This window comes from Nocardioides sp. LHD-245 (assembly GCF_030929495.1).
Classification (GTDB): Bacteria; Actinomycetota; Actinomycetes; order Propionibacteriales; family Nocardioidaceae; genus Nocardioides.
Genome location: NZ_JAVFWN010000001.1, coordinates 1 through 461373 on the forward strand (window position 1 = coordinate 1; position 461373 = coordinate 461373).

Sequence of the window (461373 nt, forward strand, 5' to 3'; positions counted from 1 at the left end):
GGTGGTGTCACGGCCGCGGTGACCGGTGACCCGGCGGTCTTCGTCTCGGTCTCCGCCGCCCACCAGGGCCCGGAGGGTGGCGGCCCCGTCGCCGCCATCGTCGACCTGGGCTGATCCACACCGGTCGTTTCCGGTGACAACGTCATACGTTCCGTGGGCTTGAGCCCACGGAACGTATGACGTTGCGGCGTTTTCGGGGCCGATCGCTCAGGCGGGCGGGGAGAAGATGCTGAGCTGGTTGCCCGCCGGGTCGCGCAGGTAGGCGAAGGTCGGGACGCCGGGGCCCACGTCGAGGTGCTTGCTCACGACGGTGCCGCCCAGCTCCTCGGCCGCCGCACAGGTGGCGGCGACGTCGGCGACGAGGATCGAGAAGACCGCGTGGCCCGGCATCTGGCCGCCGGTGCCGAAGATGCCGCCGGACGGCGCGCCGCCGCCGGGCGCGGTGACCAGGCGGTAGTCGAGGCCGCCGGCCTCGGAGGCCTCGTCGGTGGCGAACGACCAGGCGAACAGGCCGCCGTAGAACTTCTCGGCGCTGCCCGGGTCGTCGGTGGCGATCTCGAACCAGGCGACGGTGCCGGGGACGGGCGGGGCGGCGGGTGTGGTGGTCATGGTGCTTCCTCCTGGGAGTGTCGGACGGGTACGACGACCACGCTCCCAGCGGTTCGCGACAGCCCTATGTCGGTGTTTGCGCGGCCATCGCGAGATTCGTCTCCGGGCGCAGCGCCGCCTCCGGCCGCGCGATGACCTGCCCGGGGACCTCCGGCTCGATCGGCCGGCGCGGGCCGCGGGGGAGCGCGGGGGTGGGCTCGGCGCGGGTGATCCGGTCCATCCGGAAGACCCGGTCGTCCTCACGCAGCCGGCACCACGCGGTGAGATAGGAGCCGCGCGGCCCCACCACCACGTGTTGCGGCTCGATCTCGCGCTCGGACTCGACGCGGTCGACGTCGACGTACCCGATCCGGAGCACCTGGTGGCGCCGGACCGCCTGCCAGACGGTCTCCGCGACGTCGGCGTCGGGCGCCGCACCGACCGGGACGACGAGCCGTACCTTGGCCGCGGCGGTGCAGGCCTCGTCGAGCGCGGCCCTCGGCATCGCGGCGACGATCTTCTGCAGGGCGGTGCGAGCGTCGCGCGCAAAGAGGACATGGGCGCTGCTGCTGAGCGCCACCGCGACCGCCGTCGCCTCGCGCGGGGTGAAGTTGAGCGGTGGCAGGGTCATCGACGGGTCGAGGCTGTAGCCGCCCGTGCGGCCCTGGCGGGTGGCCAGCGGGACGCCGGCCTGGCCGAGCGCGCTCAGATCGCGCTCGATCGTGCGCACGCTGACCTCGAAGCGGGCGGCGAGCTGGGTCGCCGTCCGGCCCCGGGGCCCGGCCGCGCGCAGCTCCTCGACGAGTCCGTAGAGGCGGTCGGTCCGGTTCATGTCGGCAGGCTAGGCGCGAGCGGGGACACTCCCGGACGCTCGCGCGACGGGCCGTGCTCAGGGTCAGGTGAAGTCGCCCATGGCCCGGCTCGTGTAGTCGATGGCGCCGGGCTCGCCGGACTCGGCGGACTGAGCAGGGTCCCCGCCCACCCCGGGGCCAAACCGGCGCCGGCGGCCGCGGCGCCCGCCAACCCGGCACCAACCACGCCTCCCTAGCGTGAGCCGGGTCACAGGTCCCTCACGCTCAAGGGAGAGTCATGACCCGGATCAACCTCACCGTCGACGGCCAGCGGGTCGCCGACGACGTCGAACCCCGGATGCTGCTGGTGCAGTACCTGCGGGAGAAGCTCGGGAAGACCGGCACCGTCGTCGGCTGCGACACCAGCAACTGCGGCGCGTGCACCGTCCACCTCGACGGCAGGAGCGTGAAGTCCTGCAACGTGCTGGCCGTCCAGGCCGACGGCGGTGAGGTCACCACGATCGAGGGCCTGGCCGGCGAGGACGGTCAGCTGCACCCGGTGCAGGAGGCCTTCCGCGAGTGTCACGGCCTGCAGTGCGGCTACTGCACCCCCGGGATGATCATGCAGACCGTCGACCTGCTCGCCGAGAACCCCAGCCCGTCGGAGGAGGCGATCCGGCTCGGCCTCGAGGGCAACCTGTGCCGCTGCACGGGCTACCACAACATCGTGCGCGCGGTGCAGCACGCCGCCGGCACGACCGGCGCAGCAGAGGGGGCGTCGGCATGACCGCGACCCAGGAGCCCGCCGCGGGCACGGAGATCGGCCGCGACCGACGGCGCAAGGAGGACCAGCGCCTCATCACCGGCCGCACCCGGTGGACCGACAACATCACGCTGCCGGGGATGCTGCACCTGGCGATGGTGCGCAGCCCGTTCCCGCACGCCCGGATCACCGGCATCGAGACGGAGGCGGCGAAGCAGAGCCCGAATGTGGTCGCCGTGCTCACCGGTGCCGATCTGGGCGAGGCCCAGGGTGCCTGCATCAACGCCTGGCCCGTCGTACCGGACCAGGTCACGCCGGCCCACCTGCCGATGCCGGTCGACCGGGTCGCCTTCGCCGGCGAGACCGTCGCCGTCGTGGTCGCCCGCAGCGCCGCGGAGGCGCGCGACGCCGCCGAGCTGGTCGAGGTCGACTACGAGGAGCTCCCGGCCGCGCTCGACCTCAAGGACGCCGCGGCCGCGCACGAGAACGGCGGCGCGATCGCCCACCCCGACCTCGGCACCAACGTCAGCGCCGTGTGGCGCTTCGACTCGGCCGAGGCCGGCACCGGCGGCGACGTCGAGGCCGCGATCGCCGAGGCCCGCGAGAACGGGATCGTGATCGAGCGGGAGTACCGCCAGCAGCGGCTGATCCCGGCGTTCATGGAGCCCCGCAGCACCGTGGTCGACCCGACGGGCGAGCAGATCACCGTGTGGTCGGCTACCCAGGTGCCCCACATCCTGCGCTTCGCGATCGCCGCCACGACCGGCGTACCGGAGTCGAAGATCCGGGTGATCGCCCCCGACGTGGGCGGTGGCTTCGGCGGCAAGCTGCAGCAGACGCCTGAGGAGATGATCACCTTCGCCGTGGCCCGCCGGCTCGGCAAGCCGGTGAAGTTCACCGAGACCCGCAGCGAGTCGCTCCTCACCGCCCATCACGGTCGTGACCAGTGGCAACGACTCACCCTCGCGGCGACGAAGGACGGCCACGTCACCGGACTCAAGGTCGACCTGCTCGCCGACCTCGGCGCGTACGTCGCGATCGTCGGTGGCGGTGTGCCGGTCCTCGGCGCGTTCATGTTCAACGCGATCTACAAGTTCCCGGCGTACCAGTTCCAGACCACGAACGTCCTCACCAACAAGACCTGGACCGACGCCTACCGCGGCGCCGGCCGGCCGGAGGCGACGTTCGCGATCGAGCGGCTGATGGACGAGCTCGCCGCCGAGCTCGGCAAGGACCCGCTCGAGGTCCGGGAGCTGAACTGGATCAAGCACGAGGAGTTCCCGTTCACCACGGTGGCCGGGCTCGAGTACGACTCCGGCAACTACGAGGCCGCCACGGCGCGGGCCAAGGAGATGTTCGGGTACGACGCCCTGCGCGCCGAACAGGCCGAGCGTCGGGCCCGCAAGGACAAGGTCCAGCTCGGGATCGGCGTCTCTACCTTCACCGAGATGTGCGGTCTCGCGCCCTCGCGGGTGCTTGGCTCGCTCAACTACGGCGCGGGTGGCTGGGAGCATGCCGAGGTGCGGATGCTCGCGACCGGCAAGGTCGAGGTCGTCACCGGCGCCTCCGCCCACGGGCAGGGACACGAGACGGCGTTCAGCCAGATCGTGGCCGACCGCCTCGGCGTACCGTTCGAGGACATCGAGGTCCTGCACGGCGACACCCAGATCTCGCACAAGGGCCTGGACACCTACGGGTCCCGCAGCCTGGTCGTCGGCGGCGAGGCCCTGGTGCGGGCCGCCGACAAGGTGATCGAGAAGGCCCGGCCGATCGCGGCGCACCTGCTCGAGGCCTCCGTCGACGACCTCGAGTTCAGCGGTGGCCGGTTCGCCGTCAAGGGGACCGACCAGGGGATGGCCATCACCGAGATCGCGACCGCCGTCTTCGCCGCCCACAACCTGCCGGACGGGCTCGAGCCGTCGATCGACTCCGAGGCGACCTTCGACCCCGTGAACTTCAACTACCCGCACGGGACCCACCTGTGCGCGGTCGAGGTCGACACCGAGACCGGTCAAGTGAAGCTGCGCAGCTACGCCTGCTGCGACGACATCGGCAACGTGATCAACCCGCTCATCGTCGCCGGCCAGGTCCACGGCGGCCTGGTGCAGGGGATCGCGCAGGCGCTGTGGGAGGAGGCGGTCTACGACGACAACGGCACCCTGGTCACCGGCTCGTTCGTCGACTACCTGCTGCCCACCGCGGCCGACACGATCAGCTTCGACCTCGACCACACCACCTCGCCGGCGACGACCAACTCGCTCGGCACCAAGGGGGTCGGCGAGGCCGGCACCATCGCCTCGACCCCGGCGGTGGTGAACGCGGTCGTCGACGCGCTGCGTCCGTACGGCGTCCACGACGTCGCCATGCCGTGCACCCCGGAACGGGTATGGCGGGCGATCAACAGCGGCGGGTCCGGTGGCGAGACCACCGAGGCCGCCGCACCCCACTTCGACGAGTCGGAAGGAGCAGCCCAGTGATCCCCGCAGCCTTCGGGTACGTCGCCCCGACCTCGGTCGAGGAGGCGCTGGCGGCGCTCGCCGAGCACGGTGACGACGCCAAGATCATCGCTGGTGGCCAAAGTCTGCTCCCGGTGCTCCGGATGCGCCTGAACGCGCCGGAGTGGGTGATCGACCTCGGCCGGATCGCGTCGCTGCGCGGCGTGCGGGACGGGGGAGACCACCTCGCGATCGGTGCGATGACCACCCACCACGACGTCGGCCAGGACCCGATGGTCCACGAGCACGCGCTGCTGATCAGCAAGGCGATCACCCACCTCGCCGACGCGCAGGTGCGGCACCGCGGCACCTTCGGAGGTGCGCTCGCCCATGCCGACCCGGCCGGCGACCTGGGCGCGCCGGCGCTGGCCCTCGACGCGATCTTCGTCGTCCAGGGGCCCGGCGGCAGCCGCGAGATCCCGGCCGCGGACTTCTTCGTCGACCTCTTCGAGACCGCGATCTCCGACGACGAGATCCTGACCGAGATCCGCGTCCCGAAGTACGGCGGCTGGGGCGCGTCGTACGAGAAGTTCGTGCGCATCGCCCACCAGTGGCCGATCGTCGCGGTCGCGGCGAGCGTGCGGCTCGAGGGCGACACCATCGCCGAGGCCCGGATCGGCCTGACCAACATGGGCTCGACGCCGGTGCGGGCCCGGGCCACGGAGCAGATGCTGGCCGGGCAGCCCGCCACCGAGGAGGGCGTGGCGGCGGCCGCGGCGCTGGCCGCCGACGGCACCACGCCGCCGAGCGACCTCAACGGCGACGCCGACTACCGCCGGCACCTCGCCACGGTGCTGACCCGGCGGGCCGTGCTCGCAGCCGCGGGGAGGGGCTGACCTTGGATCTCAGCCACTCCTTCACCGTCCCCACGTCGCTCGACGCGACCTGGGCCCACTTCCAGGACATCGGCGGCCTCGCCGAGTGCTTCCCGGGCGCCCAGGTCACGGCCGTGGGCGAGGACGAGGACGGCGCGCCGACCTTCGAGGGGACCTGCAAGGTCAAGCTCGGCCCGATCGCGCTCGTCTACGCCGGCTCCGGCAAGTTCGTGGAGCGCGACGAGACCGCGCACCGCTTCGTGGTCGACGCGAAGGGCCGCGACAAGCGGGGCAACGGCACGGCGGGCGCCAAGGTCACCGTGACCATGGCCCCCGCCGGCTCCGGTGACGGCGCCACCCAGGTGGACGTGGTCACCGACCTCGCGATCACCGGCAAGCCCGCCCAGTTCGGCCGCGGGGTGATGCAGGACGTCTCCGACAAGCTGCTCGGGCAGTTCGTGTCCTGCCTCGAGCAGCGGCTCGCCGTACCTGCTGTTCCCGAGGCTCCCGTCCAACTACCGGATTCGTCGTCGGAAGCGCCGATCGAGAACGCATCCGGTAGTGACGCCGCGAGCCCGGCGGCTCCGCGCCCGGCGGCTCCGCGCCCGGAGGACGACGCGCTCGACCTGGGCTCGGCCGTGCTGCCCGTGCTCCTGAGGAGCTACGGCAAGCAGATCGGCGCCGTGCTCGTCGTCCTCCTCGGTATCGCGCTGCTGCGGCGCCGGCGTCGGCGCTGAGGCTCAGCGGACTGCTGTAACACGCCGTCCACCCGACTACCCGCCACTTGTCGGCCGAAAATGGGGCTCAGAACGCCGTTTCGGCGCCGAGAACCCCCGGGTAGTGCGGTGGACAGCGTGTTGCAGCGATCGGTCGCCGGTGGCCCGTCACCAGGTGTCGGGGCGGGTGTAGTCGTCGTCCTGGTACAGCCCCTGGTCCTCGTGCCGCTGCTCGCGGCCCCGGTCGTTCTGCTCGTCGAGCCGGTCGCGGCGCGGGTCGGACTCGCCGGGGTCCTCGGACTGCGGCGGCTCCTCAGGTTGCTCCTCGGGCTGTTCCTCGGGCGGGGGCTGGCTCTGGGCGAGCTTCTCGCGCAGTCGCTTGTCGACCGCGGCGGCGTCGGCGCTCTGGTCCGCGCCGCGGCCGGAGTCGGTCGGGCACGTCCCGGCGGCCAGGACGTCGATGCCGGCCTGGAAGGACGCCAGGGCGTCGTCGGTCGCGCCGGACGCCAGGGCCGCGTCACCGACGGCCTCGTGGGCGAGGGCCAGGTTGATCCGGACGGTGCACTCCTCGCGGCGCGGGACGTTCTCGAGGGCCGCCTCGTACGACGCGATGGCGTCGTCGTACCGCTCCCGGGCGTGCTCGGCGGTGCCCGCGTCGAAGGCGGCGACCCAGGACTCGAACCAGTTCAGTCTCCGGGTGCCGGCGAAGTCCGCGGCCGCGGCGTCGTAGTCGCCGCGGTCGAAGGCATCGCGACCGGAGGCGTTGGCCTGCAGCATCAGGGTCACCTTGAGGGCGTACGCCGCCAGCAGCAGCGTGGGCAGGAGGCCGGCCAGGAGGAGCACCCGCCGCAGGCGACGGCGGGGGTGCGCGGGACGGTCGGGCCGCGTGTTCATCGCAGCACCTCCGTCGGTCGCTCGGCACCGGTCCGCGTGGTGGAGCCGTCGCCGCCGCGGCGGGGGGCCAGCGTGTGGCGGGAGGACCACACCGCCCGCCAGCCGGCGTGCAGCTCCAGGAGGAGCAGCCCGAGGAGCAGCACGGCGGCCAGCCAGGTCAGGTCGTTCTTCGCCGGGCGCTGGTGACCGCCCGCGCCGTCGGAGTACGACGCCCGGAACGACTCCGCGACCCTCTCCAGGCCGCCGGGGCCGGTGCGGTGCTCGAAGGCGACGTCGAGCTCGTCGGCGATCTCCCTCAGGTTGTCGAGATCGGCCCGCGACACCGCGGTGTCACCGGTCTCGGGGTCCTGGACGTAGCCGAGCGAGCCGTCCAGCTCGTCGTCCTGCGGCATCGGCGCACCCTGGGGCGTGCCGTAGCCGAGGACGACGCCGCCGGCCACCAGGTCGTCGAGGTCGGCATAGGTCTGGTCGCCGTCGGTGGTGTCGCCGTCGGTGGTGTCCTCGCCGTCGCCGACGTAGACCACGATCCGGCGCCGTTCGGGGGCCTTCTCCGCCGCCCGCTCCAGCATCTCCTTCAGCTCCGGCACCGGGCGGTCGGCGCGGGAGCCGACGCCGTCCTTGGGGCCTTCGAGGTAGAGCGTCTCGACGGCGGCGTCGAAGGCGGCGCTGTCGGCGGTGAAGGGGAGCACGACCCGCGCGTCGGTGCCGAAGGCGAGCATCCCGAACCGGGCGCCGGGGAGGGCCTCGGCGAGGGCGGTCAGGTCGGCCCGAGCCCCGGTGATCCGGGGCTCGGGACCGGACTCGCCGGGGTGGTCGAGCGCCGCCATCGATCGGGTCCGGTCGATGACGACGACCACGTCGACGTCGGCGAGCTGGGTGGGGACGTCGGCCCGGCCGAAGCCGGGGCGGAGCAGGATGACCACGAACAGCAGCACGATCCCGACCCGGCGGGCCAGGACGAGGGCGGTCGCGGTGGCGGGCCTCATCGGCGGCCTTCCCCACGGCGGTCGCGGACGACGAGGACGCCCTGCGCCACCCACAGCAGCGCCAGCCCGACGAGCCCGATCCCGACCAGCCAGGTCCCGAGCCGGGGCCGGTCGAGGACCTGCACCAGCGGCGGCCGCTCGATCGGCTTGGCGTCCAGGTCGGCGATCGCATCGATCACGGCGCTGGTGCTGCCGTCCTCGCCGAGCAGCGAGAAGGTGCCGCCGGTGGCGCCGGTCGCGGCCTCGAACTCCTGGACGGCGGCGGGCCGCTCGGCGGTCTTGGGTGCGGCGATGCCGTGCACGACGACCTTCTCCTCACGGGCATAGCCGGCGGCGTCCGGCACGCTGAAGATGCCGGTGCCGATCGGCTCGTTGTCGGAGGCCAGCACGATCGCGCGGCTGCGCTCCTCGTCGCGGTGGTCGAAGCGCTGCACGCAGGACGCCAGCCCGTCGCCCATCTGCGACTGGATGTCCCAGTCGAGCACGGTGCCGGCGGTGAAGATCGCGTAGTCGTCGCTGTAGACGTCGCCGGACGCGAACGCCTTCTCGGCCGCACTCAGCTGCTCGACGACGTACTCGTAGTCGTCGGTCAACGGGAACACCGAGATCGCCGCGCCGCTCCAGATGGTCAGCCCCACCCGCTCGCCGCGCAGCCCGGAGATGATGGTGCGGAACTCGCGCAGCACGAGCGCGTCGACCTCGGCCATCGAGCCGGATGCGTCGAGGCACAGCACGATGTCGCGGGTGCGGTCCTCCTGGGTCATGGTCTGCCGCTGCTGCAGCCGGCCGGCCAGCACCACCGCGCCGGAGCAGGCCACCAGCGCCGCGACGCTCAGGCAGGTGCCGAGGACGACCTGACGGCGCACCAGGGTGCGATAGCGGGGGAGGGCGCGCAGCCGCGCGGCGTGGGCGACGTACGCCGCGCCGGTGCGCTTGGGCCGTCGCCACGGGCGCAGCCAGAGCACGAGGAGCAGCACCACGAGGCCGGCCAGCCCCACCGTCAGCCACGGCCAGCGGAAGGCGGTGGCGTCGCTGTCCCACATCAGCCCGCGCTCCCGGGGACGCGCCACGACGCGACGAGACCTCGCGCCTGCTGGACGGCCAGGTCGAACCGGTCGCGCGCGACCTCCTCATCGGGCGCGAACTCGGGCGGATAGACGAGCTCCAGCACCGTGACCAGGGCCGCGGGCGCATGGTCGCGGAGGTCGGCCAGCGCCATCGTCCGCGCGGGCAGGGGGGTCACCGCGGCGACGTAGTCGCGGACCACCTCGCTGAGCTGCTGGTGGCCGTCACGGGCCGGCAGCTCGCCCGCCCGCACCCGCTCCTCGATCCGGTCGATCCGGGCCAGCTGCCGCCTGCGTACGTCGAGAACGTCGGTGCGCTCGACGGCGGGTGGGCGTGCCGGGCGGGTGAGCCACCACGCGAGCAGGTAGTAGAGGACCAGTGCGGCGGCGAGCGCGGCCCCGATCCACAGCCACCGGTCGGCGTACCCGACGGGGCCGGCGAACTCCTCGGGGAGATCGGCCGCCGCGCGCACCACCTCAGCGACGGCGGGCATGACGGTGCCTCTCCAGCAGCCGGAAGATCGCGGTGACGGCGCCGTCGAGGTCGCGGACCCGCTCCTGCACGATGCCGAGCTGGTCGAGGCGACGCCGCATCTCCTGCGCCTCGTCGGCGACGAGGGTGGCGAGCTCGCGGTGCAGCTGCGCGTCGCGGCGCAGCCAGGCCGGGACCTCCACCCCGGCATCGATGTCGAGCAGGCGCCGATCGGCCAGCACCGGCGCCGTGGGGTCGAGGTCGCCGAGGGTCAGGTAGAGCACCTCGTGCTGGGCGGCGAGCCGGCGCAGCAGCCGCACCTGCTCCTCGGTCACGGCGCGCTCGTCGGTGACCACGAGCAGGATCGTGCGGCGCCGGATCGTCCGCACGACGTGGCGCAGGAGGGCGGTCAGGTCGCCCGGCGGGCCGTCGGCGGTGATCGCGTCGTAAACCTCACCGAGCAGGCGCTCCAGATGGAGCTCGCCGCTGCCGGGCCGGGACACGTGCCGGCGCTCCGCGTCGCCGTGGACCAGACCGATCACGTCGCCGTGCTGGACGGCGAGATAGCCGGTGACGCCGGCCACGAACACCGCCAGCTCGCGCTTCGAGGTCGGCGCGGCGCTCTCCGCCCCGATGCCTGCGAGGGCGCCAGCCCCGACGCCCGCGAGGGCGGCCATGCTGCGGCCCGTCGAGACGCAGAGCAGCACGGTGTGCTTGCGCTCGGCGACATAGCGCTTGACGAGCAGCTGCCGGCTGCGCGCCGAGGCCTTCCAGTCGATGTCCTTCACGTCGTCCCCGCGGACGTACTCGCGCAGGTCGTTGAAGTCGATGCCCCGCCCGGCATGGACCGCGGCGTACTCGCCCTCGAGCAGCCCGCGCACCTTGCGATGGGCGTGGATGGAGAGTCGCGACTTGATCCGGGTCAGGTGCGCGGTCATGCGCGGCTCACGGGGTCGGGACCGCCCGGAAGACGGCGTCGATCACCGTCTCGGGACGGACCCGGTCGGCGAGGGCCTCGAAGCTGAGGTGGAGCCGGTGCCGCAGCACGCTGTGCCGCAGCTCGCGGACGTCCTCGGGGATGACGTAGTGGCGGCCCTGGACCACGGCCATGGCGCGGGCGGCCTGGAAGAACGCGATCGACCCGCGCGGGCTGGCGCCGATCTCGACGTAGTTGCCGAGCTCGGGGCCGAGCAGCCCGGTCACGTCGCGGGTGCCCCGCACCAGCGCCGTGATGTAGCGGCGGATCGCCGGGTCGACGTACACCCGGCGGACCAGCTCCTGCAGCTCGGCGACCTCCTGGGGGCTGACCACGGCCGCGACATCGGTCATGTGCTGGCCCAGGGTGCCGTCGTCGATCCGCTCGAGGACCATCAGCTCGTCGTCCTCGGTCGGGTAGTCGATGATCTCCTTGAGCAGGAAGCGGTCCATCTGCGCGTGGGGGAGGACGTAGGTGCCCTCCTCCTCGATCGGGTTCTGGGTGGCGAGCACCATGAACGGGTCGGGCAGCGGGTGGATCGTGCCGGCGATCGACGTCTGCCGCTCCTGCATCGCCTCCAGCAGCGCCGACTGGGTCTTCGCGCTGGCGCGGTTGATCTCGTCGAGGAGCACGAAGTTGGCGTGCACCGGCCCGAGCTGGGTCTCGAACTCGTGGTTCCTCGGGTCGTAGACCTGGGTGCCGATGATGTCGCTGGGCAGCAGGTCCGGCGTGCACTGGATGCGGGCGAACCGGGCGCTGACCGCCTGCGCGAGCGTCGAGGCGGCCAGCGTCTTCGCCAGCCCGGGGACGCTCTCGAGGAGCACGTGGCCCTCGGAGAGCAGGGTGACCAGCAGCGCCGTACGGATCCGGTGCTGGCCCACGACCCGGCTGGAGAAGGCGTCGGACACCCGGCCGATCGCCTCGGTGGCGCGCGTCAGCTCCTCGGCCGACAGCGGGGTGGCCGGGTCGGCGGGGGTGCGCCGGGTGGGCCCGGCGGGGAACGCCTGCGACTGGTTGACCTGCGTCATGCGGCCCAACCTACCCAGCGGGCGGGCGTGCACACCGGGTCAGGCCAGCAGCCGGCTGCGCAGCTCGTCGTCGCGCCGCAGCCGGGCCAGGTCGCGCTCGCGACGCTCCGCGACCACGGCCATCAGCACCAGCTCCGCCGGCGCCCCCGGCGGCGGAGGCGGCGCGACGTGGGGGAGCACGTCGGCGAGCAGGGCGCGGCCCACCCGGTCGCGCGACGCGGGGTCGAGTGTGGCGAGGCGGCCGAGGAACTGGCGCACCGCCAGCGCGGTGCCCGTCGGCAGTGTGCCGAGGTCGGTACGCCGGGCCCACGAGGCCAGCTCCGGCGGCATCGGCGGCGGATGGGGCAGCCGCAGCGGGACCCGCTCGCGGACGACATAGGTGCCGGCGGCGTAGTCGCCGAGCCGCTTGCCGCGGGTGCTCAGCATGATCGAGAAGAACGCGGGCGCGCCCGAGAGCGCGTAGATCTCCACGAACCCGATCAGCGCCCGGACCAGCGCGTGCTGGAAGCTGATCGGCCCGCCGTCGTCGCGCACCGCCCGCAGCCCCAGCGCCAGCTTGCCGAGCGAGCGGCCGCGGGTCAGCGTCTCCACCGTGGTCGGCAGGACCAGGAAGGTCAGCACCATCGTCAGCACCGTGGCGGCGCCGAAGAGCGCGTTGTCGCCGAACGGCGACGCGGCGACGCTGAGCAGGATGAACAGCGCCACGAACGTGAACAGGGTGACCAGGACGTCGATCAGGCCGCTCGCCATCCGCAGCCCGAGCGAGGCCGCCGGCAGGTCGAGCGCGACGCCCTCGCCGGTGACGAGGTCGTCGGCGGTGACGGTGGCGAAGTCGGACGTGGGCATCGGTCTCAGGGTAGGGGGTGGGCCGATGCAGGAGGTGGGGCGTCGGTCAGCAGGACGACGCCTGGTGCGCCGTCGTAGATGGCGTCGCCCGCCAGAAGTGCGGCGCCCTTCGCTATGGCGCTCGCCGCCACCCAGCGATCGGCTGCGTGCTGCTTGGCGTGCAATGCGTGTCCGCGGCGACGGCACTCGGCCGTGAGTTGCGCGTGGGCATCGATCACCGAGTTGTCGGAGCGGATGGTCGGAGTTCTGTCGAGGACGCTCCGGAGATGGTGTTGCCGCCGCGCTCCCCAGCCGGCAGTCAGGGCACCGGCAAGCAGCTCGGCTCGCGTCTGGAAGGAGATGAGGACCCTACGGCCCCGGAGGGTGTCCCTCCAGGCGGACACCCGCGGATCGGGTGAGTGCCGGTGGACGAACAGGTGGCTGAACACGTCGGTGTCCACGACCGCGACCGCGAGCGGGCTCACCCACAGGCCGCCTTCAGGAAGGAGACGAACTCGTCCTCGCTCAGGTCGATGCCACCGCGCGGGTCTGGGCCGGGAGCCGAGGCGAGGATCTCATCGAGATCCATCTCCTCATGATCCTCGAACACTCGTGCCGGGTCGTCCAGGCGCTCGACGGTGACGTCATCGAGCGCGACCAGACGTCCGGAGACGAGCACGGCCCGGCCCGTCGCGAGCACCCATTGGCCGACGAGATGAGCAGCCGGAAGATCGTCGTCGACGTGCTTGAGATCGACGGCGTGGCCGACGTCGTCCCGCACGCGGAACTCGTGCGTCCGGAGGTCGACCTTCTCCAGCCGGCCCCTCGCCGTCACCACCGTGTCGGTCAGCTCGCGCGGGGTCGTCCACGTCTCGACGTGGATCTCGCTGGACTCGATCTCGACCGAGCGGCGGTCCGCGTCGCTCAGCGAGGCCCGAGGGGCCGCGTCGCGCAAGGCGGCCACGAATTTGCCCGCACTCTCGGCGATCAGGTCGGTGACCCACGCGGGGCGGGAGTCCGCGCGGATGGCTTCGACGATCTCCCAGAAGCGCCCCTCGGCCATCCGGTGCTGTTCGAGGTCGACATCGAGTCTGTCCGCCGGCCCTTTGGCGAACCGAAGGACGGTGCTCCCGGGTTCGATCGCTCGCAGCCTGAGCTCGGCGAACTCCTCCATGAAACGCATCGTGCGGCCTGGGCCGGGCGTGTTCACGACGTCGCGACCGATGCGCGTGGTCAACTCCTGCAGGGCCGTCGTCAGTGCGGCAAGGTCCTTCACGACCACCTCGCCAGCCGGTACGGGCGCGTCGATGAGCCGCAGCTCGAGATCCTTCGTCATGGCAGGCACCTCCTGCGTTCATTCTGCGGCATCCACCGCCGGCTTGCGATCCTCGCCCGAACCCTCGACAGAACGGCGCGGGAGGTCGGCGGGACCACCGGATAGTCTCGCTCCGTGCCGCGCATCGACCTCGACGCCTACGTGGCGGCCCACTCCCACGCGTGGGTCCGGCTGGACCAGCTGGTGCGGCAGCGGCGGCGCACGGGAGCGGAGGCCGACGAGCTGGTCGACCGCTACCAGCAGGTCGCCACCCACCTGTCCGTCGTCCGGACCTCGGCGCCGGACGGCGAGCTGGTCGCCCACCTATCGTCGCTGCTCGGCCGGGCGCGGATCGCGATGCTGGCGGCCCGGGTGCCGAGCTGGCGGGGGCTGGCCTCCTTCTTCACCGAGCGGTTCCCGGCCGCGCTCTACGAGCTGCGCTGGTGGTGGCTCGGCTGCGTGGCCGGCAATGTCGTGGTGGTCGCGGTGATGATGATCTGGCTCGGCCAGCATCCCCAGGTGGAGCAGAGCCTGCTCTCGCCGCAGGAGGTCGACCAGCTGGTCAACAGCGACTTCGAGAGCTACTACAGCGAGAACGCGGCCGGCGCCTTCGCCACCCACGTGTGGATCAACAACGCCTGGGTCAGCGCGCTGTGCATCGGCCTCGGGATCCTCGGGCTGCCGGTGCTCTACCTGCTCTTCCAGAACGTCGCGAACCTCGCGATCGTCGGCTCGATCATGACGCGTCACGACCGCGGCGAGCTGTTCTGGGGGCTGATCATCCCGCACGGCCTGCTGGAGCTCACCTGCGTCTTCGTCGCGGGTGGAGTGGGGCTGCGACTGTTCTGGTCGTGGATCGAGCCCGGCGGCCTCTCCCGCGCCGGGTCGCTCGCGCGGGCCGGCCGCACGGCGGTCACGGTCGCCCTCGGCCTTGCCGTGTGCCTGTTCGTCAGCGGCATCATCGAGGCGTTCGTGACGCCGTCGCCGCTGCCCACCTGGGCGCGGATCGCGATCGGCGTCCTCGCGGAGGCGGTGTTCCTGGCCTACGTCTTCGTGGTCGGCCGGGCGGCCGTCTCCCGCGGCGCCACCGGCGACGTGGCCGCGTCGCTGCTCGAGGACCGGGTCGCCACCCAGGCCTGAGCGGCGACGGTCGCTCACTACGCTGGAGCCATGAGCCGGGCGGTCGTGGTGGGGGCGGGGATCGCCGGACTGACCGCGGCCCGCAGCCTGGCCGACGCCGGGCTCGACGTGCTCGTCCTCGAGGCGACCGACCGACCCGGCGGCAAGCTCCGGTCCGGCGAGGTCGCCGGGGTCACCGTCGACGTCGGCGCCGAGGCGATGCTGCACCGGCGTCCCGAGGGCACCGCGCTGGCGACCGAGCTGGGCCTGCCGCTCACCCATCCCACCGCCGCCACGTCGCGGGTCTGGACCCGCGAGGCGCTGCGCCGGCTGCCGCGCACCGTGATGGGTGCGCCCGTCGATCTCGACGACCTCGCGGACTCCGGGATCCTCTCCGCCGAGGGTCTCGCGCGGGCCCGCCGGCAGGCGGTCGCACAGCCCGACGGCGACGTCTCCGTCGGCGACCTCGTCGGCGCGCGGTACGGCGACGAGGTGGTGGACCGCCTCGTCGAGCCGCTCCTCGGCGGGGTCTACGCCGGCCAGGCCCGGCGCATCTCCACACGCTCCGCGGTGCCCCAGCTGCTCGACCTGCTGGCCCGGCCGGAGGTGACCCTCCCCGCCCCGGCAGCCGGCGCCCCGCCGGTCTTCGCCGCCGTCGCGGGCGGCATGTGGCGACTGCCCGGGGCGCTCGACGCGGACCTGCGGGACCGCGGCTCCACCGAGGTCCGCTACGACGCGCCGGTGACCGCGCTCCGTCGTACCTCCGCGGGGTTCGCGGTGACCACCCCGGCCGGCGACGAGGCGGCGGCTCGCCTCGTCCTGGCGACCCCCGCCGCCCCGGCGGCGCGGCTGCTCGCCGAGCTCGCCCCCGCCGCGGCCACCGAGCTGGCGGGGATCGCCTACGCATCGGTCGCCCTGGTCACGTTCGCGTTCCGCGCCGCCGACCCGGGCGTCGCGGAGGCGCTGGACACCGGCGCCTCCGGCTTCCTCGTCCCGCCGGTCGACGGCCGCCGGGTCAAGGCGTCCACCTTCTCCTTCGCCAAGTGGGACTGGGTGCGCGATGCGGGGGAGGGGCTCCTCGTCCTGCGCACCTCCCTCGGCCGGTACGGCGAGGAGGCCAGTCTGCAGGTCCCGGACGAGGCGCTCGTCCGGGCCTCGCTCGCCGATCTCGCGGAGGCGACCGGTCTCGCCGCGGTGCCGGTCGACGCGGTCGTGCAGCGCTGGGGCGGCGGCCTGCCGCAGTACTGGGTCGGCCACGCCGACCGGATCGCCCGCATCCGCGCCGCCGTCGCGCAGGTGCCGGGGATCGCGGTCTGCGGGGCCGCCTACGACGGAGTCGGGATCCCCGCCACCATCGGGTCGGCCCGGCGAGCGGTCGCGGACCTGCTCGTCTGACGGGCGCCGGGCGAAGCTTGCCGTGTTGTCCCTGTGCCGCGGGACACCGGGCCCGGGATGGTCCTGCCATGACAGCTCACACCCACGTCCCCCCGACCGCACTCGACCAGGCCGCGCCGCACGACGAGCCGGTCGTCTACCCGCCGACCCGCTGGGCGCTGGCGGGTCTCGGGGCCGGTCTCGCCGGCCTCGGGATGATGATCTCGTCGTCGATGGTGGACGCCGTCTACGACGAGAAGATCCAGGGCGACGCCGTCGCCATCAACGAGCGTCTCGGCGACCTGGTGCCGCAGATGCTCGCCTTCCACCTCAGCGCGATGATCGGCGCCGTCCTCATGGTCGTCTTCGCGGCCGGGCTGTTCCGCCGGATGCGGGCGAGCGTGCCGGCCGACAGCGTGCTCCCGCTGGTCGCGTTCTCCGGCGTCCTCATCACCGCGATCATGCTCGTCGTCGGCACCGGCCTCGACACGGAGTTCATCTTCGCCGCCGGCTCCGACATGGTCGTCCCCGAGGACGCCGCGATGTTCAACCACTGGATCGGCACCGTCCCGTGGTGCTGGGGCCTGCTCGGCCTGTCCGGCATCGCGCTCTTCGGCGCGGCCCGCCACGGCGGCGTACCGAAGTGGCTGGGCCTGGTCGGCCTCCTCGGTGGCGGCCTGACCCTGCTGCTCGGCATCTCGCCGCTGCAGTACATGGCCGGCATGACCGGCCCGATCGGCCTGCTGGTGATCGCGATCGGCTTCCTCGCTGGTGACAAGGCCTTCCGCGGCCGAGCGTGAGAGGCCGGCCCAATTCGGCCGGTCCGCACCATGGGGGTGCGGACCGGCTGCACAATGTGCCGGTGCAGGAGCAGGCCGTCAGCCGTCCGCGCGGCCCGATGGTCGTCGCGGTCCTCGTCGTCCCCGCCGTCTGCGTCGTGCTGCTGCCGGTCACGGTCTGGCTCGACCTGGGTGCGCCGACCTCCGGCGTGGGATACGACGTCGCGCTCGGGCCGGGCTGGCCGTGGACGTTGATCGGTGCCCTGCTGGGCTCGCTCGCCGGAATCATCCTGACGAAGGAGCCGCGGCAGCGGGTCGGCTGGGTCCTCGCCGGCTCGGGCCTCTTCTGGGCGCTCGACGGCCTCGCGCAGAGCTACATCCTGTCCGGTCTGCGGGAGACCGGCTCGTGGCCGGGAATGACCTTCGCGCTGTGGTTCCTCAACCGCTTCGGGTCCTACCTGACGGCGGTGACCGCGGTGCTGGTGATGATCTTCCCGACCGGCCGCTTCCTGCCCGGTCGCTGGGGGACCGCGTCCTGGGTCGCCACGACCGCGATGGCGATCAGTGGCCTGTGCTTCCTCGTCCTCCCGGCCGAGGGTGATCGCGCGATCGACGGCCTGCCGGCAGGCGTCGACGAGAACCCGACCTCGATCGGCGCCCTCTCCGGGCACGGTGACCAGGTCGCGACACTCGGGCTCACGCTCGGCATCGCCGGCTTCTTCTTCGCGCTGCTCTCCGTGATCGTGCGCTACCGCCGCTCCGCGGGCCTCGATCGCGACCGGATGCGCTGGCTGCTCTGGAGCGTCATCGTCATCCTCGTCGTGAGCGTGGCGACCCTGGTCCTCTCGGTGCCCGACGGTGACTTCATCGGCGCCCTGGTGGCGTCGGTCGTGCCACCGATGGCCATGACGATCGCGATCGTCCGCCCGACGCTGGTGTCGATCCAGGACCTGCTCGCTCGCACGGCAGTGCTGTCCGCCGTCTTCGCCGTGCTCGTCGCCGCGGACGCGCTGGCGCTGTGGCTGCTCACCCTGGTCCTCGACGACGAGCTCACCCAGGCCCAGGTCGTCGGTGTGGTCCTCATCGTCGCCGTCCTCCTCTACGGGCCGCTGCGGCAGCGGCTCTCGGCCGCGGTGCGGCGGCTGATGCTCGGCGAGCGCGGCGACCGGTACGACGCCGTGGCGGGCCTCGCCTCCACGCTGGAGAACACCGACGACTCCGCCGAGCAGCTCGCTGCGGTGGCCCGCGCGGTGGCGTCGGCCTTCGCGGTGTCCTTCGTCAGCGTCGAGGTCGACCGCGCGCACGGCGAGCGCCTGGTCACGACCTTCGGCGACCGGCCGCCCGAGGTCCGGACCCTCCCCATCACCTGGCGCGACACCACGATCGGCCGCCTGGTGCTGCCCGCGCGAGGCCTGCGCAGCCGGCTCTCCGAGCAGGACGAGGAGCTCCTCGGCGACCTGGTGCGCCAGGCCGCGACCGCCGCCCGCACCAGCCAGCTCGCGGAGGAGGTCCAGCGCAGCCGCGAGCGGCTGGTCACCGCCCGGGAGGAGGAGCGGCGCCGGATCCGCCGCGACCTGCACGACGGATTCGGCCCGGCGCTGAGCGGCATCGTCTTCCAGCTGGAGGCGGCCCGGATGACCGTCGAGCGCGACCCGGTGCGGGCCCGGGACCAGCTGGAGACGATCAGCGCCCAGGTCCAGGAGGTCGTCGCCGACGTACGAGGGCTGGTGCACGACCTGCGCCCGCCGGCCCTCGACGACCGGGGGCTCGTGGGCGCGCTGCGCCAGCAGGCCGAGCACCTCGCCGTCCCGCTCGACGTGACCGCCCCGGACGACCTGCGCCTGCCCGCGGCGGTCGAGGTCGCGGCGTACCGGATCGTGGGGGAGGCCCTCACCAATGTCGCCCGGCACGCGGACGCCGCGCGCGTGCGCCTGCTGGTCGAGAACGCCGGCGACGCGCTGGTGCTCGAGGTCGCCGACGACGGGCGCGGCATCCCCGCCGACCGGGCCGCCGGTGTCGGCCTGGCCAGCCTGCGCGAGCGCGCCGCCGAGCTCGGCGGTACCACCACCATTACCAGCCCACCGGACGGCGGCACCGTCGTCCGGGCCCGCCTGCCACTGAGGAGCCCCGCATGAGCAGCGCCACCGGAGCATCCGGCCCGGTCCGGGTCGTCGTGGTCGACGACCACCAGATCGTCCGCGACGGGCTGACCTCGTTGCTGGGGGCGCTCGACGGGATCGACGTGGTCGGGTCCGCCGCGGACGGCCGGGAGGCGGTGCACGTCGTCGAGGAGACGGCGCCCGACCTGGTGGTCATGGACATCCAGATGCCGCACCTCGACGGCATCGAGGCGACGCGCTTCCTGACCGGCCGCGACCCCGCCCTGCGGGTCGTGATGCTGACCATGAACGAGGACGACGACACCGTGCTCAGCGCGATCCGCGCCGGTGCCTGTGGCTACCTGCTCAAGGGCGCCGGCGCCGACGAGGTGCAGCACGCGATCCGGTCGGCGGCCGCGGGCGGCATGGTGTTCGGCGCGAGTCTGGCCGCCAAGGTCGCGGGCTTCTTCGCCGGCGCCGTCCCCGCCGCCCGGGCGGCCGACGAGCCGTTCCCCGAGCTGACCGACCGCGAGCGCGACGTACTCCAGCAGATCGCCGCCGGGCGGAGCAACGACGAGATCGCGGCCGCGCTCTACGTGTCCAACAAGACCGTCCGCAACGCGGTCTCGGCGATCTACGCCAAGCTCCACGCCACGGGTCGCGCCGACGCCATCGTCAAGGCCAGGGAGGCGGGCTACGGCCGCGACTGAGGTCCCGGCACAATGGCAGGCATGTCGGACCAGGACCCCCAGACTCAGGACCCGCAGGCGCACGTCAAGTCCAACGCGGCGAAGATCAACGAGCTCAACGACACCGTCCGCTTCACCATGTGGTCGGTCTTCCGGCTCGAGCAGCCGCTCGGCTCCGACGACGTCGTCCGCAAGAACGAGACCGCCGAGCTCGAGGCGTTCCTCGCCGACCTGGCCGCGGAGGACATCGTCGTCCGGGGCCTGTACGACGTCGCGGGACTGCGCGCCGACGCGGACCTGATGATCTGGTGGCATGCCGCCACCAGCGACCAGCTCCAGGACGCCTACCACCGGCTGCGGCGTACGGCCTTCGGCGCGCGGCTCGCTCCGGTCTGGTCGCAGATGGCGCTGCACCGCCCGGCCGAGTTCAACCGCAGCCACCTGCCGGCCTTCCTCGCCGAGGAGCGCGCCCACGCCTATGCCGCCGTCTATCCCTTCGTCCGCTCCTACGAGTGGTACCTCCTCGACGACGCCGAGCGTCGCCGCCTGCTCGCCGAGCACGGCCAGATGGCGCGGGGCTATCCCGACGTGCGGGCCAACACCGTCCCGAGCTTCGCGCTCGGCGACTACGAGTGGATCCTCGCCTTCGAGGCCGACGACCTGACCCGGATCGTCGACCTGATGCGTCACCTGCGCGGCTCGGAGACCCGTCGCCACGTGCGCGAGGAGGTGCCGTTCTACACCGGTCGGCGGGTGGGCTTCGCCGAGCTGCTGGCGGCGCTGCCCTGATTCCCGGCGTGCCGGACTTGCAAAGTCTATTGACTTACTCCACTATGGAGGCATGACCCGCCTCCCTCTCGTCCTGCGCGGCACCCTCCGGGGCCCCGGGCCGTGTTGTCGCTGCTGTTGATCCGCACCCGATCCAGCACCGACCACCCCCGGAGGAACCCGATGACCCAGCTCGCCGTCCTGCCCCTGCTCGAGGTCGTGCGCGACCACGCCACCGACCCCGACCTGCTCCACCTCCTCGACCACGACCCGCACGAGCGCTCGTGGATCCGCCTGCTCACGACCGACGACTACGAGCTCTGGTTGATCTCCTGGCCGCCGGGCGCCGCGACCGACTGGCATGACCACGGGCCCTCGGCCGGCGCGTTCACCGTCCTCGACGGTCGGCTCACCGAGCACACCTTCGACGGCGGGCTGCGGCTGATCGACCTCGGCGTGGGCGACGGCAAGGCGTTCGGCGCCGGCTACGCCCACGACGTGCGCAACGCCGGCGACCGCCCCGCGCTCTCGCTGCACGCGTACTCGCCGCGCCTGCACGCCATGACCCGCTTCCGTTTCCGCGGCGACCGGCTCGAGGTGCTCGGCGTGGAGCGGGCGGGGGAGGAGTGGTGAGCATCCTCGCCCCCGTCACCCCCGTCCGGTACGACGGCGTGGACGCCCTCCTCGCCGACGCCCGGTCCCGCCTCGACCGGATCAGCCCGCGCGCGGCGTTCCAGGAGCTGGTCACCGTTGACCAGGTGCTCCTGGTCGACATCCGCCCCGCCGCCCAGCGTGCCCTCGAGGGCGAGGTCGCCGCCTGGCTGCCCGCCCTCGTGGTCGAGCGCAACGTCCTCGAGTGGCGCTTCGACCCGCGCAGCGACGCCCGGCTGCCCGAGGCGTCGTACGAGCGCCGGGTGATCGTGCTGTGCCAGGAGGGCTACACCTCCTCCCTCGCCGCCGACGCGCTGCGCAGCATCGGCGTGCACCGGGCCACCGACGTCGTCGGCGGGTTCGCGGCGTGGCGGGCCGCCGGGATGCCCGTCGCGGGGGTCGCGGCGTGACCGGCTGAGTACGCTCGGAGACATGGCATACGAAGTCGAGAAGACGGATGAGGAGTGGCGCGCGGAGCTGGCTCCCGAGGAGTACCAGGTGCTCCGCCAGGCCGGCACCGAGCGGGCCTTCACCGGTGAGTACACCGACACCGAGACCACCGGCGTCTACCGCTGCAAGGCCTGCCAGGCCAAGCTGTTCGAGTCCGACGCGAAGTTCCACTCCGGCTGCGGCTGGCCGAGCTTCTACCAGCCGATCAGTGACACGATCGAGTACCTCGAGGACGACTCGCACGGCATGAAGCGGGTCGAGGTGCGCTGTGCCAACTGCGGCTCCCACCTCGGGCATGTCTTCCCCGACGGCTACGGCACCCCGACCGGCGACCGGTACTGCATCAACTCGATCAGCCTCACCCTGGAGCCAGCGGACCAGGCCTGACTCCGCATAGGGTCGACGCATGGCGAAGACTCCGGCGGCGATGGTGCAGGCAGGCGACCGCGAGGTCCGGGTGTCCAGCCCGGACCGGGTGATCTACGAGGCGACCGAGCGCACGCCCGAGGTCACCAAGCTGATGGTCGCCGAGTACGTCGTCGCGGTCGGCGACGGCCTGATGCGGGCGCTCGGCGAGCGACCGACGGCGCTGGAGCGATGGCCGTCGGGAGTCCGCGAGGGCTTCCGGCTGGCCACCGGTCCGCGCGACAACGACGCCGAGGGCTTCTACCAGAAGCGCGTCCCCAAGGGGGCTCCCGACTACCTGGAGGCCGTCGAGATCACCTTCCCGTCGGGCCGCACCGCCGAGGAGATCTGCCCGACCGAGATCGCCGTGCCGGTGTGGTGCGCGCAGATGGGCACCCTCACCTTCCACCCCTGGCCGGTGCGCCGTCCCGACGTCGACCACCCCGACGAGCTGCGCATCGACTTCGACCCCCAGCCCGGCACCACCTTCGGCGACGCCGTCCGGGTCGCCGGCGTCGCCCGCGAGCTCCTCGAGGAGCTCGGCCTGCAGGGCTACCCGAAGACCTCCGGCAACCGGGGCGTCCACGTCTACGTCCGGATCGAGCCGCGCTGGGAGTTCACCGACGTCCGGCACGCCGCCATCGCCTTCGGTCGCGAGCTGGCCCGCCGCGACGAGCAGGTCACCACCGCGTGGTGGAAGGAGGAGCGCGGCGAGCGGATCTTCATCGACTACAACCAGAACAACCGCGACCGCACCATCGCCTCGGCCTACTCGCTGCGCCCGCAGCCCGGCGCCCCGGTGTCGACGCCGATGACCTGGGCCGAGCTCGCCGGCGTGAGCGACCCGCGTGAGTTCAACCTGTTCACCGTGCCCGACCGGATGGCCGACGGCGACCCGTGGGCCGGGATCGACGACACGTCGTACTCCCTTCAGCCGCTGCTCGACCTGTGGGACCGGCAGGTCGCGGACGGCGAGGGCGAGCTCAACTTCCCGCCCGACTATCCCAAGATGCCGGGAGAGCCGCCCCGGGTGCAGCCGAGCAAGAAGGTCGCCGAGCACTGGGACGCCGACGGCAACCGGGTCGACGGCGCCTGAGGCTAGTCCGTCTCGTGCTCCAGCAGGTGCAGCACGGGCACGCCGAGCTTGCGGCGGGCCCGCGAGGTCCAGTCGACGTGGAAGAACTCGGCCACCAGGTGCGGGCGGGTGAGGATGATCGCCTCCCGCCCGTCGATCTCCTTGACCTTCCCGATCAGCGCGTCGACCGGCGGCTCGGTCACGATCGTCATGCCGCCGATGATCGCGCCGGCGGCCACGAGCATCTCGCGGGTGGTCGCCAGGTCGCGCTCCGCCTGGTCGCGATACTCCTCGCGCAGGCGCTCGATCTCGTCCGCGGACGGGGTGATCGGCGGTGCGATCAGGTCGGCGCCGCCGATGGCGCCGAGGGACGCCTCGACGGCGGCCGCGGCGTCGGCCATCGGGAGCAGCACGTGGTACTGCACCTCGATGGTCGGGTCGTCGTCCAGCTCCTGGTGCAGCCCCCGGACCTGGGCGGCGTCGGCGGCGGTCAGCGCCTGCTCGACGAGCAGGACGACGGCGTACGGTTCCTCACGGGGAGCGGTGCTCATGACACCATCCTGCCCGGCGGACGGGCGCGCGTCAGCCCCCGAGCACGTCCGCGAGGTCGTAGCGCACCGGCTGCTCGAGCTGCTCATAGCCGCACGACTCCGGATCCCGGTCCTCGCGCCACCGCTTGAAGTGGGCGGTGTGCCGGAAGCGGCGGCCCTCCATGGCGTCGTACTTGACCTCGATGACGCGCTCGGGCCGCAGCGGCGTGAACGACAGGTCCTTGCCCTGGCTCCACCGGCTCTGGGTGCCGGGCTGGCGGCCGGGGTTGGCGACGAGGAACTCCTGCCAACGCCCCCACGGGTGCTCCTCGATCGGTACGACGAGCGGCTGGAGCTCGTGCCACAGCTCGGCCCGCCGCGCGGCGGTGAAGCTGGCGCTGACGCCGATGTGCTGCAGCTCGCCGTCCTGGTAGAGCCCCAGCAGCAGGCTCCCGATGAGCGGGTTCTCCGGCGTGCTCGTCTTGTGCTCGCGATAGCCCGCCAGCACCACGTCGGCCGTCCGCTCGTGCTTGATCTTCAGCATGGTCCGCGCGTTCGGCGCGTACGGCGCGCTCAGCGGCTTGGCCACGACCCCGTCCAGCCCGGCCCCCTCGAACTGGTGGAACCACTCCTCGGCCACCGCCGGATCCGTGCTGGTCCGGGTCAGATGACACCGGCCGCTGTCGGCGGAAAGATGGCCGAGCGCCTCCTCCAGCGCCGCCCGCCGCTCCGCGAACGGCCGCTCGAGGTAGGACTCGTCGCCGAGGGCGAGCAGGTCGAACGCCACGAAGTCCGCCGGCGTCTGCTCCGCCAGCAGGTTGATCCGCGACGCCGCCGGGTGGATCCGCTCCTGCAGCACCTCGAACTGCAGCCGTCCCCTGCCGTCCGCGCTGTCGAGCGCCACGAAGATCTCTCCGTCGAGCACGCACCGCTCCGGCAGCTCCGCCCTCATCGCCTCGACCAGCTCGGGGAAGTAGCGCGTCAGCGGCTTGGTGTTGCGGCTCGCCAGCTCCACCTCGTCGCCGTCGCGGAACACGATGCACCGGAACCCGTCCCACTTGGGTTCGAAGCTGAGCCCCTGCTCGTCGTATTTCGCCGGGTCGGGCACGCCCGACACGGCCTTCGCGAGCATCGGCAGGACGGGCGGCAGCACGGGGAGGTCCACGATGGTGAGACTAGTCAGGGATCCGACACTCATCGGTGATGCTGTGGGCGTCGTACCGGACAAAACGGTTGCGAGAACGGCCTATTCGCTACCGGAATGTCCGGTACGACGGTCTGGAGCCGGTGACAGGATTTGAACCCGCGACCCTCTTATTACAAGTAAGACGCTCTACCAACTGAGCTACACCGGCGTGCGCCCGTGGGCGCCCGGCAATCCTAGTCAGCCCGCGCTCAGCGCAGTCGGGTGACCTCGAACCGCTCGTCCGGTACGGCGATGGCGTCCTGCGCCGCGATCAGCCGCAGCTCCCGCTCGCCCGACTCCAAGGTGGCGGCCAGGACGTCGTAGACGGACGCGACGGTCCGTCCGAGTGCGACCGCGGCGGAGCCGGTGGTGTGCAGGTGGGCGGTGAAGAGGGCGGCGGTGATGTCGCCGGAGCCGTTGGCCTTCATGGGCAGGCGCGGCGTCTGCACGATCCAGGCGCCCTCGCCGGTGACGGCGACCATCTCGATCACGTCGGCGGGGGCGCCGGCGCGCTCGACGGAGGTCACCAGGACGGTCGAGGGCCCGAGGGCACGCACTTCGTCGGCGGCACTCAGCACGTCCTCGATCCGCGACGGTCCGCCGAGGTCGTCGTGGCCGGTGATGAAGCCGAGCTCGAACTGGTTGGGCGTGAGGATGTCCGCGACCGGGACCACCTCGGAGCGGATGATCGGCGGGATCTCGGGGTTCACGAAGCAGCCGGACCTGGCGTTGCCCATGACCGGGTCGCAGGTGTACGTCGCGGCGGGGTTGGCCGCCTTGACCCGCCGCACCGCGTCCACGATCACCGCGGCGACGGCCGGGGAGCCCTGGTAGCCGGAGAGCACCGCGTCGCAGGACGGGAGCACGCCGCGCTCCTCGATGCCGGTGATCACCTCGCCGACGTCGGACGGGTCGAGCAGCGGACCGCGCCAGGCGCCGTACCCGGTGTGGTTGGAGAAGTGGACGGTGAACACCGGCCACACCTCGTGCCCGAGACGCTGCAGCGGGAAGACCGCCGCGGAGTTGCCGACATGGCCGTAGGCGACCGAGGACTGGATGGACAGGATCCGCACCACGCCATCCTCCCGCGCCGCCGCTCGATTGGGAAAGTGAAACCCTTTCGTGTCGAAACTAGAACGCGTTACAGTGGGCTGGTCGGGGGCCCGATGACCCCGGTCACACCAGCTAAGGATGGGACAACCGCATGGCCAAGCGCGCGCCGTACTCCAATGAGGCCGACTACGTGGTGGTCGGCTCGGGCAGTTCCGGGTCGATCGTCGCCGGGCGGCTCGCCCAGTCCGGCGCGAGCGTGATCCTCATCGAGGCCGGTAAGTCCGACGACAAGGGCATGCACGGCTACTTCACGAAGAAGCCCGGCATGATCGGGCCGATGCACTCCGAGCCCAAGCTCGAGAAGCTCTTCGACTGGGGCTACCGCTCGGTGCCGCAGCCCGGTCTCGACGGCCGCCGGATGCCCGCCCCGCGCGGCAAGGTCGTGGGCGGCTCGAGCTCGGTCAACGGCATGGTCTACGTCCGCGGCAACCGCGCCAACTACGACTCGTGGGCGGCCGAGGGCAACGCCGGCTGGGACGCCGACAGCGTCAACGCGGCGTTCAAGCGCTATGAGGACTTCGAGGACGGCGAGAACACCTACCGCGGCGCCGGCGGGCCGATCAAGATCACCCGCAACAAGACGCCGCAGGAGGGCACCCTCCAGTTCATCCAGGCCACCGCCGACACCCTCGGCGTGAAGGTCCTCGACGACTACAACGCCGCCGAGCAGGAGGGCATCGCCCGGATGCAGCAGAACACTGCTGACGGGCTGCGCTACTCCTCCTCGCGCGGCTACGTCCACCACCTCGCGCCGCGCACGCTCGAGCTGCAGACCGAGGTGCACGTCGCCAAGGTCGTCGTCGAGAACGGCCGGGCCACCGGCGTCGAGGTGATCGACCAGGGCAAGGGCGGCGGCACCCGCCGGTTCATCAGGGCAGGCAAGGAGGTCGTGCTCTCCGCCGGCTTCGCCAACACCCCGCAGCTGCTCATGCTCTCGGGCATCGGCCATGCCGACCACCTCGCCAGCGTCGGCATCGACTGCGTCGCCGACCTCCCGGTGGGCGACAACCTGCACGACCACCTGTTCCACCCGATGTCGTTCCACGTGCCGAGCGTCCAGTTCCGCGGCAACGCCTGGACCTTCTTCAAGGGGATGGCCAAGGACGTCACCCGCGGCGGCTCGTTCCTCGACAACTCGGTGTTCGAGTCCGTCGGCTTCGTGCGGACGTCGGCGGCGACCGACGTGCCCGACCTGCAACTGCACATGCTGCCGTGGGCCTACCCGAGCCCCAACCAGGACGAGCCGATCCGCCACATCCCCGACGGCCGCCCCTCGCTGACGGTGTTCTCGACGCTGATCTACCCCAAGAGTCGCGGCACGCTGCGTCTCGCGTCGGCCGACCCGACGGCCGCCCCGCTGATCGACTACGGCTTCTTCACCGACCCCGCCGACGTCGAGGTGCTCGCCGAGGGCACCGAGATGATCCGCGAGATCATGGCCTCGGCCGCCTTCGGTGGCGGGGTCAAGGAGGAGATCCACCCCGGCCCGTCGATCCCCAACGGCGCGGAGCTGCGGGTCGCGCTCAAGAACCGCTCGACGTCCGTCTACCACGGCGTCGGCACCTGCCGGATGGGCGTCGACGAGCGCGCGGTCGTCACGCCGGACCTCAAGGTGCGCGGCATCGAGGGGCTGCGCGTCGCGGACGCCTCGATCATGCCGAGCATCACCGGCGGCAACACCAACGCGCCCTGCTACATGATCGGCGAGAAGGCGGCCGAGATCATCCTGGGCGGCGTGAAGTGGTGACGACGACCCGTCCCGCCTCGGTCACCGACGAACTGCTGGAGCGCCTCGTCGCGCGCGTGCCGGGTCGCTCCGGCGCGACCTGGAAGCTGACCGAGGTCTACACCGGCGAGGTGCTCGTCGAGCTGCCGCAGTCGACGCCCGAGGACATCGAGGACGCCTTCGCTCAGGCGCGCGCCGCGCAGGCGCTGTGGGCGCAGTGGCCCGTCGCCAAGCGGCTCGAGGTCTTCGACCGGGCGCACACCCTCCTCGTCGACAACGCTCACCGCACCGCCGACCTGATCCAGGTGGAGAGTGGCAAGAACCGGCGGATGGCCATCGAGGAGACCTGCGACCCGCCGATGGTGATGTCGTACTACCTCAAGCGCGCCAGGAGGCTGCTCGCCCCCAAGAAGCACGGCGGCCCGGTCCCGGTCGTGTCGGGCTCCACCGAGGTGCGGGTCCCCAAGGGCGTCGTCGGCATCATCGCCCCCTGGAACTTCCCTTTCGCCACGGGCCTGTCCGACGCCATCCCCGCGCTCATCGCCGGCAACGCCGTCGTGGTCAAGCCCGACAACAAGACCGCCCTGTCGCCGCTCTACGGCATCTCGCTGCTCGAGGAGGCGGGCCTCCCGAAGGGCCTGTTCCAGGTCGTCTGCGGCGAGGGCCCCGACATCGGCCCGACGCTGATCGACAACGCCGACTACGTCATGTTCACCGGCTCCACCGCGACCGGCCGGGTGATCGGCGAGCGCGCCGGCCGCAACCTGATCGGCTGCTGCCTCGAGCTCGGCGGCAAGAACCCGATGATCGTGCTCGACGACGTCAACGTCGAGGAGTGGGTCGAGGGCACGACGTTCGGCGTCTTCGGCAACACCGGGCAGATCTGCATGCACATCGAGCGGATCTACCTGCCCGAGAGCCGGTACGACGAGCTCAAGTCCGCCTTCGTCGAGCGGGCCGCGAACCTGGTGATCGGGGCGGCGTACGACTTCGGGCCGGAGATCGGCTCCCTGGTCAGCCCCGACCATCGCGACCGCGTCGCCTCCCACGTCGAGGACGCCGTCGCCAAGGGCGCCACCGTCCTCACCGGCGGCCGCGCGCGTCCCGACATCGGCCCGGCGTTCTTCGAGCCGACCGTCCTCGAGGGCGTCACCAAGGACATGCTCGCCGGCCACACCGAGACCTTCGGGCCGGTCGTCGCGCTCTACCCGTACCGCACCGTCGACGAGGCGATCCACCTCGCCAACGACACCGACTACGGCCTCAACGCCTCGGTGTGGAGCGGGGACCTCGCCCGCGCGGAGGCGGTGGCCGAGCGGATCGAGTCTGGCAACGTCAACATCAACGACGCGCTCGCGACGGCGTACGCCTCGAAGGGGTCGCCGTCCGGTGGCGTCAAGAAGTCCGGCGTCGGCGCCCGCCACGGCGACCAGGGCCTGCTCAAGTACACCGACGCCAAGAACGTCGCGGTGCTCAAGAAGCAGGTCATGGGACCGCGCCCGGGGCAGGGCTACGACGCCTACGTGAAGCAGATGCTGAGCTCGCTCAAGCTGATGCGGAGGCTCCGCGTCCGCTGAGCGTGTCCGCGGACGCGGAGCCTCCCGGCTCACGCCTCGATGGCGTCGTGCTCGACGGCGGGTGCCCCGCCCGCGATCTGGATCTTGCGGGGCTTGGCCTTCTCGGCGACCGGGATCACCAGGCGCAGGACGCCGTTGTCGTAGCCGGCCTCGATGCGCTCGAGGTCGAGGTTGTCCCCGAGCACCAGCTGGCGGGAGAACTGGCCGTGCGTCCGCTCGGCCGCGAGACGCTGCCAGTCGCCGTTGCCGGCGACGCGCTCGGCCCGGACGGTGAGCACGTTGCGCTCGACGTCGATGTCGATGCTCTCGGCGTTGACGCCGGGCAGGTCGAACTCGACGACGAAGCGGTCGCCCTGGCGCCAGGCGTCCATCGGCATGACGGCCGGACGGTTGGTGGTGCCCGGCCCGCCGCCCAGGAGCTGGCTGGTCAGCCGGTCGAGGTCGCGGAACGGATCGGTGGAGCGCAGCAACATGACATGTCCTCCTTCGGGATGTGCCGGCCGGACGGGCCGGTCATTGATCTGCACCATCTGTTATAGATAATCTGTGCCAGTGAATCAAGACCGAGAGCGGGTCCGCGGGGTCTTCGCGATCTCGGTCGCGGCCGAGATGACCTCGATGCAGATCCAGAACCTGCGCGTGTACGAGCGCAGGGGACTGCTCGCGCCCCAGCGCAGCGATGGCGGGACGCGGCTCTACAGCCGCGCCGACATCGAGACGCTGCACCGGATCCGCGACCTGCTCGCCGACGGCCTCAACCTCGCCGGTATCGCCCGGGTGCTGGAGCTCGAGGCGGAGGTCGCGCGGCTGCGGGCGAGGTTGGCTCGTCCGGAGGGGCCCGGCCGTCGGTGACGCCTGCTGCGGTCCGCGCCGCCGCCACCCGCGTAAGTCGGTGGGCGGCGCCGGCGCTGCCGGGTAGGGTGCGTCCCGTGGTGAGCCCCGAGGCATCCAGAGCGGGGGCTTGCGGTCACGCCGTCAGTCCCCAGGCCCCCTGAGCGTCCCTCGCGACCGGTCGACCGGTCCCGGGGGTGCGCGGGTGCCCCGCCCATCGGGGTGATGCGCGTGACGAGACGACGTCCATCCGTCCGCTCGTCCCTCGGAGTCCTCGATGCCCCTCGCCCTCTATCTGCTCGCCCTGACGACCTTCGCCATGGGCACCTCGGAGTTCATGCTGGCCGGCCTGGTGCCGGAGATCGCCGACGGTCTCGGTGTCCCGGTCGGGACCGCCGGCCTGCTCACGTCTGCCTTCGCCGTCGGGATGATGGCCGGCGCGCCGCTGATGGCCGCGCTCGCCCGCCGCTGGCCCGCCCGGCGCACGCTGCTGGGCTGTGTCGCCGTCTTCGCCCTGGGGCATGTCGTCGCCGCCGTCGCCCCGGGCTTCGCGCTGCTGTTCGCCGCCCGCGTCTTGGCGGCGCTGGCGAACGCGGGCTTCCTGGCGGTCGCCATCGGCACCGCGGTCGGGCTCGTCGCGCCCGATCGCAAGGGGCGGGCGCTGGCGGTCCTGCTCGCAGGCACGACGCTCGCCACCGTCGCCGGGGTCCCGGCGGGGGCGCTCCTCGGCGCCGCGCTGGGCTGGCGCGCCACCTTCTGGGCGATCGCGCTGCTCTGCCTGCTCGCGGCTCTCGGGATCGTCCGAGGCGTCCCTGCCCGCTCCGCCCCGACCGAGGAGGACCTGGCGGCCGGGCCGTCGCTGCGGACCGAGCTCGCGCAGCTGCGCGAGCCGCGCCTGATGGTCGCGATGCTGCTCGGCGCGCTGGTCAACGGCGGCACCTTCGCCGCCTTCACCTTCCTGGCGCCCGTGGTGACGGACGTCGCCGGTCTCGACGAGCTGTGGGTGCCGCTGGCGCTGGTGCTGTTCGGCGCCGGCTCCTTCGTCGGGGTCACCCTCGCGGGGCGGCTGTCGGACCGGCGTCCCGGCCTGGTCGCCGGGCTGGGCTCGCCCCTCCTGCTTCTCGGCTGGGTGCTGCTGGCGATGCTCGCGGCCCATCCGGTCGCCCTGCTCGTCGCGGTGTTCGTCCAGGGCGCCTTGGCGTTCGCGGTCGGCAGCACCTGGATCGCGCGGGTGCTCTACGCGGCCTCCGGTGCTCCGACGATGGCCGGCTCCTATGCCACGGCGGCCCTCAACGCCGGAGCCGCCGCCGGACCGGCCCTGGGTGCGCTGGCGATCTCCGGCTCCGGCGAGCTGGGACCGGTCTGGACGGCAGCGGGCCTGAGTGCGGTCTCCCTGGTCGTGATGACGGCGGCCCGCCCGGCGCGCGGGAGGGTCAGGCGACCTGCAGGGAGCGCTTCGACAGCCCCATCCAGAACCCGTCGATGACCTGGTCGCCGGGCTCGGTGGGGTCGGTCGCGGCGCCGAGGGTGACGAACAGCGGCGTGTAGTGCTCGACCGTCGGGTGCGCGAAGGGCATGCCCGGCGCCGTCGAGCGGTACGACGCCAGCTCGTCCACGTCGCCGCGGGCCATCGCCTCGCCGGCCCAGGCGTCGAAGTCGGTCGACCAGCCGGGGGCGTCGGCGTCGATCTGCCACGAGGTGAGGAAGGGCAGGCCATGGGTCAGGAACCCGGAGCCGATGATGAGCACACCCTCGTCGCGCAGTGGCTGGAGCCGGCGGCCGATCTCCATCAGCCGGCCGGGGTCGTGGGTGGGCATCGACATCTGCAGCACCGGGACATCGGCCTGCGGGTACATGATCCGCAGCGGCACCCAGGCGCCGTGGTCGAGCCCGCGGGACGCGTGCTGATGGACCGGCTCGGTGCGCGGCATCATCGCGGCGACCCGGGCGGCCAGAGCCGTCGCGTCGGGCGTCTCGTAGGTCATCCGGTAGTACTTCGGCGCGAAGCCGCCGAAGTCGTAGACCAGCGGAGCGCCGCTCGCGCTGAGGGACAGCGGCGCGGACTCCCAGTGCGCGCTGACGATGAGGATCGCCTTCGGGCGCGGCAGGTCGCGGGCCCAGGCGGCGAGCTGGCCGGACCAGACCGGGTCGTCGAGGAGCGGGGGAGCGCCGTGCCCGATGTAGAGGGCCGGCATCCGGGTGCTGGTGTCCGTCATGGTCATGACCACCTCAATAGTTGAGACTTCAACTATATTCCCCCGGAAGGCCGGACGGCAACGGCCGGGCGCGACGTCAGGCGGGCAGCGTCCAGTCGACCGGCTGCCCGCCGCGCTCGGCCAGGAGCGCGTTGACCCGGCTGAACGGCCGCGAGCCGAAGAACCCGCGCGAGGCCGACAGTGGCGAGGGGTGCGGGGACTCGACCGAGGGGATCGGGCCGAGGTGCGCCTTGAGCGTCTGCGCGTCGCGACCCCACAGGATCGCGGCGATCGGCGCGCCCGCCTCGGCACGGCGTACGACGGCCTGGATCGCGCAGGCGGTGACATGCTCCCAGCCCTGGCCGCGGTGGGAGCCGGGCTCGCCGGGGCGCACGGTCAGCACCCGGTTGAGCAGCATCACCCCCTGCTCGGTCCACGCGGTGAGGTCGCCGTGGCCGGGAGGGACGAAGCCGACGTCGTTGGCCAGCTCCTGGTAGATGTTCGCGAGACTGCGCGGGATCGGCCGCACGCCGCGGTCGACCGCGAAGCTCAGGCCGATCGGGTGCCCGGGCGTCGGATAGGGGTCCTGGCCCACGACGAGCACGCGGACCTCGGCGAGCGGGCGCCGGAACGCGCGGAAGACGTGCTCGCCGGCGGGCAGATAGGCCCGGCCCTCGGCGATCTCGGAACGGAGGAACTGCCCGAGGGCGGCGACCCGGTCCTCGACCGGCGCCAGCGCCTCGGCCCAGTCGGCGGCCATCAGGCCCTGGTCGACGAGTCCGGTGAGTGCACCCACGGCCGAACCCTAGGACACCATCGGTGCCTGGTCCCCCCAGACCCACCCCAGAGGGTCCGGCCGTGGTGCTGCTCCCTGCTGCCGCGAGGCCGGGTGGCGCCCCTCTCCCTCCCAGGGACGCCACCCGGTGGCGACGTTGCTCCGACGCGGATCTCGAGCCTCTGGTCCTCCGGGGGCACCCGGCAATGGGGTGCCGGACCCGGTGGGGCTCCCTCCAGCGGGTTTCGAGGTCCGCGTCGGTGATGAGGAATCTACGGACGGGACGGGGCCCTCGGGATCGGGAACGCGGCTCGGAGCTGCTAGTCCTTTGGGACTATCGTCCCGTGCCGATCGACGTCGACAGAGAGCGCGGCGGGGCGCGCCAGCCGGTCGAGGAAGGCCACCAGGACCGCCTCGCGCAGCCCGGGGGGAGCCACGTCGAGCAGCGCGTTGACCGGCGCCATCCGCTCGGGCAGGCCGAGGTCGCCGTCCCCGCCGGCCAGTCCTCCGGCCGCGAGCAGCAGGTCGAACTCGGCGTCCCCGAGCGTCGCCGGGTCGAGCGTGCCCAGCAGTTCGGCCACGCCGGGGTCGACCGGGACCGGACCGGCGGCCCGCGCCGCCTCGACCGACGCGCCGAGGGCGGCGAGGAAGGCGGCGGGATCGGTGGCGGCGCTGATCGCGACGTGCAGGGAGGGCGCCCGGCCGCCGTAGGACAGCTGCGGCTGGACGAACCAGTCGCGCGCCGCCATCTCATCGCACACCGTGAACACGTCGAGCGGCCCGTCGGCGACCGCGGCGACCAGCGTCGAGTCCGGTACGGCGACCAGCGCCAGTCCGTCGAGCGCGGAGATCCCGGTGGCGATCGCGTCCGTCGCCGCCAGCGCCTGCTGGGTCAGCCGGAGGTAGCCCGCGTCGCCGATCGCCCGAACCGTCGCCCACGCGCCGGCCGTGGGACCACCCGACCGCGTCGACTGCATCGTCGCGTTGAGCATCGTGTAGCCCGGCCAGCCGGCGTGCGCGAAGTACTGCGGCCGGCGCAGCGCCGGGTCGCGATGCAGCAGCAGGGACGCGCCCTTGGGCGCGTAGGCGTACTTGTGCAGGTCGGTCGAGATCGAGGTGACGCCCGGGACCGCGAAGGTCCACGGCGTGACCGTCCGGCCCAGCCGCGCGGCGTACGGCAGCACCCAACCGCCGATGCAGGCGTCGACGTGGCAGCGCACGCCCCGGGCGGCGGCGGCCGCGGCGATCTCGGCAACCGGATCCACCACCCCGTCCGCGTACGACGGCGCGCTGGCCACCACCAGGACCGTGGTGTCGTCGATCGCGGACGCCATCGCGGCCGCGTCGGCGCGATGGTCGGGCCCGGCCGGCACGACCACCACCCGGACGCCGAAGTAGTGCCCGGCCTTGGGGAAGGCCGCGTGCGCCGTGTCGGCCACGACGATGGACGGCGTCGCGATCTCGCGATGCGCGTCGCGCGCCCCCTGCACCGCCAGCAGGCAGGACTCGGTGCCGCCCGAGGTCAGCGTCCCGACCATCGTGTCCGGACCGTCCACCAGCGGACGGGCGAACGCCACCAGGTCGTTCTCCATCGCCAGCAGGCTCGGGAACGCGGTCGGGTCGAGGCCGTTGCTGCCGGCGAACGCGGCCACGGCCTCGCGGGCGAGCGCGTCGACCTCGGCCAGCCCCGCGTCGTAGACGTAGGCGAGCGTCCGGCCGCCGTGGACGGGCAGGTCGTCCGCCTGGAGCGCGGCGAGCCGGGCGCGGATCTGGTCAGGCGTCGGCTGCGACATCGGGCCGATCGACCTCCTTCTCGTCGAGGGCGTAGCCGCGCAGCCACCACAGGCTGGCGAGCACGAGCAGCGCGGGCAGCAGCGAGAACCCGAGGGTGATCGCGGTGACCGCGGAGTCGGGCTGGGTGACTCCGCCGGAGTCGCCGGACCGGTAGGACCCGAGCGCCAGCACCACCGCGAAGAGGCCGGGACCCAGCGCCAGGCCGAGGGTCTCGCCGGCGGTCCAGACCCCGGTGTAGACGCCGACCCGCGAGGAGCCGGTACGCCGGGCGTCGACCGCCGCCGCGTCCGGCAGCATCGCCATCGGGAACACCTGCACGCCGGCGTACCCGACGCCGACCAGGGCGACCGCGGCGAACACGACGCCCGACGGCGCGCGCCCGGCGAGGACCGCCAGCGCGGCACCGGCGGCGAGCACGAGCGAGGCCGCGACGTACCCCCGCTTCTTGCCGATCCGGCCCCCGAGCGCCGCCCACACCGGAGTGAGCAGGAGCGCCGGGCCGACGAAGCAGACGAACAGGATCGTCGCCGCGCCGTCGCGCTCGAGCACGTCGCCGGCGAGGTAGTCGACGCCCGCGAGCATGCAGCCCGTCGCCAGCGCCTGCACCACGAAGGTCACCAGCAGCAGCCGGAAGTCCCGCGCCGCCGCGACGAGACGCAGCTGGTCGCGCAGCGTGCCCGGCCCGGGGGCGACGACGCCGATCGGCGCCCCGCGGGTGCCGCGGTAGGCCAGCAGCGCGCCGGTCACGATGATCGCCGCCATCACGAGGCCCATCGCGCGGTAGCCGTCGCGGCCGCCGATCGCGTCCCGGATCGCCGGTGCGCTCGCGCCCGCCACCAGGATCGTGAAGGCCAGGATCGCGACCCGCCAGGTCATCAGCCGGGTGCGCTCGGCGTAGGAGTCGGTGATCTCGGCCGGCATCGCGACATAGGGCACCTGGAAGAACGCGTACGCCGTCGCACAGGCCAGGAAGGCCACCAGCACCCAGGCCGTGTCGAACACCCGGGAGCCGAGATCCGGTCCCGCGAACAGCAGGGCGAAGCAGCCGCCCAGCGCCAGCCCGGCCCGCAGCAGCCACGGTCGCCGGGGCCCGCGCGGGTCGGCGCTCCGGTCGCTGATCCGCCCGGCAACGGGGTTGAGGACGACGTCCCAGGCCTTCGGGAGGAAGACGATCGCCCCCGCCAGCAGCGCGGGTACGGCGAGCGTGTCGGTCAGGTAGGGCAGCAGCATCAGCCCCGGGACGGTCCCGAACGCGCCGGTCGCGACCGATCCGGCGCCGTACCCGATCCGGAGGTTCACGTGCCGAGCGCGCGCGAGGCCGCCGAGGAGTGGCGCCGCTTGCGGCTGGTGCCGATCGGCGCGGCCGGCCGGGTGTCGGTCGACCACTGCGTGATCCACTCGTCCATCGCCAGCCAGGTGGTGGTCCGGGCGGCGCGGCCGGTCAGCATGCCGAGGTGGCCGCCGGGAACGATCTCAAAGCGGACCTCCGGCGACCTGGTCAGCATCGGGACGACGGCCTGCACCGCCGGCACCGGCGCGATCCCGTCGGTGGCCCCGCCGAACACCAGCACGGGGACGGTGATCTCGCTGAGGTCGATGGTCCGGTCGTCGAGCTCGAAGGCGCCGGTCGCGAGCTGGTTGCCCTTGGCGAAGCGGTGGTAGAGCTGCCCGAAGGTCCGGCCGGGATAGGCGATCATGTTGGCGGTGAAGTCGTCGACCGCCTCGACCTGGGCCAGGAACTCGCGGTCGTCGACGTGGGTGGCCAGCGCGATCGGCTTGGTCACCAGCTTCTGGAAGGCGGTGAGCTGGAAGGCCCATTTCACCAGGGGCTTCGGCGCCCCGCCGAGCAGCTGGTAGCCCCGCGTGATCGGGCCCGGACCGTTGAACAGGCTGAGCAGCGGGCGGAACGGCGCCAGCAGCGGCACCTGCGAGATGTCGATCGGCGACCCGACGACGGTCAGCGACGCCACGGGCAGGACACCCGAGCGCCGGTCGGCAAGGGTCAGCAGGGAGAAGATGCCGCCTAGCGACCAGCCGATCACGTGCACCGGCCGGCCGCCGGCGTGCTTCGACACCTCCCGGATCGCGGTCGGCACCACCTCGTCGACCCAGTGCTCCATGCCGAGGTTGCGGTCGCGGAAGGAGACCTCGCCGTACTCCACGAGGTAGGTCGGGCGCCCCTCGGTCACGAAGTGCTCGACCAGCGAGCACCCGCGGCGCAGGTCGTAGCAGCTCGACGGCGCGGCCAGCGGGGTCACCAGCAGGACCGGGTCGCCCTGCTCCTGGACGTGGCCCGCCGGGCGGTAGTGGTAGACCTCGCGCAGCGTCCCGTCGTCGATGAGCGTGCGCGGCATGGGGCGCAGGTCGGCCACGCCGCCGTAGAGCAGCTTGTGGGCGACATTGCTCGCGGCGGCCACGACCTGGTCCGGGGCGGGGAGCAGGCCGGCTCCGGGCACGGAGCGCAGGGGCACCAGATCCATGACCGAACGCTACCGCGCGGTAGCGGGTTCAGGAGCGTGTCGCCGGTCGCACCGTCTTGGTGTGGCTGTGGCCCTCGTCCTCCAGCTCGGTCATGAAGCTGTCGGCCCACGCCTTCACGTCGTGCTGGGCGATCTGGCGCCGCATCGCCTTCATCCGCCGGGTCAGCTCCTTCGGCTCGGCCCGGTAGGCCTCGAGCAGCGCGGCCTTCATCCCGTTCATGTCGTAGGGGTTGACCAGCCACGCCTGGCGCAGCTCGTCGGCCGCGCCGGCGAACTCCGAGAGCACGAGCGCCCCGTCGTCGTCGACCCGGCAGGCGACGTACTCCTTGGCGACGAGGTTCATGCCGTCGCGGTACGGCGTCACGACCATCACGTCGGCGGCGCGGTAGAGCGCGGCCATCTCCTCGCGCGGGTACGACGTGTGCAGGTAGCTCACGGCCGGGCGCCCGATCCGGCCGAGGTCGCCGTTGAGCCGCCCGACGAGCCGCTCGATGTCGTCGCGCAGGTTGCGGTAGTGCTCCACCCGCTCGCGCGAGGGGACGGCGACCTGGACGAACACCGCGTCCTCGACGGTGAGCGCGCCGTCCCGGATCAGCTCGCCGAACGCCCGGAGCCGGGCGTGGATGCCCTTGGTGTAGTCGAGCCGATCGATGCCGAGGAAGATCCGGCGCGGGTTCCCGAGCGCCTCGCGGAGCGCCTCCGCACGCGCCGCGACGGCCTCCGAGCGGGCCAGCTCCTCGAAGCCGGCGGCGTCGATCGAGATGGGGAACGCCGCGGCCCGGACCGTGCGGCCGTCGGGCAGGTAGACGAGGTCGCGGTGCGTCTTGTGGCCGACCCGCTGCCGTACCAGGCGGACGAAGTTCTGCGCCGCGCCGGGCAGCTGGAAGCCGACCAGATCGGCGCCGAGCAGACCCTCGAGGATCTGCCGTCGCCAGGGCAGCTGCTGGAACAGCTCGCCCGGCGGGAACGGGATGTGCAGGTAGAAGCCGATCCGGAGGTCCGGGCGCAGCTCGCGCAGCATCTGCGGCACCAGCTGCAGCTGGTAGTCGTGGACCCACACGGTCGCGCCGTCGTTGGCGAGCTCCGCGGCGCGCTCGGCGAAGCGCCGGTTGACCCGGACGTAGGTGTCCCACCACTCGCGGTGGAACTCCGGCTTCGCCACCACGTCGTGGTACAGCGGCCAGAGGGTGCCGTTGGAGAAGCCCTCGTAGTGCTCCTCGATCTCCTCGGCCGACATCGCCAGCGGCACCAGGTCGAGCCCGTCGACCTTGAACGGCTTGAAGCTCCGGATCCCGCCCGGCCAGCCGACCCAGACCCCGTCGTGGGCCCGCATCACCGGCTCGATCGCCGACACCAGGCCGCCCGGGGAGCGGCGCCACCGCGCCCTGCCGTCGCGGTCGGTGACGCGGTCGACGGGGAGGCGGTTGGCGACGATCACGAGGTCATGGCCCACGACCCCACCCTAGTCAGGCGGTTGTCGGGCTGGCCCGACATCGAGTGTCCTGCTGGCAGGATTCTCATCGACCACCTCCCCGGACCACGCTGGAACCATGACCGAGACCCTGGCGCTGAACCCTCCGGCGCGACCGCCCGCTCAGCGGTGGCTGCGCGACACCGGCTACGCCCTCGCCGCGCTGCCGCTGGCGGTGGTGGCGCTGGTCGTCGTCATCGCCCTCGTCGCCGCCGGGCTGGGCCTGTCGGTGATCGTCGGCGGCGTCTTCGTCCTCGCGGCCGGCGTCTACGCGGCGCGGGGGTTCGCGTACGCCGAGCGGCGGCGCCTGGCCGCGCTGACCGGCCGCGCGGTGCCGGAGCCGGCGTACCTGCGGGCCCGGGAGGGCGACGGGTTCTGGCGGCGCAGCCTGACGCCGCTGCGCGACCCGCAGTCGTGGCTGGACGTGGTGTGGTCGCTCGTCGGCTGGATCACCGCGACGGTGGCGTTCGCGCTCGTGGTGGCCTGGTGGGGGGCGGTGCTCTGCGGGGCGACCTACTGGTTCTGGCAGCGGTTCATCCCGCGCGACGACAGCGACGCGCAGAGCCTCGCCGACCTGATCGGCCTCGGCGACAGCCGGGCCGCCGACATCGGCCTGATCACGGGCATCGGGTTCGTCGCGCTGGTGACGCTGCCGCTCGCGCTGCGCTGCGCGGCCATGGTGCACGCGAGCCTCGCGTCGGTGCTGCTGACCAGCCGTGCGGAGCTGCAGGGCCGGGTGGCCCGGGTCGAGGAGAGCCGCGACTGGGCGCACCGGGCCGAGGCGACGTCCCTGCGCAAGCTGGAGCGCGACATCCACGACGGCCCGCAGCAGCGGCTGATCCGGCTCGGCATGGACCTCGGCCGGGCCCGCGTGCAGCTCGCCGACGACCCCGGCACCGCGGCCCGCACCCTCGACGCCGCCGTCGCCCAGACCCGTGAGGCGGTGGCGGAGCTGCGGGCGCTGTCGCGGGGGATCGCCCCGCCGCTCCTGGTCGACCGCGGTCTCGCGGCCGCCGTCGCCGAGATGGCCGGCGGCCAGCCGATCCCCGTGCGGGTCGCCGCCGACGTACCCCCGGAGCTGCCGCTGGCCGTGGAGACGGCCGCCTACTTCGTGGCCGCCGAGGCACTGACCAATGTCGTCAAGCACAGCGGTGCCGACCGCGCCGACCTCACCGTGGAGGTCGTCGACGCACAGCTGGTGGTCACCGTCGACGACAACGGCTGCGGCGGTGCGCTGGTCGCGCCCGGCCACGGCCTGTCCGGCCTGCGCGAGCGGCTGGCCGGCGTCGACGGGCAGCTCTTCCTCGCCTCGCCGGCGGGCGGGCCGACCCGGCTCCGCGCGGAGGTGCCCCTGCCCCGATGATGGCGGGGTGAGGATCGTGGTCGCCGACGACTCCGTGCTGCTGCGCGAGGGGCTCCAGCTCCTGCTCGCGGAGGCCGGCCACGAGGTCGTGGCCGCCGTCGGCGACGGCCCGTCGCTGGTCGACGCGGTCCTGGCCGAGCGTCCCGACCTCGCGATCGTCGACGTGCGGATGCCGCCCAGCCACACCGACGAGGGGCTGCGCGCGGCGGTCGCGTGCCGCGAGGTGTGGCCGGAGGCGCCGGTGCTGGTGCTGTCCCAGTACGTCGTGGCGTCGTACGCCGACGAGCTGCTGGCGACGGGGGAGGGCGGCGTCGGCTACCTGCTCAAGGACCGGGTGAGCGAGGTCCGGGAGTTCCTCGACGCGCTCACGACGGTGGCGGCGGGCGGCACCGTGCTCGACCCGGTGGTGATCAAGCACCTGATGGGCCGGCAGCGCGACCCGCTGCTCGCGCTCACCCCGCGCGAGCGCGAGGTGCTCGCGCTGATGGCCGAGGGGCGTTCCAACGCCGCTGTCGCCGACGCGCTCGTGGTGTCCCGGGCCGCCGTCGAGAAGCACACGCAGCGGATCTTCGCCAAGCTGGGCCTGTCGCCCGACGACGACCAGTCGCACCGGCGGGTGCTCGCGGTCGTGCGGTTCCTCCGCGCGGCCGAATGACATCGTTGTGATTCGGGGGTTAGAGTACGAGTCAGAACACCTGTCGGCCTTCCCCACCTGATGTGTCGAGGAGACCTCATGACCGCCGAGCGCAGCACCCAGGAGACCGCCCCCGCGGCGGCCGCTCCCGGCAGCCTCAGCGAACGCGACGCCAAGATCCTCGAGTTCGAGCGCCAGTGGTGGAAGTACGCCGGCGCCAAGGAGAGCGCCGTGCGTGAGCAGTTCGACATGAGCGCCACCCGCTACTACCAGGTCCTCAACGCCCTCATCGACCGCCCCGAGGCCCTCGAGGCCGACCCGCTGCTCGTGCGCCGGCTCCGCCGGCTGCGCTCGCAGCGCCAGCGGCAGCGGTCGGCGCGGCGCCTGGGGTTCGAGATCTGACCCCTCCGATGCCCACTCGCGACAACCACCAGCGCGGCGCCGTCCTGACGTCGCCCGTGGTGCTGCTCAGCATCGTCGCCGTCGTGCTCGCCGCGATCGCGTTCGTGGCGACCCGCGACGACCGGCCGGCCGAGCGCGACATCTCCGCCACCAAGGCCTCCTCGACGCCGACCGGCCAGGCCACCGACGAGCCGGGCGACGAGCCGAGCGCGCCGCCCACCGAGCCGGAGAAGCCGACACCGCCGCCCGTCGTGCGCGGTGACCACACGGTCGTGGTCTTCAACAACACCGCGATCCGCGGCCTCGCTGCCCGGGTGTCCGACAAGGTCCGTGACGCCGGCTGGAAGGTCGGTGCCGCCGACAACTGGTACGGCACCGTCCCCGCCACCACCGTCTACTTCCCCAAGGGCAAGAAGGCCGCCGCCCGCCAGCTCGCGCTCGACCTCGGCGTCGCCCGGGTCCTGCCCGCCGACACGGCCAGCGACATGAGCTCCACCAGCCTCACGCTGATCCTGACGGGCGAGCTCTGAGTTCGACGTGATGGGATGGGGACGTGAGGTTCTCGTCCCGCGAGGGTGAACTGCGCTACGACGCCCTGGTGCGCGTCGCGTCGCGGACCGTCGTCGGCCTGGACTTCGACGGCACGCTGTCGCCGATCGTCGACGATCCGGCCCAGGCCCACATCCATCCCGACGCGCCCGCGGTGCTGACGGCGCTGGCCGAGGAGGTCGCCGCGATCGCGGTGATCACCGGGCGTCCCGCGCGCCAGGCCCTCGACCTCGGGGGGCTGGAGGAGGTCGGTGACGCGCTCGCCGCGGCCGGCAAGGAGCTCTTCGTCTTCGGCCAGTACGGGAACGAGCGCTGGACCTCGAACCGTCGGCGGATCGTGGGCGCCCGGCCCCCGCGCGGCCTGGCGACCTTCGAGCGGGACCTGCCGCGCGCGCTGCGCAGTGCCGGCGCGAGCGACGCGTACGTCGAGGACAAGGGGCTCGCGGTCGCCGTCCACACCCGGCGCCTGCCCGACCCCGACGGCGCCTTCGACCGGCTGCTGCCGCCCCTGCGGGCGCTGGCCAGCCGGCACGGGCTGGTGCTGGAGCCGGGGCGGGCGGTGATCGAGGTGCGCTCGGCGGGCTCCCACAAGGGGATGGTCGTGCAGCGCCTCGCGGCGGTGCTCGACGCCGAGGGCTTCCTGTTCGCGGGTGACGACCTCGGTGACGTCGAGGCGTTCGAGGCCGTCGAGGAGCTGGGCGAGCGCGGCCTGGCGGCCCTGCGGGTCTGCTCGGCTTCCGACGAGCAGAGTGCCCTGGTCGCGCTGTCCGACGTGGTGGTGCCCGGCCCGGCCGGTGTGCTCGACCTGCTCGGACGCCTCGCAGCCGACGCGCGGGACGCTCGCCGCACCTCCTGAATCTCACATCTCGGACATCGGTCTCGTCATTCGGGATGCCGATTGGGCGCCGCGGCCGGACGCCCCTAGGCTGTGCGTGCTCATCCAGAGGGACTGAGGGAACGGCCCTGAGAAGTCCCGGCAACCGCCGCGAACTCCCGTCAGTACCTGCGTCATGCAGGAGCCGGCGTCGCGGAAACGGTGCCAAATCCGACCCGCGCGAGAGCCGCCGGGACAGATGAGAAGGAGGACCCATGAGCGCCGTTGTGACCGAATCGCCGGAGACGACGACCGAGGCGAGGCCCGGTCTGCGCGAGGGAGCGTTCGGCAATGCCACCTCGCTGTCGTGTCGCGAGTGCGGCCATCTGGTCGCGCTGGGCCCGTTCTACGCCTGTCCGGAGTGCTTCGGACCGCTGGAGATCACCTACGAGTTCCCCCGGGTGACCCGCGAGGAGATCGAGGCCGGCCCGCGCAACATCTGGCGCTACAAGGCGCTGTTGCCGGTCCCCACCGACATCGAGACCAGCCCCAACACCGAGCCGGGCTTCACCCGCCTGCTCGCCGCCGACAACCTCGGCCGTGAGCTCGGCATCGCCAAGCTCTGGGTCAAGGACGACTCGACCAACCCGACCAACTCCTTCAAGGACCGCGTCGTCGCCTGCGCGCTCAGCGCCGCCCGCGAGCTGGGCGCCACGACGTTCGCCTGCCCCTCGACCGGCAACCTCGCCAACGCCGTGGCGGCCGCCGGCGCCCGAGCCGGGATCAAGACGGTCGTCTTCATCCCGAGCAACCTCGAGACGCCCAAGCAGGTCAACTCCGCGATCTTCACCGAGAACCTGGTCGCCGTCGACGGCAACTACGACGACGTCAACAAGCTCGCCTCCGAGATCGCCGGCGAGGAGGAGGGCTGGGCGTTCGTCAACGTCAACGTGCGGCCCTACTACGCCGAGGGATCCAAGACCCTGGGCTACGAGATCGCCGAGCAGCTCGGCTGGCGGCTGCCCGACCAGGTCGTCATCCCGGTCGCCTCCGGCTCCCAGCTGACCAAGGTCGACAAGGCCTTCCAGGAGCTCATCAAGCTCGGCCTGGTCGAGGAGAAGCCCTACCGGATCTTCGGCGCCCAGGCCACCGGCTGCGGCCCCGTCGCCACCGCCTACAAGGCCGGCACCGACGCCATCCGCCCGGTCAAGCCCGACACCATCGCCAAGAGCCTCGCGATCGGCAACCCCGCCGACGGCATCTACGTCCTCGACATCGCCCGCCGCACCGGCGGTGCGGTCGAGGAGGTCACCGACGACGAGATCCGCGAGGGCATCGTGCTGCTCGCCCGTACCGAGGGCATCTTCACCGAGACCGCCGGCGGGACGACGACCGCGGTCACCAAGAAGCTCGTCGAGACCGGCCAGCTCGACCCCACCCTCGAGACGGTCATCATCAACACCGGGCACGGCCTCAAGACCCTCGACTCGATCTCCGGTCAGGTCGGCCCCGCCGCGACCATCGCTCCGAGCTATGACGCCTTCAAGGCGACCGGCCTGTGATGAGCGCCGTCCGGTGGGGGCCACTTCGTTCAGACCCCCGCAGCGTTGTCGCCGCTTGACGACCGCTCCGCTCCCAAGGCCGCCCGCGCGGCTCCGCCTTGCGGCCGCACGCACCGGACGACGCTCATCGCAACTCACCATCACCACAGCAAAGGAAATTCCCATGAGCGTCCGCGTCCGGATCCCCACCATCCTCCGCACCTACACCGGTGGCGACTCCGAGGTCAGCGCCACCGGTGCCACCCTGGCCGAGGTGCTCGACGACCTCGACGCCAGCTACGCGGGCATCAAGGGCCGGATCCTCGACGAGGACGGCAAGCTGCGCCGGTTCGTCAACGTCTACGTCAACAACGACGACGTGCGCTTCGAGCAGGATCTCGCCACGCCGACGCCCGACGGCGCCGAGGTCTCGGTGATCCCGGCGGTGGCCGGCGGCTGCTAGCTCGCCCGTACGTCGACCGCCCGGTGCGCATGGCGCCCGGGCGGTTCGCCGTATGCCCGGGTGAACGCCGCGACGTACGACGACGCGGTGGCGTAGCCCACCCGGTGGGCGGTCTCGGTGACCGACCAGCGGCTCAGCATCGCCCGGGAGGCCTCGAGCCGGGTGCGCGTGCGCCAGGCCGAGAACGACATGCCGTAGACCCGCTCGAACTCGCGCTGCAGGGTCTTCGGGCTGACGTGCAGCCGCTCGGCCCAGCCGGGCAGCCCGGTCCGGTCGGCCGGGTCCAGGGCGAGTGCCCGGGCAACGGCGCGGGCCGGGCCGAGTGCCGCCGAGCCGAAGCCGACCGGGTCGGCCGGCGAGGCGGCGAGCTCGCCGAGCAGTACCCCGCGCGCGGCCAGGCCGGCGCGCTCGTCCGTGCCGGGGCGGACCAGCCGCGTGACGGCGTCGACCGCCGTCGGCGACATCGCGAGCACGGTCGCCTCGTGCCGCACCAGCTCGTCGGGCGCGCGCCGGACGCAGAGTCGCACCACGGTCTGCACCTCCAGCGCGGTGACCTCGGCGACCACGCCCTGGCGCACCCACACGGCGCTGGTCGGGCCGGCGAAGGCGGCGGTGCCGCCGCGGCCGACCGCGAGGACGCCGTCGGGGGAGAAGTAGACCTGGTGCACGAAGTCGTTGCGCGACTCGGGGAAGTCGGTGATCACGCCGGCCGGCGGGTAGCGCAGCGCGAGGATGCCGTCGGGCGGCCCGAGACCGTAGGGGAACTCCTCGACCACCGCGCCGCCGGCCTCGGTCGCGGTGACCGCGGGGCCGGGACGTGTGGGGGCGTCCACCTGTCCTCTGCGCGTCACCATCTGACTCCTTCGCGACACCGGCACTGCGATTGGTAAGGCTACCCTCACCTAGTCCGTCGCGCGGTCTCGGGTGACCACGCGCGCCGCATTCCCGACGTGAAGGACCATCATGCAGCTCAGCCCCCGGCCGGCCCGCGCTCTCGCCGCCCTCTCCGCCGTCGCCCTGCTCGGCGTGACCCTCGCCGCCTGCGGCAGCGAGGACGACGGCGAGGACGGCGCCACGGCGGCCAGCACGCCGGCCTCCGCCCGTGCGTGCGAGGTCGACACGCCGCCGCTTCCCGAGGCGGCGCCGGTCGCCGCGTTCGACCCGGCCGCGAAGACGCGCACCTTCGAGGCCGACAACGGGGCCGTCGAGATCCCGACCGACCCGCAGCGCATCGTCGCGACCGGGTACGCCGTCCCGGTGCTCCTCGAGGCCGACGCGGATGTCGTCGGCATCTCAGAGTGGGGCCGTGGCACCGCGCTGATGACCGAGGACGACCTGGCCGACTACCAGGCCCTGAAGAAGGTCGCCGGCGAGACGGCCGCCAGCACCGGCTACGAGGCGATCGCCAACCTGAAGCCGGACCTGATCATGCTCGGCGTCCCGCTGCCCGTGCTGGGCGACGTCGATCTCGATCGGCTCGAGTCGATCGCGCCCGTCGTCGTGCTCGGCCCGGACCGCCCCGACGGCTGGAAGAACCTGTCGCAGCGCCAGGCCGACGCGGCTGGGGTCGTCGACTACTTCGAGGCCGCCAAGGCGTCCTACGACGCCAAGGCCGCCGCGCTCACCGAGAAGTACGCCGACGTCCTCGACGGGCACTGCTTCGGCCACGTCGGTGCGTACGGCGACGTGAGCGCGGGCAACTTCAACCGCGAGTACGCCGGCGCCTGGGGCACCAATATCGCCACCGACGTGGGCGCGACGTACTACGGCGGGCCGGCCGAGCCGGGCAAGGGATCGGCCGCGTTCTCCGAGTACCCCTCGATCGAGGAGCTCCCGCAGAGCCTCGCCGACGCGGACGTCATCACCTACACGGTGGACGACGAGGGCGAGCCGTCCGAGTCGGTGCAGTACGTCCTCGACCACGCCCTGTGGCAGACGCTGCCGGCGGTGCGCGACGGCAGGGTGATCCCGCTGCGCTACACCGAGGCGGCCACCTACCCGACCGCCGAGCGCGCACTGGACGAGATCGATAGCGCCTTCGCCGAGGCCTTCGCGGACGAGCTGAAGTGATCGGCGAGCGCGACCGGCCGGCCGAGCGCGTCGCCGAGCACCACGGCGCCGGGCGGGGGATGCGCCGGATCGGCTACCCGATCGGGATCTGCCGCACGACCGTCGCCCGGCGCGAGCTCGTGACGCCGCGGATGCTGCGGCTCACCCTGACCGGCGACGACCTGGCCGGCTTCCACAGCTATGTGGCCGACGACCACGTGAAGATCGTCTTTCCCCACGCCGACGGCAGCCGCACCGACCCGGTGCCCAACGACCGGCAGCTGCTCGACTGGCCCAAGCCGCTCCCGCCGACGCGGACCTACACGATCCGCCACGTCGACGTCGCGGCCCGCGAGGTCGACCTCGACGTCGTGCTCCACTCGGGCGGTCTGGCCGGCGACTGGGCGGAGGCCGCCGCGATCGGCGACCCCGCCGTGATCGCGGGGCCGCCGGGCGCCAAGGCGTTCGCGCACACCCACCGCCACTACGTGTTCGCGGTCGACGTCACCGGTCTTCCTGCCGTCGCGCGCTGGCTCGACGAGGCCGACTGGCTGGCCGCGGCCGGCGCGACCGCGCACGTGCTCGTCGAGCACGACCACGCCGACGAGACGGGCTACCCGCTCGCCGTACGTGAGGGGGTCGAGGTGCGCTGGCTCTCGCGCGCCGAGGGGTCGCAGCTCGGCGCGCAGGTGCGGGCGCTCGACGTACCCGACGACACCTTCGTGTTCGGCGCGGGGGAGGCCGAGGACCTCAAGGCGGTCCGTCGCTGGGTGGCCGAGCGCGAGCTGCCGGCGAGCATCACCGGCTACTGGAAGCGCGGCGTCGCGGGGTTGGACGATTGACCCTGCGTCACCCCGGCCCCCTGGTCGCGCTCGTCGCGCTGGGCGCGGCCCTCGCCGGCGCGGTCGTGTGGAGCCTTTCCATCGGGCAGGGTGACATCCCGGCCGGCTCGGTGCTCCCCGCGCTCCTCCGGTACGACGACCACGATGCCGCGCACATCGTCGTGCGTCAGGTCCGGCTGCCCCGGACCCTGCTCGCGATCCTGGTCGGTGCCGCGCTCGCCCTGGCCGGCGCGCTCGTGCAGGCGCTGACCCGCAACCCGCTCGCCGAGCCGGGCGTGCTGGGAGTGACCTTCGGCGCGTCGTTCGCGGTCGTCGTGGCGACGGCGCTCGGCATCGCCGGCGGCCAGAGCGCGCAGCTCGTCGTCGCGACGCTCGGCGCCGCGATCGCCACGGCGGTGGTGTACGCCGTCGGGCGGGCCGACCCGCTGCGCCTGCTGCTGGCGGGGACGGCCTTCAGCGCGCTCGTCGCCAGCCTCTCGCTCGGCATCCGGCTGCTCGATCCCGACGCCTTCGACGACCACCGCTTCTGGGCGGTCGGCTCGCTCGCCGGCCGCGACCAGCAGCCGCTGACGCTGCCGACCGTCGTGGTGGTCGTCGCCATCGTGCTCGCCCTCGTCCTCGTGCGTCCGCTGTCCGCACTGGAGATGGGCGACGACGTCGCCCACGGGCTCGGCGTCAGAGTGGGCGCTACCCGCACCGCCGTCCTCGTCGTGGCGACGGTGCTCGCCGGGGTCGCGACCGCGATCGCCGGCCCCATCGCCTTCGCCGGGCTGATCGTGCCGCACCTGGTCCGCCGGTTCGCCCGCGGCTCGGTGGGCTGGCTGATCCTCCTCTCGCTCGTGGGCGGGCCGGTGCTGCTGGTCGCGGCCGACACCGTCGGCCGGCTGGTCCTGCCCGTCGGTGACGCACCCGTCGCGATCGTGACCGGCCTGCTCGGCGGCCCGCTGCTGGCGTGGGTCGTGCGCCGTCAGGGCGCGGAGGCCGCCTCGTGATCGCCACCTTCCCGCGGCCCGCGCGGCGTACCGTGCTCGCGCTGGTCCTCGTCGCCGTCGCCACGGCCGCCGTGTCCCTCGTCGCCCTCTGCTACGGCGACGGCTGGTCGGCACCGGGCCGGGTGATCGCCGGCCTGCGCGGCGACGGTCCGCTCGCCGGACGCGTGCTCGAGTGGCGGATGCCCCGGGTGACCGCCGCCGTCGTGTTCGGGCTCGCGCTCGGGCTGGCGGGCGCCCTCTTCCAGAACCTCACCCGCAACCCCCTCGGCGCGCCCGACGTGATCGGGCTCGACCAGGGCGCCTACACCGGCGTTCTGCTCGTACTCACCGTCGCCGGCGGCGCCCACTTCGCGGCCGCCGCGGACAACGGTGGTGGCTTCGCGCTCGGGCTGGCCGGGGCGGCGCTGGCCGGCGGCCTGCTGGCGGCGGGCATCGTGGCACTGCTCGCGATGGGAAGCGGCTACACCGGCTACCGGCTGATCGTCATCGGCATCGCGGTCAACGCCGTGCTCACGGCCATGAACTCGTGGCTGATCCTGCGCGCCGACCTGGAGGTCGCGATGGCCGCCGCCAGCTGGTCGGCCGGCAACCTCAACGGCACCGACTGGTCGGACCTGGTGGTGCCCGGTGCCGGGCTCGCCGTCCTGGGGGTCGGTGCCGCCTGCCTCGCCCGTCCCCTGCACCAGCTCGCCCTCGGCGACGACGTCGCGGTCACCACCGGCATCCGGATCGGCCGGCTGCGGTTGCTCATCGCGACCGTGGGTGTCGGCTGCACCGCCATCGTGGCCGCCACCGCCGGCCCCATCGTCTTCGTCGCCCTGATGGCGCCCCAGATCGGCCGCCGGCTGGCCGGCACGGCCGGGGTCGCGCTGCTGCCCTCCGCCCTCACCGGGGCCCTGCTGCTGGGGACGGCGGACCTGCTCGCCCAGGTCGTCGCCCCGGTGCAGCTCCCCGTTGGCGTGGTGACCGGCGCCATCGGCGGCGTCTACCTGTTGTGGTTGCTGTTCAAGGAGGTCCAACGATGACCAGGCTGCGCACTGACGGACTCCGGCTCGGGTACGGCGAGCGCACGGTGGTCGAGCACCTCGACCTGACCGTGCCCGACGGTGCTCTCACCGCGATCGTCGGTCCCAACGCGTGCGGGAAGTCCACCCTGCTGCGCTCGCTGGTGCGGCTGTTGCGCCCGGAGGCGGGCAGCGTCGTCCTGGACGGCCGGTCGATCGCGACCTGGCGGCCCAAGGCGGTCGCCCGCGAGCTCGGCTTCCTGCCGCAGGGCACCACGACGCCCGAGGGGATCCGGGTCGTCGGCCTGGTCCGGCGCGGGCGCTACGCCCGGCAGCCGGCCATCGGCACCTGGACCCGCGCCGACGACGAGGCCGTCGCGGCCGCCCTCGACGACGCGGGGGTCGCGGACCTCGCGGACCGACGGGTCTCGGCGCTCTCCGGCGGGCAGCGGCAGCGGGTCTGGATCGCGATGGTGCTCGCCCAGGAGACTCCCTACCTGCTCCTGGACGAGCCGACCACGTTCCTCGACATCGCCCACCAGTACGAGCTCCTGCGGCTGCTGCGCCGCCTGGTCGACGACGGCCGGACCGTCGTCGCGGTGCTCCACGACCTCAACCAGGCCTGCCGCTTCGCCGATCACCTGGTCGCCATGCGCGACGGTGCGGTCGTCGCCACCGGAGCGCCGGCCGAGATCGTGGACGCCGCGCTCGTCGAGCGCGTCTTCGGGCTCGCCTGCGAGGTGCTGCCCGACCCCGTCACGGGGACGCCGATGATCGTCCCCCACGCGTGAGCCCGCGCCGGTCGCGCAGGTGCGCGGCCTCCGCGTCGTTGCGGCAGAGCGCGAGCGCGGTGTCATAGGCGACGCGGGCCTCCGCGTCCCGGCCCAGCCGGGCCAGCAGCTCCGCCCGCACCGCGGGCAGCCGGTGCCCGGGCAGGGCGACCTCCTCGAGCGCGGCGAGCCCGGCGGCCGGTCCGCTGCGCTCGGCGACCGCGACCGCCCGGTTGAGGCGCACGACGGGCGAGTCGCCCAGGCCCAGCAGCTCGTCGTACCGCTCGACGATGCGGTCCCACCGGGTCGCGCCGGCGGACAGCGCGATCGCGTGCTCGGCCGCGATCAGCGCCTGGAGCAGGTACGGCGCCGGCGGGCCGGTCACCAGCGGCCGCAGCAGGTCGAGCGCCTCGGATGCCTCGTCGTGGTGCCAGCGGCGGCGGTCCTGGTCGGGCAGCAGCACCAGCCTGCCGTCGACCGTGCGGGCGTCGCGGCGGGCGTGCTGCAGGACCATCAGGGCCAGGAGCGCGTCGAGCTCGTCGTACCGGCTCGGGAGGACCGAGCGCAGCACCCGCACCAGCCGGACCGCCTCCCCGGCCACGTCGGCGCGCAGCACGTCGGCGCCCGAGCCGGGCGCGTAGCCGCTGGTGAAGGCGAGATAGGCGATGTCGGCGACGGTGCCGACCCGCGCGTCCAGCTCATCCGGGGGAGGGACGGCGAAGCGGGCACCGGCCAGCTTCTTGCGGGCCCGGGTCAGCCGGGCGGCCATCGTCGCGGTCGGCACCAGGAACAGCCGGGCGACGTCCTCGGTCGCGACGCCGAGAACCAGCCGCAGCGTCAGCGCGGCCGACGCCTCACGCGACAGCGACGGGTGCGCGCACAGCAGGACCAGACGCAGGCGCTCGTCCATCACGACCTCCGTCTCCGGCGGAGCGGCCAGCACCCGCCGCGCCTCCTGCTGCAGGGACGCCTCGACCTCGAGCAACGGCTCCTTCCGGGCGGCCACCGCCTCGGTCCGCAGGGCGTCCGTGATCCGGCGCCGGGCCGTCGTCAGCAGCCAACCGGCCGGGTTGGCGGGCGGACCCGCCTCCGGCCAGGTCCGCGCCGCCGCCTCGAACGCGTCCGCCAGGCCGTCCTCGGCGAGGTCGACCCGGCGGCACCACGCGGCGAGCAGGGCCAGCAGCCGGCCCCACTCGTCGCGCAGGACGCGTTCGAGCTGCTCCACCGGCAGCGGTCAGTCCGGCGGCGCGGGCAGGCAGGTGCGCACCTCGACGCCGTCCTCGGTGTCGGCGAGCACCGCGCAGATCTGCAGCAGGTCGTCGAGGTCGTCACTCTCGACGATGTAGAAGCCGCCGAGCTGCTCGACAGACTCGACGTACGGGCCGTCGGTGACGACGACCTCGTCGGCGGTGCGGCGCACGACCTTGGCCGTGCGGGAGTTGGCGAGCTCGGCGCCGCCCGTGACGCGGTGGCCCCGCTCCTCCAGCAGCCGGCTGAACTCGCCGTGCCGGGCATAGGTCTCGGCGCGCTCCTCGGGGCTCGCGGACTCCCAGGTCGCTTCGTCACCGGTCAGCAGTACGACGTACTCGGTCATCGGGATCATCTCCTCGTGAGGTGTGCTGAGTCTTCCACCTCGATGACGGGCGAGCCGGCGGCGAATCGACAGCTCGCGCGAGATCCGTTCGACGTCAGCCGAGGAGCTGCGCCGCGAGCGCCGCGCTGGCCGGGTAGTCGACCTTGCTGACCGGGGTCCGCGGCACCTCGTCGACGAACAGCACCGTCTTGGGCACCTTGTAGTTGGAGATGAGCGCCCGGCAGTGCTCCCGCACCCCGTCCTCGGTGAGGGCCGTGCCGTCGCGGCGCTGCACGAGAGCGGTGACCTGCTGACCCCAGCGCTCGTGGGGGGTGCCGACGACGACCGCGTCGAAGACGTCGTCGTGGCGCAGCAGCACCGCCTCGACCTCCTCGGGGTGCACCTTCTCGCCGCCGGTGTTGATGCAGACCGAGCCACGCCCCAGGACGGTGACCGAGCCGTCCTCCTCACGGCGCGCGAAGTCGCCCGGGATCGCCCAGCGAACACCGTCGATCTCGCGGAAGGTCGCGGCCGTCTTGACCGGGTCCTTGTAGTAGCCGAGCGGCACCGGGCCCGATCGGCCGAGCATGCCGTCGACGCCGACGGGGCACGGCTTGAGGTCGGGGTCGAAGACCTCGACCTGGTCGGTGACGGTGAACCGTGGCGCGCTCTGGCCGCCGTCGGTGCCGTCGTCGATCCGGGAGCCGGTCGCGCCGGACTCCGAGGCGCCGTAGGAGTCGAGGATGAAGCGGCCCGGCAGTGCCTGGCGGATCTCCTCGCGCACCCCGTCGGACAGGGGCGCGGCGCCGTTGGAGACCGCGGCGAGGCTGGACAGGTCCCAGCGGTCCGGCTCGGCCAGGATCGCCTCGGCGACCGGGCGCCCCATCGCGTCGCCGAGGAAGGTCATCGAGACGACTCTGGCCTTCTCGACCAGGTCCAGGATCTTGGCCGGGTCGAAGTGCGGCTCGGTGAAGAGGGCGATCGTCTGGCCGGCGACGTGGCCGTTGCCCAGGATCCACTGGCTGCCGCCGTGCATCATCGGGCCGCAGGCCAGCAGCACCATCGGGTTCTCGACGGCGACCGCCTCCTCGGCCAACTGCTCGACGGAGTCCAGGGGCGCGCCGTAGCGGGCGGCGTTGAGCGCGGCCCGGATCAGGTCCTCGTTGCGCCACACGACGCCCTTCGGCGAGCCGGTCGTGCCACCGGTGTAGAGGACGTAGTGGTCGTCGGCGCTACGGCCCGTGATCCGGCGCTCCGGCGACGCGGCGGCCAGCGCGGCGTCGTACTGGTCGCCGAGGACGATGGTGTGCCGCAGGGTCGGCGTGTCGAGCTCGGCCACCGCGTCGACGTACTCCGGAGCCACGATGGCCGCGACGCAGTCGGCGTTGTCGTAGAGGTAGGCCAGCTCGTCGCGGAGGTACTTGTAGTTGATGTTGATCGGGACGGCCCGCGCCTTGAGGCAGCCGTAGAGAGCGTCGACCCACTCGATCCGGTTCGTGGAGTGCACCGCGACATGCTCGCCCGGCCGCACGCCGAGTCCGACGAGGTGGTTGGCCAGTCGGGTGGAGCGCTCGTCGATCTCGGCGAAGGTCCAGATCCGGTCGCCGGTGTGGACCGCGGCCCGGTCGGGCACCGTGTCGGCCATCGCCTCGAGGACGTCGGCGAGGTTGAGCGGGCGAGCGGCGGTCGCGTCGGGCGTGGCGGCGGGTGTGGTCGAGGTCACAGGAGAAGAGTGCCAAACTAGAACAGGTTCTCGCCAGGGTTCGGGCCGGTCCGTTTCGGCATGATGGTGGGGTGAGCGACCACCACTACGCCCTCGACCTGGTCTGGCAGGGCAACCGCGGCACCGGCACCAGCGGCTACCGCGACTACGACCGCAGCGTCCTGCTGAGCGCCGCCGGCAAGCCCGAGCTGCTCGGCTCGGCCGACCCCATGTTCCGCGGCGACGCCACGCGGTGGAACCCCGAGGAGCTGCTCCTCGCCGCCCTCGCGCAGTGCCACCTGCTGTCCTACCTGCACTCGGCCGTCAACCACGGCGTCGTCGTCACGGCCTACGACGACAGCCCGGTCGGCACCATGGCGCAGATCGGGCAGGGTGGCCGGTTCACCTCCGTCACCCTGCGGCCGCGGGTGAGCGTCGCCGAGGCGGGGATGGTCGAGGTCGCCCGCGAGATCCACGGCGAGGCGAGTCGCAACTGCTTCATCGCGGCGTCGGTGAGCTTCCCGGTCGGGCACGAGCCCACCACCCTCGTCGCCGGCCTCGTCGCGGGCTGACACCCGGGCGCCACCGGCGCGCCATGAGCCGTTCAGGACGGTCTGGTTCAAAGCAGCCATGACCAGCCCGCCGCGCCGTACCCGCACCGTCCTCGTCGCCGCCGGAGTCGCCCTCGCCGGCATCGGCGTGACGACCGGCGGCGGGCGTGAGCTGCTGCGCCGCCAGGCGGCCATCGCCCGGGCCCGGATCGGCAAGCCCCTCGGCGAGGACGCGATCCCGGCGGACAAGGTCTGGAAGCGCAAGTCGTACGACGGCGCGCCGCTCCATCTCCTCGTCCTCGGCGACTCGATAGCGGCCGGGCTCGGGGCCGAGCGGGCCAAGGACACCCTCGGCGCGCGGGTCGCGCGGGGGCTGGCCGGTGCGCTGCACCGGCCGGTCGCGCTGCGCACGGCCGCCGTGGTGGGCTCGGAGAGCTCCGCGCTGGCCGGCCAGCTGGACACGCTGCCGGGCGACTACCGCGCCGACGTCGCCGTGATCGTGGTCGGCGGCAACGACGTGACCCACCGGGTGCCTGTCGCGACGTCCGCCGCCCAGCTCGAGGAGGCGGTGGTCCGGCTCCGCGGGCACGGGACCGAGGTCGTGGTCGGCACCTGCCCGGACCTCGGCGCCCTGCGGCCGGTCCCGCAGCCGCTGCGCTCCCTGGGGTCGCGGATGTCGCGCCAGCTCGCGCAGGCGCAGGCGGAGGTCGCGGTACGCAACGGGGCGCACGCCGTGTCGCTGGCCCACGTGGTCGGCCCCTTCTTCATCACCAACCCCGACGAGATGTTCAGCCTGGACCGCTTCCATCCCAGCGCGCTGGGCTACAAGCGCACGGCCAAGGCACTGCTCCCCTCGGTCCTGCTGGCGCTCGGGCACGCCGAGCGGGTGCCCTTCGGCCATCGGGCGCCCCACGCCTAGCCTCGACGCATGACGACCGTCCTGCTCGCGACCTTCGACCTCATGCCCGGCGGCGAGCCCGAGGGCGCCACCCTGCCGGAGGCGCTGGCCACCCACGGGATCGACGCACGCTGGGTGCGCTGGGACGACCCGGCGGTCGACTGGGCGGCCGCCGACCTGGTCGCCGTGCGCTCCACCTGGGACTACCATCGCCGGCTGCCCGCCTTCCTCGACTGGGCGCGGCGGGTCGATGCGGAGACCCTGCTGCTCAACGGAGCCGCGGTGTTCACCTGGAACGCCGACAAGGCCTACCTCGTCGAGCTCGCCGACGTCGTACCGACGGTGCCGACGATGCTCCTCGACGACACGGCGCTGGCCGACGGCCTGACGGCGGCGCTCGCGCGGTGGGGGAGTGTGATCGTCAAGCCGCGGACCGGGGCCGGCGGCGTCGGGGTCGTCGTGGCCGAGCGTGTCGACGACCCGCGCCTCGAGGGACTGGTCGCCGGGCCGTGGATAGCGCAGCCGCTGGTGGAGTCCGTGCGGACCACGGGCGAGTCGTCGGTCTACGTCTTCGACGGCGTCGCGCTCGCCCAGGTCGACAAGGTCGCGGCCACCGGCGAGGTGCGGGTCCATGAGCTCTACGGCGGCCGCAGCGCGCCGGTCGCGCTCGATCCGGAGCGGGCGGGGGCGGCCGCCGACGCGGTCCGGGCGGTCGCCGCGATGCGGGGAGCGAACCTGGCCTACGCACGGGTCGACCTGATGTCTTGGGAGGGTCGGTGGGTCGTCAGCGAGATCGAGCTGATCGAGCCCGGGCTCTACCTCGACGTCGATCCGGGCAACGCCACGCGGTTCGCGGCGCTGGTCGCGGGCCGCCTGGACCGGTGCTGAACTCGTCTCGAACCGGGCTTTCTCCTTGCACTCGCCATGGTCGAGTGCTAAACATGATGCTGGCACTCTCGCCTTGAGAGTGACAACGGACATCGCGAAGGAATCGCAGGAGTTATGTCGAAGCTGATTGCTTTCAACGAGGAGGCCCGCCGCGGCCTCGAGCGTGGCATGAACACGCTCGCGGACGCCGTCAAGGTCACCCTGGGCCCCAAGGGCCGCAACGTCGTGCTGGAGAAGAAGTGGGGCGCCCCCACGATCACCAACGACGGTGTCTCCATCGCCAAGGAGATCGAGCTCGAGGACCCCTACGAGAAGATCGGCGCCGAGCTGGTCAAGGAGGTCGCGAAGAAGACGGACGACGTCGCCGGTGACGGCACGACGACCGCGACCGTCCTCGCCCAGGCCCTCGTCAAGGAGGGCCTGCGCAACGTGGCCGCCGGCGCCAACCCGATGGGCCTCAAGCGCGGCATCGAGGCGGCCGTGACGGCCGTCTCCGAGCAGCTCCTCGGCATGGCCAAGGACGTCGAGACGCGCGAGCAGATCGCCGCCACCGCCACCATCTCCGCCGGTGGCGACGCCACCGTCGGTGACGCCATCGCCGAGGCGATGGACAAGGTCGGCAAGGAGGGCGTGATCACGGTCGAGGAGTCGAACACCTTCGGCATCGACCTCGAGCTCACCGAGGGCATGCGGTTCGACAAGGGCTACATCTCGGCCTACTTCGTGACCGACCCCGAGCGCATGGAGACCGTCCTCGAGGACGCCTACGTGCTCATCGCCAACAGCAAGGTCAGCAACGTCAAGGACCTGCTGCCGCTGCTCGAGAAGGTCATGCAGTCGGGCAAGCCGCTCGTCATCATCGCCGAGGACGTCGACGGCGAGGCGCTGTCGACCCTGGTCGTCAACAAGATCCGCGGCACCTTCAAGTCCGTCGCCGTCAAGGCGCCGGGCTTCGGCGACCGCCGCAAGGCCATGCTGCAGGACATCGCGATCCTCACCGGCGGCCAGGTCATCTCCGAGGAGGTCGGCCTCAAGCTGGAGACCGCCGGTGTCGAGCTGCTCGGCCAGGCCCGCAAGGTCGTCATCACCAAGGACGAGACCACCATCGTCGAGGGTGCCGGCGATCAGGCCCAGATCGAGGGCCGGGTCAACCAGATCCGCGCCGAGATCGAGAGCAGCGACTCCGACTACGACCGCGAGAAGCTCCAGGAGCGCCTCGCCAAGCTGGCCGGCGGCGTGGCCGTCATCAAGGTCGGCGCGGCCACCGAGGTCGAGCTCAAGGAGCGCAAGCACCGCATCGAGGACGCCGTCCGCAACGCGAAGGCGGCCGTCGAGGAGGGCATCCTCCCCGGTGGTGGTGTCGCTCTGGTCCAGGCCGGTGCCAACGCGTTCGACAAGCTCGAGCTCGAGGGCGACGAGGCCACCGGTGCCAACATCGTCAAGGTCGCGCTGACCGCTCCGCTCAAGCAGATCGCGATCAACGCGGGCCTCGAGGGCGGCGTCGTCGCGGAGAAGGTCGCGAACCTTCCCGCCGGCCAGGGCCTCAACGCCGCGACCGGCGAGTACGTCGACCTGCTGGCCGAGGGCATCATCGACCCGGCCAAGGTCACCCGCTCGGCCCTGCAGAACGCCGCGTCGATCGCCGCGCTGTTCCTCACCACCGAGGCCGTCGTGGCCGACAAGCCGGAGAAGGCCGCCCCCATGGGTGGCGACCCGACCGGCGGCATGGGCGGCATGGACTTCTGATCGACTGATCAGGAGCCCGGCTCCCGCAGAACCACTGCACGACCCCCGCCTCCGGGCGGGGGTCGTGTGGTTTTTCCGTCGCCCCGAGCGCTGCGCCTGAGTAACATGGTGCGCTCCGTGATCGGATCGAGAGGGAAGGGAGTGTGGGTTGATGCCCGAAGCGCAGTGCGCCGCTGTCGGCGCGCCTGAAATCGACCCATCTTCACCGGTCTCCGTCCGACTCGGACCTCTTCGTTGACGCTGCTTCCACGCGGCGGGCGATCTCGCTGTCGGACGAGACCCCTTGCTTCAAGGGAGTAACCCGTTGTCATCAACATCTGATTCGAACCGCCCCAGCACGGCTGCCACCTGGACGACCCGTCCGGAACAAGCCGGTACCGACCAAGCGGGCATCCGCGAGGTACTGCTGGCCGCGTTCCCGACGAGTCTCGAGGCCGACCTCGTCGACGCCCTGCGCGCCGATCCGGAAGCCTGGCTGCCGGACCTGTCCGTCGTCTCCGCGGCCGCCGACGGGACCGTCGTCGGGTACTCGCTGCTGACTCGGTGCCACGTGGGCGGTTCCCCCGCCCTCGCGCTCGGTCCCTGCGCGGTGCCCCCCGAGCACCAGTCCCAAGGTGCCGGGGCGGCGGCGATCCGAGCCGGCCTCGACGCGGCGCGCAGGAACGGCGAGAACCTGGTCGTCGTCCTCGGGCACGCCGAGTACTACCCGCGGTTCGGCTTCGACCGGGCGTCGCGGTTCGGCATCACGGCGACCTTCGAGGTGCCGGACGAGAACCTGATGGCGCTCGCCCTCGACCCGTCGCGGCCGGTGCCCGACGGTCAGATCCGGTACGCGCCCGCCTTCGGAGTCTGAGAGCCGGCTCGCGTCACGACCGCACGGCCCCCGTCCTCGGGCGGGGGCCGTGTGGCTTCCTGTCAGCGACGCCAGCGGATCGCGGCGTAGATGTCGATCGGGAGCACGATGCCTGTGGAGTCGCCGGATGCAAGGAGAGGTGCAGCGGGGTGGCACGGCGCTGAGCGTAGGTCCGGATGCTCGTGCAGCAGTCCCGCCCGTTCCATCCGGCTGTCCGGAGGTCGCGCTCACACACGAACGCTGGAAAGGTGAGGCCCTCGCCTTCGACAGGGTCGAGGGCCTCACAGTTGGATGGGGCTCTGAAGGGACGTACTACCTATTGGGCGACGTTGAGGTAGATCGCCTCGTCCATGCTGAGCATGGCCTGGGCCTTGAGGATGCCCTTGCCGGCAGCCTTGGGCTGGACGTCGAACACGATGACGCCCGTCTTCTTGAGGCCCGGGCTCAGGTCCTCGTAGGTGAAGGCGTTGTCCAGGACGTAGGCCTGATCCGAAGTATCGACCTCATAGCCGTCGACCTCGAGCATGAAGTCCTCGCTGCTGACCTGGATGGATTCGTCCTTGACGTTCTGGACGGTGATGGTGATGACAACGTATTTGCCTGCCGGAGGGTCCGTGAACTGGTTGAGAGAGTCTTTCAACTCGACATTATCGATCTGGTAGCGGGCGCTCTTGTTCTCGACCGCCTTGCCCCGAGGAGCCGGGTTTCCCTTGGTGCCGACGGTGGCCGTCTTCTGCTGTTCCTTGGGCTCTTCGTCGACAGCAGAATCGTGCTTGGGGTTGTCCTCCGCGTCCGCGTTGAGGTTCTTCGACGCCTCGCTCGCTGCGTCGTCGACCTCCTTGGCAACCTCGTTGGCCCCAATGCCGACGATGGCGAAGCAGCCGCCGCACATAAGAATGAAGAAGGCGGTCACGCCGATCAGGACGTTGCGTAGGGTGTTTGACTTCTTTGGGGGTTGAGCGTAGTACGGCTGCCCTCCCTGCGGCGGAATCGGCTGCTGCGGGGGAGGTGGCGGGAACTGTTCAGTCACTGTGACACTCCTCAAATCGGCGGCATCTGCTTAGCCGCGAGCCAGATTATGGGAGGTTCTCGGGGTGCGTTCAGGTTTTGAGGGAGGTTTGACCCAACCGACTGGCGTGTTCGGTCGAGGATCTCGACCATTTCCTATGCGGCCCGAGGTTCGCGAGTCCGTGCCATTCTCGGAAGATGCCATCTCCGATCGACCGGTTCGGAGCCGGCGCGCATTCGCGGAGCGGCTGCACGCCGCGACCCAATGCGTCGAGGGGCCACGGGTTGCCCTCGGGCAGAAGCTTGGTGGCTAGATGCGCAGCGCATGGCGTTCGCCCGCACCTTGACATGGCGCGGCGCCTTTCGCAGCCTGCCCTCCATGAGCTACTGACCCCCAGAGAAACCTGCGGAAGCCAGGTAAGCCGCATGGGAGGCGACAGTCGGTGACGGATGGACTGCCGGTTGATGAGGAGGGCTTCGCTGCGGAGTCAGGAGGAAGGCACGGTTTGAAGGACCTCCCAGGCAATCTGGCGGATGCTGGCAGATGCGAGATCCCCGGATAGAGCGGCGGCTTCTCCATCTAGCCCTATGGTGCTCCACCCGCCGTTGTCTGACGTGAGGTGGTAGTAGTCCTCCCGCACAAAGGGATCGAAGTGTGCGCCATCGGTATTTGCCATCTCTGTGACGAGGAAGCGCCGGGTGTGCCACCTGCCTAGACTGTCGAGTACTACGAGATCGCTCTTCCACCATGGGGTGTAGGCGCGACGCCGGGGTGATGTCAGGTCCAGCTTCGCGCGCACGCGACCGGTCGACGTTCCATCAGAAGCCCCGGTGGTTTCCCACAAGACCAGGCCGCCGGCGACGATTCTGCCGACTTCTTCTTGCTCAGGACCGGTGTCCATGAATTCAAGCTTCTTGAGCATGCCAAGATGATGAAGAAGGGGCGGGCTCGACCCGTAGTGGAGCAAGCTTCGCAACAGCACAGCCATAGTGATCGCTTCGTCGCGGTCGCCCGAATCGAAGCGGCTAGCTGCGCCTTCAAGGTGACGCACGACGCGCTGCAGGGCATCGCGAATCTCGCCGTCGGGCCGTCGGACCTTCGGTGTCGACGTCTTGCCCTTGCGTGCGGCCATGAACCAACGATCGCTCATCCCTGCCGTCGACGCCGAGGATTTGCGAACATTGGCTGTTCTTGTCCAGTCTGCGGCGGCTGCCGAGGCAGGTCCAGGTTCGAGATGAATCGAGAGTCGGCATGGGCGACGTCCCGCGGAAGTTCCGTTCGGGAGCAGCATCAACCTCCGCATCAGTCGCCTCCGAGTCACGCATCACGCATCTCAACATTGCGCTTTCCTGTCGGGGGCTGCGGACGGGGCTCCGGCCAGGTTGTTATCAAAGTTAGGTCCTGGGATAGCGCAAAGTTCCCCTCGGCCTCACAAAGGTCGAGGTCCGCCCGCCGGCGAGGCGCGTCATTCTGGAGCCCGTTGACGCACCGCGCTCAAACAGCCAGGCGTCGTTGCCTGCGTGGTGCCGAGGGGAGACGACGTCACGCTGTGGTGTAGAGATCGAGGTTGATCTCGATCCCCGGCGGCTGCGGGTAGCACTCACCGACGACGGTGCCGTCCCGGTCCCGGATCAACTCGACACAGGTGGTGCCGCGAGGGGTGACCACGCGACCCAGGCCGTGCGGAGTCACCCATCGGTACGCCGTGAGGGCCAGTTGGCGCACCTGGTAGCCGCCGCCTCCGGAGGGGAGGTGGCCGTGGGTCTTGATCCGATGGTGTTGTCGGGTGAGGGGTGCGGCGTTGTGGTCGCCGGTCTGGCCGGGTGGGCCGTCGCGGGTGGTGGGGACGTACGGCGTGGCGTGGTCCAGGTCGAACCGGTCGCCAACCCCCGCTCCATTGGTGGAGTGGGGGAAGACGTCGCCGCACATGCGCTGGATGGCGCGCTCCCGGACGACGGTGGGGTGCTCGTAGGCGTTGACGCTGGTGACGCCGGCGAGGTCGAGGACGGGCTGGAGAGTGATGTCACGGCGGCTGAGGAGGTCGGCGAGCTGCTGGAGCAGGAACGGGCCCAGGCCCTCGACCCGAGCAACACCGGGGACGAGGCCGGTCAGGGCCAGGGCGGACAGGTGAACGTGGATGACGGCCTTGCGGTTCCGGGCGGGCTTCCTCGGCGGCGAGGGAGGCGCCTCGTCGGCCGGGGCCGGGGCGGGCTCACGAAGGCCGTCGAGGAAGGCGGCTGCGGCGTGCGGATCGGCCAGCAGCGCCAGTGCTTCGGCCCGGAGCTGCGCGCGGGTCGCGGGCTGCTCGTCGTCCGCACGCTCCTGGTGGGCTTCCAGCGCGTCGGCGAGGTCGTCGATGACGGCGTCCAGCTCGACGGCGGCACCGGCGGGGAGCTTCGCGGAGATCCGCCGGGTGGCGGCCTCACCACCGCCCACGGCGCACGGATCGAGGATGTCGCCGGGCCGGGGCCGGGAGAGCCAGCAGCCGGTCTTCTTGGCGTCGGCCTCGATCCGGGCCTGGTGGGCGGCCTGGTCGGCCTCGATCACCTTGGCCTCGGCGATCCGCAGGATCCGGCCGGGGGGCTGGCTGCCAGCGGCCGCGACGGCCGCATCGACGAGCCGCACCGCGTCGCGGTCGAGCTCGCGGGTCATCGCCGCGACCTTGCGGGCCAGCCAGGCGGGCATCGCCAGGTCGAGCACGCGCCCCCACGCCCGCGGCAGTCGGTGGCGCAGGTCGAGCGCTGCGGCGGCGAGGTGACGGGTGCTGACCTGCCCGGCCTGGAGGGCGATCGCGAGCTCGGCGACGCTCAGCTCGGCGACCTCGGGCGTGCCGTCGCCGCCGAGGCGGACCAGCCGGTCGCCACCCCTCGCCGCCGGCACGGCGCCGGGCTGGGTCTGCGGATCGTCCGCGTTGCGGTCGCACCACGCCAGCACCAGGAGCAGCTGGTCGACCTCGGCCTGACGCCGCGTGGCGAGGTTGGACTCGGCAGCAGCCAGCAGCTCCGCCGCTGACAGATCCCCGAGGTCCCGATGCATGGAGACAGCACAGCATCCACCCCCGACACGAACCCGAACCGTCGGCCGGCCCCTGTGGAAACGGCATGAGGTCGGCGCTCCGGGGGACCTTCGTCCCTGGCGCCGAGGACCATCCTGCGGCATGGTGAGTCCGAGGAACGACCACCAAACTGCGGGCAGCGTGGCCCGGAGCGGAGGGATGTCCGTGGCTGGATCGATCGATACGACGAGCGAGGACCGACAGACGACGTCCTCCGGGACCGCCTGGCTGATGCTCGCGGTGGCCACCCTCGGTTTCGTCGTGAACTTCTGGGCATGGGCCCTGCTCAGCCCGCTGGGACCGCTGTTCCGCGACACGGGCATGCTGGGCGAGCTCAGCGAGTCCGACGTCTCTCTGCTCGTCGCGGTGCCGGTCGTGGTGGGCTCGCTGGGCCGGATCGTGGTGGGGGCGCTGACCGACCGCTTCGGCGGACGCGTGATGTTCCCGCTGGTGTCGTTCGCGACGGTGGTGCCGATCCTCTTCGTCGCCTTCTTCGCGCTCGACTCCTACGCCCTGCTGCTGGTCGGAGGGTTCTTCCTCGGCATCGGAGGCACCGCCTTCGCCGTGGGCGTGCCGTTCGTCAATGCCTGGTTCCCGCCCGAGAAGCGCGGTCTGGCGGTCGGCATCTTCGGTGCCGGCATGGGTGGTACGGCGATCAGCGCGCTCACCACCGTCAAGCTGTACGACGGCCTGGGGGAGCGCGCCCCGTTCTTGATCACCGCCGCCGCACTCGCGGCTTACGGCGTACTCGCCTGGCTGGTGCTGCGCGACGCCCCCGGCCGGATCGTCCCGACGACCCCGCTCGGACAACGCCTGGCGGCCACCGCGCGGCTGCCGATCACCTGGCAGGCGTGCATCCTCTATGCCGTCGCCTTCGGTGGGTACGTCGCCTTCTCGGTCTACCTCCCGGCGTACCTCAAGACCGCTCACGGCCTGACCGCGGCCGACGCGTCCAACCGGATGGCGGGCTTCGTGGTGATCGCCGTGGTGATGCGACCCGTCGGCGGCTGGCTGGCCGACCGGATCGGCGCGATCTCGGTGCTCGGCGTGGGCTTCGCCGTCGTCACCGTCTGCGCGGCCGTCGCGGCAGGGACGCCGCCGCTGCACGCCGGAGGCACGGTCGCCTTCCTGGCGATGGCGGCCGCGCTGGGCATGGGCAGCGGCGCGACCTTCGCGCTCGTCGCCCAGGTCACCGAGCCGAGCCGGGTCGGTGGCGTGACCGGCCTGGTCGGCGCGGCGGGCGGGCTGGGCGGCTTCGTGCCGCCGCTGATCATGGGCTACGTCTACGGCCACACCGACTCCTACGCCATCGGCCTGTGGCTGCTCGCGATCACCGCCGCGGCCACGCTCGTGCTGACCTACACCGTCGTCAACCGCACCGTCAGTGCCCCGGGATCGGAGCCCGCATGACCGACCTCGAGTCCCGCCTGCAGCAGGCCGCGATCGGATCGCGGCGCTTCTTCACCAAGGCCGAGGTGAGTGACGACGCGCGTGCGCTCTTCAAGAAGGGCGGCCGGGAGGGCGACGTCTTCTACCGCGACCGGTGGAGCCACGACAAGGTCGTGCGCAGCACCCACGGCGTCAACTGCACCGGCTCCTGCTCGTGGAAGGTCTACGTCAAGGACGGGATCATCACCTGGGAGGCGCAGCAGACCGACTACCCGAGCGCCGGCCCCGACCGGCCGGAGTACGAGCCCCGCGGCTGCCCGCGCGGCGCGGCGTTCTCCTGGTACACCTACAGCCCCACGCGGGTCCGCTATCCGTACATCCGCGGCGTGCTGCTGGAGCTGTTCCGCGAGGCGAAGCGGCAGTACGGCGACCCCGTGGTCGCCTGGGGCTCGATCGTCCAGGATCCCGAGAAGGCGCGGGCGTACAAGAAGGCCCGCGGCAAGGGCGGCCTGGTCCGCGCGACGTGGGAGGAGGCGGCCGAGATCGTGGCCGCCGCGCACGTCTACACCGTCAAGCGCTGGGGTCCCGACCGGATCGCGGGCTTCTCGCCCATCCCCGCCATGTCGCCGGTCTCTTACACCTCCGGCGCCCGCTTCCTCGAGCTGATCGGCGCGCCGATGCTCTCCTTCTACGATTGGTACGCCGACCTGCCCAATGCCTCGCCGCAGATGTTCGGCGACCAGACCGACGTACCGGAGTCGGGGGACTGGTGGGACGCGGGCTACCTCATCATGTGGGGCTCCAACGTCCCGCTGACCCGCACGCCCGACGCGCACTGGATGACCGAGGCGCGCTATCGCGGGCAGAAGGTGCTCGCCGTCGCGCCCGACTACGCCGAGAACGTGAAGTTCGCCGACGAGTGGGTCAGTCCCGCACCCGGCACCGACGGTGCCCTCGCGATGGCGATGGGCCATGTCGTGCTCAAGGAGTACTTCGTCGACCAGCAGGTGCCCTTCTTCACCGACTACAACAAGCGCTACACCGACCTGCCGCACCTGATCTGCCTCGAGCCGACGGGCGACGGTGCCTACCGACCCGGCAAGTTCCTCGTCGCCGGCGACACCGACCACCCCGAGGGCGGCACCGAGAACGCGATGTGGAAGCCGGCCGTCCTCGACGCGGCGAGTGGCGAGATCCGGATCCCGCAGGGCGCGATCGGCCACCGCTTCGGCGACGAGGGCCTGGGCCGCTGGAACCTCGAGCTCGGCGACCTCGACCCCGCGCTCACCCTGTACGACGTCCGCGAGGGTGCCGTCGAGGTCGAGCTGCCGCGCTTCGACGCCCCCGACGGCAAGGTCCGCCACCACCGCCGCGGTGTCCCCGTCCGCCGGGTGGGCGACCGGATCGTCACCACGGTGCTCGACCTGATGCTCGCCCAGTACGGCGTGGCCCGCGACGACCTCCCCGGCGCTTGGCCGCAAGGAACGGACGACCCCGACGGCGTCGCCACCCCGGCCTGGCAGGAGCAGCACACCGGCGTCCCCGCGGCCCAGGTGCGCCGGCTGGCGCGCGAGTGGGCGCAGAATGCGATCGACACCGAGGGCCGCGGGATGATCCTGATGGGTGCCGGGGTCAACCACTGGTTCCACTCCGACCAGATCTACCGCGCGATGCTGGTGCTGACGACGATCACCGGTTGCCAGGGCCGCAACGGCGGCGGTTGGGCGCACTACGTCGGCCAGGAGAAGGTGCGCCCCATCATGGGCTTCCAGCACCTCGCCTTCGCGCTCGACTGGCACCGCCCTCCACGGCACATGAACCAGACGGCGTACTGGTACGTGAACACCAGCCAGTACCGCTACGACACGTTCAGCGCCGACGACCTCGACGCCGGCACCGGCGTTTTCGCCGGCAAGACGGTGATGGACCTGCTGGCCCAGTCGGTGCGGCTGGGCTGGAGTCCGAGCTACCCGACCTTCGACCGCAGCTCACTCGTGCTCGCCGACGACGCGGAGGCGGCGGGCATGGAGGCACCGGCGTACGTCGCCCGGGAGCTGAAGGAGGGCCGGCTGCGCTTCGCCGTCGAGGACCCCGAGCACGAGGACAACCACCCGCGGATCCTGTCGCTGTGGCGCTCCAACCTGCTCGGCTCCTCGGCCAAGGGCAACGAGTACTTCCTGCGCCACCTGCTCGGCACCGACAGCGCCGCGACGGCCAAGGAGGCGCCGCCCGAGCAGCGCCCCCGTGATGTCGTGTGGGCCGACCAGGCGGCCGAGGGCCGGCTCGACCTGCTCACCACGCTCGACTTCCGGATGACGAGCAGCACGATCCTCAGCGACGTCGTCCTGCCCGCCGCGACCTGGTACGAGAAGCACGACCTGTCGACCACCGACATGCACCCGTTCGTCCACTCGTTCAACCCGGCGATCGCCCCGCCGTGGCAGACGAAGTCCGACTGGGACACCTGGAAGGTGATCGCGAAGCGGTTCTCCGAGCTCGCCGTCGACCACCTCGGCACCCGGCGCGACGTCATCGCCAAGCCGCTGTGGCACGACACCCCCGAGGCGATGGCGGCCGAGCACGGCATCGTCCAGGACTGGCGGACCGGCGAGTGCGAGCCGGTCCCCGGCAAGACGATGCCGGTGATCGCCGTCGCCGAGCGCGACTACACCGCCGTCTACGACAAGTTGACGACGATCGGGCCGCTGCTCGAGAAGGTCGGCATGACCACCAAGGGCGTGCTCTACGACGTACGACGCGAGGTCGATCTGCTCCGTCAACGGCACGGCACCGCCGACACCGGTGCGGGCGCCGGGCAGCCGAAGGTCGAGACGGACGTGCAGATGGCCGACTCGATCCTGCACCTCGCCGGCGTCTCCAACGGGCACCTCGCCACCCAGGGCTTCCGCACGCTCGAGAAGCGCACCGGGACGCAGCTCGCCGACCTCGCCGCCGAGCACGAGGGCAAGCAGATCACCTTCCGCGACACCCAGGCGGCGCCGGTGCCGGTGATCACCTCGCCGGAGTGGTCGGGCTCGGAGTCGGGCGGGCGCCGCTACAGCCCGTTCACCATCAACATCGAGCGGCACAAGCCCTTCCACACGCTCACCGGCCGCCAGCAGTTCTACGTCGACCACGACTGGTTCCTCGGGATGGGCGAGATGCTGCCGGTCTACCGACCACCGCTCAACATGACGGCGCTCTTCGGCGAGACCCCGATCGGGGAGCAGAACGAGCTCGGCGTCTCGGTCCGCTACCTGACCCCGCACAACAAGTGGTCGATCCACAGCGAGTACCAGGACAACCTGTTCATGCTCTCGCTCTCGCGCGGCGGACAGTCGGTGTGGATCTCCGACCGCGACGCGGCCAAGGTCGGCATCCGCGACAACGACTGGATCGAGATGGTCAACCGCAACGGCGTCGTCGCCGCCCGCGCGATCGTCAGCCACCGGATGCCCGAGGGCACGGTCTACATGCACCACGCGCAGGACCGGCTGATCGACGTACCGCTGACCGAGCGCGACCGCAAGCGCGGCGGCATCCACAACAGCCTCACCCGGATCCTGATGAAGCCCAACCACATCGTCGGCGGCTACGCCCAGCTGGCGTACTTCTTCAACTACATCGGCCCGATCGGCAACAACCGCGACGAGGTCACGATGATCCGCAAGCGCCGGACGGAGGTCGAGTACTGACATGAGAGTCATGGCCCAGATGGCGATGGTGATGAACCTCGACAAGTGCATCGGCTGCCACACCTGCTCGGTCACCTGCAAGCAGGCATGGACCAACCGCACCGGCACCGAGTACGTCTGGTTCAACAACGTGGAGACCCGCCCCGGGCTGGGCTATCCGCGCAGCTACGAGGACCAGGACGAGTGGCAGGGCGGTTGGGTCCGCAAGCCCAACGGCCGCCTCGCGCTGCGCAGCGGCGGGCGGATCAAGAAGCTGCTGACGATCTTCTCCAACCCCAAGCTGCCCTCGATCGAGGACTACTACGAGCCCTGGACCTACGACTACGACACCCTGCTGAGCTCGCCGCAGACCGACACCTTCCCGGTGGCCCGGCCCAAGAGCCTGCTCACCGGTGCGGACATGAACGTCGAGTGGTCGGCCAACTGGGACGACGACCTAGGTGGCTCCCAGGAGCACGCGGCCCGCGACGTCATGCTGCGCGGCATCGAGGACAAGGTGAAGCTCGAGTTCGAGCAGACCTTCATGTTCTACCTGCCGCGCATCTGCGAGCACTGCCTCAATCCCTCCTGCGCGGCGTCGTGCCCGTCGGGCGCGATCTACAAGCGGGCCGAGGACGGCATCGTGCTCGTCGACCAGGACCGCTGCCGGGGCTGGCGGATGTGCGTGTCGGGGTGTCCCTACAAGAAGGTCTACTTCAACCACAAGACCGGCAAGGCCGAGAAGTGCACGTTCTGCTACCCGCGCGTCGAGGTCGGCATCCCGACCGTCTGCTCGGAGACCTGCGTGGGCCGGCTGCGCTATCTCGGCCTGGTCCTCTACGACGCCGACAAGGTGCTGGAGGCGGCGAGCATCGAGGACGAGCACGCGCTGTACGACGCCCAGCGTTCGTGCTTCCTCGACCCGCACGACCCGGCCGTGCGCGCCGCCGCGGCCGAGGCCGGCATCCCCGCCGACTGGATCGAGGCCGCCGAGCGTTCGCCGGTGTGGCGCCTGATCAACGAGTACGAGGTCGCGCTGCCGCTGCACCCGGAGTACCGCACCATGCCGATGGTCTGGTACATCCCGCCGCTGTCGCCGGTGGTCGACGCGGTCAAGGACACCGGTGAGGACGCCGAGGACCGGGGCAACCTGTTCGCCGCGATCGACACCTTGCGCATCCCCGTCGAGTACCTCGCCAACCTGTTCACCGCCGGCGACACAGCCCCCGTCGACCGGGTGCTGCACAAGCTCGCCGCGATGCGCTCGTACATGCGCGACCTCAACCTGGGCCGCGATGTCGACGACACGATCCCCGCGTCCGTGGGGATGACGGGGGAGCAGCTCTACGAGATGTTCCGGCTGCTCGCCATCGCCAAGTACGACGAGCGCTACGTCATCCCGACCGCCCACGCCGAGCAGGCGCACGCCTTGGAGGAGCTCGCCACCGACTGCCCGGTCAGTGAGTACGGCGGCGGCCAGAACGACCTGTTCGGCGAGGGCTCCGGCTATCCCACGCCGGTCGCGGTCGAGAACTTCCGGATGCTCCAGGAGCGGCAGACCAGCGACACCCTCGCCGCGCCCGAGGACAAGGGCCGGCGGGTGAACCTGCTCAGCTGGGACGGCAAGGGCGTCCCCGACGGGCTGTTCCCGCCGCGTCCCGAGAAGGAGCGGTCGTGAGGCGGCGCCGGAGCCGCACCACGGACGACGTCCGGCCGGTGTGGGCGGCGTGCTCCGCCCTCCTCGACTACCCGACCGCCGACCTGCTCGCCGCGCTCGACGACATCGAGGGCCTCGTGGCCGAGAACCCCCATCTGGCGGGCCTTCTCGGCCACCTGCGGACGACCCCGCTGGTCGATCTCCAAGCCGAGTACGTCGCGACCTTCGACCACACCCGCAAGTGTGCTCTCTACCTGACCTACTTCGCGTACGGCGACACCCGGCGCCGCGGCCAGGCGCTGGTGCGGTTCAAGGAGACCTACCGTGCCGCCGGCGTCGCGTGGGACGAGTCGACCGGCGAGCTGCCCGACCACCTGTGCGCCGTACTGCAGTTCGGGGCGAGCGTGGACCGGGCCGGCGGCGGCCGGCTGCTCGCCGACCACCGCGCCGGCGTCGAGATGCTGCGGCTGGCGCTGAGCGGGTGGCGCAACGACGACGGCACCAGCGGATCGCCCTGGGCCGGCGCGCTGCGTGCGGTCTGCGCGACCCTGCCCGAGCTGCGCGGCGACGAGGCGGACGCCGTCCGCCGGCTGGTCGAGCAGGGGCCGCCGGCCGAGGACGTCGGCCTCGAGGGGTACGGCGCGGGGCCGGCGCTCATCGCGCCTGCCACCCTCACGGTGAGGAGCTGACGTGGACGTCTTCTGGTGGGTGATCGTGCCCTACCTGTGCCTGGCGACCTTCGTGATCGGGCACGTGTGGCGCTACCGCTACGACAAGTTCGGCTGGACCACGCGCTCCTCCCAGCTCTACGAGAACCGGCTGCTCCGGTTGGGCTCGCCGCTCTTCCACTTCGGCATGCTCGGGGTCGTCGGCGGCCACGTGATCGGCCTGCTGGTGCCGCGGAGCTGGACCGACGCGATCGGGATCGACGACCACGTCTACCACGTCGTCGCGGTGGTCGGCGGCCTCGTGGCCGGCGCGATGGCACTGGTCGGCATGGTCATCCTGATCTACCGCCGGCGTACCGTCGGGCCGGTCTTCTCGGCCACGACGCCGATGGACAAGGTGATGTACGCCTTCCTCGGTGCGGCCATCGCGCTGGGGATGTGGAACACGATCGCGGGCTCGATCTTCACCCTCGGCGGGGAGTACAACTACCGCGAGGGAGTCTCGGTCTGGTACCGCTCGTTCCTCGCCTTCACCCCGGACGCCTCGCTGATGGCCGACGCGCCGCTCGGCTTCCGGCTGCACGCGCTGGTCGCCTTCGGCCTGTTCGCGCTGTGGCCCTTCACGCGCCTGGTGCACGTCTTCAGCGCCCCGATCGGGTACCTCACCCGTCCCTATATCGTCTATCGCAGTCGCGACGCGCGGCCCGGGAGGAGCACGCCATGGAGTCCACGAGTCTGATCGCCCTGGTCCGGGAGCAGGTCGACGCGGCCCGCGCGGCGAGCAGCGGCCGTGCGGCCGTCACCGTGTACGGCGGCCGGGAGCACCGGCTGCGCCAGACCCTGATCGCCCTCAAGGCGGGCGAGCGGCTCGGCGAGCACGACGCGCCGGACGAGGCCACGCTCCAGGTGCTGGAGGGCGAGGTCGCCCTGCACGCCGGCGGCGAGACCTGGCGCGGGGAGGCGGGTGACCATCTCGTGATCCCGCCGCAGCGTCACGACCTGGAGGCGCTCACGGATGCCGCGGTGCTGCTGACGGTCGCGAACTGAGCAGGGCCCGGGGCGCGACCCTGACCGGGAACGGGCGCTCCACGACTCGCTCCCGGCGACGTCCGCGACGATGACATACGCGCCGTCGACCAGCTCGCGGGCGACCAGCCGGAGCGACCTCGGGTCGATCATCCAGTACGACGGGATGCCGGCGCGCTGGTAGCGCTCCAGCTTCATGTTCCTGTCGATCACCTGGGTGCTCGGGGAGAGCACCTCGACCACCAGGAGCGGGACCGCGGGCAGGTTCTTGTCGGTGAAGTCCGCGCGGCGCCCGACCAGGACGTCCGGCTCGACCACCGTGTCGTCGGCCAGCACGATGTCCAGCGGCGCACCCAGCACCCGGACGTCGTCGGGGGCCGCGTCGTCCAGCAGCCGCCACAGACGGAGCCCGACCTCCTGGTGGTCGGGGATCGGGGAGGCGTTCACCAGCAGGGTCCCGTCGATGATCTCGTAGCGGTGCCCGTCATCGGGCAGCTTCTCGAGATCGGCGTAGGTCCAGCCGCCGGGAATCAGCTCGGTCTCCACCATGACACCCATCGTGCCTCCTCGCCCCGAGATCTGTCATGGGCCACAGGTTTCCGCCCCGCCGAGGTGCCCGCAACCGCCTCTCCACAGGTCGCGGGGCCTGACGTGGAGGCCGGTTCCGGCTATCGTCTCCCGAGCGGGGAGGGATGCTCCGAAAGGGTCGAACCCATGTCACATCGCCTGCTCTCCCGGATCGTCGCGTTGCTCGCGATCCCGCTGCTGCTGATCGCCGTACCCGTCGTCCAGGTCCAGGCGGCGGCGCTCGTCGGGACCACCACCACGCTCACCGTCACGGGCGGCAACAAGCCCGGGGACCTGCTCACCCTCGAGGCGAGGGTGACGTCGGCCGCGGGCGTGCCGACCGGAAGCGTCCGGTTCACCGGCAACGCGCTCGACGTCGTCGTCCCACTGGGCGCGGACGGCACGGCGCGTACGCAGACGCCCGCCGCCACCGCGACCCAGCGGATCTCCGCGGAGTTCAGCAGTGACAGCGGGTTCGCCTACAGCCTGGACTCCGAGCGGGGCGACGTCATGTCCCGGATCGTGTGGGAGCCCGAGCCGACGGTCGCGAAGCTCGCTCCTCCGCGGCTGATCCTCACCACGGCCGCGCGGCTGCGGGACCGCGCCGGTCGCCCCATGGTCGGGATCACGGTGGACTTCAGCCTCGTCAACCCCCTCCCCGCCTTCCCTGAGCCGGGCGGACCGGCCTTCCGCGTGTGCACCGCGGTGACCGACACGACCGGCCTCGCCAGCTGCAAGGGCTCGGGCGCGTTGGGCGCGGTGCTGTCGCTGCTGCTCGGGGGTGCGTACGCGACCGAGAAGCAGGGCTTCTTCAACACCGATCAGTGGACGAAGCTGCCGGTGCTGCGTCGTTGAGCCGGTCCTCGCACTAGCCTCGTCCCGTGGTGCACGGACTCCTCCTGGCCGCCGGCGCGGGTCGCCGGATGGGCATGCCCAAGGCGCTGGTGAGCGACGAGGCCGGACCGTGGCTGACCCGTTCGGTGCGGGTCCTCCTCGACGGCGGCTGCCCGGAGGTCACCGTCGTGCTCGGCGCGGGTGCGGACGAGGCGGCGCCGCTGTTGGACGGCCTGCCCGGCGTCACGGTCGTCCGCTCCGCGGACTGGTCGTCGGGCATGGGTGCCTCGCTCGCCACCGGGCTGGAGGCGCTCGGTGCCGACCACGACCCCGACGCCGTCCTGGTCCACCTGGTCGACCTGCCCGACGTCACCGCGGCCGTGGTGGCCCGGGTCCTCGGCGCGGCCGGCGACGGTGCCGCGGTGCTCGCCCGCGCGTCGTACGACGGCGTCCCGGGCCATCCGGTCCTGCTCGGTCGCGACCATTGGCCGGGTGTCGTCGACAGCGCGGCCGGCGACCGGGGCGCGCGGGCCTATCTCGCGGCGCACGAGGTCGCTCTCGTCGAGTGCGGTGATCTCGCCGCGGGGGCCGACGTCGATCGGCGATGATGGCGCGGTGAGGAAGACGCTCATGATCGTGGAGTCCGTCGTCGCGGCATTGGTGGTGCTGGTCTGCGTCGGGTTGGGTGGTCAGGTCGCGGCCTGGCTCGGCGCCGAACTGCCGTCGTGGGCCCAGGTCGCCGTGGTGCTGGTCGGCATGTTCGGCGGGTACGGCGTGGGACGCGCGCTGGTGCGCCGCTACTACCGCATCGCCTGACCGAGACCACGGTGCGCGACTTGGCAGGAGTTGCCAACCTCGTGCCAACGACCGCCCCCTAGCCTGGAGGCATGGACACCCGCGTCGCCGATCTCGCACGCCGGCTGGAGGAGACCGGATATCTCTGTGACGAGGAGCTGGCCACCGTGCTCTTCCTGTCCCTGGAGATGTCGCGGCCGCTGCTGCTGGAGGGCGAGCCGGGCACCGGCAAGACCGCCCTGGCCGAGGCGATCGCGGAGTCGCTGGACCGGCCGTTGATCCGGCTGCAGTGCTACGAGGGGATCGACGCGACCCAGGCGCTCTACGACTGGGACTTCCCGCGCCAGATCCTCCACCTGCGTGCCTTGGAGGCGCTCTCCGACGCCACCAAGGGCGGTGTCGAGGGGGTGGAGGAAGCCGAGAAGAGCCTGTACGACGAGCGGTTCCTGCTCGCGCGGCCGGTGCTGGCCGCGCTGCAGCAGAGCCCGGCGGTGCTGCTCATCGACGAGGTGGACCGGGCCGACGACGAGTTCGAGGCGTTCCTGCTCGAGGTGCTCTCGACCTTCCAGGTGACCATCCCCGAGCTCGGCACGGTGCAGGCGGCGACGCCGCCGACGGTGGTGCTGACGTCCAACCGCACCCGCGAGCTGCACGACGCGCTGAAGCGGCGCTGCCTCTACCACTGGATCGACCACCCCGGCCTGGAGCGCGAGGTCGCGATCGTGCGGTCCCGTGCCCCCGAGGTGAGTGCCACCCTGGCCCGCCAGGTGGTCGACGTCGTGCAGCAGCTGCGCTCCGACGCCGACCTGCTCAAGCCGCCGGGCGTCGCCGAGACGCTCGACTGGGCGCGCGCCCTACACCACCTCGGCACCGCCGACCTCGACGTCGAGACGGCGGCGCGGACCCTCGGCGCGCTGGTGAAGTACCGCGACGACGCCGAGCGGGTGCGCGCCGCGCTCGACCGGATGCTGGCGAGATGACGGACTTCCTGACCGCTACTGCACGCGGCGCCGACGAGGTCCTGCTGGGCTTCGCCACCGCCTTGCGGGCGGCGGGGGTGCCGGTGACCCAGGACCGCACCCGTGCCTACCTCGAGGCCGTCGCGCTGGTCGGGATCGGCGACCGGGCGGCCACCCGGTCGGCGGGCCGGGCCACGCTCTGCGCCACGCCGGAGGACCTCGAGCGCCACGACCGGATCTTCGAGGAGTGGTTCCACCGCGACATCAGCACGCCCGTGAGCCGGCCCCGCGCCACGCAGTCCCGGGCGAGCGCCGTACTGCTGCCCGACGACCAGGACGCCGGAGCCGGTGGCCCGGACCAGGACGACGACCCCGTCCGGGCGGCCGCCAGCATCGCGGAGGTGCTGCGACACCGGGACGTGGCGACGCTGGAGCCGGCGGAGCGGGCCCGGCTCGCGGCGATGTTCGCCGGCCTGCATGTCCGGCTGCCGACGCGGCCGACCGCCCGCCGTACCCCACACCGTCGGGGCGACGTCGACGCCTCCCGGACCCTGCGCGCCAGCCTGCGCCGGATGGGCGAACCGGCCGAGATCCACCGTCGTCGGCGTACCACCCGGCCCCGCCGGGTGGTGCTGCTGGTCGACGTGTCCGGCTCGATGAGCGGGTACGCCGACGCGCTGCTGCGTCTCGCGCACCGGGTCGTCAACGCCGGCCCCGGTGTGGAGGTGTTCAGCCTCGGCACCCGGCTCACCCACCTGACCCGCGCCCTCAAGCTGCGCGACCCCGACCGCGCGATCGCCGCGGCCGGCGACGTCGTGCCCGACTGGTCCGGCGGCACCCGGCTCGGCGAGACGCTGCGCGCCTTCGTCGACCGGCACGGTCGCCGGGGCATGGCGCGCGGTGCGGTCGTGGTGATCTTCAGCGATGGCTGGGAGCGCGGCGACACCGGGCTGCTGGCCGAGCAGGTCGACCGGCTGCACCGGCTCGCCCACAAGGTCGTCTGGGTCAACCCGCACCGGGGCAAGGACGGCTATGTCCCGGTGCAGCAGGGCATCGTGGCCGTACTGCCGCACGTCGACGCGTTCCTGGCCGGCCATTCGCTGGCGACGTTCGACGCGCTCCTCGAGGAGGTTGGGAGATGACGCGCGATGCGTGAGGTGCTGCCGCAGCTGCTCGCCTGGTGGGAGGCGGGGGAGACGATCGGCATGGGCACCGTCGTGGCGACCTTCCGCTCCGCTCCGCGGCCGCCGGGCGCCTCGATGCTGGTGGGCCCCGACGCGTCCGCGGTGGGCTCGGTCTCCGGTGGTTGTGTCGAGGGCGCCGTCTACGACCTCGCGCAGGAGGTCGGCGGCACCGGCGTGCCGGTGCTGCAGCGCTACGGCGTCTCCGACGACGACGCCTTCGCGGTCGGCCTGACCTGCGGCGGGATCCTCGACGTCTACGTGGAGAAGGTGAACCGCACCACCTTCCCCGAGCTGGGCGCGATCGCCGCCGACATCGAGGCAGGCCGGCCGGTGGCCGTCGCGACCGTGGTCGACCATCCCGACCCGTCGTACGTCGGCCGGCGCACCGTCATCCGCCCCGCCCCGATACTCCCGGGGCAAAAGCACCGGAACGCGGCGGAAGACGGTGCTTTTGAGCAGGGAGTATCGCTGGGGAGCCCGCGCATGGACGACGCGGTGCGCGACGACGCGCGCGGCCTGCTGGCCGCCGGCCACAACGGCACCCTGACCTACGGGCCCGACGGCGAGCGGCGCGGCGAGGGCATGCGGGTCTTCGTGTGGGCGTTCGCCCCGGCCCCGCGGATGCTGGTCTTCGGCGCCATCGACTTCGCCGCCGCGGTCGCGCGGATCGGGGGGTTCCTCGGCTACCACGTCACCGTCTGCGACGCCCGGCCCGTGTTCGCCACCACCAGCCGGTTCCCCGGCGCCGACGAGGTGGTCGTCGAGTGGCCGCACCGCTACCTCGCCGCCGAGCAGGAGGCCGGCCGGATCGACGCGCGCACCGTGATCACGGTGCTCACCCACGACCCCAAGTTCGACGTACCACTCCTCGAGGTCGCGCTCCGTCTGCCCGAGGTCGGCTACGTCGGCGCGATGGGCTCACGGCGCACCCACGACGACCGGATGGACCGGCTGCGCGAGGCAGGCCTCACCGAGGCCGAGCTGGCGCTGCTGCACAGCCCGATCGGGCTCGACCTGGGCGCCCGCACGCCGGAGGAGACGGCGATCAGCATCGCCGCCGAGATCGTGGCCGGGCGCTGGGGCGGGTCGGGCGAGCCGCTGGCCGCGCGGTCCGGTCGCATCCACGCGTGATCCGGCTCACAGTCAAGGGGTAGGGTTCGTTCATGGACGAGCTCGACCAGCGTCGGCAGCTGGCCCTGGCCGCGTGGACCACGTGGGTCGAGGAGGGCGACGGCGCGCTGACGACGGTCCGGCCCGAGATCCTCGACAGCTGGACCCGCTCGGGCGCCTCCGTCGCCCGCGACCTGCACCAGGCGCCGCTCGCCGACGAGTCCGAGACCCGCTCCTTCTGGCAGGGCTCGCCCCTGCAGATCGCCGTCGAGCGCGTGGAGGACGAGCTGCGCCGGACCGCCGAGGACGGCGATCTCGTCCTCGCCGTCACCGACCCCGACACCCGGGTGCTGTGGACCTACGGCGGCCGGGTGATGCGGCGCAAGGCGGAGACGGTCAACTTCGTGCCCGGCGGACGCTGGGACGACCGGTCCGTCGGCACCAACGCCCTCGACCTCGCCAACCGGCTGGACCGGCCGTCGATGGTCTTCAGCGCGGAGCACTACGCCCCGATCGTGCACAACTGGGTCTGCTGGGCCGCCCCGGTGCACGACCCCGTGAGCGGCGCCAAGCTGGGCGTCCTCGACATCTCGACCACCTGGGACCGCACCCACCCGATCGGTCTCGCGACGGCGCGTGTGCTCGCGCGGCTGGTGGAGCAGGCCCTGCCGCGCACCCACCAGTACGTCGACGAGGCGCCCGAGGATATCGCCGAGCCCGGCCTGGTGCTCAGCCTGCTCGGCACCGCCGAGGCGCGGGTCGACGGGCAGCGGCTGCTGCTCAACCGGCGCCAGACCGAGATCCTGTCGCTGCTCGCGCTGCACCCCGACGGGCTCTCTCTCGACCAACTGCACGCGATGCTCTACGGCGACCACGCGGTCACCTTCTCCACGCTGAAGGCGGAGGTGTCCCACCTGCGGCAGGCGCTGGCGGGCCAGCTCGCGTCGCGGCCCTACCGGCTGCTCATGCCGATCGCCACCGACGTCGACCACGTGATCGCGCTGCTGCGCCGCGGTGAGGTCGCCGCCGCCGTCGAGGCCTATGGCGGCGACCTGCTCCCCGGCACCGAGAGCCCGGCCCTGGTCGAGATGGGGGAGTACGTCGCCGTCGCGGTCCGGGAGGCGCTGCTGGCCGACCCGCAGCCCGACGCGGTCCTGCACTACAGCGAGCTGGCGCCGTACGACACGGCGGTGCTCGAGGCCTGTCTCGTGGAGCTCGGCCGCGGCGGCCGGCTGCGGCACCCGGCGATCCCGCTGCTCAAGGCCCGGCTGGCGGTCGCCGACGCCTGAGGCCGGATCCGGGCCGGGGGCCGGCATCATCCGATCGGATGATGCCGCCGCCACCCGCTGCCCGATGTGCGCCCGGCGCCCTCGCGCCAGGCTGGTGCCATGGGATCAGCAGCAGTGGTCGTCGACGACCTGCGCAAGCGGTACGGCGACAAGGTGGCGGTCGACGGGATCAGCCTGCGCGTCGAGGAGGGTGAGATCTTCGGGATCCTCGGCCCGAACGGCGCCGGCAAGACCACGACCGTCGAGTGCGTGGCCGGCCTGCGGATCGGGGACGAAGGCTCCGTGCGGGTGCACGGCCTCGACCCGTGGACCGACCGTCCGGCGCTCACCCGGATCCTCGGCATCCAGCTCCAGGAGAGCCGGCTGCAGGCCAAGATCACCGTCCGGGAGGCACTGGAGCTGTGGACCGCGCTCTACGACGACCCGGTCGCCTGGCCGGACCTGGCCGAGCGGCTCGGGCTGACCGAGCTGCTCCCGCAGCGCTACGCCAAGCTCAGCGGGGGGCAGCAGCAGCGCCTCTCGATCGCGCTCGCCCTGGTCGGCCGGCCGCGGGTGGTCGTCCTGGACGAGCTGAGCACCGGGCTCGACCCGCGGGCACGCCGGGACGTGTGGCAGCTCGTGCGCGACGTACGCGCGGCGGGGACGACGGTGCTGCTGGTCACCCACGCGATGGAGGAGGCCCAGCAGCTCTGCGACCGGATCGCGATCGTCGACCGGGGCCGGATCCGGGCGCTGGACACCCCGACCGGCCTGGTCGACGCGGCCGGACCCGCCACCACGACGACCTTCCGGCCCTCCGCGCCCACCGACCTGGAGGCGCTGCGCGAGCTGCCCGGTGTCGTCTCCGTGCACGCGGACGACGGCCGGGTCGTCGTCACCGGTGCCGACGACACCGTGCTCCGGCTGCTGCCCGTGCTGGAACGGCAGCACGTCGTACCGCAGTCGCTACGGGTCGAGGCCGGGTCGCTCGACACCGCCTACCTGGACCTCACCGCCGACCCGATCGAGGAGACCGTCTGATGGCCACCGCCACCGCCACCGCCGCCGTCGTCCGCACCGAGGCCCGGCTCTTCGGCCGCGAGCTCGGCGCACTGTTCTGGACCGTGCTCTTCCCGACCGCACTCGTGGCCGTCCTCGGTTCCATCCCGAGCTTCAGCGACCCGGTGGCCGGCACCGGGGGACTGCGCACGATCGACCTCTATGTGTCCGTCGCGGTGCTCATGTCGATGAGCATGGCCGCGGTGATGGCGATGCCCGCGGCGGTCTTCGCCTACCGGGAGGCGGGCGTCCTGCGCCGGCTGCGGACCACGCCGGTCGGACCCGGCGCCGTCCTGCTCGCCCAGGCCCTGTTGCATGCCGCCGCGGTCATCGGCGCCTCGGCGCTGGTGCTCACGATCGGGCGGGTCGCGTACGACACCCCGCTGCCGGAGTCCCCGGTCGGCTACCTCATGGCCTATGCGCTCGCGCTCGTGGCGACGTTCTCGGTCGGCGCGGTGATCACCTCGCTGGTGCCCAACAGCCGGATCGGCACCGCGGTCGGCACCATCGTGTTCTTCCCGATGCTGTTCACCGCCGGCGTGTGGCTGCCGGTGCAGGTGATGCCGGACGTGCTGCGCGAGATCGTCGTGGTGACGCCCCTCGGCGCCGCCTCGGAGGCGCTCGCCGAGGCGATGGCCGGCGACTTCCCCGACCTGCGGCACCTCGTCGTCGTCGCGGTCTGGGCCGTCGTGCTGTGGCTGGTGTCGGTGCGGACCTTCCGCTGGGAGTGAGGGACGGGGGCCGGGACGATGAGAGAGTGGACGGCGTGAGTGTCGTGCCGGAGGAGAGCTGGGAGCGCCGGCTCGGCTACCTGCCGCTGGGCCTGCTCGCCGTGGCCGCGGTCGTGGCCCTGGTGACCGGTCCCGGCACCGGAGCGACCTCCCCCTCGTCGCGACTGGCCGCGCAGCTGGTGCTGCTCGCGCTCACGACGGGCTGGCTCCTGTGGTGGCTCCACCGCAAGCCCACCGTGCTGTCGTACGCCGTCCGCGGGCTCCTGGCGCTCGCACTGACCCTGCTCAATCCACTGTTCTGCATCTTCGCCTGGATCGGCTTCGCCGATGCGGTGGAGGTCTTCCCCAAGCGTGGGCTGTGGCTCGGGGTCGGGGCGACCGCGGTGACGATGGCGCTCGGCCAGTCCGGTGGCGCGCCCTGGCGGTCCGCACCGCTGGCGGTGCTCTTCCTGCTCCTGCTCCTCGTGAATTTCCTGCTCGCCTACCTGATGGGCCGCTACTCCGTGCACGCCGAGCGCACGAGCATCGAGCGCAAGGCCGCGATCATCGAGCTGGAGCGGGTCAACGCCAGCCTGGAGCGGGCGCTCGCCGAGAACACCGCGCTGCACGAGACCGTCGTCGCGCAGGCCCGGGCGGCCGGTGTCCAGGAGGAGCGGCAGCGCCTGGCGCGGGAGATCCACGACACCATCGCCCAGGCCCTGGCCGGTGTGGTCGCGCAGCTCCAGGCGGCCCGCGAGGAGGAGGACCCGGCCACCGGCCGCCGCCGTGTCGACCGGGCCGCCGCCCTGGCGCGCGACGCCCTGGTGGAGGCCCGCCGCTCGATGCTCGACCTGGTGCCCGCCCCGCTCGCGGAGAGCTCGCTCGCCGACGCTGTCGCGGTCCTCGTCGAGGACTGGGTCGCCCACCGTCCCGCGGACCCGCCCGTGGCCGCCGACGCCGTCGTCACCGGCGAGGTGCGGCCACTCCATCCCGAGCTGGAGGCCACCGTGCTGCGGATCGCCCAGGAGGCGCTGTCCAATGTCGCCAAGCACGCCGACGCCCGCCGGGTCGCCGTCACACTGAGCTATCTCGACGACGAGGTCATGCTCGACGTACGCGACGACGGCACCGGCTTCGATCCCGGTACGCCGAGCGGCCCGACGTCGTTCGGCCTGCGGGGGATGCGACAGCGGGCGGAGCGGCTCGCCGGCGTCCTCGACGTCGAGACCGAGCCCGGTGGCGGCACGGTCGTCTCGGTCCGGCTGCCCGCGCTGGAGAGAGGCGCGGCGTGATCCGGATCCTGGTCGTCGACGACCATCCGGTGGTCCGCGACGGCGTCGCCGCCACCCTCTCGGCGGTGCCGGACTTCGAGGTGGTCGGTCAGGCCGGCGACGGGCCGGCCGCCGTGGAGCTCACCGCGTCCCTGGCACCCGACGTCGTCGTCCTCGACCTGCGGATGCCCGGCGGCGGGGGCGTCGACGCCGTCCGCGAGATGCGACGACGGCACCTGACCGCCGCCGTCCTCGTGCTCACCACCTACGACACGGACTCCGACACGGTCGCCGCGATCGAGGCGGGCGCCACCGGCTACCTCCTCAAGGACGCCCCCGTCGAGACCCTGGTCGCGGGCGTGCGGGCCACGGCCGCGGGGGAGACGGTGCTCTCCCCGGCGGTCGCCACCCGCCTCGCCTCGCACGTCCGCCGGCCCGCCCGGACCACCGCCCTCAGCGCGCGCGAGCGTGAGGTGCTGACCCTGGTCGCCCGCGGCACGGCCAACCGGGCGATCGCCCGCGAGCTGTTCGTCAGCGAGGCGACGGTGAAGACCCACCTCGCCCACGTCTACGAGAAGCTCGGCGTCACCGACCGTGCCGCCGCCGTCGCGGTGGCCTACGAGCGCGGGATCCTGGGCTGACTCGCGCTCAGCCCAGCCGGTACGCCGCCACGGCGTTCTCGCCCCAGAACCGCGCCTGATCCGCCGCGGACGCCTCGCCGACGACCGCCCGCAGGGTCGTGAGGAGCTGCTCGAACGAGCCGCCCATCGTCTCGATCGGCATGTTCGAGCCGAACATCACCCGGTCCCAGCCGAGCTGGTCCACGGCGAACTCGAGCCAGGGGCGCAGGCTCCCCTCGGAGACGTCCAGGGTGGCCATGCCCAGGCCGGACAGCTTGCACGGCGCCGAGGTCGCCGAGGCGAACGTCCGGACGGCCTCCTGCCACTCGGCGCGGCCGGTGGCGTCGACGCTGCTGGGCCAGCCGGTGTGCTCGAGGACCACCGTCAGGCCGGGGAAGCGCTCGAGCCGGCGCAGCCAGGCCGCCATCGCGTCGGGGTTGATCACCAGGTCGAAGACCAGGCCCCGCTCGTCGAGCCAGCCGAGCACGGTGTCGGCGGCGGGGGAGTCGGGATCGAACCCGTAGAGCACGCGGACCCCGCGGAAGCGGGGGCTCGCGGCCTGGCTCTCCAGCTCCGCGCGGATCTCGTCGGGGCTGCCCGCGGGGTCGACGGTGCCGATCACGGCGAGGTCGAGGTCGTGTGCCTCGGCCACCTCGTCGAGCCAGGCCGCCTCGGCCAGGTGCGCGCCCGGCTTCGTGGTGGCGGAGACGTGGACGAAGGTGTCGACGGTCAGGCCGCCGGCCGCCGCTCGATAGGCCTCCAGTGAGAAGTCGCGGTAGAGCCCCGGCTTCTGCAGGCTCTCCGCCCAGGCCGACAGCCCGGGGTACCAGTCGTGCGCGGTGATGTCGATCAGGTGCATGTGGGAGTCGACGACTCTCATCTGGATCTCCTCGTGGATAGGGGTGGGTGGGGACGGGGTCACTGCATGGTGATGCCGCCGGAGACGCTGATCGTCTGACCGGTGACATAGCCGGCGCCGGGACCGAGCAGCCAGGCGATGCAGGCCGCCACCTCGGCGGGGGCGCCGAGCCGGCGGAGCGGGACGGTGCGCAGCAGGCGGTCGAGGTACGCCGGGTCCGCGGCGGTCGCGGTGGCCGACATGGCGCCCTCGAGCGGGCCCGGGCTGACCACGTTGACCCGGGTCCGGTGCCGGGCCAGCTCGCGGGCGAGGCTCTTCGCCGCGCCCAGCAGCGCGGCCTTGGTGCCGGCGTACGCCACCTCGTGCCCGGCCCCGGCCCGCGCCGAGTCGGAGGCGACGAAGACCACCGCGCCGGGCGCGGCGGTGATGGCCGGCAACAGCAGCTGGGTCAGCAGCAGGGGACCGCGCTGGTTGACCCGGTACATCAGGTCCCAGTCGGCGGGATCGGACGCGGCGAAGGGCGCCAGCCGGGTGATCCCGGCGCAGTGCACCAGGCTCAGCGGAGCGACTCCCGACCCGCCCGAGTCGCCGGAGACCGCCGCGGCCGCCTCGCGGATCGAGACGTCCTGGGTCAGGTCGAGCGGCAGTGCCGTGACCGGACCCGGCGCCGCGGCGACGACCTCGTCGAGCCGGTCGAGCCGCTGGTCGGCCGCCACGACCTCGGTGCCGTCCTGGGCCAGCAGGTGCACCAGCGCCGCGCCGACGTCGCCGGCCGCGCCGGTGACCAGCACCCGGCCGGGGAGCGCGGTCACCAGGACTGGAGTGTCGGCAGGACGTCGGCCGCGAACCGGCGCAGGCTCGCGATGCCCTCGCCCCGCAGGTCGATGCCGGGATGGGGACCGAACAGCACCAGATCGGTCAGGCCGAGGTCCTTGACGAACGGCTCGAGCACGGCGAGCACGGTCTCCGGGTCGCCGATCAGCTCGTTGGCGCGGTAGCTGTCGTGCGACGGCGCGAGGCCGTAGTCCAGGTCCGGGTCGCCGAACTCGCTGCGGATGCGGCGGTAGTAGTCCCAGCGCTCGAAGTAGAGGTGCTGGTTGCGCTCCCAGACCTGCTCGGGATCCTCGTCGGTCACCGTGATGCTCCACGGGTTCGAGACCCGGGTCGAGCCGGGCTCGTAGCCGGCCTCCGCGAGGGCGGCGTGGTAGGCCGCGTGCACCTCGGGATCGACCGAGGCGCCGGCGAGGTTCGCGCCGTGCCGGCCGGCCCGGGCCGCCGCGGCGACCGTGGTCGCCGCGACCCACAGGGGCGGGTGCGGCTCCTGGGCCGGAGGCGGCTGCACCTGGAGACCGGGGATCTGGTGGTACCGGCCGTCGTACTCGATCTCCTCACCCGACCAGCCCAGCTTGAGCAGCTCGAGCGCCTCCTCCATCCGGGAGGGCCGCGTGCGCGGGTCGAGGCCGAAGGCGGCGTACTCCGCGATCCGGTGCCCGATGCCGACGCCGACGTCGAGGCGGCCGCCCGAGAGCTGGTCGAGCACCGCCGTCTCCTGCGCCAGCGCGAGCGGGTGGTGCAGGGGAGCGACGTAGATGTAGGAGCCGATCCGGGCCGTCGTGGTGCGGCTGATCAGCTGGGACAGGAAGATCGGCACGGAGGGCGCGTAGCCGTCGGCGCTGAAGAAGTGCTCCTGCACCAGCAGCGAGTCGAACCCGAGACGCTCGGCCTCGGTGAAGGTCCACAGACAGTCCTCCCAGAGGTCGGTCCAGGACTGCTTCCGGTACGGCGACGCCTTCATCTCCAGAGTGAGACCTACGCGCACGGGGTGCTCCTTCTCGTCGGGAGCCTCCATCGTGGTGCGCGCACGGGTGGTCTGCCCACGTCCAAGACCGTCGTCGATCTAGCATGTCGAGATGATGGATCTGACGCTGCGGGACCTCGAGTATGTCGAGATGATCGCCCAGGAGCGCAGCATCACCCGCGCCGCGGCCCGGCTGCACATGGCGCAGCCGGCGCTCAGCCAGTCGCTGCAGCGGATCGAGCGCCGGCTGGCGGTCCGCCTCTTCGAGCGGAGCAGCCGGCACCTCGCGCCGACGCCGGCCGGCGAGGTCCTGGCCGCCGAGGCCCGCGACATCCTCGCCTCGGTGCAGCAGGCGGTCGTGCGCACGCGGGTCGCCGGCGGGCTGCCGGAGGTGCTGCGGGTCCATGTCAGCGAGTCGTCGCTGATCACGCCGCGCCGGATCCTCGCCGCCGCCCGGGCGCACGTCCCCGGCGCGGCCATCCACCAGACCACCCTGCCGCGGCGCGACGTGGCCGAGAACCTGCTCAACGGCGAGCTGACCCTCGCCGTCGCCGGCTCGATCCGGGGCGCCGGGCTGCAGAGCATCAAGATCCGCGACGAGCGGATCGGCGTCCTGGTCAGCGAGCGGCATCCCCTGGCGCGGTCCGAGCTGGTCGAGCCGGCACAGCTGGCCGGCCACCCGGTCCTGTCGATCGACCCGGAGATGAGCTCCTGGGACGCCTGGGTGACGTCCTATCTGGGCGACCACGGCGTCGCCGCGCGGTGGTCCAAGGAGGTGGTCTTCGGCCTGAGCACGGGCAGCGACGTGCTCCACGACGCCGACACCGTGATGCTCACGCTCGAGTCGGTCGGTCGCGACCACCTCGACGGGCTGGTCTGGCGGCCGATGTCACCGGCCCGCTCGGTGCCGTGGTTCCTCACCTACCGGGAGGACAGCCTCCGGGACTCGCCTGCCGTCGCCGCGGTCCTGCGGGTGGTGCGCCGGCTCGCCCACGACCAGGGCTGGACGGCCTGACCGGTCGGGCTGACCGGTCGGGATCACCCCTGGTCGGCGTCGAGCCAGGCCCGGATCTCGTCGTTGTGCTGCCCCAGGGTGGGCGGCGCGACGTGCTGCTCGCGGCCGCCGGCGTACGCGTTGTCGTCGAAGCGCAGCGTCGGCCCGGGGAGCTGGATGTCACCGAGGGTGGTGTGCTCGACGTCGATGAGCAGGCCCTGGGAGAGCGTCTGCTCCCACGCGTAGACGTCGTCGAGGGTGCGCACCTTGCCCGCCGGCACGCCGGCACCGTCGAGACGGGCCAGCGCCTCCTCGGCGGTGAGATCGGCGAGCACGCCCTCGACCAGCGCGATCGTCGCGTCGCGGTTGGTCACCCGCTCGGGGTTGGTCGCGAAGCCCGGCGCGGCCGGGTCGATGCCGAACTCGGTGGCGAAGGTCTGCCAGAGCTTCTCCGAGCCGCAGGCGATCTGCACGGGCGCCGTCTTGGTCGCGAACATGCCGTAGGGCGCGATCGAGGGGTGGTGGCCGCCGGCCAGGCCGGGCACCTCCTTGGCGACCGTCCACTTGGTGCCCTGGAAGGCGTGCACGCCGACCATGCCGGCGAGCAGCGAGGTGTGGACCACGCGGCCACGGCCGGTGCGCTCGCGCTCGTAGAGGGCCGAGACCACGCCGTACGCACCGTTCATGCCGGCCAGCAGGTCGGCGATCGGCACGCCGACCTTGGTGGGCTCGGAGAGCCCGGTCAGCGACATCAGGCCGCCCTCACCCTGGGCGATCTGGTCGAAGCCGGATCGCGTGGCCTCGGGGCCGTCGTGGCCGAAGCCGGTGATCTGCAGGACGATCAGCCGCGGGTTGAGGGCGTGCAGGCGCTCGATCGGGAACCCGAGCCGGTCCAGGACGCCGACCCGGAAGTTCTCCATCAGCACGTCGGCGCGCTCGACCAGCCGGGCCAGGACGTCCTGGTCGGCGGGGTCCTTGAGGTCGAGGGTGATCGATTCCTTGTTGCGGTTGGCCGACAGGAAGTACGTCGACTCGCGCTCGCCCTCCGCGGGGTCCACGAACGGGGGGCCCCAGGTGCGGGTGTCGTCGCCCGTGGGGCTCTCGACCTTGATCACCCGAGCACCGAGGTCGCCGAGCATCATGGCGGCATGGGGGCCGGCGAGGGCGCGAGTGAGGTCGAGGACCAGGATGTCGTCGAGAGGCGCGGTCATGGTGCAGACACTATTGACGAGAGCAAGCCCCGAGAATGGCAGCACCTGCCAAGAGGCGCGTCCTGATCCGGTCAGGAATCAGGGCAGGAGCAGCACGACGGTCTCGGCGACCGCGCCGGGCTTGTCCTCGCCGTCGATCTCGATGACGTGCTTGAGCGTGATCTGGTAGCCGCTCGGCAGCTCGGTGACGTCGGCGAGGGTGACCGTCAGCCGGATCCGCCTGCCCACCAGCACCGGGCTCGGGAAGCGCACCTTGTTGACCCCGTAGTTCAGCTTCGCGCCCGGGGTCTCCAGGCCGAAGATCGACTGGCCGAGCCACGGGATCAGCGACAGGGTGAGGTAGCCGTGGGCGATGGTGCCGCCGAAGGGGCCCTCCTTCGCCTTCTCGACGTCGACGTGGATCCACTGGTGGTCGCCGGTCGCCTCGGCGAACTGGTCGACCCGCTCCTGGGTGACCTCGACCCAGTCGCCCGTGCCCAGGACCTCCCCGTTGGCGGCGATCAGCTCGTCGAAGGTGGTGAAGGTCCGCATGGTCTGCTCCTGTGTCCGGGGGCCGGGGTCGCGCGTCCACCCCGATGCGGGTGGAAGCGGTAAGAATGCGGTCATGGAACCTACACGTGGCCTGCCGGAGGACCTGCTGCGGGCGGCACCCAAGGTGCTGCTCCACGACCACCTCGACGGCGGGCTGCGTCCCGCCACCATCGTCGAGCTCGCGGCCGGCGTCGACCACGCCCTGCCCGAGACCGACGCCGGGGCGCTCGCACGGTGGTTCGCCGAGGCCGCCGACTCGGGCTCCCTCGAGCGCTACCTGGAGACCTTCGCCCACACCGTCGGCGTCATGCAGACCGCCGAGGCGCTGACCCGGGTCGCCCGCGAGTGTGTCGAGGACCTGGCCGCCGACGGCGTCGTCTACGCCGAGATCCGCTACGCCCCCGAGCTGCACGTCGAGGCCGGCCTCGGGCTGGAAGAGGTCGTGGCCGCCGTCCAGCAGGGCTTCGAGGAGGGCATGGCCGCGGCCGCCGCGGACGGGAGCCGGATCATCGTCCGCCACCTGCTGACCGCGATGCGCCAGGCCGCGCGGGCCATGGAGATCGCCGAGCTCGCAATCGCCTGGCGCGACCGCGGCGTCGTCGGCTTCGACATCGCCGGCCCGGAGGCGGGCTATCCGCCCACCCGGTTCATCGACGCCTTCGAGTACCTCCAGCGCGAGAACTCCCACTTCACCATCCACGCCGGCGAGGGCTTCGGCCTCCCGTCGATCTGGGAGGCCGTGCAGTGGTGCGGAGCCGACCGGCTCGGTCACGGCGTGCGGATCGTCGACGACATCACGCTCGACGACGACGGCACGCCGCGCCTGGGGCGGCTGGCGTCGTACGTCCGCGACAAGCGGATCCCGCTCGAGATGTGCCCGTCCTCCAATGTGCAGACGGGCGCCGCGCCGTCGATCGCGGAGCACCCGATCCGGCTGCTCGCCTCGCTGCGGTTCCGGGTCACCGTCAACACCGACAACCGGCTGATGAGCCGCACCACGCTGAGCCGGGAGTTCGGGCTGCTCGCCGAGACCTTCGGCTACGGCTGGGCCGAGCTGGAGTGGCTGACCGTCAACGCGATGAAGTCCGCGTTCATCCCCTACGACGAGCGCTACCGGCTGATCACCGAGACCATCAAGCCCTGGTACGCCGAGCAGGCCGGTCGCTGACGGTTGCCGGAGGTCACACGACGAACCAGGCGTGGGACCAGCCGGCGACGTCGACCCGGTGCTCGGCCCACTGCTGCTCCCGCACCGTGACCAGCCGGCCCTGGGCGGGGTCGAACACCTCGACGCCGCCCTCGACCGCGCCCACCGCGAGCACCACGTGGCGGGGCAGCCACCGGCTGCCGAGGTAGACGCCGACCGGGCGGCTGCGCAGCTGCTCGCGCAGGACGTCGTACCCGACGACGGGGCGGGGACGCACGAACACCGTCGCGATGTGCTCGTCGGTCAGGGCGCGCAGCGCGTTGGCGACCGCCCAGGGCGGTGTGCCGAGCGCGCGCGGCCAGGGCATCTGGAAGCGGTCGCGGGGGCTGCGCGACGAGGTGAGCAGGCGGTGCTCGCCGAGGATGTCGTCCGTGGGGCTCTCCGGGCGCCAGGGGGTCAGCAGGGCGCGGGCGCCCAGGACGCTCGCGGCCCCGCAGCTGCGGGCGTCGGGCTGGCGGAGCCGGTCCGGGGCGAGGTCAGCGGGCCACCGCATGGTCGCCCTCCTGGTCGCGCCGGTCGCGGATCTCGGCGAAGGCGCGGTCACCGGTCGCCACCCGGCAGCCCACCGCGGTCGCGCGGCGGACGATCTGCCGCTGCGCGCGGGCCAGGGCCAGGCCACGTCGTACGAGCACCAGGGGCGGCTTGCGGTGCTCGCGCAGGTCGCGGGTCAGCCGGCGCCAGAAGGTCACCGCCGGGTGCTGCGTGATGCAGTACGCCGCCGCGAGGATGCCGGCACGGCGGCACTCCTCGACGATCTCGGTCGCGAAGATCCCCTCCGCGCAGAACCGGCGCGCGGGGCCGAGGTCGAGGCGCTGGGTGCCGGTGCGCCGGCTCGCGGAGATGGAGTAGACCGGCACCTCGGCGCTGCCCGTCGCGCAGAGCTCGCGCAGCGCGGCGAAGGCGTCCTCGTGGTTCCAGCTGCCGGGGTGGTCCCAGTCGACCAGGCCGGCGTTGGCGCCGTCGGCGATGAGCGGCAGCCCCGGCTCGTCGCCGTCGCGGTAGAAGTCGTCGAGCCGCAGCGTCGGCCAGCCGAAGGCCTTCCCGAGGCGCCCGGCCAGCCGCGACTTGCCGGACCCTGACGGGCCGGCAAGCACGATCACGCGGGCCCCGGGCCATCCGTCGGTCATGGGGGTCGAGTCTGCCGTACCGGCAGCGGGGGAGCGAGCCGGCCAGTAGTTTCCGCCTCAGGGGAGCAGTAGTTTTCGCCTCATGGGAGAGGGAGGACGGCGTTCGCGCCGCTGGGTCAAGGTCACGCTGCTCTCGCTGCTGGCGCTGGTGGCCGTCGCAGCGATCGGGTTCTTCACGTTCGCGCCGCGGATCGTCGAGAGCGGCATGAACAAGGTCGACCCGGCGGAGCTGCCGTCGGTGGCCGCCGACACCCGGCGACTGCACGACTCGCTGGAGATCGTCGACATGCACGCCGACACCCTGATGTGGGACCGCGACCTGCTGGACCGGTCCGGCCGCGGCCACCTGGACCTGCCCCGTCTGGAGGACGGCAATGTCGCCCTGCAGGTCTTCTCCTCGGTGTCGAAGTCACCGAAGGGACAGAACTACGACAGCAACTCCGCCGACAGCGACAACATCACGCTGCTCACCTTCGCCCAGCTCCAGCCGCCCCGGACCTGGACCTCGCTGCTGCAGCGCTCGCTCTACCACGCCGAGAAGCTGCAGAAGGCCGCCCGTGAGTCGCGTGGTGCGCTCCGCGTGATCCGCTCCCGCCGCGACCTCGACCGCCTCGTCGACGACCGCGAGGGCGGCAAGCAGGTCACCGGCGCGCTGTTCTCCGTCGAAGGGCTGCAGAACCTCGAGGGGGACTTCGACAACCTCGACCGGCTCTACGACGCGGGCATGCGGATGGCCGGCTTCACCCACTTCTTCGACAACGAGGTCGCGGGCTCCATGCACGGCGAGGACAAGGGCGGGCTCACCGACCTCGGCCGGAAGGTGTTCGCCGAGATGGAGCGCCGCGGCATCGTCGTCGACATCGCCCACGCCAGTCACGACGCGGTCGCCGAGATGCTCGCGCTGGCCACCCGGCCGGTCGTGCTCAGCCACGGCGGCGTGCAGGCCACCTGCGACGTCAACCGCAACCTCACCGACGACGAGATCCGCGGCGTCGCCGCGACCGGCGGCGTCGTCGGCGTCGGCTACTGGGACGCCGCCGTCTGCACCCTGACCACCGCCGCCGTCGTCGATGCCATCGACCACGTGGTCCAGGTCGGCGGCATCGAGACCGCCGCCCTCGGCAGCGACTACGACGGTGCCACCACCGTCGGTTGGGACACCACCCACCTCGCCGCGATCACCCAGGAGCTGGTCGACCGTGGGTACGACGACGCGGCGATCGCGGCGATCATGGGCGGCAACACGCTGCGGGTGCTGCGGGCGACGCTGCCGCAGTAGGGGGCAGTCGCGGACGTCGATCGGGCCGCCCACCGCCTCCGGGCATGCCTGTGCCCCCGCGACCGTCGGGGCGCGGGGTGTGGGGCGGGGTGGCTACTCGTCGGGTGGGTGGGTGGTCCGGATGGGGTGGGTGCCGCGGTGGTCGACCCGGAACCGGTGGCCGGTCGGGCTGGTCCACACATAGGTCGCCGGCATCACGATGTCGTAGCGCCAGGTGGAGTGGGTCTTCGCACGATGGTGTCGTCGGCAGAGCGCGACCTCGTTGCACGGACACGTCGGTCCGCCCTCGCCGTAAGGGCGGTGGTGGTCGAGGTCGCAACGGGTGGCGGGGCGGGTGCAGTGCGGGAACCGACAGGTCTGGTCCCGCAGGACCACCCGGGCGCGGTGCCGGTCGGGGATCTCGTACGACCCGACCGGGAGATGGTCGGCCAGGTCGATGACCGGTCGCACGATCACGGTCGTATGCCGGACACGGAGCCATTCCCGGATCTGCGCCGAGGTGATCGGGCAGCGGCCCTCGTCCCACCGGCCGACGGGGTTCCCGAACGGGTTGTCCCCGGTGGCCGTGGTGTCGGTGATGGTGGTGTCGGTGATGTGGACGTTGAGGACGACCTTGCGGCCCGGGACCGTGTCCACGACCACCTCCCCGGTGTCGGGGTCCGGGATCAACAGGTCCAGGGCGAGGTCCTGGCGGGCCAGCTCGGCCGCGGCCTTCGAGCGCCGCACATCGAGCGTCGAGTCGTCACCGAGCCGGCCCAGGACCTCGGCTCGGCGGGCGACCGCGAGGTCGAGGTCGTGTCCGTCGGCGGCATCCAGGAGCCCGTCGAGGTGGACCAGGCCGTGTGCGTCGACCTCCCCGACGTCGAAGCGCCGACCATCCGCAGCCTTCTGCCGCTCGGCCTCCGCGCGTTCGGGGTCGAACCGCAGCACCGCCTCGGCGACCAGTCGCTCGAGCTGGGCCCACCCGACCCCGGAGGCATCCCAGAGCTGTCGGTCCACGAACCCCGCCGCCTCGGCCGACAGGGGGTGGGTGAGGTCGGCGATCCGCTCGGCCCGCCACGGCGCCAACCGACCAGCCACGACGGCGGCGTAGACGTTCGGGAGCCGCCAAGCGCACTCGATCACCCGCCCGACATACGCCTTCCCACCATCCGGAGACCGGCCCAGCACCGCGACCAGCTCCATCAACCCGAACTCGCTGACCAACGGTGCGCCGTCGCCGGCGATCGGGACCCCGGTGTCGAGGTAGCCCTCGGTGATCGTCGCCGCACCTTCCGGCGAGGCCACGATGTGGTCGCTGGCCCAGGTCGCGATGTCCTCCCACTCCTCGACGATCAACGTCTCGCGGGACCGGATCCGCTCGCCGACACGCGACAGCAACACTGCTGTCGAACGGGCGTCGGTGGCGAGATCCATGACTGGATTCTCCCACCCGCCCACGACACTTCAAAGCGTCGCAAACCCGCCTGTGGACAGGCGAAACCCCGATCCGGGGGTGTGGACAAGCGACGTCACGCTCAGTGACACAGCACCCGAACCGCCGACCGCGAAACCGCAGCCCGACCACCGAACCCAGCCACCTCCCCAACGCTCTCGTCGCTGCCTTACGGAACGGAACCGGCTACGAGACCGAAGCGCACGGGCAGTTCCGAAGCCCTCCGCCCGTGACTCCGCGCCCCGTCGACCTCAGCGGGCGGAGTCCCGCAGCGCCGCGTCCAGCGCAGCCATCAGCACCGCCGGCCGGCCCCGCCCGGCCGGGGCGGCCGGGTAGCGCCCCAGCACCTCGACGAGCACCGGCGTCGCCCGCAGCCCGGCAGCCTCGATCGAGGCGAGCCCGACAGCCGGATCGTCACCGGCGGCGAGTTCGGCGATCCGCGCCGCATTGGCCGAGGCGCGCAGGATGTGCCCGACCTGATGGGCTCGGGCGATGGGGTGCAGGTACGCCGCGGAGGCGGCGTCTCCGGCCGCCTGGGCGGCGAGGCGCGCCGGCTCGGTCGGAGCGTCGGCAGCGGCCCGGTGGGCGTCCATCGAGGCCGTCCGCTGGAGGCGGGTCCGGGGTGCGCCGTCGGCGAACACCCGCGCCGCGTCGAGCGCGACCCGTGGGCGAGGGTCGTCCGGGCAGGCCTCCTCGAAGACCGGCAGGACGGACTGTGCCGCGCCCAGCGCGAACCGGGCGACCTCGCGCAGCTCGTCGAGGGTCAGCTCGACGTCACCCGACGCCACAGGTGCGGGCGCCGACTCAGATCCCGATCGGGTGCCAGACCGTCTTGTGCTCGACGAACGCGGTCATCGGGGACAGGCCGGGGTCGAGGGTCCAGTCCGGCTCGGCGTCCGGCGCGCGGCGTACCCGCTTGAGGTTGTCGGCCGCGGCCACCTCCAGTGAGGTCGCCAGCTCCGCGGACCCCGCGACGCCGCACAGGTCGATCGCGTTGACGTCCATGTGGGCGGCCAGCCACGGTGCCAGTACGGCGGCGTCGCCGGTGAGGATGTTGACCACACCCCCGGGGACGTCGGAGGTGGCGAGCACCTCGGCGAAGGTGACCGCCGGCAGGGGACGCGCGTAGGACGACACGACCACGGCGACATTGCCGGTCACGATCGCCGGCGCCACGACGGACACCAGGCCCAGCAACGAGGAGGACTGCGGCGCGAGCACGCCGACGACGCCGGTGGGCTCGGGCGCGGTGTGGTTGAAGAACGGCCCGGCGACGGGGTTGGCGTTGCCGATCACCTGGGCGAGCTTGTCGGCCCAGCCGGCGTACCAGACCAGGCGGTCGACGGCGGCGTCGACCTGGCCGCGAGCCGCGGCGGCGGTGCCGCCCTCGGACTGCTTGACCGCCTCCTCGAACTGCGGACGGCGGTCCTCCATCACCTCGGCGATCCGGTACAGGATCTGGCTGCGGTTGTAGGCGGTGCGGGCGGACCACGGGCCGAACGCCTTGCGGGCCGCGACAACCGCGTCGCGGACGTCCTTGCGGGAGGCGAGGGAAGCGTTGGCCACGAACTTCCCCTTGCTGTCGGTGACCTCGTAGGAGTGGCCCGACTCCGAGCGCGGGAACGCGCCGCCGATGTAGAGCTTGTAGGTCTTGCGCACGTCGATGCGGGCCATCAGGCGTCCGCTCCCTTCAGGTACGCGGCGAGGCCCTGGCGGCCACCTTCGCGGCCGTAGCCGGACTCCTTGTAGCCGCCGAACGGGCTGGCCGGGTCGAACTTGTTGAACGTGTTGGCCCAGACCACCCCGGCCCGCAGCTGCGAGGCCATGTGCAGGATCCGGGAGCCCTTCTCGGTCCACACCCCGGCGGAGAGGCCGTACGGCGTGTTGTTGGCCTTCTCGACCGCCTCGGCCGGGGTGCGGAAGGTCAGCACGGACAGGACCGGCCCGAAGACCTCCTCGCGTGCGATCCGGTGGGCCTGGGTGACGCCGGTGAAGATCGTCGGCGGGAACCAGAAGCCGGACGCGGGCAGGTCGCACGGAGGCGCCCAGCGCTCGGCGCCCTCGGCCTCGCCGATGTCGGACAGCTCGCGGATCCGGTCGAGCTGCTCACGGGAGTTGATGGCGCCGATGTCGGTGTTCTTGTCGAGCGGGTCGCCGACGCGCAGCGTGCCCATCCGGCGCTTCAGCTTCGCGAGCAACTCGTCGGCGACCGACTCCTGCACGAGCAGCCGGGAGCCGGCGCAGCAGACGTGGCCCTGGTTGAAGAAGATGCCGCCGACGATGCCCTCGACCGCCTGGTCGATGGCCGCGTCGTCGAAGACGATATTGGCGGCCTTGCCCCCGAGCTCGAGGGTCGCCTTCTTGTCGGAGCCGGCGATCGCTCGGGCGATCGCCTTGCCGACGGCGGTGGAGCCGGTGAACGCGACCTTGTCGACGTCGGGGTGGGACACGACGGCCTGGCCGGTGCCGCCGGCGCCGGTCACGATGTTGACCACGCCCGGGGGCAGATCGGCCTGCTGGCAGATCTCCGCGAACAGCAGCGCCGTCAGGGGAGTGGTCTCCGCCGGCTTGAGCACGACCGTGTTGCCGCACGCCAGCGCGGGCGCGACCTTCCAGGCCAGCATGAGCAGCGGGAAGTTCCACGGGATGACCTGGCCGGCCACCCCCAGCGGCTGCGGGTCCGGGCCGAGCCCGGCATGCTCGAGCTTGTCGGCCCAGCCGGCGTAGTAGAAGAAGTGGGCGGCGACGACGGGTACGTCGACGTCGCGGCTCTCCTTGATCGGCTTGCCGTTGTCGATCGACTCCAGCACGGCCAGCTCGCGGCCGCGCTCCTGGATGATGCGGGCGATCCGGAAGAGGTACTTGGCCCGCTCCCTGCCCGACATCCGCGACCAGCCGCGGAACGCGCGCCGCGCCGCGCGTACGGCGAGGTCGACGTCGGCCTCGGACGCCTCGGCGATCTCGGCGAGGGTCTCCTCGGTGGCCGGGTTGACGGTCTTGAAGGAGGAGCCGCGCCCGTCGACGAACTCGCCGTCGACGAACAGGCCGTAGGACGGCTTGATGTCGACGATGCTCCGGGACTCCGGAGCCGGTGCGTACTCGAAGGGAGTGCTTTTCTTGGCCAAGGCGATCAGTCCAGGGTGAAGTAGTCGGGACCGCTGTAGCGGCCGGTGGTCATCTTCGTGCGCTGCATGAGCAGGTCGTTGAGCAGCGTCGAGGCGCCGAAGCGGAACCAGTCCGGGTCGAGCCAGTCGTCGCCGGCGATCTCGTTGACCATGACGAGGTACTTGATCGCGTCCTTGGCGGTGCGGATGCCGCCGGCCGGCTTGACGCCGATCTGGACGCCGGTCGCCTCGCGGAAGTCGCGGACCACCTCGAGCATGACCAGGGTCACCGGCAGCGTCGCGGCCGGCTGGACCTTGCCGGTGGAGGTCTTGATGAAGTCGGCGCCGGCGAGCATCGCCAGCCACGACGCGCGGCGGACGTTGTCGTAGGTCTGCAGCTCGCCGGTCTCGAAGATCACCTTGAGGTGGGCGTGGGAGCCGTCGGGGCGGACGCAGGCCTCACGGGTGGCGACGATCTCCTCGAAGACCTGGAGATAGTGTCCGGCCAGGAACGCGCCCCGGTCGATGACCATGTCGATCTCGTCGGCGCCGGCGGCGACCGCGTCGCGGGTGTCGGCGAGCTTGACGGCCATCGACGCCCGGCCGCTGGGGAACGCCGTGGCCACGGCGGCGACGTTGACCTCGGACCCGACGACGGCCTTGACCTCGCCGACCAGGTCGCCGTAGACGCACACGGCCGCCACCGACGGACAGGACGGGTCGGCGGGATCGGGCCGCAGCGCCTTGCTGGCCAGCGCCCGCACCTTGCCGGGGGTGTCCTGGCCCTCGAGCGTGGTCAGGTCGACCATCCGGATCGCGAGGTCGAGCGCCCACGCCTTCGCGGTCGTCTTGATCGACCGGGTCCCGAGCCCGGCCGCGCGGGCCTCGGCGCCGACCTGGTCCACGCCGGGCAGGCCGTGCAGGAAGCGGCGCAGCGAGGCCTCGCCGGCGGTCACCTCGGAGTACGCCGCGAGTCCCGGAGCGGGATCGGTGGGTGCGGTGGTCGACATCTGCCCAGCATAGGGTTGGGAGCGTGCAGAACGAAGGTGTCGAGAAGGCGGAGCGCTACAGCTCGGGCGGACTCGTCGTCGGTGTGATCGGCCTCGTCTTCGTGGCGATCGCGATCGGCTACGGCCTGCTCGACCCGGAGGCCGGATTCGCGCCGTGGGCGTACCCGTTCTGCCTGCTGCTCGGCGTGCTGATCTGGATGATCCTGATCCGGCCCGCGCTGCGGCTGCACCACGACGAGCTCGAGCTGCGCAACGCGCTGCACACCCGCTGGGTGCCCTTCGCGCTGATCACCTCCGTGGAGATCGGTCAGGTCACCGTCGTGAACGTCGGCGAGACGAAGTACGTCGGCAGCGGCTTCGGCCGCACCCGACGCACGATCCGCCAGGACAAGTCGGCCGCCCATGACACGCCGCTGGAGAAGCGGTCCACGGCCTGGCTGATCGAGGACAAGCTGCACCGGCGGATGGCGGCCGGCCAGGAGCGGGCCGCGCGCGAGCTGCGCTCCGGTGAGGGCGTCGAGCGGCGGGTCCGCCACGCCTGGGCCTGGCCCGAGATCGGCGCCCTCGTCGTCCTCCTGGTGGCGACGGTGGTCCTGGCCCTCGTCGGCTGAGCATTTCCGCCGGTTCGTAGGCTGCACGGCATGCAGACCCCAGCCCGGCTCGTCGCCGCCGCCGTCGTGTCCCTGTCCGTGCTCGCCACCAGCGCCTGCGGCGACTCGGGGGAGGACAAGGCCTCCGACTCCTCGTCGGCCGAGCCGACCAGCGACGCTCCGGTCGCCGCGGGCGGGGAGTGCACGGTCGACGACATCGAGGTGGCGGGCGAGTTCGGCAGCGCGCCGACCATCACCGTGCCCGACGACTGCACCCCGCCGGCCACCCTGCTCTCCAAGGACCTCGTGACCGGCACCGGCCCGGCCGCGGAGGCCGGCGACACGGTCGAGACGAACTACCACCTGGTGACCTGGTCCGACAAGGAGGTCCTCGACAGCTCCTTCGAGCGCGGGCAGACCTTCCCCCTGGAGGATCTCGGCAACGCATCGGTCATCGACGGCTGGAACCAGGGCCTGATCGGCGTCCAGCAGGGCACCCGTCGCCTGCTCGTCGTCCCGCCGGACCTGGGCTACGGCCAGGGCGGCAACGGCATCGCGCCGAACGAGACCCTGGTGTTCGTGGTCGACGCCGTCTCCGTCAGCTGACGGAAGGCCGCTCAGATCCCGGCTGCCGCCGCGATGTCGGCGCGCAGCGCGGTGAGCCGGGTGGCGGCCTCGGCACGCGCGGTGGCGACGTCCCCATCGACGACGGGGACGACGACCTCGAGATAGCACTTGAGCTTGGGCTCGGTGCCGCTCGGGCGTACGACGACCCGGCTGCCGTCCTCGGTGCGATAGCGCAGTCCGTCGGTGGGCGGCAGCTCGGCCGAGCCGGCGGTCAGGTCGTCGGCCGCGGTGACCGCGGACCCGCCGAGCGTCGCGGGCGGGGTGTCGCGCAGGCGCCCCATGGCGGCGGCGATCTCCCCGAGGTCGGTGACCCGCACCGACAGCTGGTCGGTCGCGTGCAGCCCGTGGGTGACGGCGATGTCGTCCAGCAGGTCCGGCAGGGTCCGGCCCGCGGCCTTCGCCTCGGCCGCGATCTCACACAGCAGCAGCGCGGCCGAGACGCCGTCCTTGTCGGAGACGTGCTCGGGGTCGACGCAGTAGCCGAGGGCCTCCTCGTAGCCGAAGACCAGCCCGGGCAGTCGGCCGATCCACTTGAACCCCGTGAGGGTCTCGGCGTAGCGCTGGCCGGCCGCGCGCGCCATCGTGCCGAGCAGCGAGGACGACACGATCGAGGTGGCGTAGACGCCGGAGCGTCCGGCCCGCAGCAGGTGGTCGGCCAGCAGCGCGCCGACCTCGTCGCCGCGCAGCATCCGCCACCCGCCGTCCGTGGCGACGTCGGGGACGGCGGCGGCACAGCGGTCGGCGTCCGGGTCGTTGGCGATCACGATGTCGGCACCGGTGCGCCGCGCGAGCGCGACCGCGCGGTCGATGGCGCCGGGCTCCTCCGGGTTGGGGAAGGCGACGGTCGGGAAGTCCGGGTCCGGCTCCTCCTGCTCGGCGACGACCTGGGGCGAGTCGAAGCCCGCGTTCTCCAGCACCGTCGGCAGGGCGCCGCCTCCGACGCCGTGCAACGGGGTGTAGACGATGGTGAGGTCCCGCGGGCCGTCGCCGGCGATCGCGGCGACGGTGTCGAGGTAGGCGTCGACGATGCCGTCGTCGAGGACCCGGCCGCCCGTCGCCTCCAGCGGCACCCGCGGCACGGACTCGAGGCTGCCGACGGCCGCGATCCGCGCCGCGATCCCGCTGTCGGCCGGTGGCACGATCTGGCTGCCGTCGCCGAGGTAGACCTTGTAGCCGTTGTCCTGGGGCGGGTTGTGGCTCGCGGTGACCATGACGCCGGCCGCGCAGCCGAGCTCGCGGATCGCGAACGCCAACAGCGGCGTCGGCAGCGGCCGGGGGAGCAGCAGCGGCTTGAGACCGGCCCCGGCCATCACCTCGGCGGTGTCGCGCGCGAAGACGTCGGAGTTGTGGCGGGCGTCGTACCCGATGACGACCGGGGCGCCCGGAGTGGTCCCCGTCTCGCGGAGGTACGCCGCCAGGCCGGCCGCCGCGCGGATGACGACGATCCGGTTCATCCGGTTGGGCCCGGCCCCGAGCGCGCCGCGCAGGCCCGCCGTACCGAACTCCAACGTGCCGCGGAAGCGGTCGGCGAGGTCGGCGCGCGCGCTCGCGTCCCCTGCCTCGACCCCGGCGATCACCCGGAGGAGCTCGTCGCGCGTCTGCGCGTCCGGATCCTCGGCGAGCCAGGACTGGGCCCGGGCGAGCAGGACGTCGGTGTCAGGCGTGGTCACCGGCCCACGGTAGCGGTCAGCCGTTGACCGTGCTCATGTCGCCGTACCGCTCGCCGGCGACGGCGTCGCGGGGGACCGCGACGGTCAGCGCGGCCAGGTCGTCGGCACTCAGCTCGACCGCGCGGGCACCTGCGTTCTCCTCGAGGTAGGCGACCCGCTTGGTGCCGGGGATCGGCGCCACGTCGTCGCCCTGGGCGAGCACCCAGGCGAGGGCGAGCTGGCCGGGCGTGCAGCCGTGCTGGGCCGCCAGCGCGCGGACCTGGTCGACGAGGCCCAGGTTGGTGACGAGGTTGTCGCCCTGGAAGCGCGGGAAGTAGGCCGACGACCGGCTGTCGCCGTCGCCGAAGCCGTCGGTGCCGACGGTGCCGGTGAGGATGCCGCGCCCCAGCGGGGAGTAGGGGACCAGCCCGATGCCGAGCTCGCGCACGGTCGGGAGGATCTCGTCCTCGAGGTCGCGGGTGAAGAGGGAGTACTCCGTCTGCAGCGCGGTGACCGGGTGCACCGCATGGGCGCGACGGATCGTGTCGGCCGACGCCTCGGACAGTCCGAGGTGGCGCACCTTGCCCGCCTCGACGAGCTCCTTCATGGCGCCGACGGTCTCCTCGATCGGGACGTCGGGGTCGACGCGGTGCTGGTAGTAGAGGTCGATGTGGTCGACGCCCAGTCGCTGGAGGGAGGCGTCGCAGGCGGCGCGGACGTACTCGGGGCGGCCGTTGATGCCGCGCCGGGTGCCGTCGGGGTCGCGCTGGACGCCGAACTTGGTCGCCAGCTGGATCTCGTCGCGGCTGTGCGAGCTGGTCGCGATGGCCTTGCCGACGAGCTGCTCGTTGGTGAAGGGGCCGTACATGTCGGCGGTGTCGAGGAAGGTGATCCCGAGGTCGAGCGCGCGATGGATGGTCGCGATGCCGCCGGCCTCGTCGGGGGTGCCGTAGAAGTCCGACATGCCCATGCAGCCGAGGCCGAGGGCGGAGACCGTGAGCGGGGACGTCGTACCGAGGGTGCGGGTCGAGTTCGTCATGACCACCAGCCAACTCCTTGGAGTGCGCTCCAGGTCAAGCGCTGCGCTCGAGCTCGACCAGCCGGCCGGCGTAGACGTCGATCTTGTACTCGATCGCGGCCAGGTGGGCCTGGACCTCGGCGAGCTGGCGCAGCACCTGCTCGCGGTGGTTCTGGAGCAGGGCGAGGCGCTCCTCCTCGGTGCCCTCGCCGGTCCGGACGAGCTCGGCGTAGCGGCGTACGTCGCGGATCGGCATGCCGGTCGAGCGGAGCCGGGTCACCAGCTCGATCCAGCGCAGGTCCGTGCTCTCGTAGCGCCGGTGTCCGCTCGGGTCGCGGGGGACCGGGCGCAGCAGCAGCCCGTCCTTCTCGTAGTAGCGCAGCGTGTCGGCCGTGAGCCCGAGGGCGGCGGCCGCGTCGGCGATGGTCTGTCTGGTGCTCGGCATGCCCCCAGTGTTGCTCGGGGCATGATGGAGGGGTGCGCCGGTCGTTCGTGTTCTCCGACGCCTGGGTGGTCGACGCCCCGCCCGCCGCCGTCGCGGCCACCCTCGTCGACCTCGAGGACTACCCCCGCTGGTGGCCGCAGGTGCGCGCCGTCGCGAAGCTCGGGCCCGACACGGCCTGGGTGTGCTGCCGTTCGACCCTGCCCTACACCCTCGACCTCGTGCTGGACGCGGTCTCCCGCACCCCGCCGGTGGTCGCGGTCGCGATCAGCGGCGACCTCGACGGGTTCGCGCGGTTCACCCTGACGGCGGCGGGAACGGCCACCCGGCTGGACTTCGCGCAGGAGGTGTCGGTCGGCGGAGCGCTCGCGCTGGCGTCGTACGCCGTCCGGCCGGTGCTGGTGTGGAACCACCGCCGGATGATGGCCGGCTGCCGGACCGGGCTGGCGGCCCTCCTCTCCTCCCCCGGGTGATCGACAGCGATCCGATCGACCTGGTCGATCCGATCGCTGTCGATCAGCCGCGTCTCACCGACCGCTTGCGCTGCCGGTGCCGCCAGGCCCGTAGCACCAGTACGAGCACGACGCCGACGGCCGCGCCGAACGCCGCTCCGGTGGTGTTGTCGATGATGTCGGTGACATCGCAGGCGCGGTCGATCCGGGCGAGCTCGAGCTGGGTCGCCTCGATCAGCGCGGAGTAGCCGGCCAGGCCCACCAGGCCCAGCGGCGCGAGGAGCCAGCCGGCGCGCCAGCGGCCGACGGCGAGGACCAGCAGGGTGCCGGACGGCACGAACAGCGCGGTGTTGAGGGTGCGCTGGCCGGACTGGAAGATCCAGAAGCCGTCGGGCGCGGGGCCGCCGATGTCCCAGGAGCAGGAGGTCAGCCGGCCCTCGGCGGGGACGATGCCCGTGTCCGCCGACGTCGGCACCAGGGTCACCAGGGCGATCACCGCGACCGACCAGACGAACCCGGCGATCGCGATCGCCGACACCCAGCCGAGCGGACGCACCAGGACCAGGGAGAGGAGACCGCAGCCGAGCGCCGCGACCCCGATCCCGAGCAGCATGACCCCGGTGCCCCCGAACCCCACCATGGGGCCAGAGGCTAGCCAGATCCGCCCAATGGCGCGAAGCGGCCGGTCGAGCCGATCAGGCGGCGCGGTAGCGCTCGATCTGCCCGCCGAGCTCGTCGAAGAGCGCCTGGTTGAGGCTGAACACCGCGCGCACCTCGTCGACGATCCGGGTGACCTCGTCGGGCGTGAGGTCGAGGGCGTCGAGTCGGGCGCGGTAGGCGTCCTTGTAGGGCTTCGGCTTCGGGATCTCGGTGAACTCGTAGAAGCTGACGCCGGTGTCCGCGGGCAGGTTGAAGGTGCGCTGCAGCACCCGGCCGATCACCTGGCCGCCGGAGAGGTCGCCGAGGTAGCGGGTGTAGTGGTGCGCGAGCAGCAGCCCGCCCCACGCACCGGCCGAGCGGATCCGCTCGACGTACGCCGTCGCGGCGGGCGAGTCGACCTGCGCGGGGTCGACGCCGGGAGCCCAGTGCGCGAGGTCGGCGTCGATGGCGGCGAGCCGGTCGAGCGCGGCGTCGTGGACGGCGGCGACGATCTCGTCGTCGCGGTGGTCGGTGACGACCTCCTCCAGCGCGGCGTAGACGCGGCGCAGCCGGAGCAGGAGGTCGGCGTACGCCTCGGCGGTGAGCTTGCCCTCCAGCAGCTCGGCCATGAACGTCGAGCCCTCGGCCGCCTGGTGCTCGGCGCGCGAGCCCTCGCGCATGGCGGTCGACAGGGTCAGGTCCTCGTCACGGACGGTGGTGGCGACGGACATGGCGGCAGCTCCTCGGGAGGTGGCGGTGACAACTTACTGACTAAGTGTCAGGAAGATAGGGGCCGCCTGTCAATACGTGGCGCCGACTTTTCCTTAGGTCTACCTAACTTTCTTGCGGCGGGCGGGGTCCGGTCAGGTCAACCCATGTGTCCGAGGCCGCGGAGCACGAACTCCTCGACGGCACCCACGGGCAGCTGGCGGGTGGCCAGCGCGGCATGGAGGAGCGAGATCGCGGACTTGCGGTCGGAGACCCGGAACGCGCCCTCGGCGATGCCCTGGTCGAGGATCTCCTCGAGGACCTCCTCCACCGCCGCGACGTGGTCGTGGATCTTCTCCATGGCCTCCTCGGAGAGGAGGTGGTAGAGGATCCCGCCCATCCCGGTGTGGAACTGCTGGCCGGCCTGCAGCTGGTGGCGCAGGTAGACCCGGATCTTGGCGACCGGGTCGGGCACCAGGTCCAGGTCGCGGCGCAGGTCGGCGAGGTAGTGCTGGGTCTCCTCCGTGGCGAAGGCGACCACGACCGCCTCCTTGTCGCGGAAGTGGTGGTAGATCGCGGTCCGGCCGAGGTCGGCCCGGGCGGCGATCTGGGCCATCGTGATCGCGTCGAAGCTGCGCTCGTCCATGAGGGTCGCGAAGGCGTCGAAGATCTTCCGCCGCACCAGGTCACGGTGGGCGGGGACGGTCTCTGCGGCGATCTTCGGCACAAGTCGATCCTAGAGGCGAAAAAGGGCCGGCTGATGAACGGGGAGCAGGGGTGTGCCCGCCGTGCGGCAGGCACACCCCCGGATCTCACGGGCGACGGCTACTTCTTGCCCTTGACCTTGACCTTCGTCACCGACGTGCCACCGGGGTAGGTGACGGTGACCTTGTGGGTGCCCTTCGCGAGCTTGGGCAGCGCCACGGTGGTGGTGCCCGATGCGTCGATGGTCACCGTGATCGTCTTGGTGGCCTTCTTCTTCGCCTTCTTGCCCTTGGCCTTCGGCTTGGTCTGCTTGACCACGACCGTCACCTGCTGGCCGGCGAGCCCGGTCGAGGTGATCGTGACCGAGCCCTTCTTGCCCTTGGCATTGGGCTTCTTCGCCGGCGCGACGGTCGCCGAAGGGGTCGGCTTCTGCGGCTCGGGCTTCGTCGTGAAGGTGATCGGTGTGTAGGTCTCGTACGACGCAGCGACCGCGCCGCTGCCCGGGTAGGTGTAGATGCCGTAGTTCGTCGCTGTCGGGACGGCCGCCGCTGCGGTGTCGGCCGCAGCCTTGTCGACAGTGAGGGTGGCGCTGAAGGTGCCTTCAGGGGTGAGCTCGATGGCGCCGGCATTCGGCCCGCCGATGGTCGCCATGTCCGCCGCGAGGACTGCCCACTTCTGGGCGGCGATCTTCCGGTTCGCACTCGGCACGTTCGCCGAGGGCCGCCACGCGGTCGGGAACTTCGCGAAGACGACGTACGCGCCGCCCGCCTTGCCGCTGAGCGGGGGCCGGGTTCCGGTGGCCAATGCCGGGTCGAACCCGGAACCGGTGACGGTCACCTGGTGGGAGCCGTCGGCCGCCAGGGTGGTCGGGGAGACCGTGACCTTCGGCGCGGCCGGAGCCTCGTCGCCGAAGGTCAGGCTCAGCGCAGTGGTGGGCTTGCGCGCGTCAGCGGCTCCGCCGGAGGAGTACCAGTAGGGGCCTCCGCCGGTCTGCTGCACCCAGTCGACGAAGGACTGGGGGAAGGAGCCCCAGGCCGTGCCGGTACGAGCCTGGGGGACGGCACCCACGGGTGCGTCGTACTCGACGCCCAGGTAGTCGGGAGTCGCGGTGAAGCCGAGCGTCTCGACGTCCACGTCGGACAGGGTCGCGAGGGTGACCTCGTCCGCGTCCAGGTCGACCCACTCGTCGGGGGCCGCCTGGTCGGTGCCGAAACCGTCGACCGTGGCCGTGAGCTCGCCCGAGCCGTCGCCGTTGACCGTCAGTTTCGGGTCGGAGACGTAGAAGAACGACATGCCCGAGTAGTAGATGACGGACGCGTCGCCGTCCCACTGGATCGAGGCCGTGTTGGCGGCCGTGTCGATGGTGCCGGTGCCGTTGCGGAAGACGAGCTGGGTCTCGGCGAGCACGCCGTTGCCCGTCGTACCGTTGACGCCCATGAAGTCCTGGTGGGTCCCGAGGAAGGTGGCCGGCGCGTAGCCGCCGCCCGGCTGGCGGTCCTCGACCGTGACGTTGCCGGCTGAGCTGGTCCAGCCGGCCGGAGCGTCGTTGGACCAGGTCGCCCCGTTGTCGGCTGCCTTGAGGGTCTTGCCGCCTGCGCCGGGGTCGCCGATCTTGCCGGCGGACATCAGGTTCCACGTGCCGGGGGCGAAGCCCGCGGCGTTGGCCTCGTTGTTGATGCCCCAGCGGAGCTGGGCATCGTCGACCGCGACGGGGGCCGCGTGGGCGGGTGCCGTCGCCGCGCCGAGGACGGACAGTCCGGTGGCGGTCAGGGCAGCGGCGGCGATGCCGGCGATGCCTCTACGTGGGCTCTTCATCGGATTCCTTTCAGGATTCTCATCAGGGGTGCGGACACGGTGATCCCGACGGCTCCGAGCAGCAGGAGGGATCCGAGGACCCACTCCCAGGCGCGACCGGACGGGTCCGGCCGCTCTCCTGAGGTGGGGGAGGAGGTGAGGGCGTAGGCCACCGGTGGCTGGTACGTCGCTGGGTTCGTCGTCACGGATTCCGGTGCTCCGACACCGGCCGCGAACGGCTGTCCGGGGAGGGCAGGGCCGGCGGGCTGGGCGACGGGGAAGGAGGGGCCTGGCGGCTGCGCCGCCGGCGGCTTCTTGCCGGCCTTGTTCTTCGGCTGCTTGTCGGTCACGACCGGCGCCACCACGGGCTTGTCCGGCTGGATCGCGGTCTTCGCGTCCCAGCTGATCAGTACGGGCTTGGGGGTCTTGTAGGCGTCGCTGGCGCCGCCGGAGGAGTACCAGTAGGCGCCGGAGCCGGCCTTCTCGACGAAGGCGAGGAAGGAGGCCGGGAACGCTCCCCAGAAGGCACCCGTGCGCACCTGTTGCGAACCGTCGGCCGGAGTGTGTGCGATCCCGAGGTAGCGCGGTGTGGCGGTGAAGCCTCGGGGCGCGGACAGTTGCGGGATGCCGACGCCGTCGAGGTCCGCCAAGGTGACCTCGGTCGGCGGCACGGGCACCCACTTGCTCTGGTCCTCCATCGAGCTGGCGAAGCCACTCGCGGTCGCGGTGATGGTGGCCGAGGTCGGTGTGACCGTGAGCACCGGGTTGCTGAGGCTGAAGAACGTCATCCCCGAGTAGAAGAAGATGGTGAACGAGCCCTGCCAGGCGATCGTCGCCGTGCCGGCGACGGGATCGACCTTTCCGGTGCCGCCGCTGATGACGACCTGATGGTTGCTGAACAGCCCACCGGTCGGGCTGGACAGCGGAGTCGTGTCATCGGCGGCGGTCTTCAGGCCGGCCAGGTTCGCCGGCCGTGCGCCGGCCGTGGTCACCTTCTCGATCTGCACCGCACCGCTGGCCGCGCGCCACGCGACCGTGCCATTGGGCCAGGCGCCGGTGGCGAGATTGATCGTCTGACCGCCGCTGCCGGGGTCGGGGGCGGCGCCGGCGGAGAGGAAGTTGAACGTGCCGGGGGCGAACGCCCGGTTGTTGCTCTCGTCGTTGACGCCCCAGCGGAACACCGCATCGGACACCGCGAACGGGCCGTTGTCGGGCGCCGCGGTCGGGCTTGTCGGATCGGTCGGCTGGTCCGTGGGCTGGTCCGTGGGCTGGTCCGTGGGCTGGTCCGTGGGCTGGTCCGTGGGCCCGTCGGTCGGCTGGTCGGTCGGCTGGTCGGTCGGGCCGGTGGATCCCTCGGTCGGCTCGCTCGTCGCGGTGCTCTCGGCCGTGGGTACGACGCCCGCGACGTCGCCGCTCCCGCCGGCCGCGGTCGCGGCGGAGAGCAGGGTGCCGGCACCGAGGACCGCGCAGCAGACGGCCAGGACGACCGCGACGACCCGCCTCATGCCGCCGCTCCCGCCGGAGCGGACGGGCTGGAGGGGCCGGAGGAGCCGGATGCGCGCCGCCGGCGCGCGAGCAGGAGTCGCAGGAGCAGGCCGAGGACGGCGAGCAGGAACACGCAGCCGGCCACGATCAGGAAGACCCGGCCGGGGCTCGCCCCGTCGTCGTCCGAGGCGGCCGCCGCGGTCGTCGGGTCCGCCGCGACGTCGGCGGGACGGACCGCGAAGCGCTCCGCGGCCTGGCCGCCGGTGGCGGCACCGGTGAGACGCAGTTCGTGGGTGCCGGGCGTCAGGTCGGTGGGGAGCGGCAGGATGCCCGCCACCTCGCCCGACGGCCCGGCGATCATGGGCCCGATGCCGGCGACGCCGTCGTCGAGCACGCCCAGGACCTGCTCGCCGGGCCGGAAGCCGGTGGCGGTGAAGGCCAGGGTGTTGCCGACCTTGGCGGTCAGCCGGTCGGTGGTCAGTCGGGGGACGCCACCGGCGGCCGGTACGGCGGCGCCGGGTGCCGCTGCGGCGTCCGGAGCCGCGGGCTGGCCGGTCTCCGGCGTGGTGCCCTGGGCGGGCGGAGCGGCCTGGTCCGCACCCGTGGCGGGCTGCTCCTGGCCGGTCGCCGGAGCGGCGTCGTACACACGGGAGAACCGGACGGGCGTGAACGTCTCGTTGGAGGGGTTCTTCACGCCGTGCGCGCCGACCGTGATGACGCCGCAGGTGACCTTGGTGCAGTCGACGGTGGTGACCTTGCCGTTGCGATCGACGCTCTGGAAGGTCGGTCCGGGCACGGTCAGCGTCACCTTGAAGGAGCCGTTCTTGCCCAGCACCGCGTTGGCCTCGGACGATGTCGAGCTGCCGGGGAAGGCGATGAACTTGAGGTAGCCCTGATTGTTAGCGGCGTCCTCGCTGTCGGGGATGTAGCGGTAGTCCGACCCGGTCACGCCGCCCTTCGAGGGCTTCCAGGAGCTGCCGCGCGGGTCCTTGACCCATCCGAACATGAGGTAGACGCCACCGAAGCCGCCCTTGACGACCTGGAAGCCGGAGCCGCTGATGGTCAGCTCGGTGCGGTACTTCGAGTCGGCGGCGGCGGTGCCACGGTCGTTGGTGACGGTGATCCGCGCGGCCGCGGCGGCAGGCGCCGTCGTGGTCGCGGTCAGGGCGACCACCAGGCTGGTCGCCAGCAGCGCGAGGACGATCAGGCGGCTGATCGGTCGGCTGGTGAGCGGGTGCGGGTTCATGCGGTCTCCTCCCGGGACATGAGCGAGCGCCGGTCGGGGAGCACCAGCAGGTCGCCGGTGCCGGGATGGGTGAGGACGTCGATCGGGTGGTCGTAGACGAGGCTCAGCAGGGGAGCGGTGAACACCTCGCGCGGTGCGCCTTCGGCGGTGACCCGGCCGTGGTGCAGGAGCGCGACCCGGTCGGACCAGGCGGCGGCGAGGCTGAGGTCGTGGAGCACCACGACCACGGCGGCGCCCGCGGAGGCCTGGGCCCGCGCGTGGGCCAGGACCGTCTCCTGGTGTCCGATGTCGAGGGCGGCCGTGGGCTCGTCGAGCAGGAGGACGCCGGTGCGCTGGGCGAGCACGCGGGCGAAGGAGGTGCGGCCCTTCTCTCCACCGGACAGGAGACCGAACGGCTGGCCGGCGAGGTGCTCGATGTCGGCGGTGGCCATCGACTCGGCGACCACGCGGTCGTCGTCGTCCTCCGCGTCGGTGCCGCGCCACGGCGCCCGTCCCATCCGAACGACGTCGACGGCCGGGAAGGGGAACGAGATCCGGTGCTCCTGGGTGAGCACCGCGCGGCGGCGCGACATCTCGCGCAGCTTCCAGTCGGCGAGCGAGCGGCCCTCGAGCATCACCTCCCCCCGGTCGGGGGTGAGGTCGCCGGCGAGGACCGAGAGCAGGGTGGACTTCCCGGCCCCGTTGGGGCCGACCAGGGCCAGCACCTCGCGCCGGTGGACCTGGAGGTCGACCGCGTCGAGGATCGGGCGGCGTCCGAAGCTCAGGGTGACGTCGGACGCCGTGAGCGCAGGGCTGCCGGTGGCGTGGTGACCGTCGTGGTGGTGGTGACTCACGCCCAGCCCCCCGAGGTGCGACGGGTGCGGCGCAGCAGCCAGAAGAAGAACGGCCCGCCGACCAGCGAGGTCAACATGCCGAGCGGGAGGTCGGTGTAGGCGACGAAGGTCCGTGCCACCGTGTCGGCGCAGATGAGCACCAGCGCCCCGGCGAGGAACGACGCGACGAGCAGGACCCGGTGCCCCGGGCCGGTCACCATCCGCACCAGGTGGGGCACGATCAGGCCGACGAAGGCGACGATGCCGCAGAAGCTGACCGCGGCCGCGGTCAGCAGTGCGACGACGACGATGAGCACGATGCGCAGCCGCTCGACGTTGACACCCAGGTGCCGGGCGGAGCGCTCGCCGAGGGCCAGCAGGTCGAGGCTGCGGGCGCAGGCGAGGGCGATCGCGACCCCGATCGCGGCCAATGGCGCGACCACGACGACATAGGACCAGCGGCTGCCGTTGAGGCTGCCGAGCTGCCAGAAGACGATCGACTCCCGTGCCTGGGTGTCGCCGACGAACATGAGCAGCGCGAGGAGTGCGCCGGCGACGGCGTTGACCGCGATGCCGGTCAGGACGAGCGTGACGACCTCGGTGCGCCCGTCGGAGCGGGACAGCGCGTAGACGAGCAGGGTCGTGACCAGGCCGCCGACGAAGGCGCAGACCGGGATCGACCAGTCGCCGGCGAAGCGGAGGCTGAAGACGATCGCGACCGCGGCGGCCACGGCGGCGCCGGAGGAGACGCCGACGACGCTCGGCTCGGCCAGCGGGTTGCCGAAGACGCCCTGCATCGCGGCACCGGCGACCGCCAGCGAGCCGCCGACGATCACCGCCATCGCGATCCGGGAGAACCGGACGTTCCACAGGGTGTACTCGCCGCGCGGGTGACTCGGTAGCGGGCCCACGTCCAGGCCCAGGCGGTGGGCGATCGAGCCGAGGATCTCGTTGATCGGGATGGCCAGCTGGCCCGACCCGCCGGCGACCAGCGCGGCGACGACCAGCGCGATGCCGAGGCCGGCGTAGAGGAGGGCGACCCGGCGCCGCCGACGGCGGTCGACAGCGGCCGTGGCGCTCGTGGCGCTCTCGCCGACCGGCTCCGACCGCATGGTCGGGCCGGGGACGGTGGCGGTCACAGCCGGTCCTCCGCGGGCAGGCTATCGGGGGCGTAGAACGCGACGGCGAGGGCGTTGAGCACGGCGGCGGTGCGCGGCCCGAAGCTCAGGATCTGCGCGTCGTCCATGGCGATCACGCGCTGGTTCTCGCCGGCGGGGGTCTGGGCCAGCGCCGGGAACTGGTCGAGGAGGCCGTCGACGCCGCCCACCGACTCCAGGCCCTTGCTCATCATCACGACGACGTCGGGCTGGGCCTTGATCAGGCCCTCGTCGTTGACCGGCTTCATGCCGTCCCAGCCGATCTCGCTGCTGACGTCGTAGCCGCCCACGGCGGAGACGAGGGCGTCGGCGCCGGAGCCCTTGCCGAACATGTAGTAGACGTTGGCCTGGCCCCGGACGTACAGGAAGATCGTGCGCAGCTGGCCGGTGACGTCCTGCGGGGCGACGGTCGCGATCTGCGCGCGCACCGCGTCGGCCTCCTGCGTGATCCGGGCGCCGAGCTCCTTGCCCTGCTCCGGTACGCCGAGCGCGTCGGCCACCTCCTGGGTGAGCGAGGCGAGGTTCTCGAAGTTGCGGTCCCCGTCGACGACGACGACCGGGATGCCGGCGTCGCGGACCTGCAGCACGACGTTCCACGGCCCGAGGGAGGTGTCAGTGATGAGGACACTCGGGTTCAGCTCGAGGATCGCCTCGGCGTTGAGCTCGTGGCCGTTCTGGGTGACCAGCGGCCGGTCCTCGACCTCGGGATAGGACGAGGACACGTCGCGGCCCACGATGTTGTCGCCGAGACCGAGCTCGAACACGGTCTGCGACAGGGTCCCGTAGATGTCGAGGGCCAGGATCCGGCTCGCGTCCGTGACGGTCACCTCGGTGCCCTGCGCGTCGGTCACGGTCGCCGGCAGTGCGGGGGTCGGGTCCTCGTCGACGGGCCGGATCTCCGGGTCGGGGAGGTTGATGTCGACCGCGCCCTTCCAGGCGCGCGGGTCGTCCAGCGCGGTCACGTCGGCGATCGAGGGCACCGTGGTCCCGGGCTGGTCCGCGCCGTGGCCCTTCTTGCCGTCGATGACCGCTCCGCAGGCCGTCAGGGTCAGCGCCACGACGGCGAGGGTGAGCGTGCGGAGCGGGCGGGACGTGCGGGCGATCATGAACGGCTCTTTGCTGTCAGAGTGTCAACATCTCGGGCGATCCGACCCTAACACACAGCTTAGGCTCACCTAATTTCTGACGGAATCGCCCATTCTGTCGGGAGTTTTCGGGCAGGACGAGCTGCCGAGAGGTTCTGACGAATTGTCAACGATCTCCTTGACGGGGTCGGACAATTCGGTAAGGCTTACCTTATCTCGATCGTCGCGGACACACCAGTCGGCCGCGTTCGGGAGACGAGGCCGTGCGGCGGGATCGCCGCGTGGGTGGACCGGGGCGCCGAACTTTCGCAGGGAACAGCGCCCCGGCCGGCCCCACGGCCTCTTCATGGCCGCGCATGCGCGGCCCGACAAGGGAATCGGCCACAGGGCTGGTTCCGATCCTAGAGAAGGAGAAGAACCCATGACATCCACCCCGAGCCGTCGTACGCCGGCACGCCTCCTCGCGGTCCTCGCGGCCACCGCCGCGGCGGGCGCGCTGAGCCTCTCCGCCCCGGCGGCGCACGCCTCCGACGTCAGCGACTCCGACAACGTCTCGCTCACGCCGTCGTCCGGCAGCTACCTCGACGGCGCGCTGGTCGACATCGACCAGTCCGGGCTCGCCGCGAACACCGATTACACGGTGAGCATCTGCGAGTGGGACACCTACACGACCTTCCTGATCGCCCAGATCCCGGCCTGCATCGCCGGCACCAGCCAGGTCGACGTGACCACCGACGGTTCGGGCAACCTGCACGTGGACGACTACGAGCTGCTCACGGGAGGCGCCAACGCCCACGCCTTCCTCGGGCCCTCTCAGCCGGCCAACGTCGACTGCGACGCCCACTTGTGCGAGGTCGTCGTGACGCCCGCCCACGGGGGCGGCAGCGGCGGCTCGTACGCCGGCGACAGCGCCGAGTTCAACGTCTCCTGACGACTGAGGAGCGGCGGCGTGCGGGCTCGGGACCGTACGCCGCCAGCTCCGCTCTCCCTCCCCGACCCACGAAGGCCACCCGCATGAAACGCGTCGTCCTGACCCTGCTCTCCCTCGCCCTGGTGCTCGCCGGGGCCGCCCTCGTCGCCTCGGCGTCGCCGGCCCGCGCCGTGTCCACCGACATCAGCGCCGGCACGGTGAGCTGGGGGATCAAGGCCTCCTGGCGCAGCTACATCGGCGCGCACAACACGACCACCGGGGGCGGTGCCACGGTCAGCGGAGTGACCGGCAACGTCGCGGACGGCTTCGACTTCCCGGTCACCGCCGGCAGCTACGACGACGCGACCCTCACGACGACGCTCCGGCTCGGAGGCTGGGTGCGCTTCCAGGCCTATCGGGACGACGCGGGGCGCTACGCCCTGGACTCGACCTTCACGGACCTGGAGCTGCGGATCGGTCCGGATGCCCAGGAGATCCGCGGCACCTACGTCGGCTACAGCCGCGACGACCCGGGCGGGGCGATGGAGGAGTATGTCGACGTGGTGCTCGCCACGCTCGACCCGGCCGGCGCCGCCGGCACGAGCTTCGAGGCCGATCGCACGACGTGGGACTCGATCCCGAGCCAGGGCGGCGACGGCCAGGCGCTCTACGCTCCGGGCACCACCTTCGACCCCGTCTCCGTCGACTACGAGGGCCCCGGTGGCATGCCCGACCTCGCCGAGCGCTTCGCCGAGCCCGGCGTTCCGGTGCTGGGCGAGGGCGCCCGCTGGCTGAGCGGCAGTGCCGTGAGCGGCGGCAACAACGCGTCGCGCTCCCTGGAGGTCTCGGCGCAGGGCGACCTCGTCTATGCGGTCCAGTTCGACGCCGCACACGGCGCGCAGAACCTGATCTTCACCGCGCTCGACGCGCAGGAGCTGACCCCTGTCGGCACGCCGTACGCCCATCCGATGGTGGCCACGGGAAGCGCGGGGCGGTTCCTGCGTACCGCGATCGACCCCGCGACCGACACGATCTTCTTCGTCACGGCCAAGGACGGCCCGGCCCAGAACGAGGTGACGCTGCGCACCGTCCGCTTCGACCGCGTGGACGGGACTTTCGACGCGGGCGTCGTCGGCGCCATCGCGACCTCGACCTCTCCGGGCGTCGGCAACCTGACCTGGAACAAGGCGTCCGGCGAGCTCGGCGTGCTGGTGTCGAGCGCCTCCACCGCGACCGAGCAGAACCCCTACTTCCTGGTCCGCGTACGACCGGCCGACGACGGATGGTCCGTGAGCCGGGCTCCCGTCCAGTGGCCGGCCAGCGGCGACTTCCCCGGAGGCTGGGGCCTGTCGCGCACCACGACGGCCAGCTCGTCCAATGACGCGGCCGCGTCATTGGCGCCGCTGGGCGACGGATCGTATGTCGTCGCGACGAACGCCACCAGCGTTCGGATCGACGGCGTCGACCACTACGCCCCGGCGTTCCGGCTCCTGCCGACGAGCGACAGCACGGTCGAGACCTCCGGGATCGCCGACACGGCGGCGAAGCCCTTCGACGAGACGGAGGCGGTGCACTACGGCTGGGCCGCGGCGACAGCAGGGCCGGGCGGCTCGGTCTATCTGCACGGACTCAACCAGCGACTCGACGACTACCAGCGCGTCGACGTCGAGGGCGGTGCGGCAGTCGCGCGACCGGCGACGGAGGGTGAGCCGATCCCCCTCTACCTGGAATACGGGATCCGCACCTCCCGCACCGCCGAGATGCTCGCGTACGACGCCGACCGCGGATTCCTCTGGGCCAGCGACGACTCGGACGCGGCCGGCCGGACCCTCAAGCTGGTGGACGACTCCGGCACCCTGGCCGGCTATCGGATCGCGGAGTTCTCGCGCGGGGGCGGCGGCGCGATGGTGATCAGGACCGGGGTCGACGGCTCCGTCTATGTTCCGATCCAGTCGGCCGCGAACCCGCGCGAGTTCGGCTACCGCCGGATGGTGTTCGAGGGCATCGCGCCGAGGGTCACCACGCAGCCTGTCGACGTCGCCGTCGAGCTGACCCCCGGCGAGGCCGAGCGGCCGGTGAGCCTGACCGCGGCGATCGATGCCGCGCTCGGGGGCGAGCTCCAGTGGCAGGCCCGCAAGCCGGGGGAGGCGCGGTTCAAGGACCTGCCGGGCGCGACGTCGGCCACGCTGCAGGTCGACGCGACGCCGGCGACCGGCGGGACGTCGTACCGGCTGAAGGTGGCGAACGAGGCCGGCACCGTGGTCTCCGACGAGGCAGGCCTGACGGTGACCCACGCTCCCCGGTTCGGCCTCGACGCGCGCGACCGCACCGTCACCGAGGGCAGCGACGCGACCTTCGTCGTCCACGCCCAGGCCAGTCCGCAGCTCACGGCGGTCACCTGGCAGCGTCGCGTCGGCGGCTACTGGGAGCCGATTCCGGAGGACGACGACAACGTGGTCGTCGAGACCGCGGACGGCGTCTCCTCGCTCACCGTCGTCGACACCAACGTCGACCAGTCCGGCTCGCTCTTCCGGGCCAAGGCCGTCAACCCGGTCGGCACCACGTACTCGGCCGCCGCCCGGCTGACCGTCAACGCCAGGCGCGGCGTGCCCGACGCGGGCCTCACGCTCGACGGGGTCACGCTGGAGTGGTCGGGCAGCGAGGAACTGCAGTCCGCCCCGCCGTTCGGCGGGTCCAACTACCTCTCCGCCGGCGTCTCGGCCGGCGACGAGGCCAGCTACCGCGCCGTCGCGGACGACGTCGCGATCGTCCACCGGGCGGCCGACGGCGCCGAGACCCCGGCGAGGTGGGCGACCCGGGCGGCGCCGGTCGCGGGCGACGTCGACCAGCTGGTCCGGTTCTCCGGCGGTCGGGCGCAGCTCGCCGCGGACGGCTCGGGCCGGGTGCGCTGGGAGGGGACGTTCAGCGTCAACTTCTACGGCGGGCTGGTGCCCTTCTGGCTCACCGATCCCGAGCTGGTCGTGACCGCGGACGGCAGCGGGACGCTGAGCGCCGATGTGGACGGCTACGGCTCGAGCATGGCGAACCCGGAGCAGCGCACGCCGCTGGACATGGTGGCCGACGTGCCGATCGCGACCTTCTCGGGCGTCGAGATCGACCCGGCCGGCGAGATCACCGTGACTCCCGCCTACGCGGGTGTCGAGGTGGACCTGCCCGCCGCGGCGACGCCGCAGGATCGCACCGCCGAGGGCTGGGGGGCGTGGCCGCAGGCCTTCGTCGACGTCCACCTCGCGACCGGGCTGTCCTCCTACTGGTACTCCTCGGGCGGCGCCGCCGACGGCAAGAAGTCGCCGGCCCCCTTCACCGTCGACTTCGCCGACGCCGAGGAGGAGCCGGCCGGGCCGGAGCCGTCCGGGCCGAAGGCCGAGGAGCCGGCGACGAAGGCCGTGCCCACCGTGGCGCTCGCGGTGGGCAAGGCCCGAGTCGGGAGGAAGGCCATGGCGACTGTGACGATCACCCTGCCGCGCGGCGTGGCGTCGTACTCCGGGCAGGTCGTGGTCCGGGCCGGTGACCGGATCCTCGGAGTCAAGCGGATCACGGTGTCGTCCGGCGGGATGGTGTCGGTCAAGCTCGGCAAGCGGGTGCTGCGACGCCTCGGCCCGGGCCGGCATTTCCTGACCGCCGCGGTCCGGCCCACGGCGACGACCGAGGCCGCGGCGAGCGACGTCGTGGTGGTGAAGGTCAAGAAGAAGCGGAGGCGCTAGCGAAGCGGCGCGCGAGCCGGTCGAGCAGCTCCGTCAGCTCGGCCGGCTCCTCGACCTCGAAATCGTGGTCGAGGTTGGCCAGCACGAGCACCGGCCAGTCCAGGCTGTCGGTGTTCATCGTCATCCGGCACGCGTCGTCACCCTGGGGCACGACGCTGCCCCAGCGGCCGATCACGGCCGTGACCTCGGCGGCCGGGGCCTGGATCACGATGCTGACCTGGTGGCGCTGCGGCCGGTCGCGCAGTCCGCGGCTGACGTATCGGGCCGCGTCGCCGCCGGGGATCGCGCGGGGCCGGAACCGCTGCCCGGTCGTGACCGGTACGCCGGCGACCCGGTCGACCCGGAACGAGCGCCAGTCCTGGCGCTCGCGGTCGTGGGCGACGAGGTACCAGCGCCGGCCGAGGTTCACCAGCCGGTGCGGCTCGACCCGGCGGGTGGTGCCCGTGCCGTCGTAGGCCGTGTAGGAGAACGTGACCACCTCGTCGTCGCGGCAGGCCTGGGCGAGGGTGGTGAGCACCGTGGGGTCGAGCGCCGCGCCGCCCGACCAGGGCAGGCCCTCGGTCTGGGTCTGCAGCGCGGCCATCCGGCGGCGCAGCCGTGGCGGCATCAGCGCGATCACCTTGGTCAGCGCCTGCAGCGTGGTGTCCTCGAAGCCGGGGACGCCGCCGTTGGCCGCAGCCCGCAGCCCGACGGCGACAGCGACGGCCTCGTCGTCGTCGAGCAGCAGCGGAGCCATCGCCCCGCCGGCCCGGAGCTGGTAGCCGCCGGCGACGCCGCGCGCCGCGTCGACGTCGTACCCCAGGTCGCGCAGCCGCTCGACGTCGCGGCGCAGGGTGCGCTCGCTGATCTCGAGCCGGCCGGCGAGCTCCCCGCCGGTCCAGAACCGGTGGGTCTGGAGGAGGGACAGGAGCCGCAGCATCCGGGCACTCGTGCTCATGTGCTCCAGACTAGATCTGAATCAGGACAGAAACTGACCGGAATGCTTCCTAGCGTGGTGGTCATGGAGATCAACACGACTCACCAGGCAGGCGGACCGGTGATCCGCACCGTCGGACTCACCCGCCACTACACGCGCAACAAGCAGACGATCGAGGCCGTCCGCGGGCTCGACCTGGAGGTGGCGGCCGGTGAGCTGGTCGCCTTCCTCGGCCCCAACGGCGCCGGCAAGTCCACGACCCTGCGGATGCTCACGACGCTGATCGCGCCGACCGCGGGCACGGCCGAGGTCGCCGGGCACGACGTGGTCCGCGACCGGGCCGCCGTCCGCCGCGCGATCGGGTACGTCGGCCAGGGCAATGCCGCGGGCCACCAGTTCCGCGGGCGCGACGAGATCATGTGCCAGGCCCGCGCGCACGGCCTCTCGCGACGTGACGCCCGCGCCCGGACCGAGGAGCTGCTCGAGGCCTTCGACCTCACCGAGCACGCCGACCGGCCGGTCGCCCAGCTCTCCGGTGGCCAGCGGCGCCGGCTCGACGTGGCGATCGGGCTGGTCCAGGAGCCGCCGATCCTCTTCCTCGACGAGCCCTCGACCGGCCTCGACCCACAGAACCGGGTCAACCTGCAGGAGCAGGTCCGCCGGCTCAACGCCGAGCTCGGCACGACGATCGTGCTGACCACCCACTACCTCGAGGAGGCCGACGCCCTGGCCGGCCGGGTGATCGTGATCGACCACGGCGAGGTCATCGCCGACGACACGGCCTCCGCACTCAAGTCGGCACTCGGCGACCTGGTCGCCATGGACTTCGCCTCCGCCGAGGACGCGCGGGCGGCGGCCGAGCGTGCGGACCGGATCGACGGCGCCCAGGTCACGGTCAGCGGGCCGCACGTCGACGTCCGGGCCGCGTTCGGGCGGATCGCGGCCCCCGGACTGGTCGCCGACCTCGCGGCGGCCGGCACACCGGTCACCCGGATCGAGGTGGTCGGACCGACCCTCGACGACGTCTTCCTCGACCTGACCGGGCGCAGCCTGCGCGAGACCTCCACCTCCCCGTCCCAGCCCACCGAAGGAGCGGCAGCATGACCATCGAGATCACCTCCCACGCCCCGGCGCCGACCGCCGTCCGTCGTACCAGCGTCGCGTCGCGGCCCGTCGGGATCGTCACCGACATCGCGAACGTGCTCGTCCGCGAGCTGCAGCCCGTACTCCGCCAGCCCGCGTCGGTCCTGTTCGCCATGGTGCAGCCGCTGGTCTTCCTCGGCCTCTTCGCGCCGCTGCTGCCCGACACGGGCACCGGCGCCGCCCTGCAGTGGTTCGTTCCGGGCATCGTGTCGATGACCGCGCTGATGAGCGCGTCCTTCACCGGCGCGAACCTGTCGGAGGAGATCATCAGCGGGTCCTTCGAGCGGCTGCTCGTCTCACCGGTGCGGCGCTCGTCGCTGCTGATCGGGAAGGCGCTGCGCGAGATGGTCCCGCTGCTGCTGCAGACGCTCATCATCGTCGCCGTCGTGACACCGTTCAGCTTCGACCTGCACCTCGACGGCGTCGTGGTCGGCGTGCTGCTGCTCGTCCCGTTCAGCGTCGGACTCGGCGCACTCAGCCTCGCCCTCGCCGTCGCCGCGAAGGAGCAGGCCTGGGTCTTCTGGACGGTCCAGCAGACCGCGATCTTCCCGCTCCTCCTGCTCGCCGGCGTGCTGCTGCCGCTCGACGGCGCCCCTGGCTGGCTGCGGACCGCGGCCGACCTGAACCCGCTCAGCTATATCGTCGACGCGGAGCGCGCGCTCTTCGCCGGCTCCTTCCCGGCCGACACCATCGTGTCCGGCCTGGTCGCGTCGCTGGTCGTCGGCGCCCTCGGGCTGTGGGTCGGCGTCCGCCGGATGAACCGGGCCGCCTGACCGCTGGGTGACCGGCCGATCAGAGGTCGAGCAGCTCGACCGGCGTGATCGTCACCGCGAACGGCTCGCTGGCCGTCCAGGACTCCTGGGCGGCCACGCGGGCCGTCTCGGCGTACGCTCCGTCGCGCAGGGTCCACACGACGAGCTCGGGCTGCCGCGGATCGATGGTCCAGTACGACGGGCAGCCGGCTGCCGCGAGGAGCTCCTTCTTCGGGCCCAGGTCGTAGGCCTTGGTCGAGGGGGAGTGGACCTCGACGGCCAGCAGCGGCGCAACCACGATGCCCTTGCTCGTCACGTCGGAACGCCGGACGACGACGACATCGGGCTCGATAGCGGTGCGCTCTCCGATGCGGACATCGAAGGGCGCGACGTAGACCTGCAGCTCACGCGGCACCGCCGCCTTGAGGCGAACGAGCAGCTCGCCGACGACCGACTGGTGCCGCGGCCGAGGCGTCGGCGTCATGAGCAGGACTCCGTCGAGCAGCTCATGCCGGTAGCCGTTCTCGGGTATCGCGTCCCGCTCCTCGACCGTGAACGGTCCGTCGCGCACGATCAGGTCGCCGTGCTCGAGCTGCGGTGGGACCAACGTCATGACTCCCATGGTGCCTCCTGTTCTCCATGACGACCAGCGTGCACGAGCCCCACGACGTCCGGGCCGGCCATCCACAGGGCTCAGGCCGTCCAGCGCAACGCCCGCCCGTGCCCGTGTGTCTGCGCGACCATCCGCCCGTCGATCCCGAGCACGAAGGTGGGGTGCTCCTCGGGGATCGGCGGGCCGGTGGCCGTGACGGACGGGAGCACGCGCTTGTCCTCGTTGCTCACCCAGTGGCACCGCCCGCGAGCGACGAGCTCGCGGACGAGCGCGTCGAAGTCGGCCCGGCGCTCCGGCGGGAGATAGGCGATGACGGCGCTGTGGAAGACCACGACCGTCCCGTACGACGACGCCTGCTCGACCATGCCCGGCAGCTCCGCGACCAGGTCGCCCCGCACGATGGTCGGCGGGTCGGTGCGGGCGACCTCGATCGCGCGGACCAGGCGCGCCCGGCGGTCGTCCTGCTCGGGCCAGACCAGCGTCTCCAGCCAGGCCATCTCGCCGGGGTCGGCGACGTCGAGGGGATGGAGGTCGATGCCGCCGCGCCAGGCGACCTCGGGCAGCCGGACCGGGAGCGGAGCGGGGCCCTTGACCCGGCAGGGCAGCCGCGGCTCGTCGCCCAGCGGGACCGGCCCGTCGTCCGTCGACCATGCGTAGCCCCAGCGGTCGGGGTAGAGGCACAGCCCGGCGGACGCGCCGACCTCCAGGAGCGCCAGCGGTCCGGGGAAGCGCGCGAACGCCGGCACCAAGGTGGCCAGCCGGCCCACCTCGTTGGTCTGCGTGGCCCGGGCCAGGATCGTGGCGCGGAGCGGACCGGTGTCACCGAGGAGCGCGGCCCGCAGGGCGTCGTACGGTCCGGGGGCGGGGACGCCATGGTGCCGGGCCGCGGCGAACACCAGGTTGGGCTGTTGCTTGATGCCCGGCAGGGTCCGGATCCACGCGAGGACCTGGGGGTCGTCGGCCACGGCGCCGGCCCAGGCGGCGAAGGTGGGGGAGTCGGCCGCCTCGACGGCGAAGCGGCGGTAGGACTCCTGGACCTCGGCATACGGCTCCACGCGCCCGGCCGGGCCTCAGATGCGGGGGACGATGTCGCCGAGCAGCGCGCCCATCCGGGTCGCGGCCAGGCGCCCGGCCTCGAGCACCTCGGCGTGGTTGAGCGGCTCGCCGCTCAGGCCGGCGGCGAGGTTGGTCACGAGGCTGATGCCGAGGATCTCCATGCCCGCCTCGCGGGCGGCGATCGCCTCGAGGGTGGTGCTCATGCCGACCAGCTGGCCGCCGAGGATCCCGGCCATCCGCACCTCGGCCGGCGTCTCGTAGTGGGGGCCGGTGAACTGGACGTAGACGCCCTCGTCGAGGCTCGGCTCCACCTCGCGGCACAGCTCGCGCAGCCGCGTGGAGTAGAGATCGGTGAGGTCGACGAAGTTCGCGCCGACGATGGGCGACTGCCCGGTCAGGTTGATGTGGTCGCTGATCAGCACCGGGGTGCCCGGCGTCCAGGTCTCCTTGAGACCGCCGCAGCCGTTGGTCAGCACGATCGCGCGGCAGCCCGCCGCGGCCGCCGTACGCACGCCGTGCACGACGGCGGCGACCCCGCGGCCCTCGTAGTAGTGGGTGCGGCTGAGGAACACCAGCAGGTGCCGGTCCGGGGCGCCGTCCCGACCGGGGATCCGGATCGAGCGGATCCGGCCGGAGTGGCCCTGCACGGCCGACGCCGCGAAGCCCGGCAGGGAGGTCACGTCGATCTCGGTGGTGTTGGCGCCGCCGGCTCCGTCGAGCGCGTCGGCAGCCGGCAGCCAGCCGGAGCCGAGCACCAACGCGACGTCGTGGCGGGCGACGCCGGTGAGCTCGGCGAGACGGACGGCGGCCTCTTCGGCCAGGGCGTACGGCGTGGGGGACTCGGTCACGCGCCGAGCCTACTCATCACCAGGCCGCGACCACCGTCTCCGGGACGTAGCCGTGGCGCACCCGCTGGGGGTGGTTGCCGACGGGGAGGTAGGCGAGCTCCTCGCGGGTGTCCGTGGACAGGACCGCGACGGCGTCGTTGTCCGACAGGGACACCCAGCAGGTCTCGTCGAGGCCCTCGGTCGTCCAGTAGGGCTTGCCGTACTCGTGGCCCGTCGTCGTCTCGTCGAAGTACGTCGCCTCGCCGGTCCCGGCATCGATCAGCGCGGCGTAGCCGTCCATCGTGCCCGCGGCGCACAGGGTCTCGCCGTCCGCGCTGATCGAGAGGCCATGGTGCGCGGAGTCGTTGACGTAGGCCTCGCGGAGCAGGGTCGGGACCCGGTTCTCGAGCTGGACCACGTCGACCACCGCGCCGGTCGCGGGCTCGTCGACCCCGCCGAGTGTGTAGTCACTGGTGGCGTTGAGGTCGGCCGCCTCGGTGTCGAAGACGACATAGCCGTGCAGGAAGGAGACCTGGAGGTAGAGCAGGCGGCCGTCCGGGTGCACCGCCACGGGACGGACGGCGCCGCTCATGCCGGGATGGCCGGCCTCGGCGAGCTCGTGGGCCAGGTCCCAGCGCTCGAGCACCTCGAAGTCGTCGGCCGCGACGTACTGCAGCCAGCGGTCGCCCTTGACCGCCTTCTCGAGCTCGGCCCACGGCAGCCGGCCGAGCAGCCGGTCGAGGCCGAGGAGGCTGAGCCCGAGGCGGTTGAGGGGCAGGCCGAGGAGCTCACCGTCGCGCGGGTCGAGATCGTCGAGGGGTGTGTAGACGCGTCCGATGGACGCGTGCAGGATCCGCTCGCCGTCCTCGGTGTAGTTGCTCTCGTGGGGCGTCTCGCCGGAGGGGAAGGTGCGCAGCCGGTCACCGAGCCGGACCACCTTCCCGCCGGCGAGCGTCTCGTCGACCATGGAGTACTCGATGACCTGGCGCTTCGTCGAGTCGGACACGAGCAGCCGGCGCCCGTCGTTGGAGACCTGCATGTGGTCGGTGCGGAAGCCGTCCATCTGCTGCTCGCGCACGATCGAGTCGGTCCGCCCGGCCGTCGCCTTGGCGATGTCGATCCACACGACGTCGGCGAAGCTCGGCCGGGACACGGCGAGGTACTTCCCGTCCATGGTCGTGAACATGTCGTCGACGTACTGGTTGTGGCCCTGGCCCGGCCCGGCGTTGATGGCGAGGTAGAACACGGTCGCGACCGGGTCCTTGAAGATGGCCAGCGTCTCCTGGGTCTTGTCCGGGATCAGGTCGACCCCGCGCTTGAGGACCTCGAGGGAGCGGGCGTCGACGATGCTCGCGGTGCCGTCCCAGTTGTTGCCGACCCACATGACCGAACGGAGCCCGGGGTCGGCCGGGCGAACGGCGATCGGCAGGTCGCGGGCGTCGTCCGGCGGCACCTCGCGCTCGGTGACCCGGACGTCGCCGCAGGCCGCGAGGGCGGCGACGGCGATGCTGCCGAGGGTGGCGGTGAGGACGCGGGCGATCCGGGAGGGCGTGCGCATAACGTGACAACGAGTCAGGTTTCGTCGGGGTCACGCTCCCCGCGGCAGCGGCGCGGAGGACTCAGAGGCCGGTCGACCGGCAGGCGCGCGAGCGCAGGCCGGTGACATAGTCCGCCGGCGCGTCGGCGGCCTCCGCGGCGTCGGCCAGCACGCCGAGGTACGACGCCGAGGGCAGTCCGCCCTCGTAGGCGTCGAGCACGTAGGTCCAGGCGACGACCTCGCCGGCCATCGTGGAGATCCGCACCCTGGTCCGGCGATAGAGCCCCGAGTCGGCCGACTCCCACTGGTCCAGCATCGGCTCGTCCAGCGGGCTGACGTCGTACACGGCGACGAAGACGGCACTCATCGGGTCGGGCGCGATCGTCGCGAGAGCGCCGTCCCAGCCGTGCTCCTCGCCGCCGAAGGTCAGGCGCCAGCCGGTGAGCCAGCCGGTGGTCTGGAGCGGCGAGTGCGGGCACCGCTCACCCATGCGCTGGGGGTCGAGGTTGGTGCCGTAGGCGGCGTACGACGTCACGGGCCCAGGCTAGTGCGTCCCGCCGAGTGGAGCCGTCGCCGCAGCGCGACGCCGGCCCGGGGAACGGGCAGCTAGACCTTCGCCAGGATCCCGGCGTCGACGGGGAGAGCCACGCCGGTGACGTAGCGCGCCTCGTCGGAGGCCAGGAAGAGGACCGCGTTGGCGACGTCGCGCGAGTCGACCCAGGGGACCGGGAGGGCGTTGGTCGCGGTGGACACGTCGACGATGTCGTCGCGGCCCGGCGCCTCCAGGTCGGGCCGGAACATCCGGAAGATCTCGTCGTTCATGATCATCGGCGTGTCGACCTGCGTGGGATGCACGCTGTTGACGCGGATCCAGTGGGGCGCCAGCTCGTTCGCGAAGGTCCGCATCAGGCCCGTCACGCCGTGCTTCGCCGCCACGTAGTGGGCGAGGTTGGGCGTGCCCTGGAGGCCGGCGGCGGAGCTGGTCAGCACGATCGATCCGCCCCGCCCGCCCGCGACGAGGTGCGGGACGGCCGCCTTGACGGTGTGCCAGGTGCCGGTGAGGTTGATGTCGATCATCTCCTGCCAGGCAGCCTCGGAGATCTCGTGCCCGGGCGCGTAGCTGGCGATGCCGGCGTTGGCCACCACGATGTCGAGCCCGCCCAGAGTGTCGATGCCGGCTGCCAGCTCCCGGGCGAGCCGGTCGAAGTCACGGACGTCGACCTGGGCCGCATAGGCCCGGCCGCCGGCCGCCCGCACCAGCGCACAGGTCTCCTCGAGGTCCTCCGGCGTCGCCATGGGGTAGGTCACCGAGGTGACCGGAGCGCAGATGTCGAAGGCGATGATCGACGCCCCCTCCTCGGCCAGCCGGACCGCATGGGCGCGGCCCTGGCCGCGGCCGGCGCCGGTGATGAGCGCGATCTTCTGAGCGACACGGCCCATCGTCTTCTCCTCCTGCGGGTGTTCGGTGGCGCGGGGCGGTGGTGGCTCCGGGGTCAGCGGAGCCCGACGATCGCCTCGGCGATCGAGAGGTAGCGGTCGAGCAGCGGGTCGAAGCTCAACGGCGCGTCCGGGCGATACCAGGTCGCCACGCCGGCGCACATCGAGGCGATCGCGCGCCCCGCGTCGCCGGGATAGGGCGTGTGGAAGACGCCGGCGCCGACGCCGCGTTCGATGATCTGGTCGAGCAGGGCCTGCAGCTCGTCGCGCCGGTCGAGGTACTTGCGGCGGTTGCCGGACTCGAGGCTCCGCAGCTCGCTGGTCGACACGATCGCGCCCTTGCGGCGGTAGACGTGGAACAGCAGCATGCTCGACACCAGCGCGTCGAACTGCGCGCGCGGGTCGTCGTCGGCCTGCGCCACCGCGAAGCGGCTGCGCTCGACCAGCTCGTCGACGATGACCATCATCAGGTCGAAGAGGATGTCCTGCTTCGCCTTGTAGTGGTGATAGATGCCCGGCACCGACAGGCCGGAGCGGTCGGCGAGCTGACGCGTCGTCGTACCGTGGTAGCCCTTCTCGGCGAACACCTCGAGCGCCGCGGCGAGGACGCGCGGCAGGTCCTGCTCGTGGTAGATGCGCCAGTCCTCGTAGGTGTCGGTCGGCAGCACCGTCGTGGCGGTCGCGGAGGCGCCGTTGCGCTTGCGGGCGAAGTCGATGAGCCACTGGAGGGCGTCGACGTCGTCGACGGCTCCCGTGCTCGTGACCCGGCGCGGGGAGGTGCCCTGGAGCATCCGCTTGACCGGCACCTCCAGACGCTTGCCGGTGCGGGTGCGGGGCAGCGCGGGGGCGACGATGATCTCGTCCGGGACGTGGCGGCGCGACGTCCGGCCCGCGATCGTCTCCACGATGCGGGTGCGCAGTACGGCGTCGTCCTTGCCGTCCTCGGTCACCACGAAGAGCGGCATCCAGTAGTCGCCCTCGGCGAGCTCGACGCCGACGACCAGGCTGTCGAGCACTTCGGGCAGGGACTCCAGCGCCTCGTAGATCTCGGCGCTGCCCAGGCGCACGCCGTTGCGGTTGAGCGTGGAGTCGGTGCGGCCGTGGATCATGATCGTGCCGCGCTCGGTGATCGTGATCGAGTCGCCGTGCCGCCACACGCCGGGGAAGACGTCGAAGTACGCATCGCGGTAGCGCTCGCCCTCGGGGTCGTCCCAGAAGGCGATCGGCATCGACGGCATCGGCTGGGTGATGACCATCTCGCCCGTCTCACCCGCGGGCAGCCGGCTGCCCCGCTCGTCCCACACCTCGAGCGCCACGCCGAGCGCGGTTCCGCTGATCTCGCCGTCGTACACGGGGAGGTTCGGGGCGCTGGCGACGAAGATGCCCACGATGTCGGTGCCTCCGCTCATCGAGCCGACCTGGAGGTCGCCGCGCACGTGGTCGCGCACCCATTGGTTGCTGCTGGCCGGCAGGACCGAGCCGGTGACGCCGATCAGCTCGAGCCTCGACAGGTCCAGGTCACGGCCGGGCTCGATCCCTTCGCGCGCGCAGGCCTGGAGGTAGCCCGGGCTGGTGCCGAAGACGGTGACCCCGAGGTCCTGGACGAGGCGCCACATCAGCCCGGTGTCCGGGTGGGTCGGGCTGCCGTCGAACAGCACGATCGTCGCTCCGTGGAGGAGTCCGCAGATCTGGGCGTTCCACATCATCCAGTTGGGGGTGGTGAACCAGAAGAAGACGTCCGCCTCGTCGACGCCCATGTGGAAGCCGGGGGAGACCAGCTGCTCGAGGAGCGCACCGCCGTGCCCGTGCACGATGCCCTTCGGGCGGCCGGTGGTGCCGGAGGTGAAGAGGACCCACAGCGGGTGGTCGAACGGGACGTCGAGCGGGGCCGCGATCGGCTTGCTGAACCGCTGGAGCTGCTCCCAGGTGACGTCGCAGGGAGTGGTGCCGTCCCGCGGGAGGCCGCCGGTCTCGACCGAGACGACGAGCGCGTCGACGGGCAGCAGCACCCGCAGCTCCGCCACGGCCGCGCGGCGGTCCTGCTGCTCGCCCTTGAACAGGTAGCCCGTGCCGGCGATGAAGACCGTCGGGTCCAGCTGGCCGAGCCGGTCCATCGCGGCGGTCGGCGCGTAGTCCATCCCGGTCTGCGACCACACGGCGCCCAGGGTGGCGGAGGCGAGGAAGGCGACGACCCCCTCGATGCAGTTCGGCAGGTAGGCGACGATCCGGTCGCCCTGCCCGATCCCTCGGTCGGCCAGCGCCCCGGCGACTGCGGCGACCCGGTCGCGGAGCTGGCCGAAGGTGATCGACTCGCGGTGGCCGTCGTCGCGGACCAGGATGACGGCCTCCCGCTCGGCGGCGCCGTGCTTGAGCATCTCCCGCGCGAAGTTCAGCGTGGCGCCCTGGAACCAGCGGGCGCCCGGCATCTCGGAGGAGGAGAGCACCTCGGTGGCCTCGGTGGCGAAGTCGACCCCGAAGTAGCGGGCGACCGCCTCCCAGAAGAGCGCCGGCTCGACGGCCGACCAGGCCTGCAGCTCGCGGAAGTCACGCGGGTCGCTCAGGTCGACGATGCCCTCCGTGCCGAGCCAGCGAGCGAAGTCGACCACCCGAGAGCTGTCGATCTGGGCGTCTGTGGGCAGCCAGGCCGCCTCGACAGTCACGGTTGCGCATCCCCTCTCCATTGCCACATCTGCTCGTGCGCTGGTCATCGGCGGTTCGGCAGCAGTGACCCGCGGGTGATCACGACGTCGATCGCAACAGCAAGGATAAGGACCCCGCCGGTCGCGAAGCTCTGCACTTCGGTGGACATGCCCAGGAGCTGGACGCCGTTGTTGATCGACCCGATCACGAGGGCGCCCAGCAGCGCGGCCCACACGGTCCCTCGGCCGCCGAACAGGCTGACCCCGCCCACCACCGCTGCCGCGATCGCGTTGAGCATCAGCGGCCCACCGCCGGACGAGTTGGAGACGGCGAGCAGCCGGGAGGCCTCGACCATGCCGGCCACCGCTGCGCACACGCCGAGGACGAGGAAGGAGTAGACCACCATGCGGGAGACGGGGATACCCGCCCGCTGCGCGGCCTCCCGGTTGCCCCCGACGGCGTAGAGGTGCGTCCCGTAGCGGGTCCGCCCGGTGAAGTACGCCGCGATCAGCAGCATCCCGACCAGGATCAGCACCGGCAGCGGGAGGCCCGGTCCCTCGCTCAGGATCGCGATCGCACCGAAGATGACCACGCCACTGACGACCGCGGGCACGCCGACGGACAGCAGGGCCGCCGACGACGGGGCGTCGGCTCCGCGCTCGCGGTGGCCGAGATAGCGGGTCGCGCAGAAGATCAGCCAGCCCGCCGCCCCGAGGGCCAGGCTCCAGCCGGACGGGATGTAGGTCGAGGAGATCCTGGCGTAGTCGGTGCCGGCGACGTTGATAGCGAACTCCGGAGGCAGCACGACCAGCAGCAGGCCCTGCAGGATGACCATGCCGCCGAGGGTGACGATCAGCGACGGCACGCCGAAGATGACGGCGAGGACCTCGGCCAGGACGAACACGACGCCCACGGCGACACCGCCGAGGATGGCCAGCCACAGCGGCCACTCGCTCTTGATCGCGAGCTGGGCCGTGACGGTGGCGCAGACGCCGGAGAGCATCGCCGAGGACAGGTCGATCTCGCCGACCAGGAGCACGAAGACGACGCCCAGCGCCAGGATCGCGGTGGTCACGATCTGGAGAGTCAGGGTGGTGATGTTCCCCGAGGTGAGGAAGGCCGAGTTCTGGGAGTAGAAGTACAGCCAGATCAGCCCGAGGACCAGCAGCACCGGGATGCTGCGGTACCGGCCGCCGAGGCCCTCCACCACCCGCGAGAGCAGGGGCGTGCCGGGCTCGCCCGGGGCGATCGGCGGGACGGTCGGGACCTGCTGGATGCTCATCGGATGCCCTCGACGGTGAGAGGGGCCTCGTGGGCCCCGGTGATGGCGGCGATCAGGTCGCTGGAGGTGTAGTCGCCCCGCTCGAACTCGGCGACCTTGCAGCCCAGCCGCATGACGACGACGCGATCGGCGACCTCCTGCACGTCTTTGAGGTCGTGGGAGATCACCAGCACGCCGCGGTTCTGGGACTTCAGGCGGAGGATCAGGTCGAGCACCTCGGCGCGCTGCGTGACGCCCAGGGCGGCGGTGGGCTCGTCCAGCAGGACCAGGCTGGGGTCCGAGATGAGCGCGCGACAGATCGCGATGCCCTGTCGCTGCCCGCCGGACAGGCCACCCACCGGCGTGGTGAGCGAGCGGAGCCTGACGGCCAGGCTGTCGAGCACCTTGCGGGCCTCCACCTCCATGCGGTGGCGGCTCACGGGGCGCCCGCGCAGGAGGCCACCGGTGATCTCCTGACCGAGGTAGAGATTGCGGACCGCGTCGAGGTTGTCGCACAGCGAGAGGTCCTGGTGGACTGTGTGGATCCCCGCGTTCTGCGCAGCTCGGGGGGTCTCGAGGCGGACCGTCTCGCCGCGCACCCGGATCACGCCCGAGTCGGGGTGCTCCACCCCCGAGATCACCTTGATGAGCGTGGACTTGCCGGCTCCGTTGTCGCCCACCAGGGCGACGACCTCTCCGCGGTGGAGCTGGAGGTCGACGTCGTGGAGCGCGCGCACTCCGCCGAAGTACTTCGAGACCTGGCTGAGCTCGAGCAGGAGCTCGCCTGCGTCAGGCATGGGATTCCCTCCGTGAGTGGGGCTGGGTGGGGTGCGGCCGCCGATCCGACGAACAGCGGCCGCACCCCGGATGTGGACGGTCGGGTCAGCCGACCTTCGCCTGGCAGGTGGGGGTGCTCTCGGCGGGGCCGCCGTCGCAGATCTGCTCCCAGGTGAAGATGCCGAGGTCGACCGCCTGCTGCACGATCTCGCCCGGGTCCTTGCCGTCCTCGAGGTGGATCAGCGTGGTGTCCAGCTTGGCCGTCGGGATGTCGTCGGTCCCGTTGTTCACCTCGTCCTGGACCAGGTCCGACGGCGGGTCCTCGCCGCCGATCGCGGCCAGCGTGATCTTCGCCGCCGCCTCGGCCTCCACCGAGAACGCCTTGAGGACGGTGTCCTCCTGGTCGCCGGTCAGCATGTACTGGAGCCCGGTCAGCTCGGGGTTCTGACCGCCGTACACGGGGACCTCGACCTTCTGGCCCTTGAGCGCGGCGATGATCCCGGAAGCGTTGCCGTCGTAGAAGCCGAGGAAGGCGTCGAGGCTGTTCTGCGTCTTGGTCAGGCACTGCTCGGCGGCCTTCTGGGCGTTGTCGGGTGCCCAGTCCTTGACGTAGTCCTCACAGACCACGTTCAGCGTGCCGTCGTCGATGAGCGGCTGGAGGATCTCGTCCTGCCCGCGAAGCATCTCGGTCGTGTAGACGTCGCCCTTGTTGCCGTACTGGCGGGCGAGGTCGACGGGGCCGCTGCCGAACGCGCCGGCCTCGACCCGGCTCTTGAAGTACTCGGCCTGCTGGATGCCGACCTTGTAGGGGTCGAAGATCACCTGGGCGTACATCGGCCCGTTCAGTGGCGGGTTCTCGTAGCCGATCACGGGGACCTTGGCCGCCGCGGCGGCCTGGAGCAGGCCGGCGCTCGTGTTGGGGTCTGCCGCCACCACGACGAGCGCCTTGGCTCCGGCCGAGATCGCCGAGTTCGCCTGCGACAGCTGGGTGGCCGAGTCGCCCCCGCCGTTGACGAACTTCACCTCGACGTCGGGATCGAGCGCCTTCATGGCCTTCTCGAAGTCCGGGCCGTCCTGCTGGATGTAGCGGGTCGGGGTGGTGTTCGGCGCCATGAAGTAGACGAGCTTCTTGCCCGAGGACGCGCCGTCACCGGACGAGCCGCCGTCGTCGCCGCCGCACGCGGCCGTCACCAGGCTGAGCCCGGCCACGATCGCGACGAGGCCGACCTTGGCCCGGACCTTTCTTCTGCCTTGCATCTTCTTCTCCTTCGAGGGGACGGACCCGGCCGGGTGGCAGGGATGTCGCTGTCGCCCAGAGCCCCCGAGTCGACTCCTGGGATGCGCCGGACCGAGAGGTCAGGAGCGCATGTCGTGCAGGTCGGCGGTGATCTGGAGGGCGAGGTGCTTGGAGTAGACCCGCACCCAGGCCAGGGGGCCGCCCATGAACCAGAAGCCCGGCTGGCCGGTACGGCGGTACAGCCCGCCGATCTCGCCGTCCTCGCCGATGCCGAGGACCAGGGGGAGCCGGTCGGCCACGGCGTCGCCGAACAGCCGGCGCGCGGTCTCGCGCATGTTCGAGTAGCCGGTCGCCAGGACGACCAGATCGGCGTCCAGCTCGCGACCGTCCTCGAGCCGGATGCCCGTCGGGGTGAACTCGGCGAGGCCCGAGCCCTGCGCGAGCCCGATCCGGCCGTCGGCGATCAGGCCGGACGCACCGACGTCGATGTAGTAGCCGCCGCCCTTGGCGAGTGCGAAGCCCATCAGCCCGGTGCCGTCAGGCCCGTCGTTGAGTCGGAAGCCCACCGCCTCGAGCGCGGACAGCAGCGCGGCGTCCTTCTCGGCGGTGCGCTTCACGCCCTCCTTGGCGTCCTCGAGCACGAGCGGCCAGGGGTAGGCGCTCGCGAGCAGGTCGGAGTACTCGGTCGGCGGACCCGACTCGGTGAAGTTGGCCCCGAAGATCGCGGGGATGCCGTGCTCCTGGCTGATGATGTGCGTCGAGGAGCGCTGCACCAGCGTGACCTCGGCACCCGCTTCGTACAGGTCCTGGGCGATGTCGTGACCGCTGTTGCAGGCGCCGACGACGACGGCCCTCTTGCCGGCCCAGCTGCCGCCGGCACCGTGCTTGCTGGAGTGGTACACCGTCCCCTCGAAGCCGTCGCGGCCGGGGAAGTCGGGGACGTGCGGCTCACCGGCGGCGCCCGTCGCGAGGACGACGTGACGCGGGCGCAGCGTCCGCTCGCCGTCCTGGGTCCGCACCGTGAGCGCCCACGCGCCGGCCTGCTCGTCGTACCCGGCGTCGGTCATCTCGGCCGAGCACCAGACGTCGAGCTCCATCGCCTGGGCGTAGAACTCGAACCAGTCGGCGATCTTGTCCTTGGGGGAGTAGATCGGCCAGGACTGCGGGAACGGCAGATAGGGCAGGTGGTCGGCCCAGACCGGGTCGTGCAGCACCAGCGAGTGGTACCGCCGGCGCCAGCCGTCGCCGACCCGCTCGCTCTTCTCGAGGACGAGCGCGTCGACGCCCATCAGGCGCAGGTTCGCCGCGAGCGCGAGGCCGCCCTGGCCGGCGCCGAGGATGACGACGTCCGGCTCGCGGTCGGTGTAGGCCCGCGCGTGCTCGCGCTTGTCCTTCCAGTTGCGCTGCGTCGTGGCGCCGGCCTCGTGCCTCGGGCCGGTGGGCCGGCGGCTGCCGAGGGCCCGCTCGTGGCCCTTGAGGTCCTCCACCCCGGTCATGACCGTCCAGGCGCGCCAGCCGTCCTCGCCGTGCCGGATGCGGGCCACGCCCCGGCACCAGGCACCGGGCGTCTCGAAGGTGAAGAAGCCCTCGATCGTGCCGTCGCCCCCCTCCTCGGCCACGAAGCGCGGACCGAACTCGGCGACGATCCGGACGTCGGACACCTTCGCCTGCTGCAGGTGCTCGTCGAGGAGCCCGGCGATCCGGTCCGGGCCGTGGTAGGTGCCGAGGTCCCAGGTGAGCGCGAGGAGGTCGCGCCACCAGCAGTCCCTGTCCAGCAGGTTCGTGGTCGCGGCGGTGTCCGCCGCCGCCATCGCGTCCGCGAAGTCGGCGAGCCAGGCCGCGAAGGCCGCCTTCACCTCGTCAGGAGACGAGTCGGTGTCCACCCTCACGTGAGTCCCTCCTTGCGGGCAGCGTGGCCCAGGTCGTCCGACCGAGCGATCGCTCGGTCGGACCGGAGTGTTGCACACGTCACACGGTCAGGGGAAGGGTTTTCCTCCGGATCGGTGCCGCCGGGCCGCGCCGGCCCCGGCTGCGACGGGCCCGGCCGGCGCCGTACTCGCGGGTAGCCGCACGCTGTGCCGAGCGTGATGTCGGCCCCGGGAGAGGCCCTACTACGCTGGCACCGTGACCCACTTCGATGTCCTCGTCCTCGGTGCCGGCCCCGGTGGGTACGTCGCCGCGATCCGCGCCGCCCAGCTCGGCAAGTCCGTTGCCGTGATCGAGAAGAAGTACTGGGGCGGCGTCTGCCTCAACGTCGGCTGCATCCCGTCCAAGGCGCTGCTCAAGAACGCCGAGCTGGCCCACACGCTGACCCACGAGAAGGCCAAGTTCGGCATCGAGGGCGACGCGACGATGTCCTTCGGCCCGACGCACGCGCGCTCCCGCCAGGTGAGCGCCGGCATCGTCAAGGGCGTCCACTTCCTGATGAAGAAGAACAAGATCACCGAGATCGACGGCTGGGGCACCCTGACCGGCCCCAAGTCGGTCTCCGTCGCGCTCAACGACGGCTCCACCGCCGACTACACGTGCGACAACCTGATCCTGGCCACCGGCGCGACGGTCCGCACCGTCCCGGGCGTCGAGGTCAACGGCAAGAACATCGTGTCGTACGAGGAGCAGATCCTCGACGAGAACGTCCCGTCCTCGATGATCATCGGCGGCTCGGGCGCGATCGGCGTCGAGTTCGCCTACGTCATGAAGAACTTCGGCGTCGACGTCACGATCGTGGAGTTCCTCGACCGGATGGTCCCGACCGAGGACGCCGACGTGTCCAAGGAGCTCGCCAAGCACTACAAGAAGCTCGGCGTCAAGGTCCTGACCTCCACCGCCGTCAAGGGCGTCGAGGACACCGGCTCGGGTGTCAAGGTCCGCGTCGCCCCCGCCGCCGGCGGCGACGAGCAGGTGCTCGAGGCCGACAAGTTCCTCGCCGCCTTCGGCTTCGCGCCGCGGGTCGAGGGCTACGGACTCGACGTGGCCGGCGTCGCGCTCACCGACCGCGGCGCCATCCAGGTCGACGAGTACTGCCGCACCAACGTCGAGGGTGTCTACGCCATCGGCGACGTCACCGGCAAGATGATGCTCGCCCACGTCGCCGAGGCGATGGGCATCGTCGCGGCCGAGCACATGTCCGGCGCCGAGACCATGCCGGTCGAGTACGACTTCATCCCGCGCGCGACGTACTGCCAGCCGCAGATCGGCTCCTTCGGCTACAGCGAGGCGCAGGCCAAGGAGAAGGGGTACGACGTCAAGACCGCGTCGTTCCCGTTCACCGCCAACGGCAAGGCGATGGGCCTGGGTGAGGCGGTCGGCTTCGTCAAGATCGTCGCCGACGCGGAGTTCAACGAGATCCTCGGCGCCCACATGATCGGCCCCGACGTCACCGAGCTCCTCCCGGCGCTCACCCTGGCGCAGAAGTGGGACCTCACCGCCGACGAGGTGGGTCGCAACGTGTTCGCCCACCCGACGCTGTCCGAGGCCGTCAAGGAGGCGATCCACGGGATCGCCGGCCACATGATCAACCTCTGAGCCTGCGGACGGACGAGGGGGAGCGCGATGACCCGGGTCGTGATCGTCGGTGGGGGACCCGGTGGCTACGAGTCGGCCCTGGTGGCCGCCCAGCTCGGGGCGGAGGTCGTGGTCGTCGACTCCGACGGCGTCGGGGGATCGGCGGTGCTGACCGACTGTGTGCCCAGCAAGACCCTGATCGCGACGGCCGAGGTGATGACCGACCTCAGCGAGGCCGGCGAGCTCGGCATCGACGTCGCGCGACCGCGGGTCGACCTCGCCCGGGTCAACGCGCGGGTCAAGGCGCTGGCGATCGCGCAGTCCGCCGACATCGGGAGCCGGCTCGCCCGGGAGGGCGTGACCGTCGTCCGGGGCCGCGGCCGCCTCGACGGCCCAGCCCGGGTCGTGGCCACCCTCGCCGACGGCACCGAGGCGACGTACGACGCCGACGCGGTGCTCGTCGCCACCGGCGCCGGCCCGCGGGTGCTCCCGACCGCGCAGCCCGACGGCGAGCGGATCCTCACCTGGGAGCAGGTCTACGACCTCGACCAGCTGCCCGAGCACGTGATCGTCGTCGGCTCCGGCGTCACGGGCGCCGAGTTCGCGAGCGCCTACCAGTCGCTCGGCATCCCGGTGACGCTGGTGTCCTCGCGCGACCGGGTGCTGCCCGGTGAGGACCAGGACGCCGCGCAGGTGCTGGAGGACGTGCTCACCCGCCGCGGCATGACCGTGCTCTCGCGCTCGCGGATGCAGTCGGTCTCCCGCGCGGGCGACGTCGTGACGGTCACGCTGGCCGACGGCCGCGAGGTCACCGGCTCCCACTGCATCCTCGCGCTGGGCTCGGTCCCCAACACCGGGGGCATCGGCCTGGAGTCGGCCGGCGTCGCGCTCGGCGACGGCGGCTTCGTCACGGTCGACCGGGTCTCGCGGACCTCCGTGCCCGGCGTGTACGCCGCCGGCGACTGCACCGGCGTGCTCATGCTCGCCTCCGTCGCGGCCATGCAGGGCCGGATCGCGATGGCGCACATCCTCGGCGACGCCGTCCAGCCGCTCGACCTGGGCGTGGTCGCCTCCAATGTGTTCACGTCGCCCGAGATCGCCACCGTCGGAGTGACCCAGCAGCAGGTCGACGCCGGCGAGGTCCTCGCCGAGGTGGTCATGCAGCCGCTGGCCACCAACGCGCGCGCCAAGATGCAGGGCATCGTCGACGGCTTCGTGAAGCTCTTCGTCGCGCCCGGCTCCCGGAGCCTGCTCGGCGGCGTCGTCGTGGGCCCCTGCGCGTCCGAGCTGATCCACCCGGTCGCGCTCGCGGTGACCGAGCGGCTCACCGCCGACCAGCTCGCCCAGACCTTCACCGTCTACCCGTCGATCAGCGGCTCCGTCGCCGAGGCCGCCCGTCGTCTGCATCGGGCCTGAGCCTGGATCCGTGGATGGCCACCTACTACGCGGCCCCACGGCGGCGCGCTCGCGGCGTTGCGGACGCTCAACAGTCAACCAGACTGCCCTCGCGCCCGCGCCTTGCGATCACACCCCTGCGGTGCCGCTCGCTACGGCGCCCATCCACGGATCCAGGCTGAGGGCGCAGCAGCCCGCCCACCTGCCCGACAGCTCCCCCTGAGAGAATCTGCGCATGCGTGTTCACCTCGGCTGCGACCATGCCGGCCTGGAGCTCAAGTCCCACCTCACCGGCTGGCTGACCGAGCACGGCTACGAGCCGGTCGACCACGGCCCCTTCGTCTACGACGCGCTCGACGACTACCCGGTCTTCTGCCTGCGCGCGGCCGAGGGGGTGCGTGCCGACCGCCGGGCGGGGCTCGACAGCCTCGGTGTCGTGATCGGCGGATCCGGCAACGGCGAGCAGATCGCGGCCAACAAGGTGCAGGGCGTTCGAGCCGCCCTCGCGTGGTCGGAGGACACCGCCGCGCTGGCCCGTGAGCACAACGACGCCTGGGTCGTCGCGGTGGGCGGCCGGATGCACACCCTCGACGAGATGACGCGGTTGGTGGAGGTCTTCTTGACCACCCCGTTCCCCGGCGACGAGCGCCACGTCCGGCGCATCGGCCAGCTGTCGTCGTACGAGACCAGCGGCGAGCTGCCGCCCCTGCCCGCCTCGGCCCAGGGGCGAGGCGGCCCGGGCGCCGCCGGGCCTGATGCCTGAGGGACACACCCTCCATCGCCTCGCCGGCGAGCTGACCGCGGTCTTCGGGGGGAGCCGCGTGCACGTCGGCAGTCCCCAGGGCCGCTTCGCCGAGTCGGCGGCCCAGCTCGACGGCGGCCTGCTCGTCGACGCCGAAGCCTGGGGCAAGCAGCTGTTCGTCCGCTTCGAGGGCGAGCGGTTCGTGCACGTCCACCTCGGTCTCTACGGCACGTTCGCGGTCCACGACGACCTGGGGCCGGGTGACGACGTCCCGGTGCCGGTGGGACAGGTGCGGCTGCGCCTGGTCCGCCCGGCGACCCCGACCCGCCCCGCGGCGTACGGCGACCTGCGCGGCGCGACCACGTGCGCACTGGAGACCGCCGCGCAGCGTGACGCGGTCGTCGCCCGCTCCGGGCCCGACCCGCTGCGGGCCGACGGCGACCCCGACCGGGCCTGGGCGCGGATCAGCAGGAGCACCGCCCCGATCGGGACCCTGCTCATGGACCAGACCGTCCTCGCCGGGGTCGGCAACGTCTACCGCGCGGAGGTGCTGTTCCGGCACCGCATCCACCCGCTGCGCCCCGGTCGCACGCTTCGCAGCACACAGTGGCGTGCGATCTGGGACGATCTGGTCGTGCTGATGGGGGAGGGCGTGCGGACCGGGCGGATCGACACCGTCCGGCCCGAGCACACCCCGGAGGCGATGGGGCGCGCGCCGCGCGTCGACGACCACGGCGGCGAGGTCTACGTCTATCGCCGCACCGGCCAGGCCTGCCACGTCTGCGCGAGCCCGGTCCGCACCGAGATCCTCGGCGGTCGCAACCTGTTCTGGTGCGCGCGCTGCCAGCCGGCGTTCCGGTCCCGGGCCGGCCGCCCATGATCGGCGGCAGGCGGCGGTGGGCCCTGTCCGACCTCGGCATCGCCTGCGCGCTCGGCGTGCTGGCGGTCGCGATGGTCGTGGCCATCGCGATGTTCCCCGAGGACGTGCCGGTCAACCTGGTGTTCGTGCCGTTGGTGCTCGGAGTCCTCTTCCTCAGCAACCGGATCCTGCCGTGGTTCGGGGGATTCATCGTGGTGGCGCTCACCTGCGCCGCCGTGCTCGAGCAGCAGATCACGGCGCGCATCGCCGTCGCGCTGAGCGTGATGTACCTGATCTCGTTCCTGGTGATCGCGTTGTCGTTGCGCCGTGGCGCGGTCGGCGTCGGCCCGCTGCGCGGCCAGTCGATGCTGGTCGACCTGCGCGACCGGATCCTCGCGCAGGGGGAGATCCCCGAGCTGCCGGCCTCCTGGCTGGTGCAGTCGGCGCTGTCCTCGGCGGGCGGCTCGCCGTTCGCGGGCGACTTCGTGGTCGCCACCGCCACCGACCGTGGCCGACGGATCGAGCTCGTCGTCGTCGACGTCTCCGGCAAGGGCGAGGCCGCCGGCACCCGCGCGCTCCAGCTCTCCGGCGCGATGGGCGGCCTGCTCGCGGCGCTGCCGCCCGACCGCTTCCTGCCGGCCGCCAACGACTACCTCCTCCAGCGTTCCTGGGAGGAGGGCTTCGCGACCGCCGTCCACGTCTCGGTCGACCTGACGACGGGTGCCTTCGAGCTCCGCTCGGCCGGCCATCCACCCGCCCTCCAGCGCGAGGCGGGCTCGGGGCGCTGGAAGCCCCTGCGCCCCGAGGGCCCGGTCCTCGGCGTCGTCGAGAACGCCGAGTTCGCCTGTCACCGGGGGCGTCTGGCGCCGGGCGACAGCCTGCTGCTCTACACCGACGGCATGGTCGAGGAGCCACGGCGCGACATCGACCTCGGCATCGACCACATGATGGGGGAGGCGGAGTCGCTGCTGCGGGGCTCCTGGGACGGCCTGGCCCGGCGCCTGGTCGGTGCGGTCGGCTCGCCCGACGACGACCGTGCCCTGCTGGTCGTCCACTGCCGGCCCTAGCGTGACGCCCGGCCCTGGGCGGCGCCCGCGGTCCGGGTGGCGACCTCGGTTGGGGCGGGCACCCGCCCGTGTGGCACGATTGCGCGTGGTCATCGGCCGTGCTCGAGCGCGGCCGGCCGTCCGGGGATGTAGCTCAATGGTAGAGCCTCAGTCTTCCAAACTGATTACGCGGGTTCGATTCCCGTCATCCCCTCGAAGTGCGGCCCGGCAGCTGGATCGGCGGGCCGTTCCGCGGGGCGTAGCGTAGTGGCTAGCGCGCCTGCTTTGGGAGCAGGAGACCGCAGGTTCGAGTCCTGTCGCCCCGACAGATCAACCCCGATCAACCCCGATCGAGGCGGGCACCCACAGCCCGCGCACCACCCACTGACAGTAGGAGAACACCTGTGAAGAGCGCCGTCGAGACCTTGAGCCCGACCCGGGCCAAGCTGACCGTCGAGGTGCCCTTCGAGGAGCTCAAGCCGAGCCTCGACGCGGCGTACCAGAAGATCGCGAAGCAGATCAACGTCCCCGGCTTCCGCCGCGGCAAGGTCCCGCCGCAGGTCATCGACCGTCAGGTGGGCCGCGGCGTGGTCCTCGACGAGGCCGTCAACGAGGTGCTCCCGAAGGCCTACGTCGAGGCGCTGCAGGACAACAACCTCACCCCGCTCGCGCAGCCCGACATCGAGGTGACCCGGTTCGAGGACAACGACGCACTCGAGTTCACCGCCGAGGTCGACGTCAAGCCCGAGATCGACCTCCCGGCGTACGACGGCCTCGAGGCCAGCGTCGAGGACCTCGCGGTCGGCGACGACGACGTCGCCGAGCAGGTCGACGCGCTCCGTGAGCGCTTCGGCACCCTCATCGACGTCGAGCGCGCCGCCCAGGACGGCGACTTCGTCGTCATCGACCTGATCGCCACCAACGACGGCGAGGTCGTCGACGGTGCCGAGATCTCCGGCTTCTCCTACAAGGTCGGCAACGGCGGCATGATCGACGGACTCGACGAGGCCCTGACGGGCATGTCGGTCGACGAGGAGAAGACCTTCACCACCCAGCTCGTCTCCGGCGATCTGGTCGGCCAGGACGTCGAGGTGGCCGTCAAGGTCACCCAGGTCCAGGAGCAGGAGCTCCCCGAGCTCGACGACGAGTTCGCCCAGGAGGCGTCGGAGTTCGACACCCTCGACGAGCTGCGCGACGACGTCCGCGAGCGGCTCACCCGCGGCAAGCGGCTCGAGCAGGCCGCCGCCGCCCGCGACGCGGTCCTCGAGGCACTGCTGGAGAAGGTCGAGATCCCGCTGCCCGAGTCGATGGTCACCGAGGAGCTGAACGCCCGGCGCGGCAACCTCGAGCAGCAGCTGGTCATGGCCGGCATGACGCTGGAGAAGTACCTCGAGGACGAGTCGCAGACCCAGGAGGAGTTCGAGGCCGACCTCGAGCGCCGGGTCCGCGACGCGGTCGCCGCGCAGTTCCTCCTCGACGAGATCGCCGACAAGGAGGAGATGGGCGTCGACCAGGCCGAGCTGACCCAGCACATGATGCGTCGCGCCCAGCAGTCCGGCCAGGACCCGCAGGAGTTCGTCAACCACATGTTCGAGCACAACCACGTGCCCGAGCTGGTCCAGGAGATCCGCCGCGGCAAGGCGCTCCAGCTCCTCGTCGAGGGGGCGACCGTCAAGGACGCCGCCGGCAACGTCCTGGAGCTGAAGAACCTGCAGGCCGACGGCACCATCGGCGAGCCCGCCGAGGAGACCGAGGAGACCGAAGCCCCCGCCGAGGCCTGATCGGCACCGTTCCACCGTCGTACCCGGCCTTCGGGTCGTGCTCCCCGCGGAGTCGCGACCCGGATGCCGGGTACGACGCTTTTGTGCGGTCAGCGTCGGGCGTCCACCAGGTGCCGGGTCGCGTGCGCGACGAACGGCGTGCCGGTGCGCATCCGCTCGTCGAGCGCCCGGAGCCGGTCCCGGTAGCGCTCGACGCTGAAGTCGGGCACCCACCACACGCATCTGCGCAGCAGCCACACCACCGCGCCGACGTCGTCCAGCTCGATCCGGCAGCGGGCCGTGCGCAGGTCGACGACGGTGAGGCCGGCCGCCTCCGCCGCGGCCCGCTCGACCTCGGGATCGCGGGCCCGCCGCTCGACGGGCAGCGGTCCGAGGAACCACTCGATCAGCTCGAACGCGGACGCCGGCCCGACATGCTGGGCGAGGTAGCGGCCGCCGGGGCGCAGCACCCGGGCGATCTCGCCCCACTGCGGCGCCACGGGGTGCCGCGCGGTCACCAGGTCGAAGGACGCGTCGGGGAAGGGCAGGGGCTGTCCGGAGGCGACCTCGACGACCTCCACGCCGCGAGGACCCAGCCGGCGCCGGGCGCGCTCGGCGTTCGGCGCCCAGCCCTCCGTCACCACCGTCCGGCCGGGGAGCACCGGAGCCTCGGCCACCACCTCCCCGCCGCCGGTGTCGAGGTCGAGGGCCGCGCCGTCCCCGACGCCCGCGAGCCGCTCGGCGAGCAGGCGCGCATAGCCCCAGGGCGGACGCTCCTCGCTGGCCCGGCCGTCCAGCCAGCCGAAGTCCCAGCCGTCCACGTCGGCCTGCTCCGCCTCGGCCACCAGCTCCTCGAACGCGCGCACCGGTGCATCCTGACATCCCGGCATTGAGTGTACGACCGTGCACTGAATCCGCTAGCGTGCCGCCATGACCACTGCCCCGACCGTCGTCGACGCGCTCTCGCTGGCCACCGCGGTCGTCGACGACCTGGTCGTCGCGACCGCCCGCGACACCCACGGCGCGATCTCCCGCCGCGCCCACCGCGTCGTCCGCCGTGGGCTGGGCCCGGCCGGACTCCCGGCCGAGGTCCTGCACCGTGGCATCGCCGGCCTCGCGTACGGCGCCGTGGGGCTGTCGCTGCGAGGTGCGAGCGCCGGGCTGGCCCGCCTGGCCGAGACGGGGGCCGGACCGGCCCTGGAGGAGGGGCCGCGGGGGCGGTTCGTCAACGCGGCGGTCAACGGGCTGATCGGCGAGGAGCTGCGGCGGGACCGCCCGCGGCTCGCGATCGAGATGGCGGTGCGCCACGACGGCCGGGACGTCGCGCTTACCCCGGAGGGGGTCGCCGCCGCCTTCCCGGAGCCCACCGGGCGGCTCGTGGTCTTCCTGCACGGCCTGTGCGAGAACGAGGCCTACTGGCGTCGCCACCGCGACCGCGTCGGCACGACGTACGGCGAGAGCCTGGCCGGCCACGGCTGGACCCCCGTCTACCTGCGGGCCAACACCGGCCTGGCACTGCGGGAGAACGGCGTGGTGCTGGCCTCCCTGATGCAGCGGCTCGTCGACGCGTGGCCGACCGAGGTCACCCGGATCGCGCTGGTCGGCCACTCACTCGGCGGGCTGGTGCTGCGCGCCTCCTCGGCAGTCGTGGCCGAGGGCGCCGGGCCGGCGCCCTGGACCGGCCTGGTCAGCGACGTGGTCACCCTCGGCACCCCGCATCTCGGGTCGTGGTTCGCGCTCGGGGCCGACCACGCCAGCCGCACGCTCGCCCGTGCTCCCGAGGTCGCCGCCTTCGGACGGATCATCGACCGTCAGGCGCCCGGTGTCCACGACCTGATCGAGGGTCTCGCCCACGACGTGCCCCCGCTGCCGCATGCGCGCTACCGGCTGGTCTCGGCCACCCTCACCCGCTCGCCACGGCACCCGGTCGCCCGGGCCGTCGGCGACCTGCTCGTGACGCCGCGCTCGGCTGTCGGCCGTGACCGGCGCGGCACCGAGCTGTTCCCGGACGCCGAGGTGCTCCACCTCGGCCGCACCGACCACTTCGGCCTGCTCAACCACCCCGAGGTGCATGCCGCGCTCGACCGCTGGCTCGCCTGACGACGCCGGGGTCAGCCCGGGAAGTCCGTGAACCCGACCAGGGTGGTCGCCCCCAGCGCCCACACCGTGCCGGGCGACACGTAGGGCCCTCCGAGGGGCAGGCCGTCCTTGCTGCCCGGGCGGCCGGCCTCGGACACGTCCTCCGACCAGGCGACATCGCCGGAGGCCCGCTCGATGGCGTGGACCACCCACGAGGACTCGAAGTCGGTCTCGACCTGGACGAAGGCGTCGGGCGTCTCGGTGGGCGCGACGTCGCTGGCGGGACCGGACCACAGTGTCTCGCCGGTCGCGGCGTCGAGATAGGACGTGGCCATCTTCCCCGCCGTCGTGTCGAAGCCGGTCACCGCGACCTGGGCGCGGTCGGCCGTCCAGCGCCAGCCGGATAGCTCGTCGCCGAGGTCGGGGCGCTCCCAGACCGCCTGGCCCGTGGCGACGTCGTACAGCGTCGAGCCGATCCCGATCCGTCCGTCGGGGGAGACCAGCCGATCGTCCTGGCTGTCCCAGGGCTGCCCGGCCTGCTGGAACAGGACCTGCCCGTCGCGGGAGACCTCGATCCGGTCGTTGCCGAACCCGCGGCGGACCGTCCACGGACGGTCGAGGAAGGCCCCCTTGCCGAGGTGGGTGCTGCCGAGGACCTCGCCGGTCGCCCGGTCGAGCTCGAACTGGGTGGCGTCGGCCTGTCCGGACGGGGTGTCCCGCCACGCGGCGACCGAGACGTCGTCGCCGCTGAGGTCGAGTGCCGGCGACCCGGCGCCGAGGCCGGCCAGCTCCCCGACGGCCGCCGGCCCGTCCGGCCACACGCTCCTCAGTGTCGTGGCGTCGAGGGCGGCGATCGCGAACGGCGGGGGATAGGCGCTCTCGTCGGCCCCCGGAGGCGTGACGACGACGTACAGGACGCCGTCGTCGAGCACCGGGGCACTGCCCGCGGCCACGGTCACGTCGGCACCCGCGCCGGCACCGCCGGACGTCGGGTTCACCCGGACCAGCGCGGTGCCGCGGGTGCAGTAGAGGGCCGCGTGGTCGGGCGTCCAACAGGTGCCGAAGTCGGTGCCCCGCCATCGGACGGTCCCGTCGCCGGAGATGCCGACCAGGAGCGGTGCCGCGTCGCTCGCGCTCTCGTCAGCGACCGCCGCCACCAGCATGTCGCCCACGACCACCGCCGACGGACCGGCGACCTCGTCGTCGCCGACCGGGGTCAGCGGGACGTAGCGACCGTTGGGGACCACGTCGCCGGCCGGCAGCTCCCAGGTCCGCCCGGGGGCGTGGAGCACGGCGGCGGCGGCCGTGGGCTTCGCCGTGTCGCCGCCCGGTCGCTCGGGGTCGTCGCCGCTCGCGTCGCAGGCACCGAGCGCCAGGCCCGCCGCCAGGGTGAGGCCGGCCACCAGCCGGCCGGTGGGTGAACCCGCGGACATGGGACCTCCTGAGACGGTCGGGTGCTGCGCTCCCGGCAGGCTACCGGTGGGCGCCCGACGACAAATCTGCTGTCGGCGAACAGCGGCGCCGAACGCGTGGATCTGCCTCCCGGTCCGGCTAGTGTCACCCGCGTGACTCAGTTTTCCGCTGGCCCCGCGCGTGGGCCCGAGATGAACGGTGGAGCCGGTCTCAACCTGCTCGACGACAACATCTACAGCCGGCTGCTCCGCGAGCGGATCGTGTTCCTCGGCTCCGAGGTCCGCGACCAGAACGCCAACGCGATCTGCGCCCAGCTGCTGCTGCTCTCGGCGGAGGACCCCGAGGCGGACATCTTCCTCCACATCAACTCGCCGGGTGGGTCCGTCGACGCCGGGATGGCGATCTACGACACCATGAACTACATCACCAACGACGTCGTGACCGTCGGCATGGGCCTGGCCGCCTCGATGGGCCAGTTCCTGCTCTGCGCGGGCACGAAGGGCAAGCGCTACGCCCTGCCGCACGCGCGGATCATGATGCACCAGCCCTCCTCGGGCATGGGCGGCTCCGCCTCCGACATCAAGATCCAGGCCCAGCAGTCGCTGCACATCAAGAAGGTCCTCCTGGACCTGATCGCCGAGCACACCGGCCAGACGGTCGAGCAGGTCACCGAGGACGCCGACCGCGACCGCTGGTTCACCGCGCACGAGGCACTGGAGTACGGCCTCGTCGACAAGGTCGTCAAGAGTGCCAAGGAAGCCGTCGACGAGGGTCGTCCGGCCCACAAGAAGGACTGAGCATGAACTACTACATCCCCCAGTGGGAAGAGCGCACGTCGTACGGCTTCCGCCGGATCGACCCCTACGCCAAGCTGTTCGAGGACCGCATCATCTACCTCGGCACGCCGATCTCCGACGACGTGGCCAACGCCGTCATCGCCCAGCTGCTGTGCCTGCAGTCGATGAACCCCGACCAGGACATCAGCATCTACATCAACAGCCCCGGCGGCTCGTTCACCGCGCTGACCGCGATCTACGACACGATCCAGTTCATCAAGCCCGATGTGCAGACCGTGTGCATCGGCCAGGCCGCCTCGGCGGCGGCGATCCTGCTCGCCGCGGGTGCCAAGGGCAAGCGGCTCGCGCTGCCCAACAGCCGGATCCTGATCCACCAGCCCTACACCGAGGGCACCTTCGGCCAGACCTCGGACATCGAGATCCAGGCCAACGAGATCCTCCGGATGCGTGAGCTGCTCGAGAAGATGATCAGCGACCACTCCGGCCGGCCGATCGACGAGGTCAGCCGCGACATCGAGCGCGACAAGATCCTCACCGCCCAGGGAGCCATCGAGTACGGCCTGATCGACTCGGTGCTCGAGTCCCTCAAGCAGACCCCCGCCCTCGTCTGAGTCCGGCGACGGACCCCGACGACCGAGACCGACGACGATGAGCTCGACGTACCCCTCGTGTCACGCTCCCGCGGGAGCGTGGCAGGGGGTACCGTCGGGGAGTTCGATTGTGAGGAGGACCCGTGGCACGCATCGGTGACGGTGGCGATCTGTTGAAGTGCTCGTTCTGCGGCAAGAGCCAGAAGCAGGTCAAGAAGCTCATCGCTGGTCCGGGTGTCTACATCTGCGACGAGTGCATCGACCTGTGCAACGAGATCATCGAGGAGGAGCTCGCCGAGGGCTCCGAGGTCGAGCTCGCCGACCTGCCCAAGCCCAAGGAGATCTTCGAGTTCCTCAACTCGTACGTGATCGGGCAGGAGCAGGCCAAGAAGTCCCTCGCGGTCGCGGTCTACAACCACTACAAGCGGGTCCAGGCCGGCGTGCAGGCGATCGGGGGTGCCTCGGGCAAGCACAGCAAGGACGAGGTCGTCGAGGTCGCCAAGTCCAACATCCTCGTCATCGGCCCGACCGGCTGCGGCAAGACCTATCTCGCCCAGACGCTGGCCCGGATGCTCAACGTCCCCTTCGCCATCGCCGACGCCACGGCGCTGACCGAGGCCGGGTACGTCGGCGAGGACGTCGAGAACATCCTGCTCAAGCTGATCCAGGCCGCCGACTACGACGTCAAGAAGGCCGAGACCGGCATCATCTACATCGACGAGATCGACAAGGTGGCCCGCAAGGCCGAGAACCCGTCGATCACGCGCGACGTCTCCGGTGAGGGCGTCCAGCAGGCGCTGCTGAAGATCATCGAGGGCACCACCGCCTCGGTGCCCCCGCAGGGTGGACGCAAGCACCCGCACCAGGAGTTCATCCAGATCGACACCACCAACATCCTGTTCGTGGTGGGCGGCGCCTTCGCCGGCCTGGAGCACATCATTGAGCAGCGGGTCGGCAAGAAGTCGCTCGGCTTCACCGCCGAGCCGCGCGGCGAGGCCGAGCGCGCCGCCGACGACCTGCTCGGCCAGGTCCGCCCCGAGGACCTCACCAAGTTCGGCCTGATCCCCGAGTTCATCGGCCGCCTCCCGCTCATCGCGAGCGTCAGCCCGCTCGACCAGGACGCCCTGGTCCAGATCCTCACCGAGCCGCGCAACGCCCTGGTCAAGCAGTACAAGAAGCTCTTCGACCTCGACGGCGTCGAGCTGGAGTTCACCGATGACGCCGTCGAGGCGATCGCCGACAAGGCGCTCGAGCGCGGCACCGGCGCCCGTGGCCTGCGCGCCATCATCGAGGAGGTCCTGCTCTACGTGATGTACGACGTCCCCAGCCGTGGCGACGTCGAGAAGGTCGTGGTGACCCGAGAGGTCGTCATGGACGACGTCGCGCCCACGCTGGTGCTGCGGGAGACCAAGAAGAAGAAGTCGGCCTGACCGGTCGACGCACCTGACGCCGAATGCCCCCGGAGAGCACTCCGGGGGCATTCGTCCGTCTTACGGCGGGCGGCACTCAGCTCTCGCCGGGCTCCACAGCCGGCTCCGCGGCGATCTCAGCGCTCACGCTCAGCTCTGTGGCGTCCTCGGCGAGGGTGAACACCAGGTCGCCGACGACGTTGCCGCTGCGGCGCAGGTCCTCGGCGGCCTTCGCGGCGGCGTCGACCAGCCGGGCGGGGCCGGTGACCTCGACCCGGGCCAGCGGCGCGCGCATCTTCACCTTGGCGGCCGACTTGGCGCCGCGGATGCCGGACAGGGCGCCGGCGACCGCGTCGATCAGCGAGCCGTCGGAGGCGGCGGGGGAGCCGAGCTCGGCGACGGTCGGCCACGGGGCACGGTGCACCGAGCCCTCCTGCCACCAGGACCAGACCTCCTCGGTCACATAGGGGAGGAAGGGCGCGAGCAGCCGCAGCTGGACCTGCAGGGCGAAGGCGAGCGTGGCCTGCGCGGAGGACGAGGCGTCGCCGTCGTCGGCGTACGCGCGCTCCTTGACCAGCTCGAGGTAGTCGTCGCAGAACTCCCAGAAGAACTTCTCGGTGACCTCGAGGGCGGTCGTGTAGTCGTAGGCCTCGAACGCCTCGGTGGCGCGGCGGACGACGCCGGCGAGCCGGCCCAGCAGCGCGGTGTCGACCGGCTGGCTGACCGCGGCGGCGCTGAAGGTGGTCGCGCCGACGCTGCCGAGGACGAACTTGGACGCGTTGAGGACCTTCATCGCCAACCGGCGCCCGACCTTCATCTGGGTCTCGTCGAACGGCGAGTCCAGACCGGGCCGGGCGATGGCGGCGCGCCAGCGGACCGCGTCGGCGCCGTACTTGTCGAGGATCTCGTTGGGCACGACGACGTTGCCCTTGGACTTCGACATCTTCTTGCGGTCGGGGTCGACGATGAAGCCGGAGATCATCGCGTGCGACCAGGGCGCCGCGCCGTTCTCGAAGTGCGCGCGCACGACGCGGGAGAACAGCCAGGTGCGGATGATGTCGTGGGCCTGGGTGGCCAGGTCCATCGGGAACACCCGCGCCCACAGGTCGGGGTCGGACTCCCAGCCGCCCGCGATGTGCGGGGTGAGCGACGACGTCGCCCAGGTGTCCATGACGTCGGGGTCGCCGACGAAGCCGCCCGGCTTGCCGCGCTGCTCCTCGGCGTAGCCGTTCGGGGCCTGCGTCGACGGGTCGATCGGCAGCTCGGCCTCGGTGGGCAGCAGCAACCGGGTGTAGTCGGGCTCGCCCTCGGCGTCGAGGGGGTACCAGACGGGGAACGGGATGCCGAAGAAGCGCTGTCGCGAGACCAGCCAGTCGCCGTTGAGGCCGCCGACCCAGTTGTCGTAGCGGTGCTTCATGTGCGGCGGCAGCCATTCGATCTCGGCGCCTCGGTCCAGCATCTGCTTGCGGATCTCGCCGTCGCGGCCGCCGTTGCGGATGTACCACTGGCGGGTGGAGACGATCTCGAGCGGCTTGTCGCCCTTCTCGTAGAAGTTCGCCATCCGCTGCGTCGGCTTGGGGTCGCCGTCGAGGTCGCCGGACTCCTTGAGCTTGGCGACCATCGCCTCGCGCGCCGAGTGCACCGTCTTCCCCTGGAGGTCCTGGTACGCCGCCGCGGCGCTCTCGCCCGCGAGCCACTCGGGGGTCTCCCGCAGGAACCTGCCGTCGCGGCCGATGACCGTGCGGACCGGCAGCTGCAGCTCGCGCCACCACTGGACGTCGGTGAGGTCGCCGAAGGTGCAGCACATCGCGATGCCCGCGCCCTTGTCCTTCTCGGCCGCGGGGTGGGCCAGCACCGGGATCTCCACGCCGAAGACGGGAGAGGTGACCGTGGTGCCGAAGAGGTCCTGGTAGCGCTCGTCGTCGGGGTGCGCGATCAGCGCGACCGCGCTGGCGATCAGCTCAGGACGGGTCGTCTCGACGTAGACGGGGGTGCCGTCGGGGCGGTGGTAGGCCACCCGGTGGTAGGCGCCGGCGTAGTCGCGGGCCTCCAGCTCGGCCTGCGCGACCGCGGTCTGGAAGGTGACGTCCCACAGCGTGGGCGCCTCTTGGAGGTAGGCCTCGCCGCGGGCCAGGTTGCGGAGGAAGGCCCGCTGGCTGACGGTCTGTGCCTTCGGGCCGATCGTCGTGTAGGTGGTGTTCCAGTCGACGCTGAGGCCGAGAGTGCGCCAGAGGTCCTCGAAGACCTTCTCGTCCTGCTCGACCAACTGCTCGCACAGGGCGATGAAGTTCGGCCGGCTGATCGGGATCTGCCGCTTGGGGTCCGGCTTGGCGGGCGGCGTGAAGTCGGCGTCGTACGGCAGCGACGGGTCGCAGCGCACGCCGAAGTAGTTCTGCACCCGGCGCTCGGTGGGCAGGCCGTTGTCGTCCCAGCCCATCGGGTAGAAGACGGACTTGCCCTGCATCCGCTGGAAGCGGGCGATCAGGTCGGTGTGGGTGTAGGAGAAGACATGCCCGACGTGCAGGCTGCCGCTCACGGTCGGCGGCGGGGTGTCGATCGCGTAGACGTTCTCGCGGGGCTGGGTGCGGTCGAAGCCGTAGGTGTCGGCGTCCTTCCAGCGCTGCGCCCACTTGTCCTCGAGGCCCTCCAGCGCCGGCTTGTCCGGTACGACGACAGCGCTGGTCGGTGCGCTGGTCGGGTCCGGGGTCTGCGTGCTGTCGAGCTCGGTCATGCTTCCAGCCTATTGCGAGCCGGCGTCGCGCCTTCAACCGGCGGCTACTCTCGGACGATGCGCCTGTTCCCGGGAACCGTCACCACCCTCGTCACCGGCCTCGCTCTCGGCGTCGTCCTGCCCGCCGCCCTCCCCGGGGCGCTGCCGACCGCCGCGGCGGCCCCGGCGGCCGGTCCGGAGACGGTGACGCTCGCCGGCAGCGGCTGGGGACACGGCAAGGGCCTCTCGCAGTGGGGTGCCCGGGGTGCGGCCGCCCAGGGCTCGAGCGCGACCCAGATCCTCGACTTCTACTACCCGGGCACGCAGGCGGGCCAGGCCGGCGGCTCGGTGCGGGTGCTGATCACCGGCGACACCTCGAGCAACGTCCTCGTGCAGCACCGGGCGAAGCTGAAGGTCCGCAGTCTGGCGACGGGCAAGGTCTGGACGTTGGGCAAGCGGGGCGCGAAGCGCTGGAAGCTGACCGCCCACGGCGGCGACACGAAGCTCTCGGTCAAGACCAACCGCTGGCGCAAGGTGCGGATCATCCCAGGGCAGGCCGAGTTCAAGGCGCAGGGCGGGGCGATCCGGCTCTACGTGCCGGGCGGCTCCGCCGACTACCGCGGCCGGATCCGCTCGGTCGTCCCCGCGAGCGGCCAGGGCCGCGACACCGTCAACGTGGTCGGCGTCGAGAAGTACCTGCGCGGCGTCGTGCCCTCCGAGATGCCCGCGACCTGGCACCCGCAGGCGGTACAGGCCCAGGCGGTCGCGGCGCGCACCTACGCGATCTTCGAGCGCGACAGCAACGACCGCGGGCCGTTCGACGTCTACGACACCATCCAGTCCCAGGTCTACCGCGGCGTGGCCGCCGAGCAGCCGGGCTCCGACGCGGCCATCAAGGCGACCGCCCGCCAGGTCCGCACCTACGGCGGCGCGCCGGCGTTCACCCAGTTCTCCTCGAGCAACGGCGGCTGGACCGCACCCGGCAACCTCCCGTACCAGGTCGCGAAGCCGGACCCGTACGAGGCGGGCTCGGGCAACCCCAACAACTCCTGGTCGGTGCCGCTGACCGACGACGCGATCGAGGCGCAGTTCCCGGGGATCGGTGACTTCGAGCGCTTCGAGCTCGTCACGAACCCCGACCCGAACGCGGGGGGACGCGTGAGCGAGGTGAGGATCGTCGGCGCGAGCACCAGCACGACCCTGACCGGCGATCAGTTCCGGCTCAGGTTCGGGCTGAAGTCGACACTCTTCCGTCTGGCCTGACCCCCGCGCGCCCCGCGCGCAGGAAGGCCCGCAGCAGCAGGCCCACCACGAGCGCCCAGAACGCGGCGCCGATCCCGAGCACGCTGATGCCGGAGGCGGCGACGACCAGTGTCGCCGCCGCGGGCTCCCGCTCGGCGGGGTCGGCGAGGGCGTCGCCGAGCGCCGCCCCGAGCGTGCCGAGCAGGGCCAGGCCGGCCGCGGCCTGCATCACGCCGTCCGCGGCGGCGACCACGAGCGTGGCCAGGGCGGTGCTGCCCACCGCGAGGACGAGATAGGTGATCGACGCGGTGACGGCCGCGACCCAGCGCCGGCGCGGGTCCGGTCCGGCGGTCGGTCCGGCGGAGAGGGCGGCGGTGATCGCGGCCAGGTTGATGGCGTGCCCGCCGGTCGGGGCGCCGACCACGGTGCCGATGCCGGTGACGGCGAGCGACTCCCGCCACGGCACGCGGTACCCGAACCCGCTCATCACCGCGACGCCGGGCACGTTCTGCGAGGCCATCGTGACGACGTACAGCGGCAGGGCGATGCCGACGAGGGCCGACAGGGACCAGGAGGGCGTGGTCCAGGTCAGGTGCGGCGCGAGATCGGCGGCGTCGATCCGCGCGGTGGCGACGACGGTGACCAGGGCGACGAGCAGGGCGCCGGGCACCGCCCAGCGCGGAGCGAGTCGCAGGAGCACCAGCCAGGTCACGACCAGCGGGGCGACGGCGGCGGGGGAGTCGACCAGCGCCGTGACCGGTGCCAGGCACAACGGCAGCAGGACACCGGCGAGCATCGCCCGGGCCAGGCTGACGGGGATCGCGGCGACCAGGTCGCCTACGCGCGGGACCAGGCCGGTCAGCACGATGAGCACGCCGGTCGCGACGAACGCGCCGACCGCGGCCGGCCAGCCGCCCGTGACGCCCGCCGACGTCGCCAGCAGCGCCGCGCCGGGCGTCGACCAGGCCAGGGTCACCGGGATCCGGTGCCGTATCGAGAGCCAGAGCATGCCGAGCGCCTGGGTGACGAGCAGCGTCGCGAGGCCGGACGCGGCCTGCCGTGGCGTCGCGCCGACGGCGGTGAGTCCGGCCAGGCACACGACGAAGGAGCTGCTGAACCCGACGAGCGCGGTGACGACGCCGGCCAGCACGGGGCCGTGGCCATCCTCTCCCGACAACGCTGCCTGCTCCGCCACGCCGCCTCCTCTGGGAACCTCAGGGGTATTGTTCTGTATACAGAACATGCTAGGCGAAGGGGAGCCGATGGCGCGAGCGGTGGAACCGTCCGGCGCGGGCGCCGGGGTCGGCGCCCGGATCCGGACGCTGCGCGAGGCCCGCGGTCTCTCCCTCTCGGCCCTGGCGGCCCAGGCCGGGATCGGCAAGGGCTCCCTCTCGGAGCTGGAGACGGGACGCCGCAACCCGACCCTCGACACGTTGTACGCCGTCGCGGCGCCGCTCGGCGTACCCCTCGCCGCGCTGCTCGACGACCACGACGGCGCCGTGCTCGCGGACCACGGCATGGTCACCACCCGGGTCCGGGTCGTGCGCGAGCCCGGCCGCACGACCGAGGTCTACCTGATCCGCCTCGCTCCGGGCGCCGAGCGGCGCTCGCCGGCCCACTCCCGGGGCGTCGAGGAGCAGCTGGTGGTGGTGCGCGGCACCGGCGTCGTCGAGTACGACGGCCGCTCGGTCGCGCTCGGCCCCGGCGACCATGTGCGCTTCGCGGCCGACCGTCCGCACGCGTACCGCGCGGCACCGGGCACCGAGCTCGAGGCGGTCAACGTGATCGTCACGCCGGGCTGACGGGGCTCAGAAGGGCGGCAGGCCGGTCCCGCTCACTCGGAGGCGGCCCCAGGTGTCGACGTCGGCGACCTTGCCGTCCGCCTCGCCGTGGTCGGTGCGCAGGGTCACGGGTGAGCCGCTGCGCACGGCGTCGAGGGCGGGCGACGCCGCGATCCGGCCGTACCAGTGGAAGTGGCCGTCGAGCGGCTGGAAGGCGCCGCGCAGGGTCACGTCGACCGGCTGCTCGGCACCCCCGACCAGGAGTGTCGCCGGGCCGTCGTACTCGGCCCGGGGCACGTGCGTCGTGGCCGCGCCGCCGGTGTCCGCGGTCATCGGCGGCGCTCCGAGCGGATCGGGGTGACGCTGCCCGCGCCGCGGCCGGCGTCGAGGCGGGACAGGTCGACGCCGCTCTCCGCCGCCGCGCCGGAGAGCGCGTGCCAGATGAAGTCGCTCAGGTAGGCCGCCGCGGCACCACGCGAGACCGTGTGCCGCTCCAGCCACCAGTGCCCGACCGACGTGCTGAGCCCGACCACGGCGTGCGCCCACGGCTCGGCGGCGCCGGTGTCGCCGCCGAGGTGCCGCAGGGCGTCGCCCAGCAGCCGGGTCAGCTTGGCGGCGATCTGGTCCTTGCCGGCGGCGAGCGGGTCGGTGCCCCCGGCCGGCCGGCTGAGCAGGAGGAACGCCTGGGGGTGCTCGGCCAGCGTGTCGAGGTACGCCGCCACGCCGGCGCTCACCCGGTCGCGGGCGGTCGCGGGCGCGAGCACCGCGGTGAGCACGCGCGCGAGGACCAGGTCCGCCCCCCAGGAGCCGACCGCGGCGTGCAGCTCGCTCTTGTCGGCGAAGTAGCGGTAGAGGACCGGCTTGCTCACGCCTGCCTCGGCGGCGATGTCGGCGACCGACGCGTCCGGTCCGAGCGCGTCGATGGCGCGCACGGCCGCGAGGACGAACTCCTCGCGACGCTCGGTGCGGTGTCGTTCCCAGCGGGTCGTGCGCCCGTCGTGCTTGACGTTGGAGGCCATGGGTACAAGAGTACCGTTATCCGTTACCGGAGGTAATATGTAGACCTCGGACAAATCGGACCGATGAACCTGGAGGCAGACCCGTGACCCTCGTCGACGACGTCACCGGTGCCGGCGTGGCCGGCGCAGACAGCGCGAGCGGCGGGTCCGACGCGCTGGCCCAGCGGCTGCTGCGCTCGACCGCGCGCCAGTCCTACGACCCCGAGGTCGACCTCGACTGGAGCGCGCCGCCCGTCCCCGGGCTGTGGTGGATGCAGCCGGAGCGGATCTCCCTCTACGGCACGCCGATGTGGAAGGGACTGAGCGAGGAGCAGCGGATCACCCTCTCCAAGCACGAGGTCGCCAGCATCGCCAGCGTCGGGATCTGGTTCGAGATCGTGCTCATGCAGATCCTGCTGCGCGACGCCTACAGCGCGGACCCGCGCTCGGCGCGCACCCAGTTCGTCCTCACCGAGGTCGGCGACGAGACTCGCCACACGGTGATGTTCGGCCGGGCGATCGACGCGATGGGCGTGCCGGCCTACGGGCCCCGTCCGATGCCACGCCGGTTGGCGAGGCTCGGCCCGCTGACCCTGCGCGGCGCCAGCGCGTACGCCGGCATCCTCATCGGCGAGGAGCCGGTCGATCGCTGGCAGCGGGAGGCGATGCGCGACGAGCGGATCCAGCCGCTGACCCGGATGGTCGCCCGGATCCACGTCACCGAGGAGGCCCGCCACGTCACCTTCGCCCGCGACGAGCTGGAGAAGGCGGTGCGCGGCCTGGGCCGTGCGAAGCTGCGCTGGCACCAGGCGATGACCGCGCAGGTGGCCTACGTGACGATGCGCTCTCTGGTCCACCCCGAGGTCTACGCCGCCGTCGGGCTCGACCCGGCCGAGGCCCGCCGGCAGGCGCTCGGCAACGAGAGCTACCGCGAGACGATCGCGTGGATGGGCGAGAAGGTGATGCCGGTCCTGGAGGCCAACGGCCTGGTCGCCGAGCGCGACCACAAGGTCTGGCGGGGCTCCCTGCTCATGCGCTGATGCTCATGCGCTGACCCCGGCCGCGGTGCCGGGCTCAGCGTGTGAACCGCTGGCGCGCGGCGATGACGTCTGCGTAGATGGCAGGAGCCAGCGCGGCGCCCTCGCGTCGGACGCCCGTGACGGCGAGGACCAGCAGCCGGTTGAGTCGGACCTCGCTCGGTCGGCCGCGGGGGTCCCACGCGCCGGTGCCGATGTCCATCCAGTACCTGCCCGCAGCGGCTTCCTGCGCCTCGTCGCGGTCGTGGTCCTTGCTCGTCATCGCGAGGGCGTGCACGACCTCGCTGCCGTCGTTGCCGGTCGCCGTCCCGATCACCAGCACTGGCCGGTCCTTGCCCTGGATCGGGTCGTCCTCGTACGGCACCCAGGCCCAGACGACCTCGCCCGGGTCGGGCCGGCCGTCCGCCACCGGTGCGTAGGTGCCGTCGGGCTGGTCGGGTGCGTGGGTCATCGGGCCTCCTCGGCACGTCGACCCCGGTCGATCGCGACGATCGCGACGGCGGTCCCGAACGAGATCGCTCCGGCGAGCAGGGTGACGTGATTCCAGCCTGCCACCTGCGTGGCCGCGGAGGCATGCGGCGTCGCCGCGAGCACGCTGACCAGCGTGGTGCCGACGGCCGCCCCGACGTACCGGGCGGTGTTGTTGACGCCCGTGCCGACGGCCGACCGCTCGGCGGGCACGGTCGCGATCGCCTGCCGGCCGAGCCCGCCGTTGAGGAGCCCGCTGGCGACGCCGGCCACGATCAGCCCCGGCGCGAGCCGCAGGGCGGACGGCGGACCGCCGAGACCCGACAGCATGAGCAGGCCCACGCCCGCTCCGACCAGGCCCACGGCGAGCTGGGTGGTGCCGGTGAGTCGCAGGGCGAGGGGGCGCAGCGCGAGCGCGGCCACCGCGCTTGTCGCCGACCAGAGGGCGAGGAGCGCGCCGGCCTGGAGGCTGGTCAGTCCCATCGCGCCGGTCGCGAAGGTCCCCGAGAACGACATCAGGGCGATGACCCCGGCGCCGGTGCCCACGGCCGCGAGGGCAGCGGCCGTGAACCCCCGGTGGCGCAGCAGCGCGGGCTCGAGCATCGGGTGGCGGCGGCGCAGCTGCACGACCGCGAAGCCGGCCAGGGTGACGAGCGCAACGGCGGCACCGGTCACCGCGACGCCCAGGTCGCCGCGGCGCGCCTCGACGAGGGTGACCAGGAGTGCGGTCAGGCCGATCGCCATCAGTGCGGCGCCCGCGAGGTCCATCCGGCGCCCGGGGTCGACCTCGGACTCCACGAAGCAGTGGCGCGCGGCCACGGCCATCGCGACCCCGGCCGCGGCGAGCAGCAGGTAGGTCGCCGGCCACAGCTCGCCGAGGTCGAAGAGCCCCGTGAGCAGTGGCCCGCCGGCGATCCCCAGCCCCATGCTGCCGCCCCACCACGCGGCCGAGCGGGCGCGATGGGCGGGATCGGTCGTGACCGCGGCGACCAGGCCGAGGCCGGTGGCGATCACGCCGGCCGCGCCGAGGCCCTCGATCACGCGGCCGGCGACGAACGTCCGGGCGTCCCCGGCGACCGCGCAGAGCACCGAGCCCGCAGCGAGGACGAGTGCGCCGCCGACGAACACCCGCCGCCGTCCGGTTAGGTCGGCCAGTGCCCCGGCCGGCAGCAGGCCCACGGCGAGGCCGACGCTCATCGAGCTCAGCAGCCAGGTCGTCGCGGCGGGCGAGGCGGCGAACGCGGCGGTGAGGGTGGTCGCGTTCCCGAGCGGTCCGGCGTAGGCGACCATCGCGACGAAGGTGCTGACCGACGTCAGGGAGAGGGCCGCCACTGCCGGTCTGTTCACCGGACCATGGTCGCAGAATCGTGGTCTGGTGAACAGACTTCGGGCTACGATGGCGGTGTGGCGCTCGGCACCGGATACGACCAGCAGGGCTGCTATCTCGCGCGCGCTCTCGAGGTCGTGGGAGAGCGTTGGACCCTGCTGATCCTGCGGGACTTCTTCTTCGGCGTACGCCGGTTCACCGACCTGCGCGACCACCTCGACATCTCCCGCGCCGTGCTCACCGCCCGTCTCGACGGCCTCGTCGCCGACGGTGTGCTGACCCGGACGACGCTCGACGGTCACCCGGAGTACCTCCTCACCGAGGCCGGGCGGGCGCTGTGGCCGGTCGTGTTCTCGCTCGCGAGGTGGGGTGAGCAGCACGTCGGAGCCCGCCACCCCGCGCGGGTCTTCAGCCACGCCGACTGCGGCACCGACGTCGACGCGCTGGGCCGCTGCCCGGCCTGTGGCACCGTCCCGGGACCGGAGGACCTCGTCGTCCGGCCCGGCACCGGCGCCAACCCGATGCGGCGCGACGATCGGGTGGCCCGCGCGTTGGAACGGCCGCACCGGCTGCTCACGCGGCTCGAGCTGGCCGCCGTCTAGGTCAGACGGCCAGGAACTGACCCAGCAGGTCCGGCGTCGCCTCCTCGGCGAGCACGATCGCCGCGGCGACGGGTACGTCGGGCACGTGGACCCGGCCCTTGCCGCCGGCCGTCGTGGCGGCCAGCGAGACCAACCCCGCCCGGCGCTGGAACCACGTGGCGCGCTGGTTCCAGCCGATGACGTGGCCCGCGGCGAGGGCGTCGCGGGTGCGCAGCACCGACCCGGAGCGCATCACCACGTGGCCGTCGAGGAAGGCGTGCCCCAGGGCCCGGGCCCGGTCCCAGGCGAGCGCGAGGGCGACGGCGAGAGGGACCGCCCCGAGCGGGAGCAGCCAGACCGGCGCCCCGGCGAGCACCGCGGCCACGCTCGCCGCGACGAACGGCAGCGCGCCGAGCAGCGCCCGGCTGTAGCGCCGGGTGAGCGCGGCCCGGCCGTGCGGGAGCAGAGCGCCCGTGACCGGGGTCGCCGTGCCCAGCACGGCCGCCGTGACGTCGTACCCGGTCGCGCGAGGGGCGGGCGGGAGCAGCACGGCCGAGCCGGCCCGGTCGCCGCTGAGACCGGTGACGATCGCGCCGACCCGGCGCCCGCGCGCGAGCCGGAGCGCGGCGGGCTCGCCGAGGCTGGCGCCGGCCAGCCGGGCGACGTCGATGCTCGTCTCGCGACGGGTGAGCAGACCCCGCCGGACGTGCCATGCGGCACCGTGCCGGCTGAGGACGAACCCGCCGTTGGTGACGAGGTAGCCGCCGACCGCGAGCAGCGTGACCAGGAGGACGGCGCCGACGACGAGGGTGAGCACGAAGGACTGTCCGATCGCGGCGAGGTCGTCCTCGCTGACCCGGATCTCGATCGACTCCATGACCTGGAAGCCGACACCGACGATCGCGCCGAGGCCCACGAGGACGGTGCCGCTGAACGGGGCGTACCAGAGCCAGCGCGGCGAGAAGCGCGCGACGACCCGCTCCGGCCCCGGTACGACGCCGGCTGTCTCCGCGTCGATCGCGGCGGCGGTGCGCAGCAGATCCGCCCGCAGCCGGGCCGCCTCCTCCCGCGGCAGCGCGTCGAGCTCGAGACGCTCGTCGCTGTCGCTGGCGACGCTCCCGGTGCCGATCACCACGGTCGCCAGGCCGAGGACCCGGTGGATCGGGGAGGCGCTCAGGTCGACGGTGCGGACCCGGTCGACGGGAGTGGAGAGGGTATGGCGCTGCAGCAGACCGCGCTGCAGCTCGACCCGGCCGCCGGTCATCCGGTAGGTCGTCGTGAGATAGCGCACGACGCCCAGCCCGACGGGGAGCCCGACGCCGAGCAGGGCCCACGGGCCGACGCCGGACGCGCTGCCGGCCACGACCAGGCCGATCAGCACCGGCAGGAACTTGCCGACCTCCTTGATCGGATGGACCAGGAGCATGCGGGGGTCGAGGCGGTGCCAGGCGTCCGGGGCCGGCGGCGGAGCGCTCGGCGGGGGTGGTGCCGGTGGTGGTGGCGGCGGGGGCAGGCTCACGTGGCGTCTCCCTCGACGAGGTCGGCCTTGCGGGTCAGCTCGTCGACGAGGGCGAGCGCGACCGGCCGGTCGAGGCCCTCGATCTGGAGGGGGCCGGCCGCCGACGCCGTGGTGACTGTGACGGTCGCGAGCCCGAAGAGCCGCGCGAGCGGGCCCTGGGCGAAGTCGACGGTCTGCACTCGCGACATCGGGGCGATCCGGCGCTCCCGGGCCCACCAACCGCGCTGGGTGTAGACCGCGTTCGCCGAGACCTCCCAGCGGTGCACGCGATAGCGCCACTGCGGTACGACGGCCGCGACGGCCGCGCACACGACGACGGCGAGGCCCACCAGCCACCAGCGCAGACCGTCGGGGCCGGCGAGCACCGCGGCGACGCTGAGCCCGATCGCCACGAGCAGGCCCGAGATCCCGGTCTCGACGTGCCACATCAGGCGGGCTCGGGGGCTGACGCGGTGGGCGGGGTCACGCAGCTGGCTCACGCTGGGGAAGCCTACGTCGTGCGTCGGACCGCGCCCGGCCGGGACTAGGTCCCGACCCGGGTGCCGAGAATCCACCCGAAATGACCAGGGCGCACCGGCCTTCGGTCATGATCGCCGTTCTCGCGCACGCGGCGGCGGCAGCCGTTCTAGCCTGGAGGACATGCTGGACACGGTGACCCTGCGGGTGGCCTTCGGGGTGGTCGCCATCTGTGTCCTCGCGCTCTTCTACGGGGCCACCTACCGCTCGACCCGGTCGTCCTACAGCGGCTGGTGGTGTGCGTCCCTGGCGTTCTTCATCGTCAGCGCCCTGCTGTTCCTGTTCAACGGCTCGCCGGCGCAGGTCGTCGCGAACCCGCTCGGGAACACGACCGGTGCGCTCGGCGCCGCGTGCGTCTGGGCGGGTGGACGGTCGTTGCGGGAGCGCCGGGTGCGCCTCTGGCAGCTGCTGCTGGTGCCGGCGACGGTGCTGGTCGCCTCCTTCGTGGACGACCCGCGCACGGACGTCTGGTCGGGCGGCGCGGTCTACCTGGCCGGCATGGCCTGCCTGATCGGCGCGTCCGCGCGCGAGCTCGGCCTGGTGCTGCGCGGCCTCGGCACCGGCGGCGCCACGCGTGCCCAGTACCGGTTCGTGCTCGTGGCGATGGCCGTCGTCTCGGCCGTCATCGCCGTGTTCTACCTGGCACGGACCGTCGCCTTCGTCACCGTCGGGCCGTCCCACCCGTTCTTCCAGGCGGTCTTCGGGGGTCAGGTCACGACCCTGCTCATGATGGTGCTGCTCGTCGTGGTCACCTTCAGCATGTCGGCGCTGAGCCACGAGCAGCAGACCTCGGAGCTGCGGCGGCGGGCGACCCACGACGGGCTGACCGGACTGCTCAACAGGTCCGAGTTCCTGCGTGCGGCCCAGCGCGAGCTCGACCGCGGCCCGGCCGGCGACGCGGCCGTCGTCGTCGCCGACCTCGACCGCTTCAAGAGCATCAACGACGGCCTCGGCCACGCCGCGGGCGACCGCGCTCTCACGGCGTTCGCGGCGGCCTGTCAGGAGGTGGTCGACGTCCGGGGCCTGCTCGGCCGTCTCGGTGGCGACGAGTTCGTCCTCCTCGTCCGCGGCGCCCCGGCCGAGACCGTGGTCGAGGAGATCGCGCGGCGCTACCGCGGCGACGAGGCGAGCCCGATGCCGACGGTCAGCTTCGGCATCGCGACCGTCGTCCCCGGCGACGACATCGACCTGGCCGTCGCGGACGCCGACGGGGCCCTCTACGAGGCCAAGTCGGCGGGCCGGGCCCGGGCCGTGCGCGCCCCGCGGCACGACGAGCGCCCTGCCTCCGAGGAGGACGAGCGTCGTACGGCGTAGCCGGAGCGGCTCGGGGGATCAGCCGCGCGCGATCCGCCGCGACAGCTCCAGCCGGTTCCCGGTCGTGCGGCTGAGGCCGTCGTCGCCGTAGAAGCGCTTGCCGCGGAACTGGGCGACGCCGACGCCGATGCGCACCCAGGCGGGGGCGCCGAGACAGGCCGTGGGGACGGTCAACGTGGCCGTCCGCCCACCCTGCTCCGCCGCGAAGCCGGCGCAGGGAACCGCCGTCCCGCCGAGGGCGAGGCCGGACTCGGTGGCACCGGCGAACGTCAGGTGGGTGACGCCGTAGGTCCCGCCGGGCGTCCGGATCGCCGCATTGAGGAGCAGGCCCTTGCGGGGGAGCCGGCCGCGGGTCCGCAGCTGGATGACCAGGGCGTCGGTGCCATGGCTGACCCGCACCTTGCGGATGTCGATGCGGCGCTCGTCCGGTGCGACCTGCTCCTTCTCCGACGCGAAGGAGGCGGTGACCACGTCGCGCGCCGGGTCGGTGTGGACCAGGTCGGCGGCGGAGGCGAGGCCCGGGCCGGTGACGACGAGGCCGGCCGAGCAGGCGAGCGCGGCGGCGAGACGGAGGACGGTGCGGGGAACGGGGGTCATGCGGGCCATCCTCTGACGAATCCGTCGTGAAGATGCGGGAAATCGACGCGACCGCCGGTTAACAAACATTAACCTCGTGACCTACGATGGGGACATGACCCAGTTCGAGCTGTCGCGTGAGCACGAGGAGTTCCGGCGCACCGTCCGGGACTTCGCCGAGGCCACCATCCGCCCGCACGTGGCGGAGTGGGACAAGGCCCACCACTTCCCGACCGACGTGGTCCAGAAGATGGGGGAGCTGGGGCTCTTTGGCCTCACCGCCCCCGAGGAGTACGGCGGCGCCGGGCTCGAGGCGGCGGACGGTCCGTTCACGTCGCTGTGCCTGGCGATCGAGGAGCTCGGCCGGGTCGACCAGTCGCTGGGCGTGACGCTCGAGGCCGGCGTGGGCCTCGGGATCAACCCGATCCTCACCTACGGGTCCGACGAGCAGAAGAAGACCTGGCTGCCGGACCTGGTCGCGGGCCAGCGGCTCGCCGGCTTCGGGCTCACCGAGCCCGGTGCCGGCTCCGACGCCGGCGCCACCAAGACCCGCGCCGAGCTCGACGGCGGCGCGTGGGTGATCAACGGCGGCAAGCAGTTCATCACCAACTCCGGCTCCGACATCACCAGCCTGGTCACGGTCACCGCGCGCACCGGGGTCGCCGAGTCCGGCCGGCCCGAGATCTCCGCCATCATCGTCCCGGCCGGCACGCCGGGCTTCGTCGCCGAGCCGGCCTACGACAAGCTCGGCTGGCACATCTCCGACACGCACCCGCTGTCCTTCACCGACTGCCGGGTTCCCGAGGACCACCTCGTCGGCGAGCGGGGCCGCGGCTACGCGCAGTTCCTCGCCATCCTCGACGACGGCCGGGTCGCCATCGCCGCGCTCGCGGTCGGGCTGATCCAGGCCTGCGTCGACCTGTGCGTCGAGTACTCCCTCGACCGGCACACGATGGGCGGTCCGATCGGGCGCAAGCAGGGCGTCGCCTTCCAGGTGGCCGACCTCGAGGTCATGCTGCACGCGTCGCGGATGCTGACCTACCGCGCGGCCGCGATGAAGGACGCGATGGACGGCGGCCGGGGACCGTCGATGAAGGAGTTCAAGCAGGCCGCGTCGGTCGCCAAGCTCTACGCGAGCGAGTCGGCGGTGACCGCCACCCGGATCGCGACCCAGGTCTTCGGCGGCTACGGCTTCATGGAGGAGTACCCTGTCGCGCGGTTCTACCGCGACGCCAAGATCCTCGAGATCGGCGAGGGCACCTCCGAGGTGCAGCGGATGCTCATCGCCCGCGGCCTCGGCCTGCCCGTCGAGTGAGGGAGGCTGCGCCGAGCAGGACCGTCAGCGCGCCCACAGGTCGGTCCACGAGTGCCCGAGCTCGCGGACCATCCCGCGCAGCAGCGGCAGGCTGACGCCGACGACATTGTGGTGGTCGCCCTCGATGCCGGTCACGAACCCGCCGCCGAGGCCGTCGACCGTGAAGGCGCCCGCGACGTGGAGCGGCTCGCCGGTCGCGACGTACGCCGCGATCTCGGCGTCGTCGACGTCGGCGAAGTGGACCGTCGTCGACGCCGTGGCCGCGACCTGGTGCCCGCTGGCGCGGTCGCGCAGGCAGTGGCCGCTGTGCAGGACCCCGGAGCGGCCGCGCATCGACCGCCAGCGCCGGACCGCGTCGCCGGCGTCGTCGGGCTTGCCGAGAGCCGAGCCGTCGAGCTCGAGGACCGAGTCGCAGCCGAGTACCAGGGCGTCGTCCGGCAGGTCGTCCAGCCCGGCGACGGCACCGCACTTGAGCTCGGCCAGACGAAGCGCCAGCTCGGCGGGCGGCACGTCGCGGACCTGTGACTCGTCGACGCCCGACACGACGACCTGGGGGTCGAGACCCGCGCTGCGCAGGGTCGCCAGACGGGCGGGGGAGGCGGACGCGAGCACGAAGGTCGGCACGCCGCCACCCTAACGATCGGTCGCACGTCAGCTGAGCGCGGCGGTGATGGTCGCGACCGCACGGCGGACCGGCTCGACGGCCGAGGAGAGCAGGTCGGGCCGCGACGTGACGACATTGACCGCGGCCAGCACGTGCCACCCGGGCAGGGGAGCGGCGATGCCGTAGGCCCCGGGATTGAGCTCGGCCTCCGTCGTCACGTGCCCGGTGGCGCGGACGCCGGCCACCCGGACCGGCTCCCCGGAGCGCGGCGGGCCGGAGGCCAGGGCGGCGAGGCCGCCGGCGCCGCGGTCGAGCGGGTCGCGGTTGCCGAGCCGGTACGAGAAGCGCGGGCCGTCGGTCGGCGGCTCGGCGACGACCGTGGTCACGGCGGCGTCGCCGCTGACCTCGACCAGGCTGGCCGTCGCGTCGATCGCGAGCGCGAGCTGGTGCAGCACCGGCTCGGCGACGTCGCGCAGCCGGGGCCGGCTGTGCTCGGCGAGGTCGGCGGTGGCCGGGCCGACGGTGTAGCGGCCCTGGTCGTCGCGCGCGGCGAAGCCGGTGCGGTGCAGGGAGACCAGCAGCCGGTAGGTGATCGAGCGGTGCATCCCGCACGCGGTCGCGGCCTCGGCGACGGTCAGCCCCTCGGGGTGACGGCCGAGCTCCACGAGCACGGCCAGCCCGCGCTCGAGGGTCTGCGAACCGGAATCGGACACCTCGTCCCTCCTGGCCTCGATCCGCTCAGCTGGTCGGCAGGATCCTGCCACGGACCTCGCCGAGGCCGATCCGTCCCCGGGCGCCGGGCGCCGTGTAGCGCAGGACGACCTCGTCGCCGTCCTCCAGGAAGGTCCGCTCCGCCCCGCCGGCGACGAACGGCTCCCGCCCACCCCAGGACAGCTCGAGGAAGGAGCCGCGCTGGTCCTTGTCCGGGCCGCTGATGGTGCCGGAGGCGTAGAGGTCGCCGACCCGCAGCGAGGCGCCGTTGACGGTGAGGTGGGCCAGCATCTGGGCGGGCGACCAGTACATCGACCGGTACGGCGGGCGCGCGACGACGGTGCCGTTCAGCTCGACCTCGACCTCGATGTCGTAGCCCGACGGGCCCTCCTCCCGCAGGTACTGCAGGACCGGGACGTCCTGGCCGGGCAGCGGCACGCGGGCCGGCTCGAGCGCGGCCAGCGGGGTGACCCAGGCGCTGATCGAGGTGGCGAAGGACTTGGCCAGGTGAGGACCGAGCGGGACGTACTCCCAGGCCTGGATGTCGCGGGCCGACCAGTCGTTGACGCCGGCGACGCCGAAGACCGTGTCCGCGAACTCGGCCGTCGCGACGCGAGTGCCGAGCGGCACGGAGCGACCGACGACGAAGCCGAGCTCGGCCTCGATGTCGAGTCGCCGGCTCGGGCCGTAGGACGGCAGGTCCTCGGTCGGCGCCTTGCGCTGACCCGCGGGGCGGTGCACCGGCGTGCCGGAGACGACGATCGAGCCTGCCCGGCCGTGGTAGCCGACCGGGAGGTGCTTCCAGTTGGGCAGCAGCGCCGCGCCGTCGGGACGGAAGATCCGGCCGACGTTGGTCGCGTGGTGCTCGGAGGCGTAGTAGTCGACGTAGTCGGCGACCTCGAACGGCAGCCGGCACGCGACGTCGGCCAGCGGCAGCAGCCGCACCTGGTCGCGCCGCCCGGGGTCGGTGAGCAGGTCGACCACCCAGGCGCGCACCTCGGCCCAGGTGGCGGCGCCCGCGGCGAGGAGCGGGTTGAGCCGGTCGACGCCCAGCAGCGGCGTCCACGCCGGGCGCAGCGCCCGCGCCGCGGCGCCGAGGTCGAGCACCTGCTCGCCGATCCGGACGCCCACCTGGGCGGGCTCGTCGCCCGTCGTGACGACGGCGTAGGGCAGGTTGTCGACGTCGTAGAGGCTGCCGGCGGCGCCGTCCACCCAGGTCTGCGGCTGCGTTTCGGTCATGGAGTGCTCCTCGGGATAGGGGTGGTCAGAGCAGGTCGAGGGCGACCAGGTCGTCGTAGGGCTCGACGACGCTGCACGAGCCGTAGGAGGTGAACGTGTTCCGGGCGGCGGCGAGGCCGGACGCGGCCCGGACGGCGGCGGCCAGCGTCGCGGCGTCGCGCTCGGCGAGCGTGGCGACCAGGGTGCTCGCCTCGGCGCCGGCCACGGCCTGGGCGGTGGCGAGCAGGATGTTGAGGTAGCCGTGGTGCTCGAAGCCGGTGATCGCGCCGGTGTGCCGCACCGCGTGGTGCAGTCCGGCGGTGCACTTGAACGGCAGGTCGCGGGTCACCGCGGCGATGATCCAGGCGGCCACCTCGTCCTCGGCCGGGAAGGCGGCGGCCTCGGTGCCGCCGGTGCGGAGCTTGAGCCGCAGCCCGTGCGCGGCGACCGCGTCGAGCACCGCGGGCCACTCGGGGGAGGCCGGCCGGGGCACCTCGACGTACGTCGTGACGCCGGCCGGGCGGGCCGCGGCGATCGCGGCGACCTGGCCGGCAGGCGTCCCGGGGCCGCCGAGCCTGACCTCCAGGCTCGCCAATCGCACGCCTGCCGCCGTCGCCCGCGCGGCGACACCGGCGACCTCGGCCGGGGTGGGGACGACGACGCTGACCTCGAACCCCGCGGTGTCGAGGCCGGCGAGGTCGTCGAGCCGGGCGGTGTCGATGACCAGTGGACCGACCAGGCCGGCGTACGCCGTCATGGCGAGCGCGCGGTGCGCCGCGACGGCCGCGGGGAGCGGAGCCAGGCCGGGCGGGAAGATCGCGGCGTCGTCAACGAGGTGCTGGAAGGGCACGGGGATGGACGCGGGGATGGACACGGCCCCACTGTAGCGACTAGCGTTCGAAATGAGAACGGAAGGTGTTCTTATATCGAGCAGCAGAACGGGGGCGCGACGATGGCGTACTACCGACAGGTCGGGGAGGTGCCGCAGAAGCGGCACACGCAGTTCCGCGACGCCCGCGACCCGGGTGGGCGCCTCTACTACGAGGAGCTGATGGGCGAGGAGGGCTTCTCCTCCGACTCCTCGCTGCTCTACCACCGCGGCGTGCCCTCGGCGATCAGCAGCGCCGAACTCTGGGAGCTGCCCGACCAGGCCCGGACCCCCAACCACCCCCTGAAGCCTCGTCACCTCCGCCTGCACGACCTGACCACCGGAGCCGACGCGGTCACCGACCGCCGCCTCGTGCTCGGCAACGCCGACGTCCGGATCTCCTACGTCACCACCGGCGGACCGGAGAGCGCGACGCCGCTCTACCGCAACGCCATCGGCGACGAGTGCGTGTACGTCGAGTCCGGCTCCGGCACCGTCGAGACGGTCTTCGGCGTCCTGGCCTACCGGGCCGGCGACTACGTCGTGATCCCGCGCGCGACCACCCACCGCTGGGTGCCGGCCGAGCCGTCGCGGCTCTACGCGATCGAGGCCAACAGTCACATCGCCCCGCCCAAGCGCTATCTGTCCCGCTACGGCCAACTGCTCGAGCACGCGCCCTTCTGCGAGCGCGACCTGCACGGGCCGGGCGCGGTCCAGCTCGACGACTCCGGTGACACCGACGTCGAGGTGCTCGTCAAGCACCGGGTCGGCGGCCAGGTCGTCGGCACCCGCTACACCTACGCGACGCACCCGTTCGACGTGGTCGGCTGGGACGGCTGCCTCTACCCCTACACCTTCAACATCGACGACTACATGCCGATCACCGGCAAGATCCACCAGCCGCCGCCGGTGCACCAGGTCTTCGAGGGCCACAACTTCGTGATCTGCAACTTCCTGCCGCGCAAGGTCGACTACCACCCGCTCGCGGTTCCCGTGCCGTACTACCACTCCAACGTCGACTCCGACGAGGTGATGTTCTACGTCGCCGGAGACTACGAGGCCCGCAAGGGCTCGGGCATCGGCCTCGGCTCGATCTCCCTGCACCCCGGTGGCCATGCCCACGGGCCGCAGCCGCAGGCGATCGAGGCCTCGCTGGGCGCGGAGTACTTCGAGGAGTCGGCCGTCATGGTCGACACCTTCGCGCCGCTCGACCTCGGTGAGGGCGGCCGGGCCGTCGAGGACCCGGAGTACGCCTGGTCCTGGGCCCGCGCACTGGACTGAGCTCTCCTAGCGCACGACCTCCAGGCCCAGCCAGCCGCCGAGCGCCGCCAGCTCCGCCTCGACCGCGTCGCCGGTCTCCGGCTCCCACGGGACGTCCTCGTGGACCGCGTGGACCCGGAGCACGCCGGCCCTGCGGTCGGCCTTCGCGTCGAGCTTGCCCACCAGCCGGTCGCCGTCGAGGATCGGTAGGGCGAAGTAGCCCCACCGGCGTGACGCGGCGGGCTTGTACATCTCCAGGACGTACTCGAAGTCGAACAGGTCGAGCGCCCGGTCGCGGTCGTGGACCAACCGGTCGAAGGGCGAGAGGAACGCGCAGCGCCCCTCGAAGGGCTCCTCGGATGCGGCCAGGGCGTCGGGATCCACCTGCCAGGTGCCGGTGACGCCGTCGACCTCGACGGTGACGCCGAGCTCGCCGATCGGCGAGGGCTCGCCGGGAGAGCGCAGCGGCTTGGCCCGGGCGATGCCGAGCGAGGCCAGCCGTCGCTCGTCGCGGATCCGGCGCGCCTCGTCGGGCGCGGGGCGGTAGAGGTCCGCGGGGTAGACGCGCTCGGCGAGGTCCCAGAGCCGGCTGCGGCCCTGGCGGCCGGTCACCGCGACCTCGCCGCGCAGGCAGAGCACCTCGAGCATCCGGTTGGCGTTCTTGTCGTCGTTCCACCCGGTGGAGGTGTACGGCACCTCCGGGTCGTTGGGCAACGCGGTCGCCGCGAGCGGCCCCTCGTCGCGCACCTGGTCGAGGACGCGGGCGCGGTAGCGCGGGTTGGCCTCGATCCAGGCGACGGTGCTCGGGTGCAGCCACTCGTCGGCCACGCCGAGGTGGATGCCGACGTCGTCCATGGTCCGGATGAACGTGACGTGCTCGGTCAGCGACCGCTCGGTCTCCAGCGCGAACACCAGGTCGGAGGGGTCGTAGGCCTCGCCGAGGCGCGACCACGCCACCAGGTCGGCGCTGCGCGCGATGGCCGTGGTCGGGTCGATCTGGACCAGCGTCAGCTGGTCGACCATGGCGACGAGCGAGGCGGGTCGCTCGGCGTCGAGCAGCTGGGCCCGGACCGCGATCCGGCGGGCCTGCTCCCGATCGAGGCGGATCACGGCACGTCCCTCAGAGCCGGGCGAGCGCGGCCTGCAGCGGGTCGAGCCCGAGGCCGCCGAGGTCGAGGGCCGCGGTGTGGAACGCCTTGAGGTCGAACGCCGCGCCGTGCCGCGCCTGCGCCGCCGCGCGCGACTCGAGCCAGATCCGCTCGCCGACCTTGTACGACGGTGCCTGGCCCGGCCAGCCGAGGTAGCGGTTGACCTCGAAGCGCAGCGACCCGTCGTCCATCCGGGAGTGGGCGCGCATGAACTCGTAGGCGAGGTCGGCGTTCCAGGTCTCGCCCGGCCGCCAGCCGAACGGGTTGTCGGCCGGCACCGCGAGCCCGAGGTGCACGCCGATGTCGACGACCACCCGGGCGGCGCGGAAGCCCTGCATGTCGAGGAACCCGAGCCGGTCGCCCGGGTCGGCGAAGTAGCCGAGCTCGTCCATCAGCCGCTCGGCGTACAGCGCCCAGCCCTCGCCGTGGCCGCTGACCCAGCACAACAGGCGCTGCCAGCGGTTGAGGAGGTCGGCGCGGTGCACCGCCTGGGCGCACTGCAGGTGGTGGCCGGGCACCCCCTCGTGGAACACCGTCGTCGTCTCGCGCCAGGTCGAGTAGCGCTCGTGGTCGTCGGTGAAGGAGAACCACATGGTGCCCGGGCGTGAGAAGTCCTCGGTGGGCGGCGTGTACCAGGCGCCGCCGTCGTTGACCGGCGCCACCTTGCACTGCAGGGTCCGGATCGGCTCGGCGATGTCGAAGTGCACCCCGTCGAAGTCGGCGAGGATCGCGTCGGACCTCTCCTGCATCCAGGCCTGGAACGCCTCCCGGCTGCCGCAGTCGCGCGCGGGGTCGGCGTCGAGCGCGGCGACCGCGTCGGCGACGCTGCCGCCGGACACGATCCGCCCGGCTGTGGCGGCCATGTCGTCCTCGATCCGCTTCAGCTCCTCCCAGCCCCAGCGGTAGGTCTCCTCGAGGTCGACGCGCGCGCCGAGGAAGTAGCGGGACGCGAGCGCGTAGTGCTCACGGCCCACCCCGTCGACGTCGCGGCCCCGCGGGAGCAGGTCGGTCTCGACGAAGCGCCCGAACCCGGCGTACGCCGCCGAGGCGCTCGCCGCCGCGGCCGCGAGCGCCTCGCGCCGCCCCTCCGGCGCCTGCGCCACGACGCCCGCGAAGTAGTCGCCGGCAGCGCCCTCCTGACCGGTCCAGCCACGCACCTGGCCGGCCACCTCGGCGTACTGGCGGCGGGCGGAGACCCGGCCCGCGGCCGCCTCCTCGAGCAGGGTGACCCGGTAGCCGTCGAGGGCGGCCGGCACCGCGGCCAGCCGGGCGCCGATCGCCTCCCAGTGCTCGGGGGTCTCGGTCGGCATCAGGTCGAACACCTCGCGCACGGCGTGGATCGCGCTCGAGATCACGGAGAACTCGCTGCGCTCGACCCCCGCGTCGGCGCGCTCGACGGTGAGCCCGACCCGCTCCAGGAAGGCCGCCTTGGCGACCTCCTCGCGCTCGTCGGCCGTCTCCAGCGCGGCGACCTCCGCCAGGGCCCGGCGGTGCAGCTCCTCGGTGGCGGCGAAGCCGTCGGGGGAGAGGTCGGGCAGCTCGCCGTCGTGGCCCGGGATGCCGGCGTAGGTCGCCGTCAGCGGGTCGAGCGCGGCGAGGTCCTCGACGAAGCGGTCGGTGCGGGCGTCCACGAGTCGCGTCATGACGTGAGCCTAGGAGCGCGGTCCGACAACCGGCACCCGGTTATCGATGGATCGGGGGCTCGGGCCGGCGGTCATCCCCCGGTGGCGCCTGCGCGGCGACGTACGGCGGCACCGTGGTCACCTTCGATCGCGACTTCCGCAAGTTCGACGGTCTGCGGGTCCACGAGCTCACCGCCTGATCAGGACCCGGCGACCGCGCCGGCGTACCGGGTCGCCAGGACCTGCAGGTGGTCGACCAGCGCGGCGGGCGACTCGACGGTGAAGTCGAGGCCGAGCATGCCGATCCAGACCGCCACGATCTCGAGGCTGTCGCCGCCGGTGACCAGCACGCAGCGCCCGTCGGGCCGCGACTCGACGACACCGACGGCCGGGTTGATCCGCGCGAGCACGTCCTCCGCCGTCGCGTCGATGACCAGCCGGGCGTGCACCGACCAGCCGGTCCGGGCGACCTCGCGGACGACGAGCTCGGTGAGGTCGCCGGGCAGCGGAGCCGGGCGGAACGAGCGGCCGCCAGGGATCCGCAGGGTCAGCCAGTCGACGCGGTACGGCGCCCAGTCGCCCGTCGAGGGGCTCCGGCCGACGACGAACCAGCGGCGCTGCCAGGCCACCAGGTGGTACGGCTCGAGCTCGATCCGCTCCTGCGCCTCGCCGTAGAAGGCGCGCAGCCCGCGGTGGTCGCGGATCGCGTCGGCGATCTCGGCGAGCACGCCGGCGTCGACCTCGGGGTCCTCGACGTTCGAGTCGGTGTTGACCGGGCCCGCCTCGGTGGCGTCGCGCAGCGCCGTGACCCGGCGGCGCAGCCGGTCGGGCAGGACGTGCTCGAGCTTGGTGAGCGCCCGGCCCCCGCTCTCCTCGAACCCGGCCACGCCGGTCAGCGTGCGCAGCCCGACGGCGACGGCGACCGCCTCCTCGTCGTCGAGCAGCAGCGGTGGGAGCTTGGCGCCCACGCCGAGCCGGTAGTGACCGGTCCGCCCGCGCAGACCGTCCACGGGGTAGCCGAGCTCGCGCAGCCGGGCCACGTCGTTGCGCACGGTCCGCTCGGTCACGCCGAGGCGCGCGGCCAGCTCGGGCGCGGTCCAGGCGACGCGGGACTGGAACAGGCCGAGCAGTTCGAGGATCCGTGCCGAAGTAGTCGTCACAAGTCGATTAAACAGGAAAGAAATGTGCCGGTATGGCTCCTACCGTCGGAGACACCCAGAAGGACCACCCACCGGAAAACCGAAAGGCCCTCGCCATGTCCGAGCAGATCACCCCCTTCGTCGTCGACGTCCCGCAGACCGACCTGGACGACCTCCGCGCCCGCCTCGACCGCACCCGTTTCGCGCCCGCCGCACCTGGCGACTCGTGGGACTACGGCACCCCGGCGTCGTACCTCCGGGACATGGTCGAGCGCTGGCAGTCGTTCGACTGGCGCGCGGTCGAGGCCCGCCTCAACGCGTACGACGGCTTCGTCACCGAGATCGACGGCCAGCGGATCCACTTCCTCCACGTCCGCTCGCGGCACGCCGACGCCACCCCGCTGCTTCTGGCCCACACCTACCCGGGCTCCCAGCTCGACTTCCTCGACATGATCGATCCGCTGGTCGACCCCGAGGCCCACGGCGGCACCGCCGACCAGGCCTTCCACCTGGTCATCCCGTCGATGCCGGGCTTCGGATTCTCCACGCCCGTGGTCGACACCGGCTGGACGATGAAGCGGGTCGCGGCGGCGTACGACGTGCTGATGCGGCGCCTCGGCTACGACGCCTACGGTGTCCACGGCAGCGACGGCGGCGCGATGGTCGGGCGCGAGCTCGCGGTGGCGGACCCGCAGGGCTTCAAGGGCGCGCACGTGCTGCACCTGTTCTCGTTCCCGTCCGGCGACCCGGCGGAGTTCGAGGGCTTCGGCCCGAAGGAGTACGCCGCGCTCGAGCACATGCAGTGGTTCCAGTCGGTCGGCGGCTACAACTCCATGAACGGCACCCGCCCGCAGACCATCGCCGCCGGTCTCGCGGACTCCCCGGTCGCGGTGCTCGCCTACAGCGAGCTCTTCGAGAGCTTCGGCAACGGCACCAGCCTGGTCACGCCCGAGCAGGTGCTCGCCCAGGCCACGCTGTACTGGCTGACCAACACCTACGGCTCCGGCGCGCGCTACCACTACGAGGAGCAGCACGCGGGGGTCGAGCCGGTCGTCAGCACCGGGCGGATCGGGGTCGCGGTCTTCAAGGACGACTTCCAGACGATCCGCTCGCTCGCCGAGCGGGACAACGCGAACATCGCGCACTGGTCGGAGTTCCCGCGTGGCGGGCACTTCGCGGCGATGGAGGTGCCGGCCGACGTGGTCGCCGACCTGCGGGCCTTCTTCGCCTGAGGGTCCGCCCGGGCGACGCGCCTCAGGGGCCGGGGAAGTAGGTCTTGAAACGTCGGGCGTGCTCCGCCCTGCCTCGGACGTCGAGCCGGGTCGCGTCGATCCGGCCGGCGACGAACATGATCACCTCGTGCGCGGTGCCCGCCACGGTGGTCGTGGCCGCTCGACCGTCCGGCTCGCCGCGGTGCCAGCTGCCGCCCGTGGCGCTCAGCCGGATGCCGTCGCCGAGGCCGACGAGGTCGATGACGGCGTCCTCCTCGGGGACCGTCGCCGCGAGCAGGTCGAGCATCGGCCCGACGACGACCGAGCAGGCCTCCAGCTCCGGAGCGCCCAGCGGTCGATCCCGCCGGGACAGGGCGTGCTCGAGGTCGGCGGCGTGCAGCGCCGCCTCGAAGGCGAACAGGGGCGCGGCGTAGGCCAGGGGCACGGTTCCGGCGGGAAGCGCGACCGGCGCGGTCGGGGCGACCTCGAGGTCCGCCGCCCGCTCGAAGGCCGCGATCGCGCGGGCGAGGTCCGGGCGCTCCGGAGCCGATGCGGGCAGTCCGGCCGCCGTACGGAGCGCCGCCGCCTCCATCGCGGCGCCCCAGGCGACATGCTCGACGAGGTCGGCGACCGTCCATCCGCTCAGCCGGGTGGGGAGCGTGGGCTCCACCCCGCGGCAGCGGTCGGCGAACCGGCGGTAGGCGGTGCTCGCCGTCCGCAGGGCGCCCTCGACCGCCGGCGTCACGACGGCACCGCCAGGAGCACGCCCAGCGCCTCGCTCGCATCGCCGAGGACGGCCGCGCCGGCCCCGAGGACCTGACGCTGCCCGACGCCGGGCCGGACCAGGGCGGCCAGTCGGCCGCGCGCGGCCTCGTCGCCGTACTCCGCCACGGCCTCGGCGACCAGACAGGCGCAGAACGTCCGGATGCCGGCGAAGGGCCGGGCCAGGGCGAAGCGCCGGGCGGACCAGGGCGCGAGGATCCGCACCGCGGTCGCTCGATCTCCCCGGGCGTGGGCGACCGCGAGAGCGGTGGCTCGCCATGGCTCGAAACCCCGGTCGTCATCGAAGCGGGCGAGCACGGCCGCCGCTCGCTCCGGCGTACGGCGTCCGAGCGCGAGCAGGATGGACTGGAAGCCGTGGATGCGTGCCGTGTCGGCGTAGCCGGCGCGCTCACCGGCGACGCGAAAGTCCTCGATCAGCACCTCCGCCTCGTCGTGCCGGCCGGCGGCCAGCGCGAGGGCTGCCCGCCACATCGGCACCTGGTGGGGGTGTACCAGGTTGCCCTGGGTCTGGGCCAGATGCTCGACCCGCGCCACGACCTCCTCGGTCTCGAGCAGCCGGTCGTGCCGCATCAGCTCGGGCACCCAGGCGGCGAGCGCGTCGAGCTCCAGCTCGTCGGCCTCGGCCGCCCGCGCTACGGTCGCCGCCTCGCGGGCCAGGTCGAACCGCGCCGCGGCGCCGGTCACCGGGTCGTGGGCGGCCACCCCTCGCAGCAGGGTGCGGGCGAGCGTCTCCGGGTCGGAGCTGTCCCGGGCGCCGGTCACGGCATCCTCGACCATGCGACCGGCGCGCGCGTCCAGGCCGGAGAACGACAGCGCCTGGGCGAGCGCCGCGAGCACCTCGACCCGACGCGGGTCCTCGATGCCGGCGGCCGCCAAGGCCTGCGTCAACAGGCGGACGGACCGGTCCCGGGCGCCGGTACGGGGACGCCGTGCACGCACCGAGCACTCCTCGTAGCCCAGTGCGCTGCTGATCGTGATCTGCGCACCCGCGCCCGGGGTCTCCGCCGCGGCCGCGTGCGCCGCCATCGCGGCGTCCAGATCGCCCGCGGCCTGCAGGGCCTCGCCCAGGGTGAGCCACAGCCGGGCCCGGTCGATCCGCACCGGGTCGTCGGTGACGTTCGTGGCACTGGTGAGGGCGCGACGTGCGTGGCGCACGGCGTCGGCGTACTGCGCCTGGACCATCGATGCGTGGGCGAGCTCCTGATCGAGCTCCACGGCCAGCCCGGCGGTCGCCGGGTCGAGCGGCGCGGCCGCCGCGACGTGGTCGGCGGCGCGCCGGAGCAGGGCGGGCTCGCCGCGGCGCCGCAGCAGGCTCTCGCCCAGCCCACGGTGCAGGGCGAGCGCCTCCCCGGGCGAGATCAGCGCGGCGACCTGCTCGCGTACGCCGGGGTCGGAGAACCGGATCCCCCCCTCGTCGCGGACGGCGATGCCGGCGGCCAGCGCAGGGGCCAGCGCGTCGGCGAGCACCGGGCCGTCGACGCCCACCACCTGCGCGATCTGGGCCGTGTCCCAGACCGGCCCGGCGAGGGCCGCGGCGCGGACGGCCCGCTGCGTCGTCAGCGGTAGGGCGGCGAGCCGTTCGGCCCACCCGGGCACCGTGCCGGTCGCCGGGGCGGGGGAGGCCGGCCCGGCGCGTCGCTCGGTCACCGGCTCGTGGCGCAGGATCTGTCCCCGCAGGAGCTGCGAGGCGGGGCCGAGATCGAGCCCGAGGTCGCCGCGCAGCCGGGCTTCGAGATCGGTCAGCACCGCGAGAGCCGCGACCTGGTCGCCGCGCCCGTAGTGGGCCCGGGCGAGGGCTCGGTGCACCGACTCGTTCCACGGGTCGGCCTGCAGCGCGACCGCCGCCTCCGGAACCACCCGGTCGTAGGCCCCGGTCTCGCACAGCATCTCGAGCAGGTCGAGGCGCACCCGGTCGCGTGCCGTCTCGAGCTCGACCCGGCGAGTGTGGACGCAGTCGTGGTCGGCCAGGTCGGCGAAGGCGGGCCCGCGCCACAGGCTCAGGGCGTGCTGGGCGAGGTCGATCCCCGCGCCCAGATCCCCGCGGCCGCGCGCGGCCGTGCCGGCCGCGGCCAGCGTCTCGAACTCGAGGGCATCGAGCTCCTCGGTCGCGAGATGCAGCGTGTAGCCGGCGGTGCCGTAGCCGATGCGATGCCGGCCCAAGGCCTTGCGCCAGCGCGAGACGTGCGCCTGCAGGCGGTTGTCCTGGGGGCTCTCGTCGCGCGGCCACACGAGGTCGGCCAGCCGAGCGGGCAGCACGGGCCGGTTGGCCTCCGCGGCGAGCACGGCGAGCACCCGTCGGGCGATCTCGCCCGACGGGGCCGCCGCGCTCGCGTCGAGCACGCTCACCGCCCCCAGCACCGTCAGTCGCACCGGAGTCATCTTGCCGGGCCCGGGCGCGGGCCGTGACCGAGGGGCGCGAGAACGTGACGCGGGCACCGGCGGGCTATCGGCGTACGCGCACCGCCTTCGTCGTCACCGTCGTGCTCGAGTAGCCGGGGAGGACCACGGTGATCCGGACCTTGAGCTTCCGGCCCCGGTCCGCTGCCCGGATCCGGTAGCCGGGCCTGGTGCCGGCCTTGCCCTTGATCACCTTGCCGTTGCGCAGCCACTGATAGCGGATCGCGGCGGGGCCCGGGGACCACACGCCGGCCGTCGCCTTCAGCTTCCTGCCGACGATCGCCTTGCCCTTCACCCGGGGCCCGCCGAGCATCGTGAAGGTCGTGGCCGACGGCCCGGCCGAGCCCGGCTCCGTAGCACCCGGGTCAGTCGGCGTGCCGGGACCGCCCGGTGTCGCACCGGTGGCCACGGTGAAGCGCCGGGTGGCCGGCCGGCCGGGGATCAGCGCGTCGTCGGCGCCTCGCACCTCGAAGACGTAGTCGCCGTCGGCCAGCGCCGCGGCCGGGGTGTGGCTCCTCCCAGCGGCTCCCGAGGAGCAGGGGCCGAAGCCGGGCGCGGTGACCCCGTCGGCGACGACGCGGCACTCCACCGTGGTCCCGAACCCCTCCTCGCCGGTGGTGAAGACGAACGTCGGTCGCGTTGATGCCGTGCTCGTCGCCGGGCCGGACACGATCGTGGTCACCGGCCCGTCCCCGGTCAGCGCGCTGCGGGCCAGTTCCAGCCGGTCCAGCGTGGACTCGATGAAGGCCGCCCCCAGCGGACGCCGCACCTCGCCGTCCGCGGGCACCACGTGCTCGCGCAACAATTGCTCCAGCCGGTCGACCCGCTCCTCACCGGTGGTCCGCAGCGCCAGCGGCACGTCGTGCGAGCGGTACCGCGCCGCGACCGCGTCCCAGATCCGACTCAGGTGGCCGGCCCCGGTGTCGTCGAGCAGCCGGGTGGTCCCGAGGAGCAGGCGGTCCAACGGATCCGGGTGGGTCGAGGCGGTCTCGAGCCCGCCGTCGAGCAGGCCGCGTAGCTCAGCGTCGACGGCCAGGCCGGCGGGCAGGCCGAGCTCGACGTAGCTGCTCAGCGCCTTACGGGCCGCGTTCAGCGCTCGTGAGGCCTCGGAGAGCGTCTGGTCCGCGCCGCCCGGCTCGATCAGGTCGAGGATGTGCCCGACCGCAACCTGCTGGCGGCCGGTCAGCCAACTGGTGACCATCCCGGTGATGGCCGACTCGTCCTGGTCCCGGACCTGTGCGTCCCAGGTGTAGCCGAGCTGGGTGCGGATCTCGTCCCACTGGTGGCCTGCCATGGAGATCGCGTGGTTCGCGGTGAGATCGCAGTTGTCGGTGCCGTCCTCGTCGAAGCTGCAGATGAGTGACTTCTGCGGGGCGGTGTAGCTGCCGGTGGCGACGGCCACCGTCCCGCTCGCGGTCGTCGCCTGCACCTCGGTGCGGACCCGCAGCTGGGCGAAGCGCTGCTCGATGATGGGGGTGCGCGGGTTCGTCTCCGGCCGGTCCTCGATGTTGACCCAGGTGGCGGAGGTGCTGCAGGCCCGCAGGCCGAGCAGGCCCGCAGTCAGCGCCACGCCGAGCTGGCGCGGCATGGTGCTGTTGGCGTACGGCGAGCCCGCCGGGAACTCCTTCCCGCTCAGGCTCGTGACCGGTCCGCAGCTGATCGCCGGCAGACTCGGGAGGTCCGCGGCGGCGTACGGCTGGCGCGGACCCGCCCACAGGTCGAAGGTGGTGACCTGGTCGGCGATCCAGTCGTCCAGCGCGTCCTCGACGCCGGTGGAGAGCCCGTCCCAGGCATCCCGGTAGCCCTGGGTGGCGGCGTTCAGCACGGTGCTGCCGGTCCCGGCCGTCGTGTCGTTCCCGGCGATCACGGCCAGGGTGTCGCGGAGTCGATCGCCCTCGGCGAGGATGGCGTCCAGTCGGGCCAGGTTGCGGGGATCGCTGTGGAAGTGGCGGGGGTGCTCGGCGATCACCCGGGTGAAGGCACGGGCGGCGCTGCCCCAGTCACTGGGGTTGACCACGGTGCTGGTGCCGAGCGGTGCCAGGCCGAAGACAGCCTGGGGGAAGCGCCGGAGGTAGTCCACATTGGTGTCCAGGCCCTTGTTCAGCTCGTCGAGGCGATCCGCAGGAGCGAAGCTCCGGTCCGCGCCGAGCGCGATGTCGTCCTTGGCGTTCACGGTGGCCCAGGTGTAGAACGCGTTGGTGCTGACGTCGTACAGGTCCTGGCTCATCGTCCGCTTGCCGACTGCCAGGTTGATCGCCTCCATCTGAGCCCGGCGTTGATCGGCGTTGAAGAGCGCGAAGACCCGATCCTCCAGGCGCACCAGGTTGGCCCGCTGCGCTTCCAGCCGATCGAAGATCTCCGCCACGTTCCGCTCGTTGGCGACCAGCTTGGCGAGCACCTCGCCGACGCCCGTGGTCAGCGCCGTGTAGATCTGCTCCAGGGCCGCGTCGATCCGGTCGAAGCGCTCGTGCATCTGCTCGCCCAGCCTCTCCAGCTGCTTGCCCAGGTTCTCCAACGCGACCTTCACCGGGTCGGGCTTCGGCTCCGATCCGGTGCCGCCGAAGAGCTTCTCCAGGCCCTGCAAGGCCGAGAAGGCGTTGCCGATCAGCCCGATCCAGTTGCCGGAGTAGAAGTTGATCACGCCGTTGACGATGCTGCTGCCGACCTCGATCAGCCCCTCGGCGACGGGTAGCACCGCATCGGCCGCTCCCTGGATCGCCTCGGCGGCGTCCGGATCGACCTTCTTCAGGATGAAGGTGGCGAAGTCCACGACCGTCTTGGCGTCCTTGACGATCTTCGTGGCCTGCTCCAGCGGCTCCTTGAGGCCGTCCTTGGCGTCATCGAGCTCCTTCTTGGCTGCCGCCCTCGCCGCGTCGGTCTTCGCGTCGTCGTACTTCTGCTGGACCTGGGCCAGTTGGGTCAACGCGTCGACCGCGGTCCCGGTCGCGGCGTCGGTCCGGCTCAACGCCTCCGCCGCCAGGTCCTCGGACTGCGGGGCCGTCAACGTCAGGACGCCCTGCGAGCTGATCCTGGCCATCTGCTCGGCCAATGGCGCCAGGTCGGGGTCGTGCTGACGCTGCTGGAGCGAGGCGAGGATCTCCTCGGCGCTGGTGCCCGCCCACAGGTCGTCGCGGGCCGCGGCGAACTCGTCGCTGTCCTGGGCCAACGCGTAGCTGCGCTGCAACCGGTCGGCGGACTGCTCGAGGCTGTTCGCGTCGGTTCCCTGGTCCAGGGTCGGGGTCATCACGCTCGCGCCGACGCCGTTGTCGGGGGTGGCGAGCTCGGTCTTCACCTGCTTGCGCACCGCCCGCCTGGTCTCGGGCAGGACGGCCGGCGCCTCGACCGCCGAGGTCAGGAAGTGCAACCGCGCCGCGTTGGTGTGCGTCCAGTCGGCACAGATGTGGTCGCGCTTGCTCCACTCCGCACCGGCCGCCGGCTCGCTCCAGTGCCGGCAGTACTCGTAGGTGGCCGCGCCCTCGGACCGGGCGGACAGCTGCTGCTCGGCCGGCGCGCGCGAGGCAGCAGCCGCCATGCCCGACTCCAGGAGCCGGATCTGCTCCACCGCGATCGCGGAGGCGATCCCCGGCCGCACGGCGTACAGCTCCTGCAGCACGCCCTCGAGCACTCCGGCGGAGGGATCCGCGCCGAGCCGGGCGATGTCGCCGGCGACGAAGAGCGCCTCGTTGACCTCCGCCGCGCTCAGCGTGATCGGCGCGGCGTCGGCGTCGGCCGGTGCCGGCTGCAGGAGCGACAGGGTGGTGAGCAGCAGCGCCAGTGCGCCGATCACCGCCGTGGCGCCGCGCCTGAGATCGATCGGGACGGCGAGGGGCATGGGTGGACTCCTTCGGGCGAGGGTGCGACCACGACGGCCGTGGCCGGAGAATCGTCGGCCAGGCCGCTGATGAGGCGCTGACAGCTCGCTGACAGGAGGCGGCCCCGGGGTTTCCTTACGAGGCGGGCTGCGACAGGGTAGGGGCCGTGACCACGACTCCTCGCGGACCGCTCGACGGCGACCGTCTCGCCGGTGCGTCCGACCTCACCCCCGACCTGACCTTCGAGCTGTTGGCCGAGGCGCCGTCGACCAACGAGGTCGCGGCGGAGCGGGCCCGCGCCGGCGCGCACGAGGGCCTCGTCGTCGTCGCCGACCATCAGTCCTCGGGCCGCGGCCGCCTCGACCGCTCCTGGCAGACGCCACCGGGCACCGCGGTGACCTTCTCCCTCCTGCTGCGTCCCACGGTGCCGCCGGCGTCCTGGCCCTGGCTGCCGCTGCTCGTCGGCCACAACGTGGCGAAGGCGATCACCGCCCTCGGGTACGACGCCTCGGTCAAGTGGCCCAACGACGTCCTCCTGGCCGATGACAAGAAGGTCGCGGGCATCCTCGTCGAGCGGGTCGAGACCCCGACCGGGCCGGCGGCGATCGTCGGCGTCGGCATCAATGTCGCCATGTCCGCCGAGGAGCTGCCGGTGCCGACCGCGACCAGCCTCGCCGTCGCCGGTCCGGACGTGCCCGACCGCACCTCCGTCCTGCTCGGTGTCGTGGCCGCCGTCCGCGAGGGGTACGACGTCTGGCAGGCCGGCGGCCAGCGGGGCACCGCGCGCCTGGCCGCGTCGTACCGAGCCCAGTGCGCCACGCTCGGCCGCGAGGTTCGCGTCGAGCTGCCGGGGGCCGGCGAGCTGCTCGGTCGCGCCACCGACATCGACGACGACGGTCGGCTCGTGGTCGAGACCGCCGGGGGCACCGAGCGGGTCGGAGCCGGCGACGTCATCCACGTCCGCCCGGTCGCGACCTGAACCGACCGATTTGGTGGGATGATCGCCCCGTGGCCATCTCGAAGAAGCTGCTCAACCCCGGTGAGCGCCTGATCGTCAGCACCCGTCAGCACCCCAAGGCGCTGTTCGGGCCGATCCTCGCGCTCGTGGTCCTGCTCGCCGTCGGCGTGGCGGCCCAGGTGCTGCTCGACGACACCGGCGTCCAGCGGGTGCTCACGCTCATCGTGTGGGCGCTCGTCGTGCTCGCGATCCTGTGGTTCTCGGTGCGCCCGTTCCTGGACTGGCTGACCACCGTGCACGCCTTCACCGACCGCCGGCTGATCACCCGCAACGGGATCATCACCCGCCGCGGCCACGACATCCCACTCGCCCGGGTCAGCGACATCGCGATGGAGATCAACCTCATCGACCGGCCGTTCGGCTGCGGCAGCCTGTTGATCTCCGACGCCTCGACCTTCGGCACGGTGCGGCTCAACGACATCCCCCACGTCGAGGCCACCCAACGCCAGCTCAACGAGCTGCTCCACGAGCTCCACAGCGGACCGGCGCCCCGCCGGGACGAAGGTGTCTGACACCGCCCCCGAGAGGGCCTGCCTCGGGGAGGAGCCCCAGCTCACCGCGGCGGAGGTTGCCGAACGGGCCGGCCTGCCGCTCGACCAGACCCGCCGGCTGTTCCGCACGCTCGGCTTCGCCGAGCACGGCGACGAGCGCGCCTACACCGCCGCCGACGTCGCCGCCATGCGGCTGATGACCCAGATCCTCGAGGACGGCGTCGTCGACCTCGACGTCGCCCTCAACGTGACCCGCGGCGTCGGCATCACCATGGCCCGGCTGGCCGACTGGGAGGTCGGCGAGCTGGTGCAGCACGTCGCCGACGGCGCACCCGACGGCGAGCCGGCCGACGAGGACCCCGGCTCCTGGGTGCTGTCCCGGCTGGGGGAGCGCTTCGAGGGCCTGCTCCTCTACGCCTGGCGCCGTCACCTCGCCGCCGCCGTCGCCCGCATGGAGTCGGTGCGCGCCCTCGACGACGACCCGCACACCACCGACCTCAGCGTCGGATTCGCCGACATCGTCGGGTTCACCGCGCTGTCCAACGAGGTCTCCCGCGAGCGGATCGGCGAGCTCGTGGAGGTCTTCGAGGCCCGCTGTGGCGACGTGATCGCCCGTGAGCAGGGCCGGCTGATCAAGAGCATGGGCGACGCCGTGCTGTTCGTGAACGACGACCCGATGGCGGCGTTCGCCACCGCCGAGGGGATCATCAACGTGATCGGCCGCGACCCCCGGATGCCCGACGTACGCGTCGGTCTCGCGTCCGGCGGCGTGGTGCTGCGGATGGGGGACGTCTTCGGGCCGCCGGTCAACCTCGCCGCCCGGCTGACCCAGGTGGCGCGGCGCAACCGGATCATCGTCGACCACGCGACGGCCGACCTGCTCCCGGCCGATCAGGTGGAGTCCCGGCCGCTGCCCGCGCGCCCGGTCCGGGGCTTCGGCGTGGTAGAACCTGTTGCAGTCAGGCGAGCCTGACCTTTCACTTTGACCGAAATCGCAGGTCAGCGCCAGTTTTAGGGTGCCTTCTCAAGGCAAAATTCTCGCCATTCGGTGTCGGATCGGGCGGCCGGTTCCTTACCTTGAGCCCTGTGATCGAGGTGCAGGACGTCCGGGTCGACCCATCGGCCCGGCGCATGTGGCGTGGGGACCGCGAGATCTTGTTGTCGCGCAAGGAGTTCGACCTGGTGCACGCGCTGATCGTGCGCGCCGGGTCCATCGTCACGCGCGAGGAGCTGATGCGCGACGTGTGGGGCGTGACCTTCTGGACGTCGTCGAAGACGATCGACGTCCACCTGGGCTGGGTGCGGCGCAAACTCGGCGACGACACCCGGCAGCCCCGGCTCATCACGACCATCCGAGGTCAGGGGCTGCGCTTCGAGCTCGCCGAGGCGGTGGAGGCCGGCTCGGCGTAGGGCACGCCCGGTGCGTAGGGTTTCGGCCGTGTCGACGACCGAACCCGCGCCCCGGATCGCCGTGATCGGCGGCGGTCAGCTCGCCCGGATGATGGCCCAGCCGGCCGTCGCCCTCGGCGTACCGCTCCGCCTGCTCGCCGAGGCCGAGGGCGTCTCCGCCGCGCAGGTGATCCCCGACCGGATGGTCGGCGACTACCGCGACCTGGCCACGCTGCGTACGGTGACCGAGGGCTGCTCGGTCGTCACCTTCGACCACGAGCACGTCCCGACCGAGCACCTGCGCGCGCTCGCGGCCGACGGCGTGATCGCGCACCCCGGGCCCGAGGCACTGGTCCACGCGCAGGACAAGATCGTGATGCGGGAGGCGATGGCGCGCTTCGGCGCCCCCCAGCCCCGCTGGGCCGTCGTCGGCTCCGCGGCCGACGTCGAGGCGTTCGGCCTGCCCTGCGTCCTCAAGGTCTCCCGCGGCGGGTACGACGGCAAGGGGGTCTGGGTGGTGCGGACCCTCGACGACGCGACGGAGCCCCTGGCGGCCGCGGAGGCGACCGGAGTCCGGCTGCTGGCCGAGGAGCTCGTCGACTTCCGGCGCGAGCTGTCCGCGCTGGTGGCCCGCTCACCCAGCGGCCAGGCGGCGGCGTACCCGGTCGCGGCGACGTTGCAGGTCGACGGCGTGTGCCGCGAGGTGGTCGCCCCGGCGCCCGACCTGGACCCCGCGCTGGCGACGTCGGCCCAGGAGCTGGCGCTGCGGATCGCGGGTGAGCTCGGTGTCACCGGCATCTTGGCGGTCGAGCTGTTCGAGGCGGTCGACGCCGACGGCCGCCCGGTCGTCTACGTCAACGAGCTCGCGATGCGGCCCCACAACACGGGGCACTGGACCCAGGACGGTGCGGTCACCAGCCAGTTCGAGAACCACCTGCGCGCGGCCCTCGACCTGCCGCTCGGCTCGCCCGCGCCGCGCGCCCGCTGGTCGGTGATGGTCAACATCCTCGGCGGCGACGACCCGGCCGTCGGGCGCCTCTACGACGGCTACCCGCACGCCCTCGCCCGGGACCCCCACCTGCGGGTGCACCTCTACGGCAAGGAGCTGCGGCCGGGCCGCAAGGTCGGTCACGTCAATGTCTACGGCGACGACCTCGACGACCTGCTGGAGCAGGCCCGGCACGCCGCCGCGTGGTTCCGCGGCGACCTCGGCAACGAGAGCGAGTAGTTCCGACACTAGGCTCGCGCCCATGACTGCGCGCGTGGGCATCGTGATGGGCTCGGACTCCGACTGGCCGGTGATGAAGGCCGCTGCCGAGGCGCTGCGCGAGTTCGGTGTGGCCTACGAGGCCGACGTGGTCTCCGCGCACCGGATGCCGGCGGAGATGCTGGCCTACGGACAGGACGCGGCCGGCCGCGGGCTGTCCGTGATCATCGCCGGTGCCGGCGGTGCGGCGCACCTGCCCGGCATGCTCGCCGCGGTCACGCCGCTGCCGGTGATCGGGGTGCCGGTGCCGTTGAAGTACCTCGACGGCATGGACTCGCTGCTGTCGATCGTGCAGATGCCGGCGGGCGTGCCGGTGGCCACCGTCGCGATCGGCGGCGCGCGCAACGCCGGCCTGCTCGCCGTCCGGATCCTCGCGGCGACCGAGCCCGCGCTGCAGAAGCAGATGACCGACTTCCAGGCCGAGCTGAAGGCCGCAGCCGAGGCGAAGGGTGCCGTCGTCCGCGACCAGTGAGGCGGCCGCGGTCGGCGGCCGGGCTCAGCGGCCGCGCTTGCGCCATTCGATGGCCGGGCAGGTGTCCATGACCATCGGTACGCCGGCGGCGGTGGTGCGCTCGAAGGCAGCCTCGTCGACCACGCCGAGCTGGAACCAGACGCCCCCGGCGCCGATCGCGACGGCCTCGTCGGCGAACCGGCCGGCGTCCTCGGAGCGGCGGAACACGTCGACCACGTCGATGGGGAACGGCACGTCGGCGAGGGTCGCGTAGCCCTGCTCACCGAGCACGACGGGCGCGGAGGGGTGGATCGGCACGATCTTCTTGCCGCGCCGCTGAAGCAGCGCCGCGATCTCGTAGGCGGTCCGGCCCGGGTTGCCGGACAGGCCGACGACCGCCCAGGTCGTGGCGTCGTCGAGCATCCGGTCGATGACGGCGGGGTCCAGGTGGGCAGGAGTGCTCATGATGACTCAAGGCCCGTGGCGCCGGAGTTCTTCCCACTCAGGGCCGCGCGGACCTGGTGCACCACCTGCTCGACGTCCTGCTGCCCGCTGGTGATCACGATCGCGGGCGGTCCGTCCGAGGGCCCGCCGCGCAGCAGCGCGACGGCGTACCCGAGCGCGCGGTCGACGAGGACCTCGGCGGTGGCGGCGTCGACCTCGCCGCGCAGCCATCGGCGCAGCACGTGGTTGTGGGCGATGACGACCGACGACGCCACCATCTCCGCGCGCAGAGGACCGTCCGGCTCGGCGTCGAGCCAGCGGTGGACGTGCTGCCCGAAGAGCCGCACGTAGCGCTGCACGCTCGCCACCTCGCGGTCCCGGATCCCCGGCACCGAGCTGGCGAGCCGGTGGCGGGCCCGGGCGGTGTCGCCCTCCTCGAGGTAGTGGGCCAGCACGATCCCGGCCGCCTCCCGCAGGGCGATCTCCCGCCCGGCCGGGGACGCGGTCGCGAGCCGACCGCCGACCCGGGCCAGCAGGGCGTCGTGGTCGGGCAGCACCACGTCGTCCTTGGTCCGGAAGTGGCGGAAGAAGGTGCTGCGTCCGGTGGCCGCGCGGCTGGCGATGTCGTCGACGGTGGTGCCGTCGTACCCCTGGCTCTCGAAGAGCTCGAAGGCGGCGGCGACGAGGCGGTCGCGGGCGGTGGCGGGCACCACGGCAGCCTAGCTCGACGGGACGGAGTCTCGCGAGTACGATACTGAGTACCAGCCCGATCCGGGAGAACCAGTCCAGGAGAGCCGTCGTGAGCGACCACCCGATGTACGCCCTGTCCGAGGAGCACCAGGCCATCCGCGAGGCCGTCCGCGCGATCTGCGACGCCAAGGTCGCTCCCTTCGCCGCCGAGGTCGACGAGGAGGCCCGCTACCCGCGGGAGGCCGCCGAGGCGCTCCGGTCGGCCGACTTCCACGCGCCCCACGTCCCGGAGGCCTACGGCGGCGCCGGCGCCGACGCGCTCGCCACCGTGCTCGTCATCGAGGAGATCGCCCGGGCCGACGTCTCGGCCTCTCTCATCCCCGCGGTCAACAAGCTCGGCTCGCTGCCGCTCATGATCGGCGGCTCGGAGGACCTGAAGAAGAAGTACCTCGGCCGTCTCGCCGCGGGCGAGGGCTTCTCGTACTGCCTCTCCGAGCCCGACGCCGGCTCGGACGCCGCCAACCAGAAGACCCGCGCGGTGCGCGACGGTGACGCCTGGATCCTCAACGGCACCAAGCGCTGGATCTCGAACGCGGGGGAGTCGGAGTTCTACACCGTCCTCGCCACGACCGATCCCGACGCCCGCTCGAAGGGGATCTCGGCCTTCGTCGTCGAGAAGTCCGACGCCGGTGTCTCCTTCGGTGCGCCCGAGAAGAAGCTCGGGATCAAGGGCTCGCCGACCCGCGAGGTCTACTTCGACAACGTGCGCATCCCCGGCGACCGGATCATCGGCGAGGAGGGCAAGGGCTTCGAGTACGCCATGCAGACCCTCGACCACACCCGGGTCACCATCGCCGCCCAGGCCGTCGGCGTCGCCCAGGGCGCCCTCGACTACGCGCTCGGCTACGCCCAGGAGCGCCAGCAGTTCGGCAAGGCCATCGCCGACTTCCAGGGACTGCAGTTCCTGCTCGCCGACATGGGCATGAAGGTCGAGGCGGCCCGTCAGCTGACCTACGCCGCCGCCGGCCGCTCCGAGCGCGGCGACGCCGATCTCACCTTCTTCGGCGCCGCGGCCAAGTGCTTCGCCTCCGACGTGGCCATGGAGGTCACCACCAACGCGGTCCAGGTCCTCGGCGGCTACGGCTACACCCGCGACTACCCGGTCGAGCGGATGATGCGCGACGCCAAGATCACCCAGATCTACGAGGGCACCAACCAGGTGCAGCGGATCGTGATGGCCCGTCAGCTGCTGGCCGGGGTGCAGAGCACCCTCTGAGCCCGCGCGCCCCGTCGTGACCCAGGGGGCATGACGGGGCCGGGCAAAATTCTTCCCGTCGAGCCGTAACGAAGCCCACGGCAGGCCGGTTGGGTGATACAGGTTCGCCTGTCACCGTCCGGTGCCGGGCGAAGCGCCACATTCATCTTCTCGGGAGAGATGAGGATCGATGGGTCGTCGCCTGGTGCCGTGGAGTGCCCTCGTGGCACTCGCCGCATTCCTGTTCGCCCTCCTGGGGGTGGTCGGCAGTCCCGCGAGCGCCGATCCCTATACGCCCGCCGTGCCGACCTCGTGTCGGATCACCGTCCCGGCCACCGTCGACGGGGACCGCGTGGTGGTCCGGGTCCTGGTGACCGCGGCCGGGGCCGTGCAGCCGCGGGGGACCGTGACGGTCGACGGCGACCGCCTCTCCGCCCGGTCGGAGCGGGCCGCGGCCCGCTGGACCCGGACGGCGCGCTACGAGGGCTCCCAGATAGAGATCGTCGGTCCGCGCCTGGAGCGCGGCAAGCACCAGGCGACCGCCACCTTCGTCCCCGACGACCCGACCCGGTTCCTGCGCTGCAGCGACAACGTGAAGTTCCAGGTCGGTGCGGACGAGACCGGCGGTGGCGGCGGTGGCGGTGCTGGCGCCGGGCTGCCCAACACCGGCGGCCCGCACCTGGGCTTCCTCCTCGCCGGGATCGGCCTCGTGGTCGCCGGTGGTGGACTCGCGGAGCGAGCTCGCCGCCGAACGTGACACCGGGCGTGTGCGTCGCGTTGGATGGGGTGGGGCCGTCCGACGCGGGGTCCCGCCGAGGAGGTATCCCATGACGCAGACCGACGTGCCCGACAGTCCCGACCCGGGGCCCGAGGATCCTGCTGACGCCGACGCCCCCACCACGCCCTCCCGGGTACGCCGGCGCCGCTCGCGGCCCGCGGACGGCCCGTCCGGTCCGGCGGCCCCTCCCCGCCGTCGCGTGACCTTCTGGCTCGGCTGCGGCCTGATCGCGGCCGGCCTGGCCGTGCTGGGCTGGGTGGCGTGGCAGTTCTGGGGCACCAACTGGCAGTCCCAGCAGCGCCAGGGCGAGGTCACCCGCGCGCTCGAGTCGGGCTGGGGCGACGGCCAGGACGTCGTGCGGACCGAGTTCGGCAATGCGACGGCCATCGTGCGCATCCCGAGGTTCGGCAAGGACTTCTCCGTCCCCGTCCTCGAGGGCTCCAGCGACGAGGTCCTCGCCGCGGGCATCGGGCACATGGAGGACACCGAGGCGGGCGCCGTGGGCAACTACGTCCTCGCCGGCCACCGGGTCACCCACGGCGAGCCGTTCGCCGACCTGCCCTCGCTGAGGCCGGGGGACGAGGTCATCGTGCAGACCCGCGCGGCGACGTACACCTATGTCCTCGACACCGGCGGCGAGGACCTGATCGTGCCCTTCACGCAGACCTGGGTGCTCGACGACAAGCCGGTCAACCCGTCCGGCGGCACCCAGCCGCCCGCCGACATCGGCGATCAGCTGATCACCCTGGTGACCTGCTCGGAGATCTTCCACACCGACAACAGGTCGGTCGTCTTCGGCCACCTGGTGACGTCGACCCCGGCGGGTGGAGCCGAATCAGGCTAGGATCGTTCCGCACTGCCCGCCACCTTGAACGAGCCGGGTCGTTGCATGGGGAAGTTCAAGGAGGACACGTGCTCAAGAAGCTGGCTGCGCTCGCCATGCTCACGGCGGCATTCGCCGTCGCACCGTCGACGCCCGCTCAGGCCGACGGCTACACACCCAAGATCCCGACGGTCACCACCATCAAGGTGATCGCCAACGAGGCGGGCAAGCCGGTCGTGCTCGAGGTGAGCGCCAGCGCCAACCACCCGACGCCGCCGGCGGGCAACATCGCCATCACCCTGGCGACCGGTGGCACCGCGGCGCGCGGTGCCCGGGCGCTGGTGGCCGCACCCGTGTTCAGCACGACGGTGCACTTCGTCGACCGGCCGATCCGCGTCGAGGGCCCGCGCCTGCCGAAGGGCAGGTACGTCGCGACCGCGGCGCTGACCCCCGACGACGCCGCGCTCTTCCTGCCGTCGTCCGGCACCACCCAGACCTTCCGGGTCGACTCCGACGACAACGGCGGTGGCGACGGTGACGACAAGGGCGGCGCCGGCCTGCCCAGCACCGGTGGCCCGGACCTGATGTGGCTGCTGCTCGGCGGTGGCCTGGTCCTCGCCGGCGCCGGTGGCGTCGGCTATGGACGCCGCCGCGTCGCGGCCACCGCCTGATCGACCCGGCGCAACTGAACGCCTGAGAAGCACCGATCCGTCGCGTTCGAACGCGACGGATCGGTGCTTCTCAGGGCCGCGGAGCGCTACGGCGCGAACCAGGTGCTGCTGCGCGCCATCCCGAGCGCCCGGTCCGGGCCGCGCCAGTTGGCCTGCATGTGGAGCCAGGGCCGGCTGAACCACAAGAAGCCGTCGACGTGGCGCTTCGCGTCCCGCGTCGTCCCGGCCGACAGCCCCCAGCGGGGATCGCCGACCCGGGAGGTCGGCGGGATGCCGAGGGTGACGCAGCCCCGCCGGTCCGAGGTCGAGCCGCACACGCGGGCGTTGTCGTTGACCGGTCCTTCCGCGTCGACCTCCGGCCAGGTCATGCCGTTGCCGTTCTGGGCCGTGTCGACGACGAAGTGGACGCCCTTCACCCCACGCTCCCGGAGGATCCGGACCAGCTCGGCGCCGTAGGCGACGCTCTCCTCGGTCCCGACGTAGTGGGTGGCGTTGAGAGCGAAGCCGCGGGCGTCGGCGATGCCGTTGGCCAGCAGCAGGTCGGCCGCCTGGGAGGCGCGCGGGACGCCCACCTGGGGCGTGCTGCTCCAGTCGGCGGCGCCGGCGTCGAGGTAGACGCTGGTGTTCGGCTGGGCCGAGAAGGCCTTGACCGCGTGCGTGATGAGGGCGCTGGTCACCGCGCGGTTCGAGCACCACCAGAACGGCAGGTCCGGCTGCAGGATCACCGCGGCGTGCTGGCGGCCGAGCGCACGGGCGGCGTTGGTGATCCAGCGCCGGTAGGCGTCCTGGGAGCCGGCCGAGGGGGTGCGGTTGCACACGGCGTGCTCCCACGGGTCCATTCGGAAGACCGCGAGCTGGACGAGGACCTTCGGATCGCCGCCCGACGCGTTGTCGACGTACTCGCGCACCACGGAGCCGATCTGCTCCGGTGAGCCGCTCCAGGTGCCCAGCCACAGTGACTTCGGGCGCAGCGCGATCCGGCCCAGCTGCTGCCGGGTGGCACCACCGGCCGCCTGGTAGGCGGTCCAGGTCTGCTCGAGGCCGCCCTGGTAGACGCCCCAGCGTCGCTCGGCGAGCGGGTTGCGCAGGTTCTGGGCGTGCGCGGGCTGGGCCCGCTGCCAGACCTCCTTGTCCGGGCGGTAGGTACGCCGCGGCGGCGGGGCCGGTGTCGTCGGCTGCGCGGCGGGAGGTGCCACCGTCGGGGGTGGCGGGGCCGCGGTCGCCGGTGTGCTCGGGCTCAGCGCGGGTGTCGTCGGCTCGGCGCTCGACTCCGCGCTCGGCGACTCCTGGGCGCGACAGCCGGCCACGGCGAGGAGGGTCAGGACGGCCAGGAGCGCGACGAGGACGCGACGGACGGAGGTTCCCAGGATCTGCGGCATCGCGCCGAGGCTAACCCGGACCGCCGCGCGCCCTGAAGTCCCAGCGCCCCCTAAACTGGAACACGTTCCCTTTCCCTGTCCCCGGAGGTCCACCATGCCCTCGCTGCGCTGCCCCTGCGACACCACCCTGCGCGCCGACACCGACGACGAGCTCGTCGAGAAGGTGCAGGCGCACCTCGCGGCCGAGCACCCGGGCCGGGAGTACAGCCGCGAGGAGATCCTCTTCATGGCGATGTGACTCTCACGGTCACCGGATCAGCACCTCGCCCGCTCGGCGGATCAGTACAGCGGCGGCAGTTCCGAGGCCTTGCGGGTGAACCGCGGCGCCCGCTTCTCGAGGAACGCGGCGACGCCCTCCTTGCCGTCGCCGATCGACGTCCAGAACATCGCCAGCGAGTCGGTGAGGTGGGCCTCCAGCGGGTCGGCCGCCGCGCTGTTGCGGTAGAGCAGCTGCTTGGCCAGGCCCAGCGCGACGGGGGACCGGTCGGTGACGAACGACCGAGCCAGCTCGTACGCCGCCGGCAGCAGGTCCTCCGGCTCGTGCAGGCTGCGCACCAGCCGGCCCGCATGGGCCTGCTCGGCGGTGAGGATCTCGGCGGAGTAGACCCACTCCAGGGCCTGCTGGATGCCGACGATGCGCGGCAGGAACCAGGACGAGCACGCCTCCGGCACGATGCCGAGGCGCCCGAACACGAACCCGATCCGGGCCTTCGTCGACGCCAGGCGCAGATCCATCGCGAGAGTCATGGTCGCGCCGATCCCGACCGCCGGCCCGTTGATCGCGGCGATCACGGGCTTCGGCAGCGCGTGGATCGCCAGGGTGATCTTGCCGCCGGTGTCGCGGATGCCGTCGTCGAACGGCGGCTCGTCGTACGCCGCGCGGAACTGCTCGGGCGTGGGGGCGAGCGTCTCGTCGAGCCCGAAGACGTTGCCCTCGGCCGAGAGGTCCATGCCGGCGCAGAAGGCGCGGCCGGCGCCGGTGACGACGACCGCGCGGACCGCGTCGTCACGGGCGTCGGTGAGGAAGACCTGCAGCAGCTCCCGGGCCATGGTCAGGTCGAAGGCGTTGAGCGCGTCCGGCCGGTCGAGGGTCAGCGTCGCGATGCCGTGGTCGTCGACCTGCCAGGTCAGGGTCTCGTACACAGGGGTCCTCCGAATCCGTGCTGATCAGCGGGCGAGACCGGTGGCCGTGCAGAGATCCTTGGTGATGTCGCCGGTCCGGTCCTCGGCGATCTTGCCGAAGAGCTGCTCGGCGCGGGGTCCGTCCCACGTGGTGTCGGCCCGGGCCAGGGGCACGGTGCAGGACTTCTTCACCTTCGTCATGGCCAGCGCCCACTTCCCGGCATCGACCGGGCCGGTGCTGTCCCCGAAGCGGAAGAAGTCGGGGACGGAGCTGTTCAGGCCCCACCAGCGGAAGGGGTTGAGCACCGACCACGGGGACAGCACCTTGTCTCCGACGGCGGCGATCACCTCGCGCTGCTGCTGGACCCGCGCCAGGTCGGAGATCGGGCTGAACTTGCGGGCGCGGGAGTAGGCCAGCGCGGTCGCGCCGTCCACCTCCTGACAGCCCTTCTTGACGTTGAGGCCGGAGTCCTTGTCCTTGATCCGCTGCTTCGGGCAGATCTCGATCCCGCCGACCGCGTCGACGACGCCGACGAGACCGCCGAAGCCGATCTCGACGTACTGGTCGACGCGCAGGCCGGTCGCGTTCTCGAGGGTCTGCACGAGCAGCGGGGTCCCGCCCTTCGCGTAGGCCGAGTTGACCTTGCCGACGCCGAAGCCGGGGATGTTCAGCGGTGAGTCGCGGGGGATCGACACGAGGGTGGTCGGGCCGTCCCCGGTGTGCAGGAGCAGGATCGTGTCGGTCAGCTCGGAGGCGGCGTCGCCGGTGTGCAGCTTCTTGCGCTCCTCCGGGGACAGGCCGGCCCGTGAGTCGCTGCCGACGAGGAGGTACGTCGTGCCGGGCTGCTCGGGCGGGCGGTCGGCGCTCGGCTCGAAGTCGACCTTGTCGACCCGGTTCCACGCCACGAACGGCACGGCCACGGTGAACGCCAGCCACAGCACGAGGGCGAGCAGCACCAGCCGGATGTAGGTGCGCGGTCGCGACCAGCGACTGCGGCGCGGCGGCCGGGGCCCGCGGGGTGCCGGGGCGGCCGGGGCCGGCTGGCGTCCGGGAGGCGGCGGGGCGCCGCCGTACTGCTGGGCGGGAGGCAGTCGCGTCGGAGGGGGCGGCGCAGCTGCGTCCGGGCGCCGCTGGACCGGGATCCGGCGCGTGGGCTCGGGGTCGGCGGAGCCGCGCCGGCCGTCCTGCGCGCCGGGGCCGTAGACCCAGTCGAAGTCCTCGCCGCCGGTGCTCCCGGTGCCGTCGCCACGCCCTGCCATACGCATGACGCTACCGTCAGCCCGTGAGTGAAATCGTCGCGGCACGCACGCCGTCGTACTCCCGCATCGAGCTGGCCACGCTGACCTCGCGCGCCCAGGCCAACCTGCTGGGCAACATCCACGGCGGCGAGGTCGTCAAACTGGCCGACTCGACCGCGGGGGTCGTGGCGCAGCGGCACAGCGGTGGGCCGGCGGTGACGGCCGCCCTGGACGAGATGGCCTTCCTGGAGCCGGTCCGCGTCGGCGACATCATCCGGACCTTCGGCCAGGTCAACTGGGTCGGCACCTCGTCGATGGAGATCGGCGTTCGGATCGAGACCGAGCCCTGGGACGCGGCGGGCGAGGTGCGGCACGTCGGCTCGGCGCACTTCGTGTTCGTGGCGGTGGACGCGGCGGGCCGCGGCCGGCCGGTGCCCGCGCTGGAGCCGGAGACCGACGAGGACCGGCGGCGGATGAACGAGGCCGACGTACGCCGCGCCCACCGGCTCGCGCGGCGCCGGGAGATCGAGGCGCTCCGCGCCCGCCCCTGATCAGGCCGGGCGCCCGGCGACCTCGCTGAGCGCTGCCGCGACGGCGTCGACCGCCGCGGGGCGCGGGGGAGCGCCGTAGGTCGAGAGCTGGACCCGGCGGTGCGCAGCCAGCGGCCGTCGTACGACATCGCGGTGCTGGTGCGCCCGCAGCGCGAGCCCGGGCAGCACGCTGACCCCGAGCCCGCTGGCCACCAGCGACTGGACGGCGACATAGTCGTCGCTCGCGAACGTGATCGCGGGCGTGAACCCGGCCTCGGCGCACAGGCTGAGCAGCTCGCGGCGACAGCGCTCGCAGCCGGTGATCCAGCCGGTGGCGGCGTAGTCGGAGAGGTCGACGGAGCCGTCGGGCGCGCGGTCGGCGGGGGTGACCAGGTAGAGCGGATCGTCGATGACGGGCACGACGGTGATCTGCTCCGGCTCGGGCTGGTCGGGGTAGGCGAAGGTGAGGGCGAGATCGATGTCGCCCGCGCGCAGCAGCTCGTGGGCCTCCGGCGGCTCGGCCTCGACCAGGTCGAGCTCGAGGCCGGGGTGCCGGGTGGCGAGCAGCGCGAGCGCGTCCGGGACGAGGGTCGCCGCGCCCGACGGGAACGCCGCCAGCCGGACCCGGCCCGACTGGAGACTGGTCGCCGCCGCGAGCTCCGCCTCGGCCCGGGCGAGCAGGCCGAGGATCTCCTCGCCGCGACGCGCCAGCCGCTCGCCCTCCGGGGTGAGCCGGACGCCGCGCCCGACGCGCTGGAGCAGCACGGCGCCGGTCTCGGCCTCGAGCCGGCGCAGGTGGTGGGAGATGGTGGGCTGTCCGTAGTGCAGGGCGACCGCGGCGGCCGAGACGGAGCCGGTGCGGTGCACCGCGACGAGGGCTTCGAGCCGGCGTAGGTCGATCACCCGAACATCGTATCGACAGTATCGATTGGTCCGCCTGAAAGGAACTATTGGACCGATGAGTATCGGGTCGCCGAGGATGGCCCCATGGCCACCCTCGACCTGACCTTCGACGGCGTCCTGGCAGCCGCCGAGATCGTGGCCCGGGAGCTGCCCGCGACCCCGCTGCAGGCCCACCCGCTGCTCGACCGGGCACTCGGCCGACCGGTTCTGGTCAAGCACGAGAACGTGTTGCCCACCGGCGCCTTCAAGGTCCGCGGCGGCGTCCACCTCGCCGCCCGCCTGAGTGACGCCGAGCGCGCGCACGGCCTGGTCACCTGCTCGACCGGCAACCACGCCCAGTCCCTCGCGTACGGCGCCCGGCTGGCCGGCGTGCGCGCCACCATCGTGATGCCCGCGAGCGCCCCCGGCGCCAAGCGCGACGCGGTGCGGGCGCTGGGTGCCGACGTGGTCCTGGCCGGTGCGAGCCTCGGCGAGGCCGGCGAGCACGCCCGCGCGCTGGCGGCCGAGACGGGCGCGTCATTCGTCTGCCCGACCGACGAGCGGATCGTGCTGGGCCACGCGACGGCGTACCTCGAGCTGTTCGGTCAGGCGCCCGATCTGGGCACCATCTTCGTCCCCGTCGGCAGCGGCACCGGCGCCGCGGGCGCGTGCCTGGTGCGCGACGCGCTGGCGCCGGGCTGCCGGGTCGTCGGCGTCCAATCCGCGGCCGCTCCCGCCGGCTGGCGCTCCTGGCGGGCCGGCAGCATCGAGACCGCGCCCGCGACGACCCGCGCGGCCGGGCTGGCCACGACGACCGGCTACCCGCGCACCCAGGCGATCCTGCGCGACCGGCTCGACGACTTCGTGCTCGTCGACGACGACGCGATCGACGCGGCCGCGCGGCTGCTCGCCACCTGCGCGCACACCCTCGCCGAAGGAGCCGGCGCGGCTGCACTGGCGGGCGCGGCGGCCGCCGGGGGCGGACCGGCCGTGACCGGCCCGGTCGCCGTGATCTGCACGGGCGCCAACGCCTCGACCGACGAGATCGCCCGGCTCGCGGGTTCGGTCGCCGCGGCCTGACGGTCGCGGCAGCCTGGGGGGTCGCGGCGCGTCGCCACCGGAGTGACGCGTGGGACTGGTGATACTGGGCGGGTGCAGGACAGGACTCCCGTCGACGACCGCGCCGCCCGGGTGCGGTTCCGTCGGGCGTTGACCCTGATGGCCTTCACGCTGGTCGTGCCCGGCTCCGCGCAGCTGGTGGCCGGCAACCGGGCGATCGGCCGGGTCGCCGTGCGGATCTGGCTCGCCTCGCTGGGCACCCTGGCCGTGGTCGCCGCCTGGAGCTGGCTCGACAACGGCTTCGCGATCTCCCTCGCCTTCAGCCCGACCGTGATGCTCCTCATCCGCCTGTACCTGATCGTCGGCGCGATCTGCTGGGCGGCACTGTTCGTCGACGCCTGGCGGATCGGCCAGCCGCTCAGTCTGCGGCTCCCGCACCGGCGCGCGGTCGTCGGCGTGAACGGCATCCTCTGCTTCTCCGTCGCCGGCACCATGCTCTTCGGGGCCCATCTCGCCGGCGCCCAGCGCGAGTGGCTGACGATGTTCGCCGACGGCGACCTCGGCAGCGCCAACGGCGGTCGCTACAACATCCTGCTCATCGGAGGCGACTCCGGCAACGACCGCTGGGGCCTGCGCACCGACTCGATGACCGTCGCCTCGGTCGACGCCACCACCGGTCGCACGGTGATGATCGGGCTGCCGCGGAACATGCAGAACTTCCCGTTCCGCGACGGCAGCGTGATGGCCGAGCAGTTCCCCCGGGGCTTCGACTGCGACGGCTGCTATCTCAACGGCGTCAGCACCTGGGTGGGCGACCACACCGATCTCTTCAAGGACTCCGAGACCCCCGGCATCGACGCCACCGTGTCGGCCGTCGAGGGGATCACGGGCCTCGACCTCAACTACTGGGTGATGGTCAACATGCGCGGCTTCGAGCGCCTGGTCGACGCTTTCGGTGGGGTCCACCTCAACGTCCGCCAGCGGATCCCGGTGGGCGGTCTCGGCAAGGACGTCACCGGCTACATCGAGCCCGGGGAGCGCAAGCTCAACGGACACGACGCGCTCTGGTACGCCCGCGCCCGCGAGGGCTCCGACGACTATTCGCGGATGGCGCGCCAGAAGTGCGTGTTCTCCGCGCTCGTCTCCCAGGTCAGCCCCGCCCAGGCGCTCACCAACTTCCAGGAGATCGCGCAGGCGTCCAGCGCGATGATCCAGACCGACATCCCCGGCGGTGCGCTCAGCGACTTCGTCCAGCTCGCCCTGCGCGCCCGCACCCAGAAGATCTCCTCGGTCTCCCTCGTTCCCCCGCGCATCGACACCGCCCGCCCCGACATCGACCTCGTCCACCAGATGGTCGGCGACGCCATCGACCGGGCCGAAGGGGACCTCGAGGCGGCCAAGAAGGGCAGTGGCAAGACGGCGGACGAGGCAGGCGACCAGAAGCCGGCCGGCGAGGCGCCCGCGGGCGAGGGCCAGGCCGCCGAGGAGCAGGCCGAGGACGCCGACACCGTCACCGGCGGCTCGCTGGGCTCGCGCAACGAGGGCTACAAGGCCAACGAGACCGACGACGTCGCCGCTGCCTGCTGAGCTCACAGCGGTTCAGCAGCCGCGCCCTTCCGAGTCCCGGCGTGATGAAACCGGATCCCCGCTACTCCCCGGCCGCGGCCACCAGACGGCTCAGCGTTGCCAGGCGGGCGCGGCGAGCGCGGCCAGGACGGCGTCGTACGTCGCCCGGTCGGGGGCGGCGACCAGGCCGTCCACCGGCGCCTGCGGCAGGTACGGCGTGCCGTCGTGCTGGCCGATGACGCCCCCCGCTTCAGTGAGGATCAGCGCGCCGGGCAGGTGGTCCCACGGCATGCCGCGGCTGTAGACCAGGGCGCGGGCGTCGCCGGCGATCAGGTGCGGGTAGTCGACGCCGCAGCAGGCCCAGGTCAGCTCCAGGGCCCCGAGCGAGCCGAGGTCGCTGCCGACCCACGCGCGGCGCGCGGTGCGGAAGGGCACGGCGGGGGCGGCGGCGGTGACGCGCAGCCGCTCGCCGTTGCGCCAGGCGCCGGCGCCGCGCTCGGCGACGTACGACGTCGCGTGCTGCGGCTGCCAGATCCAGCCCCGTGTGGTCTCGCCACCGCGCACCTCGGCCACCATCACCGCGTGGTCGGGGGATCCGTGGACGAAGTTCTTGGTGCCGTCGACCGGATCGACGGTGAAGGCGTGATCGGCGGCGGCGAACCGGTCGAGCAGGGAGGCGTCGGCGCTCATCGCCTCCTCGCCGAGCACCAGGGCGTCGGGATAGGCGGCCCGCAGCGCGGCGGTGATGAGGACCTCCGACTCGTGGTCGGCCACGGTCACCAGGTCGCCGGGGTTCTTCTCCGTGACCTGCTCCTCGGCCAGGGCCCGGAACCGGGGGTTGATCACCTCCGCGGCCACGTCCTGGAGCAACGTCAGCACGGCGGCGGTGTCCACGGGACCCACCGTAACGGGACGCGCCGACGGGACAGTCCCGGGGGCGGTGGGGTTGGCTAGGGCCATGCGCTTCACCGAGCACGAGTTGACGGCGGCCCTGGCGGGCGCGGCCAAGGTCGTCCTGGCGGCCGACCGCAGGCTCCGCAAGCGTGGTGTCGACGTCGACACCGCCTGGGACCGGATGGACCGCTACCAGCGCTTCAAGGTCCTCGACGCGCTCGGCGACCAGGTGCTGCCCGTCCTCGTCGCCCTCCCCGACGTCGACGTCGCCCCCGGCACCCGGCCGACGTACGACGACAAGGTGGTCGCCGAGGTCGTCGAGGGTCTCGTGGGCCAGCGCCGGGGGCGGTTGCGCCGCGCGGTCGAGGTCAAGGCGCGCACCGCCCTGGTCCAGGCCGCCCTCGCCGCCGTCCCGCCCCGGCTGGATCCCGACGCGCTGCTGACCGACGAATCCTGATCGGGCTTCCGCGGACAGTAGGGTCGCCCTCGTGCGCGTGCAGGCCGTCGTGGTGACCTTCAACCGGCTGGCGATGCTGCGGCGACTCGTCCCGCGGCTGCAGGAGGTCTCCGGTCTGGAGCGGATCCTGATCGTCGACAACGCCTCAACCGACGGCACGGGGGAGTGGCTGGCCGGGCTCGACGACCCGCGAGTCGCCCACCAGACGCTGGCCACCAACACCGGCGGTGCGGGGGGCTTCCACCACGGCCTGGGCTGGGCGGTGCGCGAGGGAGCCGACCTGGTCTGGCTGATGGACGACGACGGGCTTCCGGCGCCCGACTGTCTCGCCCTCCTGCTCGAGCGCGTCGAGCGCGACCGGCTGGAGTTCTGTGGCCCGGCGGTGCTGGCCGAGCAGGACCTGTCGCGGCTCTGCTTCCCGATCCGGCTGCCGGGCGGGACCCGGGTCGTGCACGAGATGGCGGCCGTCGAGGCCGCGGCTCAGGACGGTCTCATCGACGACGTCGTGATCCCGTTCAACGGCGTACTCGTGACCCGCGACCTGGTGGAGCGGATCGGGCTGCCGCGCGAGGAGTTCTTCATCTGGGGCGACGACGTGGAGTACCTGTGGCGTGCGCAACGGGCCGGTGCCCGGATCGCCACGGTCGTCGACGCGCACTTCCTGCACCCGGCCACCGACGATCTCGGCACGCCGATGATGTTCGGCCGCACGACGTACAACCACACGCCGAGCGACCTCAAGCACTACTGCATGGCCCGCAACAACACGCTGAACCTGCGTGCGTACCGGGGGTGGGTGCATGTGCTCCTCTTCTGGCTCAAGACCGTGTGGTTCTACCTGTTCACGAAGCCGAGGCCGGCGCGGATCCCGCTGAGCGCCCGGGCGGCCGCCGCCGGGCTGCGGGGCGACTTCACCGGCCACCGGCGGTACCTGCGGTGAGCGCCGAGAAGGTCGCGGTCGTCGTCGTCACCTACAACCGCGCCGACCTGCTCCGCGGGATGCTCGACGGCCTGGCCGGGCTCGACCGTGCCCCCGACGCCGTGTTCGTCGTCGACAACGCCAGCACCGACCACACCCGCGAGGTCCTCGAGGCGAGCGCCCTCCCGGGGCTGGTGGCGATCCACACGACCGACAACCTCGGCGGCGCGGGGGGCTTCCGGCTCGGACTCCAGACGGCCTACGGCCAGGGGTACGACGTCATGTGGCTGATGGACGACGACGTGATCCCGGCCCCCGACTGCCTGAGCGTCCTGCTCGCGGCGGACGGCTGCTGCCTGATCGCGGTCCGCGAGGACCGGTCGGGTGCGCTCGTCGAGAAGGCGGCGCTCCGCTTCGACCTGCGCAACCCGCTGGCGATCCGGCCCAAGACGGCGAGCATCGACTCGACCTACCCCGACCGAGCCGCCATGCCGACCACCGTCGAGGTCGAGAATGTCGCCTTCGAGGGCTTCCTGGTCCGCCGCGAGGTGATCGACCGGATCGGCCTGCCCGACGCGTCGTACTTCATCTTCTACGACGACGTGGACTTCGCGATCCGGGCCCGTCGCGCGGGTTTCGCGATCCGGGCCGTGCGCGACGCGGTGCTCGTGCGGCAGCTGGACTTCGATCAGCAGCACGACCTCGCCGGCTGGAAGGGGTACTACATGTACCGCAACCTGTTCGTCGTGCACTTCAGGTACGGCGAGAACCCGCTGGTGCGGCTCAAGCCGGTGCTGATCGCGCTGGCCGTCGTCGTGCTCAGTCCGCTGCGGGGTGGTCGGGCCGAGGCACGGAACGTGTCGCGAGCGCTTCGGGATGGCTGGCGGATGCGCTCCCTGCCGGGGCGCTGACCCCGGCCGCCGGGTCCGGCACCAGCCGGGCCCGCAGGCCCACCCGGTTGCCGGTCGCGATGCCCGCGATCCACACCGCGAAGGCGCCCAGCGCCGCGCCGGCGATCACGTCGACGAAGAAGTGCCAGCCGAGGTAGACGGTGGCGAGCACGGTCAGGCCGAAGAAGGTCCAGGCGCTGATCCGCACCCAGCGGGCGAGCTTGACCAGCTGCACGATGAGGCAGATCGTCATCATGATCCCGACGTGCAGCGACGCGAAGGCCGCGATCGTCTGCAGTGTGCCCGCCCCGACGGGATCGGCGAGGACGGCGACCCGGTCGTCCCACATCGAGCTCGCCAGTCGGCTCACGTAGGTGTCGGGAAGCGCGGCGAACGTGCGCGGGTCGGAGTAGATCGGGCCGACCGTCGGGAGCAGCACGTAGAGCACCGCGCCGAGGGCCCAGTCGACGGCGACGGCGGTGACGTACCACTCACCGGCCCGGGTGTGCCGGGTCCAGACCAGCGCGATCGCGATCGACACGGGGACCAGCGCGATCCAGACGATGTAGACCGCCGAGAAGAAGTGGGCGGCGAGACCGGTGCCGAACCAGGCGTGCAGGACGGCGGCGGGGTCGTGGCCCGCGAAGAGGAACTTGTCCAGATCGGCCAGCGGGTCGTCGTAGATCTTCTCGTGGACGAACGGCGCCATGCTCTTCACGTTGCGGAACGCGGCGTAGCAGAGGTACCACGCGATCACGCCGTTGAGAGCGAACTTCCAGTGCGAGAGCGGCCAGCGCTCGCGCAGCACCGTACGGAAGGTCCGGCCGATCCGGCGCAGCCAGCCGCCGCCGGGCCGGCCCGATGCGATCAGGGTGCGAGGCACGACGTCGATGGCGATCGCGCCGAGCACGATGGCGGGGAACCGGATGTAGCCCGGGACCAGGCTGTCCGGGTCCTGGATGGGGATGTCCTCGACCAGGGAGAACACCACGGTGAGAACGGCCAGCCCGAGTCCGGCGAGCCATGCGAGGGCGAACGATGGCGCGCCGCGTCCGGTCGTCTGGTGCGTGTACACCAGAACAGGATATTCGTCACCACCCCCAGCGGGGGAATAGGGCACCACCGCGCGTCCGAATGGGGAAGGGAGGGGAACATCCGTAAACTGACCCATCGTGTCTGTCACCTCGTCGAACCCCGGCCTCCCAGATGTGGTCGTCGTCGGCTCCGGCTTCTTCGGCTTGACCATCGCCGAGCGCTGCGCCGCCGACCTCGACCTCAAGGTCCTGGTGGTCGAGCGCCGCTCCCACCTGGGCGGCAACGCCTACAGCGAGCCCGAGCCCGAGACCGGGATCGAGGTGCACAAGTACGGCGCGCACCTGTTCCACACGAGCAACGAGCGGGTGTGGGAGTACGTCAACCGGTTCACCTCGTTCACCGGCTACCAGCACCGGGTCTACAGCACCCACCACCAGCAGGTGTACCCGCTGCCGATCAACCTCGGCACCATCAACCAGTTCTTCGACGCCGCCTACACGCCGGCGCAGGCGCGTGAGCTGATCAAGGAGCAGGCCGCCGAGCTGGGCGGCAAGGAGCCGGAGAACTTCGTCGAGAAGGGCGTCTCCCTGATCGGCCGCCCGCTCTACGAGGCGTTCATCGCCCACTACACCGCCAAGCAGTGGCAGACCGCGCCCGAGGAGCTGTCGGCCGACATCATCTCGCGGCTGCCGGTGCGCTACACCTACGACAACCGCTACTTCAACGACAAGTACGAGGGACTGCCCACCGACGGGTACGCCGCCTGGCTGGCCCGGATGGCCGACCACCCGAACATCGAGGTCGTCCTCGACACCGACTTCCTGGACCCCGGCGTCGCCGACCGCTACAAGGGCAAGGTCCCGATCGTCTACACCGGCCCGATCGACGAGTACTTCGCCAACAGCGAGGGCCGCCTGTCGTGGCGCACGGTCGACCTCGTGCCCGAGGTCCTCGACGTCGACGACTTCCAGGGCTGCGCGGTGATGAACTACCCCGACCCCGACGTCGACTTCACCCGGATCCACGAGTTCAAGCACTTCCACCCCGAGCGCAGCTACCCCGCGGGCAAGACGGTCATCGTGCGGGAGTACAGCCGCTTCGCGGACGACACCGACGAGCCGTACTACCCGGTCAACACCGCCGAGGACCGCGAGAAGCTCCTCAAGTACCGGGCTCTCGCCGATCGCGAGGCCGCACAGTTCGGGGTCCTCTTCGGCGGCCGCCTCGGCACCTACCAGTACCTCGACATGCACATGGCGATCGCCTCGGCGCTGTCCATGTACGACAACACGCTCCGCCCGCACTTCGCGGACGGCGCCGACCTGAAGAGCGGTGGCGCGGACGCATGAGCGAGACCTCCACCGTGCAGCGGCTGCTGCAGCGCCAGATCCTGCCGCTCGACACCGACCCCGACGTCCTTCCGCTCTACCTCGACTGCGAGGAGACCAACCTCGACGAGGACAAGTACGTCGTCGGCGGCTCGCGGGCGGCCAAGGAGCTCAACAACGCCTCGATCCGGCAGAAGACCTCCACCGGACGCGCCGTACGCCCCGACCAGGTGCTGTCCCGCACCGCCGTCCTGGTGCCGTCGGGCGAGAAGGTCTCCTTCGGTACCTACTTCAACGCCTTCCCCGCCAGCTACTGGCGTCGGTGGAGCGTCGTCACGGCCGTGACGCTGACCGTGACGGTGCGTGGCCCCGGCGCGACCGTGATCGTCAACAAGTCGATGGCCAACGGCCGCCAGCAGAAGGTCGACAGCGGGGTCACCGAGGCCGAGGGCCCGACCACGCTGAGCTTCGAGCTCACCCTCGGTCCGTTCATCGACGGCGGCTGGTACTGGTACGACGTCGTGGCCGGCCACGGCGACGTGACCGTGGAGTCGGCTGAGTGGCATGCCGCTGTGCCCGCCGACCGCGCCGACCACGGCACCGTCGACCTGGCCATCACCACGATGAACCGCCCGGACTTCTGCGCCAAGCTGCTCGCCCAGCTCGGCACCGCCGAGCTGCTGCCCTACCTCGACACGGTCTTCGTGATGGAGCAGGGCACCCAGCTGGTGCGCGACAGCGAGTTCTTCCCCGGTGCCGAGGCCGGCCTCGACGGCCGGCTGAAGGTGCTCCAGCAGGGCAATCTCGGCGGCTCCGGCGGCTACGCCCGCGGTCAGCTCGAGTCGGTCCGCAAGGGCACCGCGACGTACGCGATGATGATGGACGACGACGTCGTCTGCGAGCCCGAGGGCATCATCCGGGCGGTCACGTTCGGCGACCTCGCCAAGCGGCCCACGATCGTCGGCGGCCACATGTTCAGCCTCTACGCCAAGAGCCGGCTGCACAGTTTCGGCGAGATCGTCCAGCCCTACCGGTTCTGGTGGATGTCGCCCAAGGACGGCTTCCAGGACTGGGACTTCGGCGCCCGCAACCTGCGCTCCGCGCGGTGGCTGCACAAGCGGCAGGACGTCGACTTCAACGGCTGGTTCATGTGCATGATCCCGCGCTCGGTGCTCGACGACATCGGTCTCTCGCTGCCGCTGTTCATCAAGTGGGACGACTCCGAGTACGGCCTGCGCGCCAAGGCGGCCGGAGTGCCGACGGTCACCTTCCCGGGTGCCGCGGTCTGGCACGTCCCGTGGACCGACAAGAACGACGCGCTCGACTGGCAGGCCTACTTCCACCAGCGCAACCGTTTCGTGGCGGCGCTGCTGCACTCCAACTACCCCCGCGGTGGCCGCCTGCTGCCGGAGAGCTTCGCCTTCGACCTGGCCCACCTCGTGTCGATGCAGTACTCCACGGTCGAGCTGCGGATCCAGGCTCTCGAGGACGTCCTCGCCGGGCCGCACGGCCTGCACGGGATGCTCGGCACGCGCCTCGGCGAGGTCAACGCGTTCCGCAAGCAGTTCACCGACGCCCAGCTGCACGCCGACGCCGACGACTTCCCGCCGGTGCGGCGGGAGAAGCCGCCGCGCAAGGGCAAGGACCTCAGCGACGTGCCGGGCCGCCTCTCCAAGGTGATCACCGCCGGACTGGCGCCGATCCGCCAGCTCAAGAAGCCACGCGACCTCTCCCGGGAGTTCCCCGAGGTGGAGATCCGGGCGATGGACGCCAAGTGGTACCGCATCGCGGGCTTCGACTCGGCCGTCGTCTCGATGAACGACGGCACCTCGGCGGCGCTCTACCAGCGTGACCGCGAGCGCTACAAGGCGCTGGTGCGCCGTACCGTCGAGCTCCACAACCGGTTCCGGCGCGACTGGGACGAGATCGCGGGGCAGTACCGGTCCGCGCTCGGCGACATCACCTCGCCCGAGACCTGGGAGAAGACCTTCGCTCCCTGGATCGAAGGCGAGGAACGATGACCGCGACCTCGCCCGACGAGGCGGGCCTGCCGCCGCTGCGGCCGCCGTCGTCCGACAACGGCCTGATCGGCGTGCTGCGCCGGCGCTACCTCCTCAAGCTGCTGGTCACCCGCGAGATCAGCGCCCGCTACCAGGGCTCGTTCCTCGGCCTGATCTGGTCCTACATCAACCCGCTGACGCAGTTCTGCATCTACTACTTCGTGGTCGGGTTCATCTTCAACCTGCACGCCGACATCCCGAACTTCGCGATCCACCTGTTCGCCGGCCTGACGGTGGTGCACTTCTTCACCGAGACCTTCGGGGCGGGGACCCGCTCGATCGTGCGCAACCGGGCGCTGGTGGTGAAGATGGCCATGCCCCGGGAGATGTTCCCCGTCGCGACGATGCTGGTCTCGCTCTACCACGTCGTCCCGCAGATCGTGATCCTGATCATCACGGCGCTGCTGTCGGGCTGGACTCCCGAGCCGGTCGATCTGCTCGCGCTCCTGCTCGGCCTGCTGATCTGTGGTCTGCTCGGCCTGTCCGGCGCCCTGTTCTTCAGCGCGGCCAACGTCTTCTTCCGCGACTTCGGCAATATCGTCAGCGTCTTCAACAACTTCGTGCGCTGGGGCGTCCCGATGATGTACTCGTACGCGATGGTCGACGAGCGCTTCGGCCGGTTCGCCCAGTACTACCTCTACAACCCGCTCGCCGACGCCGTCCTGCTCTTCCAGCGGGCGTTCTGGGTCGGCACGGTGGACCCCGGACACAAGGCCGTGACGGCGATGCCCGACCATCTGCTGCTCAACGGCGCGATCATCGTGGCGATCTCGCTGCTGATCCTGTTCGTCGCCCAGTTCGTCTTCAGCCGGCTCGAGAACAAGATCCCGGAGCGCCTCTGATGGCCACATCGATCGTCGTGGAGAACGCGACGAAGTACTTCACGCTGCGCTACCACCGCACCTTCAAGGAGGTCGCGGTCGCCAAGGCGAAGGGCCGGCCGACCTCCGAGACCTTCAAGGCCGTGGACGACGTCTCGTTCACCGTCGAGCAGGGCGAGTCGATCGGCATCATGGGCCTCAACGGCTCCGGCAAGAGCACGCTGCTCAAGATGATCAACGGCGTGATGAAGCCCGACGAGGGGTCGATCCTCACCCGCGGCCGGATCGCCGGCCTGATCGCCACCGGTGCCGGCTTCCACAACCAGCTCACCGGCCGCGAGAACCTCTACCTCAACGCCGCCATCCTCGGGATGACCGAGTCGGAGATCAAGCGCAAGCTCGACGACATCGTCGAGTTCGCCGAGCTCGGCCACACTCTCGACGGCCCGGTGGGCCACTACTCGTCGGGCCAGAAGGCCCGGCTCGGGTTCGCCATCGCGATCCACGTCGACTCCGACATCTTCCTCGCCGACGAGGTCCTCGCCGTCGGCGACAAGCCGTTCCGGGTCAAGTGCATGAAGAGGATGCGGCAGATCCGCAAGAGCGGCCGCACCCTCTTCTACGTCAGCCACTCGCCGGACTCGGTCATCAAGATGTGCAACCGGGTGCTCGTCCTGGAGAAGGGACGCCTCGGCTTCGACGGCGACCCCACCGAGGCCGTGCACTACCTGCGCTACGACGAGGGCGACGACATCGACGACGAGATCGCCAACGACATCTAGGACTGGCCGAGCGATGTCGCTCCTTCGTCGCGCCACGCTGCCGGCCCGCGGTCGAGTCCGGTAGGTCCCGGCTCCGCCTGGCGGCAAGACGGCCGGCTCGCGGAAAGACTCGGCTTCTCCGCTCTGGTCGCTCGTCCCTCGCTCCCTACGCTCCGGCGCCCTCGCTTCCCGCGATGACCGGCTGGGGTTGGTCAGCAGGCTGACCCGGCGCAGATTGAACTCGGGAGGTCGCTGACCCGGCGCAGTTTGAACTCGGGAAGTCGCTGACCCGGCTCAGATTGAACTGCTTGCGCACGCCGGGTGGGGTCCCGACTTCGGCCGTTTTGCTGCGCGGGGGAGTGGCGGGGCGGGAGGATCGGAGCCACGGCACGCGAAGGAGGGCGCGCGTGGTCACCTCCGTCACACCCGAGATCTCATCGGAGCCGTCGCTCAGCGCGGCCGCGATGACGTCGGGTGCTCCCCGGACGCCGGCGATCGATCCGATGCTGGCCTATGCGGACGCCGCGATCGCGCACGCGCTCGCATCCCTCGACGATGCACCCGGCGAGCTGATCGGCACCGCCGACGAGCTGGAACGAGCCCGCGCGAGGCTGGTCGGCGAACCGTCGGCGTTCGCCACCCTCTGCGCCAACGCCGGCGCGTCCGAGGAGGCCACCGAGCTGCTGGCCCTGGTCGTGGCTGTCGAGGTGGACGCCGCCAGAGCCGCTCAGGTGGCGGTGTTGGACGGATCGGGCCCGGGGGCCCGGCTGAGCCTCGGCGCCGCGGCCCGGCTGCTCGGTGACGTCAGCCGGTGCGCGGCCGCGATCGCCCCCGGCTCGGCGCTGCTGCGGGCTGCGCTGGTCGACCTGAGCCAGGACGGCACCTGGGCCGCGACCCGGATCCGGCTCGCGTCGAGCCTCGTGTGGGCGCTGGCCGGCGACACGGCCCCCGACCCCGACCTGCCGCTGGGCACTCACTGGGCGAGCGGCGACCCCTCCGCCGAGCAGGCACCCGGCCTGGTGCTGGTGACCGGCCCCGACCGGATCCGGCGACGCGAGCTCGGCATGCGGCACTGCCCGGTGACGACCGTGCTGATCAGCTCGACACCGGCGGACGACGTCGGGTGGGCCGCCCTCGTCCGGGAGGCCACGCTCGCCGGCGCTGGCATCGTCCTCGAGCTCGAGGAGGGGTTGCCCGAGGCGGGACGGCGATGGATCGAGCGGGCCACCCATCTGCGCTGGGTCGTCACCGGCCGCGACGAGCTGGTGCTGACCTCGATGCCGGCGCGACACCGGATCGAGCTCACCGCGACCGACGACGTGGTTGACGAGGACGAGTGGCGAGCGGCCCTCGGCGACGTGCCCCACACCCATCGGCTGGGCGCCACCCAGCTCGACCAGGTGCGGCGTACCCTCCCCGCGGTCGACGGCGACGTCGACGCTGCCGTACGCCGTCTCCTCGGCGGACCGCTCGCCCGCCTCGCCCACCGGGTGCGCCCGCGGAAGTCCTGGGACGACCTGGTGCTGAGCGAGGCCAAGAGCGCCCAGCTGCGTGCGGTTGTCGGCCGGTACCGCCACGGCCCCACGGTCTACGACGAGTGGGGCGTCACGACCGCCTCCGGCCGCGGCGTCGTCGCGCTGTTCACCGGGCCCTCGGGCACCGGCAAGACCCTGGCGGCGGAGGTGGTCGCCCACAGCCTCGACCTCGACCTCTACCGGATCGACCTGTCGACGGTGGTCAGCAAGTACATCGGCGAGACCGAGCAGAACCTCGACCGGCTCTTCGACGCGGCCTCGGCCGGCAACGCGGTGCTCTTCTTCGACGAGGCCGACTCGGTCTTCGGCAAGCGCGCCGAGGTCAAGGACGCCCGCGACCGGTACGCGAACCTCGAGGTCTCCTACCTGCTCCAGCGGCTCGAGGAGTACGACGGCGTCGTGGTCCTGGCGACCAACCTGCCGGGCAACATCGACGAGGCCTTCCTGCGCCGGATCCACGAGGTCGTCCACTTCACCGAGCCGAGCGTCGACGAGCGGCGGGCCATCTGGCAGCGCCACCTCGCCGACGGCCGGATGCCGGTGGAGCAGTTCGACGTCGCGGCACTCGCCGCGCGGTTCGACCTCACCGGCGGACAGATCCGCAATATCGTCCTCGCTGCGGCGTTCCGGGCTGTCGACGAGGGGACCGGTGTGTCCTTGACACATGTCAACGCAGCGATCGCCGGCGAGTTCCGCAAGCTCGGCCGGATGGTGAAGACGGAGGACTTCCATGAGTGACCACCACGACCGGACCCATGCCGGTCACGAGCACGACACGCCGGCTCCGGCGACCGAGCAGCCGATGCGGGTGGGCGCGGCCGACGACCACGCCGAGCACCAGGCGGAGTCTCGTGCGCAGGCCGCCCTGGCCCGGCTCGCGTCCCGTGGTGGGACGCTGGCGCTCAGCGGCGTCCGTGCGGGTGGTGACGGCGCGGGTGGTGACGGCGACGGCCGGATCCGTCGCGCCGCGAGCGCGGCGGCGCCGGGCAGGATCGGCCTCGGCGGCGGCGACCTCGACCCCGGTGCCCAGCAGGAGATCCAGTCCCGGCGCGGCGGTGGGGAGCCGCTGCCCGACGAGGTCCGGTCATCGATGGAGTCCGCCTTCGGCCAGTCCTTCGGGGACGTCCGGATCCACCGTGACGCCGTGGCCGCCCGGCTGTCCCGGTCGATCTCCGCCGACGCGTTCACCGCGGGCAAGGACATCTACTTCGGCGCGGGGATGTTCGACGCCGGCTCGGAGCACGGCCGGCACGTGCTGGCCCACGAGCTCGGCCACGTCGTGTCCGGCGAGTCCGGCGTGCACCGGTGGAACCCCTTCAAGCGGAAGGAGAAGTCACCGGAGGAGCAGAAGAAGGCCGAGGACGCGAAGAAGCGCAAGGAGGAGCTGATCAAGGCTCGCGCCGAGCTCAAGGCCAAGGACAAGGCCACGCGGCAGAAGGCCAAGGAGGTCAACGCCAAGAACAAGGAGGTCTCGGCGAAGATCAAGGGCGAGTACGCCGGCGCCACCGACCCGCGGTTCAAGCCGCAGGCGCTCAAGGAGCTCGAGATGAAGCTCAAGGAGCAGCTCGACCTCGAGCGCTATGTCCGGTCCAAGGCGCGCTACGAGGTGATCCAGGGGCAGCCGGAGACCGAGGAGCTCCGGGCTCAGGCCGACCTGGCCGAGGAGCAGGCCGTCGACGAGCTGTGGGCGAAGGCCCCCGAGGACCTGCGGGCGTTCCGGCCGCTGCGCTACGACGAGTTCGACAAGGCGCTCAACGAGGTCCGGGAGGCGATCAACGAGGCGCGGGCCCAGGAGCAGGGCGACATCTCCAAGAAGCTGGAGGAGAACGAGTCCTCGTTCGGCGCCCCGATGTCGACCAAGGACGCCGCCAAGAAGGTCGCCGAGCAGCGCCAGCTCGAGCTTCGCCAGGCCCGCAACGTCCAGAGCAAGGGCGAGACGCCGGAGCAGCGCGGCAAGGACGACGAGCAGCGCGCGCGCCAGAAGGGCATGGCGAAGGTCGCCGAGATCGCCGAGGAGCGCCCCGTCAGCAAGGGCGAGGAGCAGCAGATCAAGAAGGACTCCGCGCGCAAGGGGTTCGAGGAGCGTTACGGGCACGACCAGGACCTGCTCGACGGGAAGGACGGCCTGAAGACGGCGGGCAAGGTCACCGGCATCGTCGGCAAGGGAGACAAGCAGCTCAACAAGCAGCTGATCGGCCAGGGCTACCTCGAGAAGGAGGGCGTGCCGGGTGAGGCCAACGAGCTCGCCGCCAAGAGCGTCGGCGGCCTGGCCGAGATCTTCAACCTGCTCTCCCAGCTGCTCGGTCTGGCTGACCAGATCCGCGACATCAAGAAGGGGATGGCCGATCCCGGCGCCAAGCTGAAGGCCACCCAGACCGCGGTCGGGGCCTTCAGCTCAGGTGCGAAGATCACCCGGATCACGCTGCGGTCGGCGCGCGAGGGCGTGGAGAAGTTCGGCGGGTCCGCCCAGGTGATCAGCGACGTCGGGACGGCTCTCCCGATCGTCGGGCTGATCACCGCGTCCCTGGGCACCATCGACAAGGCCATCGAGCTGGTGCCGCTGGGACAGCGGCTCGGCGAGGGCCTGGTCACCGTCGACCAGGCCGTCATCGAGCGGAAGGGGCCGCTGGCGGCCTCCCTGCAGCGGGTCAACTCCCGCAACGCCCAGCTGGTCGAGAAGGCCACCTTCGGGCTGGCCAAGAACATCACGATGCTCGGTCTCCACGTCGCCGAGATCGCGAGCGCCGGCGGCTTCGGCATCCCCGCCGCCGCGAAGCTCACCCTGACCATCACCGATTACGCCCACCAGCTCGGGCACAAGATCTACGACACCGTCAACGAGAGCCAGTCCTCCACCGCCAAGACCGACTTCGGGGTCAAGCACAAGGAGGGGGCGTCCCGAGACGTCCTGAAGTACGACATCGGCACCTCGATCGACGTGATCATCGTGGCGGCCCAGAAGCACAAGCTCGACTACGCCCGGAAGCTGCTGAAGGGCTACGGCATCCGCGACAACGAGATCGACGGCATGCGGCACTACGAGATCCGGGACAAGGTGCTCGACGGCCTCGACGCCGAGGGCGATCCCAAGACGGTGACCGAGAAGATCGAGGCCGCCAAGACGTCGGTCAAGGAGAAGCTCGGCCTCGACGACGGCCCGGGTGGTGGCAAGAAGGAGGAGAAGGGCACCCTCGACAAGATCAAGGAGCTGCCCAGCAAGGTTGCCGGCGCCATCACCGGCCTGCCCGACAAGATCGGCAAGAAGGTCGCCGAGCTGAAGGCCAAGCATGCGGACGCGAAGCAGCTGGTCGACGAGAAGAACAAGCTCGGCTACCACGGCAAGAAGGACCGCGGCAAGGGATCGGTCCTGTTCAACTTCCTGCGCGGCGAGGACAAGACGGAGAAGTCCTACGCCAAGGTCCGCGGCGAGCAGCATGTCAACGGGATCGCCCCCGACCAGCTGTCCCGCACCAGCTCCGATCACGACAAGCGTGCCAAGCTCGCCGAGCAGAAGCAGGCGGCCAAGCAGGTCGCCCCCGTGCACCAGTTCGACCCGGCCTTCGCCGCCAAGGTCGCGAAGGCGAACATGGCCGAGCTCTACCAGCTCGTCGGTAGCCTGCCGAAGACCGACCCGTTCTACGAGGGCAACCTCGAGTACGTCGACTTCGAGGTGGCGCGCCGCGCCCAGGAGGGCATCGCATGAGCACCGAACCCGTCGAGACCGTGCGCCACGGACCGGTCCAGCGCGCGGCCGCCCGCGTCTACGAGAAGGGCGGTTGGCCGGTCATCGCGCTCGAGGACGGCACCGGCTTCACCGTGGAGGTGGAGGGCACCGACGGTTCCTGGTCGGCCCTCGCGATCACCGATGACGACGTGGACCGGTTCGTCTTCTACTCCCTCTCGCCGGTCGACCCGGCGCCGGAGCGGTGGCCGGCGATGGCCGAGCTCCTGCACCGGATCAACCACGGCCTGGTGTCGGCGGCCTTCGAGTTCGACCACGACACGGGCGAGGCGCGGTTGCGCACCGGCATCGAGCTGATCACCCTGCCCCGGCAGGTCCTCGAGGACGACGATCTGCTCGATGCGATCGTCAACGATCTCTCCGCCGCGAACGTCGAGATCTTCGACCGCTACCTGACCGGTCTGGTCGCGGTGTCCCTGGGCGCCGAGCCCGCGGAGGTCGTCGCGGCGATCGAGGCCGATCCCGACGACGACTGACCGGGAGCCGAGCCGGTCAGGACAGTCGCCACCACACGAGCAGGGCGACCAGCAGCAGCGTCGTCACGCCGAGCAGCACCCACACCCACCACAGGGAGCGCGGCTCCGGTGCCGGTGGGGCCGGCTGAGGTACGACGAGCACCGGCTCCGGCTCCGGCTCGGGCTCCGGTGGCGGCGGGACCACCATCGGCAGGCCGCACCGGGTGCAGGTCTCGGCCGCGATCGGGTTGACCTCGCCGCAGTGCGGGCACGGGACCGCCGCCACGGTGACCTGCCCGGCGGTGCCGGGCAGGCGACGCAGCGTGGCCCCGTCGGTGTCCCGGTCACCGAGCTGGATGTTCTGCGGCGTCCAGAACAGTGGGTAGTCGCAACGGGCGCAGAAGTCCGCCGCGTCGCGCTGGCTCAGCGCGACGCTGGCCTGGGTGCCGCATTCGGGACAGGTCACGGGGGATCCGCTCAACGTCTGCTCTCCGGCCGTCATCGGCCGGCCTCCTTCTCGTCGTCGGCCGAGGACCACAGCAGCCGGCCGGCCACGTGGAGCTCGCTGCGTGCGTGGGCGGGGACCTCGTCGCGTACCACCTCGACCAGCTCCGCCTCGGACATCATGCCGGTCGACTCCAGCCGCAGGCGCACCCAGGCGGTGTCGGTCGGCGCCTCACCGGCCGACCAGATCCCGCCGCCCTCCTCGATGGTGACCGCGGACCCGGTCACCAGCTCGAGATAGGTGCGCAGTCCGTGGCTGGTGCCGCGCCAGGCCAGGGTCTGGGCGGCGCTGGACACGATCCGGCGCTGCAGGCTCTCCGGCAGCGACGCGTCGAGGGCGCCGAGACCGATCCACGAGCCCAGCCAGCGCACCATCTCCGGCGGCGCGACGCTGAGGTCGAGGAGGTGCTCGACGGTGTCGGCATCCTCCAGGAGCGTGGTTCCGACCTGCTGGAAGATCGACACGAAGCGGACGAAGAAGTCCTCGCCGGTCATCGTCACCGGGAGCTGCTGGAGCATCCAGTTAGGGTCGCGGCGGGGCCGGACGCGCCCGTCCGGCACCCGGGTGACGATGGGGGACAGGGTCATCGCACGATCACCTGCGGGGCGGCGGCGAGGAACAGTGAGCGCCGGTCCAGACGGATGACCTCCTTGGCCGCGCCGAGCCGACGACCGGTGCGCAGGTCGTACTCGTAGAGCAGGGTCTCCTCCACCCGGGCGATCCCCTCGACGGACTCGAGCAGCTGGGTCAGGGCGGCGCCGTTGAGATCGCTGTCGAAGGGCCACCCCGTCCCGTCGGTGCCGCCGACGAGCGGGTTCACGAACCGGCTGATCGCCTCCACCGCGCGCTGCTGCACCAGCGCCGGCGGCCGGCCGGGCTCCCCGTGCACGAGGGCGACCACGGAGACGCCCTGGTAGTAGGGCGTCCCGATCTCGACGGCGGTGCCGACGATCCGGTGCCGGTCCAGGTGCCGGGAGACGGTCTCGGTCAGCGTGGGCGTCAGCGCGTAGTCGTCGAGGGTGTGCTGGGTGACCTCCCCGCGGACGCGGGGCACGATCAGCAGCTGGACCGCGCCGTTGCCGCGCTGGGCACTCTGACAGCGCGCGCGGGCCACCTCGATGGAGGACTCCAGGGTGAGCCGCTCGTAATCGTCGGCCGTCACCGCGCGCTGGCCGGTGCGCAGCGTCAGCGGGGCCCGCTCCTTGGCCTCGGCCACCGACTCGGCGTCGACACCGCCGCGGGCCGGGGCCAGGTTCACCACGCCCGAGACATAGGGCACCGAGGAGCGCATGACCGTGAGCGTCCGGACCCCGACGTTCGCGGCGCGACCGCCGCCGGAGCGGTAGCCGGAGAGCCGGATCCACGTGCCGTCGCGCGGGATCGCGCCGTGCTGACGGATGGAGCCGTCCGGGTAGCGGATCCGGGGACCGAACCGCACCGTCCCGGTGCTGTCGTCCCACACCACGTGCCGGTCCTCGGGGCCGGACGACGAGAAGTCGGGCACCTCGGTCCACCGCGCGGACTCGTCGCCGTCGACGACCTCGACGACCTCATCGGCGCGGCGGGGCAGGACGGGGGCGTGTCCGGCCGCGAACGCCTGCCCGGGCGAGCCGTCGCTGCGACCCAGCTGCTCGGCGGGGAAGCGCTCGGCATGCTCGGCGGTCACCGTGCCTCCCATCGCCGCCGCGCTGACGGCACGTACCCGGGGGGACGCGCGATAGGTCGGCTCGCCGGCCGACGGCGCCAGGAGCCGGGCCCGCAGCCAGTACGCCGCGAGGTTGCCCACCGCGTTCGGTGCGTGCTCGACCGGCACCAGGAGCGAGATCGCCCCCGCCCGGTTGAGGCCGCCGGTCGTGTCCTCGAACACCTGGCAGCCGATCCATCCGTCGCCGTTCCAGATCTCCCAGGCGAGCGGCGGCTTGGTCGGGTCGACGCCGATGCCCTCCGCCTCGGCATCGATGTCGAGGCGGAGCACGACGCCCGCGAGACTGTCGCGGAAGCCCAGGCAGAACGTGTCGCCCGGCGACAGGTCGGGGGAGGCGAAGCAGCGCACGCCGGCAGGGTCGAAGCGGACGTCGTCCCAGACGTCGACGACACTCCGCCCGCCGTCGCTGACGGTCATCGCGGCGTCCAGGCGCGGTGGGGCGATGCTCAGGTCCTGCAGGGTGCTGAACACGACCGTGTCCGCCTCGCCGGCGGCGAGGGTCGAGACCTCGGTGGCCGCGGGGACGACGATCGGGACGTCGAGCGCCGTCGAGAGCCAGAAGGTCAGGTCGGTCCGGGCCACCGACGGCGCGAACGGCTCGATCCCGACCAGGTTGAGGAAGTGGGAGTAGAGCCGGTCGGGGACCTGGTTGACCCGGTAGAGGACCATTTCGCTCATCCAGGCGAACAGCTCGATGAGGGCGACCCCGGGGTCGGAGACGTTGTGGTTGGTCCACTCGGGGCAGTAGAGCGGGATCAGGCGCTTGGCCTCGTCGACGATGTCCTGGAAGGTCCGGTCGTCGAGGCTGGGGGTGGGCAGCGGCATGGGTCGGGTCCTCGGCTCACTCGGCGTCGTGCGGGATGACGTAGAACGGGTAGACCAGGTTGCGGCGGTCGTTGGTCGCCCGTACCCGGTAGCTGATGGCGACCCGCACCAGCGAGGGCTGCGCCGGGTCGGGGCTGGCCACGACGTCCTCGACGTCGACCCGCGGCTCCCAGCGGGCCAGCGCGTCGCGGACGTACTGCGCGATCAGGCCGAGCAGGTTGCCGGTGACCGGCTCGAACAGCAGCTCCGAGATCCGGCAGCCGAACTCCGGTCGCATCAACCGCTCGCCGGGTGCGGTCGTCAGCACCAGCGTGATCGCCCGGTCGAGGGATGCCGGGCCGTCCGCGAGGCGGATGGTCCCGGTCTGGTCGACGCCGAGGGGCCAGCTGAATCCCCGCCCGACGAACGAGGAGTCGTCGTCGGTCGAGCGGCCGGTGCCAGGAACGATGCTCATCAGTTGATCAACACCGTCCCGCCCTTGATCGTGGTCATCCCGCCCTCGAACGTGGCGGCGCCCTTGCCCTTGACGGTCGTGCTGGCCCCCTCCACGTTGAGGGTCGCCTGGGTCTTCAGATCGGTCGGACCGCTGGCCTCCATGGACAGACCGGCCTTGGCCTTGATCTTGATGGCGGCACCGTCGATGGTGATGTCGCCGTTGCTGGCGAGGGTGACCGTCGCCTGCCCGTTGGTGAGCTTGAGGTCACCGCCCTGGGCCTCGATGGTCAGGCTGTTGGAGGCCTCGTCGAGCTTGATCGACATCTCCTTCCGGCCGTGCTTGAGGAGGACGGCCTCCTTGCCCTTCTCATCGACCATCTCGAGCGCATGCCCGGAGCGTGAGGTCAGCCGACGGGTGTTGACCTGGCCGTTGCCGAGCAGGCGACCCAGCTCGGGTTGCTTGTTCTTGCCGCCGTAGACGGAGCCGAGGACCACGGGCCGGCGCAGGCTGCCCTCCTCGAAGCCGACCAGGACCTCGTCGTCGACCTCCGGCAGGAAGGTGGCCCCGCGTCCGTTGCCGGCGTCGAAGGTCGACACCCGAGCCCACGCCGACTCCACGTCGTTCCCCAGCAGCGAGGGAAGCTTGACCCGGACTCGGCCGAGCTTCTCGGGGTCGTTGATATTGGTCACGATGCCGACCTGGATCCCCTCGGCCCGAGCCTCCGGTCGGCCCCCGCCGCCCAGGGTGTCGACCAGGCCGCGCGGCCGGTGACTGCCGGTGTGGAAGGTCGTGTGGAAGCCGCGCCGGTCATACACGTGCTCGACCCGGGTCACCAGGTAGGTCCCCGAGGACGGGCCCACGTCGGTGATCTCCAGTGCGACGCCCGGGCGGATCCTCGGGTCGGCAAGAGCCGTGCCGCGGCCGATCAGGGCGTCGGAGTCCATCGAGGTCTGGATCGCCTTGGCGAGGGTCTGTGCCTCGGCCTGGACCTGGGGCGTCCCGGCGTTGGTCCGCAGGCCCTGGGTGCCGATGCCGCTCACCGACCGCGCGGTGAGCTGGGCGAAGTGATGCGGCTCCCCGCCCTCGGTCTGCGCGATGCCCTCGATGGTCTGCTTCGTCTTCGGGTCCCAGCCGTTCACCTGGGTCTTGCGCGGCGTACCCGCCGTGGCCTTGACCGAGAACGTGAGCAGGCGCTGGTCGGGCGTGGCCGTGCCGTCGCTGCGCGGGAAGCTGAGCCGGACGGAGGCCGGCGCGACCGCACTGACCGGGTCGACATGCACCTTGTTGGGCGCCTCGAAGCGCCACATGGCGTTGTGGGCGCGCACGGCCTCGTCGAGGTGGGCCAGCGAGGACCCGATCTTCGCCGTGTAGTCGGGCAGGTGGCCGGACAGCGCAGGCGCCCGGTTCACCAGGGTGAGGCCGACTGAGCGGAGCAGCCGGGTGAGCACGTCGGCGGCCGACATCTTCTCGTAGGTCGCGATGGTGGTGTCGCGCGCCAGTCGCCAGGTCGGCTCCTCGGCGATCACCACCAGCTCGGGCACCTGCCCGGCCGAGTGATCGAGCGCGATGCTCTTCACGGTGCCGTGGAAGAGCACCTGCTGGGCACCGGGCACGGTCACGCGCAGCACCGCGTCGATGCCGAAGACCTCACCGCTCGACAGCTGGTAGCCCACGTCGGCGAAGCGCAGGGTCAGCCGGCCGACCAGGTTGACGGCCGTCTCGACCCGTAGGGAGGTGAGGAGCTCGAGGCGCTGCGCGCTGAGCGGTGCCCCGGCGACCTCGAGGGCCGCGGGGACGGGCATCGTCGAGGTGGCCATCAGCTCTCCCGAGGGATGTCGAGCAGGTCACCGGGGTGCAGCGCGAGGGGGTCCTCGACATTGTTGGCCCGGGCCAGGCGGCGCCACTGGGTCGCGTCGCCGTAGTAGCGCGCGCTGATCCGGTCCAGGGTCTCGCCCGGCTGCACCCGGTGGACGCGACTCGGCTTCGGGGTGCCCGAGGTCGGGTTCTGGGGACCGAGCGCGTCCGAGCTCTCGTACTGCCGCAGCTCCAGCTGGATCTCGGCTCGCAGCGGCACGCCGCCGGAGGAGAAGTAGGTGAAGCTGAGGCGGATGTCCGAGACCACGGCCCGGAACGAGTGCAGGTCGCCCCAGTGGAAGGTCACGGTCGGCGGCCGGGCGTTGTTGCGCTCGACGTCGGTGCCGGGGAGGTTCGGGTCCACCTCCATCAGCTTCAGGATCTTCCCGGTGTGCTTCGTGACCGGGGTGCCGTCGGCCGTCGTGTCGAAGCGCAGGTCCATCCGCATCCACCCGCCGCCCGCACCGGCGTACTGCAGGGTCGGCACGCCCTTGCCCGGCATCGGGTTGGACACCCAGTTGTTGCGGCGACCGACGCTGAGCGTCTCCGGGTTGTAGAGGCAGGGCAGCCGCTCGCCGCTCTCGAGCTCCAGGAACGCCTTCTCCAGCTCGGGCATCAGACCACCCGCCACTCGTGACGGCCGCGGCGCTCGAGCTCGTCGACCACCCGGTCCTCGATCCGCTCGACGACGGCGTCCACGATCCGGTCGAGCGTGGCGCCGGTCGGCTCGGCCTGGTCGACGGCCTCGGTCCACGGGTCGGGTACGCCGTCTCGCCAGGGATCGGGGCGGGAGGCGGCCGACGCGTGGCTGTCGGTGCTGGTCGGATGGAACACGGCAGAACCTCCCGTGGTGCGGTCGGGCTCCCGCCCGGGCGCTGGGCTGAGGGACGGGCTGACGGCGGATCCGGCGCCCGGCGCGGCGAAGAGGCCGGCCGTGCGCTCCAGGAGGGATCCGGCGCCGCCACGGATCCGCTCGATGTCGGCAGCGGTGAGGACGGCCGGGACGCCGGGCGCACCGAGCGGCGCCGGGAGTGCCGGGGACCCGGGCGGGCCGGGCGGCGCTGCGGAGGCGTCGCGGGTCACCGGGCCGGTCCGCGGCGGGGCGACCGGGAGCGTGCGCAGGAGAGCGGTCGATGCGGCACCGGTCGCGCCGGGATCCGGAGGCAGGACGCCGGCGGCCGCCGCCCACGGCAGCGGGGGACCTGCCGGGGCGGGTCCGGGCTGGAGGGGCGGGCTGGTCGCCGGGCCGGGCTGGGTGGACCCGACGGTCGCGGGACCTGCGGGCGCGGGACCGGGCTGTGCGAGGCCACCGACCCCGGGGGCCGGTGTCATCGCGGGGAAGGCCGGCCCGCGCCTGCCGATCACCGGACGTCCCGGAGCCGTGAGCGCCGGGGCCGCCCCGCCGGTGCCCGTCTCGGCGCGCGGCGGGTCGCCCGGGGCGGGCGCCCAGGCTCCGCCGAAGGCGGGTGCCGGCGCAGGCGCCGCGTCCGGTCCGGCGGTGGGTGGGCTCGGGGCGAGCGGTGCTGCCGGAACTGCCGGTGCTGCCGGAACTGCCGGTGCTGCCGGTGCTGCCGGAGCGACGGGGTCAGCCGGTGCGACAGGTGCGGCCGAAGCGTCGGGGACGGCGGCGGGTGCGCTCGGCCCGTCGGGCGCGGCACCCGCGGCCGGGCGAGGGGCGGGTGAGCGCTGGCCGATGAGTGGAGCGCCCGGCGCCGCCGTACCGCTGCTCGCCGCCGCCGTGACCCAGGGCGCCGCCGCGAAGCCGGCCGGCTGTGCCGTCGGCGCACCCGCAGGGGCCGGGGGGGCCGCGGCGCTGCCTACGGCGGGCGGCGCCGTGGCGCGCAGGGATCCGGCCGTCGCCGGCCGGATCGGGGCATCGGCGCCGAAGCCGGTCGCCAGCGCGGTGTTGCGCCGGCCGTGCCGGGTCCAGCGGCGGACCACGAGCTGGTCCGGCATCGCGAGGGTGGATGCGGCGGGAGGGGCGCCCGGCCGCGTGCCTCGGCGGGCGTACCGGCGCACGGTCGGGGTAGCCGGGGCGCCCGAGGAGGTGTCCGGCCCGGGCTGCGCCGTGGTGGTGACGGTCGGTGTCGCCGATGGTCCCGGGGTGCTCGACGAGGTCTCGGCGGACGACGACGCGCCCGAGGTCCCGGTGATCGGGGAGGTGCCGGTGGTCGAGGAGGTGGTCGGCGTGCCGGGGGCGGACGGCGCGGGGGGTGCCGGAGCGGTCGTGCGGACCGGGGCCGTCGGCGCGGGGGGTGCCGGAGCGATCGTGCGGACCGGGACGACGGGTGCCGGGGAGAGGTCCGGAGCCGGGGGCGCCGGCGCGGGCGTCGCTGGCGAGGTGGTCGGCGGGGCGGTCCTCGGGGTCGGCGCGGGGGCGTCGTCGGACGAGGCGCCGACGTCCCTCCGTGACCCGGGCAGCAGGGGACCGGGCAGGGCCGGTGCGCGATCGAGCAGCCCCACCGAGGCCGCGCGGATCGGGGTCGCCGGTGTCAGCGCCGTCCGCGTCGATGCCGCGACGCTGCCGAGCTGGCGTGTCGGGTCGGCTCGGGTGCGCAGGGGCCGGGCGCCCGGACTCGGGACGCCCGGAGTCCGGGCACCCAGACTCCGGGTGAATCGCGTCGGTGCGGCCGCCAGGCTCCAGGGAGCTCGCGGACCGGGCGCTGCGACCGATGTGGCGCCGGCCGGCTCGGTGGCGGGTGAGCCGGGAGCGCCGGTGCCGGCGGGTGCCGCTACGGCGGATGTCGGCGCTGCCGGTGGGGCCGCCGCGGATGTCGGCGCCGCGACCGGCGTCGCCGCGGTCGGGCCATCCCCGGCCGGGCGGGCCGTGGTGGACGACCCAGGACGGGTGGGGGACCGGCGGACGGTCGTGGCGGGCGGCTCCTCGACCGGGCGTCGCCGCACGGCGGTCAGCTTCTGGCGGTCGGTCTGGGTGAGCATCGGTCCCGAGGCGGTCACCTCGGAGTGTCGGCGTACCCGGGCCTCGACCGAGGTGAGGTTCGAGAGCATGCCGCCGGGGGTGTAGCTCTGCTCGTCCTCGACCACCCGCGCCGCACGGGGCAGTCCGCGTCCGGGCAGCGTGCCGGCGCCGACCGGCTGCGTGTCGCGCAGCCAGGGCGCGGGCCCACCCGTCACACCGGTGCCGGCGGGTGCCGGGCCGTCTGCGGATGACGCGCCGCCTGCGGGGCGGCCGGCCGAGCCGTCGACGTCATCGTGCGGCATCGGCGTCCACCAGCGCGGCGGGCGCATGTCACCGGCCGACAGGCCGGGGCCGCGCAGGGCGACCCGGACGTCGGCCGGCCGGGAGACGCCGTTGGCGAAGCGACCGACCGAGCGGGCCAGGATGCCGACCTGGCGCTGGTTCGGCCGCGCTCCGCCGCCGGGCAGCCGAAGCCGGCCGGCGGCGGCCCGCCCGAGGCGGGTCGCGTCGGCGGCCGGAGCGGCGTCGTCGCTCACGTCACGGTCCTGGCCCGGAAGCCGTGGTGGGCGACCTCGAGCTCCTCCTCGAGCGGCGTCGGGCTGCCGATCGAGAAGTCCGGGCCGCGCCACCGCACGGGGAAGACGTCGAGGAACTCCCACGAGCGCAGCCGGGCACCGGTGGTGTCGATAGCGGTGACGGCGCCGGTCGACCGGGTCAGCTTGCTGCCCGCGGCTGCGAAGCCCTCGCCCGAGCTGCGCTCCAACCACTCGAACAGCGCGTTGCTGTCGGTCAGTCCCCGCTTGAAGTGCAGGTTCGGCCAGGACATGCGCCCCGGCATCCGGTGCGCGTAGGCGTTCTGGCCGCCCTCGGCGAACTCGTGCACCGCGACGGTGACCTGGAGGCCGTGGACCTCCCGGAAAACGCCGATCTCAGTGCCGTCGAGCTCGAAGATGAACCGGTTCGCCGCGGGGAGGTCGCCCCCCAGCGGGGTGACACTGCTACTGCCCATGCTCGCGCACCGCCTCCCAGGCTCGTTCGTTCAGGGCCACGACCGCCCGCACCATCCGGACCCGGTCCATGTGCTCGAGGTCCAGCAGGTCGCCCATCGACCAGTGCAGGTGGTACGCCAGGTAGGCGATCTCCTGCCACAGGGCGTCGGTCGGATAGCGCAACATGCCGAGGCCTCAACCGTTCTTCCGGGGAAGCTCCTCGACGGCGTGCCGCAGGGTGGGACGGGACTCGGCGACGACCTCTCCCGTGACCGCGCCGGACTGCTCGACGACGGCCGGGGCGGGTGTCGTCTCCGGAGCGGGTGCCCGCTCCGGAGACGGTTGGTCGACTACCAGCTGGGTGCCCAGCTGAGCCTGCACGAGCGCGTCGAACTCGGCCTGGTTGCCGAAGTTGATCACGCCGTAGAAGTCCTGCAGGTAGGCCAGGTCCACCGCGAACAGGCCCTCGATCTCGTGCATCGTCACCTGGGGCAGGCTGCCGAGCTTGCTGATCACCCGGGCGAGCACCAGGACGGTCAGGCGCGGGTCGTCCGGGCCGGTGACCCGGGGGTCACGCAGCGGCTCGAGCTCGTCGCGCGCCGTCGCCAGCCGCATCGTGCCGGTCCGGTGCACCTGCCCGTCGTCGTCCACGTACCCCCGAGGGAGCGTGAACTCGTAGGTCGTCCGCAGTGCGCTCACTTGACGCGCGACAGGCTCTCGACGGTCAGCGTGATGGTCTCCTTGACCGGATCGTTGGACTCGACGCTGAGCTGGTCGGTCGCGATCTTGCTCGGCCACCCGTTGGTGAAGTTGAACCGGGCGATCTCGGCACTGGTCGAGTCGTACATCACGATCGAGCCGTTCTTGCGCTGGTTGCTCCGGTCGCTGAGCAGGATGCCCTTGTCCCGGATGTCGTTGAACCAACCCCACATCTTGTCCTGGGTCGAGTCCGGCGGGGCCATCCGGACGAGGCTGATGTCGGGCGCCTTGTTGCTGGAGCCCAGGGTCTTGATCGTCTGGGTCTTCCCGTTCGCACCGGCCTGCTGGATGGACACGACGTCCACCTCGACGTCGAGGCCCGAGACGCTGGACAGGATGGATACGACGGAGCCGTCGATCTCCAGGAAGAAGTTCTGGGAGACGATCGGGTCGTTGTTGATGAGTGCATCGTTGGGCATGTCAGCTCCTTGGTTCTCTGCGCTGGCGGGTTAGCTGATGGGTGAGGTGGAGACGGCCGTGCTCAGGACGCCGACTGCTTCTTCTGGCTGATCCGGAACACCACGAACTCCGCGGGCTTCACCGGGGCGATGCCGACCTCGACCACCAGCAGGCCGGCGTCGATCGACTCCGGCGGGTTGGTCTCGGCGTCGCACTTGACGTAGAACGCCTCGTCGGCGTTGGCGCCGAACAGCGCACCGGCCGACCACAGGCCGCGCAGGTAGGAGTTGAGGGTGCGCTTGACGCCCTCCCACAAGGTGATGTCGTTGGGCTCGAACACGGCCCACTGGGTGCCGGTCAGGATCGCGGTCTCGACCATGTTGAACAGCCGGCGGACGTTGATGTACTGCCAGTCGGTGTCGGAGGCCAGGGTGCGGGCTCCCCAGATCCGGATGCCGCGGGTGCCGAACGGGCGGATGCAGTTGACGCCGATCGGGTTGAGCAGCGACTGCTCGTTCTGGGTGACATTGCGCTCGATGTCGAGCACACCGCGCATGGTGTCGTTGGCCGGGGCCTTCCACACGCCGCGGGTCTCGTCGGTGCGTGCCCACACGCCGGCGATGTGCCCGGACGGCGGGATCAGCATCTCCCGGTCGCCGTTGACGCCGATCGGGTTGTCGACCTTGATCCAGGGGTAGTACAGCGCGGCGTAGGCCGAGTCGTACATGGCGACGTCGCTGCGCCACTCCTTGATCTGCTGGGGGCTCATGCCCGGAGGCGCGTCCAGCACCGCCATCCGGTTGCCGTGCTGCTCACAGTGGGAGATCAGCGCGGTCTGCACGGACTTCCACAGCGAGAGGTCGATCGTGCCGTCCTCCTGCGTGGCCGCGGTGACCAGGTCGGGCACCAGCACCATGGTGACGTCCTCGGCGACGGCCAGGCCGTTGATGCCGGCTCGCGCCGACTCCGAGCCGGCGAACTTGCGGCCGCTGACGGGCACCGGCACCGGTGCGGCCTTGACCAGGTCGTAGACGCCGGGACGGATCAGCTCGAGCTGGCCGGAGAGGTCGACGTCCTTCTCGACCAGCAGGTCGACCTTGACCTTGGTCGAGGTCCCGTTGACCGCGGTCGCGACGCCCCCCGCGCCGCCGGAGAGGTCCAGACCGGGGAAGGACTCGACGGGCTCGCCGCCCTCGAGGATCGTCATCGTGAACGTGGCGGCCGCGTCGTCCTCGGCCCCGGAGTCGTCGGTGCTGATCTGGACGGTGATGTCCGCGTCCGGCTCCAGGCTCTCGACGGCGACGGGCAGGCCGAGCGCCCGGTCGCTGGCGGGCAGCTCGATGCGGGAGGGCTCGCCGGCCGGCTCGGAGTTCGGAACCCGGCAGATGTAGGCGATGCTGCCGCCGTTGGCGAAGTAGCCGTACACCGAGAGCGGCAGCATGCAGCCCGGGGCGAACCCGCCGTACAGCGTCTCGAACTGGTTCCAGCTGGTGACCAGGCGCGGGGCCAGGCCCTGGGGGTCGTTCGGGTCGTCGAGCGGTGCCCGCTCGGTGAACCCGACGAACGCGGCGACGGCGGTCGGTGCCGAGGAGAGCACCTTCTGCGAGGAGACGACTTCTTCGACGTACACGCCGGGGGCGGTGTAGGTGGGCATGGCAACGGACTCGCTCTCGGGACGGGGGTGCTGGGGGGTGCTGGGGGGCCGAAAGAGCCGACCGGATCAATCGTGCTCCATGCGAAGGCACGAAAAGTGCAAAACGACGAAACTCCTCCCGGGATACGCCTGGATCCAGGTGATCTCGGACAGCGGGGCTCGGCGGAGGTCGCTCAGCCGGTCTGCGTGGTGAACTGGCCGGGAGCGATCACCTGGATCACGCCGCCCCACGCGCAGGTCAGGGTGCAGTTGTTCTGCACCACGGGCAAGGAGCCCACCAGGGGCGACGGCCCGGCGCCGACCCACGGCCCGGCGGGCGCGGGGACACACGGCATCGGGGTCAACACCCCCAGGGCCGCCGACGTGGCCGCGGCCACCTGCGGGTTCGCCAGTGAGTTGCACATGCCGAAGGAGCCGATGTTGACGAGCGGCAGCATGTCGGTGATGACGGCGACCGGCTGCTTGCCGATCAACGTCCGCTTCGTCGGCGGCACCGTCAGGGGAGCGGGGGAGATCCCGAAGCTGCACATCAGCTGCGCGCCGTTCACGACGGGGATGGGCATGGCGGGCTCCGATCGGTGGTCAGGCGGGGCGGTGGGGGCTCAGCGCTCGCTGCCCTCGACGGACGCGGTGAGCGGCTCCCCGGCGGTGGTGATCACGCAGAGGACGTCGCGGTCGTCGTCCTCCCAGCTGCGGGGGGACGGCAGCAGGTAGGTGAAGAACAGGTCGGAGTCGAGGTAGTCCACCCCGACGTACTCGCGGAACTCCTGGGCGCAGTGGCCGTCGGCGAAGGCGGTCAGGTCGTCCTCTCCCGGGAAGGTGCTGCCCTCCTTGTCGTAGGGCACCACGGCATAGGCCTCGAGCGTGTGGGCGTCGGTGCAGGAGACCTGGTCGAGATCGCCGACCTGGGCCTTGACCTGCTCCAGCGAGCGGAAGCACATCCCCGGCTCCACGTCGAACACCGAGGTGCCGTCGGTGTCGTCGTCGCCGAACCACCCGCAGCCAGCGAGCAGGAGGGCGGCGGCCACGAGCACGGCGGGTAGCAGCCCGGGCCTCATCGCCGGATCCGATCCGCCATCGCCGCGATCCGCTCGACGGCGGGTGCCTGGTCCTCCCACGAGAACGTGTCGGCCGCGACCGTCGCGCGGACCTGGACCGAGGGCCGCAGCGTGCCGCCCAGTGCCTGCCAGATCTCGCGCGCCGCGTGCCGGTCGTCGCCGAGGGCGAGCCGGACCGTCGAGGACAGCCCGGGCGGGGTGATGGCGGCGGGGAGGATCTCGGTCCCGGCCAGCACGCTGACCAGGTCGCCCAGCAGCTGGTGCTCGTCGCGGGGGCCGCCGGCCCAGGTGCTGATCAGGTAGCTGAGCTGGATCATCGGCTGGGGACGGCGGAAGCGCCGCGCCTCGGTGTCGTCGGGGCGGGTCGCCGATCGCGACGGGTCGGCGCTGCGCTGCACGTCGTAGAGGAAGAGGTTGACGGTGATCCGGGTCTGCTTCGCCGCCCACTCCCGGTCCGGGGTGGCGAAGGAGACCTCACCGACGTCCTCGGTGAGGGAGAGCCGGTCGCGCACGAGCTGCTCGAGCGCGACGTCGACGTTGCTGATGAACACGATGGGGGGAGGCCTCTGCTTCGACCGGTGGCGAGGTCGTCCGACCTCTGGCGCCGACCCGGGCCGGCATGATCGTCAATGTAGTGCCGCACCGTGACGATCCGCAGGCGGTCCGGCAGATCCGGGACGTTTTCCGATTCTGCTGCAGGACCGCGCCATCGTTTCTAGGATGCGAGGCGCCCCCAATGCACGCTCACCGGCAGAGTCTCTCGCCGGCCCTCAGGCGTGCCTGAAATCAGGTGGAAGCCGATGCAGCTGTCGACCCCGCAGCGCGAGCTCGCCGCGGACCCAGGATCCCTCTCGCGGATCCTGGTGAAGGTCGTCAACACCGGCACCATCATCGATGGACTCTCGGCCCGGCTGATCGGCGCGGACGGTGCGGAGGTGCATGCCGAGCCGGCGATGCTGCCGCTGTTTCCGGAGGCCGAGGGCGAGTTCGAGCTGACCGTGCGCCTCCCGGAGGCGCAGCCGGCGGGCCGCCATCCCCTGACCGTCGAGGTGGTCTCGCACACCACCGGCGCCGTCCAGCACGCCGACGTCGACCTCGACGTCGCCGCGCGGCCGATGCTCGGCGTGGTCCGTGAGCCGCGGCTGGTCCGGGCCCGCCGGTCCGGTCGTTTCGTGATCGCCTTGACCAACCACGGGAACGTGCCCCTGGACGTCGTGCTCTCCAGCACCCCCGGGGACGCCGGCACCACGCTGCGCCTCTCGCCCGGGTCGCTGCGCCTGGAGGCGGGCACGACCACCTCCGTGATGGCGGTGGTCCGCGGGCCACGGATGATCACGGGCGCGGAGATCGACCGGTCCGCCGGCATCGAGATCGTCGGCACCCCGGCCGGACCCGGGACCCCGGCCGGCCCCGGGACCCCGGCCGGACCCGGCACCGGGGCGGACACCGGCACGGAGGGCACGCCCGCACCGGCCGCCGAGGCCGCGGTCGAGGGCGACCCGGCCCTCGCTCACAGCACGACGGTGCAGCTGCGCCAGCGACCGCTGATCAGCCGGGGGCTGCTCACCTTCCTGATCCTCGCGTCGGTGGTGGCGCTGTGGGCGGCCATCTTCCTCTTCGGGCTGGTCAACGTCTTCGCGGGCGACCCGCTGACCAAGACCGCGCCCGCCTCCTTCTTCGCCGCGTCCGCGGGAGGAGCGGACGGGGCCGGCGGGGCCGGCGGGGCCGGCGGCGCGGGCGGTCCGGCGGAGGCCCTGCCGAAGAACGGCCTCCTGCCACCGGGCGTCGGCGGCCAGATCGGCGGCACCGTCACCGCGCGCAGCGACAACAGCGCCGTCGGCCGGATCCTGGTGGAGGCCTACCGGTCCGGCCGGGACGGCCGGATGGTCAAGGTCAGCTCGGGCGCGACCCAGAGCGACGGCAGCTACACGCTGGCCGGGCTGTTCCCCACGTCGTACCGGCTCAAGTTCTCCGCCAAGGGCTACGACACCGTCTGGTACGGCAGCCCCGCTGCCGGCGGCGAGGTGGGCGGTGGCGGCCAGTCCGCACCGGGCGCGGGACGGGGCGGGGCCAAGGAGATCCTGGCCGAGGCGCAGGGCACGGTCGACGGCATCGACGTGGTCATCGGCGGCCAGAACGGCTCGATCTCGGGGACGGTCGACCCCGGCGACTCACTGGTGCCGGTGGCCACCACGGTGTCGGCCCGCCTGCTCAGCAGCGCCGCCGACGCGCCGCCGGCGGCGACCACGACCACCGACGCCGCTGGCGGCTACGTGCTGACCGGACTGCAGGCGCCGGGTGCCTACGAGCTCAGCTTCGTGGCGGAGGGCTATCGCCCGACGACGGTGACCCAGAAGCTCGCCGGTGGCGAGAACCGGATCCAGCCGACCGTGCTGCTGAGCGCCGGAGGCGGCCAGATCTCCGGCGTCGTCCGGGGCGGCGCCGGGCCGCTCGGCGGGGTGACCGTCACGACGACCGTCGACGGCGAGGCCGTCTCGGTGATGACGCCGACGGTGGGCAGCGTCGGCACCTACGCCCTGCAGAACCTGCCGACGCCGGGCACCTATGTCCTCACCTTCACCGCGGAGGGCCACGGCAGCCGCACGGAGACGGTCGCGCTCGACCCGGGACAGAGCCGCACCGGCTTCGACCAGAAGCTGACGGCCGGCACCGGCAGCGTCAGCGGGGTGGTCCGCGGCGCCTCCGGCGGGATCGGCGGCGTGACCGTCGTCGTCGGCGGAGCGGTGACGACGGACGGGAAGTCGCCGTCCACGACCACGCTGACGACGGGCAAGGTGGGCGGCTTCGCGTTCAGCGACCTCCCCGCGCCCGGCGACTACACGCTCACCGTCACCGCCCCGGGCTACGCGCCGGAGACCCGGCCGTTCAGTCTCGCGGCGGACGGCCCGGCAGCGACCGTCGACCTCCAGCTCACCACCCAGCTCGGCGACCTGAGAGGGAAGGTTACCCGGCCGGGCGGCGGCCTGCTCGACGGCGTCACGGTGACGGTGAGCAGTGGCACCGAGACCTTCAAGACCACGTCCAGCGGTCGCGGCGGAGCGCTGCCGAACGGCGGCTTCCTGTTCGCGGGACTGAAGCCGGGCTGGTACAGCGTCACGGCCACCATGCCGGGCTGGACCCAGCAGACCGGCCTGGTCCGGATCCGGGCCGGCAAGGACGCCGTGCTGGACCTCGCGCTCGAGGAGTCGAGCTGACATGAGGGTCTCCGTCAGCCCGTCGCGGGTCGAGGTCTCGGCCGGGATCCCGCAGTCGATCGCGATCACGATCACCAACCCCGGAACCGTCATCGGCGGCTACTCCCTCCGGTTGCTGGGCGCCGACCCGTCGTGGGTCGAGCTCGACGAGGACCGGATCTCGCTCTTCCCGGACGAGACGCGCACGTTGGTCGCGACGGTGACCGTGCCGGCGGGGCTGGCCGCCGGCGAACGCCGGATGGCCGTCCAGGTGCGGGAGCTGACCCCGCCCGAGCGCAGCACGGTCGAGGAGTTCGTGCTGCTCGTCCCGGAGGCGCCGAGCACCCAGGTCCGGATCGACCCCGTCACGCTGACCGCCGGGCGCACCGGACGCTTCAGCCTCCTGATCGACAACAACGGCAACACCCCCGCACGCGGCTGGCTGGCCGGGCTCGACGCCGAGAACGCGATGCGCTACCGGTTCGACCCACCGGTCATCGACCTGGCTCCGGGTGAGCACGCGGTCGTCGACGTGCGTGCGCGCGGCCGTCGCCCGCTGATCGGGCAGCCGGTCGTCCGTGTCCTCGACGTCCACCTCGTCGAGGGCAGCCCGCCCGCGACCACCGGGCGCAACCAGGACGCCCCGAAGCCGCCCGACCCGGAGCAGCGGCCCGCGACCACCGCCTCGATGGTCCAGACGGCGGTGCTCTCCCGCGGCCCGATCGGGCTGCTCGGGCTGCTGGCCGCGCTGACCGTCTTCGCGCTCGTGCTGACGATCGCCCTCTCCCGACTGGTCGGCCAGTCGGCCGCCGACCGCAATCTCGCCCTCGAGATCGCCGCCGCGGACGGCTCCGGTACGTCGAGCGGCAACTCCGGTGTGGCCGGGACGGTGCGCCTGCTGACGACCGGGCTCCCGGTGTCCGGCGTCGCGGTCAACGTCTACAGCGCCGAGGACCTCGTGACGCCGCTGGCGTCCGACGCGACCGATGTCGAGGGCGGCTATCGGATCGACGGCCTGGCCGCCGGCGACTACAAGCTGGTCTTCCGCGGCGCCGGGTTCGAGCCGTTGTGGTACCCCCAGTCGCTGGGCGTCGAGAACGCCGAGACGATCACCGTGGAGGCCGACCATCGCATCGCCGGTCTCGACGTCGCGCTCGGCGGCACCCCGGCCACCATCAGCGGGACGGTGCTGGGCGAGGACGTCGCCGATGCCACCGTCTCGCTGCGCACCCCCGACACGACGCTCGGCGTCACGCCCGGGGCAGCCGGTGTCCCCACCACGGGAGCCGCCACGGGAGTCGCCACGGGGGCCCCACCCGGCACCGGTGGGGCGAGCGTCGACACCGTCCCGGTCGCCGCGGACGGCACCTTCACCTTCGCGAACGTGCCCTCGCCGAGCGTCTACGACCTGGTCGTGACCAAGAAGGGGTACGCCACCTCGACCCAACGTGTCGACGTCGCGGCCGGCGAGGCGCGCGAGGGCGTGGAGATCAACCTGATCCGCGGCAACGGGATCATCAGCGGCAGCGTCACCTCGAACGGGAAGCGGATCGACGGGGTGACGATCACGGCGACCTCGGGGGAGTCGTCCTCGTCGACGGTCTCGCTGAGCAGCGGCGACGTCGGCAGCTTCACGCTGCGACGCCTCCCGACCCCCGGCGTCTACACACTGGTCGCGAGCAAGGAGGGCTACGCGTCGCAGACCCTGAGCCTCACCCTCGCGGACGGCCAGGAGCTGACCGGCGTCGCGCTCAGCCTCGGTGCGTCGTCCGGCAGTCTGAGCGGGCGTGCCCTGCTCAGCGGCGGAGGCCCGGCCGCCGGCGTCACGGTGAGCGTCACCGACGGCGTACGCAGCGTGGAGACCGCGACCCAGAGCTCGGGGAAGATTGGCAACTGGAAGGTCTCCGGGCTGGACCTGCCCGGCACCTACACCGTGACCTTCTCGCGCTCCGACCTGGCCGCGCAGACCGTGTCGGTCACGCTCGACCAGGTCGGCACCATCACGCCGTCCTCCATCGGTGCCACCGTCACCTCCAACGGCATCGAGACGGTGATGAAGTCGTCCACGACCGTGCTCGAGGGCCGGGTCACCCAGCCGGGCAACGACGACGTCGTGCGGCCGGTCGGCGAGGTGACGGTCGAGCTGAGCTCCGGCTCCTCGACGTACCGGGTCACGACGGCGTCCGTCCCCGCCGACCAGCGCGGCCGCTACCGGGTCGAGGGCCTGCCGCCCGGCACCTACACCGTCAGCGTCAGCCGCGCCGGAGTCCGCCCCACCTCGACGATCCTCCAGCTCGCCGCGGGCGACACCCGCGACTACAGTCCCGAGCTCGCCAAGGCCGCGTCGGTGCGGGGCGCGGTCGCGGTCGCCGACTCCGGCGCATCGGTCGGCGGCGGCTATCTCGTCGAGCTGTACCGCGCCGGCAGCTATCCCGGCGTCGTCTACCGGACCACCCGCACCGCGGCCGACGGCAGTTACGTGTTCGCGGACGTCGACGCCCCCGAGGTGTACGTCGTCCAGGTCCGCCGGACCCAGGGCGCGGCGCCGATCGGCTCGGGCAATGTGACCGTCGCCGCCAGCCAGCAGGCCACCAGGAACGTGAGTGTGACGCCATGAGCATGCCGCCTGTCGAGCCCGTGCTGCCGCCGGGGATCCGGGTTCCGGAGCTGGTCCGGACCGCGGCGGGCACGCCGGCGGTGATCACGGCGGTCGTGACCAACACCTCGGCCGAGCCACGCACCTACACGCTGATGACGGTGGGTGTGGACCCGGCCTGGCTGCCCGGGCCGATCCGCAGCGGCGTGGTGGCCCCCGGGGCCTCCGAGGAGCTCGAGGTCCGGCTCACGCCGGCGGCCGGAACCCTGCCGGCCCGCTACCCGGTCGCCGTCACCGTGCAGGGGCTGATCCCCGGGACGAACCGCCCCGCTCCCGAGCCGACGGCGATCGGCGAGGCGACGCTGGTCGTCAATCCCCGTGCGCAGTTCCAGCTCGAGGTCACCCCCGAGCGGTCGTCCCTGATCCGCCGGCAGCGACTGAGCGTCGTGCTGCGCAACGGCAGTGCCGTCGACACCACGACCGAGCTGCAGGGCACCGCCACCCCCGGCCTGGAGGTCCGGCTCAAGCGGCACAGCGTGACGGTCGCCGCGGGCGCCGAGATCCAGGTCCCGGGCCGCCTCGTCGTGACTCGCCCGCGACCGTTCGGTGGCACGAGCCAGCACTCGTGGACTGTCACGGCCACCACCACCGAGGTGGTCCGCCGGGCCCGGGGCATCGCGCAGCAGCGCGCCATCCTCGGCACCGGCTGGCTGCGCGCCGCCGCCCTGCTGGCGGTCGTCGGCGTCTGGATCACCGCGGCGGTGGTCTTCATCCCGCCGCTCGCCGACCGCTTCGGGTCCGACCCCGAGGACACGGTGGTCGCCGGCCCCGCGGGCGACGGTGAGGCGGACGGTGGCTCCGGCCAGGACGGCGCGGACGCGGGCGCCGGCCCGGGCGGCAAGGGCCGGGTCAAGGTCGTCCGGGCGGAGTCGCCCGCCACGCCGAAGGGCCTGCAGCTCAACGGCACCGTCAGCGCCGAGGACCCGTCGGGGGTGACGGTCACCCTCGCGCCCACCTCGCTGGTCGACGAGGATGCCGTCGGCGCGTCCTCCGACGTCGTGCGTCAGGCCTCCTACGGCAAGACCCCGCGGTCGGCCGTGCTCCTCCGGGTGCCGGGCGAGGTGCCCCGCACCCGGACCGCCACGACCACGGCCGACGGCACCTGGTCGTTCCCGGACGTGACCGCGCCCGGCTACTACCTCGTCACCTTCAGCAAGCCGGGCTACGACCCGCAGAGCTTCGTCGTCGACGCGGCCACCGCCGACCCCACCAAGCCGATGGAGGTCGACCTCCAGCCCGGCGACGGCAGCCTGTCCGGCACGGTCCGCGGTCCGGACGGTCCGGTCGGTGCCGCGACGGTCACCATCAGCGACGGCACCAGCACGCTGACCACGAGCAGCGCCTCCCGCAAGAAGGTCGGCGGCTGGTCGGTCTCCGGCCTGCACACCCCGGGCAGCTACCTCGTCCAGATCACCAGCTTCGGGCTGGGCACCGAGTCCCGCCTCGTGGAGCTGGACGCGGGCGGCAACGCCACGGCCGACGTACGCCTGGTCCCCGGCGTGGCCGCCCTCACCGGCACGGTCGAGGGCCTCGAACCGGGCGGCGACTTCGGCGGGATCGGCGGCGTGACCGTGACCGCGACCGACAAGAAGGGCGAGCAGCGGATCGCCACCACGGTCACCACGAAGGAGCTGGCCGGCCGCTACCAGCTGCCCGACCTGCCCGCGCCGGGCTCCTACATCGTCACCTTCTCCGCCGACGGCTACCAGGACCAGACCAGCCGGGTCGACCTCAAGCGCGGCCAGTCCCGCGCCAAGCTCGACGCGGAGCTGGTCGCGAGCAGCGGAGTGGTGGCCGGTGTCGTCAGCGAGAATCCCGGCGGCGACCGGGTCGTGGGCGCCGGGATGACCCTGAGCAACACGGAGAACACCTACAAGACGACCACGACGGCCGACAACGCGGCCCCCGGCCAGCAGGCCGGCGCCTTCCGCTTCAACGGCGTCGAGCCCGGCACCTACCAGCTGAGCACCGAGTACTTCGAGTTCGAGACCGACATCCTGACGGTGCAGGTGGGTGCCGGCCAGGCGGTCACGGTCAACCCCGAGATCGAGCGCCTCGGCAGCGGCGTGCTGCCGGCGACGTCCACCATCCGCGGCTCGGCCGTCGACCTCTACAGCGGCGACCCCCTCGACTGCACGGCGGCCGACCCGTGTCACGCCACCACGACCGACCAGAACGGCGACGAGATCACCGTGCCCTTCGCGGGCGACGAGGAGTACATCCTCCCCGCCTCGGGCGGCCCGGGACTCGAGCCGGGTCTCTACTCGGTGCTGGTCTCCGCGCCCGGGTACGAGAGCGCGATCGTCCGGGTCCAGCTGCCGCTGGGCACCACGGCGATCGCCCCGACGGCCGAGCTGACCAAGCTGCCCGTCATCTCCGGGACGCTGCGGGTGGCCAGCGGCGTGCCCGCGGACGACAACCGCACCTGCATCTGGGCCAGCCCCGATGGCGATCCACAGCCGACCGCGAGCTGCGCGGCCGCGATCGCCGACGGCAGCTGCCTGGCCCCCGGCGAGCCCCGGGGCATCCTCGACGAGGCCGTCACTGTCTGCGAATGGGTCGAGGACCTCGATCCCTACGAGCTCGAGGTGCCGCGCGCCGGGCCGTGGGTGATGACCGCGCGGATGACCGATGGCACCTACGCACCCCTGACCGGCGTACGGGTCAACCTCGCGCCCGGGTCGACCACCATCCAGAACCTCGAGTTCATCCGGTTGGCCGAGATCCAGGTGATCCCGCAGGCCCTCGACAGCACCGGTGCGATCCAGCCCTTCGGCGGCGCCGACGTCACCATCGCGCCGATCCTGACCGGCGGCGGCACCGGCACCGCGACCGGCGGGACGTACGGCGCCGACGGGCGGGTCCACTTCACGTCGCTGTCGCCCGGTGGCTACCGGCTCACCGCCTCCGCGACGGGACGGCGGACCGACACCGGCGACGTCTACGTCCTCGACAACCAGGTCGCGGTCGTCTACCTCACCCTGGGGCGCAGCCCCGGGCTGTTCACCGCACAGGTCGTCTCGGACGGCAACCAGCAGGTCGGTGGCGCGCTGGTCGAGGTGACGGCGCCCGGCAGCTACGACGGCAGCACACCCGAGCACATCACCGCGACCGCGACCAGCGACACCGGCGACGGGTGCGTCGCCTTCCGTGACTCGGCGACCGCGATCGTCGCGCAGGGCGCCTGCGACGCGACTTACGGCGGGTCCGCGCAGACCGTGGTCGACTTCGCCTCGGACTACGCGCAGCGGATCCGGGTCACCAAGCCCGGGTACGACGAGCTGGTGCTCAGCGACAAGAAGCTGCAGTCGGTGATGACGCTGAACCTGGCCCCGTCGCCGGTCGGCTTCAGCTCCCGCATCACGACCGAGGGGACGGCGCCGTCGTACCCGGACGTGACCTTCGCGGTGACCTCGACGACGACGCCGGTCGGCACCGTGACCGTCACCGCCGACAGCGACGGCGACCTGCAGTGGGCGGACTCCCGGTACGCCCCCGGCTCCATCCGCCCCGGCACCTACACGCTGACCGCGGCCAAGGGCGAGTACGTCAGCGACCCGGTCACCTTCACCTGCCAGGTGGCGGCGCCGTGCGCCCCCGACGGCCCGGTCCTGAGGCAGCTCGGCAGCCTGCGGGTCGAGGCGCTCGGGCTCGACGGCGCCGGGAACCCGGCGCCGGTCGACAACGTGATCGTCACGCTACTGCGCGGCACCCAGCCGGTGAGCACCCAGGCGTCGCCGACCGACGGGAACGCAGTGACGTTCACCGGCCTGCGGCCCGGGCCCACCGACTACACCGTGCGGGTGCAGGCGGCGGGCTACGCCTTCGGCTCGGGGACCCTGAGCTGCACGGTCGGCACGGATCCGACGGTCTCCTCCCAGATCACGGTCGTCCCCGGCGCGCAGACCAGCTGCGACGCGACGCTCGACCCGATGGCCCGCATCGACGGCACGGTCCAGGGCGTCCTCGCCGCTGCCCCGGTGACGGATCCGGACGTCGACGTACGCAACCTGGCCGGTGCGGGGATCACCGCGACCCGCTGCACCGCGTGGCTGCCGGCGGGACCGCCGGAGCAGGCGGACTACTGCACGGCGCTCGGGTCGGTCCGCTTCCCGGCGACCACCGGCCCCGACGGCCGGTTCAGCCTCTCGGGAACGAACCAGGTCGAGGGCATCGCCGACGGCGTCTGGCTGCTGACGGCGCAGCAGACCGGCTGGCGGACCGTCAAGCCGGGCAGCGCCCCGGCCACGGCGCTCGCCGGCACCGTGGTGCGGGTCGTCGACGGGATCGACGTGACGGCCACGGTGCGGCTGCACGTCATCCCGGTCGACTTCACGGTCGACGTGAAGGACCAGAACCAGACACCGCTGACCGGAGCCAGCGTCCAGCTGCTGCGGGGGACGACCACCGTCGCCACCGCGGCCGCGGTGACCGGCACCGCCGGCCGGTACCTGTTCGCCGACGCGATCCCCGGCAACTACACACTCCAGGTCTCCGGCAGTGGGGTCGTCGTGTCGACGGCCCAGGTCGAGATCAAGACCGGCCTCAGCGGCCAGACCTTCGCCATGGCCGTGAGTCGCGCCGCCAACAGCCTGAGCGGCACGGTGACGTCGGTGGACGCCCAGAGCGGCCTGTCCGGTGTCGCCGTGACCCTGCACGCCTGCACCGGTGGCACCTGCGCGTCCGCGGTCGCGAGCGGCACCGACGGCCAGCCGCTGGAGACCACCAGCGCCGCCAATGGCACCTTCCTGTTCCGGACCGTGCCCAACGGCAGCTACCAGGTCCGCTTCCAGAAGCGGAAGTACGAGGACTCGGTCGGCGGCCCCTACTCCTTCGACCACACCGTCGGCGCACTCCCGACGCTCCAGGTGACGATGGTCCGGATCCTGCGGGCGGCGCGGGTCGACGTCGTGACATCCCCGAGCGGCACCGCCCTCACCGGCGCGAGCGTGCTGCTGCGGTCGACCGAGACGGGCGTGTCCCCGCTGGGGCCCCAGACGCTCAGCGGGACCTCCGCGTCCTTCGCCCAGGTGCCCTACGGCTGCTGGAACATCGAGGTGACCCTGCCGAGCGGCCACTTCGGGCAGGTGAGCCTGCCTGGCAAGGACTCCCTGGCCAACGACTGCCAGGGGCACGTGGTGGTCCGCAACAACGGCGCTGAGCTCACCGCCGCGGTGACGGTGGTGGAGACGCCGGTGACCGTCAAGGTGGCGGGCACTCCGGTCGCCGGCCACAGCGCGCCTGCCTCGGCGACGATCGCGATCTCCGGGCTCACCCTCCCCGACGACCAGGTCGTGGTCGGCAGCACCGGGGGACTGGTGGTCTACCTGCCGCCGGGCAGCCACACGATCACCGCCTCCGCGCAGCCGTCGGCGTTCTGGCCGTCCGTCACCCAGAGCGTGACGGTCACCGCCGGCGACGCCGCGAAGTCGGTCAACCTGACCCTCGTGGAGGACACCGGAGCCCTCACGGTCCGCACCCGTCTGGACGGGACGTCGACCGCGGTGCCGGGCACGGTCACGGTCGCGCCCGGGACGGGGCAGACCGCCAGTGTGCCGGCGGCCTACGCGACCGGCGTGGCGACCACGGGGTCGGTCGACCTCGAGCTCCCGGCAGGTGCCTGGCACGTCACCGCCACCACGAGCGACGGGCGCACGGTGACCGAGCAGGACGTGTCCGTGGCCGCGGCGACGCAGAGCGTGACGCTCAACCTGCCCGCGCCGCCCACGACCCCCTGACCCGGCGCGTCTGAACGCCCAGGCCCACCGACCCGTCGCGTTCGAACGCGACGGCTCGGATACCCCTGCCTGCGGCCGATCGACAAATTTGCATGCCATCGGCGTGTCGAGTGGAAATTACACGTTTGTAGTTACTCACGATCTCTTCCCAGGCGCGTGTGACGCATGTGAAAGTTGCTACTCGTGTGACTCCTTCCCCGCACACACGTCTGGAGCAGAGCCATGTCGCCGTACCCCACGGAGATCCCCGACCGCACCCGGCGCAGCCGGTTCGTGACGGTGTGCCAGCAGGCGTTGGCGCTGGCCGTCGTCGTCGCCGTCCTCACCCCCGCGGCCCGCACCGTCACGATGGAGGTCCGCCCCGCCGGGCCGGACGCCGCCGTCCCCGGCACGGTCGCCCTGCAGGCGGCCACCACGCCGGTGACGGTTCCGACCGACGTCGTCGACCCCACGGTGACGGAGTACCCGCTCACCGCGTCCCCGAAGGCAGTGAGCGGCCGGGTCGCGCTGCGCGGCAGCGTGAAGCCGCTCGCCGAGGGCGGCGACGAGGTCACCAGCGAGGCCCTGCCGGTCGCCGGCTACGGCACGGTCGGCGTGACCTGGGCGCACGGCACCGAGCTCGCCGAGGACGCGATCACCGTCAACGTGCGCACCCGCACCGGCGACGCGTGGACCGACTGGACCGCGGCGGACTACCACGACGAGCACGGCCCGGACGCGACCAGCGCCGAGGGACAGCGCTCGCGCCCCGGCACGGAGCCGGTCCTGGTGGGCGACGTCGACGAGGTGCAGGTGCAGGTCGAGACGACCACCGCCGCCCCGGAGGACCTGAAGATCGCCGTCATCGACCCCGGTACGCCGGCCGCCACGGCCGAGGAGCAGCCGGCGATCCAGACGACCGACTCCGGGGCCACGACCCGCAGCACAGCGGAGGTGACGCAGGGAGACGAGGGCGCGATCGCGATGCGGGCCGCCACGACCGGTCCGCCGCAGCCCCAGATCTACTCGCGGGCGCAGTGGGGCGCTCCGGAGGATCCGAGCTACAAGCCCAAGTACGGCACCATCAGCGCCGGCTTCGTCCACCACACGGTCAATGCCAACGACTACAGGCCGGAGGACGTGCCGGCGATCCTCCGCGGCATCTGGAAGTACCACGTCAAGACCCGTGGCTGGGCCGACATCGGCTACAACTTCCTGGTCGACCGGTTCGGTCGGATCTGGGAGGGCCGTGCCGGCGGCGTCGACAAGGCGGTCATCGGCGCGCACACCCTCGGCTACAACGACTACTCCTTCGCGATGTCGGCCATCGGCAACTTCGAGACCGCGCAGCCGACGCCGGAGCTGATCAACGCCTACGGCGCTCTCTTCGCCTGGAAGCTCTCGCTCAGTGGGGTGGACCCCGCCTCGCCGAGCCAGAAGGTCGGGTCGAAGTACTTCGCCGCGATCAGCGGCCACAAGGACGCCGGCAAGACCGCCTGCCCGGGCAAGTACCTGTACGCGCAGATCCCGGCGATCCGGGCGATCGCGAGCCAGGCGCAGCAGGGCGCGCTGCTCGGTCAGCTGAACGGCAGCTATATCGGCTCGCCCAACCCCGACATCGTCGTACGCAACGAGAAGAGCGGTCGGCTGGTCCTCCACGACATCGACAAGATCGACGGGACCTGGCGCATCGCCGCGACGGTGAAGACGAACATCGAGGCGCCCTGGGCCAAGCAGCTGCTCCGGGTCGGTGACTGGGACGGTGACGGGCTCAACGACATCATGGCGATCCGTAAGAGCGACAAGGCCCCGGTGCTGTTCCGTGGCATCGGCGGAGGCACCTTCCAGCCCCCGCAGGTCCTGCCCGGCAGCTTCCGCGGCGTGAAGATGCTCGCGGCGGTGGGCGACGTCACCGGCGACGGGCTGCCGGACCTGATCGGCCAGCCCAAGGGTGATGTGATGCGGGTCTACCCGGGCCAGCAGCTGACCGGCTTCCAGGCGAGCGTGCCCGCGACGGGCCAGGTCGCCGGCAAGAAGCTGATCCCGATCGGCCGGTGGAACAAGGACGGCGCGCCCGACGCCCTGGTGCGCGCCGGGTCGGCGCTCACGCTCTACAGCCGGATCCTCCCGGGCGCCTGGGCGCCGGGCAAGGCGATGAAGTCCAGCGCGAGTGGCTACGACTGGGTGATCGGGCTCGGCCCGATGGTGACCGGCGGGACCAACGTGCTCGTGCTGCGGAACAAGGCGACCCGGGCCGTGTACCTGGTGCCGAAGGCGAAGGCCAAGAAGCTCGGTACGCCGATCCTGCTCAAGAAGCGGAAGAAGTTTGACCTCGCGGGCTAGCTCCGCGTCACTGATCCGTCCTGGTCGTTCAGGCGGGGAAGCGGGCCGTTGCGTGCTCGGCGACGTACGTCGCCTCGAGTCGCTCCGGCTCGGCCCGGGCGACCAGGACGAGTGAGCCGCCCGACAGGAGCGGTTCGCAGAGGATCGCCGGCTCCGTGACGGGGTCGGCGACCGCGAGCAGGCGGCCGTTCCCGACCAGACCGGTGGCGGCCGCCTCGCTCCACAGCTCGGCCTGGGTCAGGGAGCGGCCGGCCACCTCGATCGCGAGATCGTCGGGCTGCGGCGGATCCCAGGCCTGGAAGGCGTCCGGCTGGGACCAGATGTCGACGCCGACATCGGTGACGCCGTCCGGGATCGGATCCGCGAACCGTACGCCGAGCGGCAACAGCGCGGAGGCCAGCACCGCCAGGTCGCCGGCCCGGACCGCCCAGGTGTCGAGGCTGTCGGGGCCGCAGACGGCGGCGGCGAGATCGGGGTCGTCCGTCGCGGCGACGATCAACCCACAGTTCCAGGCCGCGCCGAGGAACACGGTGCCGAGCCAGTGCGGTGGCAGGTCGACGGCGATGCGGTCGCCGCGCTCGAGACCGAGCTCGTCGACCAGCAGCGAGCTCGCCTTCGCGACCCAGTTGGCCCAGGTCGTGACCGACAGCTCGACCCGCTCGCCGGTCGCGTGGTCGTAGAAGGTCACCAGCGGCTGGCCGGGGTCGGTGCGCAGGCGGGCCGACAGGACGGCGGGGAAGGTGCTCGGGCTCGTCACGCCCCGAGCCTAGGGTGGGGGCGGCCCGGGCGAGGCCGTAGGGTGCGGCGCATGGTTGACGAGATCCCCGGCTTCTGGGCCGTGGTCCCCGCCGGCGGCGCCGGGACGCGGCTCTGGCCGCTGTCCCGCTCCCGCTCGCCGAAGTTCCTGCACGACCTCACGGGCAGCGGGGAGTCGTTGCTGGAGCAGACCCGGAGCCGGCTCGCACCACTGGTGGGGGACCGCGTGCTGGTGGTGACCGGCGAGGCGCACCGTACGGCGGTCCGCGACCAGCTCGCGAACCTGCCCGAGGACGCCGTGGTGGCCGAGCCCTCGGCCCGCGACTCGATGGCCGCGATCGGCCTCGCCGCGGCCCTGCTCGAGCGGCGGGGCGCCGAGGTGATGGGCTCCTTCGCCGCCGACCACGTCATCACCGACCCCGACGGATTCGCGGCGGCGGTCGCCGGCGCCGTGGCGGCGGCGCGGGACGGCTGGCTGGTCACCATCGGCATCGAGCCGACCTTCGCGTCCTCGGCCTTCGGCTACATCCGCCAGGGCGAGCAGCTGCCCGGGCATCCCGCGGCGCGCAAGGTCGCCGAGTTCGTGGAGAAGCCGTCGGTGTCGGTGGCCGAGGAGTACCTCGCGACCGGCCAGTACCGCTGGAACGCCGGCATGTTCGTCGTCCGGCCGTCGGTGCTGCTCGATCTGCTCGCCGAGCAGGATCCCGGCTTCGCCGCCACGCTCCGTGCGATCGCGGCCGAGCCGCACCGGCTCCCCGAGCTGTGGGAGACCCTGCCGCGGATCGCGATCGACCACGCCGTCGCCGAGCCGGCCGCCGCGGCGGGCCGGGTCGTCACCATCCCGGGCGGCTTCGGCTGGGACGACATCGGCGACTTCGACTCCCTCGCCACCCTGCTCGGCGACGACGACGTCTGCAGCGTCCTCGGCGACGCCGGGCTGACCCAGCTGATCGGCGCCAGCGGCATCGTGGTCCCCGGGTCCGGGCGCACGGTCGCCGTCATCGGGCTCGACGACATCGTCGTCGTCGACACCCCCGACGCGCTGCTCGTGACCACCCGTGCCCGGGCGCAGGAGGTCAAGAACGTCGTCGCCGCGCTCAAGGACCAGGGCCGCAACGACCTTGTTTGATGGCGCGAGCGCGTCGCTCGTTCCTCGCGCCGCGCTGCCGCGCACGCAGTCGCGCTGCGTAGGTCCCGCCTCCGCCTGGCGGCCAGCCTCCGGCACGGCGCAAAGCACCGATCTCGTCGGCTCCGGTCGCTCGTCCCTCGCTCCCTACGCCTCCTCGCCCGGCGTTTCGCGCCGTAGCCTCGCGGCGTTCGACGAGCGCGGTCCCGTGCCATGGGGCCGGTCGTCGCGGGAAGCGAAGGCGACGGAGCGCAGGGAGCGACGAAGGAGCGACCGCAGCGGAGGAACCGAGCTTTCCGCGAGCCGGCGTGTGGCCGCCAGACGGGCTCAACCGGCTACGGAAGCCAACCGCGCGCGCGGCAGCGCGGCGGAGCGAAGCGACGACGCGCTCGCGCCATCAACTCAGTACGCGTAGGGCTCCGGCGCGTCGGTGAACGGGTACTTGTCCATGAAGGACGTGAGTGCCGCGCCGCTGACCTCGGAGCAGTACTGCCAGGCGCCGTACTGCTTCTCGGTGTCGCGGTCGACCCGCCAGTGGGTGAAGGCGATCGGCTCGCCCTTGGGGAAGGCCTTGCCCGTCTCCTTGACGTCGGCCTTGGTCCAGGGCGCGACCTTGAACTTCAGCCGCTGGTTGGTGTCGTTGGCATCCATGATCTTGGCGATGGCGCGCATGGCCGCGACCTGCTCGGAGTCGTCGGCGACGGTGGTGTCGTACCACAGGATCGTGTAGCCGTGCTCGAGGTTGTGGACCAGCTGCTCGAGCTCGGGGCGCGAGCCCTCGGTGTAGAAGCGGTCGCCGATGGGCGCCGGGGCGATGCCGGCGACGTTCCAGTGCGCGCCGAAGGCGACGGGACCGTCGGTGTAGTCCACCTGCTGTCCCTCGGGGACGTGCTCGCCGCTGCCGGTCGCCTCCTTCTCGGTGATGTCGCCGCAGACGCTGGCCGCGGCACCGATCTCGGCGACGCTCTTGCCCTTCCACTTCTGGTCGTTGACCATGTCGCGGACCTTCGGGTAGAGCGCTGCCCCGATGATCACCAGGGCGACCACGACGCACACGCCCACGATGGCCATGCCCTGGCGCTTGTCGGCGCGCTTCTGCTTCCGCCGGATGTCGTCGATGACTTGGCGGCGCTCCGACTTCTCGGACTTGCTGGACTTGGCCACTGCGGGTACCTCGTCTTGGTCGTGAGGGGGCAGGCGTGAGCGCGCCCCGTGCGGCGAACGCGGGAAGTCTACGGAGTCACCGGTCGAAACCGCAGGTCGGTGTCGAGATCGCTCGTCTCGACCCGGTCCCAGCCGTGGGCGAAGGCGACGATGTCGGCCGCGGCGCGCCGCTCCGTCGAGGTCCGTACGTCGACCGCGGTGGCCGCCCGTGCCGGGATCCCCGCGCGGCCCAGCGCCGCGACGAGCTCGGCCGCGTCGACGGGACTGCCGAACGCGGCCCGTCCCTCCGGCCGGGCGGCGACGGCCTGGACGACGGCCTCCCGGGCGCCGTACCCGAAGAGGTCGGCGCCGTCGGCGCGGATCAGGGCGCGTGCCCCCGGCCCGTCGTCGCCGGGCGCGAGGACCAGGTCGGCCCGGCCGCGCAGGACCGCGCAGGGCCGGGCGCCGAGCTTTCCCTGGGCGAGCTCGACCGCCGAGGCGATCTCGTCGGCGACGGCGGGTGCGGTGACCGCGAGCTCGTTGCCGTGGGCGTCGACCCGGCCGGTGAAGGACTCGAGGACGGTCAGACCGGCGGCGCCGATGGCGATGTCGGTCTGGCCCTCGCGCCAGGTGCGGCCGGCGGTGTCGGTGACGACGACCCCGATGTTGACGCCGCGCCGCTCGGCGACGGCGGCGCGCAGAGCGCGCGCGGACGCGTCCGGATCCAGCGGCAGCAGCACCACCGAGCCCTGCTCGACGTTGGAGGCGTCGACGCCCGCGGCGGCCATGGTCAGGCCGAGCCGGTTGCGCACGATACGGGTGGGGCCGCGCCGGGCGACGAGCCGGTCGGTCTCGGCGTCGATCCAGGCCTCGCGGTCGCCGTCCTCGACCCGTCCCTCGGCCTTGCTGACGACCTTGCTGGTGACGACGAGGACGTCGCCGTCGACGAGGTCGTCCGAGCCGAGGGCGCCGAGCAGCGCCGCGGCGAGGTCGTCGCCGGGCCGGATCTCGGGGACACCGGTGGGCGCGATGACGCTGAGCTGGTCCGGCCGGGCGGTCATCGGCACACCAGCTCGATCGCGGCGGCGGCCATCGCGGCGGTGGCGTCGTGGTCGGTCATCATCAGCGGCACGGCGGCCGCGGCGATGCCGGCCGCCTCGAGACGGGCGACCTGGGCGGCGTCGCGCTCGTCGACCAGCCAGCCGTCGAGTACGCCGCCCGCGGACCGCGCGCCGTAGTTGAGCCCGACCCCGGCCGCGCTCACCTCGACGCCGATCGAGGTGAGCATCTGCTCGGCCATGCCGCGCACGTGGGTGTCGCCGACGATGGGGGAGAGGCCGACGACCCGCGCGTCGCTCCCGCGCACGGCCTCGCGGATGCCGGGGACGCCGAGGATGGTGCCGACCGAGACGACGGGATTGGACGGCGGCAGCACCACCAGGTCGGCGCCCGTGATCGCGTCGACCACGCCGGGGGCGGGAGTCGTCTCGTCCATCCCGACGAAGACGACCTGCTCGGCGGGCACCTCGGCGCGCAGTCGCACCCAGTACTCCTGGAAGTGGACGACCCGGCGGCCGCTGGGGGAGTCGGGGTCGGCGACCGCGACGTGGGTCTCGACCCGGTCGTCGGTCATCGGGAGCAGGGTCAGCGCGTCGCCGTACGCGGGGGTGAGCCAGCGCCGGCACAGGGCCTGGGTGACCTGGGAGAGGGGGTAGCCCGCGTCGAGCATCTGGGTCCGCACCAGGTGGGTGGCGATGTCGCGGTCGCCGAGGCCGAACCAGGTGGGCTCCACGCCGTACGCGGCCAGCTCCTCCTTCGCGCTCCACGTCTCCGCGCGGCGTCCCCAGCCCCGCTCGGGGTCGATCCCGTCGCCCAGGGTGTACATCACGGTGTCGAGGTCGGGACAGACCTTGAGGCCGTGGATCCACCAGTCGTCGGCGTTGTTGGCGATGACCGTCACGTGGGCGTCCGCGGCCACACCGGGTAGGGTTCCGCTGGCGATGCCGTGGAGCAGGCCTTGCAGGAACCGGGCTCCGCCCATGCCGCCCGAGAGGACGGTCAAACGGCGGCAGCGTCGCGGCAGGCGACCTCCGGGAACTTGCTCGGCTTTCGCGTCGCCGGAGACACGCTCGCCAGGTTTCAGTTGGCGCAGCGGTCTGCCGATGGGTCCCGCGGCTGTCGCGTCAGGTGTCGATTCCACGGGGGTCAACTGTGCCGTGCCCGGAAAGGGCGGCGTGCACGGGGCTGCCTATAGCAGATTCGACCTTGACTGTTTGGGTATGACACGTATGTAATTCCAGTGGTGTCGTTCGGGGCACCGGGTCGAGTCGTAAGGGGCGATATCGTGAGGGAACTGTTCCTGGTCGAGGCAGAGTCCGACGAGCTGGGGTGGCAGGAGCGTGCGTTGTGCGCGCAGACGGACCCCGAGGCGTTCTTCCCTGAGAAGGGAGGATCGACGCGCGAAGCCAAGAAGGTCTGCCAGACCTGCGAGGTGCGCGCCGAGTGTCTCGAGGCCGCGCTGGGCAACGACGAGCGCTTCGGCATCTGGGGCGGCATGTCGGAACGCGAGCGTCGCAAGCTGAAGAAGAAGGCCGTTTGAGCCCAGCCGCACCCAGCTGATCGCGTCGCGCGTCTCCCGCCGGCACTGACGGTTCGCCCCCTTCGGGCCGTCGGTCGTAGGGTCTGACCTCGTGTCGCAACAATCCGAGGTGGCTGTCCTCCTGGTCAGCCACGACGGCAGCTCCTGGCTGCCGGCGGTGCTCGACGGCCTGCTCGCGCAGACCGCGCCCCCCACGCGGGTCGTGGCCGTCGACACCGGCAGCTCGGACGGCAGCGCGGACCTGGTCCGCTCCGGCCTCGCCGGCCGGCTGCCTCTCGAGCAGCGCAGCCTGCCCCGCGACACCGGGTTCCCCGACGCCGTCGCGGAGGCCGTCCGCGCGCTGGCCGCGACCGGCGCAGCCCCCGAGTGGCTGTGGATCCTCCACGACGACGCGAACCCCGCCCCCGACGCCCTGGCCGCGTTGCTGGCGGCCGCCCGTGAGCGTCCCGAGGCCGACATCCTCGGCCCCAAGCTGCGCGAGTGGCCCTCGTTGCGCCGCCTGCTCGAGCTCGGCGTCACGATCAGTGGCACCGGCCGCCGCGAGACCGGCCTGGAGCGCGGCGAGTACGACCAGGGCCAGCACGACGAGGTCCGCGAGGTGCTGGCGGTCAACTCCGCCGGGATGCTCGTGCGCCGCGAGGTGCTCGAGGAGCTCGGCGGCTTCGACGCCGCCCTGCCGATCTTCGGCAACGACATCGACCTCGGCTGGCGCGCGGCCGCGGCAGGGCGGACCACGATCGTGGTCCCCGCCGCCGTCGTCTTCCACGCCGAGGCGGCCCATCGCGGAGTCCGCCGGACGCCGCTGACCGGGCGCCACACCCACTTCCAGGAGCGCCGCGCCGCGCTCTTCACGCTGCTCGCGAACGCCCGCGGCGCCACCCTGCCGCTGCAGGTGCTGCGGCTCACGCTCGGCTCCCTGCTGCGGGTGCTCGGACTGCTCTGCGCCCGGGCCGTCGGCGAGGCACTCGACGAGCTGGCCGCCCTGCTCGCGGTGCTGCGCCACCCCGGGGCGATCCGCTCCGCCCGCCGGGCGCGCCGTGCCGCGGCGGCCGGTGGCGCCGACCGGTCCCGGGTACGCCGCCTCCTCGCGCCCTGGTGGGTGCCCTACCGGCACGGCCTCGACCTCGTCGGCGACCTCGTCGCCGCCGCGACCAACCAGGCCGCGGATGTCGCCGACCGGCGCCGGGTCGCGGCCGCCGAGCGTGACGCGGCAGCCGGTCCGCCGCCGGCCCGCCATCGCGACGAGGACGAGGAGTTCGCCGACACCGGCATCGTGGTGCGCTTCCTCACCAACCCGGTCGCGGTGGCGACCGCGATCACGGTCGTGGCCCTGCTCATCGGCGTCCGGGACGTGGTCGGCGGCATCGCCGGGGGAGCGCTCTCGCCCACACCCGGGAGCGTCGGCGACTGGTGGGGGCTGCACCTGGAGGGCCACCACCCGGTCGGCTTCGGCAGCGACATCCCGGCCCCGCCGTACGTCCTGGCACTGGCGGTGCTCGGCCTCCCGGTCGGACCCTCGCTCCTCATGTCGCTCCTGATGGCGCTCGCCGCACCGCTGGGCCTGTGGGGGGCGTGGCGGTTCCTGCGCGTCGTCGGCCGCCTCGTCACGCCGTACGGCGCCCCGCGGTGGCTGCTCCTGTGGGGCTCGGTGACCTGGGCGCTGGTACCGCTCGTCTCCGGCGCCTGGGGCGGTGGCCGCTGGGGCGTGGTCGTCGCCGCCGCGGTGCTGCCGTGGATGGCGCACGCCGCCCTCGGCTTCGCCGATCCCGACGCCGCGCACCGCTGGCGCGCGGCCTGGCGCACCGGTCTGGCGCTCGCGCTCCTCACGGCCGTCGCGCCGCCCGCGTGGCTGCTCGTGGCCGTGCTCGTCGCGGTGCTGCTCGGCTGTGCCGTCCGCCTCGTCCCGGGCGAGGTCCGGGACCGCTCCGTGTGGGGACCACCGGTGGCAGCGCTGGCCGTGCCGCTGCTCGTCCTGCTGCCGTGGTGGCTGCCCCTGCTTCTGGAGGGCGGGTTCGCCGGCACCGTCCTCGACGTCGGCCGCTGGCCGACCGCGGCGACCTCCGGCTGGGACCTGCTCGCCGGGCGGCTGGGCGGACTCGGCGCGCCGGCTCCCGTCGGCGTGGCGCTGCCGGTGCTGGCCCTGCTGGCACTGGTGCCGCGCGCGACCCGGATCCCCGTGGTCGTGTGCTGGCTGGTCGCCGCGGTGGCGGCCGTGCTCGCCGTGCCCCTCGCGGTCACGACGGTCGACATCACCGGCCCGGTGGGCCAGCAGCCCGGCCTCGGCGCCGTGCTGCTGGTGCTCCAGGGCGCCTGGGTCACCGCGATCCTGCTGGGCGGGCTCTCCCTCCACCATCTCGGCGACCAGCCCAAGCCCGCCCAGGCCGGCCTGGCCCTCGCCGGCGTCGCCGGCTTGGTCGCCCCGCTCGTCGGGCTCGTGTGGTTCGCGGGCTGGGGCGCGGAGGAGCTGCGTGACCCGCCGGAGTCCGACGTACCCGTCTACATGGCCCAGCGCGCCGAGCAGGCCGAGCAGAACGGCGTGCTCGTGCTCCGCGGCGGCATGGACGCCGGGCTGCGGTACGACGTCCACCGCGGCGACGGCCCGACCGTCGGCGAGGACGAGATCGCCGCGCTGACGGCCGAGGACCGCGGCATCACCGCGACCATCCGCTCGCTGGTGACCTCGCCCGACCCGGACGCGGTCGCCCGGCTCTCCCGGCTCGGCATCCGCTACGTCGTCCAGGCCGCGCCGGCCGACGGCGCCGTCTCCGCGAGACTGGACGCCACCTCCGGCCTGGTCCAGGCCAGCTCGGAGCGCGGTACCCGCGCCTGGCAGGTCAGTCCCGAGCCGGGCCCGCTGCCCGGCGAGCGGGCCTGGGTGCGTTGGCTGCTGCTGCTGATCCAGGCCGCCGCGATCCCGGTGCTGGTCGTGCTCGCCCTCCCGCCCCTGCGAAGGAACCGCGATGAGTGACCCGAAGCCCGCAGGCCGCCGCGCTGCCGTCGCGCGCCGCCGGAGGGTCGACATCCTCGTCGCCCTCGCGCTGGTGCTGCCCGCCGTCGTCGCCGTCGCCCTGGGCGCCATCGGCGACGAGCCGACGCCGCACGCCGGTGTGCGTCCCCCGACCACGGCCGAGCTCACGTCGGCGACCGTCGTGTGCCCCGGGGGCGCCGGCCCGGCGAGCGCCGCGCGCGTCGGCCGCACCCCCGGCGCCGCGGGCGGCGAGCTCGCCGTGCTGGCCGCATCGCCGGACGGCCCCGAGGCCGTGGCCGCGACGCCGGTGATGGTCGCGGCGGGCGCCACCGCCGTCGTGCCCGACAGCGCCGGCCCGATCGTCCTCGACGGCCAGGGCGTCGCCGCGCCCGGCATCGCCGCCGGACGCGACGACGCGCTGGCGCTGCCCGAGTGCCGTCCTCCGGCGTACGACGAGTGGCTGGTCGGACTCGGCGCGACCGCTCGCTACGCCACCACCCTGGAGCTGGTGAACCCCGACGACGGCGAGGCCGTCGTGGACGTCGCGCTCGTCGACGAGGAGGGCCCGGCCGAGGAGCCCGCCCTGCGCGGCATCCAGGTCCCGGCGCACGGCGTGCAGCGGATCGACCTCGCGACCGTGGCGCCCCGACGCGGCACGACGGCCGCCCACGTGACCGTCACCCGCGGCCGGGTCACGGTCACCGCACGCAACACCCGTGACCAGCTCGGCCGGGGCCGCGCGACCATGGACTTCCTGCCGACGCAGGCCGCACCCGACACCGAGAACCTGATCCTGGGCCTCGACGGGACCCGCAACACGACCCTCGTCGTGGCCAACCCCGGCGACGACGAGGTCCGCGCCGAGCTGCGGCTGGTGACCGCCGACGCGACGTTCACCCCGACCGGCGCGCCCGAGGTGTCCGTGCCGCCGCGGGCGCTGCGCGAGGTGGACCTCCGCCCGCTCCTCACGGGCGAGAACGCCGCCGGCGTGCTCGGGGTACTCGTCGAGTCCGCCGACCCGCTGGTCGCCTCGGCCCGGCTGGTGCACCGCAAGGACCTGGCCCTGCTCGCGCCGGCCATCGCCGTGGAGGAGCCGACGGCGGCGGTGCTGCCGCAGGGGGAGAAGACCCTGCTGCTCGGCCACGCGACCCGCAACGGCGTGGTGCAGGTGACGTCGTACGCCGCCGACGGGAGCGTGCTGCGCGAGGACCAGGTCGAGGTCGCTCCGGACCGCGCGGCCCCGCTCGCGCTGCCGCCCGAGGCCGTTCTCGTCGCGGTCGAGCCGCGCAACACCCGGGTCGCGGGTGTCGTGACGCTGCCGGTCAAGGGCGACCAGCCGGGCCTGGCGACGCTGCGCCTGCGGCCCGCCGAGACGCACGCCCGGATCCCGGCGGTGGCACCGGAGTAGGAGCTCCCCGGGCGGCTCCGGTGGCCCGGGCAGGGTTCAGCCCCGGAACCCGGCCTTCGTGCCGCTCCGATCCGGTGTGGCGCTCAGTCGTCGTCCGCGAGATAGCGCGGGTCGACCTGGGCCGGGTCGATGCCCAGCAGCTCGGCGACCTGCTCCACCACGATGGTGAGCACGATCGCCTCCAGGTCGGTGCGATCGGCGGCGCGGTGCTCCAGGGGACGGCGGAAGACGACGAGCCGCGTCGGCGTGCTCCCCGAGCCACGCACCAGCGACGACAGGGGCACCCGCCCGGAGTCCCAGTCGTCGGGCAGCTGCGGAGCGTCCTCGACGGCGTACTCGACGAGGCCGAGGTGATCGGACCAGCGGGCATCGATGGCGGTCACGACGTCGATCATGATCCGGTCGAAGGTCTCGCGCCGGCTGCGCGGGCGGGGTGGCCGGTGGCCCGGCGCCGCCGAGGGCAGCACCGCAGGCCCCCGCATGCCTCGCCCGCGCCGGTCGCGCAGCCGGCGGGGAGCCAGCTCGTCGTGCTCCATGCCAGCGAGCCTAGCCACCGATCGCCCGGGAGGGCGGTAGCGTCTGCGCCGTGAGTGTGAGCCCGGCCCCGCAGAGCCTGCGGACCTGTTCGCGCACGGCGTGTGCCCGCCGTGCCGTCGCCACGCTGACCTATGTCTACGCCGACTCGACCGCCGTGCTCGGCCCGTTGGCGACCTATGCCGAGCCGCACGCCTACGACCTGTGCGACGTGCACAGCGAGCGTCTCTCCGCCCCTCGTGGCTGGGAGGTCGTCCGGCTGGCGCTCGGCACCCAGCAGCAGGGCCCTAGCGGCGACGACCTGCTCGCCCTCGCCGACGCGGTCCGCGAGGCGGCCCGGCCGGTGCGCCGCGAGCCGGTCGAGCAGCCGCAGGAGCCCGGCCGGGAGGTGGCCCGCAAGGGGCACCTCCGCATGATCACGACCGACTGACTCTCCGCTAGTGTCGCGGTCATGGCGAGCGGCACGACGTCCCCTGACAACCTGAGCAAGGTCTTCAAGGCCTACGACGTGCGCGGCATCGTCGGCGAGCAGCTCGACGAGGAGCTGGCCCGTGCCACCGGCGCGGCGTACGTCGAGGTGCTCGGCGTCGACGCGATGGTGATCGGCTACGACATGCGCCCCAGCTCCCCGGCGCTCGCGGGCGCCTTCGCCGACGGCGCGACCTCGGCGGGCGCCGACGTCACGATGATCGGGCTGGCCTCCACCGACCAGCTCTACTTCGCCTCCGGGCATCTCGACCTGCCGGGCGCGATGTTCACCGCCAGCCACAACCCGGCGCAGTACAACGGCATCAAGATGTGCCGGGCGTTGGCGCAGCCGGTCGGCATGGAGAGCGGCCTCGCCGAGATCCGCGACCGGGTCGCCGCCGGAGCGGCGAGCGCCGCTGCGGCGGGCCGGACCGGCTCGATCAGCTCCCACGACGTGCTGCAGGCCTACGCCGCCCACCTGATCGCGTTGGCCCCCGTCGCGGGCCGGCGGCTGAAGGTGGTCGTCGACGCCGGCAACGGCATGGCCGGCCATACCGCCCCAGCCGTCTTCGGCCGTCTCGCCGGACAGGTCGAGATGGTGCCGATGTACTTCGAGCTCGACGGCACGTTCCCCCACCACGAGGCGAACCCGATCGAGCCCGCCAACCTGGTCGACCTGCAGAAGGCGGTCATCTCCGAGCGGGCCGACATCGGACTGGCCTTCGATGGCGACGCCGACCGCTGCTTCCTCGTCGACGAGCGCGGCGAGCTGGTGTCGCCGTCCACCCTCACCGCGCTGATCGCGGCGCGTGAGCTCGCCAAGGAGCCCGGCGCCACGGTGATCCACAACCTGATCACCTCGCGTGCCGTCCCCGAGATCGTCACCGAGCTCGGCGGCACGCCGGTCCGGACCCGGGTCGGGCACTCCTACATCAAGGCCACGATGGCCGAGACCGACGCCGTCTTCGGCGGCGAGCACAGCGGCCACTTCTACTTCCGCGACTTCTGGCGTGCCGACTCCGGCATGCTCGCCGCGCTGCACGCGCTCGCTGCGCTCGCCGAGTCGGACCGTCCGCTCTCCGAGCTGCTCGCGGCCTACGCCCGCTACCCGCTCAGCGGTGAGATCAACAGCACCGTCGCCGACCAGGCCGCCGTGCTCGCCGAGCTGGAGGCGACGTACGGCGGACAGGACGGCGTCACCGTCGACAAGCTCGACGGGCTCAGCGTCGGCCATGCCGACTGGGCGTTCAACGTGCGTGCCTCCAACACCGAGCCGCTGCTGCGGCTCAACACCGAGGGGAAGGACGAGACCACCATGGTCCGAGTACGCGACGAGGTTCTCGCGACGATCCGGAGCGGCAGGTGAGCGCGGTGGGCGACATCGCGCCGGAGTTGCTCGCGATCATCGTCTGCCCCGCCTGCAAGGGCGAGCTCGCGGTGACGCCCGCGGGCGCCGACGACGGCGTGGAGCTGGTGTGCCAGGGGTGCGGACTCGCCTACCCCGTCCGCGACGGGATCCCGGTCCTGCTGGTCGACGAGGCTCGCAAGCCCGCCTGAGGGCGGGACGAAGGAGCGGTCCGATGGTCTGGTTCGACGAGTCCCGGCTGGACGACGAGACGGCGCTCGCCGCCGCCGACCTCCGGCTGCGGACCCTGGCCGAGGCCGGTGCGCGGGTACGCCGCGAGGTCGGTGGCTGCGCCGACGCGATCGCCGAGGCGGTCTCCCGCTCGATCGAGTCCCGCCCCCGCGCGGTGATCGCGGCCGGCCCGGACTCCCGGCTGCTGCGGGCCGTGCTCGAGCCGTTCTGCCCGGTGCCCTTCGTGGCCTGGCCGTCGCCGGCCCTGCCGGGCTGGGCCGGGAGTCTCGACCTGGTCGTCGTGCTCGCGCCCGAGGGCGGCGACCCCGGCACCGCCCTGGCCGTCGCCGAGGCCGCGCGCCGCGGCTGTCAGCTCGTGGTCGCCGCGCCACCCGACTCGGTCGTCGCCGAGCACGCCACCGGTCGCTGGACCACGCTGTTGCCGACCAGCACCGGAGACCAGCTCGCCACCGCCGTCGCGATGCTGTCCTTCCTCGACCAGGTCAACCTCGGCCCGACCACCGAGCCCGACGCCGTGGCGGAGGCCCTGGACACGGTCGCGATCGGATGCTCGCCGCATCGCGACATCTCCATCAACCCCGCGAAGATGCTCGCCATCTCGCTCGCCGATGCCGCCCCGCTGGTCTGGGGCGGGTCGGTCCTGGCCGCGCGGGCCGCGCGGCGGATCGCGGAGTCGATCCGGCGTACGTCAGGGCGCACCGCCCTCGCCGGGGATGCCGAGCACCTCCTCCCGGTGCTGGAGGCGGCGCGCCCCCGCAACGTCTTCGCCGACCCGGTCGCCGACGGGACCGGCGATCGCCGCCCGGTGCTGGTCATGCTCGACGACGGCGTCGACGACCCGGTGGTCCGCGACCAGCGCCACCGGCTCGAGGCCGCGGCCCGCAGCCAGGACGTCCGGATCGAGCACGTCGCCTCCGAGGCGACCGGCGAGGTCGCCCGCTACGCCTCACTGCTGCTCAGCGGCACCTATGCCGCGGAGTTCCTCCGCCTGGGGCTCGTCGCCGACTGACCCGAGACGGGTTCTCAGGATCGGGTTGTCTGACACTTGGTCTCGGCACAGGCGGTTCGGGTACCAAGGAGTGATGTCCTCACCTTCTCGGGACCCGTGGCTCGACAACGCGAAGATGGGCCTGGTCACGCTCGTCGTGGTCGGGCACCTGCTGGCGCTGCTGCCCGCCGACGGGCCGGGCGGGCGGGTCTACGACTTCGTCTACCTGTGGCACATGCCGGCCTTCGTCTTCCTCTCCGGCTACCTCTCCCGTGGCTTCCGCTACAGCCCCACCCGGCTGTGGCAGCTGGTCACGACGCTGCTGGTCCCGTACCTCCTCTTCGAGGGCGCGCTCGCCTGGTTCCGGGTCAATGTGGGCGGCGAGCGGTTGTGGGACCTGTGGCTCGATCCGCACTTCCCGCTCTGGTACCTGCTCGCCATGGTCGCGTGGCGCCTGGTCACCCCCCTCCTGCGGCCTCTGTGGGGAGGCGTTCTCGTGGCCGTCGGGATCTCCGTCGCCGGCGGCTTCCTCGCGGGTGACTGGACCCGCTGGCTGGACGCGCCGCGGGTCCTCGGCTTCCTGCCCTTCTTCGTGCTGGGGCTGAAGACGACGCCCGAGGCGCTGGAATGGCTGCGCGGCCGGTTCCCGGCGCTGCTCGGCGTCGCCACCTTCGCCGTCCTCGGCCTGCTGGCGAGCTCGTTCGAGGCGTGGTCGAGCCGGCCCTACCTCTACTACCGTCCGTACGCGCTGCTCGACGACCCGACCTCGACGGCGGTGCTGACTCGGCTGCTCATGCTGCTGGCCGGTGCCGCCGGTGCGCTCGCCTGGCTGACCCTGGTGTCGCGGATCGGCGGCTGGTTCAGCCGGATGGGCGGCGCCACGCTGGTCGTCTATCTCTTCCACGGCTTCGCGGTGAAGGAGCTGGAGTACCTCGGCTTCGTCGCGTGGGCCCAGGACCGGCCCTGGCTGGGTCTGTTCGGCGCCGTCGTGATCGGCGTGGGCGTCGCGCTGCTGCTGGCCGCCCCGCCCGTGCGCCGGGTGCTCGAGCGGGTGGTCGACCCGTTCGACGTCGCCCACCGCCGGATGCGGGAGGCGGTGCGGCTCACCGGAGTCGTCCACGAGCAGGAGACCGCGGACCGCGCAGCAGCGCGGTCGGTGCCTGCGGGCCGGTAGCCTTTCGGGCATGCCCTGCTGCCCCTCTGGCCTGATCCGTCCCGCCCACCGGGGACGCCGGTGAGCGCCGGCCTGTTCGGCCTGCTCGACGACGTCGCCGCCATCGCCAAGATGGCCGCCGCGTCGATCGACGACGTCGGGGCCGCGGCCGGCAAGGCGACGGCCAAGGCGGCGGGTGTCGTGGTCGACGACACCGCCGTCACCCCGCAGTACGTCCACGGCGTCGCCGCGGAGCGCGAGCTCCCCATCGTCAAGCAGATCGCGATCGGCTCGATCCGCAACAAGCTGCTGATCATCCTGCCGGTCGCGCTGCTGCTCAGTGAGTTCCTCCCCGACCTGCTGCCGATCATCCTGATGGTCGGCGGCACCTTCCTCGCCTACGAGGGCGCCCACAAGCTCTGGCACCTGTTCTCCGGCCACGACGACCACGACACCCCCGTCGCGGAGATCGGCCCGGAGGCGGAGCGGGAGATGATCTCCGGCGCGATCCGCACCGACCTGATCCTGTCCGCCGAGATCATGGTGATCGCCCTCGCCTCCGTGGAGGACGAGAGCTTCTGGGCCCGGCTCGCGATCCTCGTCGTCGTCGCGATCGCGATCACGATCGTCGTGTACGGCGTGGTCGCCCTCATCGTGAAGATGGACGACACCGGACTGCTCCTGTCGCAGCGCCCGTCGGCGTTCGCGCAGAAGGTCGGCCGCGGCCTGGTCGCCGCCATGCCGCGGCTGCTGGCGGTGATCTCGGTGGTCGGCACCGTCGCCATGCTGTGGGTCGGCGGCCACATCCTGCTCGTCAACGTGCACGAGGTCGGCTGGTGGGACGCGCCCTACACCTGGGTCCACGGCATCGAGGAGGACATCGAGCATGCCGTCGAGGGGTTCCTCGGCAGCGCGCTCGCCTGGCTCGCCAACACCGCGATCTCGGCCGTCATCGGTCTCGTCGTCGGGACCGTCGTGGTCGCCGTCGTCCGGATCCTGCCGTTCAAGGGCGACAAGGGCCCGGTCGAGCGGTACGACGAGGGCGAGCCCGCCGCGCACTGACCGCCGCCGAGGCCGGGCCTGGGGAGGTCCGGCTTGGGAGGCGCGCCCTAGTGGTCGGTGCGCTCCTCGCGTCGGCGCAGGTAGCTCCATCCGTGGTGCAGCTGCTCGGCGGAATAGCAGCGCGCCCTCTTGGCGAGTGCCTCGGCGTCGTCGGAGACGTGCAGGGCCCGGCGGCCCGCCGCCGACAGTGCCAGGAGCTGCATCCGGCACGCCTTCTCCAGCAGGACGGCCGCGAAGACCGCCTCGGGGATCGACGGTCCGGCCACCACGACGCCATGATTGACCAGCAGCAGCGCGTTCCGGTCGCCCAGGGCGGCGGCGACGGCCGCACCCAGCTCGGGAGTGCGGATGAGGTCACCGGTCTCCACGAAGCGTGCGATGTCGGGCGGGACGAACAGGGTGGCCTCGTGGGCGACGGGCTGCAGGGGGAGGCCGGTCGACGCGAGGGTGGTGGCCGCCTCGGGGTGGGTGTGGACGACGCAGCTGACGTCCGGCCTGGCTCGCATCACCTCGGTATGGATGAAGCGCTCCAGGTGCGCGGGGCCGCGGCCCTCCACGACGTTCCCGTCGAGGTCGATGAGCTGGATGTCGTCCTCGGCGAGCTCGTCGAACCCCCGGCCCGGCCGTTTGAGCCAGAGCCCGCGCCCGTCCGCGTCACGCAGGGACACGTGTCCCCAGACCAGGTCCGCGTGCCCGTTGGCGGCGAGGATCCGTCCGGCCTCGACGACGGCGCCGCGCGGGTCCGCCGGGGCCGCCTCAGCCGCCATGTCCGACCAGGAACTCGCCGGCCAGCTTGTTGAACTGCTCGGGCTGCTCGAACATCGGCCAGTGCCCGGCGTCGGTGATCAGCTCGAAGGAGCCGTTCGGCAGCAGCTCGCTCGCCCGGCGGCCGACCTCCGCCCGGGTGGTGGGGTTCTGGTCGGACCACAGCACGAGCACCTCGTGGGGGATCGTGACCAGGTCGGCCTCGGTCAGCAGGTAGGACCGGTTCTCCTCACCGGGTTGCTCGGCGACCATCTTGGGCATGGCGAGGCGGCTGTCGGGGCGGGTGTAGATCCGGTACCGCGCCTCGACCAGCTCGTCGGTGACGGAGGCGGGGTCCGCCATGAGCCACTCGAGCCTGGTGCGCACGGACGCGTGCGTGGGTGTGTCGACCGCCTTCTTCGTGACGTCGCGGACCCGGGCGTGGACATCGGCGCTCTCTCGCCGGCTCGCGTCGTCGTCGAGGAGGATGCCGGCGCCGGTCGCGAACACGATCTTGCCGATGCGCTCGGGGTGATGCCGCGCGGTGTGGAGGGCGATCCAGCCACCCAGGCTCTGACCGACGATGTGGGCCCGCTCGATCGCGAGCGCGTCCATGAAGGCGAGCAGGTGCTCGGTGAAGAGGGGGGCGTGGTAGGTGACGTCGAGGGGCTTGTCGGTGAACCCGTGCCCGATGGCGTCGATGGCGTGCACCTGCAGACCCCGCTCCGCGAGGGGGACGACGTTGCGGACGAAGCCCTCGGCGTGCCCGGTGAGGCCGCCGATCATGATGACGTGGTCGCCGGTCCGGCCGGCTTCGACCGACCGGGTGCGCCAGGCGCCGGCCTGGTGGTAGCGGATCTCGGCGCCGAGCGCGCTGTTCCAGAAGGACATGGTGATCACCTTTCGAGGTACTGCAGGAGGTGGGCGTTGACGAGCTCGGGCCGCTCGTAGTGCGGCCACTGCTTGGCGGCCGGGATGGTCACGGCGCGCGCGGCGGGGAGCCGGCCGGCGATGTCGGTCAGCAGCGGCGCGGGCAGGTGGCCGTGCTCGCCGTGGAGGAACAGGATGGAGCGGCCGGCGACGGCGAGGCACGCGGGCTCGACGACGTAGGCCGCGTTGTCCGCGGACCGGACGGCGAGGTGGACCGCTCCCGCGCCGGGGAGCGCGTAGAGGCGGCGGCGGAGGTCGATCAGCTCCTCCTCGACCACGGTGGGGTCGTGGAGCAGCTGGGCGAACCTGAGGCGCACGTTGTCGATGCTCGGGTCGTCGAACGCTCGGCCGCCCGCCGTGGCCGCTGTCCGGACGCGCACGTCGCTCATCCGTTCGGCGTGGGTCTGCAGGCCGGCCGGCTCGATGAGCACCAGCCGCCGTATCGCCGGCGGGCGGGTGGCCAGCAGGTGCAGGACGGCCCACGCCCCGAGCGACTGGGCGACGACGTCGAAACCGCGCCCGTCGTCGAGCTGCGCCATCACCTGGTCCAGATGACCGGCGATCTCGCCGACGTCGTAGCGAGTGCCGGCATGCTCGGTCAGGCCGTGTCCCAGGAGGTCCACCGAGATCACCGTGCGCCGGGCCGAGAGCGCTGGCACGTTGCGGTGGAAGGACTCCAGGTGCCCGCCTCGGCCGTGCAGCACGAGCACGGGTGTCCCGCCACTGTCGTCGTGGGGCGGGGTGACGACGATCCGGGTGCGGACGCCGCCGCAGGTGACCATCCGTACCTCGGATCCTGCGTAGTCGCTCCAGAGGCTCACCCGAGCGACTCCCGGAGACACTGCACGATCCGTGCCCAGGTCAGGTCGGCCGCCTGGGGGGCGTAGTTCGGGTGGGTGTCGTCGTGGTAAGCGTGGCCCGCCCCTGCGTAGCGGTGGAGCTCGGCGCCCTTCGCGGCGGTCGGGAGGGCCTGCTCGAGCGCATCGATCTGCTCGGCCGGGATGGCCTGGTCGTCGCCTCCGAAGTGGAACTGCACGGGTGCCCTCAGCCGCTCCAGCAGCGGGATCCGGGAGAGGGGATCGCCGGTGGGGGAGTACTCGGCGGGCAGGATCGGGATGCCGTAGAGGGAGACGATGACGTCGAGATCGTCGGTCACGGCGCCCCATGCCAGGACCGTGCCGCCACCGAGACAGAAGCCGAGAGCGCCCGCGCGGTCGCGGTCGGCCGCCGGGAGCGACCGGGCGAACCGGAGGCCCGCCTGGAGGTCCGGCACCGCCTGGTCGTCGCGCGCGGCCAGGAACGCCAGGGACCGGCGCTCGTCCTGGGTCGCGTAGCTCTGCGGCGGCATGCCGCCCAGCCGGCTGAACAGGTCGACCGTCAGGGACACGAAGCCTTCGGCGGCGAGCCGCCGGGTGACCTCCTGGCGGTGCGGCGTGACTCCCAGGTTCTCGTGCGCGGTGATCACGATCGGGTGGATGCCGCCGTCGTCGGGCACCGCGAGGTAGCCCCGGATGAGATCGTCCCCCGAGCGGAAGTGGACCCAGCCGGCGCGGGTGCCGTCGGGATGGGCGGTCAGGTTGACGCTCATGGGGCCTTCCTTGCTGCTCCGGCGTCGAGATCGTCGATCGCCTTCTTGGTCGCGGTCGCGACGAGCTTGATGAGGGACTTGCCGAGCTCGGCCAGCCGCTTCTCGTGACCTCGTGCCGTGGGGACGATGACCGCCACGGCGCCGATGGGACGGGCGGTGAGGGTGACGGGGACGGCGACGCCGGACACGCCGGGGATGTACTCGTCACTCTCCGAGGCCCAGCCACGCTGCCGCGCCAGATCGACCTGCTCGGCCAGCTGGTCGGTGCTGACGACGCTCGCGGGCGTGCGTCGCACGAGGTGGATGCGCGGCACGAGGATCTCCGCCTCTTCGCTCGACAGCCCGGCCAGGACCGCCTTGCCGATGCAGCCCCCACCCATGCCGGATCGCTTGCCGACGGGTGAGGCCACGCTCAGCACGTGGGTCGAGTCGACCTTCTGGGTGATCAGGACGGTGTTGTCGATCCAGTTGGCCTCCGCGACCAGGATCGTCTCGCCGGTGGTCTCCGCCATGGTGTGGACGACGTCGGCGGTGACGCGGCTCAGGGTGCTGGCGTTCGAGACCAGCCCGCCCAGCTCCAGGAGTCGGGAGCCGAGGGCGTAGGTGCCCCAGTCGTCCTGGCGCAGGAAGCCGCGTTCCACCAGGGTGCGGGCGATGCGGTGCGTGCTCGACGCCGGCAGCCCGACGGTATCCGCGAGATCTCTCAGGCTCAGCTGCGGGTGAGCCGCATTGAAGGCGAGCATGATGTCGACGGCGCGATCGACCGACTGCACGCTGCGTACGGAGCTTCCCGGCGGCCTCTCGATGCTCATGGCGACCATCTCAGCCGCAGTAGGCCGGCGCGGCATCGACATTGTCCTTCGTCACGACCGTGGTCGGGATCTGACCGATGACCGGCTCGTCGCGGGGGTCCTCCAGCAGGTCGACCATCGTGCTCACGGCCTTCACCCCGAGCTCGTACGGCGAGCTCGCGACCAGCATGGCGAAGCGGCCCTCGCTGGTGGCCTCCAGCCCCTCCTCGGTGCCGCCGTTGGTGATGATCTTGATGTCGGACCGGCCGGCGTTCTCGAACGCGGTCAGCGCCCCGAACCCCATCTCCTCGTTGGGGACGAAGACGTACTGGACGTCGGGGTGGGACTGGAGGAGGTTCTCGGCGACCTCCTGGGCCTTCGCGCGCTGGAACATGCCGGGCTGCTCGAAGACGACCTTCGCCTCGGGGCCCAGCGCGGACTTGAAGCCGCCGACGAAGAGGTCGGACGCGGCTCCGGGCGCGCCGGCGATGATGGCGACGTCCACGTCCTTGCCCGCGGAGTCCTCGTTGAGCCACTGGGCCGCGACCTCGCCGGTGTGCTTGACGTCGGACAGCTCGGCTCCCGCCACACCAGCCATGTCCGGCCCTCCGACGGAGGTGAGGAAGATCGGGATGTCGGCGGCGACGGCCTTCGCGATCGCGCCCTCGAGGGAGTCGATGTTGACGGTCTGGAGCACGATCGCGTCGACCTGACGCACGATCATGTCCTCGACGTTCGCCTGCTCCTTGGCCGGGTCGCGCGTCGAGTTCGCGTGCACGATCTCCACCGGGACGCTCTGCGCCTCGTGGTCGATGCCGGCCTCCAGGCACGTGTGGAAGTCGAGGCTGTCGGCGTTCACGAAGCCGATGGTGTATGCGGTGTCGCCGGCCTCGTCGGTGCCCGAGCCGCAGGCGGCCAGGGTGCTCGTCGCCACGGTGGCGGTCAGGACTGCGGTCAGGATGCGGGACTTCATCATGGGTGGTTGCCTTTCGGACTGGGGGTGGGATCCGAGATCGGGGTGCGGCCGAGCACTCAGTGCCGGCCGCGGTGCCGGAGCTGGTTGACGACGGCTGCCACGAGCAGGACCACGCCGACCGATACCGACTGGTAGAAGGAGTCGATCTGGAGCAGGTTGATCCCGTTGGCGACGACGCCGAGAAGCAGGACGCCCAGCACCGTGCCGGCGACGGTGGCGTTGCCGCCGTGGAGCGCGGTGCCACCGATGACGACGGCGGCGACGACGGTCAGCTCGAGATGGAGGCCGGCGGTGCCGGGGCTGGCCGCGCCCAACCGCGAGAGCAGCATGATCCCGGCCAGGCCGGCCAGCATGCCGTTGGCGACGTAGAGCGCGACGGTGTGGCGGGGTACGGCGATGCCGCCGAGCCGCGCCGCGACGGCATTCCCGCCGATAGCGAGGGCGTCCCGGCCGAATCTCGTCCAGCGCAGCGTCGCGGCGGCGCCGGCGATCACCACGGCGGCGATGAGGAGCAGATAGGGGATCCCGAGGACCTCGCCGGTGCCGAGCTCGGTGAGGGCGCCCCCCGCCGAGACACTCTGTCCCTGCATCGCGATGAGGGCGGCGCCGTCCAGCACGGTCGCGGTCGCGAGGGTCGTGACGAAGGGCGCGACGTTGAAGACGGTGACGACCAGCCCGTTGACCAGCCCGAACACGGCCCCCAGGAGCACGCCGCAGATGCTGGCGACGACGACGTGGGCACCGCTCTCGAGGAGCCTGGCGACGACCGCGACGACGACGGCCACCTGGCTCCCCAGGGAGAAGTCGAGTCCTCCGGCGGCCATGAGGACCGTCAGCCCCGCCGCGAGCACGGCCATCACCGCGACCTGCCGCAGCACGTTGACGACGTTGGGCGTCGTCGCGAAGACCTCGGAGCGCAGCGAGAGGTAGAGGCAGATGAGGAGGAGCACCGCCGCCAGGCCGGCATGCCGGCCGAGCGCCGGGGGCAGCCGCAGGGTGGTGGTCCGGCTCAGACCGATGGAGTTCACTGAGAGCCTCCCAGGAGAAGGTGGGTGAGGGCGTCGTGGGTGAGGTCGTCGACGCGCCGCTCCGCGATCGCCCTGCCGGCGCGGACGACGACGACGCGGTCGGCGAGGCGCATGACCTCGTCGGTGTCGGAGCTGGTGAGGAGCACGGCGATGCCGGACTCGGCCAGGCTCTCGATGATCGTGTGGATCTCGGCCTTGGCCCGGACGTCGACGCCGCCGGTCGGATCCTCGAGCAGGCAGGCGCTCACCGCGGTCCCGGACAGCCACTTCGCGAGCAGGGCCTTCTGCTGGTTGCCGCCCGACAGGGCCGCGACCGGTGGGTTCGGTTGCAGGGTCACGACCCCGAACCGCGCGCGGGCCTCGCCCGCCGCGGCGCGGAGCTGTCGCCAGCGCATCAGCGGCCGGCGTGCTCTCGGGTGGAGTGCGGTGACGTTCTCGTCGACGCTGAGCTGCGGGACCAGTCCGGTCCCCAGGCGGTCGCCCGTGACGCACCGCAGGCCGGACCTCAGCGAGCTGCGGATCCGACGCGGACGGATCTGCTCGTCCCGGAGCGACACCTTGCCGTCGTACCCCGAGCGCATGCCGCTGAGGAAGGGGAACAGCTCCTCGTGGCCGTCGCCGGCCGGCCCGATGACGGCGACGATCTCACCGGCACCGACCGTCACGCTCAGGTCGGCGATCCGGCCCGGCTTGGCGAGACCCTCGATGCGGAGCACCGGCGTGTGCGCACGTGCGGGCCTCGGCGGCCGCTCGTTGACGACGGTCGTGCCGACCATGGCCGAGACGATCTCGGCGGCGGACGTGCTCGCCGTCTCGGCGGTCAGCACGACGTGGCCGTCGCGCAGGATCGTGACGTCGTCGCTGAGGTCGATCACCTCGTCGAGGTGATGGGAGATGTAGACGACGCTCGTCCCGCCCTCGGCGAGCTGGCGCACGAGCCGGTGGATGAGCGCCGCGTCGTGTCCTCCCAGTGAGGCGGTCGGCTCGTCCAGGATGAGGATCCGGCCGCCGCGGTGGGACTCCCGGGCGATCTCGACGAGGGTCGGGCTGCCTGGGCCGAGGGTGTCGACCGCCGTCTGCGGGTCGAGGTCCAGGTCCAGGTCGGCCAGCATCGACGCGGCCCGGTCGTGGACGTCTCGCCAGGCGACGACACGTCGCCGGCGAGGGAGCCGGCCGAGCATCAGGTTCTCGGCGACGCTGAGCGCGGGCACCAGGGTCCGGCGTTGGTAGACCGTGGCGATTCCGGCGGCCCGCGCGGCGCGCGGCCCCTGGTGTGTCAGCGGAGCCCCGTCCACCTCGATGACTCCCGAGTCCGCCGCGACGGCGCCGCTCAGGATCTGCACGAGGGTCGACTTCCCCGCTCCGTTCATGCCCAGGAGGGCGTGGATGCGGCCGGCCCGAGCGACGAAGTCGACGCCCCGGAGCGCCGTCGCCCCGCCGTAGGACTTGACGATCCCGCGCATCTGCAGGGTGGGCGTCGCCCGCGCCGGGGGACGGTCAGTCATGGTCCGCGTCCTGGTGGCTCGCCGGCGCCAGGCGCTGCGCGTGGGTGTACATCCGCCCGTGCGGAACCCCGAGGAGGACGAGCAGGTTGCGCAGCGCCACCGGGTTCATGCCGCGCTCACGAAGGTCGCTCGCGTCGAGCTCGAGGACCGATGCCCGCTCGGCGTCGTCGAGCGGGAAGCGGTCCATGACCGCGGCGGGATCGCTGCGGAAGCGCTCGAGGAGGCCGTCCTCGTGCTCGAGGGACCGGGCCAGCTTGGTCAGGCCCAGGACGCTCATGCCGCGACCTGCATCCTGACGACCCCGATCCCGATCGCCCAGTCCGGCATCGGCGCGTAGCCGAGCAGGTCGGCCGGCCCGCCGGCGCACGCCTGCGCCAGGACCCAGGTACGGATCTCGAGGGCACCGTTGCCGGCCTCCTCCAGGATCTGCTCGTCGCTCCACGTGAGTACCTCCTCGAGGTCGCCCCGCTGCAGGGTGTCGAGGAAGTGGCGGTCCCAGACGGCGTTGACCTGTCCGAACTGCGGGAGGCCCACCCAGTGCGACACGCCGCCGGTGGCGATGACAGCGACCGTGGTCTCGCCGGGCAGTCCCTCGATGGCCGCACGGAGACCGCGTCCGAGATCGCGACACCTGCCCAGAGGGGGCAGGGGCGGTGTGTTGCAGTTGACGAAGAACGGGACCACCGCCCGCTGCTCGAGCCCGAGCCGGAGGATCGGGACCATGAAGGAGTGGTCGAGCGGCATCTCCATCGCTCGCGCCACGTCGAATCCCGCGGCGACGAGCCGGTGGTGCAGCCCGTCGCTGGCCGAGGGGGAGCCGAGGACGGTCCCTCCGGGGTTGCCGTACTCGCCCCATGCCGGGTAACTCTCCGCGGAGCCGAGGCAGAAGATCGGGTAGTGCTCGAGACCGAACGTCTCGTAGTGGTCGGTCGCGACGACGACGACGACGTCGGGATCGGCCGCGGCGAGGTCCTGCGCCATGGTCTGCCAGGCGGACCTCAGGACGTCGTTGCGGTCCGGGTGGGCGTCGGGGTTCTTGATGATCGCCCCCACGTGGGAGGTCGCTCCGGCGTAGACGAGCCGTCCCATCAGAAGCTCACCTCCACGTCGTGCATGATCGGCGCGCCGCGGCGCGCGACGTCGGTCGTCAGCAGGGCACCGCAGCTCGGACAGGCGTACTGGCGGATCTCGAGCTCCGGATTGAGGCGGGTGGCGAGACTGACCTCGTGCACGTCGGTGATCACCCGGTGCCCCGCCCGGGCACGCCACGGGTCGGACAGGGACGACAGCACGCTCCCGCACCGGCACGCCGCGTAGGTGGCGCCGTCCGCCCCGCGCAGGACCTCGAGCGCCGCGCCCAGGGGCGCGACGCGCTCCAGCCCGCCTTCGGGGTGGGGCGTCGCCGCGGTGGCCGAGGGCCACGATCGCCGCTCCTGGCGCAGGTCCGCTCGACGCGCAGCTGTCGCGCGCTCGTCGACGCTGCCGTCGTCGGCGAGGACCGCGCCGTAGAGCCGCACCGCGGCCTGGGGAGACACCGCGCCGTGACGGATGTCCTCGGCGATCGCGGCGGCGGGACGGGCGAGCGGGTCACCCCAACCGCCGCCCGACTGGTGGATCGTGGAGAGGACGTCGCCGTTCTGGATCGCGAACGCACCCTGCCGGCCGTGCATCTCGGGACGCTCGCCCCCGATCTCGTCCAGGTCGGCGACGTGGCGGCCGGCGGCGAACTGCGCGATCACGTCGGAGCCCGAGATCAGCTCGCGGATGTTCTGGGTGCCGGGGAAGCCGCCGAAGATGCCGGTCGAGTTCGGGGCCTCCCATCCGTGACCGTTGCACATGGCCTTGAGCGCCGTACCGCGGTGCACGAGGAAGGTCGATCCCATGCTCTGACCGCCGCGGAACTCGCCCGCTCCACCGGAGTCGGTGACGAGGCGGCGCTCGAGGTAGAGCAACGGGGTCTCCAGCTCCATGTCCTCGGCGTTGGAGATCCGCTGGCGCTCGATGTTGTGCTGACCCTGCGTCCAGACCCCGTCGCGGTGCGCGTAGGCACCGCCGCCGGTCGCGAGGCAGTCGAGGATGACGTGGGTGAACGGGTCGCCGTGCGCGGTGCACCCGCTGAGGACGAACTGGTCGGGCCCGCCGGCCGGCGCCGCCTGGGCCTCGCCGATCAGCTCGTCGGAGCATGCCACCAGCTTGGACAGGGCCTCGATGGCCGTCATCTCAACCAGCCACCCCGCCTCGAGGGCGCCGCCGGAGACGGCGGCCGGCCGCGTGGCGTTGCAGATCAGGCCCTCGGGAGCGTACACCTCGACCGGCTGGAAGAGGCCTTCGTTCCACGGGGCGTCGTAGGCGAGGGTGGGCAGCAGCGCCGCGTTGATCCCGGCCATCAGGCCGGCGGACGTGCAGTTGATGTAGCCCTCGACCTGGGGCGAGGACCCCGAATAGTCGAAGTGCAGGCGATCGTCGGTCTTGGTGAGAACGAGGTCGACCTCGTAGAGCTGGTCGAGGCCGCCGTCGTTGTCGAGGTAGGCGGTGCTGCGGACCACGGCGTCGGGCAGCTCGCGGAGGCGGTTCCGCAGGCGCCGGTCGGAGAGGTCGATCAGGCCCGCCATGACGGCCTTGACGGTCTCCACGCCGTAGCGCTGCGCCAGCTGGCCCATGGCGCGCACGGCGGTGTTGTTCGCCCCGATGAGGCCGCGTAGGTCGAGGTTGACGGCGGGGGCCGCTCGGGTGTGGGCCATGATCAGGTTCCACACGTCGGTGCGGATGCGGCCGTCCTCGACGAGCTTGGTCGGCGGGAGCTGCAAGCCCTCCTGATAGCACTCGGTCGCGTCATTGCAGAAGCTGCCCGGTCGTGAGCCGCCGACGTCGGGCATGTGGCACATGGCGCCGGCCCACGCGATGAGCTCGCCGTCGAAGAAGATCGGCGCGACGACGCCCATGTCCTGGGCGTGGATGGAGCCCTTCCACGGGTTGTTGACGACGAACATGTCGCCGGGATCGATCCCGGGGTCCTCCGCGCAGTCCTCGATCACGTGGCGCGTGATGAGCGCCATCGACGCCGAGTGCAACAGGATCGTGCGACCCATCGCCGCGACGGAGCCGTCGGGCAGGTAGAGCCCGACGTTGAAGTCGTTGGCGTTGACCACGTGGGGGGAGCCGGAGATGGCGGCGAGCGTCGCGCCCTGCTCGTCGGTGATGGCCAGCAACCGGTGCCGGATGACCTCGAAGGTGACGGGGTCCACGTCGTGGCTGACCGCGGTGCGCCGGTCGACGTCCGGGGTGGGGGTGTCGGTGGCCATCAGTTTCCCTTGCAGTTGATGATGATGTTGGCGTTGGCGTCGACGGCCAGCTCCTGGCCGGGACCGACGACGATCGTGGTGCCCTCGAACTCCAGGACGGCGGGCCCGACCAGCTGGGCGCCGGGGCCGACCAGCTCGCCGCGGTGGACCGGGACCTCGACCCGCCCGACCTCGGCGAACACCACCTGGCGGGTCCCGATGCCGGCGGCGTCGAGGCTGCCGGCATCGACCGGCGCGGACGGCGCCAGGGACTCGACCGTGGCCCGCCCTTCGACCCGCAGGGTGTTGAGCTCCAACCCGGCGCTGCGCAGCGCGGTGCCCTTGCCGTAGATCCGCTCGTAGGTCTCGAAGAACTCCTCGACGACGGCGCGCATCACCTCGACCGTCACGTCGCCGTCCGGCAGGACGATGGGGAGCTCGTGGGTCTGGCGCCGGAACTTCAGGTGGACCGAGCGCACGAAGCGCACCCCCGGCGCGTCGTCGAGGTCGGCGTGGACGCGGCCGATCAGGTCCTGCAGCGTCGACGTCAGCCGCTTGAGGTCGAAGGCGCTCGCGGGGTCGGCCGTGCCCGGGGGCGTGCGTTGCAGGTCGGTCGCCTGCAGGGCGCGGAACCGGTCGGCGGTGACCGTGCCGTACGCCGAGTGCACGGTGGAGGTCGGCGGCACGACCAGGGTGTTGATGCCGGCGGCCTGGGTGTAGGCGCAGGCATGGGTGGGGCCGGCGCCGCCGTAGGCGAAGACGACGAAGTCGCGCGGGTCGCGCCCCTGCTCGACCGTCACCTTGCGCAGTAGGTCGGCCATCTGGTTGTCGGCGACCGTGCGGATGCCGAGCGCGGCCTCCTCGACGCTCATGCCCAGCGGCTCGGCGATGTGCAGCCGGATGGCCTCCTCGGCGAGGTGCTCGTCCAGCTTCATCCGACCACCGAGGAAGTAGTCGGGGTCGATGATGCCGAGGACGACGTCGGCGTCGGTGACGGTGGGACGCTGGCCGCCACGGCCGTAGCAGGCCGGGCCCGGGACCGATCCGGCGCTCTCGGGGCCGACGACGAGTGCGCCGACCTCGTCGACCCAGGCGATCGAGCCGCCCCCGGCTCCGATGGCGGTGACCTTGATCCGTGGAATCGCCAGGTGGTAGTTGCCCACCTCGCTCTGGCGCTCGACCAACGGTTCGCCGTCCAGGATCAGGCCGACGTCGAAGCTCGTCCCGCCCATGTCGCTCGTGATCACGTTCGAGTGGCCCATGGCCGCGGCGAGCCTCGCCGTCGCGAGGACCCCACCCGCCGGGCCTGAGGTCAGCAGCGAGGCGGCGCGTCGCGCGGCGTCTCCGGCGCGCATGACACCACCTCCCGAGTCCATGACCGAGAGCTCACCCACGAAGCCGGTCTCGTGGAGGCGACCTTCGAGGTTCTCCATGTAGTCGCGGATGACGGGACCGAGATAGGAGTTCACGACCGTCGTGGCGGTCCGCTCGTACTCGCCGATCACGGGGGAGATCTCGTGCGAGAGGGTCAGGTAGACCTCCGGCCACTCCTTCTCGACGATCTCGCGCACCCGAAGCTCGGCTCGCGGGTTGAGGAAGGACCACAGGAAGGAGGTGGCCAGTGCCTGTACGCCGGCCGCCCGCAGCCGTCGGAGTGCGGAGCGGACCTCGGCCTCGTCGAGGGTGACCAGCACGGTGCCGCCGGCGTCGACCCGCTCGGGGATCTCGGCGATGGCGTCGCGGTCGACGATCGGGTCGGGGTTGCGGCGGCGGCTGTAGTGGCCGGTCGCGGCGCCCAGCCCGACCCAGGAGGTCATGGAGCGCTGGATGAGCATCGTGTCGGCGAACCCGGCGGTGGTGAGCAGCCCGGTCGCGGCGCCCTTGCGCTCGATCAGCGCGTTGGTGGCGGCGGTCGTTCCGTGCGCGAAGTAGCGGATGTCGGAGGCGAACTGAGCCAGTGGCCTGCCGACGGAGGCGGCCGCGAGCTCGAGGGCGTCGATGATGCCCTCGGAGCGATCGTGCGGGGTCGTCGGCGACTTGAACAGGCGCGGACGGTGGCCGCTCTCGAGGAGCACGAGGTCGGTGAACGTGCCTCCGATGTCGGTACCGATGAGGTAACCGTCGGCGGGCGTGGCGGAAGGGCTCAAGGCGGCTTCTCTCGTGGTCGGGAAAGTGCTGCCCAACCCTGAGATCGGGGTGACCTGTGACACAAGGCACATTCCGCACCACGGAAAGTTCGGCCCGACTATGCCGAAACTGCGGGCCTCAGACCTCGCGCGGCCTCCTTGCCCCTCGGGCCCGGTACCGGCCTCGAGCTCGAGCTCGAGGAACGGTCAGGCGCCCGGAACCGGGAGTCGGACCGTCGCGTCCAGCGCGAGCGCGAGCTCGCGCCCCTTCGTCTCGAAGTGCCGGCGGAAGTAGCCGGTGTGCTCGTCGTGCTCGTGGAAGTGGTGCGGGGTCAGCACCGCCGAGAACACCGGCACGTCGGTCTCGAGCTGCACCCGCATCAGCGCGTCGACGACCGACGACGCGACGAAATCGTGCCGGTAGATGCCGCCGTCGACGACCAGGGCCGCCGCCGCGACACCGGCGTACCGGCCGGACAGGGCGAGGCGGCGTACCTGCAGTGGGATCTCGAACGCGCCGGGCACGTGCACCACGTCGACCGCGTAGCCGCGCTGCTCGAGCTCGGAGCCGAAGGTGGCGACGGCGACGTCGACGATGTCGGCGTGCCAGCGGGCCGCGACGACGGCGACGGTGCGGCTGTGGGTGGGAGCGGCGGGTGACATGGACTCTCCTCTTCGCGTGTCACCCAGGGCGTGACGACGCGCGCGAGGCCCGTCGCGTTCTCTTCCGTCCGGACTGTGACCGTCGGCTCCGGAGTCGCACCGGATCTGCTGACCCGGACCGTCGGGGAGACCGGTCCGGCGCTCGCGGGCTCGGCCGCCCCGGATCCGCCGGGACGCCCTCACCGCCGGTGGGGAGTTCCACCCCGCCCTGAGAACGTACGGCAGCAGGGTAGCGCCCACGCCCGCCAGCGGCGGCGGCGTCCGCGGGCGGGTCAGCCGCCGACGCAGTCGTTCGAGCCCGAGTAGCAGGGCACGTAGTGCGGGTTCGGCGGAGGCGGGTCCTCGCGCAGCAGGTCGGCCCAGTCGACCGCAGGCACGGCGAACAGCACCGCCGACCCCAGTCCGGCGACCGCCACGACGGCGTGCCACCGGATCGCTCGCCGGGCCCGGCGCCGCACGGCCAGCGCCAGCGTGGTGGCGGCGGTCGTGGCCAGCACCGCCACGAGCACCCGGTAGAGGCGGATCGCGTCGGCGTCCGGGCCGCCGCACGCGCCGCCGATGCAGAAGTAGGCGCCGAACTGCAGGAGCGGCAGGAACAGGGCGATCCCGGCGGTCGCCGCCGAGGCCAGGGCCTCGACCAAGGTGGGCAGGAGAGCGGGGTGGTCGCGATCGGACAGCGCGGGACGGGGCATGGGGGTACGGTCGCGTCCGGCCGGGCCCGGCGCATGAGTACGCGGCCCCAGGCCGTGCAGGCGGTCCACGAGCCGGTCCGGGCCCGACCGGAACGGTCTCCGATGATTCCCCCGGCCCCGGGCCCCGCTTGTAGGGTGTCCTACGTCATGCGCGGGAGATCCCGACGATGCGCAGATGCGCCGCAGGACCCAGCTGTCACACGACACTCGAACCTCGAGGATCATTCATGGACTACAAGGTTGCTGACCTGAGCCTGGCCGAGTTCGGCCGCAAGGAGATCGAGCTCGCCGAGCACGAGATGCCCGGCCTGATGGCGATGCGTGCCCGCTACGGCGCCGACCAGCCGCTCAAGGGCGCCCGGGTCGCCGGTTCGCTGCACATGACCATCCAGACCGCCGTGCTCATCGAGACGCTGACCGCGCTCGGCGCCGACGTCCGCTGGGCCACCTGCAACATCTTCTCCACCCAGGACCACGCCGCGGCCGCTATCGTCGTCGGCAAGGACGGCACCGTCGACGCGCCCGCCGGCACGCCGGTCTTCGCCTGGAAGGGCGAGACGCTGGCGGAGTACTGGGACGAGGCCGAGAAGGTCTTCGACTTCACCGACGCCGACGGCAACAAGGTCGGCCCCAACATGCTCCTCGACGACGGCGGTGACATCACCCTGCTCGTCCACAAGGGCGTCGAGTTCGAGAAGGCCGGCGCCGTGCCCGGTCAGGACTCCACCGACAACGAGGAGTTCAAGGAGGTCCTCCGGGTCCTCGCCCGCTCGCTCGAGAACGACCCGCAGCGCTGGACCAACATCGCCAACGGGATCAAGGGCGTCACCGAGGAGACCACCACCGGTGTGCTCCGTCTCTACGACCGGTTCAAGGAGGGCTCGCTCCTCTTCCCGGCGATCAACGTCAACGACTCGGTCACCAAGTCGAAGTTCGACAACAAGTACGGCTGCCGCCACTCGCTGATCGACGGCATCAACCGCGGCACCGACGTCATGATCGCCGGCAAGACCGCGGTCGTGTGCGGCTACGGCGACGTCGGCAAGGGCTCCGCGGAGTCGTTGCGCGGCCAGGGCGCCCGCGTCGTGATCACCGAGATCGACCCGATCTGCGCGCTCCAGGCCGCGATGGACGGCTACGAGGTCAAGCGCCTCGAGTCGGTCGTCGAGACCGCGGACATCTTCATCACCACGACGGGCAACTTCGACATCATCCGGGTCGAGCACTTCGAGAAGATGAAGCACCAGGCCATCGTCGGCAACATCGGCCACTTCGACAACGAGATCGACATGGCCGGCCTGGCGAAGATCGAAGGCATCGTCAAGGACGAGATCAAGCCCCAGGTCCACCAGTGGATCTTCCCCGACGGGAAGAAGGTCATCGTGCTCTCCGAGGGCCGCCTGCTGAACCTCGGCAACGCGACCGGCCACCCGTCGTTCGTCATGTCGAACTCGTTCACCAACCAGGTCCTGGCGCAGGTCGAGCTCTTCACCAAGCTCGAGGAGTACCCGATCGGCGTGTACGTGCTGCCCAAGCACCTCGACGAGGAGGTCGCGCGGCTGCACCTCGACGCCATCGGCGTGGAGCTCACCGAGCTCACCCAGGCGCAGGCCGACTACCTCGGCGTCCCCGTCGAGGGTCCCTTCAAGTCGGACGCGTACCGGTACTAGGGCGCGAGCGCGTCGCCTGTCGAGGCGCACCGCACGGGCGCTCGCTGCGCTCGGCCCGCGGGTGCGCCTCGACGCGGCTTCGCCGCGGGCGCCGCGCTGCCGCGCACGCGGTCGCGTTGCGTAGGTCCAGGCTCGGCCTGGCGGCAAGACATGCGTGGCTGGCGGTCGGACGGACGTCGCGCCGCAAGGCTGACGTAGCGAAGCTGGTTGTTCGCGAGCCCCGCACCCTCTCAGGGTGCGGGGCTCACGGCGTTCTCCCGCCTAGGATTGCGCCATGACCCCGCCCACCAGCGCGCCGTACCCGACCAAGGGACGCGTCCTCGTCGTCGACGACGACGCGCCGCTGGCGGAGATGCTCGGCATCGTGCTGGGTCAGGAGGGCTTCGAGAGCCGGGTCTGCGCCCGCGGCGACCAGGCACTCGGCGCGTTCCGGGACTACCGGCCCGACCTGGTGCTGCTCGACCTGATGCTGCCGGGCAAGGACGGCATCGACGTGTGCAAGGAGATCCGCGCCGAGTCCGGGGTCCCGATCGTGATGCTGACGGCCAAGGGCGACACGGTCGACGTGGTCGTCGGGCTCGAGTCGGGAGCGGACGACTACGTCGTCAAGCCGTTCAAGCCCAAGGAGCTGGTCGCGCGGATCCGGGCCCGGGTACGCCGTACCGAGGCGGTGCCCCAGGAGACGCTCACCATCCGCGACGTCGAGATCGACGTGGCCGGTCATGCGGTGACCCGCGGCGGTCGCGAGATCTCGCTGACGCCGCTGGAGTTCGACCTGCTGCTCTGCCTGGCGCGCAAGCCGGGGCAGGTCTTCACCCGGCAGGTGCTCCTGGAGGAGGTCTGGGGCTACCAGCACGCCGCGGACACCCGCCTGGTCAATGTGCACGTGCAGCGCCTGCGGTCCAAGGTCGAGCACGACCCGGAACACCCCGAGATCGTGCTGACGGTGCGCGGTGTCGGCTACAAGGCCGGCGCCGGGTGAGCCCGCGGCGGCCGGAGCCGGCCGCCGCGTGCTTGCGGTGCTGCGCCGGTGCTGGGCGTGGCTGGCGCCACGGCTGCGCCGCGGGCTGACCTTCTGGCGTCGTTCGATCCAGGCCCGGGTCGTGGTCAGCACCGTCGTGCTGTCCGCGGTGGTGGTCAGTGGCGTCGGCTGGATCCTGCTCCAGCAGACCCGCGAGGGCCTGCTGCGCCACCGCGTCGACGTCGTCCTCGGGGAGGTGGACGCGGAGGTCAGCGACGCCCAGGGCCGCCTGGAGGCGGCGTCGGGACGCGAGGGCAACGCCGGGCGCCAGCAGCGCGACCTGGTCGACCCGATCATCGAGCGCGGCGACAGCCGCGGGTACGCCGTCGTGCTGGCCGGCCCCGAGGAGGAGGGCCCGCCGCTGCGGACCGGCGGCGGCGAGTACACCAGCGGCCTGGACCTGGCCAGTGTCCCCGTCACGCTCGAGGAGCACTTCGACGGCCCGCTCCGCGCGACGGCCTGGACCTACACCGAGATCGTCCGCTCGACCGGGACGGGGGCCGACGCCCGCACCACGAGCGAGCCCGGGATCGTCGTCGGATCGCAGGTGCAGCTGCCGTCGGACGGGCAGACCTACACGCTCTACTTCCTGTTCCCGCTCGCCGAGGAGCAGGACACCCTCAGCCTGGTGACCCGGGCCCTGCTGACCGCCGCGGTGCTGCTCCTGGTGCTGGTCGCGGGGGTGACCTGGCTGGTGACCCGGCAGGTGGTCAGCCCGATCCGGATGGCCCGCGAGGTCGCCGAGCGGCTCGCTGCCGGCCGGCTCCAAGAACGGCTCCAGGTGACCGGTGAGGACGACATCGCCCGCCTGGCCTACTCCTTCAACCAGATGGCGACCAGCCTGCAGCGCCAGATCCGCCAGCTGGAGGAGCTGAGCTGGGTCCAGCGCCGGTTCGTGTCCGACGTGTCCCACGAGCTGCGCACGCCGCTGACCACGGTCCGGATGGCCTCCGACGTGCTCCACGACGCCCGGGCGAGCTTCGACCCCGCCACGGCCCGCTCCGCCGAGCTGATGCAGGCCGAGCTCGACCGGTTCGAGAACCTGCTCGTGGACCTGCTGGAGATCAGCCGGTTCGACGCCGGCGCCGCCGTCCTCGCCACCGAGAACGTCAACCTCGGCGACCTGGTACGGCGGGTGGTCGACGCCGCGCGCCCGCTGGCCGACCAGCGCGGACTGCGGGTGCTCGTGGCGGAGCCGGACGTGCCGGTCCGGGCCGACGTCGACGTACGCCGCATCGAGCGGATCGTGCGGAACCTGGTCACCAACGCCATCGACCACGCCCTGGCCGACGACCCCACCGAAGCCGTCCTCGTGCGGCTCGCCTCGGACGACGAGTCGGCGGCGATCACGGTGCGCGACCACGGCATCGGCCTGGCACCGGGGGAGGCCTCGATGGTGTTCAACCGGTTCTGGCGCTCGGACCCGGCGCGCACCCGGACCAGCGGCGGCACCGGCCTGGGGCTCGCGATCGCCCAGGAGGACGCCCACCTGCACGGCGGCTGGCTGCAGGCGTGGGGGCGGACCGGTCAGGGCGCGCAGTTCCGGCTCACCGTGCCGCGGCACGCCGGCGGGACCCTGCGCCACAGCCCGCTGCCGCTGGTGCCCGAGGACGCCGCGTCGAGCGACACGGGGGCCGTGGTCGTGCGGGGCGGCGTCGTCGCGGGTCCGGAGGAGGGACGATGACGCCCGCCGCGCCGCACCGGATCGTCGCCCGGGTGAGCCCTGTGCTGGTCGCCGTGCTGGCCCTGGTCCTGTGCGGCTGCACCTCGCTGCCGACCTCCGGCCCGGTGGTCGAGGGTGGCGGCGCCGACCAGGGCGCCACCCGCCGCGCGAGCGACATCGACGCCCGTCCGCCGCTCTCGGGCGCGTCGCGGACCGAGGTCGTCGCCGGCTTCCTCGACGCGATGACGGCCTGGCCGGTGCAGACCAGCGTCGCCAAGGAGTACCTCACCGCCGAGGCCGCCGCGGCCTGGGATCCGGAGCGGGAGACGATCATCTACAGCGAATCGCTGCCCGTGCGGGAGAGCGCGGGCACGGTCTCGGTCCGGCTGACCGCCGCCGACCGGCTCGACTCGGTCGGCGCGTGGCAGGGGGCGGTGGCGACCGACGAGCTCACCCTGGGCTTCCGGGTCAGCATCGAGGACGGGCAGTACCGGATCGCGGACCCGCCGGACGCGCTCGTCGTACCGGCGGGGTGGTTCCGGCAGCGCCATCGACAGGTCTCGCTCTACTACTTCGACCCGATCGCGCAGATCCTCGTCCCCGAGCCCGTGTTCGTCCCCGAGGGCGACCAGCTCGCCACCAGCCTGGTCTCGGCCCTGCTCGCCGGGCCCCCGCCGCGGGCGCAGGGCGTGGTGCGCTCGTTCCTGCCGTCCGGGCTGACCATCGGCCTGTCCGTGCCGGTGGACGACGCCGGAGTCGCCGACATCGCCCTCGTGGGGGAGCCCCAGGCGATCACGGCCCAGCAGGCCGAGCTGATGCTCGCCCAGCTGGCGTGGACGCTGCGCCAGGATCCGTCGGTGACCGCGCTGCGGGTCAGCATCGACGGCACCGACCTGCCCCTGCCGGGCGGCGTCTCGCAGTACTCCGTCGAGGCGGCGGCGGTGCTCGGCCCTGCCGGTCCGGGCGGCGGCCGCACTCTCTTCGGGGTGAGCCAGGGCCGCCTGGTCACCGGCAACGTCGACGGCGGGCTGACGCCGGTCAGCGGCGTGTTCGGCGACGAGGGCGCGGGGCTGGACGCCGTGGCGGTCACCCTCGACAACCAGCAGGCGGCCGCGGTCGATCTCGACGGCGGCCGGGTCCGGCTGGCGCGGCTGCAGCGGTCGGCCGCCGAGCCGGCGGCGCAGACCCTGCTGTCCGGCGGCCGCTACGCCCGGCCGGCCTTCGACCACGCCGACCGGCTCTGGGTGCTGGAGCGGCGTCGCGAGGGAGCGGTGGTGTGGCTCTACGACGAGCAGGACGAGGACGTGGTGCGTGCCGTACGGGTGCCGGGGATCACCGGCACCCGCGCCCGCGGGCTGGTCGTGAGTCGCGACGGCACCCGCCTCGTGGGGATCGTCCGCTCCGCCGAGGGTGACCGGGTGGTGGGAGCCCGGGTCCTGATCGGCGGCCGGGGCCAGGTCCAGCGGGTCGGGCGGCCGTTCGTCGTCCGCGAGGCCGAGGGCAGCAATATCACCGACCTCGCCTGGAGCGGCCCGATCCGGCTGGGCCTGCTCACCGCGACCGCACCGGGCAAGCTCTACGAGGTGGACGTCGTCGCCGCCGACGGGGCCACCGTCGGGGTCGACGTCATGTCGACCATCGTCACCGGCAAGGTCCGTGGTCTCGCGGCCTCGCCGGTCGAGGACGCCCCGATGCTGGCCGTGTACGCCGACCAGTACGTCGACGTCGTCCGCCAGGAGCGGCACGCCTCCGACCCGGAGCTGACCCAGCTCGACTACGCCGGCTGACCCGCTTCTCCGCTGGCCGCTTCTCCACAGGTGCGCGCCACCCGCTTGCGGCGAGGAGTGCGGCGCTGCTGGGGTGGCGTGGGTGAGAACGCTGCCGCTCCTCGCCGACGGCTTCGTCGACCTGGTACTCGGCTCTCGTTGCGTGGGCTGCGAGCGGCCGGGGCGGCCGCTGTGCGACCGCTGCCGGGCGGCCCTGCCCGTGGAGGCGAGCCCGCGCCGGCCGACGCCGTGCCCCGACGGGCTGGTGCCGCCGTACGCGGCCGGCACCTACGACGGCGTCCTGCGTGCGCTCGTCCTCGCCCACAAGGAACGCCGGGTGCTCGCCCTCGCGGCGCCGCTCGGCGAGCTCCTGGCCGTGGCCGTGGCGGACGCCGCCGCCACGGCGGCGGGCCCGCTGGTCCTGGTGCCGGTGCCCTCCCGGGCCGCGACCGTGCGACAACGCGGCCACGACCCGACCCTGGTCATGACCCGTGCGGCCGCGCGGGTGCTGGGACCCCGCACCGTCACCGCGCCCCTGCTCCGCCTCCGGCCGGGCGTCATCGACCAGGCCGGCCTCGACGCGGCCGGCCGGGCCGCCAACCTGGCCGGCTCGATGACGGCTCCCGCGGCCGCCGTACGCCGCCTCGCCCGGCGCTGCCCCCGCGCTCACGTCGTCGTGTGCGACGACGTCCTCACCACCGGCGCCACCCTCCGCGAGGCGCAGCGCGCCCTCGAGGCCGCCGGGGTCCCCGTGCTCGCGGCGGCGGTGGTCGCGGCCACCCGGCGGAGGTCGGCCGGCGGCGGGAGTGGTGTCCCGGCGCTGAACTTCGGGTGAAGCCTTTCGTCGTCACCAGCGACGGACTAACGTCTGGTCATGGAGTCCGCCCGGGTCCGTGGTTGCGTCGCTCAGACCGGGCGCGAGCCCGGTCGGACGCGGCAAGCCGATGCCAGTCGCAGGCGAAACGGTCCACGTAAGCCGGCCCTCGGGCCGGTGATCACGGTGCGGCTTAGTCGTCAGTCCTGCCTCGGCCCGGACGTCAGATGCGTCCGGTCCCGGGAGAAGGCCGGTAGTGGCAACAAGCTGCGGAAGCCTCAGCAGGCGGGTGTGGGGACGAAGACCAGGTCGGCCGGGCGGGCTCCTTCTCCTGGCGCGAGCGTGTCGCATGTCGTGCTCGCCGCACGGTCCTCGCTTCGCTTCGGACCGCGGGCTTCGCACGACGCGGCTTCGCCGCCGTGCGACACGCTGCCGCGCGCGCGGTCGGGTTCGGTAGGTCCCGCCTTCGCGTGGCGGCAGGCCTTCGACGCGGCTTCGCCGCCGTGCGACACGCTGCCGCGCGCGCGGTCGGGTTCGGTAGGTCCCGCCTTTGCATGGCGGCAGGCCTTCGACGCGGCTTCGCCGCCGTGCGACACGCTGCCGCGCGCGCGGTCGGGTTCGGTAGGTCCCGCCTTCGCGGCAGCGGCCGGCACGAGCGCCGGGCAGTTCTGCCTTTTCCCTGCTGGTCGACAAGTGGGCCAGCACTCGCACTTCCTGCCGGGGCGGCAGGAGAAGCCATCACACCGAAATTCCCTTGGAGGTATCTGATGGATGTTGTGGTCACCGGACGGCACTGCGAGATCTCGGACCGGTTCCGGGAGCATGCCGCTGAGAAGCTCACCAAGCTGGAGAAGCACGATCACCGGATCATCCGGGTCCATGTGGAGGTGGACTGCGAACCCAACCCCCGCCAGCACGACCAGGCGGTGCACGTCGAGCTGACGGCCTTCTCCAAGGGGCCGGTGATCCGGGCCGAGGCCGCCGCCGACGACAAGATGGGTGCGCTCGACCTCGCCCTCGACAAGATGGCCGCGCAGATGCGCAAGGCGGCCGACCGGCGGCGGGTGCACCGCGGCCGTCGTACGCCGGTCTCGGTCGGCCGGGCCCTCTCCGACGTGCCGGCCACGGTGGTCGAGGAGGTCGAGGAGGAGGTCGCGATCGACCGCCAGGTCGGCCCGATCACGGTCACCGGCGACGGTCCGCTGGTAGTGCGGGAGAAGACGCACCCGGCGGCTCCGATGACTCTCGACCAGGCCCTCTACGAGATGGAGCTGGTCGGTCATGACTTCTACCTGTTCGTCGACAAGGAGAGCGAGCGGCCGGCCGTGGTCTACCGGCGCCGCGGCTACGACTACGGGGTCATCTCGCTCGACCTCGGGAGCAACGACGGCTGAAGCGTGGTCCGGACCGGCAGGCTCTCGGGAGGTCGTGTCATGATGCCGCAGTGGCGAGTGGGACTTCGCCGGCAACCGCAGCACCGGGTCCGCCCGTGAGCGAGCCGGTACGTGTGGTGGTGGTCGACGACCAGGAGCTCTTCCGGCGCGGGCTGACCATGCTCCTGGCCATCGAGGACGGCATCGAGGTCGTCGGCGAGGCGAGCAACGGCGTCGACGGCGTCGCGGTCGTCGTCGGCACCGCTCCCGACGTGGTGCTGCTGGACGTCCGGATGCCGAAGCAGTCCGGGATCGAGGCCTGCGTCGCCATCAAGGAAGCCGTCCCGACGACGAAGATCATCATGCTGACCATGTCCGACGACGAGACCGACCTCTACGAGGCGGTCAAGAGCGGCGCCTCGGGCTACCTCCTCAAGGACTCGTCCATCGAGGAGGTGGCCCAGGGCGTCCGCGTCGTCGCCGACGGCCAGTCGCTGATCAGCCCGTCGATGGCCGCCAAGCTGATCGACGAGTTCAAGACGATGTCCAAGCCCGACCGCTCGACGGGCCAGGCCCTCAAGCTCACCGAACGTGAGCTGGAGGTGCTCCGCTTCGTCGCCCGCGGCCTCAGCAACCGCGACGTCGCGGCCCAGCTGGCCATCAGCGAGAACACCGTCAAGAACCACGTCCGCAACATCTTGGAGAAGCTCCAGCTGCACTCGCGGATGGAGGCGGTCATGTACGCCGTGCGCGCCAAGCTGGTCGAGCTGGAGTAGCCCCGGGCGACGCCGGGCTGTCGGCGCCGGCTCCTAGGGTGGCCCCGTGCCCACCACGCAGTCGCTGTCGCTCCCGCAGGCCCGCCGGATCGCGTTGGCGGCGCAGGGCTTCCTCGACCCCGCCCACACGGCCCCGACCCTGCGCACCTTCGACCGCACCCTGGCCCGCATCGGCGTGCTCCAGGTCGACAGCGTCAACGTGCTGCAGCGCGCGCACTTCATGCCGCTGTACTCCCGGATGGGCGCCTACGACGTCGACCTGCTCCGCCGGGCGGCCAGCGGGCGCCGGCGGCGGGTGGTGGAGTACTGGGCCCATGTGCAGGCGTTCATGCCTGTCGAGCTGTGGCCCGCCATGCGCCACCGGATGGCCGACTACCGCGCCCGGCGCGGCAAGTGGTTCGCGGTCGACGAGGGCGACGTGCTGGAGGGGGCGCTGCTCGCCGAGATCACCGAGCGCGGGGCCAGCACCGCCCGCGAGCTCGACGACGGGCTGCCCCGGTCGAAGGACCACTGGGGCTGGAACTGGTCACGCACCCGGCGGATGCTCGACTACCTCTACATGACCGGCGCGCTCGCCATCGCCGACCGCACCAGCCAGTTCGAGATCCGCTACGACCTGCCCGAGCGGGTCCTGCCCGCGACCGTGCTCGACGCCCCGGAGCTTCCGGCGGCTCAGGCCCACGTCGAGCTGGTCCGCCGTGCGGCGCGGTCCCACGGCGTCGCGTCGGCCCACTGCCTGGCCGACTACTACCGGATCCGGGTGGGCGAGGCGCGGGTCGCGATCGACGAGCTGGTCGCCGCCGGCGAGCTCGAGCCGGTCGTCGTGCAGGGCTGGCGGCGCCCGGCGTACCTCCACCGCGACGCGCGCCTTCCGCGCCGGGTCGGCGCCCGGGCCCTGCTGAGCCCCTTCGACCCGGTGGTGTGGGAGCGCGACCGGGGGGAGGCGCTGTTCGACTTCTTCTACCGCATCGAGATCTACACCCCGGCCGAGCGGCGGGTGCACGGCTACTACGTGCTCCCGTTCCTCCTGGGCGACCGGATCGTCGGACGGGTCGACCTCAAGGCCGACCGCCCGACGTCCCGCCTCCTCGTGCAGTCGGCCTGGGCGGAGCCGCACGCGCCGGCCGAGACCGCGGCCGAGCTCGCCGCCGAGCTCGCGCGGCTCGCCGGCTGGCTCGGCCTGGCGGAGGTCGTCGTCGGGCCGAAGGGCGATCTCGCCCCCGCGCTCGCGGTCGAGGCGCGGCGCGGCGCACCACCCGAATTCGTCGTTGATCGGCCCGATTCGCGACGAATCCGGTAGGTGCGTGGTTCCCCGGTCAGGTGTAGAGCCGCTCCAGCACGTCGGCGTACTTGGCGTGTACGACGCGCCGCTTGAGCTTGAGGGTCGGGGTCAGCTCCTCCGACTCCGCCGTCCACTCCACCGGGAGCAGCTCCCAGGCCTTGACCTGCTCGGGCCGGGAGAGCCGCTCGTTGGTGGCGTCGACGGACTGCTGGGCGACGGCGAGCATGGCGGGGTGCTGGGCGAGCTCGGCCAGCGACGTGCCGGTGGGGATCCCGAGCTGGGCGGCGACCAGGGGCGCGATCTCGGCGTCGAGCGTGAGCATCGCGACGACGTACGGGCGGCCCTCGCCGAAGACGAGCGCGTGACCGACGATCGGGCTCTCCTTGAGGTGGTTCTCGATGTTGGAGGGCGCGATGTTCTTGCCGGAGGAGGTGATGATCATCTCCTTCTTCCTGTCGACGACCTTGAGGAAGCCGTCCTCGTCGAGCTCGCCGATGTCGCCGGTGTGGACCCAGCCGTCGGCGTCGATGAGCGCGGCCGTCGCGTCCGGCTGTCGGTAGTAGCCCTGCGAGACGACCGGGCCGCGGGCCAGGATCTCGCCGTCCTCGCCGAGCGTGATCTCGATGCCGGGCAGCGCCCGGCCGACCGTGCCGAGGCGGAACTGGTCGGGGCCGCAGGACGTGACGGCCGCACAGGTCTCGGTCATGCCGTAGACGTCGTAGATGCGCATGCCGAGACCGGCGAAGAACCTCGCGACCTCGAGCGGCATCGGCGCCGCGGCGGAGGCAGCCCACTCGCAGCGGTCCAGGCCGAGGAGGGCGCGGAGGAAGGCCAGCAGTCCGGCGTCGGCAGCCTGGAAGCGGGCCTCGAGGTCGGGAGAGATGCTGCCGCCGGCCTGCTGCGCCTCGACGTACTCGAGGCCGATCGCGAGCGCGCCCTCCACCTGCGCCCTCTTCTCCGGGTCGGTCTCGGCGGCGAGCTTGGCGGAGATGCCGGTCTTGATCTTCTCCCACACCCGCGGGACGCCGAAGAAGCGCGTCGGATGGACCTCGCCGAGGGCGCCGAGCAGCAGTGCCGGGTCGGCGATCAGGTGGATGTGGGCGCCGTTGACCTGGGGGATGTACATGCCGAGGGTGCGCTCCGCGATGTGCGCGAACGGCAGATAGGAGATGAAGTCGTTGTGCCCGGTCGTCGCGGCGACCCGCAGCGAGCATGCGCACTCGTAGAGCACCGCGTGGTGGGTGAGCACGACGCCTTTGGGGTTCCCGGTCGTGCCCGACGTGTAGAGGATCGTCAGTGGGTCGTCGGGTGCGATCCCGGCCGCGCGAGCCTCGAGCTCGGCCGCGTGCTCAGCCCGCCACGCCGCCCCGGACGCGGCGAAGGCGTCCCAGGTGACGAACCTGTCGTCGCCGGCGGGCGGCTCGGCGTCGATGAGGACGATCGTCCGCAGCGAGTCCGACGCGCCGAGGGCGCGCTCCCACCGGGCGAGGTGGTCGGCGTTCTCGAGGACGGCGACGGTGGGCTCTGCGTGCCCGGCGACGTAGGCGACCTGGTCGGGGGAGAGCGTGTTGTAGACCGACATGGAGACCGCGGCGGCGTGGACCGCGCCGAGGTCGGCGACGACGTGCTCGATCCGGTTGCTCGCCATCAGCGCGACCCGGTCGCCGGGCCGGACACCGGCGGCCACGAGCGCGCCCGCGACGTCGAGCGCCTGTTCGCGCAGCGTGGCCCAGCCGACGGTGCGCCAGCCGGGCGCGTAGCCGGCGGACAGGTCGACGCCGACCTTGTCGGAGTACGCCGGGCGCTCGCCCTCCGCCGCGACGGTGCGAGCCAGCGCGGCGGGCAGGGTGAGGCCGGCGATCTCCTGCTCGATCTCGGCACGGATCGCCAGGGTGTCGGTGCTCATCGGTGTTCCTCTCGGTCGGTCGGGTGGGGACGGGACTACTGCTGGGGGACCTCCGCGGAGCCACGGCCCTGGGTGCCGGGCGGCGGGTCGGTGCACCGGACGTCGGTGCGCGGCTCGCGACGGCTGGTGTCCTGGACGTCGCGCTGGACGCTGCGGTCGTAGACGCAGTTCTTGAGGATCCGGGGGACCAGGAGCACCCGACCGCTGCCGTCGCGGGTGCTGCCGGCCATCACGTCCGCCTGGAGGGGTGCCCAGTCCAGCCAGTGCTGGAGGCCGCGGAGGTGACGTGCCGCCATCTCCGTGACCGGTACGCCGTCGCGGAGCATCCGGCGCAGGTCGGGCGCCGCGCGGCGCCACCAGCGCTGGAGCCGCGGCAGCAGGTCGATCGCCTGGGCGACCGTGCTCCGGATGGCGGGCGTGGCCGTGGCGAGCGCCTGCGCGACCGCCTCGAGATCGGCGGAGAGCCGGCGGATCTGGGGGGACAGCTCGGCCACCGTGGTCAGCGGAGTCTCGGCCCGCCGGGCCAGCCGGGTCAGGTCGGGTTCGAGCCGGCGCAGCATCGCGAACGCGCTCTCCAGCTCGATCGCCAGGGCGCGCAGGTCGACGTCCTGGTCGCTGTCGCCGAAGATCGCGGCGGTCTCGGTGGCGATGGTCCGCACGTCGGCGACGTCGAGGTGGGACATCAGCTCCTGGGCGTGGGCGAGCACCTCCGGCACACCCAGCGGGACGCTCGTGGCGGACACGGGCACGGTCGCCCCGTCCGCGAGATAGGGCCCCCGGTCGGTCGTGGGACGCACGTCGAGGTACTGCTCACCGACCGCCGACAGGTTGCGCACCTCCATCGCACTGTCGCGCGGGACGCGGACGCCGGACTCGATCTTCAGGGTGGCGACGACGCCCACGCCCACCTCGGCGCTGAGGCGCACGTCGCTCACCTCGCCGATCCGCTGTCCGCGGTAGGTGACCACGGAGCCCTCGTGCAGCCCGGCCGCCTGCGGCAGCTCGACGGTGACGGTCATGGGATGGTGGAAGAGGGAGCCGCCGACGACGGTGTCGGTGACGTAGACGACGCCCGCGACGAGGATCACCAGGATCAGGCTCTGCGCGACCCGGATCCGGCGGCGCCACATCCGGGCGCCGGAGGCGGCCGTCTCCGCGGGGCTCGGGGGCCGGCTCACGGCGCACGCCCGGTCGAGGTGAGTGCCTTCAGGTCGAGCAGGAAGGTCAGGTCGAAGTTCGCGAAGTCGCCGGGGGCCGCCCGGTCGCTGCCCTCGGCGAAGGCGACCAGCCCGGCCATCACGCCGTCGATGTCGGCGCGGCCTCCGAGCAGGGACCGCACCACCGGCCGCATGTCCTCCAGCTGGGCGACGAGATCGGAGCGCACCGCCTGGGTGAGGGGCGTGGCGACGGCCTCGAAGCGGCTCAGCGACGCCATCGCCGCCACGAGCTGCTCGCGCTGCTGGTCGAAGGTCGTGACCAGGTCGGCGAGGTCGGTGAGCGAGCGAGTGATCGCGGGCAGGTCCCCGGCCAGCCGCGTGGTGAGCCGGTCGAGCGCAGCGGTCAGCCGGTCGACGCGGGGGAAGTCGGCGTTGAGGTCGGTGACGGCCGTGTCGAGCCGGCCCAGCAGGCGGCGTACGTCGCCGGCGTTGCCGGTCAGCGCGAGGTTGAGCTGGTCGATGATCGTGGAGATGTCCGCGAAGCTGCCGCCCGTCACCACGGTCGACAGCGCGCTGAGCAGATCGGTCACGTCGGGGGCGCTGCCGGTCGCGGCCACCGCGAGGGTCGCGCCGTCGGCGATGACCGCTCCCGTCTCGCCGGGGAACAGCTGCACGAAGGCGGTGCCCATCGGTGACGTCAGCCGGATCTCCGCCCGCGAGGAGTCACGCAGCCGGACCGCGGTCGACACGGCGAGCTCGACCTCGGCGACGTAGTCGCCCGCCTCGACGGCGGTCACCTGGCCGACGGTGGCGCCGTCGAGCTTCACGGGTGCGTCGACCGGGAGGTTGAGGGCGTCGGCGAACTCGATCGTCACCTGGTACGTCGGTCCCCGGACCAGGCCCGGCAGCGGGACGTCCTCCAGGGTGAGCCCGCAACCGGCCGTGAGGGCGCCGAGGAGCAGCATCGCCGCGGCGGCCACGCGCCGGAGGCCGATCACGGGATCCCTCCCGGAAGTCCGTCGTAGACGCCGTCGAGGAGCGGGTCGAGGATGCCGGTGCCCTGGCCGTCGAACAGCAGGCCGCACAGCCGGTTGCCGGTCTCGCCCGCCAGCGCGCCGGCGAAGACCCGGCAGGTGTGGTCGCGGAAGGCGGCGGAGAACGGGCCGGCGCTGAAGGCGAACTGGACCCGCAGGCGGCCGAGGTCCCAGTCGTAGGCGCGGGCGAAGTTCTCGGCCATCGTCGGCATGGTGTCGAAGGCCTCCTCGAGGGAGTCCTGGCGCGAGCGGACCACCGCGACCACGTCGGCCAGCCCCGCGAGGTCGTCGCCGAGGACCTCGCCGTTGTCCTCCAGGAACCGGTCGGCCAGCCCGGTGAGCTCGTCGAGACCGTCGAGTGTCGCGACCAGCTCCTGGCGCTGCTCGGCGAGGACCGCGCCGGTATCCGCCGCCGCGCGGGTGAAGTCACGCAGGGCGAGGTCCCGCTCCGCGAGGGTGTCGACGAGAGCGACGAGGTTGTCGGTGACCGCGGTGAGGTCGCCGTCCTTGGCGTTGACCATCGCGAGGGCGTCGCGGCTCTCCGCCAGCGCGGCGCGCAGGTGCGGGCCGTTGCCGTCGAGGGCCCGGGCGGTGGTGGCCAGGACGTCGCCCAGGCCGGGGCCGCCCTGGGCGCCCGGGCCGCCGTCGAGGGCCAGCACGAGGTCGTCGATCGCCTTCGCGATCTCGTCGACCGTGGCGGGCGCCCGGGTGTGGTCGACGTCGATGTGGGCGCCGGACGCCAGCGTCGGGCCCTCGGTCCAGGCCGGGCCGAGCTCGACGTACCGGTCGGTGACGAGCGAGCCCTGGAGGATCTGGGCGCCGGCGTCCCGCGGCACCCGGGTGCCCGGGACGAGGTGCAGGACGACACGCATGGTGGCGCCCCGCGGCTCGATCCGGGCGATCTCACCGACCTTGACCCCGAGATAGGTGACGTCGTTGCCGGCGTACACGCCCGTGGTGTCGGCGAAGTCGGCGGTCACGACGAGCTCGTCGGGGTCGTCGCCCCCGAGCCAGCCCAGCAGCCGGACGCCGGAGAGGAGGAGGACCAGGGCGAGGACCGCGCCGGCCGCGAGGAGGACGTGGCGCCGGGTCACCTGCAGTCCTCCGGCGTGATCGAGCAGACCAGGTCGTCCGGGATGATCGCCCAGGGCGCGTTGACGCCGAGCCAGGGCCCGTCGCCGGTGGCGTTGGTGAAGACCCGCATCGTGGGGCCGGCGAGCTGGAGGGTGCGGTCGAGCTGGGCGCGGTGCTCGTCGAGGACGCGCAGCACCGCCCGCAGGTCGCGCAGCGCGGGCTCGAGGTGCGGCGCGCTCGCGCGGACGAGCGCCGTCAGCCCGGTGACGAACCGGCGGGCGTCGGCCAGCAGGGCGCGCAGGGTCGCCTTGCGCTGCTGGACCATGAGCAGGACGGTCGTGCCGTCGGCGAGCACCCGATCGAGCTGGTCGGTCTGGCTGAGCACCAGATCCGTCACCCGGCGGACCGAGGACAGCAGTGCGTCGAGCTGCTGCTCGCGGCCGGTGGCCAGGGCCGAGACGCCGGCGATCCCGTCGAGGGCGTCGCGCAGCGCGTCGGGCGCGAGATCGAGGTCGGTGGCCAGGACGTCGACCGCCGCTCGCACGCGGTCGAGGTCCAGCGCCTCGACCTGCGGCGTCGACTCGAGCCAGAACTGCTCGATGGTGTAGCTGTCGACGGCGTGCTCCACGGCGATCGTGCTGTCGTCGCCGAGCGGTCCGCCCGACCCCGGGGCGAGGGAGAGGAAGCGCTCGCCGAGGATGGACAGCAGCTTCACCTGCACGCTGCTGTCCTCGGTGACGCCGAGGTCCTCGGGTGATCCGGTGAGGGTGAAGCGGACGTCGACCTGGTCCCGGTCGGCGCTCACGGCGGTGACCTCGCCGATCCTCAGCCCCGCCATGCGTACGTCGTCGCCCGGCTCGATCCCGGCGGCGTGCCGCAGTCGGGCGTGGTACGCGGGATCGCCCGCGAGGGCCCGGACGCCGAGCAGCAGCAGGCCGATCACGAGCAGCGCCGCGACGACGCGCAGCGGCCGGGCGAGCCGTCGGAGGGTGACCATCAGCGACACCTCTTCGAGTGCCTGTTGCCCGTGATGCCGAGGTCGAGCTTGACCGGGACGCCGGGCCCGGCGGCGGCGAGGGTGCAGACGTAGACGTTGAGGTAGCTGCCGTAGCCGAGGGTGCGCAGGTAGGTGTCGAGCTGCCGGGGCACTGCGGCGCCGGTCTGCACCAGCAGGTCGGTGCGGCCGGCGAGGTAGCGGAACCACGGGTTGCTCAGCACGGCGACGTCGACGGCGGGGCCGCGGACCTCGTCGACCAGGTCGGCGGTCGTGGCCGACAGCCGGGCGAGTGCGTCGAGGCTGGTCGCGATGCGGTCGCGGTCTTGGGCGAGACCGCCGGTGAGGGACGCGAGACCGTCGACGAGCCGGGTGATCTCGGTGCGGTGCTGATCGGTGGTGTCCAGGACGAGGGTGACGTTGTCGACGACCTTCGCGAGGGCGGCGTCGCGGTCGACGATGCCGGAGGTGAGCTCGGCCGTCTGGTCGAGCAGGTGCCGCAGGGTCGGGCCCTGCCCCTGGAGCACCTCCACGATGTTGGTGGCCAGCTGGTTGACGTCGGCGGGCTGCAGCAGCTCGAAGATCGGCTCGAAGGCGTTGAACATCGCGGTCAGGTCGAGCGCCGGCCGGGTCCGGTCGAGGGGGATCCGGGCGCCGTCGGCCAGCGCCGCGGCCGCCGCGGTCCGGTCGGGGCGGCTCAGGGCGACGTAGCGCTGGCCCATCAGGTTGAGGTAGTCGACCGAGGCGATGACGTCGTCGTGCAGGCGCTGGCCGGCGGCGACGCTCAGGGTGACCACGGCCAGGCCGCGCTCGTCACCGCCGCCGAGCCGGGTGGCGGTGACCCGGCCGACCCGGACCCCGGCGATCCGGACGTCGTCCCCCGCGCGCAGCCCGGTGGCGTCGCGGAACACCGCGGTGACCGTGATGGCGTCGCCGCGCTGGGCGCGGGACAGGGTGCCGGCGACCATGCTGGTCAGGACGACGGCGACGAGGGCGAACCCGACGACGCCGAGCACGGCACCGCGGTGGCGGCGCAGCTCGCTGAGCTGACGGCTCATCTCCCACCTCCGCACGGGCCGGGGAGACCCCGATAGGCCGGGCAGTCCCTCGGGTCGCTCGCGTCATACGGGTCGAGGAGCTGGGGTGCGAGGACCCCCTCCATCTGGATCCGGCCGTTCTTCACCGCGGCGGCGCCGTTGCGCAGCAGCACCGGGACCTTGCGCAGCAGCTCGGCGAAGGCGGGGTACCGCTCGGCGAAGACCTCCAGGTTGGCCGCGGTGGCGTTGAGCAGGCGCGCGGTCGAGGCGCCGTTCTCCCGCAGGAAGGTGGTGACGCCGGCCTCGCCGTCGAGCAGGGCGGGCAGGCCGGTGAGCAGCCGCGAGACCTCGGTGTGCCGGCGGACCAGGGTGCGCGCCAGCGGCCGGGTGTCGCGCAGGGCCCGCACCAGCCGCGGCTCGACGTCGGCGACCAGATCGACATCCCGGGCGAGCAGGTCGAGGTCCGTGCGGACCTGCGGATGGAGCTCGGCCCACCGGCCGAGGAAGCCGTTGCCGTCGCGGACCAGCTCCGCGATCCGGGCGCCGCGGCCGTCCAGGGCGGCGGCGAGCTGGGACAGGGCCACGTCCCACTGGGCGGGGTCGACGGCCGCGAGCAGCCGCTGGGTCGCGGAGAAGGTGTCCATCAGCCGCAGCGTCGCCGTCGAGGTGTCGGCCGGTACGACGGCGCCGTCGGTCAGGTGGCCGGCGCTGGCGGTGGCGCTCGCGGTGGCGGTGGTGGTGGCGGTGGTGGTGGCGGGCGTGGTCGTCGTGGCGGCGGCCACCAGGTCGACGTACTCGTTGCCGAAGAGGGTGCCCGGCAGCACCCGGGCGGTGACGGCGGCCGGGATGAGGGCCGCGTGCTCCGGGGCGACCAGCACCTGGGCGCTCGGCCCCGCGGGGTCGACCTCGACCACGCGGCCGACCCGAAGCCCGTCGTACTTCACGTCGGAGTTGATGCCGAGCGTGTCGCCGACCGTCGGGAGCTCGACCGTCACGCGCACGTCGTGGCTGAGCACGCCGAGGGTCTGCAGGCCGAGGATGCCGGCGAGGGCGCCCACCAGCACGAGCCCGGCCACGCCGGCTGCGGCGAGGCGCAGCCGCAGGATGCGCGGCGCCGCCTTCGCGTGGGCGAACAGGAACTCGCTCATGGCGTCATCCCGAGATCTGCACCTGCTGGTCGGCGCCCCACAGGAGCAGCGTCAGCAGGATGTCGACGACGGTGAGCGAGATGATGCTGGCCCGGATCGCGCGGCCGGTGGCGCGGCCGACCCCCTCGGGACCGCCGGTGGCGGTGAAGCCGTGGTAGCAGTGGATGAGGGTGACCACCGTGGTGAGCACGACGACCTTGATCGCGGAGTAGATGACGTCGATCGGCGCGACGAAGGTCCGGAAGTAGTGGTCGTAGGTGCCGGCGGACTGACCGTAGAACGTGGTGACCATCAGGTCGGTGGCGACATAGGTGCCGACCAGGCCGATCAGGTAGAGCGGCAGGACGACGATCCACGCGGCGACCAGCCGGGTGCTGATCAGGTAGGGGATCGGCCGGATCGCCATCGACTCCAGCGCGTCGATCTCCTCGCTGATCCGCATCGCGCCGAGCCGCGAGGTGAAGCCGCAGCCGATCCGCGCGGCGAAGCCGAGCGCGGCCACCATCGGTGCGAGCTCGCGGGTGTTGGCGTAGCCGGAGATGAAGCCGGTCAGCGGCGCCAGGCCGATCACGTCGAGGCCCTGGTAGCCCTCCAGGCCGACCTCGGTGCCGGTCAGCGTCGACAGCAGGAGCACGACGCCGACGACCCCGCCGCCGACCAGGAAGATGCCGGAGCCGAGGGTGACCTCGGCCAGCACCCGCTGGACCTCGTGCCGGTAGCGGGTCACGGCGATCGGCAGTCCGGCGACCGCGCGCCAGGCCAGGACCAGCTGCAGTCCGATGCCGGCGAGCGGGCCGACGACGGCCTTGTCGACGGTCTCCTCGATGGTCGTCACGGAAGGGCTCATCCGATCGGGCCTCCCGCGAAGGTGCTGTAGACCTGGGAGATCACGAAGTTGGCGGCGAACAGCAGCACGAAGTTGGTGACGACGGCACTCGTGACTGCCTCGCCCACCCCGGTCGGGCCGCGGTCCGCACGCAGTCCCTTGTACGACGCCACGACGGCGCAGATGACCGCGAAGATCGCCGCCTTGGCCAGGGACAGCCACAGGTCGGAGAGCTGGGCGAGGGTCGTCACGGAGGCGAGGTAGCTGCCGGGGGGCAGGTCCTGGAGGACCACGCTGACCGACAACGTGGTCATGATCGTGAAGAACATGACCACGCCGTTGAGCAGCACCGCGACCGCGACGATCGCGAACATCCGCGGCACGACCAGCCGCTCCATCACCGACAGCCCCATGACCTCCATCGCGTCGATCTCCTCGCGGATCCGCCGCGAGCCGAGGTCGGCGCAGATGGCGGAGCCGGCGACGCCCGACAGCATGAGGGCGGTGATCAGGGGCGAGGCCTGCCGGACGACGGCGAGCGTGTTGCCCGCCCCGGTGAACGCCACGGCACCGACCTCCTGGGCGAGCACCCCGACCTGCAGCGCCAAGATGATGCCGAAGGGGACCGAGACCGCGAGCGCGGGCAGCGTGCAGACCCGGATCGCGTACCAGGTCTGCACGACCGTCTCCGCGAGGGGGAAGCGTCGCCCGGAGATCGACGAGACGACGGCCGCGAACATGCGATGGGCGAACCGGAGCAGCGCCACGACCTCGGCCAGCGGTCGGCCGAGGGCCGGGAGGACCCGCGGAGCGCTGTGGGCCGGCATGGGACTCCCGTCGACGGTCGCGAGGTGCCCGGAGCGAGGGCACGATGACAGTAGAACTGTCACACCCGTACTGTCCATGCCGATGTGACCTGCGTCAACCCCCGCGGCGATCCTCGCGTTGCACCGAAGAAATGACAGTCGTACTGTGACAGTCATGAGCACTGCTGCCGGGGTCGGCGCGGCCTCCCGGGCCGATGACGACGGGGCCCTGCGGACCGTCGACGAGCTGGCCGCGGCGGCCGGCCTGACCGTGCGGACCACCCGCTACTACGCCAGCCTCGGCCTGCTGCCGCCGCCCGCGCGCCGCGGCCGGATGGCCTGGTACGACGACACGCACCTCGCGCGCCTGGAGATGATCCGCGCGCTGCAGGGGCACGGCTTCACGCTCCAGGCGATCGAGAGGTACCTCGCCTCCCTGCCCGCCGACGCCGGCGTCGAGGACCTCGCCGTCCAGCGCGCGATGCTCACGTCCTGGACCGTGGGGGAGCCGCAGGAGCTGACCCGCCGCCAGCTCGACCGGCACGCCGGGCGCCGGCTCGCCGACGACGAGGTGCGGCTGATCGAGGACTTCGGCCTGCTCCGCGTGGCGACCGACGAGCGCGGCGGGGTGCGCTACACGCCGGTCCACGGGTTCGACGTCGCGGTCCAGCTGCTCGAGGTCGACATCCCGGTCGCCGGCATGCGCGCCGCCGGCGCCGCCATCGACCGGCACATGTCGGCACTGGCCGAGGAGCTCACCACCGTGCTGCGCGACGAAGTCGTCGAGCCCTGGCGCCGCGCCAGCGACCACCCGTCCCGCGAGGACGCCGAGCAGCTGGAGGACACGATCAGCACCCTGCGCCGACTCACCCTCGACGCGATCGTCCGGGCGTTCCAGCGCTCGGCCAACAAGGTCATCGCGCGGTCGCTGGACCGCCGCTGAACCGCCGCACGAACCGGGCCTGGAAGGGCGTCTCGACCGCGCGGGCGTCGTACCGCTGGCGGATCCAGGGCACCGCCTCCGCCGCCGGCACGCCGTCGAGGACGGCGAGGCAGGCCAGCGCCGTCCCGGTCCGGCCCCGACCGCCCGCGCAGGCGACCTCGACCCGCTCGCCGGCCGCCCGGTCCAGCACCTCGCCGAGCGCGGCGCGGAGATCCGCGGGGTCGGCGGGCAGGCGGAAGTCCGGCCAGCGCGTCCAGCGCTCGGCCCACGCGACCGGCGGCGGCCGGCGGCCCAGCAGGTAGAGACCGAACTCGGGAAGCGGCCCGGCGGGCAGGGGCCGGCGCAGGCCACGACCGCGGACCAGCCGGCCCGACGGCAGGCGCAGCACGCCCGGTGCGTCCGGGTCCCAGGGTCGGCCCACCGGCCCAACGTACCCAGCATCCAGGCTAGGGTCACCGCCGTGACCCAACGCACTCTCGTCCTGCTCAAGCCCGACGCGGTCCGGCGTGGCCTGGTCGGCAACGTGCTGGCCCGGTTCGAGGCCAAGGGCCTGAGCATCGTGGCCCTGGAGCAGCGCCACATCGACGCGGCGATGGCCGACGCCCACTACGCCGAGCACGTCGAGCGCGACTTCTACCCGCCGCTGCGCACGTTCGTGACCAGCGGACCGCTCGTGGCGCTGGTGCTCGAGGGCGACGAGGCGATCGAGGTGGTCCGAGCGCTCAACGGCGCGACCGACGGGCGCAAGGCGGCGCCCGGCACCATCCGCGGCGACCTGTCCCTCTCCAACCGGGAGAACCTGGTCCACGGCTCGGACTCACCCGAGTCGGCGGCGCGCGAGATCGCGCTGTGGTTCCCCAAGCTCTGACCCGCGCCGCTGCATGAATCCCCGGTCGGCCGGGGATTCATGCGCTTGTCAGGGGTTGCAACGCCTGACAAGCGCAGGAACTGCCTGCCCGCTGTGACGGGTGTGACTCCTGAGACTCGCCGCGCCGTACCGGCGTGCCTGCGCGGCCAGACCTCGTGCGTTCCTTACGCTCGCAAGCGGAGACCGGCGGATCGTGCGCTCGTCGGCCTCCCCGGCGCACTCCTCGCACCACGAGGGGAGCGGGCCGGCTTCCCCGACGCGCGCGGACGGACCTGTCGCTCGACCGGCCCGGTGACGTCTTGCGAGGAAGCGTGAGGGCGAACTCCATCATCGGCCGTGACATGGCCGTGGACCTCGGCACCGCCAACACGCTCGTCTACGTCCGCCGCCGTGGGGTCCTCCTCGACGAGCCGAGTGTCGTCGCGCTCAACGACAGCACCGGCGAGGTGATCGCGGTCGGTCACCAGGCCAAGCAGATGCTGGGTCGCACTCCGGACAACATCACCGCGCTGCGCCCGCTGCGCGACGGGGTGATCGCCGACTTCGAGGCGACCGAGCAGATGCTGCGCCACTTCATCGCGCGCGTGCACCGCCGCCGCTACTTCGCCAAGCCCCGCATGGTCATCTGCGTGCCGAGCTCGATCACGCCGGTCGAGCAGCGTGCGGTCAAGGAGGCCGGCTACCAGGCCGGCGCCCGCCGCGTGTACGTCGTCGAGGAGCCGATGGCCGCCGCCATCGGAGCCGGGCTGCCGGTGCACGAGGCGACGGGCAACATGATCGTCGACGTCGGCGGCGGCACGACCGAGGTCGCCGTCATCTCGCTCGGCGGCATCGTCACGTCCCTCTCGGTACGCACCGCCGGCGACGACCTCGACGCCGCGATCATCGCGTGGATGAAGAAGGAGCACGGCGTGATGCTCGGCGAGCGCACCGCCGAGGACGTCAAGATCACCCTCGGCTCCGCGTTCCCGCGCCCCGGCGAGCCCGCGGGCGAGGTCCGTGGCCGTGACATGGTCACCGGCCTGCCGCGCACGGTCGAGGTCACCGGTGCCGACATCCGGCACGCGCTCGAGGAGCCGCTGCACGCCATCGTCGACGCGGTGCGGGTCACCCTCGACCAGACCCCGCCGGAGCTCGCCGGCGACATCATGGACCGCGGCATCGTGCTCACCGGCGGGGGAGCGCTGCTGCGCGGCCTCGACGAGCGGATCCGGCACGAGACCGGCATGCCCGTCCACGTCGCCGAGGACCCGCTGGTCTCGGTCGCGATGGGCGCGGGGCGCTGCGTCGAGGAGTTCGAGGCCCTCCAGCAGGTGCTCGTCACCAACCAGCGACGGTTCTAGGGCGATGGCGATCGACACCCGTCCCCCCAAGGCGCCGGTCCGGCGTACCAGCACCTCGCGCGACCCCGAGCGTGACTCCGGTCGCCCTCCGCGCTCACTGGTGCTCGCGCTCGTCCTCGCCTGCGCGGCGCTCATGGTCGTCGACAAGGCCGGCGGCGACAGCTCGCCGGTCGACCCGGTCCGCCGGGTGGTCGGCGAGATCGTCGGCCCGGTCCAGGCCGGGGTCTCGACCGTCGTGCGGCCGCTGGTCGACCTGCCCGGCGCGCTGCGCACCAACGGCGGCCTGCGTGACGACGTCCGGCGGCTCGAGGCCGAGAACGCCGACCTGCGCGGCCGGCTCGGCAAGGCCGGGTACGACGACCAGCGGCTCGCCCAGCTCGAGGGGCTGCGTGCCATGGCCGGCGACCTCGGCTACGCGCTGGTGCCGGCGCGGGTGATCGCGATCGGGCCCGCGCAGTCGTTCTCCAGCACCGTCACCCTCGACGCCGGCTCCGACGCCGGACTGCGCCCCGACATGACCGTGGTGGCCGCGGAGGGTCTGGTCGGTCGGATCACCTCGGTGACCGCGCACACCGCCACCGTGCTGCTGATCGTCGACGACAGCTCGCGGGTGGGCGGCCGGATCGGCGACAACATGGAGCTCGGCTTCGTCAGCGGACACGGCACCCTCGGCACCGACGACCGCCTGGAGATGGAGCTCGCCGACCGCAATGTCGTCCCGAAGGTCGGCCAGCCGATCGTGACGTGGGGCAGCGAGGGTGGCTCGCCGTACGTCGCCGGCGTGCCGATCGGCACGATCGGCAAGGTCTACGAGTCCCTGCGCGACACGTCGTACCGCGCCGTCATCACGCCCGGCGTCGACTTCACCGCGCTCGACCTGGTCGGCGTCGTCGTGCCCTCCGGCACCGAGGGTCGCGTGATCGAGGCCGACGGGAGCTACCGCTCGTGAACCGCCGCGGCCGGCTGATCGCCACCCTCGTCGCGGTGCTCGCCGCGTTGCTGCTGCAGGTGACGGTGCTCCCGCACTTCGCCTGGGACGTCGGCGGCCTCGGCGTCGTCCCCGACCTGGTGCTGCTGGTGGTCGTCGCGACCGCCGTCGCGACCGACACCCGGTTCGCCACCCTCACCGGCTTCTGGGCCGGCCTGCTGCTCGACATCGCCCCGCCCGCCGACCACCTCGCGGGCCGCTGGGCGCTGGCCCTCATGGTCGTCGGGTACGTCGTGGGGCGCCTCGTCCACGACAACGCCGGCGACCCCGGTGGCGCCGGTGCCGGGAGCCGGTTCGGGCGGCTCGGCACCCGTCGCCCGCCGCTGCCGCTCGCCCTGGCCGCGGCCGCGGGCGGCTCCTTCGTCGGCACCTCGGTGTTCGCGCTGTCCGGCCTCCTGCTCGGCGACTCCGCCGCCGCGGTCGGCGACCTGCTGCCGGTCGCCCTGATCGCGCTCCTGCTCGACGTCGTGGCCGCCCTGGTCGTCGTCCCGGCGACGCTGGGGCTGGTCCGCCGCGCGGCCCACGACGGGCTCCCGCGAGCCTCCCAGCGGATCCGGGTCCGCGCCTGATGCCCGCCCGCCCGGCCCGTCCCGCCGCCGCCTCGCACCGCAGCCGGCTGCGCCTGATCGTCATCCAGACCCTCGTCTTCTCCCTGCTCGCCACCCTCGGTGTGCGCCTCTACTACCTGCAGGTCGTCTCGGGGGAGCGCTACCAGGGCAAGGCCGCCTCACAGTCCGTGCGCGAGATCGTGGTGCAGCCGCAGCGCGGGCTGATCGTCGACGCGATGGGCCGGCCGCTGGTCACCAACCGGCTGACCTGGGTCGTGTCGATCGACCGGACGATGCTCGGCAGGATGTCGGCCGCCGACCGCGCCGAGCTGCTCAGCCGCACCAGCGCGGCGATCGGGGTGGACGTCGCGGCGATCGAGACCAAGCTCCTGCTCTGCGGTGACACCGGCGCGGTCGCCGGCGAGTGCTGGAACGGGTCCCCCTACCAGCCGGTGCCCGTCGCACGCGACGTGAAGGAGGGCGCGGCACTGCGGATCCTCGAGCAGCCGGAGGACTTCCCGGGCGTGGTCGTCGACCGGCAGAGCCTGCGGCAGTACCCCTCGCCGTACGGCATCAACGCGGCCCACGTGCTCGGCTACCTCAGCCCGATCACCAAGGACGAGCTGGAGTCCGCCGAGGGCGCCGGCGACAGCTCCGTCAACGGCGCCTCCGTGGTGGGCCGCGCCGGCGTCGAGAAGGAGTACGACGAGTGGCTGCGCGGGCAGCCCGGCTACGACCAGGTCGCGGTCGACTCCCAGGGGCGGGTCCGCGAGGACGTGTCCGGTCTGGCGGCGCAGCCCGGCGACACCCTCGTCACCTCCATCGACGCGAAGGTGCAGAGCGTGGTCGAGGAGCAGCTCGCGGCGATGATCGCCACGCAGCGCAGCACACGGGACCCGGTCACCAAGCGCAACTTCGAGGCCGACTCCGGCGCCGCGGTCGTGATGGAGACGAAGACCGGCCGGATCGTCGCCATGGCCAGCCAGCCGACCTACGACCCCTCGGTGTGGGTCGGCGGCATCACCGACAAGCAGCTCCAGCGGCTCTACTCCGAGGCCGCCGGCACGCCGTTGCTCGCGCGTTCCTTCCAGGGGCAGTTCGCGCCCGGCTCGACGTGGAAGCCGTTCATGACCGTCGGGGCGCTCACCCACGGGTACACGCCGTCCACCGTGCTCGGCTGCCCCTCGGCCGTGCAGATCGGCAACCGCGCGTTCCACAACCACGAGTCGGCGGCGTACGGCTCGATCGACTTCGCCAAGGCGCTCGAGGTCTCCTGCAACACCTTCTTCTTCCAGGTCGGCATGAACTTCTGGCAGAAGTACGGCTCCGACCCCGACGACGTCGACGCCAAGGACCCGCTCGTCGAGCAGGCGGAGAGGTTCGGCTTCGGCGAGCGCACCGGCGTCGACCTGCCGGGTGAGGCCTCGGGCCGGGTCGCCGACCGCACGTGGAAGCGCGACTACTACGAGTCGATGAAGGACTACTACTGCGGGATCGCCAAGAGGCCGCAGGACGCCGACACCTCCGACTTCGTCTACAAGTTCTCCCGGGAGTTCTGCGTCGAGGGCTGGAAGTACCGGCTGCCCGACGCCGCCAACTTCGCGATCGGGCAGGGCGACACGATCGTCACGCCGCTGCAGCTGGCCCGTGGGTACGCCGCGATCGCCAACGGCGGCACGCTCTGGGAGCCCCGGGTCGGCAAGGCGGTCGTGTCGCCCGAGGGCAAGGTGATCCGCGAGATCGAGCCCAAGAAGGACCGCAGGCTCAAGATCCCCGCCTCCGTGCTGAGATACGTCGACGAGGCGCTCCAGGGCGTCGCGAGCCGCGGCACGATGAACTGGAAGCTCGCCGGCTTCCCGCTCGACAAGGTCAAGATCCGCGCCAAGACCGGCTCCGCCGAGGTCTACGGCAAGCAGTCGACGGGCTGGGTCGCGTCCTACACCGAGGACTACGTCGTCGTGATGATGATGAGCCAGGGCGGCACCGGCTCCGGGTCCACCGGTGACGGCATCCGGGCCATCTGGGAGGCGCTGTACGGCGTCGACGGCGACCAGGTGGACCTGGCGAAGGCCGCGATCCCCGGTGGCCGGCCGCCGGCGCAGCTGCCGACCTTCGGCGACGACGGCTCGATCCTGCCGCCGGCGCGGGCGAAGGGCTCGAAGGAGGGCGAGTGATGAGCAACCGGATCCAGGGCAGCACCCGTCGTACGACGGCCTCGCGGCGGGTCGGCCGGCTCCGGTGGGCCGACCTCGACCTGGTCCTGCTGGGTGCCGTGCTCGTCCTCTCGCTGCTCGGCTGCCTGCTGATCTGGTCGGCCACGCTCGAGCGCGACCACCTCACCGGCGGCGACACCCGGGCGTTCCTGGTCAAGCAGGTCGTCAACGTGGTGATCGGGCTCGGTCTGATGGCGCTGGTCGTCGTGACCGACCACCGCTGGGTCCGGATCCTCGCGCCGATCGGCTACCTGCTCGCCGTGGGCGGGCTGGTCCTCGTCCTCGTCATGGGCTCGACGATCAACGGCTCCCGCTCCTGGCTGATGCTCGGTGGGCTGTCGATCCAGCCCTCGGAGCTGGCCAAGCTCGCCGTCGTCGTCGGGATGGCGCTGGTCGTGGCCGAGCGCAGCGAGGGCCGCTGGCGCGACCGGGTCGGCACCGGCGACGTGCTCCTCATGCTGCTCGTCGCGGGCGTGCCGGCCGTGTTGATCCTCGCCCAGCCCGACCTCGGCACCATGCTCGTGCTCACCGCCACCGTCTTCGGCGTGATCGCCGCGTCCGGCGCCCACCGGCGCTGGCTGGGCCTGCTGGCCGGCGGCGGCGTCGCGGCCGCCGTGGTGGCCGTGTCGAGCGGGTTGTTGAAGGACTACCAGGTCGACCGCTTCCTCGCCTTCACCAACCCGGCGCTCGACCCGAAGGGCGCGGGCTACAACGTCGAGCAGGCCCGGATCGCGGTCGGCAACGGCGGACTCTTCGGGCAAGGGCTCTTCCAGGGCTCGCAGACCCAGTCGGGCTTCGTCCCCGAGCAGCACACCGACTTCGTGTTCACCGTCGCGGGCGAGGAGCTCGGCCTGCTCGGGGCGGCCGTGGTCGTCCTCCTCCTGGGCGTCGTGCTGTGGCGCGCGCTGCGGATCGCCACCCGTACCGACGACGTCTTCGGCCGGATCGCCGCCGCCGGCATCGCCTGCTGGTTCGGCTTCCAGGCCTTCCAGAACATCGGGATGTGCCTCGGCATCATGCCCGTCACCGGCGTCCCGCTGCCGTTCGTGTCGTACGGCGGCTCGTCGATGTTCGCCGGCATGCTCGCGATCGGGCTGCTCCAGAACATCCACCTGCGGACCCTGTCTGCCCCGGCCTCCCGGCTGGCACCGCAGCAGCGGGTGCTGGTCCGGGGCTGATCTGGCGGCGGCGCACCTACCGAATTCGTCGTCATCTCGGCCGGGTGACGACAATTCGGGTAGTTGCGCCGTACGCCGCCGACCACGCATCCGGCAGGATGGGGCCGTGCTGACCGTACGCCGAGCCCCGCGCCGCCGCGTGGCGCCGCTCGCGGCCCTCGGCAGCCTCGAGAGCGTCACGGCACTCGTCCTGGCCCACCTGGCGGCCGGGGGAGCGGTGCCGTCGCTGTGGTGGCTGACGGTCTTCGCCGCCCTCGTGTACGCCGCCGGCCGGCTCGTGCTGCGCGGCCGCGCGCACATCCGGCTGGTCCTGCCCGGACTCGTCGCCGCGCAGCTGCTCGGGCACGCGTGGCTGGTCACGCTGGCCCCGGAGGCGCACGGTCACGGGCACGCGATGTCGGCCCTGCTCGGGCTGACCCCGGCGATGCTGGCCGCCCACGTGGTGGCGGCCGCGGTCACAGGGACGATGTGGGTGCTGCGCCGGCGGGCGGTCGAGGTGCTGCTGCGCTGGACCGACCCGGGCGTCGTACCCCCGCCCGTCCTGCGGCGCACGCGGACGACCCCGGTCCGTCGCCTGCGGACCGCCCAGCACACGCGGGCCCTCGCGCCGACGCGCGGCCCGCCGGCCCTGCGCGCGACGCCTGCCTGACCTCGCCGACTCCGGATCGGAGGCCGGGCGGATCGTCGCTGCCCACAGCCCTTCCTGGCACGACGCCATCCGAGTCACGAAAGAGACATCCATGCAGATCCGACGCTCCACCCTGTCCACCCTCGGCGCGAGTGCCGCGCTGGGCACCTCCCTGGGCATCGTCGCCCTGACCGCCGGCGCGGCCGGTGCGCACGTCACCGTCATGCCGGACACGACCGCCGCCGGCGCCTACGCCGTGCTCACCTTCAGCGTGGGCCACGGCTGCGAGGGTTCACCGACCACGAAGCTGGCCATCCAGATGCCGGAGTCGATCCCGGTCGTCACGCCGACGGTCAACCCGAACTGGACCGTCGAGAAGGTCGACGAGCAGCTCGCCGAGCCGGTCACGGACGCTCATGGCAACGAGATCACCGAGCGCACCGCTCAGGTCGTCTACACGGCCAAGGCGCCGCTGCCCGACGGCTTCCGCGACACGGTCGCGCTCTCGGTCCAGCTGCCCGAGGCGGCGGGCGACACCCTCGCGTTCCCGGTGGTGCAGACCTGCGAGAAGGGCGAGACCGGCTGGACCGAGACCGCCGCCGAGGGCCAGGACCCGGAGGAGCTCGGGAGCCCGGCTCCGGTGCTGACCGTCACCGAGGCGACCGGCGAGGGCCACCACGGCGGTGCCGCGACCGACGGTGACGCCGAGGACGGCGCGGCGGACGGCGGGGCCGACGCCAAGGCCGACGAGGCGTCGGACGACGGCGGCAACGGCCTCGCGGTCGGCGGCCTGGTCGCCGGTCTCGGTGGTCTCGCCCTCGGTGGCCTGGCCCTCGCCCGCTCGGGCAAGAAGGGCTGAGTCCCGACGTGACCAGGCGTGTGCTGGCGCACCTCGCGCTCCTGATGGCCGTCCTGGCCGCCGTCCTGGCGGTGCTCGGGACGGCGGGGCCCGCGTCGGCACACGCCACCCTCGTCTCCACGGACCCCGCCGAGGGCGCCGTACTGCCGGAGGCGCCGTCCTCGGTCACCTTCACCTTCGACGAGCCGGTGCAGCTCGTGCCGGACGGTCTGCTCGCCTTCGACGCCCAGGGCAGGCGGATCGACATCGAGCCGTCCGCCCAGGGCCCCGAGGTGACCGGCCGGCTGCCCGGAGAGCTCGCCGACGGGACCTATGTCGTCACCTGGCGCGCCGTCTCCGCCGACGGCCACCCGATCGCGGGATCACTGACCTTCCACGTCGGCGCGCCGAGCCCCAAAGTCGTGCCGCCCGAGACCGGCCCGGCCGACGCGGGCGCGGTGCCCGTCGTACAGGGGATCGTCCAGGGACTCGACTACGCCGCCCTGCTGCTCGCCGGCGGGCTCGCGGTCTTCCTGAGCTGGACCGCGCGGGGGGTCCGGCTCTCCGAGCAGGTACGCCGTCGCCTGGTTCGCGTGCTCCGGGGCAGCGCGCTCGTGGCGGTCCTGGCCGCCGCGGCCGCCGTCCCCCTCGCCGGCGCCTACCAGCTGGGCTCGGGAATCGGCGGCGTCCTCGACCCGGGGTCCTTCGACCCGGGCCTGGTGCAAGACGATCTGCAGGTGCTGGCCCTCCAGGTCGCGGGCCTCGGCGTCGCCGCGTGGGCGGCCGGCCAGGCCCGGTCGTCGCTGGTGGTCGACCTCGTCACCGCGCTCGCCGTCTGGTCGCCCGCCCTGGTCGGCCACACCCGGGCCTACGAGCCGAGCACCCTCCTCGTCGTCACCGACGCGCTGCACCTCAGCGCCGGCGCGGTGTGGCTCGGCGGACTCGTCGGCCTGGTCCTCACCCTGCCCGCGATCGCGGGGCGGCCGAAGGACGCCGCCCGGCTCCTCACCCGGTTCTCGGCCCTCGCGGCGGGCCTCCTCGCCGCGATGGCGCTCACCGGCGTGCTCCTCGGCTGGCGGATCGTCGGCTCCTGGGCCAGGCTGGTGGAGGAGACCTACGGCCGGCTGTTGCTCGTCAAGGTGGCGGTGGTCCTCGTCGTCGTCGCGATCGCGGCCTACAACCGCTTCCGCCTGGTGCCCCGCGTCGGCGGCGACGGCGGACACGACCAGCGCCGCCGGGCCAGCGGCCTGGTCCGGCGTACCGTCCTCGCCGAGGCGATGCTCCTCGTCGCCGTCCTCGGCGTCACCGGCTTCCTCACCCAGAAGCCGCCGGGCGGGACCGCGCCCGGGCAGGCGCCGACCGCCGACACCGGGGTCGTCACCGGTGTCGCCGGCGACGACCTGAAGGTGCTGGCCGTCCTCGACCCCGGTCCGGGACTGCAGCGCCGACTGATCCTGCAGGTGCAGAACCTCGCCGGCGACCCCCTCGACCTGTACGACGCCCCGGCGGTCGCGCTGCGCTCCGCGCGGGTCGACCTCGGCGAGGTCCCCGTGGTCCCGAGCGGCTCGGGCACCTACACCGCCGACGTGGTGTTCCCGCACGCCGGCGCCTGGAGGCTGCAGGTGAGCATCCGGGTCGACGCGTTCACCAGCCCGGTGACGACCGTCGATCTGGACGTGGACTGACGGCCACCAGCACGAACAGCGACCACTACGAGCCGACCGGGGCGGTCACGGCGACCTGGTGCAGCAGCCCGTCGACCCGCACCTGCAGGAACAGCCGGTAGTCGCCGGGCTCGGTGAAGACCGTGTGGAAGGTCAGCACGGTCCCGTCGTCGGTGACCTCGGGCGCGCCGTACGGGTGCACGTGCACGAAGCCGCGCGAATCGGCGGCGAACCCGGTCAGGTGGGCGCTGGCGCCGAGGTAGCTGCCGAGTGCGACCGGCTCGCCGTCGGCGTCGGTGAGCCGCAGTCGGAGACGGCCGTTGGGGCCGATCTCACCGGACGCGAGCAGTCGGGCCCGGACGACGCCGTCGTCGCCCGTCGCGGCCTCGTCACCACGAGGCACCTCGACCCGGGTCCACGCGCCCGCGACGCGCAGCGTCGTGCCGGCCACGAGCGGCGTCGTCGAGCCCTCCGGGATGAACTCCGCGACCACCCGCCACCGCCCCGGTGAGCCCAGGTCGACGCGCGCGGTCCAGGTGCCGTCCTGAGCCAGGGTCGGGTGCAGGTGCCGGAACTGCGCGAGGTCGTCGCGCACGACGTACAGGTGGAGCAGCTTGGTCTGCTCCTCGGTGTAGGTCAGCAGCGGCTGCCCGGACGGCGCCAGGATCCGGAACGAGACGTCGCCCGAGCCCTCGGCGCCGGACAGGTGTACGTCGGTCATCCGGTAGCCCTCGACCTCGGGGCTGGTGCCGTCGCCGACCGGGTTGCCGACGGGTTGGGCCCCGGAGCCCCCGTCCTTCGCGGGCGTGAGCACGATCCGGTCGCCGTCGCCGTCGCCGTCGCCGCCGCTGCCGGGGGTGTCGCCGGAGCCGCAGCCGGCGAGAGCCAGCACCAGGAGCGCGGCGGTGCCGGCCGCGACGGCGGAGCGGCGAGCGGTCACGGCGAGACCGTGAGCAGCAGGAAGGCGGCGAGCAGCAGCAGGTGCACGACCCCGTTGAGCGGTTTGGCTCGACCCGGGACGACGGTGAGGATGCCGACCATCGACGACAGCACGAGCAGCACCAGCTGGAGCGGCTCCAGGCCCAGCGCCAGGTCGCCCTCGAGCCAGATCGAGGCGATGGCGATCGCCGGGATCGTGAGGCCGATCGACGCCATCGCCGAGCCGTAGGCGAGGTTGAGGCTGATCTGGACGCGCTGGCGTGCGGCCGCCCGCACCGCCGCGATGGTCTCGGGCGCGAGGACGAGCATGGCGATCACCACGCCGACCACGGCGTGGGGGAAGCCGAGCCAGTCGACGGCGTCCTCGATGGAGTAGGACTCGACCTTGGCCAGACCGACCACGGTGACCAGCGAGAGGACGAGCAGACCGACCGACGTCCACGCCTCCCGGTCGCTCGGCGGGTCCGCGTGGTCGTCGCCGTCGCCGTCGTTGTCGGCGGTCCAGCCTCCCGGTGTGGACGTCGTGTTGGGGAGGAAGAAGTCGCGGTGCCGCACGGTCTGGGTGAAGACGAACGAGCCGTAGAGCACGAGCGAGGCGAGCGCCGCGAACGTGAGCTGCCCGCCGGTGAGCACGGGACCGGACTCGCTGGTCGTGAACGTCGGGACGACGAGTGTCAGGCCGGCGAGCGTGATCACCGTCGCCAGTGCGGAGCCGGTGCCCTCGGGGTTGAAGGTCGCCAGGTGGTGCCGGACGGCGCCGACGACGAGGGCGAGTCCGACGATGCCGTTGACGGTGATCATCACCGCGGCGAAGACGGTGTCGCGGGCCAGGGTGGAGGTGTCGCCGCTCCCGGAGACCATGAGCATCACGATCAGGCCGACCTCGATCACGGTGACCGCGACCGCCAGGAGGAGCGATCCGAAGGGCTCGCCGACCTTGTGCGCGACCACCTCGGCGTGGTGGACCGCGGCCAGTACGGCGGCGATCAGCGCGACCCCGATGAGACTCGCCGCGAAGGGCGCGGGGTGGGTTCCCCAGCTGATCGCCAGCACGATCGCGGCCAGGGGCGGGGCGAAGACCGTCCACCCGAGTCTTCCGGAGGTGGAGGCGCTCATGGCCGGAATCCTACAAAAGGCGCCTAGCGACGATGTCGGGCGGACGCCCGCGGCGCCGTAGAATCGGCGTCATGTCCGTCGAGTCCGTCGCATCCGTCTTCCCCCGGCTGGAGCCCCACCTGCTCTCGGTGTCCAAGCCGATCCAGTACGTCGGCGGCGAGCTCAACATGGTCACCAAGGAGTGGGACTCCGCCGAGGTCCGCTGGGTGCTGATGTACCCCGACGCCTACGAGGTCGGCCTGCCCAACCAGGGCGTCCAGATCCTCTACGAGGTGCTCAACGAGCGCGAGTGGATCCTCGCCGAGCGCACCTACGCCGTGTGGCCGGACATGGAGAAGGTGCTGCGCGAGCAGCAGATCCCGCAGTTCACGGTCGACAGCCACCGCCCGGTCGGCGCCTTCGACCTGTTCGGCGTGAGCTTCTCGACCGAGCTCGGTTACACCAACCTGCTCACCGCGCTCGACCTCGCCGGCATCCCGCTGCACGCCGTCGACCGCGACGAGTCGCACCCGGTGGTCGTCGCGGGCGGGCACGCCGCCTTCAACCCGGAGCCGATCGCCGACTTCGTCGACGCCGCCGTCCTCGGCGACGGTGAGGAGGTCGTCCTCAAGATCTCCGAGGTCGTGCGCGAGTGGAAGGGCGAGGATCGCCCCGGTGGCCGCACCGAGCTGCTGCGCCGGCTCGCCGTCTCCGGGACGGTCTACGTGCCGCGGTTCTACGACGTGTCGTACGACGACAGCGGGGCGATCGCGGCCGTCGTACCCAACCACCCGGAGGCTCCCGACCGGGTCCGCAAGCACACGCTGATGGACCTCGACCAGTGGCCCTACCCGCGCAACCCGCTGGTGCCGCTCGCCGAGACCGTCCACGAGCGGTTCTCCGTCGAGATCTTCCGCGGCTGCACCCGCGGCTGCCGGTTCTGCCAGGCCGGCATGATCACCCGCCCGGTGCGTGAGCGGTCGCTCGAGACCATCGGCGCGATGGTCGACAACGGCATCAAGAAGACCGGCTTCGAGGAGGTCGGCCTCCTCTCCCTGAGCTCCGCCGACCACACCGAGATCGGCGACGTCGCCACCGGCCTGGCCGACCGCTACGAGGGCTCGAACGTCTCGCTCTCGCTGCCCTCCACCCGGGTCGACGCGTTCAACATCACGCTGGCCAACGAGTTCTCCCGCAACGGTCGCCGCTCCGGCCTGACCTTCGCCCCCGAGGGCGGCAGCGAGCGGATGCGCAAGGTGATCAACAAGATGGTCACCGAGGAGGACCTGATCCGCACCGTCGCGACGGCGTACTCCCACGGTTGGCGGCAGGTGAAGCTCTACTTCATGGTCGGCCTGCCGACGGAGCAGGACGAGGACGTCCTCCAGATCGCCGAGCTCGCCAAGCGCGTGATCGCGACCGGCCGCGAGGTCTCCGGCCGCAACGACATCCGGTGCACGGTCTCCATCGGCGGTTTCGTGCCCAAGCCGCACACGCCCTTCCAGTGGGCCGCCCAGCTCGATGTCGAGACCACCGACCGGCGCCTGCAGGAGCTGCGCGACACCGTGCGCGCCGACCGGCGCTACGGCAAGGCGATCGGCTTCCGCTACCACGACGGCCAGCCCGGCATCATCGAGGGCCTGCTGTCCCGCGGCGACCGCCGCGTCGGCCGGATCATCGAGCAGGTCTGGCGCGACGGCGGCCGCTTCGACGGCTGGTCCGAGCACTTCTCCTTCGAGCGCTGGGCCGCCTCCGCGGCGACCGCGCTCGAGGGCACCGGCGTCGACCTCGCCTGGTACACCACCCGCGAGCGGGAGTACGACGAGGTGCTGCCCTGGGACCACCTCGACTCGGGCCTCGACAAGGACTGGCTGTGGGCCGACTGGGAGGACGCCCTCGCGGTGGCCGATGGATCCTCCGACGTCGAGGTCGAGGACTGTCGCTGGACGCCGTGCTACGACTGCGGGGTGTGCCCCGAGATGGGCACCGAGATCCAGATCGGTCCGACCGGGCAGAAGCTGCTCCCGCTCAGCGTCGTCTGAGCATGGGCACGCCCGTCGTCGTCACCGAGGAGCGGTCCATCGCCGCTCCGCCCGCTGTCGTCTGGACGCTCGCGACGGACCCGGCGTACTACCAGCGGCTCTCGCCGCAGTGTCGGCTCCTCTCCGCCACCGGTCAGCCCGGCGCGCCGGGGGCGGAGTCGGTCGTCGCGATCCGGGTGGGGCTGCTCCGATTCCGGGTGCGGGCCCGCGTCGTCGCGGCGCGACCGGGCGAGGAGATCACCACCGAGTCGTGGCGCGGTCGGAAGCCGGCGGGCGTACAGCGAGGCGAGGTCCTGCCGGACGGCGACGGCGTGCTGCTGCGGTGGACCGTCACCCTCCCGGACGGCGGGCTCTTCCCGCGGCAGGTCGAGGCGACGTGCCGGGCCAATCTGGTGACCTGGCTGGCTGCGATCGAGCGCGAGGCACTGGCACGCGAGCTCCGCTGATCAGCGGCGGCGGTCGGCCAATGTCCCGGTGACCTGCTTGCGCGGATGACCGGCGAGGCAACTGACTTTGCGGTCGCCAAGAAGGCGCCACGAGCGCGGTGTGGGGAAGTTGTAGTAGACCTCGTAGCGTGAGCTGCCGTAGGGCTTGCCGACGAATGTCTCGAAGGCCTGGACGCAGCGCGCGCCGCGTTGGTCTATCGCCCGTTGGCCGGGGAAGTCGTCGCCGGGCATCTCGATGACCTTGAAGACCTCCAGGTCGTGCGGGCGATCACAGGGAAGCAGGGTGACGGTCTCGGTCTCGACCGCCTCGCTACCGGACAACTCCCGCAGGACCGTGGAGTTGAAGCAGTCCCCGGTGCGGAGCTTGAGGGTGGGCACTTCGCGTGGCTCGCCCGAGTCGCGTGCCTCCTGGGTCTCCTGCTCGATGCTCTCGTTGGCGCCTTCGCGCAGGTCCTCGACAACGCTCGGCGCCATCGCGACCTGGAGCAGGGTGCCAGCGGCGCCGATCGCCATGGCCAGCACGGCTACCCAGCGCGGCCGGAAGTGTTGCCTGGCCAACGCGATGATCGCGATCACCACGCCGGCCAGCGGCAGGAGCGGCACGCAGAAGATCACGGCCAGCCCGAATCCGGTCCAGCCCAGCCCCCTGTCCGTCGGCACCGGCACGGTGCCCCTCACGCCTGAACCGGCGTAGGAGGCGAACGACGGCAGGGTCGCGGGAGGGGGAGGTGGCGGTGGGGGAGAGACGGGCTCCTCGCCGAACGCTCCTCCGGGTGGGGTCAGTCCGCTCACGCCGTCTCCTCGCTGCTCGATCCCCGCATCGGCCGAGCTCGCCCCCGTCCCGGCGCTCGGCTAGCGGATGAACGCGTCACCCGCACCCGGGGTCACGCTCGGGGGAGCCGGCAGCCGGCGTCAGGAGGTCGGCGGCAGCCGGTGTGGACCCCATCAGGCGGTCGCGCCGGCTCGGGATCCTCGCCTAGGTGCCCGTCGTCCCGGCGATGTCGAGCAGCCGACCGGTGATCTCGTCGCCGTCGCCCCGCTTGAGGTAGCAGAAGAAGGCGTCCCCACGCTCCGGCTCGTCCTCGTCGAACGCGTCGATCTCGACCCGTGGGACGTAGTCGCCGCTCCGGAGGGCGTCGAGATAGGTCTGCTCCAGCCCGGGGAGGCTCCCGCAGAACTCGAACCACGACACATCGTCGTCGTCGTACAGGGCCACCAGGTCGTCGTCGAACCGGCCCGCCCAGATCACCTCGCCGGTATGCGCGTCCCCGCAGGACGCCTTGACCGGGTCGTCGAGGAAGTCGAGGTCGAGGCACTGGCCGGCCACGGCCTCGTCCTCCCACACCGTGCGGCTGCCCATGATCCCGGCGAAGACCAGGAACCCGATGCCGGCCAGCAGGACGACGATGCCGACCACGAGGCCGGTGACGGCGGCCCATCGTCCCGACCTCCGTCCGCCGCCGGTGCGGATGATGCCGGCGATCCCGAGCCCGATCCCGACCGGTGCGGCGCAGCAGGACAGGGAGCAGACGAGGGCGGCGATCGACAGCCCGTCGTACGCCGGACGGCCGGCCGTGGGGGGGCAGGCCGTCGTACGGGTTCGGGCTCGGCTGGTACGACGGGTAGCCGCCGTCGTACGGGTTCGTCATCGCGTCGGCCGGTCGGTCAGAGGATCGGCTCGGTCAGCTCGTCGTCGGGCTCGACGTAGCACACCAGGTGGTCGCCGACGCTGACGTCGTCGGGGTCCTCGATGACCGCGGCGATGTCGGAGGCGTAGGGAGCGAGCTTGGCGAGGTCGTCGGGGTCGATGGCCGTGGAGCAGTAGGAGACCAAGCCGTTCTCGATGTCGCTGCGGTTCTCGGAGGTGACCTCGGCGATGCCGACGATCTCGGCGTCGTGCTCCTCGGTGCAGTCCTTCTTGCGCAGGAGGACCACGCTGTCGTCCTCGTCGACGTCGATGCACTGGCCGACCTCGGCGTTGCCCGGCGTGACGAGGGACTCGGCGAAGATGAAGATCGCGGCGCCCACGACCGCCGAGACGATCGACATCAGCACGCCGACCGCGATGCCCGCGATCGCGAATCCGCGGCCCTTGCGCCGGCCACCCTTCGTGCGGGACAGGCCCACGATCCCGAGGACGACCCCGATCGGAGCCAGGCAGCAGAGCAGGCTCGTGACGAGGGCGGCGATCGAGATGCCGTCCGTCTTCGGCGGCATCGGGTCGGAGCCGCCGGGGAAGCTGCCGGGCGCACCGTAACCGCCACCGGTCCCACCGGGGTACGGCGGCGGTGCGGGCGGCTGGCCGTAGGGGTTCGGGCCGGCCGGGCTCTGGCCGTACGGATCCGGACCCGGGGGGCTCTGGCCGGGAGGGTTCTGACCGTAGGGATCGCTCACCGGCGACACCCTAGTCCGCGCCGCGAGACTGATCGCCAAGTGCTTCTCAGGAGCCGTTGGCAAGCCCACGACTCCGAGCCCGGATCGGGGTCTCGCCACTCCAGAGCACGGGTCACGTCGTCCGTTCGGAGCGTCGCGTTGAGGTCGCGGCACGGGAGTAGGGATGCCGGGGTGCGGCGGCTCGGCCTGTAGTCTTCGGCCGGTGAACAGTGAGCAGCTCAGTCCCGGGGTGATCGTCACGGGCGGCGCCGGATTCATCGGCTGCGCGCTGAGCCCCGGTCTCCTTGAGCGTGGGTCGCGCGTGGTCGCCGTCGACAGCCTCCTGGAGCAGGTCCACCCGGGCCAGCAGCGTCCCGAGGCACTGCCGGACGGCGTCGAGCTGGTGACGGCCGATGTCACGGATGCCGCGGCCTGGGACCGGATCCTGGAGTCGGTCCGACCCGAGCTGGTCGTCCATCTCGCGGCCGAGACGGGCACGGGCCAGTCGCTCACCGAGTCGACCCGGCACGCCATGTCCAACGTCGTCGGCACGACGACGATGCTGGACGCGTTCGTGCGCCACGACGTGCTCCCCGGGCACGTGGTGCTCACTTCCAGCCGAGCCGTGTACGGCGAGGGCGCCTGGCTCGATGCAGAGGGCAACGTCTTCAATCCGCCGCCGCGCAGTCACGCCCAGCTTGAGCGCGGCGACTGGGATCACCGCGGGCCTGGAGGTGGCGCTGCGGTCGCGCGGCCGACGGACGCCGCGACCACGCAGCCGAACCCGGCCAGCGTCTACGGGTCGACCAAGCTTGCCCAGGAACTGATCCTGGGCAACTGGGCCGACGCCTTCTCGGTACCCGTGTCGGTGCTGCGGCTGCAGAATGTCTACGGTCCTGGCCAGTCGCCGCACAATCCCTACACCGGGATCGTCACCCTCTTCCATCGTCTGGCATCGCGTGGTGAGACGCTCGACGTGTACGAGGACGGCCTCATCGGTCGCGACTTCGTCCACATCGACGACGTGGTGAGCGCCCTGCACGCCTGCATCGAACGCCCCCCCGCTGCTGAGGAACACCGTACGCTCGATGTGGGCACCGGCGCTGTGACGACGATCCTGGACGCGGCGCAGATGATCGCGCAGATGTACGACGCGCCCATGCCCCAGATCTCGGGCAAGTTCCGTGACGGGGATGTGCGCCATGCGGTGGCGGACGTCAGCCGGACCCGGGCTGACCTCGGTTGGGAGCCTCGCTGGAGTTTCGAGGGCGGCAGCGCCGACCTTTCGACGTGGCTGAGGAAGGGTGGCTTCCTTGGCTGATGAGGAGCGGGAAGCCATGATTCGCGAGATCACGGCGGTCGTCTGGACCGGTGGTCCTCCGGCCAGTTGGCTACCGACCATCACCCGGCTTCTCGAGGTCTCCGACATCTCCGATGTCGTGGTGGCGACGAACGATGACCTGGGCCTGCCGGAGCATCCTCGACTGCGTACGGTCCTCGCGCCGTCCTTCGGCGCAGTCGTCCATGAGGTGGCATCGGCCGGCGCGAACCCGCTCCTGGTCGTCACCGGGCCGGTGCTCGTTCCGCGGGACGGCTTCGTGACCAGTCGGGAGATCATGTCCGGCGACCTGAGGGTCGCATCGGTCTCCTTCCTGTGCAACGCTGCTGGTCACCTGAGCTTCCCGCACCGCAACCTCGCCCGACGTCACGCCATCGAAGGACACGACGAGACGAGCCTGACCCGGCTGCTCAGGACGCGGGACCCTGCTGTCCGGCCCGCGCCCATCCACGCTGTCGCCGGTCCCGCGACACTGGTGTCGCGGGACACGGTCATGATCACGGGGGGGCCGTCCGCGGCCTTCGCCGACGATCCGGAGCTCGCGCTCGTCGAGATGATGCTGCGGGCGTCTCGCCGCGGCATGAGGTCGATGCTCGACCCTTCCACCTTCGTCTCGCGCCCGTGGGAGGACCAGCGCTGGGGCGAGGCGCCGCTCCAGGTGCGGCCCAACGTGCGCCGCCTCCGCGAGCTCCATCCCTTCTTCCCCGAGCTGTTCCGTGACCAGATGCGCGACTCGACCTCTCCGCTGGCCCTCGTGCTCGGCACCGCGGCGGCGAAGGCCAACGGGCTTCGGATCGTGATCGACGCGACCTGTCTCGGACCTGTCGAGAACGGCACCCAGGTTCAGACCCTTGCGCTCATCGACGCACTCGCCCGCCGTGACGATGTCAACTGGGTCGGTGCTGGACTGGGGGGGCCGATCCCACGCTATGCGGAGAAGGTTCTCAGCCACCCCAAGGTGAAGGTGCTGGCGACCGACGGACTCAGGTTCCCACCCAAGACGCCGCGCGCGGACGTCGTGCACCGGCCGTTCCAGCCGGGCAAGGTGCCGTGGGCCAACTGGCGGGGCGTCGGCGACCGCGTCGTCGTGACGATCCAGGATCTGATCGCCTACAGCATCGGCGCCTATGCGGCGGAGCGCGGCAAGTGGCTGGGATATCGCGACAACATCCGTGACGGGGTGGCGTACGCCGATGGCGTGGTCGTGATCTCCCACGACGTCGCCGAGGACCTGCGCCAGGAGCGACTGCCGATCGTCGACGAGCGGTTGTTCGTGGTCGAGAACGGCACTGATCACCTGACAGGCGACGAGGAGGAGTCGTTCCCGAGTGAGCTCGCGGCTCGCGGTTGGGTCGCCCGTCGGTTCCTGGTCGTGCTCGGCGCCAACTACTCGCACAAGAACCGCGACCTTGCGATCCGGACCCACAAACTGCTCCAGGAGCGTCATCCGGACCTCGGCCTCGTCCTGGCCGGTGTCGCGGTTCCGGAGGGGTCGAGCCGGGTGCTGGAGGCCGCCGAGGGATTCGGCAGCGACGGCATCATCACGATTCCCGACGTCACCAGCGAAGAGCGCAACTGGCTGCTGCGCCACGCGGAGATCTGCCTGTACCCGACCTCGGCGGAGGGGTTCGGTCTGGTCCCCTTCGAGGCCGCGCGTTTCGGTACGCCGACGGTCTATACGCGTTTCGGTCCCCTTGCCGAGGTGCTACCGGGGCTTCCGGTCGCGTCGACGTCGTGGGACCCCGCCGCGCTTGCGACGGCGTGCGATGAGCTCCTGACATCGCCGGATCTCGCAGCCGAGCAGGTCGCCGCGACCTTGAAGGCCGGCACGACCTACCGATGGGAGGCCACTGCCGAGCACCTCGTGCATGCCTACCGGCGTCTGCTCTCTGAGCCCCCCCGCGTCGAGCCGCCTCGGAAGCGGCCGAGTCCCGACCGTAGTGCCGGAGCCAAGATCGCCGGCAAGAAGATCCGGAACAAGGAGTGACATGGCCGACCAGGCAGCATCCGACGAGGTGACGAACACGTTCGACCTGGATGGCGTTTCTCTCGAGCAGGCATTGCGCGACGTCGAGGTCGCCAATGCTCGCGTCATCGACCTGACCAAGCGCCTGACGTCGATGAACAAGGAGCTGGTCAAGGCGACCACTGCGCTCCAGAAGGCCCAGTTGCGCAACCGCCAGCTGGCTGCACGCATCAAGGAACTCGAGGAGATCGAGGGATCTCGCGCCTTCCGCTCGGCCCGTGCCGCCGGCCGGGTGGCCCGCGGCGTGCGATCGAGGTTGGCGAAGTGACGTCTCCGCGTCCCAAGGTGCTCTTGGCGATCACCGCCTTCAACGGGGAGGCCTTCATCGAGCGCACGCTGGACTCCGCCGCACGGATCGACCGCTCCGAGGTGGACGTCGACGTCGTGGTGCTGGACGACGCCAGTCCCGCCCCCGGATTCAGCGCCCGGCTGGCGGCGATGTGTCGGGCGCGCGACATCGGCTACTACCGGACGCCCCGCAATCTCGGCATCCCGCGAAATGTGTCCCTCGGGCTCCTCGCCGGTGTCGAGAAGGGGTACGACTACGTCATCATCTCCAACAGTGATGTGATCTACCCGGCCCATGTCGTGAGCCAGCTCCTGCGCGCGGCTCAGGCCGAGGGTGTCGGCTCGGTGACGGCATGGTCCAACAACGTCTCGATGTACTCCATCGAGAACGATGACCCGGACCGTCATCTGGCGGACCAGGATGTCGTCGACTTCATCAGCGGTGCCCTCGCCGAGCACTACGGCGACGCGGTCATGGACATCCCGGCGGGTATCTCGTTCTGTGTCCTCATTCCGGCCAACGTGATCCGGGACGTGGGCGTGATGGATCCCGTCTTCGGCCGCGGATACTGTGAGGAGACCGACTGGAGCCTGCGCAGCCTCGCGGCTGGCTACCGGATCGCGTTGGCGCCGGGCGTGTTCGTCTACCACGCCGGTCGAGGGTCCAGTCTGGAGGCCGGCTTGGTCAGCGGCGAGCACACCTCCGTTCCCGAGAACGAGCGGATCATCGACCTGCGCTACCCGACGTTCCGCTCCCAGGTCCGGGCGTTCGCATCGTCGGGGATCCTGGACGAGGCCCAGCTCTACGGCATCGACGCGATCATCCGGCGTGCCGGCAGCAAGTTCGGCTATGTCGTCGACGTCGGCTGGCTGCCGCCTACGCCGGGCGCGGACGACCTGGTCCACTGCACGGTGGCGGCCAGCGGCTCGGAAGACGCCGTCGAACTGCGCTACCGCGGCTTCACCCGGACCCTCGACGCGGATCCGTTCCAGATCGGCGCCACGCTTGAGGAGTACTTCGGGCGGGCGCCGGAGGCTGTCAACATCCACGACCGTGGCGGCGTGGCCTCGTCTCTCGGTGGGCGCTACCCGGCGTTGACCATCCGTACCGGCAACTATCCCGCTCGTGTCTGAGCACCAGCACCCGGGCACCCAGAAGAAGTGGCTGCCCGGGATCGAGGCGCTGCGCGGCGTGGCCGCGCTGACGGTGGTTTTCCACCACAGTTGGTCGTTGTCGTCCATGCCCCGGTTCCCGGGCTACTGGTTGGTCGAGGGCTTCGGCAACTGGGGCGTCAGCCTCTTCTTCATGCTGAGCGGCTACCTGCTGGCCGAGACATTCTGGCAGGAGCGCCGCGCCGACCTGCGGATCTATGCGATCCGGCGCTTCTTCCGGATCGCACCGGCTTACTACGTGAACCTCACGATCCTCTTCCTGTTCTTCGCTCGCACCCATCAGGTATTCAGCGAGCAAGGTGCGAAGCAGGTGGCGGCGTCCTACAGCTTCATGCACTACCTCACGCCCGGCACGTCGAGTTCGCTCAACGTCAATGGTGCCCTGTGGACGCTGACCATCGAGATGCTTCTCTATGCCTTCCTGCCGATTCTGGCGATCGCGGTCCGGTACGCGCCGGTCATCTCGCTCGTCACGATCGCGGGCATCGGCATCGGCTGGCGTGCGCTGGTGGCCTTTGCCGGTGACGGGCTGCGGGAGTTCTACTTCGGGACGACCATGCTCGACCCGGGTATCCAGAGCCTGTTCATCGCTCGCCAGTTCATCGGTGCGCTGGCTGTCTTCGCGCTCGGCATCGGCGCGCGCTGGCTGGTCGTCAAGGGACATATGGGCTGGCTCTACCGCCGGATCCCGCGGATGAGTACGACTGGGTTCTTGCTGCTCGCCGTGCCCAGCCTGTTGCTGTTGCGCTGGGTGGAGGAGGGCTCCAACTACACCAACGGCTGGTTCTTCGCTGCCTACGACTTCCTGCTGATGCTGCTCATGGTGCCGGCGCTGGTACTGGCCGCCTACCCGGGCGAGTTCAGGCCCTCACCCTTGCGGACGGTCAGCACGTGGCTGGGGGAGCGAAGCTACAGCATCTATCTATGGCATTTTCCGATCATTCTCGCGGTCTACGAGCGCGGACCGTTCCGATTTGGCCCGGCTCCGGCCGGCTACGAGTGGCGACTTCCGCTGATTCTCCTGCTCACCTTGATCTTCGCTTCGGTGAGTTACCACACCGTCGAGCGTCCTGGGATGGAGTGGGGTCGCCGGCTTGCGCGTAGGTTTGCCGCCCCGACGTCAACAAAGGAGCAAGCACCGTCATGAGCCGACGTCTCCCGTCCTTCCGCACGTCTCGGCCGGTCGGTCCGGCGATCCCTCCGCCCTACCAGGGCGAGGCCTTGGTCACCTTGCCGACCGAGGCGGGGATGCTGATGATTCCGGCCTCGGACGGCGTGATCCGGCCCTACCTTGAGCGCAACGGCGACTGGGAGCCGGAGGAGGCGGCCCTGCTCACGCAGTTCTTCCGCAAGGGGTTGCGCTTCCTCGACGTGGGCGCCAACGTCGGGTACTTCTCCATGTACGTCGCCGCGCGGTGCCCCGGCGCCGTGATTCACGCGTTCGAGCCGCACCCCGTCACGAGCCAGGTGTTGGCGCTCAACGCGTGGGCCTCGGAGGCGGACATCACAACCCACGCCATAGCGCTCTCCGCCGGCGAGCGGATCGTCACGCTGACCACGGCCGAGAGCAACCTCGGCGACACCCGTGCCTCCGTCGGTGCCGCCGGTGCGATGGTCGCGCCGGCGGCTGCCCTCGACGAGGTGCTGCCCGACGCTGTGTTCGACCTGATCAAGATCGACGTGCAGGGATTCGAGGGCGACACCATCGCCGGAATGAGCGGAATGCTTGCCCGCAGCCCGGAGGCGGTCATTGTCGCCGAGTTCTGGCCTGCTGCGCTCCGTGAGCGGGGACTCGACCCCGTCGTGGTGCTGCGGGACTACGAGGAGTCCGGCTTCGATGTCCGGGTCCAGGTCGAGAACGACCTCGCCCGGCGCAAGCCACGCGACGTCGTCGCCCTGTGTGACACGGCCGGCGCGAGCGGTCAGGTCAACCTGGTCCTTACCCGCCAGCGCTGATCGCATCAAGTCCGCATAGGGCTCACGCCCCTTGTCGCAGCCCACGAAACGATCCATCCAGAGCGCTCAGAACAAGCGTCAGCGGTCGACCAAGGACCCGACTTCGAGCGAATCGAGGCACAACGTCGTCCCCGGTCGCAACCCAACGAACCGGAACGATCCGACCGAATCGACCGGCGGCATGAAGACGGCGCTCACCTCGCCCTGCGCCCACGTCGTTCGCGCGGAGGTCGCCGCCACCGGATTGCCCTGTGCGTGGATCACCTGCGGCTCCAATGCTGTTGTCTGACTGACCCACGCTCGTACGGTCACAGCCGGTGTGGCTGGAGGTTGACCGCGATAGGGAACATCGATACGCGACCTCGATGTCCTCATCACCCAGCAACGACCATCGCCCTTCGGCCGCGCACCGGCCTTGGCCACGGCTCCGGCCTTGGCCACGGCTCCGGCCACATCCGCACTGCCCGCCGGTTCGAATTCCACCGGCACGAGTTCACCGCTCGGCGTTACCCGCAACAGGTTCGATCCGTCTGAGTTCCAGCGGACGTCCGGCCAGAGCACACCCAGACTCCGCTGAAAGTCGTTGTACGGCGCCAGCTGTGGCCACACGATCAGGTTGTCCACGGGGCCGCTCGCTACGGTGGCGGCCGCGCCGTAGCGGTCCAAACCTCGCTCGAAGTTGGATGCCGCCTCCCGCGTGGTCGCCTGTGTTCCGTTGGCATCGGTCGCCCGCGCGGCCTGCAACTGCGTACCCACGACTGACAACGAAGCCACGACAGCGACCGCGAGCAGGACGGTTCGCCGACGCGTTGCGTGGATCGGACCCGGCTTGCTCGGTGGGAGACGGATGCCTTCGGCAACGCCGACGAGCAGCCCAAGCAACGGGACGACTGCGTAGAACAAGTCGATCCCGACGTAGACCCCGTTGATCGCTGTCCGCCCCCATGCGAGCACAAGGACGCTCATCAACCAAGCAACCATGGCGACGCAGATGCAGCCGAGGACGCGGGCCCCACGATGGCGTGCGGCGACACCTATCACGAGCGCCCAGAGGACAAGCGCCGCAGCTCCCAACGCGGAGACACCGCGGTCGGGCTGGAAGACTCCGAAGGACGCGGGCAACAGACCCTGCAGCAGGGAATGTCGTACGGTCGCGAGAATCTCGGCCGTGCTGGGGTGGGTTAGCGGCGTCGCGTAGTTGGTCGCGTAGTTCACGGCCGCGGCGAGGCCTACGGCAGCGAGGGCTAGCCAGTAACCCAGGTGCGACCGCAGCTCAAGGAGACCCTGACGTACGCCGAGCTCTGGCCAGCGGACCGCCAGCCACCACGTGCCTACGATGACGGGGAGCAGTATCGCCAGCTCGTAGTCGAGCTGTGCTGCGGCAAACGCGGCTACCGACGCGACGGCATAGCGCGGCCCTCCCGTTCCTCGCAGGAACGTGAACGCCCAAGCCAGGCACAACGCGCCCAGGGCGAACGCGGGCAACATGTTGAAACTTGCCGTGGTCCACGAGGTGAGCCGCACGAGGACCAGGCCCCCGCAGACGGCGAGAAGGAGCGCCGCAGCCTCTGCGGAGCGGCCGAGAATCGTCTTGAGGAGGTAACCGGTCGCGAAGACCGCGGCCGAGAACAGACCTAGCACCATCAGGTATGCGCCGACCTGGAAGTCGCCGGTCCGCCCCAGAACCCAGAAAAGGAGCCGCGCCACCGGCGAGAAGTGTCCGAACAGGTCGCGGCCGAGGTACTCGATGGTGAGCCCCTGGTCTGGGTATCGCCCCGCGGCGAGGGGCGCAAAGCGCGCCTGATCCAGGAACAAGAAGTCGTCTTGGAACAGCGTGAACCGGCGATTGGCCCAGGCCACGGGAAGGATCGATGCGACGTGGACGACCCACCACGCGGTGGACGAGACGGGATGGACGAACGCGGGCCTTGTGCCCGCGTCACTCATGCGTCTTGCTCTCGAAGTTCTTCGGCCGAAGGACTGCGACGAACTGGTAGCCGAAGAGTGTGGGTCGGGTCTTCACCAGCCAGTGGTCCGCACGGTTGAGCATCTTCGCCTTGGCGCCGACCCGGCCGGGCTGGAGCACCGTGAAGGGCAGACCGGTGTAGTCCAGCGACTCAACGCGAAGCTTGGCCAACTCGAAGACGCGTTGCAGCCCCTTGCGGGTGAAGAACCGGAGGTGGGTCTCGTCGAGAATCCCGCGCCGGTCGTAGTCGAAGTTGCCTGAAGCGACCCGGAAGCGCGGGTACCAGTGACCGAAGTTCGGTGTGGAGATGATCAGGCGGCCGTCGGAGCCTAGCTTGCTCGCCATCTCCTCAAGCAGTTGCTCGGGTCTGCGGACGTGTTCGATCACGTCGGCGGCGATCACCACGTCGAAGTCCGAGCCGACCTCCGGCAGTCCTTCGTCGAGATCGGCGAGGAAGAACTCGTCCAGTCGATCGCGCACCCCGGGCTCCTCGGCGTGGTCGACGCCGACCACGGTGTGGCCCATGTCCCGGATCTGGCCCGAGAGAAGGCCAGAAGAACACCCGACGTCGAGAACCTTCCCTGGGGGAATCTCCCGCAGCAGTCGCAGGATCGCGGTGTGCGAGGAACCTTCCTCTTCCTTCAGTCCGTACTCGGTCGCGTTCGAGATCCAGCGTGCCGTCCCGAAGCCCATCTTGGACGTGCGGTACTGCACGACATCCTTGACGACGTCCTTGGCGTACTTCATGCCGTCGACGTAGCAGATCTCGTCGCCGTAGTAGGTCGGGATCGGAATCTCGACGATGCGTTTTCCTGCGTCCACGAGCTGCACGATGATCTGGGTGTCGAAATCGAACTCGTCGGTGTTCTCCATGAACGGAACAGCAGCGAGAGCGGCCACGGAGTACGCGCGGTACCCGCTGTGGAACTCAGACAGGTCCGTGCCCAGCAGGGAGTTCTCGACCCGCGTCAGGATCTTGTTGCCGACGTACTTGTAGAGGGGCATGCCCCCCTTGCGCGCGGCGCCCTTGTCCATCATTCGTGACCCAAAGACAGCGTCAGCCTCGCCGTTGATGATCGGTGCGACCATCTGGGGAAGGAACTCTGGGGCGTACTGGCCATCGGCGTGCAGCATGACGACGATGTCCAGTTCGCGGTCGATCGCGAGTTCGTATCCCGCCTTCTGGTTGCCGCCGTAGCCGCGGTTCTCCAGGTGACGGATGACCAATGTCGCCATCTCCGGGTTGTCTCTCCGCCATCGAACACCGGCCCCGAAAGTGTCGTCGGCAGACGCGTCGTCGGCAACGATGATCTCGGCGATCTGCGACCGGAAGTCGGCGGGAATGCGATCGAGTGTCGCCTCGAGGGTCGCCTCCGCGTTATAGGCAACGACGAGGATGCCGATGCGCGGACGTTCGCCACGTTCTGACTCAACCATGGCATCGAGGATAGACGCAGCTTCACCGGTACCCGCCCAGGGGGCGTCCGGCGATTCCCGACCCGGGCTAGTGCGTCAGCGCCCCGAACCAGCCCCTTCTCGTTCTCCTTACAGCAGGTCGTCCAGACGGCCGGCGGCCCCCGCCGGTGCGTAGGCCTGGGCGACCTCGCCGGTGCCGATGATGCGCAGCTCGCCGTCGCTGTCGCCGGCGTACGCCGCATCGCCTCGGCGCAGGTGGAGCATCTCGTCGCGGGCGTTGAGGACCGCCACCTCACCGCCGGTGCACACCAGCAGGCGTGGCCCGCGGTGGGGGAGGACCGCCCCGGCCGGGTCGGCCTGGGAGCTCTGCGTCACCGAGAGCGCGAACTCGCGGGTGGGGCTGAACACGTCGGTCGACGTACCGAAGAGCTGGGGGGTGACCCGAGCGACCCGGGACATCCCCTCCTCCAGACAGGAGACCAGGCCCGCGGGGTCGACGTGCTTCGAGGTCAGGCCGGCGCGCAGCACGTTGTCGGACGACACCATCACCTCCAGGCACATGCCGCTGAGGTGGGCGTGGATGATGCCGGTACCCAGGTACGCCGCCTCGCCTGGCTGCAGCGTCAGACGGTTGAGCAGCAGGGAGACGATCACCCCGACGTCGCCGGGGTGGTGGGCCTCGATCTCGACCGCTGTCGCGTAGGCCCGCTTGATGTCGATGCCCTCGGCCAGCGCTGCGCGGCACTGCTCCACGATCTCGGCGACCGTGTCGGCCGCCGGCGGCGCGGCCAGCAGGCGCTCGACCAGCCGGACTATGCCCGCGAACCCCGGGGTCTCCCGCAGCTGCTTCGTCAGCGCCTTCGCGGTGGGGTGACCCAGCGGCATCAGGACTCGCAGGATCTCGGCCGTCGGCCGGAAGCCGACGAGTGTGTCGAACGTGGAGAGGGCGTAGACCATCTCGGGCTTCGGGTACGGGTCCTTGAACACCCGCGTGGGGGAGTCCATCGGGATGCCGCGCGCTTCTTCGGCCTCGAAGCCGGCTCGTGCCTGAGCGGCGTTGGGGTGCGCCTGGATCGAGAGCGGTCGGCTCGCGGCGAGGACCTTGAGCATGAAGTCCAGCTGGCCGGCGGTGTCGGTCAGGGGGCGCCGCTCACCCTGCTCGTCGACGAACTGGGCCGTGCCGAGAGGGTGGGTGCCGACCCACACCTCAGCCACCGGGTCGCCGTTCGGCTGCCGACGCTGGAACCCGGGGATGGCCTCAGCAGATCCCCAGTCGTAGGACTGGGTCGGGCAATCGAGCGTGAGCAAGGGAGCCTCCGAGGGTTCCGGTCGGTTGCGTCGGACGAGGCGAGATTAGGGCACCGGGCGTCACCGGCGTCGCCATTCCGGGCGTGCCAGGCCGAAGACCGGGCGGGCGGGGTGCTCCGGGTGCCGGCTGCCCGGTACGCCGAGCGGACTCGGTAACCTCCCCGAGTGAGTCGTCAGCAGCCCGAACAGCAGGCACCGCCGGTCCAGCGGATCCGGATCCGGTACGCCAAACGCGGCCGACTGCGCTTCACCAGCCACCGCGACGTCAGCCGCGCCATCGAGCGCGCGGTCGTCCGGGCCGGGATCCCGATGGCGTACTCGTCCGGTTTCCATCCCCACCCGCGGATCTCGTACGCCGGCGCCTCGCCGACCGGAGCCGCCAGCGAGTCGGAGTACGTCGAGCTCGGGCTCGCGGAGGTCCGGGAGCCGGGCGAGGTCGGTGCCGCCCTGGACGCCGTCCTGCCCGACGGGCTCGACGTCGTCGCGGTCGTCGATGCCGCGCAGACCGTCGCCGGGTCGCTGTCCGACCTGCTGACGGCCAGCCACTGGGTGATCGATCTGGGCGACACCTCCGACGGGCGTGCGGTGGAGGCCGTTGCGGCCTTCCTGGCGACCGACTCGGTGATCGTGGAGCGGATGACGAAGAAGGGGCTGCGGTCCTTCGACTGTCGGGCCGCGGTCGTACGGCTCGCCGTGACGGCCGATGGCGACCTGGACCTGCTCCTGGAGCACACCGTCCCCGCGGTGCGCCCCGACGACGTGCTGACGGGGCTGCGCCAGGCGGGCGGCGAGGAGGTGTCGGCGACCGGGCTGCTGACCCGCGTCGCGCAGGGCGTCCTGGACCGGGCGACCGGTGCGATCGGGGATCCGCTCGCGCCTCGTTGAGCCCCGGCGGCGACGCGCTGGCGGCGCAGGGATGACGGCGGGGTGACGGCCGTGTGCGATACTCGCCACAGATCTAACTCCGCGCGCGTCCCCCCAGGGGCAGCGTGCGGCGAGATCGACGACGTTCTCGCCGGACGGCAGGTGACAGGCCGCCCGGCACGGTGGAGACGGACCCACCGCCCGACGCGACGCGCACCGCGACCGCGGCAGGCGAGGGGCTCGCCTCCGGCGACGCAAGGCCGCGGAGGGTGTCGTCCCACGAAGGCTTGTGGCGCCGCCCCGCGCGTGCGCCGACGACACCCCGGGCACGTGAGAGCGCGCCCGGGTGGAGGAGTAGCGCAATGACCGACGCGCCCACCGACATCCCGACCGCGAAGCCGGCCGACGCTGCGACGGACGCTTCCCCGCCCGCGGAGAAGTCCGAGAAGCCGACGGCCAAGAGGGCCGCGGCCAAGAAGACGGCCGCCAAGAAGACCGCGGCCAAGAAGGCCCCCGCGAAGAAGGCGGCCGCGAAGAAGACGGCGGCCAAGAAGACGGCCGCCAAGAAGGCCCCCGCGAAGAAGACCGCAGCCAAGAAGACGACCGCGAAGAAGACCACGTCGCGGGCCAAGGCGAAGACCGAGGCCGAGCCGACCTCCGAGCAGCTCGAGCTCACCACGGAGCTCGCGGCGGACTCCGCTGTCGATGACGTCGCCGCCCCGGGCGCCGCCACCGCCGTGCTCTTCCGGGCTCCCGTCGTACCCGCTGAGGAGCCGGTCGCCGAGGAAGACGACGAGACCGTCGACGAGACGGATGGCGACACCGCCGAGACCGATGGCGACACCGCCGAGACGGATGGCGACACCGCCGAGACCGACGGCGAGACCGCCGAGGCTCCGGAGCTCGAGGCCGACACCGTCGAGGACGAGGCCCCCGAGGCCGAGGCCGCACCTGAGCCGGAGGCCGACGCCGCCGAGACTGACGCCGCCGAGACCGAAGGCGGTGACGAGGACGACGAGGAGTCCGGCTCCGGATCCGGCAACGCCCGCCGCCGCCGTCGCCGCGGAGGCCGACGCCGTCGCAAGCCGGCCGCCGGTGCCGACGGCGAGGAGGCCGAGGGCGGCGAGTCCGCCGGCGACAACGACGACACCGACGGCGCCGAGACGGCGGACGGCGACGCGGCGACCGCGGACAGTGACGACGCCGAGGACGGCGAGGGCACCTCCGGAGCCGGCGGTTCATCCTCGTCGCGTCGGCGCCGTCGGCGCCGTCGCGCCGGTGAGGGCGGCGAGGGCGAGGGCGACGACCCCGAGAACACCGTCACCCGGGTCCGCAAGCCGCGGTCGTCGGACGACGAGATCACGTCCATCTCCGGCTCGACCCGCCTCGAGGCCAAGAAGCAGCGCCGCCGGGAGGGTCGCGAGGCTGGCCGTCGCCGGGCGCCGATCGTGAGCGAGGCCGAGTTCCTGGCCCGCCGCGAGTCGGTCGAGCGGGTGATGGCGGTCCGACAGCGCAAGGACCTCACCCAGATCGCCGTGCTCGAGGACAAGGTCCTCGTCGAGCACTACGTCGCCCGCGAGTCGCAGACCTCGCTGATCGGCAACGTCTACCTCGGTCGCGTGCAGAACGTGCTGCCCTCCATGGAGGCCGCGTTCGTCGACATCGGCAAGGGCCGCAACGCGGTGCTGTACGCCGGCGAGGTCAACTGGTCCGCGCTGGGCCACAAGGATGGCGAGCCGCGCAAGATCGAGTCGGTGCTGCAGTCGGGCCAGACCGTGCTGGTGCAGGTCACCAAGGACCCGATCGGTCACAAGGGTGCCCGGCTCACCAGCCAGGTCAGCCTCGCCGGCCGCTTCCTGGTCTACGTGCCCGACGGGACCACCTCCGGCATCTCCCGCAAGCTGCCCGACACCGAGCGCTCGCGGCTCAAGACGCTCCTCAAGGAGATCGTCCCCGACACCGCCGGCGTCATCGTGCGCACCGCCGCCGAGGGCGCCTCGGAGGACGAGCTGACCCGCGACGTCGAGCGGCTCAAGGCGCGCTGGGAGGACATCGAGGGCAAGGTCGCCAAGGGCAACGCCCCGCAGCTGCTCTACGGCGAGCCGGACCTCACCCTCAAGGTGGTCCGCGACCTGTTCACCGAGGACTTCGCCAAGCTGGTCGTCCAGGGCGACGACGCCTGGAGCACCGTCCAGGAGTACGTCGACCAGGTGGCGCCCGACCTCGCGGAGCGACTCGAGCACCACGAGGCTGGCGACGGCGTCGCGGACCTGTTCGCGACGTACCGCATCGACGAGCAGATCGCCAAGGGCCTGGACCGCAAGGTCTGGCTGCCCTCCGGCGGCTCGCTGATCATCGACCGCACCGAGGCGATGACCGTGGTCGACGTGAACACCGGCAAGTTCACCGGCTCGGGCGGCAACCTCGAGGAGACGGTCACCAAGAACAACCTCGAGGCGGCCGAGGAGATCGTGCGCCAGCTCCGGCTGCGCGACATCGGCGGCATCATCGTGGTCGACTTCATCGACATGGTGCTCGAGTCCAACCGCGACCTCGTGCTGCGCCGCATGGTCGAGTGCCTGGGCCGCGACCGCACCCGGCACCAGGTCGCCGAGGTCACCTCGCTCGGCCTGGTCCAGATGACCCGCAAGCGGATCGGCACCGGGCTGCTCGAGGCGTTCAGCGAGACCTGCACCCACTGCCAGGGCCGCGGCATCCTGGTCCACGACCTCCCGGTCGAGCCCAAGCGCGGGGGCGGCGAGCCGGAGGAGTCCCGCCGCGGCAGCCGCCGTCGCAAGGGCAAGGGCGCCAACCAGGCCGAGCCGGCCACCGAGACCCCGAAGGCGGTGCCGTCCCCGAAGGACATCGCCGCGATGGCCAAGCCGGCCGGCGACGAGCGCGAGCACGCCGAGGACGAGCAGCCGGTCGAGCCCGTCGTGGCCGAGGCCGTCGAGGCCGTCGAGGCAAGGGAGACCGTTCCGGTGGAGGCGACTCCGACGGAGCCCGAGCCGCAGCCCGAGCCGCAGGCCCAGCAGCCCGAGCCCGAGCCCGAGCCCGAGCCGGAGGCCCAGCAGCCGGAGCCCGAGCCGGAGCCCGAGCCGGCTCCCGTGGCCACCACGACCGTGGTGACCCGGACCCGGCGCCGTGCGGCCACCCGTCCCGCGGGTCCGCCGGCCGACGCGACCCCGGAGCCGACGGCGGCCGATCCGGTGGCCGAGCCGGCGGAGGAGCCCGCGGCCGATCCGACGGAGGAGCCGCACGTCGAGCACGTCCCGATCAAGCGCAAGGGTGGCTCACGCAAGCGTTAGCCACCCGCCCGGGCCGTGCCGGGAGCCGTGGTTTTGGCGGAATCCGGCACGGCCCGTAACATTGTTCGTCGGTGCGCCGCCGAGGCGCTCCGTTCTGCTGGCACCCGGCATCGCGCGACGTAGCTCGCGACGTGGGATCCGCAGTGTGCCGTAGACCCAGACGTTGAACCAGAAGGAGCCCGGTGGTGTACGCGATCGTGCGCGCAGGCGCGAAGCAGGAGAAGGTCGCTGTCGGCGACGTCATCGAGATCGACCAGGTCTCCACCCCGGTCGGCGACACCCTGACCCTCCCGGTCGTGCTCGCCGTCGACGGCGAGAAGGTGACGGCCACCGGCCTCGACAAGGCGGCCGTGACGGTCGAGGTCCTCGGCGCCACCAAGGGCCCGAAGATCATCATCCAGAAGTACAAGAACAAGACCGGCTACAAGAAGCGCCAGGGTCACCGCCAGAAGTACACCCAGGTCAAGGTCACCGACATCAAGCTCTGAGTCCCCACCGGGCTCGACACACTCCGAAGGACTGAAACATGGCACACAAGAAGGGCGCGGCGTCCACCAAGAACGGCCGCGACTCCAACGCCCAGCGCCTCGGCGTGAAGCGCTTCGGCGGCCAGCTCGTCAACGCCGGCGAGATCATCGTGCGCCAGCGCGGCACCCACTTCCACCCGGGCTCCGGCGTGGGTCGTGGTGGCGACGACACGCTGTTCGCGCTGGTCCCCGGCGCGGTCGAGTTCGGTCGCAAGCGCGGCCGCAAGGTCGTCAACATCGTCCCGGGTGAGTGAGCTGACGCTCGCTTGACCCGCGGCTTCGAAGGGCGTCCCGGTTCGGGGCGCCCTTCGACCATTTTCTACTGAAAGACTGATCCTCATGGCCGTCCCCACCTTCGTCGACCGCGTCATCCTCTCCGTGTCCGCGGGTCGCGGGGGCAACGGCGTCGCGTCCGTGCATCGTGAGAAGTTCAAGCCGCTCGGCGGCCCCGACGGCGGCAACGGTGGTCCCGGCGGATCGGTCATCCTGCGCGTCGACCCCGACGTGACCACGCTGCTCGACTACCACCACAGCCCGCGCCGCAAGGCCGAGCACGGCGGCCACGGTGCCGGCGACCGGCGCAACGGCGCCCACGGGGCCGACCTGGTGCTCCCGGTGCCGGCGGGCACGGTGGTCAAGCAGCGCAACGGCGAGGTCGTCGCCGACCTGGTCACCGCCGGCGCCGAGCTGGTGATCGCGCAGGGCGGGCGGGGCGGGCTCGGCAACGCGGCGCTGGCCTCGAAGTCGCGCAAGGCGCCCGGCTTCGCGCTGCTCGGCGAGCCCGGCGACGAGCTGGAGGTCGTCCTCGAGCTCAAGGTGGTCGCCGACGTCGGCCTGGTCGGGTACCCCAGCGCCGGCAAGTCCAGCCTGATCGCGGCGATCTCCCGGGCGCGGCCCAAGATCGCCGACTACCCGTTCACCACCCTCGTCCCCAACCTGGGCGTGGTCACCGCCGGCGAGACGGTGTTCACGGTCGCCGATGTCCCCGGGCTGATCGAGGGCGCCGCGGAGGGCCGTGGTCTCGGCCACGACTTCCTGCGCCACATCGAACGGTGCGCCGCGATCGTCCACGTCCTCGACACCGCGACCCTCGAGCCGGGCCGCAACCCGGTCGACGACCTCGACGTGATCGAGGACGAGCTGCGCCGGTACGGCGGTCTGGACGACCGGCCCCGTCTCGTGGCGCTCAACAAGGTCGACGTGCCCGACGGCCGCGGCATCGCGGAGCTGGTGGTCGACGAGCTCCGCGCGCGCGGGCTGCGGGTCTTCGAGCTCTCCGCCGTCTCGGGGGAGGGCACCCGGGAGCTGATCTACGCCATGGCCGAGATCGTGTCCGAGGCCCGGCGCGAGAAGGCCTCGGAGATCCCCGCGCGGATCGTCGTACGCCCCAAGGCGGTCGACGACGACGGCTTCACGGTCAAGCGCACCGGCGCCGGCTGGCGGGTGGTCGGCACCAAGCCGGAGCGCTGGGTGCGGCAGACCGACTTCAGCAACGACGAGGCGGTCGGCTACCTCGCCGACCGGCTCGACCGGCTCGGAGTCGAGGCGAAGCTGCTCGCCCTGGGCGCCGAGGAGGGCGACGCCGTCCTCATCGGGTCCACCGACGACTCGGTCGTCTTCGACTTCCGCCCCGGCATCGACGCAGGGGCGGAGAACCTGTCGCGCCGCGGTGAGGACGACCGCTTCCACGAGCAGCGTCCCGCCGCCACCCGCCGTCGCGAGATCCAGGAGCACCTGGGCGACCGGGCGGAGGGCGAGACCCGGGCCGACGTCGCGCGCCGCATCGACCAGCCCGACGTGTACGGCCCGAGCTCCTACGAGATCGGCTCCGAGCAGGACCCGGACCTCAAGGCGGCCACCGACGACGACTGGCTCCAGGACGACCCCGGTGAGTGACCGGGCGGCCGTCACCGCGGCCCGCCGCATCGTCGTCAAGGTCGGCTCGTCGTCGCTGACCACCGCGTCCGGGGGCATCGACCCGGACCGAATGCGTGACCTCGTCGACGTCCTCGCCGCCGCACGGGCCCGGGGCGCCGAGGTCGTGCTGGTGTCCTCGGGCGCGATCGCCGCCGGCCTGGCCCCGCTCGGCCTCCGGAGGCGGCCGCGCGGCCTCGCCGCGCAGCAGGCCGCGGCGAGCGTCGGCCAGGGGCTGCTCGTGCACCGCTACACCGAGGAGCTGGCCCGCCACGGGCTGATCGCCGGGCAGGTGCTGCTCACCCTCGACGACGTCACCCGCCGCTCCCACTACCGCAACGCCCACCAGACCTTCGCCCAGCTGCTGGAGCTCGGCGTGATCCCGATCGTCAACGAGAACGACACCGTCGCGACCACCGAGATCAGGTTCGGCGACAACGACCGGCTCGCGGCGCTCGTCGCCCACCTGGTCCACGCCGACCTGCTGGTACTGCTCTCCGACGTCGACGGCCTGTACGACGGACCGCCGACGCGTCCGGGGGCACAGCTGATCCCCGACGTGCGTGCTGCCGCCGATCTCGACCACGTGGTCGTGGGATCCCCTGGCGCGGCGGGTCTCGGCACCGGTGGGATGGCGACCAAGGTCGACGCCGCCGCGATCGCGACCGGCTCCGGCATCCCGGTCGTCCTCACCTCGGCCGATCGGGCGGGCGAGGCGTTGGCCGGCAGGCGGGTCGGGACCCTGTTCCACGCCACCGGCAGGCGCCGGCCGACGCGGCTGCTGTGGTTGCGCCACGCCACCGAGGCCAAGGGCTCCCTCGTCCTCGACGCGGGAGCGGTCCGGGCCGTCGTCGAGCGCCGTGCGTCGCTGCTGGCTGCCGGCGTGACCGGTGTCCAGGGCGACTTCGGTGCCGGTGACCCCGTCGACCTGCTCGACCCCGACGGCACCGTCGTGGCACGCGGCCTGGTCAACTTCGACGCCGCCGAGATGCCCCCGCTGCTCGGCCGCTCGTCCAAGGAGCTCAAGCGCGAGCTCGGGGCGGCATACGAGCGCGAGCTCATCCACCGCGACGCCCTCGTCATCCTCTGACGGGCGACTCCTCGCTCGATGCAACGACCGGATCTGTCGCTGAGCGGGCCGCCCGGCAGCAGATTCGGTAGTTGACCCGGCTCCTGACTCAGCTGCGGGACCCGCCGATCGCCGCGAGTGCCCGCAGCAGGAGCGCGTCCGGTACCAGCGCCGACAGGCGGTGCACGGCGGCGGGGGCATCGACCGCCCGCGCGGCGGCCCGGGAGGCCCGCACCACCCGTCCCGTCGTACGGCGACGCCGGGCCTCGAACGCCGCGAACGCCTCCTCCGGGGAGCCGGCGTCGGCGAGCAGCGACGCGAGGAGAGCCGCGTCGACGAGCGCCTGGCCGCCGCCCTGCCCCAGGTGCGGGCGCATCGGGTGTGCCGCGTCGCCGATCACCACCACCGGACCGTCGCGCCAACGCCGGAGGGGCTGGCGATCCATCACGTCGTTGCGGCTGACCGCGTCCGGGTCGGTGCCGGCGAGCACCCGGGCGACCGGATCCGGCCAGCCCCGGAAGGCCGCTGCCAGGTGGGCCAGCTCGTCGTCGGCCGCGCCCTCCGCGGGTTCGCGGACGGTCGCGAACCAGTAGGCGACGTCGTCGCCGAGCGGGACCACGCCGAACTCCTGGTGCGCACCCCACAGCTGGACGGCGTCCAGCCCCGCGGCCCGGGTCAGGCCGCGCCACGCCGGGTAGCCGGCGTACCTCTCGGCCAGGCCGGGGTGAAGGGCGCGGGCCACCCGCGAGCGGTACCCGTCGGCGCCGACGAGCGCCCGCGCGGCGATCGGGGCGGTCGAGGTCAGCACCCGGACGCCGCCGTCGGTGCGCTCGTAGCCGCGCACGGCGGCGTCGAAGGTCACCGTGCCGGGCGCGACCCGGGCATGCAGGATCTCGACGAGGGCACCTCGTCGCACCGCCACCGGCGCCTCGCCGAGTGCGGCCGTGGTGCGGTCGTGGTCGAGGGTGCGCAGCGTCCGGCCCGAGTTGGTGCGGACCGTGCCCGCGCCCACGGGGTGACCCGCCGCCCGGACGTCCGCGCCGGTGCCGATCCGATCCAGCGCGGCCAGGGCCGCGGGCCACAGCGTGATCGCGCCGCCGGTGCTGCCCAGCGCCGGCCGTTCGTCCAGCAGCCGGACGCGATAGCTGGAGCCGGCCCGCGCGAGTCCGGCGGCGAGCGCGAGACCGGAGATCCCGGCTCCCGCGACCACCAGCTCGGGACCGTCGCTCACGCGGGCCACGGTAGCGCCCGGACGGACGCCCGGACGGGAGCCGCCCGACGGCCGGGGCGAGACCGGACGGGCCGGACGGGCCGGATAGGTGGCTCGCGCGGGTGGGTCGTAATCTTGGAGACGCCATGAACGACTCCCGGACGGTCTACCTCGACCACGCCGCGACGACGCCGATGACCGACGTCGCGGTGGAGGCGATGACCGCCCGGCTGCGGGAGGTCGGCAACGCCAGCTCGCTGCACGCTTCGGGGCGCCGTGCCCGGCGGGTGGTGGAGGAGTCACGGGAGACGGTCGCCCAGGCGCTCGGGTGCCGCCCGGGCGAGGTCGTCTTCACCTCCGGGGGCACCGAGGCCGACAACCTGGCGGTCAAGGGGCTCTACTGGTCGCGTCGTGACGCCGACCCGGCACGGACCCGGATCCTGGCGACCGCGGTCGAGCACCACGCGGTGCTCGACGCGCTGGCCTGGCTCGAGGAGCACGAGGGAGCCCAGGTCGAGCTGCTGCCGGTCGACGGGCAGGGCCGCCTCGACGTGGCGGCGCTGCGGGCGACGGTGGAGCGTGACCCCGCCTCGGTCGCCCTGGTCACCGTGATGTGGGCCAACAACGAGGTCGGCACCCTCCAGCCCGTCGACGACGTCGTGGCGCTCGCGCGCCCGCACGCGATCCCGGTCCACACCGATGCCGTCCAGGCGGTCGGCGCGACGCCGGTCGACTTCGCCTCCGCCGGGGTCGACGCGCTGTCGCTGTCGGGGCACAAGGTCGGCGGCCCGCAGGGCGTCGGCGCGCTGATCGTCCGGCGCGAGGTCCAGCTGGCCGCGCTGGTGCACGGCGGCGGCCAGGAGCGCGACGTGCGCAGCGGCACCCTCGACGTGCCGGCCATCGCCGGCTTCGCCGCCGCCGTGGAGCTCGCGGTCAAGCAGCAGACCGAGCACGCCGCCCGGCTGGTCGCCCTGCGCGACGAGCTCGTGGCCGCCGTACGACGAGCCGTTCCGGATGCCGTCCTCAACGGCGACCCCGTCGACCGGCTGCCCGGCAACGCACACCTGAGCTTCCCCGGCTGCGAGGGCGACTCGCTGCTCATGCTGCTCGACGCCCGGGGCATCGAGTGCTCGACCGGATCGGCCTGCTCGGCCGGCGTGCCGCAGCCGTCGCACGTGCTGCTCGCGATGGGCCGCACGAGTGACGAGGCCCGCAGCTCGCTGCGCTTCAGCCTCGGTCACACCAGCACCGCGGCCGACGTCGCGGCGGTCGCCGAGGCCATCGGAGCGTGCGTCGAGCGCGCCCGCGCGGCGCGCGCCTGATCTGGTCGGTGCTCGTCACGTGAAGGTCGTCGCCGCCATGTCCGGGGGAGTGGACTCCGCCGTCGCCGCCGCCCGCGCCGCCGAGGCGGGGCACGAGGTGACCGGCATCCACCTGGCGCTCTCGCGCAACCCGAAGTCGTACCGCACGGGCGCCCGCGGCTGCTGCACGATCGAGGACGCCAACGACGCGCGCCGCGCGGCCGACGTGATCGGCATCCCGTTCTACGTCTGGGACCTCTCCGACCGGTTCCACACCGATGTGGTCGAGGACTTCATGGACACCTACGCGGCCGGGCAGACGCCGAACCCGTGCCTGCGCTGCAACGAGAAGATCAAGTTCGCCGCGGTCCTCGACAAGGCGCTGGCGCTGGGCTTCGACGCCGTGGCCACCGGGCACTACGCCGCCGTCCGTCCGAGCGCCGACGGCGGTGTCGAGCTGCACCGCGCCGTCGACGGCGCCAAGGACCAGTCGTACGTGCTCGGGGTTCTCGACGAGCAGCAGCTGCGCCACTCGCTCTTCCCGCTGGGGGGCACCCCGAAGCCGCAGGTGCGGGCCGAGGCGGCTGCCCGGGGCCTGCTGGTCGCCGACAAGCCCGACAGCCACGACATCTGCTTCGTCGCCGACGGCGACAGCACCGGCTGGCTGCGCGAGAAGCTCGGCGACCGCGCCCCCAACCAGGGCGGCGAGATCCGCGACGACGCGACCGGCGAGGTGCTCGGGCATCACGAGGGCACCTACGGGTTCACCATCGGCCAGCGCAAGGGCCTGCGCCTCGGGCATCCCGCGCCCGACGGCCGTGCCCGCTACGTCCTCGACATCGAGCCCGTCTCCGGCACCGTGACCGTCGGTCCGCGCGAGCGGCTCGCCGTCGACCGGGTCGAGGGCGACCGGATCCGCTGGTGCGGCCGCCCGATCGCCACCGGCTCCGTCCTCGACGGAGACGGCGTCACTGTGCAGCTGCGCGCCCACGGCGCCGAGCACCGGGCGGTCGTCCACGTGGGCGACGGCTTCCTGCGGGTCGACCTGCTCGAGCACGCCCACGGCATCGCCCCCGGCCAGGCCGTCGTCGTGTACGACGGCACGCGGGTCGTCGGCTCGGCCACCATCACGGGCACCCGGCGGGTGACCGGGTGACCCGGGGCACGGGCGTCGGCTCCTTCCCCGGCGACACCCAGCACGACTACGACGAGGCGCTCGCGATCGTCCTCGGCGAGCTCACGGCCGACGAGCACGGGCTGGCCTTCGTGCCCGAGGTGCCCGGCCGTGGCGCGGGCGCCGGCCTGACCGGTCGCACCCTGGGCCTGGTCACCGAGCTCGACGCCGACCTGCAGCCCGAGGGCTGGCGGCTCACCGGCACGTCCGGTGCGCCCCCGCTCGACCAGCGCCGAGCCCGCAGCCTGCTCGCCCAGGACCTCGACGCGCTCGAGGAGCGCGCCGCCGGCCACGCCGGGCCGTTCAAGGTGCAGGTCGCCGGCCCCTGGACCTTGGCCGCCACCGTCGAGCGGCCGCGGGGCGACAAGATCCTGGCCGATCACGGAGCCCGCCGGGACCTGGCGCAAGCCCTCGCGGTGGCCGTGGGCGACCATCTCGCCGACGTCCGCCGTCGGCTGCCGGGCGCCACGGAGCTCATCCTCCAGGTCGACGAGCCGGCCCTGCCGATCGTGCTGGCCGGCGGCGTACCGACGGCCTCGGGGTTCGGCAGGCACCGCACCGTCCACCCGCCCGAGGTCAGTGAGGCGCTGGCCTGGGTGCTCGAGGCAGCGGCATCGGCCGGCGCGACGCCGTGGGTGCACTGCTGCGCGCCCGGCGTGCCGATCGGGCTGCTGCGCGGTGCCGGTGCCCGGGGGGTGATGCTCGATCTCGACCTGCTGGACGCCGACGGTCACGACGCCGCCGCCGAGGCGCTGGAGGCCGGGGACACGGTCGTGGCCGGCGTCGTGCCCACGACCGATGTCCTGCCGGGCGACAAGGTGCTCGTCGACCGTGTGCTGCGCTGGCTCGACCTGCTCGGGCTCGACCCGGAGGTGGTCGGCCCCTCGCTGGCGGTGTCGCCGTCCTGTGGCCTCGCCGGCGCCACCCCGGAGGTCGCCCGCCGGGCTCTTGAGCTGGCACGGGCCGTCGCGAGGTCCGTGTCAGGCTGACCGGGTGAGTACCCGGGGGTTCCTGCTCAAGAGCATGGTCGCGGCGTTCGTCGTCTTCGTGCTGCTCAGCGGGGTGGTCGCGCTCGGCAAGCTGTTCGCCGGCCCGGACGACGACCCCGCACCCGCGACGAAGAAGGCGATCGCCGCCGTCACGGTCGAGGTCCTGGGCCTGCGCCCGACCTCCTTCGAGGTCAACCCGCGCTACGACGTCGCGGACCCGCTCGGCGTGGAGATCCGGTTCCGCCCGCCGGGGGAGCGGGGCGACTCCCACTATCTGTACGTCACGGTGGGGGAGACCGACGCCCGCGACGACGCGGAGTGCGGCGACACCCACGACTGCTCCGCGTGGAGCGACCACGGCGGCGGCTTCGTCCTGTCCTGGCAGGAGGAGGAGCCCGAGGAGGACCCGGGCATCCTCACGCTGGCGTTCGAGACCGCCGACGGCGAACGGCGCAGCGTGACCTACGCCGGCGCGCTGATCGAGGGCGACCCTCGCGCCCAGGACCTGCCGCTGGACATCGACGACGACCTGGTCCGGCTGCTCACCGACGACCGGCTCTCCGCGACCACGACCCAGGAGATGGTCGACGCGGACCTGCCGAAGTGGCCCGAGGACGACACCCGCGGGGACCCGGTCCCGACGACACCCGAGGCCGTCGCGCAGTGGATGCTTGAGGACGGCGTGAGCGAGCCGGAGGACGGCGGGCGACCGGCCGACACGACGGCGTACGGCGCGGGCGCGGTCGGCGCCGAGCTGACCTCCCCGGACCGCACGGTCACCGTGGTGCTGGTGCCGCAGGACAGCCCGGCCGTGCCGACGTGCGGCGCGGAGTGGCACTGTGAGACCAGACGCGGCGTCGTGCGCGGCTGGCAGCCGGGCGCGGCGATCGCGATCCGGCGTACCGACGACGCGGTCGTGATCGCGACCGTCCGTTCGCCGCGGATCACCGCGCTGCCGCGCAACGGCCGTTTCGGCTCTCCCGGTGCCGACTACGAGTCCCTCGCCGTCGGCTACGCCGCGGACAACCTGGTCACGACGCGGGAGTTCGCCGAGGGCGTCGACCTGTCGTGGTTCCAGAGCTGAGCTCGGTGTTCAGATCGTTCGATCGAGCGGTTCGATCGCTCGGGAATGCGGAAAACCCCACCAAACCGATCGATCGAGCGGTTTGGTGGGGCCCTGGGCCGCCGGGGATCAGCCCACGTGGACGCCCTCGGGCGCGTCGCCCGCGAGCTCGGTGTGCTTGACGTTGAGCAGCAGCCAGATGACCAGGGACGCGCCCCAGATCATGAACGCGCCCACGAGGAAGGCATGGGTCGCGCCGTCGGCGAACGCCGCGCCCGCGTTGAGCGGGTCGTTGGGGTTGTCCGCCATCAGGCCGCCGAGCTTCTCGGTCGTGTAATGCGAGGCGACAGCCGAGAGGGTCGCGAGCCCGAGCGCGCCGCCGACCTGCTGCATGGTGTTGAGCACGCCGGAGCCGATGCCGGCGTCCTGGGTGCGCACGCCGTGCACCGCGGTCAGCGTCATCGGCACGAAGGTCAGGCCCATGCCGAGTGACATCAGGACGACGAACGGCGCGATGTCGGTCCAGTAGCTCTCCTGGCCGAACTCCAGGCGCGAGAACATGAAGAGCGCGAACCCGGCGAGGATGGTGCCGGTGCCGGCGAGGAAGCGTGGGTCGACCTTGGAGGCGAGCTTCGAGGACAGCGTCGCGCCGAACACCATGCCGACCGCGAAGGGCAGGAACGCGAAGCCGGTCTTGAGCGGTGAGTAGCCCATGATGTTCTGGACGTAGAGGGAGAGGAAGAAGAACATCGCGAACATCGCGGCCGGGGTCACCATCATGGCCACGAACGCCACCGCGCGGGTCCGGCTGGCGAAGATCGACAGCGGCATGAGCGGGTGCTTGATCCGGGTCTCGATGAGGACGAACGCGATCAGGGCGACGACACCGACGACCATCGCGGTGACGGCGAGCGGGTCGCCCCAGCCGTAGCTGGTGCCGTGCGGGTTGGCGGCCGTGACGGTGCCGGGGTCGACGTTGCTGGTGCGGGTGATGCCGTAGACCAGGGCCAGCAGGCCGCCGGTGCCGAGGACGGCGCCGGGCAGATCGAGGGTGCCGGCGTGGTGGTCGGTGTCGGGCAGCAGCCGGGGCGCGAAGTACGCCGCCGCGAGGCCGATCGGGACGTTGATGAGGAAGGTCAGCCGCCAGCCCCAGCCGGGGTCGAGGTCGGTCAGCCAGCCGCCGAGCACCAGGCCGATCGCGGCGCCGATGCCGGACATCGCGGCGAACACGGAGAAGGCGCGGTTGCGGGCCGGCCCGGCCGGGAAGGTCGTCGTGATCAGGGCCAGCGCGGTCGGCGACGCGAGGGCGGCGCCGAGGCCCTGCAGGCCTCGCGAGCCGAGCAGCATGGCCTCGTTCTGGGCGATGCCGCCCAGCGCCGAGGCGACCGCGAACAGGGCGACACCGGCCATGAACACCCGGCGACGGCCGTACAGGTCGCCGAGGCGGCCGCCGAGCAGCAGCAGGCCGCCGAAGGCCAGGGCGTACCCGGTGACGACCCACGACAGGTTCGACGGGTCGATCGAGAGGTCGGTGCCGATGTAGGGCAGCGCGATGTTGGCGATGGTGCTGTCGAGCACCACCATCAGCTGCGCCACGCAGATCAGGACGAGCGCCCAGCCGGCATGCTTCACGGCGGGCGCGGCCTGCTCCTTCTCGGGCAGGTCGGAGGCGGTCATTTCGGCCACAAGGGTTCCTTGAGTGTGAGGAGTTGGGTGGTGCGTGGAGAGGTCAGCCGCGAGTGGCTGCCGGGAGGATGACCTGGTCGACGACGCGGGCGATCAGGTCGGCGGTCGGCGGGTCGCCGAGGAGGAAGCCGCGGTGCAGCACGATGCCGGGCAGCGCCGCGGTGAGGATGTCCAGATCGATGTCGTCGCGCAGCTCGCCGCGATCGTGGGCGCGCTGGTAGACCTGCCGGCCCACCGCGACCTTCGGAGCGATGAAACGCTCCCGGAACGCCGCGGCGAACTCCGGGTCGCGTCCGATCGCGGTGACGACGCTGCCGAGGATCGCGGTCTGGTGCTGGTCGGTGAGGCCCCCGTGCCCGCAGAACATCGCGAGCAGGTCGCCGCGGAGGCTGCCGGTGTCGGGCGGGACCTCCACCGGCGTCTTCTGCGACATGAGGGCGTCGATGACGAGCGGTGCCTTGCCGTCCCACTTGCGGTACAGCGTGGCCTTGGACGCCTTCGCCCGGGTGGCGACAGCGTCCATCGTGAGCCGGTCGTAGCCGACGTCCACGAGGACGTCGAGGGTGGCGTCGAGGATCTCCTGCTCGCGGTCTCCCTCGACCCGGGGTCGGGTCGGTGCTTCGGGGGAGCTCGGCTTGCGGGGGGACACGGCGGCCTCCGGAATCAGATGGAACGGAACGGTTTCGTTTCAATAGATGGTACGGAACGGTTTCGTTCTGTCAACTCGACCTCCCCGTCCCGCACTCCCGACTCTGCCGGGGACCACCGACAGCCGTCCGGGCCGTGGACCCGGACCACCGGCCGGCCCTCACCGCACCGTCGGTGGGACGCGGCAAGATGTCCCCATGACCCAGGCCGACCTCCCCGTCGTACCGCCCTCGGCCCGCGACGAGCACGCCACCCTCGTCGACGAGGTGGAGGAGGCGCGCTGGCGCTACTACGTGCTCGACCAGCCGACGCTGTCCGACGCCGATTTCGACGCCCGGATGCGACGCCTCGAGGAGCTGGAGGGCGAGTACGCCGAGCTGCGAACGCCCGACTCGCCCACGCAGAAGGTCGGCGGCGCGGTGTCGACGGAGTTCACCGCCGTCGATCACCTCCAGCGGATGGAGAGCCTCGACAACGCCTTCTCCTTCGAGGAGCTGGGCGCCTGGTACGCCCGCCTCGGCCGGGACGGGATCACCGACGCGGCGCTGCTGTGCGAGCTCAAGGTCGACGGCCTGGCGATCAACATCCTCTACGAGAACGGCCGCCTGGTCCGCGCGTTGACCCGGGGCGACGGGCGCACCGGCGAGGACGTCACGCCCAACGTCAAGACCATCGCGTCGGTGCCGCACCGGCTGACCGGCACCGACGAGTTCCCGGTGCCCGACCTGGTCGAGGTGCGCGGTGAGGTGTTCCTCCCGGCCGAGGCGTTCGAGGCGCTCAACGTGACGATGACCGAGGCCGGCAAGGCGGCCTTCGCCAACCCGCGCAACGCGGCCGCCGGGTCGCTGCGGCAGAAGGACCCGCGAGTCACCGCCACCCGCGCGCTGGGCATGGTCTGCCACGGCATCGGTGCTCGCCAGGGCTTCGAGCCGCGCGCGCAGTCGCAGGCCTACGAGGCACTGGCCGCCTGGGGACTGCCGGTCTCCGAGCAGGTGCGGGTGCTGCCCACGCTCGCCGAGGTCCAGGACTACATCGAGCACGCCGGCGACAACCGGCACTCGATCGTGCCCTACGAGATCGACGGCGTCGTGGTGAAGGTCGACGACGTCACCCTGCAGCGCCGGCTGGGCTCCACGAGCCGGGCGCCGCGGTGGGCGATCGCCTTCAAGTACCCGCCGGAGGAGGTCAACACCAAGCTGCTGGACATCGCGGTCAACGTCGGCCGCACCGGCCGCGTCACGCCGTACGGCGTCATGGAGCCGACCAAGGTCGCCGGCTCCACGGTGGAGAACGCCACGCTGCACAACTTCCACGAGGTCGAGCGCAAGGACGTGCGGCCGGGGGACACCGTCATCCTGCGCAAGGCCGGCGACGTGATCCCCGAGATCGTCGGCCCGGTGCTGCCACTGCGGCCCGACGGGCTCGAGCCGTGGGTGGCCCCGACGTCCTGCCCGGCGTGCGCGACCGAGCTGGTCGAGCAGAAGGAGGGCGACAAGGACCGGCGCTGCCCCAACCACGAGAAGTGCCCGGGCCAGGTGCGCGAGCGGGTCTTCTTCGTGGCGAGCCGCAACGCCTTCGACATCGAGGGCCTGGGCTACGAGGCCGCTGTGGCCCTGCTCGACGCCGGCGTGATCACCAACGAGGGCGACGTGTTCGACCTCGATGCCGACAAGCTGCGGGCCACCGAGCTGTTCACCCGCGCGCCGAAGAAGGACGAGGACGGTCCCCAGCTCAGCGCCAACGGCGAGAAGCTGCTCGCCAACCTCGACGCGCGCAAGGACGTCGCGCTGTGGCGGGTCATCGTCGCGCTCTCGATCCGGCACACCGGGCCCAGCGCCTCCCGCGCGCTCGCGCAGGAGTTCGGCTCGATGGCCGCCATCCGGGCGGCCACCGAGGAGCAGCTCGCCGCGGCCGAGGGCGTCGGCCCGACGATCGCCGCCGCCGTGATCGAGTGGTTCCAGGTGCCGTGGCACGTGGCGATCGTCGAGAAGTGGACCGCCGCCGGCGTGTCCATGGCCGACGAGCGCGACGAGTCCGTCGCGCGCACCCTCGACGGCCTCACCGTCGTGGTGACCGGCTCGCTGCAGGACTTCTCCCGCGACTCCGCCAAGGAGGCGATCCTGTCCCGCGGCGGCAAGGCCGCCGGCTCGGTGTCGAAGAAGACCGACTTCGTCGTCGTCGGCGACAACGCGGGCTCCAAGGCCGAGAAGGCCGAGTCGCTGGGTGTCCCGGTGCTCGACGAGGACGGGTTCAAGGACCTGCTGCAGAACGGCCCACCCGTCGTGGAGGACGGCCCGGAGGGGGAGTGACGACGGTGGTCACCCCTGTCGTCCCTGCCGCCCAGGCGGAGCGCGAGCGCAACAACCGGCTGCTCCTGCGGGCCCGCGACCTGATGGACCGCTCGTACGCCGAGCCGCTCGACGTCGACGCGCTGGCCCGGGTCGCCCACTGCTCTCCGGCCCACTTCATCCGCAGCTTCCGGGCGGCCTTCGGGGAGACGCCCTACCGGTACCTCCAGCGCCGGCGGATCGAGCGGGCGATGGCGCTGCTGCGGACCACCGACGAGCCGGTCCAGGAGATCTGCGTCGCGGTCGGCTGGTCCAACCTCGCCACGTTCACCCGGACCTTCGGGCGGATTGTCGGCGTCCCTCCCTCTGCTTACCGTGCGGCGGTGCCGGCCCCGCCGGGCGTCGTCCCGACCTGTTTCGCCAAGGCGTGGGACAGGCCGAGCAGTTTCGGCACAACGCCGCACTCGCGGCCCGCCTAGCGTGGGCGCATGCTGACTCACACCAGACTCTCCTCGATCTTCGTGCTCGACCAGGACCAGGCCGTCGACTTCTACGTCGGTGTGCTCGGCATGGAGGTGCGCACCGATGCCGATCTCGGGTTCATGCGCTGGCTCACCGTCGGCGTGCCGGGCGATCCCGATCGCGAGCTCCTCCTGGAGCGGCCCGGTCCGCCCTCGATGGACGACGCGACCGCGGGCCAGGTCCGCGACCTGCTGACCCGCGGCGCGGCAGGCGGCTGGGTCGCGCTCGCCACCGACGACGCCCAGGCGATGTACGACGACCTGGTCGCCAAGGGGGTGGACGTCACCGACGAGATCAGCGCCAAGGACTACGGCACCGACTTCGGCATCCGTGACCCGTTCGGCAACAGGATCCGCATCGGGCAGATGGCCGGCTGAGAGCGCCGGATCCGCCGTTTCGAGGCACACTGGCCCGGTGAGGTGGCTGCGTCGGGTCGTGCCGGTGGTCGTCCTGGCGTCTGCGGTCGCCGGGTGCTCCGACGGGGAGGATCCAGGCGCCGACCCGGTCCCGTCGCCACCTCGCCCGTCCGCCCCGAGCGGCGCCGCCGCCCCGAGCGAGGAGCCCGCCGGCGCCGTACCTCACCCGGTGTCGCTGCCGGCGCTCGCGCAGCGAGCCTTCGACGGCGGACGACTGCGCCTGGGTAAGGAGGTGGCACGGACCGGGCGGCACCGGCAGTACGCCGTCACCTATCGCAGCGGTGGCCTGACGGTCTCGGGCCGACTGGCGGTGCCGGACGGGCCGGGACCGTTCCCGGCGGTCGTGCTCGCCCACGGGTACATCGATCCCGCCGTCTACGTCAACGGGCAGGGGATGACCCGGGAGCGGTCCTGGTTCGGAGACCACGGGTACGTCGCGCTGCATGTCGACTACCGCGGCCACGCCGGCTCGGACGCCGACCCGAGCGACGGTCTCGACATGCGGCTGGGCTACACCGAGGACGTGGTCAACGCGGTTGTCGCGCTCCGTGCCTGGGACGGCCCCGTCGACGATGACCGGGTCGCCCTGGTGGGGCGGTCGATGGGCGGCGGCGTCGTCTACAACGCACTCGCCGTGCAGCCCGGCCTGGTCGATGCGGCCGTGGTGTTCGCACCGGTGAGCTCCGACGCCGTCGACAACTTCGAGCGGTGGATCCGCCCCGACCCGGCGCGGGACGGGGCGTCCCGCCAGATCCTGCGACGCTACGGCGAGCCGGCCGCGGCGCCGTCGTTCTGGCAGGGCATCAGCGCCCGCACCTACTTCGGCGATGTCACGGAGCCGGTGCTCATCCATCACGGCACCTCCGACGACTCCTGCCCGATCCGGTGGAGCCGGGTGACGACCCGACTGATGGAGCAGGCCGGTGTCGACGTGACGCTGCGGACCTACCCCGGCGAGGAGCACGCGTTCGGTCCGCAGTGGAGCCTGTCGATGGAGCGGACCGGGCGGTTCCTGCGGAGCCACCTCGCCTGAGGTCAGGCGAGCTCGCGCAGCCAGCGGTCGGCGGCGTCGGCGTCCGGCAGCCGGACGATCTCCAGGCCGGGATGCTCGAACGGGGCCGAGGCGACCCAGCCGAGGTCGGGAGCGCGGGCCTCGGAGCGGATCCGGCGCAGTGTCCGGCGTACCCGTCCGGCGAAGCCGGCCGCCTCCAGCTCGACCTGGAGGAGCAGCTCCGCCCGTCCGAGGAGCTGGGGACGCGCCCACTCCTCGTCGGCGGTCGTCACCCAGCCGTCGAACGCGGCGAGCCGGGCCACCTCGGCCGGCCCGGACAGCTCGGCGAGCGGGACCAGCGGTACGTCGAGGGCGGCCGCGAGCCTCGTCAGGTAGGCCGACAGCTGCTCGCCCGGAGAGCCGGCCACGACCACGCGCTGCGGGAGGCGGCGCGGAACGGGAGCGAGGGCGTGCACCCGCCGGATTCTAGGGTGGTCCCTGGCGCCTAGAATCGCGGGCATGTCTCAACTCACCCGCGACGAGGTGGCCCACCTGGCCGATCTCGCCCGGATCGACCTCGACGACGCCGAGCTGGACCACCTCGCCCCCCAGCTCAACGTGATCCTCGAGTCGGTCGCGTCCATCAGCGGTGTGGCCGGCGACGACGTGCCGCCGACCTCGCACCCGATCCCGCTGACCAACGTCTTCCGCGACGACGTCGTCGTGCCCGGCCTGACGGCCGAGCAGGCGCTCTCCGGCGCGCCGGAGGCAGAGGAGCAGCGGTTCCGAGTCCCGCGGATCCTGGGGGACGAGCAGTGAGCGAGCTGATCAAGAAGACCGCCGCCGAGCTGGCCGGCGCCCTGGCTGCCGGTGAGACCACCTCGGTCGAGCTGACCCGGGCGCACCTCGACCGGATCGCCGCCGTGGACGGCACCGCCGAGTCCGGCGTGCACGCCTTCCTCCACGTCGACGCCGAGGGCGCGCTGGCGCAGGCGGCCGCGTCCGACGCACGCCGGGCCGCGGGCCAGAGCCGGCACCTGCTCGACGGCGTCCCGATCGCGGTCAAGGACGTGCTGGCCACGCAGGGCCTGCCCACGACGTGCGGCTCGAAGATCCTCGAGGGCTGGGTGCCGCCGTACGACGCCACGGTGGTGCGCCGGATCAAGGAGGCGGGTCTGCCGATCCTCGGCAAGACCAATATGGACGAGTTCGCGATGGGCTCCTCGACCGAGCACTCGGCGTACGGTCCGACCCGCAACCCGTGGGACCAGACCCGGATCCCGGGCGGCTCCGGTGGCGGCTCGGCCGCGGCCGTGGCGGCCTTCGAGGCGCCCCTGGCCCTCGGCACCGACACCGGCGGTTCGATCCGCCAGCCCGGCGCCGTGACCGGCACGGTCGGCGTGAAGCCGACCTACGGCGGCGTCTCGCGCTACGGCCTGGTCGCGCTCGCCAACAGCCTCGACCAGGTCGGCCCGGTCACCCGGACCGTCCTCGACTCCGCGCTGCTGCACGAGCTGATCGCCGGCCACGACCCCCTCGACTCCACCTCCGTCGACGCCCCCGTCGGCTCCTATGTCGCGGCCGCGCGCGAAGGTGCGAAGGGCGACCTCGCGGGCCTGCGCGTCGGCGTGATCAAGGAGCTCGCCGGCGACGGCTGGCAGCCCGGCGTGATGGAGCGCTTCGCCGAGACGGTCGACCTGCTGAAGGAGCTGGGCGCCGAGGTCACCGAGGTGTCCTGCCCGACCTTCGTGCACGCCATGGCGACCTACTACCTGATCCTGCCGGCGGAGTGCTCGTCCAACCTCGCCAAGTTCGACGCCATGCGCTACGGCCTGCGTGTCGTGCCCGAGGGCGACCCGTCGGCCGAGGCGGTCATGAAGGCCACCCGCGACGCCGGCTTCGGCGACGAGGTGAAGCGCCGGATCATGATCGGCACCTACGCCCTCTCGAGCGGCTACTACGACGCCTACTACGGTCAGGCGCAGAAGGTCCGCACGCTCATCTCGCGCGACTTCGCGGCCGCCTTCGAGGGGGTCGACGTGTTGGTCTCCCCGACGTCGCCGACGACGGCCTTCCCGCTGGGGGAGAAGCTCGACGACCCGCTGGCGATGTACCTGCAGGACCTCGCGACGATCCCGGCCAACCTGGCCGGCGTCCCGGGCATCTCGGTCCCCGCCGGCCTCGCCGCCGAGGACGGGCTCCCGGTCGGCTTCCAGGTGCTGGCCCCGGCGCTCGCCGACGACCGGCTCTACCGGGTGGGTGCGGCCGTCGAGGCCGCGCTGACCCAGCGCTGGGGTGGTCCCATCCTCGGCGAGGCTCCGACGCTGGAGGGTCCGCGATGAGCGAGACGCTGGTTCCGTTCGACGAGGTCGTCGAGAGGTTCGACCCGGCCCTGGGCCTGGAGATCCACGTCGAGCTCAACACCAACACCAAGATGTTCTGCGGCTGCCCGGCCGTCTTCGGCGGCGAGCCCAACACGCAGGTCTGCCCGACCTGCCTGGGGCTGCCCGGCGCGATGCCGGTGGTCAACGGCAAGGCCGTCGAGTCGGCGATCCGGATCGGGCTCGCGCTCAACTGCGAGATCGCCGAGTGGTGCCGCTTCGCCCGGAAGAACTACTTCTACCCGGACATGCCGAAGAACTTCCAGACCTCCCAGTACGACGAGCCGATCGCCTTCGAGGGCTACCTCGACGTCACGGTGCCCGATGAGAACGGGGGCGAGGGCGAGACCTTCCGGATCGAGATCGAGCGCGCCCACATGGAGGAGGACACCGGCAAGTCCAGCCACGTCGGTGGCTCCGACGGCCGGATCCACGGCGCCGACTACTCGCTGGTCGACTACAACCGGGCCGGCATCCCCCTCATCGAGATCGTCACCAAGCCGATCCTCGGCACGGGCGACAAGGCCCCGCTGGTCGCGAAGGCCTACGTGTCCGCCATCCGCGACCTGATCGTCGCGCTCGGCGTCTCCGACGCCCGGATGGACCAGGGCTCGATCCGAGCCGATGTCAACCTGTCGCTGGCGCCCAAGGGCTCCGGCGTCCTGGGCACACGGTCGGAGACCAAGAACGTCAACTCGCTGCGCTCCGTCGAGCGCGCGGTGCGCTTCGAGATGTCCCGGCACGCGGGCATCCTCGACGCCGGTGGGTCGGTCCTCCAAGAGACCCGGCACTTCCACGAGAACGACGGGACCACCTCGTCGGGCCGCGAGAAGTCCGACGCCGAGGACTACCGCTACTTCCCCGAGCCCGACCTCGTCCCGGTCGCGCCGAGCCGTGAGTGGGTCGAGGAGCTGCGCGCGACGCTGCCCGAGAACCCGGCCGTGAAGCGCACCCGGCTGCAGGGGGAGTGGGGCTTCACCGACCTCGAGATGCGCGACACCGTCGGTGCCGGTGCGCTCGACCTCGTCGAGCAGACCGTCGCGGCCGGCGCCGCCCCCCAGGCCGCGCGCAAGTGGTGGCTCACCGAGCTCGCCCGGCGGGCCAACGACGCCGGCGTCGAGCTCACCGAGCTCGCCGTCACCCCGGCCCAGGTGGCCGCGGTGCAGGCGCTCGTCGACGCCAAGACGATCAACGACAAGCTGGCTCGCCAGGTCTTCGACGGCCTGCTCGCCGGCGAGGGCACGCCCGAGGAGATCATCGCCGCCCGCGGTCTGGCCGTCGTCTCCGACGAGGGTGCGCTGTCCGCGGCCGTCGACAAGGCGATCGCCGAGAACCCCGACATCGCCGACAAGATCCGCGACGGCAAGCTCGCCGCGGCGGGCGCCCTCATCGGCGCGGTGATGAAGGAGATGCGCGGCCAGGCCGACGCCGGCCGGGTCCGCGAGCTGGTGCTCGAGAAGCTCTCCTGACGCCGGGCTCGCGTCAGGTGTGACACCGGTCATCCGGTGTTACACTTGGCGCATGCCCACCGTCCGCCCGCGCCACGCGATCACCGAGACCGACGCGGTCACCGCTGCGCTCGAGGCCGCGGCGCGCAAGTGGCCGGAGGACCGGGACCGGCCAGCGCGGCTGCTGGCTCACTTGGTCGAGGTCGGGTTCCACGCGATCGAGGTCGAGCTCGACGAGAAGGCGCTCGCGCGGCGTCGGGCGCTGGAGCAACTCGCAGGTTCGCTGACGGGCGTCTATGAGCCGGGCTATCTCGATGCTCTGCGGGCTGAGTGGCCCGATTGATCGCACTTGACGCGAACGTGCTCATCGCCGTGACGGACGAACGCGACTCTCACCACCAGGCTGCGAAGAGCCTCCTTGCAGAGCACCTCGATCGCGAGTTGGTGATCGGTTCGGTGAACCTTGCGGAGGTGCTGGTCGGTCCGGCAAGGGTGGGGCGAGTCGAACAGACCTTGATGCACCTGTCTCGAGTCGGCGTCACGGAGCTGCCTTTGCCGGGTGGCGCGGCACCTCGGCTTGCGGTGCTCCGGGCTTCGACAGGTCTCAAGATGCCGGATTGCTGTGTCCTGTTGACCGCACAGCATGCCCGGGCAGCGGTCGCCACCTTCGACCGGCGACTCCGCGCCGCCGCTCGCTCCCTCGGTCTCGCCGTCCTTCCCGATGACGACGACCCGGATCCGCGGAGTTAGACTCCGCAGGACACATCGAGAACACGCCCGTGGTGGGGGAAGCCGGTCCGATCCCGGCGCTGACCCGCAACCGTGGACCGCCTCTACGACATCAGTCGTGGGAGCGGTGAGCCGGAGCACCTGCCGCGGCGCGTCCTGACACAACGCTGTCGTGGAAAGCAGCGGGTCAGCGGCACAGGAATCTGGGCCCGCCCGCTGTCGTGCAGCGGGAAGGCCCCACATGTCCCCCCGTTCTCTCGTACGCCGCACGGTCGCTGCCGTCGCCGGCGGTGCCGTCGTCGCCGGCGGCCTGATGGCCGTCGCGCCCGTGCCGGCGACCCATGCAGCGCCCGCCGCCCCGAGCGCCGAGGCGAGCGCTGCCGCAGCGTGGCTGGACGGTCGCGTTGCCGGCGGCCTGATCGACGGCAACGTCAGCGTCACCATGGACTACGCCCTGAGCCTCGACGCGACCGGTCTCGACACCCCGGCGCGGGTCGGCGGGCTCGTAGCCGGCGTCGACGGCGGTCTGGCGGACTACCTGGCCGGTGCCTTCGACCGCGACGCCAGCACGGCGAAGGCGGCCTACTTCTACGCCGCCATGGAGCAGGACCCCCGCGACGCCGCCGGTCTCGATCTCGTGGCCGACACCGAAGGCGCGCTCGACGCCGAGGGGCGGCTCGGTGACAGTGGCGTCTACGGCCAGGCGTGGGCAGTACTCGCGCTGAACGCGGCCGGCAGCGACGACGCGGGCGTGGCGACGGAGGCGCTCATCGACGACCAGTGCGCCGACGGCGCCTGGGGCTGGAGCTGTGCCGGTGGCCAGGACATCGACTACACCGCCTACAGCCTCCTGGCGCTGCGCGCCGCGCCGGCCACGCCGGCGACTGCCTCGGCCATCTCATCCGCTGTCGCGTTCCTGAAGTCGAAGCAGGGCGCCACCGGCGGATTCGGGGACAGCGGCGACCCGACGGACGCCTTCTACACGCCCGACAACGCCAACACCACCGGACTGGCCGCCTGGGCCCTGGGCGCGTCCGGCGAGACCGAGCGCGCGGCGCGGGCGTCGAGCTGGATCGCCGCTCACGAGGTCGTCGCACTGGCCGGCTGCGGCCGTGGTCTCGACGCCGACCACGGCGCCATCGCCTACTCCGCCGTGACGCTGAAGGAGGCTGTCGACGCGGGCGGCGTCCCGGCCGAGGTGACGGAGGAGTGGACTCTCGCCAGTGCCCAGGCCCTGGCCGGCCTCGCGTACCTCCCGGCGGCACAGCCCACCGTTCCCACCACGTTCGTCGACGCCGGTACGACGACGAGCATCGCGCTCGCGGGCGCCCGCGCCGGCCAGCAGGTCTGCGTGACCGGCCTGGGGGCTCCTCAGCGGCTGATTTCCCCGGCCTCGGCGACCTTCGCGGTCCCGGCCGGCACCGCCGACCACGCGGTCACGGTGACGTACCTCGGCGGCAGCACGACGACGACCGTCAAGGCACTCGACGCCACCAAGCTCAAGGTCAAGGTCCCGTCGACCATCAAGGCGAAGAAGAAGGCCACGATCAAGGTCAAGGGTCTCGCGGCCGGCGAGCCGGTCACCGTCAAGGTCGGCAAGAAGACCGCGACCGGGACGGCCAACGCCAAGGGCGTCGCGAAGGTCAAGGTCAAGGTCAAGAAGAAGGGCAAGGCCAAGGTCAAGGTGGTCGGCGCGTTCCCCGACCGCAAGGGCAAGGCCACGACCCGGGTCCGTTGATGACCCTCGGCAGCTCTCTGCGCGCGGCGGCCGCGACGATCCTCGTCGCGGCCACTGCCGTGCTGCTCCCGCAGGGTTCCGCCTCTGCGGCGGCCTGCGGGGGCGCGACCGGCATCACCGTCGTCGTCGACTCCAACCAGCTCGGCGCCGGCATCAGCGCCGGCTGTGACGCGGACGGTGGTGGCACAGCGGCCGGCAACTTCGCGGACGCCGGCTACACGATCGAGTACAGCCAGGCCGCCGGCATGAACGGCTTCGTGTGCAAGGTCAACGGCAGCCCGTCCGACGGCGACTGCACGGAGACCGACGCCTACTGGAGCCTGTGGTGGTCCGACGGGAGGTCGGGGACCTGGACGTATGCCGCCCGCGGCGTCGGTGGCCTCCGGGTCCCGGATGGCGGGTATCTCGCGTTCGCCTGGCACCAGGGCGGTGGCCGGGCAACCCCGCCCGACGTGGCGCCGACGCCGCGGATCGCGGAGCCCAAGCCCTCGCCGACGCCGTCCGCCGCAGGCGGGGCGGGCAGCGGCGACAAGAAGAAGCCGTCCGCTGCCACCAAGAAGCCCACGCCCAAGCCGGCGCCGTCGGCGAGCGCGACCTCCGCGTCTCCGACCCCGAGTCCCAGCGCGGGGACGACGCCGAGTGCGACCGACCCGTCGGCGTCGCCCTCGGACGCGGCCACGTCGGCGACACCGACCGCTGTGCCGAGCGCGAGCGCGAGCACTGGCGTGCCGTCGATCGACGAGATCACGGACGGCCCCGAGGCGACGTCCGCGGACGTGGACGAGAAGGACGACGGCGGATTCCCGGCCTGGCTGGGCATCGGCCTGGTCGTCGTCGTGCTGGGCGCGGCTGCGGCCGTCCCGGTCCTCCGCCGCCGGGCCTGAACGATGGGCGCGGGGCGATGAGGCTGGCCCGGGACCTGCACCCCGTGGCCTGGTGGGCGTGGGCGGTGGGGCTCGCGGTCGCGGCGTCCTGCACCACCAACCCGCTCCTGCTGCTGGTCCTGCTCGGCGTGATCACCCTCGTCGTGCTGACCTGTCGCTCCGACCAGCCGTGGGCGCGCTCGTTCCGGCTCTACGTGTGGCTCGGCGTGGTCGTGGTCGTGGTCCGGATCCTGTTCCGGGTCGTGCTCGGCGGCGACGTGCCCGGCCACGTGCTCCTCACCCTGCCCACGATCCCGCTGCCGGACTGGGCCGCGGGCATCTCGCTGCTCGGCCCGTTCACCCGCGAGGAGCTGCTCGCCGCGACGTACGAGGGCCTGCGCCTGGCGACCCTGCTCATCGCGGTCGGCGCGGCCAATGCCCTGGCCAACCCGAAGCGGCTGATGAAGTCGCTGCCGCCCGCCCTCTACGAGATCGGTACGGCGATGACGGTCGCCATCAGCGTCGTCCCGCAGCTCGCCGACAGCGCGCGGCGGGTGCGGGCCGCGCAGCAGTTGCGCGGGGGACCGCAGGGTCGGTTCCGCCGGATCCGCGGAGTACGACGGCTGCTGGTCCCGATCCTCGAGGACTCCTTCGACCGCTCGCTGGCCCTGGCCGCCGGGATGGACGCCCGCGGGTACGGCCGCACCGGTGAGCTGACCGCCGCCCAGCGGCGCGGCACCGGCGCGCTGATCATCGCCGGGCTGCTGGGCGTCTGCGTCGGCGTCTACGCCTTCCTCGACAGCACCGCGCCGCGGGTCCTCGCCCTCCCGATGCTCGCCGTCGGCACGCTCGTCGCGCTCGGCGGCTTCGCGCTGGCCGGCCGACGGGTGCAGCGCACCCGCTACCGCCCTGACCGCTGGCAGGTCCCCGAGATCGTGGTCGCCGCGTCCGGGATCGCCGCAGGTGCGGGGATGTGGGCGCTCCAGCGCTGGGAGACGCTGATCGCGCACCCCGGCGTTCTGGTCCGTCCCGACGTGTCGCTGCTCGCCCTGGTCGCCGCACTGGTCGCGGTGCTCCCGGTGTGGGCGGCCCCGCTGCCGGTGACCGCGCGGCGCCGCGAGGAGGCGCTGGTCTGATGCTGGAGCTGCGCGCGATCACTTTCGCCTACGACGACCCCGAGACGGGTGCCCGGGCCACCGTCCTCGACGGGGTCGACCTCACCGTGGCCGACGGCGAGCTGGTCGTCCTCGCCGGTCCCACCGGCGTCGGCAAGTCCACGCTGCTCGGCGTCGTGGCCGGCCTGGTGCCGTCCTACACCGGCGGCACCCTGACCGGCGACGTGCTCCTGGACGGAGCCGGCATCATCGAGCAGCCGGCCCGGGAGCGCGCCCACGCCATCGGGTACGTCGGCCAGAATCCCGCCGCCTGGTTCGTCACCGACACGGTGGAGGAGGAGCTGGCGTTCGGCATGGAGCAGCTCGGACTGCCGTCCGCGACGATGCGCCGCCGGGTCGAGGAGACCCTCGACCTGCTCGGCATCGCCGAGCTGAGACACCGCGACCTGCGCACCCTCTCGGGCGGTCAGCAGCAGCGGGTGGCGATCGGCGCCGTGCTGACCACCCACCCGCGGCTCCTGGTGCTCGACGAGCCGACCTCGGCGCTCGACCCCACGGCCGCGGAGGACGTGCTGGCGACGCTGACCCGGCTGGTCCACGACCTCGGGGTCTCGGTCCTGGTCGCCGAGCACCGGCTGGAGCGGGTGGTGCCCTTCGCCGACCGGCTCTGCCTGCTCGGCGGCGATCCCGCGCGCCCCGGCACGCTGCGCATCGGCGACCCGGCGGAGGTCCTCCGCGACGCCCCGATCGCCCCGCCGCTCGTCGAGCTGGGCCGGCTGTCCGGCTGGGAACCGCTGCCGCTCACGGTCCGTGACGCCCGGCGACGGGCGCCCGAACTGCGGGCCCGGCTGGGGGACCCGCCGCGTCGGGAGCGACCTGCCGACGCAGGCTCCCCCCTGGTCGACGTACGCCGGCTGGTGCTGAGCCACGGCCGGACACCGGTGCTGCAGGAGGTCGACCTCACGCTGCGGCCCGGCTCGGTCACCGCGCTGATGGGCCGCAACGGCGCCGGGAAGTCGACACTCCTGTGGGCCCTCCAAGGCCGCCATGCCGCCGGCTCCGGGACGGTCCGGGTCGCCGGTGCGGACCCGGCGGGCCTCCGGCCCGAGCAGCGGCGGGCCACCACCGGGCTGGTGCCGCAGAGCCCGGCGGACCTGCTCTATCTCGAGACGGTCGCCGCCGAGTGCGGTGCGGCCGACCTGTCGGCGGCCGCGTCCGCGGGGACCTGCCGCGACCTGCTCGACCGCCTGGCCCCCGGCATCGACCCGGACCAGCACCCCCGCGACCTCTCCGAGGGCCAGCGGCTCGCGCTGGCGGTGGCGATCGTGTTGACCGCGCGCCCGCCCGTGCTGCTGCTCGACGAGCCGACCCGCGGCCTGGACTACCCGGCCAAGCGGGCACTCGCCGGCCTGCTCCGCGAGCTCGCCCGCGATCCCGGAGCACGTCGCGCCGTCCTCGTCGCCACCCATGACGTCGAGTTCGTCGCCCAGGTGGCCGACGACCTGGTCGTCCTCGCCGAGGGCGAGGTCGTGTCAGCCGGTCCGGTCGACCGTGGCGTCTCGGAGTCGCCCGCCTTCGCCCCGCAGGTCACCAAGGTCCTCGGTGCGGGCTGGCTGGCTGTCGACGACGTTGCCGAGCGGCTGGCCGCCGGGGCCACCGGCGTCCCGTCGTGACCGGGTCCACCGAGCGGGGCCGCCCGGCCGCGGTGCCGCTCCGGCTGCGCTCGGGCGCGGTGCTCGCGATCACCTCGGTGATCGGGCTGCTCATGCTGGCCTGGCCGCTGCTCCTCGACGTCTCGCCCGACGCCGGGCGGGTCGACCCGCCCTTCCTCTTCCTCCTGTTGCTGCCGGTGATCCTCGGCGTGGTCCTCGCCGAGATGAGCGAGGGCGGCATGGACGCGCGGGTGCTCGCGGTGCTCGGCGTCCTCAGCGCGGTCAACGCCGTGCTGCGCCTGGCCAGTGCCGGCACGGCGGGCCTGGAGCTGGTCTTCTTCCTGCTGATCCTCGGCGGCCGGGTCTTCGGTGCCGGCTTCGGGTTCGTGCTCGGGTGCACGTCGTTGTTCGCCTCGGCGCTGATGACGGCCGGGGTCGGTCCGTGGCTGCCCTTCCAGATGCTCGTCGCCGCCTGGGTAGGCATGGGTGCCGGCCTGCTGCCGCGCCGGGTCCGCGGTCGCGGTGAGATCGCCCTGCTCACGGCGTACGGCGTGGTGTCGGCCTATCTCTACGGGCTCCTGATGAACCTCCAGGGATGGCCGTTCATGGCGGGCGTGCAGGTGCCGGGCCAGGACTCCACCGAGATCTCCTACCTCCCGGGCGCTCCGCTGCTCGACAACCTGCACCACTTCGTCGTCTACACCCTGCTGACCTCGACCGGCGGCTGGGACACCGGGCGCGCGATCACCAACGCGCTCGCCATCGTGCTGCTCGGTCCGGCCGTGCTGGTCACGCTGCGCCGGGCGGCCCGCCGCGCCCGGATCGCCCCGGAGCCCGCGCCCCGCTGACCCAACGCCGACGGCCCGGCCCCCATGGGGGACCGGGCCGCAGGTGTGGAGCCGGGTGGACCCGTCGATCAGGGAACGACGGTCACCGTGAGGAAGTTCGACGAGATGTAGTCGTCGTAGCCCGCGTCCTTGGTGTAGTACGCCTGGAAGGTGTACGTGCCCGGGCCGAACGGGGCCAGGTTGCCGCCGGCGAGGCCGGTGCCCGAGGTGATCTCGCGGCAGAAGTCCGTCCCGGCGTTGAACTGGCCGGAGCCGGCCGGGTAGAACGACTCGAAGCCCAGGAAGGACGGCGACTGCGAGCCGCCGGCGACGTTGCCGTTCTGGTAGAAGTCGACGTAGCCGGTCGTCGCGGGCCCGCCCTTGTACTTCACGCTGCCGGAGAGCGGCGTGCTGCTCGCGGGGGTGCTGATGTCGCAGGTCAGCGTCGTGGTGCTGACGGTCAGGGCCGAGTCGTAGACCTCGAACTTGGTCTTGCCCTTCTGCTTCTTGAACTTGACCTTCACCTTGTAGTGGCCGGTGCCGAGGGCCGGAACCGTGTACTTGGCCTTGCCCTTCTTGGCCTTGGCCTTGCCCTTGAGGGTCACGCCGTTGTCACCGGCGATGGTGAACTTCGCCTTGCCCGAGCCACGGAGCTTCGTGGCGGTCAGGACCAGCTTGCTGATGCCGGGCTGGACGCCGTCGGCGGACTTCTTGACCTTGATCTTGTTGCCGGCCTTGACCTTCGCCGCGACGACCGGGCCGTCGGTGCCGGGGGCCGCGGTGGCGGCGGACGTCAGGGCCGGCGTGGCGAGGGCGACCGCGGTGATCGCGACGACGCCAGCGGAGACGAGCCTACGCATGTGGAGCTCCTTCATCGGTAGAGACCGACCACGTGAGCACGAGGTCCCGAGTCGGCCAGGGGTGAACGCAGGGCCTCCTTCCCCGGCCGACCCGGGGTAAACGCCCGCGTGCCCGCGGCTACGGCTCGATGAGCAGGATCCGGTCGTCGTCGGCGGCCGGGTCGCCGCGGCCGTCCTCGTTGCTGGTGGTCAGCCAGAGCCGGCCGTCGGGCGCGCGGACGACGGTCCGCAGCCGCCCGTAGTCGCCGGTCCCGCCCTTCCCGGCGAAGTACGCCGTCGGGTCGCTCACCTGGCCGTCGGCGACCTTGATCCGCCACAGCCGCTCGCCGTTGAGGGCCGCCATCCACAGGTAGCCGCCGGCGTAGGCGAGGCCCGAGGGCGACGCCTCGTCGGTCGACCAGGTCAGCTCCGGCCGGGTGTACTTCGCCGGCCCGCCGGTGCCCTCCACGACCGGCCAGCCGTAGTCCTGGCCGGGCACGATCCGGTTGAGCTCGTCGGCCTTGCTGTCGCCGAACTCCGAGGCCCACAGCAGAGCCTCGTCGTCGAAGGCCAGGCCCTGCACGTTGCGGTGCCCCCAGGACCAGACGGCGTCACCGAACGGGTTGCCGGGAGCGGGCTCGCCATCGGCGGTGATCCGCAGGATCTTCCCGGCCATCGACGCCCGGTCGCGCGCGAGCTGGTCGTCGCCGATCTCGCCGGTGGTGACGTAGAGGAAGCCGTCGGGGCCGAAGGCGAGCCGTCCGCCGTCGTGGATCCGCCCGTCGGGGATGCCGGTCAGGACCGGCTCGGTCGCGCCGAGCTCGTCGCCGTCGAGCTTCGCACGCACCACGCGGTTGTCCTCGTCGGTGGTGACGTAGAAGTAGATCAGCGCGTCGGTGGCGAAGCCGGGGGAGACGGCGACGCCGAGCAGACCGGCCTCGCCGCCCGGCGCGGTCTCGGGGATCCGGCCGATCTCGACGACCTCGCCCTCCTCGTCGCTGGTCTCGCCGTGGCCGGGGACCTCCGGCGGGGTCACGAGGAGCACCCGCCCGCTGTCGCGCTCGGTCACCACGCCACGGCCGTCGGGCAGGAAGTCGACGCCCCACGGTGTCGCCAGCCCGGTCGCGACCGTCGCGACGACGTCCGGAACGCCGTCGATGGTGAAGATGACCTTGCCGTCGACGACCGATCCGGTCGGCGCCGCCGTCGCAGTGCCCATCACGTCGACGGTGCTCACGTTGCCGCCCTGACCGCAGCCCGCGGCGAGGAGCGTCAGGGCCGAGAGCCCGGCGGCGACGCGGCCGGCCGGGCGCCTCACGCGAGTCCGCCCAGGAACTCCAGCAGCAGGCCGTGCACCCGCTCGGGCTGCTCCAGCTGCACGAAGTGCGAGCCACGCAGCTCGACGTACGTGCTGTCCTGGCCGCGCGCGGCCAGGCGCCGCGACGCGCTCGCCATGTCGCGGGCGCCGGCCAGGATGTCCCAGGTCGCCGATACGAACATGGTCGGCACCTCGATCCGGCTCAGCCGCACCCGAGGATGCCGTGAGGTGCTGATCGCGAGGTGGGCGTACCAGTCGACCGGTGTGGTGACGAACTCCCGCAGGCCGAGCGCCGCGGCCTCGGGATCGGCGACGGGGAACAGGAACCCGGTGCGTCCCAGCAGCCGGACGGCGGCGGCGTTGACCGGGAGCCGACGGAGGAGCGGGTTGACCGCCCACCCCGTGTGCTTGGCGACGCGGCACGCGTTGACCGTCACCGCCCGGGCCAGCAGGCGGGGCAGGTGCAGCGGACCGAGCATGGTGGCGAAGGTGTCGCCCGGGACTCCGCACATGGCGAAGATGCCGCGCACCCGCTCGGGGTGGCGATAGGTCATCTCGAAGGCGGTGTTGACACCCATCGACCAGCCCATGAGGACCGCACTGTCGATGCCGAAGTGGTCCATGACGGAGAGGCCGTCCTGGACGAAGTGCTCGATCTCGACGTGTTTCGGGTCGGCCGGACGCTCCGACCCGCCGACGCCGCGGTGGTTCCACGACACCACGCGCACCCCGCAGTCGGGCTCGAGCAGCCAGGGCCACAGGTGGGGGTTCGTGCCGAGTCCGTTGCAGAGCACGACGGTCGGGCCGTCGATCTCCCCGTCGGGGTCGTTGGTCCAGGCACGAACGTGGGTCCCGTCGTCGGACAGGATGTCGCGGAAGGCGATCGACGCGGACCGGACGCGCTGCTCGGGCCGGGGAGCGGAGGTCGACATGGGTCGATTCTGCCGGACCCGGGCCGGAACGGCGGGACGGTCAGGCCTGCAGCGAGACGGAGCTCTCGATCACAGGGGTACGACGGGCGTCGGCACGGGCGGCGAGGAAGGCCTCGACGTCCTCACGCTCGGCGCGGCGCCGGGTGCATGCGGTGAGCGCGACCATGGCGTTGCGGCGGGCCCGCTGCTGAAGGGCGTCGGACCAGGTGTGGGTGAGGCGGATGAGGTGATCAGGCAGTGACATGGGGGTGTCGACTCCGGATGGGGGATGGGATCTCCACGCTACGACCGGCAGGCGAGGCGCGGGTCACGTCGGGGTGACATCTGGGTGAACCGCGGTCCGGGTGGCGCGGGTCGCGCCCACGCTGGCGACCACGACGCAGCCGATCGCCACCCACTGCACGGGTGCGAGCGACTCGCCGACCACGGCGAGGCCGGCCAGGGCGGCGGCCGCGGGCTCGAGGCTCATCAGGACCCCGAAGGTCGCGGCCGGCAGGGTCCGCAGGGCGGCCAGCTCGGCGCTGTAGGGCACCACCGAGCTGAGCAGGCCGACGGCGGCGCCGAGCAGCAGCACCCGTTGGTCGGCCAGGTCGGCGGTGTCGACGGTGAGCAGCAGCGGGGTGAGCAGGGCGACCGCGACAAGACTGGCCACGCCCAGCCCGTCGACGCCCTCCCACCGCCGACCGGTGGCGGCACTGGACAGGATGTAGCCGGCCCAGGCCGCGCCGGCGAGGACGGCGTACGCGACGCCGATCGGGTCGAGATGGCCGCGCTCGAAGCCCAGCAGGAGCACCCCGATCGCCGCCAGCGCGACCCAGCCGAGGTCGCGGGGGCGACGGAAGCCGATCGCGGCGAGCACCAGCGGACCGATGAACTCGATGGTCACCGCGACGCCGATCGGGATCCGTGAGAAGGACTGATAGATGCCCCAGTTCATCGCGCCGAGGCAGGCGCCGTACCGTGCCGCGACCAGCCAGTCGTCCCGGCTGCGTCCCCGCAGCCGGGGACGGGCCCACAGCAGGAGCACCACCGCGCTGGTCGCCAGCCGCAGCCACACCACGCCGTTGGGTGCGATGTCGTCGAAGAGGAGCTTCGCGAACCCGGCGCCGAGCTGCACCGACGCGATCCCCAGCACGACGAGGCCGATCGCCAGGCCCAGCGGCGGGCCGTGGCGCGACGTCGGGTGCACGGGCACACGTTAATCGTGCGTCCTCGGACGCGACGAACCGCCGATCCCCCCAACGGATCGGCGGTTCGCGTCCCTCGCGGGCCGGCGGGCTACTTGGCGGCGACGAGCCCGTCGATGGTGACCTTGCGGCCGTTCTTGCTGATCACCTTGATCTTGAGCGTGCCGCCCTGGACGCCGGCGAAGTCGGCGAGGGCGACGGTCGCCCGGCCGGTGCCCTTCAGGCTGATCTTCTTCAGCAGGGTGCCGTTCCAGGTGACCTTGATCTTGCCGCCCTTCTTGGCCTTGGTGACCATGAGGGACAGGTGCTTGGCCTGGATGCCGGAGAGGGCGAGCTTGCGGCCCTTCTTCTTGGCGGTGGTGGCGGTGTCGTTGAAGGCGCCGGCCTGGGCGATCCGCTTCCACTTCTTGCCGGTCAGGGCGGTGTCGTCGAGCGGGACCGTGGTGCAGCGCTCGCCCGAGCGGAAGCCGAGGTTGCCGGCCATGTCGACGCCCTGGACCTCGAAGCAGTACGTGCTGCCGAACGTCCCGGCGAAGGCCTGCGCGGTGGTGGTGGTGTTGTTCGCCATGACCTGCTGGCCCCCGAAGCCGCCGTTCCACGCAGCCGAGCGAACCATGACGTCGCTGCTCTTCACGCCGGACAGCGAGTCGGTGACGTTCCAGGCGACGTCGAAGCCGGGCGAGGAGACCGAGGTGCCCGGTGCGGTGACCTGGGCGATGGGGCCGGCGACGTCGAGGAAGTCCGCCTCGACGTACGACGAGAAGCCGTTCTCGACGATGCCGGCGGCGACCACGTTGCCCTCGCGGTCCATGTCGGCGGCGAACGGGCCGTCGGTGGCACCGGCGTCGTACTCGTTGAAGAGGAAGACCGGGTTCGTCCGGTGGCGCAGGGTGAGCTTCTCGGCATCGTTGTGGACGATCACCTGCGCGGTCCGGTCGGAGACCAGGTTGAGGTGGCGCTGGTTGGTGACGGTCTTCGGCTCCGCGACACCGGCCCCGCCGAAGGTCTGGTTCGGCTTGGCCACCGCGGAGCGGATGACGTAGGTCGTGCCGTTCTCGAAGGCGGTCCAGGTGACCTGCATCGTCCCGTTGGGGCTGACCGAGAGGTCCCGGAAGGCGGTGCCGACGCCGATGGGGGAGACCAGTTCGCCGCCGCCGAGCCCACCGGCGGCGTCGACCCGCGTCACGACGGCTCGCGCACCGGCGTCCTCCCAGCCGCCGACCAGGACCGCGCCGCGGCCGTCGTCCGCGAGCCTCGCCACGGTCTCCTCGGACAGGTCGCCGTTCCACAGGACGGGCTTCGGGCCGAGCCAGCCCACGCTCGCGTTGCGTCGCGTGACCATGACCTGGTCGCCGTCGTCGTCGGTGAAGTACGACATCAGGACATCGCCGGCCGGGTTGGCGTCGATCGAAGGCCGGAAGGTGTGCGCTCCGAAGGTGGTGAACTGGGGGGTGCCGCCCTTGGCCCACATCGTGGCGGACACGCGGTGGGCGCCGTCGTTCTCGGCCTCGTAGGCGAGGTGCACCCGGCCGGCGCCGTCGATGGCGGCGTCGATCCACTCGACCGTCTCGACGTCGACGGCGGGGCTGAGCAGGGTCGAGCCGTCCCAGCTGCCGTTGGGGAGGTAACGCGACCCCCGCACCTTGTGCTCACCGCCGGTGGTCTGGTTCCACACCACCGCGAGGTCGCCGGCGTCGTTGGCGGCCACGCGGACGTCGTGAGCGTCGGTGACGGCAGCGGCCGTGACCGCCTTCGCCGCGCCCCAGACGCCGTCGGTGGCGATCGCGGCGTACACCTTGGTGCCACCGGGGACCTCGCGGGCCCAGGCGGCGACGGCGTCGCCGGAGCCGAAGGCGGCCACATCGACGGAGTTGGGTACGTCGCCGGAACCGCTGATGTTGCCGCCGTCGATGCCGCCCACGGCCTGGGCCGGGGTGGCGACGCCGAGGGACAGGGTGCCGGCGGCGAGGGCCGCCGCGGTCAGTCCGAGGAGCTGGGTGCGCATCGTGGTGCCTTTCGTGGAGGGTGGGCGCGGTGCCCGGGGGCGTTGTTCGACGGGGGTAGGAGCGACAGGACGCGCGGACCTTGCAGGTTTTTCCGGAGGTCGTCTCGGAGGACCCTGCAGATCCGCGCGTCCGCGGTCGACGCGCGCGGTGGCGCCGTGGGGCCGGGTGCCGGCTACTTGGCGGCGACGAGCCCGTCGATGGTGACCTTGCGGCCGTTCTTGCTGATCACCTTGATCTTGAGCGTGCCGCCCTGGACGCCGGCGAAGTCGGCGAGGGCGACGGTCGCCCGGCCGGTGCCCTTCAGGCTGATCTTCTTCAGCAGGGTGCCGTTCCAGGTGACCTTGATCTTGCCGCCCTTCTTGGCCTTGGTGACCATGAGGGACAGGTGCTTGGCCTGGATGCCGGAGAGGGCGAGCTTGCGGCCCTTCTTCTTGGCGGTGGTGGCGGTGTCGTTGAAGGCGCCGGCCTGGGCGATCCGCTTCCACTTCTTGCCGGTCAGGGCGGTGTCGTCGAGCGGCACCGTGGTGCAGCGCTTCTGGGTGGTCGTGCCGTTGCCCGCGGTGTCGGTGGCCCGGGCCTGGAAGCAGTAGCTGGTGCCGAGGACGGCCGGGAAGGCGGCCGAGTTCCCCGGGGCGTTGTCGATCACGACCGCCGGAGCGCCGTGCTGGGCCTGGTTCCAGGCGGCCGAGGTCGCGTAGATGTCCGTCCCGGGCTGCAGGCCGGAGAGGGAGTCCGTCACGGACCACGCCAACGGGATCGACGTGGACAGGGTGGTGGCGGCACCCGGCTGGCTGAGCGCGAGCGACGGGCCGCCGGCGTCCAGGAACCGGGCGAAGGCACCCTCGAGCGGCTTGAGACCGATGGTGACCAGGTTGCCTCCGGCATCGACGTCGGCGGCGGTGTCCGGGAGGTGGCCCTGCTCGCTGGTGATCGGGACGAACGGCTGGACCTGGGACGTGCGGTAGTGGGTCACCACCCGGCTGTTGCCGCTGTGCTGGATGGCGCGCAGACCACCCGCACCGGTCAGGGCGATCGGGCGCTGTGCGTCCGGAAGGGTTCCGGTGAGCGTCGCCGGGTTGCCCGGGTACGCGCCGTCGGCCGCGGTGGCGTAGCGGATCGACTTCGTGCCGTCCTTGGCCACGACGTAGGCGAACAGGGCCTTCCCCTCGTCGTCGATGTCGACGCTCGGCTCCGAGGCGAAGTCCTCGTCGAGGGAGACGAGGTGACCGGGCAGCGCCGTACCGTCGGTGAGGACCGGGCTGGTCTCGGCACGGTAGTAGGCGTTGGACACCACGGAGTAGATGACCTGGCCCTTGCCGTTCTCGCTGATCGCGACCTCGGGGCCCGCGGCGATGTTGCCGGAGTTGGACGTGCTGTCGCCGAGGTTCCAGCCCTGGCCGGGGGTACGGCGGCTCACCGTCATCACGTTGTTGATCAGGCCGGTGTAGTTGTAGGCGATCAGCGCCTCGCCCTTGGAGTTCACGTCCAGGGCCGGGTTCCAGGCGTCGCTCGCGGAGAGAGTCTTCGGCGCACCCGGCCCGGCACCCTGCGGCCACTCGGTCACGAGCAGCTTGTTGTCGATGTCCTCGCCGTCGACCGTCGCGGCGGCGATGACCAGGCCGTCGCCGGCGACCCCGAGCTGGGGCTGTCCGACGACGTCGGTGCCGGAGGGCGTCATGAGGTTCAGGCCGGTCCAGCTCGCCGGACCGGTCTGCCGGCTGACCCGCAGGCGGTCGACGCCGGCGACGTTCTCGACCCAGCCGACAGCCGCGGCCCCCCGGCCGTTGCTGGCCAGGACGAGCTTCGTCGCATCGACGTCGCTGCGGACGACGGCGTGGCCGGACCAGACGCCGTCGGTGGCCGTGTAGGCGTGGACCGCGCCGTCGACGATGGCGGCCGCGACCGCATCGCCGTCGCCGGTCGAGACCACGTCGACGTCGGTCATCGTGCCGTTGGGGAAGGGGACCTTCGTCGACGTCTTCCAGGCATCGGCCTGGGCCGGGGTGGCGAGACCGAAGGACAGGGTGCCCACGGCGAGGGCCGCCGTGGTCAGTCCGAGAAGCTGCTTGCGCATGGTGGTGCCTTTCGTCGGAGCCCGGGGGGTGGGCTGGTGACACCTACGTTCGCCGCGGGCCGGGGTCGGTCACATCCGCGCACACCACCGAACCAACGCCGGCCACCACCCAGCCACCACGCAGCCGGCACGGAGACAACGCGGAGACAACGCGGGGTCGCGACCGGCGAAGGCTCTACGATGCCGACGTGCGCTCGCCCGTGCTCGTCTCTCGGACCGCCGAACGCGCGCGCCTGCGGTCGGCGCTCGACGGCCTGCGCGACGGTCGGGGCGGGCTCTGGGTCCTCCGCGGTGATCCCGGCGTCGGCAAGTCCCGGCTCGCCACCGCGTTGGCCGCCGACGCCGCCGACCAGGGCCTGGAGGTGCTGTCCGGCCGCGCCGTCCCCTCGGGTACGCCGACCCCGCTGCGCCCGCTCAGCGAGGCCCTGCTCGCGTGGCTGCGCACCCATGAGGTCCCCGACGACCGGCTGCTGGCGCCGTACCTGCCCACGCTCGCGCGGCTCGCGCCCCAGCTCGGTCCGGTGGCGGCCGACGGCGTCTCGTCGGTGATGCTGCTGGGGGAGGGCATCCTGCGCCTTGCGCAGACGGTGCCGGCACCGGGCATGGTGCTGGTGATCGAGGACCTGCACTGGGCCGACCCCGAGACCCTGGCGCTGGTCGAGTATCTCGGGGACAACGCCCGCGCCGTCCCGCTCGTCGTGGTCGTGACCAGCCGGCTGCACGAGTCGCCGGCGGCCAGTGAGCTGGTCCTCGAGCTGGAGCGGCGGCGCTCCGCCGAGACGGTCGACGTGCTGCCGATGGCCGACGACGAGGTGACCGCGGTCGCCGGTGCCTGCCTGGGCGCGGAGCCGCCGGTCGAGGTCGTCGGCTGGCTGCAGCGCTACTGCGCGGGCTACCCGCTTCTGGTGGAGGAGATGCTCGCGGATCTGCACGATGCCGGAGTGCTCGCCGAGCAGGACGGGGTCTGGGGGCTCGCCGGGCCGTTGCCGGTGATGGTGCCGCGCCCGTTCGCCCGCTCCGTCGAGGGGCGCTTGGCCGAGGTCGGTCCGGCCGCGCGGGAGGTCGCGACGGCGGCGGCGATGCTCGGACCCGAGTTCGACTGGAGGCTGGTGGCCGCCGCGCTCGAGCTCTCCGACAGTGCGGTGGCCGAGGCGCTGCGCGAGCTGCGGGACCAGCGCCTGGTCGTCGCCGCGCCGCCCGACGGGTTCGCGTTCCGGCATGCTCTCACCCGTGAGGCCGTGTTGACGGGCCTGCTGGCCCCGGAGCGGTCTCGGCTGGCGGGCCTGCTGGCCGCCGCCCTCGCCGACCGGACGACGGACCAGGCCGTCGCCGCCGAGGACCACCACCAGCTCGCCGAGCTGTTCGAGGCAGCCGGCGACGACACCCGGGCCGCGGAGCTCTGGCTGGCCACCGCCCGCGACGCGATCGACAGGGGCGCGCTGGTCAGCGCCGGCGAGGCGATCCGCCGCGCGCTGCGCCGCTGCCCGCCCGGCAGCGGGCTGGAGAGCCGCGCCCGCGAGGCCGAGGTCGAGGTGCACGCCCTCGCGGGCGACGTACCACGGGCCCTGGCGGCGGGGGAGCGCCTGGCCGCGGAGCTCGTGGCGGAGCCCGGCCGGTTGGCCGCCGTACGCCTCCGGCTGGCGCGGGCCCTGCTCGCCGGCGGCCAGTGGGACGAGGCGGACGCGATGCTCGCGAGTGTGGCCGGGCACGATCCCGCTCAGGAGGACGTCCTGGCCGCCCGGCTGGCGTTGGGCCGGGAGGACGACGTCGCCGCGGCCGAGCGGGCCTCCGCCGCGCTCGCCGCGGTCGGGGAGGACCGTCCCGAGATCGCCTGCGAGGCGTGGGAGGTGCTCGGGCGGGCGGCCCGGGCCCGCGACTTCGTGGCGGCCGAGGACGCGTTCGAGTCCGGCTACCGGCTGGCCGAGGCGCAGGACCTGCCGCTGTGGCGCTGCCGGCTGCTCGCCGCGCTCGGGTCGCTCGACCTGGCTGCTCGCCGGCCGACGGAGGACCGCCTGGTCGCGGCGCGACGGGCCGCACTGGACGTCGGCGCGATCGCGACCGCTGCCCGGATCGAGATCGAGCTCAATCTGGTCCGGGTCCGCTATCTCGAGCTCGACGAGGCCTTGGCCGCCGTCGACAACGCCATCGCGATGATGGACCGGCTCCGGCTGCCGGACCTCGCGACGGCGTACCTCCTGCGGGCCGCGACCCACGGACTCGCCGGCCGGGACGAAGCGATGGAGGCCGACGTCGCGGTGGCCGGTGGGCTGCCGATGGACGAGGCGCTGCGCGCGGTCGGCGTCCCCGGCCACATCCGGTCCTTCGTCGCCCTCGCCCACGGCAGGTACGACGAGGCGCGGGCCCAGCTCGCCACGGCGATGGAGTACCACCGCCGCTCACCGAGCATGCCGTTCTCCCTGCGCGGCTTCTGGGCGCTCCTGGAGACCGCGCTCACCGGCGACGGCGCCGCCGCCCGGGAGGAGGTGCGGACCGGGCCGCAGGCGAACAGCCCGCACAACAGCTTCGCGCTGCGCTACGCCGACGCGATCGCCAGGGGCCGCGCGGGCGACGCCGCCGAGGCCGAGCGGGTGTTCGCCGACGCCGAGTGGGGCCTGCCCGGCCGGGAGCCGTGGCCGGAGCTCCACGCCCGGCTGCTCGTCGCGACCGCCGCCGCCCGCGACGGGTGGGGTACGCCTGAGCCGTGGTTCCGGCACTGCCTCGACGGCCTGGTCGGCTACGGCCTCACCGAGGCCGCGTCCGGCTGCCGGGTCGCGATGCGGGACGCCGGCTTCGCCGTGCCTCGCAAGGCGGCGGGCGCGCAGCGGGTGCCGGTGCACCTCCAGCGGCTCGGGATCACCGCCCGGGAGCACGACGTCCTCGAGCTGGTCGCCGAGGGCCTGCAGAACAAGCAGATCGCGGATCGGCTCTATCTCTCGGTCCGCACGGTCGAGACCCATGTCGGCCGGCTGCTGCAGCGCACCGGCTGTGGCGAGCGGGGTGAGCTGGCCGCCTATGTCGACGACCGCGGCCCCGGCTGAGCAGGCGAGCCGGCGGTGTTGCCGCCATGCGAATCTGACCATCCGCCGGACTCGACGGCGTGCGCGGCAGCGCGGCGGAGCGAAGCGACGACGAGCTCGTGCCGGATCACAGAGTGATGCTGGGGCGGGTCGCCAGGCCGAGGTCCTCGACCGTCTCGAGTCGCTCGCACCACCACGACCGGGCCGTGTCGTGGACGCCGGGCCGGAGCGCCGCGTCGAGCGCCGGGACGGCGTCGGCGCCGGCCAGCTCCACGAGGACCGTGCAGCGGTCGTGGTCGGCGGCCAGCAGCCACCGGCTGGTCACGAACCCCGGCAGCCGCCGCAGCCAGGGCGCGACCTCGCTCCGCAGTCGGGTCAGCACCTCGTCGCTGCGGTCGGGGACGAGGACCAGGGTGGCCACCAGCGTCGTCATGACCCCAGCCTCACCCGCGCGGCGCGCGCGTACATCCGTGGCGGCTACGGACTCAAGGAATCGCCGCGCCCCGGGCGATGACTTCGGGCGGTGGCCGGGGTCACAGTAGGAGGAACGACGACGAGCGGAGGCTGGGATGACGACGATCCTCATGGTGGGGACGCGCAAGGGGCTGTGGGTGGGCCGCTCGGCGGACCGGCAGGACTGGCGGTTCACGGGTCCCCATCACGACATGGAGGAGGTCTACTCCTGCCTGGTCGACACCCGCGGCCCGGCGCCACGGCTGTTCGCCGGCGCCTCGTCGAGCTGGCTGGGGCCCCAGCTGCGCTGGTCCGACGATCTCGGCGACACGTGGCACGAGACGCCCAACGGGGCGGTGCGCTTCCCCGAAGGGGCGGGCGCCACCGTCGAGCGGATCTGGCAGGTCGTGCCCGGTGCCGAGGACGGCGTCCTGCACGCCGGCACCGAGCCGGGTGCGGTCTTCACCTCCCGCGACGGCGGGGCGAGCTTCGCCCTCGAGGAGGCGCTGTGGACCCACCCTCACCGCGCCGAGTGGGGCGCGGGCTTCGGTGGGCAGGCCTTCCACACCGTGCTCCCGCACCCCACCGACCCGGCGTCCCTGACCGTCGCCATCTCGACCGGCGGCGTCTACCGCACCACCGACGGCGGCGCCTCGTGGTCGCCGCGCAACCAGGGCATCCGTGCCGACTTCCTCCCCGAGGACCAGCGCTACCCCGAGTTCGGCCAGTGCGTCCACAAGGTGACCCGCCACCCCTCGCGGCCCGAGCGGCTCTACGCCCAGAACCACGGCGGTGTCTACCGCTCCGACGACGAGGGCGGGTCGTGGACCTCGATCGGCGACAGCCTGCCCAGCGACTTCGGATTCCCGATCGTCGTCCACCCGCACCGGCCCGACACGATCTGGGTGTTCCCTCTCGGCGGTGGCGAGCGCCGCTACCCGCCCGACGCGCGGGCCCGGGTCTGGCGCTCCGACGACGCGGGCGAGTCCTGGACGGCGTACGACGCCGGGCTGCCCGACGCGTTCTACGTCGGTGTCATGCGCGACGCCATGGGCGTCGACTCCCACGACCCGGCCGGGCTCTACTTCGGCGCCCGCAACGGCTCGGTCTGGGCCTCGGCCGACGACGGCGAGAGCTGGCGGCAGATCGTGGCCGACCTGCCCGACGTCATGTCGGTCAAGGTCGGTTCCTTCTGAGGCCGGGCTGATCCTGAAACCACCGGTTGGCGGTCAATGGCGCCGATCGCATCAACCAGGTTCATCCGATCCACACCATTGACGAGATCCCACCGAACTGGTGGGCTCATGCTGAGATCCCTCCGGGTGGCGTGGCCCACAGGCGTAGCCTTGGTCCATGCCCACCCTCCGTTCCGCGACGTCCACCTCGGGCCGCAACATGGCCGGCGCGCGTGCCCTGTGGCGCGCGACCGGCATGACCGACTCGGACTTCGGCAAGCCGATCATCGCCATCGCCAACTCGTTCACCGAGTTCGTTCCCGGTCACGTCCACCTGCGCAACGTCGGCCAGATCGTCGCGGAGTCGATCGTCGCCAACGGCGGCGTCGCCAAGGAGTTCAACACCATCGCCGTCGACGACGGCATCGCGATGGGCCACGGCGGCATGCTCTACTCGCTGCCGAGCCGCGAGCTGATCGCCGACGCGGTCGAGTACATGGTCCAGGCGCACTGCGCCGACGCGATCGTGTGCATCTCCAACTGCGACAAGATCACCCCCGGCATGCTGCTCGCCGCGCTGCGGCTCAACATCCCGGTCATCTTCGTGTCCGGTGGCCCGATGGAGGCCGGCAAGACGACCGCCATCGAGGGCATCGTGCACAGCAAGCTCGACCTGGTCGACGCGATGTCGGCCTCGGCCAACGACGCGGTCAGTGACGAGCAGCTCGACGTGATCGAGCGCTCCGCCTGTCCGACGTGCGGCTCCTGCTCGGGCATGTTCACCGCCAACTCGATGAACTGCCTGACCGAGGCGATCGGGCTGTCGCTGCCGGGCAACGGCTCGACGCTGGCCACCCATGCCAAGCGCCGCGCGCTCTTCGAGGAGGCCGGCCGGGTCGTCATGGACCTGTGCCGCCGCTACTACGAGGACGACGACGAGTCGGTCCTGCCGCGCAATATCGCCACCCGGGAGGCGTTCGAGAACGCGGTCGCGCTCGACGTCGCGATGGGCGGCTCGACCAACACCGTGCTGCACCTGCTGGCGGCCGCTCGCGAGGCCGAGCTCGACTTCAGCGTCCACGACATCGACGCCATCTCGCGACGGGTGCCGTGCCTGTCCAAGGTCGCGCCGAACTCGCCGAAGTTCCACATGGAGGACGTCCACCGCGCCGGCGGCATCCCCGCCCTGCTCGGCGAGTTGCGCCGCGGCGGGGCGCTCCACGAGAACGTCCACTCCGTCCACGCGGCCGACCTCGACGAGTGGCTCGGCACGTGGGACATCCGCGGGGAGTCGCCGTCGGCCGAGGCGCTCGAGCTGTTCCAGGCCGCCCCGGGCGGCGTCCGTACGACCGAGCCGTTCTCGACCGAGAACCGCTGGGGAACGCTCGACACCGACGCCGCCGAGGGCTGCATCCGCGACGTCGAGCACGCCTACTCCGCCGACGGCGGCCTGGCGATCCTCAGCGGCAACATCGCCGTCGACGGCTGCGTCGTCAAGACCGCCGGCGTGGCCGAGGAGGCCCTGGTCTTCCACGGCACCGCGATCGTCTTCGAGTCCCAGGACGCCGCCGTCGAGGGCATCCTCGGCAAGAAGGTGGAGGCCGGGCACGTCGTGGTCATCCGCTACGAGGGCCCCAAGGGCGGCCCCGGCATGCAGGAGATGCTCTACCCGACGGCCTTCCTCAAGGGACGCGGGCTGGGCGCGACGTGTGCGCTCATCACCGACGGCCGGTTCTCCGGCGGCACGAGCGGCCTCTCGATCGGGCACGTCTCGCCCGAGGCGGCCGGTGGCGGCCTGATCGCGCTGGTGGAGGACGGTGACCCGATCTCCATCGACATCCCCAACCGGAGCATCCACCTCGACGTCGACGAGCACGTCCTCGCCGAGCGCCGGGTGCTCCAGGAGAAGCGCGACAAGCCCTACACGCCCCTCGACCGCGACCGCTACGTCTCCGCCGCGCTGCGCGCCTACGCGTCGATGGCGACCGCCGCCTCCGACGGCGCCTACCGCCGCGTCCCGGACTGACCGGGGCTGATCCGGCGCATGGGCAAGGTGTACGAGCGGGTCGACGGGCGCCTGCGCGCCTTCGTCGAGCGGCAGCACGTCTTCTTCGTGGGGACGGCGCCGTTGGCGGACGACGGTCACGTCAATGTGTCCCCGCGCGGCATCCCCGGCACCTTCGGTCTTCTCGACGACCGCACCTTCGCCTGGGTCGACACGTCGGGCAGCGGCAGCGAGACGATCGCCCACGTGCGCGAGAACGGCCGCATCGTCGTGATGTTCTGCGCGTTCGACGGTGCGCCCAATGTCGTCCGCTTCCACGGCCGGGGACGGGTGGTGACGCGCTACGACGCCGCGTACGCCGCGCTCGCGGCCCGCTTCGACGACCTGCCCGGCGCCCGCGCGGTGATCGTGGTCGACATCGACCGGATCTCCGACGCCTGCGGCTACGGCGTACCGCTCATGGACTACGCCGGCGAGCGGGACCTCCTGCCGCGGTACTTCGGTCGCAAGGGGGTCGAGGGCTCCGCCGACTACCGGCGCCGCAAGAACCGCACCAGCATCGACGGGCTGCCCGCCTACGACTTCGACCCGCTCGACGAGTGGGGGACGCTCGCGGGGCTGGGCCGGATCCGGGTGCGGCTCGGGGAGCAGATCGAGGGCTGGCAGCAGCCGGTCGGCTACGGCCTCGCGCTCGACGGCGAGTTCGGGCATGTCAACGCCCCGGGCGGGATGCACGGTCTGCCGGCCGTCGTCCTGGCGACGGTCCTCAAGCACGACGGCTCGACCGCGACGCTCCAGGTGAGTCCGCAACAGCTCGACGAGGCGATCACCGCCCTCGCCCCGGCCGCGGCCTGCACCGAGGCCGACCACCCGAACCTCGCCGCCTGGCGGGCCCTCCGCGACGCGTACGACGAGCGCGGCGGCTCGATCGCCGCGGTCTTCGTGCGCGACACGACCGACCCGGTGACCTCCCCGGCCGACGCCGACCTGCGCGGGCGTTGGTGAGCGCTCCCCACCGCGTCGCCGCGGTCGTCATCGTGGGGCTGGCGCTGATCCTGGCCGCCGTCACCGACCCCGGGCACGGTGCGCGCGACGACTCCGGTGTGCTGCGGCTGCTGACCGCCCCGACGGCTCCGGAGTCCCCGCAGGGCGCCCAGCCCGCGTCTCCCGCACCGCCCGCTCCACCCGGGCCGCCGGCGCTCGGCGACGGCACGGCCCGCTGGCAGGCCGAGCGGGTGCTGCCGGACCGCGGGATGCTCGTGGCCTACTACGGCACGCCCGGCACCGGTGCCCTCGGCGTCCTCGGCGAGACCTCGCCGCGGAGGGCCTTCCGGCGGCTGCTGCGGGCGGCCGGCCCGTTCGAGCGCCCGGGACGCCCGGTGCGCCCGGTGTTCGAGCTGATCGTCAGCATCGCCGACGCCCACCCGGGCAAGGACGGCGATTTCAGCCACGACGTCCGCAAGGCTCAGGTCCGCCGGTACGTCGAGGCGGCCCGTGAGCTCGGCGCGCTGCTGGTCCTCGACATCCAGACCGGCCGCTCCGACTTCCTGACGGTGGCGCGGCGCTGGTCGTGGGCGCTCGAGGAGCCGCACGTCGGGCTGGCCATCGACCCGGAGTGGCGGATGCGGCGCCACCAGGTGCCGGGGCGCGTGATCGGCGGCGTCGGCGCGGGTGAGGTCAACCGGACCAGCGCCTGGCTCTCGGACCTCGTCGTCGCCCACGACCTGCCCGAGAAGCTGTTCATCGTCCACCAGTTCCGCACCTCGATGGTGCGCCACATCGGGCGGATCGAGCCGCGCGACGGCCTGCAGCTGATTCAGCACGTCGACGGCTTCGGCACCCGTGGCCAGAAGCTCGACACCTACCGCGCCGTCGCCCGGCCCGACATCTTCGCCATGGGCTTCAAGCTGTTCTACGACGAGGACGTCCACCGGATGGGCGCGAAGGCCGTCCACCAGATCCGGCCGCGCGTGCGGTTCGTGTCCTACCAGTGAGCGGAGCGAGCGACGACGATGGGCGCGACCAACGAGCACGGCCAGGGCGTCGGCGAGCCGGTGCCCGGCTGGGAGCACCGGCCGCGGCCGGAGCCGGTCGTGCTGCAGGGCCGCTACGTCGCCGTGGAACCGCTGTCCTCCGCGCGCTACGCCGAGCTCTTCGCCGCGACCTGCGGCGACGGCGACGCCGATCTGTGGACCTACCGGCCGATCCCGCGGCCGGCCTCGCTGCCGGAGCTGTGGATGCACCTTGCCGCGCACCTCGATGACCCGGCGCTGGTGACCTTCGCGCTCGTCCCGCTGGAGGGCGAGGCGGCGGGCACGGCGGCCGGCATCGCGTCGTACCTCAGGATCGAGCCGGCCCACGGTCAGGTCGAGGTCGGCGGCGTCCTCTTCGGCCGCGCTCTCCAGCGCACCCGTGCCGCGACCGAGGCGATCCACCTGATGATGCGGCATGCGTTCGACGAGCTCGGCTACCGGCGCTTCGAGTGGAAGTGCGACAGCCGCAACGAGCCCTCGCGCCGGGCGGCGCGGCGGCTCGGGTTCGTCGAGGAGGGCCGGTTCCGCAATCACATGGTCACCCAGGGCCGCAACCGCGACACGGACTGGTTCTCCGTCATCGACACCGAGTGGCCGGCCGTGCGCTCCGCTCACGAGCGGTGGCTGGACCCCGCGAACTTCGACGACGCGGGGCGTCAGCGCCGCAGCCTGGACCTCGTCGGCTAGGGACAGTTCGGCCGCGCCGGCCGCCCGGCGAGGCGGTCCTGGGTCCAGGCGACGACGTCGTCGTCGAGCGCCGAGCCCGCCTTCAGCACGCTCATGTGGGTGCCGCCCGGGTAGCCGTGGAACTCGACGTCGATGCCCTGGGCGCACAGGTCCGCGACGTAGTCCTGGTTGATCCGGAACGCGATGACCTCGTCCTGCTCGCCCTGTCCGACGAAGAGCGGCGCCGCCCACGGCCCGGCCGGGATGTTCTCCTCCAGGCGTCGACCGAACCGGCCGTCGAGCGCGCCCGACCGGATCAGCGGGGTGTCGCGGGCGACCGAGAGCCCGGTGAGGATGGTGACGAGCGTGCCGCCCTCGCCGGTGCAGCGCGAGGCCGCCTCCCGGATCAGCGTCCGCGCCGATGGCGGCGCAGCATCGGTCAGGCTGAGGTCGGCGTAGTAGTCGGCGTACGCCTGGGCCACGAAGGCGATGCCCAGGCTCGCGCCCAGCGCGCCGGGACGCGCGGCCACGCGGTCGGCGATGGCCCGCGGGTTGCTGGCGGGCGACAGCGCGGCCGTGCCCACGACGTCGAGGTCGGGCGCGTACGACGGTGCGAGCTGTCCCGCCCACAGGGCGCCGTGACCGCCCTGGGAGTGTCCCCAGACCACCGTCCGCCCGTCGAGCTCCACCCCCTCGACCTGTCCGGCGGCGCGGGCCGCGTCGAGGACGGCGCGGCCCTCGCCCTCACCGACGAGATACGGCGTGGCGCCCTCGGCGCCCATCCCCGGGTAGTCGCTCGACACGAATGCCCAGCCGAGCTCGGCGAGACGGTCGGCGCCGGGCTGGTGATCGGGCGTGAGGACGTCCGGGCCCGTGGACGGCGCACAGGCGCGGGCGATGCCCACCGTGCCGTGGGCCCAGGTGACGAGGGGCAACGGCCCCGTGGCCCGCTCCGGCACGGCGAGGACGCCGGTGCTGGGGATGACCTCCCCGTCCGCGTCGGTGGTCGTGTAGTAGATCCGGGTGCCGGTCATGCCCCGCGGCAGGTCGCCGTCGTACGGCGCGGTGCGGATCAGCACGCCCGGCTCGTCCGGCAGCGCCGCGGGAGTGTCGTAGAACCCGTCGAGCACGGGCGCCCCGTCGCGCAGGGTGTGGCTGACCCACGCGGTCCCGACCGCCGCCGCCAGGACGGCGGTGGCCAGCACGACCCGCAGGACGGTCCGGGCGCGACCGGGCGGACCGGGGACGCGTCGACGGGGGCCGAGCAGCCCGCGGACGAGGAGGGACGTGCCGAAGACGGCCGTCCGCCCGCCGAACAGGATGCCGACCACGATCAGGGTCGCGTCGGGCCAGGTCAGGGCGAGGACGCCGAACAGGATCTCGGCGAGGCCGACCAGCGCGCCCACCGCGAGGGTCCAGGTCCGGCCCCGGGCGAGGCGGAGCACGGCGAGACCACCGGAGACCAGCAGGACCACGCCGGCGGCCGGGGCGAAGAGGTCGACGTCGCGGCCCCACCACGCCAGCCCGGTGAGGCCGGCGAGCAGCCACCAGACGCCGGTGGCGACCCGGAACCGGTCGGCACCCTCCCGCCCGTCCTGCCCGTCCTGTTCGTGGGTGCGGTCGGCGAGCTCGGCGAGGCCGGACAGCAGACAGCTCACCGCTAGGTAGATCCCCAGGAACCCGACCGCGGTCAGCGGCCGGACGAACAGGAACAGCCCGAGGGCGAGCAGCACGGCACCGACGACGGCGAGCACCCCGCGGGGCGCGCCGGCGACCAGCCAGGGAGCGGCCCGGAAGCGGGAGCGGGACGGTGGGGCTGCGGGCTCGGTGGGGCCGGTCGTCACGGGACGAACCTAGTGGTCCGCCCGGGTCAGCGGCCACGGCCAGGACCGGCGGTCCGAGCAGGGCGGACGTACGACGCGGGAGTAAGTTCTCCACAACGGTCGAGGGTGGTCGCGGCCCCTGTCGGAGGGTGCTGCTTGAGTCGACCCATGGATCAACGGATCAGCTTCCTCACCCTGGCGGTGGACGACCTCGACGCCAGCCGGCGCTTCTACCGCGACGGTCTCGGCTGGACGCCCGAGCTCGACGTGCCGGGCGAGGTGTTGATGTTCAAGGCGGGCCAGCTCCTGGTCCTGTCGTTGTGGGAGCGCAGCCATTTCGAGGCGGAGGTCGGAGCGACGATGACCGGCCCCGGCGTCGCCCCGCTGACCATCGCCCACAACCTGCCGACACCGGCGGGCGTCGACGAGGTGCTCGAGGCGGCGCGCGCGGCCGGCGCGTCGTTGGTGCACCCGGCCGAGCAGCGCGACTGGGGTGGCTACTCCGGCTATTTCGCCGATCCCGACGGCTACCGGTGGGAGATCGCCTTCAACCCGGGTCCGGTGGGAGAGGTGGTGCTGCCCTGAGCCTGGAGCACCGGTGCGCCGTGAGCCAGGCGACCAGCTCGCCCACCTGACGCCGCGCGACCGGGCCAGTCCGGCTCGCTTCCGTTGACTCGCTGCGGGGGTGGTGTCCGTCCACACTGGGAGATGTGGCCGACGCTCCGGCAAGCGAGCTGCTGACCGACGTCGTCGGCGGCCTGCTCGCCGATCTCCGCGGCGGACGGGGACCGGCGCTCGCCGACGAGCCCGACGCGGTCCACCGCCTGCGCACGTCGGTCCGCCGGCTCCGCAACGTGCTGGCCGCCTTCGGGGGCTACGTCGAGAAGCGGCCGGCCCGCCTGCTGCGCGACCGCCTGGCGTCGTACGGCGCGCTGCTGGGCGCCGGGCGCGACCTGGAGGTGCGGGCGGAGGACTGTCGGCGGGTGCTGGCGCAGGTCGGGCGTCCCGACCTGGAGCCGGTCCTCGTCGCCCCGCTCGTGGCCGCCCACGACGGCGCCCACGCGGTCCTGGTCGAGTGGCACGCCACACCGGACGCCACCGCCCTCGATCGTCTGCTGCGCGACTGGGCGCGGAGCGTGCCGCTGACCTCGCGTGCCGACCGACCGGCCGCCACGGAGGCAGGGCGGGTCCTGCGACGCGAGATCCGGCGGGTCCTCGATCGCGCGGCGGAGGGCGAGACGTCGCACGAGGTCCGCAAGGCGGCGCGCCGGCTGCGCCACGTCGCGGATGCGGTGGGCACCGACGAGGCGGCGCGGCCGGGCCGGCTGGGCAAGGACATCCAGGGCCGGCTCGGCGATCACCGCGACGCTCTCCTGCTCGCCGGGCACCTCTGGTCGGCCGGCGCGCCGGCGGTCGTCGTCGCCCGCGTCGAGGCGTCCGCGAGCCGGGCGCTCGACGGCCTTCCGGAGGCGCTCGCGGCCCTCCGCGCCGTGGACGGAATCTGAGACCGGCGTCTTGCGATCTGGGACGAAGTGCGACACTGGTTCGACGGCACGACGTGCGGCGGCTACGGTGAGTCCATGCTTGACCTGATTCTCGTACCCTCCGGACGCGCCAGCTGAGCCTGACCAGGACTTCCGTCAGACGAACGCCAGCGCGTCCACCCCTCGTTGCCCAGCAACCGAGGGGTTTTTTGTTGAGTACGACGTAGCCACCACAGCAGAGACAAGGAACGACTCGGATGAGTGAGCAGCAGGCCTCGGGCGCCGATTCCCAGGCAGAGGGCATCACCGGAGCACAGAGCCTGGTCCGGTCCCTCGAGGCAGCCGGTGTCACCGACATCTTCGGCATCCCGGGCGGCGCGATCCTCCCGGCGTACGACCCGCTGATGGACAGCAGCATCCGCCACATCCTGGTTCGTCACGAGCAGGGCGCGGGCCACGCCGCCCAGGGGTACGCCGCCGCTTCGGGCAGGGTCGGCGTGTGCATGGCGACCTCCGGCCCGGGCGCGACCAACCTGGTCACGCCGCTCGCGGACGCCCACATGGACTCGCTCCCGCTGGTCGCCATCACCGGCCAGGTCGGCGCCTCGCTGATCGGCACCGACGCCTTCCAGGAGGCGGACATCCGCGGCATCACGATGCCGATCACCAAGCACAGCTTCCTCGTGACCGACCCCGCGGAGATCCCGACCAAGGTCGCCGAGGCGTTCCACATCGCCTCGACGGGGCGGCCGGGTCCGGTCCTGGTCGACGTCACCAAGTCGGCGCTGCAGTCCACCACGTCGTTCCGGTGGCCCACGCAGCTCAACCTGCCGGGTTACCGCCCGGTGACCCGGCCGCACGCCAAGCAGATCCGCGAGGCGGCGCGGCTGATCCTCGAGTCCCGCAAGCCGGTCCTCTACGTCGGCGGCGGCACCATCCGCTCCGGCGCGTCCAAGGAGCTGCTGGCCCTCGCCGAGCTCACCGGCATCCCGGTGATCACGACGCTGATGGCGCGCGGCGCGTTCCCCGACAGCCACCCCCAGCACCTCGGCATGCCCGGCATGCACGGCACCGTGGCGGCGGTCGCGGCGCTGCAGAAGAGCGACCTGATCATCAGCCTCGGCGCCCGCTTCGACGACAGAGTCACCGGCAACCTCGACTCGTTCGCGCCCGGCGCGAAGGTCATCCATGCCGACATCGACCCCGCCGAGATCGGCAAGAACCGCTTCGCCGACGTGCCGATCGTGGGTGACGTCCGTGAGGTGCTGGTCGACCTGGTCACCACCCTGCGCACCGAGCAGGAGGCCGGCAACACCGGCGACTACGAGGGCTGGGTGGCCTTCTGCGCCGGGGTGAAGCAGAAGTACCCGCTGGGCTACGACCGGCCGGCCGACGGCGGCCTCGCGCCGCAGTACGTCCTCGAGCGCCTCGGCGCGATCTCCGGCCCCGACACGATCTACACCGCGGGCGTCGGCCAGCACCAGATGTGGGCCGCCCACTACGTCGGCTACGAGCGCCCCAACACCTGGATCAACTCGGGTGGTCTCGGCACCATGGGCTTCTCGGTCCCGGCGGCGATGGGCGCGAAGGTCGCCATGCCCGACCAGACCGTGTGGTCGGTCGACGGCGACGGCTGCTTCCAGATGACCAACCAGGAGCTCGCCACCTGCGCGATCAACAACATCCCGATCAAGGTGGCGGTCATCAACAACGAGTCGCTGGGCATGGTCCGCCAGTGGCAGACCCTGTTCTACAACTCGCGCTACTCCAACACGGACCTGCACACGGGCCCGGACCGGCGCATCCCCGACTTCGTCAAGCTCGCCGACGCCTACGGCTGCGTGGGCCTGGCGTGCGAGTCGCCCGACGATGTCGACGCCACCATCCGCAAGGCGATGGAGATCAACGACGTCCCCGTGGTCGTCGACTTCCGGGTCCACCGCGACGCGATGGTGTGGCCGATGGTCGCCGCCGGCACCAGCAACGACGACATCAAGTACGCGCGGGACCTCGCGCCCCAGTTCGACGAGGACGATCTCTGATGGCGAAGCACACCCTGTCCGTCCTCGTCGAGGACAAGCCCGGCGTCCTGGCCCGGATCTCGGCGCTGTTCAGCCGTCGCGGCTTCAACATCGAGTCCCTCGCGGTCGGCCCGACCGAGCACGCCGAGATCTCCCGGATGACCATCGTCGTCAACGTGGAGTCCTCGCCGCTGGAGCAAGTGACCAAGCAGCTCAACAAGCTGGTGGAGGTCATCAAGATCGTGGAGCTCGACGCGTCCGCGTCGGTCACCCGCGAGCTGGTGCTCGTCAAGGTCGGTGCCACCGCCGAGAACCGTGGCGAGGTCCTCGACGTCGTCCAGCTCTTCCGGGCGAAGGTCATCGATGTCGCCTCGGACGCGATCACCATGCAGATCGTCGGCAACGACGGCAAGATCGCCGACTTCCTGCGCGTGCTGGAGCCCTTCGGGATCCGCGAGCTCGTGCAGTCCGGCATGGTGGCCATCGGCCGCGGACCGCGCTCCATCTCGGAGCGCGGCAAGCCCGTCGCCGTCCCGGTCCCGCCGGCCGCCCACGCCTGAACCACTCTCGCAGTCCAGCACCATCCCAACCATCATCACCGAGCCCAACCAGCCCCAACCAGCAAGGAGAAGCCCGACGTGGCTGAGATCTACTACGACGACGACGCCGACCTGTCCCTCATCCAGGGCAAGCACGTCGCCGTCATCGGTTACGGCAGCCAGGGCCACGCCCACGCGCTGAACCTGCGCGACTCCGGCGTCGACGTGCGCGTCGGCCTCAAGGAGGGCTCGAAGAGCCGCGCCAAGGCCGAGGAGGAGGGCCTGCGGGTCCTCACCCCGCGCGAGGCGGCGGAGGAGGCCGACGTCATCGTCATCCTCGCCCCCGACCAGGTGCAGCGTCACCTGTACGCCGACGACATCGCGCCGGCGCTCGCCGAGGGCGACACCCTGGTCTTCGGCCACGGCTTCAACATCCGCTTCGGCTACATCCAGCCCCCGGCCGGCGTCGACGTCATCCTCGTCGCACCGAAGGCCCCGGGCCACACCGTGCGCCGCGAGTACGTCGCCGGCCGCGGCATCCCGGACATCATCGCCGTCGAGCAGGACGCCTCGGGCAAGGCCTGGGATCTCGCGAAGTCCTACGCGAAGGGCATCGGTGGCACCCGCGCCGGCGTCATCAAGACCACCTTCACCGAGGAGACCGAGACCGACCTGTTCGGTGAGCAGTCGGTCCTCTGCGGTGGAGTCTCGCAGCTGGTCCAGTACGGCTACGAGACCCTCACCGAGGCCGGCTACCAGGGTGAGATCGCCTACTTCGAGGTCCTCCACGAGCTCAAGCTCATCGTCGACCTGATGTGGGAGGGCGGCATCGCCAAGCAGCGCTGGTCCGTCTCCGACACCGCCGAGTACGGCGACTACGTCTCCGGCCCGCGCGTCATCGACGCGCGCGTCAAGGAGAACATGCAGGCCGTCCTCGCCGACATCCAGAGCGGCGCGTTCGCCGAGCGCTTCATCGCCGACCAGGACGCCGGTGCGCCGGAGTTCGTGGCGCTGCGCGAGAAGGGTGCCCAGCACCCGATCGAGGCCGTCGGCAAGACCCTGCGCTCGCACTTCTCGTGGGCGCAGAGCGACGACGACTACACCGAGGGCTCGGCCGCGCGCTGACCCTCCTCGCGGAGTCGAGCCTGCCGCGACGTCATCCGTACGACACCCCCGGACCCGTCAGGGCCGGGGGTGTCGGCGTCGGGTGGCACCCACGGCGTCGGCTGAGCCCGCCCGCACGCAGGGGCCGGGACCGGCGACGGCTCAGCCGCTGAGCACGAGTAGCACGGCGCCGGCGCCGACGAGGGCGACGCCGCCCCACTGCAGCGCCGACAGGCGCTCACCCAGCAGCGTGACGCCGAAGACCGCGACCAGGATGACGCTGAGCTTGTCGACCGGTGCGACGAGCGACGCGTCACCGAGCTTGAGGGCCCGGAAGTAGCAGATCCAGGACGCTCCGGTGGCGAGTCCGGACAGGACGAGGAACACCCAGGTCCGGGCGCTGATCTCGCCGGGGGAGTGGAACTTGCCGAGCGTCAGCAGGATCAGGCCGAGGGTCAGCAGGATCACGATGGTGCGGATGAAGGTGGCGACGTCGGAGTCGATCTCCTTCACGCCCACCTTGGCGAAGATCGCCGTCAACGCGGCGAACACCGCCGACAGGATCGCCCAGAACCACCAGGTCGAGGTCAGGTCCACAGGAGCTCCGTAACGTCATTCGTTCCGTGGGCTCTAACCCACGGAACGAATGACGTTAGCGCAGGGAGACGTCAGTGGAGCGCGATCGTGACGCTCGTCCCCTTCGCCGCGGCGTCGGCGGTGGCGACCTGATCGCCGTACTGGCCGCCCGCGACCGGACCGCCGGTGTCGGCCACCAGGGTGTCGACGTGGCCGCCGCCGGCGCCGATCAGCCGTTGGCGCAGGGTGGACCCGGCGGGCTCGGTGAAGGCTGTCGTCGTGGACGAGCGGTCCGACCAGACGGTGACCACCCAGTCTCCCGGGGTGGTCACCGCCGGGCTGTGGTGCGCCGTGGTCGCGGTGGTCTCGCCGCTGCCGGCCATCGCGACCACCGGGCCGCTCGCGGACGTCCCGGAGTAGGCCAGGACCACGAGGCTCGCCTTGACCGCGGTGGCGCCGAAGCCGACCGAGACGTTGCGCCCGGCGTCGTCCGGCGCCGCGACCCGCTGCCAGACGACGGTGGTGAGCGCGTCCGTGGCGGCCGGGGAGCCGACCTGGGTCCAGCCCGGTGGTGCCGCCGGCACCGCGGTCGTGGCCGCCGAGACGACGGCGACCAGGCCGTCGCCCGCCTGGACCGTGGCGGGGATGGGCGTCGCGACGCTGGTCGCGTTCGTGACCTTGCCGGTCGCGTCGCGGAACCCGACCTGACTGGTGCCGCCCTCGATGACGACCGGCTGGGTGCTGGTGCCGGTGGCGCCGTCGTCGTCGGTGACGGTGAGGGTGACGTCGTAGGACCCGGGCGCGGCGTACACGTGGTCGGGACGCGCGCCGGTGGCGGTGCCACCGTCGCCGAACGTCCAGGCGTACGACGTCACGGTGCCGTCCTCGTCGCCGGACGCCCGGCCGTCGAAGGCGCATGTCTGCCCGGAGCAGGAGCTGGCGAAGGATGCCGTCGGCGCCAGGTTGGCGAGCGGCCCGAGGAACATGGTGCCGCTGGACCACTGGGGGCTCGCGTCGATCCCGGTGCCGCTCACGCGGGTCCACGAGCCGCCGACCACGCCGTCGGTGACCGGCAGGCGCCAGAGCTGGTTGGTCGACATGCCGGCCCACAGCTGCCCGTCGGCATACACCAGGTTGCGGACGTCCTGGAGCAGCGGGAAGGTCGACGACGCCACCGTGAACTCCTGCGCGCCGAGGACCATGCTCTCCGGCGAGAACCACCGCCAGAACACCTTCCCCTGCAGTTGGCGGGTGTAGTAGAGGCGCCCGTCGGCGTACGCGAGGCCGGTCACCGAGGACATCTGCCCGTACAGCCCGGGCACGCGGCCACGGTAGGTCTGCGATCCGCCGCTCGTGGTCACCGTGCTCCACAGCGGGTCGTTGTAGGGGTCGATCACGGTGTCGGGGCCGAACGCCGTGCCGTCGAACGTGCGGTGGTGCAGCTTGCCGTCGGTCCATCCGTAGACCAGCCTCGAGCCGATCATGAACGCGCCGCGCGCGTTGCTCCAGTTGCCCCCACCCGTCGTGGTCACCGTTGTGGGCGGGGTCGCGGAGCTGCCGGTGAACTGGCGAGCCGTGACGGTCGTGCCGGACAGGCGGTACAGGCTGCGGGGGAGGACCGGATCGGCCTGGGCGACCGGTGCGGAGCCGCCCTCCACGGGGAAGAAGGCGAGCCGCTCACGGCGGTACTGGCTGTTGCCGACGTACTGCGTGTCACTGCCGACGTAGAGGCCGTTGTCGGTCGCGAGCAGCTCCTCGGCACCGACGCCGCGGGGGTGCCGGCCCGGGTTCCACGAGAGCGGTACGCCGTTCTGCGGGTCGAGTGCCGCGAGGCCGGGACGCGGCACCTGCCCGGCCTGCTCGTCGGAGCCGCTCTGGATGGCATTCATCCACTTCTGGTGCCCGCCGACGTAGACGGCGTTGTCGGCGACGGCGACCGAGAGCAGCGAGTCCGCGCCGGTCGCGGCCTGCCAGGTGGGCTCGACGGCCTGCCCGGTGACGGCGACGTCGAAGCGGGCCGCGGAGTCGCACAGCGTGCCGTTGTAGCCGGCCCCGCTGGTCGCGATCACGAAGTAGGCGCCGTCGGGGGAGAAGTCGACGTCGCGCATGTAGGAGTCGAAGGCGTTCTTCTGGCAGGCCGGGGTGTAGCGCAACGTCTTCCAGTCGGGATCGACGTACGCGTTGTCGGCACCGAGCCGGATCAGCATGACCTGATCGCGGTCGAGGCCGTCGGCGTGCTTGAAGTTGCCGATCGCGACCACCCGGGAGCCGTCCGGGCTGGCGGCCAGCTTGGCGACGCCGACCGGCGCCTTCGCCGTACCGGAGGGCCAGTTGTGGTTGGTGTCGACCGCGACCTTCAGGTAGTCGTCGACCGCGCCCGTCGTCGCGTCCAGCGAGGCCAGGCCGGCCCGGGGCAGCGTGGCCACCGTCGTGAAGCTGCCTGCCAGCAGCAGCCGGTTCCCGACCAGCGCGATGTCGAGGATCCCGCCGTTGGGGCTGGGGTTCTTGAAGGCGGTGACCAGCGCGCCGGTGTTCGTGTCGATCTTGATGATGTTGCGGACCTTGGCCGTGCCGGCCAGCTTGAAGGTGCCGGCGACGTAGAGCGCCGTGCCGTCGGCGGACGGCACGAGTGCGTTGACGCTGCCGTCCAGGGCGGGCACGAAGGTCGGGTCGACGACGCCCGTGACCCGGTCATAGGCGAAGAGGTACGGCGTCGGTAGCGGTGCGCTCGTGCCGGGGTTCTGCGTCACGGTGAAGGTGCCGCCCACGAACACCTTGCGCCCGACCTCGGCGATCGCCAGGGTCCTGCCGTCGAGGATGTTCGGCGTGGTCGCCGGCACCACGGACGGGATGAGCGGCTGGTGGGCCGGCTGCGCCAGGGCGGGTGGCCCGCCGCTCGTGACCAGGGTCAGGGCGGTGGCGGCCGCGGTCAGCAGGACCGCCAACTGGATCCGGATCTGACGGTGTCGGCGCACGGTGCTCCCCAGGTTGCTCGGCCCGAGACGACATCCGACGGTGACACGATCCCGTGGCGCGCGACTCACCCATCTTGGGCATCTACCCCATCGACCCGGCTCAGACTGAACCCGAGATGGCGCCGACCCGGCTCAGACTGAACCCGAAGTCGAACTGACCCGGCGCAGATTGAACTTTCGAAAGTTCAATCTGCGCCGGGTCGGTGCACCCTGCGGTTAAGTCTGAGCCGGGTGGGGCTACTTGACCTCGGAGCGGAGCACCAGCCGCGTCCCGATGAGCAACGGCAGCGCGATCCACAGGGCCGAGGTCACGGCGAGCTGAGCCCACTCCTGGCCGCCGAGGCCGCCGTCGAAGAGCAGGAAGCGCGACTCGTTGGGGTCGAACCAGCCGGAGTTGTCGGCCCACCACTCCTGGGCGGCGCCGAGCGCACCGGACAGGCCGGGCAGCACCAGGTTCATCACGAAGTAGCCGACGATCGCGGCGGGGGAGCTGCGGAAGAGCAGTCCGAGCGCGAAGCCGAGCAGCATGCCGAGCTCGTTGGCCAGCACGATCTGCGAGAACGCGCCGAGGCTGATGTCCCACTGCGTGTCCGACCCGCTGATCACGGCCGTGAGCAGGTTGCCGAGGGCACCGACACCGAGCGCGACGAACATGGAGACCGCACCGATGGCGAGGGTGTTGACCAGCTTGGCGCCGAGCACCCGGCTCCGGTGGGGGACGAGCGTGAAGGTCGTCAGCGCGGTGCGCTGGCTCCATTCGCTGGTCACCGCGAGCACACCGATGATCGGCAGCACGATCGACATGGGGGAGCCGATCGCGGCGGCGAAGTCCTCGAAGCTGAGCGTGTCGCGATCACCGAAGATGATCGTGGCCCCGGTCGCGATCACCGAGAGGATCACGATGCTGGCCATCAGCCAGAAGCCGGACCTGGTGTCGAACATCTTGCGCAGCTCGACGCGCAGCACCCGCCGGAAGGGCGTCGGAGCCGGCGCGGGACGGGTCCGGGTGGCGGTGGTGGCGACGTCCGGGACGGCGTCGACGGTCGTGGCGGTCATGCCGCTGCTCCTTCGGTGGTCGAGGTGTGGTTGACGGTCTCGCGCTGGCTCTCGGCGGTCAGGGCCAGGAACATCTCCTCCAGGCCCGCCCCGTCGGCGGCCCGGAGCTCGGTGACGGCGATGCCGGCGGCGAAGGCGGTCTGGCCGACCCGGGTCAGGTCGGCCTCGGCGAGCACCGCGCCGCCGGACGTCGGACGCGCGGTGATGCCGGCGGCACCGAGCGCGGTCGCGAGCGCCGCGCCATCGGCCGCGCGCACCAGGGTGCCGGCACCGGCCAGCAGCTCCTCCTTGGTGCCCTGCGCGACGATCCGGCCGTTGCCGATGACGACCAGGTCGTCGGCGACGACCTCGATCTCGTGCAGCAGATGCGAGGACAGCAGCACGGTGCCGCCCTGGTCGGCGAAGTCGCGCAGCAGGTCGCGCATCCAGCGGATGCCGGCGGGGTCGAGGCCGTTGGCGGGCTCGTCGAGGATCAGTACCTCGGGGTTGCCGAGCAGCGCCGTGCCGATGCCGAGCCGTTGCCGCATGCCGAGGGAGTAGTTGCGGACCCGACGACTGGCCTCGTCGGGCGTCAGGCTGACCCGCTCCAGCATCTCGTCGACCCGGGCGCGGGGCAGGCCCATGGTGAGGGCGGCGATGGTGAGGATCTCCCGCCCGGTACGCCCGGCGTGCTGGGCCGAGGCGTCCAGCAGGACGCCGACCTCGCGCCCCGGGTCGGGCAGGTCGGCGAACCGGCGTCCGAGGAGCCGGACCTCGCCGGTGCCGGGGGCGGTCAGGCCGACCATCACCCGCATGGTGGTGGACTTGCCGGCGCCGTTGGGCCCGAGGAAGCCGGTGACGCGGCCGGGCCGCGCGGTGAAGGAGACGTCGTCGACGGCGACGAAGCTGCCGTACGACTTGCTGAGGGACTCGACGGTGATCATGACCCGAAGCCTGTCGTCGCGGCCCCCCGCGCCGCTTCGGGCAGATCCCTTGACCCGCCCCTGAGCCGACCCCGACGGCCCCTAGGGGAAGCAATCAGGGGTACGCCGGGTTGGAGCCTCGTGCGTATCGAGATCTGGGCCGACGTCGTGTGTCCGTGGTGCTACATCGGCAAGCGCCGGCTGGAGCGGGCGCTCGCCTCGTTCGAGCACCGCGACGAGGTCGAGGTGGTCTACCGCTCCTACGAGCTGGACCCGTTCGCCCCCGACGTCGGCACCGAGACGACGGTGCAGGTGCTGGGCCGCAAGTTCGGCGCCGACGAGGCGGCCACCCGGGAGATGATGGCGCGGGCCGACGAGGTCGCCGCCGCGGAGGGCCTGCACTTCTCCCATGCCGACGCTCTCCACGCCCGCACCCTGACCGCCCACCGCCTGCTCCACCTGGCCCTGGCGGAGGGGCGGCAGCAGGCGCTGCTCGAGGAGCTGCTGGCGGCGTACTTCACCCGCGGCGAGTCCCTGGGCGACCACGACGTGCTGCGCCGCGCGGCCGCCGCGGCCGGGCTCGACGCCGACCGGGTCGAGGGCGTGCTCGGCAGTGACGAGTTCCGCGACGAGGTGATGGCCGACGTCGCGCAGGCGCGGGCGTACGGCTCCAGCGGGGTGCCGTTCTTCGTCCTCGACGGCCGCTTCGGCATCTCCGGCGCCCAGCCCACCGAGCTGTTCGAGCAGGCGCTGGCGCAGGCCTGGGAGTCGCGCGAGTCTGCCTGAGCCTGCGCGCCCGAGCACGCGGCCTGGGCGGGAGGCCCTAGACAAGCAACAGCACCACCGTCTCGGCCACGCAGGCCGGCTTCTCCTCGCCCTCGATCTCGACGGTGTGGCGCACCGTGAGCTGCTTGCCGCTGGCGATGTCGACGACCTCGCCGAGAGTGACGTGCAGCCGGATCCGCTTGCCGACCAGCAGGGGCGTGGGGAAGCGGACCTTGTTGACGCCGTAGTTGAGCTTGGCGCCCGGGGTGCGCAGCGTGAACACCTGGCTGCCGAGCCACGGCACCAGGGAGAGCGTGAGGTAGCCGTGGGCGATGGTGCCCCCGAAGGGCCCGTCCTTGGCGCGCTCGAGGTCGACGTGGATCCACTGATGATCGCCGGTCGCGTCGGCGAACTGGTTGACCCGGCGCTGGTCGACGGTGACCCAGTCGCTGGTCCCGAGATCGGTGCCCGCCGCCTCGGTCAGCTCCTCGAACGTCGTGAAAACCCGCATGTCTGGCTCCTTCGCACGCTCCTCGAATCCCTGACGGCCAGCCTAGTGCGCCGCTGTGACCCAGGTCATGTCGAAGCAAGTGAGGCCAGGCTAAGCAAACAGGCGTACATTGGCCGCTTGTGCTCGCCAACTTCCTGATCGGACTGCGTGAGGGCCTCGAGGCCGCGCTGGTCGTCAGCATCCTGGTGGCCTATCTCGTGAAGTCGGGACGCCGGGAGCTCCTCCCGCGGATCTGGGCGGGCGTCGCGCTCGCCGTGACCGTGGCACTCGCGTTCGGCGCGGCGTTGACCTTCGGTCCGCGCGGGCTGACCTTCGAGGCGCAGGAGGCGATCGGCGGCACCCTCTCCCTGGTCGCCGTGGCGTTCGTGACCTGGATGATCTTCTGGATGTCCGCCGCGGCGCGCGGCCTCGGTGCCGAGCTGCGCGGCCAGATCGACCGCGCTGCCGAGGGCGGCCGCTGGTCGCTGGCCGTCGTCGCGATGCTCGCCGTCGGTCGCGAGGGTCTGGAGACGGCGCTCTTCCTCTGGGCCGCGACCCAGGCCGGCACCCGTGAGACCGCCGGTGCGGTCACGCCGACCTGGGAGCCGCTGCTCGGGGCCCTGCTCGGCATCCTGGTGGCCGTCGCGCTCGGCTACCTCATCTACCGCGGCGCGATCCGGCTCAACCTGAGCGTGTTCTTCACCTGGACCGGCGCCTTCCTGATCGTGGTCGCCGGCGGCGTCCTCGCCTACGGCATCCACGACCTGCAGGAGGCCGGCATCCTGCCGGGCCTGCACAACCTGGCCTTCGATGTCTCCGACCTCGTACCGCCGTCCTCCTGGTACGGCACCCTGCTCAAGGGCGTCTTCAACTTCTCGCCCGCCACGACGAAGCTCGAGGCGGCCGCCTGGCTGCTGTACGTCGTCCCGGTCGGCGCGCTCTTCCTCTTCCGTACCCGCATCTTCCGGCCCGCCCTCCAGACTCAGGAGCACTGATCCATGCGCAAGACCCTGCTCGCCTCCGTGGCCGCCCTGGCCGTCGTGCCCGCACTCGCCGCCTGCACCGAGAACGCGTCCGGCGACCGCGACGAGAAGGGCGGGAACGCCCGCGCGCTCACGGTCAGCTCGAGTGGGGACGCCTGTGAGCTGTCCACCAGCGAGGCCCCGGCCGGGACGCTGACCTTCGAGGTGACCAACACCGGCTCGGACGTCACCGAGTTCTACCTGCTCGGCGGCGACGGCCTGCGCATCGTCGGCGAGGTCGAGAACATCGGCCCGAACCTGACCAAGAAGCTCACCGTCAACGCCCCCGAGGGCGAGTACTTCACCGCCTGCAAGCCGGGCATGGTCGGCGAGGGCATCCGGGCGGCGTTCACCGTGACCCACACCGAGGACGCGCAGGAGGTGAGCGCCTCGGACCAGGAGCTCATCGACCAGGCACAGGACAACTACCGTGCCTACGTGCAGGACCAGTCCGCCCAGCTGCTGGTGAGGACCCGTGACTTCGTCGAGTTCTACAAGTCCGGTAACGCCGACGACCAGGCGCGCCAGCTCTACCCGGTCGCCCGCGAGCACTGGGAGCGGATCGAGACCGTGGCGGAGTCGTTCGGCGATCTCGACCCCAAGACCGATGCCCGCGAGGCCGACGTCGACTTCGCGGCCGGCGAGGAATGGACCGGCTGGCACCGGATCGAGAAGGACCTGTGGCCCCAGGACGCGAAGGGCTACACGGCCCTGACCGAGCAGGAGCGCGCGACGTACGCCGACGACCTGCTCGTCAACACCGAGGAGCTCGACCAGCGGATCCAGGCCACCGGCGCCGACGCGCTGACCTACTCGATCACCGACATCGCCAACGGCTCCATCGGCCTGCTCGAGGAGGTCGCCAACGGCAAGATCACCGGCGAGGAGGAGGCCTGGTCGCACACCGACCTGTGGGACTTCCAGGCCAACGTCGACGGTGCCCGGGTCGCCTACGAGGGCGTCCAGGGCCTGCTGGAGACCAAGGACGCCGCGCTGGCCGAGGAGCTGACGGGCAAGTTCGCCGCCCTGCAGACGCTGCTCGACGAGTACCGCGACGGCGAGGGCTTCGTCCTCTACACCGCGCTGACCAAGGACGACACCAAGAAGATGACCGACGCGGTCAACGCGCTGTCCGAGCCGCTCTCGAAGCTCACCGCGGCGGTGGCCTCCTGAGCGGGAGCTCCCGCGTCAGCAGGCGCGGTCTCCTCGGTGGCGGCCTCAGCGTGGGCGCGGCCGCAGGGGTGGCCGGTGCCTTCGCGGCCGGTCGGCTCTCCGCGCCCGACACCGTCAAGAGCGGCGCCCCCGTGGCGTCGTACCCCTTCCACGGGGCGCGTCAGTCGGGGATCGTCACGCCCGCCCAGGACCGGCTGCACTTCGTGGCGCTCGACGTCACGACCGACGACCGCGACCAGCTCGTCGCCCTGCTGAAGGCCTGGACGGACGCCGCCGCGCGGATGACGACCGGCCGCTCGGCCGGCCCGGTCGGCGCCGTCGACGGCGCGGGCAATGCGCCACCGGACGACACCGGCGAGGCGCTGGACCTGCCGCCCAGCAGGCTCACCATCACCTTCGGCTTCGGGCCCGGGCTCTTCACCGACGCCGACGGCAACGACAGGTTCGGGATCGCCGAGCGGCGCCCGGACGCGCTCGAGCGGCTGCCGCGCTTCTCCGGCGACGTCCTCGAACCCGCCCGCAGCGACGGCGACCTCTGCATCCAGGCCTGCGCCGACGATCCGCAGGTCGCGGTGCACGCGATCCGCAACCTCGTCCGCATCGGGTTCGGTACGACGACCGTGCGCTGGTCCCAGCTCGGCTTCGGCCGGACGTCGACGACCTCCACGAGCCAGTCCACGCCGCGCAACCTGTTCGGGTTCAAGGACGGGACCGCCAACGTCAAGGCCGAGGAGGCCGCGGCGCTCGACACCCACGTGTGGGTGGGGGCCGACGACGACCCGAGGGCGGCCTGGCTCGCCGGCGGCTCCTACCTGGTCACCCGGCGGATCAACATGACGATCGAGGTCTGGGACCGGCAGTCGCTGGAGGCTCAGGAGCAGTTCGTGGGGCGCACCAAGGGCACCGGGGCGCCGCTGTCGGGTGGCGAGGAGTTCACCGACCCGGACTTCGCGATGGCAGGCAGCGCGGGCCCGATCATCCCGGTCGACGCCCACGTCCGGGTGGTGCATCCCGAGGTCAACGAGGGCGTGCGGATCCTGCGTCGCGGCTACAACTTCGTCGACGGCAGCAACGACGTCGGCGGCCTCGACGCCGGCCTGTTCTTCATCGCCTACCTCCGCGATCCGCGCACCCACTTCATCCCGCTGCAACGGGCGATGTCGTCCTCCGACGCCCTCATGGAGTACCTCCGGTTCACCGGTCAGGCGCTGTTCGCCGTCCCGCCCGGGACCGGTGAGGGCGAGTACGTCGGCCAGGCGCTCTTCGAGGCCTGAGCCCGACCGCGCGGCCCCCGCGTGCGGGGGGCGGACATGCCTGCGGAGCCTGGCGCGTGGGAGTAGGCTGGCAACGCCCGCACAGCGCCGTGCGCCCGACTCGATTCCGCACATCCTGCGAAGGACCCCGCTGTGACTGCCACGACCGCACGCCCCGTCGTCCTCATCGCCGAAGAGCTGAGCCCCGCCACCGTGGAGGCGCTCGGCCCGGACTTCGAGATCCGGCACTGCAACGGCGCGGACCGCGCCGAGCTGCTGCCCGCCATCGCCGACGTCGACGCGATCCTGGTCCGCTCCGCGACCAGGGTCGACGCGGAGGCGCTCGCCGTCGCCAGGCGGCTCAAGGTCGTGGCGCGCGCAGGCGTGGGCCTCGACAACGTCGACGTGAAGGCGGCGACCCAGTCCGGCGTCATGGTCGTCAACGCGCCGACGTCCAACATCATCTCGGCCGCCGAGCTCGCGGTCGCGCTGATGCTCGCGGCCGCCCGCCACGTCTCGCCCGCCCACGCTGCGCTGCGGGACGGGGAGTGGAAGCGGTCGAAGTACACCGGCATCGAGCTGTTCGAGAAGACCGTCGGCATCGTCGGCCTGGGCCGGATCGGCGTCCTCGTCGCCCAGCGGCTCGCGGCCTTCGGCATGAACGTCATCGCCTACGACCCCTACGTCCAGGCCGGCCGCGCGGCCCAGGTCGGTGTCCGTCTCGTCGACCTCGACACGCTGATGGCCGAGTCGGACTTCATGTCGGTCCACCTGCCCAAGACCGCCGAGACCGTCGGCCTCATCGACGCCGACGCGCTCGCCGGAGCCAAGCCCTCGCTGGTGCTCGTCAACGCCGCGCGTGGCGGCATCGTCGACGAGGACGCCCTCTACGACGCCCTCAAGACCGGCCGGATCGCGGCGGCCGGCCTCGACGTGTTCGCGAAGGAGCCCTGCACCGACAGCCCGCTCTTCGAGCTCGAGAACGTCGTCGCCACGCCGCACCTCGGCGCCTCGACGGACGAGGCCCAGGAGAAGGCCGGCATCGCCGTCGCCAAGTCGGTCCGGCTCGCCCTCTCCGGCGAGCTGGTGCCCGACGCCGTCAACGTCCAGGGCGGCGTGATCGCCGAGGACGTGCGCCCCGGCATCCCGCTCACCGAGAAGCTCGGCCAGATCTTCACCGCGGTCGCCGGCGAGGTCGCCCAGCAGCTCGACGTCGAGGTCAGCGGCGAGATCGCCGACCACGACGTCAAGGTGCTCGAGCTCGCGGCCCTCAAGGGCGTCTTCGGCAGCGTCGTCGAGGATCAGGTCTCCTACGTCAACGCCCCGCTGCTGGCGGCCGAGCGCGGCATCGCCGTACGCCTGGTCCTCGACGGCGAGAGCGGTGACCACCGCAACCTGATCACGCTGCGCGGCACGCTCGCCGACGGCACCCAGGTGTCGGTGAGCGGCACCCTGGTCGGCATCGCGCAGAAGGAGCGGCTGGTCGAGGTCAACGGCTATGTCGTCGACATCGAGCCCACCGAGCACCTCGCGTTCTTCACGTACGTCGACCGGCCCGGGATGGTCGGCACCGTCGGCCAGATCCTGGGGGAGGCGGCCGTCAACATCGCCGGGATGCAGGTCTCCCGCGAGACGAAGGGCGGCGAGGCTCTCGTCGCGCTGTCCGTCGACTCCGCCATCCCCGCCGACGCCCTCGCCCAGATCGAGTCGGCCATCGAGGCGACGTCGATCCGCGCGGTCGACCTGGTCTGAGTTGACTTGCCCCGAACTCGCCGTTGAGTTGCCGGATCCTCGCTGTTGAGTTGCCGCCATCTCATGGTCGAGTTGGCGGCAACTCAAGGGAGACTTCGGGGCAACTCAACGGCGAGGTAGGGGCAACTCAACGGGGGTCAGGCGACGAGGACCGGCTCGGTGCCTGATGGCGGCGTCGGCAGGCCGACCCGGCCCGAGGTGACGACCGCCCAGGCGTCCGCGATCCGGCGTACCGCCTCGACGAGCTGCGGAGCGGCGATCGCGTAGGGCAGCCGGAGGTAGCGGTCGAGCCCGCCCGCGGGAGCGAAGGACGGGCCGGGAGCGAGGAGTACGCCGTGGCGCTCGGCCTCGGTGGACAGGGCCGTCGCCCCGGCCCGGGGAAGGTGGCACCACAGGACCATCCCCCCGCCGGGCATCCGGAACTCCCAGTCCGGGAGGTGCTCGGCCAGCGCGTCGGTCATCGCGTCGCGCTGCTCGCGCAGCCGGGCCCGCTGGCCGCGGACGACCGCGTCGAGGTCGCCGGTCAGTAGCCGGGTGAGCACCAGCTGCTCCAGGACGGGGACGCCGAGGTCGAGGCCGACGCGCGCCCGGGTGAGCCGGTCGACGAGGGCGTGCGGAGCCCGGATCCAGCCCAGTCGCAGGCCGCCCCAGATGCTCTTGCTGGCGCTGCCGACGCAGATCGACTCCGGCGCGTGGGCGGCGAACGGGGTACCGGCCCCGGCGTCGCCGTCGAGCGGCAGCAGGTAGTGCGCCTCGTCGACGACGGCGACGGCGTCGGTCCCGGCCAGGAGGCCGGCGTACCGCTCCCGATCCGCCTCGCCCATCACCAGGCCGGTCGGGTTGTGGAAGTCGGGCATCGCGGAGACCAGTCGCGGCCGGTGCCGCGCCAGGGTGGCGGCGACGGCGTCGAGATCCCACCCGTACGGGTCGAGCGCGATGGTGGCGATCCGGCCGCCTCCCGCCCGCAGCGCCTGCACGGCGTTGGGATAGGTCGGGGACTCCACCAGCACCCGGTCCCGCGGGCCCGCCAGCGCGCTGCCGACCACGGCCGTCGCCGCGAGCGCGCCGGGCGTGACGATGATCTGCTCGGGTGCGGTGGGCAGCCCGCGCGCGTCGTACGTCGCGGCGATGGCGGCCTGCAGGTCGGGCATTCCCGCGGGGAAGTAGCCGTGCCCGCCGAGGTGGGCGGGCAGGTCGGCCGCCGCCTCGGCGTAGACCGCGGCGATGCCCGGGGGAGCCGTGGCGGCCGCGCAGACGAGGTCGATCACGCCGTTGCCGACGTCGCTGGGCCACAGCGCCCGGTCGAGCGCCCGGATCCGGCCGCCGGGCAGGCGGGTGAAGGTCCCGGCGCCCTGGCGCGCCTCGGCGTAGGCGGAGTCGCGCAGCACCGCGTACGCGCGGGTGACGGTGGTGCGTGAGACGCCGAGCGCCTCGGTCAGGTCGCGCTCGCTCGGCAGCCGGGTGCCGTAGCCGATCCGGCCGTCGCCGATCAGCTCGCGCAGCGCGTCGGCGAGGCCGGCGTAGGCGGGGGAGCGGTCGAACCCCTCGACCAGGACGGCGAGCCGGGCGGCCGACAGCGACGTGGTCTGGTCCATGCAGACCATTGGATCACGATTGGCTATTTCTCGACAGTCCAATCTCGGTCATCCTGGAGCCATGTCCCTCGCCGCCCCTGCCTCGCGGGTCACCGTCCAGCTCGCCGATCTCGGGCCGGTCGCCCAGCTCCGCGCCGGCCGTCTGCCCCGTCGCCTCGTCCAGCTGTACGTCGGCCTGTGGCTCTACGGCGTCAGCCTGGCCCTGATGGTGCTCGGCGACATCGGCCTCGCGCCGTGGGACGTGCTGCACTCCGGCTTCATCCGGCACGTGCCGATCACGCTCGGGCAGGCCGTCGTGCTGTTCAGCTTCGCGGTGCTGATCCTGTGGATCCCGCTGCGCGAGAAGCCCGGTCTCGGCACCATCTCCAACGCGATCGTGGTCGGCGTCGCGGCCGACGCCACGCTCTCGATGTTCGACGCGCCCGACCACATCGCCGCCCGGATCGCGCTGACGGCCGGCGGCATCCTGCTCTGCGGCCTCGCCACCGCCCTCTACATCGGCGCCCAGCTCGGACGTGGCCCGCGCGACGGCCTGATGACCGGCCTCGCGCGTCGTACCGGACTCTCGATCCGGCTGGTCCGCACCGGGATCGAGGTCACTGTCGTCGTGATCGGCGTGCTCCTCGGCGGCACCCTGGGCCTCGGCACGGTCGTCTACGCCCTCACCATCGGCCCCGTCGCGCAGTGGATGATGCCGTGGTTCATCGTGGCCCTGCCGTCGTCGCAGGTCGGTGGGATCCCTGGTCCGGACCCTGAATTGCCCCACTGACCCTGCATGAGGCGGGGGTTCGCTGGATAGGCTCGGGGCCATGACCACCGACGGTTCCCCGGCTGCCGCGCCCGAGCCCACCCCGCTCGCCCCTCCCGAGCCCGCGATCACGCTGACCGCACCGGAGGCTCCCGCCCCGGTCGTGGAGACGCAGGCGCCCAAGATGGCACCGCAGGTCGAGGCGACCATGGTGCCCGAGCTCGACGCCAAGGTCGACAACTTCCTGACCTCGCTGACGTCCACGAAGGCGGGCAGCCCGGAGTTCGCCAAGCAGGCCGAGAACGTCCGCACCATGGGCGACGCCGACATCCGCAAGGCGGCCGAGACGTCCAACCGGATGCTCGACAAGCCGGTCACCGCGCTCAAGTCGGGGGGCATCGCCCAGGGCTCGACCGTCGGCAAGACGCTGCTCGAGCTGCGTCGTACGGTCGAGGACCTCGACCCGGGCCAGGCGACCGGCGTGAAGAAGTGGTGGGACAAGCTGCCCTTCAACGACAAGATCGAGGACTACTTCCGCAAGTACCAGTCCTCGCAGAGCCAGCTCAACGGCATCCTGCACTCGCTGCGCAGCGGCCAGGACGAGCTCACCCGCGACAACGTCGCGCTGAACCTGGAGAAGACCAACCTCTGGGGCGTGATGGGCCGCCTCAACCAGTACATCTACGTCGCGGAGAAGCTCGACGCGAAGCTGTCGGCCAAGATCGCCGAGCTGGAGCTGAGCGACCCCGAGACCGCCAAGACGCTGTCGCAGGACGTGCTCTTCTATGTCCGGCAGAAGCACCAGGACCTGCTCACCCAGCTCGCGGTGTCGATCCAGGCCTACCTGGCGATCGACATCATCATCAAGAACAACATCGAGCTGATCAAGGGCGTCGACCGGGCCACGACGACGACCATCTCCGCCCTGCGCACGGCGGTCATCGTCGCCCAGGCGCTGAGCAACCAGAAGCTGGTCCTCGACCAGATCACGGCGCTCAACACGACGACCTCGGCGATGATCCAGCGCACCTCGGAGATGCTCAAGGAGAACTCCGCGGCGATCCAGGAGCAGGCCGCGTCCTCGACCATCGGCATCGAGCAGCTGCAGGCGGCGTTCGCCAACATCTACGCCACCATGGACTCGATCGACGAGTTCAAGCTCAAGGCGCTCGACAACATGTCGACCACGATCGGCGTCCTCGAGAACGAGGTCCAGAAGTCGAAGGCCTATCTCGACCGGGTCCAGCAGCACGACGCGCGCAACGCCGCCGGCACGCTGGACATCGGCTGAGTCCCGGGAGACAGGACGAGGCTGATGGTTTCGAGGTTGGGGTGGGGCTGAGGTCGTGGTGGCGCAGATCTCGGGAGACGGCGCAGGAGCCGGCGTACGTCGTGCCGCCGGCACCGACCGAGCAGGACATCCGCGCGGCACTGAACCAGGTGTACGCCATGCTCACCGACAACAACGCCCCGCCGGTCGTGGTGTCGCGTGTGCAACGGATCGCGCGCACGATCAACCAGACCCTGCCGCGGCTGAGCCAGCTCGGGCTGGGCAGTGAGGAGAGCTACTCGGTGGTCGCGACGGCCACCGACTATCTCCCCGAGGCGCTGCAGTCCTACCTCCGGCTGCCGCGCGACTGGGCCGACACCCGGCCGATCGACGGGCCGAAGACCGCACTGCTCATCCTCATCGAGGCCCTCGAGCTGCTCGGCGTGACGATGGACCAGATCCTCGACGCCGCCAATCGCGCCGACGCCCAGGCGTTGATCGCGCACAGCCGCTTCCTCGACGCCAAGTTCGGCCACTCGTCCTCGGGCGGCCCCGACCTCACGCTAGGTGCTCCATGACGACCCTCACCGAAGCCCTCGACGCCCTCGTCGTCGCGGCCCGCGCCGCCGGGCTCGACGAGACGGTCGCCCGTGCCGAGGGCGAGGCCGTCGCGGCCACCGTGTCCGAGCGCTCCCGGGGCGCCTTCGTCGACTGGTGCGCGCAGACCGGACGCGAGCGCTCGGCGGAGGAGCACATGCTCGCCGCCAAGCGCGGCAACAGGTTCCGTGCCGGTCCCACCCCCCTGATGTCCCAGCTGCTGCTGGAGAGGTCCGCGGAGTCGGCGGACTACGCCGGCGCGCTGGCCGATGTGGCCATCGCCGGCTCGCGGCTGGGGGAGCCCGGTCCCGATGCCATCGGTGCGGCCACGACCGTCACGACCGCTCAGCTCGGGGGCTCGACCGGCCCGGCCCGCGGCCTCACGCCGCCCGCCGATTCGCCGGGGGCCTTCGACCTGCCCGCGCGCCAGCCGGTGCCCGGGCTGGGCGACCAGATGCTCGACCAGGTACGTCGCGTCGGTGAGCAGGTACGCCGCCAGCTGGGTGCCCTCGACAACGCCGTCCCGAGCCTGCCGGGCGACCCCGCCGTCGACCCCGCCGCTGGCTCCGGCATCGGTTCCGGCATCGGCGGCGACGGCGGCACGCCGACGGATGCACCGCGGCCCGCCGACGGCGTACAGACCCAGGCGGCGGAGCCGGCGACGCCACCGGTGGAGGAGGCGAAGCCCGAGGAGCCGACCAAGACGGTCGAGGAGCTGCTCGCCGAGCTCGACGGGCTGATCGGGCTGGCCAACGTCAAGGGCGAGATCCACCGCCAGGCGGCCGTGCTGCGGGTCGAGGGCCTGCGCAAGCAGGCCGGCCTGGAGAGCCCGACGATCACCCGGCACCTGGTCTTCAACGGCAACCCCGGCACCGGCAAGACCACGGTCGCGCGCCTCGTCGCGGGCATCTACCGCGCGCTGGGCCTGCTCTCCAAGGGCCAGCTGGTCGAGGTGGACCGCTCCGAGCTGGTCGCCGGCTATCTCGGCCAGACCGCCGCCAAGACGGTGGAGGTCGTGAAGTCGGCCGAGGGCGGCGTGCTGTTCATCGACGAGGCGTACTCGCTGTCGGGTGACCAGTACGGCAAGGAGGCCATCGACACCCTGGTCAAGGAGATGGAGGACAAGCGCGACGACCTCGTGGTCATCGTCGCCGGCTACCCGCTCCCCATGGCCATCTTCATCTCCGAGAACCCGGGTCTGGAGAGCCGGTTCCGGACCACCATCGACTTCGCCGACTACACCGACGACGAGCTCGCCGCGATCTTCGCCTCCATGGTCGAGGGTGCCGACTACGACGCCGGAGAGCCCGTCCTGACTCGCCTGCGCGAGATCCTCGCGGCCACCGAGCGGGGACCGTCCTTCGGCAACGCCCGCTTCGTGCGCAACCTGATGGAGGCCGCGATCGGCCACCACGCCTGGCGACTGCGCGAGGTCACCGAGCCGACGCTGGAGCAGCTACGGGCTCTTGAGCCCGAGGATCTCGTCGTGGACCCCAACGGCCAGCCCGCCTCCGCGGGCGAGGGCCAGGACGCGGGCGAGGTCGTCGCCCCCGCCGACGCACCGCCCGCCGAACCGGTCGACCCGTTCGGCGACGACGCCACGACCGCCCGTACGCCGATGGACCCCGAGGCCGAGACCCCCCAGGAGGAGTCGTGAGCCAGACCGCAACCCCCGCGGCCGCCCCACCGCCGCCCGCCACCGCACCGGCCCCCGCCGCGCCGGCGCCGGCAGGGGCAGCCCAGCCCGCCCCGTCGTACGTCGACACACCGGCGCTGCTCAACCGCTGGCAGCTGATCGGCATGAGCGTGGCCATCGTGTTCGGCATCGTGAGCGCGCTGCTGCAGTTCGTCGGCTGGCAGGCCGACGGGCGCGCGGCCGACGACACCGAGCAGCTGGTGCGGGTCCAGGAGATCCAGTCGTCCCTCCTGCGTGCGGATGCTCTTGCCACCAACGCCTTCCTGGTCGGCGGCCTCGAGAACACCGACCAGCGTGCGGAGTACGACGAGGCCATCGACGGGGTGCTGCGCCGGATCGCGGACGCCGCCGAGGCGCAGCCGGCCGACCGCAGGGCGCTGGCCACGCTCAACGAGCTGGTCGACGACTACGCGACCTACATCGCCCAGGCCCGAGCCAACAACCGGCAGGGCTTCCCGGTGGGCGCCGGCTACCAGACCACGGCCAGCGACCAGCTCCGGAACGAGGCGATCCCGGTGCTGGATGCGTTGGTCGAGGCCAACACCGACCGCGCCGACGGGGCGATGAACGGGCAGCACCCGGTCTGGCTCCTCCTCCTCGGGATCCTCGTGCTCGCCGCGCTGTGGTGGCTCAACCGGGAGCTGGCGCGCACCTTCCGCCGACGTTTCAACAAGGGGCTGGCCATCGCTGCGGCGATCGTCGCCGCGGTGACTCTGGTGACGGTCGTCGGGGCGTGGCTCAGGGACAACTCGAACGACTCGCTGCGGGACGGAGAGTTCGCGGAGGCCGTCTCCAGCGCCACCGCACGGACCGCCGCCAACGACGCCAAGGCCAACGAGAGCCTTCGGCTGATCAAGCGAGGGTCGGGGGCGGACAACGAGAAGACCTGGGGCGAGAAGGCCCAGGTGGTCGAGAAGAATGTGCCCGCGGACGACATCGGCGAGTGGAACACCTACGCCGAGCGCCACCAGCAGATCGTGGAGCTCGACGACTCCAACCGTTGGGAGGAGGCCGTGGTCATCGCCACGTCGGTCGACGAGAGCACAGGCGCCACGGCGCCGTTCGACCGCTTCGACGAGATGTTGGCCAAGGACGTCGAGAAGGCCAGTGCGAGCGCGATCGACGACCTGCGCAGTGGACGATGGCTCGCGCTCGTTCTCAGCGGGTTGACCGTGCTGCTGGGCGTCGCCGCCGCGGTGAGCGTTGCCCGAGGTATCGGCGAGCGACGGAGGGAGTTCTCATGAAGCAGCCCCGTTCCCGCCTGGGGGTGGCCGCCGCGGTCCTCGGGCTGCTGGCACTCGCCGGCTGCTCGTACGACGCCACAAAGGTGCCGACGTACGAGGCGCCCGCGGCGGCCGAGCCCAGCCCCGCGTCCTGCGAGACGACCGACGCGGACCTGCGCTCCTATGCTCCGAGCCGCGACGGTGGCGACGCGGTGAAGCGGATCCGGGACGCAGGCGTGCTCAAGGTGGGCGTCTCCGGCGACACCCTCCTGCTCGGCTCGCGCAACCCGTCGACCAACGAGATCGAGGGCTTCGACATCGACATCGCCCAGCGCATCGCCGACGAGCTGGGCGTGAAGCTGCAGAAGCGCGTCATCAACGCGGGCGATCGCATCGGCCTGCTGCAGGACCGCGAGATCGACCTCGTCTCGCGCAACATGACGATCAACTGCACCCGCTGGCAGGAGATCGCGTTCTCGGCGGAGTACTACCACGCCGGCCAGAAGGTGCTGCTGCGCTCCGACCTGGCCGACACGTACCAGGGGCCGCAGGACCTCGCGGGGGTCACCGTCTGCGCCCCGAGCGGCACCACGAGCATCGACAACATCCGGGAGGAGCAGCCCGAGGCCAAGGCGGAGACCGCCCTCACCCACACCGGCTGCCTGGTGAAGTTCCAGCAGGGTCGGGTCGACGCGATCACCGGTGACGACACGGTGCTCGCCGGCCTCGCGGCACAGGACAAGCTCTACGCCGAGGTCCCGCCGCAGGAGCCGTTCACCGACGAGCCCTACGGCATCGGAGCCAACATCGAGGACACCGACCTCGTCGCGTTCATCAACGCCGTGCTCGAGGAGATGCGCTCCGACGGCAGCTGGCAGAAGTCGTACGACCGGTGGCTGCGTCCCGACCTCCAGGGCGTCGACCCGCTGCCGTTCCAACCCGCCTACGGCCGGTGAGCGTGCAGGCGACCATGGCGACCACGGCACCCACCGCCCCGGGCAAGCTCGGGGACGCGCTGGACCCTGCCGCGATCCAGACCTACCTGGGCGAGCTCGACACCTGGCTCCGGGTCCGCCGCTCCGAGCTCGACGAGCTCGACCAGGCCGCGTTGGGAGCCGGTCGCGGAGGCGAGCTGGCGGGCGACATGTCCCTGGCGCTGGCGCTGTGGAAGGCGATCTCGGATCGGCACCAGCTGGTCTTCGCGACCTGGGACGGCGGCCGGGTGCTGCAGCAGGAGCGGGAGCGGATCTCGGCGCTGATCTGGGGCCGGCTCGACGGGGCGACCGAGCTGCCGGGCGGGCTGGCGGTGTCGCTGCCCGAGGCGGGTCGGCTCTGCGACGCGCTGACCGGGCAGCTGCGCAACCGGTTGGCGCTGGTGCCGGGCGCGGACGCGTCGGCGGCCCGGATCCGTGAGCTGCGTGCGCAGCTCGAGCGGATCCGCGACCAGGTCGGCCTGGAGCCGGCCCTGACCCGGGACTCCGCGGTCCAGCGACTCGCCGGGCTGATGTCGCGGCTGGAGGCCATCACCGCGAAGGCCGAGCGCGGCGGCGACGTCGGCGGCATGCTCGGCCCGCTCGAGGCCGAGGCGACGACCTTCGAGCGCGACCTCATCGTCGGCAACGCCCGGCGCCGCGACGCCCGTGACCAGGTCATCTCGGCGCGCGAGCTGCGCAGCGACCTGGAGGCGCGGGCGGCCGCGCTGCAGAAGCTGGCCGCGACCTGCGTCACGACGGTCGATCCGGCGCCGCGCTACGCCGTACCCGACGTCGACGCCCTCGGTCCGGTGCCGGTCACGCCGGACGCCATCGGGCCCTACCTCGAGCGGCTCGACCGCGTCTCGCAGGCGCTCGAGGTCGCCCAGCACGCCTACGCCGCGGCTCTCGACGAGCACACCGAGCTGGTGGCGCTCCTCGACGCGTACGCCGCCAAGGCGCGCGCGTCCGGCGTCGCCGACCATCCCGACCTCGTCGCGAGCGAGCAGGCCGCGCGTGGCCTGCTCGAGCGGCGCCCGTCCCCGCTGGCGATCGCGAAGCAGCTCGTCACGACGTACCAGACCTGGCTGATCAAGGAGACGACAGCATGAGCACAGGTGCCTGCACCCAACCCGGCTGCACCGGCAGCATCGTCGACGGCTACTGCGACGTGTGCGGCATGCCCGGCGACGGCGGTACGACGAGTCCCGCCGCGTCGCCGGTCGGCGAGACCGCCACGGTCAAGGCCCCGATCGCGGCCGCGGTCGCCTCCGGCAACCCGGCCAGTGTCGCGGCCTCGACCTGCCAGCAGCCGGGCTGCACCGGCACCATCCTCGACGGCTACTGCGATGTGTGCGGCACGCCCGCCGTCCCGGGCGCCAAAGTGGCCGAGGCGACCGCGATCGCCGAGTCCCAGCCGCTGTCGGGCCGCGAGGGCACCTCCGCGACGGCCGCCAGCCGGGTCCAGTCCGCGGCGATCGGCTCCAAGCGCGCGGGTGCCGCCGGCAGCACCTCCACCCGGCGCACGCGCACCGGGTCGCAGCGGATGCGGTCCGCGCGGATCGGCGCCGGGCTGACCGTCGTCCCTCCCGCCCCGCCGGTCGACGCCGCCAAGGCGATCATGGCGAACCCGCAGGTGCCCGAGGACAAGCGCAGCTGCGCCAAGTGCGGCAACGCCGTCGGTCGCGGCATCGACGGCCAGCCCGGCCGCAGCGAGGGCTTCTGCCCCAACTGCGGCCAGCAGTTCTCCTTCACGCCCAAGCTGCAGCAGGGCGACCTCGTCGCCGGCCAGTACGAGGTCGCGGGTGCGCTCGCCCACGGCGGCCTCGGCTGGATCTACCTCGCCCGCGACCGCAACGTCTCCAACCGCTGGGTCGTGCTCAAGGGCCTGCTCAACTCCGGCGACCCCGACGCGCTGGCCGCGGCGATCGCCGAGCAGCAGTTCCTCGCGCAGGTCGAGCACCCGCTCATCGTCGAGATCTACAACTTCGTCACGCACGAAGGCGCCGGCTACATCGTCATGGAGTACGTCGGCGGCAAGTCGCTCAAGCAGATCCTCAAGCAGCGGATGACGGCCAACAACGGCGTCTACGACCCGCTGCCGGTGGACCAGGCCCTGGCCTACATCCTCGAGCTGCTCCCGGCGTTCCAGTACCTCAACGACCTCGGGCTCGTCTACTGCGACTTCAAGCCCGACAACATGATCCAGGTCGGCGACGCGATGAAGCTGATCGACCTGGGCGGCGTACGCCGCATCGACGACGAGGAGTCGGCGATCTACGGCACGGTCGGGTACCAGGCACCGGAGGTCGCCGAGGTGGGCCCGTCGGTGGCGTCCGACATCTACACGATCGGCCGCACGCTGGTCGTGCTGTGCATGGAGTTCCGGGGCTACCAGGGCACCTACCTCCACAGCCTGCCGCCGGTCGACACGACGCCGCTGTTCCAGCAGTACGACTCGCTCTACCAGCTGATCGCCAAGTGCTGCGCGCCCGATCCGGCCGACCGGTTCGCCTCCGTCGACGAGATGCGCACCCAGGTCCTGGGCGTGCTGCGCGAGGTGGTCGCCCGCAAGCGGCAGGGCACCGCCTCGACCTCCGCCGCCTCGGTGCTCTTCGAGTCGCCCGCGACCGCGCGGCCGATCACCGAGTGGAGTCAGCTGCCCGACCTGCGCACCGACACCACCGACGCCCAGTACGGATGGCTGAGCACGATCGGCGAGGACGACCCCCGGCAGCGACTCAAGGACCTCGAGTCCGCGCCCGAGGACACCGCCGAGGTGTGGCTGGCCCGCGCCCGGGCCGCCCTCGACCTCGGTGACCCGGTGCTCGCGAAGACCCACGCGCAGAAGCTCCTCGCCGACGACCCGTGGGAGTGGCGGGCGCTGTGGATCGAGGGTCTCGCCGCGGTCCAGGCGGGTGACTGGGAGACCGCGAAGGCGTCGTTCAACGCTGTCTACCAGCAGGTGCCCGGTGAGCTCGCGCCCAAGCTGGCGCTCGCGTTCGCCTGCGAGCGCGGCGGGCTGCCCGAGGTGGCCGAGGGGCTCTACCTCGTGTGCGCGTCGACCGACGCCGCCTACGTCCCGCCCGCCGCGTTCGGCATGGCCCGGGTGCGGGCGGGACGCAAGGACACCCCGGGCGCGGTAGCCGCCCTCGACCTGGTGCCGACGACCAGCCGCGGCTACACCGAGAGTCGCCAGCAGCGGGCCGAGGTGCTGCTCTCCGGTAGCCCGCAGGACATCGCGGTCCTGGACCAGGCGATGGGCACGATCGACGCGTCCAGCGTCGACCAGCAGACCCGGCAGCGGTTCACCGTCCGGATCCTCAGCGAGGCGCTGCCCGTCGTGAGCAGCGCGAAGCTGCCCGCCGGCGCCCGGATCGGCGCGGTCGAGGCGACCGAGTCCGGCGTCCGCGACGGGCTCGAGAACGCCCTGCGCATGCTGGCCCGCGACGCGGTCGACCTCAAGGAGCGCGTCGATCTCGTCAACCGCGCCAACTCCGTGCGGAACTGGAGTCTCACGTGAACTGTCCGTCCTGCAGCGCCGCGTTGGCCCCCGGCGCCCGTTTCTGCGAGAACTGCGGCGCGCAGCTCGGCGCCTCGGCCGGCGCGCCCGCACCGGTGGTGGTCGGGGCCGGCGACCACCCCCTCGGCGACGCCCCGATCAGCGCCCCGACCCGCAAGCCGGCGGCGGCCCTGCCCGATCCGCCGGCGCCCGCCGGCCGGCGGCCGTGCGCGGAGTGCGGGGGAGAGGTCGGCCCCGACCTCTACTGCCTCGAATGCGGCACCAAGGCCCCCAGCGAGCGGGATCACTTCCAGGAGCAGCCCGCGCCGTGGGTCGCCGGAGTGTGTGACAAGGCGATCCGCAAGGGCCGCAACGAGGACGCCATGGCGCTGCTCGCCGGTGCCGAGCCGGGCTCGCGGGCGGTGCTCATCGTGATGGACGGCGTCTCCAACTCCATCGACTCCGACGTCGCGTCGTTGGCCGGCGCCCGCGCCGCCCGCGAGGTGCTGCGGATGCCGCTGCCGGCGGGGATGGGTACGCCGCAGAGCCGTGACGCCGCCGTACGCAAGGTGCTCACCGACGCCGCGGCCGCCGCCAACACGGCGATCGTGGCGGTCACCGACCCCGACTCACCCAATCCCGCGTCGGCCACCTTCACCGCGGCCGTGCTCGAGGGACGCCGGATCACCTGGGCCAACATCGGTGACTCCCGCTCCTACTGGCTCCCCGACGCCGGCACGCCGGTCCAGCTCACCGTCGACGACTCGGTCGCCCAGGCCCAGATCGCCGCCGGCGTGGCCCGCGAGGTCGCCGAGACCGGGCCGCAGGCCCATGCGATCACGAAGTGGCTGGGCCGCGACTCCGAGGACCAGAAGCCCACCGTGGGCTCTCTGGACGTCGCGGAGAGTGGGTGGCTCCTGGCCTGCTCCGACGGTCTGTGGAACTACGCCTCGGAGCCGGACGCGCTCGCCGCGCAGGTCCGTGCCGCCGGCACGGCCGACCCGCTTGCCCTTGCTCTCGCCCTGGTCGCGTTCGCGAACGCGTCCGGCGGGCACGACAACATCACCGCCGCCCTGGCCCGGGTCGAGGTCACCGGACCGGTCACCGCGCTGGGGCACAATGACCACTCAACGACGACCCGAGGAGGAGAGCCGAGCGATGGCTGAGTTCAGCGCCGCCGTCTACCAGAACGAGTTCCTGCCCGATGGTGGGACCGACGTCAACGCGATCGTCACCGTCACCTGCCAGGGTGCCGGGACGGCGGGGCAGTCCGGAGCGGGCAGCGCGGGCGAGATCATCATCGTCGACACCTCGGGCTCGATGGGCCCGGCGACGATGGCCGCCGCGAAGGAGGGGGCCCAGGCCGCGCTCGCCGAGATCGTCGACGGCACCTACTTCGCCGTCATCGCCGGTGCCGACCGCGCGATGCTCGCCTACCCGCAGGTCTCCAACGGCCCGGGCATGGTGCAGATGGACGCCCGTACCCGGCACGACGCCTCCACGGCCATCGATCGCTTCGTCGGCAGCGGCGGTACGGCGATCAGCACCTGGCTCGACCTCGCCGGCCAGCTCTTCTCGTCCGTCAGTGCGGTCACCCAGCGTCACGTGCTGCTGCTCACCGACGGGGAGAACCGCGAGCGCCCCGGTCGCCTCGACGATGCGATCAATCGGGCGACCGGCTACTACCAGGCCGACTGCCGCGGCGCGGGCACCGACTGGCAGGTCGCCGAGATCCGCCGGATCGCGCAGGCCCTCCTCGGCACGGTCGACATCATCCCGAGCCCCGCCGAGATGAAGGCCCAGTTCCAGGAGATCATGCGCAACGCCATGGCCCGCGGGGTCGCCGACGCGTCGCTGCGGGTGTGGACGCCCCAGGGCGCCGAGGTCCTCTTCGTGCGCCAGGTCTCGCCCACGGTCGAGGACCTCACCAACCGCCGGACGCCGGTCAACCCGCTGACCGGCGACTACCCGACCGGCGCCTGGTCCGACGAGTCCCGCGACTACCACGTCGCCGTACGGGTCCCGGCCAAGGCGATCGGCCAGGAGCAGCTCGCCGCCCGTGTCCAACTCGCCCTCGGCAGCGACGTCGTGGCCCAGGGCCTGGTGAAGGCGACCTGGTCCAACAACTCCGAGCTCACCACGCGGATCGACCAGCAGGTCGCGCACTACACCGGCCAGGCCGAGCTGGCCCAGGTCATCCAGGAGGGGCTGGCCGCCAAGGCCGCGGGCGACGACGCGACCGCGACCACCAAGCTGGGCCGGGCCGTCCAGCTCGCCGCCGAGACCGGCAACGACGAGGCCACCTCCAAGCTGCGCAAGGTGGTCGAGGTCGACAACGAGGAGACCGGCACGGTCCGGCTCAAGCGGGCGGTCGAGAAGGCCGACGAGATGGCCCTCGACACGGCGTCCACCAAGACGACGCGGATCCGCAAGGAGCCGACCTCATGAGCACCTGCCCGTCCGGGCACGAGTCGGCCTCGGACGACTACTGCGACGTCTGCGGCCTGCCGATCACGGCGGGCGGTGGCGCGCCTGCCCCGGACGGGCTCGCCGCTCCCTCCGCCCCGAGCGGCACACCGGCGCCCGGAGCGGCCGAGCCGGCTGCCCCGGCGGCGCCGACCACCGCGGAGTGCCCCAACTGTCAGGCGGCCAACCCGCCCAATGCGCTGTTCTGCGAGGCCTGCGGCTACGACTTCACGACCGGGTCGATGCCGCGTCCGGTCACGCCCTCGGTCCTCGACCTCGGCACCCCGGCGGGCGCCGACGACGCCGGCACCGCCGACGCGCACCGACCGTCGGCGCCCGCCGTGGAGACGTCCCTCGCGCCGCCCCTGACCGACGCGTGGGTGGCGGAGGTCTGGATCGACCCGGACTGGTACGCCGACCAGGAGTCGACCGATCCGCTGCCGTCCGCGGGCGTGCCCACCGTCGTCCTCCTCAAGACCACCTCGGTCCTCGTCGGCCGCACCTCGCGCAGCCGCGGCATCCACCCCGACATCGACCTCGGGACCGACAACGGCATCAGCCGCCGTCACTGCCAGCTGACCACCGACGGCAGCCGCTGGTGGGTGGAGGACCTCGGCTCGTCCAACGGCACCTACCTCGGCTCCGCGGTGGGTCCACTGCCCACGGACCCGGTGCCGGTGGGGGAGAAGCGCGAGATCGCGCCCGACGCCCGGGTCTACCTCGGCGCCTGGACCCGGATCGTGGTCCGGCGGGCGCAGCCCGGCGAGGCCTGAGCCGGACACGCTCGATCGCCGGGGGCTGAGACCTGCTGCTCGGCGTACCCGAGGCGTTCGGGACGCCGGGACGCGGGTTTCTGCGACACTGCGTCCATGGCGATCAGGGACCAGGTCATCCTCATCACCGGTGGCGCCCGCGGGATCGGGCTCGAGACCGCGAAGGCGCTGGCGGCGCGGGGCGCGCGACTGGCCCTGACCGATCTCGATGCCCCGGCGCTCGCCGACGCCGTCGCGGCGATCGGCGCGGACCGGTGTGAGGGGATCGTGGCCGACGTGTGCGACCTGGCCGCGATGGAGGCGGCCGTGGCGACGACGCGCGAGCGGTTCGGGCGGATCGACACGGTGCTGGCCAATGCGGGGATCGCCAGCTACGGCTCGGTGCTGGCGATCGACCCGGCGACCTTCCAGCGCACCATCGACATCAACATCGTGGGCGTCTTCAACACCGCGCGGGCGTCGGTGCCGGCGCTGGCGGAGAGCAGGGGCTATCTGCTGGTGGTCTCCTCGCTGGCCGCCTTCGCCGCGGCGCCCGGCCTGGCGGCGTACAACGCCAGCAAGGCGGGGGCCGAGCACCTCGCCAACGCGCTGCGGCTGGAGGTCGCCCACCAGGGCATCGCCGTCGGCTCGGCCCACATGTCGTGGATCGACACCCCGCTCGTGCAGGACGCCAAGAGCGACCTGCCGACCTTCCGGGAGCTGCTGAGCAGGCTGCCGCCGCCGTTGAACCGGACCACCGGCGTCGAGGCGTGCGTGCGGGCGTTCGTCAAGGGCGTCGACAAGCGCTCACGGCACGTCTACTGCCCGGGGTGGGTCCGGGGCGCCGGGCTGAACCGCAACGTGATCAACTCCGCCGCCGGCAACCGCCCCATCCTCAAGCTGGTCCCCGACCTGCTGCCGCGGATGGATGCCGAGGTGCGTGCCCTCGGGCGGTCGACCAGTGCCCGCAACCTCGCCAACGACGAGCGCAGGACCGGCGGCGACGGGACGCGGGACTGAGCCTCAGCGACGGGTCGCGATCAGCGCCGAGGCGTCGGCGGCGACCAGCACCTCGACGGTGGTGAACCGCTCGTCGGTGAGCCATTCCTCGCGCAGGGTGTCGACCCTCCCCCCGGTGATGGGCGGCCACATCTCGCACGGCACGAAGTCGTCGAGCACCACGATCCCGCCGGGCTCGACGAGGTCGGCGATCTTGTCGACGCCCACCGCCGACGGGTCCCCGGAGTCGAGGAAGAGCAGTGAGAACGGGCCCTTGTCCAGAAGGGTGGACCAGTCCGCCTGGAGTACGTCGACCAGCGGGTCGTCGTCGAAGGTCTCGATCGCGGCGGCGGCGAGCTTCGGGTTCAGCTCGGCGGTGAGGATCCGGGCCTTGTCGTTGCGGACGCCGGAGCGCAGCCAGGCGGTGCCGACTCCGCAGCCGGTGCCGAACTCGGCCATGGTGCCCTCGCGGGTCGCGGCGAGGGCGGCCAGGAGTCGGCCGGTCTCGTTGCGGCAGAAGGACACGTAGCCGGCACGACGCGACGCGTCGAAAGCGCGGTGGACCACGTCGGGCAGCTCGGGAGGCGCGCTCATGCCCCGAGTCTCACCCGGCGATCAAGGAACGGGACACAGGTCTCGGATCGTGGTCCGGTGATTCCTGCAGCCGACACGACCGCATGGTGGACGAAATCCGAGACAGCAGCGCCGCGGCGGCGTAGAGTCCTTCCATCATGCGGAGCGCCCTTCTCGTAATCGTGCGCCGCGGCGAGGCCTGAGAGAGGCCACCTCGCCGCGGTGACTGCGGCGATCCCCTGAACCGCGCGGGCCCCTCGGACCACCATCCCCGGCCCGCCGCAGATCGTCTCGACGGGTCCCGTCCCACGGAGACCAGCCATGTCCAGCACCGCCACCAGCACCACCACCGGCGTCCGCCGCACCAATCCCACCGGCTACGCCACGCTCACCGCCGACGACTCCGAGTGGGGCCCGGCCCGCCACGATCCGGCGCAGCCCTCGCACCGTGAGGCCGTCGGCTTCCCGGGTACTGTCCTGCGAGACGGCGACGACGCCCGCCCCGACGACAACTAGGTTTCCTCCCATGAACGACACCTCCGCTGCAGCCCCCGTCACCACCGGCCAGGTCGCTCTCGGCGTCATTCCCGGCGACGGGATCGGGCCCGAGGTGACCGCCGAGGCGCTCAAGGTGCTCGAGGTCGCCGCGCCGGCGGACCTGAAGTTCGCCGCGACCCAGTACGACCTCGGTGCCGAGCGCTACCTGCGCACCGGCGAGGTCCTGCCGGACAGCGTGCTGGAGGAGATCCGCGGCCAGGACGCGCTGCTGCTCGGCGCGGTCGGCGGCAAGCCCAACGACCCGAACCTGCCGCCGGGCATCCTCGAGCGCGGCCTGCTGCTCAAGCTCCGCTTCACGCTCGACCACTACGTCAACCTGCGTCCCTCGCGCATCTACCCGGGTTCGGTCTCGCCGCTGTCCGCGGAGGTGCTCGCCCAGGGACCCGTCGACTTCGTGGTCGTCCGCGAGGGCACCGAGGGCCCCTACACCGGCAACGGCGGTGCGCTGCGCGTCGGTACGCCGGCCGAGGTCGCCACCGAGGTCTCGGTCAACACCGCGTTCGGCGTCGAGCGGGTCATCCGCGACGCCTTCGAGCGGGCGCAGCGGCGTCCCCGCAAGCGGCTCACCCTCGTCCACAAGACCAATGTGCTCGTCCACGCGGGCCAGGTCTGGTGGCGCCTGTTCCAGCAGGTGGCCGAGGAGTACCCGGACGTCACCACGGACTACAGCCACATCGACGCCGTCATGATCTACCTGACGACCGACCCGCAGCGCTTCGACGTCATCGTGACCGACAACCTGTTCGGTGACATCGTCACTGACCTCGCCGCCGCGATCAGCGGAGGCATCGGCCTCGCGGCCTCCGGCAACGTCAACCCCGACCGCACCTCGCCGTCCATGTTCGAGCCCGTGCACGGCTCCGCCCCCGACATCGCCGGTCAGCTCATCGCCGACCCCACCGCGGCGATCCTCTCCGGCGCGCTCCTGCTCGACCACCTCGGCCACCCCGAGGCGGCGGCGCGGATCGAGGCGGCCGTGCTGGCGGATCTCGAGGCGCGCACCCCGAACCAGCGGCGGAGCACGCCCGAGGTGGGCGACGCTGTCGCCGCGCGAGTAGCCGGCTGAGCCCGCTCCGGAGCGCTCTCCTCCGGAACGCGGGCAGATGCCCACTGCCGACCCGCGTTAACGAGGACTAACCTGATGACCATGCAGATCACGACGACCCTCTCTGCGAACCCGACCGACGACTCCCGCCTCGCGGAGATCCTGGCCAACCCCGGCTTCGGTTCGCACTTCTCCGACCACATGCTCACGGTCGAGTGGACCCCCGAGCAGGGTTGGTACGACGCGCGGATCACGCCCTACGGCCCGATCACGCTCGACCCCGCCGCCGCGGTCCTGCACTACGCGCAGGAGACCTTCGAGGGCATGAAGGCCTACCGTCACGACGACGACTCGCTGTGGCTGTTCCGGCCCGAGGCCAACGCCGAGCGGATGATCCGCTCCAGCCACCGCCTAGCGCTGCCGGTGCTGGAGGTGCCCGACTTCATCCAGGCCGTCGAGGAGCTCGTCAAGGTCGACGCCCGCTGGGTCCCCGGCAATCCCGACGGCGGCGAGAAGAGCCTCTACCTGCGCCCGTTCATGTTCGCCTCCGAGACGTTCCTCGGCGTGCGCCCGGCGCAGCACGTCACCTTCATGGTGATCGCCAGCCCGGCCGGCGCCTACTTCAAGGGCGGCGTCAAGCCGGTCACGCTGTGGCTCACCGAGGAATACACCCGGGCCGGTCGCGGCGGCATGGGCGCGGCCAAGACCGGCGGCAACTACGCCTCCTCCCTGGTCGCCCAGCAGGAGGCCTCCGCCCAGGGTTGCGACCAGGTCGTCTTCCTCGACGCCCAGGAGGGCAGGTACGTCGAGGAGCTCGGCGGGATGAACATGTACTTCGTGTTCGACGACGGCTCGATCGTCACCCCCGAGACCGGCACGATCCTCGAGGGCATCACCCGCTCCTCGATCATCGAGCTGGCCGGCAAGATGGGCCACCACGTCACCGAGCGGCGGTTCGGCATCGACGAGTGGCGCGAGGGAGTGGCCAGCGGCCGGATCACCGAGATCTTCGCCTGCGGCACCGCCGCCGTGGTGACGCCGGTCGGCGCGCTCAAGTGGGAGGGCGGCGAGACCGCCGCGCCCGCCGGCCAGGACCTCACGATGCGGATCCGGCAGGCGCTGGTCGACGTCCAGCTCGGCCGGGCCGACGACACGTTCGGCTGGATGCACCGCATCTCCTGATCGGCATCGGACCGACCCGGCCGGAGCCTGTGGAGAGGTCCTGCCGGTGACGGACGGTCGTGCCACGCTCACTCCATGGCATCGCTCGGGAGGATGGGGCACGATGGTGGATGTGACGCTGGAGGCAGAGCTCGGCTGGGCGCCGCGGGGACCGGTCACGGTCGCCGACCTGTTCGACCTGCCCGACGAGCCGGACGGGGAGGGGCCGACCCCGCGCTACGAGCTCATCGACGGGATGCTGATCGCGTTGGCGCCCGCTGACCTGCGACACGTCTACATCGCCTCGCGCCTGTGGCAGGTGCTCAACGACGCCGCGCCGCCGGGGCTCTGGGCGCTCCAGGGTCCGGGCGGCGCCATCATCGACGACATCACGTGGGTCGAGCCCGACGTGTTCGTCACGCCGCGGGTGCCGGACCGCTACTTCGAGGGCGTCCCGCTGCTCACGGTGGAGGTGCTCTCCCCGTCCAACCGCCTCTACGACCTGACCACGAAGTTCAGCCGCTACGAGCGGGCGGGCGTGCCGGCGTACTGGATCGTCGATCCGACGGAGCTCCGGCTGGTCGCCTGGGAGCTGCGTGAGGGTCGGTACGTCGAGATCGCCGATGTCGCGGCCGACCAGACCTGGACCGCCACGGTGCCGTTCGAGGTGGCGATCCGCCCCGGCGCACTGCTCGACTGACGGGGTGGGCCCATGGCACCCCGATCGTGTTCAGCAACGACGATCCGGGGCTCTCCGACCTCCGGGAGATCTGCCTGACGCCGAGGAGCGGATCAGCCACGGTCGGCGCGTCCGCCACCGTCGTCACCGACGGCGTGGAGCGCCATGTGCTCCCGGCCCGCCCGCCGGCGACTCCGTAGGGTCGGGCCATGGACTCCTACCTGGAAGCGCGCATCGCCAAGCTCGAAGAGCACGTCAACTGGCTCTACGCGCAGGCCGGGCACACCTCGCCGTACCCCGTCGCGACGGCGGGCACCCCGACACCCGGGCCGCTCCGCCCCTCGGACGAGGTGCTGGGGTTCATCCGCGCCGAGCAGGTGGTGCACGCGGTGAAGCAGTACCGCCGCGAGACGGGCAGCGGGCTGCGCGAGGCGAACCGGGCGATCGAGAGCTTCGTCGCCGAGTACCGCGCCGGCCGGCTGCGCTGAGACGGCGGCCCGGGCGGGGTGCCGGTGGCAGGGACCGCGGTGCCGGGCCGATACTGGACCGGTGGCGCACCCGATCATGTTCTCCGACGACGACCCGGGGCTCGCCGAGCTCCGGGCGATCTGCCTGGCCCTGCCGGGCGCCGAGGAGAGGATCAGCCATGGCCGGCCGACGTTTCGCGCGGGCAAGATCTTCGCGGCCTTCGGCGGCAGTGAGAAGATCCGGTCGGGAGAGCGCCGGATGGTGCCGAGCGCGTTCATCTTCACTCCCGACGCGGTCGACCTGCCAGCCCTCGACGAGGACGAGCGCTTCTTCGTGCCCGCCTACTACGGTCCCTACGGCGGGCGCGCGATCGACCTCGCCGGCCCCGGCGTCGACTGGGCGGAGATCGCCGAGCTGGCCGATGCGTCGTACCGGCGCGTCGCCCCGAAGCGCCTGATCGCCGAGCTCGACGCTCGCGGGTAGCCTCGCGGTGTGACGATCCGCCCCGAGAGCAGCGCGCCCACGCAGGTGGGTCGCTATGCGTTGCTGACCCGGCTCGGCGAGGGCGGGATGGGCATCGTCCACCTCGCTCAGGGCCCCGACGGGCAGCGGGTCGCGCTCAAGGTGCTGCGCCCGCAGATCGTCGGCGACCAGGAGGCGCGGCACCGGCTGGCCCGTGAGGTCGGCTCGCTGACCCGGGTGCGCAGCCCCTGGGTCGCGGAGATGCTCGACGCCGACCCGTGGGCCGACGTGCCCTATGTCGTCACCCGCTATGTGCCGGGACTCTCCCTGCACGGCCACGTGGCGGCCGAGGGCCCGATCGTCGGCCGCGACCTGCTGTGGCTGGCGGGTTGTCTCGCGGAGGGATTGGCGGCGGTGCACGGCGCCGGGGTGCTGCACCGCGACGTCAAGCCGGGCAACGTGCTCATGGAGGGACGCACCCCCATCCTGATCGACTTCGGGCTCGCCCGCGTCGCCGACGACATCCGGCTCACCCAGACCGGCTGGCTGCTCGGCACGCCGGGCTACCTCGCTCCCGAGATCCTGTACGGCGACGAGGCGACTCCCGCCGCCGACGTGCACGCCTGGGCGGCGACGGTCGCGTACGCCGCGAGCGGCCGGGCGCCGTACGGCCGCGGGCCGGCGATGGCCGTCATGGACCGCACCCGTCGCGGGCAGCACGACCTGAGCGGCATCGAGAGCCCTCTCGCCGAGGTGCTGGCCGCCGCCCTCGACCCGGAGCCGCTGGAGCGGCCGCTGCTCGAGGAGCTGCTGGCCTGGCTGCGCCCGCTGAGCACCCGGCCCGACCTGCCGGCCGCTCCGCCGCCGGGTGCGCTCTTCGCCGCGGCCGCCCCCGCGGCCGACGACTTCACGCTGCCGCTGGCGCTGGCGGGGCAGGCGGACGCCCCGGTCGAGCCCGGCCCGGTCACGCCGCCGACGGTGCCGGAGTCGCGGGTCCCCGGCACCCGCGCGCTGCCGACCGAGGTCACCCCGCCGACGCCGCTGCCGTCGGGCCTCGCACCGCCGACCCCGCCAACCCCGTCAACCCCGTCAACCCCGCCATCCCCGGCGCCTCCGCAGCCGGCGCTGCCCCCGCCGCCGCCCGCTGCCGCGATGACCCGGCTGGAGGAGCAGTTCGACCAGGCGTGGGATCCCGAGCACCCGTTCGCCCCGCAGCCGCGGCCGCCGCTCGCCGAGCGGATCCGGCGCTGGGTCGCCGTCGGCCTCGGTGCGCTGGGTCTCGGCGCGGGCTTCGCGGCCGCTCCGTGGGTGGCGACCGTGGTGGTCGTGCTCGCGGTATGGCTGCTGCGCGCCGGCTCGCTGGCGACGTCGGCGGTCGCCGAGCGGCGTACCGTCCGCGGGGTCAAGTGGTACGACGGCCTGCGCTGGCTCACCACCAGTCCGTGGCATCTCCTCCGTGGCGTGACCGGCACCCTCGTCCTGGTGACCTGGAGCGCCGGTCTGGGCGTTGCGGCCGGCCTGCTCGGCTACGCCCTCCAGCTCGACGTCCCGAGCACCCTGCTGGCCTGCGGCACGACGCTCGGGCTCGCCCTGTGGTCGGGCCCGGGCAGCACCCGGTTCCGCCTCCCGGTCTCCCGGGCCCTCGACCCGCTGTCGCGGCGCCCGGTGCCGTGGCTGCTCACCTGCGCCATGCTGCTCGCGGTCGCCGGGGGCCTGGGCGCGCTCGCCGCCGGCAGTGGCGTCAACTGGGTGCCCTGGACCGGCGGGCCGTTCGGACTCTGAGACGTCCGTCTCGCGATCGTGGCAGAATGAACCGCGTGACCACGCTCGCCACGATCATTACCTAGCGCGTCTGACCCCGTCAGACGCGCCGGCCTCCTGTTCCCAGGAGGCTTTTGTTTTGCCCGGCCCCCTCACCCGAGAGACCCCGATGACCCAGCAGCGCGACCTTCCTCTGGACCTGCACGGCTCCTTCCACGTCTACGACACGACCCTGCGCGACGGCATGCAGCAGGAGGGGCTCAACCCGACCGTGGCGGACAAGCTCGCGATCGCGCGGCACCTGGACGGGCTCGGCGTGGGGTACATCGAGGGTGGCTGGCCGGGAGCGAACCCGAAGGACACCGAGTTCTTCCGCCGCGCGGCGCTCGAGCTCGACCTCGAGCACGCGCGCCTCGCGGCCTTCGGCTCCACCCGGCGCGCGGGCCTGCTGGCGGCCGACGACCCGCAGGTCGCGGCGCTGCGCGACAGCGGCGCCGGCGTGGTGACCCTGGTCGCGAAGTCGCACGTGGGCCACGTCGAGAAGGCGCTGCGGACCACGCCCGAGGAGAACCTCGCGATGATCCGCGACACCGTCGGCCACCTGCGCGCCGAGGGGCAGCAGGTCTTCCTCGACGCCGAGCACTTCTTCGACGGCTACCGCCTTGACCGGTCCTACGCGCTCGAGGTGCTCCGGACGGCGTACGACGCGGGCGCGGACGTGATCGCGCTCTGCGACACCAACGGCGGGATGCTGCCGGGCTGGGTGTCCGACGTGGTGCACGACGTCGTCGAGAACGCCCAGGTCCGGGTCGGCATCCACTGCCACAACGACACCGGCCTGGCCGTCGCCAACACGCTGGCCGCCGTCGACGCCGGCGCGACGCACGTGCAGGGCTGCATCAACGGCTACGGCGAGCGCACCGGCAACGCCGACCTGATCAATGTCGTCGCCAACCTCGAGCTCAAGCTCGACCGGCAGGTGCTGCCGCCGGGCCTGCTGCGCGAGGCGACCCGGATCGCCCACGCGGTCGCCGAGGTGACCAACGTCCCGCCGGCCGCCCGCCAGCCGTACGTCGGCGCCTCGGCCTTCGCCCACAAGGCGGGACTGCACGCCAGCGCGATCAAGGTCGACCCGGACCTCTACCAGCACATGGACCCGGCGGGTGTCGGCAACGACATGCGACTGCTGGTCTCCGACATGGCCGGTCGCGCGACCATCGAGCTCAAGGGCAAGGAGCTCGGCTTCGACCTCTCCGACAACCCGGAGCTGGTCACCCGGGTGACGGGCCGGGTCAAGGAGCTGGAGTCCCGCGGCTACACCTTCGAGGCCGCAGACGCCTCCTTCGAGCTGCTGCTCGCCGAGGAGGTGGACGGCCGGCGGCCGTCGTACTTCGACGTCGAGAGCTGGCGGGTGATCACCGAGACCCTCACCCATGCCGCACCGGGCGAGGAGGCGGTCTCCGAGGCGACCGTGAAGCTCACGGCCGCCGGCGTGCGCTATGTCGTCACGGGCGAGGGCAACGGCCCGGTCAACGCGCTCGACCAGGCGCTGCGCGCGGCGATCGAGCAGGCCTACCCCGAGATCGCGCAGTTCGAGCTGATCGACTTCAAGGTCCGCATCCTCGACCAGGGGCACGGCACCGACGCGATCACCCGGGTGCTGATCGAGACCACGGACGGTGCGTCGACCTGGGTGACCGTGGGCGTCGGCGCCAACGTCATCGAGGCCTCGTGGGAGGCGCTGGCCGACAGCCTCACCTACGGCCTGCTGCGTCGCCACCGGAGCTGACACCTGCTCCCGGCCCGCACCAGCTGCGTGCTGAGCGCAGGTCGAATGGCTCGTCGGGCGGGTTGTCCACAGGTAGGCCGGTACCCGCTGGAGTGGAGTGCTCGTCGGTGCCAGCATGCGACCATGCCACGCCACCTCGACTTCTCCGACCCGCGACTCGAGGTCATCCTGCGCCGCGAGCAGGACGGCGTGGTGACCCGCGGGCAGCTCCTCGACCTCGGCGGCACCGATCACGACATCGCCCGGATGACCCGGCGCCGAGAGCTGCGCCAGGTCGAGCCCGGCGTGTACGTCGACCACACCGGTGTCCTGACCAGGCGCCAGCGTGAGTGGGTGGCGCTGTTCGCCTACGCCCCGGCCGCGCTGTCCCACGAGTCCGCGATGCCGGGCGGCGAGCCGTCGATGATCCACGTGTGCGTCGGTCCCGACCGCACCCTGCGCCCGATCGCCGGGGTGGTGGTCCACCGCAGCGCGCACCTGGCGTCCCGGGTCGACTGGCGTCGGCGTCCGCCTCGGATGGTGCCGCCGCACGCGACCATCGACGTGCTGGAGGCCCGGATCCGGGCGGACGACGTCGCGGGCGCGTACGCCGCCCTCACCCGGGCCTGCTTCACGCGCGAGGTCGTGCCCCGCATGCTGCGGGCCGCCCTCGCCGAACGGGTCAAGGTCACCCGCCGCGCCCTCGTCGCCGGCATGATCGACGATCTCGAGCAGGGCGCCTGCTCGGTGCTCGAGCGCGGCTACCTCCATCTGGTCGAGCGTGCCCACGGCCTGCCGGGCGGTCGGCGCCAGCACATCAGCCGCGCCACCGGGAGCCGGACCGATCAGGACCTCCGGCACGAGGAGTACGGCGTCGTGATCGAGCTCGACGGCCGCGCGTACCACGACGGCGCCCGAGCCCGCGACGACGACGCCCGGCGCGACCTGGCGGAGGTCGCGACCAGCGACGCCATAACGCTCCGGGTCACCTACGGCCTGGTGTTCGGCGATCCGTGCCGGACCGCGCTCTGGGTCGCCCGGGTGCTCCAGCGCCGCGGCTGGACCGGAGCGCCCCGAAGCTGCCCCCGCTGCCCGGCGAGAGGCGCTTGACCTGCCCTCGGCCCGCACCAGGTGCGGGCTGAGGGCAGGTGAGGGTCACACCACGCGGCGGACCAGCTCGGTCCAGCCATCGAGGACCTGCGCTTCGGTCATCTGGCCGTGGTCGATCTGCTGGCGCAGCACCGGGACGCCGAGCGGCGCGATGAGGGCGGTGGCGAGATAGCGCAGATCGCCCTCGACGCCGAGCTCGGCCAGCAACAGGCGCACGTGCAGGGCGGCGAAGCCGAGCACCGCGTGGTTCTCGCCCCAGACGGCCCCGGCCGCCTCGATCAGCGCGGCCTGGTCGCGGTGCAGCCGCAGCCGGGACGCACCGAAAGCGAGCAACCGGTCGAGCGGGTCCGCGCCCGGGCCGAGGGGCGGCGGCCCGCTGATCACCCCGGCCTGCCACTCCGCCTCGCGGTGGTTGAGCAGTGAGGCCATCAGGCCCTCCCGGCTGCCGAAGCGCCGGAACACCGTGCCCTTGCCGACTCCCGCGCGGGTGGCCACGGCGTCCATGGTCAGCGCCGCGACCCCGCAACCGGCCATCAGCTCGGCCGCCGCTTCCAGCAGCGCCGCCCGGTTGCGCGCCGCGTCGGCGCGCTCGGCGGGCGGCGCGCCGGTGAGCAGTGGGAGGGGTCGCGACATGGTCCGTCAACCCTAGGCGTTCGCACCGACGACCGCCCGGGTTCCGTGAGCCAGGCGAGGCGGGTGCCCGGGTCCGGAGAAAAACTGCCGAGCGGCGGAATACAAGCGGACCACGGTCCGTTTCGCCTGTCATGACTGACACCCCGACCACCCACGTCGCCGTCCTCGTCGGAAGCCTGCGGGCCGGCTCCGTCAACCGCAGGATCGCCGAGATCCTGCGCGACGAGTCGCCCGCCGGCGTCACCCTCGACATCGTCGACGGCCTCGACCAGATCCCGTTCTACAACGAGGACCTCGACGGCCCGGACGGCGCGGGCGCCCCCGCGACCGCCCGCGCCCTGCGCGACCGGGTCGCCTCCGCGGACCGTGTGCTCGCGGTGACCCCCGAGTACAACGGCACCATGCCGGCCGTCCTCAACAACGCCATCGACTGGCTCTCGCGGCCCTACGGTGCCGGCGCGATCGTGGGCAAGCCGTTCGGCGTCATCGGCGCCACCCCGACGCCGTACGGCGGCAAGTGGGCCCACGGCGACACCGCCCGCTCGGCCGGCATCGCCGGCGCCCTCGTGGTCGAGGACGTCACGGTCTCGCAGTCGGCGATCGACGTCGACCCCACGACCGACGCCGAGGTCCGGACCAAGCTCCTCGACGCCCTCGCCCGCCTCACCGAGTTCACCCCCGCGGTCACCGCCGCCTGAGGCTGGATAGCCTCGGGGCGTGGCCGAACTCCACGACCTGACCGCCCTGGAGCAGGGGGCGCTGATCCGCACCGGCGAGATCAGCCCCGTCGAGCTCACCGAGCACTACCTCGAACGCGCCGCGCGTCTCCCGCAGGAGTACGTCGACGGCGCGTTCGTGCACCTCGACCCCGATGCCGCGCGGCACCGGGCCCGCGAGGTCGCGGCGGTGGGGCCGGTGGGCGACGGCGCATCTCCGCTGGCCGGCGTACCGACCGCGATCAAGGACCTCAACCTGACCCGCGGCGTCCCCACCTCCTTCGGGTCGCCCGCCTTCGCCGGCTACGTCCCCGAGATCTCCGACGGTGTCACGCTGGCGATCGAGGGCGCGGGGATGGTCAGCCTCGGCAAGACCAGCACCCCGGAGTTCGGCTCGCCCTGCTACACCGAGCCGGAGGGTCGCCCGCCGGCCGTCACGCCGTGGGACACCACGCGGATGGCGGGCGGCTCGTCCGGCGGCGCGGCCGCGGCGGTCGCGGCCGGCCTGGTCCCGGTCGCCCAGGGCTCCGACGGCGGCGGGTCGATCCGGATCCCCGCGTCCTGCTGCGGCCTGGTCGGGCTCAAGCCGACCAGGGGCCGGATCAGCGGCTTCCCGATGTACGGCGACCCGGTCGGGCTGGCCGTCGCGGGTCCGATCGCCCGCACCGTGGCCGACGCCGCCGCCCTCCTCGACGTCCTCGCCGGCCGTCGCGCGGGCGACCCCGCCTGGGCACCGGAGCCGGCCGGCACCTTCCTCTCCGCGGCCGGGCGCGATCCCGGTCGGCTGCGGATCGCCTGCTTCGACACGCCGGTGATCGCGGAGGCCGAGGTGCACCCCGAGGTCCAGCGCGCGTACGACGACGCGACCCGGCTGCTCGCCTCGCTCGGCCACGCGGTCGAGGACGTGCCCGTCCCGCTGCCGCCCGAGGCGGTCGGCGTCTTCGAGACCTGCTGGGCGGTCCTCACCGCGCTGTCCACCGTGCCGCTGGAGCCCGAGCAGCGCCGGCGGATCCGGCCGCTGACCCGCTGGCTCGGCGAGCGCGGCGAGGCGGTGTCGGGACCGGAGTTCGGCCTGGCGCTCGGGGCGATGCGCCGCTATGCGGCCGACGCGCTGGTGGCCCTGGCGCCGTACGACATCGTGCTCACGCCGACCCTCGCCACCCCGCCCCTCCCCGTGGGGGCGCTGCGCGACGACGCGGACCCGGCCGCCGACTTCGAGGCCCAGAAGCGGTTCACGCCGTGGACCTCGGCCTGGAACGTCACCGGCATGCCGGCCGTCTCGCTGCCGCTCCACCAGACCCCCGAGGGGCTCCCGGTCGGCGTCATGCTCGCCGCCCGTCCCGCCGAGGAGGAGCTGCTGATCTCGCTCGCCGCCCAGGTCGAGGCCGCCGCGCCGTGGAGGGATCGCCGCCCGCCGCTCTGGTGACGCCGGCGTGGATCCAGGCTCAGCCTGGATCCGGGCTCAGACGAACCAGGTCGGCGCGGCCGCGCCGAACGCCTCCGGGGCGAGCGCGCCGGCGCCCGCCGGGAGGACGGCGAGCAGCGGGACACCGGTGACGCGGGGCAGGTCCGTGCGGTTGCAGGTCTCGGCGACGCCCGGCTCCGCGGGCCAGCTGCCGATGATCAGGCCGGCGGGCTCGACCTGGACCGCGCGCAGGGCGGTGACGGTCAGCTCGGTGTGGTTGAGGGTGCCGAGACCGGCTCGGCACACGACGACCACCTCCACGGGCGATCCCTCCGCTCGCCGCAGTGCGAAGGTGAGGTCGCGGGCGAGGTCGAGGAGGGTGCCGCCCTCCGCGTCGAGGCGCACCAGCAGGCCGCCGGCGCCCTCGACGATCACCCGGTCGTACGCCGGAAGCAGCTCCCGGATCCGGGTGACGTGCTCGCGCACGGTCGGGATCGACACGCCCTGGAGGCGGGCGGCGGTGTCGGGGGCGAGCGGCTCGCGCAGTCGCGCGAGCTCCTGGACGTCGACGGCAGCCAGCGCCGAGACCGTGTCCACGTCGGCCGGCTCGGGGCTGTCCGGGCCGATGCCGGTCTGTACCGGCTTCACGACCAGCACCCGCTCCCCGGCGGCGAGTGCGCGGGCGGCGAGGGTCGCGGTGGCGATGGTCTTTCCGACGCCGGTGTCCGTCCCGGTCACGACGACGACGCGGGTCACTGGTGCTCCTTCACGAGGGCGGCGAGCACCGCCAGGGCTCGCGCCCAGTCGTCGTCCGGTACGCCGGCGCCGGCGGTGATCCGCAGTCGCGAGATGCCGTCGGGGACCGACGGCGGTCGGAAGCAGCCCACCCGCAGCCCCGCATCCGCCGCGGCGGCCTGGGCGGCGACCGCGGCCTGGGGCGACGACATCGGGACCGACAGCACAGCCCCGGCGGGCGCGACGACGCCGAGCGCGTCGGCCAGCCCGGCGATGCGGGTCCGCACCGTCGCCCCCAGCGTGGGCCGGGCGCGCAGGGCGCGGAGCGCCGCCAGCGCACCCGCGGCCGGCGCCGGCGCCAGGCCCGTGTCGAAGATGAACGGCCGCGCCCGGTTGACCAGGTGCTCGCGCAGCGCGACCGGGCCCAGGACGGCACCCCCCTGGGCGCCGAGCGACTTCGACAGGGTCGCCGTGACCACCACGTGGGGGAGTCCCGCGAGACCCGACGTCGCGACGAGCCCGGGTCCGTGCACGCCCAGGCCGTGCGCCTCGTCGACGACCAGGAGGGCGTCGTACTCCGCGCAGAGCGCGGCCAGCTCGACCAGCGGTGCGGCGTCGCCGAGCACGGAGTAGACCGACTCGGCCAGGACCAGGGTGCGTTCTCCGGCGACCGCGGCGGCGACCAGGCCGGATCGCACCGCCGCGACGTCGCTGTGCGGCACGACGCTCAGCCGCGCGCGGGAGAGCCGGACAGCGTCGACCAGCGAGGCGTGGATGTGCGCGTCGGAGAGCACCCGGGTGGTGCGGTCGGCGAGCGCGGTCACGACGGCGAGGTTGGCGTGGTAGCCCGTCGAGAAGACGAGCGCAGCCGGCTGCCCGAGGTACGCCGCCAGCTCGGTCTCGAGCTCGTCGTGGAGTCTCAGCGTGCCGGTGACCAGCCGCGAGGCGCCGGCGCCGGCACCCCAGACCAGCGCAGCGTCCGCGGCGGCCCGGCACACGTCGGCATCGCGCGCCAGTCCGAGGTAGTCGTTGCCTGCGAGATCGATCGTCGTGTCCCCGGCGGTCCGCGGCCGCAGCCGGCGGGTCAGTCCCGCGGCCTCGCGCGCGGCGGCCTCGGCGGCCAGCCAGCTCTCCCAGGCGCTCATCCGGCGGCCACCGCCGCGGTGATGCCGCCGAGCAGGCGGTCGATCGCGTCGGGCTCGGCCACGTACGGCGGCATCGCGTAGACGAGATCGCGGAACGGCCGCAGCCACACGCCCGCCGCCAGCGCGGCGTCGGTGGCCGCGACGACGTCGACCGGGTGGTCGAGACGGACGACGCCGACCGCGCCGATGGTCCGCACGTCGCTCACGCCCGGTGCCGAGCGCAGCGGGGCCAGCCCGGACGCAAGTCGCTCGCCGATCGTGCCGACCCGGCCCGCCCAGTCGCCGGAGAGCAGCAGGTCGATCGACGCGCTCGCGACCGAGCAGGCCAGCGGGTTGCCCATGAACGTCGGCCCGTGCATGAGCACGCCCGATTCGCTCGTGGAGATCCCGCGCGCCACCTCGTCCGTGGTCAGCACGGCCGCCAGCGTGAGGTAGCCGCCGGTCAGCGCCTTGCCGACACAGAGGAGGTCCGGTGTGACGAGCTCGCTGACGAACAGGTGCCCGGTGCGCCCGAAGCCGGTCGCGATCTCGTCGAAGACCAGCAGCAGTCCGTGCTCGTCGGCGATCTCGCGGAAGACCCGCAGGCACGCGGCGGGATAGGGGTGCATGCCGCCGGCGCCCTGCAGCAGCGGCTCCACGATGACGCCCGCGAGCTCGTGCGCATGCCGCGCGGCGAGCTCACGCAGCTCGGCCGCCCAGGAGGAGATCGTGGCCGCGTCGGCGTCGTACGCCGGGGGTCGCGGTCCGAAGACCTGGTCGGGCAGCAGTCCCTGCCACATCGCGTGCATGCCGCCGACCGGGTCCGTGACACTCATGCAGTCGAAGGTGTCGCCGTGGTAGCCGCCGAGGACGGTGAGCATCCGGGTACGCCCGGGCCGGCCGCGACCGCGCTGGTACTGCAGCACCATCTTGAGCGCGACCTCGACCGACACCGAGCCGGAGTCGGCGAGGAACACCCGCTCGAGGGGGGCCGGCGTGATCGCGACCAGCCGCCGGCCCAGCTCGACCGCGGGCGTGTGGGTGAGCCCGCCGAACATCACGTGGCTGAACCGGCCGGCCTGCTCCGCGAGCGCGGCGTCGAGGACCGGGTGCCGGTAGCCGTGGATGGCCGACCACCACGACGACATCCCGTCGACGACCCAGCGACCGTCGACCTCGAGTTCGCACCCGCGGGCCGCCGTCACCAGGCGGACCGGGGTGGGCTCGGTCATCGAGGTGTAGGGGTGCCAGAGGTGCTCGCGGTCGAAGGCGAGCAGCTCGTCGGTGGCGGTGAGGGTCATCGGGACTCAGGCGTTCGCCGCGACCTCGGTGCCCGCGCCGCGGCGACGGATCGCCGGGTCGTGCTCGGCCCCGGTCGGCGCGACGGGCTCGTCCTCGGTGCCGAGGACGACGAAGCCGTTGTCGCGGATCATCTCGATGTCGGCCCTGGCCTCCTGGCCCTCCGAGGTGAGGTAGTCGCCGAGGAAGATCGAGTTCGCGACGTGCAGCGCTATCGCCTGGAGCGAGCGCAGGTGCAGCTCGCGGCCGCCGGCGATCCGCAGCTCCTTGTCGGGGCAGACGAACCGGGCCATCGCCAGGATCTTGACGCAGCGGGTGGGGGAGAGCTCCCAGGTGTCCTCGAACGGTGTCCCGTCGAAGGGCATCAGGAAGTTGACCGGGATCGAGTCGGACCCGAGGTCCTTGAGCGCGAACAGCGCCTCGATGAGCTGCTCGTCGGTCTCGCCGAGCCCGGCGATCAGGCCCGAGCAGGGGGACAGCCCGGCGGACTTGGCCCTGTCGATGGTGTCGACCCGGTCGTCGTACGTGTGGGTCTGGACGATCGTGTCGTGGTGCGACGCGGCGGTGTTGATGTTGTGGTTGTAGGCGTCGACGCCGGCCTTCTTGAGCCGCTCGGCCTGACCGTCCTTGAGCAGGCCGAGACAGGCGCAGACCTCGACGTCGGGGTACTCGTCCTTGAGGGCCTCGGTCATCTCGGCGACCTTCTCGATGTCGCGGTTCGAGGGGCCGCGGCCCGACGAGACCATGCACACCCGGGTGGCCCCGCCGCGCAGGCCGGCGCCGGCCTGCTGGAGGGTCTCGTCCTTGGAGAGCCAGGAGTACTTGAGGATCGGCGCGTCGGAGCCGAGTGCCTGCGAGCAGTAGTTGCAGTTCTCGGGGCACAGCCCGGACTTGAGGTTGACCAGGTAGTTGACCTTCACGGTGTTGCCGAAGTGCGCGCGGCGCAGCCGCCCGGCCGCGGCGACCACGGCCATCAGGTCCGCGTCCGAGGCGCGCAGGACGGCGAGCGCGTCGGTCGCGGAGGCCGCGCCCCCGTCGAGGATGCGGGTGGCCAGCTGGTCGAACTGCACGCTCATGGGTGCTCCCTGGGCAGATCCGGATCGGTTCCTGAACAGTGTTCAGGTGGCTCAGGATAGCCCGATCGGCCTGCGTTGGGGAGTCCCGCCCGTGCGTCAGTCGTCGCCGAGGCCGCGGGCGTGCAGCGCGTCGCCGGTGGCCCGCGCGTGGGCGACGACCCGGATCACCAGGGGCGTCAGGTAGGCCCGCGGGCTGCGCTCGAGTCCGCGGGCCCGGGCGGCGTCCCGGGTCTCGCCGGCGATGGCGAGGGTGAGCGGGATGCCGCGGATCATCAACGAGAAGGCGAGCGCGACCAGCTCCGGGTTGACGCCGCGGCGGCGGAACGGGCCGAGCCAGCGGGTGATCGCGTCCACCATCCGCTCCACCGAGGTGGTCGTGGTGAACACGGTCGCCAGGAGGACGAGCGCGACCAGTGCGCCGACCACGACGAAGGCGTGTTCGCCGCCCCGCTGCCAGGTCTGGTACGCCGCCAGCAGGGTCATCGCGACCAGGACGCCGCGCAGGGCACGGGCCGCCCGGCCGAGGCGGACGCCTGCGACTACGCAGCTGAGTCCGGCCAGCGCGAGCAGGGCGCCGGTCGTCGTGACGCCGCGGAAGGCCACCGCGACGACGCTGAGCACCAGCAGGCCGAGGAGCTTGGCGCCGACGGGCAGCCGGTGGAAGACGGTGGTGCCCGGTTGATAGTCCCCGAGCGGGCTCGCGGCCATCGGCTCAACCCACCGTCGCGCGGTAGCGGGCGACCACCTCGGCGGGCGCGCCGTCGGCCACCACCGCGCCGTCGTCGATCAGCAGGGCCCGGTCGCAGCGCAGGGCGAGGTCGAGGTCGTGGGTGGCCAGCACCAGCTGCTGGGGGAGCCCGAACAGCAGGTCGCCGATCATCCGGGCGTTGCGCAGGTCGAGCAGCGTGGTGGGCTCGTCGGCGACCAGCACGGCCGGGTCGGTGGCGAGCACGCCCGCGAGCGCGAGCAGCTGCCGCTGACCGCCGGAGAGCGTGTGCACGCTGCGGTCCGCCAGCTCGTCCAGGCCGTACGACGCCAGCACGGCGCGCGCGGCGGCGGTGCGCGCCTCCCGGGCGCGGACCTGGTGGCGCAGGGAGAGCGCGACGTCCTCGACGACCGTGGGCATCACCAGCTGCGCGCTGGGGTCGGTGAACACGAAGCCGACCCGGCGGCGTACCTCGCGACCCTTCTTGGCCACGTCGAGCCCGTCGACCAGGACGCGGCCGGAGGTGGGCTCGACCAGGCCGTTGACCAGGCGCGCGAGCGTCGACTTGCCCGAGCCGTTGGGGCCGATCAGGGCGATCCGCTGCTCGGTGAGGTCGAGCGTGGTCTCCCGCAGCACGGTGACCTCGGGGACCGGGCCGCCGGGCGTCGCCGCCCGGACGCCGACCCGGTCGAGCTCGATCCGGCTCACGCGGACTGCGTCGCCGGCTCGTCCGTGGTGGTCGCGGCCGGGCGCCGGGCGGCGAGGTCCGGGAAGGCACGGTGCACGGCGGTGGCGATGAGGGCCATCACGACGTTCTTGGCGATGTCGCCGGGGAAGTAGGCGGCGTCGAAGCTGAACGCCTCCTTGAGGCTGAGGTCCGCGCGCCAGGCCAGGTTGAGCGGCCCGAGGGTGTGCACGAACACGAAGCTGCTGAGCAGGCCGCAGGTGAACACGAGCGTGAACTGGGTGGCGTTCTGGCGGTTGCGGTAGACGAGGTAGCCGCACAGTGCCGCGGCGAGCGGGAACGCCACGAGGTAGCCCGCGGTCACGCCGCTGTAGTGCGAGATGCCGGAGGCGCCCCCGGAGTAGATCGGCAGCACCAGGCCCGCCACCAGGTAGAGGACGACGCACAGGAACCCGCGGAGGGGCCCGAGGACCGCGCCGGCGAGGAGCACGCCGAAGGTCTGCAGCGAGTAGGGGACGCCGACGCCGGTCTTGATGTCGGGCAGGATGGCGCACACCGCGATGAGCGCGGCGAAGCCGGCGATCAGGGCGACGTCGGTGGTCGGGGTACGGCGGTTCATCGGGGTCACTCTCGGGGTCCGGGGGAGCGCGGTGGCGCGCAGTTGAACAGTGTTCAGGTTAGGCTGATCGCGGGACTCAGGTCAACGGGGGTCCACCGGCGGCGGGTTCGGACGAGGGGAGTGCGGGAGTGCGGTATCGGCGCAGGGACGTGGTCGAGCGGGCGATCGAGGTGCTCGACGAGCACGGCCTCGACGCCCTGTCGATGCGCCGTCTCGCCGGCGACCTCGGCGTCCAGCCGGGTGCGCTCTACCATCACTTCACCAACAAGGACGCCCTGCTCGCCGCCATCGCCGACGAGATCCTCCGACGTGGTCGCCGCCCCGCCGAGATCATGGCCTGGGACGCCGAGGCGCACCTGCTCTGCCTGGGCCTGCGCGACGCGATGCGCCGCCACCGCGACGGCGCCCTGCTCATCGCCGGCGTGCACCGCTCGGATGCCGAGGCGCTGGAGCGCCCGCTCCGGGCGGCCCTCGAGCGCGCCGGTGCCGACGACGCCCTGACCCGGGTCGGCGCGCGCACCCTGGTCCGCTTCGTGCTCTCCCACCAGGACGAATCGGACCCGGACTTCACCCTCGGGCTCGCTCTCGTCCTCGACGGCCTCCGCGCACGGCTGGCCTGATCGTCGTACCGGACACAACGGTCGTGTCGCGGGCGAATTCACGACAGGGATGTCCGGTGCGACGCGCGACACCCGCCGCCGGACGCCTCTCGTTATCGTGGCGGTAACACCGAGGAGGCACTGTGGACGACATGGCACCGAAGACCCAGAAGCCGGTGACGGTCGTGCTGTTCGGCGCGACGGGCGACCTCGCGCGCCGCAAGCTGCTGCCGGGGATGCTGCACCTGTTCGAGACCGGGCTGCTGCCGCAGCTGCGCATCGTCGGCACCTCGCTCGACGAGCACACCACGGAGTCCTTCGTGGACTTCGTGCACGAGGCGGTGATGGAGTTCTCCGGTGACGACGGCGACATGGCCGCCTGGCCGGAGTTCGCCAAGCTGCTGACCTGGGCGCCCGGCACGGAGGGCACCTCCGGGCTGCGCGCCGCCGTCGAGAAGGCCGAGGCGGACTGGGACGGCGACCGGGTGCGGCTGCACTACCTCAGCGTCCCGCCCAAGGCGGCGCCGACCGTCGTCAAGACGATCGACGACGCCGGGCTGGCCCAGGGTGGCCGGATCATCATGGAGAAGCCCTTCGGCGTCGATCTCGTGTCGGCCAGGAAGCTCAACGCCGAGCTGCACCGGACCTTCGACGAGTCGCAGATCTACCGGATCGACCACTTCCTCGGGAAGGAGGCGGCGCAGAACATCCTCGCCTTCCGGTTCGCCAACGGCCTCTTCGAGCCGATCTGGCACCGCAACAACATCGACCACGTCCAGATCGACGTCCCCGAGGAGCTGGGGCTCGAGCAGCGGGCCGACTTCTACGAGTCGACCGGCGCCTACCGCGACATGGTGGTGACCCACCTGTTCCAGGTGCTCGCGTTCACCGCGATGGAGCCGCCGACCTCGCTGGCCCCCGACGCGATCAACGACGAGAAGAACAAGGTCTTCCGCTCGATGATGCCGATCGACCCCGCCAACGTCGTCCGCGGTCAGTACGAGGGCTATCGCGACATCGCGGGCGTCGCGCCCGAGTCGGAGACCGAGACCTTCATCGCCCTCAAGTGCTTCATCGACAACTGGCGCTGGGCCGGCGTCCCGTTCTACCTGCGCACCGGCAAGCGGCTGGCCGAGGGCGCGCGGATCATCTCGATCGCGTTCAAGGAGCCCCCGCGCTCGATGTTCCCGCACAACTCCGGCGTCGGCGACCACGGCCCCGACCACCTGACCTTCGACCTGGCCGACAAGGCGAAGATGTCGCTGTCGTTCTACGGCAAGCGCCCCGGCCCGGGCATGAAGCTCGACAAGCTCTCCATGCAGTTCGCGATGGGCGACACCACCTGGGCGGGCTCGGTGCTGGAGGCCTACGAGCGGCTCATCTACGACGCCGCGCGCGGCGACCAGACGCTGTTCACCTCCGCGGAGGGCATCGAGCGGCTGTGGGAGGTCTCCCAGCCCCTGCTCGACAACCCGCCCGTCGTGCGGCCCTATCGGCAGGGCAGCTGGGGACCCAACCAGATCCACCAGCTCGTCGCGCCGTACGCCTGGCGGCTGCCGTTCGAGCGGCAGTGGCGCAATCCCAACGCGCTGGGGGGCTGAGCCGGCTACCGCACGACCGCGTCGCTGTAGGCCAGGGGTCCGCCCAGCAGCGAGCGCCGCGAGACCGGCACGCGCCCGTCGACGTCGGTCACACCCAGCTCGGTCGCGAGCTCCGCGCCGATGAGCGCCCGCCCGGACCGCCGCTGCTTGGCGGCCGGCAGACCGGCGTCGAGCGCGGCGATCGCGCGACCGGTGAGCTCGGGGTGCTCCATGATCGGCAGCGAGTCGCGGTAGAGCTCCGGGTCGCCGTCGACCACCCGCATCGTGCGCTCGGTGCGCAGGAGACCCGGCCAGAGGGCGACGACGCTGACGCCGGTGCCGTCGAGGTCGACCGCCATGTCGTGCGTCATCTTGTCGACGCCCGCCTTGACCGCGCCGTAGGCCGGCCCGTGCAGGTAGCAGACCGCCCCGAAGCCGGAGACGTTGACGACGAGCGGGGACCGGGGCGCCGATGCCAGCAGCAGCGGAGCGGCGTGCCAGGTCATCGTGTACGTCGAGCGCAGCCCGACGTCGAACATCATCGCGGCGTCGAGCGGCTTCTCCCAGAAGCCTCGGGCCGAGGTCACCCCGTCGGGTACGGCGAACGCGTTGTTGACCAGCAGGTCGAGCCGGCCCTGCTCGGTCCCGACCCGGGCGACCACGGCGGCGACGGCCCCGTCGTCGCGGTGGTCGCAAGCGACGGCGACGCCGGTGCCGCCGCGCCCGGTCACCTCCCGGGCGGTCTCGCCGACGGTGCCGCCGAGGTCGTGTGTGCCGGCATCGACGGTGCGGCCGGTGACGTAGACGACGTACCCGGCCTCGCCCAGGGCGAGCGCGATGCCCTTGCCGAGCCCGCGGCTCGCCCCGGTGACCACGGCGACGCGGCGCTCCTCCTGCTGGGGCACGGCCCGCTCCTCCTAGATGGCGCCCGAGCGGCGCAGCGACGCGACCCGCTCGCCGGCGTACCCGAGCTCGGCGAGCACCTCCTCGGTGTCCGCCCCGACCTCGGGTGCCCGCCGGGGTGGGCGGCGCGGCTCGCCGACGACGTTGACCGGCGTGGGCAGCAGGTCGGCACCGTGCTCGGCCGCCGGCCACCACGGCATCCGGTGCGCGAACTGGGGGTCGCGGCCGATCCCGGCGGCGTCGTTGACCGGGGCGATGGGGCAGTCGATCGCGAGGCCGAGCTCGACCCACTCGGCGGTCGTCCGGGAGGCGAACAGGTCGCGCAGCTCGGCACGCAGGTCGCGGTCGCCGGTCGCGTGGTCGCCGTACCGCTGGCCCTCGCGGCCCTCGTAGAGGTCGAGCCGGTCGCAGGCGACGCAGAAGTTGCGCCAGAACTCCTGCTCGGAGGCCTGGAAGAGGACGTGCCCGTCGGCCGAGCGGTAGTACTGGTAGCGCACCGCCTCCTCCATGCCGCCCGGCCCCGGACGCCGCCGGGCGCCGTCGTCGGCCGGGTTGCCGGTCACCTCGGGCTCGGGCCGCTCGTACGCGCGGTGCCCCTCGATCGGCAGCCAGTTGCTGAAGGCTGCCGCGTCGCTCTGCGAGATGTCGAGATGGCACCCCTCGCCGGTACGACGCGCACGCAGCACCGCGGACACGGCTGCGAGCGCACCCCACAGAGGCCCGACCTTGGTGCCGGTGCCCGTGTGCTCGGGGATGTAGGTGAATCCCTGGTCGTCGACCGCGGGCGCGGCCAGACCGGCCCAGGCGTCGAAGCCGACGCCGTGCGAGGGCAGGTCGCGGTAGGGCCCGTCGATGCCGAAGCCGGACAGCGAGCAGAGCACGATCGCCGGGTTCACCTCGCGGAGCCGGTCGTAGCCCAGGCCGCGCCGTTCGAGGGCACCGGGCCGCATGCCCTCGACGACGACGTCGGCGCGCGCCACCAGGTCGAGGAAGACCTCGGGGCCGTCGGGGGAGCGCAGGTCGAGCCGGATCGAGCGCTTGCCCCGGTTGACGTGCCAGTGCAGCAGCGAGTGTCCCTCGACGATGGGCCAGCCCAGCCGGCGGATGTAGTCGCCGCCGGGCGGCTCGACCTTGATCACGTCGGCGCCCAGGTCGCCGAGGGTCATGGCCAGGGCTCCGGGCTCCAGCAGGGTGCACTCGACGACACGGATTCCGTCCAGCAGGTACGGGTGGGTCACGGAGGATCCTCTCTCGCGGATCAGGGCTGCCGGCCGGTACGCAGCGGCGACAGCGGGGCGGCGCACAGCAGGGTGCGCTGGTCGGACAGGACGAGGTCGGCGGTGCGCTCGCGCCACCGGTCGACGGCGGGGCCGCGGTCGAGGAACATCTCGATCTCCGCCCAGCGGGGCCAGTCGGCGACCGACCACACCACGATCACCTCGCTGTCGGAGACCATCGCGGTGCGGTAGGCGCCGGTGAGCCCGAGGCCGGCGGCGAGCGCCGTGCCGAGCCACTCGTCGGCCAGCAGTGACAGGTAGTCGGGGGCCTTCCCCCGCGCCACGGTCACCACCTCGTGCAGGTGGCAGACGGCGGGCGGCAGGTCCGCGCTCAGCGTCGCGACCGTCGGGCTGTAGTCGGCGGGCAGCAGGATCCGGTCACGCCCGCCGGAGCGGAGCTCGGCGGCCGCGGACCACCAGCGGGCCAGGGTGGGGTCCTGGAGGGAGTCGTGAGAGAGCTCGTGGGCGAAGTTCGCGGCGAGTCCCTCCCAGCCGTCCAGCTCCCACATGTTGACGACGCTCGGCCAGCGGCCGGTGCTGCCGACGGTCGCCCACACCCCGAAGCAGCGCATGCCACGCTCGCCGCGTGCCTCGGCGTCCCAACCGGACGTCATGTGCTCCATGTAGTCGGCGCGGCGGGCGCCGATGATGTCGATCTCCTCGTGGATGTAGATCGTGCTCACCGGGCGGCTACTTCGCGAGCTCGTCGTCGATGACCTCGTTCTCGGCGAGCGGGTCGGAGTAGACCAGCACATCCTTCTGCCGGGCGTACGTCGCCTGGTAGCGGTCGGTGAGACCGGCCGGGTAGACCAGGTCGGGCGGGAAGACCAGCTCGGGCAGCTGGTCGAGCTGGGCCTCGGAGATCTCCAGCTGCTTCACCAGCGCCGCCCGGACGTCGGGGTCGTCGTGGTAGGTCCCCTGGAGGTGGTCGGCGATGGCGCTGCGCATCCCGGCGAGCAGGCGCGCGCCCTTGTCGCGGTCCTTCTCCAGCAGGTTGGGGCCGAAGAGCACCGCGCCCATGGTGATGTCCTCGGGCTGCCCGAAGGCGAAGGTGAGCTTGTCGGACTTCTCCGCCTCCAGCCACACCGGGTCGGAGAGCCAGCCGGCCTTGACCGCACCGCTCTCCAGCGCGAGAAGGATGTCGGTGGCGCCCATCGTCTGGAAGGTCACGTCGGCGGCGGAGATGCCGCTGCGCTCGAGCTCCTCCTCCAGCACCATCGAGACCGGTGCGCCGTTGCCGACGGCGGTCGCGACGGTCTCGCCGCGCAACCGCTCCGGGTCGAAGGTGCCGTTCGGCGCGAGGTCCTTGCTGACCCAGAGGCCGGAGCGGCTGTCGTCGGGCGGGAACATGCCGGGCGCCACGATCTTGATGGGGGAGCCGCCCGAGACGGCGTTGAAGAACGCGGCGCTCGGCGCGCTGAAGACGGCGTCCACCTCGCCGGTCGCGAGCAGGACCATCGCATCGCTGGGTGCGGCGGTCACGATCTCGACGTCGAGGTCCTGGTCGGCGTAGCTGTCGAGCTCCATGCCGACCAGCAGGGGGGCGAACGCCTCGAGCTTGGCGGAGATGGCGACCTTGACGGTGCTCTTGTCGGCGGCGTCGTCCGACGAGCCGCACGCGGCGAGCAGGACGCCGCCGAGGAGGCCGGCGAGGAGCAGGGCGAGCTTTCGTGTCAACACGTGGGTTCCTTTGCTGGGGTCGAGGAGGAGAGCGTGGTCACCGGCGGTCCGTCGGCTGCGCCCACGGCAGCAGGCGACGTCCGAGAGCGGTGACCAACGTGGTGCAGAGCAGCCCGAGAAGGGCGATGACGCAGATGCCGACGTACATCGGGCGGGCCTGGAAGAGCGACCAGCTGTGCCAGATCCGGAAGCCGACTCCGCTGTTGCCCTGGACGAACTCGGCGCCGACGATGACGAGGATGGCGACGCCGACCGAGAGGCGGAGGGCGACGAAGAGCTGGGGGAGGAACGCCGGCCACAGCACATGGCGGAACATGTCCCATCGGCTGGCGCCGAAGGCCCGGGCCGCCTCGCGATAGCCCTCCGGGATGGCGGTGACGCCCGCCATGCAGGTGATCCAGGTCGGAAAGAAGACCGCGAGGGCCACCAGCAGCACGAGGGGCGTCTCGCCGAGTCCGAAGATGAGCAGCAGCAGCGGGAGCAGAGCGAGCTTGGGCACGGTGTACAGGGCGGACAGGAAGGGGTCGAAGGCGGCGCGGACCAGTCCCGAGAGCCCGAGCGCGAGGCCGGCGGCGGCACCGGCGGCGGAGCCGGCGACGAAGCCGATCACCACGCGCCGCAGCGTCGCGGCCAGGTCGTCGAGCAGGACACCGCTGCGGACCATGTCGCCGGCGGTCGACACGATCATCGTCGGTGCGGGGAAGAAGCGCACCGGGATGGCGCCGGTGCGGGCGGCGACCTCCCAGGCGACGAGCACGACCAGCGGGGTGAGGACGGCGAGCGCCCGCTCCAGGCGACGGCGCCGGCGAGCCGTCCGCACTGGGTCGATCTCGGCGGCCGTGGGCCGGACCACCACCGTCGCGCTCACGTTGCGCTCCGGCCGTCGAAGGTGCGGGAGACCTCGTCGCGCAGCAGTGTCCAGAGCTGTTGCTCCAGTGCGGCGAACGCCGGCTCGCCGCGCGTCTCCGCCGAACGGGGCCGATCGAGCGGCACTGGGAGGTCGGCGAGGATCCGGCCGGGCCGGGCGGACATGACGACGACCCGGTCCCCGAGCAGGATGGCCTCCTCGAGGCTGTGGGTCACGAACACGACCGTGCGCCGATCGCTCTGCCAGAGGGTGAGGAGCTCCTCCTGGAGCACGGTGCGCAGCTGGGCGTCGAGCGCCGCGAACGGCTCGTCGAGCAGCAGCACCTCCGGCTCGACCGCCAGGGCGCGCGCGATGGAGACCCGCTGGCGCATCCCGCCCGACAGCGTGGCTGGGTAGGCGTCGGCGAAGTCCGCGAGCCCGAGCCGGGCGAGCCAGGAATCCACGGTGCGGGTGGCCTCGGCGCGGGAGGCGCCGGCGACGTCGAGGCCGAACCGGACGTTGGCGCGCACCGACTTCCAGGGGAAGATCCCGTAGTCCTGGAACACCATCGCGGTCGGCGTACGCCGGGTGCCCTCGTGGTGGACGAGCACCTCGCCCTCGCTGGGCCGGTGCAGGCCGGCCATCATCCGCAGCAGGGTCGACTTGCCGCAGCCGGAGGGGCCGACGAGGCAGACGAACTCGCCCCGGCGCACGGTGAGGTCGACGCCGTCGAGGGCGACGACGGCGTCGCGGGTTCCGTACCTCTTGCCGACGCCGCGCACCTCGATCGCGGCGGCGCCTGCAGCGGCGGGATCGGTGGTGGGGGACAAGGTGGCTCCTGGGGTGGTCATGCGACGGCTCCGGCGTTCTCGTGCTGGTCGGGGATCGAGGCGAGTGCATCGACGGCGACGACGCGGTCGGGCAGGACGATGAGGGGATTGATGTCGAGCTCGGTGACGACCCCGTCGGCGGCCAGGCGCTGTACCGCCATGACGACGTCGACGAGCGGCTCGAGATCGACCGGTGGGGAGCCGCGGAAGCCGGTGAGCAGGGCCGCGCCGGTCAGCTCCGCGACCATCCGGTGCACCTCGGCCCGGTCGAAGGGCGGCACCCGGAAGGAGACATCGCGGTAGAGCTCGACCGCCACGCCACCCACGCCGAGCATGACGGTGGGGCCGAAGACGGGGTCGGGCGCGACGCCCACGACCATCTCGACCCCGCCGCGGACCTGCTCGCTGACGAGGATGCCGGCGAGGTCGCCGTCGGGGAGGTCGGCGACGATCCGCTCGAAGTCCGCGACGGCGGCACGTCCCGGGGCGCCGTCGGCGATCCCGAGCCGGACCAGGCCGAGGTCGGACTTGTGCGCCAGTCCGTCGACGACGGCCTTCAGTACGACGGGGCCGTCGTGCCGCTCGATCGCGTGGACCACCTCGTCCGCATCGGTGCAGAGCACGTCGCGCGAGACCGGGATGCCGTGCTCGGCGAGCAGGCTCTTGGCGCCGAGCTCGGTGAGCTGGCGCTCGGCGCCGGGGGAGGCCCGCGGCGGGTCGGGGATCGCCGGCAGCTCGTGCGCCCGCTCGCGGAACTCCAGATGGTCGGCGAGCGCGCGGATCGCGGACACGCAGTTGCCGAAGGTGCGGAAGACCGGGAGCCGGGAGCCGAGCAGCACCCGGCGGTAGGCGTCCTCGGTGCCGGAGGGCGAGCCCCAGATGACGCAGATCGGCTTGTCGGTGGTCTCCGCGACGGCGACCAGGTCGGCGACGAGCGTGTCGCTCATCGGCGGGAAGGCGCCGGTGATCGGGACGACCAGGATGCCGACGGCAGGGTCGGCCAGGATCGTCTCCAGGATGCGTCGGCCGCGCCAGTCGCCCACCGGGTGTCCGCCGTTGTCGACCGGGTTGCTCACCCGCAGGTAGTCCGGGATCCACTGGCGCAGCGCGGTGACGGTCTCCGCGCTCAGCTCAGGCAGCTCGAGCCCGGCCGCGCCGAGCAGGTCGGCCAGGTGCGCGCTGGTGCCGCCGCTGATGGCGTAGACGCAGACGCCCGCGTGCGGAGGCTCGCCGGCTCGGGCGAAGAGCGCGGCGGTGTCGAGGAGCTCGTCGAGGCCGTCGACCCGGGCGACGCCGTACTGGCGCAGTACCGCCGAGGCGACGTCGTCCGCACCTGCCAGGTGGCCGGTGTGCGACATGGCCCAGGAGCGGCCGAGCTCGGTCCGGCCCACCTTGACCGCTACCAACGGGACGCCGCGGCGCGCGGCGGCGCGCGCCGCGCGGCGGAACGCCGTCCCGTCGGCGAAGCCCTCGAGGTAGAGCGCGATCGCCCCGGTCTCCTCCTCGTGCGCGAAGTAGTCGACGAAGTGCGCGGCGTTGAGGTCGGCCTCGTTGCCGGTCGGCGCCCAGTGGCTGAACCGGATGCCGAGCTCCTGGCCCTGGAACACCGGGCGCCCCTGGTGGCCGCTCTGGGTGATCAGCGCGATCGGCCGGCCGGGCAGGTCGGTGCGGAACTCCTCGAAGAGGTTCAGGTTGGTGTTCGGGCCGAGTGCGCGCACGCCCGCGGCGCGCAGCGAGCGGACCAGCTCGGTCTGCCGCCGTTCGCCGTCGGGACCGGTCTCGGCGTACCCCGCGGCGAAGAGCACGACGAAGCCCACGCCCTTGGCGGCGATGCCGGGCAGCACCGAGTCGACGTCGCCGATGAGAACGATCGCGACGTCGACCCGGCCGGGGATGTCCTCGATCGACCGGTACGCCGTGATCCCGTCGACGACCGCGCGCCGTGGGTGGACGGGCACGGCCTCCGCGCCGACCCGGTCGGCCCACGCGGCGACCCGGCGCCAGTTCAGCGTCGTCGGGCGTCCCTCGGCGTCCGAGGCCCCGATCACCGCCACGCGTTCGGGTCGGAACAGGGCGTCGAGGTCGACGCTCGCGCGGTCGATGTGGTCCATCCAACACTCCTTCGACAAAGCAAATGCTTGGTTAGGGCGGAGTGTCAGGGTTTACTAACGATCGTTAGTCTGTCAAGGCCTAGGATGCGGAGTCCGATGAACGACGACACGATGCGACCGCGCGGCCGACCGCGCGGCAAGCCGACGACCAACCCGGCCGACCGGATCCTGGATGCCGCCGCGGAGTCCTTCGCGACCCACGGCAGCCGCGGCGCGTCGATGCGCGTCATCGCCGATGCCGCAGGCATGCGTGCGCCCTCGATCTACAACCACTTCGCCAGCAAGGACGAGCTGTTGATCGCGGTCGGCAAGCGCTACTTCGCGGCCCTGGTCCCGCAGCTGCAGGCGGCTTCCCGCATGCCGGGCACCGGCGTGGTCCGGCTGGAGAACCTGATCCGCGCGGCGACGACGGTGAGCATGACGCACCCGTTCGACCACCTCACGATGGTCCGCGAGCTCATGCAGGTGCGCCGCGAGCCCGGCGCCGAGTCGCTGGTCGCCGACGGCCAGCGGTGTATCGCGATCTGGCACATGGTCATCCGGCGCGGCCAGGCCGACGGGTCCCTCCGCGGCGACGTCTCGCCCGCCGGCATGACCTGGCTGATCTTCACCGCGATCACCGCGCTGGCCGACCCCGGGCGGCGCGCCGACATCCTGGGCGACCCGGCGACCCGCAACGTCGACACCCTGTGCACCGTCCTCATCGACGGCGCGCGGCCGGTCAGTCGATGACGCCCGCCTCCCGCGCCAGCCGGACGGCGTGGACCCGGTTGGTCGCGTGGAGCTTGCGCATCGCGTTCTTGAGGTAGGACTTCACGGTGCTCTCGACCAGGCCGAGGGAGGCGGCGACCTCGCGGTTGCTCTGGCCGAGTGCGACCTGGGCGAGGACGTCGACCTCGCGGGCGGCCAGGCCCGTCGGCACGCCGGGAGTACGACGCGCGGCGGGTGCCGACGCGGGGGAGCGGCCGTGCTCGACCCGGTTGCGCACCTCCACGAGACGGGCTCGCAGCGCCTCGTCCTCGACGAGCGAGGCGAGGTCGGCGAGCTCGTCGGAGATGTCGCGCAGGTCGGCGCGGGTCAGCTGCACCTCGCGTGGCGCGGCGGGGGTGGGCGCCTGGCCGAGGCCGCGCAACGCGCCGACGCGGCGGCGTACCTCGTCGTCGACGGCGATCTCGCGCTCGAGGCGTCGCACGAGCGGCAGGAAGGCGTCGTACCAGACGTCGCCGAGCACGACCTGGGCGCGATGGCCGACGTAGACGATCATCCGCGGTGAGCGGTCGACGACGATCGGCAACGCCGTCACGGTCTCGAGCTGCTCGGCGCGCACCGGACCGTCGTACTGGTGGGTGATGCCGCGGGCGTCGTAGTAGTTGGTCACCGAGACCGGCCGGCCCATCAGCAGCGCCTTGCCGCCGAGGCCGTAGCCCGAGCGCACCCGCAGCCCCTGCAGGGCGCGGGTCTGGGCACTGTGCAGACCGGTGATGGCGAGAGCGGTGCCGTTGTCCACGACCGGACCGCCGAAGGCCATGTCGCTGTGCCCGGTCGCGCGGAACGCCGTCAGCGTGCGCAGCAGCCGACCGCCGTCGGTCGGCGCCTCCTGGGCGAGGTCGAGGGACATGTCCTCCACGGTAGGTGACTGCGGTCACAGGCGGCAACGACGGCACCCTCCTTGGGAGGTAGTACCTCCTTCGAGGGGTTCGGGCCGCCTGTGGCCCGACTCACACTCCCGGCGATCGACCGAACCCGAGGAGTGGATTCCATGTCCGAACGACCGACCCCGATGCGGCGCGTCGCCTTCGCGAGCTGCGCGGGCACGACCATCGAGTTCTACGACTTCTTCATCTACGGCACCGCCGCGGCGCTGGTGTTCCCGACGGTGTTCTTCCCGGCGCTGGGCGACTCCGCCGCGAGCGTGGCCTCGTTCGCCACGTTCGCAGTGGCGTTCATCGCCCGCCCGCTGGGCGCGATCGGCTTCGGGCACTTCGGTGACCGTCTCGGCCGCAAGAGGACCCTGATCAGCACCCTGCTGCTGATGGGCGCCGCGACCGTCGCCATCGGCCTCCTGCCCGGTGCCGCGACGATCGGCGTCGCCGCGCCGATCCTGCTGGTCATCCTGCGCTTCCTCCAGGGCCTGGCCGTCGGTGGGGAGTGGGCGGGCGCGACCCTGCTCGCGGCGGAGTACGCCCCGCCGAACAGGCGCGGTCTCTACGCGGCGTTCCCGCAACTGGGCCCCGCGATCGCGTTCGCGCTCTCCAGCGGCACCTTCCTGCTCGTGAACCGGGTGGTCGGCGAGACCAGCCCGGCGTTCATCGAGTGGGGCTGGCGGGTGCCCTTCGTCGCCAGCGCGCTGCTGGTGATGATCGGTCTCTACGTGCGGCTGAAGGTCGAGGAGACCCCGATGTTCCGCGAGACCACGCGCACCCGCGCCAGCACCCAGGGACCGCTCGCCGCGGCGCTGCGCAACCAGTGGAGGGAGATCCTCCTCGGCGGTGGATCCCTCGCGATGCTGTTCGCGTTCTTCTACGTCGGCACCGCGTTCCTGACGTCGTACGGCACCACCGTGGTCGGCCTGTCCCGCGCGTCCGTGCTCACCATGGGCGTCGTCGGTGCCGTGGTGTTCGGCGTGATGATCACGCTGTCCGCCGTGTTCAGTGACCGGATCGGCCGCAAGAAGGTCGTTCTCGCCTCCTGCCTGGTCGCCGTCCCGTGGGGCTTCGCGCTCTTCCCGATCCTCGACCGCGGCACGGCGACGGCGTTCGCGATCGGCCTGTTCGGCACCCTCGCCATCTTCGCCGTCTCCTACGGCCCGGCCGGCGCCATGCTCCCCGAGATGTTCCGCACCGAGTACCGCTACACCGGCGCCGGGATGGCCTACAACCTGGCGGGTGTGATCGGCGGCGGCACGGCGCCGTACCTCGCCTCCGACTTCGCGGAGGCCGGCAACACCAGCGCCATCGGCTGGATGCTCGCGGCCTTCGGCGCCCTCAGTGTGGTGTGTGTGCTGCTCATGGCCGAGACCCGGCACCGGGTCATGACCGACGCGCCTCAGGAGGCCGACGCGGCGACCCTCGCGGCGGTGAACGTGTAGTCGTCCAGCGGGAAGCGGGTGGCCTCGCGGGCCGCGCTCAACGTGGACGTCGGGCGCAGCAGCACCGCCTCACCGTGCTGGTTGAAGTAGTAGCTCCGAGCGGTGGCGCAGCTGCCCGCGTTGAAGACGGAGTTGCCGAGGAGGCCGGTCATCCGGTCCAGGAACCGGTCGTTGGCCTCCTCGGTGACCTCCACGACGTCGGCACCGCGCTCCCGCATCGCCGTCAGCACCCGCCCCATGTGCGCCATCTGGGTCTCGATCGTGGTGAAGTACGACAGGCCCGAGTAGGAGTAGGGGCTGTTGAGCGAGAAGAAGTTGGGGAACCGCGGGACGGTGATGCCCTCGTAGGCGCAGAAGCGGTTGTCGCGCCACCACCTGCCGAGGTCGCGGTCCTCGCGGCCGACGATCTGCACGGCCGGGAAGTTCACGTCCCACAGGTTGAAGCCGGTGGCGAGCACGAGGACGTCGAGGTCGACCCGGTTGCCGTCGGCGGTGACGATGCCCCCGGCGTCGACGTGGTCGATCGACGTGGTCTCCAGGTCGACGTGCGGCTTGGTGAACGTCGGGTAGTAGGTGTTGGAGAAGGTCGGCCGCTTGCAGCCGAAGTCGTAGTCGGGCGTGAGCCTGGCCCGCAGCTCCGGGTCCTTGACCTGTCGCTTGAGATGGGCCGCGCACACCCGCTTGCCGACCGCGTTCGCCCAGGGCAGGTCGCGGAAGTGCAGCACACCGGCGACCATCATCACCTCGAGGATCGAGGTCCCGACCAGACGCGTGGCCTTCTGGGTCAGCGGCACCTTCGCGAACGCGCCGCGCACGACGCCGGGCACCGGCCCGTCCAGCTTGGGGCTCACGTAGATCGGCGTGCGCTGGTAGACGGTCAGATGGTCGGCCACCTTCGCCAGCTCGGGGATCAGCTGCACGGCGGTGGCGCCGGTGCCGATGATGCCGACCCGCTTGCCCTCGAGCTCGATGGCGTCGTCCCAGCGCGTCGTGTGCACGACGGTGCCCGCGAAGTCCTCGACGCCCGGGATGTCCGGCAGCCTGGGCTGGGACAGGAAGCCGGTCGCGGTCAGCAGGAAGCGGCCGCGCACGACCTCGCCGCCGGCGATCGTGACCTCCCACGCGGAGGTCTCCTCGTCCCAGCGCGCGCCCTCGACGACGGTGCCGAAGCGCATGTGGCGGCGCAGGTCGTACTTGTCGGCGACGTGCAGCGCGTACCTCTTCAGCTCCGGCCCGGGAGCGAACAGTCGCGACCAGTGGGGGTTCGGCTCGAACGAGTAGGAGTACGTCGAGCTCGGGATGTCCACCGCGAGACCGGGGTAGCGGTTGACATGCCAGGTGCCGCCGAGGTCGTCCTCGCGCTCGAGGATCACCAGGTCGTCGTACCCCTGACGCTGCAGCTCGATCGCGGCGCCCATGCCGCCGAAGCCGGCGCCGACGATGACGGCGTCGTGGACGCCGGGGGCGTGGAGACTGCTCATCGGGTGGTCCTCTCGGTGGCGGCGTCGGCGAGACGCTCGGTGTAGGTCGTGCGGGCGGCGTGGTCGGGGCGGAGGGCGCGGTCGTCGCGCATCAGCCGGCGGAACCGGTCGAGGAGCGGCACGGGCACCAGATGGGCGCCGGTGGCGAGCGCGCCGACGTACCGGGGGACGGCGATCTCGGCCTCGCGACCGCCGACGGAGCCGACCACCGCCTCCGCGATCCGCTGCGGGCTCACCTTGGGGATGGGCCTCATGTCGAGTCCCGAGGCGAGATCGGTGTCGACCGCGGACGGCAGCACGGCGGTGAGCGTGACGCCGTGGGGCGCCATCTCCAGGCGGGTCGCGGCGGTGAGGCCGACGACGGCGAACTTGCTGGCGTTGTAGACCGCGAGTCCCGGGATCGGGAACCTGCCGGCCAGCGAGGCGACGTTGACGACGTGACCGCGCCGGCGCTCGACCATGCCGGGCAGCACCCGGCGCATGCCGTGCAGGACGCCGTGGACGTTGACCTCAATCATCAGCCGGTCCAGCGCGGGATCCATGTCGAGGAAGGGGCCGTTGGGCATCACGCCGGCGTTGTTGACGAGGACGTCGACCGGGCCGTGCTCCGCCTCGGCGGCGCTCACGAAGGCGTCGTACGACGCCCGGTCGGCGACGTCGAGGAGATGGGCGCTCGCCCCGGTCTCGTCGGCGGTGGCGCGCGCGGTCGTCGTGTCGAGGTCGCCGAACGAGACCTTCGCGCCGCGGGCCACGAAGGCCTGGACCGTGGCGCGGCCGATGCCGCGGGCGCCGCCGGTGATCGCGACATGCGCGCCGGCGAGGTCGATCGGGGTCGGTCGCGTCATCGGGGTACCTCCGGGGATGTGATCTGGTCGCGCAGGTGTTGCGCGACCAGATCGGGGGTGGTGCGGGCGGCCGTGGCGCGGACCTGCTCGACGCGGGCTCCGTCCATGAAGTTCGCGCCCATGGCGTCGAGGTCGGCGAGGGTCGGCTCGATCCGGGCGACCCGGGCGCCGGCGGCACGCAGCGCGGCGACCTCCCGGTCGACCCGCCGGGACATCGGGCGGCGCAGCAGCCGCTCGACCCGGGCGGGTCCGCGGGCGGGTGCGGCGCCCGGGCTGGACATGGGGGCGACCACGACGACCTCGTCGATCCGGCCGTCGTGGACCTGGGGGAGCAGGAGGTCGGCGGAGGTGGGGGAGACGGCCCCGCCGTCGAGGAGGGCCCGGCCGCCGATGCGCACCGGCGGGAACCAGCCGGGGATCGCCCAGGAGGCCGCGATCGCCTGTCCCAGGTCGGCCTTCGGCGCACCGGGGTGGCCGAGCGGCACGCGTTGTCCGGTGCGGGTGTCGGCCGCGACCAGCCAGGTCTGCGGGTGCCTCGACCAGCCGGTCGCCGGGTCGGCCAGGGCGTCGCCGAGGTCGACCAGCCACTGCGCGTCCCCGCCGCCGCGGGGGAGCAGGCCGGCGAGCCCGGCCAGCAGGTCCGCCCGTCCGGTCAGGGCGGCGCGGGTGAGGCCGAGGCCGGGCCAGGTGGGCCGGGGCGGGCCGGGCAGGGCACCCGGGGCGCGGGGTGAGGACAGGTGCGCGGCGACGAGCCGGTCGCCGCCGTCGTGGATCGCGCTGCCGGCCACGCCGGAGCCGAGCAGCGCGACCAGCTCAGCCCCTGCCGACGTACCGATGAGGACGTCGGGGGTGCGGGGCTCCCAGCCCTGTCGCTCGAGCTCGGCGAGGACGGCGGCGCTCCACGCGAAGCCCAGCGTGCCGCCGCAGCCGATGACCAGTGCGCGCCCCATGCGGGCCTCCTGCCGATCCTGAAGGACAAAGCGGAATGAGATGTCAGTTACGGAACGTATCGTCAGTTCTGCCGATCTGCAATAGGCTCCGATGTCATGACGGCGACCACGGAGGGGCTCTCGCGGCTGGAGAGGCGCAAGGCCGAGACCCGGCGCGAGATCATCGAGGCCGCGTTCACCTGCTTCGCCGAGCAGGGCTACCACGCGACCGGCATCGCCGACATCGCCGCGCGGCTCGGCATCGGGCACGGCACCTTCTACCGCTACTTCGAGAACAAGCGCGACATCGTCGAGCACGTCATCGACGACCTGATCGGCCGCATCGTCGATGCGCTCGGCGCGGACAATGCGCCGGAGGCCGTCACCACGCTGGAGGGATACCGGGCCCAGACCGAACGGATCGGCGCCGCCCTCGCCCGGATCTTCAGTGACGACCCGCGGGTGCCCCAGCTGCTGCTGTCCGCCGCCGGCATCGACGACGCCATGCGCGAGCGGATGCTCGACCTGTTCGCCACGACCACGCCGCTCACAGCGGCGTACCTCGAGCACGGGGTGCGGCTCGGCTACCTGCGGGCCGAGCTCGACGTCGAGCCCACGGCGCAGGCCATCAACGGGATGATCCTCGGCTCGGTCCTCGTGGGCCTGCGTGATCCCGCCCCGGAGCGGCAGGCGCGGCTCAGTGCCGCGATCCGCGCGGTGATGTACGACGGGATCGCCGCGCGCTGATCCGCCCGGCGCCCGCCCGTCTTGCCGCCGTCTGGCGAGTCGACAGTGCAAGGTCTTGTATGTAGCCTTGATCGGTAGTGTTTATAACCATTACTGATTCGAGGGCCTGACATGTGGTTGGTCGCGGCATTCGCGCTCGCGGGCGGGCTCGCCCAACTCGTCGACGGCACGCTCGGCATGGGCTTCGGCGTGACCTCGGCGACGGTGCTGCTGGCCCTCGGAGTCGCCCCGGCCACGGCGAGTGCCGCGACCCACGCGGCGAAGCTCCCGACGACCTTCGTCTCGGGGATCTCGCACTGGCGGGCAGGCAACGTCGATCCCCAGGTGCTGGTGCGCGTGGCCCTGCCGGGCGCGGTCGGTGGCTTCCTCGGCGCTGTCATCCTCACCTCGATCAGCCTGGAGGCGGCGAAGTCGTCGATGGCCGGCCTGCTGATCTTCTTCGGCCTGGTGATCCTGGTCCGCTTCGGCTTCGGCCTACGGATCATCCCGGTGCCGAAGTCCGGCCACACCGCTCGCTGGCTCTCGCCGATCGGCCTGCTCGGCGGCTTCGTCGACGCCACCGGCGGCGGTGGCTGGGGTCCCGTCGTGACCCCCAGCCTGATGACCGTGACCAGCCACGAGCCGCGGCGGGTGGTCGGCACCACCAACGCCGCCGAGTTCGTCGTCGCCCTCTCCGTCTCGTCCGGCTTCGTCACCGGCGCCGCGCACCAGGACATCCCGTGGCTGCCCGTCCTCGGCCTGGTCCTCGGCGGCGTCCTCGTCGCCCCGATCGCCGCCCGTCTGGCCGGCCGCCTCCCGCACGCGCCGATGGGCGCCATGGTCGGCGGCCTGGTCATCCTGGTCAACGCCGTCACCGTCGTCGGCGCGGTGGCCGACCTGCCCATCGTCCTCGACGTCGCGCTGATCGTCGGGTGGCTGGCGCTCGTCGGCCGGATCGCGTGGCGGGCGTGGGGCCGGGAGAGGGCTGCGGCCGCCGAGCGGGACGCGGTGCCGGTCCCGGCCTGAGGCGGCCTGACCCGGCCTGGCCCTACCGGGGCTGGGTCAGGAGAACGCGACCGGGGGGATGTCGGTCCGCACGAGTCGCACCTGGCGCGGCGGTATCCGCTCGGGCAGGTACGAGTAGCCGGTGTCGAACTCAACGAGGTCGTCGTCCGCGACGCCGTCGACCTGCCACAGGTCCACCGGACCACCCGTGTTGTTGATCCGGATGAACCAGTCCACCTCTCCCTCGTCGCAGAGGAAGCAGCCCTCCACCTCGGGCCCGTCGCTGCCCGCGATCCCCGGCGCGGCGCCCATGCGGGACCAATCGAGGCCGTGCGTGGAGATCGAGGCCCGGTTGAGGCGCGAGCTGAGGTGGAAGTGAGCCATGACGCGAGCGTAGGGCGACGACGATCCACAGCGCCTCCGCATTTGCGGGCTGCCGCGTTGGGATCAGCGCCACTGTGCCCTGGTGCCGAACGGTGCCGCCGTCCTGAGGCCGTCGCACGTCCACCTCGACCGTCACGAGGAACTTCACCTAGGCCTGGGGCCTGAGCAGGCGCGCGCACTCCTCGACCAGCCGGACCCGGAGCGGAGCACCTCGCTCGACGAACCCGCGCTGCGCCTCGGCGCACGCCGCCTTGCCCTTGGCCGTCTCGATCCGGACCAGCTCGAAGCCCAGGTCCCGCAGGTCGTACGGCGCCGCACCGAGACCCTGTGGCGGCGGTCGGATGACGGCAAGGGCAAGAATGAACTCCTGTACGGCACCCATTGGTGATCTAGTTCTTCGAGCCCTGAGCCGAACGAGAAGGGTTCACAAGTTGGAGGACTGCTCCTCATCCACAGGGCGCGGCGCGGAGACTCGAGTTTTGTCGGCGGATCCGGCTACGGTTCTCAGCAAGTCAGGTTAGGAGGCCGAGGTTGAGGATCGCGGGACTGTTCGCCGGTATCGGTGGCATTGAGCAGGGGTTCCGCCGCGCCCTCGGGGACGGGGTCGAGACGAGCCTCCTGTGTGAGTGGTGGGAGCCCGCCCAGGACGTGCTCCGAGCGCGGTTCCCCGATGTTGAGCTTCACCCCGACGTGCGCGAGTTGCGAGACCTGCCGAGGGGCCTTGATCTGCTCTCCGCAGGCTTTCCCTGCACCGACCTGTCGCAGGCCGGCCGCACGGCTGGGATCACGGGCGAGGCGTCTGGACTGGTCTCCAACGTCTTCGAGGCGCTGCGCTTGACGGCTGCAAGCAAGCACCGGCTGCCCTGGCTGATGATCGAGAACGTACCGAACATGCTCACGCTCGACAAGGGCAAGGCGATGGCCTACCTCGTGCGGGAGATCGAGTCGCTCGGCTACCGCTGGGCCTACCGAGTGGTGGACTCTCGGTTCACGGGTGTGCCGCAACGTCGTCGTCGCGTGATCCTGCTGGCATCGGCGACCGATGACCCCCGACGTGTCCTGTTCGCTGATGAGGCTGGGGAGCGACCGGAGACGGACCTCAAGGCCGATGCGTTCGGCTTCTACTGGACTGAGGGCAAGGGAGGGCTTGGCTGGGCGCAGGACGCTGTGCCGACCCTCAAGGGTGGCTCTACGGTCGGCATCCCGTCGCCCCCGGCGATCTGGGTGCCGGGTGCCCCTGACGACCGCCTGTTCGTCACCCCAAGTGTCGAGGATGCCGAGGCGATGCAGGGCTTTGAGCGTGGCTGGACCAACGTGACGACCACGGCGAGGAAGAACGGACCTCGTTGGAAACTGGTCGGCAATGCGGTGACCACGCGGGTGGCTGAGTGGGTCGCAGGGCGGCTCGATGAGCCGGGTGACCTGGTGATCGATCTCGACGGCTCCGAGGTGAGTCACCGCTGGCCTACGGCGGCATGGGGAGAGAACGGCAAGGCGCACAAGGTGGCGATCTCCGAGTTCCCTCTCCTCGCGTCGTACGAGCATTTGTCGTCCGTGGTCGATCTCAGCGAGGCCGCTCCGCTAAGTGCTCGCGCGATCAACGGCTTCCAGAACCGTTTGTCGCAGGGCAACCTCGGACGCTTCGAGGGCTTCCGTGACGACGTTGCCCGCTACCGCGAGACGGCGTGGTCGAACAAGTTCGGCAGCGCGGTTCTACCGATCCCTGTGGCGAAGGTGAGCTAGCCTCGCCTTCGTGCATGGACCGGAGATCTTGACGAGGTACTTGACCGAGATCGGTCCACCAGACAAGAACGGCGTTCGCTGGCAGTACCACTCCAGATCTGACCGGCACTCCAAGGTTGGGTGTTGGGGAGTCGCGTTCGATCTCCTCCGCACGTCGTCTCTCATGCAGGCTCACGCCGCGAGCGGCAAGGTGATCCTTGGGGTCAACCACGAGATGCGTGACTACGGTACCGGGCGCAAGAAGGATCTCGACCTGGTGATCGCTCGACCCAACGGTGACGTGCCGGACAAGGGTCCATCCTTCAAGTCGCTCGTGGACCAGTACAAGATCGTGCTCACCGTCGAGGAGCAGAAGCAGCTCGACAAGCTACCGGATCTCCCGGTCGCACCTGTCGGAGCGGTATTGGTCGCGCTGGAGGCCAAGGCGTGCATGACGGCGCATGTAAAGTCGCTGCCGAGGCTCTATGACGAGCTCAACTCCTCGCACCTGTGCGTGCATGGGGCATCGGTGCAGGCACTCGCCATCGCCTACGTGCAGGTCAACCACGCGGACACGTTCGTCTCTCCGATCATCAACTCGAAGGACATTGCTCGCGGCCTCGATCCCGAGATCTCCCTACACAAGCAGCCGAGCGACACTCAGCGTGTGCTTGACAAGGTGGCCGAGATCCCGAGGCGCAGTAACAACAAGGGCACGGGCTTCGACGCCATCGGCATCACAGTGCTCGATCTGGTCAACGATGGATCACCCGTAGCCCTGCTGGAGGATGCGCCGGCGCCGAAGAAGGGCGACCACTTCCACTACGGCTCGATGATCGTGCGGATGGCGAACGAGTACGACGCCACGTTCGCTCACATCTGACGCTGGCCATAGGTTGGGCTGCATGACCCGAAGGTCGTGGGCTACGAGTGCTGGCACTCGAACGTCGATGGTTGGGAATCGCCGAGCCGATACCAAACCAGAGATTGCTCTCCGGTCCGCACTGCACGCCGCTGGCTATCGCTTCCGCAAGGACTACCGGCTCGACCTAGGCGACGTGAAGGCGAGGCCCGACCTTGTGTTCACGAGGGCGAAGGTCGCCGTGTTCGTGGACGGCTGCTACTGGCACAGCTGTCCCGAGCACGGCACTCAGCCGAGATCGAATGCCGACTATTGGACGCCGAAGTTGGCGCGCAACGTTGAGCGTGACCGCGAGCACGACGCTGCACTCCGGGAGGCAGGTTGGACGGTGGTCCGCATCTGGGAGCACGTCCCGGTCGCGGAGGCCGTGGAGTTTGTGTCTCGCACCGTGACTCACGGATAAGTGTCTGCGCATGGGGTCTGCGCATGGGGTTGCCGAACACTGGACGGGCGAGGGAAAGGTCTGCCCCATTGCTGAGTAGCCTCCATGTGCGGGGCACGCTGAATGTGACCGAGGCACGACCAACCTCGAACGGTTCGTGTTCCCGCTTGGCGCCATGCCCTTTCACGCGTTCCTCAGTACCTTTGCTTCAATACGCGAACTCACTCTGGCTCGGCGGCGGCAAGCAGTCGCTTGCACTCCTCGATGAGCCGGGCCCGGAGCGGAGCGCCTCGCTCGGCGAACCCGCGCTGCGCCTCGGCGTACGCCGCCTTGCCCTCGGCCGTCTCGATCGGGACCGGCTCGAAGCCCAGGTCCCGCAGGTCGTAGGGTGCCGCGCGCATGTCGAGCGTGCGGATGTCCCAGGCCAGCTCGAAGCAGTCGGCGACGAGGTCGGAGCCGATCATGGGGGACAGCCGGAAGGCGTGCTTGTAGAGGTCCATGCCGGCGTGCAGGCAGCCGGGCTGCTCGAACGCGGGCCGGTCGTCGCGACCTGGGCGCAGCGTGTTGAGCGGTCGCGCGGGCGGGGTGAAGAAGCGGTAGGCGTCGAAGTGGGAGCACGTGATGCGGTGGCCCTCGACGACCTCGTCGGTGCCGGCGGGGCCGAGGCGCAGCGGCCAGTCGGCGTGGCGGGTCTCGTCGTCGGCGAGGCGGTAGACCATGGCCCACTCGTGCAGGCCGAAGCAGCCGAAGTGCGGCGCGCGGGCCGCGGTCGCGGTGAGCAGGCGGTGGAGCGACTCGACGAGGGGGCGCTGCGAGGCGACATACTCGGCCGTCACCGCCACCGGGCTGGGTGAGGCCGAGCCGGCGGTCGGTGCGGGGCGCACGACTCCGTAGCCCTTCAGGTCCGCGTACTCCGCCGCGTCCTCCAGGGCGACGCCGAACCCCGGGTGCCAGCGACGCAGCTGGGCGGGACGGTAGGAGTAGTAGGTGAACAGGAAGTCGAAGACCGGGTGCTTCTCGCGCACCTCGCGGCGGGCGAGGTGCGGGGCGACGTAGGCGTCGATGCGCGCGGCGTGTGCGGCCACCCGCTCGCGCCACTCGGCGGCGGCGAGCACCACGTCCTGCGCATTCACGACCGGCAAGCCTAGGTCGATAGGCTCGCCGGGTGCGCATCGTCAGATTCACCACAGGCGAGGAGCCGTCGTACGGCGTCCTGACCGGCGAGATCGACCAGTACGGACAGCCCGCCGACGACGCGGTGATCGTCGGCCTCGCCGGCGACCCGCTCTACGTCGGGATCAAGCTCCTCGAGAAGGAGTACCGCCTCGCGGACGTGCGCCTGCTGGCGCCGGTCCTGCCGCGCAGCAAGGTGATCGGCATCGGCCGCAACTACGCTGCGCACGCCGCCGAGCTCGGCAACGAGGTGCCCGCCGAGCCGGTGATGTTCCTCAAGCCCAACACCAGCGTGGTCGGGCCGAACGACGCGATCCTCTACCCGCGGCAGAGCCAGGAGGTCCACTACGAGGGCGAGCTCGCCGTCGTCATCGGCCGGATCTGCCGCGACGTTCCCGTCGAGCAGGCGACAGACGTGATCCACGGCTACACGCTCGCCAACGACGTCACCGCCCGCGACCTGCAGCGCGCCGACGGCCGGTTCACCCGGGCCAAGGGCTTCGACTCGTTCTGCCCGCTCGGGCCGTGGATCGAGACCGACCTCGACCCCCACGACTTCACCGAGGGCCGGCGGATCCAGACCTTCCTCAACGGCGACGTCGTCCAGGACGGTACGACGGCCGACATGGTCTTCGACGTCCCCGCGCTGATCGCCTACGTGTCCGGCGTGATGACGCTGCTGCCCGGTGACGTCATCCTCACCGGCACCCCCGAGGGTGTCGGCCCCCTGCAGGTCGGTGACGAGGTGGAAGTCTCGATCGACGGTCTCGGAACCCTCACGAACAAGGTGGAAGCACGCGCATGAGCACAACCGATCCGACCACGTCCGCGCCTGTGCGAGTGAGGATGGCCCCGTCGCCGACCGGCAGCCCCCACGTCGGCCTGGTCCGCACCGCGCTCTTCAACTGGGCGTTCGCACGCCACCACGGCGGCACCTTCGTCTTCCGCATCGAGGACACCGACAAGGAGCGCAGCACCGACGAGTCGCTGAGCTCGATCATCGACCTGATGCGCTGGCTCGGGCTCGACTGGGACGAGGGCCCGGAGGTCGGCGGCCCGCACGCGCCGTACTTCCAGAGCGAGCGCGGCGACAAGTACGCCGATGCGCTGGCCCGGCTGAAGGACAGCAGCTTCACCTACGACTGCTACTGCACCACCGACGAGGCCACCGCGCGCCGCAAGGCGGCCGGTTCCAAGGTGCAGGGCTACGACGGCTTCTGCCGCGAGCTGACCGCCGAGCAGGTCGCGGCGTTCGAGGCCGACGGACGCCGGCCGGTCGTCCGGTTCCGGATGCCCGACGGCTCCATCACGTGGAACGACCTGGTCCGCGGCGAGGTCAGCTTCGAGACCGAGTTCGTCCCCGACTTCGCGCTGTGCCGCGCCAACGGCGACCCGCTCTACACACTGGTCAACCCCGTCGACGACGCGCTGATGGAGATCACCCACGTGCTGCGCGGCGAGGACCTGCTGTCCTCGACGCCCCGCCAGATCGCGCTCTACGAGGCGCTCAAGGAGATCGGCATCGCCACGGCGACGCCGGAGTTCGGCCACCTGCCCTATGTCATGGGCGAGGGCAACAAGAAGCTCTCCAAGCGCGACCCGGAGGCGCACGCGCTGGCCTACCGCGACCAGGGCTATCTGCCGGAGGGACTGCTCAACTACCTCGCCCTGCTGGGCTGGGCGATCGCGGCCGACCGCGACGTCTTCAGCCTGGAGGAGATGGTCGAGGCGTTCGACATCAAGGACGTCGTCGCCAACCCGGCGCGCTTCGACCTCAAGAAGTGCGACGCCATCAACGCTGCCCACATGCGGCTGCTGTCGACGGACGAGATCACCCACCGGGCCCTGCCGTTCCTCAAGCGCGACGGCGTCGTGGCCGATCCGGTGACCGACGCGGACGCGCAGCTGCTGGAGCTCGCGATGCCGCTCGTGGCCGAGCGGATCAACAAGCTGGCCGAGGCCAGCGCGATGCTGGGCTTCCTCTTCGTCGACGAGGACGCCTTCACGGTCGACCCCGAGGACGCCGCCAAGCAGATCGGGGAGTCCGGGATCCCCGTCCTGCAGGCGTCGTACGACGCCCTGGCGGCGTTGCCGACCTGGTCGACCGACGCGATCCAGGCCGCTCTGCAGGCCGCGCTGGTCGAGGGCCTGGGCCTCAAGCCCCGCAACGCCTTCGGCCCGGTCCGGGTCGCCGTGACCGGCAAGCGGATCTCCCCGCCGCTGTTCGAGTCGCTGGAGCTCCTCGGTCGTGATCGCAGCCTCGGGCGGCTGCAGCGTGCCCTCGGCTGAGGAGGGCGGCGCCGGCCCGGCCGGACTGCGGTACGACGAGCTCCACCTGCGCGGGCCGGGCGGCGCCTGGCGCCCCCTCGTCGGTGTGGCGCTGGTCGCGGTGCTCTTCTTCGCCGGGCAGTTCCTGCTCACGGCGTTCTTCGCCGTCTTCTTCCTGCTGACCTCGCGCGACACCTACGAGATCGCCGACCGGCTGGGCGGCGACCCGGTCACGCCGGCCTTCCTGGCCTACGTCAACCTGGGCTGGGCCCTCGCGATCCCGGCCGTGCTGGTCGTCGCGCTCCTGCTGCACCACCAGCGGCCGGGCCTGGTCGCGTCGGTCGTGGGGCGGCTGCGGTGGCGGTGGCTCGTCGTCTGTCTCGGCCTCGCCGTCGTCGCGCTCGCCCTCACCGTCGCCGTCTCCAGCGTGCTGCCCGACCAGGGCGCCGGCACCATCGACACGGCCGGCGGCGCGAACCCCTGGACCCCGACGGTGCGTGACTTCCTGCTCGTGGTGCTGCTGCTCACGCCGCTGCAGGCGGCGGGGGAGGAGTACGTCTTCCGCGGGTACCTCGCGCAGGCGTTCGGCGGCCTCACCGCCCGTTTCGGGTCGCGTGTGAGCGCGGCGGTCGCGGTCGGCGTACCCGCGCTGCTGTTCGCGCTCGCCCACGGTCTCGGCCAGGACGCGCCGATCTTCTTCGACCGGCTCGCCTTCGGTGTGGTGGCCGGCCTGCTGGTGATCCTGACCGGCGGCCTCGAGGCGGCCATCGCGATGCACGTCCTCAACAACTTCCTGGCCTTCGGCCTCGCCCTCGCGTTCAGCGACATGACCGAGGCACTCAACCCCACCGGCGGGAGCTGGTGGGCCGTCCCGGTCACGCTGGTGCAGTCGATCAGCTATCTGCTGCTCGCCGTCTGGGCAGCGCGCCGGCTGGGCGTCGCGAACCGCACCGGAGAGGCCGATGGCGGGGCCATTTTGGAGCCGCGCCGCGGGCTTGTGTAATGTTCCGAGTCGGCCCGGTCCTCCGGGAGCGGGCCGACGCAGCAGTGGTCTATGGTGTAATTGGCAGCACGACTGGTTCTGGTCCAGTTAGTCTAGGTTCGAGTCCTAGTAGACCAGCGAGTTCTCGCGAGAAGGCAGGAGCAGACGCCGATTTGGCGCTGCGAAAGTCGGATCGGTAGAGTTCCGCAGGTTGCTCGACAGAGCGACATGCCCCCGTTGTGTAGCGGCCTAGCACGCCTGCCTCTCACGTAGGTAGCGCCGGTTCGAATCCGGTCGGGGGTACAGATTCGGGCCCGGTCCATCAGGACCGGGCCCGAGTGCGTTTTGCGAGGATGGTGCCGTGAGCTACGACATCACGCTGGCTGCCCGAGCCGACGGGCAGGACTGGGACGACGTCCTCGACGCGCTCGAACTGGCCGCACTCGCCGACGTCCCGCTGTCGCCGGAGGGTCGGGCCGCGGGGATGCGCGTGCTGGATCGGATCGGGGTCCGCGTCGCCGGCACCCTCGGGGGCTGGAACCGCTTCGAGCCGACTGCCGACGGCACTCTCGTCGGCACGCTCACTGCGACCGAAGGTGGGGTCCAGGTGAGCCTGCACGACGACAGCGCCTTCGTGTCGTTCCCGTACTGGGACCAGTCGGACCCGGACGCCTTCCACGCCGCGGTCGCCGCGGTGGTGCGTATCGTCGGCGAGGAGACCGGGTACGACGCGTACGACCCCCAGACCGGTAGCGACTTCGACACGACCTTCGCCGACGCCGGCGGACTGGACCTGGTTCGTCGGCTCCGGGCAGGGGAGGAACCGGGCACCGCGCCGCGGGTGGACGTCGCCCGCGCCGTCGTGTTCGGGATCGGCGTGGCGATGGTGGGCGTGCTGGTCCTGCTGCTGCTCCGCTGACCGGGACCCGTATGGGCTCAGCCGCCGGCCGTGGTCCTTCGCTGCGCCGACGCCCCCTTCGCCGCGCGCGTCCTCGGAGGGGTGGGCTCCGTCCCCACGATCGCGAAGATCGGTGCGGTGACCTTCTCCAGCGCTGCCACCGCCTCCGCATGCCGCTCGGCGAGCGTCGCGACCACGTCGGCGAGCTGAGCCTGGGCCTCGGCGAGCGTGTGGACGGTGTCGGCGAGCTCGCGCTGGCGGACGATGAAGTCCTGCAGCGGCTGGGCGGTCGAGCCGGCCAGACTGGTCACGGCTCCGGCCATCCCCGCGACGGCGCCGGCGAGCTCGCCGACCTGCTGGGCGAGCTCGTCGGGCCGGGTGACGCCCGTGACCGCGGTGTCGCGGACGCCCCGCAGGACATCGGTGGTGAGCTTGAGCGCCACCTGCTGGGACTTGATCAGCAGGTCCAGGGGGGTGAGCGGAGCATCGGCCATGCCCCCAGCGTGGCAGAACGAGAGCTGCAGGCGTGACCGTCATGTCCGATTTCCGCGAGAGACTGTCGGTGGGGCCCGGCAGGATGGGGGACATGGAGAGCACAGTGACCGCGCCGGAGCGGCTCGACTTCGAGCACTGCTACTCGGCCGTCCAGTCGCGCGACCGCCGCTTCGACGGTGTCTTCTACACCGCCGTCCGCTCGACCGGCATCTACTGCCGCCCGTCCTGCCCGGCACGGACGCCCGCCTCCCGCAACGTCTCCTTCCACCGCACCGCCGCGGCCGCCCAGGCGGCCGGCTATCGCGCGTGCAAGCGCTGCCTGCCCGACGCGACGCCCGGCAGCCCGGAGTGGGACGTCGCGGCCACGGTCGCCGGCCGCGCGATGCGGCTGATCGCCGATGGCGTCGTCGACCGCGAGGGTGTGGAGGGCCTGGCGGCGCGCCTCGGCTACACCTCGCGTCACCTGTCGCGACTGCTGACCAGCGAGCTCGGTGCCGGCCCGCTCGCGCTCGCCCGCACCCAGCGCGCGCAGACCGCTCGCGCGCTCGTCGAGAGCACGACGCTCGGCCTCGCCGACGTCGCGTTCGCATCCGGCTTCTCCAGCGTGCGGCAGTTCAACGACACGATGCTCGAGGTGTACGACGCCGCGCCGAGCCAGCTGCGCAGTCGCAGGAAGCCTGCGGGCAGCCAGGTCCCGGGCGCGATCGACCTGCGCATCGCCGTGCGTACGCCGTTCCGGGGCAGTGCCCTGCTCCGCTTTCTGGCCGATCGCGCGGTGCCCGGCGTCGAGGTCGCCCAGGTCGGCGAGGACGGCGCCGGCTGGTACGCCCGCACCCTCGACCTCCCACACGGGCCGGGAGTCGCCCGGGTCGAGCTCGGCGATGTCGGGGGAGTCGGGTCGTCGTACCTGCCGCTGCGGTTGATGCTCGACGACCTGCGCGACACCACGGCCGCGCTGGCGCGGATGCGGGCGCTGCTCGACGCCGATGCCGACCCGATCGCGGTCGACGCCCACCTCGCCGCCGATCCGCTGCTCGCCCCGCTCGTGGCGGCGCGCCCGGGGCTGCGGGTGCCGGGCCACGTCGACGGGGCCGAGGTCGCCGTCCGTGCGGTCCTCGGCCAGCAGGTCACCGTGGTCGCGGCGCGGACGGCCGCCGCCCGGCTCGTCGCCGCCCATGGCCGGCCGGTGGCGACGAGGATCGAGGGCCTCACCCATCTGTTCCCGGACGCCGCGACCGTGGCGGCGCTGGCACCCGAGGAGTTCCGGATGCCCCGCGCCCGTGGGCGGGCGCTCGTCGGGCTCTGCGCGGCGATCGCCGCGGGTGACGTCGTGCTCGACCGGGGCCCCGACCGGGGTGAGGTCCGACGCAGGCTGCTCGCGCTGTCCGGCGTCGGCCCCTGGACCGCCGACTACATCGCCCTGCGTGCGCTCGGCCACCCCGACGTGTGGCTGCCGACCGACGTCGGGGTGCGCAACGCCCTCGCCCGGCACGGCGACGCCGACCCGAGTACCGAGATCACCCCCGAGGGATGGGCGCCCTGGCGCTCCTACGCCCTCCTTCACCTGTGGACGTCACTGTCCGAGACGCTGGAAGGATGAGCTGATCATGTGGATCGTCATCGAATCGCCCATCGGGCCGCTACGGATCGTCGAGCAGGCCGGCGCGATCACGGCCATCGAGTTCTCGCCGTTCCGTGACGGCACCGGGCGCCCGCTCGGCGATCGCGCCGACGACGCGCCGGTCCTCGTCGCCGCGGCGCGTCAGCTCGCCGAGTACTTCGCCGGCGACCGGACCGAGTTCGACCTGCCGCTCGCGCCGGCGGGCAGTCAGTGGCAGCGCTCGGTCTGGGCCCAGCTGCTCGGGATCGAGTACGGCGCGACCGCGTCGTACGGCGAGATCGCACTGCGCCTCGGCAAGACCAACGCCGCCTCGCGGGCGGTCGGTACCGCCAACGGGGCCAACCCGATCCCGATCGTGATCCCGTGCCACCGGGTGATCGGCGCCAACGGCACGCTCACCGGGTACGCCGGCGGGCTGGACCGCAAGCAGCTCCTGCTCGACCTGGAACGCCAGGACGCCCTGTTCTGACCGACCCGTCGCGTTCGAACGCGACGGGTCGGTGATTGCTCACTCCGCTGCGGCGCGGCGCAGCGACTCCGAGAGCCGCTCGGCGGCGGCGAGCACGGCAGGTGCGTGCATCCGGCCGGGCTGGCGGGAGAGGCGCTCCAGCGGACCGGAGACCGAGACCGCGGCGATCACCTTGCCGCCGGGGGAGCGGACCGGGGCCGACACCGAGGCGACGCCCTGCTCGCGCTCGCCGACCGACTGCGCCCAGCCGCGGCGGCGGATCGCGGAGAGCTCGGCCGCGGAGAACGCCGAGTTCTGCAGACCGCGGTGGATCCGCTCCGGGTCGTCCCACGCGAGCAGCACCTGCGCGGCCGAGCCGGCGCGCATGGTGAGCTGTGAGCCGATCGGGATGGTGTCGCGCAGCCCCGAGGGCCGCTCCGCCGCGGCGACACACACGCGGTGGTCGCCCTGGCGCCGCCATAGCTGGGCGGACTCGCCCGTGATGTCGCGCAGCCGCGCGAGCACGGGCCCCGCGGTCGCGAGCAGCCGGTCCTCGCCCGCGGCGGCCGACAGCTCGGCCAGGCGCGGGCCGAGCACGAACCTGCCCTGCATGTCGCGGGCCACCAGGCGGTGGTGCTCCAGCGCGACCGCGAGCCGGTGCGCCGTCGGTCGGGCCAGGCCCGTGCCCGCCACGAGTCCGGCCAGCGTGGCCGGCCCGGACTCCAGTGCGGTGAGCACCAGGGCCGCCTTGTCGAGTACGCCGACGCCGCTCGAGTTGTCCATATGGCAATACTGCCGTCTCGGATCCTGGGATGCAAGAGTAGGCTCCGTCACGGTCGGTGGCAGCCGTGCCGTCGAGGAACCGAACGATGAGGAGCGAGTCATGGGCAAGACCCTGGCGGAGAAGGTGTGGGACGAGCACGTCGTCCGTTCGACCCCGGGGGAGCCGGACCTCCTCTACATCGACCTCCACCTCATCCACGAGGTCACCAGCCCCCAGGCCTTCGACGGCCTGCGCCTGGCCGGGCGGCAAGTCCGCCGTCCCGACCTGACGCTCGCGACCGAGGACCACAACGTCCCCACCATCGACTGGGACAAGCCGATCGCCGACCCGGTCAGCAAGACCCAGGTCGACACGCTGCGCAGGAACGCCGAGGAGTTCGGCGTCCGGCTGCATCCGCTCGGCGATGTCGAGCAGGGCATCGTCCACGTCGTCGGCCCGCAGCTCGGCCTGACCCAGCCCGGCATGACGATCGTGTGCGGCGACTCGCACACCAGCACCCACGGTGCGTTCGGCTCGATCGCCTTCGGCATCGGGACCTCGGAGGTCGAGCACGTGCTCGCCACCCAGACCCTGCCCCAGGCCAAGCCGAAGACCATGGCCGTCACCGTCAACGGGTCGCTCCCCGCGGGCGTGACGTCCAAGGACCTGATCCTCTACCTGATCGCCCAGACGGGCACCGGTGGTGGCCAGGGCTTCATCGTGGAGTACCGCGGCCAGGCCATCGAGGAGCTCTCGATGGAGGGCCGGATGACGGTCTGCAACATGTCCATCGAGTGGGGTGCCAAGGCCGGCCTGATCGCCCCCGACCAGACCACCTTCGACTACATCGAGGGCAAGCCGGAGGCGCCGAAGGGCGCCGACTGGGATGCCGCGGTCGCGCACTGGAAGACGCTGGTCACCGACGCGGACGCCCACTTCGACAAGGAGATCGTGATCGAGGCGGCCGATGTCACGCCGTTCGTCACGTGGGGCACCAACCCCGGCCAGGGCGTCCCGCTGGGCGCCAACGTCCCGAGTCCCGAGGACTTCGAGGAGGCCACCGACAAGGTCGCGACCGAGAAGGCGCTCGAGTACATGGGCCTCCAGGCCGGTACGCCGATGCGCGAGATCAAGGTCGACACGGTCTTCGTCGGCTCCTGCACCAACGGCCGGATCGAGGACCTGCGGCTCGCGGCCGAGATCATCAAGGGACACAAGGTCGCCGACGGAACGCGGTTCCTGGTCGTGCCCGGCTCGGTCCGGGTGCGCAACCAGGCGATCGAGGAGGGCCTCGACAAGGTCTTCGTCGAGGCCGGCGCCGAGTGGCGTGGCGCCGGCTGCTCGATGTGCCTGGGCATGAACCCCGACACCCTGGCCCCGCAGGAGCGCAGCGCGTCCACGTCCAACCGCAACTTCGAGGGCCGCCAGGGCAAGGGTGGCCGCACCCACCTGGTGTCCGTGCCCGTCGCCACCGCCACCGCGGTGCGCGGCACCCTGTCCTCGCCCGCCGACCTCGTGCCGGCCACGGTCTGAAACCCCGGTACGAACGGAGATCTGAACCATGGAGAAGTTCACCACCCACACCGGCGTCGGCGTCCCGCTGCGCCGCGGCAACGTCGACACCGACCAGATCATCCCGGCGGTCTACCTCAAGCGCGTGACCCGCACGGGCTTCGAGGACGGACTCTTCGCCGCGTGGCGCAACGACCCGGACTTCGTGCTCAACAACGCCGCCTACAGCTCGGGTTCCGTGCTCGTGGCCGGTCCCGACTTCGGCACCGGATCCTCGCGCGAGCACGCGGTCTGGGCGCTGCAGAACTACGGCTTCAAGGTGGTCCTGTCCTCCCGCTTCGCCGACATCTTCCGCGGCAACTCCGGCAAGGCGGGCCTGGTGGCCGGGCAGATCGACGAGAAGGTCGTCGAGCGGCTGTGGGTCTACCTCGAGGACAACCCTGGCGGCCAGATCACCGTCGACCTCGAGAGCAAGACGGTGACCACGCCGGGCGGCGAGGTCGAGGACTCCTTCGACATCGACGACTACACCCGCTGGCGCCTGCTCGAAGGCCTCGACGACATCGGCATCACGCTCGGCCACGAGGCCGACATCGCGTCGTACGAGTCCGGTCGACCGAGCTGGAAGCCGGTCACCCAGCACGCCTGAAACCGCTCTACGACGGGCCGATTCGCGACATCCGCGGGTCGGCCCGTCGTCATTGCGGCATTCGCCGAGATCGCCCGTAGGGGGCTCGAGGGGCGCCGAGGACGGCCGAATGGGCCGAAATAGCGCCCAAATCACGAAAAAAGACGCAAGAACTTCGGCGTGGTGATTGTGACTGTGCCTGGTAGTGCCTAGCGTTCCCATGAAAGGACGGCTGGGCGAGGGCTCGGCCGCATCAGCACAAGGGACGCCCAGCGCGGCGTTTCGGAAGGACAGGTAGTGAACAAGTCTCAGTTGATCGACGCGCTGGCCGACCGTTTCGAGGGCAGCCGCAAGGACGCGGCTCACGCACTCGACGCGGTTCTCGACACGATCACCCGGCAGGTCGCCAAGGGCGAGAAGGTCGCCATCACCGGCTTCGGCTCCTTCGAGAAGGCCGTTCGCAACGCCCGCTGGGTCCGCAACCCGCAGACCGGCGAGCGTGTGAAGACCAAGAAGAAGTCCGTTCCGAAGTTCAGCGCCGGCGCTGACCTGAAGAACGTCGTCTCCGGTGCGAAGAAGCTCGCGCCGCTGCCGAAGCCCGCAAAGAAGGCCGCTGCTCCCGCCAAGAAGGCCGCGACCACCGCGGTCAAGAAGGCTGCCGCTCCGGCCAAGAAGGCCGCCGCTGCCGCCAAGAAGGCAGCTCCGGCCAAGAAGGCGGCTCCGGCGAAGAAGGCGCCTGCCAAGAAGGCTCCGGCCAAGAAGGCGGCTCCGGCGAAGAAGGCGCCTGCCAAGAAGGCTCCGGCCAAGAAGGCGGCTCCGGCGAAGAAGGCGCCTGCCAAGAAGGCTCCCGCCAAGAAGGCTCCGGCCAAGAAGACCGCGAAGAAGGCCTGACGCCTGCTTCGACGATGACGCCGAACGGGCCGTACTCCGCAAGGAGTACGGCCCGTTCGTCATTGCGGGAGGAGCCCGATCGCGCGGAGCACCTCGGCCGACGATGGGCCCGTCCCCAGGGCGATGGCGGCGGCCAGTCCGTCGACGTCGTCGACGTCGCGGCGCAGGGTCGGCAGCTCGCCGGCCAGCGGCCGGGCCCCCGATCCGGCATGGGCGGCTGCGGAGCCCGGTCCGAAGCGGGGTTCGAAGTCGGCGTACTCCGCGCTGTAGAGCGTGGTTCCCGTTCCGTCGGCGTCGCGGACGAAGCACGGGCCGCGGCGGGATCTCGCATCCGCGAGTGCCGCGGCCAGGTCGGACGGAAGCAGTGCCGGCAGGTCGCCGCAGAGGGCCACGGGGCGCAGGTCCGGCCGCCGGGTGCGCAGGTACGCCGCCGCGTGCCGCAGAGCGGCGTTCAGGCCGCCTCCCGGGTCCGCGCAGGTCGCGGCGCCCCGCGCGGCCAGCCGCGTCGCGAATGCGCCGTCGTCGCTGACCACCAGGACCCCCGCGACGCCGTCGGCGCGCAGGCACGCGTCGACGACGTCGACAGCGAACGCCGCCGCGAGCCGTGCGCGGTGCTGGTCCGGCAGGGTCGACAGCCGGGACTTGCCCGTGCCCGGCGACTTCACTGGCAGCAGCACGGCGAAGGAGCCCGGATGTGTGAACACACATGAATCCTCGCAGGGCCCGCGCGGACCTCGTCGTGGTGGCCCGGGGCGACCGGTAGCCTGCATTCTCGTGACCGTTCGGAAGCTGCAGGAGAAGCGGGGCTGGGCCTTCGACATCGCCGTCCCCATCCTCAAGCCGGCGCTCCTGGCGGCCACCCGACGCGAGTGGATCGGCGGCGAGAACATCCCTGCCTCCGGCGGCTTCATCATCGCTCTCAACCACATCTCGCACGTCGACCCGCTGACGGCGGCGCACCTCGTCTACGACCACGGCTACCTGCCCCGCTATCTCGCGAAGTCGGGGCTCTTCGACAACCCGGCGCTGGGCTTCTTCCTGCGTGGGGCCGGTCAGATCCCCGTCAAGCGCGAGACGAAGGACGCGGTCGGTGCCTACGCCGCGGGGGTGGAGGCGGTCCGCTCCGGCCAGTGCGTCGTCATCTATCCCGAGGCCACCATCACCCGTGATCCCGGCATGTGGCCGATGAAGGGCAAGTCGGGCGCGGCCCGGATCGCGCTCGAGACCGGCTGTCCGGTGATCCCGGTCGGACAGTGGGGGGCGCACGAGATCCTGGCGCCGTACACCAAGCGCCCGCACGTCGTCCCGCGCCGCAGGGTCGTGATGCGTGTCGGGCCGCCCGTCCGGCTCGACGACCTGCGGGCGAAGGAGCCGACGATCGCGGTCGTCAACGAGGCCACCGACCGGATCATGACCGCGATCACCCACGAGCTCGAGCTGGTGCGCGGAGAGACCGCGCCCGCGGAGCGTTACGACATGGCCGTGCACGGCGACCGGTTCAAGAGGAACAAGAAGGCGGCGAGCTGATGGGCAACAAGGTCGCGGTACTCGGTGCCGGCTCGTGGGGCACGGCATTCTCGATCGTGCTGGCCGACGCCGGCAACGACGTGTGCATCTGGGCGCGGCGCGAGGAGGTGGCGGCGGCGGTCAACGAGCGGCACGAGAACGTCGAGTACCTCGCGGGCATCGAGCTGCCGCGCACCATCACCGCCACCCACGACCCGGAGCGGGCCCTCGCGGGCGCCGACGTCGTCGTCCTCGCGGTGCCGTCGCAGTCCCTGCGCGACAACCTCCCGGCCTTCCTGCCGTACGTCGACAAGGATGCCGTGCTGGTCTCGCTGATGAAGGGCGTCGAGCTCGGCACCCTCAAGCGGATGTCGGAGGTGATCGCGGAGGTCGGCGACATCGGCGCGGACCGGATCGCTGTCGTCAGCGGCCCCAACCTGGCCCGCGAGATCGCCCGCCGCGAGCCGGCCGCCTCGGTCGTCGCGTGCGCCGACGAGTCCGTCGCGACGATGCTCCAGCAGCGGGTGCACTCGCCGGCGTTCCGGCCCTACACCAGCGTCGACGTCCTCGGCTGCGAGTACGGCGGCGCCTACAAGAACGTCGTGGCCCTCTGCGTCGGCATGGCGGTGGGCCAGGGCTTCGGCGACAACACCACCGCCTCGCTGATCACCCGCGGCCTCGCCGAGACCGCCCGGCTCGCCATGAATCTCGGCGCCAACCCGCTCACCCTGATGGGCCTCGCCGGCCTCGGCGACCTCGTCGCGACCTGCTCCTCGCCGCTGTCGCGCAACCGCACCTTCGGCGAGAAGCTCGGTCAGGGGATGACCGTCGAGCAGATCTACGCCTCGACCCGTCAGGTCGCCGAAGGGGCGAAGTCCTGTTCCTCGCTGCGCGCCCTCGCGGTCCGGTCCGGCATCGAGGCACCCATCGTCGACGCCGTCGACGAGGTCGTCCAGGGCCGGCTCACCACCTCGCAGCTGATGGACGCGTTCATCTCGCGCGACACCAAGGCCGAGCTGAGCTGAGCTGGATGGCGCGAGCGTGTCGCTCGTTCCTCGCGCCACGCTGCCCCGCCCGGCTGCCTCCGCCCGGCGGCTAGAGGTACGCCGACAGCAGGTCCGCGGCGGCCCGCAGCTCGCGCGCGCGGTCGGGTGCGTGCGCCTCGGACTGCGCCGCCGCGGCGAGGAGGTCGTCCCGCTCGCCCGCGACGAGGGCGCGGACGTCGTCGTCGGTGAGCTCGCGCCGGGGCGCCTCGGCGGAGCCCAGACCGGAGGTGGCGCCGGCGATCGTCCCCGCGCCCGCGGGCCGGGCCGCTCCCGTGTCGGACACCGGCACCGCCTCGGCGTTGGCGATCGCGGCCACCATCGTGCGCAGCACCTTGACGGTGGCGAGGTCGCGCGCGCGCAGCGCCGAGCGGAGATCGTCGCGCAGCCGCGTGGCGAGGTCGGCCACGGTGCTCACGCGTCGATCCGGTCGAGGGCCTGCTTCAGGTCGGCCCACAGGTCCTCGACGTCCTCGATGCCGACGGACAGCCGGACCAGGCCCTCGGGGATGGTGGCCGGCTCGAGCTTCCAGCGGCGCCGCCGCTCGAAGGTCGACTCGACACCGCCCAGGGAGGTCGCGTGCACCCACAGCGACGTCGCGCGGACCAGGAAGTCCCCGGCGTCCGCGCCGCCGGCCAGGACAGGTGCCACGATCGCGCCGAACCCGGGGTAGCGCACCTCCTCGACGGCCCGATGGTCGGCGAGGCGGCGGGCCAGCTCGGCGGCGTTGGCGGCGGCGCGCTCCAGACGTACGTGCAGGGTGCGCAGGCCGCGCAGGGCCAGCCAGGTCTCGAACGGCCCCGGCACGGCACCGGCGAGGTCACGCCGGCCCTTGAGGGCGGCGTACACCTCGTCGTCGGCCACGACGATCGCGCCCATCAGGACGTCGCTGTGGCCGGCGATGTACTTCGTCGCCGAGTGCACGACGATGTCGGCGCCGAGCGACAGCGGCTGCTGCAGCAGGGGAGTCGCGAAGGTGTTGTCGACCACGACCCGGACACCGAGCTCCCGCGCGACGGCGCACAGCGCGGGGATGTCGGCGATCTCCAGCGCGGGGTTGGTCGGCGACTCGAGCCAGAGCAGGGCCACGTCCTCGTCGGCCCGCAGCGCCGCGATCACGGCCGCGGTGTCGCTGGTGTCGACCAGAGTCGCGCGCAGCCGACCCCGCGCCTCGGCGTCGGCGAGCGCGGTCACCGAACCGTTGTAGGCGTGCCGTGGCGCGATCACGCTGCCACCGGCGCCGACCAGGTCGAGGATCGTCGTCACCGCCGCCATGCCCGACGAGAACGCCAGGGCCCGACCGCCCTCCAGCGCGCCCAGCGTCTCCTCGAACGCCGACCACGTCGGGTTGCCGAAGCGCCCGTACTCCAGATCGCCTGTCGCGCCGTACGTCGAGGTCATCGTGATCGGCACGTTCAACGGCTGGTCGGGTCCGTGCGGCGGCCGGCCGGCGGTCACCGCGAGCGTGGCGGGACGCAGCGCCGGGGCAGTCGTGGACGGGTCGTGCGCAGGAGCGGCCATGTCCCAAAGGTAGGGTCATCGCCGATGAGCTCTCCCACCGGCCGCCGTGTCCGCGTCGCTGTCGTCTTCGGCGGCCGCTCCAGTGAGCACGCCATCTCGTGCGTGACGGCGGGGAGCGTGCTGCAGGCCATCGACCGCGAGAAGTACGACGTCATCCCGATCGGCATCGCCACCGACGGCCGGTGGGTGCTCGAGGCGGACGACCCGCAACGCCACCGGATCACCGGCCCCGGTCAGCTGCCCGCGGTCGACGGCGACCGGGCCTCCGTCAGCCTGGCCCGCACGACCGACGGCACGGACCTCGTCGTCAGCGAGCCGTCGCAGGCGCCGCACGCGTTGGGCGAGGTCGACGTCGTCTTCCCGCTCCTGCACGGCCCCTGGGGCGAGGACGGCACGATCCAGGGCCTCTTCGAGATGTCCGACGTCCGGTACGTCGGCTCGGGGGTCCTCGCCTCCGCGGTCAGCATGGACAAGGCGTTCATGAAGATCGTGCTGCACGACGCCGGCCTGCCGGTGATGCCGAGCGAGACCGTCACCGCCCGCCAGTGGGCCGCCGACCCGCAGGCCGTGCGCGAGCGCGTCGCCGTGCTCGGCTACCCCCTCTTCGTCAAGCCCGCCCGGGGCGGCTCGAGCATCGGCATCGCCAAGGCGCACACACCCGACGAGTTCGACGCGGCCCTGGAGGGCGCGCTCGCGCACGATCCGAAGGTCCTCGTCGAGGTCTCCGCCGAGGGCGCCCGGGAGGTCGAGTGCGGGGTCCTCGCGGCGCTCGACGGCGGCGTCGACACCAGCCTGCCGGCGGAGATCCGGATCACCGGCGAACACGAGTTCTACGACTTCGAGGCCAAGTACCTCCCCGAGGAGCACACCGAGCTCGATGTGCCCGCGGTCCTGCCCGACGGCGTCCAGGAGCGGATGCGGGCGATGGCCGCGCAGGCGTTCACCGCGGTCGGCTGCGAGGGGCTGGCCCGCGTCGACTTCTTCCTCATGCCGGACGGCTCGCTGGTCGTCAACGAGCTCAACACGATGCCGGGCTTCACGCCGCTGTCGATGTTCCCGCAGATGTGGGCGGCGACGGGAGTGCCGTACGGCGAGCTCGTCGACCGGCTGCTGACGCTGGCCCTCCGGCGCGACACCGGCCTGCGCTAGGTACAGGTGGGCGTATCGGTCGCGCCCGGCCCGGTGGGGCTCAGTCGCAGTCGTCGACCAGCGTGAGGTGCTTCTTGATCAGGGGCGCCAGCACGGTCATGGCCGCCGGACCCGCGTTGGGCCGGTAGCGCGACGGGATGGTGACCTCGACCCGGGGGCGGTAGCCGGCCGCGGTCAGGGTGAGGTCGAGCCCCTGGTCGTCGTACTGCTGGTCGGGGATGTAGTAGCCGACACCGTCGGCGGACTCGCAGGACGCGGTGAGGTCGAATCCGGCGGGCTTCGCGACGCCGCAGCGGACCACGATCGCCGGGTCGCCGTACGCCGCTGCGGGGGCGTCGGCCGGCTCGATGGAGACCTGCTCCTCGTCGGCGAGCGAGTCGGGCAGGTCGGCCGCGAAGGCGGCACAGGCGGCCCGGTCCGCCGCGGACTGCCGGGGGATGTCGACCTCGACCGGTCCGCCGCACGCCGACAGGCTCAGGGGCAGCGTGAGGAGAGCCGCGAGCGGGACGAGGCGGCCCCGGGAGGAGCGGGGCAACGATCAGATGTGGACGACGGGGCAGGTGAGGGTGCGGGTGATGCCTTCGAGGTTCTGCACCTTGGAGACCACGAGCTTGCCGAGCTCGTCGACGTTGCGGGCCTCGGCGCGCACGATGACGTCGTAGGGACCCGTGACGTCCTCGGCCAGCGTGACGCCGGCGATCGCGCCCACCTCGCGGGCGACCTCGGCCGCCTTGCCGACATCGGTCTGGATCAGGATGTAGGCCTGCACCACCATGGGGTCACGCTCCCGCCGGATGAGTTGGTCGGACGCCTCAACCTACCGCGCACCCCCTGGGAACAGAACCCGCGAGCCGGTGCCGTCTGCCCCTGCGGTCGTCTGGTGGGATGGAGCCATGGCAGATGCGACCGACCGTGACCCGACCCTGGCGGATCTCGGCGAGTTCGGCCTGATCGGCCGGATCAGCGAGGTGGTCGCCGCGACGGCGCCGGGGGAGGACGTGCTGCTCGGCCCGGGCGACGACGCCGCTGTGCTCCGGGTCCGCAAGGGCCATGTCGTCGTCTCGACGGATCTGATGGTGGAGGGACGACACTTCCGTCGTGACTGGGCCGAGGCGGTCGATGTCGGCCACCGGGCCGCGGCCCAGAACCTGTCCGACATCAATGCGATGGGTGGCCGGGCCCAGTGGCTGACCGTGGGGCTCGCCGCCCCCGCCGATCTCCCCGCCGCGTGGGCACTCGACTTCACCCGCGGTTTCGCCGAGGAGTGCGCGCTCGTCGGCGCCGGCCTGGTCGGCGGCGACGTCACCCGGGCCGACGAGATCGTCGTCGCCGTGACTGTGATCGGCGCCTGCGCCGTGTCCCCGGTGCTGCGCTCGGGCGCCGCGCCCGGCGACGTCCTGGCCCTGTGCGGGCGTCAGGGCTGGTCCGCCGGCGGCCTCGCGGTGCTCGGGCGGGGCTTCCGCTCGCCCCGCGTGCTCGTCGACGCCTACCGACGCCCCGCGCCGCCGTACGACGCCGGGCCGATCGCCGCCGAGGCCGGGGCCACCGCGATGATCGACGTGTCCGACGGACTGCTGGCCGAGGCCCGGCACCTCGCCGACGACTCCGGGGTCAGCATCGACGTCGAGACCGGCGCCTTCGAGATCCCCGAGCCGCTCCTGGCCGTCGGTCAGGCGACCGGCGCCGACCCGCTGCAGTTCATCCTCGGCGGCGGGGAGGACCACCCCCTGCTCGCCACCTTCCCGTCCGGCGTCACCCTGCCCGACGGCTGGACCCGGATCGGCTCGGTCGGCACCCGGGCCGACCTGCCCGTCACGGTCGACGGCGGCGCCTACGACGGCCCCACCGGCTGGACTCATTTTTGACCGACCCGGCGCAGATGAAGCTCCCGGACGCGCCGACCCGGCGCAGATGAAGCTCCCGGAGGCGCCGACCCGGCGCAGATGAAGCTCCTGGACGCGCCGACCCGGCCCAGACGAACCTCGACGGCGAACCTCATCTGCGCCGGCCGCGCAAAAACACACCGACCCGTCGCGTTCGAACGCGACGGGTCGGTGAGAGATCAGGTCAGCGGGTGACCTTGCCGGCCTTGATGCAGCCGGTGCAGACGTTGAGGCGCTTGGGGGTGCCGTTGACCACGGCGCGCACACGCTGGATGTTGGGGTCGAAGCGACGCTTGGTGATCTTGCGCGACCACGGCCGGTTGTTGCCGAACGTCGGCTTCTTGTCGCAGATGTCGCACACGGCGGCCATGGTTGTCACTCCTGGAGATTGCTCGTCACTAAGTCTTGTACGCCGGGCGCGCAGAGGGCGCTTCGGGCAACCGGACGAGAATAGCCGACGCGACCGTGCGGACCGAAATCGGCGGAGCCCGCGGCACGTGCCCTAGGGTGACCTCGATGGACGAGCGGACGGCGCCCGGGGAGCGGCGCAGCGGCATCGCGCTGGCGTCGGTCGTCCGGTTCGTCGACATCGCCGTGGACGCCCTGGCGGGCGCACGCGAGGAGGTCGACGCGCTCAACGTCTACCCGGTGCCCGACGGCGACACCGGCACCAACATGTATCTCACCGTCGTCGCCGCCCGTGATGCGATCCGCGCCGCCCTCGGCGAGCACGCCGACAGCCCGGACCTGGTGAGCGAGGTCGACGCGCCGCTCTCGGCGATGGCGCGCGGCGCACTCCTCGGCGCCCGCGGCAACTCCGGCGTGATCCTCAGCGAGATGCTGGGCGCGGCCGCCCGCCGGATCGGCACCGCGCGCGCCGACGAGCGCAACGCGGTCGTGATGGCGGAGGCGCTGCAGCAGGCCTCCGCGGCCAGCTACGCCGCCGTGGGGGAGCCGGTCGAGGGCACCATGCTGACCGTGATGCGCGCCGCCGCGGCGGCCGGTACGACGGCGGCCGATGCCCCCGCAGCGCGCAGCAGCGACGTCCTCACCGCGGCGGCCGCGGCTGCCCGGGAGGCCCTGGGGCGCACCCCCGAGCAGCTCGACGTCCTCGCCCAGGCAGGCGTGGTCGATGCCGGTGGGCGCGGCCTGTCGGTGATCCTCGACGCCGCCGAGACGGTGCTGACCGGTCGCCGCCCGATCCCCGTGACGGCCCCGCTGGGCAGCCACGTCATCCCGGTGCCCCACGTCGGACCGGGTGCCGACGAGCTGAGCGCGGACGGCCCTGCCTATGAGGTGATGTACCTCCTCGACACCGACGACACGGTCGCTCCGGGGCTCCGCGAGCGGCTCGGCACGCTCGGCGACTCGGTCGTGGTGGTGGGCCGCGACGGCCTGTGGAACGTGCACGTCCACACCGACGACGTCGGCGCCGCGATCGAGGCCGGTCTGTCGGTCGGCCGCCCGCACCGGATCCGGGTCACCCACTTCGCCGAGCAGATCGCCCAGAAGGCGGCGGCGGAGACGCCGGTGCCGCCCACGCTCGCCGGGCGCCGGGTCGTCGCCGTCGCGGCCGGCCCGGGTCTGGCCGCGCTGTTCGAGGAGGCCGGGGCGGAGGTGGTCCGCGGCGGGCCCGGGCGCCGCCCCTCGACCGGCGAGCTGCTGGAGGCGATCGCGGCCTGCGGCGCTCGCGAGGTCGTGGTCCTGCCCAACGACGAGCCGACGATCCGCGCCGCGCTCGCCGCGGCGAGCACCGCCGAGGCAGACCACGGTGCCGCGGGCCTGCGGGTCGCGGTGATCCCGACCCACACGCAGGTGCAGGGCCTGGCCGCTGTCGCCGTCCACGAGCCGGGCCGCGCGTTCGACCAGGACGTGACCGAGATGACCGCGACCGCCCGCCACGTCCGGCACGGCGCGGTCACGATCGCCGCCCGGCAGGCGATGACCATGGCCGGTCCCTGCGAGCCCGGCGACGCTCTCGGCGTCATCGCCGGCGACTTCGCCGTCGTCGGCGACGACCTCGGCTCCGTCGCCCTCGTCGTCCTCGACCGTCTCCTGGCCGCGGGTGGTGAGCTGGTCACGATCGTGAGCGGTGCGGACAGCGCCGGGCTGGCCGATCGGGCGACGGCCTGGGTGGAGGAGTTCCACCCCCATGTCGACGTCGTGGTGTACGACGGTGGGCAGGAGCGGTACCCGCTCCTCATGTCCGTCGAATGAGGTTCTGGTGGCTATCGACTTCGCATCGTCCGTGACCGCGGTCCTGGGCGCGACCACGCCCGCCAAGCGCAAGCGGTTCGCCGAGGGACTCGGCATCGAGACCGTCGGCGACCTGCTGCGCCACTTCCCGCGCCGCTACCTCGAGACCGGGTCGCTGACCCGCATCGACAACCTGCGGATCGGGCAGCTGCTGTGCGTCGTCGGCGAGATCGCCGAGTGCGAGATCAAGACCTACAAGGACCGCCGGACCGGCCGCCCGGCGTACCGGGTCGAGGCGGTGCTGCGCACCGGCGGCCCGCGCCTGAGGATGACCTTCTTCGCCAAGAACCAGGGCACCGCCGGCTGGCAGGCGCGCCGGGTCGCCCAGGGCAACCGCGGCGTCTTCCTCGGCAAGGCCGACCGGTTCCGCGACCAGTGGCAGCTGGTCAACCCGGCGATGACGATCTTCGGCATGGGCGACGAGGCCGAGGGCGGGGGAGACGGCGTCGAGGACGTGCTCGACTTCGGGCCGCTCTTCCCGATCTACCCGCTCACCAAGGGCGTCGAGACCTGGGACATCGCCCGGGCCGTGACCTTCGCGCGCCAGGTGATGGAGCCGGTGGCCGAGCTGCTGCCCGACGCCGTCCGCGACGAGTACGACGTGCTCGGCATCCAGGACGCCTACGACTGGGTCCACCAGCCCGATGACCGCGAGCAGGTCGCGCGCGCCCACCACCGGTTCCGCTTCGAGGAGGCGCTGGTCACCCAGCTGGTGCTCGGCCGGCGCCGGCGAGCACGCCGCGCCGAGGGCGCGACCGCCCGCACCGGCGGCGACGGCGCCGTGCTGAAGGCCTTCGACGACCGGCTGCCGTTCGAGCTGACCGCCGGGCAGGTCGAGGTCGGCCACCGGATCGAGGACGACCTGGCGCAGCCGCACCCGATGAACCGGCTGCTCCAGGGCGAGGTCGGCTCCGGCAAGACGCTGGTGGCGCTGCGGGCGATGCTGCGGGTGGTCGACTCCGGTGGCCAGGCCGCGCTGCTCGCCCCGACCGAGGTGCTCGCCCAGCAGCACTACCGCTCGATCGTCACCATGCTCGGCGACCTCGCCGACGGTGGCACCATCTTCGGCACGGGGGAGGGCACCCGCGTCGAGCTGCTCACCGGATCGATGAACAAGACCCAGCGCACCGGCCCGTTGTCCCGGATCGTCACCGGCGAGGCCGGCCTCGTGATCGGCACCCACGCGCTCCTCCAGGACAACGTCCTCTTCGCCGACCTCGGCCTCGTCGTCGTCGACGAGCAGCACCGGTTCGGCGTCGAGCAGCGGGCGGCGCTCACCGACAAGGCCTCCGCGCCGCCGCACCTGCTCGTGATGACGGCGACCCCGATCCCGCGCACCGTCGCGATGACCGTCTTCGGCGACCTCGAGACCTCGACCCTGAGCGAGCTGCCGG

At 72.3% G+C, this 461373-nt stretch carries 427 protein-coding genes, 5 tRNA genes, 1 pseudogene and 3 riboswitches (1 of these 436 only partly in view); of the genes and pseudogenes, 236 read left to right on the forward strand and 197 right to left on the reverse strand.

Going from position 1 to position 461373, the window contains the following annotated elements; all coding sequences use genetic code 11:
* Positions 1–114, forward strand: a 114-nt coding sequence (locus RB608_RS00005) for a ring-opening amidohydrolase (RefSeq protein ID WP_308086240.1), incomplete at its 5' end; no start/stop codon positions are given.
* Positions 115–207: 93 nt separating this feature from the next.
* Here the strand turns inward: RB608_RS00005 and RB608_RS00010 are convergent.
* Positions 208–609: a VOC family protein gene (locus RB608_RS00010; RefSeq protein ID WP_308085720.1), complete on the reverse strand. Its 402-nt coding sequence runs from the start codon at positions 607–609 to the stop codon at positions 208–210.
* A 64-nt stretch (positions 610–673) separates the two neighbouring features.
* Positions 674–1420 carry a YafY family protein gene (locus RB608_RS00015; RefSeq protein ID WP_308085721.1) on the reverse strand — a complete coding sequence of 249 codons (747 nt, stop codon included), beginning with the start codon at positions 1418–1420 and terminating at the stop codon, positions 674–676.
* A 257-nt stretch (positions 1421–1677) separates the two neighbouring features.
* Here RB608_RS00015 and RB608_RS00020 point away from each other — a divergent pair, with 257 nt between their 5' ends.
* From RB608_RS00020 to RB608_RS00035, 4 genes are read left to right on the forward strand one after another with little or no spacing between them, the layout of a single operon-like run.
* The gene (locus RB608_RS00020; protein ID WP_257427488.1) at positions 1678–2166 is read left to right on the forward strand and encodes a (2Fe-2S)-binding protein; all 489 of its coding nucleotides are present in this window, start codon (positions 1678–1680) and stop codon (positions 2164–2166) included.
* Complete coding sequence (locus tag RB608_RS00025; protein WP_308085722.1) at positions 2163–4619, forward strand: xanthine dehydrogenase family protein molybdopterin-binding subunit; 2457 nt, start codon at positions 2163–2165, stop codon at positions 4617–4619. The genes RB608_RS00020 and RB608_RS00025 overlap by 4 nt, the downstream gene beginning before the upstream one ends.
* Positions 4616–5473 (forward strand): xanthine dehydrogenase family protein subunit M, encoded by an 858-nt coding sequence (locus tag RB608_RS00030; RefSeq protein WP_308085723.1) that lies wholly within the window; start codon positions 4616–4618, stop codon positions 5471–5473. The genes RB608_RS00025 and RB608_RS00030 overlap by 4 nt, the downstream gene beginning before the upstream one ends.
* Positions 5474–5475: 2 nt before the next feature.
* The gene (locus RB608_RS00035) at positions 5476–6189 is read left to right on the forward strand and encodes an SRPBCC family protein (RefSeq protein WP_308085724.1); all 714 of its coding nucleotides are present in this window, start codon (positions 5476–5478) and stop codon (positions 6187–6189) included.
* Between the two features lie 147 nt (positions 6190–6336).
* Here RB608_RS00035 and RB608_RS00040 read toward each other — a convergent pair whose 3' ends face one another.
* The 9 genes from RB608_RS00040 to RB608_RS00080 are packed head-to-tail and all read right to left on the reverse strand — an operon-like array spanning position 6337 to position 13749.
* On the reverse strand, positions 6337–7062 hold the full coding sequence (locus tag RB608_RS00040; protein ID WP_308085725.1) for a hypothetical protein: 726 nt from the start codon (positions 7060–7062) through the stop codon (positions 6337–6339).
* Positions 7059–8048 carry a VWA domain-containing protein gene (locus RB608_RS00045; RefSeq protein ID WP_308085726.1) on the reverse strand — a complete coding sequence of 330 codons (990 nt, stop codon included), beginning with the start codon at positions 8046–8048 and terminating at the stop codon, positions 7059–7061. Before RB608_RS00045 ends, RB608_RS00040 begins: the two co-directional genes overlap by 4 nt.
* Entirely contained in the window at positions 8045–9118 is a 1074-nt protein-coding gene (locus RB608_RS00050; protein ID WP_308085727.1) for a hypothetical protein, read from the reverse strand. Before RB608_RS00050 ends, RB608_RS00045 begins: the two co-directional genes overlap by 4 nt.
* Positions 9091–9606 carry a hypothetical protein gene (locus RB608_RS00055; protein ID WP_308085728.1) on the reverse strand — a complete coding sequence of 172 codons (516 nt, stop codon included), beginning with the start codon at positions 9604–9606 and terminating at the stop codon, positions 9091–9093. The genes RB608_RS00050 and RB608_RS00055 overlap by 28 nt, the downstream gene beginning before the upstream one ends.
* Positions 9590–10522 carry a DUF58 domain-containing protein gene (locus RB608_RS00060; RefSeq protein WP_308085729.1) on the reverse strand — a complete coding sequence of 311 codons (933 nt, stop codon included), beginning with the start codon at positions 10520–10522 and terminating at the stop codon, positions 9590–9592. Before RB608_RS00060 ends, RB608_RS00055 begins: the two co-directional genes overlap by 17 nt.
* Positions 10523–10529: 7 nt before the next feature.
* Positions 10530–11588, reverse strand: coding sequence for a MoxR family ATPase (locus tag RB608_RS00065; protein WP_308085730.1), 1059 nt, complete (start codon positions 11586–11588; stop codon positions 10530–10532).
* Positions 11589–11627: 39 nt separating this feature from the next.
* Positions 11628–12434: an RDD family protein gene (locus tag RB608_RS00070; RefSeq protein ID WP_308085731.1), complete on the reverse strand. Its 807-nt coding sequence runs from the start codon at positions 12432–12434 to the stop codon at positions 11628–11630.
* 5 nt (positions 12435–12439) lie between these two features.
* The gene (locus tag RB608_RS00075; protein ID WP_308085732.1) at positions 12440–12898 is read right to left on the reverse strand and encodes a PIN domain-containing protein; all 459 of its coding nucleotides are present in this window, start codon (positions 12896–12898) and stop codon (positions 12440–12442) included.
* Positions 12895–13749 (reverse strand): hypothetical protein, encoded by an 855-nt coding sequence (locus RB608_RS00080; RefSeq protein WP_308085733.1) that lies wholly within the window; start codon positions 13747–13749, stop codon positions 12895–12897. Before RB608_RS00080 ends, RB608_RS00075 begins: the two co-directional genes overlap by 4 nt.
* 114 nt (positions 13750–13863) lie before the next feature.
* On the opposite strand from RB608_RS00080, the gene RB608_RS00085 reads away from it, so the two are divergent.
* From RB608_RS00085 to RB608_RS00130, 10 genes are all read left to right on the forward strand, one after another.
* On the forward strand, positions 13864–14868 hold the full coding sequence (locus tag RB608_RS00085; RefSeq protein WP_308085734.1) for a stage II sporulation protein M: 1005 nt from the start codon (positions 13864–13866) through the stop codon (positions 14866–14868).
* 30 nt (positions 14869–14898) lie between these two features.
* Positions 14899–16242, forward strand: coding sequence for an FAD-dependent oxidoreductase (locus RB608_RS00090; RefSeq protein WP_308085735.1), 1344 nt, complete (start codon positions 14899–14901; stop codon positions 16240–16242).
* A 68-nt stretch (positions 16243–16310) separates the two neighbouring features.
* Positions 16311–17021, forward strand: a complete 711-nt coding sequence (locus RB608_RS00095) for a hypothetical protein (RefSeq protein WP_308085736.1) — start codon at positions 16311–16313, stop codon at positions 17019–17021.
* 62 nt (positions 17022–17083) lie between these two features.
* On the forward strand, positions 17084–19135 hold the full coding sequence (locus RB608_RS00100; protein ID WP_308085737.1) for a GAF domain-containing sensor histidine kinase: 2052 nt from the start codon (positions 17084–17086) through the stop codon (positions 19133–19135).
* Positions 19132–19809: a response regulator transcription factor gene (locus RB608_RS00105; protein ID WP_308085738.1), complete on the forward strand. Its 678-nt coding sequence runs from the start codon at positions 19132–19134 to the stop codon at positions 19807–19809. The genes RB608_RS00100 and RB608_RS00105 overlap by 4 nt, the downstream gene beginning before the upstream one ends.
* 21 nt (positions 19810–19830) lie before the next feature.
* A complete protein-coding gene (gene hemQ / locus RB608_RS00110; protein ID WP_308085739.1) occupies positions 19831–20577 on the forward strand; it encodes a hydrogen peroxide-dependent heme synthase in 747 nt (248 codons plus the stop codon).
* A gap of 162 nt (positions 20578–20739) precedes the next feature.
* Positions 20740–21189: a cysteine dioxygenase family protein gene (locus tag RB608_RS00115; protein ID WP_308085740.1), complete on the forward strand. Its 450-nt coding sequence runs from the start codon at positions 20740–20742 to the stop codon at positions 21187–21189.
* Positions 21186–21617 carry a rhodanese-like domain-containing protein gene (locus tag RB608_RS00120; protein ID WP_308085741.1) on the forward strand — a complete coding sequence of 144 codons (432 nt, stop codon included), beginning with the start codon at positions 21186–21188 and terminating at the stop codon, positions 21615–21617. The genes RB608_RS00115 and RB608_RS00120 overlap by 4 nt, the downstream gene beginning before the upstream one ends.
* 22 nt (positions 21618–21639) lie before the next feature.
* Positions 21640–22044 (forward strand): peptide-methionine (R)-S-oxide reductase MsrB, encoded by a 405-nt coding sequence (gene msrB / locus RB608_RS00125; RefSeq protein ID WP_308085742.1) that lies wholly within the window; start codon positions 21640–21642, stop codon positions 22042–22044.
* Between the two features lie 19 nt (positions 22045–22063).
* A complete protein-coding gene (locus RB608_RS00130; RefSeq protein WP_308085743.1) occupies positions 22064–23158 on the forward strand; it encodes a DNA polymerase domain-containing protein in 1095 nt (364 codons plus the stop codon).
* A gap of 2 nt (positions 23159–23160) precedes the next feature.
* On the opposite strand, the gene RB608_RS00135 is transcribed toward RB608_RS00130, so the two are convergent.
* The 4 genes from RB608_RS00135 to pdxY form a co-directional block, all read right to left on the reverse strand.
* A complete protein-coding gene (locus RB608_RS00135; RefSeq protein WP_308085744.1) occupies positions 23161–23688 on the reverse strand; it encodes a hypothetical protein in 528 nt (175 codons plus the stop codon).
* A gap of 31 nt (positions 23689–23719) precedes the next feature.
* A complete protein-coding gene (locus RB608_RS00140) occupies positions 23720–24832 on the reverse strand; it encodes an ATP-dependent DNA ligase (RefSeq protein ID WP_308085745.1) in 1113 nt (370 codons plus the stop codon).
* 114 nt (positions 24833–24946) lie between these two features.
* Positions 24947–25022, reverse strand: a tRNA-Thr gene (locus RB608_RS00145).
* A 40-nt stretch (positions 25023–25062) separates the two neighbouring features.
* Complete coding sequence (gene pdxY, locus RB608_RS00150) at positions 25063–25926, reverse strand: pyridoxal kinase PdxY (RefSeq protein ID WP_308085746.1); 864 nt, start codon at positions 25924–25926, stop codon at positions 25063–25065.
* 131 nt (positions 25927–26057) lie between these two features.
* Between pdxY and RB608_RS00155 the strand changes: the two genes are divergently transcribed.
* Positions 26058–27713, forward strand: a complete 1656-nt coding sequence (locus tag RB608_RS00155) for a GMC family oxidoreductase N-terminal domain-containing protein (protein ID WP_308085747.1) — start codon at positions 26058–26060, stop codon at positions 27711–27713.
* Positions 27710–29269 (forward strand): succinic semialdehyde dehydrogenase, encoded by a 1560-nt coding sequence (locus RB608_RS00160; RefSeq protein WP_308085748.1) that lies wholly within the window; start codon positions 27710–27712, stop codon positions 29267–29269. The genes RB608_RS00155 and RB608_RS00160 overlap by 4 nt, the downstream gene beginning before the upstream one ends.
* Before the next feature lie 29 nt (positions 29270–29298).
* Here RB608_RS00160 and RB608_RS00165 read toward each other — a convergent pair whose 3' ends face one another.
* Positions 29299–29742 (reverse strand): Hsp20/alpha crystallin family protein, encoded by a 444-nt coding sequence (locus RB608_RS00165; RefSeq protein WP_308085749.1) that lies wholly within the window; start codon positions 29740–29742, stop codon positions 29299–29301.
* Positions 29743–29821: 79 nt separating this feature from the next.
* Between RB608_RS00165 and RB608_RS00170 the strand changes: the two genes are divergently transcribed.
* The gene (locus RB608_RS00170; RefSeq protein ID WP_308085750.1) at positions 29822–30121 is read left to right on the forward strand and encodes a MerR family transcriptional regulator; all 300 of its coding nucleotides are present in this window, start codon (positions 29822–29824) and stop codon (positions 30119–30121) included.
* A 256-nt stretch (positions 30122–30377) separates the two neighbouring features.
* The gene (locus RB608_RS00175) at positions 30378–31586 is read left to right on the forward strand and encodes a Cmx/CmrA family chloramphenicol efflux MFS transporter (RefSeq protein ID WP_308085751.1); all 1209 of its coding nucleotides are present in this window, start codon (positions 30378–30380) and stop codon (positions 31584–31586) included.
* On the opposite strand, the gene RB608_RS00180 is transcribed toward RB608_RS00175, so the two are convergent.
* From RB608_RS00180 to RB608_RS00205, 6 genes are all read right to left on the reverse strand, one after another.
* Positions 31534–32322 carry a class III extradiol ring-cleavage dioxygenase gene (locus RB608_RS00180; protein ID WP_308085752.1) on the reverse strand — a complete coding sequence of 263 codons (789 nt, stop codon included), beginning with the start codon at positions 32320–32322 and terminating at the stop codon, positions 31534–31536. The two genes, RB608_RS00175 and RB608_RS00180, sit on opposite strands and share 53 nt — an antisense overlap.
* 70 nt (positions 32323–32392) lie before the next feature.
* Positions 32393–33091 carry a uracil-DNA glycosylase gene (locus tag RB608_RS00185; RefSeq protein WP_308085753.1) on the reverse strand — a complete coding sequence of 233 codons (699 nt, stop codon included), beginning with the start codon at positions 33089–33091 and terminating at the stop codon, positions 32393–32395.
* Between the two features lie 299 nt (positions 33092–33390).
* The gene (locus RB608_RS00190; RefSeq protein WP_308085754.1) at positions 33391–34863 is read right to left on the reverse strand and encodes an aminotransferase class V-fold PLP-dependent enzyme; all 1473 of its coding nucleotides are present in this window, start codon (positions 34861–34863) and stop codon (positions 33391–33393) included.
* Positions 34844–36163 carry an MFS transporter gene (locus RB608_RS00195; protein WP_308085755.1) on the reverse strand — a complete coding sequence of 440 codons (1320 nt, stop codon included), beginning with the start codon at positions 36161–36163 and terminating at the stop codon, positions 34844–34846. Before RB608_RS00195 ends, RB608_RS00190 begins: the two co-directional genes overlap by 20 nt.
* A complete protein-coding gene (locus tag RB608_RS00200) occupies positions 36160–37344 on the reverse strand; it encodes an alpha/beta fold hydrolase (RefSeq protein ID WP_308085756.1) in 1185 nt (394 codons plus the stop codon). The genes RB608_RS00195 and RB608_RS00200 overlap by 4 nt, the downstream gene beginning before the upstream one ends.
* A gap of 28 nt (positions 37345–37372) precedes the next feature.
* Complete coding sequence (locus tag RB608_RS00205) at positions 37373–38797, reverse strand: trehalose-6-phosphate synthase (RefSeq protein ID WP_308085757.1); 1425 nt, start codon at positions 38795–38797, stop codon at positions 37373–37375.
* 97 nt (positions 38798–38894) lie between these two features.
* Here RB608_RS00205 and RB608_RS00210 point away from each other — a divergent pair, with 97 nt between their 5' ends.
* From RB608_RS00210 to RB608_RS00240, 7 genes are all read left to right on the forward strand, one after another.
* Positions 38895–40178, forward strand: a complete 1284-nt coding sequence (locus tag RB608_RS00210; protein WP_308085758.1) for a sensor domain-containing protein — start codon at positions 38895–38897, stop codon at positions 40176–40178.
* A gap of 7 nt (positions 40179–40185) precedes the next feature.
* On the forward strand, positions 40186–40833 hold the full coding sequence (locus RB608_RS00215) for a response regulator transcription factor (RefSeq protein WP_308085759.1): 648 nt from the start codon (positions 40186–40188) through the stop codon (positions 40831–40833).
* A 78-nt stretch (positions 40834–40911) separates the two neighbouring features.
* Complete coding sequence (locus RB608_RS00220; protein ID WP_308085760.1) at positions 40912–41214, forward strand: DUF3263 domain-containing protein; 303 nt, start codon at positions 40912–40914, stop codon at positions 41212–41214.
* An 8-nt stretch (positions 41215–41222) separates the two neighbouring features.
* Positions 41223–41744, forward strand: a complete 522-nt coding sequence (locus RB608_RS00225) for a LytR C-terminal domain-containing protein (RefSeq protein ID WP_308085761.1) — start codon at positions 41223–41225, stop codon at positions 41742–41744.
* A gap of 23 nt (positions 41745–41767) precedes the next feature.
* Positions 41768–42619 (forward strand): trehalose-phosphatase, encoded by an 852-nt coding sequence (gene otsB, locus RB608_RS00230; protein ID WP_308085762.1) that lies wholly within the window; start codon positions 41768–41770, stop codon positions 42617–42619.
* A gap of 77 nt (positions 42620–42696) precedes the next feature.
* A riboswitch (SAM riboswitch) is annotated at positions 42697–42843 on the forward strand.
* A gap of 9 nt (positions 42844–42852) precedes the next feature.
* On the forward strand, positions 42853–44139 hold the full coding sequence (gene thrC / locus RB608_RS00235; RefSeq protein ID WP_308085763.1) for a threonine synthase: 1287 nt from the start codon (positions 42853–42855) through the stop codon (positions 44137–44139).
* Positions 44140–44302: 163 nt separating this feature from the next.
* A complete protein-coding gene (locus tag RB608_RS00240) occupies positions 44303–44581 on the forward strand; it encodes a MoaD/ThiS family protein (RefSeq protein WP_308085764.1) in 279 nt (92 codons plus the stop codon).
* Here the strand turns inward: RB608_RS00240 and RB608_RS00245 are convergent.
* Positions 44578–45414, reverse strand: coding sequence for a helix-turn-helix transcriptional regulator (locus tag RB608_RS00245; RefSeq protein WP_308085765.1), 837 nt, complete (start codon positions 45412–45414; stop codon positions 44578–44580). The genes RB608_RS00240 and RB608_RS00245 overlap by 4 nt on opposite strands.
* A gap of 130 nt (positions 45415–45544) precedes the next feature.
* Here RB608_RS00245 and RB608_RS00250 point away from each other — a divergent pair, with 130 nt between their 5' ends.
* Genes RB608_RS00250 through RB608_RS00270 form a run of 5 tightly spaced genes read left to right on the forward strand, consistent with a single transcriptional unit; the run spans position 45545 to position 50259 of the window.
* Positions 45545–46651 carry an ABC transporter substrate-binding protein gene (locus RB608_RS00250; RefSeq protein ID WP_308085766.1) on the forward strand — a complete coding sequence of 369 codons (1107 nt, stop codon included), beginning with the start codon at positions 45545–45547 and terminating at the stop codon, positions 46649–46651.
* Entirely contained in the window at positions 46648–47472 is an 825-nt protein-coding gene (locus tag RB608_RS00255; protein ID WP_308085767.1) for a siderophore-interacting protein, read from the forward strand. The genes RB608_RS00250 and RB608_RS00255 overlap by 4 nt, the downstream gene beginning before the upstream one ends.
* Positions 47469–48464: an iron ABC transporter permease gene (locus tag RB608_RS00260; RefSeq protein WP_308085768.1), complete on the forward strand. Its 996-nt coding sequence runs from the start codon at positions 47469–47471 to the stop codon at positions 48462–48464. The genes RB608_RS00255 and RB608_RS00260 overlap by 4 nt, the downstream gene beginning before the upstream one ends.
* Positions 48461–49489, forward strand: a complete 1029-nt coding sequence (locus tag RB608_RS00265) for an iron chelate uptake ABC transporter family permease subunit (RefSeq protein ID WP_308085769.1) — start codon at positions 48461–48463, stop codon at positions 49487–49489. The genes RB608_RS00260 and RB608_RS00265 overlap by 4 nt, the downstream gene beginning before the upstream one ends.
* Positions 49486–50259 carry an ABC transporter ATP-binding protein gene (locus RB608_RS00270; RefSeq protein WP_308085770.1) on the forward strand — a complete coding sequence of 258 codons (774 nt, stop codon included), beginning with the start codon at positions 49486–49488 and terminating at the stop codon, positions 50257–50259. The genes RB608_RS00265 and RB608_RS00270 overlap by 4 nt, the downstream gene beginning before the upstream one ends.
* Here the strand turns inward: RB608_RS00270 and RB608_RS00275 are convergent.
* From RB608_RS00275 to RB608_RS00285, 3 genes are all read right to left on the reverse strand, one after another.
* Positions 50225–51463, reverse strand: a complete 1239-nt coding sequence (locus RB608_RS00275; RefSeq protein ID WP_308085771.1) for a DUF6596 domain-containing protein — start codon at positions 51461–51463, stop codon at positions 50225–50227. The two genes, RB608_RS00270 and RB608_RS00275, sit on opposite strands and share 35 nt — an antisense overlap.
* Before the next feature lie 9 nt (positions 51464–51472).
* Positions 51473–51832, reverse strand: a complete 360-nt coding sequence (locus RB608_RS00280; RefSeq protein WP_308085772.1) for a YciI family protein — start codon at positions 51830–51832, stop codon at positions 51473–51475.
* Between the two features lie 94 nt (positions 51833–51926).
* Positions 51927–53534: an AMP-binding protein gene (locus RB608_RS00285; RefSeq protein ID WP_308085773.1), complete on the reverse strand. Its 1608-nt coding sequence runs from the start codon at positions 53532–53534 to the stop codon at positions 51927–51929.
* A 71-nt stretch (positions 53535–53605) separates the two neighbouring features.
* Between RB608_RS00285 and RB608_RS00290 the strand changes: the two genes are divergently transcribed.
* From RB608_RS00290 to RB608_RS00310, 5 genes are all read left to right on the forward strand, one after another.
* A complete protein-coding gene (locus tag RB608_RS00290; protein ID WP_308085774.1) occupies positions 53606–54085 on the forward strand; it encodes an OsmC family protein in 480 nt (159 codons plus the stop codon).
* A gap of 58 nt (positions 54086–54143) precedes the next feature.
* Positions 54144–54983, forward strand: a complete 840-nt coding sequence (locus RB608_RS00295) for an SGNH/GDSL hydrolase family protein (protein WP_308085775.1) — start codon at positions 54144–54146, stop codon at positions 54981–54983.
* 9 nt (positions 54984–54992) lie between these two features.
* Positions 54993–55850, forward strand: coding sequence for a hypothetical protein (locus RB608_RS00300; RefSeq protein WP_308085776.1), 858 nt, complete (start codon positions 54993–54995; stop codon positions 55848–55850).
* Between the two features lie 114 nt (positions 55851–55964).
* The gene (groL, locus tag RB608_RS00305) at positions 55965–57596 is read left to right on the forward strand and encodes a chaperonin GroEL (protein WP_308085777.1); all 1632 of its coding nucleotides are present in this window, start codon (positions 55965–55967) and stop codon (positions 57594–57596) included.
* Positions 57597–57900: 304 nt separating this feature from the next.
* Positions 57901–58449, forward strand: coding sequence for an N-acetyltransferase (locus RB608_RS00310; RefSeq protein ID WP_308085778.1), 549 nt, complete (start codon positions 57901–57903; stop codon positions 58447–58449).
* 316 nt (positions 58450–58765) lie between these two features.
* Here the strand turns inward: RB608_RS00310 and RB608_RS00315 are convergent, their stop codons facing one another.
* The 3 genes from RB608_RS00315 to RB608_RS00325 all read right to left on the reverse strand — a co-directional run bounded on the left by RB608_RS00315 (position 58766) and on the right by RB608_RS00325 (position 62494).
* Positions 58766–59479 carry a DUF4352 domain-containing protein gene (locus RB608_RS00315; RefSeq protein WP_308085779.1) on the reverse strand — a complete coding sequence of 238 codons (714 nt, stop codon included), beginning with the start codon at positions 59477–59479 and terminating at the stop codon, positions 58766–58768.
* A 466-nt stretch (positions 59480–59945) separates the two neighbouring features.
* On the reverse strand, positions 59946–60590 hold the full coding sequence (locus tag RB608_RS00320) for a hypothetical protein (RefSeq protein ID WP_308085780.1): 645 nt from the start codon (positions 60588–60590) through the stop codon (positions 59946–59948).
* Positions 60591–61000: 410 nt separating this feature from the next.
* Positions 61001–62494, reverse strand: a complete 1494-nt coding sequence (locus tag RB608_RS00325) for a hypothetical protein (protein ID WP_308085781.1) — start codon at positions 62492–62494, stop codon at positions 61001–61003.
* A 178-nt stretch (positions 62495–62672) separates the two neighbouring features.
* Here RB608_RS00325 and RB608_RS00330 point away from each other — a divergent pair, with 178 nt between their 5' ends.
* The 6 genes from RB608_RS00330 to RB608_RS00355 are packed head-to-tail and all read left to right on the forward strand — an operon-like array spanning position 62673 to position 70948.
* On the forward strand, positions 62673–63923 hold the full coding sequence (locus RB608_RS00330) for an MFS transporter (protein WP_308085782.1): 1251 nt from the start codon (positions 62673–62675) through the stop codon (positions 63921–63923).
* Positions 63920–67597, forward strand: coding sequence for a nitrate reductase subunit alpha (locus tag RB608_RS00335; protein WP_308085783.1), 3678 nt, complete (start codon positions 63920–63922; stop codon positions 67595–67597). The genes RB608_RS00330 and RB608_RS00335 overlap by 4 nt, the downstream gene beginning before the upstream one ends.
* A gap of 1 nt (position 67598) precedes the next feature.
* Positions 67599–69254 (forward strand): nitrate reductase subunit beta, encoded by a 1656-nt coding sequence (narH, locus tag RB608_RS00340; RefSeq protein WP_308085784.1) that lies wholly within the window; start codon positions 67599–67601, stop codon positions 69252–69254.
* Complete coding sequence (gene narJ / locus RB608_RS00345) at positions 69251–69922, forward strand: nitrate reductase molybdenum cofactor assembly chaperone (protein WP_308085785.1); 672 nt, start codon at positions 69251–69253, stop codon at positions 69920–69922. Before narH ends, narJ begins: the two co-directional genes overlap by 4 nt.
* A gap of 1 nt (position 69923) precedes the next feature.
* Complete coding sequence (gene narI / locus RB608_RS00350) at positions 69924–70640, forward strand: respiratory nitrate reductase subunit gamma (protein ID WP_308085786.1); 717 nt, start codon at positions 69924–69926, stop codon at positions 70638–70640.
* Positions 70622–70948, forward strand: a complete 327-nt coding sequence (locus RB608_RS00355) for a cupin domain-containing protein (RefSeq protein WP_308086241.1) — start codon at positions 70622–70624, stop codon at positions 70946–70948. Before narI ends, RB608_RS00355 begins: the two co-directional genes overlap by 19 nt.
* Positions 70949–71041: 93 nt before the next feature.
* Here the strand turns inward: RB608_RS00355 and RB608_RS00360 are convergent.
* Positions 71042–71485: pseudogene (locus RB608_RS00360) on the reverse strand (Uma2 family endonuclease); the annotation flags it as partial.
* A gap of 156 nt (positions 71486–71641) precedes the next feature.
* On the opposite strand from RB608_RS00360, the gene RB608_RS00365 reads away from it, so the two are divergent.
* The 11 genes from RB608_RS00365 to RB608_RS00415 all read left to right on the forward strand — a co-directional run bounded on the left by RB608_RS00365 (position 71642) and on the right by RB608_RS00415 (position 81325).
* Positions 71642–72349: an Ig-like domain-containing protein gene (locus RB608_RS00365; RefSeq protein WP_308085787.1), complete on the forward strand. Its 708-nt coding sequence runs from the start codon at positions 71642–71644 to the stop codon at positions 72347–72349.
* 26 nt (positions 72350–72375) lie between these two features.
* Positions 72376–72936, forward strand: a complete 561-nt coding sequence (locus RB608_RS00370; RefSeq protein ID WP_308085788.1) for a nucleotidyltransferase family protein — start codon at positions 72376–72378, stop codon at positions 72934–72936.
* Positions 72937–72943: 7 nt separating this feature from the next.
* Entirely contained in the window at positions 72944–73144 is a 201-nt protein-coding gene (locus RB608_RS00375) for a hypothetical protein (protein WP_308085789.1), read from the forward strand.
* A gap of 71 nt (positions 73145–73215) precedes the next feature.
* Entirely contained in the window at positions 73216–74103 is an 888-nt protein-coding gene (locus tag RB608_RS00380) for a MoxR family ATPase (RefSeq protein ID WP_308085790.1), read from the forward strand.
* Positions 74100–75224, forward strand: a complete 1125-nt coding sequence (locus RB608_RS00385) for a VWA domain-containing protein (RefSeq protein WP_308085791.1) — start codon at positions 74100–74102, stop codon at positions 75222–75224. The genes RB608_RS00380 and RB608_RS00385 overlap by 4 nt, the downstream gene beginning before the upstream one ends.
* 6 nt (positions 75225–75230) lie before the next feature.
* Positions 75231–76397, forward strand: a complete 1167-nt coding sequence (locus tag RB608_RS00390; RefSeq protein WP_308085792.1) for an XdhC family protein — start codon at positions 75231–75233, stop codon at positions 76395–76397.
* 32 nt (positions 76398–76429) lie between these two features.
* Complete coding sequence (locus RB608_RS00395; protein ID WP_308085793.1) at positions 76430–77665, forward strand: transcriptional regulator; 1236 nt, start codon at positions 76430–76432, stop codon at positions 77663–77665.
* A 99-nt stretch (positions 77666–77764) separates the two neighbouring features.
* Positions 77765–78685, forward strand: coding sequence for an ABC transporter ATP-binding protein (locus RB608_RS00400; protein WP_308085794.1), 921 nt, complete (start codon positions 77765–77767; stop codon positions 78683–78685).
* A complete protein-coding gene (locus tag RB608_RS00405) occupies positions 78685–79434 on the forward strand; it encodes an ABC transporter permease (RefSeq protein WP_308085795.1) in 750 nt (249 codons plus the stop codon). Before RB608_RS00400 ends, RB608_RS00405 begins: the two co-directional genes overlap by 1 nt.
* Positions 79435–79469: 35 nt before the next feature.
* Complete coding sequence (locus RB608_RS00410) at positions 79470–80705, forward strand: sensor histidine kinase (protein WP_308085796.1); 1236 nt, start codon at positions 79470–79472, stop codon at positions 80703–80705.
* Positions 80702–81325, forward strand: coding sequence for a response regulator transcription factor (locus tag RB608_RS00415; RefSeq protein ID WP_308085797.1), 624 nt, complete (start codon positions 80702–80704; stop codon positions 81323–81325). Before RB608_RS00410 ends, RB608_RS00415 begins: the two co-directional genes overlap by 4 nt.
* A gap of 7 nt (positions 81326–81332) precedes the next feature.
* Here RB608_RS00415 and RB608_RS00420 read toward each other — a convergent pair whose 3' ends face one another.
* From RB608_RS00420 to RB608_RS00430, 3 genes are read right to left on the reverse strand one after another with little or no spacing between them, the layout of a single operon-like run.
* Positions 81333–82184: an amidohydrolase family protein gene (locus tag RB608_RS00420; RefSeq protein ID WP_308085798.1), complete on the reverse strand. Its 852-nt coding sequence runs from the start codon at positions 82182–82184 to the stop codon at positions 81333–81335.
* A 38-nt stretch (positions 82185–82222) separates the two neighbouring features.
* Positions 82223–82975, reverse strand: coding sequence for an SDR family oxidoreductase (locus RB608_RS00425; protein ID WP_308085799.1), 753 nt, complete (start codon positions 82973–82975; stop codon positions 82223–82225).
* A complete protein-coding gene (locus tag RB608_RS00430; RefSeq protein ID WP_308085800.1) occupies positions 82972–83982 on the reverse strand; it encodes an LLM class flavin-dependent oxidoreductase in 1011 nt (336 codons plus the stop codon). The genes RB608_RS00425 and RB608_RS00430 overlap by 4 nt, the downstream gene beginning before the upstream one ends.
* A 91-nt stretch (positions 83983–84073) precedes the next feature.
* Here RB608_RS00430 and RB608_RS00435 point away from each other — a divergent pair, with 91 nt between their 5' ends.
* Positions 84074–84976, forward strand: coding sequence for a LysR family transcriptional regulator (locus tag RB608_RS00435; protein WP_308085801.1), 903 nt, complete (start codon positions 84074–84076; stop codon positions 84974–84976).
* 23 nt (positions 84977–84999) lie between these two features.
* On the opposite strand, the gene RB608_RS00440 is transcribed toward RB608_RS00435, so the two are convergent.
* Entirely contained in the window at positions 85000–86166 is a 1167-nt protein-coding gene (locus tag RB608_RS00440) for a CoA transferase (RefSeq protein ID WP_308085802.1), read from the reverse strand.
* 78 nt (positions 86167–86244) lie between these two features.
* Positions 86245–86697, reverse strand: a complete 453-nt coding sequence (locus RB608_RS00445; RefSeq protein WP_308085803.1) for a MaoC family dehydratase — start codon at positions 86695–86697, stop codon at positions 86245–86247.
* 73 nt (positions 86698–86770) lie between these two features.
* On the opposite strand from RB608_RS00445, the gene RB608_RS00450 reads away from it, so the two are divergent.
* Positions 86771–87865: an adenosine deaminase gene (locus tag RB608_RS00450; protein ID WP_308085804.1), complete on the forward strand. Its 1095-nt coding sequence runs from the start codon at positions 86771–86773 to the stop codon at positions 87863–87865.
* A gap of 13 nt (positions 87866–87878) precedes the next feature.
* On the opposite strand, the gene RB608_RS00455 is transcribed toward RB608_RS00450, so the two are convergent.
* The gene (locus RB608_RS00455) at positions 87879–88397 is read right to left on the reverse strand and encodes a hypothetical protein (RefSeq protein WP_308085805.1); all 519 of its coding nucleotides are present in this window, start codon (positions 88395–88397) and stop codon (positions 87879–87881) included.
* Positions 88381–89031, reverse strand: coding sequence for an ATP-binding protein (locus tag RB608_RS00460; protein WP_308085806.1), 651 nt, complete (start codon positions 89029–89031; stop codon positions 88381–88383). Before RB608_RS00460 ends, RB608_RS00455 begins: the two co-directional genes overlap by 17 nt.
* A gap of 82 nt (positions 89032–89113) precedes the next feature.
* Between RB608_RS00460 and RB608_RS00465 the strand changes: the two genes are divergently transcribed.
* Entirely contained in the window at positions 89114–90310 is a 1197-nt protein-coding gene (locus RB608_RS00465; RefSeq protein ID WP_308085807.1) for a dipeptidase, read from the forward strand.
* Positions 90311–90403: 93 nt separating this feature from the next.
* On the opposite strand, the gene RB608_RS00470 is transcribed toward RB608_RS00465, so the two are convergent.
* The 5 genes from RB608_RS00470 to deoC form a co-directional block, all read right to left on the reverse strand.
* A complete protein-coding gene (locus tag RB608_RS00470; protein ID WP_308085808.1) occupies positions 90404–91726 on the reverse strand; it encodes a DUF222 domain-containing protein in 1323 nt (440 codons plus the stop codon).
* A 270-nt stretch (positions 91727–91996) separates the two neighbouring features.
* Positions 91997–92533 (reverse strand): putative immunity protein, encoded by a 537-nt coding sequence (locus RB608_RS00475; RefSeq protein WP_308085809.1) that lies wholly within the window; start codon positions 92531–92533, stop codon positions 91997–91999.
* Positions 92534–92549: 16 nt separating this feature from the next.
* Positions 92550–93419: an aldehyde dehydrogenase family protein gene (locus tag RB608_RS00480; RefSeq protein WP_308085810.1), complete on the reverse strand. Its 870-nt coding sequence runs from the start codon at positions 93417–93419 to the stop codon at positions 92550–92552.
* Positions 93419–94870, reverse strand: coding sequence for an aldehyde dehydrogenase family protein (locus tag RB608_RS00485; RefSeq protein WP_308085811.1), 1452 nt, complete (start codon positions 94868–94870; stop codon positions 93419–93421). The genes RB608_RS00480 and RB608_RS00485 overlap by 1 nt, the downstream gene beginning before the upstream one ends.
* Positions 94871–94875: 5 nt before the next feature.
* The gene (gene deoC / locus RB608_RS00490) at positions 94876–95859 is read right to left on the reverse strand and encodes a deoxyribose-phosphate aldolase (protein WP_308085812.1); all 984 of its coding nucleotides are present in this window, start codon (positions 95857–95859) and stop codon (positions 94876–94878) included.
* A gap of 23 nt (positions 95860–95882) precedes the next feature.
* On the opposite strand from deoC, the gene RB608_RS00495 reads away from it, so the two are divergent.
* Positions 95883–96470: a hypothetical protein gene (locus RB608_RS00495; protein ID WP_308085813.1), complete on the forward strand. Its 588-nt coding sequence runs from the start codon at positions 95883–95885 to the stop codon at positions 96468–96470.
* Between the two features lie 30 nt (positions 96471–96500).
* Positions 96501–97055, forward strand: a complete 555-nt coding sequence (locus RB608_RS00500) for an FKBP-type peptidyl-prolyl cis-trans isomerase (protein WP_308085814.1) — start codon at positions 96501–96503, stop codon at positions 97053–97055.
* An 11-nt stretch (positions 97056–97066) separates the two neighbouring features.
* Here RB608_RS00500 and RB608_RS00505 read toward each other — a convergent pair whose 3' ends face one another.
* From RB608_RS00505 to RB608_RS00515, 3 genes are read right to left on the reverse strand one after another with little or no spacing between them, the layout of a single operon-like run.
* On the reverse strand, positions 97067–98746 hold the full coding sequence (locus RB608_RS00505; RefSeq protein WP_308085815.1) for a phospho-sugar mutase: 1680 nt from the start codon (positions 98744–98746) through the stop codon (positions 97067–97069).
* Positions 98747–98762: 16 nt separating this feature from the next.
* Complete coding sequence (locus RB608_RS00510; RefSeq protein WP_308085816.1) at positions 98763–99764, reverse strand: aldo/keto reductase; 1002 nt, start codon at positions 99762–99764, stop codon at positions 98763–98765.
* A 34-nt stretch (positions 99765–99798) separates the two neighbouring features.
* On the reverse strand, positions 99799–100188 hold the full coding sequence (locus RB608_RS00515) for a MerR family transcriptional regulator (protein ID WP_308085817.1): 390 nt from the start codon (positions 100186–100188) through the stop codon (positions 99799–99801).
* A 32-nt stretch (positions 100189–100220) separates the two neighbouring features.
* On the opposite strand from RB608_RS00515, the gene RB608_RS00520 reads away from it, so the two are divergent.
* Positions 100221–100658 carry an SRPBCC family protein gene (locus tag RB608_RS00520; protein ID WP_308085818.1) on the forward strand — a complete coding sequence of 146 codons (438 nt, stop codon included), beginning with the start codon at positions 100221–100223 and terminating at the stop codon, positions 100656–100658.
* 43 nt (positions 100659–100701) lie between these two features.
* Here RB608_RS00520 and RB608_RS00525 read toward each other — a convergent pair whose 3' ends face one another.
* The 9 genes from RB608_RS00525 to RB608_RS00565 all read right to left on the reverse strand — a co-directional run bounded on the left by RB608_RS00525 (position 100702) and on the right by RB608_RS00565 (position 110289).
* A complete protein-coding gene (locus tag RB608_RS00525; RefSeq protein ID WP_308085819.1) occupies positions 100702–101277 on the reverse strand; it encodes a VanZ family protein in 576 nt (191 codons plus the stop codon).
* Positions 101278–101332: 55 nt separating this feature from the next.
* Complete coding sequence (locus RB608_RS00530; protein ID WP_308085820.1) at positions 101333–102007, reverse strand: biliverdin-producing heme oxygenase; 675 nt, start codon at positions 102005–102007, stop codon at positions 101333–101335.
* Between the two features lie 137 nt (positions 102008–102144).
* Positions 102145–102711 (reverse strand): TetR/AcrR family transcriptional regulator, encoded by a 567-nt coding sequence (locus RB608_RS00535; protein WP_308085821.1) that lies wholly within the window; start codon positions 102709–102711, stop codon positions 102145–102147.
* Between the two features lie 98 nt (positions 102712–102809).
* Positions 102810–104504, reverse strand: a complete 1695-nt coding sequence (locus tag RB608_RS00540) for a hypothetical protein (protein ID WP_308085822.1) — start codon at positions 104502–104504, stop codon at positions 102810–102812.
* Complete coding sequence (locus RB608_RS00545; protein ID WP_308085823.1) at positions 104501–105988, reverse strand: PT domain-containing protein; 1488 nt, start codon at positions 105986–105988, stop codon at positions 104501–104503. Before RB608_RS00545 ends, RB608_RS00540 begins: the two co-directional genes overlap by 4 nt.
* Entirely contained in the window at positions 105985–107214 is a 1230-nt protein-coding gene (locus RB608_RS00550; protein WP_308085824.1) for a hypothetical protein, read from the reverse strand. Before RB608_RS00550 ends, RB608_RS00545 begins: the two co-directional genes overlap by 4 nt.
* Positions 107211–108047 (reverse strand): heme ABC transporter ATP-binding protein, encoded by an 837-nt coding sequence (locus RB608_RS00555; protein WP_308085825.1) that lies wholly within the window; start codon positions 108045–108047, stop codon positions 107211–107213. Before RB608_RS00555 ends, RB608_RS00550 begins: the two co-directional genes overlap by 4 nt.
* Positions 108044–109165 carry an iron ABC transporter permease gene (locus RB608_RS00560; RefSeq protein ID WP_308085826.1) on the reverse strand — a complete coding sequence of 374 codons (1122 nt, stop codon included), beginning with the start codon at positions 109163–109165 and terminating at the stop codon, positions 108044–108046. Before RB608_RS00560 ends, RB608_RS00555 begins: the two co-directional genes overlap by 4 nt.
* Positions 109162–110289 (reverse strand): ABC transporter substrate-binding protein, encoded by a 1128-nt coding sequence (locus RB608_RS00565; protein ID WP_308085827.1) that lies wholly within the window; start codon positions 110287–110289, stop codon positions 109162–109164. Before RB608_RS00565 ends, RB608_RS00560 begins: the two co-directional genes overlap by 4 nt.
* 400 nt (positions 110290–110689) lie before the next feature.
* Here RB608_RS00565 and RB608_RS00570 point away from each other — a divergent pair, with 400 nt between their 5' ends.
* Complete coding sequence (locus RB608_RS00570) at positions 110690–111199, forward strand: hypothetical protein (RefSeq protein WP_308085828.1); 510 nt, start codon at positions 110690–110692, stop codon at positions 111197–111199.
* Between the two features lie 83 nt (positions 111200–111282).
* On the forward strand, positions 111283–114903 hold the full coding sequence (locus tag RB608_RS00575; RefSeq protein ID WP_308085829.1) for an HtaA domain-containing protein: 3621 nt from the start codon (positions 111283–111285) through the stop codon (positions 114901–114903).
* On the opposite strand, the gene RB608_RS00580 is transcribed toward RB608_RS00575, so the two are convergent.
* Positions 114881–115840, reverse strand: a complete 960-nt coding sequence (locus RB608_RS00580; RefSeq protein WP_308085830.1) for a YafY family protein — start codon at positions 115838–115840, stop codon at positions 114881–114883. The genes RB608_RS00575 and RB608_RS00580 overlap by 23 nt on opposite strands.
* A gap of 63 nt (positions 115841–115903) precedes the next feature.
* On the opposite strand from RB608_RS00580, the gene RB608_RS00585 reads away from it, so the two are divergent.
* Positions 115904–116923 carry an ATP-binding cassette domain-containing protein gene (locus tag RB608_RS00585; protein ID WP_308085831.1) on the forward strand — a complete coding sequence of 340 codons (1020 nt, stop codon included), beginning with the start codon at positions 115904–115906 and terminating at the stop codon, positions 116921–116923.
* Positions 116920–117735, forward strand: coding sequence for an ABC transporter permease (locus RB608_RS00590; protein ID WP_308085832.1), 816 nt, complete (start codon positions 116920–116922; stop codon positions 117733–117735). Before RB608_RS00585 ends, RB608_RS00590 begins: the two co-directional genes overlap by 4 nt.
* A gap of 19 nt (positions 117736–117754) precedes the next feature.
* Here RB608_RS00590 and RB608_RS00595 read toward each other — a convergent pair whose 3' ends face one another.
* The 11 genes from RB608_RS00595 to RB608_RS00645 all read right to left on the reverse strand — a co-directional run bounded on the left by RB608_RS00595 (position 117755) and on the right by RB608_RS00645 (position 130988).
* Entirely contained in the window at positions 117755–118327 is a 573-nt protein-coding gene (locus RB608_RS00595; RefSeq protein ID WP_308085833.1) for a Uma2 family endonuclease, read from the reverse strand.
* A gap of 80 nt (positions 118328–118407) precedes the next feature.
* Positions 118408–119382, reverse strand: coding sequence for a DUF2332 domain-containing protein (locus tag RB608_RS00600; RefSeq protein ID WP_308085834.1), 975 nt, complete (start codon positions 119380–119382; stop codon positions 118408–118410).
* 15 nt (positions 119383–119397) lie between these two features.
* Positions 119398–120231: a purine-nucleoside phosphorylase gene (locus RB608_RS00605; protein WP_308085835.1), complete on the reverse strand. Its 834-nt coding sequence runs from the start codon at positions 120229–120231 to the stop codon at positions 119398–119400.
* A gap of 16 nt (positions 120232–120247) precedes the next feature.
* On the reverse strand, positions 120248–121768 hold the full coding sequence (locus tag RB608_RS00610; RefSeq protein ID WP_308085836.1) for a serine/threonine protein kinase: 1521 nt from the start codon (positions 121766–121768) through the stop codon (positions 120248–120250).
* 61 nt (positions 121769–121829) lie between these two features.
* Positions 121830–122282 carry a gamma-glutamylcyclotransferase family protein gene (locus RB608_RS00615; protein ID WP_308085837.1) on the reverse strand — a complete coding sequence of 151 codons (453 nt, stop codon included), beginning with the start codon at positions 122280–122282 and terminating at the stop codon, positions 121830–121832.
* A gap of 71 nt (positions 122283–122353) precedes the next feature.
* The gene (locus tag RB608_RS00620; RefSeq protein ID WP_308085838.1) at positions 122354–123187 is read right to left on the reverse strand and encodes a mycofactocin-coupled SDR family oxidoreductase; all 834 of its coding nucleotides are present in this window, start codon (positions 123185–123187) and stop codon (positions 122354–122356) included.
* Between the two features lie 53 nt (positions 123188–123240).
* Positions 123241–125844 (reverse strand): acetoacetate--CoA ligase, encoded by a 2604-nt coding sequence (locus tag RB608_RS00625; protein WP_308085839.1) that lies wholly within the window; start codon positions 125842–125844, stop codon positions 123241–123243.
* Positions 125845–125888: 44 nt separating this feature from the next.
* Entirely contained in the window at positions 125889–127106 is a 1218-nt protein-coding gene (locus RB608_RS00630; protein ID WP_308085840.1) for a sugar ABC transporter permease, read from the reverse strand.
* Positions 127103–127882: an ATP-binding cassette domain-containing protein gene (locus tag RB608_RS00635; protein ID WP_308085841.1), complete on the reverse strand. Its 780-nt coding sequence runs from the start codon at positions 127880–127882 to the stop codon at positions 127103–127105. Before RB608_RS00635 ends, RB608_RS00630 begins: the two co-directional genes overlap by 4 nt.
* An 85-nt stretch (positions 127883–127967) precedes the next feature.
* On the reverse strand, positions 127968–129119 hold the full coding sequence (locus RB608_RS00640; protein WP_308085842.1) for a sugar ABC transporter substrate-binding protein: 1152 nt from the start codon (positions 129117–129119) through the stop codon (positions 127968–127970).
* A gap of 99 nt (positions 129120–129218) precedes the next feature.
* Positions 129219–130988, reverse strand: a complete 1770-nt coding sequence (locus tag RB608_RS00645) for an NAD(P)/FAD-dependent oxidoreductase (RefSeq protein WP_308085843.1) — start codon at positions 130986–130988, stop codon at positions 129219–129221.
* 235 nt (positions 130989–131223) lie between these two features.
* Here RB608_RS00645 and lpdA point away from each other — a divergent pair, with 235 nt between their 5' ends.
* The 8 genes from lpdA (at position 131224) to tig (ending at position 138426) form a co-directional block, all read left to right on the forward strand.
* Positions 131224–132624 carry a dihydrolipoyl dehydrogenase gene (gene lpdA, locus RB608_RS00650; RefSeq protein ID WP_308085844.1) on the forward strand — a complete coding sequence of 467 codons (1401 nt, stop codon included), beginning with the start codon at positions 131224–131226 and terminating at the stop codon, positions 132622–132624.
* Between the two features lie 27 nt (positions 132625–132651).
* Positions 132652–134019, forward strand: coding sequence for an NAD(P)H-quinone dehydrogenase (locus RB608_RS00655; RefSeq protein ID WP_308085845.1), 1368 nt, complete (start codon positions 132652–132654; stop codon positions 134017–134019).
* A 214-nt stretch (positions 134020–134233) separates the two neighbouring features.
* Entirely contained in the window at positions 134234–134761 is a 528-nt protein-coding gene (locus RB608_RS00660) for a ribose-5-phosphate isomerase (protein WP_308085846.1), read from the forward strand.
* A complete protein-coding gene (locus RB608_RS00665) occupies positions 134754–135620 on the forward strand; it encodes a DNA-formamidopyrimidine glycosylase family protein (protein ID WP_308085847.1) in 867 nt (288 codons plus the stop codon). Before RB608_RS00660 ends, RB608_RS00665 begins: the two co-directional genes overlap by 8 nt.
* On the forward strand, positions 135572–136666 hold the full coding sequence (locus RB608_RS00670) for a PP2C family protein-serine/threonine phosphatase (protein ID WP_308085848.1): 1095 nt from the start codon (positions 135572–135574) through the stop codon (positions 136664–136666). The genes RB608_RS00665 and RB608_RS00670 overlap by 49 nt, the downstream gene beginning before the upstream one ends.
* 122 nt (positions 136667–136788) lie before the next feature.
* Positions 136789–136859: transfer RNA gene (locus RB608_RS00675), tRNA-Gly, on the forward strand.
* Between the two features lie 39 nt (positions 136860–136898).
* A tRNA-Pro gene (locus RB608_RS00680) sits at positions 136899–136971 on the forward strand.
* A gap of 78 nt (positions 136972–137049) precedes the next feature.
* The gene (gene tig / locus RB608_RS00685) at positions 137050–138426 is read left to right on the forward strand and encodes a trigger factor (RefSeq protein WP_308085849.1); all 1377 of its coding nucleotides are present in this window, start codon (positions 137050–137052) and stop codon (positions 138424–138426) included.
* An 89-nt stretch (positions 138427–138515) separates the two neighbouring features.
* On the opposite strand, the gene RB608_RS00690 is transcribed toward tig, so the two are convergent.
* Positions 138516–139271, reverse strand: coding sequence for a class I SAM-dependent methyltransferase (locus RB608_RS00690; protein WP_308085850.1), 756 nt, complete (start codon positions 139269–139271; stop codon positions 138516–138518).
* A 64-nt stretch (positions 139272–139335) separates the two neighbouring features.
* On the opposite strand from RB608_RS00690, the gene RB608_RS00695 reads away from it, so the two are divergent.
* Entirely contained in the window at positions 139336–140505 is a 1170-nt protein-coding gene (locus RB608_RS00695) for a hypothetical protein (RefSeq protein ID WP_308085851.1), read from the forward strand.
* An 11-nt stretch (positions 140506–140516) separates the two neighbouring features.
* Here RB608_RS00695 and RB608_RS00700 read toward each other — a convergent pair whose 3' ends face one another.
* The gene (locus tag RB608_RS00700; RefSeq protein WP_308085852.1) at positions 140517–141917 is read right to left on the reverse strand and encodes a hypothetical protein; all 1401 of its coding nucleotides are present in this window, start codon (positions 141915–141917) and stop codon (positions 140517–140519) included.
* A gap of 171 nt (positions 141918–142088) precedes the next feature.
* Here RB608_RS00700 and RB608_RS00705 point away from each other — a divergent pair, with 171 nt between their 5' ends.
* The 3 genes from RB608_RS00705 to clpX all read left to right on the forward strand — a co-directional run bounded on the left by RB608_RS00705 (position 142089) and on the right by clpX (position 144714).
* Complete coding sequence (locus tag RB608_RS00705) at positions 142089–142694, forward strand: ATP-dependent Clp protease proteolytic subunit (protein ID WP_308086242.1); 606 nt, start codon at positions 142089–142091, stop codon at positions 142692–142694.
* A 2-nt stretch (positions 142695–142696) separates the two neighbouring features.
* Positions 142697–143305, forward strand: coding sequence for an ATP-dependent Clp protease proteolytic subunit (locus RB608_RS00710; RefSeq protein WP_308085853.1), 609 nt, complete (start codon positions 142697–142699; stop codon positions 143303–143305).
* Between the two features lie 122 nt (positions 143306–143427).
* Positions 143428–144714, forward strand: a complete 1287-nt coding sequence (gene clpX, locus RB608_RS00715) for an ATP-dependent Clp protease ATP-binding subunit ClpX (RefSeq protein ID WP_308085854.1) — start codon at positions 143428–143430, stop codon at positions 144712–144714.
* Positions 144715–144790: 76 nt separating this feature from the next.
* Here the strand turns inward: clpX and valS are convergent, their stop codons facing one another.
* Positions 144791–147424 (reverse strand): valine--tRNA ligase, encoded by a 2634-nt coding sequence (gene valS / locus RB608_RS00720; protein WP_308085855.1) that lies wholly within the window; start codon positions 147422–147424, stop codon positions 144791–144793.
* A gap of 57 nt (positions 147425–147481) precedes the next feature.
* Here valS and RB608_RS00725 point away from each other — a divergent pair, with 57 nt between their 5' ends.
* Positions 147482–148666, forward strand: a complete 1185-nt coding sequence (locus RB608_RS00725; RefSeq protein ID WP_308085856.1) for a SpoIID/LytB domain-containing protein — start codon at positions 147482–147484, stop codon at positions 148664–148666.
* Here RB608_RS00725 and RB608_RS00730 read toward each other — a convergent pair.
* On the reverse strand, positions 148626–149840 hold the full coding sequence (locus RB608_RS00730; protein WP_308085857.1) for a benzoate/H(+) symporter BenE family transporter: 1215 nt from the start codon (positions 149838–149840) through the stop codon (positions 148626–148628). The two genes, RB608_RS00725 and RB608_RS00730, sit on opposite strands and share 41 nt — an antisense overlap.
* 67 nt (positions 149841–149907) lie before the next feature.
* Between RB608_RS00730 and RB608_RS00735 the strand changes: the two genes are divergently transcribed.
* Complete coding sequence (locus tag RB608_RS00735) at positions 149908–150447, forward strand: XRE family transcriptional regulator (RefSeq protein ID WP_308085858.1); 540 nt, start codon at positions 149908–149910, stop codon at positions 150445–150447.
* A 6-nt stretch (positions 150448–150453) separates the two neighbouring features.
* On the opposite strand, the gene RB608_RS00740 is transcribed toward RB608_RS00735, so the two are convergent.
* Together RB608_RS00740 and RB608_RS00745 are read right to left on the reverse strand one after the other, a co-directional pair.
* Positions 150454–150759 carry a DUF4873 domain-containing protein gene (locus RB608_RS00740; RefSeq protein ID WP_308085859.1) on the reverse strand — a complete coding sequence of 102 codons (306 nt, stop codon included), beginning with the start codon at positions 150757–150759 and terminating at the stop codon, positions 150454–150456.
* Entirely contained in the window at positions 150756–151445 is a 690-nt protein-coding gene (locus tag RB608_RS00745) for a TetR/AcrR family transcriptional regulator (RefSeq protein ID WP_308085860.1), read from the reverse strand. Before RB608_RS00745 ends, RB608_RS00740 begins: the two co-directional genes overlap by 4 nt.
* 83 nt (positions 151446–151528) lie before the next feature.
* Between RB608_RS00745 and RB608_RS00750 the strand changes: the two genes are divergently transcribed.
* Complete coding sequence (locus RB608_RS00750; RefSeq protein WP_308085861.1) at positions 151529–152464, forward strand: diiron oxygenase; 936 nt, start codon at positions 151529–151531, stop codon at positions 152462–152464.
* 34 nt (positions 152465–152498) lie between these two features.
* Here the strand turns inward: RB608_RS00750 and RB608_RS00755 are convergent, their stop codons facing one another.
* Positions 152499–152912 (reverse strand): type II toxin-antitoxin system PemK/MazF family toxin, encoded by a 414-nt coding sequence (locus RB608_RS00755; RefSeq protein ID WP_308085862.1) that lies wholly within the window; start codon positions 152910–152912, stop codon positions 152499–152501.
* Entirely contained in the window at positions 152909–154276 is a 1368-nt protein-coding gene (locus tag RB608_RS00760) for an MFS transporter (RefSeq protein ID WP_308085863.1), read from the reverse strand. The genes RB608_RS00755 and RB608_RS00760 overlap by 4 nt, the downstream gene beginning before the upstream one ends.
* A gap of 57 nt (positions 154277–154333) precedes the next feature.
* Between RB608_RS00760 and RB608_RS00765 the strand changes: the two genes are divergently transcribed.
* Complete coding sequence (locus tag RB608_RS00765; protein WP_308085864.1) at positions 154334–154858, forward strand: helix-turn-helix domain-containing protein; 525 nt, start codon at positions 154334–154336, stop codon at positions 154856–154858.
* A gap of 1 nt (position 154859) precedes the next feature.
* Here the strand turns inward: RB608_RS00765 and RB608_RS00770 are convergent, their stop codons facing one another.
* Both RB608_RS00770 and RB608_RS00775 read right to left on the reverse strand, forming a co-directional pair.
* Positions 154860–156356 carry a PH domain-containing protein gene (locus RB608_RS00770; RefSeq protein WP_308085865.1) on the reverse strand — a complete coding sequence of 499 codons (1497 nt, stop codon included), beginning with the start codon at positions 156354–156356 and terminating at the stop codon, positions 154860–154862.
* Positions 156353–156835, reverse strand: coding sequence for a PH domain-containing protein (locus tag RB608_RS00775; RefSeq protein WP_308085866.1), 483 nt, complete (start codon positions 156833–156835; stop codon positions 156353–156355). The genes RB608_RS00770 and RB608_RS00775 overlap by 4 nt, the downstream gene beginning before the upstream one ends.
* Before the next feature lie 160 nt (positions 156836–156995).
* Between RB608_RS00775 and RB608_RS00780 the strand changes: the two genes are divergently transcribed.
* On the forward strand, positions 156996–158186 hold the full coding sequence (locus tag RB608_RS00780; RefSeq protein ID WP_308085867.1) for a GGDEF domain-containing protein: 1191 nt from the start codon (positions 156996–156998) through the stop codon (positions 158184–158186).
* An 18-nt stretch (positions 158187–158204) separates the two neighbouring features.
* Here the strand turns inward: RB608_RS00780 and RB608_RS00785 are convergent, their stop codons facing one another.
* Positions 158205–158783 (reverse strand): hypothetical protein, encoded by a 579-nt coding sequence (locus RB608_RS00785; protein WP_308085868.1) that lies wholly within the window; start codon positions 158781–158783, stop codon positions 158205–158207.
* Between the two features lie 94 nt (positions 158784–158877).
* Here RB608_RS00785 and RB608_RS00790 point away from each other — a divergent pair, with 94 nt between their 5' ends.
* Entirely contained in the window at positions 158878–160077 is a 1200-nt protein-coding gene (locus RB608_RS00790; protein ID WP_308085869.1) for an acyl-CoA dehydrogenase family protein, read from the forward strand.
* A gap of 24 nt (positions 160078–160101) precedes the next feature.
* On the opposite strand, the gene RB608_RS00795 is transcribed toward RB608_RS00790, so the two are convergent.
* Genes RB608_RS00795 through RB608_RS00810 form a run of 4 tightly spaced genes read right to left on the reverse strand, consistent with a single transcriptional unit; the run spans position 160102 to position 163484 of the window.
* The gene (locus tag RB608_RS00795) at positions 160102–160701 is read right to left on the reverse strand and encodes a Maf family protein (protein ID WP_308085870.1); all 600 of its coding nucleotides are present in this window, start codon (positions 160699–160701) and stop codon (positions 160102–160104) included.
* Positions 160702–160728: 27 nt separating this feature from the next.
* On the reverse strand, positions 160729–161394 hold the full coding sequence (locus RB608_RS00800; protein ID WP_308085871.1) for a helix-turn-helix domain-containing protein: 666 nt from the start codon (positions 161392–161394) through the stop codon (positions 160729–160731).
* 25 nt (positions 161395–161419) lie between these two features.
* On the reverse strand, positions 161420–162631 hold the full coding sequence (gene fahA / locus RB608_RS00805; RefSeq protein ID WP_308085872.1) for a fumarylacetoacetase: 1212 nt from the start codon (positions 162629–162631) through the stop codon (positions 161420–161422).
* 25 nt (positions 162632–162656) lie between these two features.
* On the reverse strand, positions 162657–163484 hold the full coding sequence (locus RB608_RS00810) for a hypothetical protein (RefSeq protein ID WP_308085873.1): 828 nt from the start codon (positions 163482–163484) through the stop codon (positions 162657–162659).
* Positions 163485–163562: 78 nt separating this feature from the next.
* Here RB608_RS00810 and RB608_RS00815 point away from each other — a divergent pair, with 78 nt between their 5' ends.
* Positions 163563–164759, forward strand: a complete 1197-nt coding sequence (locus RB608_RS00815; protein ID WP_308085874.1) for a homogentisate 1,2-dioxygenase — start codon at positions 163563–163565, stop codon at positions 164757–164759.
* 6 nt (positions 164760–164765) lie between these two features.
* Here RB608_RS00815 and RB608_RS00820 read toward each other — a convergent pair whose 3' ends face one another.
* The 3 genes from RB608_RS00820 to RB608_RS00830 form a co-directional block, all read right to left on the reverse strand.
* Positions 164766–165848: a DNA glycosylase AlkZ-like family protein gene (locus tag RB608_RS00820; protein WP_308085875.1), complete on the reverse strand. Its 1083-nt coding sequence runs from the start codon at positions 165846–165848 to the stop codon at positions 164766–164768.
* A 10-nt stretch (positions 165849–165858) separates the two neighbouring features.
* On the reverse strand, positions 165859–167529 hold the full coding sequence (locus RB608_RS00825; protein WP_308085876.1) for a DUF885 domain-containing protein: 1671 nt from the start codon (positions 167527–167529) through the stop codon (positions 165859–165861).
* Between the two features lie 179 nt (positions 167530–167708).
* A complete protein-coding gene (locus tag RB608_RS00830; protein ID WP_308085877.1) occupies positions 167709–168668 on the reverse strand; it encodes a WYL domain-containing protein in 960 nt (319 codons plus the stop codon).
* A 95-nt stretch (positions 168669–168763) separates the two neighbouring features.
* Here RB608_RS00830 and RB608_RS00835 point away from each other — a divergent pair, with 95 nt between their 5' ends.
* Complete coding sequence (locus RB608_RS00835) at positions 168764–169879, forward strand: epoxide hydrolase (protein WP_308085878.1); 1116 nt, start codon at positions 168764–168766, stop codon at positions 169877–169879.
* Between the two features lie 22 nt (positions 169880–169901).
* Here RB608_RS00835 and RB608_RS00840 read toward each other — a convergent pair whose 3' ends face one another.
* The 3 genes from RB608_RS00840 to RB608_RS00850 all read right to left on the reverse strand — a co-directional run bounded on the left by RB608_RS00840 (position 169902) and on the right by RB608_RS00850 (position 176870).
* The gene (locus tag RB608_RS00840) at positions 169902–170603 is read right to left on the reverse strand and encodes a maleylpyruvate isomerase family mycothiol-dependent enzyme (protein ID WP_308085879.1); all 702 of its coding nucleotides are present in this window, start codon (positions 170601–170603) and stop codon (positions 169902–169904) included.
* On the reverse strand, positions 170600–173011 hold the full coding sequence (locus tag RB608_RS00845) for a BTAD domain-containing putative transcriptional regulator (RefSeq protein ID WP_308085880.1): 2412 nt from the start codon (positions 173009–173011) through the stop codon (positions 170600–170602). The genes RB608_RS00840 and RB608_RS00845 overlap by 4 nt, the downstream gene beginning before the upstream one ends.
* Positions 173012–173084: 73 nt before the next feature.
* A complete protein-coding gene (locus tag RB608_RS00850) occupies positions 173085–176870 on the reverse strand; it encodes a hypothetical protein (protein WP_308085881.1) in 3786 nt (1261 codons plus the stop codon).
* A gap of 146 nt (positions 176871–177016) precedes the next feature.
* Between RB608_RS00850 and RB608_RS00855 the strand changes: the two genes are divergently transcribed.
* From RB608_RS00855 to purE, 6 genes are all read left to right on the forward strand, one after another.
* Complete coding sequence (locus tag RB608_RS00855; protein ID WP_308085882.1) at positions 177017–177829, forward strand: biotin--[acetyl-CoA-carboxylase] ligase; 813 nt, start codon at positions 177017–177019, stop codon at positions 177827–177829.
* 29 nt (positions 177830–177858) lie between these two features.
* Entirely contained in the window at positions 177859–178380 is a 522-nt protein-coding gene (locus RB608_RS00860) for a PH domain-containing protein (protein ID WP_308085883.1), read from the forward strand.
* The gene (locus RB608_RS00865) at positions 178373–179332 is read left to right on the forward strand and encodes an adenylate/guanylate cyclase domain-containing protein (protein WP_308085884.1); all 960 of its coding nucleotides are present in this window, start codon (positions 178373–178375) and stop codon (positions 179330–179332) included. The genes RB608_RS00860 and RB608_RS00865 overlap by 8 nt, the downstream gene beginning before the upstream one ends.
* A gap of 113 nt (positions 179333–179445) precedes the next feature.
* Positions 179446–179769 (forward strand): winged helix-turn-helix domain-containing protein, encoded by a 324-nt coding sequence (locus RB608_RS00870; protein WP_308085885.1) that lies wholly within the window; start codon positions 179446–179448, stop codon positions 179767–179769.
* 28 nt (positions 179770–179797) lie between these two features.
* Positions 179798–180976, forward strand: coding sequence for a 5-(carboxyamino)imidazole ribonucleotide synthase (locus RB608_RS00875; protein WP_308085886.1), 1179 nt, complete (start codon positions 179798–179800; stop codon positions 180974–180976).
* Positions 180885–181487, forward strand: coding sequence for a 5-(carboxyamino)imidazole ribonucleotide mutase (gene purE / locus RB608_RS00880; RefSeq protein ID WP_392390952.1), 603 nt, complete (start codon positions 180885–180887; stop codon positions 181485–181487). Before RB608_RS00875 ends, purE begins: the two co-directional genes overlap by 92 nt.
* Before the next feature lie 24 nt (positions 181488–181511).
* Here the strand turns inward: purE and RB608_RS00885 are convergent, their stop codons facing one another.
* Entirely contained in the window at positions 181512–181931 is a 420-nt protein-coding gene (locus RB608_RS00885; protein WP_308085888.1) for a CoA-binding protein, read from the reverse strand.
* Positions 181928–182620, reverse strand: coding sequence for a TetR/AcrR family transcriptional regulator (locus RB608_RS00890; RefSeq protein ID WP_308085889.1), 693 nt, complete (start codon positions 182618–182620; stop codon positions 181928–181930). The genes RB608_RS00885 and RB608_RS00890 overlap by 4 nt, the downstream gene beginning before the upstream one ends.
* Before the next feature lie 104 nt (positions 182621–182724).
* On the opposite strand from RB608_RS00890, the gene RB608_RS00895 reads away from it, so the two are divergent.
* The 4 genes from RB608_RS00895 to RB608_RS00910 all read left to right on the forward strand — a co-directional run bounded on the left by RB608_RS00895 (position 182725) and on the right by RB608_RS00910 (position 186127).
* Positions 182725–183876, forward strand: a complete 1152-nt coding sequence (locus tag RB608_RS00895) for an acyl-CoA dehydrogenase family protein (protein WP_392390962.1) — start codon at positions 182725–182727, stop codon at positions 183874–183876.
* A 169-nt stretch (positions 183877–184045) separates the two neighbouring features.
* The gene (locus RB608_RS00900) at positions 184046–184612 is read left to right on the forward strand and encodes a hypothetical protein (RefSeq protein ID WP_308085891.1); all 567 of its coding nucleotides are present in this window, start codon (positions 184046–184048) and stop codon (positions 184610–184612) included.
* A gap of 70 nt (positions 184613–184682) precedes the next feature.
* Positions 184683–185477 carry a class E sortase gene (locus tag RB608_RS00905; RefSeq protein WP_308085892.1) on the forward strand — a complete coding sequence of 265 codons (795 nt, stop codon included), beginning with the start codon at positions 184683–184685 and terminating at the stop codon, positions 185475–185477.
* A gap of 68 nt (positions 185478–185545) precedes the next feature.
* Positions 185546–186127, forward strand: coding sequence for an LPXTG cell wall anchor domain-containing protein (locus RB608_RS00910; RefSeq protein WP_308085893.1), 582 nt, complete (start codon positions 185546–185548; stop codon positions 186125–186127).
* An 86-nt stretch (positions 186128–186213) separates the two neighbouring features.
* Here the strand turns inward: RB608_RS00910 and RB608_RS00915 are convergent, their stop codons facing one another.
* The gene (locus tag RB608_RS00915; RefSeq protein WP_308085894.1) at positions 186214–187506 is read right to left on the reverse strand and encodes a glycoside hydrolase family 6 protein; all 1293 of its coding nucleotides are present in this window, start codon (positions 187504–187506) and stop codon (positions 186214–186216) included.
* Positions 187507–187600: 94 nt separating this feature from the next.
* Here RB608_RS00915 and RB608_RS00920 point away from each other — a divergent pair, with 94 nt between their 5' ends.
* Entirely contained in the window at positions 187601–187744 is a 144-nt protein-coding gene (locus RB608_RS00920) for a DUF1059 domain-containing protein (RefSeq protein WP_308085895.1), read from the forward strand.
* A gap of 41 nt (positions 187745–187785) precedes the next feature.
* Here the strand turns inward: RB608_RS00920 and RB608_RS00925 are convergent, their stop codons facing one another.
* Positions 187786–188649, reverse strand: coding sequence for a crotonase/enoyl-CoA hydratase family protein (locus RB608_RS00925; RefSeq protein ID WP_308085896.1), 864 nt, complete (start codon positions 188647–188649; stop codon positions 187786–187788).
* A 24-nt stretch (positions 188650–188673) separates the two neighbouring features.
* Entirely contained in the window at positions 188674–189888 is a 1215-nt protein-coding gene (locus tag RB608_RS00930; RefSeq protein WP_308085897.1) for an LCP family protein, read from the reverse strand.
* A 23-nt stretch (positions 189889–189911) separates the two neighbouring features.
* Between RB608_RS00930 and RB608_RS00935 the strand changes: the two genes are divergently transcribed.
* Positions 189912–190418 carry an acyl-CoA thioesterase gene (locus RB608_RS00935; protein WP_308085898.1) on the forward strand — a complete coding sequence of 169 codons (507 nt, stop codon included), beginning with the start codon at positions 189912–189914 and terminating at the stop codon, positions 190416–190418.
* Here the strand turns inward: RB608_RS00935 and RB608_RS00940 are convergent, their stop codons facing one another.
* Positions 190419–191300, reverse strand: a complete 882-nt coding sequence (locus RB608_RS00940) for a LysR family transcriptional regulator (RefSeq protein ID WP_308085899.1) — start codon at positions 191298–191300, stop codon at positions 190419–190421. It abuts the gene before it with no gap.
* A gap of 84 nt (positions 191301–191384) precedes the next feature.
* Here RB608_RS00940 and RB608_RS00945 point away from each other — a divergent pair, with 84 nt between their 5' ends.
* The gene (locus RB608_RS00945; RefSeq protein ID WP_308085900.1) at positions 191385–192359 is read left to right on the forward strand and encodes a pyridoxal-phosphate dependent enzyme; all 975 of its coding nucleotides are present in this window, start codon (positions 191385–191387) and stop codon (positions 192357–192359) included.
* Between the two features lie 72 nt (positions 192360–192431).
* Positions 192432–193925, forward strand: a complete 1494-nt coding sequence (locus RB608_RS00950) for an LCP family protein (protein ID WP_308085901.1) — start codon at positions 192432–192434, stop codon at positions 193923–193925.
* Between the two features lie 90 nt (positions 193926–194015).
* On the opposite strand, the gene RB608_RS00955 is transcribed toward RB608_RS00950, so the two are convergent.
* Positions 194016–194798 carry an inositol monophosphatase gene (locus RB608_RS00955; RefSeq protein ID WP_308085902.1) on the reverse strand — a complete coding sequence of 261 codons (783 nt, stop codon included), beginning with the start codon at positions 194796–194798 and terminating at the stop codon, positions 194016–194018.
* 64 nt (positions 194799–194862) lie between these two features.
* Here RB608_RS00955 and RB608_RS00960 point away from each other — a divergent pair, with 64 nt between their 5' ends.
* From RB608_RS00960 to RB608_RS00970, 3 genes are read left to right on the forward strand one after another with little or no spacing between them, the layout of a single operon-like run.
* Entirely contained in the window at positions 194863–195255 is a 393-nt protein-coding gene (locus RB608_RS00960) for a hypothetical protein (protein ID WP_308085903.1), read from the forward strand.
* Between the two features lie 31 nt (positions 195256–195286).
* Entirely contained in the window at positions 195287–196195 is a 909-nt protein-coding gene (locus RB608_RS00965; protein WP_308085904.1) for a glycosyltransferase family 2 protein, read from the forward strand.
* On the forward strand, positions 196192–197085 hold the full coding sequence (locus tag RB608_RS00970) for a glycosyltransferase family 2 protein (protein ID WP_308085905.1): 894 nt from the start codon (positions 196192–196194) through the stop codon (positions 197083–197085). The genes RB608_RS00965 and RB608_RS00970 overlap by 4 nt, the downstream gene beginning before the upstream one ends.
* On the opposite strand, the gene RB608_RS00975 is transcribed toward RB608_RS00970, so the two are convergent.
* Positions 196994–198139 (reverse strand): phosphatase PAP2 family protein, encoded by a 1146-nt coding sequence (locus tag RB608_RS00975; RefSeq protein WP_308085906.1) that lies wholly within the window; start codon positions 198137–198139, stop codon positions 196994–196996. The two genes, RB608_RS00970 and RB608_RS00975, sit on opposite strands and share 92 nt — an antisense overlap.
* Before the next feature lie 97 nt (positions 198140–198236).
* Between RB608_RS00975 and glf the strand changes: the two genes are divergently transcribed.
* The 7 genes from glf (at position 198237) to RB608_RS01010 (ending at position 208822) form a co-directional block, all read left to right on the forward strand.
* The gene (glf, locus tag RB608_RS00980; RefSeq protein WP_308085907.1) at positions 198237–199448 is read left to right on the forward strand and encodes a UDP-galactopyranose mutase; all 1212 of its coding nucleotides are present in this window, start codon (positions 198237–198239) and stop codon (positions 199446–199448) included.
* Positions 199445–201448 carry a glycosyltransferase gene (locus tag RB608_RS00985; protein WP_308085908.1) on the forward strand — a complete coding sequence of 668 codons (2004 nt, stop codon included), beginning with the start codon at positions 199445–199447 and terminating at the stop codon, positions 201446–201448. The genes glf and RB608_RS00985 overlap by 4 nt, the downstream gene beginning before the upstream one ends.
* Positions 201445–202329 (forward strand): ABC transporter permease, encoded by an 885-nt coding sequence (locus RB608_RS00990; protein ID WP_308085909.1) that lies wholly within the window; start codon positions 201445–201447, stop codon positions 202327–202329. The genes RB608_RS00985 and RB608_RS00990 overlap by 4 nt, the downstream gene beginning before the upstream one ends.
* Positions 202329–203090, forward strand: coding sequence for an ABC transporter ATP-binding protein (locus RB608_RS00995; RefSeq protein WP_308085910.1), 762 nt, complete (start codon positions 202329–202331; stop codon positions 203088–203090). The genes RB608_RS00990 and RB608_RS00995 overlap by 1 nt, the downstream gene beginning before the upstream one ends.
* Before the next feature lie 386 nt (positions 203091–203476).
* On the forward strand, positions 203477–205342 hold the full coding sequence (locus RB608_RS01000) for an ATP-binding protein (RefSeq protein WP_308085911.1): 1866 nt from the start codon (positions 203477–203479) through the stop codon (positions 205340–205342).
* On the forward strand, positions 205335–208307 hold the full coding sequence (locus tag RB608_RS01005) for a DUF4157 domain-containing protein (RefSeq protein ID WP_308085912.1): 2973 nt from the start codon (positions 205335–205337) through the stop codon (positions 208305–208307). The genes RB608_RS01000 and RB608_RS01005 overlap by 8 nt, the downstream gene beginning before the upstream one ends.
* Positions 208304–208822, forward strand: coding sequence for a YbjN domain-containing protein (locus RB608_RS01010; RefSeq protein WP_308085913.1), 519 nt, complete (start codon positions 208304–208306; stop codon positions 208820–208822). Before RB608_RS01005 ends, RB608_RS01010 begins: the two co-directional genes overlap by 4 nt.
* Before the next feature lie 16 nt (positions 208823–208838).
* On the opposite strand, the gene RB608_RS01015 is transcribed toward RB608_RS01010, so the two are convergent.
* From RB608_RS01015 to RB608_RS01085, 15 genes are all read right to left on the reverse strand, one after another.
* The gene (locus RB608_RS01015; RefSeq protein ID WP_308085914.1) at positions 208839–209267 is read right to left on the reverse strand and encodes a hypothetical protein; all 429 of its coding nucleotides are present in this window, start codon (positions 209265–209267) and stop codon (positions 208839–208841) included.
* 32 nt (positions 209268–209299) lie between these two features.
* Positions 209300–209893, reverse strand: a complete 594-nt coding sequence (locus RB608_RS01020; RefSeq protein WP_308085915.1) for a phage tail protein — start codon at positions 209891–209893, stop codon at positions 209300–209302.
* Entirely contained in the window at positions 209890–211836 is a 1947-nt protein-coding gene (locus RB608_RS01025; RefSeq protein ID WP_308085916.1) for a putative baseplate assembly protein, read from the reverse strand. The genes RB608_RS01020 and RB608_RS01025 overlap by 4 nt, the downstream gene beginning before the upstream one ends.
* Positions 211837–211852: 16 nt before the next feature.
* Positions 211853–212290, reverse strand: coding sequence for a GPW/gp25 family protein (locus tag RB608_RS01030; RefSeq protein WP_308085917.1), 438 nt, complete (start codon positions 212288–212290; stop codon positions 211853–211855).
* Positions 212290–214089 (reverse strand): phage baseplate assembly protein V, encoded by a 1800-nt coding sequence (locus tag RB608_RS01035; protein ID WP_308085918.1) that lies wholly within the window; start codon positions 214087–214089, stop codon positions 212290–212292. Before RB608_RS01035 ends, RB608_RS01030 begins: the two co-directional genes overlap by 1 nt.
* Positions 214089–214742, reverse strand: coding sequence for a LysM peptidoglycan-binding domain-containing protein (locus RB608_RS01040; protein WP_308085919.1), 654 nt, complete (start codon positions 214740–214742; stop codon positions 214089–214091). Before RB608_RS01040 ends, RB608_RS01035 begins: the two co-directional genes overlap by 1 nt.
* Positions 214742–217582, reverse strand: coding sequence for a hypothetical protein (locus RB608_RS01045; RefSeq protein ID WP_308085920.1), 2841 nt, complete (start codon positions 217580–217582; stop codon positions 214742–214744). The genes RB608_RS01040 and RB608_RS01045 overlap by 1 nt, the downstream gene beginning before the upstream one ends.
* Positions 217579–218055 (reverse strand): phage tail protein, encoded by a 477-nt coding sequence (locus RB608_RS01050; RefSeq protein ID WP_308085921.1) that lies wholly within the window; start codon positions 218053–218055, stop codon positions 217579–217581. Before RB608_RS01050 ends, RB608_RS01045 begins: the two co-directional genes overlap by 4 nt.
* Positions 218045–218221, reverse strand: a complete 177-nt coding sequence (locus tag RB608_RS01055; RefSeq protein ID WP_282403700.1) for a DUF6760 family protein — start codon at positions 218219–218221, stop codon at positions 218045–218047. Before RB608_RS01055 ends, RB608_RS01050 begins: the two co-directional genes overlap by 11 nt.
* A 9-nt stretch (positions 218222–218230) precedes the next feature.
* The gene (locus RB608_RS01060; RefSeq protein WP_308085922.1) at positions 218231–218734 is read right to left on the reverse strand and encodes a hypothetical protein; all 504 of its coding nucleotides are present in this window, start codon (positions 218732–218734) and stop codon (positions 218231–218233) included.
* Positions 218731–219213: a phage tail protein gene (locus tag RB608_RS01065; protein ID WP_308085923.1), complete on the reverse strand. Its 483-nt coding sequence runs from the start codon at positions 219211–219213 to the stop codon at positions 218731–218733. Before RB608_RS01065 ends, RB608_RS01060 begins: the two co-directional genes overlap by 4 nt.
* A gap of 62 nt (positions 219214–219275) precedes the next feature.
* The gene (locus RB608_RS01070; protein WP_308085924.1) at positions 219276–220847 is read right to left on the reverse strand and encodes a phage tail sheath subtilisin-like domain-containing protein; all 1572 of its coding nucleotides are present in this window, start codon (positions 220845–220847) and stop codon (positions 219276–219278) included.
* A gap of 173 nt (positions 220848–221020) precedes the next feature.
* Entirely contained in the window at positions 221021–221410 is a 390-nt protein-coding gene (locus RB608_RS01075) for a DUF4280 domain-containing protein (RefSeq protein WP_308085925.1), read from the reverse strand.
* A 39-nt stretch (positions 221411–221449) separates the two neighbouring features.
* The gene (locus tag RB608_RS01080; protein WP_308085926.1) at positions 221450–221905 is read right to left on the reverse strand and encodes a septum formation family protein; all 456 of its coding nucleotides are present in this window, start codon (positions 221903–221905) and stop codon (positions 221450–221452) included.
* The gene (locus RB608_RS01085; RefSeq protein WP_308085927.1) at positions 221902–222456 is read right to left on the reverse strand and encodes a DUF4255 domain-containing protein; all 555 of its coding nucleotides are present in this window, start codon (positions 222454–222456) and stop codon (positions 221902–221904) included. Before RB608_RS01085 ends, RB608_RS01080 begins: the two co-directional genes overlap by 4 nt.
* 249 nt (positions 222457–222705) lie before the next feature.
* Here RB608_RS01085 and RB608_RS01090 point away from each other — a divergent pair, with 249 nt between their 5' ends.
* From RB608_RS01090 to RB608_RS01105, 4 genes are all read left to right on the forward strand, one after another.
* A complete protein-coding gene (locus tag RB608_RS01090) occupies positions 222706–225120 on the forward strand; it encodes a carboxypeptidase-like regulatory domain-containing protein (RefSeq protein ID WP_308085928.1) in 2415 nt (804 codons plus the stop codon).
* 1 nt (position 225121) lies between these two features.
* Positions 225122–227716, forward strand: coding sequence for a carboxypeptidase regulatory-like domain-containing protein (locus RB608_RS01095; RefSeq protein ID WP_308085929.1), 2595 nt, complete (start codon positions 225122–225124; stop codon positions 227714–227716).
* Positions 227713–233493, forward strand: a complete 5781-nt coding sequence (locus tag RB608_RS01100) for a carboxypeptidase regulatory-like domain-containing protein (protein WP_308085930.1) — start codon at positions 227713–227715, stop codon at positions 233491–233493. Before RB608_RS01095 ends, RB608_RS01100 begins: the two co-directional genes overlap by 4 nt.
* 222 nt (positions 233494–233715) lie before the next feature.
* The gene (locus RB608_RS01105) at positions 233716–235815 is read left to right on the forward strand and encodes an N-acetylmuramoyl-L-alanine amidase (RefSeq protein ID WP_308085931.1); all 2100 of its coding nucleotides are present in this window, start codon (positions 233716–233718) and stop codon (positions 235813–235815) included.
* 28 nt (positions 235816–235843) lie between these two features.
* On the opposite strand, the gene RB608_RS01110 is transcribed toward RB608_RS01105, so the two are convergent.
* Entirely contained in the window at positions 235844–236572 is a 729-nt protein-coding gene (locus RB608_RS01110) for a TIGR03089 family protein (RefSeq protein ID WP_308085932.1), read from the reverse strand.
* A 51-nt stretch (positions 236573–236623) separates the two neighbouring features.
* On the opposite strand from RB608_RS01110, the gene RB608_RS01115 reads away from it, so the two are divergent.
* Positions 236624–237700, forward strand: coding sequence for a sugar phosphate nucleotidyltransferase (locus tag RB608_RS01115; RefSeq protein WP_308085933.1), 1077 nt, complete (start codon positions 236624–236626; stop codon positions 237698–237700).
* A 399-nt stretch (positions 237701–238099) separates the two neighbouring features.
* Here RB608_RS01115 and RB608_RS01120 read toward each other — a convergent pair whose 3' ends face one another.
* The 3 genes from RB608_RS01120 to cofD form a co-directional block, all read right to left on the reverse strand.
* A complete protein-coding gene (locus RB608_RS01120; protein WP_308085934.1) occupies positions 238100–238861 on the reverse strand; it encodes a DUF3105 domain-containing protein in 762 nt (253 codons plus the stop codon).
* 68 nt (positions 238862–238929) lie between these two features.
* Complete coding sequence (gene cofE / locus RB608_RS01125; RefSeq protein ID WP_308085935.1) at positions 238930–239901, reverse strand: coenzyme F420-0:L-glutamate ligase; 972 nt, start codon at positions 239899–239901, stop codon at positions 238930–238932.
* Positions 239898–240902, reverse strand: a complete 1005-nt coding sequence (cofD, locus tag RB608_RS01130; RefSeq protein ID WP_308085936.1) for a 2-phospho-L-lactate transferase — start codon at positions 240900–240902, stop codon at positions 239898–239900. The genes cofE and cofD overlap by 4 nt, the downstream gene beginning before the upstream one ends.
* A 282-nt stretch (positions 240903–241184) precedes the next feature.
* Here cofD and RB608_RS01135 point away from each other — a divergent pair, with 282 nt between their 5' ends.
* The 3 genes from RB608_RS01135 to RB608_RS01145 all read left to right on the forward strand — a co-directional run bounded on the left by RB608_RS01135 (position 241185) and on the right by RB608_RS01145 (position 245815).
* The gene (locus tag RB608_RS01135) at positions 241185–241439 is read left to right on the forward strand and encodes a WhiB family transcriptional regulator (protein WP_308085937.1); all 255 of its coding nucleotides are present in this window, start codon (positions 241185–241187) and stop codon (positions 241437–241439) included.
* A gap of 109 nt (positions 241440–241548) precedes the next feature.
* Complete coding sequence (locus RB608_RS01140) at positions 241549–244407, forward strand: glycosyltransferase family 2 protein (protein WP_308085938.1); 2859 nt, start codon at positions 241549–241551, stop codon at positions 244405–244407.
* Positions 244400–245815 (forward strand): DUF5719 family protein, encoded by a 1416-nt coding sequence (locus RB608_RS01145; RefSeq protein ID WP_308085939.1) that lies wholly within the window; start codon positions 244400–244402, stop codon positions 245813–245815. Before RB608_RS01140 ends, RB608_RS01145 begins: the two co-directional genes overlap by 8 nt.
* 83 nt (positions 245816–245898) lie before the next feature.
* Here RB608_RS01145 and RB608_RS01150 read toward each other — a convergent pair whose 3' ends face one another.
* Entirely contained in the window at positions 245899–246351 is a 453-nt protein-coding gene (locus RB608_RS01150) for a metallopeptidase family protein (protein WP_308085940.1), read from the reverse strand.
* 56 nt (positions 246352–246407) lie between these two features.
* On the opposite strand from RB608_RS01150, the gene RB608_RS01155 reads away from it, so the two are divergent.
* From RB608_RS01155 to RB608_RS01180, 6 genes are all read left to right on the forward strand, one after another.
* Positions 246408–246779, forward strand: a complete 372-nt coding sequence (locus RB608_RS01155) for a DUF3499 domain-containing protein (RefSeq protein WP_308086243.1) — start codon at positions 246408–246410, stop codon at positions 246777–246779.
* Between the two features lie 21 nt (positions 246780–246800).
* Complete coding sequence (locus RB608_RS01160) at positions 246801–248183, forward strand: phosphomannomutase/phosphoglucomutase (RefSeq protein WP_308085941.1); 1383 nt, start codon at positions 246801–246803, stop codon at positions 248181–248183.
* A gap of 14 nt (positions 248184–248197) precedes the next feature.
* Positions 248198–248374, forward strand: coding sequence for a Trm112 family protein (locus RB608_RS01165; protein ID WP_392390963.1), 177 nt, complete (start codon positions 248198–248200; stop codon positions 248372–248374).
* Between the two features lie 23 nt (positions 248375–248397).
* On the forward strand, positions 248398–249423 hold the full coding sequence (locus RB608_RS01170; RefSeq protein WP_308085943.1) for an SIS domain-containing protein: 1026 nt from the start codon (positions 248398–248400) through the stop codon (positions 249421–249423).
* 73 nt (positions 249424–249496) lie between these two features.
* A complete protein-coding gene (locus tag RB608_RS01175; protein ID WP_308085944.1) occupies positions 249497–250576 on the forward strand; it encodes an acyltransferase family protein in 1080 nt (359 codons plus the stop codon).
* A gap of 60 nt (positions 250577–250636) precedes the next feature.
* Positions 250637–251617, forward strand: coding sequence for a DUF808 domain-containing protein (locus tag RB608_RS01180; RefSeq protein ID WP_308085945.1), 981 nt, complete (start codon positions 250637–250639; stop codon positions 251615–251617).
* Positions 251618–251664: 47 nt separating this feature from the next.
* Here the strand turns inward: RB608_RS01180 and RB608_RS01185 are convergent, their stop codons facing one another.
* The 14 genes from RB608_RS01185 to RB608_RS01250 all read right to left on the reverse strand — a co-directional run bounded on the left by RB608_RS01185 (position 251665) and on the right by RB608_RS01250 (position 265941).
* Complete coding sequence (locus RB608_RS01185; RefSeq protein WP_308085946.1) at positions 251665–252384, reverse strand: class II aldolase/adducin family protein; 720 nt, start codon at positions 252382–252384, stop codon at positions 251665–251667.
* A complete protein-coding gene (locus tag RB608_RS01190; RefSeq protein ID WP_308085947.1) occupies positions 252374–253252 on the reverse strand; it encodes an alpha/beta hydrolase in 879 nt (292 codons plus the stop codon). Before RB608_RS01190 ends, RB608_RS01185 begins: the two co-directional genes overlap by 11 nt.
* A gap of 5 nt (positions 253253–253257) precedes the next feature.
* Positions 253258–254112, reverse strand: coding sequence for an alpha/beta fold hydrolase (locus RB608_RS01195; RefSeq protein WP_308085948.1), 855 nt, complete (start codon positions 254110–254112; stop codon positions 253258–253260).
* Positions 254109–254879, reverse strand: coding sequence for a dienelactone hydrolase family protein (locus tag RB608_RS01200; protein WP_308085949.1), 771 nt, complete (start codon positions 254877–254879; stop codon positions 254109–254111). The genes RB608_RS01195 and RB608_RS01200 overlap by 4 nt, the downstream gene beginning before the upstream one ends.
* Complete coding sequence (locus RB608_RS01205) at positions 254876–255691, reverse strand: IclR family transcriptional regulator (RefSeq protein WP_308085950.1); 816 nt, start codon at positions 255689–255691, stop codon at positions 254876–254878. Before RB608_RS01205 ends, RB608_RS01200 begins: the two co-directional genes overlap by 4 nt.
* A 10-nt stretch (positions 255692–255701) precedes the next feature.
* Positions 255702–256646: a sugar ABC transporter substrate-binding protein gene (locus RB608_RS01210; protein WP_308085951.1), complete on the reverse strand. Its 945-nt coding sequence runs from the start codon at positions 256644–256646 to the stop codon at positions 255702–255704.
* A gap of 56 nt (positions 256647–256702) precedes the next feature.
* On the reverse strand, positions 256703–257674 hold the full coding sequence (locus RB608_RS01215; protein ID WP_308085952.1) for an ABC transporter permease: 972 nt from the start codon (positions 257672–257674) through the stop codon (positions 256703–256705).
* Entirely contained in the window at positions 257671–259179 is a 1509-nt protein-coding gene (locus tag RB608_RS01220) for a sugar ABC transporter ATP-binding protein (RefSeq protein ID WP_308085953.1), read from the reverse strand. The genes RB608_RS01215 and RB608_RS01220 overlap by 4 nt, the downstream gene beginning before the upstream one ends.
* Positions 259172–259456: a hypothetical protein gene (locus RB608_RS01225; protein WP_308085954.1), complete on the reverse strand. Its 285-nt coding sequence runs from the start codon at positions 259454–259456 to the stop codon at positions 259172–259174. Before RB608_RS01225 ends, RB608_RS01220 begins: the two co-directional genes overlap by 8 nt.
* Positions 259453–260268: a hypothetical protein gene (locus RB608_RS01230; RefSeq protein WP_308085955.1), complete on the reverse strand. Its 816-nt coding sequence runs from the start codon at positions 260266–260268 to the stop codon at positions 259453–259455. Before RB608_RS01230 ends, RB608_RS01225 begins: the two co-directional genes overlap by 4 nt.
* Positions 260268–262481, reverse strand: a complete 2214-nt coding sequence (locus RB608_RS01235) for a hydantoinase B/oxoprolinase family protein (RefSeq protein WP_308085956.1) — start codon at positions 262479–262481, stop codon at positions 260268–260270. Before RB608_RS01235 ends, RB608_RS01230 begins: the two co-directional genes overlap by 1 nt.
* Positions 262481–264607: a hydantoinase/oxoprolinase family protein gene (locus RB608_RS01240; protein WP_308085957.1), complete on the reverse strand. Its 2127-nt coding sequence runs from the start codon at positions 264605–264607 to the stop codon at positions 262481–262483. Before RB608_RS01240 ends, RB608_RS01235 begins: the two co-directional genes overlap by 1 nt.
* A gap of 186 nt (positions 264608–264793) precedes the next feature.
* Entirely contained in the window at positions 264794–265249 is a 456-nt protein-coding gene (locus RB608_RS01245) for a 6,7-dimethyl-8-ribityllumazine synthase (RefSeq protein WP_308085958.1), read from the reverse strand.
* A gap of 52 nt (positions 265250–265301) precedes the next feature.
* A riboswitch (FMN riboswitch) is annotated at positions 265302–265469 on the reverse strand.
* A gap of 52 nt (positions 265470–265521) precedes the next feature.
* Positions 265522–265941, reverse strand: a complete 420-nt coding sequence (locus RB608_RS01250) for a DUF6234 family protein (RefSeq protein ID WP_308085959.1) — start codon at positions 265939–265941, stop codon at positions 265522–265524.
* Between the two features lie 227 nt (positions 265942–266168).
* On the opposite strand from RB608_RS01250, the gene ahcY reads away from it, so the two are divergent.
* From ahcY to RB608_RS01290, 8 genes are all read left to right on the forward strand, one after another.
* Complete coding sequence (ahcY, locus tag RB608_RS01255) at positions 266169–267611, forward strand: adenosylhomocysteinase (protein WP_308085960.1); 1443 nt, start codon at positions 266169–266171, stop codon at positions 267609–267611.
* A 274-nt stretch (positions 267612–267885) separates the two neighbouring features.
* Positions 267886–268593 (forward strand): MtrAB system response regulator MtrA, encoded by a 708-nt coding sequence (mtrA, locus tag RB608_RS01260; RefSeq protein WP_308085961.1) that lies wholly within the window; start codon positions 267886–267888, stop codon positions 268591–268593.
* 28 nt (positions 268594–268621) lie between these two features.
* Positions 268622–270316, forward strand: coding sequence for an MtrAB system histidine kinase MtrB (mtrB, locus tag RB608_RS01265; protein ID WP_308085962.1), 1695 nt, complete (start codon positions 268622–268624; stop codon positions 270314–270316).
* Positions 270313–272082, forward strand: a complete 1770-nt coding sequence (locus RB608_RS01270) for an LpqB family beta-propeller domain-containing protein (RefSeq protein ID WP_308085963.1) — start codon at positions 270313–270315, stop codon at positions 272080–272082. Before mtrB ends, RB608_RS01270 begins: the two co-directional genes overlap by 4 nt.
* A gap of 82 nt (positions 272083–272164) precedes the next feature.
* The gene (locus RB608_RS01275) at positions 272165–272896 is read left to right on the forward strand and encodes a phosphoribosyltransferase family protein (protein WP_308085964.1); all 732 of its coding nucleotides are present in this window, start codon (positions 272165–272167) and stop codon (positions 272894–272896) included.
* Between the two features lie 746 nt (positions 272897–273642).
* Positions 273643–274269 carry a ribosome hibernation-promoting factor, HPF/YfiA family gene (hpf, locus tag RB608_RS01280; RefSeq protein WP_308085965.1) on the forward strand — a complete coding sequence of 209 codons (627 nt, stop codon included), beginning with the start codon at positions 273643–273645 and terminating at the stop codon, positions 274267–274269.
* A gap of 95 nt (positions 274270–274364) precedes the next feature.
* Positions 274365–275024 (forward strand): response regulator transcription factor, encoded by a 660-nt coding sequence (locus tag RB608_RS01285; RefSeq protein WP_308085966.1) that lies wholly within the window; start codon positions 274365–274367, stop codon positions 275022–275024.
* A 46-nt stretch (positions 275025–275070) separates the two neighbouring features.
* On the forward strand, positions 275071–276324 hold the full coding sequence (locus RB608_RS01290; protein ID WP_308085967.1) for a DNA glycosylase AlkZ-like family protein: 1254 nt from the start codon (positions 275071–275073) through the stop codon (positions 276322–276324).
* Positions 276325–276340: 16 nt separating this feature from the next.
* On the opposite strand, the gene RB608_RS01295 is transcribed toward RB608_RS01290, so the two are convergent.
* Genes RB608_RS01295 through RB608_RS01335 form a run of 9 tightly spaced genes read right to left on the reverse strand, consistent with a single transcriptional unit; the run spans position 276341 to position 286309 of the window.
* Complete coding sequence (locus RB608_RS01295) at positions 276341–278212, reverse strand: AMP-dependent synthetase/ligase (RefSeq protein WP_308085968.1); 1872 nt, start codon at positions 278210–278212, stop codon at positions 276341–276343.
* 35 nt (positions 278213–278247) lie between these two features.
* On the reverse strand, positions 278248–279390 hold the full coding sequence (locus RB608_RS01300; protein ID WP_308085969.1) for an MlaD family protein: 1143 nt from the start codon (positions 279388–279390) through the stop codon (positions 278248–278250).
* Positions 279387–280367 carry an MlaD family protein gene (locus RB608_RS01305; protein ID WP_308085970.1) on the reverse strand — a complete coding sequence of 327 codons (981 nt, stop codon included), beginning with the start codon at positions 280365–280367 and terminating at the stop codon, positions 279387–279389. Before RB608_RS01305 ends, RB608_RS01300 begins: the two co-directional genes overlap by 4 nt.
* Positions 280364–281497 (reverse strand): MCE family protein, encoded by a 1134-nt coding sequence (locus RB608_RS01310; protein WP_308085971.1) that lies wholly within the window; start codon positions 281495–281497, stop codon positions 280364–280366. The genes RB608_RS01305 and RB608_RS01310 overlap by 4 nt, the downstream gene beginning before the upstream one ends.
* A complete protein-coding gene (locus RB608_RS01315) occupies positions 281494–282474 on the reverse strand; it encodes an MCE family protein (protein WP_308085972.1) in 981 nt (326 codons plus the stop codon). The genes RB608_RS01310 and RB608_RS01315 overlap by 4 nt, the downstream gene beginning before the upstream one ends.
* Positions 282474–283529, reverse strand: a complete 1056-nt coding sequence (locus tag RB608_RS01320) for an MlaD family protein (protein WP_308085973.1) — start codon at positions 283527–283529, stop codon at positions 282474–282476. The genes RB608_RS01315 and RB608_RS01320 overlap by 1 nt, the downstream gene beginning before the upstream one ends.
* A complete protein-coding gene (locus RB608_RS01325; RefSeq protein ID WP_308085974.1) occupies positions 283526–284656 on the reverse strand; it encodes an MCE family protein in 1131 nt (376 codons plus the stop codon). The genes RB608_RS01320 and RB608_RS01325 overlap by 4 nt, the downstream gene beginning before the upstream one ends.
* Before the next feature lie 4 nt (positions 284657–284660).
* A complete protein-coding gene (locus RB608_RS01330) occupies positions 284661–285491 on the reverse strand; it encodes an ABC transporter permease (RefSeq protein WP_308085975.1) in 831 nt (276 codons plus the stop codon).
* A gap of 8 nt (positions 285492–285499) precedes the next feature.
* Positions 285500–286309 (reverse strand): ABC transporter permease, encoded by an 810-nt coding sequence (locus RB608_RS01335; RefSeq protein WP_308085976.1) that lies wholly within the window; start codon positions 286307–286309, stop codon positions 285500–285502.
* A 154-nt stretch (positions 286310–286463) separates the two neighbouring features.
* On the opposite strand from RB608_RS01335, the gene RB608_RS01340 reads away from it, so the two are divergent.
* Positions 286464–287231, forward strand: coding sequence for a MerR family transcriptional regulator (locus tag RB608_RS01340; protein WP_308085977.1), 768 nt, complete (start codon positions 286464–286466; stop codon positions 287229–287231).
* Here the strand turns inward: RB608_RS01340 and RB608_RS01345 are convergent.
* Positions 287203–287652 (reverse strand): protein-tyrosine phosphatase family protein, encoded by a 450-nt coding sequence (locus RB608_RS01345; RefSeq protein WP_308085978.1) that lies wholly within the window; start codon positions 287650–287652, stop codon positions 287203–287205. The genes RB608_RS01340 and RB608_RS01345 overlap by 29 nt on opposite strands.
* Positions 287653–287691: 39 nt before the next feature.
* On the opposite strand from RB608_RS01345, the gene ndk reads away from it, so the two are divergent.
* The 9 genes from ndk (at position 287692) to RB608_RS01390 (ending at position 297520) form a co-directional block, all read left to right on the forward strand.
* Positions 287692–288099 carry a nucleoside-diphosphate kinase gene (gene ndk, locus RB608_RS01350; protein ID WP_308085979.1) on the forward strand — a complete coding sequence of 136 codons (408 nt, stop codon included), beginning with the start codon at positions 287692–287694 and terminating at the stop codon, positions 288097–288099.
* 311 nt (positions 288100–288410) lie between these two features.
* Positions 288411–289442, forward strand: a complete 1032-nt coding sequence (locus RB608_RS01355) for a rod shape-determining protein (RefSeq protein WP_308085980.1) — start codon at positions 288411–288413, stop codon at positions 289440–289442.
* Between the two features lie 4 nt (positions 289443–289446).
* Complete coding sequence (gene mreC, locus RB608_RS01360; RefSeq protein WP_308085981.1) at positions 289447–290391, forward strand: rod shape-determining protein MreC; 945 nt, start codon at positions 289447–289449, stop codon at positions 290389–290391.
* Positions 290388–290999, forward strand: a complete 612-nt coding sequence (gene mreD, locus RB608_RS01365) for a rod shape-determining protein MreD (RefSeq protein WP_308085982.1) — start codon at positions 290388–290390, stop codon at positions 290997–290999. The genes mreC and mreD overlap by 4 nt, the downstream gene beginning before the upstream one ends.
* Positions 290999–293152, forward strand: a complete 2154-nt coding sequence (mrdA, locus tag RB608_RS01370; RefSeq protein ID WP_308085983.1) for a penicillin-binding protein 2 — start codon at positions 290999–291001, stop codon at positions 293150–293152. The genes mreD and mrdA overlap by 1 nt, the downstream gene beginning before the upstream one ends.
* A complete protein-coding gene (gene rodA, locus RB608_RS01375; RefSeq protein ID WP_308085984.1) occupies positions 293152–294369 on the forward strand; it encodes a rod shape-determining protein RodA in 1218 nt (405 codons plus the stop codon). Before mrdA ends, rodA begins: the two co-directional genes overlap by 1 nt.
* Positions 294370–294475: 106 nt before the next feature.
* Positions 294476–295018 (forward strand): hypothetical protein, encoded by a 543-nt coding sequence (locus RB608_RS01380; RefSeq protein WP_308085985.1) that lies wholly within the window; start codon positions 294476–294478, stop codon positions 295016–295018.
* A 91-nt stretch (positions 295019–295109) separates the two neighbouring features.
* Positions 295110–295856, forward strand: a complete 747-nt coding sequence (locus RB608_RS01385) for a YcnI family protein (RefSeq protein WP_308085986.1) — start codon at positions 295110–295112, stop codon at positions 295854–295856.
* 8 nt (positions 295857–295864) lie between these two features.
* A complete protein-coding gene (locus RB608_RS01390; RefSeq protein ID WP_308085987.1) occupies positions 295865–297520 on the forward strand; it encodes a copper resistance protein CopC in 1656 nt (551 codons plus the stop codon).
* Positions 297521–297545: 25 nt separating this feature from the next.
* On the opposite strand, the gene RB608_RS01395 is transcribed toward RB608_RS01390, so the two are convergent.
* Both RB608_RS01395 and RB608_RS01400 read right to left on the reverse strand, forming a co-directional pair.
* Positions 297546–298439, reverse strand: coding sequence for a hypothetical protein (locus tag RB608_RS01395; RefSeq protein ID WP_308085988.1), 894 nt, complete (start codon positions 298437–298439; stop codon positions 297546–297548).
* Positions 298436–299554, reverse strand: coding sequence for an ionic transporter y4hA (locus tag RB608_RS01400; protein WP_308085989.1), 1119 nt, complete (start codon positions 299552–299554; stop codon positions 298436–298438). Before RB608_RS01400 ends, RB608_RS01395 begins: the two co-directional genes overlap by 4 nt.
* A 71-nt stretch (positions 299555–299625) precedes the next feature.
* Here RB608_RS01400 and RB608_RS01405 point away from each other — a divergent pair, with 71 nt between their 5' ends.
* Together RB608_RS01405 and RB608_RS01410 are read left to right on the forward strand one after the other, a co-directional pair.
* Positions 299626–301575, forward strand: a complete 1950-nt coding sequence (locus RB608_RS01405) for a TIGR03960 family B12-binding radical SAM protein (protein WP_308085990.1) — start codon at positions 299626–299628, stop codon at positions 301573–301575.
* Positions 301576–301577: 2 nt separating this feature from the next.
* Positions 301578–302021, forward strand: a complete 444-nt coding sequence (locus RB608_RS01410) for an SRPBCC family protein (RefSeq protein WP_308085991.1) — start codon at positions 301578–301580, stop codon at positions 302019–302021.
* Here the strand turns inward: RB608_RS01410 and RB608_RS01415 are convergent, their stop codons facing one another.
* The 3 genes from RB608_RS01415 to RB608_RS01425 all read right to left on the reverse strand — a co-directional run bounded on the left by RB608_RS01415 (position 302022) and on the right by RB608_RS01425 (position 304415).
* Positions 302022–302813: a septum formation family protein gene (locus RB608_RS01415; RefSeq protein ID WP_308085992.1), complete on the reverse strand. Its 792-nt coding sequence runs from the start codon at positions 302811–302813 to the stop codon at positions 302022–302024.
* 184 nt (positions 302814–302997) lie between these two features.
* Positions 302998–303438 carry a hypothetical protein gene (locus tag RB608_RS01420; RefSeq protein WP_308085993.1) on the reverse strand — a complete coding sequence of 147 codons (441 nt, stop codon included), beginning with the start codon at positions 303436–303438 and terminating at the stop codon, positions 302998–303000.
* 248 nt (positions 303439–303686) lie between these two features.
* On the reverse strand, positions 303687–304415 hold the full coding sequence (locus RB608_RS01425; protein WP_308085994.1) for a DUF4190 domain-containing protein: 729 nt from the start codon (positions 304413–304415) through the stop codon (positions 303687–303689).
* A gap of 202 nt (positions 304416–304617) precedes the next feature.
* Here RB608_RS01425 and RB608_RS01430 point away from each other — a divergent pair, with 202 nt between their 5' ends.
* Genes RB608_RS01430 through RB608_RS01455 form a run of 6 tightly spaced genes read left to right on the forward strand, consistent with a single transcriptional unit; the run spans position 304618 to position 311176 of the window.
* A complete protein-coding gene (locus tag RB608_RS01430) occupies positions 304618–305715 on the forward strand; it encodes an NAD(P)-dependent oxidoreductase (RefSeq protein ID WP_308085995.1) in 1098 nt (365 codons plus the stop codon).
* A gap of 16 nt (positions 305716–305731) precedes the next feature.
* Positions 305732–307720 (forward strand): glycosyltransferase, encoded by a 1989-nt coding sequence (locus tag RB608_RS01435; protein WP_308085996.1) that lies wholly within the window; start codon positions 305732–305734, stop codon positions 307718–307720.
* A gap of 1 nt (position 307721) precedes the next feature.
* Positions 307722–308027, forward strand: a complete 306-nt coding sequence (locus tag RB608_RS01440; protein ID WP_308085997.1) for a hypothetical protein — start codon at positions 307722–307724, stop codon at positions 308025–308027.
* Positions 308024–309181: a glycosyltransferase gene (locus RB608_RS01445; protein ID WP_308085998.1), complete on the forward strand. Its 1158-nt coding sequence runs from the start codon at positions 308024–308026 to the stop codon at positions 309179–309181. The genes RB608_RS01440 and RB608_RS01445 overlap by 4 nt, the downstream gene beginning before the upstream one ends.
* Positions 309174–310367 carry an acyltransferase gene (locus tag RB608_RS01450; protein WP_308085999.1) on the forward strand — a complete coding sequence of 398 codons (1194 nt, stop codon included), beginning with the start codon at positions 309174–309176 and terminating at the stop codon, positions 310365–310367. The genes RB608_RS01445 and RB608_RS01450 overlap by 8 nt, the downstream gene beginning before the upstream one ends.
* Positions 310364–311176, forward strand: coding sequence for an FkbM family methyltransferase (locus RB608_RS01455; protein ID WP_308086000.1), 813 nt, complete (start codon positions 310364–310366; stop codon positions 311174–311176). The genes RB608_RS01450 and RB608_RS01455 overlap by 4 nt, the downstream gene beginning before the upstream one ends.
* Before the next feature lie 78 nt (positions 311177–311254).
* Here RB608_RS01455 and RB608_RS01460 read toward each other — a convergent pair whose 3' ends face one another.
* From RB608_RS01460 to manA, 3 genes are all read right to left on the reverse strand, one after another.
* On the reverse strand, positions 311255–313123 hold the full coding sequence (locus RB608_RS01460) for a hypothetical protein (RefSeq protein WP_308086001.1): 1869 nt from the start codon (positions 313121–313123) through the stop codon (positions 311255–311257).
* Complete coding sequence (locus RB608_RS01465; protein WP_308086002.1) at positions 313116–314579, reverse strand: bifunctional glycosyltransferase/class I SAM-dependent methyltransferase; 1464 nt, start codon at positions 314577–314579, stop codon at positions 313116–313118. Before RB608_RS01465 ends, RB608_RS01460 begins: the two co-directional genes overlap by 8 nt.
* A 108-nt stretch (positions 314580–314687) precedes the next feature.
* Positions 314688–315866, reverse strand: a complete 1179-nt coding sequence (manA, locus tag RB608_RS01470; RefSeq protein ID WP_308086003.1) for a mannose-6-phosphate isomerase, class I — start codon at positions 315864–315866, stop codon at positions 314688–314690.
* A gap of 165 nt (positions 315867–316031) precedes the next feature.
* On the opposite strand from manA, the gene RB608_RS01475 reads away from it, so the two are divergent.
* From RB608_RS01475 to proB, 6 genes are all read left to right on the forward strand, one after another.
* Positions 316032–316751, forward strand: a complete 720-nt coding sequence (locus RB608_RS01475) for a TIGR03936 family radical SAM-associated protein (protein WP_308086004.1) — start codon at positions 316032–316034, stop codon at positions 316749–316751.
* 341 nt (positions 316752–317092) lie between these two features.
* Positions 317093–320038, forward strand: a complete 2946-nt coding sequence (locus tag RB608_RS01480) for an Rne/Rng family ribonuclease (RefSeq protein ID WP_308086005.1) — start codon at positions 317093–317095, stop codon at positions 320036–320038.
* 185 nt (positions 320039–320223) lie between these two features.
* Positions 320224–320526, forward strand: coding sequence for a 50S ribosomal protein L21 (gene rplU, locus RB608_RS01485; protein WP_308086006.1), 303 nt, complete (start codon positions 320224–320226; stop codon positions 320524–320526).
* A gap of 38 nt (positions 320527–320564) precedes the next feature.
* A complete protein-coding gene (gene rpmA, locus RB608_RS01490) occupies positions 320565–320819 on the forward strand; it encodes a 50S ribosomal protein L27 (protein WP_308086007.1) in 255 nt (84 codons plus the stop codon).
* Between the two features lie 85 nt (positions 320820–320904).
* Positions 320905–322461 carry a GTPase ObgE gene (gene obgE / locus RB608_RS01495; protein WP_308086008.1) on the forward strand — a complete coding sequence of 519 codons (1557 nt, stop codon included), beginning with the start codon at positions 320905–320907 and terminating at the stop codon, positions 322459–322461.
* Positions 322454–323569, forward strand: a complete 1116-nt coding sequence (proB, locus tag RB608_RS01500; protein WP_308086009.1) for a glutamate 5-kinase — start codon at positions 322454–322456, stop codon at positions 323567–323569. Before obgE ends, proB begins: the two co-directional genes overlap by 8 nt.
* Before the next feature lie 88 nt (positions 323570–323657).
* Here proB and RB608_RS01505 read toward each other — a convergent pair whose 3' ends face one another.
* A complete protein-coding gene (locus RB608_RS01505) occupies positions 323658–324779 on the reverse strand; it encodes an FAD-dependent monooxygenase (protein WP_308086010.1) in 1122 nt (373 codons plus the stop codon).
* A gap of 125 nt (positions 324780–324904) precedes the next feature.
* On the opposite strand from RB608_RS01505, the gene RB608_RS01510 reads away from it, so the two are divergent.
* From RB608_RS01510 to RB608_RS01525, 4 genes are read left to right on the forward strand one after another with little or no spacing between them, the layout of a single operon-like run.
* A complete protein-coding gene (locus RB608_RS01510; protein ID WP_308086011.1) occupies positions 324905–326080 on the forward strand; it encodes a cysteine desulfurase family protein in 1176 nt (391 codons plus the stop codon).
* Between the two features lie 19 nt (positions 326081–326099).
* The gene (mnmA, locus tag RB608_RS01515) at positions 326100–327215 is read left to right on the forward strand and encodes a tRNA 2-thiouridine(34) synthase MnmA (RefSeq protein WP_308086012.1); all 1116 of its coding nucleotides are present in this window, start codon (positions 326100–326102) and stop codon (positions 327213–327215) included.
* A complete protein-coding gene (locus tag RB608_RS01520; protein WP_308086013.1) occupies positions 327212–328222 on the forward strand; it encodes a methionine synthase in 1011 nt (336 codons plus the stop codon). The genes mnmA and RB608_RS01520 overlap by 4 nt, the downstream gene beginning before the upstream one ends.
* 4 nt (positions 328223–328226) lie before the next feature.
* Positions 328227–329306: a hypothetical protein gene (locus RB608_RS01525; protein ID WP_308086014.1), complete on the forward strand. Its 1080-nt coding sequence runs from the start codon at positions 328227–328229 to the stop codon at positions 329304–329306.
* A 108-nt stretch (positions 329307–329414) separates the two neighbouring features.
* Here RB608_RS01525 and RB608_RS01530 read toward each other — a convergent pair whose 3' ends face one another.
* Both RB608_RS01530 and RB608_RS01535 read right to left on the reverse strand, forming a co-directional pair.
* A complete protein-coding gene (locus tag RB608_RS01530) occupies positions 329415–330962 on the reverse strand; it encodes an MFS transporter (protein ID WP_308086244.1) in 1548 nt (515 codons plus the stop codon).
* Between the two features lie 52 nt (positions 330963–331014).
* Positions 331015–331620 carry a TetR/AcrR family transcriptional regulator gene (locus RB608_RS01535; RefSeq protein ID WP_308086015.1) on the reverse strand — a complete coding sequence of 202 codons (606 nt, stop codon included), beginning with the start codon at positions 331618–331620 and terminating at the stop codon, positions 331015–331017.
* 196 nt (positions 331621–331816) lie between these two features.
* Between RB608_RS01535 and ligA the strand changes: the two genes are divergently transcribed.
* Genes ligA through RB608_RS01555 form a run of 4 tightly spaced genes read left to right on the forward strand, consistent with a single transcriptional unit; the run spans position 331817 to position 335878 of the window.
* Positions 331817–333928 carry an NAD-dependent DNA ligase LigA gene (gene ligA, locus RB608_RS01540; protein WP_308086016.1) on the forward strand — a complete coding sequence of 704 codons (2112 nt, stop codon included), beginning with the start codon at positions 331817–331819 and terminating at the stop codon, positions 333926–333928.
* A gap of 5 nt (positions 333929–333933) precedes the next feature.
* Entirely contained in the window at positions 333934–334386 is a 453-nt protein-coding gene (locus tag RB608_RS01545; RefSeq protein ID WP_308086017.1) for an AraC family transcriptional regulator, read from the forward strand.
* Positions 334387–334395: 9 nt separating this feature from the next.
* Entirely contained in the window at positions 334396–334806 is a 411-nt protein-coding gene (locus RB608_RS01550) for a VOC family protein (protein WP_308086018.1), read from the forward strand.
* A 37-nt stretch (positions 334807–334843) separates the two neighbouring features.
* Positions 334844–335878 carry an alpha/beta fold hydrolase gene (locus RB608_RS01555; protein WP_308086019.1) on the forward strand — a complete coding sequence of 345 codons (1035 nt, stop codon included), beginning with the start codon at positions 334844–334846 and terminating at the stop codon, positions 335876–335878.
* A 2-nt stretch (positions 335879–335880) separates the two neighbouring features.
* On the opposite strand, the gene RB608_RS01560 is transcribed toward RB608_RS01555, so the two are convergent.
* On the reverse strand, positions 335881–336312 hold the full coding sequence (locus RB608_RS01560; RefSeq protein WP_308086020.1) for a hypothetical protein: 432 nt from the start codon (positions 336310–336312) through the stop codon (positions 335881–335883).
* Positions 336313–336355: 43 nt separating this feature from the next.
* On the opposite strand from RB608_RS01560, the gene gatC reads away from it, so the two are divergent.
* The 10 genes from gatC to RB608_RS01610 all read left to right on the forward strand — a co-directional run bounded on the left by gatC (position 336356) and on the right by RB608_RS01610 (position 346610).
* Entirely contained in the window at positions 336356–336655 is a 300-nt protein-coding gene (gene gatC, locus RB608_RS01565; protein WP_308086021.1) for an Asp-tRNA(Asn)/Glu-tRNA(Gln) amidotransferase subunit GatC, read from the forward strand.
* The gene (gene gatA / locus RB608_RS01570) at positions 336652–338178 is read left to right on the forward strand and encodes an Asp-tRNA(Asn)/Glu-tRNA(Gln) amidotransferase subunit GatA (protein WP_308086022.1); all 1527 of its coding nucleotides are present in this window, start codon (positions 336652–336654) and stop codon (positions 338176–338178) included. Before gatC ends, gatA begins: the two co-directional genes overlap by 4 nt.
* Positions 338175–339686: an Asp-tRNA(Asn)/Glu-tRNA(Gln) amidotransferase subunit GatB gene (gene gatB / locus RB608_RS01575; protein WP_308086023.1), complete on the forward strand. Its 1512-nt coding sequence runs from the start codon at positions 338175–338177 to the stop codon at positions 339684–339686. Before gatA ends, gatB begins: the two co-directional genes overlap by 4 nt.
* Before the next feature lie 52 nt (positions 339687–339738).
* On the forward strand, positions 339739–340008 hold the full coding sequence (locus RB608_RS01580; protein ID WP_308086024.1) for a hypothetical protein: 270 nt from the start codon (positions 339739–339741) through the stop codon (positions 340006–340008).
* Positions 339996–340415: a type II toxin-antitoxin system VapC family toxin gene (locus RB608_RS01585; RefSeq protein WP_308086025.1), complete on the forward strand. Its 420-nt coding sequence runs from the start codon at positions 339996–339998 to the stop codon at positions 340413–340415. The genes RB608_RS01580 and RB608_RS01585 overlap by 13 nt, the downstream gene beginning before the upstream one ends.
* A gap of 13 nt (positions 340416–340428) precedes the next feature.
* Positions 340429–340558: riboswitch (cobalamin riboswitch) on the forward strand.
* A gap of 77 nt (positions 340559–340635) precedes the next feature.
* On the forward strand, positions 340636–342132 hold the full coding sequence (locus tag RB608_RS01590; protein ID WP_308086026.1) for a hypothetical protein: 1497 nt from the start codon (positions 340636–340638) through the stop codon (positions 342130–342132).
* A complete protein-coding gene (locus RB608_RS01595; RefSeq protein ID WP_308086027.1) occupies positions 342132–343016 on the forward strand; it encodes a hypothetical protein in 885 nt (294 codons plus the stop codon). Before RB608_RS01590 ends, RB608_RS01595 begins: the two co-directional genes overlap by 1 nt.
* A gap of 17 nt (positions 343017–343033) precedes the next feature.
* Positions 343034–344131 (forward strand): energy-coupling factor transporter transmembrane component T, encoded by a 1098-nt coding sequence (locus RB608_RS01600; protein ID WP_308086028.1) that lies wholly within the window; start codon positions 343034–343036, stop codon positions 344129–344131.
* On the forward strand, positions 344131–345783 hold the full coding sequence (locus RB608_RS01605; RefSeq protein ID WP_308086029.1) for an ATP-binding cassette domain-containing protein: 1653 nt from the start codon (positions 344131–344133) through the stop codon (positions 345781–345783). The genes RB608_RS01600 and RB608_RS01605 overlap by 1 nt, the downstream gene beginning before the upstream one ends.
* Positions 345780–346610 carry an ECF transporter S component gene (locus tag RB608_RS01610; protein ID WP_392390953.1) on the forward strand — a complete coding sequence of 277 codons (831 nt, stop codon included), beginning with the start codon at positions 345780–345782 and terminating at the stop codon, positions 346608–346610. The genes RB608_RS01605 and RB608_RS01610 overlap by 4 nt, the downstream gene beginning before the upstream one ends.
* Positions 346611–346678: 68 nt before the next feature.
* Here the strand turns inward: RB608_RS01610 and RB608_RS01615 are convergent, their stop codons facing one another.
* From RB608_RS01615 to RB608_RS01645, 7 genes are all read right to left on the reverse strand, one after another.
* Entirely contained in the window at positions 346679–347449 is a 771-nt protein-coding gene (locus RB608_RS01615) for a hypothetical protein (protein WP_308086030.1), read from the reverse strand.
* Positions 347450–347567: 118 nt separating this feature from the next.
* Complete coding sequence (locus RB608_RS01620) at positions 347568–348746, reverse strand: PQQ-dependent sugar dehydrogenase (RefSeq protein WP_308086031.1); 1179 nt, start codon at positions 348744–348746, stop codon at positions 347568–347570.
* On the reverse strand, positions 348743–349678 hold the full coding sequence (locus tag RB608_RS01625; RefSeq protein ID WP_308086032.1) for an alpha/beta hydrolase: 936 nt from the start codon (positions 349676–349678) through the stop codon (positions 348743–348745). The genes RB608_RS01620 and RB608_RS01625 overlap by 4 nt, the downstream gene beginning before the upstream one ends.
* Positions 349679–349718: 40 nt before the next feature.
* Entirely contained in the window at positions 349719–349922 is a 204-nt protein-coding gene (locus RB608_RS01630) for a hypothetical protein (RefSeq protein ID WP_308086033.1), read from the reverse strand.
* Positions 349923–349985: 63 nt separating this feature from the next.
* Positions 349986–350867 (reverse strand): EamA family transporter, encoded by an 882-nt coding sequence (locus RB608_RS01635; RefSeq protein WP_308086034.1) that lies wholly within the window; start codon positions 350865–350867, stop codon positions 349986–349988.
* Positions 350868–350956: 89 nt separating this feature from the next.
* Entirely contained in the window at positions 350957–352870 is a 1914-nt protein-coding gene (locus RB608_RS01640) for a hypothetical protein (protein WP_308086035.1), read from the reverse strand.
* Between the two features lie 173 nt (positions 352871–353043).
* Entirely contained in the window at positions 353044–354945 is a 1902-nt protein-coding gene (locus RB608_RS01645) for a hypothetical protein (RefSeq protein WP_308086036.1), read from the reverse strand.
* Positions 354946–355133: 188 nt separating this feature from the next.
* Between RB608_RS01645 and RB608_RS01650 the strand changes: the two genes are divergently transcribed.
* Positions 355134–357983 carry an AAA family ATPase gene (locus tag RB608_RS01650; RefSeq protein ID WP_308086037.1) on the forward strand — a complete coding sequence of 950 codons (2850 nt, stop codon included), beginning with the start codon at positions 355134–355136 and terminating at the stop codon, positions 357981–357983.
* A 106-nt stretch (positions 357984–358089) separates the two neighbouring features.
* Here the strand turns inward: RB608_RS01650 and RB608_RS01655 are convergent, their stop codons facing one another.
* A complete protein-coding gene (locus tag RB608_RS01655; RefSeq protein WP_308086038.1) occupies positions 358090–358395 on the reverse strand; it encodes a hypothetical protein in 306 nt (101 codons plus the stop codon).
* A gap of 136 nt (positions 358396–358531) precedes the next feature.
* Here RB608_RS01655 and RB608_RS01660 point away from each other — a divergent pair, with 136 nt between their 5' ends.
* From RB608_RS01660 to RB608_RS01680, 5 genes are all read left to right on the forward strand, one after another.
* Entirely contained in the window at positions 358532–359611 is a 1080-nt protein-coding gene (locus RB608_RS01660) for an exo-alpha-sialidase (RefSeq protein WP_308086039.1), read from the forward strand.
* 157 nt (positions 359612–359768) lie between these two features.
* Positions 359769–361616: a dihydroxy-acid dehydratase gene (ilvD, locus tag RB608_RS01665; protein WP_308086040.1), complete on the forward strand. Its 1848-nt coding sequence runs from the start codon at positions 359769–359771 to the stop codon at positions 361614–361616.
* Positions 361617–361634: 18 nt separating this feature from the next.
* Positions 361635–362600 (forward strand): pyridoxamine 5'-phosphate oxidase family protein, encoded by a 966-nt coding sequence (locus RB608_RS01670; RefSeq protein WP_308086041.1) that lies wholly within the window; start codon positions 361635–361637, stop codon positions 362598–362600.
* The gene (locus RB608_RS01675; protein WP_308086042.1) at positions 362597–363589 is read left to right on the forward strand and encodes a hypothetical protein; all 993 of its coding nucleotides are present in this window, start codon (positions 362597–362599) and stop codon (positions 363587–363589) included. The genes RB608_RS01670 and RB608_RS01675 overlap by 4 nt, the downstream gene beginning before the upstream one ends.
* Before the next feature lie 18 nt (positions 363590–363607).
* The gene (locus tag RB608_RS01680) at positions 363608–364315 is read left to right on the forward strand and encodes a GNAT family protein (protein WP_308086043.1); all 708 of its coding nucleotides are present in this window, start codon (positions 363608–363610) and stop codon (positions 364313–364315) included.
* On the opposite strand, the gene RB608_RS01685 is transcribed toward RB608_RS01680, so the two are convergent.
* The gene (locus RB608_RS01685; RefSeq protein WP_308086044.1) at positions 364312–366138 is read right to left on the reverse strand and encodes a lipase family protein; all 1827 of its coding nucleotides are present in this window, start codon (positions 366136–366138) and stop codon (positions 364312–364314) included. The two genes, RB608_RS01680 and RB608_RS01685, sit on opposite strands and share 4 nt — an antisense overlap.
* A 147-nt stretch (positions 366139–366285) precedes the next feature.
* Between RB608_RS01685 and RB608_RS01690 the strand changes: the two genes are divergently transcribed.
* From RB608_RS01690 to ilvC, 5 genes are all read left to right on the forward strand, one after another.
* A complete protein-coding gene (locus tag RB608_RS01690) occupies positions 366286–366702 on the forward strand; it encodes a VOC family protein (RefSeq protein ID WP_308086045.1) in 417 nt (138 codons plus the stop codon).
* 125 nt (positions 366703–366827) lie between these two features.
* Positions 366828–367622 (forward strand): CHAD domain-containing protein, encoded by a 795-nt coding sequence (locus tag RB608_RS01695; RefSeq protein WP_308086046.1) that lies wholly within the window; start codon positions 366828–366830, stop codon positions 367620–367622.
* 236 nt (positions 367623–367858) lie between these two features.
* On the forward strand, positions 367859–369643 hold the full coding sequence (locus RB608_RS01700; RefSeq protein WP_392390954.1) for an acetolactate synthase large subunit: 1785 nt from the start codon (positions 367859–367861) through the stop codon (positions 369641–369643).
* Positions 369643–370182, forward strand: coding sequence for an acetolactate synthase small subunit (gene ilvN / locus RB608_RS01705; protein WP_308086047.1), 540 nt, complete (start codon positions 369643–369645; stop codon positions 370180–370182). The genes RB608_RS01700 and ilvN overlap by 1 nt, the downstream gene beginning before the upstream one ends.
* Before the next feature lie 78 nt (positions 370183–370260).
* The gene (ilvC, locus tag RB608_RS01710; RefSeq protein ID WP_308086048.1) at positions 370261–371286 is read left to right on the forward strand and encodes a ketol-acid reductoisomerase; all 1026 of its coding nucleotides are present in this window, start codon (positions 370261–370263) and stop codon (positions 371284–371286) included.
* Between the two features lie 141 nt (positions 371287–371427).
* Here the strand turns inward: ilvC and RB608_RS01715 are convergent, their stop codons facing one another.
* The 4 genes from RB608_RS01715 to RB608_RS01730 form a co-directional block, all read right to left on the reverse strand.
* Complete coding sequence (locus tag RB608_RS01715; protein WP_392390964.1) at positions 371428–371856, reverse strand: EamA family transporter; 429 nt, start codon at positions 371854–371856, stop codon at positions 371428–371430.
* Between the two features lie 77 nt (positions 371857–371933).
* The gene (locus RB608_RS01720) at positions 371934–374816 is read right to left on the reverse strand and encodes a PKD domain-containing protein (RefSeq protein WP_308086050.1); all 2883 of its coding nucleotides are present in this window, start codon (positions 374814–374816) and stop codon (positions 371934–371936) included.
* A 237-nt stretch (positions 374817–375053) separates the two neighbouring features.
* Positions 375054–375872 (reverse strand): ABC transporter permease subunit, encoded by an 819-nt coding sequence (locus RB608_RS01725; protein WP_308086051.1) that lies wholly within the window; start codon positions 375870–375872, stop codon positions 375054–375056.
* Positions 375869–376795: an ATP-binding cassette domain-containing protein gene (locus RB608_RS01730; protein WP_308086052.1), complete on the reverse strand. Its 927-nt coding sequence runs from the start codon at positions 376793–376795 to the stop codon at positions 375869–375871. The genes RB608_RS01725 and RB608_RS01730 overlap by 4 nt, the downstream gene beginning before the upstream one ends.
* A 120-nt stretch (positions 376796–376915) precedes the next feature.
* Here RB608_RS01730 and RB608_RS01735 point away from each other — a divergent pair, with 120 nt between their 5' ends.
* A complete protein-coding gene (locus RB608_RS01735; RefSeq protein WP_308086053.1) occupies positions 376916–377560 on the forward strand; it encodes a DsbA family oxidoreductase in 645 nt (214 codons plus the stop codon).
* Positions 377561–377597: 37 nt separating this feature from the next.
* Here RB608_RS01735 and RB608_RS01740 read toward each other — a convergent pair whose 3' ends face one another.
* Positions 377598–378050 (reverse strand): MaoC family dehydratase, encoded by a 453-nt coding sequence (locus RB608_RS01740; RefSeq protein WP_308086054.1) that lies wholly within the window; start codon positions 378048–378050, stop codon positions 377598–377600.
* A gap of 119 nt (positions 378051–378169) precedes the next feature.
* On the opposite strand from RB608_RS01740, the gene efeU reads away from it, so the two are divergent.
* The 4 genes from efeU (at position 378170) to serA (ending at position 383229) form a co-directional block, all read left to right on the forward strand.
* Positions 378170–379024 (forward strand): iron uptake transporter permease EfeU, encoded by an 855-nt coding sequence (gene efeU / locus RB608_RS01745; RefSeq protein ID WP_308086055.1) that lies wholly within the window; start codon positions 378170–378172, stop codon positions 379022–379024.
* Between the two features lie 3 nt (positions 379025–379027).
* Positions 379028–380224, forward strand: a complete 1197-nt coding sequence (gene efeO, locus RB608_RS01750) for an iron uptake system protein EfeO (RefSeq protein ID WP_308086056.1) — start codon at positions 379028–379030, stop codon at positions 380222–380224.
* Positions 380221–381498 (forward strand): iron uptake transporter deferrochelatase/peroxidase subunit, encoded by a 1278-nt coding sequence (efeB, locus tag RB608_RS01755; RefSeq protein WP_308086246.1) that lies wholly within the window; start codon positions 380221–380223, stop codon positions 381496–381498. The genes efeO and efeB overlap by 4 nt, the downstream gene beginning before the upstream one ends.
* A 132-nt stretch (positions 381499–381630) precedes the next feature.
* On the forward strand, positions 381631–383229 hold the full coding sequence (gene serA / locus RB608_RS01760) for a phosphoglycerate dehydrogenase (protein ID WP_308086057.1): 1599 nt from the start codon (positions 381631–381633) through the stop codon (positions 383227–383229).
* Between the two features lie 137 nt (positions 383230–383366).
* Here the strand turns inward: serA and RB608_RS01765 are convergent, their stop codons facing one another.
* A complete protein-coding gene (locus RB608_RS01765) occupies positions 383367–384824 on the reverse strand; it encodes a PLP-dependent aminotransferase family protein (RefSeq protein WP_308086058.1) in 1458 nt (485 codons plus the stop codon).
* A 61-nt stretch (positions 384825–384885) separates the two neighbouring features.
* On the opposite strand from RB608_RS01765, the gene RB608_RS01770 reads away from it, so the two are divergent.
* The 12 genes from RB608_RS01770 (at position 384886) to RB608_RS01825 (ending at position 399069) form a co-directional block, all read left to right on the forward strand.
* The gene (locus RB608_RS01770) at positions 384886–385593 is read left to right on the forward strand and encodes a hypothetical protein (protein WP_308086059.1); all 708 of its coding nucleotides are present in this window, start codon (positions 384886–384888) and stop codon (positions 385591–385593) included.
* Positions 385594–385633: 40 nt separating this feature from the next.
* Entirely contained in the window at positions 385634–386863 is a 1230-nt protein-coding gene (locus RB608_RS01775; protein WP_308086060.1) for a toxic anion resistance protein, read from the forward strand.
* A gap of 41 nt (positions 386864–386904) precedes the next feature.
* Positions 386905–387420 carry a hypothetical protein gene (locus RB608_RS01780; RefSeq protein ID WP_308086061.1) on the forward strand — a complete coding sequence of 172 codons (516 nt, stop codon included), beginning with the start codon at positions 386905–386907 and terminating at the stop codon, positions 387418–387420.
* The gene (locus tag RB608_RS01785) at positions 387417–389096 is read left to right on the forward strand and encodes an AAA family ATPase (RefSeq protein ID WP_308086062.1); all 1680 of its coding nucleotides are present in this window, start codon (positions 387417–387419) and stop codon (positions 389094–389096) included. The genes RB608_RS01780 and RB608_RS01785 overlap by 4 nt, the downstream gene beginning before the upstream one ends.
* Complete coding sequence (locus tag RB608_RS01790; RefSeq protein ID WP_308086063.1) at positions 389093–390379, forward strand: hypothetical protein; 1287 nt, start codon at positions 389093–389095, stop codon at positions 390377–390379. The genes RB608_RS01785 and RB608_RS01790 overlap by 4 nt, the downstream gene beginning before the upstream one ends.
* Positions 390376–391314 (forward strand): glutamate ABC transporter substrate-binding protein, encoded by a 939-nt coding sequence (locus RB608_RS01795; RefSeq protein WP_308086064.1) that lies wholly within the window; start codon positions 390376–390378, stop codon positions 391312–391314. Before RB608_RS01790 ends, RB608_RS01795 begins: the two co-directional genes overlap by 4 nt.
* A complete protein-coding gene (locus RB608_RS01800) occupies positions 391311–392441 on the forward strand; it encodes a hypothetical protein (RefSeq protein ID WP_308086065.1) in 1131 nt (376 codons plus the stop codon). The genes RB608_RS01795 and RB608_RS01800 overlap by 4 nt, the downstream gene beginning before the upstream one ends.
* Positions 392438–394852, forward strand: coding sequence for a tetratricopeptide repeat protein (locus tag RB608_RS01805; protein WP_308086066.1), 2415 nt, complete (start codon positions 392438–392440; stop codon positions 394850–394852). The genes RB608_RS01800 and RB608_RS01805 overlap by 4 nt, the downstream gene beginning before the upstream one ends.
* A complete protein-coding gene (locus RB608_RS01810; protein ID WP_308086067.1) occupies positions 394849–395997 on the forward strand; it encodes a protein phosphatase 2C domain-containing protein in 1149 nt (382 codons plus the stop codon). The genes RB608_RS01805 and RB608_RS01810 overlap by 4 nt, the downstream gene beginning before the upstream one ends.
* Positions 395990–397279, forward strand: a complete 1290-nt coding sequence (locus RB608_RS01815) for a VWA domain-containing protein (RefSeq protein WP_308086068.1) — start codon at positions 395990–395992, stop codon at positions 397277–397279. The genes RB608_RS01810 and RB608_RS01815 overlap by 8 nt, the downstream gene beginning before the upstream one ends.
* Positions 397276–398070 carry an FHA domain-containing protein gene (locus RB608_RS28260; protein WP_392390956.1) on the forward strand — a complete coding sequence of 265 codons (795 nt, stop codon included), beginning with the start codon at positions 397276–397278 and terminating at the stop codon, positions 398068–398070. Before RB608_RS01815 ends, RB608_RS28260 begins: the two co-directional genes overlap by 4 nt.
* Positions 398071–398166: 96 nt before the next feature.
* The gene (locus tag RB608_RS01825) at positions 398167–399069 is read left to right on the forward strand and encodes an SDR family oxidoreductase (RefSeq protein ID WP_308086069.1); all 903 of its coding nucleotides are present in this window, start codon (positions 398167–398169) and stop codon (positions 399067–399069) included.
* A 3-nt stretch (positions 399070–399072) separates the two neighbouring features.
* Here the strand turns inward: RB608_RS01825 and RB608_RS01830 are convergent, their stop codons facing one another.
* A complete protein-coding gene (locus RB608_RS01830) occupies positions 399073–399642 on the reverse strand; it encodes a class I SAM-dependent methyltransferase (RefSeq protein WP_308086070.1) in 570 nt (189 codons plus the stop codon).
* 300 nt (positions 399643–399942) lie between these two features.
* Here RB608_RS01830 and RB608_RS01835 point away from each other — a divergent pair, with 300 nt between their 5' ends.
* The 9 genes from RB608_RS01835 to RB608_RS01875 all read left to right on the forward strand — a co-directional run bounded on the left by RB608_RS01835 (position 399943) and on the right by RB608_RS01875 (position 408633).
* The gene (locus RB608_RS01835; protein ID WP_308086071.1) at positions 399943–400137 is read left to right on the forward strand and encodes a hypothetical protein; all 195 of its coding nucleotides are present in this window, start codon (positions 399943–399945) and stop codon (positions 400135–400137) included.
* Between the two features lie 10 nt (positions 400138–400147).
* Positions 400148–401245 carry a 3-isopropylmalate dehydrogenase gene (locus RB608_RS01840; protein WP_308086072.1) on the forward strand — a complete coding sequence of 366 codons (1098 nt, stop codon included), beginning with the start codon at positions 400148–400150 and terminating at the stop codon, positions 401243–401245.
* A gap of 81 nt (positions 401246–401326) precedes the next feature.
* Positions 401327–402406 carry a branched-chain amino acid aminotransferase gene (locus RB608_RS01845; protein ID WP_308086248.1) on the forward strand — a complete coding sequence of 360 codons (1080 nt, stop codon included), beginning with the start codon at positions 401327–401329 and terminating at the stop codon, positions 402404–402406.
* A 103-nt stretch (positions 402407–402509) separates the two neighbouring features.
* Complete coding sequence (locus RB608_RS01850) at positions 402510–403085, forward strand: Uma2 family endonuclease (protein WP_308086073.1); 576 nt, start codon at positions 402510–402512, stop codon at positions 403083–403085.
* Positions 403086–403273: 188 nt separating this feature from the next.
* Positions 403274–403552 carry a hypothetical protein gene (locus tag RB608_RS01855; protein ID WP_308086074.1) on the forward strand — a complete coding sequence of 93 codons (279 nt, stop codon included), beginning with the start codon at positions 403274–403276 and terminating at the stop codon, positions 403550–403552.
* A gap of 61 nt (positions 403553–403613) precedes the next feature.
* Positions 403614–404015: an MmcQ/YjbR family DNA-binding protein gene (locus RB608_RS01860; RefSeq protein ID WP_308086075.1), complete on the forward strand. Its 402-nt coding sequence runs from the start codon at positions 403614–403616 to the stop codon at positions 404013–404015.
* A 9-nt stretch (positions 404016–404024) separates the two neighbouring features.
* The gene (locus RB608_RS01865; protein ID WP_308086076.1) at positions 404025–405776 is read left to right on the forward strand and encodes a serine/threonine-protein kinase; all 1752 of its coding nucleotides are present in this window, start codon (positions 404025–404027) and stop codon (positions 405774–405776) included.
* Positions 405777–405924: 148 nt separating this feature from the next.
* Positions 405925–407544, forward strand: coding sequence for a citramalate synthase (gene cimA, locus RB608_RS01870; RefSeq protein ID WP_308086077.1), 1620 nt, complete (start codon positions 405925–405927; stop codon positions 407542–407544).
* A gap of 123 nt (positions 407545–407667) precedes the next feature.
* Positions 407668–408633 carry a hypothetical protein gene (locus tag RB608_RS01875; protein ID WP_308086078.1) on the forward strand — a complete coding sequence of 322 codons (966 nt, stop codon included), beginning with the start codon at positions 407668–407670 and terminating at the stop codon, positions 408631–408633.
* Between the two features lie 45 nt (positions 408634–408678).
* On the opposite strand, the gene RB608_RS01880 is transcribed toward RB608_RS01875, so the two are convergent.
* A complete protein-coding gene (locus RB608_RS01880; RefSeq protein ID WP_308086079.1) occupies positions 408679–409266 on the reverse strand; it encodes a TetR/AcrR family transcriptional regulator in 588 nt (195 codons plus the stop codon).
* Positions 409267–409397: 131 nt separating this feature from the next.
* Here RB608_RS01880 and RB608_RS01885 point away from each other — a divergent pair, with 131 nt between their 5' ends.
* A complete protein-coding gene (locus RB608_RS01885) occupies positions 409398–409964 on the forward strand; it encodes an NAD(P)H-dependent oxidoreductase (RefSeq protein WP_308086080.1) in 567 nt (188 codons plus the stop codon).
* Between the two features lie 19 nt (positions 409965–409983).
* Positions 409984–411408 (forward strand): amidase, encoded by a 1425-nt coding sequence (locus RB608_RS01890; RefSeq protein ID WP_308086081.1) that lies wholly within the window; start codon positions 409984–409986, stop codon positions 411406–411408.
* Between the two features lie 36 nt (positions 411409–411444).
* Here the strand turns inward: RB608_RS01890 and bioD are convergent, their stop codons facing one another.
* The 7 genes from bioD to RB608_RS01925 all read right to left on the reverse strand — a co-directional run bounded on the left by bioD (position 411445) and on the right by RB608_RS01925 (position 417631).
* Entirely contained in the window at positions 411445–412143 is a 699-nt protein-coding gene (bioD, locus tag RB608_RS01895; RefSeq protein ID WP_308086082.1) for a dethiobiotin synthase, read from the reverse strand.
* Positions 412140–413267, reverse strand: coding sequence for an 8-amino-7-oxononanoate synthase (locus tag RB608_RS01900; protein ID WP_308086083.1), 1128 nt, complete (start codon positions 413265–413267; stop codon positions 412140–412142). Before RB608_RS01900 ends, bioD begins: the two co-directional genes overlap by 4 nt.
* Positions 413264–414547 carry an adenosylmethionine--8-amino-7-oxononanoate transaminase gene (locus RB608_RS01905; protein WP_308086084.1) on the reverse strand — a complete coding sequence of 428 codons (1284 nt, stop codon included), beginning with the start codon at positions 414545–414547 and terminating at the stop codon, positions 413264–413266. The genes RB608_RS01900 and RB608_RS01905 overlap by 4 nt, the downstream gene beginning before the upstream one ends.
* Positions 414548–414553: 6 nt before the next feature.
* On the reverse strand, positions 414554–415621 hold the full coding sequence (bioB, locus tag RB608_RS01910; RefSeq protein WP_308086085.1) for a biotin synthase BioB: 1068 nt from the start codon (positions 415619–415621) through the stop codon (positions 414554–414556).
* Between the two features lie 96 nt (positions 415622–415717).
* Positions 415718–416329, reverse strand: coding sequence for an energy-coupling factor transporter transmembrane component T (locus RB608_RS01915; protein ID WP_308086086.1), 612 nt, complete (start codon positions 416327–416329; stop codon positions 415718–415720).
* Positions 416330–416333: 4 nt separating this feature from the next.
* Positions 416334–417035, reverse strand: a complete 702-nt coding sequence (locus RB608_RS01920) for an ABC transporter ATP-binding protein (RefSeq protein ID WP_308086087.1) — start codon at positions 417033–417035, stop codon at positions 416334–416336.
* Positions 417032–417631, reverse strand: coding sequence for a biotin transporter BioY (locus tag RB608_RS01925; RefSeq protein ID WP_308086088.1), 600 nt, complete (start codon positions 417629–417631; stop codon positions 417032–417034). Before RB608_RS01925 ends, RB608_RS01920 begins: the two co-directional genes overlap by 4 nt.
* Before the next feature lie 149 nt (positions 417632–417780).
* On the opposite strand from RB608_RS01925, the gene RB608_RS01930 reads away from it, so the two are divergent.
* Both RB608_RS01930 and zwf read left to right on the forward strand, forming a co-directional pair.
* On the forward strand, positions 417781–418251 hold the full coding sequence (locus RB608_RS01930; RefSeq protein WP_308086089.1) for a TetR family transcriptional regulator: 471 nt from the start codon (positions 417781–417783) through the stop codon (positions 418249–418251).
* 131 nt (positions 418252–418382) lie between these two features.
* On the forward strand, positions 418383–419831 hold the full coding sequence (gene zwf, locus RB608_RS01935) for a glucose-6-phosphate dehydrogenase (RefSeq protein WP_308086090.1): 1449 nt from the start codon (positions 418383–418385) through the stop codon (positions 419829–419831).
* A 5-nt stretch (positions 419832–419836) separates the two neighbouring features.
* Here zwf and RB608_RS01940 read toward each other — a convergent pair whose 3' ends face one another.
* From RB608_RS01940 to RB608_RS01970, 7 genes are read right to left on the reverse strand one after another with little or no spacing between them, the layout of a single operon-like run.
* Positions 419837–420715 (reverse strand): SDR family NAD(P)-dependent oxidoreductase, encoded by an 879-nt coding sequence (locus tag RB608_RS01940; RefSeq protein WP_308086091.1) that lies wholly within the window; start codon positions 420713–420715, stop codon positions 419837–419839.
* A gap of 12 nt (positions 420716–420727) precedes the next feature.
* On the reverse strand, positions 420728–421951 hold the full coding sequence (locus RB608_RS01945; RefSeq protein WP_308086092.1) for a CoA transferase: 1224 nt from the start codon (positions 421949–421951) through the stop codon (positions 420728–420730).
* Positions 421952–421971: 20 nt separating this feature from the next.
* The gene (locus RB608_RS01950; protein ID WP_308086093.1) at positions 421972–422673 is read right to left on the reverse strand and encodes a hypothetical protein; all 702 of its coding nucleotides are present in this window, start codon (positions 422671–422673) and stop codon (positions 421972–421974) included.
* A 7-nt stretch (positions 422674–422680) separates the two neighbouring features.
* Positions 422681–423670, reverse strand: a complete 990-nt coding sequence (locus RB608_RS01955; protein WP_308086094.1) for an ABC transporter substrate-binding protein — start codon at positions 423668–423670, stop codon at positions 422681–422683.
* Between the two features lie 37 nt (positions 423671–423707).
* Positions 423708–424538: an ABC transporter permease gene (locus tag RB608_RS01960; protein WP_308086095.1), complete on the reverse strand. Its 831-nt coding sequence runs from the start codon at positions 424536–424538 to the stop codon at positions 423708–423710.
* A complete protein-coding gene (locus RB608_RS01965) occupies positions 424535–425368 on the reverse strand; it encodes an ABC transporter ATP-binding protein (RefSeq protein WP_308086096.1) in 834 nt (277 codons plus the stop codon). The genes RB608_RS01960 and RB608_RS01965 overlap by 4 nt, the downstream gene beginning before the upstream one ends.
* Positions 425365–427458, reverse strand: coding sequence for an acetate--CoA ligase family protein (locus tag RB608_RS01970; protein ID WP_308086097.1), 2094 nt, complete (start codon positions 427456–427458; stop codon positions 425365–425367). Before RB608_RS01970 ends, RB608_RS01965 begins: the two co-directional genes overlap by 4 nt.
* 96 nt (positions 427459–427554) lie before the next feature.
* Here RB608_RS01970 and RB608_RS01975 point away from each other — a divergent pair, with 96 nt between their 5' ends.
* Complete coding sequence (locus RB608_RS01975) at positions 427555–428190, forward strand: TetR/AcrR family transcriptional regulator (protein ID WP_308086098.1); 636 nt, start codon at positions 427555–427557, stop codon at positions 428188–428190.
* Here RB608_RS01975 and RB608_RS01980 read toward each other — a convergent pair.
* Positions 428180–429076 carry a helix-turn-helix transcriptional regulator gene (locus RB608_RS01980; RefSeq protein ID WP_308086099.1) on the reverse strand — a complete coding sequence of 299 codons (897 nt, stop codon included), beginning with the start codon at positions 429074–429076 and terminating at the stop codon, positions 428180–428182. The two genes, RB608_RS01975 and RB608_RS01980, sit on opposite strands and share 11 nt — an antisense overlap.
* Positions 429077–429217: 141 nt before the next feature.
* On the opposite strand from RB608_RS01980, the gene RB608_RS01985 reads away from it, so the two are divergent.
* Positions 429218–430546 carry an MFS transporter gene (locus tag RB608_RS01985; RefSeq protein ID WP_308086100.1) on the forward strand — a complete coding sequence of 443 codons (1329 nt, stop codon included), beginning with the start codon at positions 429218–429220 and terminating at the stop codon, positions 430544–430546.
* Here RB608_RS01985 and RB608_RS01990 read toward each other — a convergent pair.
* From RB608_RS01990 to RB608_RS02000, 3 genes are read right to left on the reverse strand one after another with little or no spacing between them, the layout of a single operon-like run.
* Positions 430504–432027: an NAD(P)/FAD-dependent oxidoreductase gene (locus RB608_RS01990; RefSeq protein ID WP_308086101.1), complete on the reverse strand. Its 1524-nt coding sequence runs from the start codon at positions 432025–432027 to the stop codon at positions 430504–430506. The two genes, RB608_RS01985 and RB608_RS01990, sit on opposite strands and share 43 nt — an antisense overlap.
* Positions 432024–432872, reverse strand: coding sequence for an SDR family oxidoreductase (locus RB608_RS01995; protein ID WP_308086102.1), 849 nt, complete (start codon positions 432870–432872; stop codon positions 432024–432026). Before RB608_RS01995 ends, RB608_RS01990 begins: the two co-directional genes overlap by 4 nt.
* Positions 432869–433822, reverse strand: coding sequence for a patatin-like phospholipase family protein (locus tag RB608_RS02000; RefSeq protein ID WP_308086103.1), 954 nt, complete (start codon positions 433820–433822; stop codon positions 432869–432871). The genes RB608_RS01995 and RB608_RS02000 overlap by 4 nt, the downstream gene beginning before the upstream one ends.
* A 96-nt stretch (positions 433823–433918) precedes the next feature.
* Between RB608_RS02000 and RB608_RS02005 the strand changes: the two genes are divergently transcribed.
* A complete protein-coding gene (locus tag RB608_RS02005) occupies positions 433919–434548 on the forward strand; it encodes a TetR/AcrR family transcriptional regulator (protein WP_308086104.1) in 630 nt (209 codons plus the stop codon).
* Between the two features lie 111 nt (positions 434549–434659).
* On the forward strand, positions 434660–435553 hold the full coding sequence (locus RB608_RS02010) for a sulfite exporter TauE/SafE family protein (RefSeq protein WP_308086105.1): 894 nt from the start codon (positions 434660–434662) through the stop codon (positions 435551–435553).
* A gap of 36 nt (positions 435554–435589) precedes the next feature.
* Here the strand turns inward: RB608_RS02010 and RB608_RS02015 are convergent, their stop codons facing one another.
* On the reverse strand, positions 435590–435916 hold the full coding sequence (locus tag RB608_RS02015; RefSeq protein ID WP_308086106.1) for a hypothetical protein: 327 nt from the start codon (positions 435914–435916) through the stop codon (positions 435590–435592).
* A gap of 148 nt (positions 435917–436064) precedes the next feature.
* Positions 436065–436298 carry a hypothetical protein gene (locus RB608_RS02020; RefSeq protein WP_308086107.1) on the reverse strand — a complete coding sequence of 78 codons (234 nt, stop codon included), beginning with the start codon at positions 436296–436298 and terminating at the stop codon, positions 436065–436067.
* A 149-nt stretch (positions 436299–436447) separates the two neighbouring features.
* On the opposite strand from RB608_RS02020, the gene RB608_RS02025 reads away from it, so the two are divergent.
* From RB608_RS02025 to RB608_RS02035, 3 genes are read left to right on the forward strand one after another with little or no spacing between them, the layout of a single operon-like run.
* Positions 436448–437659 carry a DNA (cytosine-5-)-methyltransferase gene (locus RB608_RS02025; protein ID WP_308086108.1) on the forward strand — a complete coding sequence of 404 codons (1212 nt, stop codon included), beginning with the start codon at positions 436448–436450 and terminating at the stop codon, positions 437657–437659.
* A 40-nt stretch (positions 437660–437699) separates the two neighbouring features.
* Entirely contained in the window at positions 437700–438521 is an 822-nt protein-coding gene (locus RB608_RS02030; RefSeq protein WP_308086109.1) for a hypothetical protein, read from the forward strand.
* A gap of 22 nt (positions 438522–438543) precedes the next feature.
* The gene (locus RB608_RS02035; RefSeq protein WP_308086110.1) at positions 438544–438963 is read left to right on the forward strand and encodes a very short patch repair endonuclease; all 420 of its coding nucleotides are present in this window, start codon (positions 438544–438546) and stop codon (positions 438961–438963) included.
* Between the two features lie 200 nt (positions 438964–439163).
* Here RB608_RS02035 and RB608_RS02040 read toward each other — a convergent pair whose 3' ends face one another.
* On the reverse strand, positions 439164–440075 hold the full coding sequence (locus RB608_RS02040) for a 3-methyladenine DNA glycosylase (protein ID WP_308086111.1): 912 nt from the start codon (positions 440073–440075) through the stop codon (positions 439164–439166).
* 32 nt (positions 440076–440107) lie between these two features.
* On the opposite strand from RB608_RS02040, the gene RB608_RS02045 reads away from it, so the two are divergent.
* The 6 genes from RB608_RS02045 to RB608_RS02070 all read left to right on the forward strand — a co-directional run bounded on the left by RB608_RS02045 (position 440108) and on the right by RB608_RS02070 (position 444284).
* The gene (locus tag RB608_RS02045) at positions 440108–440920 is read left to right on the forward strand and encodes a fumarylacetoacetate hydrolase family protein (RefSeq protein ID WP_308086112.1); all 813 of its coding nucleotides are present in this window, start codon (positions 440108–440110) and stop codon (positions 440918–440920) included.
* Positions 440917–442404, forward strand: coding sequence for a glutamate--tRNA ligase (gltX, locus tag RB608_RS02050; RefSeq protein WP_308086113.1), 1488 nt, complete (start codon positions 440917–440919; stop codon positions 442402–442404). The genes RB608_RS02045 and gltX overlap by 4 nt, the downstream gene beginning before the upstream one ends.
* Positions 442391–443386: a type II CAAX endopeptidase family protein gene (locus RB608_RS02055; protein ID WP_308086114.1), complete on the forward strand. Its 996-nt coding sequence runs from the start codon at positions 442391–442393 to the stop codon at positions 443384–443386. Before gltX ends, RB608_RS02055 begins: the two co-directional genes overlap by 14 nt.
* Before the next feature lie 45 nt (positions 443387–443431).
* A tRNA-Gln gene (locus tag RB608_RS02060) sits at positions 443432–443503 on the forward strand.
* Positions 443504–443595: 92 nt separating this feature from the next.
* Positions 443596–443668, forward strand: a tRNA-Glu gene (locus tag RB608_RS02065).
* Between the two features lie 58 nt (positions 443669–443726).
* Positions 443727–444284, forward strand: a complete 558-nt coding sequence (locus tag RB608_RS02070) for a hypothetical protein (protein WP_308086115.1) — start codon at positions 443727–443729, stop codon at positions 444282–444284.
* Between the two features lie 17 nt (positions 444285–444301).
* Here RB608_RS02070 and RB608_RS02075 read toward each other — a convergent pair whose 3' ends face one another.
* The gene (locus tag RB608_RS02075; protein WP_308086116.1) at positions 444302–444757 is read right to left on the reverse strand and encodes a hypothetical protein; all 456 of its coding nucleotides are present in this window, start codon (positions 444755–444757) and stop codon (positions 444302–444304) included.
* A gap of 92 nt (positions 444758–444849) precedes the next feature.
* Here RB608_RS02075 and RB608_RS02080 point away from each other — a divergent pair, with 92 nt between their 5' ends.
* Together RB608_RS02080 and RB608_RS02085 are read left to right on the forward strand one after the other, a co-directional pair.
* A complete protein-coding gene (locus tag RB608_RS02080) occupies positions 444850–446358 on the forward strand; it encodes an AlkA N-terminal domain-containing protein (RefSeq protein WP_308086117.1) in 1509 nt (502 codons plus the stop codon).
* A gap of 7 nt (positions 446359–446365) precedes the next feature.
* Positions 446366–446848 carry a methylated-DNA--[protein]-cysteine S-methyltransferase gene (locus RB608_RS02085; RefSeq protein WP_308086118.1) on the forward strand — a complete coding sequence of 161 codons (483 nt, stop codon included), beginning with the start codon at positions 446366–446368 and terminating at the stop codon, positions 446846–446848.
* A 39-nt stretch (positions 446849–446887) separates the two neighbouring features.
* On the opposite strand, the gene RB608_RS02090 is transcribed toward RB608_RS02085, so the two are convergent.
* Positions 446888–447610 (reverse strand): IclR family transcriptional regulator, encoded by a 723-nt coding sequence (locus RB608_RS02090; RefSeq protein WP_139622247.1) that lies wholly within the window; start codon positions 447608–447610, stop codon positions 446888–446890.
* 100 nt (positions 447611–447710) lie between these two features.
* Here RB608_RS02090 and leuC point away from each other — a divergent pair, with 100 nt between their 5' ends.
* The 3 genes from leuC (at position 447711) to RB608_RS02105 (ending at position 450621) form a co-directional block, all read left to right on the forward strand.
* Complete coding sequence (gene leuC / locus RB608_RS02095) at positions 447711–449123, forward strand: 3-isopropylmalate dehydratase large subunit (protein WP_308086119.1); 1413 nt, start codon at positions 447711–447713, stop codon at positions 449121–449123.
* Positions 449124–449151: 28 nt separating this feature from the next.
* The gene (gene leuD, locus RB608_RS02100) at positions 449152–449751 is read left to right on the forward strand and encodes a 3-isopropylmalate dehydratase small subunit (protein ID WP_308086120.1); all 600 of its coding nucleotides are present in this window, start codon (positions 449152–449154) and stop codon (positions 449749–449751) included.
* A gap of 276 nt (positions 449752–450027) precedes the next feature.
* Entirely contained in the window at positions 450028–450621 is a 594-nt protein-coding gene (locus RB608_RS02105) for an HU family DNA-binding protein (protein ID WP_308086121.1), read from the forward strand.
* A gap of 59 nt (positions 450622–450680) precedes the next feature.
* Here RB608_RS02105 and cofC read toward each other — a convergent pair whose 3' ends face one another.
* The gene (gene cofC / locus RB608_RS02110; RefSeq protein ID WP_308086122.1) at positions 450681–451325 is read right to left on the reverse strand and encodes a 2-phospho-L-lactate guanylyltransferase; all 645 of its coding nucleotides are present in this window, start codon (positions 451323–451325) and stop codon (positions 450681–450683) included.
* A 70-nt stretch (positions 451326–451395) separates the two neighbouring features.
* On the opposite strand from cofC, the gene RB608_RS02115 reads away from it, so the two are divergent.
* Complete coding sequence (locus tag RB608_RS02115) at positions 451396–452148, forward strand: lysophospholipid acyltransferase family protein (RefSeq protein ID WP_308086123.1); 753 nt, start codon at positions 451396–451398, stop codon at positions 452146–452148.
* Positions 452148–453152 carry an NAD(P)H-dependent glycerol-3-phosphate dehydrogenase gene (locus RB608_RS02120; protein ID WP_308086124.1) on the forward strand — a complete coding sequence of 335 codons (1005 nt, stop codon included), beginning with the start codon at positions 452148–452150 and terminating at the stop codon, positions 453150–453152. The genes RB608_RS02115 and RB608_RS02120 overlap by 1 nt, the downstream gene beginning before the upstream one ends.
* Before the next feature lie 70 nt (positions 453153–453222).
* Here the strand turns inward: RB608_RS02120 and RB608_RS02125 are convergent, their stop codons facing one another.
* The gene (locus RB608_RS02125) at positions 453223–453588 is read right to left on the reverse strand and encodes a hypothetical protein (protein WP_308086125.1); all 366 of its coding nucleotides are present in this window, start codon (positions 453586–453588) and stop codon (positions 453223–453225) included.
* Positions 453585–454691, reverse strand: a complete 1107-nt coding sequence (locus tag RB608_RS02130; RefSeq protein WP_308086126.1) for an aminotransferase class I/II-fold pyridoxal phosphate-dependent enzyme — start codon at positions 454689–454691, stop codon at positions 453585–453587. The genes RB608_RS02125 and RB608_RS02130 overlap by 4 nt, the downstream gene beginning before the upstream one ends.
* A 24-nt stretch (positions 454692–454715) precedes the next feature.
* Between RB608_RS02130 and RB608_RS02135 the strand changes: the two genes are divergently transcribed.
* A complete protein-coding gene (locus tag RB608_RS02135) occupies positions 454716–455840 on the forward strand; it encodes a D-alanine--D-alanine ligase family protein (protein ID WP_308086127.1) in 1125 nt (374 codons plus the stop codon).
* 40 nt (positions 455841–455880) lie between these two features.
* Here RB608_RS02135 and RB608_RS02140 read toward each other — a convergent pair whose 3' ends face one another.
* Together RB608_RS02140 and RB608_RS02145 are read right to left on the reverse strand one after the other, a co-directional pair.
* Positions 455881–456375: a DUF3515 family protein gene (locus tag RB608_RS02140; RefSeq protein ID WP_308086128.1), complete on the reverse strand. Its 495-nt coding sequence runs from the start codon at positions 456373–456375 to the stop codon at positions 455881–455883.
* A gap of 3 nt (positions 456376–456378) precedes the next feature.
* Complete coding sequence (locus tag RB608_RS02145) at positions 456379–456612, reverse strand: Lrp/AsnC family transcriptional regulator (RefSeq protein WP_205013941.1); 234 nt, start codon at positions 456610–456612, stop codon at positions 456379–456381.
* A 121-nt stretch (positions 456613–456733) separates the two neighbouring features.
* Between RB608_RS02145 and RB608_RS02150 the strand changes: the two genes are divergently transcribed.
* On the forward strand, positions 456734–457705 hold the full coding sequence (locus RB608_RS02150; protein WP_308086129.1) for a thiamine-phosphate kinase: 972 nt from the start codon (positions 456734–456736) through the stop codon (positions 457703–457705).
* 202 nt (positions 457706–457907) lie between these two features.
* Here the strand turns inward: RB608_RS02150 and rpmB are convergent, their stop codons facing one another.
* Positions 457908–458093, reverse strand: coding sequence for a 50S ribosomal protein L28 (rpmB, locus tag RB608_RS02155; RefSeq protein ID WP_038680308.1), 186 nt, complete (start codon positions 458091–458093; stop codon positions 457908–457910).
* 146 nt (positions 458094–458239) lie between these two features.
* Between rpmB and RB608_RS02160 the strand changes: the two genes are divergently transcribed.
* A complete protein-coding gene (locus RB608_RS02160) occupies positions 458240–459940 on the forward strand; it encodes a DAK2 domain-containing protein (RefSeq protein WP_308086130.1) in 1701 nt (566 codons plus the stop codon).
* Positions 459941–459947: 7 nt separating this feature from the next.
* A protein-coding gene (locus tag RB608_RS02165; RefSeq protein ID WP_308086131.1) for an ATP-dependent DNA helicase RecG crosses the window boundary here: on the forward strand, positions 459948–461373 show its 5' portion. The gene runs 833 nt beyond the window's last position; only the first 1426 of its 2259 coding nucleotides appear in the window; it begins with the start codon at positions 459948–459950; the stop codon falls past the right edge of the window.

Bases quoted from the DNA above. Each gene is read 5' to 3' on its own strand.
- RB608_RS00010 (WP_308085720.1), bottom strand. From the start codon at position 609: ATGACCACCACACCCGCCGCCCCGCCCGTCCCCGGCACCGTCGCCTGG.
- RB608_RS00015 (WP_308085721.1), bottom strand. From the start codon at position 1,420: ATGAACCGGACCGACCGCCTCTACGGACTCGTCGAGGAGCTGCGCGCG.
- RB608_RS00020 (WP_257427488.1), top strand. From the start codon at position 1,678: ATGACCCGGATCAACCTCACCGTCGACGGCCAGCGGGTCGCCGACGAC.
- RB608_RS00025 (WP_308085722.1), top strand. From the start codon at position 2,163: ATGACCGCGACCCAGGAGCCCGCCGCGGGCACGGAGATCGGCCGCGAC.
- RB608_RS00040 (WP_308085725.1), bottom strand. From the start codon at position 7,062: ATGAACACGCGGCCCGACCGTCCCGCGCACCCCCGCCGTCGCCTGCGG.
- RB608_RS00045 (WP_308085726.1), bottom strand. From the start codon at position 8,048: ATGAGGCCCGCCACCGCGACCGCCCTCGTCCTGGCCCGCCGGGTCGGG.
- RB608_RS00055 (WP_308085728.1), bottom strand. From the start codon at position 9,606: ATGCCCGCCGTCGCTGAGGTGGTGCGCGCGGCGGCCGATCTCCCCGAG.
- RB608_RS00060 (WP_308085729.1), bottom strand. From the start codon at position 10,522: ATGACCGCGCACCTGACCCGGATCAAGTCGCGACTCTCCATCCACGCC.
- RB608_RS00065 (WP_308085730.1), bottom strand. From the start codon at position 11,588: ATGACGCAGGTCAACCAGTCGCAGGCGTTCCCCGCCGGGCCCACCCGG.
- RB608_RS00070 (WP_308085731.1), bottom strand. From the start codon at position 12,434: ATGCCCACGTCCGACTTCGCCACCGTCACCGCCGACGACCTCGTCACC.
- RB608_RS00080 (WP_308085733.1), bottom strand. From the start codon at position 13,749: ATGACGAAGGATCTCGAGCTGCGGCTCATCGACGCGCCCGTACCGGCT.
- RB608_RS00090 (WP_308085735.1), top strand. From the start codon at position 14,899: ATGAGCCGGGCGGTCGTGGTGGGGGCGGGGATCGCCGGACTGACCGCG.
- RB608_RS00095 (WP_308085736.1), top strand. From the start codon at position 16,311: ATGACAGCTCACACCCACGTCCCCCCGACCGCACTCGACCAGGCCGCG.
- RB608_RS00105 (WP_308085738.1), top strand. From the start codon at position 19,132: ATGAGCAGCGCCACCGGAGCATCCGGCCCGGTCCGGGTCGTCGTGGTC.
- hemQ (WP_308085739.1), top strand. From the start codon at position 19,831: ATGTCGGACCAGGACCCCCAGACTCAGGACCCGCAGGCGCACGTCAAG.
- RB608_RS00115 (WP_308085740.1), top strand. From the start codon at position 20,740: ATGACCCAGCTCGCCGTCCTGCCCCTGCTCGAGGTCGTGCGCGACCAC.
- msrB (WP_308085742.1), top strand. From the start codon at position 21,640: ATGGCATACGAAGTCGAGAAGACGGATGAGGAGTGGCGCGCGGAGCTG.
- RB608_RS00130 (WP_308085743.1), top strand. From the start codon at position 22,064: ATGGCGAAGACTCCGGCGGCGATGGTGCAGGCAGGCGACCGCGAGGTC.
- RB608_RS00135 (WP_308085744.1), bottom strand. From the start codon at position 23,688: ATGAGCACCGCTCCCCGTGAGGAACCGTACGCCGTCGTCCTGCTCGTC.
- RB608_RS00155 (WP_308085747.1), top strand. From the start codon at position 26,058: ATGGCCAAGCGCGCGCCGTACTCCAATGAGGCCGACTACGTGGTGGTC.
- RB608_RS00165 (WP_308085749.1), bottom strand. From the start codon at position 29,742: ATGTTGCTGCGCTCCACCGATCCGTTCCGCGACCTCGACCGGCTGACC.
- RB608_RS00175 (WP_308085751.1), top strand. From the start codon at position 30,378: ATGCCCCTCGCCCTCTATCTGCTCGCCCTGACGACCTTCGCCATGGGC.
- RB608_RS00180 (WP_308085752.1), bottom strand. From the start codon at position 32,322: ATGACCATGACGGACACCAGCACCCGGATGCCGGCCCTCTACATCGGG.
- RB608_RS00190 (WP_308085754.1), bottom strand. From the start codon at position 34,863: ATGTCGCAGCCGACGCCTGACCAGATCCGCGCCCGGCTCGCCGCGCTC.
- RB608_RS00200 (WP_308085756.1), bottom strand. From the start codon at position 37,344: ATGGATCTGGTGCCCCTGCGCTCCGTGCCCGGAGCCGGCCTGCTCCCC.
- RB608_RS00210 (WP_308085758.1), top strand. From the start codon at position 38,895: ATGACCGAGACCCTGGCGCTGAACCCTCCGGCGCGACCGCCCGCTCAG.
- RB608_RS00220 (WP_308085760.1), top strand. From the start codon at position 40,912: ATGACCGCCGAGCGCAGCACCCAGGAGACCGCCCCCGCGGCGGCCGCT.
- RB608_RS00225 (WP_308085761.1), top strand. From the start codon at position 41,223: ATGCCCACTCGCGACAACCACCAGCGCGGCGCCGTCCTGACGTCGCCC.
- thrC (WP_308085763.1), top strand. From the start codon at position 42,853: ATGAGCGCCGTTGTGACCGAATCGCCGGAGACGACGACCGAGGCGAGG.
- RB608_RS00240 (WP_308085764.1), top strand. From the start codon at position 44,303: ATGAGCGTCCGCGTCCGGATCCCCACCATCCTCCGCACCTACACCGGT.
- RB608_RS00250 (WP_308085766.1), top strand. From the start codon at position 45,545: ATGCAGCTCAGCCCCCGGCCGGCCCGCGCTCTCGCCGCCCTCTCCGCC.
- RB608_RS00270 (WP_308085770.1), top strand. From the start codon at position 49,486: ATGACCAGGCTGCGCACTGACGGACTCCGGCTCGGGTACGGCGAGCGC.
- RB608_RS00280 (WP_308085772.1), bottom strand. From the start codon at position 51,832: ATGACCGAGTACGTCGTACTGCTGACCGGTGACGAAGCGACCTGGGAG.
- RB608_RS00295 (WP_308085775.1), top strand. From the start codon at position 54,144: ATGACCAGCCCGCCGCGCCGTACCCGCACCGTCCTCGTCGCCGCCGGA.
- RB608_RS00300 (WP_308085776.1), top strand. From the start codon at position 54,993: ATGACGACCGTCCTGCTCGCGACCTTCGACCTCATGCCCGGCGGCGAG.
- groL (WP_308085777.1), top strand. From the start codon at position 55,965: ATGTCGAAGCTGATTGCTTTCAACGAGGAGGCCCGCCGCGGCCTCGAG.
- RB608_RS00320 (WP_308085780.1), bottom strand. From the start codon at position 60,590: ATGGCCGCACGCAAGGGCAAGACGTCGACACCGAAGGTCCGACGGCCC.
- RB608_RS00325 (WP_308085781.1), bottom strand. From the start codon at position 62,494: ATGCATCGGGACCTCGGGGATCTGTCAGCGGCGGAGCTGCTGGCTGCT.
- RB608_RS00330 (WP_308085782.1), top strand. From the start codon at position 62,673: ATGTCCGTGGCTGGATCGATCGATACGACGAGCGAGGACCGACAGACG.
- RB608_RS00335 (WP_308085783.1), top strand. From the start codon at position 63,920: ATGACCGACCTCGAGTCCCGCCTGCAGCAGGCCGCGATCGGATCGCGG.
- narH (WP_308085784.1), top strand. From the start codon at position 67,599: ATGAGAGTCATGGCCCAGATGGCGATGGTGATGAACCTCGACAAGTGC.
- RB608_RS00355 (WP_308086241.1), top strand. From the start codon at position 70,622: ATGGAGTCCACGAGTCTGATCGCCCTGGTCCGGGAGCAGGTCGACGCG.
- RB608_RS00365 (WP_308085787.1), top strand. From the start codon at position 71,642: ATGTCACATCGCCTGCTCTCCCGGATCGTCGCGTTGCTCGCGATCCCG.
- RB608_RS00380 (WP_308085790.1), top strand. From the start codon at position 73,216: ATGGACACCCGCGTCGCCGATCTCGCACGCCGGCTGGAGGAGACCGGA.
- RB608_RS00385 (WP_308085791.1), top strand. From the start codon at position 74,100: ATGACGGACTTCCTGACCGCTACTGCACGCGGCGCCGACGAGGTCCTG.
- RB608_RS00390 (WP_308085792.1), top strand. From the start codon at position 75,231: ATGCGTGAGGTGCTGCCGCAGCTGCTCGCCTGGTGGGAGGCGGGGGAG.
- RB608_RS00395 (WP_308085793.1), top strand. From the start codon at position 76,430: ATGGACGAGCTCGACCAGCGTCGGCAGCTGGCCCTGGCCGCGTGGACC.
- RB608_RS00400 (WP_308085794.1), top strand. From the start codon at position 77,765: ATGGGATCAGCAGCAGTGGTCGTCGACGACCTGCGCAAGCGGTACGGC.
- RB608_RS00405 (WP_308085795.1), top strand. From the start codon at position 78,685: ATGGCCACCGCCACCGCCACCGCCGCCGTCGTCCGCACCGAGGCCCGG.
- RB608_RS00420 (WP_308085798.1), bottom strand. From the start codon at position 82,184: ATGAGAGTCGTCGACTCCCACATGCACCTGATCGACATCACCGCGCAC.
- RB608_RS00435 (WP_308085801.1), top strand. From the start codon at position 84,074: ATGATGGATCTGACGCTGCGGGACCTCGAGTATGTCGAGATGATCGCC.
- RB608_RS00440 (WP_308085802.1), bottom strand. From the start codon at position 86,166: ATGACCGCGCCTCTCGACGACATCCTGGTCCTCGACCTCACTCGCGCC.
- RB608_RS00445 (WP_308085803.1), bottom strand. From the start codon at position 86,697: ATGCGGACCTTCACCACCTTCGACGAGCTGATCGCCGCCAACGGGGAG.
- RB608_RS00450 (WP_308085804.1), top strand. From the start codon at position 86,771: ATGGAACCTACACGTGGCCTGCCGGAGGACCTGCTGCGGGCGGCACCC.
- RB608_RS00455 (WP_308085805.1), bottom strand. From the start codon at position 88,397: ATGCGGTGGCCCGCTGACCTCGCCCCGGACCGGCTCCGCCAGCCCGAC.
- RB608_RS00460 (WP_308085806.1), bottom strand. From the start codon at position 89,031: ATGACCGACGGATGGCCCGGGGCCCGCGTGATCGTGCTTGCCGGCCCG.
- RB608_RS00465 (WP_308085807.1), top strand. From the start codon at position 89,114: ATGGGAGAGGGAGGACGGCGTTCGCGCCGCTGGGTCAAGGTCACGCTG.
- RB608_RS00470 (WP_308085808.1), bottom strand. From the start codon at position 91,726: ATGGATCTCGCCACCGACGCCCGTTCGACAGCAGTGTTGCTGTCGCGT.
- RB608_RS00480 (WP_308085810.1), bottom strand. From the start codon at position 93,419: ATGGCCCGCATCGACGTGCGCAAGACCTACAAGCTCTACATCGGCGGC.
- deoC (WP_308085812.1), bottom strand. From the start codon at position 95,859: ATGTCGACCACCGCACCCACCGATCCCGCTCCGGGACTCGCGGCGTAC.
- RB608_RS00500 (WP_308085814.1), top strand. From the start codon at position 96,501: ATGCAGACCCCAGCCCGGCTCGTCGCCGCCGCCGTCGTGTCCCTGTCC.
- RB608_RS00510 (WP_308085816.1), bottom strand. From the start codon at position 99,764: ATGACGAACTCGACCCGCACCCTCGGTACGACGTCCCCGCTCACGGTC.
- RB608_RS00515 (WP_308085817.1), bottom strand. From the start codon at position 100,188: ATGCCGAGCACCAGACAGACCATCGCCGACGCGGCCGCCGCCCTCGGG.
- RB608_RS00525 (WP_308085819.1), bottom strand. From the start codon at position 101,277: ATGGTGGGGTTCGGGGGCACCGGGGTCATGCTGCTCGGGATCGGGGTC.
- RB608_RS00530 (WP_308085820.1), bottom strand. From the start codon at position 102,007: ATGTCCGTCGCCACCACCGTCCGTGACGAGGACCTGACCCTGTCGACC.
- RB608_RS00540 (WP_308085822.1), bottom strand. From the start codon at position 104,504: ATGAAGAGCCCACGTAGAGGCATCGCCGGCATCGCCGCCGCTGCCCTG.
- RB608_RS00545 (WP_308085823.1), bottom strand. From the start codon at position 105,988: ATGAGGCGGGTCGTCGCGGTCGTCCTGGCCGTCTGCTGCGCGGTCCTC.
- RB608_RS00550 (WP_308085824.1), bottom strand. From the start codon at position 107,214: ATGAACCCGCACCCGCTCACCAGCCGACCGATCAGCCGCCTGATCGTC.
- RB608_RS00565 (WP_308085827.1), bottom strand. From the start codon at position 110,289: ATGATCGCCCGCACGTCCCGCCCGCTCCGCACGCTCACCCTCGCCGTC.
- RB608_RS00570 (WP_308085828.1), top strand. From the start codon at position 110,690: ATGACATCCACCCCGAGCCGTCGTACGCCGGCACGCCTCCTCGCGGTC.
- RB608_RS00575 (WP_308085829.1), top strand. From the start codon at position 111,283: ATGAAACGCGTCGTCCTGACCCTGCTCTCCCTCGCCCTGGTGCTCGCC.
- RB608_RS00580 (WP_308085830.1), bottom strand. From the start codon at position 115,840: ATGAGCACGAGTGCCCGGATGCTGCGGCTCCTGTCCCTCCTCCAGACC.
- RB608_RS00585 (WP_308085831.1), top strand. From the start codon at position 115,904: ATGGAGATCAACACGACTCACCAGGCAGGCGGACCGGTGATCCGCACC.
- RB608_RS00590 (WP_308085832.1), top strand. From the start codon at position 116,920: ATGACCATCGAGATCACCTCCCACGCCCCGGCGCCGACCGCCGTCCGT.
- RB608_RS00595 (WP_308085833.1), bottom strand. From the start codon at position 118,327: ATGACGTTGGTCCCACCGCAGCTCGAGCACGGCGACCTGATCGTGCGC.
- RB608_RS00610 (WP_308085836.1), bottom strand. From the start codon at position 121,768: ATGCGCACGCCCTCCCGGATCGCCCGCGTCCTCACCGCCACCCTCGGC.
- RB608_RS00620 (WP_308085838.1), bottom strand. From the start codon at position 123,187: ATGGGCCGTGTCGCTCAGAAGATCGCGCTCATCACCGGCGCCGGCCGC.
- RB608_RS00630 (WP_308085840.1), bottom strand. From the start codon at position 127,106: ATGAGCATCCAGCAGGTCCCGACCGTCCCGCCGATCGCCCCGGGCGAG.
- RB608_RS00635 (WP_308085841.1), bottom strand. From the start codon at position 127,882: ATGCCTGACGCAGGCGAGCTCCTGCTCGAGCTCAGCCAGGTCTCGAAG.
- RB608_RS00640 (WP_308085842.1), bottom strand. From the start codon at position 129,119: ATGCAAGGCAGAAGAAAGGTCCGGGCCAAGGTCGGCCTCGTCGCGATC.
- RB608_RS00655 (WP_308085845.1), top strand. From the start codon at position 132,652: ATGACCCGGGTCGTGATCGTCGGTGGGGGACCCGGTGGCTACGAGTCG.
- RB608_RS00660 (WP_308085846.1), top strand. From the start codon at position 134,234: ATGCGTGTTCACCTCGGCTGCGACCATGCCGGCCTGGAGCTCAAGTCC.
- RB608_RS00665 (WP_308085847.1), top strand. From the start codon at position 134,754: ATGCCTGAGGGACACACCCTCCATCGCCTCGCCGGCGAGCTGACCGCG.
- RB608_RS00695 (WP_308085851.1), top strand. From the start codon at position 139,336: ATGACCACTGCCCCGACCGTCGTCGACGCGCTCTCGCTGGCCACCGCG.
- RB608_RS00700 (WP_308085852.1), bottom strand. From the start codon at position 141,917: ATGTCCGCGGGTTCACCCACCGGCCGGCTGGTGGCCGGCCTCACCCTG.
- RB608_RS00705 (WP_308086242.1), top strand. From the start codon at position 142,089: ATGAACGGTGGAGCCGGTCTCAACCTGCTCGACGACAACATCTACAGC.
- RB608_RS00710 (WP_308085853.1), top strand. From the start codon at position 142,697: ATGAACTACTACATCCCCCAGTGGGAAGAGCGCACGTCGTACGGCTTC.
- valS (WP_308085855.1), bottom strand. From the start codon at position 147,424: ATGACCGAGCTCGACAGCACGCAGACCCCGGACCCGACCAGCGCACCG.
- RB608_RS00725 (WP_308085856.1), top strand. From the start codon at position 147,482: ATGCGCCTGTTCCCGGGAACCGTCACCACCCTCGTCACCGGCCTCGCT.
- RB608_RS00735 (WP_308085858.1), top strand. From the start codon at position 149,908: ATGGCGCGAGCGGTGGAACCGTCCGGCGCGGGCGCCGGGGTCGGCGCC.
- RB608_RS00740 (WP_308085859.1), bottom strand. From the start codon at position 150,759: ATGACCGCGGACACCGGCGGCGCGGCCACGACGCACGTGCCCCGGGCC.
- RB608_RS00745 (WP_308085860.1), bottom strand. From the start codon at position 151,445: ATGGCCTCCAACGTCAAGCACGACGGGCGCACGACCCGCTGGGAACGA.
- RB608_RS00755 (WP_308085862.1), bottom strand. From the start codon at position 152,912: ATGACCCACGCACCCGACCAGCCCGACGGCACCTACGCACCGGTGGCG.
- RB608_RS00780 (WP_308085867.1), top strand. From the start codon at position 156,996: ATGCTGGACACGGTGACCCTGCGGGTGGCCTTCGGGGTGGTCGCCATC.
- RB608_RS00785 (WP_308085868.1), bottom strand. From the start codon at position 158,783: ATGACCCCCGTTCCCCGCACCGTCCTCCGTCTCGCCGCCGCGCTCGCC.
- RB608_RS00790 (WP_308085869.1), top strand. From the start codon at position 158,878: ATGACCCAGTTCGAGCTGTCGCGTGAGCACGAGGAGTTCCGGCGCACC.
- fahA (WP_308085872.1), bottom strand. From the start codon at position 162,631: ATGACCGAAACGCAGCCGCAGACCTGGGTGGACGGCGCCGCCGGCAGC.
- RB608_RS00815 (WP_308085874.1), top strand. From the start codon at position 163,563: ATGGCGTACTACCGACAGGTCGGGGAGGTGCCGCAGAAGCGGCACACG.
- RB608_RS00825 (WP_308085876.1), bottom strand. From the start codon at position 167,529: ATGACGCGACTCGTGGACGCCCGCACCGACCGCTTCGTCGAGGACCTC.
- RB608_RS00835 (WP_308085878.1), top strand. From the start codon at position 168,764: ATGTCCGAGCAGATCACCCCCTTCGTCGTCGACGTCCCGCAGACCGAC.
- RB608_RS00850 (WP_308085881.1), bottom strand. From the start codon at position 176,870: ATGCCCCTCGCCGTCCCGATCGATCTCAGGCGCGGCGCCACGGCGGTG.
- purE (WP_392390952.1), top strand. From the start codon at position 180,885: ATGTCTACGGCGACGACCTCGACGACCTGCTGGAGCAGGCCCGGCACG.
- RB608_RS00885 (WP_308085888.1), bottom strand. From the start codon at position 181,931: ATGAGCACTCCTGCCCACCTGGACCCCGCCGTCATCGACCGGATGCTC.
- RB608_RS00895 (WP_392390962.1), top strand. From the start codon at position 182,725: ATGTACGCCCTGTCCGAGGAGCACCAGGCCATCCGCGAGGCCGTCCGC.
- RB608_RS00900 (WP_308085891.1), top strand. From the start codon at position 184,046: ATGGGTCGTCGCCTGGTGCCGTGGAGTGCCCTCGTGGCACTCGCCGCA.
- RB608_RS00905 (WP_308085892.1), top strand. From the start codon at position 184,683: ATGACGCAGACCGACGTGCCCGACAGTCCCGACCCGGGGCCCGAGGAT.
- RB608_RS00915 (WP_308085894.1), bottom strand. From the start codon at position 187,506: ATGCCGCAGATCCTGGGAACCTCCGTCCGTCGCGTCCTCGTCGCGCTC.
- RB608_RS00920 (WP_308085895.1), top strand. From the start codon at position 187,601: ATGCCCTCGCTGCGCTGCCCCTGCGACACCACCCTGCGCGCCGACACC.
- RB608_RS00930 (WP_308085897.1), bottom strand. From the start codon at position 189,888: ATGGCAGGGCGTGGCGACGGCACCGGGAGCACCGGCGGCGAGGACTTC.
- RB608_RS00945 (WP_308085900.1), top strand. From the start codon at position 191,385: ATGGCCACCCTCGACCTGACCTTCGACGGCGTCCTGGCAGCCGCCGAG.
- RB608_RS00960 (WP_308085903.1), top strand. From the start codon at position 194,863: ATGCGCTTCACCGAGCACGAGTTGACGGCGGCCCTGGCGGGCGCGGCC.
- RB608_RS00985 (WP_308085908.1), top strand. From the start codon at position 199,445: ATGAGCGAGACCTCCACCGTGCAGCGGCTGCTGCAGCGCCAGATCCTG.
- RB608_RS00990 (WP_308085909.1), top strand. From the start codon at position 201,445: ATGACCGCGACCTCGCCCGACGAGGCGGGCCTGCCGCCGCTGCGGCCG.
- RB608_RS00995 (WP_308085910.1), top strand. From the start codon at position 202,329: ATGGCCACATCGATCGTCGTGGAGAACGCGACGAAGTACTTCACGCTG.
- RB608_RS01005 (WP_308085912.1), top strand. From the start codon at position 205,335: ATGAGTGACCACCACGACCGGACCCATGCCGGTCACGAGCACGACACG.
- RB608_RS01010 (WP_308085913.1), top strand. From the start codon at position 208,304: ATGAGCACCGAACCCGTCGAGACCGTGCGCCACGGACCGGTCCAGCGC.
- RB608_RS01020 (WP_308085915.1), bottom strand. From the start codon at position 209,893: ATGACCCTGTCCCCCATCGTCACCCGGGTGCCGGACGGGCGCGTCCGG.
- RB608_RS01025 (WP_308085916.1), bottom strand. From the start codon at position 211,836: ATGCCGCTGCCCACCCCCAGCCTCGACGACCGGACCTTCCAGGACATC.
- RB608_RS01030 (WP_308085917.1), bottom strand. From the start codon at position 212,290: ATGAGCATCGTTCCTGGCACCGGCCGCTCGACCGACGACGACTCCTCG.
- RB608_RS01035 (WP_308085918.1), bottom strand. From the start codon at position 214,089: ATGGCCACCTCGACGATGCCCGTCCCCGCGGCCCTCGAGGTCGCCGGG.
- RB608_RS01040 (WP_308085919.1), bottom strand. From the start codon at position 214,742: ATGCCCGAGCTGGAGAAGGCGTTCCTGGAGCTCGAGAGCGGCGAGCGG.
- RB608_RS01050 (WP_308085921.1), bottom strand. From the start codon at position 218,055: ATGGGCAGTAGCAGTGTCACCCCGCTGGGGGGCGACCTCCCCGCGGCG.
- RB608_RS01055 (WP_282403700.1), bottom strand. From the start codon at position 218,221: ATGTTGCGCTATCCGACCGACGCCCTGTGGCAGGAGATCGCCTACCTG.
- RB608_RS01065 (WP_308085923.1), bottom strand. From the start codon at position 219,213: ATGCCCAACGATGCACTCATCAACAACGACCCGATCGTCTCCCAGAAC.
- RB608_RS01070 (WP_308085924.1), bottom strand. From the start codon at position 220,847: ATGCCCACCTACACCGCCCCCGGCGTGTACGTCGAAGAAGTCGTCTCC.
- RB608_RS01075 (WP_308085925.1), bottom strand. From the start codon at position 221,410: ATGCCCATCCCCGTCGTGAACGGCGCGCAGCTGATGTGCAGCTTCGGG.
- RB608_RS01080 (WP_308085926.1), bottom strand. From the start codon at position 221,905: ATGAGGCCCGGGCTGCTACCCGCCGTGCTCGTGGCCGCCGCCCTCCTG.
- RB608_RS01090 (WP_308085928.1), top strand. From the start codon at position 222,706: ATGCAGCTGTCGACCCCGCAGCGCGAGCTCGCCGCGGACCCAGGATCC.
- RB608_RS01095 (WP_308085929.1), top strand. From the start codon at position 225,122: ATGAGGGTCTCCGTCAGCCCGTCGCGGGTCGAGGTCTCGGCCGGGATC.
- RB608_RS01100 (WP_308085930.1), top strand. From the start codon at position 227,713: ATGAGCATGCCGCCTGTCGAGCCCGTGCTGCCGCCGGGGATCCGGGTT.
- RB608_RS01105 (WP_308085931.1), top strand. From the start codon at position 233,716: ATGTCGCCGTACCCCACGGAGATCCCCGACCGCACCCGGCGCAGCCGG.
- RB608_RS01115 (WP_308085933.1), top strand. From the start codon at position 236,624: ATGGTTGACGAGATCCCCGGCTTCTGGGCCGTGGTCCCCGCCGGCGGC.
- cofE (WP_308085935.1), bottom strand. From the start codon at position 239,901: ATGACCGCCCGGCCGGACCAGCTCAGCGTCATCGCGCCCACCGGTGTC.
- RB608_RS01145 (WP_308085939.1), top strand. From the start codon at position 244,400: ATGAGTGACCCGAAGCCCGCAGGCCGCCGCGCTGCCGTCGCGCGCCGC.
- RB608_RS01150 (WP_308085940.1), bottom strand. From the start codon at position 246,351: ATGGAGCACGACGAGCTGGCTCCCCGCCGGCTGCGCGACCGGCGCGGG.
- RB608_RS01160 (WP_308085941.1), top strand. From the start codon at position 246,801: ATGGCGAGCGGCACGACGTCCCCTGACAACCTGAGCAAGGTCTTCAAG.
- RB608_RS01170 (WP_308085943.1), top strand. From the start codon at position 248,398: ATGGTCTGGTTCGACGAGTCCCGGCTGGACGACGAGACGGCGCTCGCC.
- RB608_RS01175 (WP_308085944.1), top strand. From the start codon at position 249,497: ATGTCCTCACCTTCTCGGGACCCGTGGCTCGACAACGCGAAGATGGGC.
- RB608_RS01185 (WP_308085946.1), bottom strand. From the start codon at position 252,384: ATGGCGGCTGAGGCGGCCCCGGCGGACCCGCGCGGCGCCGTCGTCGAG.
- RB608_RS01190 (WP_308085947.1), bottom strand. From the start codon at position 253,252: ATGTCCTTCTGGAACAGCGCGCTCGGCGCCGAGATCCGCTACCACCAG.
- RB608_RS01200 (WP_308085949.1), bottom strand. From the start codon at position 254,879: ATGAGCGTCAACCTGACCGCCCATCCCGACGGCACCCGCGCCGGCTGG.
- RB608_RS01205 (WP_308085950.1), bottom strand. From the start codon at position 255,691: ATGAGCATCGAGAGGCCGCCGGGAAGCTCCGTACGCAGCGTGCAGTCG.
- RB608_RS01210 (WP_308085951.1), bottom strand. From the start codon at position 256,646: ATGATGAAGTCCCGCATCCTGACCGCAGTCCTGACCGCCACCGTGGCG.
- RB608_RS01220 (WP_308085953.1), bottom strand. From the start codon at position 259,179: ATGACTGACCGTCCCCCGGCGCGGGCGACGCCCACCCTGCAGATGCGC.
- RB608_RS01225 (WP_308085954.1), bottom strand. From the start codon at position 259,456: ATGAGCGTCCTGGGCCTGACCAAGCTGGCCCGGTCCCTCGAGCACGAG.
- RB608_RS01230 (WP_308085955.1), bottom strand. From the start codon at position 260,268: ATGGGACGGCTCGTCTACGCCGGAGCGACCTCCCACGTGGGGGCGATC.
- RB608_RS01235 (WP_308085956.1), bottom strand. From the start codon at position 262,481: ATGGCCACCGACACCCCCACCCCGGACGTCGACCGGCGCACCGCGGTC.
- RB608_RS01245 (WP_308085958.1), bottom strand. From the start codon at position 265,249: ATGTCACCCGCCGCTCCCACCCACAGCCGCACCGTCGCCGTCGTCGCG.
- RB608_RS01250 (WP_308085959.1), bottom strand. From the start codon at position 265,941: ATGCCCCGTCCCGCGCTGTCCGATCGCGACCACCCCGCTCTCCTGCCC.
- ahcY (WP_308085960.1), top strand. From the start codon at position 266,169: ATGGACTACAAGGTTGCTGACCTGAGCCTGGCCGAGTTCGGCCGCAAG.
- mtrA (WP_308085961.1), top strand. From the start codon at position 267,886: ATGACCCCGCCCACCAGCGCGCCGTACCCGACCAAGGGACGCGTCCTC.
- RB608_RS01270 (WP_308085963.1), top strand. From the start codon at position 270,313: ATGACGCCCGCCGCGCCGCACCGGATCGTCGCCCGGGTGAGCCCTGTG.
- hpf (WP_308085965.1), top strand. From the start codon at position 273,643: ATGGATGTTGTGGTCACCGGACGGCACTGCGAGATCTCGGACCGGTTC.
- RB608_RS01295 (WP_308085968.1), bottom strand. From the start codon at position 278,212: ATGAGCACCGACACCCTGGCGATCCGTGCCGAGATCGAGCAGGAGATC.
- RB608_RS01315 (WP_308085972.1), bottom strand. From the start codon at position 282,474: ATGGTCACCCTCCGACGGCTCGCCCGGCCGCTGCGCGTCGTCGCGGCG.
- RB608_RS01320 (WP_308085973.1), bottom strand. From the start codon at position 283,529: ATGAGCCGTCAGCTCAGCGAGCTGCGCCGCCACCGCGGTGCCGTGCTC.
- RB608_RS01325 (WP_308085974.1), bottom strand. From the start codon at position 284,656: ATGAGCGAGTTCCTGTTCGCCCACGCGAAGGCGGCGCCGCGCATCCTG.
- RB608_RS01335 (WP_308085976.1), bottom strand. From the start codon at position 286,309: ATGCCGGCCCACAGCGCTCCGCGGGTCCTCCCGGCCCTCGGCCGACCG.
- RB608_RS01340 (WP_308085977.1), top strand. From the start codon at position 286,464: ATGAGCACTGCTGCCGGGGTCGGCGCGGCCTCCCGGGCCGATGACGAC.
- mreC (WP_308085981.1), top strand. From the start codon at position 289,447: ATGGCGATCGACACCCGTCCCCCCAAGGCGCCGGTCCGGCGTACCAGC.
- mrdA (WP_308085983.1), top strand. From the start codon at position 290,999: ATGCCCGCCCGCCCGGCCCGTCCCGCCGCCGCCTCGCACCGCAGCCGG.
- rodA (WP_308085984.1), top strand. From the start codon at position 293,152: ATGAGCAACCGGATCCAGGGCAGCACCCGTCGTACGACGGCCTCGCGG.
- RB608_RS01385 (WP_308085986.1), top strand. From the start codon at position 295,110: ATGCAGATCCGACGCTCCACCCTGTCCACCCTCGGCGCGAGTGCCGCG.
- RB608_RS01400 (WP_308085989.1), bottom strand. From the start codon at position 299,554: ATGAGCGCCTCCACCTCCGGAAGACTCGGGTGGACGGTCTTCGCCCCG.
- RB608_RS01405 (WP_308085990.1), top strand. From the start codon at position 299,626: ATGTCCGTCGAGTCCGTCGCATCCGTCTTCCCCCGGCTGGAGCCCCAC.
- RB608_RS01410 (WP_308085991.1), top strand. From the start codon at position 301,578: ATGGGCACGCCCGTCGTCGTCACCGAGGAGCGGTCCATCGCCGCTCCG.
- RB608_RS01435 (WP_308085996.1), top strand. From the start codon at position 305,732: ATGATTCGCGAGATCACGGCGGTCGTCTGGACCGGTGGTCCTCCGGCC.
- RB608_RS01440 (WP_308085997.1), top strand. From the start codon at position 307,722: ATGGCCGACCAGGCAGCATCCGACGAGGTGACGAACACGTTCGACCTG.
- RB608_RS01455 (WP_308086000.1), top strand. From the start codon at position 310,364: ATGAGCCGACGTCTCCCGTCCTTCCGCACGTCTCGGCCGGTCGGTCCG.
- RB608_RS01460 (WP_308086001.1), bottom strand. From the start codon at position 313,123: ATGAGTGACGCGGGCACAAGGCCCGCGTTCGTCCATCCCGTCTCGTCC.
- RB608_RS01465 (WP_308086002.1), bottom strand. From the start codon at position 314,579: ATGGTTGAGTCAGAACGTGGCGAACGTCCGCGCATCGGCATCCTCGTC.
- RB608_RS01480 (WP_308086005.1), top strand. From the start codon at position 317,093: ATGACCGACGCGCCCACCGACATCCCGACCGCGAAGCCGGCCGACGCT.
- rpmA (WP_308086007.1), top strand. From the start codon at position 320,565: ATGGCACACAAGAAGGGCGCGGCGTCCACCAAGAACGGCCGCGACTCC.
- obgE (WP_308086008.1), top strand. From the start codon at position 320,905: ATGGCCGTCCCCACCTTCGTCGACCGCGTCATCCTCTCCGTGTCCGCG.
- RB608_RS01510 (WP_308086011.1), top strand. From the start codon at position 324,905: ATGAACGACTCCCGGACGGTCTACCTCGACCACGCCGCGACGACGCCG.
- RB608_RS01530 (WP_308086244.1), bottom strand. From the start codon at position 330,962: ATGACCGCCTCCGACCTGCCCGAGAAGGAGCAGGCCGCGCCCGCCGTG.
- ligA (WP_308086016.1), top strand. From the start codon at position 331,817: ATGACCCAGGCCGACCTCCCCGTCGTACCGCCCTCGGCCCGCGACGAG.
- RB608_RS01550 (WP_308086018.1), top strand. From the start codon at position 334,396: ATGCTGACTCACACCAGACTCTCCTCGATCTTCGTGCTCGACCAGGAC.
- gatC (WP_308086021.1), top strand. From the start codon at position 336,356: ATGTCTCAACTCACCCGCGACGAGGTGGCCCACCTGGCCGATCTCGCC.
- gatB (WP_308086023.1), top strand. From the start codon at position 338,175: ATGAGCGAGACGCTGGTTCCGTTCGACGAGGTCGTCGAGAGGTTCGAC.
- RB608_RS01580 (WP_308086024.1), top strand. From the start codon at position 339,739: ATGCCCACCGTCCGCCCGCGCCACGCGATCACCGAGACCGACGCGGTC.
- RB608_RS01590 (WP_308086026.1), top strand. From the start codon at position 340,636: ATGTCCCCCCGTTCTCTCGTACGCCGCACGGTCGCTGCCGTCGCCGGC.
- RB608_RS01595 (WP_308086027.1), top strand. From the start codon at position 342,132: ATGACCCTCGGCAGCTCTCTGCGCGCGGCGGCCGCGACGATCCTCGTC.
- RB608_RS01600 (WP_308086028.1), top strand. From the start codon at position 343,034: ATGAGGCTGGCCCGGGACCTGCACCCCGTGGCCTGGTGGGCGTGGGCG.
- RB608_RS01605 (WP_308086029.1), top strand. From the start codon at position 344,131: ATGCTGGAGCTGCGCGCGATCACTTTCGCCTACGACGACCCCGAGACG.
- RB608_RS01615 (WP_308086030.1), bottom strand. From the start codon at position 347,449: ATGCGTAGGCTCGTCTCCGCTGGCGTCGTCGCGATCACCGCGGTCGCC.
- RB608_RS01625 (WP_308086032.1), bottom strand. From the start codon at position 349,678: ATGTCGACCTCCGCTCCCCGGCCCGAGCAGCGCGTCCGGTCCGCGTCG.
- RB608_RS01630 (WP_308086033.1), bottom strand. From the start codon at position 349,922: ATGTCACTGCCTGATCACCTCATCCGCCTCACCCACACCTGGTCCGAC.
- RB608_RS01640 (WP_308086035.1), bottom strand. From the start codon at position 352,870: ATGCGCACCCAGCTCCTCGGACTGACCGCGGCGGCCCTCGCCGCCGGC.
- RB608_RS01645 (WP_308086036.1), bottom strand. From the start codon at position 354,945: ATGCGCAAGCAGCTTCTCGGACTGACCACGGCGGCCCTCGCCGTGGGC.
- RB608_RS01655 (WP_308086038.1), bottom strand. From the start codon at position 358,395: ATGACGACGCTGGTGGCCACCCTGGTCCTCGTCCCCGACCGCAGCGAC.
- RB608_RS01660 (WP_308086039.1), top strand. From the start codon at position 358,532: ATGACGACGATCCTCATGGTGGGGACGCGCAAGGGGCTGTGGGTGGGC.
- ilvD (WP_308086040.1), top strand. From the start codon at position 359,769: ATGCCCACCCTCCGTTCCGCGACGTCCACCTCGGGCCGCAACATGGCC.
- RB608_RS01670 (WP_308086041.1), top strand. From the start codon at position 361,635: ATGGGCAAGGTGTACGAGCGGGTCGACGGGCGCCTGCGCGCCTTCGTC.
- RB608_RS01680 (WP_308086043.1), top strand. From the start codon at position 363,608: ATGGGCGCGACCAACGAGCACGGCCAGGGCGTCGGCGAGCCGGTGCCC.
- RB608_RS01690 (WP_308086045.1), top strand. From the start codon at position 366,286: ATGGATCAACGGATCAGCTTCCTCACCCTGGCGGTGGACGACCTCGAC.
- RB608_RS01700 (WP_392390954.1), top strand. From the start codon at position 367,859: ATGAGTGAGCAGCAGGCCTCGGGCGCCGATTCCCAGGCAGAGGGCATC.
- ilvN (WP_308086047.1), top strand. From the start codon at position 369,643: ATGGCGAAGCACACCCTGTCCGTCCTCGTCGAGGACAAGCCCGGCGTC.
- RB608_RS01725 (WP_308086051.1), bottom strand. From the start codon at position 375,872: ATGACCGCCACGACCGTCGACGCCGTCCCGGACGTCGCCACCACCGCC.
- RB608_RS01730 (WP_308086052.1), bottom strand. From the start codon at position 376,795: ATGATCACCGTCGAGTCCCTCAGCAAGTCGTACGGCAGCTTCGTCGCC.
- RB608_RS01740 (WP_308086054.1), bottom strand. From the start codon at position 378,050: ATGCGGGTTTTCACGACGTTCGAGGAGCTGACCGAGGCGGCGGGCACC.
- efeO (WP_308086056.1), top strand. From the start codon at position 379,028: ATGCGCAAGACCCTGCTCGCCTCCGTGGCCGCCCTGGCCGTCGTGCCC.
- RB608_RS01765 (WP_308086058.1), bottom strand. From the start codon at position 384,824: ATGGACCAGACCACGTCGCTGTCGGCCGCCCGGCTCGCCGTCCTGGTC.
- RB608_RS01770 (WP_308086059.1), top strand. From the start codon at position 384,886: ATGTCCCTCGCCGCCCCTGCCTCGCGGGTCACCGTCCAGCTCGCCGAT.
- RB608_RS01775 (WP_308086060.1), top strand. From the start codon at position 385,634: ATGACCACCGACGGTTCCCCGGCTGCCGCGCCCGAGCCCACCCCGCTC.
- RB608_RS01785 (WP_308086062.1), top strand. From the start codon at position 387,417: ATGACGACCCTCACCGAAGCCCTCGACGCCCTCGTCGTCGCGGCCCGC.
- RB608_RS01795 (WP_308086064.1), top strand. From the start codon at position 390,376: ATGAAGCAGCCCCGTTCCCGCCTGGGGGTGGCCGCCGCGGTCCTCGGG.
- RB608_RS01805 (WP_308086066.1), top strand. From the start codon at position 392,438: ATGAGCACAGGTGCCTGCACCCAACCCGGCTGCACCGGCAGCATCGTC.
- RB608_RS01815 (WP_308086068.1), top strand. From the start codon at position 395,990: ATGGCTGAGTTCAGCGCCGCCGTCTACCAGAACGAGTTCCTGCCCGAT.
- RB608_RS28260 (WP_392390956.1), top strand. From the start codon at position 397,276: ATGAGCACCTGCCCGTCCGGGCACGAGTCGGCCTCGGACGACTACTGC.
- RB608_RS01825 (WP_308086069.1), top strand. From the start codon at position 398,167: ATGGCGATCAGGGACCAGGTCATCCTCATCACCGGTGGCGCCCGCGGG.
- RB608_RS01830 (WP_308086070.1), bottom strand. From the start codon at position 399,642: ATGAGCGCGCCTCCCGAGCTGCCCGACGTGGTCCACCGCGCTTTCGAC.
- RB608_RS01835 (WP_308086071.1), top strand. From the start codon at position 399,943: ATGTCCAGCACCGCCACCAGCACCACCACCGGCGTCCGCCGCACCAAT.
- RB608_RS01840 (WP_308086072.1), top strand. From the start codon at position 400,148: ATGAACGACACCTCCGCTGCAGCCCCCGTCACCACCGGCCAGGTCGCT.
- RB608_RS01845 (WP_308086248.1), top strand. From the start codon at position 401,327: ATGCAGATCACGACGACCCTCTCTGCGAACCCGACCGACGACTCCCGC.
- RB608_RS01850 (WP_308086073.1), top strand. From the start codon at position 402,510: ATGGTGGATGTGACGCTGGAGGCAGAGCTCGGCTGGGCGCCGCGGGGA.
- RB608_RS01855 (WP_308086074.1), top strand. From the start codon at position 403,274: ATGGACTCCTACCTGGAAGCGCGCATCGCCAAGCTCGAAGAGCACGTC.
- cimA (WP_308086077.1), top strand. From the start codon at position 405,925: ATGACCCAGCAGCGCGACCTTCCTCTGGACCTGCACGGCTCCTTCCAC.
- RB608_RS01875 (WP_308086078.1), top strand. From the start codon at position 407,668: ATGCCACGCCACCTCGACTTCTCCGACCCGCGACTCGAGGTCATCCTG.
- RB608_RS01880 (WP_308086079.1), bottom strand. From the start codon at position 409,266: ATGTCGCGACCCCTCCCACTGCTCACCGGCGCGCCGCCCGCCGAGCGC.
- RB608_RS01885 (WP_308086080.1), top strand. From the start codon at position 409,398: ATGACTGACACCCCGACCACCCACGTCGCCGTCCTCGTCGGAAGCCTG.
- RB608_RS01900 (WP_308086083.1), bottom strand. From the start codon at position 413,267: ATGAGCGCCTGGGAGAGCTGGCTGGCCGCCGAGGCCGCCGCGCGCGAG.
- RB608_RS01905 (WP_308086084.1), bottom strand. From the start codon at position 414,547: ATGACCCTCACCGCCACCGACGAGCTGCTCGCCTTCGACCGCGAGCAC.
- bioB (WP_308086085.1), bottom strand. From the start codon at position 415,621: ATGAGCGTGCAGTTCGACCAGCTGGCCACCCGCATCCTCGACGGGGGC.
- RB608_RS01915 (WP_308086086.1), bottom strand. From the start codon at position 416,329: ATGGCCGCGAGCCCGCTCGGGGACTATCAACCGGGCACCACCGTCTTC.
- RB608_RS01925 (WP_308086088.1), bottom strand. From the start codon at position 417,631: ATGAACCGCCGTACCCCGACCACCGACGTCGCCCTGATCGCCGGCTTC.
- zwf (WP_308086090.1), top strand. From the start codon at position 418,383: ATGGCACCGAAGACCCAGAAGCCGGTGACGGTCGTGCTGTTCGGCGCG.
- RB608_RS01965 (WP_308086096.1), bottom strand. From the start codon at position 425,368: ATGACCACCCCAGGAGCCACCTTGTCCCCCACCACCGATCCCGCCGCT.
- RB608_RS01970 (WP_308086097.1), bottom strand. From the start codon at position 427,458: ATGGACCACATCGACCGCGCGAGCGTCGACCTCGACGCCCTGTTCCGA.
- RB608_RS01975 (WP_308086098.1), top strand. From the start codon at position 427,555: ATGAACGACGACACGATGCGACCGCGCGGCCGACCGCGCGGCAAGCCG.
- RB608_RS01980 (WP_308086099.1), bottom strand. From the start codon at position 429,076: ATGTCCCTCGACCTCGCCCAGGAGGCGCCGACCGACGGCGGTCGGCTG.
- RB608_RS01985 (WP_308086100.1), top strand. From the start codon at position 429,218: ATGTCCGAACGACCGACCCCGATGCGGCGCGTCGCCTTCGCGAGCTGC.
- RB608_RS01990 (WP_308086101.1), bottom strand. From the start codon at position 432,027: ATGAGCAGTCTCCACGCCCCCGGCGTCCACGACGCCGTCATCGTCGGC.
- RB608_RS01995 (WP_308086102.1), bottom strand. From the start codon at position 432,872: ATGACGCGACCGACCCCGATCGACCTCGCCGGCGCGCATGTCGCGATC.
- RB608_RS02000 (WP_308086103.1), bottom strand. From the start codon at position 433,822: ATGGGGCGCGCACTGGTCATCGGCTGCGGCGGCACGCTGGGCTTCGCG.
- RB608_RS02005 (WP_308086104.1), top strand. From the start codon at position 433,919: ATGACGGCGACCACGGAGGGGCTCTCGCGGCTGGAGAGGCGCAAGGCC.
- RB608_RS02010 (WP_308086105.1), top strand. From the start codon at position 434,660: ATGTGGTTGGTCGCGGCATTCGCGCTCGCGGGCGGGCTCGCCCAACTC.
- RB608_RS02015 (WP_308086106.1), bottom strand. From the start codon at position 435,916: ATGGCTCACTTCCACCTCAGCTCGCGCCTCAACCGGGCCTCGATCTCC.
- RB608_RS02020 (WP_308086107.1), bottom strand. From the start codon at position 436,298: ATGGGTGCCGTACAGGAGTTCATTCTTGCCCTTGCCGTCATCCGACCG.
- RB608_RS02035 (WP_308086110.1), top strand. From the start codon at position 438,544: ATGACCCGAAGGTCGTGGGCTACGAGTGCTGGCACTCGAACGTCGATG.
- gltX (WP_308086113.1), top strand. From the start codon at position 440,917: ATGAGCACAACCGATCCGACCACGTCCGCGCCTGTGCGAGTGAGGATG.
- RB608_RS02075 (WP_308086116.1), bottom strand. From the start codon at position 444,757: ATGGCCGATGCTCCGCTCACCCCCCTGGACCTGCTGATCAAGTCCCAG.
- RB608_RS02080 (WP_308086117.1), top strand. From the start codon at position 444,850: ATGGAGAGCACAGTGACCGCGCCGGAGCGGCTCGACTTCGAGCACTGC.
- RB608_RS02085 (WP_308086118.1), top strand. From the start codon at position 446,366: ATGTGGATCGTCATCGAATCGCCCATCGGGCCGCTACGGATCGTCGAG.
- RB608_RS02090 (WP_139622247.1), bottom strand. From the start codon at position 447,610: ATGGACAACTCGAGCGGCGTCGGCGTACTCGACAAGGCGGCCCTGGTG.
- leuC (WP_308086119.1), top strand. From the start codon at position 447,711: ATGGGCAAGACCCTGGCGGAGAAGGTGTGGGACGAGCACGTCGTCCGT.
- leuD (WP_308086120.1), top strand. From the start codon at position 449,152: ATGGAGAAGTTCACCACCCACACCGGCGTCGGCGTCCCGCTGCGCCGC.
- RB608_RS02120 (WP_308086124.1), top strand. From the start codon at position 452,148: ATGGGCAACAAGGTCGCGGTACTCGGTGCCGGCTCGTGGGGCACGGCA.
- RB608_RS02130 (WP_308086126.1), bottom strand. From the start codon at position 454,691: ATGGCCGCTCCTGCGCACGACCCGTCCACGACTGCCCCGGCGCTGCGT.
- RB608_RS02135 (WP_308086127.1), top strand. From the start codon at position 454,716: ATGAGCTCTCCCACCGGCCGCCGTGTCCGCGTCGCTGTCGTCTTCGGC.
- RB608_RS02150 (WP_308086129.1), top strand. From the start codon at position 456,734: ATGGCAGATGCGACCGACCGTGACCCGACCCTGGCGGATCTCGGCGAG.
- rpmB (WP_038680308.1), bottom strand. From the start codon at position 458,093: ATGGCCGCCGTGTGCGACATCTGCGACAAGAAGCCGACGTTCGGCAAC.
- RB608_RS02160 (WP_308086130.1), top strand. From the start codon at position 458,240: ATGGACGAGCGGACGGCGCCCGGGGAGCGGCGCAGCGGCATCGCGCTG.